General features: G+C 60.9%; 385 protein-coding genes, 3 tRNA genes, 3 rRNA genes and 7 pseudogenes (2 of these 398 running past the window's edge). 163 read left to right on the plus strand and 235 right to left on the minus strand.

Features of this window, described 5'->3' with window-relative positions; translation table 11 throughout:
• Both AB4P94_RS24985 and AB4P94_RS24990 read left to right on the plus strand, forming a co-directional pair.
• Positions 1 to 3,505 carry the 3' portion of an RHS repeat-associated core domain-containing protein gene (locus tag AB4P94_RS24985; protein WP_395607970.1) on the plus strand. The gene continues 1,067 nt to the left of window position 1, outside the view, so the window shows 3,505 of its 4,572 coding nt (coding positions 1,068-4,572); its start codon lies beyond the left edge, outside the window; the stop codon is at positions 3,503 to 3,505.
• Positions 3,502 to 3,930, plus strand: a complete 429-nt coding sequence (locus tag AB4P94_RS24990; protein WP_395607971.1) for a hypothetical protein — start codon at positions 3,502 to 3,504, stop codon at positions 3,928 to 3,930. Before AB4P94_RS24985 ends, AB4P94_RS24990 begins: the two co-directional genes overlap by 4 nt.
• 136 nt (positions 3,931 to 4,066) lie before the next feature.
• Here the strand turns inward: AB4P94_RS24990 and AB4P94_RS24995 are convergent, their stop codons facing one another.
• On the minus strand, positions 4,067 to 4,504 hold the full coding sequence (locus tag AB4P94_RS24995; protein WP_395607972.1) for a DUF3995 domain-containing protein: 438 nt from the start codon (positions 4,502 to 4,504) through the stop codon (positions 4,067 to 4,069).
• Positions 4,505 to 4,596: 92 nt separating this feature from the next.
• Between AB4P94_RS24995 and AB4P94_RS25000 the strand changes: the two genes are divergently transcribed.
• Positions 4,597 to 4,986 (plus strand): DUF2946 domain-containing protein, encoded by a 390-nt coding sequence (locus AB4P94_RS25000; protein WP_395607973.1) that lies wholly within the window; start codon positions 4,597 to 4,599, stop codon positions 4,984 to 4,986.
• A 93-nt stretch (positions 4,987 to 5,079) separates the two neighbouring features.
• Complete coding sequence (locus AB4P94_RS25005) at positions 5,080 to 7,206, plus strand: TonB-dependent receptor (RefSeq protein ID WP_395607974.1); 2,127 nt, start codon at positions 5,080 to 5,082, stop codon at positions 7,204 to 7,206.
• 157 nt (positions 7,207 to 7,363) lie between these two features.
• On the opposite strand, the gene AB4P94_RS25010 is transcribed toward AB4P94_RS25005, so the two are convergent.
• Both AB4P94_RS25010 and AB4P94_RS25015 read right to left on the minus strand, forming a co-directional pair.
• On the minus strand, positions 7,364 to 8,380 hold the full coding sequence (locus AB4P94_RS25010; RefSeq protein WP_395607975.1) for an ABC transporter substrate-binding protein: 1,017 nt from the start codon (positions 8,378 to 8,380) through the stop codon (positions 7,364 to 7,366).
• 131 nt (positions 8,381 to 8,511) lie between these two features.
• Positions 8,512 to 8,961, minus strand: coding sequence for a hypothetical protein (locus AB4P94_RS25015; RefSeq protein ID WP_178112738.1), 450 nt, complete (start codon positions 8,959 to 8,961; stop codon positions 8,512 to 8,514).
• A gap of 410 nt (positions 8,962 to 9,371) precedes the next feature.
• Between AB4P94_RS25015 and AB4P94_RS25020 the strand changes: the two genes are divergently transcribed.
• The 3 genes from AB4P94_RS25020 to AB4P94_RS25030 all read left to right on the plus strand — a co-directional run bounded on the left by AB4P94_RS25020 (position 9,372) and on the right by AB4P94_RS25030 (position 10,311).
• Positions 9,372 to 9,647 carry a hypothetical protein gene (locus AB4P94_RS25020; RefSeq protein WP_395607976.1) on the plus strand — a complete coding sequence of 92 codons (276 nt, stop codon included), beginning with the start codon at positions 9,372 to 9,374 and terminating at the stop codon, positions 9,645 to 9,647.
• A 124-nt stretch (positions 9,648 to 9,771) separates the two neighbouring features.
• Complete coding sequence (locus AB4P94_RS25025; protein WP_395607977.1) at positions 9,772 to 10,002, plus strand: hypothetical protein; 231 nt, start codon at positions 9,772 to 9,774, stop codon at positions 10,000 to 10,002.
• Positions 10,003 to 10,074: 72 nt separating this feature from the next.
• The gene (locus tag AB4P94_RS25030; RefSeq protein WP_395607978.1) at positions 10,075 to 10,311 is read left to right on the plus strand and encodes a DUF2789 domain-containing protein; all 237 of its coding nucleotides are present in this window, start codon (positions 10,075 to 10,077) and stop codon (positions 10,309 to 10,311) included.
• Positions 10,312 to 10,317: 6 nt separating this feature from the next.
• Here the strand turns inward: AB4P94_RS25030 and AB4P94_RS25035 are convergent, their stop codons facing one another.
• From AB4P94_RS25035 to AB4P94_RS25045, 3 genes are all read right to left on the minus strand, one after another.
• Positions 10,318 to 10,521, minus strand: coding sequence for a hypothetical protein (locus AB4P94_RS25035; protein WP_016972836.1), 204 nt, complete (start codon positions 10,519 to 10,521; stop codon positions 10,318 to 10,320).
• 115 nt (positions 10,522 to 10,636) lie between these two features.
• Positions 10,637 to 12,319: a methyl-accepting chemotaxis protein gene (locus AB4P94_RS25040; RefSeq protein ID WP_395607979.1), complete on the minus strand. Its 1,683-nt coding sequence runs from the start codon at positions 12,317 to 12,319 to the stop codon at positions 10,637 to 10,639.
• Positions 12,320 to 12,412: 93 nt separating this feature from the next.
• Positions 12,413 to 12,817, minus strand: a complete 405-nt coding sequence (locus AB4P94_RS25045) for a TraR/DksA C4-type zinc finger protein (RefSeq protein WP_010564800.1) — start codon at positions 12,815 to 12,817, stop codon at positions 12,413 to 12,415.
• A gap of 373 nt (positions 12,818 to 13,190) precedes the next feature.
• On the opposite strand from AB4P94_RS25045, the gene AB4P94_RS25050 reads away from it, so the two are divergent.
• Positions 13,191 to 17,897 carry a hypothetical protein gene (locus AB4P94_RS25050; protein ID WP_395607980.1) on the plus strand — a complete coding sequence of 1,569 codons (4,707 nt, stop codon included), beginning with the start codon at positions 13,191 to 13,193 and terminating at the stop codon, positions 17,895 to 17,897.
• Between the two features lie 35 nt (positions 17,898 to 17,932).
• On the opposite strand, the gene AB4P94_RS25055 is transcribed toward AB4P94_RS25050, so the two are convergent.
• The 11 genes from AB4P94_RS25055 to iolC all read right to left on the minus strand — a co-directional run bounded on the left by AB4P94_RS25055 (position 17,933) and on the right by iolC (position 30,830).
• Positions 17,933 to 18,955, minus strand: a complete 1,023-nt coding sequence (locus AB4P94_RS25055; protein ID WP_026013640.1) for an ABC transporter permease — start codon at positions 18,953 to 18,955, stop codon at positions 17,933 to 17,935.
• A 25-nt stretch (positions 18,956 to 18,980) separates the two neighbouring features.
• On the minus strand, positions 18,981 to 20,534 hold the full coding sequence (locus tag AB4P94_RS25060) for a sugar ABC transporter ATP-binding protein (RefSeq protein WP_395607981.1): 1,554 nt from the start codon (positions 20,532 to 20,534) through the stop codon (positions 18,981 to 18,983).
• Positions 20,535 to 20,598: 64 nt separating this feature from the next.
• Positions 20,599 to 21,528, minus strand: coding sequence for a sugar ABC transporter substrate-binding protein (locus tag AB4P94_RS25065; RefSeq protein WP_395607982.1), 930 nt, complete (start codon positions 21,526 to 21,528; stop codon positions 20,599 to 20,601).
• Positions 21,529 to 21,577: 49 nt separating this feature from the next.
• On the minus strand, positions 21,578 to 21,763 hold the full coding sequence (locus tag AB4P94_RS25070; protein WP_395607983.1) for a hypothetical protein: 186 nt from the start codon (positions 21,761 to 21,763) through the stop codon (positions 21,578 to 21,580).
• Positions 21,764 to 21,914: 151 nt separating this feature from the next.
• Complete coding sequence (locus AB4P94_RS25075; RefSeq protein ID WP_395607984.1) at positions 21,915 to 22,943, minus strand: Gfo/Idh/MocA family oxidoreductase; 1,029 nt, start codon at positions 22,941 to 22,943, stop codon at positions 21,915 to 21,917.
• A gap of 157 nt (positions 22,944 to 23,100) precedes the next feature.
• Positions 23,101 to 24,111, minus strand: a complete 1,011-nt coding sequence (locus tag AB4P94_RS25080) for a Gfo/Idh/MocA family protein (protein ID WP_395607985.1) — start codon at positions 24,109 to 24,111, stop codon at positions 23,101 to 23,103.
• Positions 24,112 to 24,129: 18 nt separating this feature from the next.
• The gene (iolD, locus tag AB4P94_RS25085) at positions 24,130 to 26,061 is read right to left on the minus strand and encodes a 3D-(3,5/4)-trihydroxycyclohexane-1,2-dione acylhydrolase (decyclizing) (protein ID WP_395607986.1); all 1,932 of its coding nucleotides are present in this window, start codon (positions 26,059 to 26,061) and stop codon (positions 24,130 to 24,132) included.
• 150 nt (positions 26,062 to 26,211) lie between these two features.
• Complete coding sequence (locus tag AB4P94_RS25090) at positions 26,212 to 27,033, minus strand: TIM barrel protein (protein ID WP_395607987.1); 822 nt, start codon at positions 27,031 to 27,033, stop codon at positions 26,212 to 26,214.
• A gap of 26 nt (positions 27,034 to 27,059) precedes the next feature.
• The gene (iolB, locus tag AB4P94_RS25095) at positions 27,060 to 27,848 is read right to left on the minus strand and encodes a 5-deoxy-glucuronate isomerase (RefSeq protein ID WP_395607988.1); all 789 of its coding nucleotides are present in this window, start codon (positions 27,846 to 27,848) and stop codon (positions 27,060 to 27,062) included.
• Positions 27,848 to 28,738 (minus strand): myo-inosose-2 dehydratase, encoded by an 891-nt coding sequence (iolE, locus tag AB4P94_RS25100; protein WP_395607989.1) that lies wholly within the window; start codon positions 28,736 to 28,738, stop codon positions 27,848 to 27,850. The genes iolB and iolE overlap by 1 nt, the downstream gene beginning before the upstream one ends.
• Before the next feature lie 154 nt (positions 28,739 to 28,892).
• On the minus strand, positions 28,893 to 30,830 hold the full coding sequence (gene iolC / locus AB4P94_RS25105; protein WP_395607990.1) for a 5-dehydro-2-deoxygluconokinase: 1,938 nt from the start codon (positions 30,828 to 30,830) through the stop codon (positions 28,893 to 28,895).
• A 284-nt stretch (positions 30,831 to 31,114) separates the two neighbouring features.
• Between iolC and AB4P94_RS25110 the strand changes: the two genes are divergently transcribed.
• Positions 31,115 to 32,011: a MurR/RpiR family transcriptional regulator gene (locus AB4P94_RS25110; RefSeq protein ID WP_078742042.1), complete on the plus strand. Its 897-nt coding sequence runs from the start codon at positions 31,115 to 31,117 to the stop codon at positions 32,009 to 32,011.
• A gap of 150 nt (positions 32,012 to 32,161) precedes the next feature.
• Here AB4P94_RS25110 and AB4P94_RS25115 read toward each other — a convergent pair whose 3' ends face one another.
• The 5 genes from AB4P94_RS25115 to AB4P94_RS25135 all read right to left on the minus strand — a co-directional run bounded on the left by AB4P94_RS25115 (position 32,162) and on the right by AB4P94_RS25135 (position 39,597).
• Positions 32,162 to 35,272, minus strand: a complete 3,111-nt coding sequence (locus AB4P94_RS25115) for an efflux RND transporter permease subunit (protein WP_395607991.1) — start codon at positions 35,270 to 35,272, stop codon at positions 32,162 to 32,164.
• On the minus strand, positions 35,269 to 36,483 hold the full coding sequence (locus AB4P94_RS25120) for an efflux RND transporter periplasmic adaptor subunit (protein WP_395607992.1): 1,215 nt from the start codon (positions 36,481 to 36,483) through the stop codon (positions 35,269 to 35,271). The genes AB4P94_RS25115 and AB4P94_RS25120 overlap by 4 nt, the downstream gene beginning before the upstream one ends.
• Positions 36,476 to 37,714: a TolC family protein gene (locus AB4P94_RS25125; protein WP_395607993.1), complete on the minus strand. Its 1,239-nt coding sequence runs from the start codon at positions 37,712 to 37,714 to the stop codon at positions 36,476 to 36,478. Before AB4P94_RS25125 ends, AB4P94_RS25120 begins: the two co-directional genes overlap by 8 nt.
• Before the next feature lie 96 nt (positions 37,715 to 37,810).
• Positions 37,811 to 38,149 (minus strand): hypothetical protein, encoded by a 339-nt coding sequence (locus AB4P94_RS25130; protein ID WP_395607994.1) that lies wholly within the window; start codon positions 38,147 to 38,149, stop codon positions 37,811 to 37,813.
• Positions 38,150 to 38,175: 26 nt separating this feature from the next.
• Positions 38,176 to 39,597: a PLP-dependent aminotransferase family protein gene (locus tag AB4P94_RS25135; RefSeq protein ID WP_395607995.1), complete on the minus strand. Its 1,422-nt coding sequence runs from the start codon at positions 39,595 to 39,597 to the stop codon at positions 38,176 to 38,178.
• A 91-nt stretch (positions 39,598 to 39,688) separates the two neighbouring features.
• On the opposite strand from AB4P94_RS25135, the gene AB4P94_RS25140 reads away from it, so the two are divergent.
• Positions 39,689 to 40,930, plus strand: coding sequence for a multidrug effflux MFS transporter (locus tag AB4P94_RS25140; RefSeq protein WP_395607996.1), 1,242 nt, complete (start codon positions 39,689 to 39,691; stop codon positions 40,928 to 40,930).
• Positions 40,931 to 41,086: 156 nt separating this feature from the next.
• Here AB4P94_RS25140 and AB4P94_RS25145 read toward each other — a convergent pair whose 3' ends face one another.
• The gene (locus AB4P94_RS25145) at positions 41,087 to 41,992 is read right to left on the minus strand and encodes a hypothetical protein (protein ID WP_395607997.1); all 906 of its coding nucleotides are present in this window, start codon (positions 41,990 to 41,992) and stop codon (positions 41,087 to 41,089) included.
• A gap of 399 nt (positions 41,993 to 42,391) precedes the next feature.
• Here AB4P94_RS25145 and AB4P94_RS25150 point away from each other — a divergent pair, with 399 nt between their 5' ends.
• Both AB4P94_RS25150 and AB4P94_RS25155 read left to right on the plus strand, forming a co-directional pair.
• Positions 42,392 to 43,075 carry a response regulator transcription factor gene (locus AB4P94_RS25150; RefSeq protein ID WP_003219726.1) on the plus strand — a complete coding sequence of 228 codons (684 nt, stop codon included), beginning with the start codon at positions 42,392 to 42,394 and terminating at the stop codon, positions 43,073 to 43,075.
• Complete coding sequence (locus AB4P94_RS25155; RefSeq protein ID WP_395607998.1) at positions 43,053 to 44,444, plus strand: sensor histidine kinase; 1,392 nt, start codon at positions 43,053 to 43,055, stop codon at positions 44,442 to 44,444. The genes AB4P94_RS25150 and AB4P94_RS25155 overlap by 23 nt, the downstream gene beginning before the upstream one ends.
• Positions 44,445 to 44,571: 127 nt before the next feature.
• Here the strand turns inward: AB4P94_RS25155 and AB4P94_RS25160 are convergent, their stop codons facing one another.
• The 3 genes from AB4P94_RS25160 to AB4P94_RS25170 are packed head-to-tail and all read right to left on the minus strand — an operon-like array spanning position 44,572 to position 46,831.
• The gene (locus AB4P94_RS25160) at positions 44,572 to 44,982 is read right to left on the minus strand and encodes an SRPBCC family protein (RefSeq protein ID WP_395607999.1); all 411 of its coding nucleotides are present in this window, start codon (positions 44,980 to 44,982) and stop codon (positions 44,572 to 44,574) included.
• A gap of 29 nt (positions 44,983 to 45,011) precedes the next feature.
• The gene (locus AB4P94_RS25165; protein ID WP_395608000.1) at positions 45,012 to 45,809 is read right to left on the minus strand and encodes an SDR family NAD(P)-dependent oxidoreductase; all 798 of its coding nucleotides are present in this window, start codon (positions 45,807 to 45,809) and stop codon (positions 45,012 to 45,014) included.
• A gap of 17 nt (positions 45,810 to 45,826) precedes the next feature.
• Positions 45,827 to 46,831, minus strand: coding sequence for an aldo/keto reductase (locus AB4P94_RS25170; protein ID WP_395608001.1), 1,005 nt, complete (start codon positions 46,829 to 46,831; stop codon positions 45,827 to 45,829).
• Positions 46,832 to 46,959: 128 nt separating this feature from the next.
• Here AB4P94_RS25170 and AB4P94_RS25175 point away from each other — a divergent pair, with 128 nt between their 5' ends.
• On the plus strand, positions 46,960 to 47,865 hold the full coding sequence (locus tag AB4P94_RS25175; RefSeq protein WP_395608002.1) for a LysR substrate-binding domain-containing protein: 906 nt from the start codon (positions 46,960 to 46,962) through the stop codon (positions 47,863 to 47,865).
• Here the strand turns inward: AB4P94_RS25175 and AB4P94_RS25180 are convergent.
• From AB4P94_RS25180 to AB4P94_RS25200, 5 genes are all read right to left on the minus strand, one after another.
• On the minus strand, positions 47,834 to 48,727 hold the full coding sequence (locus AB4P94_RS25180; RefSeq protein WP_395608003.1) for an EamA family transporter: 894 nt from the start codon (positions 48,725 to 48,727) through the stop codon (positions 47,834 to 47,836). The genes AB4P94_RS25175 and AB4P94_RS25180 overlap by 32 nt on opposite strands.
• A 9-nt stretch (positions 48,728 to 48,736) precedes the next feature.
• Positions 48,737 to 49,417 (minus strand): hypothetical protein, encoded by a 681-nt coding sequence (locus tag AB4P94_RS25185; RefSeq protein WP_395608004.1) that lies wholly within the window; start codon positions 49,415 to 49,417, stop codon positions 48,737 to 48,739.
• Between the two features lie 150 nt (positions 49,418 to 49,567).
• The gene (locus AB4P94_RS25190) at positions 49,568 to 50,866 is read right to left on the minus strand and encodes an NAD(P)/FAD-dependent oxidoreductase (RefSeq protein ID WP_395608005.1); all 1,299 of its coding nucleotides are present in this window, start codon (positions 50,864 to 50,866) and stop codon (positions 49,568 to 49,570) included.
• Complete coding sequence (locus AB4P94_RS25195) at positions 50,863 to 51,951, minus strand: polyamine ABC transporter substrate-binding protein (protein ID WP_395608006.1); 1,089 nt, start codon at positions 51,949 to 51,951, stop codon at positions 50,863 to 50,865. The genes AB4P94_RS25190 and AB4P94_RS25195 overlap by 4 nt, the downstream gene beginning before the upstream one ends.
• Positions 51,952 to 51,974: 23 nt before the next feature.
• Entirely contained in the window at positions 51,975 to 53,333 is a 1,359-nt protein-coding gene (locus AB4P94_RS25200; RefSeq protein ID WP_395608007.1) for a glutamine synthetase family protein, read from the minus strand.
• A gap of 139 nt (positions 53,334 to 53,472) precedes the next feature.
• Between AB4P94_RS25200 and AB4P94_RS25205 the strand changes: the two genes are divergently transcribed.
• Together AB4P94_RS25205 and AB4P94_RS25210 are read left to right on the plus strand one after the other, a co-directional pair.
• The gene (locus AB4P94_RS25205; protein ID WP_395608008.1) at positions 53,473 to 54,360 is read left to right on the plus strand and encodes a helix-turn-helix domain-containing protein; all 888 of its coding nucleotides are present in this window, start codon (positions 53,473 to 53,475) and stop codon (positions 54,358 to 54,360) included.
• Positions 54,361 to 54,504: 144 nt separating this feature from the next.
• Complete coding sequence (locus AB4P94_RS25210; RefSeq protein ID WP_395608009.1) at positions 54,505 to 56,658, plus strand: TonB-dependent siderophore receptor; 2,154 nt, start codon at positions 54,505 to 54,507, stop codon at positions 56,656 to 56,658.
• A gap of 3 nt (positions 56,659 to 56,661) precedes the next feature.
• Here AB4P94_RS25210 and AB4P94_RS25215 read toward each other — a convergent pair whose 3' ends face one another.
• The 4 genes from AB4P94_RS25215 to AB4P94_RS25230 all read right to left on the minus strand — a co-directional run bounded on the left by AB4P94_RS25215 (position 56,662) and on the right by AB4P94_RS25230 (position 60,958).
• Positions 56,662 to 57,099: a carboxymuconolactone decarboxylase family protein gene (locus AB4P94_RS25215; RefSeq protein WP_395608010.1), complete on the minus strand. Its 438-nt coding sequence runs from the start codon at positions 57,097 to 57,099 to the stop codon at positions 56,662 to 56,664.
• 98 nt (positions 57,100 to 57,197) lie between these two features.
• On the minus strand, positions 57,198 to 58,643 hold the full coding sequence (locus tag AB4P94_RS25220; RefSeq protein ID WP_395608011.1) for a mechanosensitive ion channel domain-containing protein: 1,446 nt from the start codon (positions 58,641 to 58,643) through the stop codon (positions 57,198 to 57,200).
• Positions 58,644 to 58,809: 166 nt separating this feature from the next.
• Complete coding sequence (locus AB4P94_RS25225) at positions 58,810 to 59,676, minus strand: pirin family protein (protein ID WP_395608012.1); 867 nt, start codon at positions 59,674 to 59,676, stop codon at positions 58,810 to 58,812.
• Positions 59,677 to 59,752: 76 nt separating this feature from the next.
• Positions 59,753 to 60,958, minus strand: a complete 1,206-nt coding sequence (locus AB4P94_RS25230; RefSeq protein WP_395608013.1) for a multidrug effflux MFS transporter — start codon at positions 60,956 to 60,958, stop codon at positions 59,753 to 59,755.
• A 248-nt stretch (positions 60,959 to 61,206) separates the two neighbouring features.
• Between AB4P94_RS25230 and AB4P94_RS25235 the strand changes: the two are divergent.
• The 3 genes and pseudogenes from AB4P94_RS25235 to AB4P94_RS25245 form a co-directional block, all read left to right on the plus strand.
• Positions 61,207 to 61,452: pseudogene (locus AB4P94_RS25235) on the plus strand (hypothetical protein); the annotation flags it as partial.
• Between the two features lie 215 nt (positions 61,453 to 61,667).
• Positions 61,668 to 66,464, plus strand: a complete 4,797-nt coding sequence (locus AB4P94_RS25240; protein ID WP_395611387.1) for an RHS repeat-associated core domain-containing protein — start codon at positions 61,668 to 61,670, stop codon at positions 66,462 to 66,464.
• A gap of 8 nt (positions 66,465 to 66,472) precedes the next feature.
• Positions 66,473 to 66,832 (plus strand): hypothetical protein, encoded by a 360-nt coding sequence (locus AB4P94_RS25245; protein ID WP_395608014.1) that lies wholly within the window; start codon positions 66,473 to 66,475, stop codon positions 66,830 to 66,832.
• Positions 66,833 to 67,029: 197 nt separating this feature from the next.
• Here the strand turns inward: AB4P94_RS25245 and AB4P94_RS25250 are convergent, their stop codons facing one another.
• From AB4P94_RS25250 to AB4P94_RS25270, 5 genes are all read right to left on the minus strand, one after another.
• Positions 67,030 to 68,259, minus strand: a complete 1,230-nt coding sequence (locus AB4P94_RS25250) for a M20/M25/M40 family metallo-hydrolase (RefSeq protein ID WP_395608015.1) — start codon at positions 68,257 to 68,259, stop codon at positions 67,030 to 67,032.
• A 46-nt stretch (positions 68,260 to 68,305) separates the two neighbouring features.
• On the minus strand, positions 68,306 to 69,364 hold the full coding sequence (locus tag AB4P94_RS25255; RefSeq protein WP_395608016.1) for a diguanylate cyclase: 1,059 nt from the start codon (positions 69,362 to 69,364) through the stop codon (positions 68,306 to 68,308).
• Between the two features lie 77 nt (positions 69,365 to 69,441).
• Positions 69,442 to 70,074, minus strand: coding sequence for a LysE family translocator (locus AB4P94_RS25260; protein ID WP_395608017.1), 633 nt, complete (start codon positions 70,072 to 70,074; stop codon positions 69,442 to 69,444).
• Positions 70,075 to 70,145: 71 nt separating this feature from the next.
• On the minus strand, positions 70,146 to 71,015 hold the full coding sequence (locus AB4P94_RS25265; RefSeq protein WP_395608018.1) for a sugar phosphate isomerase/epimerase family protein: 870 nt from the start codon (positions 71,013 to 71,015) through the stop codon (positions 70,146 to 70,148).
• A 26-nt stretch (positions 71,016 to 71,041) separates the two neighbouring features.
• Entirely contained in the window at positions 71,042 to 71,206 is a 165-nt protein-coding gene (locus AB4P94_RS25270) for a rubredoxin (protein WP_016968943.1), read from the minus strand.
• Positions 71,207 to 71,364: 158 nt separating this feature from the next.
• Between AB4P94_RS25270 and AB4P94_RS25275 the strand changes: the two genes are divergently transcribed.
• Positions 71,365 to 72,777 (plus strand): PLP-dependent aminotransferase family protein, encoded by a 1,413-nt coding sequence (locus AB4P94_RS25275; RefSeq protein WP_395608019.1) that lies wholly within the window; start codon positions 71,365 to 71,367, stop codon positions 72,775 to 72,777.
• On the opposite strand, the gene AB4P94_RS25280 is transcribed toward AB4P94_RS25275, so the two are convergent.
• A complete protein-coding gene (locus AB4P94_RS25280; RefSeq protein ID WP_395608020.1) occupies positions 72,755 to 73,834 on the minus strand; it encodes a sigma-54 interaction domain-containing protein in 1,080 nt (359 codons plus the stop codon). The genes AB4P94_RS25275 and AB4P94_RS25280 overlap by 23 nt on opposite strands.
• Before the next feature lie 254 nt (positions 73,835 to 74,088).
• On the opposite strand from AB4P94_RS25280, the gene AB4P94_RS25285 reads away from it, so the two are divergent.
• Together AB4P94_RS25285 and AB4P94_RS25290 are read left to right on the plus strand one after the other, a co-directional pair.
• Positions 74,089 to 74,829, plus strand: coding sequence for a response regulator (locus tag AB4P94_RS25285; RefSeq protein ID WP_395608021.1), 741 nt, complete (start codon positions 74,089 to 74,091; stop codon positions 74,827 to 74,829).
• On the plus strand, positions 74,826 to 76,130 hold the full coding sequence (locus tag AB4P94_RS25290; protein WP_395608022.1) for an ATP-binding protein: 1,305 nt from the start codon (positions 74,826 to 74,828) through the stop codon (positions 76,128 to 76,130). The genes AB4P94_RS25285 and AB4P94_RS25290 overlap by 4 nt, the downstream gene beginning before the upstream one ends.
• A 39-nt stretch (positions 76,131 to 76,169) precedes the next feature.
• On the opposite strand, the gene AB4P94_RS25295 is transcribed toward AB4P94_RS25290, so the two are convergent.
• The gene (locus AB4P94_RS25295; protein WP_395608023.1) at positions 76,170 to 77,117 is read right to left on the minus strand and encodes an IS110 family transposase; all 948 of its coding nucleotides are present in this window, start codon (positions 77,115 to 77,117) and stop codon (positions 76,170 to 76,172) included.
• A gap of 309 nt (positions 77,118 to 77,426) precedes the next feature.
• On the minus strand, positions 77,427 to 77,897 hold the full coding sequence (locus AB4P94_RS25300) for an Lrp/AsnC family transcriptional regulator (protein ID WP_016974052.1): 471 nt from the start codon (positions 77,895 to 77,897) through the stop codon (positions 77,427 to 77,429).
• A 123-nt stretch (positions 77,898 to 78,020) separates the two neighbouring features.
• On the opposite strand from AB4P94_RS25300, the gene AB4P94_RS25305 reads away from it, so the two are divergent.
• Both AB4P94_RS25305 and AB4P94_RS25310 read left to right on the plus strand, forming a co-directional pair.
• Positions 78,021 to 79,265, plus strand: coding sequence for a methionine gamma-lyase (locus AB4P94_RS25305; protein WP_395608024.1), 1,245 nt, complete (start codon positions 78,021 to 78,023; stop codon positions 79,263 to 79,265).
• 231 nt (positions 79,266 to 79,496) lie between these two features.
• Complete coding sequence (locus tag AB4P94_RS25310; protein WP_395608025.1) at positions 79,497 to 80,168, plus strand: response regulator transcription factor; 672 nt, start codon at positions 79,497 to 79,499, stop codon at positions 80,166 to 80,168.
• A 156-nt stretch (positions 80,169 to 80,324) separates the two neighbouring features.
• On the opposite strand, the gene AB4P94_RS25315 is transcribed toward AB4P94_RS25310, so the two are convergent.
• The 5 genes from AB4P94_RS25315 to AB4P94_RS25335 form a co-directional block, all read right to left on the minus strand.
• Positions 80,325 to 82,283 (minus strand): MacB family efflux pump subunit, encoded by a 1,959-nt coding sequence (locus AB4P94_RS25315; protein WP_395608026.1) that lies wholly within the window; start codon positions 82,281 to 82,283, stop codon positions 80,325 to 80,327.
• Positions 82,284 to 82,286: 3 nt separating this feature from the next.
• The gene (gene macA / locus AB4P94_RS25320; protein ID WP_395608027.1) at positions 82,287 to 83,438 is read right to left on the minus strand and encodes a macrolide transporter subunit MacA; all 1,152 of its coding nucleotides are present in this window, start codon (positions 83,436 to 83,438) and stop codon (positions 82,287 to 82,289) included.
• 784 nt (positions 83,439 to 84,222) lie between these two features.
• Positions 84,223 to 95,553, minus strand: coding sequence for an amino acid adenylation domain-containing protein (locus AB4P94_RS25325; RefSeq protein ID WP_395608028.1), 11,331 nt, complete (start codon positions 95,551 to 95,553; stop codon positions 84,223 to 84,225).
• Entirely contained in the window at positions 95,550 to 108,461 is a 12,912-nt protein-coding gene (locus AB4P94_RS25330) for an amino acid adenylation domain-containing protein (RefSeq protein ID WP_395608029.1), read from the minus strand. The genes AB4P94_RS25325 and AB4P94_RS25330 overlap by 4 nt, the downstream gene beginning before the upstream one ends.
• A gap of 1,060 nt (positions 108,462 to 109,521) precedes the next feature.
• Positions 109,522 to 110,847 (minus strand): LLM class flavin-dependent oxidoreductase, encoded by a 1,326-nt coding sequence (locus tag AB4P94_RS25335; protein ID WP_395608030.1) that lies wholly within the window; start codon positions 110,845 to 110,847, stop codon positions 109,522 to 109,524.
• Between the two features lie 205 nt (positions 110,848 to 111,052).
• Here AB4P94_RS25335 and AB4P94_RS25340 point away from each other — a divergent pair, with 205 nt between their 5' ends.
• Both AB4P94_RS25340 and AB4P94_RS25345 read left to right on the plus strand, forming a co-directional pair.
• On the plus strand, positions 111,053 to 111,997 hold the full coding sequence (locus AB4P94_RS25340; RefSeq protein ID WP_395608031.1) for an aliphatic sulfonate ABC transporter substrate-binding protein: 945 nt from the start codon (positions 111,053 to 111,055) through the stop codon (positions 111,995 to 111,997).
• 74 nt (positions 111,998 to 112,071) lie between these two features.
• A complete protein-coding gene (locus tag AB4P94_RS25345; protein ID WP_395608032.1) occupies positions 112,072 to 112,371 on the plus strand; it encodes a YciI family protein in 300 nt (99 codons plus the stop codon).
• Positions 112,372 to 112,445: 74 nt separating this feature from the next.
• On the opposite strand, the gene AB4P94_RS25350 is transcribed toward AB4P94_RS25345, so the two are convergent.
• The 4 genes from AB4P94_RS25350 to AB4P94_RS25365 all read right to left on the minus strand — a co-directional run bounded on the left by AB4P94_RS25350 (position 112,446) and on the right by AB4P94_RS25365 (position 115,558).
• A complete protein-coding gene (locus AB4P94_RS25350; protein WP_395608033.1) occupies positions 112,446 to 112,802 on the minus strand; it encodes a lysozyme inhibitor LprI family protein in 357 nt (118 codons plus the stop codon).
• Between the two features lie 13 nt (positions 112,803 to 112,815).
• Positions 112,816 to 114,000 carry a sugar transporter gene (locus tag AB4P94_RS25355; RefSeq protein ID WP_395608034.1) on the minus strand — a complete coding sequence of 395 codons (1,185 nt, stop codon included), beginning with the start codon at positions 113,998 to 114,000 and terminating at the stop codon, positions 112,816 to 112,818.
• A 110-nt stretch (positions 114,001 to 114,110) separates the two neighbouring features.
• On the minus strand, positions 114,111 to 114,473 hold the full coding sequence (locus tag AB4P94_RS25360) for a type 1 fimbrial protein (RefSeq protein ID WP_395608035.1): 363 nt from the start codon (positions 114,471 to 114,473) through the stop codon (positions 114,111 to 114,113).
• 86 nt (positions 114,474 to 114,559) lie between these two features.
• Positions 114,560 to 115,558, minus strand: a complete 999-nt coding sequence (locus AB4P94_RS25365; RefSeq protein ID WP_395608036.1) for a bile acid:sodium symporter family protein — start codon at positions 115,556 to 115,558, stop codon at positions 114,560 to 114,562.
• 85 nt (positions 115,559 to 115,643) lie between these two features.
• On the opposite strand from AB4P94_RS25365, the gene AB4P94_RS25370 reads away from it, so the two are divergent.
• Positions 115,644 to 116,432, plus strand: coding sequence for an AraC family transcriptional regulator (locus tag AB4P94_RS25370; RefSeq protein WP_395608037.1), 789 nt, complete (start codon positions 115,644 to 115,646; stop codon positions 116,430 to 116,432).
• Positions 116,433 to 116,576: 144 nt separating this feature from the next.
• Here AB4P94_RS25370 and AB4P94_RS25375 read toward each other — a convergent pair whose 3' ends face one another.
• Positions 116,577 to 117,590, minus strand: coding sequence for an ABC transporter substrate-binding protein (locus tag AB4P94_RS25375; protein WP_395608038.1), 1,014 nt, complete (start codon positions 117,588 to 117,590; stop codon positions 116,577 to 116,579).
• Between the two features lie 164 nt (positions 117,591 to 117,754).
• Between AB4P94_RS25375 and AB4P94_RS25380 the strand changes: the two genes are divergently transcribed.
• Positions 117,755 to 118,183: a hypothetical protein gene (locus AB4P94_RS25380; protein WP_395608039.1), complete on the plus strand. Its 429-nt coding sequence runs from the start codon at positions 117,755 to 117,757 to the stop codon at positions 118,181 to 118,183.
• A 477-nt stretch (positions 118,184 to 118,660) separates the two neighbouring features.
• Here AB4P94_RS25380 and AB4P94_RS25385 read toward each other — a convergent pair whose 3' ends face one another.
• The 4 genes from AB4P94_RS25385 to AB4P94_RS25400 are packed head-to-tail and all read right to left on the minus strand — an operon-like array spanning position 118,661 to position 121,260.
• Entirely contained in the window at positions 118,661 to 119,125 is a 465-nt protein-coding gene (locus AB4P94_RS25385) for a nuclear transport factor 2 family protein (RefSeq protein WP_395608040.1), read from the minus strand.
• 17 nt (positions 119,126 to 119,142) lie between these two features.
• On the minus strand, positions 119,143 to 120,102 hold the full coding sequence (locus AB4P94_RS25390) for a saccharopine dehydrogenase family protein (protein ID WP_395608041.1): 960 nt from the start codon (positions 120,100 to 120,102) through the stop codon (positions 119,143 to 119,145).
• The gene (locus AB4P94_RS25395; protein WP_395608042.1) at positions 120,099 to 120,500 is read right to left on the minus strand and encodes a VOC family protein; all 402 of its coding nucleotides are present in this window, start codon (positions 120,498 to 120,500) and stop codon (positions 120,099 to 120,101) included. The genes AB4P94_RS25390 and AB4P94_RS25395 overlap by 4 nt, the downstream gene beginning before the upstream one ends.
• Before the next feature lie 16 nt (positions 120,501 to 120,516).
• The gene (locus tag AB4P94_RS25400) at positions 120,517 to 121,260 is read right to left on the minus strand and encodes an SDR family NAD(P)-dependent oxidoreductase (protein WP_395608043.1); all 744 of its coding nucleotides are present in this window, start codon (positions 121,258 to 121,260) and stop codon (positions 120,517 to 120,519) included.
• A 138-nt stretch (positions 121,261 to 121,398) separates the two neighbouring features.
• Between AB4P94_RS25400 and AB4P94_RS25405 the strand changes: the two genes are divergently transcribed.
• Positions 121,399 to 122,289, plus strand: a complete 891-nt coding sequence (locus AB4P94_RS25405; protein ID WP_395611388.1) for an AraC family transcriptional regulator N-terminal domain-containing protein — start codon at positions 121,399 to 121,401, stop codon at positions 122,287 to 122,289.
• 243 nt (positions 122,290 to 122,532) lie between these two features.
• Here the strand turns inward: AB4P94_RS25405 and AB4P94_RS25410 are convergent, their stop codons facing one another.
• From AB4P94_RS25410 to AB4P94_RS25435, 6 genes are read right to left on the minus strand one after another with little or no spacing between them, the layout of a single operon-like run.
• Entirely contained in the window at positions 122,533 to 124,275 is a 1,743-nt protein-coding gene (locus AB4P94_RS25410) for an ABC transporter substrate-binding protein (RefSeq protein WP_395608044.1), read from the minus strand.
• Positions 124,276 to 124,308: 33 nt separating this feature from the next.
• Positions 124,309 to 124,581, minus strand: a complete 273-nt coding sequence (locus AB4P94_RS25415; protein ID WP_395608045.1) for a DUF2160 domain-containing protein — start codon at positions 124,579 to 124,581, stop codon at positions 124,309 to 124,311.
• An 11-nt stretch (positions 124,582 to 124,592) separates the two neighbouring features.
• Entirely contained in the window at positions 124,593 to 125,393 is an 801-nt protein-coding gene (locus AB4P94_RS25420) for a carbohydrate ABC transporter permease (RefSeq protein ID WP_003232361.1), read from the minus strand.
• Between the two features lie 10 nt (positions 125,394 to 125,403).
• Complete coding sequence (locus AB4P94_RS25425; RefSeq protein ID WP_017735078.1) at positions 125,404 to 126,270, minus strand: carbohydrate ABC transporter permease; 867 nt, start codon at positions 126,268 to 126,270, stop codon at positions 125,404 to 125,406.
• A complete protein-coding gene (locus AB4P94_RS25430) occupies positions 126,267 to 127,364 on the minus strand; it encodes an ABC transporter ATP-binding protein (RefSeq protein ID WP_395608046.1) in 1,098 nt (365 codons plus the stop codon). The genes AB4P94_RS25425 and AB4P94_RS25430 overlap by 4 nt, the downstream gene beginning before the upstream one ends.
• Entirely contained in the window at positions 127,364 to 128,458 is a 1,095-nt protein-coding gene (locus tag AB4P94_RS25435) for an ABC transporter ATP-binding protein (RefSeq protein ID WP_395608047.1), read from the minus strand. The genes AB4P94_RS25430 and AB4P94_RS25435 overlap by 1 nt, the downstream gene beginning before the upstream one ends.
• Positions 128,459 to 128,809: 351 nt before the next feature.
• Here AB4P94_RS25435 and AB4P94_RS25440 point away from each other — a divergent pair, with 351 nt between their 5' ends.
• A complete protein-coding gene (locus AB4P94_RS25440) occupies positions 128,810 to 130,639 on the plus strand; it encodes a sigma-54-dependent Fis family transcriptional regulator (RefSeq protein WP_395608048.1) in 1,830 nt (609 codons plus the stop codon).
• Position 130,640: 1 nt separating this feature from the next.
• On the opposite strand, the gene AB4P94_RS25445 is transcribed toward AB4P94_RS25440, so the two are convergent.
• The 3 genes from AB4P94_RS25445 to AB4P94_RS25455 form a co-directional block, all read right to left on the minus strand.
• The gene (locus AB4P94_RS25445) at positions 130,641 to 131,573 is read right to left on the minus strand and encodes a FecR family protein (RefSeq protein WP_395608049.1); all 933 of its coding nucleotides are present in this window, start codon (positions 131,571 to 131,573) and stop codon (positions 130,641 to 130,643) included.
• A complete protein-coding gene (locus AB4P94_RS25450; RefSeq protein WP_395608050.1) occupies positions 131,570 to 132,112 on the minus strand; it encodes a sigma-70 family RNA polymerase sigma factor in 543 nt (180 codons plus the stop codon). The genes AB4P94_RS25445 and AB4P94_RS25450 overlap by 4 nt, the downstream gene beginning before the upstream one ends.
• Positions 132,113 to 132,358: 246 nt before the next feature.
• Positions 132,359 to 134,470, minus strand: coding sequence for a TonB-dependent receptor family protein (locus tag AB4P94_RS25455; protein WP_395608051.1), 2,112 nt, complete (start codon positions 134,468 to 134,470; stop codon positions 132,359 to 132,361).
• Positions 134,471 to 134,720: 250 nt separating this feature from the next.
• Here AB4P94_RS25455 and AB4P94_RS25460 point away from each other — a divergent pair, with 250 nt between their 5' ends.
• Both AB4P94_RS25460 and AB4P94_RS25465 read left to right on the plus strand, forming a co-directional pair.
• Positions 134,721 to 134,879, plus strand: a complete 159-nt coding sequence (locus AB4P94_RS25460) for a hypothetical protein (protein WP_395608052.1) — start codon at positions 134,721 to 134,723, stop codon at positions 134,877 to 134,879.
• Positions 134,880 to 134,884: 5 nt separating this feature from the next.
• Entirely contained in the window at positions 134,885 to 135,511 is a 627-nt protein-coding gene (locus AB4P94_RS25465; protein ID WP_395608053.1) for a helix-turn-helix domain-containing protein, read from the plus strand.
• A gap of 50 nt (positions 135,512 to 135,561) precedes the next feature.
• Here AB4P94_RS25465 and AB4P94_RS25470 read toward each other — a convergent pair whose 3' ends face one another.
• From AB4P94_RS25470 to AB4P94_RS25485, 4 genes are all read right to left on the minus strand, one after another.
• On the minus strand, positions 135,562 to 136,071 hold the full coding sequence (locus AB4P94_RS25470; RefSeq protein ID WP_395608054.1) for a hypothetical protein: 510 nt from the start codon (positions 136,069 to 136,071) through the stop codon (positions 135,562 to 135,564).
• 256 nt (positions 136,072 to 136,327) lie between these two features.
• Positions 136,328 to 136,606, minus strand: coding sequence for a hypothetical protein (locus tag AB4P94_RS25475; RefSeq protein WP_395608055.1), 279 nt, complete (start codon positions 136,604 to 136,606; stop codon positions 136,328 to 136,330).
• Positions 136,607 to 136,718: 112 nt separating this feature from the next.
• Positions 136,719 to 137,927 (minus strand): serine hydrolase, encoded by a 1,209-nt coding sequence (locus AB4P94_RS25480; RefSeq protein ID WP_395608056.1) that lies wholly within the window; start codon positions 137,925 to 137,927, stop codon positions 136,719 to 136,721.
• A 58-nt stretch (positions 137,928 to 137,985) separates the two neighbouring features.
• Positions 137,986 to 138,399, minus strand: a complete 414-nt coding sequence (locus AB4P94_RS25485) for an OmpA family protein (RefSeq protein ID WP_395608057.1) — start codon at positions 138,397 to 138,399, stop codon at positions 137,986 to 137,988.
• Between the two features lie 185 nt (positions 138,400 to 138,584).
• Between AB4P94_RS25485 and AB4P94_RS25490 the strand changes: the two genes are divergently transcribed.
• A complete protein-coding gene (locus AB4P94_RS25490; RefSeq protein WP_395608058.1) occupies positions 138,585 to 139,499 on the plus strand; it encodes a LysR substrate-binding domain-containing protein in 915 nt (304 codons plus the stop codon).
• Positions 139,500 to 139,501: 2 nt separating this feature from the next.
• Here AB4P94_RS25490 and AB4P94_RS25495 read toward each other — a convergent pair whose 3' ends face one another.
• Both AB4P94_RS25495 and AB4P94_RS25500 read right to left on the minus strand, forming a co-directional pair.
• Complete coding sequence (locus tag AB4P94_RS25495; protein WP_395608059.1) at positions 139,502 to 140,242, minus strand: hypothetical protein; 741 nt, start codon at positions 140,240 to 140,242, stop codon at positions 139,502 to 139,504.
• 158 nt (positions 140,243 to 140,400) lie between these two features.
• Complete coding sequence (locus AB4P94_RS25500) at positions 140,401 to 141,102, minus strand: alpha/beta hydrolase (RefSeq protein ID WP_395608060.1); 702 nt, start codon at positions 141,100 to 141,102, stop codon at positions 140,401 to 140,403.
• A gap of 316 nt (positions 141,103 to 141,418) precedes the next feature.
• On the opposite strand from AB4P94_RS25500, the gene AB4P94_RS25505 reads away from it, so the two are divergent.
• From AB4P94_RS25505 to AB4P94_RS25535, 7 genes are all read left to right on the plus strand, one after another.
• Positions 141,419 to 141,871: a (2Fe-2S)-binding protein gene (locus AB4P94_RS25505; RefSeq protein WP_395608061.1), complete on the plus strand. Its 453-nt coding sequence runs from the start codon at positions 141,419 to 141,421 to the stop codon at positions 141,869 to 141,871.
• Positions 141,871 to 144,105, plus strand: coding sequence for a molybdopterin cofactor-binding domain-containing protein (locus tag AB4P94_RS25510; RefSeq protein ID WP_395608062.1), 2,235 nt, complete (start codon positions 141,871 to 141,873; stop codon positions 144,103 to 144,105). The genes AB4P94_RS25505 and AB4P94_RS25510 overlap by 1 nt, the downstream gene beginning before the upstream one ends.
• 16 nt (positions 144,106 to 144,121) lie before the next feature.
• On the plus strand, positions 144,122 to 145,462 hold the full coding sequence (locus AB4P94_RS25515; RefSeq protein ID WP_395608063.1) for a c-type cytochrome: 1,341 nt from the start codon (positions 144,122 to 144,124) through the stop codon (positions 145,460 to 145,462).
• Positions 145,463 to 145,575: 113 nt separating this feature from the next.
• Positions 145,576 to 146,523, plus strand: a complete 948-nt coding sequence (locus AB4P94_RS25520) for an ornithine cyclodeaminase family protein (protein WP_395608064.1) — start codon at positions 145,576 to 145,578, stop codon at positions 146,521 to 146,523.
• A 20-nt stretch (positions 146,524 to 146,543) separates the two neighbouring features.
• Positions 146,544 to 147,677: an NAD(P)/FAD-dependent oxidoreductase gene (locus AB4P94_RS25525; protein WP_395608065.1), complete on the plus strand. Its 1,134-nt coding sequence runs from the start codon at positions 146,544 to 146,546 to the stop codon at positions 147,675 to 147,677.
• On the plus strand, positions 147,677 to 148,303 hold the full coding sequence (locus AB4P94_RS25530) for a transcriptional regulator (RefSeq protein ID WP_395608066.1): 627 nt from the start codon (positions 147,677 to 147,679) through the stop codon (positions 148,301 to 148,303). The genes AB4P94_RS25525 and AB4P94_RS25530 overlap by 1 nt, the downstream gene beginning before the upstream one ends.
• Before the next feature lie 214 nt (positions 148,304 to 148,517).
• Positions 148,518 to 149,465, plus strand: coding sequence for an IS110 family transposase (locus AB4P94_RS25535; RefSeq protein ID WP_395607597.1), 948 nt, complete (start codon positions 148,518 to 148,520; stop codon positions 149,463 to 149,465).
• 64 nt (positions 149,466 to 149,529) lie between these two features.
• Here the strand turns inward: AB4P94_RS25535 and AB4P94_RS25540 are convergent, their stop codons facing one another.
• Positions 149,530 to 150,306, minus strand: a complete 777-nt coding sequence (locus AB4P94_RS25540; RefSeq protein WP_395608067.1) for an ABC transporter substrate-binding protein — start codon at positions 150,304 to 150,306, stop codon at positions 149,530 to 149,532.
• A gap of 251 nt (positions 150,307 to 150,557) precedes the next feature.
• Here AB4P94_RS25540 and AB4P94_RS25545 point away from each other — a divergent pair, with 251 nt between their 5' ends.
• The 3 genes from AB4P94_RS25545 to AB4P94_RS25555 all read left to right on the plus strand — a co-directional run bounded on the left by AB4P94_RS25545 (position 150,558) and on the right by AB4P94_RS25555 (position 152,907).
• Entirely contained in the window at positions 150,558 to 151,307 is a 750-nt protein-coding gene (locus AB4P94_RS25545) for a response regulator (RefSeq protein ID WP_395608068.1), read from the plus strand.
• Complete coding sequence (locus AB4P94_RS25550; protein ID WP_395608069.1) at positions 151,304 to 152,365, plus strand: ATP-binding protein; 1,062 nt, start codon at positions 151,304 to 151,306, stop codon at positions 152,363 to 152,365. Before AB4P94_RS25545 ends, AB4P94_RS25550 begins: the two co-directional genes overlap by 4 nt.
• Before the next feature lie 212 nt (positions 152,366 to 152,577).
• Entirely contained in the window at positions 152,578 to 152,907 is a 330-nt protein-coding gene (locus AB4P94_RS25555; RefSeq protein ID WP_395611389.1) for a hypothetical protein, read from the plus strand.
• Positions 152,908 to 152,928: 21 nt separating this feature from the next.
• On the opposite strand, the gene AB4P94_RS25560 is transcribed toward AB4P94_RS25555, so the two are convergent.
• From AB4P94_RS25560 to AB4P94_RS25570, 3 genes are read right to left on the minus strand one after another with little or no spacing between them, the layout of a single operon-like run.
• The gene (locus AB4P94_RS25560) at positions 152,929 to 153,246 is read right to left on the minus strand and encodes a hypothetical protein (RefSeq protein WP_395611390.1); all 318 of its coding nucleotides are present in this window, start codon (positions 153,244 to 153,246) and stop codon (positions 152,929 to 152,931) included.
• A gap of 5 nt (positions 153,247 to 153,251) precedes the next feature.
• On the minus strand, positions 153,252 to 153,503 hold the full coding sequence (locus AB4P94_RS25565) for a hypothetical protein (RefSeq protein ID WP_395611417.1): 252 nt from the start codon (positions 153,501 to 153,503) through the stop codon (positions 153,252 to 153,254).
• 9 nt (positions 153,504 to 153,512) lie between these two features.
• Positions 153,513 to 156,512, minus strand: coding sequence for a type III effector HrpK domain-containing protein (locus tag AB4P94_RS25570; RefSeq protein ID WP_395608070.1), 3,000 nt, complete (start codon positions 156,510 to 156,512; stop codon positions 153,513 to 153,515).
• Positions 156,513 to 156,946: 434 nt separating this feature from the next.
• Here AB4P94_RS25570 and AB4P94_RS25575 point away from each other — a divergent pair, with 434 nt between their 5' ends.
• From AB4P94_RS25575 to AB4P94_RS25590, 4 genes are all read left to right on the plus strand, one after another.
• Entirely contained in the window at positions 156,947 to 157,636 is a 690-nt protein-coding gene (locus AB4P94_RS25575) for a GntR family transcriptional regulator (protein ID WP_395608071.1), read from the plus strand.
• A gap of 22 nt (positions 157,637 to 157,658) precedes the next feature.
• On the plus strand, positions 157,659 to 158,336 hold the full coding sequence (locus AB4P94_RS25580; protein WP_395608072.1) for a DUF2848 domain-containing protein: 678 nt from the start codon (positions 157,659 to 157,661) through the stop codon (positions 158,334 to 158,336).
• 5 nt (positions 158,337 to 158,341) lie between these two features.
• Positions 158,342 to 159,682: an amidase gene (locus tag AB4P94_RS25585; RefSeq protein WP_395608073.1), complete on the plus strand. Its 1,341-nt coding sequence runs from the start codon at positions 158,342 to 158,344 to the stop codon at positions 159,680 to 159,682.
• Positions 159,683 to 159,831: 149 nt separating this feature from the next.
• Positions 159,832 to 161,172, plus strand: coding sequence for an MFS transporter (locus AB4P94_RS25590; protein WP_395608074.1), 1,341 nt, complete (start codon positions 159,832 to 159,834; stop codon positions 161,170 to 161,172).
• On the opposite strand, the gene AB4P94_RS25595 is transcribed toward AB4P94_RS25590, so the two are convergent.
• Positions 161,132 to 161,917 carry an AraC family transcriptional regulator gene (locus AB4P94_RS25595; RefSeq protein ID WP_395608075.1) on the minus strand — a complete coding sequence of 262 codons (786 nt, stop codon included), beginning with the start codon at positions 161,915 to 161,917 and terminating at the stop codon, positions 161,132 to 161,134. The genes AB4P94_RS25590 and AB4P94_RS25595 overlap by 41 nt on opposite strands.
• A gap of 99 nt (positions 161,918 to 162,016) precedes the next feature.
• Between AB4P94_RS25595 and AB4P94_RS25600 the strand changes: the two genes are divergently transcribed.
• Positions 162,017 to 162,268, plus strand: a complete 252-nt coding sequence (locus tag AB4P94_RS25600) for a hypothetical protein (protein ID WP_395608076.1) — start codon at positions 162,017 to 162,019, stop codon at positions 162,266 to 162,268.
• A 19-nt stretch (positions 162,269 to 162,287) separates the two neighbouring features.
• Here the strand turns inward: AB4P94_RS25600 and AB4P94_RS25605 are convergent, their stop codons facing one another.
• Positions 162,288 to 162,851, minus strand: a complete 564-nt coding sequence (locus tag AB4P94_RS25605; RefSeq protein ID WP_395608077.1) for an RrF2 family transcriptional regulator — start codon at positions 162,849 to 162,851, stop codon at positions 162,288 to 162,290.
• Between the two features lie 249 nt (positions 162,852 to 163,100).
• On the opposite strand from AB4P94_RS25605, the gene AB4P94_RS25610 reads away from it, so the two are divergent.
• Positions 163,101 to 164,303: an NAD(P)/FAD-dependent oxidoreductase gene (locus AB4P94_RS25610; protein ID WP_395608078.1), complete on the plus strand. Its 1,203-nt coding sequence runs from the start codon at positions 163,101 to 163,103 to the stop codon at positions 164,301 to 164,303.
• A 37-nt stretch (positions 164,304 to 164,340) separates the two neighbouring features.
• Here the strand turns inward: AB4P94_RS25610 and AB4P94_RS25615 are convergent, their stop codons facing one another.
• Entirely contained in the window at positions 164,341 to 165,246 is a 906-nt protein-coding gene (locus AB4P94_RS25615; RefSeq protein WP_395608079.1) for a LysR family transcriptional regulator, read from the minus strand.
• Positions 165,247 to 165,351: 105 nt separating this feature from the next.
• Here AB4P94_RS25615 and AB4P94_RS25620 point away from each other — a divergent pair, with 105 nt between their 5' ends.
• Genes AB4P94_RS25620 through AB4P94_RS25630 form a run of 3 tightly spaced genes read left to right on the plus strand, consistent with a single transcriptional unit; the run spans position 165,352 to position 167,286 of the window.
• Complete coding sequence (locus AB4P94_RS25620) at positions 165,352 to 165,747, plus strand: DoxX family protein (protein ID WP_395608080.1); 396 nt, start codon at positions 165,352 to 165,354, stop codon at positions 165,745 to 165,747.
• 40 nt (positions 165,748 to 165,787) lie between these two features.
• The gene (locus AB4P94_RS25625; RefSeq protein ID WP_395608081.1) at positions 165,788 to 166,603 is read left to right on the plus strand and encodes a DODA-type extradiol aromatic ring-opening family dioxygenase; all 816 of its coding nucleotides are present in this window, start codon (positions 165,788 to 165,790) and stop codon (positions 166,601 to 166,603) included.
• Entirely contained in the window at positions 166,600 to 167,286 is a 687-nt protein-coding gene (locus AB4P94_RS25630; protein ID WP_395608082.1) for an alpha/beta hydrolase, read from the plus strand. Before AB4P94_RS25625 ends, AB4P94_RS25630 begins: the two co-directional genes overlap by 4 nt.
• A 22-nt stretch (positions 167,287 to 167,308) precedes the next feature.
• Here the strand turns inward: AB4P94_RS25630 and AB4P94_RS25635 are convergent, their stop codons facing one another.
• Positions 167,309 to 168,271 (minus strand): alpha/beta hydrolase, encoded by a 963-nt coding sequence (locus AB4P94_RS25635; protein WP_395608083.1) that lies wholly within the window; start codon positions 168,269 to 168,271, stop codon positions 167,309 to 167,311.
• An 82-nt stretch (positions 168,272 to 168,353) separates the two neighbouring features.
• On the opposite strand from AB4P94_RS25635, the gene AB4P94_RS25640 reads away from it, so the two are divergent.
• Positions 168,354 to 169,265, plus strand: a complete 912-nt coding sequence (locus tag AB4P94_RS25640) for a LysR family transcriptional regulator (protein WP_395608084.1) — start codon at positions 168,354 to 168,356, stop codon at positions 169,263 to 169,265.
• Here AB4P94_RS25640 and gabP read toward each other — a convergent pair.
• Positions 169,208 to 170,632: a GABA permease gene (gene gabP, locus AB4P94_RS25645; protein WP_395608085.1), complete on the minus strand. Its 1,425-nt coding sequence runs from the start codon at positions 170,630 to 170,632 to the stop codon at positions 169,208 to 169,210. The two genes, AB4P94_RS25640 and gabP, sit on opposite strands and share 58 nt — an antisense overlap.
• A 210-nt stretch (positions 170,633 to 170,842) precedes the next feature.
• Positions 170,843 to 172,297: an efflux transporter outer membrane subunit gene (locus AB4P94_RS25650; RefSeq protein WP_395608086.1), complete on the minus strand. Its 1,455-nt coding sequence runs from the start codon at positions 172,295 to 172,297 to the stop codon at positions 170,843 to 170,845.
• Between the two features lie 89 nt (positions 172,298 to 172,386).
• Here AB4P94_RS25650 and AB4P94_RS25655 point away from each other — a divergent pair, with 89 nt between their 5' ends.
• The 6 genes from AB4P94_RS25655 to AB4P94_RS25680 all read left to right on the plus strand — a co-directional run bounded on the left by AB4P94_RS25655 (position 172,387) and on the right by AB4P94_RS25680 (position 180,626).
• Positions 172,387 to 173,007: a TetR/AcrR family transcriptional regulator gene (locus AB4P94_RS25655; RefSeq protein ID WP_395608087.1), complete on the plus strand. Its 621-nt coding sequence runs from the start codon at positions 172,387 to 172,389 to the stop codon at positions 173,005 to 173,007.
• 76 nt (positions 173,008 to 173,083) lie between these two features.
• Positions 173,084 to 174,187, plus strand: coding sequence for an efflux RND transporter periplasmic adaptor subunit (locus AB4P94_RS25660; RefSeq protein WP_395608088.1), 1,104 nt, complete (start codon positions 173,084 to 173,086; stop codon positions 174,185 to 174,187).
• Complete coding sequence (locus tag AB4P94_RS25665) at positions 174,184 to 177,294, plus strand: efflux RND transporter permease subunit (protein ID WP_395608089.1); 3,111 nt, start codon at positions 174,184 to 174,186, stop codon at positions 177,292 to 177,294. Before AB4P94_RS25660 ends, AB4P94_RS25665 begins: the two co-directional genes overlap by 4 nt.
• 13 nt (positions 177,295 to 177,307) lie before the next feature.
• Positions 177,308 to 178,015 (plus strand): SDR family oxidoreductase, encoded by a 708-nt coding sequence (locus AB4P94_RS25670; protein ID WP_395608090.1) that lies wholly within the window; start codon positions 177,308 to 177,310, stop codon positions 178,013 to 178,015.
• 156 nt (positions 178,016 to 178,171) lie between these two features.
• On the plus strand, positions 178,172 to 179,590 hold the full coding sequence (locus tag AB4P94_RS25675) for an MATE family efflux transporter (RefSeq protein WP_395608091.1): 1,419 nt from the start codon (positions 178,172 to 178,174) through the stop codon (positions 179,588 to 179,590).
• Between the two features lie 259 nt (positions 179,591 to 179,849).
• A complete protein-coding gene (locus AB4P94_RS25680; protein WP_395608092.1) occupies positions 179,850 to 180,626 on the plus strand; it encodes a hypothetical protein in 777 nt (258 codons plus the stop codon).
• 54 nt (positions 180,627 to 180,680) lie between these two features.
• Here AB4P94_RS25680 and AB4P94_RS25685 read toward each other — a convergent pair whose 3' ends face one another.
• The 28 genes from AB4P94_RS25685 to AB4P94_RS25820 all read right to left on the minus strand — a co-directional run bounded on the left by AB4P94_RS25685 (position 180,681) and on the right by AB4P94_RS25820 (position 212,698).
• Entirely contained in the window at positions 180,681 to 181,385 is a 705-nt protein-coding gene (locus tag AB4P94_RS25685; protein WP_395608093.1) for a sigma-70 family RNA polymerase sigma factor, read from the minus strand.
• An 18-nt stretch (positions 181,386 to 181,403) separates the two neighbouring features.
• Positions 181,404 to 182,126: a flagellar type III secretion system pore protein FliP gene (gene fliP / locus AB4P94_RS25690; RefSeq protein WP_395608094.1), complete on the minus strand. Its 723-nt coding sequence runs from the start codon at positions 182,124 to 182,126 to the stop codon at positions 181,404 to 181,406.
• The gene (locus AB4P94_RS25695) at positions 182,126 to 182,455 is read right to left on the minus strand and encodes a hypothetical protein (protein WP_395608095.1); all 330 of its coding nucleotides are present in this window, start codon (positions 182,453 to 182,455) and stop codon (positions 182,126 to 182,128) included. The genes fliP and AB4P94_RS25695 overlap by 1 nt, the downstream gene beginning before the upstream one ends.
• An 8-nt stretch (positions 182,456 to 182,463) precedes the next feature.
• On the minus strand, positions 182,464 to 182,769 hold the full coding sequence (locus AB4P94_RS25700; protein ID WP_395608096.1) for a FliM/FliN family flagellar motor switch protein: 306 nt from the start codon (positions 182,767 to 182,769) through the stop codon (positions 182,464 to 182,466).
• Between the two features lies 1 nt (position 182,770).
• On the minus strand, positions 182,771 to 183,526 hold the full coding sequence (locus AB4P94_RS25705; protein WP_395608097.1) for a FliM/FliN family flagellar motor C-terminal domain-containing protein: 756 nt from the start codon (positions 183,524 to 183,526) through the stop codon (positions 182,771 to 182,773).
• Between the two features lie 3 nt (positions 183,527 to 183,529).
• The gene (gene flgF / locus AB4P94_RS25710) at positions 183,530 to 184,708 is read right to left on the minus strand and encodes a flagellar basal-body rod protein FlgF (RefSeq protein WP_395608098.1); all 1,179 of its coding nucleotides are present in this window, start codon (positions 184,706 to 184,708) and stop codon (positions 183,530 to 183,532) included.
• Positions 184,708 to 185,130, minus strand: a complete 423-nt coding sequence (locus tag AB4P94_RS25715; protein ID WP_395608099.1) for a flagellar hook capping FlgD N-terminal domain-containing protein — start codon at positions 185,128 to 185,130, stop codon at positions 184,708 to 184,710. Before AB4P94_RS25715 ends, flgF begins: the two co-directional genes overlap by 1 nt.
• On the minus strand, positions 185,120 to 185,674 hold the full coding sequence (locus AB4P94_RS25720; protein ID WP_395608100.1) for a hypothetical protein: 555 nt from the start codon (positions 185,672 to 185,674) through the stop codon (positions 185,120 to 185,122). The genes AB4P94_RS25715 and AB4P94_RS25720 overlap by 11 nt, the downstream gene beginning before the upstream one ends.
• A 169-nt stretch (positions 185,675 to 185,843) precedes the next feature.
• On the minus strand, positions 185,844 to 186,305 hold the full coding sequence (locus AB4P94_RS25725) for a hypothetical protein (RefSeq protein ID WP_395608101.1): 462 nt from the start codon (positions 186,303 to 186,305) through the stop codon (positions 185,844 to 185,846).
• Entirely contained in the window at positions 186,295 to 187,641 is a 1,347-nt protein-coding gene (locus AB4P94_RS25730; protein WP_395608102.1) for a FliI/YscN family ATPase, read from the minus strand. Before AB4P94_RS25730 ends, AB4P94_RS25725 begins: the two co-directional genes overlap by 11 nt.
• A complete protein-coding gene (locus AB4P94_RS25735; protein WP_395608103.1) occupies positions 187,625 to 188,347 on the minus strand; it encodes a hypothetical protein in 723 nt (240 codons plus the stop codon). The genes AB4P94_RS25730 and AB4P94_RS25735 overlap by 17 nt, the downstream gene beginning before the upstream one ends.
• Positions 188,337 to 188,783, minus strand: a complete 447-nt coding sequence (locus tag AB4P94_RS25740) for a hypothetical protein (RefSeq protein ID WP_395608104.1) — start codon at positions 188,781 to 188,783, stop codon at positions 188,337 to 188,339. Before AB4P94_RS25740 ends, AB4P94_RS25735 begins: the two co-directional genes overlap by 11 nt.
• A gap of 3 nt (positions 188,784 to 188,786) precedes the next feature.
• Positions 188,787 to 190,151 carry a flagellar basal-body MS-ring/collar protein FliF gene (fliF, locus tag AB4P94_RS25745; protein WP_395608105.1) on the minus strand — a complete coding sequence of 455 codons (1,365 nt, stop codon included), beginning with the start codon at positions 190,149 to 190,151 and terminating at the stop codon, positions 188,787 to 188,789.
• An 18-nt stretch (positions 190,152 to 190,169) separates the two neighbouring features.
• Complete coding sequence (gene fliE / locus AB4P94_RS25750; protein WP_395608106.1) at positions 190,170 to 190,475, minus strand: flagellar hook-basal body complex protein FliE; 306 nt, start codon at positions 190,473 to 190,475, stop codon at positions 190,170 to 190,172.
• Between the two features lies 1 nt (position 190,476).
• Positions 190,477 to 190,872: a flagellar basal body rod protein FlgC gene (locus AB4P94_RS25755; RefSeq protein ID WP_395608107.1), complete on the minus strand. Its 396-nt coding sequence runs from the start codon at positions 190,870 to 190,872 to the stop codon at positions 190,477 to 190,479.
• A gap of 2 nt (positions 190,873 to 190,874) precedes the next feature.
• Entirely contained in the window at positions 190,875 to 191,252 is a 378-nt protein-coding gene (locus tag AB4P94_RS25760; RefSeq protein WP_395608108.1) for a hypothetical protein, read from the minus strand.
• A gap of 9 nt (positions 191,253 to 191,261) precedes the next feature.
• Complete coding sequence (locus tag AB4P94_RS25765; protein WP_395608109.1) at positions 191,262 to 192,371, minus strand: flagellar basal body P-ring protein FlgI; 1,110 nt, start codon at positions 192,369 to 192,371, stop codon at positions 191,262 to 191,264.
• Entirely contained in the window at positions 192,368 to 192,937 is a 570-nt protein-coding gene (locus tag AB4P94_RS25770) for a flagellar basal body L-ring protein FlgH (protein WP_395608110.1), read from the minus strand. The genes AB4P94_RS25765 and AB4P94_RS25770 overlap by 4 nt, the downstream gene beginning before the upstream one ends.
• Positions 192,924 to 193,523, minus strand: a complete 600-nt coding sequence (gene flgA, locus AB4P94_RS25775) for a flagellar basal body P-ring formation chaperone FlgA (protein ID WP_395608111.1) — start codon at positions 193,521 to 193,523, stop codon at positions 192,924 to 192,926. The genes AB4P94_RS25770 and flgA overlap by 14 nt, the downstream gene beginning before the upstream one ends.
• 98 nt (positions 193,524 to 193,621) lie before the next feature.
• Complete coding sequence (locus AB4P94_RS25780) at positions 193,622 to 194,395, minus strand: flagellar hook-basal body protein (RefSeq protein ID WP_395608112.1); 774 nt, start codon at positions 194,393 to 194,395, stop codon at positions 193,622 to 193,624.
• Positions 194,396 to 194,410: 15 nt separating this feature from the next.
• Entirely contained in the window at positions 194,411 to 195,121 is a 711-nt protein-coding gene (locus AB4P94_RS25785) for a flagellar hook-basal body protein (RefSeq protein WP_395608113.1), read from the minus strand.
• Positions 195,118 to 197,199: an FHIPEP family type III secretion protein gene (locus tag AB4P94_RS25790; RefSeq protein WP_395608114.1), complete on the minus strand. Its 2,082-nt coding sequence runs from the start codon at positions 197,197 to 197,199 to the stop codon at positions 195,118 to 195,120. The genes AB4P94_RS25785 and AB4P94_RS25790 overlap by 4 nt, the downstream gene beginning before the upstream one ends.
• Positions 197,196 to 198,269 (minus strand): flagellar biosynthesis protein FlhB, encoded by a 1,074-nt coding sequence (locus tag AB4P94_RS25795; RefSeq protein ID WP_395608115.1) that lies wholly within the window; start codon positions 198,267 to 198,269, stop codon positions 197,196 to 197,198. Before AB4P94_RS25795 ends, AB4P94_RS25790 begins: the two co-directional genes overlap by 4 nt.
• Entirely contained in the window at positions 198,266 to 199,009 is a 744-nt protein-coding gene (locus AB4P94_RS25800; RefSeq protein WP_395608116.1) for a flagellar biosynthetic protein FliR, read from the minus strand. The genes AB4P94_RS25795 and AB4P94_RS25800 overlap by 4 nt, the downstream gene beginning before the upstream one ends.
• A 2-nt stretch (positions 199,010 to 199,011) precedes the next feature.
• Entirely contained in the window at positions 199,012 to 199,275 is a 264-nt protein-coding gene (locus tag AB4P94_RS25805; protein WP_395608117.1) for a flagellar biosynthetic protein FliQ, read from the minus strand.
• A gap of 244 nt (positions 199,276 to 199,519) precedes the next feature.
• Positions 199,520 to 200,182 carry an ankyrin repeat domain-containing protein gene (locus AB4P94_RS25810; protein WP_395608118.1) on the minus strand — a complete coding sequence of 221 codons (663 nt, stop codon included), beginning with the start codon at positions 200,180 to 200,182 and terminating at the stop codon, positions 199,520 to 199,522.
• A gap of 595 nt (positions 200,183 to 200,777) precedes the next feature.
• Complete coding sequence (locus AB4P94_RS25815; protein ID WP_395608119.1) at positions 200,778 to 201,521, minus strand: hypothetical protein; 744 nt, start codon at positions 201,519 to 201,521, stop codon at positions 200,778 to 200,780.
• Entirely contained in the window at positions 201,521 to 212,698 is an 11,178-nt protein-coding gene (locus AB4P94_RS25820; RefSeq protein WP_395608120.1) for a LysM peptidoglycan-binding domain-containing protein, read from the minus strand. Before AB4P94_RS25820 ends, AB4P94_RS25815 begins: the two co-directional genes overlap by 1 nt.
• A 238-nt stretch (positions 212,699 to 212,936) precedes the next feature.
• Between AB4P94_RS25820 and AB4P94_RS25825 the strand changes: the two genes are divergently transcribed.
• From AB4P94_RS25825 to AB4P94_RS25840, 4 genes are all read left to right on the plus strand, one after another.
• On the plus strand, positions 212,937 to 214,121 hold the full coding sequence (locus AB4P94_RS25825) for a tetratricopeptide repeat protein (RefSeq protein WP_395608121.1): 1,185 nt from the start codon (positions 212,937 to 212,939) through the stop codon (positions 214,119 to 214,121).
• Between the two features lie 25 nt (positions 214,122 to 214,146).
• Positions 214,147 to 214,692 (plus strand): hypothetical protein, encoded by a 546-nt coding sequence (locus AB4P94_RS25830; RefSeq protein ID WP_395608122.1) that lies wholly within the window; start codon positions 214,147 to 214,149, stop codon positions 214,690 to 214,692.
• Positions 214,693 to 214,694: 2 nt separating this feature from the next.
• Entirely contained in the window at positions 214,695 to 215,066 is a 372-nt protein-coding gene (locus AB4P94_RS25835) for a hypothetical protein (RefSeq protein ID WP_395608123.1), read from the plus strand.
• Between the two features lie 420 nt (positions 215,067 to 215,486).
• Complete coding sequence (locus tag AB4P94_RS25840) at positions 215,487 to 216,506, plus strand: alpha/beta hydrolase (RefSeq protein WP_395608124.1); 1,020 nt, start codon at positions 215,487 to 215,489, stop codon at positions 216,504 to 216,506.
• Positions 216,507 to 216,665: 159 nt separating this feature from the next.
• On the opposite strand, the pseudogene AB4P94_RS25845 reads toward AB4P94_RS25840, so the two are convergent.
• The 6 genes and pseudogenes from AB4P94_RS25845 to AB4P94_RS25870 form a co-directional block, all read right to left on the minus strand.
• A pseudogene (locus AB4P94_RS25845) lies at positions 216,666 to 217,094 on the minus strand (integrase arm-type DNA-binding domain-containing protein); the annotation flags it as partial.
• 218 nt (positions 217,095 to 217,312) lie between these two features.
• Positions 217,313 to 217,388: transfer RNA gene (locus AB4P94_RS25850), tRNA-Gly, on the minus strand.
• A gap of 63 nt (positions 217,389 to 217,451) precedes the next feature.
• On the minus strand, positions 217,452 to 218,012 hold the full coding sequence (gene pgsA / locus AB4P94_RS25855) for a CDP-diacylglycerol--glycerol-3-phosphate 3-phosphatidyltransferase (protein WP_016968866.1): 561 nt from the start codon (positions 218,010 to 218,012) through the stop codon (positions 217,452 to 217,454).
• Between the two features lie 32 nt (positions 218,013 to 218,044).
• Complete coding sequence (gene uvrC, locus AB4P94_RS25860) at positions 218,045 to 219,868, minus strand: excinuclease ABC subunit UvrC (protein ID WP_395608125.1); 1,824 nt, start codon at positions 219,866 to 219,868, stop codon at positions 218,045 to 218,047.
• A gap of 1 nt (position 219,869) precedes the next feature.
• Entirely contained in the window at positions 219,870 to 220,511 is a 642-nt protein-coding gene (gene uvrY, locus AB4P94_RS25865; protein WP_003190387.1) for a UvrY/SirA/GacA family response regulator transcription factor, read from the minus strand.
• Between the two features lie 149 nt (positions 220,512 to 220,660).
• Positions 220,661 to 221,026 carry a helix-turn-helix domain-containing protein gene (locus tag AB4P94_RS25870; RefSeq protein WP_395608126.1) on the minus strand — a complete coding sequence of 122 codons (366 nt, stop codon included), beginning with the start codon at positions 221,024 to 221,026 and terminating at the stop codon, positions 220,661 to 220,663.
• Between the two features lie 81 nt (positions 221,027 to 221,107).
• On the opposite strand from AB4P94_RS25870, the gene AB4P94_RS25875 reads away from it, so the two are divergent.
• Entirely contained in the window at positions 221,108 to 221,347 is a 240-nt protein-coding gene (locus AB4P94_RS25875; RefSeq protein ID WP_395608127.1) for a DNA-binding protein, read from the plus strand.
• 34 nt (positions 221,348 to 221,381) lie between these two features.
• On the opposite strand, the gene AB4P94_RS25880 is transcribed toward AB4P94_RS25875, so the two are convergent.
• Together AB4P94_RS25880 and AB4P94_RS25885 are read right to left on the minus strand one after the other, a co-directional pair.
• Entirely contained in the window at positions 221,382 to 221,822 is a 441-nt protein-coding gene (locus AB4P94_RS25880) for a GNAT family N-acetyltransferase (RefSeq protein WP_395608128.1), read from the minus strand.
• A gap of 1 nt (position 221,823) precedes the next feature.
• Positions 221,824 to 222,573, minus strand: a complete 750-nt coding sequence (locus tag AB4P94_RS25885; protein ID WP_395608129.1) for a carbon-nitrogen hydrolase family protein — start codon at positions 222,571 to 222,573, stop codon at positions 221,824 to 221,826.
• Between the two features lie 603 nt (positions 222,574 to 223,176).
• Between AB4P94_RS25885 and AB4P94_RS25890 the strand changes: the two genes are divergently transcribed.
• The gene (locus tag AB4P94_RS25890; RefSeq protein WP_395608130.1) at positions 223,177 to 224,262 is read left to right on the plus strand and encodes a 3-deoxy-7-phosphoheptulonate synthase; all 1,086 of its coding nucleotides are present in this window, start codon (positions 223,177 to 223,179) and stop codon (positions 224,260 to 224,262) included.
• A 115-nt stretch (positions 224,263 to 224,377) separates the two neighbouring features.
• On the opposite strand, the gene AB4P94_RS25895 is transcribed toward AB4P94_RS25890, so the two are convergent.
• The 11 genes from AB4P94_RS25895 to AB4P94_RS25945 form a co-directional block, all read right to left on the minus strand.
• The gene (locus AB4P94_RS25895; protein ID WP_395608131.1) at positions 224,378 to 225,079 is read right to left on the minus strand and encodes an NAD(P)H-dependent oxidoreductase; all 702 of its coding nucleotides are present in this window, start codon (positions 225,077 to 225,079) and stop codon (positions 224,378 to 224,380) included.
• A 9-nt stretch (positions 225,080 to 225,088) separates the two neighbouring features.
• Positions 225,089 to 226,708 (minus strand): ABC transporter ATP-binding protein, encoded by a 1,620-nt coding sequence (locus AB4P94_RS25900; protein ID WP_395608132.1) that lies wholly within the window; start codon positions 226,706 to 226,708, stop codon positions 225,089 to 225,091.
• A gap of 2 nt (positions 226,709 to 226,710) precedes the next feature.
• A complete protein-coding gene (locus AB4P94_RS25905) occupies positions 226,711 to 227,538 on the minus strand; it encodes an ABC transporter permease (protein ID WP_395608133.1) in 828 nt (275 codons plus the stop codon).
• Between the two features lie 3 nt (positions 227,539 to 227,541).
• Complete coding sequence (locus tag AB4P94_RS25910; RefSeq protein WP_395608134.1) at positions 227,542 to 228,501, minus strand: ABC transporter permease; 960 nt, start codon at positions 228,499 to 228,501, stop codon at positions 227,542 to 227,544.
• Between the two features lie 151 nt (positions 228,502 to 228,652).
• Positions 228,653 to 230,239: an ABC transporter substrate-binding protein gene (locus AB4P94_RS25915; RefSeq protein WP_395608135.1), complete on the minus strand. Its 1,587-nt coding sequence runs from the start codon at positions 230,237 to 230,239 to the stop codon at positions 228,653 to 228,655.
• 19 nt (positions 230,240 to 230,258) lie between these two features.
• Positions 230,259 to 231,866, minus strand: a complete 1,608-nt coding sequence (locus AB4P94_RS25920) for a 5-guanidino-2-oxopentanoate decarboxylase (RefSeq protein WP_395608136.1) — start codon at positions 231,864 to 231,866, stop codon at positions 230,259 to 230,261.
• Positions 231,856 to 233,964 carry an acetate--CoA ligase family protein gene (locus tag AB4P94_RS25925; RefSeq protein WP_395608137.1) on the minus strand — a complete coding sequence of 703 codons (2,109 nt, stop codon included), beginning with the start codon at positions 233,962 to 233,964 and terminating at the stop codon, positions 231,856 to 231,858. The genes AB4P94_RS25920 and AB4P94_RS25925 overlap by 11 nt, the downstream gene beginning before the upstream one ends.
• Positions 233,965 to 233,981: 17 nt before the next feature.
• Positions 233,982 to 235,142 carry an acyl-CoA dehydrogenase family protein gene (locus AB4P94_RS25930; protein WP_395608138.1) on the minus strand — a complete coding sequence of 387 codons (1,161 nt, stop codon included), beginning with the start codon at positions 235,140 to 235,142 and terminating at the stop codon, positions 233,982 to 233,984.
• A 37-nt stretch (positions 235,143 to 235,179) separates the two neighbouring features.
• Entirely contained in the window at positions 235,180 to 235,971 is a 792-nt protein-coding gene (locus AB4P94_RS25935; protein WP_395608139.1) for an enoyl-CoA hydratase/isomerase family protein, read from the minus strand.
• Between the two features lie 441 nt (positions 235,972 to 236,412).
• Complete coding sequence (locus AB4P94_RS25940) at positions 236,413 to 237,051, minus strand: TetR family transcriptional regulator C-terminal domain-containing protein (protein ID WP_395608140.1); 639 nt, start codon at positions 237,049 to 237,051, stop codon at positions 236,413 to 236,415.
• A 40-nt stretch (positions 237,052 to 237,091) separates the two neighbouring features.
• The gene (locus tag AB4P94_RS25945) at positions 237,092 to 237,850 is read right to left on the minus strand and encodes a class II aldolase/adducin family protein (protein WP_395608141.1); all 759 of its coding nucleotides are present in this window, start codon (positions 237,848 to 237,850) and stop codon (positions 237,092 to 237,094) included.
• A gap of 131 nt (positions 237,851 to 237,981) precedes the next feature.
• On the opposite strand from AB4P94_RS25945, the gene AB4P94_RS25950 reads away from it, so the two are divergent.
• From AB4P94_RS25950 to AB4P94_RS25965, 4 genes are all read left to right on the plus strand, one after another.
• Entirely contained in the window at positions 237,982 to 239,937 is a 1,956-nt protein-coding gene (locus AB4P94_RS25950; RefSeq protein WP_395608142.1) for an FAD-dependent oxidoreductase, read from the plus strand.
• Positions 239,925 to 240,503 carry a helix-turn-helix domain-containing protein gene (locus tag AB4P94_RS25955; protein WP_395608143.1) on the plus strand — a complete coding sequence of 193 codons (579 nt, stop codon included), beginning with the start codon at positions 239,925 to 239,927 and terminating at the stop codon, positions 240,501 to 240,503. The genes AB4P94_RS25950 and AB4P94_RS25955 overlap by 13 nt, the downstream gene beginning before the upstream one ends.
• Before the next feature lie 122 nt (positions 240,504 to 240,625).
• Positions 240,626 to 240,826 (plus strand): hypothetical protein, encoded by a 201-nt coding sequence (locus AB4P94_RS25960; protein ID WP_395608144.1) that lies wholly within the window; start codon positions 240,626 to 240,628, stop codon positions 240,824 to 240,826.
• The gene (locus AB4P94_RS25965) at positions 240,814 to 241,641 is read left to right on the plus strand and encodes a hypothetical protein (protein ID WP_395608145.1); all 828 of its coding nucleotides are present in this window, start codon (positions 240,814 to 240,816) and stop codon (positions 241,639 to 241,641) included. Before AB4P94_RS25960 ends, AB4P94_RS25965 begins: the two co-directional genes overlap by 13 nt.
• Positions 241,642 to 241,656: 15 nt before the next feature.
• Here the strand turns inward: AB4P94_RS25965 and AB4P94_RS25970 are convergent, their stop codons facing one another.
• The 3 genes from AB4P94_RS25970 to AB4P94_RS25980 form a co-directional block, all read right to left on the minus strand.
• Entirely contained in the window at positions 241,657 to 242,424 is a 768-nt protein-coding gene (locus tag AB4P94_RS25970) for an outer membrane protein (RefSeq protein ID WP_395608146.1), read from the minus strand.
• Positions 242,425 to 242,549: 125 nt separating this feature from the next.
• Positions 242,550 to 243,143 carry a DUF3455 domain-containing protein gene (locus AB4P94_RS25975; RefSeq protein ID WP_395608147.1) on the minus strand — a complete coding sequence of 198 codons (594 nt, stop codon included), beginning with the start codon at positions 243,141 to 243,143 and terminating at the stop codon, positions 242,550 to 242,552.
• Positions 243,144 to 243,257: 114 nt separating this feature from the next.
• Entirely contained in the window at positions 243,258 to 243,941 is a 684-nt protein-coding gene (locus AB4P94_RS25980; protein WP_395608148.1) for a hypothetical protein, read from the minus strand.
• A gap of 279 nt (positions 243,942 to 244,220) precedes the next feature.
• Between AB4P94_RS25980 and AB4P94_RS25985 the strand changes: the two genes are divergently transcribed.
• From AB4P94_RS25985 to AB4P94_RS26000, 4 genes are read left to right on the plus strand one after another with little or no spacing between them, the layout of a single operon-like run.
• Complete coding sequence (locus AB4P94_RS25985; protein ID WP_395608149.1) at positions 244,221 to 245,069, plus strand: hypothetical protein; 849 nt, start codon at positions 244,221 to 244,223, stop codon at positions 245,067 to 245,069.
• Between the two features lie 30 nt (positions 245,070 to 245,099).
• Positions 245,100 to 245,978, plus strand: coding sequence for a DUF3365 domain-containing protein (locus AB4P94_RS25990; protein WP_395608150.1), 879 nt, complete (start codon positions 245,100 to 245,102; stop codon positions 245,976 to 245,978).
• 10 nt (positions 245,979 to 245,988) lie between these two features.
• Positions 245,989 to 247,437 (plus strand): serine/threonine-protein kinase, encoded by a 1,449-nt coding sequence (locus AB4P94_RS25995; RefSeq protein ID WP_395608151.1) that lies wholly within the window; start codon positions 245,989 to 245,991, stop codon positions 247,435 to 247,437.
• Positions 247,434 to 248,249, plus strand: coding sequence for a PP2C family protein-serine/threonine phosphatase (locus AB4P94_RS26000; RefSeq protein WP_395608152.1), 816 nt, complete (start codon positions 247,434 to 247,436; stop codon positions 248,247 to 248,249). The genes AB4P94_RS25995 and AB4P94_RS26000 overlap by 4 nt, the downstream gene beginning before the upstream one ends.
• 6 nt (positions 248,250 to 248,255) lie before the next feature.
• On the opposite strand, the gene AB4P94_RS26005 is transcribed toward AB4P94_RS26000, so the two are convergent.
• The gene (locus AB4P94_RS26005) at positions 248,256 to 248,651 is read right to left on the minus strand and encodes a carboxymuconolactone decarboxylase family protein (protein ID WP_395608153.1); all 396 of its coding nucleotides are present in this window, start codon (positions 248,649 to 248,651) and stop codon (positions 248,256 to 248,258) included.
• Between the two features lie 196 nt (positions 248,652 to 248,847).
• On the opposite strand from AB4P94_RS26005, the gene dkgB reads away from it, so the two are divergent.
• On the plus strand, positions 248,848 to 249,666 hold the full coding sequence (gene dkgB / locus AB4P94_RS26010; protein ID WP_395608154.1) for a 2,5-didehydrogluconate reductase DkgB: 819 nt from the start codon (positions 248,848 to 248,850) through the stop codon (positions 249,664 to 249,666).
• Here dkgB and AB4P94_RS26015 read toward each other — a convergent pair.
• The 14 genes from AB4P94_RS26015 to AB4P94_RS26080 form a co-directional block, all read right to left on the minus strand.
• Positions 249,663 to 250,085 carry a chemotaxis protein CheY gene (locus AB4P94_RS26015; protein WP_395608155.1) on the minus strand — a complete coding sequence of 141 codons (423 nt, stop codon included), beginning with the start codon at positions 250,083 to 250,085 and terminating at the stop codon, positions 249,663 to 249,665. The two genes, dkgB and AB4P94_RS26015, sit on opposite strands and share 4 nt — an antisense overlap.
• 124 nt (positions 250,086 to 250,209) lie before the next feature.
• Positions 250,210 to 253,833: a transporter substrate-binding domain-containing protein gene (locus AB4P94_RS26020; protein WP_395608156.1), complete on the minus strand. Its 3,624-nt coding sequence runs from the start codon at positions 253,831 to 253,833 to the stop codon at positions 250,210 to 250,212.
• A gap of 6 nt (positions 253,834 to 253,839) precedes the next feature.
• On the minus strand, positions 253,840 to 254,466 hold the full coding sequence (locus AB4P94_RS26025; protein ID WP_395608157.1) for a response regulator: 627 nt from the start codon (positions 254,464 to 254,466) through the stop codon (positions 253,840 to 253,842).
• A 304-nt stretch (positions 254,467 to 254,770) separates the two neighbouring features.
• The gene (locus AB4P94_RS26030; RefSeq protein ID WP_016968793.1) at positions 254,771 to 255,487 is read right to left on the minus strand and encodes an MgtC/SapB family protein; all 717 of its coding nucleotides are present in this window, start codon (positions 255,485 to 255,487) and stop codon (positions 254,771 to 254,773) included.
• 518 nt (positions 255,488 to 256,005) lie between these two features.
• A complete protein-coding gene (locus AB4P94_RS26035) occupies positions 256,006 to 256,602 on the minus strand; it encodes a GNAT family N-acetyltransferase (RefSeq protein WP_395608158.1) in 597 nt (198 codons plus the stop codon).
• Positions 256,603 to 256,614: 12 nt separating this feature from the next.
• The gene (locus AB4P94_RS26040; protein ID WP_395608159.1) at positions 256,615 to 256,959 is read right to left on the minus strand and encodes an FKBP-type peptidyl-prolyl cis-trans isomerase; all 345 of its coding nucleotides are present in this window, start codon (positions 256,957 to 256,959) and stop codon (positions 256,615 to 256,617) included.
• A gap of 108 nt (positions 256,960 to 257,067) precedes the next feature.
• Positions 257,068 to 257,688: a transglycosylase SLT domain-containing protein gene (locus tag AB4P94_RS26045; RefSeq protein WP_395608160.1), complete on the minus strand. Its 621-nt coding sequence runs from the start codon at positions 257,686 to 257,688 to the stop codon at positions 257,068 to 257,070.
• A 69-nt stretch (positions 257,689 to 257,757) separates the two neighbouring features.
• Positions 257,758 to 258,219 carry a RidA family protein gene (locus AB4P94_RS26050; protein ID WP_395608161.1) on the minus strand — a complete coding sequence of 154 codons (462 nt, stop codon included), beginning with the start codon at positions 258,217 to 258,219 and terminating at the stop codon, positions 257,758 to 257,760.
• A complete protein-coding gene (locus AB4P94_RS26055) occupies positions 258,216 to 259,100 on the minus strand; it encodes a PhzF family phenazine biosynthesis protein (RefSeq protein ID WP_395608162.1) in 885 nt (294 codons plus the stop codon). The genes AB4P94_RS26050 and AB4P94_RS26055 overlap by 4 nt, the downstream gene beginning before the upstream one ends.
• Complete coding sequence (locus AB4P94_RS26060) at positions 259,097 to 260,137, minus strand: ABC transporter substrate-binding protein (RefSeq protein ID WP_395608163.1); 1,041 nt, start codon at positions 260,135 to 260,137, stop codon at positions 259,097 to 259,099. The genes AB4P94_RS26055 and AB4P94_RS26060 overlap by 4 nt, the downstream gene beginning before the upstream one ends.
• A gap of 24 nt (positions 260,138 to 260,161) precedes the next feature.
• On the minus strand, positions 260,162 to 260,926 hold the full coding sequence (locus AB4P94_RS26065; protein ID WP_078741821.1) for an ABC transporter permease: 765 nt from the start codon (positions 260,924 to 260,926) through the stop codon (positions 260,162 to 260,164).
• Positions 260,923 to 261,741, minus strand: a complete 819-nt coding sequence (locus AB4P94_RS26070) for an ABC transporter ATP-binding protein (protein WP_395608164.1) — start codon at positions 261,739 to 261,741, stop codon at positions 260,923 to 260,925. Before AB4P94_RS26070 ends, AB4P94_RS26065 begins: the two co-directional genes overlap by 4 nt.
• A 268-nt stretch (positions 261,742 to 262,009) precedes the next feature.
• The gene (locus tag AB4P94_RS26075) at positions 262,010 to 262,813 is read right to left on the minus strand and encodes a helix-turn-helix domain-containing protein (protein ID WP_395611391.1); all 804 of its coding nucleotides are present in this window, start codon (positions 262,811 to 262,813) and stop codon (positions 262,010 to 262,012) included.
• A gap of 84 nt (positions 262,814 to 262,897) precedes the next feature.
• Entirely contained in the window at positions 262,898 to 263,866 is a 969-nt protein-coding gene (locus AB4P94_RS26080; RefSeq protein WP_395608165.1) for a hypothetical protein, read from the minus strand.
• A gap of 175 nt (positions 263,867 to 264,041) precedes the next feature.
• Here AB4P94_RS26080 and AB4P94_RS26085 point away from each other — a divergent pair, with 175 nt between their 5' ends.
• Both AB4P94_RS26085 and AB4P94_RS26090 read left to right on the plus strand, forming a co-directional pair.
• Positions 264,042 to 265,538, plus strand: coding sequence for a PAS domain S-box protein (locus AB4P94_RS26085; RefSeq protein ID WP_395608166.1), 1,497 nt, complete (start codon positions 264,042 to 264,044; stop codon positions 265,536 to 265,538).
• A 101-nt stretch (positions 265,539 to 265,639) separates the two neighbouring features.
• Entirely contained in the window at positions 265,640 to 265,912 is a 273-nt protein-coding gene (locus tag AB4P94_RS26090; protein ID WP_395608167.1) for a DUF1652 domain-containing protein, read from the plus strand.
• Here AB4P94_RS26090 and AB4P94_RS26095 read toward each other — a convergent pair.
• On the minus strand, positions 265,875 to 267,068 hold the full coding sequence (locus AB4P94_RS26095; protein ID WP_395608168.1) for an MFS transporter: 1,194 nt from the start codon (positions 267,066 to 267,068) through the stop codon (positions 265,875 to 265,877). The two genes, AB4P94_RS26090 and AB4P94_RS26095, sit on opposite strands and share 38 nt — an antisense overlap.
• 173 nt (positions 267,069 to 267,241) lie before the next feature.
• Between AB4P94_RS26095 and AB4P94_RS26100 the strand changes: the two genes are divergently transcribed.
• Together AB4P94_RS26100 and AB4P94_RS26105 are read left to right on the plus strand one after the other, a co-directional pair.
• Positions 267,242 to 271,462: a dermonecrotic toxin domain-containing protein gene (locus AB4P94_RS26100; protein WP_395608169.1), complete on the plus strand. Its 4,221-nt coding sequence runs from the start codon at positions 267,242 to 267,244 to the stop codon at positions 271,460 to 271,462.
• Between the two features lie 75 nt (positions 271,463 to 271,537).
• Positions 271,538 to 273,694, plus strand: a complete 2,157-nt coding sequence (locus tag AB4P94_RS26105) for a WG repeat-containing protein (RefSeq protein ID WP_395608170.1) — start codon at positions 271,538 to 271,540, stop codon at positions 273,692 to 273,694.
• 75 nt (positions 273,695 to 273,769) lie between these two features.
• On the opposite strand, the gene AB4P94_RS26110 is transcribed toward AB4P94_RS26105, so the two are convergent.
• A complete protein-coding gene (locus tag AB4P94_RS26110) occupies positions 273,770 to 274,228 on the minus strand; it encodes an REP-associated tyrosine transposase (RefSeq protein ID WP_395608171.1) in 459 nt (152 codons plus the stop codon).
• Positions 274,229 to 274,526: 298 nt separating this feature from the next.
• Between AB4P94_RS26110 and AB4P94_RS26115 the strand changes: the two genes are divergently transcribed.
• From AB4P94_RS26115 to AB4P94_RS26130, 4 genes are all read left to right on the plus strand, one after another.
• Positions 274,527 to 275,084 carry a helix-turn-helix domain-containing protein gene (locus AB4P94_RS26115; protein WP_395608172.1) on the plus strand — a complete coding sequence of 186 codons (558 nt, stop codon included), beginning with the start codon at positions 274,527 to 274,529 and terminating at the stop codon, positions 275,082 to 275,084.
• Positions 275,085 to 275,095: 11 nt separating this feature from the next.
• Positions 275,096 to 276,442: a glutamine synthetase family protein gene (locus AB4P94_RS26120; RefSeq protein ID WP_395608173.1), complete on the plus strand. Its 1,347-nt coding sequence runs from the start codon at positions 275,096 to 275,098 to the stop codon at positions 276,440 to 276,442.
• Positions 276,443 to 276,461: 19 nt separating this feature from the next.
• Positions 276,462 to 277,562 (plus strand): DNA alkylation repair protein, encoded by a 1,101-nt coding sequence (locus tag AB4P94_RS26125; RefSeq protein WP_395608174.1) that lies wholly within the window; start codon positions 276,462 to 276,464, stop codon positions 277,560 to 277,562.
• 147 nt (positions 277,563 to 277,709) lie between these two features.
• Positions 277,710 to 279,569: a DUF3857 domain-containing transglutaminase family protein gene (locus AB4P94_RS26130; RefSeq protein WP_395608175.1), complete on the plus strand. Its 1,860-nt coding sequence runs from the start codon at positions 277,710 to 277,712 to the stop codon at positions 279,567 to 279,569.
• A gap of 123 nt (positions 279,570 to 279,692) precedes the next feature.
• Here the strand turns inward: AB4P94_RS26130 and AB4P94_RS26135 are convergent, their stop codons facing one another.
• On the minus strand, positions 279,693 to 280,586 hold the full coding sequence (locus AB4P94_RS26135) for a LysR family transcriptional regulator (protein WP_395608176.1): 894 nt from the start codon (positions 280,584 to 280,586) through the stop codon (positions 279,693 to 279,695).
• Positions 280,587 to 280,909: 323 nt separating this feature from the next.
• Between AB4P94_RS26135 and AB4P94_RS26140 the strand changes: the two genes are divergently transcribed.
• From AB4P94_RS26140 to AB4P94_RS26165, 6 genes are all read left to right on the plus strand, one after another.
• Positions 280,910 to 282,556 carry a GMC family oxidoreductase gene (locus AB4P94_RS26140; RefSeq protein ID WP_395608177.1) on the plus strand — a complete coding sequence of 549 codons (1,647 nt, stop codon included), beginning with the start codon at positions 280,910 to 280,912 and terminating at the stop codon, positions 282,554 to 282,556.
• 65 nt (positions 282,557 to 282,621) lie between these two features.
• Positions 282,622 to 284,244, plus strand: coding sequence for an MFS transporter (locus AB4P94_RS26145; protein WP_395608178.1), 1,623 nt, complete (start codon positions 282,622 to 282,624; stop codon positions 284,242 to 284,244).
• A gap of 228 nt (positions 284,245 to 284,472) precedes the next feature.
• Complete coding sequence (locus tag AB4P94_RS26150) at positions 284,473 to 286,422, plus strand: DNA topoisomerase III (RefSeq protein ID WP_395611392.1); 1,950 nt, start codon at positions 284,473 to 284,475, stop codon at positions 286,420 to 286,422.
• 129 nt (positions 286,423 to 286,551) lie between these two features.
• Positions 286,552 to 286,992, plus strand: coding sequence for a CBS domain-containing protein (locus AB4P94_RS26155; protein WP_395608179.1), 441 nt, complete (start codon positions 286,552 to 286,554; stop codon positions 286,990 to 286,992).
• Positions 286,993 to 287,000: 8 nt separating this feature from the next.
• Complete coding sequence (locus AB4P94_RS26160; protein ID WP_395608180.1) at positions 287,001 to 287,846, plus strand: NAD-dependent protein deacetylase; 846 nt, start codon at positions 287,001 to 287,003, stop codon at positions 287,844 to 287,846.
• A gap of 605 nt (positions 287,847 to 288,451) precedes the next feature.
• Positions 288,452 to 288,781: a hypothetical protein gene (locus AB4P94_RS26165; RefSeq protein WP_395608181.1), complete on the plus strand. Its 330-nt coding sequence runs from the start codon at positions 288,452 to 288,454 to the stop codon at positions 288,779 to 288,781.
• A 72-nt stretch (positions 288,782 to 288,853) separates the two neighbouring features.
• Here the strand turns inward: AB4P94_RS26165 and AB4P94_RS26170 are convergent, their stop codons facing one another.
• Entirely contained in the window at positions 288,854 to 289,759 is a 906-nt protein-coding gene (locus tag AB4P94_RS26170; RefSeq protein WP_395608182.1) for a LysR substrate-binding domain-containing protein, read from the minus strand.
• 133 nt (positions 289,760 to 289,892) lie between these two features.
• On the opposite strand from AB4P94_RS26170, the gene AB4P94_RS26175 reads away from it, so the two are divergent.
• From AB4P94_RS26175 to AB4P94_RS26185, 3 genes are read left to right on the plus strand one after another with little or no spacing between them, the layout of a single operon-like run.
• Complete coding sequence (locus AB4P94_RS26175) at positions 289,893 to 290,591, plus strand: CoA transferase subunit A (protein WP_395608183.1); 699 nt, start codon at positions 289,893 to 289,895, stop codon at positions 290,589 to 290,591.
• 34 nt (positions 290,592 to 290,625) lie between these two features.
• On the plus strand, positions 290,626 to 291,285 hold the full coding sequence (locus AB4P94_RS26180) for a CoA transferase subunit B (protein WP_395608184.1): 660 nt from the start codon (positions 290,626 to 290,628) through the stop codon (positions 291,283 to 291,285).
• Positions 291,286 to 291,296: 11 nt separating this feature from the next.
• Entirely contained in the window at positions 291,297 to 292,478 is a 1,182-nt protein-coding gene (locus tag AB4P94_RS26185) for an acetyl-CoA C-acetyltransferase (protein WP_395608185.1), read from the plus strand.
• A gap of 105 nt (positions 292,479 to 292,583) precedes the next feature.
• On the opposite strand, the gene AB4P94_RS26190 is transcribed toward AB4P94_RS26185, so the two are convergent.
• The 3 genes from AB4P94_RS26190 to AB4P94_RS26200 all read right to left on the minus strand — a co-directional run bounded on the left by AB4P94_RS26190 (position 292,584) and on the right by AB4P94_RS26200 (position 294,774).
• Positions 292,584 to 293,000 carry a PaaI family thioesterase gene (locus AB4P94_RS26190; RefSeq protein ID WP_395608186.1) on the minus strand — a complete coding sequence of 139 codons (417 nt, stop codon included), beginning with the start codon at positions 292,998 to 293,000 and terminating at the stop codon, positions 292,584 to 292,586.
• 91 nt (positions 293,001 to 293,091) lie between these two features.
• Positions 293,092 to 294,177 carry a DUF1615 domain-containing protein gene (locus tag AB4P94_RS26195; RefSeq protein ID WP_395608187.1) on the minus strand — a complete coding sequence of 362 codons (1,086 nt, stop codon included), beginning with the start codon at positions 294,175 to 294,177 and terminating at the stop codon, positions 293,092 to 293,094.
• Between the two features lie 222 nt (positions 294,178 to 294,399).
• Positions 294,400 to 294,774 (minus strand): hypothetical protein, encoded by a 375-nt coding sequence (locus AB4P94_RS26200; protein ID WP_395608188.1) that lies wholly within the window; start codon positions 294,772 to 294,774, stop codon positions 294,400 to 294,402.
• Between AB4P94_RS26200 and AB4P94_RS26205 the strand changes: the two genes are divergently transcribed.
• Together AB4P94_RS26205 and AB4P94_RS26210 are read left to right on the plus strand one after the other, a co-directional pair.
• Positions 294,766 to 299,241 carry an RHS repeat-associated core domain-containing protein gene (locus AB4P94_RS26205; RefSeq protein WP_395608189.1) on the plus strand — a complete coding sequence of 1,492 codons (4,476 nt, stop codon included), beginning with the start codon at positions 294,766 to 294,768 and terminating at the stop codon, positions 299,239 to 299,241. The genes AB4P94_RS26200 and AB4P94_RS26205 overlap by 9 nt on opposite strands.
• The gene (locus tag AB4P94_RS26210) at positions 299,238 to 299,618 is read left to right on the plus strand and encodes a hypothetical protein (RefSeq protein ID WP_395608190.1); all 381 of its coding nucleotides are present in this window, start codon (positions 299,238 to 299,240) and stop codon (positions 299,616 to 299,618) included. Before AB4P94_RS26205 ends, AB4P94_RS26210 begins: the two co-directional genes overlap by 4 nt.
• A 64-nt stretch (positions 299,619 to 299,682) precedes the next feature.
• On the opposite strand, the gene hemB is transcribed toward AB4P94_RS26210, so the two are convergent.
• From hemB to AB4P94_RS26225, 3 genes are all read right to left on the minus strand, one after another.
• Positions 299,683 to 300,657, minus strand: a complete 975-nt coding sequence (hemB, locus tag AB4P94_RS26215; RefSeq protein ID WP_395608191.1) for a porphobilinogen synthase — start codon at positions 300,655 to 300,657, stop codon at positions 299,683 to 299,685.
• 115 nt (positions 300,658 to 300,772) lie between these two features.
• Positions 300,773 to 301,615, minus strand: coding sequence for a PhzF family phenazine biosynthesis protein (locus AB4P94_RS26220; protein WP_395608192.1), 843 nt, complete (start codon positions 301,613 to 301,615; stop codon positions 300,773 to 300,775).
• 3 nt (positions 301,616 to 301,618) lie between these two features.
• Positions 301,619 to 302,317, minus strand: a complete 699-nt coding sequence (locus tag AB4P94_RS26225; RefSeq protein WP_395608193.1) for a glutathione S-transferase N-terminal domain-containing protein — start codon at positions 302,315 to 302,317, stop codon at positions 301,619 to 301,621.
• Positions 302,318 to 302,589: 272 nt separating this feature from the next.
• On the opposite strand from AB4P94_RS26225, the gene AB4P94_RS26230 reads away from it, so the two are divergent.
• Positions 302,590 to 303,291, plus strand: a complete 702-nt coding sequence (locus tag AB4P94_RS26230; protein ID WP_395608194.1) for a histidine phosphatase family protein — start codon at positions 302,590 to 302,592, stop codon at positions 303,289 to 303,291.
• Positions 303,292 to 303,350: 59 nt separating this feature from the next.
• Here the strand turns inward: AB4P94_RS26230 and AB4P94_RS26235 are convergent, their stop codons facing one another.
• Together AB4P94_RS26235 and AB4P94_RS26240 are read right to left on the minus strand one after the other, a co-directional pair.
• The gene (locus AB4P94_RS26235) at positions 303,351 to 304,100 is read right to left on the minus strand and encodes a TerC family protein (RefSeq protein WP_395608195.1); all 750 of its coding nucleotides are present in this window, start codon (positions 304,098 to 304,100) and stop codon (positions 303,351 to 303,353) included.
• 31 nt (positions 304,101 to 304,131) lie between these two features.
• A complete protein-coding gene (locus AB4P94_RS26240) occupies positions 304,132 to 304,383 on the minus strand; it encodes a hypothetical protein (RefSeq protein WP_395608196.1) in 252 nt (83 codons plus the stop codon).
• Between the two features lie 134 nt (positions 304,384 to 304,517).
• On the opposite strand from AB4P94_RS26240, the gene nhaR reads away from it, so the two are divergent.
• On the plus strand, positions 304,518 to 305,420 hold the full coding sequence (gene nhaR / locus AB4P94_RS26245) for a transcriptional activator NhaR (protein WP_395608197.1): 903 nt from the start codon (positions 304,518 to 304,520) through the stop codon (positions 305,418 to 305,420).
• Positions 305,421 to 305,424: 4 nt separating this feature from the next.
• Here nhaR and AB4P94_RS26250 read toward each other — a convergent pair whose 3' ends face one another.
• On the minus strand, positions 305,425 to 306,582 hold the full coding sequence (locus AB4P94_RS26250; protein ID WP_395608198.1) for an MFS transporter: 1,158 nt from the start codon (positions 306,580 to 306,582) through the stop codon (positions 305,425 to 305,427).
• Between the two features lie 240 nt (positions 306,583 to 306,822).
• Between AB4P94_RS26250 and sstT the strand changes: the two genes are divergently transcribed.
• Positions 306,823 to 308,043: a serine/threonine transporter SstT gene (gene sstT / locus AB4P94_RS26255; RefSeq protein ID WP_395608199.1), complete on the plus strand. Its 1,221-nt coding sequence runs from the start codon at positions 306,823 to 306,825 to the stop codon at positions 308,041 to 308,043.
• Positions 308,044 to 308,100: 57 nt separating this feature from the next.
• On the opposite strand, the gene AB4P94_RS26260 is transcribed toward sstT, so the two are convergent.
• Together AB4P94_RS26260 and AB4P94_RS26265 are read right to left on the minus strand one after the other, a co-directional pair.
• Entirely contained in the window at positions 308,101 to 310,797 is a 2,697-nt protein-coding gene (locus tag AB4P94_RS26260) for a hypothetical protein (protein WP_395608200.1), read from the minus strand.
• A gap of 164 nt (positions 310,798 to 310,961) precedes the next feature.
• Entirely contained in the window at positions 310,962 to 311,471 is a 510-nt protein-coding gene (locus tag AB4P94_RS26265; RefSeq protein ID WP_395608201.1) for a DUF1993 family protein, read from the minus strand.
• Between the two features lie 115 nt (positions 311,472 to 311,586).
• Here AB4P94_RS26265 and AB4P94_RS26270 point away from each other — a divergent pair, with 115 nt between their 5' ends.
• Positions 311,587 to 312,234, plus strand: a complete 648-nt coding sequence (locus AB4P94_RS26270) for a YceH family protein (protein WP_395608202.1) — start codon at positions 311,587 to 311,589, stop codon at positions 312,232 to 312,234.
• 122 nt (positions 312,235 to 312,356) lie between these two features.
• Here AB4P94_RS26270 and AB4P94_RS26275 read toward each other — a convergent pair whose 3' ends face one another.
• Positions 312,357 to 313,175, minus strand: coding sequence for a shikimate 5-dehydrogenase (locus AB4P94_RS26275; protein WP_395608203.1), 819 nt, complete (start codon positions 313,173 to 313,175; stop codon positions 312,357 to 312,359).
• 156 nt (positions 313,176 to 313,331) lie between these two features.
• On the opposite strand from AB4P94_RS26275, the gene AB4P94_RS26280 reads away from it, so the two are divergent.
• The 3 genes from AB4P94_RS26280 (at position 313,332) to AB4P94_RS26290 (ending at position 314,388) form a co-directional block, all read left to right on the plus strand.
• The gene (locus AB4P94_RS26280) at positions 313,332 to 313,685 is read left to right on the plus strand and encodes a hypothetical protein (protein ID WP_078741781.1); all 354 of its coding nucleotides are present in this window, start codon (positions 313,332 to 313,334) and stop codon (positions 313,683 to 313,685) included.
• 234 nt (positions 313,686 to 313,919) lie between these two features.
• Positions 313,920 to 314,114 carry a hypothetical protein gene (locus AB4P94_RS26285; protein ID WP_010211349.1) on the plus strand — a complete coding sequence of 65 codons (195 nt, stop codon included), beginning with the start codon at positions 313,920 to 313,922 and terminating at the stop codon, positions 314,112 to 314,114.
• Between the two features lie 91 nt (positions 314,115 to 314,205).
• Positions 314,206 to 314,388 (plus strand): hypothetical protein, encoded by a 183-nt coding sequence (locus tag AB4P94_RS26290; protein WP_395608204.1) that lies wholly within the window; start codon positions 314,206 to 314,208, stop codon positions 314,386 to 314,388.
• Here AB4P94_RS26290 and AB4P94_RS26295 read toward each other — a convergent pair.
• From AB4P94_RS26295 to AB4P94_RS26365, 15 genes and pseudogenes are all read right to left on the minus strand, one after another.
• Complete coding sequence (locus AB4P94_RS26295) at positions 314,385 to 315,452, minus strand: AI-2E family transporter (protein ID WP_395608205.1); 1,068 nt, start codon at positions 315,450 to 315,452, stop codon at positions 314,385 to 314,387. The two genes, AB4P94_RS26290 and AB4P94_RS26295, sit on opposite strands and share 4 nt — an antisense overlap.
• Before the next feature lie 121 nt (positions 315,453 to 315,573).
• Positions 315,574 to 316,035, minus strand: a pseudogene (locus AB4P94_RS26300) (thioredoxin family protein); the annotation flags it as partial.
• A gap of 361 nt (positions 316,036 to 316,396) precedes the next feature.
• Positions 316,397 to 317,605 carry a pyridoxal phosphate-dependent aminotransferase gene (locus AB4P94_RS26305; RefSeq protein ID WP_395608206.1) on the minus strand — a complete coding sequence of 403 codons (1,209 nt, stop codon included), beginning with the start codon at positions 317,603 to 317,605 and terminating at the stop codon, positions 316,397 to 316,399.
• The gene (locus AB4P94_RS26310; protein ID WP_395608207.1) at positions 317,602 to 318,267 is read right to left on the minus strand and encodes an RraA family protein; all 666 of its coding nucleotides are present in this window, start codon (positions 318,265 to 318,267) and stop codon (positions 317,602 to 317,604) included. Before AB4P94_RS26310 ends, AB4P94_RS26305 begins: the two co-directional genes overlap by 4 nt.
• Positions 318,264 to 318,932, minus strand: a complete 669-nt coding sequence (locus tag AB4P94_RS26315) for an RraA family protein (RefSeq protein WP_395608208.1) — start codon at positions 318,930 to 318,932, stop codon at positions 318,264 to 318,266. The genes AB4P94_RS26310 and AB4P94_RS26315 overlap by 4 nt, the downstream gene beginning before the upstream one ends.
• Positions 318,933 to 319,026: 94 nt before the next feature.
• Complete coding sequence (locus AB4P94_RS26320) at positions 319,027 to 319,779, minus strand: GntR family transcriptional regulator (RefSeq protein ID WP_395608209.1); 753 nt, start codon at positions 319,777 to 319,779, stop codon at positions 319,027 to 319,029.
• A 78-nt stretch (positions 319,780 to 319,857) separates the two neighbouring features.
• Positions 319,858 to 321,366: an aldehyde dehydrogenase gene (locus AB4P94_RS26325; RefSeq protein ID WP_395608210.1), complete on the minus strand. Its 1,509-nt coding sequence runs from the start codon at positions 321,364 to 321,366 to the stop codon at positions 319,858 to 319,860.
• Between the two features lie 24 nt (positions 321,367 to 321,390).
• Positions 321,391 to 322,182, minus strand: coding sequence for an ABC transporter permease (locus AB4P94_RS26330; protein ID WP_395608211.1), 792 nt, complete (start codon positions 322,180 to 322,182; stop codon positions 321,391 to 321,393).
• On the minus strand, positions 322,179 to 323,360 hold the full coding sequence (locus AB4P94_RS26335; RefSeq protein ID WP_395608212.1) for an ABC transporter permease: 1,182 nt from the start codon (positions 323,358 to 323,360) through the stop codon (positions 322,179 to 322,181). The genes AB4P94_RS26330 and AB4P94_RS26335 overlap by 4 nt, the downstream gene beginning before the upstream one ends.
• Complete coding sequence (locus AB4P94_RS26340) at positions 323,357 to 324,421, minus strand: ABC transporter ATP-binding protein (RefSeq protein ID WP_395608213.1); 1,065 nt, start codon at positions 324,419 to 324,421, stop codon at positions 323,357 to 323,359. The genes AB4P94_RS26335 and AB4P94_RS26340 overlap by 4 nt, the downstream gene beginning before the upstream one ends.
• Positions 324,422 to 324,511: 90 nt before the next feature.
• Positions 324,512 to 325,567, minus strand: coding sequence for an ABC transporter substrate-binding protein (locus AB4P94_RS26345; RefSeq protein ID WP_395608214.1), 1,056 nt, complete (start codon positions 325,565 to 325,567; stop codon positions 324,512 to 324,514).
• 50 nt (positions 325,568 to 325,617) lie between these two features.
• Entirely contained in the window at positions 325,618 to 326,910 is a 1,293-nt protein-coding gene (locus AB4P94_RS26350; RefSeq protein ID WP_395608215.1) for an NAD(P)/FAD-dependent oxidoreductase, read from the minus strand.
• 34 nt (positions 326,911 to 326,944) lie between these two features.
• Complete coding sequence (locus AB4P94_RS26355) at positions 326,945 to 327,340, minus strand: RidA family protein (protein ID WP_395608216.1); 396 nt, start codon at positions 327,338 to 327,340, stop codon at positions 326,945 to 326,947.
• 26 nt (positions 327,341 to 327,366) lie between these two features.
• A complete protein-coding gene (locus AB4P94_RS26360) occupies positions 327,367 to 328,065 on the minus strand; it encodes a haloacid dehalogenase type II (protein WP_017256004.1) in 699 nt (232 codons plus the stop codon).
• Between the two features lie 15 nt (positions 328,066 to 328,080).
• Positions 328,081 to 329,454 carry a glycerate kinase gene (locus tag AB4P94_RS26365; protein ID WP_395608217.1) on the minus strand — a complete coding sequence of 458 codons (1,374 nt, stop codon included), beginning with the start codon at positions 329,452 to 329,454 and terminating at the stop codon, positions 328,081 to 328,083.
• A 193-nt stretch (positions 329,455 to 329,647) separates the two neighbouring features.
• On the opposite strand from AB4P94_RS26365, the gene AB4P94_RS26370 reads away from it, so the two are divergent.
• Positions 329,648 to 331,003: an aspartate aminotransferase family protein gene (locus AB4P94_RS26370; protein WP_395608218.1), complete on the plus strand. Its 1,356-nt coding sequence runs from the start codon at positions 329,648 to 329,650 to the stop codon at positions 331,001 to 331,003.
• Between the two features lie 196 nt (positions 331,004 to 331,199).
• Here AB4P94_RS26370 and AB4P94_RS26375 read toward each other — a convergent pair whose 3' ends face one another.
• From AB4P94_RS26375 to AB4P94_RS26385, 3 genes and pseudogenes are all read right to left on the minus strand, one after another.
• Complete coding sequence (locus AB4P94_RS26375; protein ID WP_395611393.1) at positions 331,200 to 332,021, minus strand: methyl-accepting chemotaxis protein; 822 nt, start codon at positions 332,019 to 332,021, stop codon at positions 331,200 to 331,202.
• Positions 332,022 to 332,105: 84 nt separating this feature from the next.
• A pseudogene (locus AB4P94_RS26380) lies at positions 332,106 to 332,879 on the minus strand (cache domain-containing protein); the annotation flags it as partial.
• A 602-nt stretch (positions 332,880 to 333,481) separates the two neighbouring features.
• A complete protein-coding gene (locus tag AB4P94_RS26385) occupies positions 333,482 to 334,801 on the minus strand; it encodes a Na+/H+ antiporter family protein (protein WP_395611394.1) in 1,320 nt (439 codons plus the stop codon).
• A 457-nt stretch (positions 334,802 to 335,258) separates the two neighbouring features.
• On the opposite strand from AB4P94_RS26385, the pseudogene AB4P94_RS26390 reads away from it, so the two are divergent.
• Positions 335,259 to 336,281, plus strand: a pseudogene (locus tag AB4P94_RS26390) (chemotaxis protein); the annotation flags it as partial.
• 393 nt (positions 336,282 to 336,674) lie between these two features.
• A pseudogene (locus tag AB4P94_RS26395) lies at positions 336,675 to 337,187 on the plus strand (methyl-accepting chemotaxis protein); the annotation flags it as partial.
• Positions 337,188 to 337,329: 142 nt separating this feature from the next.
• On the opposite strand, the gene AB4P94_RS26400 reads toward AB4P94_RS26395, so the two are convergent.
• From AB4P94_RS26400 to AB4P94_RS26415, 4 genes are read right to left on the minus strand one after another with little or no spacing between them, the layout of a single operon-like run.
• The gene (locus AB4P94_RS26400) at positions 337,330 to 338,649 is read right to left on the minus strand and encodes a sensor histidine kinase (RefSeq protein WP_395608219.1); all 1,320 of its coding nucleotides are present in this window, start codon (positions 338,647 to 338,649) and stop codon (positions 337,330 to 337,332) included.
• Complete coding sequence (locus tag AB4P94_RS26405) at positions 338,646 to 339,314, minus strand: response regulator transcription factor (protein WP_395608220.1); 669 nt, start codon at positions 339,312 to 339,314, stop codon at positions 338,646 to 338,648. Before AB4P94_RS26405 ends, AB4P94_RS26400 begins: the two co-directional genes overlap by 4 nt.
• Positions 339,314 to 339,628: a PepSY domain-containing protein gene (locus AB4P94_RS26410; RefSeq protein ID WP_395608221.1), complete on the minus strand. Its 315-nt coding sequence runs from the start codon at positions 339,626 to 339,628 to the stop codon at positions 339,314 to 339,316. Before AB4P94_RS26410 ends, AB4P94_RS26405 begins: the two co-directional genes overlap by 1 nt.
• Positions 339,628 to 339,930, minus strand: a complete 303-nt coding sequence (locus AB4P94_RS26415) for a PepSY domain-containing protein (RefSeq protein WP_395608222.1) — start codon at positions 339,928 to 339,930, stop codon at positions 339,628 to 339,630. The genes AB4P94_RS26410 and AB4P94_RS26415 overlap by 1 nt, the downstream gene beginning before the upstream one ends.
• 160 nt (positions 339,931 to 340,090) lie before the next feature.
• Between AB4P94_RS26415 and AB4P94_RS26420 the strand changes: the two genes are divergently transcribed.
• From AB4P94_RS26420 to codA, 5 genes are all read left to right on the plus strand, one after another.
• Positions 340,091 to 341,170 carry a patatin-like phospholipase family protein gene (locus AB4P94_RS26420; protein ID WP_395608223.1) on the plus strand — a complete coding sequence of 360 codons (1,080 nt, stop codon included), beginning with the start codon at positions 340,091 to 340,093 and terminating at the stop codon, positions 341,168 to 341,170.
• Between the two features lie 76 nt (positions 341,171 to 341,246).
• Positions 341,247 to 341,603: a 6-carboxytetrahydropterin synthase QueD gene (gene queD, locus AB4P94_RS26425; RefSeq protein WP_003190259.1), complete on the plus strand. Its 357-nt coding sequence runs from the start codon at positions 341,247 to 341,249 to the stop codon at positions 341,601 to 341,603.
• 90 nt (positions 341,604 to 341,693) lie between these two features.
• The gene (locus tag AB4P94_RS26430; RefSeq protein WP_395608224.1) at positions 341,694 to 342,143 is read left to right on the plus strand and encodes a GNAT family N-acetyltransferase; all 450 of its coding nucleotides are present in this window, start codon (positions 341,694 to 341,696) and stop codon (positions 342,141 to 342,143) included.
• Between the two features lie 8 nt (positions 342,144 to 342,151).
• Positions 342,152 to 342,775 (plus strand): NUDIX hydrolase, encoded by a 624-nt coding sequence (locus AB4P94_RS26435; protein ID WP_395608225.1) that lies wholly within the window; start codon positions 342,152 to 342,154, stop codon positions 342,773 to 342,775.
• Positions 342,776 to 342,820: 45 nt separating this feature from the next.
• Positions 342,821 to 344,056, plus strand: coding sequence for a cytosine deaminase (gene codA, locus AB4P94_RS26440; RefSeq protein ID WP_395608226.1), 1,236 nt, complete (start codon positions 342,821 to 342,823; stop codon positions 344,054 to 344,056).
• 9 nt (positions 344,057 to 344,065) lie between these two features.
• Here codA and AB4P94_RS26445 read toward each other — a convergent pair whose 3' ends face one another.
• The 5 genes from AB4P94_RS26445 to AB4P94_RS26465 form a co-directional block, all read right to left on the minus strand.
• The gene (locus tag AB4P94_RS26445; protein WP_395608227.1) at positions 344,066 to 346,222 is read right to left on the minus strand and encodes a lipase family protein; all 2,157 of its coding nucleotides are present in this window, start codon (positions 346,220 to 346,222) and stop codon (positions 344,066 to 344,068) included.
• Positions 346,223 to 346,236: 14 nt separating this feature from the next.
• The gene (locus AB4P94_RS26450; protein WP_395608228.1) at positions 346,237 to 347,016 is read right to left on the minus strand and encodes a hypothetical protein; all 780 of its coding nucleotides are present in this window, start codon (positions 347,014 to 347,016) and stop codon (positions 346,237 to 346,239) included.
• Entirely contained in the window at positions 347,009 to 347,845 is an 837-nt protein-coding gene (locus tag AB4P94_RS26455) for a DUF4123 domain-containing protein (protein ID WP_395608229.1), read from the minus strand. The genes AB4P94_RS26450 and AB4P94_RS26455 overlap by 8 nt, the downstream gene beginning before the upstream one ends.
• Entirely contained in the window at positions 347,845 to 349,863 is a 2,019-nt protein-coding gene (tssI, locus tag AB4P94_RS26460) for a type VI secretion system tip protein TssI/VgrG (RefSeq protein WP_395608230.1), read from the minus strand. The genes AB4P94_RS26455 and tssI overlap by 1 nt, the downstream gene beginning before the upstream one ends.
• A gap of 306 nt (positions 349,864 to 350,169) precedes the next feature.
• Positions 350,170 to 351,147 carry a diaminopimelate epimerase gene (locus AB4P94_RS26465; RefSeq protein WP_395608231.1) on the minus strand — a complete coding sequence of 326 codons (978 nt, stop codon included), beginning with the start codon at positions 351,145 to 351,147 and terminating at the stop codon, positions 350,170 to 350,172.
• 342 nt (positions 351,148 to 351,489) lie between these two features.
• Between AB4P94_RS26465 and AB4P94_RS26470 the strand changes: the two genes are divergently transcribed.
• Positions 351,490 to 352,641, plus strand: coding sequence for an MFS transporter (locus AB4P94_RS26470; protein ID WP_395608232.1), 1,152 nt, complete (start codon positions 351,490 to 351,492; stop codon positions 352,639 to 352,641).
• A gap of 27 nt (positions 352,642 to 352,668) precedes the next feature.
• On the opposite strand, the gene AB4P94_RS26475 is transcribed toward AB4P94_RS26470, so the two are convergent.
• The 7 genes from AB4P94_RS26475 to AB4P94_RS26505 form a co-directional block, all read right to left on the minus strand.
• Entirely contained in the window at positions 352,669 to 353,217 is a 549-nt protein-coding gene (locus AB4P94_RS26475) for a type III secretion effector protein (RefSeq protein ID WP_395608233.1), read from the minus strand.
• Position 353,218: 1 nt separating this feature from the next.
• Positions 353,219 to 353,581 (minus strand): hypothetical protein, encoded by a 363-nt coding sequence (locus AB4P94_RS26480; protein WP_395608234.1) that lies wholly within the window; start codon positions 353,579 to 353,581, stop codon positions 353,219 to 353,221.
• Between the two features lie 175 nt (positions 353,582 to 353,756).
• Positions 353,757 to 354,095 carry a hypothetical protein gene (locus AB4P94_RS26485; RefSeq protein ID WP_395608235.1) on the minus strand — a complete coding sequence of 113 codons (339 nt, stop codon included), beginning with the start codon at positions 354,093 to 354,095 and terminating at the stop codon, positions 353,757 to 353,759.
• Positions 354,096 to 354,247: 152 nt separating this feature from the next.
• Positions 354,248 to 355,171: a hypothetical protein gene (locus tag AB4P94_RS26490; protein ID WP_395608236.1), complete on the minus strand. Its 924-nt coding sequence runs from the start codon at positions 355,169 to 355,171 to the stop codon at positions 354,248 to 354,250.
• Between the two features lie 199 nt (positions 355,172 to 355,370).
• Positions 355,371 to 357,776, minus strand: a complete 2,406-nt coding sequence (locus tag AB4P94_RS26495) for a TonB-dependent siderophore receptor (RefSeq protein WP_395608237.1) — start codon at positions 357,774 to 357,776, stop codon at positions 355,371 to 355,373.
• A 97-nt stretch (positions 357,777 to 357,873) separates the two neighbouring features.
• Positions 357,874 to 358,827, minus strand: a complete 954-nt coding sequence (locus tag AB4P94_RS26500) for a FecR family protein (protein WP_395608238.1) — start codon at positions 358,825 to 358,827, stop codon at positions 357,874 to 357,876.
• Between the two features lie 23 nt (positions 358,828 to 358,850).
• Positions 358,851 to 359,351, minus strand: a complete 501-nt coding sequence (locus tag AB4P94_RS26505) for a sigma-70 family RNA polymerase sigma factor (protein ID WP_395608239.1) — start codon at positions 359,349 to 359,351, stop codon at positions 358,851 to 358,853.
• Positions 359,352 to 359,496: 145 nt separating this feature from the next.
• Between AB4P94_RS26505 and AB4P94_RS26510 the strand changes: the two genes are divergently transcribed.
• The 4 genes from AB4P94_RS26510 (at position 359,497) to AB4P94_RS26525 (ending at position 363,649) form a co-directional block, all read left to right on the plus strand.
• Positions 359,497 to 360,297, plus strand: coding sequence for a glucose 1-dehydrogenase (locus AB4P94_RS26510; RefSeq protein WP_395608240.1), 801 nt, complete (start codon positions 359,497 to 359,499; stop codon positions 360,295 to 360,297).
• Positions 360,290 to 362,116 (plus strand): glycoside hydrolase family 15 protein, encoded by a 1,827-nt coding sequence (locus AB4P94_RS26515; protein ID WP_395608241.1) that lies wholly within the window; start codon positions 360,290 to 360,292, stop codon positions 362,114 to 362,116. Before AB4P94_RS26510 ends, AB4P94_RS26515 begins: the two co-directional genes overlap by 8 nt.
• Positions 362,117 to 362,164: 48 nt before the next feature.
• Positions 362,165 to 362,638, plus strand: a complete 474-nt coding sequence (locus tag AB4P94_RS26520; protein WP_395608242.1) for an isochorismatase family protein — start codon at positions 362,165 to 362,167, stop codon at positions 362,636 to 362,638.
• 84 nt (positions 362,639 to 362,722) lie between these two features.
• Positions 362,723 to 363,649 carry an alpha/beta fold hydrolase gene (locus AB4P94_RS26525; RefSeq protein ID WP_395608243.1) on the plus strand — a complete coding sequence of 309 codons (927 nt, stop codon included), beginning with the start codon at positions 362,723 to 362,725 and terminating at the stop codon, positions 363,647 to 363,649.
• On the opposite strand, the gene AB4P94_RS26530 is transcribed toward AB4P94_RS26525, so the two are convergent.
• Positions 363,619 to 364,587: a GlxA family transcriptional regulator gene (locus AB4P94_RS26530; protein WP_395608244.1), complete on the minus strand. Its 969-nt coding sequence runs from the start codon at positions 364,585 to 364,587 to the stop codon at positions 363,619 to 363,621. The genes AB4P94_RS26525 and AB4P94_RS26530 overlap by 31 nt on opposite strands.
• Before the next feature lie 90 nt (positions 364,588 to 364,677).
• On the opposite strand from AB4P94_RS26530, the gene inhA reads away from it, so the two are divergent.
• Positions 364,678 to 365,358: an isonitrile hydratase gene (gene inhA, locus AB4P94_RS26535; protein ID WP_395608245.1), complete on the plus strand. Its 681-nt coding sequence runs from the start codon at positions 364,678 to 364,680 to the stop codon at positions 365,356 to 365,358.
• A gap of 47 nt (positions 365,359 to 365,405) precedes the next feature.
• On the opposite strand, the gene AB4P94_RS26540 is transcribed toward inhA, so the two are convergent.
• Positions 365,406 to 366,035 (minus strand): LysE family translocator, encoded by a 630-nt coding sequence (locus tag AB4P94_RS26540; RefSeq protein ID WP_395608246.1) that lies wholly within the window; start codon positions 366,033 to 366,035, stop codon positions 365,406 to 365,408.
• A 516-nt stretch (positions 366,036 to 366,551) separates the two neighbouring features.
• Here AB4P94_RS26540 and AB4P94_RS26545 point away from each other — a divergent pair.
• The 12 genes from AB4P94_RS26545 to AB4P94_RS26600 are packed head-to-tail and all read left to right on the plus strand — an operon-like array spanning position 366,552 to position 381,912.
• Positions 366,552 to 367,991 carry an undecaprenyl-phosphate glucose phosphotransferase gene (locus AB4P94_RS26545; protein ID WP_395608247.1) on the plus strand — a complete coding sequence of 480 codons (1,440 nt, stop codon included), beginning with the start codon at positions 366,552 to 366,554 and terminating at the stop codon, positions 367,989 to 367,991.
• On the plus strand, positions 367,991 to 369,451 hold the full coding sequence (locus AB4P94_RS26550) for a mannose-1-phosphate guanylyltransferase/mannose-6-phosphate isomerase (protein WP_395608248.1): 1,461 nt from the start codon (positions 367,991 to 367,993) through the stop codon (positions 369,449 to 369,451). Before AB4P94_RS26545 ends, AB4P94_RS26550 begins: the two co-directional genes overlap by 1 nt.
• 1 nt (position 369,452) lies before the next feature.
• Entirely contained in the window at positions 369,453 to 370,364 is a 912-nt protein-coding gene (locus AB4P94_RS26555; RefSeq protein ID WP_395608249.1) for a glycosyltransferase family 2 protein, read from the plus strand.
• A gap of 29 nt (positions 370,365 to 370,393) precedes the next feature.
• Positions 370,394 to 371,170 (plus strand): polysaccharide biosynthesis/export family protein, encoded by a 777-nt coding sequence (locus AB4P94_RS26560; protein ID WP_395608250.1) that lies wholly within the window; start codon positions 370,394 to 370,396, stop codon positions 371,168 to 371,170.
• A 14-nt stretch (positions 371,171 to 371,184) separates the two neighbouring features.
• Positions 371,185 to 373,176 carry a GumC family protein gene (locus AB4P94_RS26565; protein ID WP_395608251.1) on the plus strand — a complete coding sequence of 664 codons (1,992 nt, stop codon included), beginning with the start codon at positions 371,185 to 371,187 and terminating at the stop codon, positions 373,174 to 373,176.
• On the plus strand, positions 373,176 to 374,366 hold the full coding sequence (locus AB4P94_RS26570; RefSeq protein ID WP_395608252.1) for a glycosyltransferase: 1,191 nt from the start codon (positions 373,176 to 373,178) through the stop codon (positions 374,364 to 374,366). Before AB4P94_RS26565 ends, AB4P94_RS26570 begins: the two co-directional genes overlap by 1 nt.
• On the plus strand, positions 374,356 to 375,684 hold the full coding sequence (locus AB4P94_RS26575) for a cellulase family glycosylhydrolase (protein WP_395608253.1): 1,329 nt from the start codon (positions 374,356 to 374,358) through the stop codon (positions 375,682 to 375,684). Before AB4P94_RS26570 ends, AB4P94_RS26575 begins: the two co-directional genes overlap by 11 nt.
• Positions 375,685 to 375,692: 8 nt before the next feature.
• The gene (locus tag AB4P94_RS26580) at positions 375,693 to 376,910 is read left to right on the plus strand and encodes a glycosyltransferase family 4 protein (protein WP_395608254.1); all 1,218 of its coding nucleotides are present in this window, start codon (positions 375,693 to 375,695) and stop codon (positions 376,908 to 376,910) included.
• Positions 376,901 to 378,004 (plus strand): glycosyltransferase family 4 protein, encoded by a 1,104-nt coding sequence (locus AB4P94_RS26585; RefSeq protein ID WP_395608255.1) that lies wholly within the window; start codon positions 376,901 to 376,903, stop codon positions 378,002 to 378,004. Before AB4P94_RS26580 ends, AB4P94_RS26585 begins: the two co-directional genes overlap by 10 nt.
• Positions 378,001 to 379,434, plus strand: a complete 1,434-nt coding sequence (locus AB4P94_RS26590; protein WP_395608256.1) for an O-antigen ligase family protein — start codon at positions 378,001 to 378,003, stop codon at positions 379,432 to 379,434. The genes AB4P94_RS26585 and AB4P94_RS26590 overlap by 4 nt, the downstream gene beginning before the upstream one ends.
• Positions 379,435 to 379,436: 2 nt before the next feature.
• Positions 379,437 to 380,846 carry a murein biosynthesis integral membrane protein MurJ gene (gene murJ / locus AB4P94_RS26595; RefSeq protein WP_395608257.1) on the plus strand — a complete coding sequence of 470 codons (1,410 nt, stop codon included), beginning with the start codon at positions 379,437 to 379,439 and terminating at the stop codon, positions 380,844 to 380,846.
• Between the two features lie 43 nt (positions 380,847 to 380,889).
• Positions 380,890 to 381,912, plus strand: coding sequence for an acyltransferase family protein (locus AB4P94_RS26600; RefSeq protein ID WP_395608258.1), 1,023 nt, complete (start codon positions 380,890 to 380,892; stop codon positions 381,910 to 381,912).
• 121 nt (positions 381,913 to 382,033) lie between these two features.
• Here the strand turns inward: AB4P94_RS26600 and AB4P94_RS26605 are convergent, their stop codons facing one another.
• The 4 genes from AB4P94_RS26605 to AB4P94_RS26620 form a co-directional block, all read right to left on the minus strand.
• Complete coding sequence (locus AB4P94_RS26605) at positions 382,034 to 382,618, minus strand: DUF4174 domain-containing protein (RefSeq protein WP_395608259.1); 585 nt, start codon at positions 382,616 to 382,618, stop codon at positions 382,034 to 382,036.
• Between the two features lie 165 nt (positions 382,619 to 382,783).
• Positions 382,784 to 383,416 (minus strand): glutathione S-transferase N-terminal domain-containing protein, encoded by a 633-nt coding sequence (locus tag AB4P94_RS26610; protein ID WP_395608260.1) that lies wholly within the window; start codon positions 383,414 to 383,416, stop codon positions 382,784 to 382,786.
• A 12-nt stretch (positions 383,417 to 383,428) separates the two neighbouring features.
• A complete protein-coding gene (locus tag AB4P94_RS26615; RefSeq protein WP_395608261.1) occupies positions 383,429 to 384,007 on the minus strand; it encodes a GNAT family N-acetyltransferase in 579 nt (192 codons plus the stop codon).
• A gap of 72 nt (positions 384,008 to 384,079) precedes the next feature.
• Complete coding sequence (locus AB4P94_RS26620) at positions 384,080 to 386,437, minus strand: DNA polymerase II (protein WP_395608262.1); 2,358 nt, start codon at positions 386,435 to 386,437, stop codon at positions 384,080 to 384,082.
• A 218-nt stretch (positions 386,438 to 386,655) separates the two neighbouring features.
• Here AB4P94_RS26620 and AB4P94_RS26625 point away from each other — a divergent pair, with 218 nt between their 5' ends.
• On the plus strand, positions 386,656 to 388,884 hold the full coding sequence (locus tag AB4P94_RS26625; RefSeq protein ID WP_395608263.1) for a TonB-dependent receptor: 2,229 nt from the start codon (positions 386,656 to 386,658) through the stop codon (positions 388,882 to 388,884).
• An 87-nt stretch (positions 388,885 to 388,971) separates the two neighbouring features.
• Positions 388,972 to 389,559, plus strand: a complete 588-nt coding sequence (locus AB4P94_RS26630; RefSeq protein WP_395608264.1) for a hypothetical protein — start codon at positions 388,972 to 388,974, stop codon at positions 389,557 to 389,559.
• Positions 389,560 to 389,598: 39 nt separating this feature from the next.
• Here AB4P94_RS26630 and AB4P94_RS26635 read toward each other — a convergent pair whose 3' ends face one another.
• Positions 389,599 to 390,066: an SRPBCC family protein gene (locus AB4P94_RS26635; RefSeq protein ID WP_395608265.1), complete on the minus strand. Its 468-nt coding sequence runs from the start codon at positions 390,064 to 390,066 to the stop codon at positions 389,599 to 389,601.
• 98 nt (positions 390,067 to 390,164) lie between these two features.
• Between AB4P94_RS26635 and AB4P94_RS26640 the strand changes: the two genes are divergently transcribed.
• Positions 390,165 to 390,566 (plus strand): GFA family protein, encoded by a 402-nt coding sequence (locus AB4P94_RS26640; RefSeq protein WP_395608266.1) that lies wholly within the window; start codon positions 390,165 to 390,167, stop codon positions 390,564 to 390,566.
• A gap of 1 nt (position 390,567) precedes the next feature.
• On the opposite strand, the gene mrdA is transcribed toward AB4P94_RS26640, so the two are convergent.
• The 7 genes from mrdA to AB4P94_RS26675 form a co-directional block, all read right to left on the minus strand.
• A complete protein-coding gene (mrdA, locus tag AB4P94_RS26645) occupies positions 390,568 to 392,460 on the minus strand; it encodes a penicillin-binding protein 2 (RefSeq protein WP_395608267.1) in 1,893 nt (630 codons plus the stop codon).
• 322 nt (positions 392,461 to 392,782) lie between these two features.
• Entirely contained in the window at positions 392,783 to 394,270 is a 1,488-nt protein-coding gene (locus AB4P94_RS26650; RefSeq protein WP_395608268.1) for a SulP family inorganic anion transporter, read from the minus strand.
• A gap of 387 nt (positions 394,271 to 394,657) precedes the next feature.
• A 5S ribosomal RNA gene (gene rrf, locus AB4P94_RS26655) occupies positions 394,658 to 394,773 on the minus strand.
• A 155-nt stretch (positions 394,774 to 394,928) separates the two neighbouring features.
• Positions 394,929 to 397,820 (minus strand): 23S ribosomal RNA (locus AB4P94_RS26660).
• 247 nt (positions 397,821 to 398,067) lie between these two features.
• Positions 398,068 to 398,143, minus strand: a tRNA-Ala gene (locus AB4P94_RS26665).
• 30 nt (positions 398,144 to 398,173) lie between these two features.
• Positions 398,174 to 398,250: transfer RNA gene (locus tag AB4P94_RS26670), tRNA-Ile, on the minus strand.
• Positions 398,251 to 398,332: 82 nt separating this feature from the next.
• Positions 398,333 to 399,869 (minus strand): 16S ribosomal RNA (locus AB4P94_RS26675).
• Together the 16S, 23S and 5S rRNA genes with 2 tRNA genes alongside form the textbook arrangement of a ribosomal RNA operon.
• Positions 399,870 to 400,567: 698 nt before the next feature.
• Between AB4P94_RS26675 and rhtA the strand changes: the two genes are divergently transcribed.
• The 4 genes from rhtA (at position 400,568) to AB4P94_RS26695 (ending at position 403,368) form a co-directional block, all read left to right on the plus strand.
• Positions 400,568 to 401,455, plus strand: coding sequence for a threonine/homoserine exporter RhtA (gene rhtA, locus AB4P94_RS26680; protein WP_395608269.1), 888 nt, complete (start codon positions 400,568 to 400,570; stop codon positions 401,453 to 401,455).
• Between the two features lie 164 nt (positions 401,456 to 401,619).
• Positions 401,620 to 401,901: a hypothetical protein gene (locus AB4P94_RS26685; RefSeq protein ID WP_016969010.1), complete on the plus strand. Its 282-nt coding sequence runs from the start codon at positions 401,620 to 401,622 to the stop codon at positions 401,899 to 401,901.
• Between the two features lie 108 nt (positions 401,902 to 402,009).
• Positions 402,010 to 402,741 (plus strand): SDR family oxidoreductase, encoded by a 732-nt coding sequence (locus AB4P94_RS26690; protein ID WP_395608270.1) that lies wholly within the window; start codon positions 402,010 to 402,012, stop codon positions 402,739 to 402,741.
• A 36-nt stretch (positions 402,742 to 402,777) separates the two neighbouring features.
• Positions 402,778 to 403,368 carry a 2-hydroxychromene-2-carboxylate isomerase gene (locus AB4P94_RS26695; protein WP_395608271.1) on the plus strand — a complete coding sequence of 197 codons (591 nt, stop codon included), beginning with the start codon at positions 402,778 to 402,780 and terminating at the stop codon, positions 403,366 to 403,368.
• Here the strand turns inward: AB4P94_RS26695 and AB4P94_RS26700 are convergent.
• Positions 403,365 to 404,342 carry a zinc-dependent alcohol dehydrogenase family protein gene (locus AB4P94_RS26700; protein ID WP_395611395.1) on the minus strand — a complete coding sequence of 326 codons (978 nt, stop codon included), beginning with the start codon at positions 404,340 to 404,342 and terminating at the stop codon, positions 403,365 to 403,367. The genes AB4P94_RS26695 and AB4P94_RS26700 overlap by 4 nt on opposite strands.
• Before the next feature lie 123 nt (positions 404,343 to 404,465).
• On the opposite strand from AB4P94_RS26700, the gene AB4P94_RS26705 reads away from it, so the two are divergent.
• On the plus strand, positions 404,466 to 405,374 hold the full coding sequence (locus tag AB4P94_RS26705; RefSeq protein WP_395608272.1) for a LysR family transcriptional regulator: 909 nt from the start codon (positions 404,466 to 404,468) through the stop codon (positions 405,372 to 405,374).
• Here AB4P94_RS26705 and AB4P94_RS26710 read toward each other — a convergent pair.
• The 3 genes from AB4P94_RS26710 to AB4P94_RS26720 form a co-directional block, all read right to left on the minus strand.
• Positions 405,367 to 407,175, minus strand: a complete 1,809-nt coding sequence (locus AB4P94_RS26710; protein ID WP_395608273.1) for an aminopeptidase P family protein — start codon at positions 407,173 to 407,175, stop codon at positions 405,367 to 405,369. The two genes, AB4P94_RS26705 and AB4P94_RS26710, sit on opposite strands and share 8 nt — an antisense overlap.
• A gap of 47 nt (positions 407,176 to 407,222) precedes the next feature.
• Complete coding sequence (locus AB4P94_RS26715; RefSeq protein ID WP_395608274.1) at positions 407,223 to 408,383, minus strand: cysteine desulfurase family protein; 1,161 nt, start codon at positions 408,381 to 408,383, stop codon at positions 407,223 to 407,225.
• A gap of 232 nt (positions 408,384 to 408,615) precedes the next feature.
• Positions 408,616 to 408,885: a hypothetical protein gene (locus AB4P94_RS26720; RefSeq protein WP_395608275.1), complete on the minus strand. Its 270-nt coding sequence runs from the start codon at positions 408,883 to 408,885 to the stop codon at positions 408,616 to 408,618.
• A gap of 398 nt (positions 408,886 to 409,283) precedes the next feature.
• On the opposite strand from AB4P94_RS26720, the gene msuE reads away from it, so the two are divergent.
• The 4 genes from msuE (at position 409,284) to AB4P94_RS26740 (ending at position 413,477) form a co-directional block, all read left to right on the plus strand.
• Positions 409,284 to 409,847, plus strand: coding sequence for an FMN reductase (gene msuE / locus AB4P94_RS26725; RefSeq protein ID WP_395608276.1), 564 nt, complete (start codon positions 409,284 to 409,286; stop codon positions 409,845 to 409,847).
• A 9-nt stretch (positions 409,848 to 409,856) separates the two neighbouring features.
• Positions 409,857 to 410,999, plus strand: coding sequence for an FMNH2-dependent alkanesulfonate monooxygenase (gene ssuD / locus AB4P94_RS26730; RefSeq protein WP_395608277.1), 1,143 nt, complete (start codon positions 409,857 to 409,859; stop codon positions 410,997 to 410,999).
• Between the two features lie 175 nt (positions 411,000 to 411,174).
• Entirely contained in the window at positions 411,175 to 412,362 is a 1,188-nt protein-coding gene (locus tag AB4P94_RS26735) for an acyl-CoA dehydrogenase family protein (RefSeq protein ID WP_395608278.1), read from the plus strand.
• Between the two features lie 11 nt (positions 412,363 to 412,373).
• Positions 412,374 to 413,477, plus strand: a complete 1,104-nt coding sequence (locus AB4P94_RS26740) for a sigma-54 interaction domain-containing protein (protein WP_395608279.1) — start codon at positions 412,374 to 412,376, stop codon at positions 413,475 to 413,477.
• Here the strand turns inward: AB4P94_RS26740 and AB4P94_RS26745 are convergent.
• Entirely contained in the window at positions 413,466 to 413,831 is a 366-nt protein-coding gene (locus tag AB4P94_RS26745) for an antibiotic biosynthesis monooxygenase (RefSeq protein ID WP_395608280.1), read from the minus strand. The genes AB4P94_RS26740 and AB4P94_RS26745 overlap by 12 nt on opposite strands.
• Positions 413,832 to 413,931: 100 nt before the next feature.
• On the opposite strand from AB4P94_RS26745, the gene soxR reads away from it, so the two are divergent.
• Positions 413,932 to 414,381 (plus strand): redox-sensitive transcriptional activator SoxR, encoded by a 450-nt coding sequence (gene soxR, locus AB4P94_RS26750; RefSeq protein ID WP_395608281.1) that lies wholly within the window; start codon positions 413,932 to 413,934, stop codon positions 414,379 to 414,381.
• A 58-nt stretch (positions 414,382 to 414,439) separates the two neighbouring features.
• Here the strand turns inward: soxR and AB4P94_RS26755 are convergent, their stop codons facing one another.
• Genes AB4P94_RS26755 through AB4P94_RS26765 form a run of 3 tightly spaced genes read right to left on the minus strand, consistent with a single transcriptional unit; the run spans position 414,440 to position 417,131 of the window.
• The gene (locus AB4P94_RS26755; RefSeq protein ID WP_395608282.1) at positions 414,440 to 415,210 is read right to left on the minus strand and encodes a MetQ/NlpA family ABC transporter substrate-binding protein; all 771 of its coding nucleotides are present in this window, start codon (positions 415,208 to 415,210) and stop codon (positions 414,440 to 414,442) included.
• A 28-nt stretch (positions 415,211 to 415,238) separates the two neighbouring features.
• Positions 415,239 to 415,904 carry a methionine ABC transporter permease gene (locus AB4P94_RS26760; protein ID WP_395608283.1) on the minus strand — a complete coding sequence of 222 codons (666 nt, stop codon included), beginning with the start codon at positions 415,902 to 415,904 and terminating at the stop codon, positions 415,239 to 415,241.
• Between the two features lie 3 nt (positions 415,905 to 415,907).
• Positions 415,908 to 417,131 carry an SfnB family sulfur acquisition oxidoreductase gene (locus AB4P94_RS26765; RefSeq protein WP_395608284.1) on the minus strand — a complete coding sequence of 408 codons (1,224 nt, stop codon included), beginning with the start codon at positions 417,129 to 417,131 and terminating at the stop codon, positions 415,908 to 415,910.
• Positions 417,132 to 417,356: 225 nt separating this feature from the next.
• Between AB4P94_RS26765 and AB4P94_RS26770 the strand changes: the two genes are divergently transcribed.
• The 4 genes from AB4P94_RS26770 to AB4P94_RS26785 all read left to right on the plus strand — a co-directional run bounded on the left by AB4P94_RS26770 (position 417,357) and on the right by AB4P94_RS26785 (position 421,314).
• Positions 417,357 to 417,815, plus strand: coding sequence for a VOC family protein (locus tag AB4P94_RS26770; RefSeq protein WP_395608285.1), 459 nt, complete (start codon positions 417,357 to 417,359; stop codon positions 417,813 to 417,815).
• A gap of 228 nt (positions 417,816 to 418,043) precedes the next feature.
• Complete coding sequence (locus AB4P94_RS26775) at positions 418,044 to 418,919, plus strand: alpha/beta fold hydrolase (protein WP_395608286.1); 876 nt, start codon at positions 418,044 to 418,046, stop codon at positions 418,917 to 418,919.
• A 97-nt stretch (positions 418,920 to 419,016) separates the two neighbouring features.
• Positions 419,017 to 420,321, plus strand: coding sequence for a dicarboxylate/amino acid:cation symporter (locus AB4P94_RS26780; RefSeq protein WP_395608287.1), 1,305 nt, complete (start codon positions 419,017 to 419,019; stop codon positions 420,319 to 420,321).
• 78 nt (positions 420,322 to 420,399) lie between these two features.
• A complete protein-coding gene (locus AB4P94_RS26785; RefSeq protein WP_395608288.1) occupies positions 420,400 to 421,314 on the plus strand; it encodes a LysR substrate-binding domain-containing protein in 915 nt (304 codons plus the stop codon).
• A 134-nt stretch (positions 421,315 to 421,448) separates the two neighbouring features.
• Here AB4P94_RS26785 and leuD read toward each other — a convergent pair whose 3' ends face one another.
• On the minus strand, positions 421,449 to 422,063 hold the full coding sequence (gene leuD, locus AB4P94_RS26790; protein ID WP_395608289.1) for a 3-isopropylmalate dehydratase small subunit: 615 nt from the start codon (positions 422,061 to 422,063) through the stop codon (positions 421,449 to 421,451).
• Positions 422,060 to 423,478, minus strand: coding sequence for a 3-isopropylmalate dehydratase large subunit (gene leuC / locus AB4P94_RS26795; RefSeq protein WP_395608290.1), 1,419 nt, complete (start codon positions 423,476 to 423,478; stop codon positions 422,060 to 422,062). The genes leuD and leuC overlap by 4 nt, the downstream gene beginning before the upstream one ends.
• Before the next feature lie 271 nt (positions 423,479 to 423,749).
• On the opposite strand from leuC, the gene AB4P94_RS26800 reads away from it, so the two are divergent.
• The 8 genes from AB4P94_RS26800 to AB4P94_RS26835 are packed head-to-tail and all read left to right on the plus strand — an operon-like array spanning position 423,750 to position 429,900.
• A complete protein-coding gene (locus AB4P94_RS26800; protein WP_395608291.1) occupies positions 423,750 to 424,952 on the plus strand; it encodes a PepSY-associated TM helix domain-containing protein in 1,203 nt (400 codons plus the stop codon).
• The gene (locus AB4P94_RS26805; protein ID WP_395608292.1) at positions 424,949 to 425,485 is read left to right on the plus strand and encodes a thiamine pyrophosphate-binding protein; all 537 of its coding nucleotides are present in this window, start codon (positions 424,949 to 424,951) and stop codon (positions 425,483 to 425,485) included. The genes AB4P94_RS26800 and AB4P94_RS26805 overlap by 4 nt, the downstream gene beginning before the upstream one ends.
• On the plus strand, positions 425,482 to 425,811 hold the full coding sequence (locus AB4P94_RS26810; RefSeq protein WP_395608293.1) for a hypothetical protein: 330 nt from the start codon (positions 425,482 to 425,484) through the stop codon (positions 425,809 to 425,811). Before AB4P94_RS26805 ends, AB4P94_RS26810 begins: the two co-directional genes overlap by 4 nt.
• Positions 425,808 to 426,368, plus strand: coding sequence for a DUF6162 family protein (locus AB4P94_RS26815; RefSeq protein WP_395608294.1), 561 nt, complete (start codon positions 425,808 to 425,810; stop codon positions 426,366 to 426,368). Before AB4P94_RS26810 ends, AB4P94_RS26815 begins: the two co-directional genes overlap by 4 nt.
• A 19-nt stretch (positions 426,369 to 426,387) precedes the next feature.
• Positions 426,388 to 427,308, plus strand: a complete 921-nt coding sequence (locus AB4P94_RS26820) for a metal ABC transporter substrate-binding protein (protein ID WP_395608295.1) — start codon at positions 426,388 to 426,390, stop codon at positions 427,306 to 427,308.
• Positions 427,305 to 428,051, plus strand: coding sequence for a metal ABC transporter ATP-binding protein (locus AB4P94_RS26825; RefSeq protein WP_395608296.1), 747 nt, complete (start codon positions 427,305 to 427,307; stop codon positions 428,049 to 428,051). The genes AB4P94_RS26820 and AB4P94_RS26825 overlap by 4 nt, the downstream gene beginning before the upstream one ends.
• Positions 428,048 to 428,947 (plus strand): metal ABC transporter permease, encoded by a 900-nt coding sequence (locus tag AB4P94_RS26830; protein ID WP_395608297.1) that lies wholly within the window; start codon positions 428,048 to 428,050, stop codon positions 428,945 to 428,947. Before AB4P94_RS26825 ends, AB4P94_RS26830 begins: the two co-directional genes overlap by 4 nt.
• The gene (locus tag AB4P94_RS26835) at positions 428,947 to 429,900 is read left to right on the plus strand and encodes a metal ABC transporter solute-binding protein, Zn/Mn family (protein ID WP_395608298.1); all 954 of its coding nucleotides are present in this window, start codon (positions 428,947 to 428,949) and stop codon (positions 429,898 to 429,900) included. Before AB4P94_RS26830 ends, AB4P94_RS26835 begins: the two co-directional genes overlap by 1 nt.
• 147 nt (positions 429,901 to 430,047) lie before the next feature.
• On the opposite strand, the gene AB4P94_RS26840 is transcribed toward AB4P94_RS26835, so the two are convergent.
• Positions 430,048 to 430,761: a UTRA domain-containing protein gene (locus AB4P94_RS26840; RefSeq protein ID WP_395608299.1), complete on the minus strand. Its 714-nt coding sequence runs from the start codon at positions 430,759 to 430,761 to the stop codon at positions 430,048 to 430,050.
• A gap of 351 nt (positions 430,762 to 431,112) precedes the next feature.
• Here AB4P94_RS26840 and AB4P94_RS26845 point away from each other — a divergent pair, with 351 nt between their 5' ends.
• The 6 genes from AB4P94_RS26845 to AB4P94_RS26870 all read left to right on the plus strand — a co-directional run bounded on the left by AB4P94_RS26845 (position 431,113) and on the right by AB4P94_RS26870 (position 436,479).
• Positions 431,113 to 432,180 carry an ABC transporter substrate-binding protein gene (locus AB4P94_RS26845; protein WP_395608300.1) on the plus strand — a complete coding sequence of 356 codons (1,068 nt, stop codon included), beginning with the start codon at positions 431,113 to 431,115 and terminating at the stop codon, positions 432,178 to 432,180.
• Positions 432,181 to 432,374: 194 nt separating this feature from the next.
• Positions 432,375 to 433,181, plus strand: coding sequence for an alkaline phosphatase family protein (locus AB4P94_RS26850; protein ID WP_395608301.1), 807 nt, complete (start codon positions 432,375 to 432,377; stop codon positions 433,179 to 433,181).
• Positions 433,160 to 434,023: an ABC transporter permease gene (locus tag AB4P94_RS26855; RefSeq protein WP_395608302.1), complete on the plus strand. Its 864-nt coding sequence runs from the start codon at positions 433,160 to 433,162 to the stop codon at positions 434,021 to 434,023. Before AB4P94_RS26850 ends, AB4P94_RS26855 begins: the two co-directional genes overlap by 22 nt.
• Positions 434,010 to 434,810 (plus strand): ABC transporter permease, encoded by an 801-nt coding sequence (locus tag AB4P94_RS26860; protein WP_395608303.1) that lies wholly within the window; start codon positions 434,010 to 434,012, stop codon positions 434,808 to 434,810. The genes AB4P94_RS26855 and AB4P94_RS26860 overlap by 14 nt, the downstream gene beginning before the upstream one ends.
• Complete coding sequence (locus AB4P94_RS26865) at positions 434,807 to 435,796, plus strand: ABC transporter ATP-binding protein (protein WP_395608304.1); 990 nt, start codon at positions 434,807 to 434,809, stop codon at positions 435,794 to 435,796. The genes AB4P94_RS26860 and AB4P94_RS26865 overlap by 4 nt, the downstream gene beginning before the upstream one ends.
• Positions 435,797 to 435,825: 29 nt before the next feature.
• On the plus strand, positions 435,826 to 436,479 hold the full coding sequence (locus AB4P94_RS26870) for an HAD family hydrolase (protein ID WP_395608305.1): 654 nt from the start codon (positions 435,826 to 435,828) through the stop codon (positions 436,477 to 436,479).
• Positions 436,480 to 436,607: 128 nt separating this feature from the next.
• On the opposite strand, the gene AB4P94_RS26875 is transcribed toward AB4P94_RS26870, so the two are convergent.
• A complete protein-coding gene (locus tag AB4P94_RS26875) occupies positions 436,608 to 437,570 on the minus strand; it encodes a zinc-binding dehydrogenase (protein ID WP_395608306.1) in 963 nt (320 codons plus the stop codon).
• A 138-nt stretch (positions 437,571 to 437,708) separates the two neighbouring features.
• On the opposite strand from AB4P94_RS26875, the gene AB4P94_RS26880 reads away from it, so the two are divergent.
• Together AB4P94_RS26880 and AB4P94_RS26885 are read left to right on the plus strand one after the other, a co-directional pair.
• Entirely contained in the window at positions 437,709 to 439,790 is a 2,082-nt protein-coding gene (locus AB4P94_RS26880) for a carboxy terminal-processing peptidase (protein ID WP_395608307.1), read from the plus strand.
• Between the two features lie 118 nt (positions 439,791 to 439,908).
• Positions 439,909 to 441,678, plus strand: coding sequence for a bifunctional diguanylate cyclase/phosphodiesterase (locus AB4P94_RS26885; RefSeq protein ID WP_395608308.1), 1,770 nt, complete (start codon positions 439,909 to 439,911; stop codon positions 441,676 to 441,678).
• Here AB4P94_RS26885 and AB4P94_RS26890 read toward each other — a convergent pair.
• From AB4P94_RS26890 to AB4P94_RS26905, 4 genes are all read right to left on the minus strand, one after another.
• Positions 441,675 to 442,046: a hypothetical protein gene (locus AB4P94_RS26890; protein WP_003190138.1), complete on the minus strand. Its 372-nt coding sequence runs from the start codon at positions 442,044 to 442,046 to the stop codon at positions 441,675 to 441,677. The two genes, AB4P94_RS26885 and AB4P94_RS26890, sit on opposite strands and share 4 nt — an antisense overlap.
• Positions 442,043 to 442,378 carry a multiprotein-bridging factor 1 family protein gene (locus AB4P94_RS26895; RefSeq protein WP_395608309.1) on the minus strand — a complete coding sequence of 112 codons (336 nt, stop codon included), beginning with the start codon at positions 442,376 to 442,378 and terminating at the stop codon, positions 442,043 to 442,045. The genes AB4P94_RS26890 and AB4P94_RS26895 overlap by 4 nt, the downstream gene beginning before the upstream one ends.
• 93 nt (positions 442,379 to 442,471) lie before the next feature.
• The gene (locus AB4P94_RS26900) at positions 442,472 to 442,930 is read right to left on the minus strand and encodes a YkvA family protein (protein ID WP_395608310.1); all 459 of its coding nucleotides are present in this window, start codon (positions 442,928 to 442,930) and stop codon (positions 442,472 to 442,474) included.
• Positions 442,931 to 443,241: 311 nt separating this feature from the next.
• On the minus strand, positions 443,242 to 443,982 hold the full coding sequence (locus tag AB4P94_RS26905) for an FKBP-type peptidyl-prolyl cis-trans isomerase (protein ID WP_017136377.1): 741 nt from the start codon (positions 443,980 to 443,982) through the stop codon (positions 443,242 to 443,244).
• Between the two features lie 247 nt (positions 443,983 to 444,229).
• Here AB4P94_RS26905 and AB4P94_RS26910 point away from each other — a divergent pair, with 247 nt between their 5' ends.
• The 3 genes from AB4P94_RS26910 (at position 444,230) to AB4P94_RS26920 (ending at position 447,487) form a co-directional block, all read left to right on the plus strand.
• Positions 444,230 to 446,041, plus strand: coding sequence for a di-heme-cytochrome C peroxidase (locus AB4P94_RS26910; RefSeq protein WP_395608311.1), 1,812 nt, complete (start codon positions 444,230 to 444,232; stop codon positions 446,039 to 446,041).
• The gene (locus AB4P94_RS26915) at positions 446,038 to 447,201 is read left to right on the plus strand and encodes a catalase family protein (RefSeq protein WP_395608312.1); all 1,164 of its coding nucleotides are present in this window, start codon (positions 446,038 to 446,040) and stop codon (positions 447,199 to 447,201) included. Before AB4P94_RS26910 ends, AB4P94_RS26915 begins: the two co-directional genes overlap by 4 nt.
• A gap of 157 nt (positions 447,202 to 447,358) precedes the next feature.
• A complete protein-coding gene (locus AB4P94_RS26920; protein WP_395608313.1) occupies positions 447,359 to 447,487 on the plus strand; it encodes a hypothetical protein in 129 nt (42 codons plus the stop codon).
• 38 nt (positions 447,488 to 447,525) lie between these two features.
• Here the strand turns inward: AB4P94_RS26920 and AB4P94_RS26925 are convergent, their stop codons facing one another.
• On the minus strand, positions 447,526 to 449,631 hold the full coding sequence (locus tag AB4P94_RS26925) for a TonB-dependent receptor family protein (protein WP_395608314.1): 2,106 nt from the start codon (positions 449,629 to 449,631) through the stop codon (positions 447,526 to 447,528).
• Between the two features lie 435 nt (positions 449,632 to 450,066).
• Here AB4P94_RS26925 and AB4P94_RS26930 point away from each other — a divergent pair, with 435 nt between their 5' ends.
• Both AB4P94_RS26930 and AB4P94_RS26935 read left to right on the plus strand, forming a co-directional pair.
• Positions 450,067 to 451,254, plus strand: coding sequence for an acyl-CoA dehydrogenase family protein (locus tag AB4P94_RS26930; protein WP_395608315.1), 1,188 nt, complete (start codon positions 450,067 to 450,069; stop codon positions 451,252 to 451,254).
• Positions 451,255 to 451,276: 22 nt separating this feature from the next.
• Positions 451,277 to 452,365, plus strand: a complete 1,089-nt coding sequence (locus AB4P94_RS26935) for a sigma-54 interaction domain-containing protein (RefSeq protein ID WP_395608316.1) — start codon at positions 451,277 to 451,279, stop codon at positions 452,363 to 452,365.
• A gap of 21 nt (positions 452,366 to 452,386) precedes the next feature.
• Here the strand turns inward: AB4P94_RS26935 and AB4P94_RS26940 are convergent, their stop codons facing one another.
• From AB4P94_RS26940 to AB4P94_RS26970, 7 genes and pseudogenes are all read right to left on the minus strand, one after another.
• A complete protein-coding gene (locus AB4P94_RS26940) occupies positions 452,387 to 454,192 on the minus strand; it encodes an ABC transporter ATP-binding protein (protein WP_395608317.1) in 1,806 nt (601 codons plus the stop codon).
• Between the two features lie 96 nt (positions 454,193 to 454,288).
• Positions 454,289 to 455,653, minus strand: a pseudogene (locus tag AB4P94_RS26945) (MFS transporter).
• Between the two features lie 71 nt (positions 455,654 to 455,724).
• Complete coding sequence (locus tag AB4P94_RS26950; protein WP_395608318.1) at positions 455,725 to 456,933, minus strand: acyl-CoA dehydrogenase family protein; 1,209 nt, start codon at positions 456,931 to 456,933, stop codon at positions 455,725 to 455,727.
• 20 nt (positions 456,934 to 456,953) lie between these two features.
• On the minus strand, positions 456,954 to 458,669 hold the full coding sequence (locus AB4P94_RS26955; protein WP_395608319.1) for a dipeptide ABC transporter ATP-binding protein: 1,716 nt from the start codon (positions 458,667 to 458,669) through the stop codon (positions 456,954 to 456,956).
• A complete protein-coding gene (locus AB4P94_RS26960; protein WP_395608320.1) occupies positions 458,666 to 459,529 on the minus strand; it encodes an ABC transporter permease in 864 nt (287 codons plus the stop codon). The genes AB4P94_RS26955 and AB4P94_RS26960 overlap by 4 nt, the downstream gene beginning before the upstream one ends.
• A complete protein-coding gene (locus AB4P94_RS26965; protein WP_395608321.1) occupies positions 459,526 to 460,506 on the minus strand; it encodes an ABC transporter permease in 981 nt (326 codons plus the stop codon). Before AB4P94_RS26965 ends, AB4P94_RS26960 begins: the two co-directional genes overlap by 4 nt.
• Positions 460,503 to 461,373 carry the 3' portion of an ABC transporter substrate-binding protein gene (locus tag AB4P94_RS26970; RefSeq protein ID WP_395608322.1) on the minus strand. It continues 788 nt past the right edge of the window, so only the last 871 of its 1,659 coding nucleotides appear in the window; its start codon lies off the right edge, out of view; it ends in the stop codon at positions 460,503 to 460,505. Before AB4P94_RS26970 ends, AB4P94_RS26965 begins: the two co-directional genes overlap by 4 nt.

The following is a 461,373-nucleotide window of genomic DNA, read 5'->3' on the forward strand; positions in this document are numbered from 1 at the left end:
GCAGATGCGCTGGCGGGCGCGGCAGAACGCGGTGTTGAGGCAGAAAGAGCACGTGGATGATGTGCCTGCCTCGGGGAAAAACCCCGCAGGCGACGCAGCGGCTCCGGCTGATAAAACCGTGACTAACGGTTGCCCGGTGTCGATGGTGACGGGCGAGGAATTGCTGACCCTGACCGACGGCACGCTGGACGGGATTTTGCCGTTCGAGTGGACGCGGTTGTATCGCACCAGTGCCGTGGAAGTGGATTGCGGGTTGGGGTTTGGCTGGAGCCATTCGCTGGCGCAGCGGCTGGCGGTGGTCGGTGATTCAGTGGTGTGGACGGATCACGAGAATCGCATTACCGAGTTTCCGTTGCCGACGGCTTCGCGGCCTGCGATTACCAACAGTCTGGCTGAAGCGGCGATCTATCTGGGTTTGTCTCCCGATGAATTGGTGCTGGCACAGGACTCACGGTTCTACCACTTTCGCGACGGTGCCCTGACGGCGATCAGTGATGCGTATGACAACCGCCTGCGGGTTTTTCGGGATCGGTTGGGGCGGGTTGAGCGGCTGGATAACGGGGTGGGTCGCTCGCTGTTTCTGCGCTATGAGCGTGGCCATATTGTCGCCGTGGAGTACCAGGTTGAACGGGCCGAGGGGCCGGGTGAGTTTGTCTGGGTCACTGAGCAGATCGTCGTTTCCTACGCCTATAACGCAGTGGGTCAGTTAGTTTCGGCGACCAATGCGGTAGGCGAAAGCGAGGTTTACCGGTACGACGAACAGCACGTCATTCTTGAACGTCAGTTGGCCGGTGGGGCGAGTTTCTTTTGGACGTGGGAACGGTCGGGCAAGGCGGCGCGGTGTATCCGGCACTGGGCCAGCTTTTCGCAGATGGACACGCGGTATGCGTGGGGCGATGACGGCCAAGTCACGGTTCGCAACGCCGACGGTAGCCAGGAAGTCTACGTGCATGACAAGCGTGCGCGGCTGGTGCAGCGCATTGATCCGGATGGCGCCGAGCACTTCAAGTCCTACGACGAAAAGGGCCGGTTGACGGTTGAGCAGGACCCGCTGGGGGCGGTGACGGCGTATCAGTACGACGAAGCCGGGCGTTTGGTGGCGTTGTTTCCCGGCGAGGACGAGCCGACTTCCTACGAGCATGACAACGGTTTTGTACGGGTTGTGCGGCGTGGTGGGGCCGTCTGGAAGTATGAGCGCAATGATCAGGGCGATGTCACCCGTAAAACTGATCCTGATGGCAGCGTTACCGACTACAGCTACAACAAATACGGGCAACTGGCCGGGGTTTGGTATCCCGACCACAGTTGTCATCGGTTGGTGTGGAATGGGCGTGGGCAGCTGGTTGAGGAACAGCTGCCCAATGGTGGAGTTAAGCGTTATCGCTATGACGAACTGGGGAGGCAGGTTGCGCGTGAGGATGAATATGGCGCGCTGACGCAGTACCAGCTGGACAGTGTCGGTCGGCTGATTCGTGTGGTTCTGCCGGGCGGCACCACGCGGGAATACAGCTACAACCCGTACGGAAAAATCACCGCTGAACGTGATGAGCTGGGGCACGTCACCCGTTACGAATACGGCGACGGGCTGCATCTGATCAGTCGTCGTATTAATTCCGACGGCAGTCAGGTCAAGTATCGCTACGACAACACGCGGTTATTGCTGACCGAGATCGAAAACGAGGTCGGCGAAACCTATCAGCTGGATTACCACCCCAACGGCCTGATCCAGCAGGAAACCGGCTTTGACGGCCAGCGCACCGCCTACGTCTACGACCTCAACGGCAACCTGCAGGAAAAGACCGAACACGGCGACGACGGCAGTCAGCTGCTGATTACCCGCTACACGCGAGACCACGCCGGTCGCCTCATACGAAAAACCCTCCCCGACGGCAAAACCGTCGATTACACCTACGACCGCCAGGGCAACCTCCTCGGCGTCAACGACGGCCACTGGGCGCTGGCCTACGAGTACGACCAGCAAAACCGCCTCACCGCCGAGCACCAGGGCTGGGGCACGCTGCGTTACGGCTACGACGCCTGCGGCCAACTGAAACACCTGCGGCTGCCGGACAACAACCGGCTCACCTTCAACCATGGGAAAGGTGGCGACCTCACCACCGTCGAACTGAATGGTGAAACCCTCACCGCTCACCTGTTCAAGGCAGGCCGCGAGCGGCAGCGCCAGCAAGGCCAGCTCATCAGCCACTACGGGTACGACGAGCAAAACCGCCTGCACGCCCATGCCGTCACCCAGCAAAGGCACGATCTTTATCAGCGCCACTATGACTACGACAAAACCGGCAACCTCAGCCGAGTTTTCGACACCCGTAAAGGCGAACATCACTACCGCTACGACCCCCTCGCCCGCCTGACCCGCGTCGATCACTCACAAGACGAACAGGAGCGCTTCGGCCACGACCCGGCGGGCAACCTGCTGATGCAGGACCGCCCCGGGCCAGACATCGTGGCGGGGAACCGGTTGGCGATACAGGGGGATCATCACTACGACTATGACGCGTTCGGCAATCTGATTCGCGAACGGCGTGGCAAAGACCACAAACTCGTCACCGAATACCGCTACGACTGCCAACACCGGCTGATCGGCATCACCCGACCGGACGGCCAAACCGCCAGCTATCGCTACGACCCGTTCGGCCGACGCATCAGCAAAACCGTCGACGGCAAAACCACCGAGTTTTTCTGGCAAGGCGACAAACTCATCGCCGAACACCACGCCGATCGCCATCGCAGCTATATCTACGAACCCGACAGCTTCCGCCCGCTGGCCCTGCTCGAAGGCTTCGGTCCAAAAGCCACCCAGCCTTTCTATTACCAGCTAGACCACCTCGGCACGCCACAGGAACTCACCGCCCCCGACGGCGAAATCGTCTGGTCCGCGCACTACAAGGCCTACGGCAAAATCAGCCGGCTGGACGTCAGCAAAATCGACAACCCGCTGCGCTTCCAGGGCCAATACTTCGACCCCGAAAGCGACCTGCACTACAACCGCCATCGCTACTACAATCCGGATCTGGGTCGTTACCTGACGCCGGACCCGGTGAAGCTGGCGGGTGGGATCAATGCGTACCAGTATGTGCCTAATCCGACAGGGTGGGTGGATCCAACAGGACTGAGTTGTACAAAAGGGAATTGCCCGGGGCAGAGGAAAAAAGGATCAGCGCAAAATCATGAGGAAAAGTCTCCGGATACAAGCAACCCCATACGCTCCTCTACTTATGAACAAGCTTCAAATAAAGCGTTGAAATGGTTGCTTGAAAATGATTTTCGCGCTGAAAAGCCAACGCCGGGAAGATTCGGACCTCGCAAGGGAGAGCCTGTCGGAATGCAAACAGATGATGGCAAAACTGGCTACCGTGTCGAACATGACAATAGAAGTGGCGCCCACATAAATGTATGGTCAGGAAAGAAAAAAGGGCCGCACTATCTTTTTGATGGTGACCAAGAACTGGTGTTCCAATTGACAAAAAGGTTTGCAAAAAAATGAGCTACCTAGACAAAGAACTGATTAGTGATCTGAAAAAACACAATATCAACTTCGCAGTCCTATCTCAGGCAGAGCATGAATTCATGGTCAGTGAAATCAATGAGCGGCTTCCCTTTAGCGGAAATAAAATTGCTTGGAGCACTTTAGATAACAGTATTAATCTTGGCTTCGAGTCAACTGGCATGGCGATAGAATTACTTGCTGCAGAAATTAAAAAGGTAGCTAACAATAACTTAATTTTTATCGGTGACTCTGCCTGCGACGACGCCTACTCAATAAGCATTGAACATATAAACCAAGCACTCGGGATTTTTTCCGAGCTACCTCAACACACCTATATTGTGTCAAAGCCCATCAGCTGGATTGCCTGTATCTCATTTGAGGGGCATTTGGACTTTGCAAATCTTTACAATGAGTTTAAGTAACCAACCCAGCAGCTTAGCCGTAGGGAGAATAGAGCTACCAAAAGCGAGCAGGCGTAGAGGTGACAGATAAATAAAAGCTAACCGCCCAGAGGGGGTCGAAAACTCAAACAGGGATTTCTTTAGAAAACGCCCAACCTCACCCCCACGCCACCACCAACAACCCCACCCCCAACACCAAACACAACGGCGAATAAAAATACGTATCCAGCCGCGCAAACCTCGACCCGCCCACTTTCTTGAAAAACCCCACCAACTCCGAATCCCCAATCGCCCTGGCAAACATCACCAGTGCAATCGCACTGATACCCCACTGCAGCGCGCCATGGGATACCGGCGAGAAATACAACCCAGCGCGCAGGCACACGAGCAAAGCAATTGCGACCAACCCCAATGCCACCAAAAACGTGCCCAGTGCCGAAGGCTTGAATGCAGGCCTTGGGCCCCTGGCAAATTCGCCTGGCAATTGCGGAATAGCCGCCAGGCTGCCGAGCTTGCCGCCCGCTGCCCAGTACAAATGCACCATGCTGATGCAGGCAAACACCCCGACAATCCATCGCGCGATGACAAAGCTCATGACTGACGCTCCCTGAAATGTGCGAATGAGGATAGTCGCCCTGAGATTTTTTGTAGGCATTTCTTCGGCGGCTGATGGTAAAGTGCCGCCCCATGAAAATCGCCCGTGCCGACCGCTCGCTCATTGCCTGGATGCTCTACTGCTGCGTCCTGTTCAATGTGTTCGCGTGCAGCATTGGTCACGGGCAGATGCTGGGGATGCAACTCAATGGGATCGGCGGGCAGTTCTGTACCGTAGACCCTCGCACCCAGGCGCCCGCGTCAAAAAACACCACCGATGAAAACCTGCCGACACTGGCCAAGGCCTTTGGTTGCCCGCTGTGTTCCACCGGCGGCATGGGCCCGGCGCTCAACTCCAGCCTGAATGTGGCAGTACTGCCGCAACCCCATGCACCGCCCCCTGCGGTGGTGCTTGCCGCTGACATCCCTGCCCGTTTCACCTGGCCCACGGCCAACCCGCGCGCGCCTCCCGCTTTCGCCTGAGCCCTTCGCTTTCTGATCTGCACCCGCCAACGCGCCCAATGGGATGCGTGCGGCTGTGCGTTGTTTTCAAGCCAAGTTTTTCAGGATTCAACCATGAAGCATTTACCCCTGTTGGCGGGCCTGTTCGGCTGCCTGCCCTTCTGCGCCTCGGCAATTGAGCTGGCCCCCACCACCATTGATGGCGAGCAAACTGCCGAGCCCGGCCTGGCCCTGGACCAATCCAGCGGCATGGCATCGCGGCTCGGCTTGAGCGTGCGGGAAACCCCGGCGTCAGTGGCCATTGCCACGCGCAACGACATTGAACGCCATGGCGCCAAGACCTTCCGCGATGCGGCCAACACCCTGCCCGGCGTCAACGCCAGCGCGCCGCCGGGGTTTGGCGGTTTTGTGTCCTACCGCGGCTTTACCAGCAGCCAGATAACCCAGATGTTCAATGGCATCAACGTCGCCACCGGCCTGGCGCGGCCGGTGGATGCGTGGATCTATGACCGGGTCGAACTGGTGGGTGGCCCCTCCTCCCTGATCAATGGCGCAGGCTCCGTCGGTGGCTCGCTGAACTACGTGACCAAACTGGCGACCCGCGAAGAACAGGCTGCCGAAGGCCAACTCACCTATGGCAGCTACGACACGGCCGGCATGGCCTTTGGCCTGAACCATGCGCTGACCGAGCCGGGTGCCGAGGTGCAGCACTATGCGCGCCTGGACGTGAGCCGCAACACCAACCACAGCTACATTGACCGCGACCAGCGCGATGCCTGGAGCGTGGCGTTTTCCCTGCTCAGTGATTTGACGCCAGACCTGTCCCATACCCTCGCACTGGAATATCAGGATGAACACGAGGACAGCCCTTATTGGGGCACGCCGGTGCTCAACCCCAAGGCGGGCGAGTTGAAAATCGACAGGCACAACCGCTTCAACAACTACAACGTCGCCGATGGCCGTTACGAACAGCGCACGCTCTGGGCGCGCTCGATCATCGACTATCGGATCAACGACAGCACCACGCTGAAAAACACGCTGTATCACCTGGACAGCCAGCGCGACTACCGCAACCTGGAGACCTACCAGTACAACGCCGACAACAGCGCCGTGAACCGTTCTACCGCTTACCAGGTGCGCCACCAAGGCGAGCAGAACGGCAACCAGTTTGAGCTGCGTCACGACGACAGCGTCTTCGGCCTCTCGACAACCCTGTCCGGCGGGTTTGAGTACAAGGTCAACAGCACCACCAACAACCCGTTGAATGTGCCGGGCAACAGCACGGTCGATCCGAACAACTACAACCCCGGGCACTTCTACGATATCCCCGGGACCAAGCCGGGCTTCGTCAAGGACAAGACCAACGCGGTCACCACCAAGGCACTGTTTGTGGAAAACCGGCTGGGCCTGACCGACAAACTCTCGCTGCTGACCGGCTTGCGCTACGACGCCATCGACCTGGATGTGACCAACCACCGCGTGATCACGGCCACCAACCCACGGCACTTCAAGCGCAGTTGGGAACCGGTGACGGGACGGGTCGGGCTGACTTACCAGTTCATTCCGTCAGCCAATGTGTACGTGCAATACAGCACCGCCGCCGAACAGCCTTCGACCACCACGCAGGTGTTTGACGTATCGACCGGCAAGCAATGGGAGGTCGGCAGCAAATTCGACTACCTGGGCGGGCGCGGCTCGGCGACCGTCGCCGCCTACCGGATCGAGCGCAAGGACTTTGCCGTCACCGACCCGCTCGACCCGAACAACAGCATTCCGGTTGGGGCTCAAACGTCCAGGGGTATCGAGCTGGCCAGCTCACTGCGCATCACGCCCCGGCTGCTGGCCGAAGGCAACTTCGCCTGGGTGGATGCCGAGTACGACGACTTCAACGAAAAAATCGCCAGCGGCGCCGTGGTCTCCCGCAAGGGCAATACGCCGACCAATGTGCCAAAGCGCGTGGGTAACCTGTGGCTGACGTATGACTTTGCCGAAGACTGGCAAGGCGGTGTAGATGCACGGTATGTGGCCCAAGTGTATGCAGATAACGCCAACACACAGACGGTGCCGGCCTACACGCTGTTCGGGACGTTCCTGCGCTACAAGGTGGACTCGCACACCTCGGTGACCGGGCGGGTGCGCAACCTGACGAATGAGGTGTATGCCGAGTTTGCGCATGTGTCGCCGGCGTATTACCTGGGGGCGCCGAGGACGTTTGAGTTGGCCGTTCAGACTAAATTCTAAGCCTGAAATGCAACCAAAAAATGTGGGAGCGGGCTTGCTCGCGAAAGCGGTGGTTCAGCCAATGATGTATCGACTGACACTCCGCCTTCGCGAGCAAGTCGAATCGTCGCACCGCCGCTCCCACATTTGGATCTCCGTTCAACTGGGAGAGCGACGTTTATTTCAGGCCTGCCTCAACCTTCTGCGCCACGTCCTCCGTCAGCCACGCTTTCCATACTTCAGGATGCTCTTTGAGAAACACCTGCGCGACTTCACGCGGCGCGGTGTGGTTCTCGCTCATCGCCGCCAAGGCCTTGTTCAACGGTTCAATCGGAAACTGCACTTTGGTAAAGAACTCGGCGATCTGCGGATGTTCCTGCTGGAACGGCGTCGACACGCCAATGCTCAACCTGGACGCCAAGGAGCGTGTCGGCCTGGGGTTGGGGTTATCCGCATCGGTCAGGGTCTTCCAGGCATCGGCGTCAAACGGCGGTTCTTCCAGCTGGATCAACTTGTAGCGCCCCATCAGAGGCGTTGGCGACCAGTAGTAGAACAGCACTGGCTTGCCCCGGCGGATCGACGAGGCGATCTCGGCATCCAGCGCCGCACCCGAGCCACTGCGAAAATTCACATAGCTGTCGTTCAGGCCATAGGCCTTGAGCTTCTGCGCGTTGACCACTTCCGAGGTCCAGCCGATCGGGCTGTTGAGAAAACGCCCCTTGCCGGGAGACTCCGGGTCCTTGAACACATCCTTGTAGCGTGCGAGGTCCTGCACGGTCTTAAGGTCCGGCGCCAAGGGTTTGAGACCTTTGGCCGGGTCACCCTTGACCACGTATTCAGGCACCCACCAGCCTTCTGTCGCGCCCTTTACCGTGTCACCCAGGCCCAGCACTTTGCCTTCGGCCTCGGCCTTGATCCAGACCGGGCTGCGGCCCGCCCATTCCTCACCGATCACCTGGATGTCATTTTTCGCCAGGGCGGTTTCCAGGGTGATGGTGGTACCGGGCAAGGTATCGGTCGGCAGGTCGTAGCCCTTCTCGACGATGAAACGCAGCACTTCGGTGATCAGGCTGCCGCTTTCCCAGTTCAGGTCGGCAAAATGCACCGGCGCCGGGGCAGCGGATACAGGTAATGGCGCCACCGACAGACTCAAGGCCGTCAGGGACGCAGCCAGCAGGGTTCTCAAACCTTTCATGCGTTGCACCTCGCGTTTTCGCAGCAAAAGCGGTGGGCTTTGCTGCCTATGCGCGAAGCCTCTGAATAGTTAAGTCAACTCAACTGTAGTAGAGGTTCCGGGAGAGAAGGCAGGTACGCGCAGATTATGAATTACTCGCTGGCCTTGAACGTGACCAGTTCACCCTTGCGCCACTTGGCGGCTTTGCCGGTGACGGCCTTGAGGGTTTTGGTCAAACCTTCCTGCAATTGCTCGTTGGCGGCAAATACCAGCATCACGCTGTGGCCTTCCTTGAAGACGATGCCCTGGCCTTCGGCCGAGGACACAAAGGCGTAATCACCCAGGCCATACACCGTCAACTTGATATCGCGAAACTTCAATTCGAACTTGCCGCCTTCCCGGCTGGGCAACACCGCCGCACGAAAATGGTCGCCGACCTTGAGCTCCAGACGTGGCTTGTCATCCACAACCAATGCCGACTCAGTGTCGATCTCGGCGATATAGATGCCTTCCGGCGTCTGTTCGGTGATGTAAACAAAACGGGATTGAAACTGCTTGACCAACTTTGCGCGCAAATCACCCAGCACGAATAACGCGTGCATATCCAGATTACTGACTGCCAAGGAAACGCCCCCACATCAAAAAGAGCGCTGACCACCGGAGCGGGCAGCACAAAAAACGGCCCGTAGGCACGATCACTCAACACATTCTTTAAAAACTGAAGACGGTCCCACTGCTGCACCGCAAGACTAGTACAGCTGTGCACGATGGACCTTGCGAGAGGTCATCGGGCAACACAGGAAATCACAGGTTCAACGACCCGAGAACACGAGCCGACCTACTTCAGAGAATAACCCAATAAAAAACGCAGTTTCCGACAAACCTTACATTACCAAACATTTGGCATGGAACCAGGCATTGCCTGCCAGCGACAATATTAGAACAGCAGCGCGGGCCAAACCAGCCGAAACGCTGCGGGTGACTCAACACGATCGATCGACAGGAGCTGACCATGCAACCACGCCAATACGCCGCTGCGTCTTCCCACACTCGTTCACTCAACCAAGACGAGCGCCAATACTACTGCCTGAATAACACCAGCGGGTACTCCAATTCCGTTCTTTACCAAGTCGTACCCGCCGGGCGCAATTTCTTTCATATCCGGGAAGTGATCAGCGGCAGGATCAAAGGCTTTCGCAGCGACCATATCAAGGCCTGCACACTGGCCCAAGAACTGGAGGCCAGCCTGCACGCCCTGCACGGTGCAATCGTTTCGTCACCTGGATGACTTTACCGCGCCGCCTTCGCCCAACAACTGCCATACTGCCCCGTCCATTGAAGTTTGCCCCTTGCGGGTCAGGTTTCATCAGTGCAGTGACCTTGATGCAGTTAACTTGAAGGGAAGGCTATACGTGACGGAATTTGATATTGGCGAATTTTTCATCCATGGCGATGCCAGGGAAATAGACGGTGAGTTCCAGGCGGTCATTATCATGCGGGCCAAACCACCGCTGACCACCGTCACAACGCACCAGGTCGAGAAAGATCGCTGGTTCAAAACCGTCGACGCAGCCTCACTCGCAGCGAAAGAGGCGGCCAGGGCCCTGAAAACTGCCGTGGACGCCGGCGCTCTCAATTCCTGAGATCCGATAGAACTCTGCCGCGCCCCTGCCCTCACATGCACAACGACCATCACCTTGCATGGAGAATGATCTATGGACGCGCCAATTCCCACCCTTGAAACCCTGTTCGAACAACTCGGCCTGGACTCCACACCCGGGGCCATCGACGCGTTTATCGTCGCGCACCCGCTGCCTGAAGACGTGAAGTTGATCGACGCGCCCTTCTGGTCGCTGCAACAAGCGCAGTTTCTCAAGGAAGAACTGCGCGAAGACGCCGATTGGGCAATGGCGGTAGACGAATTGAACCAGCGCCTGCACCAACCGCAGTAAAGCGCCTCAATGCAGGCTGTCTGACTGCTCCAGCTGCATCAGCGCTTGCCAGGCAGCCCTGCACTCCTCGGCTTCATCGCGGCTGGCGAACGCCGTGCCGCGCTGCTCACCGTTGAGCAGCACCACCCAGCAGGCTTTCTGGCCCAGCGCACGCAGGGTTTCAGGTACACCACTGCCGATCATCACGGCAACATCGACCTTGTTTTGCATGGAGCTTCTCCGCAGCACTAGTTAGCTTGCTAACAATGTTGACCATGCTACGGTTTTCTTCCAGTTGGAAAAAGCTATCCACGGAATAGCTCCATTGCATAAACAGCAACAATCCCTAGGGTTTGGCCTTTGCGCCTTCGGGTTTGTAGCCCAGGCGCAAGCCGCCCCAGTGCCGGCCCTTGACCATGATCGGCACCGACAAATCATGCATTAACTCACCCGTGTCACGGGTGTAGGTCTGCAACAGCACGGCTTGTTGATGGCTGCCACATCGAATGCCGGTACGGTCTTCGAATTTGCGCTTGGTGCGGTTCTGCACGGCGTCAACCTCGGCGTCCCCCGTCAGGGCGTGGGAAAATGCCTTGTTATGTGTCGGCACATAACCCTGGGGAGTACAGGCAATGGCAAATACCAGGCCTTCATGCCGTGTCAGCAGGGCTTCCTGGATTGCCGGCAGCACTTGGTCGGTATAACCATCGAACCGCGTGTGGTATTTGCTCGGGCGAGTGTTCGGAATGGGCGTGTAGCTGCGATCAAACAAGTCATCCAGGCTGATACGGCTTTGCAGCACGTCGGCCTCGAACTGTTCGGCGATGCGGCCGGCACCTTCGCGGGCCAGGTCGTAGATGCGCTGGTGGTAGTCATCCAGGCCGACTTGCGCCAGGCGCTCACTGATGGTTTCCGCCTGACCTTCCATTTGCACTGCCGCATCCGCCAATTGGCGGGTCTGCTGGTCGCTCACCGACAAATCGCTGCGCATCTGTTCTACGGCGTGGAACAAGCTGTCGAGCTGAGCGCGGTTGGTGTCGGTGCCCTGGGCGATTTCATTCACCTGGCCTTCCACATCGGCGGCCAGGCTGGCGATGTTTTCCAACTGCTCGCCAGCCTGCTCCACTTGCTCGACGCCGATGTGCAGGTCTGCCGACAGTTGGCGAATCTGCTCCACCACCTGGGCGGTGCGTTGCTGGATATCGGCGACCATCACCCCGACCTCATCGGTCGCCGTGGCCGTGCGCCCGGCCAGGCCACGCACCTCGTCAGCGACCACGGCAAAGCCGCGGCCGTGCTCGCCGGCGCGCGCTGCTTCAATGGCCGCGTTCAGTGCCAGCAGGTTGGTCTGGCTGGCGATGGACTGGATCACCAGCGTGACACGCTGGATTTCCTCACTGCGCTGGCTTAACGCCTCGATCAACTCGCGGCTCGCATTCGCACGCTGGCTGAGTTGGTGCATGCGAGTGATCGAGTGGGCGAGCACTTCACGCCCCTCTGTACTGCGCTGGTGGGCTTGGCTGGCCGCGCCCAATGCCTGCCGGCTGAGCTGGGAAGTCAGCTGCTCGGTGCCGATCATCACCTCGGCGCTGCTGACAATCTGCTTTGCCGCACTCAATTGTGACTGCAAACGCGCCGCCAACTGCTTGACCGAAAAAGCCACGCCCGCTGCGGACAGTGCGTTATGGCTGGTGGTATAGGAAAGGTCGCGGGTCAACTCGCCCATGGCATCGACGGCCTGGGAAGGCGTCACACGGGGCGTGCGGTGCTTAAGAGAAGGCAGCCAGGTTACCAGCAAGACCACTGACAGGCCTGCATAAAGAGGCAAGCCGGCAAACGCCATACCCAGCAGTACCAGCATCAGCGCGATGCTCTGCATAAGCGGCGTCAGCCAGCCGGGCAGCACGCGCACCACCGTTTGCGGTGGCACCGCTGTGCCCATCAGAGATCCGTCTCCAGCCATCGTCGTTACCCCACTGCTTGTCGTTATTGTTTGCGCATTAAACGCCACTATCTGGCCATTATCCATGGGCCTTTGGTGGGGTGGCTTGCAGCAGATCAATAGACGTGGGTGTAACCGGTATTTCTGGGCGCCGCCGCTGCGGCGCCCGAGCTCAACGCATCAGGCTTGGCGCTGATGCTTGTCGATCTGCTCGTGGCGCTCTTGCGCTTCGATGCAGTACTTGGTGGTCGGGCTGATCAGCAGGCGCTTGAGGCCGATAGGCTCGCCGCTGTCGTCGCACCAGCCAAAGGAATCTTCCTTGATGCGCTCCAGAGCGCGCTCAAGCTGCGGCAGCATGCGCTGGTCGCGGTCGATGGCGTTTACCAGCCAGGTGCGCTCTTCTTCAACGGAAGCAGCGTCAGCCGGGTCGGCCGGGGTGTCCAGGCTTTCAATGGCGATGCGGTTCTGCTCAATGCGCTCGTGGTGTTCCACTTTCATGTCTTGCAGCAACTGCTCGAAAAAAGCGTGCTGTTCGGCATTCATGTAGTCATCCGCCGGCATGGCCAGCAACTTTTCCTTTGTCATTGATTTCTCTATAAAAAATACGTGCATTAAGGCGAATAAGGGAGCGTTCCGGTCGACCTCTGCAGGTCTCGGAAAGGCGCCATCCATTCCAAGCGCCACCCGGCACTCAATTTACGAGGGGCGGCAGTCTAAGGCCGACTTGAGGGCGCAGCAACTGAAAAGACAGGCAATTTTTCCGAGATAACCTCCAAAAGCACCAGGACGGGCTCGGCGAATGGTCATCGGAGTGCGTTTATAGCAAGAAATTCAGTGTTGTGGAGCTATATGGAAGACGAATGGTTAATTCGTTGCCCAGCAATACATAACGCCAACACGGGCCCCAAAGGGCATTAGCTAAGCCCCTTACGCGTTATCACAACGATAAGGACACGCTATGACCCTTGCCCCCTCACTGGCTGGCGAACCGCTCGCGGGTGCCGTCAACACTCAGTTCGCCTCGCGCCCGACACTCGCCGCAGTGACTCAACGGCTGCTGGCCACCACGCTTGCCCAGGCTTGGCCGACACTGTCCCTCGACCTGACCCGTACCGTGCTGCTCACGCCGACCTCCCGTGGTGGCTGGCGCAGGCAACCGCTCATGGGGCTGGTACTCGACTTGCTGGCCAACGGCACCGCCCTGGATTTCAGTGATCGCCATGGCCGTAGTTGCCGGCTCAGCGACTACCCTCCCACGGCCTTGACACTGGCAGCGCAACAGCCACTGGACATGCAGGCGATCCAGGCCCTGATAGAAACCCTCACCCAGACCCTGCCCACGGCCCTGCAGAACGCACTTGCTGCTTACTGGAATGAGGCCAGTGACAGCGCAGTGACGCGCTGGCAATGGCTCGGCGACGTATTGCGCGACGCCCTGCACCTGATGGTCATCCAGGACAATGACCTCATGCAGCAAGAGCGCGAAATGCTCGACCAACTGATCAATTACCCACTCCTTGACCAGCGTATTGCCCGTTATGGCGACGCGGCCGTCCATGCCTTTCATCCCATGGCGACCTTTTCAGCCGGCAAGCACACACAACAGCGGCTGGACCCGGACTTGATACTGGTGCCCGTCATCAATGGCCAGGCCCACATTCTGTGGTGCACCGTGGCAGGCGGTTATGAACGCTTCAGTTCAATGGATTCGGCCCTGCAGCAGTGGGCCCGCAACCTGGCGCACGAGGCGGTGGTCGAGCGCATCACCACCCAGCGCTATGAAACCGACGGCCACCTGCTTGATGCTCAGTCGGCACTCATCCTCAATCACCAACTGCAGCAGTTGCACAACTTGAAGCTGGGCACCCAGTTCGGGCTCGAGGCCCTGCGATCGGTATACCGGCATATTACCGACCCTCTGCAGAGCTTTGACAAGACCGCGCTGTACACCTCCCAAACGCTGGTATCCCTGCGCCGCAACCTGCCGCCGTGGTTGAGCCAGGCCACGCCGGCCGAGCGCATGCGTTACCGGCATTACAGCCTGCAACTGGCGAGCGCAAAAAAACGCAGTGCAGGGCTGACCTTCCTCAGTGATGTGCCGGATATCCGCACCTTTACCCAAACCACCTTGCTCAACCAACTGCGCCAGGATGAAGCACGTCTGGGCAACACCCACCCGGGGCAGCGCCTGCCGGCACTGTTCGAGCCCGATGATCTGCAACTGACCTTTCATGTCGCTGCCGGGTATCCAGGCGGTGCCGGTTATGTCGAAAACGTGCACATGAGCCTGACGGACCTGGCGATCAACAACCTGCAGGGCCGGCCGCGTGGGCAACTCACGGTTGCCCGTCGAAACGGGCAACCGTTGCCTGCCTGGCTGACAGCCGACTACATCCTCGGCAGCAGCGGGTTGATTCAACAGGTGGACATTGGCAAGACTTACCCCGAGATGCTCAAGGCACACCTGCTGGGTGGCAGTGACGAGACGCGTCAACGAGAACAGCGCTTTGCCGAGCAAGCCGTCGCTCAACTGCCGTTGCTTGCGCTGGAATCCAGTCTCAAGCGCGCCAACGGGTTCACGTCGCGGGGCGCTGCCTGTGTGGCTGCGTTGGTGGGCGGCCATGAAAGCGAGCGCCAGGTAGACGGTCAAACCATTGTCATTCGCCAACTGGCTTTGGTACGCAAGGCCCAGGCAGTGGCCGATATAGTTGCCAACATGTACATCATCGAACCCGAGAACAGCCAGGCCGGCCCGCACATTCTGTACCGGCCGCTCTACGCGGACGCCTTGCTGCAATTTGCCAACCGCGCGCAATTGCTGGAAGCCATCGCCTCGACGGGCGAACTGCAAACCAGTGTCCTCAACTGGCTCAGCGAGAGCGCACGCCCCATCTATGACAACGGCGGGTTCCGGCAACCCCACTACGTCAGGTTCGGCATTGGCGATGAGTTTGAACTGCCTGAAACACCAGCGCCGGCAGCCCTCGCTGAGGATGGCGCCAGCGATGAGCTGCTGCAGTTCTTGAACAACGGTCAGTTGATGCAATACCTCTATGGCGCCAATGCGCGGGCATTGGTCGACCAGGCCGAGCGTGAATCCGTGTCCAATGCCGAAAGTCGCTGGCGGGTGCTCCTCGAAGGTGCGGGGTTGCTGTTCGGCACCCTGTTGCTGCCCTTGGCACGCGGGCCGCTCATGTTGACCGGTTGGTTGTTCAGCCTGCTGGCCAGCGCCAACCGGGATATCCCCGCGCTCAACAGCCAGGATCCGGTCACACGGGAGCTGGCGTGGGTCGACCTGCTGATGAATGTCGGCATGCTGATGTTCGAGTTGGCCCCGACACCGGCGCCCTCCAGACACACCTTGGCGGAAGACCTCAAGTGGCAGGCCTTGCAGTCGCCGCTTCAACGACGCGATACCGAACATTGGCCGCCCTACCCGGCGCCTGCCATCCACCACGGCGCTGTGATGCTCGGCGGTGGCAGCCCGGGGCTGGCCAACTATGTGTTCGACTTCAGCTTTGCCAATGCTCGCCAGCGCCTGACCGATGACCAACGCCAGCGCCTGTTACAGCTCCAGGCGCCCACACCCGAAGTATTGCCTGCGCGTATAACAACCGGTCCGAATCTGGGCCTGTATAACCACCTGGACGATTGGTATGCACTGATTGACACACGCTGGTATCAGGTACACCTGGAGGCCGGCAGCGTGGCGATCATTGACCCATCCAGCCCTCAACGCCACGGCCCTTACCTGCAATCGGACGGCCAGGGCAACTGGTCACTCGACCTGCGTCTGCGCCTGCTTGGCGGCATGCCGCCCAAGCGGATTGCGGCTGCACGCGAACGCAAGGCCTTGCGCAAGCAGCAGTTGGTCGATGAGCAGGCACGCTTTACCGCCAGCCTGCAGAGTACGTTGCAAACCAAGGTCGACACGGCGCAACAGCTGATGAGCCGCGCCGCCGGCGATGCCCGGTACTCTGACGCGGCCCGGGCCAACACACGCAAGAACTTCGACAGCGCGCTGCACGAGCAGATAAATGCCTACCAATCGCTGCTCGACAGCCGCCAGGAGCGCACCGAGCTGGGCATCCCCATGCCTGCAAACGTCGCAGCGGTCTTCCTGGAAAACACAGTGAATAATGCGCGCAAATCGGTGGTGGTAGCCGACATGGACCGCCAGGCGCTGTATGCCGCAAACCCTGACTTCAGCCGAGCCTATGAGCACGCGTTACCCAAGATCACCAGCAATCCGCCGCGCTACGCACAGTTCCTCAAGGACCTGAGCCACATCAACGAACGCCAGATCCAGGCCCTGGAACTCAAGGACCGGCACCTGCTGGAACTGTTCAATCTCGGCCACAGCGGGCTGGAAGCGTTCAACCGCCTGACACTCAATCGCCCGGATGAGCTCAATGCCCTGTCGCTCAAATACCTGCAACTGCAAAACCTGAAGTTCCTGAGCAGAAAGGACTGGCGCGCCGGTTTGTTCACCAACGAACTGGACCTTGCCCTGGACCCGCTGGGCCCGCACTTGCGGACCCACAGCGAACTGAACCAGCTCAATCTCGACCCGGCCGATCGCATGGCCGTACTGGACAGCCTGTTCCTGCAGTACGGCCAGGCCGTGGACGCGCTGCAGGGCGTGGGGCTGGTACATGCCCAAGCACTGGATAACACCTATTTCCAGCCTTTGCAGGCCCTGGTTGCTTCGTTGTACCAGGATGTGTTGCTGCAATTGGCCGCCGAGGTCAAGCCGCCAGTCGAGTCACCCAAACAGCCACCCAAACGGGCAATGAGCGCACCTGGCAAACCGCAGAAAAAAGTGATCAAGACGCGCAGGCAAGGCACCCTGATCGGCGAAGTGAAGCCCGCAGGCAGCGCGTTGCCCATCGAGGTGGTGGAGGTACGTACCGAACAGGCGGACGAACTGCTGGCGACTTACTCACAGCACGAGAGCGGCTGGGATGAAGTACGAGAAGAACGTCGCCCCACCAAGCCAACTCCGGCACCAGACACCCGCGCCTTGAGCGTGGTCAAAGGCGAGGCACGCAAGCGCACCAAAGACCTGCAACCCATCATCCAGCGCCAGGAAAGTTACGCCAGAGTGTCCCGGTTCCCGATTGAAATACAGGAGAGCCTGGAGACCGAGGCGGCAAGGTTCGCCGAACTGGCTGCAGAACTGGAACGGGCCATTGCAGCCCAGGCCCCGGACCTGCAAGCGGCGGCCGACCGTAACCTGGCAACCGAATTGCGCAGTGCAGCTGACACCTTGAACGCCAAAGCCCGTGAGCTGCGCATCCAGCGCACCCTGGAGTTGCCACCCACAGACAGCCATGTGGCGTACCTGCTCGCACAAGACAACATCCAACTCGCCAGGTTAGGCCAGCGGTTGCAGTTGCGTGGAGAGCGCCGCGATTTCATTCAGGAGTACGCCGTCAACAACAAACACGGCTTCCCGTTGTGGTATGCACACTTTCATTACCCCAAGGCGGATACCCCAAAGGGCGAGTACAGCGTGGCGCACCTGAAAACAAGTGCGCAACGCACCGAGAGTTACCACTCACTGCTGGCCAAGGCGCAAAGCCCGCAGAGCGTGGTTGATGTGCATCGAGGGGAAATCAGTCGCGAACTGGCCGAACGGTGGTTCCTGCCACTGGCAACCTGATGCAAGAGCCAGGCGCAGCTCCCACCTATGCTCTCTTAGCGTTTGAGTTTGCGTTTGTTGCGGTATTGGTCGATCACCACCGCGATGACGATGATCAGGCCCTTGATGATGTCCTGGATATACGCGTCTACCCCGACAAAGGTAAACCCGCTGGCCATCACGCCCAGGATCAGCGCGCCGATCACGGTGCCGGTAATGCGCCCTACCCCGCCCGCCAGGCTGGTACCGCCGATCACCGCCGCCGCAATCGCATCCAGTTCATAGGACATGCCCATGCCGGCCTGCCCGGTCGCAGCACGGGCCGAGGCCACCACACCGGCCAGTCCGGCCAAGAGCCCGGCGATGCTGTAGACGATGATCAAGTGGCGCTTGACGTTGATCCCCGAGGTGCGCGCCGCCTGCATGTTGCCGCCGATGGCGTAGGTGTACTTGCCGTACTTGGTGTAACGCAGGGCGATATGGAAGATCACCGCCACCACCAGGAAGATGATCACCGGCATCGCGCCATGGCCGATGGCCGTGTACGAGTCCGACAACATGCTCACCGGCTGGCCTTCGGTGTAGTAACGCGCCAGGCCACGGGCCGAGACCATCATGCCCAGGGTCGCGATAAACGGCGGGATGCCGGTGACCGCGATAATGCTGCCGTTGATCGCCCCCGCCAGCAGCCCCACGCCAAGCCCCATGGCCACCGGGATCCACACCGGCAAGTCGGTCAGGCTGGGAAACACGGCCCGGGAAAAGTCCGAGGTTTGCGCCAGGCTGGCGGCGATCATCGCCGACAGCGCCAGCACCGAGCCGGATGACAGGTCGATCCCCGTGGTGATGATCACCTGGGTCACGCCAATTGCCAGCAAACCGATGATCGACACTTGCAGGATCATCAACACCAGGCGCTGGGAGTTCATCAAAAAGCTCTGGTCACGCACAATCCAGCCGAACAGTTCAAACACCAGACCGATGCCGATCAGCACCAGGAAGATGCTCAGCTCGGTCGGCAAGCGACGCCGGTGCTTGACCGGTGCCGTGGCAGGCTTGTTGTCTGTTATTGCGTTCATAGCCAATCACCTTCTTATTCTGTAGTCAGTGGACTGCGGTCATACCGGAAGCCAGCTGCATGACTTTTTCCTGGGTCGCCTCGCTGCGGTCCAGGGTGCCCATCAGATCGCCTTCGTGCATCACCATCACCCGGTCGCTCATGCCCAGCACTTCGGGCAGCTCGGAAGAAATCATGATCACGGCCATGCCTTCACTGGCGAGGAAGGAGATCAAGCGGTAAATCTCGGCCTTGGCACCGACGTCGATGCCACGCGTGGGCTCATCGAGAATCAGCAGGCGCGGGTTGGTCATCAGCCAGCGCGCCAGCAAGGCTTTTTGCTGGTTGCCGCCGGACAGCGTGTCAATGCATTGCTCAAGGGACGGGGTTTTCACCCGCAGCTTCTTGCACATGTCTTCGCACAGCGCGCGCAGGGCTTTCTGCTGGATAAAACCGTTGCCCGAATAATGCGGCAGCACAGCCATTTCCATGTTTTCCAGCACCGACAGGCACGGGAACAGGCCACTGAGCTTGCGGTCCTCGGTCAGCAGCGCGAAGCCCTTTTCAATCGCCATGTGCGGGTCGGTGATACGCACCGGCTTGCCGTCGAGGGTGATTTGCCCGCCGCTGCTTGGGGTGATGCCGAAAATGGTTTCTGCCACATTGGTGCGCCCCGAGCCCATCAAGCCGGCAATGCCGAGAATTTCACCGGCGTGCAGGTCGAATGACACGTCCTTGAACACACCGTCCAGGCGCAGGTCGCGCACCGTCATCAGCAGTTCACCGATCGGCGTCTCCCGCACCGGGAACAACTGGCTCAGTTCGCGGCCGACCATCATCGAGATCAGGCTGTCGCTGTTCATGCTGTCGGCGCGTTGCAGGCCGATGTAATGGCCGTCACGGAACACCGCCACTTCATCGGCGATGGCAAACACTTCGTTCATTTTATGGGTGATATAGACGATGCCTTTGCCCTGGGATTTCAGGTCGGCAATGATCGAAAACAGGTGGGCCACTTCTTTCTCGGTAATGGCCGACGTCGGCTCATCCATGATCAGGATGTCGGAGTCATAGGACACGGCCTTGGCAATCTCGACCATCTGCCGTTCGGCGATGCTCAGGTTGCCCACGTGTTCCTCGGGGTCCAGGTTAATGCGCAAGCGGGCCAGCAATTCGGCGGTGCAGCGGTGCATTTCGCGGTGGTTGACCATATGCAGGCTGTTGAGCTGCTCGCGGCCGATCCAGATGTTCTCGGCGATGCTCATGTGCGGCATCAGGTTGAGTTCCTGGTGGATCATCGCAATCCCGGCCTTTTGCGCCGCCAGCGGGGTTTCAAACACGATGGGCTTGCCACGCAGGCGGATTTCCCCGGCGTCAGGCTGGTAGATGCCGGCGATGATTTTCATCAAGGTCGACTTGCCCGCACCGTTCTCGCCCATCAGCGCCAGCACGGTGCCGGGGCGCACCCGCAGTTGTACATCGGCCAAGGCTACAACGCCGGGAAAGCCTTTGCTGATATTGACGATTTCCAACAGGTAGGGTTCTTCCAGCACCGGTGGCTGGATACCCGGAGGCTGCGAGACAGTCGCTTGAGCGAGCATAGAAGGTACTCCATCTGCAGGGCGGCCGAGGCCGCCCTGCCGGCTTATTGTTGTTATGTCAGGGCTACTTGAAGTCTTTGACGTTGTCCGGGGTGATCAGCTGGAACGGGATCACCACGTTCTGCTCGATAGGCTCGTTCTTGGCCATCTTGCGCGCCGTCTCCACCGATTTATCGGCCTGGCCCTTGGCATCCTGGAAGGCCGACACGGTCATGTCGCCTTTGGTGATTGCGTTCAGACCGTCTGGCGTACCGTCGACACCGGCGATCAACACGCCCTTCTTGCCCGCCGACTTCAGGGCCATGGAGGCACCGATGGCCATCTCATCATTGTTGGCCAACACCGCCTGGAAGTCGCGGCCCTGGGTCAACCAGTCGTTGACCAGGATCATGCCCTTGTCGCGCAGCCAGATACCGGTCTGTTCCTGCTCGACCTTGATGCCCGGGTATTTAGTCAGAACTTCCTTCACACCCTTGGTACGGTTGGTGGTGGAGTTGTTCGCCAGGTCACCCAGCAGAATCACGATATTGCCCTTGCCGCCGAGCTTTTCGGCGATGTACTGCATTTGCAGTTTGCCGGCCTCGACGTCATCGGAAGTCACGGCCGCGACGCCTGGGGCCAGGGTCGGGCTGTCCGGACGACGGTTGACGAACACCAGCGGGATTTTCGCCGCGGTCGCAGCCTTGATGATATTCGCGGTCGACGCGGTGTCCACGGGGTTGACGATGATCGCGTCGACCTTCTGGCTGATGAAGTTCTCAACCTGGCTCAGTTGTTTGACCACGTCGGCGCGGGCGTCTTCGAACTGCAGCTGCACGCCGTCACCCTTGGGATAGGACTTGGCTTGCTTGTCCATGTCTTCACGCAGGTAGGTCAGGAAGGTGTCATCGAAGGCGGACATGCTCACGCCTATCTTGAGGTCGGCAGCCGAGGCAAAACCACTGGCCAGCATCATGGACAGGGCCAGCGCGGTAAAACGGATCGGGGTCTTCATGAACGGTCTGTCTCCACATTCTTGTTGGTTTTTTTGGACGTTACGTTGATCAGAACGGGCCCGGCGAAGTCGGCAGCCGAACCACCGGTGCGCCTGGAATGCAGCACACCAGGGCGCCTTTGTTTTCGACGCAGAGCACATTAAGGAAGGAGAAGTAAAACGGCCGCGCGCGGGGCAGACCGCGGGGTGTGTGGGAGAGGCGTAAAACTCGCAGTACAGCGTTAAAGATTTTCATCTGACGGTACCTGGTTGTTTTTGATCTTGTTTTTGTTGAGCCGCGCGAATCGGGTTCGAGCGTACTTTCTGCAACCTGGAAAAGACTTTATTGGAAAATTAATTCCATATCAACACAATTTGGAATTTTGTTCTATTTTTCTGGAAAACCCCTACAACTGCTTTGTTTCGACCACCTGTTGGCGCTCGTGACTGAGGCGCGCGGCGTCCAATATACGCGTGGTTTCCAGCGCGTCACAGGCGTCCACCGGCAACGGCCCCTGGCCTTGCACCGCACTGTGAAACTGGCGATAGAACTGCGTCCAGCAGCCTTTTTCCGACGGCACCCGTTCGCGCTCCTCGCCTTGCTCAAACCAGCCCCAGCGCCGGTGTTCTTCGGCGCCCCAGTGTTCGCCTTCGGTTTTTGGCGACTTGCCCGCCAGCAGCAGTTCTTCCTGACCGTCCAAGCCGTCGACGGTGTAGCAACCGAGGGTGCCACTGACCCGAAAACGCGGTGCCTGGCTGTTTTGCAAAGCATTGCCCCACAGGTGGGAAATCACGCCGTTGGCGTGGGTCAGGGAAACGAAGAAGCCGTGGTCGTGGGTCGGGTGCTCCGCACTGAACTGGAGTTGCGCAAACACCCGGTCCACCGGGCCAAACAGTTGCAGCGCCTGATCCACCAGATGGCTGCCCAGGTCGCGCAACCAGCCGCCACCACTGGGGTTGCCCACGGCGTCGGGGCTGTAACGCTCCACGCGGGATTCAAAGCGGGTGATGTCGCCCAGGGCGCCGGCGTCGATGAGCTTGCGCAAGGTCAGGTAATCCGAATCCCAGCGCCGGTTCTGGTAGACACTGAGCAGCACACCTTGGCGCTCGGCGGCGGTAATCAAGGCCTGGGCCTGCTCCGCGTTGCTCGCAAAAGGCTTGTCGCTGACCACCGCCACGCCGTGTTCAATAGCCTCCAGCACCAAGGCCGGGCGGCCTTTGAGGGTGGTGGAGATGACCAGCGCGTCAACGCCGGCCTCGACGATCTGGCCAATGGAGTCAAAGGCCTTGAGGCCGGGGTGGTCCGTTGCCAACTGCTCGCGGCGTTCGGGTGAACGGGTGACCACGCCAACAAACGTGGCGCCTGGCAGCGTGGCAATCAGCGGCGCATGAAAGAAGCGCCCTCCGTGGCCGTAGCCGACTAGTCCGATTCGCATAGTTCACTCCTTAATATGAAGTGCAAACCCAATCAAAAATGTGGGAGCGGGCTTGCTCGCGAATGCGGTATGTCAGACACAAATGCTTTAACTGATGCACCGCATTCGCGAGCAAGCCCGCTCCCACACTGACTGCATTCCACCTGGTAGGTTGTGATTAGCCGTAAAAGTGCGGACGCTCCGGCAAGCTCACCTTCACGATCTGCTCACTGTTCTGCGCCTCGATGCACGCATCCGCCGCCACCGCCGCCGCAAAGCCATCCCACGCCGAAGGCCCGCCGACCTGGCCCGCACGCACGCTGTCGATAAACGCCTGCAATTCCACGTCGTAAGCCCCGATAAAACGGTCCTTCCAGTCCATCAAAATGGCATTCGACAGCTTCGCACCACTGCGCAATTGCACTTGCGACGGCTCCGGCAGCTTGGCGATGCCGGTCTCCCCCACCACTTCGCACTGAATGTCGTAGCCGTACTGGCAGTTCACAAACACTTCCACATCAATACGCGTGCCTTTGGCGGTTTCCAGCAGCACGATCTGCGGGTCGCGCAGGTGGGCCAGGGCTTTGCTCGACTTGCGCGGGAACACCACTTGAACCGACACGTAGTCGTCGTTGAGCAGCCAGCGCAACACGTCCAGTTCGTGGATCAGCGTGTCGGTGATCGCCATATCGGTTTTGTAGTTCTCGCCCACTGTCGGGTTGCGGTGTGCGCAGTGCAGCATCAAGGGTTCGCCGATCTGGCCGCTGTCGATCACCGCCTTGAGGGCGCGATAGCCTTCATCGTACGGGCGCATGAAACCGACTTGCACCAGGCGTTTGCCGTAGGCAATTTCGGCATCGACGATTTTGCGGCAGCCTTCAGCCGTCACGGCCAGGGGCTTTTCGCAGAACACCGGTTTGCCGGCAGCAATGGCGGCGAGCACGAATTCTTCATGGCTCGGGCCCCAGGAGGTCACAAGCACCGCCTCCACCTCGGGAGAGGCGATCAGCGCGCGCCCGTCCGGGTACACCTCGGCGTCCAGCTTCAAATCGGCTACCACCTTGGCAGCTTGCTCAAGGTTGATGTCGGTCACCGCCACCACCTGGCTGTTGAGCAGGGTCTGGCTGCACCGACGAATATGGTCGCGGCCGATAGCGCCCGTACCAATGACACCTAGCTTCAAAGACATACACAACTCCTCTTGTTATTAGTACTGCCGGGCCTTGGCCAGCTGTTCATTGAGTTTTTTCGCGGCGGCATTCGTGCGCTCGCTGGTGGACACCTGCGCCACACCCACACGCCACCACGACAGGTAGCCATGGACCATGGTTTTGGGCAGCACCTTGATGTCGATCAGCGTCGAAACGGTTTGTGTACGCGCATCCGCCAGTGCCGCTTCAAGTTGTTCCACGGTGCTGACCTTATAGGTCTTGCAGCCATAGGCCGCCGCACTCATGGCGAAATCCACCGGCACCAGGCCGCCGTCAAGCTTGCCGCTCTCGGGGTTGCGGTAGCGGAATTCGGTGCCGAAGCTGTCCATGCCGTTGCCGATCTGCAGGTTGTTGATGCAGCCGAAGGCCATGTTGTCGAGCAATACCACATTGATCTTGCGCCGCTCCTGAATCGACGTAGCCAGCTCCGAGTGCAGCATCATGTAGGAGCCATCGCCGACCAACGCATAGACCTCTTTGGTCGGCTCGGCGAGTTTGACGCCGAGGGCGGCGTTGATCTCATAACCCATGCATGAGTAGCCGTATTCGACGTGATAGGTATTCACGCCCTTGCTGCGCCAGGCGCGCTGCAAATCACCGGGCAGGCTGCCGGCGGCGGCGACGATGATTGCGTCGTCGGCCAGGGTTTGGTTGAGCACGCCGAGTACACGGCTTTGGGTCAGGCACGAACCGGTCAACTCGATGAATTCGCGCAGCACCGCGCGGTCGAGAAGGTCATCGACTTCAGGCACAAAGCCGTCGCCTGAATATTCCACCTGACGCACCCGGTCCACTTCGGCATCCAGTTGCGCCTTGGCCTCCACGACCTGGTCACCCCAGCCGGAACGGTAATCCCCCAGCGCGTCGGCCAGCGCCTCAAGGGCCACTTGCGCGTCGGCCAGCACTTGCACGCCGTCGAGCTTCAAGGCATCGCAGGGGCTGATATTCAGGTTGAGAAACTTCACGTCCGGGTGGTTGAACAGCGACTTGGACGAGGTCGTGAAGTCGGTGTAGCGCGTGCCGATGCCAATGATCAGGTCGGCGTGCGGCGCCAGCAGGTTGGCCGCCAGGCAGCCGGTTTCGCCAATGCCGCCAACGTTCAGCGAGTGGCTGGAGACCACCGCACTCTTGCCCGCCTGGGTTTCTGCAAAGGGAATGTCAAAACGCTCGGCAAACGCCTGCAGCGCCGCATTCGCACCGGAGTACTTCACCCCGCCGCCACAGATGATCAGCGGCTTGCGCTTACCCCGGAACGCGGCCAACGCATCGCCGATCATCGCCGCGGTCGCCGGGCGGCGGTCGATGCGGTGCACGCGTTTTTGCAGGAAATAATCCGGGTAGTCCCAGGCCTCGGCCTGTACATCCTGCGGCAAGGCCAAGGTCACCGCGCCGGTCTCGGCGGGGTCGGTCAACACGCGCATGGCGTGGATCGCCGCGGTCATCAACTGCTCGGGGCGGTTGATGCGGTCCCAGTATTTGCTCACGGCGCGGAAGGCGTCGTTGGTACTGATGCTCAAGTCGTGGAATTGCTCGATCTGTTGCAGCACCGGGTCGGGCTGGCGGCTGGCGTAGACATCGCCGGGCAACAGCAGCAGCGGGATACGGTTGGCCGTGGCGGTCGCAGCGGCGGTCAGCATATTCGCCGCGCCCGGGCCTACCGACGCGGTGCACGCGTAGATCTTGCGGCGCAGGTGCTGCTTGGCAAAACCGATGGCCGCGTGGGCCATGCCTTGTTCGTTGCGGCCCTGATGCACCACCAGGTCGCCGCTGTCCTGTTCCAACGCCTGGCCCAGGCCCAACACATTGCCGTGGCCAAAAATAGTGAACACTCCGGCGACAAACTTGCTCTGCACGCCATCGACTTCGATGTATTGGTTATCCAGAAACTTCACCAGGGCCTGGGCCATGGTCAATCGGGTTGTGGTCATGTTCGCACCTTGTATGAATGCAAATCTGTCGATCAACAAAGATTCAATGTGGGAGCGGGCTTGCTCGCGAAGGCGGTGGGTCAGTTGCCTGATCTATTTACTGACCCACCGCCTTCGCGAGCAAGCCCGCTCCCACAGGTTCGATCGTTGTCAGGTTTGAGAACTTCGCAGGTGGATGATGCTGGCCCCCAAAGCCTGCTTGATGTCTGCCAGGCCATGCACGCTCTCGGCAAACGGCTCGAACGACAGATAGCCGCTGTACCCGGTACTGAGCAATGTGTCGATCTGCGCCGCATTGCCAAGAATGTCACCCTCACCCACCAGCACGCGGTGGCCGTCGCGGATCGAGTTGAGCGGCGCCTCGGCATCGTCCACGCCGGAGATATGCACCAGCCCGGTCAACTGCGGGAAGAACGCCTGCTCGCCGGCCAGGTGATGGTGAAAGGTGTCGTGCACCAGGCGGAACACATCGAGGCCGCCGATGGACTGGATCGCATCCACCGCCACGCGTTTGCGGCGCAGAGCACATTCTTCAAAACCCAGGGGTTCGATAAAGCCAAGAATCCCGTATTCACGCAGGATCGGCGCCAGCTCGCTCAACGCGGTGCGCAGGCCGGCTGCGCGCTGGGCTTCATTGCGCGTATCGCCATGCTCGTTGAGCGGGCACATCACCAAGCCCTTGGCGCCGCATTCACGGGCATAAGTGGCGAGTTCAATCGCCTGGGCACGGCGTTCGTCGTTCCACACATCGAACGGGTATAGCGCGTTGATCGACAGCACCGTAATGCCCTGCACCGCGCACAATTCACGTACGCGGCTGGCGGGGGTGCCGAACTCGATTTGTTTGCCCGCAAGGTCATTGCGGATCTCGATGGCATCGCACTTGAGCGCCGCTGCCAACCCAATGAAATCCGGCAGGGACAAGTTCGGTGCAACCATACGGTTAAGGGCAAAACGCAGCGGCGACTTCATTCTTGTTGTTCTCCGTCCAACACCGTTTAGAGGTCCAGCAGCCAGCTGTGCTGCGGGTCGTTATGGAAATGCCAGGCGCGCTTGGGGCCGGCCATCACGTTCAGGTAATAGGATTCGTAACCGTACGGCACGCTGACCGGGTGATACCCCTTGGGCACCACCACCAAATCGCTGTTTTCCACGGCCATGGCCTGGTCGATGCTGCGGTCGTCGGTGTAGACGCGCTGGAACACAAAGCCCTGGGGCGGGTTGATCTGGTGGTAATAGGTTTCTTCGAGAAAGCTCTGGTGCGGAAGATCGTCGGTGTCGTGCTTGTGCGGCGGGTAGCTCGACGAATGCCCGGACGGCGTGCGCACTTCCACCACCAGCAGCGAATGGGCCGGCTCGCTGTCGGGCAGAATGTCGCACACGTAACGGGTGTTGGCCCCTTTGCCGCGCACGCTGCGTTTGCAGTTTTCCGGGCGGATCAAGCGCGGTTCGTAACCTGATGCACCGGGCGCAGCACAGACGGCAATCTGCACGTCGCTCAAGGCGGTGACATGCGCGTCGGTGCCCGGCGGCAGGTAGGCGGCGAAGGGGGATTTTTCTTCAAAAACCGACTGGCGATCCCCCAGGTTTTGCCAGTTGAAGCCCTCGCCTTCAATATTCACCCGGCCACTGAGCAGCACCAGGCACAGCTCTTTATTACCGGCGCTGACCGGCAGGGTTTCGCCGAGGCTCAGGCGATAGGCAGAAAAACCCACGTACTCCAGGCGGCCGTCTTCGAGGGCGACCATGGTCTGCCCGCGTTTGCTGCTTTTGACCAACAGGCTCATCACTTAGTCCTCTCGTTGAGCAGCGCGCGCAGCGTGTCGTAGCCCTTTTTCGCATAGACATAGCTGGGCGCCACTGCCGGGTCCTGCTCGGCCTCGACCACCAGCCAGCCTTCGTATTTCGCGGCCAACAACACATCGAGCAATTCGGCAAAATCGATATCGCCATCGCCGGGCACAGTGAAGGTGCCGTTGACGATGCAATCGGGAAAGCTCCACATCTGGTTGCGCGCCAGTTGCACCACGGGTTTGCGCACGTCCTTGAAGTGCACGTGGCAGATACGGTCGATGTGCTTGCGCAGCACGTCGATGGGTTCGCCGCCGCCCATGTAGCAGTGGCCCGAATCGAACAGCAGGCCGACTTCGGGGCCCGTTCGGCTCATCAACTGGTCGATGTCGTCCGGGGATTCCACGTAGGCGCCCATGTGGTGGTGGTACGCCAGGCGCACGCCCTGGGACAGGGTGAAACGCGCCAGTTCCGTGAGCTTGTAGGCATAGTCCTGCCAGGCCTGCTCGCTGTGAAAACGCGGGCGTTCGATCAGGCGGATGCGCGAGCCCTGGATGGAATCGGCAACTTCGCCGTACACCAGCACATTCGCGCCGTTTTGTTTGAGCAGCTCGACATGGCCGGCGATGGCTTCGATTTCTTCCGCCACCGAGCGGCGCGCCAGCCGGCTGGAGTACCAACCGGAGACCAGCGCCAGGTCATACGGGCGCAGTACATCGCCGACGCCCTTGGCGTCCTTGGGAAATTTGCCGTTGAGTTCAAACCCTTCGTAGCCGATTTCCTTGCCTTCGCTCAAGGCGGTGCTCAGCGGCGTTTCACCGCCCAGGGCCGGCAGGTCGTCGTTGCTCCAGGAGATCGGGTTGATGCCAATTCGGATTGCGGGCATGACTGCACCTATTGTTTTTATCTTGAGATCGCTCGGATCTGCTTTGTGTGGGAGCGGGCTTGCTCGCGAATGCGCTGTGTCAGGCGACACATCTGCAACTGAACCACCGCATTCGCGAGCAAGCCCGCTCCCACATTGGATTGCATTTCAACTTTTAAACCCGGGCACTGCGCCAGGCGTTAATGAGCTGTTCGAAGGTGGCCTGCACCTGCCGGATCAGCGTTTCATCATCAATCTCCCCCGCCATCCACGCGCGGCTTGGCTCCTGGAAGATCGTACGGCCCACGGCAAAGCCTCGGCAGGTGGTGCTTTGGCCGGCTTGACGGAAGCCATCGGCGAGAAACTCGGCCGACGCATTCAAGCCCAGCAGCACCACGCCCCGGCAGTACGGGTCGCGCTCCTGGATCAGTTCGTCGAGCTTTTTCCAGTCCTCGGCCGACTGCGCCTCGATCTTCCACCACGCCGGGTAGATGCCCAGGTTGTACAGGCGCTTGAGGCTGCGGTAGAGCACATCCGGATAAGTGGACGGGTGCTCCTTGGGCGGGATGACTTCCAGCAGCAGTTCATGGCCGCTGACAATCGACGCCTCGTACACCGCCTTCAGTTGCGCTTCCTGCTCCAGGCGCAGCATCGGTTCGTCGTCCGGGTGAAATTGCACCAGGCACTTGATGATTTGCTCCTGTGGCCAGGCGATCAGGTTGCTGCCCACCGAGCGGCCGTGTTCAAACGCCAGGGGCCGCGAGTTCTGCACTTCCACCGGGCGGGCGATCCACCAGCCACGACCGCTGGCGGCGTTGAGCGCGTCCTGGCCGAAACGCTGGTCGGCGAGCAGGCCCACATCGGCTTCGACGCCCTCCTCGGCGAGTTTTTTCTCCACGCGTTCGATGGCTTGGATAAACAACTGCTTGATGTCGCTGATGCGCGCCGGGTCCTGGCCGCCCTTTTGTGCCAGGTCCACCAATTGCCAACGGTGGTCGAAGGCAAATACAAACAGTTGCTTCCAGGTTTTGCGCGGCACGGTCACGCGGTGCAGGCGTTGCAGGGTTACGTCCTGATCCGGACGGGTGATCGGCACGGGGCTGCTGAACAGGTAATCCAGTTCAGCCGGCGTAGGCATGGCCGGGGCGCAGGCGTGGCGCGAAACGACTAAACCGCCGCAGGCATTTGCCAACTGGCTGCAACGTTCGTCGTTGGCATCATTAAGCCAGCCGCTGAGGAAGCCCGACATAAACGCGTCGCCAGCGCCCAATACGTTGAGCACTTCAACCCGCACACCCGGGTAGATCGCGCCGTCTTCCAGGCGCGCCGGGATCGCCCCGTGAATCACTGTGCAGCCCTGCGGGCCAAGCTTGACGACCAAGGTGGCCGGGGTCAGTTCGCGCACTTTTCGCAGCGCGGCAAGCAGGTCTTCACTGCCACCTGCGATCAAAAACTCTTCTTCGGTGCCGACGATCAGGTCAAAACGCGGCAGGATTTTCTGCACATGCCCGCTCACGGTCTGGTCGGCGACAAACCGCGTTTCGCCGTCAGCCTTGCCCGCCAGGCCCCACAGCACGGGGCGGTAATCAATATCCAGCACGCGTTTGACGTTGTGTTTGGCGGCGTAGTCCAGCGCCTGAATGCTCGCCTTGTACACGCCGTCGGTAGAGAAATGCGTGCCGGTGATCAGCAGCGCCTTGCCGGAGGCGATAAAAGCTTCGCTGATGTCTTCGGCGCGCAGGGCCATGTCGGCGCAATTTTCGCGGTAGAACACCAGCGGGAAGGTTTCGCGGTCTTTAAGGCCGAGCAGCACCAGCGCGGTGAGGCGTTCCGGGTCCACCTTGATGCCACTGACATCGCAGCCTTCGCGGGCCAGGGATTCGAGCAGGAAGCGGCCCATATGGTCGTCGCCGACCCGGCTCAACATCGCCGACTTGAGCCCAAGCCGCGCGGTACCGAAAGCGATATTGGCGGAGGACCCGCCGAGGTACTTGGCAAAGCTGGACACGTCCTCAAGCCGCGCACCGACTTGTTGTGCATAGAGGTCGACGCCCAGGCGCCCGAGGCAAATCAGATCCAATTGACGCCCACTGGCAAAACGAGTCTGGCCCATGCTGGCTCCTGTTATTTTTATCAGCCTGCGTTGTGCCGCCGTGGCGACGGCAAACGCTCTTGGTGAGAGCAGACTAGAACGTTCAGCGGCGCCAATCAATATTTATTCCATAATTATTTTTAGTGGAATATTTTTTCCAATAACCCGGTACAAAGGCTCTGCCTCCACCGTGCATCGTTTCAGCAGGCCACGTGCGCCGTGATGCCGGGGTATTTTTTTGCGCCTACCCTGTAGACTTGCGCCACCCACCAGCGCATCAGAAGAACACGCCAGAAGGATTGCCCATGCCCGAGACCCCTTCACAAGACGCTCTCGCCAGCCCCCCGCTCAACGCCGAGCGCCTGTTGCAGCTGATCACCGACGAATACGAAAGCCTGCCGCGCCAGCTCAAACGCATCGCCAGCTACATGAGCCAGCAGAGCGACCGGATCATGGTCGACCGTATCAGCGACATCGCCCGCGAATGCGAAGTGCACCCCTCGGCCATCGTGCGGTTTTCCCAGCGTTTCGGCTTCAGTGGTTTCAGTGAAATGCAGGCGCTGTTTCGCGAGGCCTACACCCACAAGACCACGCCGGTGCAGAACTACCAGCAGCGCATCCGCAGCATGATCGCCAACAAGTCGCAGAAAGCCAGCGGCGGCGACCTGGCGCGCGAGTGCGTGAATGCCACCTTGTCCGGCATCGAGCGGCTGGGCCTGGAACTGGATGACGTGGCGTTTGAAAAGGCCGTGGACCTGGTGGTCAATGCCGACAATATCTACGTGGTCGGCGTGCGCCGCTCCTTCGCCGTGGCCGATTACCTGGTCTACAACCTGCAACACACCAACAAGCGCATCCACCTGATCTCGGGTTTGGGCGGCAGCTACCGCGAGCAGATGCGCAGCGTGCGCGCCAATGACCTGGTGATTGCGATCAGCTTTACGCCCTATGGCAAAGAGACCCAGCACTGCCTGCGCATCGCCCAGCATCATCAGGCCAAGACGCTGATCATCACCGACAGCAACCTGTCGCCCCTGGCCAAGCGGGCGAACGCGGTGTTGTTGGTCAATGAGGGGTCGTCGTTTGCGTTTCGCTCGTTGAGCGCCACGTTGTGCCTGTGCCAGGCGTTGTTTATCGCCGTGGCGTATCGCCTGGAGTTGAAGGTGGATGAGATTCACGAGCAGGTCGGGTTTGATGACTGACCTGCTGGCGCTATAAATCCCTTGTGGGAGTGGGCTTGTGTGGGAGCTGATTTGTGTGGGAGCCGGGCTTGCCCGCGATAGCATCGCCGCAGAGCAACTGATACACCGAGGTGCCTGCATCGCAGGCAAGCCAGCTCCCACCTTTTTTGCTCAGTGTTTGGTCCCTTTGCGGCGCATCAGGTGGTAGGCGGCGGGGATTACGAACAGGGACAATAGCGGCGCGGTGAGCATGCCGCCAATCATCGGCGCGGCGATGCGGCTCATGACTTCACTGCCCGTGCCGCCGCCCAGCAAAATCGGCAACAAGCCGGCAATGATCACCGCCACCGTCATCGCCTTGGGCCGCACCCGCAGCACCGCGCCTTCCGTAATCGCGGCGAGCAAATCACCGTCCCTGCGCTGCGCCCAGGCGTTTTTCAGGTAGAGCAGCATGATCACGCCAAACTCCGCCGACACCCCGGCCAGCGCGATAAACCCGACGCCCGTGGCCACCGACAGGTTAAAACCCAGCCAATAGAGCAACCACACGCCACCGGTCAGCGCGAAGGGCAAGGTCGCCAGGATCAGCAGCGCCTCATCCACCCGGCGAAAGGTCAGGTACAGCAGCACAAAGATGATCAGCAAGGTGGCGGGCACCACCAGTTTCAAGCGCTCATTGGCCCGCTCCAGAAACTCGAACTGCCCCGAATAGCTGAGGCTCATGCCCGGCTGCAACTGCACCTGCTGGTTGATCGCCTCACGCAAGTCCTTCACCACCGACGCCAGGTCACGGTCGCGCACGTCGATATACACCCAGCCCGAAGGCCGCGCATTTTCACTTTTGAGCATCGGCGGGCCTTCACTGACTTTCAGGTTGGCCACCGTGCCGAGGGTGATCTGACTACCCTGGGGCGTGTAGATCGGCAGGTTGCGCAGTGCGTCCACCGAGTCGCGCCACGCCTTGGGGTAACGCAGGCTGATCGGGAAACGCGCCAGCCCTTCCACGGTTTCGCCGATGGTTTCTCCACCAATCGCGCCCGACACGATCGACTGCACATCGGCAATATTCAGCCCATATTGCGCGGCGGCCGCGCGGTTGATGTCCACGTCGATATAGCGCCCGCCGGTCAGGCGCTCGGCCAGCGCCGAACTCACGCCGGGGACCGTCTTGGCGACTTTCTCCACCGCCTGGGTCACGGCATCGATCTGCATCAGGCCGGTGCCGGCGACCTTCACGCCAATCGGGCTTTTGACCCCGGTGGCAAGCATGTCGATGCGGTTGCGGATCGGCGGAATCCAGATATTGGTCAGGCCCGGCACCTGCACCACGCGGTCGAGTTCTTTCACCAGTTTTTCGGGGGTCATGCCGGGGCGCCATTGGTCCCGTGGCTTGAACTCGATAGTGGTTTCGAACATTTCCAGCGGCGCCGGGTCAGTCGCAGTTTCAGCGCGACCGGCCTTGCCGAACACATGGGCGACTTCCGGCACGGTCTTGATCAACCGGTCGGTACGTTGCAACAGCTCGCCTGCGGTTTGCGTCGACAAGCCCGGCAATGCCGACGGCATGTACAACAAATCCCCCTCATCCAGCGGCGGCAGGAATTCCCCGCCCAGCTTCGACACGGGCCACAAGGCGCTGGCGACCATCAGCAGCGCCACCAGCAAGGTCATGCGCGGCCAGCGCAGCACCGCATCCAGCGCCGGTTGGTACACCTTGATCAGGCCGCGATTGAGCGGGTTACGTTGCTCATCGGGAATGCGCCCGCGAATCCAATAGCCCATCAACACCGGAATCAGCGTCACCGACAACCCTGCCGCCGCCGCCATGGCGTAAGTCTTGGTGTAGGCCAACGGGCCGAACAGGCGCCCTTCCTGGGCCTGCAAGGTAAACACCGGGATAAACGACAAGGTGATGATCAGCAGGCAGAAAAACAGCGCGGGCCCGACTTCAACTGCCGCATCGGTCATGACCTTCCAGTGATCATCGCCTTTCAACACCCGGCCAGGATTAGCGTGATGCCAGGCCTCGATTTTCTTGTGGGCGTTCTCAATCATCACCACCGCTGCATCCACCATCGCGCCGATGGCTATCGCAATGCCGCCCAGGGACATGATGTTGGCGTTGATCCCCTGAAAACGCATCACGATAAACGCGATCAACACGCCGACCGGCAACGAGATAATCGCCACCAGCGATGAACGCAAATGCCACAGGAAAATCCCGCACACCAGCGCCACCACCAAAAACTCTTCCAACAGCTTGTGGCTGAGGTTGTCCACGGCGCGGTCGATCAGTTTGCTGCGGTCATAGGTGGTGACGATCTCCACGCCGGGGGGCAGGCTGCTTTTGAGCTGTTCCAGCCGGGCTTTCACGGCGGCAATGGCCTCGCGCGCATTCTTGCCGCTGCGCAGAATCACCACGCCGCCGACCGCTTCGCCTTCGCCGTCCAGCTCGCTGATACCGCGCCGCAGGTCCGGACCCAGCTGAATCTTTGCCACATCGCCCAACACCACCGGCACGTTATTCACGCCAAGGCGCAAGGGAATACCGCGAAAATCATCGAGTGTTTTCAAATAACCCGAGGCGCGCACCATGTACTCGGACTCGCCCATGTTCAACACCGAACCGCCGGTTTCCTGGTTGGCCTTGCCGATGGCCTCGGCCACCTGCGCCTGGGTGATGCCACGGCTGGCCATGGCCAGCGGGTCGAGTTGCACCTGGTATTGCTTGACCTGGCCGCCAATGGTCGCGACTTCCGCCACGTTGGGGATGGTCTTGAGTTCGAACTTGAGGAACCAGTCCTGCAAGGCACGCAGCTGCGCCAGGTCGTGCTTGCCGCTGCGGTCCACCAGCGCGTACTGGTAGATCCAGCCGACACCGGTGGCGTCCGGCCCCAACGCGGGCTTGGCCGACGCCGGCAACCGCGCCTGCAACTGGCTGAGGTATTCCAGCACCCGCGAGCGCGCCCAGTACAGGTCGGTGCCTTCGTCGAACAGCACATACACGTAGCTGTCGCCGAAGAACGAAAAACCCCGCACGGTCTTGGCGCCCGGCACCGAGAGCATGGTGGTGGTCATCGGGTAGGTGACCTGGTTTTCCACGATCTGCGGCGCCTGGCCCGGGTACGGCGTGCGGATGATCACCTGCACATCCGAGAGGTCCGGCAGCGCATCCACCGGCGTATTCTGCACCGCCCACACGCCCCATGCGGTGATGAACAGCGTGGCGAGCAACACTAGAAAACGGTTGGCCACCGACCAGCGAATCAGCAAGGCGATCATGGCTGGGCTCCCGGTTGCAGGCTCATCGGTGCTTCGGCGGTGACGCCCCTGAGGCTGGCTTCGGAATCGAGCAGGAACTGGCCGGACGCGACCACCTGCTGGCCTTCCTGCAAGCCGCTGAGGATCACGGTCTGGTCGCTGTTTTCAGCGCCCGCCTCAACCTCGACCGGCCGGAAGCGCCCGCCCTCCTCGGCCAGCATCACCAACACGCGTTTGCCGGTGCGGATCAACGCTTCGCTGGGTACCTGCAACACCGCTTGCCCGCTGCTTTGCGCCAGGCGCACTTGCGCGGTCATGCCCGGGCGCAAGGCGCCGTCGGGGTTCGGCAGTTCCACGCGAACCTGCACGGTGCGGCTGTCCATGGCCGTGGCCGGCAGGATCGCACTGACGGTGCCTTGAACGGACCGGCCCGGCAAACCGGCAAACTGGCTTTCCACACGTTGCCCCACCTTCAAACTCGCGCCTTGGGCCTCGGGCACGGCGACCTGCAACCACACCTGAGCCAGGCCATTGATACGCGCCAGGGTTTGCCCCGCCGCCACGGTCATGCCTTCGCGCACTTCCAGGGTTTGCAATGCGCCGCCCAACGGCGTGGTGACGGTCAACACCGACTGCACCCGGCCACTGCGCTCCATCTGCGCGATCAACCCGGCGGGCATGCCGCTCAGGCGCAAACGCTGGCGGGCGGCAGCGATCAAGCCGTTGTCAGCACTGCGACGCAACGCGAGGAATTCCTCCTGGGCCGCCGCCCACTCGGGGACGAGGATGTCTGCCAGCGGCGCACCGGCCGCCAGCACATCACCCGGCGCACGGGCATAAACCCGCTCGACAAACCCCGCCGCCCGCGCCTGTACCACCGCCACATCGCGGTCGTTGAAGGCCAGAATGCCCGACAGGTCCAGCGTGGAAGTCAGCACGCCGCGGCTGACCGTCGCCAGGCGCACGCCGATGTTCTGGGTCTGGCGCGGGTCGATCTGCACACTCGGTGTATCGGTCGCAGCACCTTCGGCGTAACGCGGTACAAGTTGCATGTCCATGAAGGGCGATTTTCCCGGCTTGTCGAACTTCTGCTGCGGGTACATCGGGTCGTACCAATACAGCGCGGGTTTTTCCCCTGTGACGGCAACGGGGGGTGCCGGGCGCCACTGCGCCAGCCCATAGCCCGCGCCCAGCCCAAGCAGCAACACGGCGGCGATGATTCGATTATTCATTGGCGGGTTCCCCGTAGGCGAAATACAGCCGGGCGCCAACCAGGGCGCGCTGTTCAATGGCATCCATCTGTTTGAAACGGGCGTCGACCAGCTCGCGGCGGGCACTGACCAAATTCATCAAGTCGCCTTTGCCGGAGCGATAACCGGCCAGGCTCAACGCCACTTTCTCTTCGGCCAGTGGCACCAGGCTGTCCTGGCTGCGTTGCACCGCACGGTCCAGGCGTTGGTAATCCGCGAGGTCGTCGTCAAGCATTTGGGTGTGCTCGCGGGTAGCGGCTTCGCGTTCGGCGTCCAGTTGGTCCAGCTCGGCCTGCTTGGCGGCAATGCCGGGGTTTTGCCGGCGGCCGGGAAAGATCGGCAAGTCGTAGCTCAATTGCAGGGTGACCATGTCGCCGTACTCGCGGCTGCGATGGCCGTAATCGACCTCCCAGCTCCAGTCCGAGGTTTTCTGCGCCTTGGCATCCTGTAAACGCGCCTCGGCCTCGCGGGTGCGTGGCACGAAAGCTTGCAGTTCGGGATGTTGGTGCAGGTTATGGCTCAGGCCATGGCTGTCGAAGGTCCAGTTGGGCAACTGCCCGCTGGGGGCTTCGCTGGCCGCCGCGCCGATCCAGCGCTTGAGGGCGGCGCGCGCCTGGGCGCGTTGCAGGGTCAGTTCGTCCTCGCGCCCGGCCAGTTCGGCAGCTTCCTGTTTGGGGATGACGGCGTCGGAGGCCTGGCCACGCCCGCCGGCCAACTGTGCGCGAACGCTGTCTTGCAGCAAGCGGTTCTGGGTGTAGAAGTCCTTGAACAGGGCCTCCTTGCGCTCGACCACGTAGGCGCGAATCCACGCCTGGGCGGTGGCCTGGCGCACATTGAGACGTTCGATCCGCCCTTCTGCCGCCGTGCGTTCAATGGTTGCGTCGGCCAGTTCGACCCGCGCCTTGCGCTTGTCACGGCTGGGCACTTGTTGCTGGATGCCGATCATTTGCTGCGTCATGTCATCGCCATACAGCGTGCCGCGGTTGGGCCCGCCGATGGGGAAGTTCTGCAGGCCGACCAGCAGTTTCGGGTCGGGCAATTCACCGGCAGGGATCGCCGCCTGTGTCGCGGCTTGCAGCTTCGCCGCCTCGGCCGTCAGGGAAGGCGCGTTGTTTTGCGCCAGGCGCAGGGCGTCATCCAGGGTCAGCGCATTCGCCAACGCCGGCCACGCCAGCACGCCCACCACCAGGGCGCGCAGGTAGAAGGAAGTCATGTTGAAAATTCCTGATCCGTTGCGCTGCACGCCGCATTACGCGGCCCACAGCAAGGCCATCCCGGTTAGGGGATGAAGCTTGGGAGGCAACCGGGTTCAGGAACGGGGTGGGCGCCAGACGCCGGACGGCGTGCGGTCGGGGATGAAGTCAGTGGACACACCCAGCGCGACGGGATGAGCCATGCTCAGCGGGGCCTTGAACAGCGGCATCGACAGTTGCACCACGCCACCGGTCTTGCATTCCTGGCCGGTTTTGCAGGCCTTGCCATGGTCGACGCCGTCCTGGCAGCAGTCAGGGGACATGTCCGTCATCATCTGCATGCCCGACATTTTCATCGGGCAAGGCTCTGTACTTGAGGCCACACCCGCCATCCCGGTGAGGGGAAGCGTGAGGCTCAGCAACATCACCAGGATCAAACGCAGAAGTCGGCTCATGGGGCGCGAGTCTAGCCAAGCCCGAGTTAAGCCGCTATTAACAATTGCGTGAGGATTCGGCCGTGATAACGGATTTGCGCGAGGGTCAGTGCGGTATAACCGATGATCACCGCCGGCGGCAAATGGGCCTCGACACAGAACTTGCCCAGCGGCTGCAATGCCAGCCCGACGGCAGCGGCGCGGCTGCAGAAATCCTGCTCTTGCACGCCCGCTGGCAACCACAGCACACAATGCAGCCCGGCCTGCTGGCCACTGACGCGGCTGCCCTCTGGAAGGCAGGCGAGCAAGGCATCGCGCCGCGCCTGGTAGGCCTGGCGCGAGGCGCGCAGATGGCGCACAAAAGCCCCGCTGCCGAGAAACTCCACCAAGCCCAGTTGATCGGTGGCGCCCACTGAATGCCCGGTGAGCTGCAGGGTGTGCAACAGCGCTTGGCGCAGCGCGCCGGGCACCACCATGAAGCCCACGCGCAAGCCGGGGTAGAGGTTCTTGTTGAAACTGCCGCAGTAGATCACGCGGTCGGCCGAATCCAGGGACTTAAGGGCCGCCAATGGGGCGCTGTTGTAGTTGTACTCGCTGTCGTAGTCATCTTCGATCACCCAGGCATCGGCGCGGGCGGCCCAGTCCAGCAAGGCAAGGCGACGGGACACCGAGAGCGTCATGCCCAGCGGCGCCTGGTGTGCGGGCGTGACGTAGGCCAGGCGCGCACGGTCGGGAAGCTGTGCGGTATCGAGCCCCTCGGCGGTGACTGGAATCGCCTGTACATGGGCACCGGCCAGCGCGAAAAGCCGTCTCGCCGGTTTATAGCCGGGATCTTCAACGCAGGCGGTGTCGCCGGGTTTGAGCAGCGTGCGCGCGATCAAATCCAGGGCGTGGCGAATACCGGTGGTGACGATCACTTCATCCGCTTCGCAGTGCATGCCGCGGTAACTGCGCAGGTACTCGGCGATCTGTTCGCGCAAGGCGGGCAAGCCCGCCGTGTGGGCGGCCTCCAACACGCCCGGGCCGGCAGCGTGCAGGCCACGGGCGATACAGCGCGCCCAGGCTTTCAAGTCCAGCAAGCTCGCATCCGGGCGCCGCGCGACGAAGGGCACGTTGCTTTGCACGCCAGCGTGGGGCTGATCTTCTACCCCTTCACGGCGCAGCGTTTCCCTCGGCGCCGGGGCGGCGATGAACTGCTCGGGGATCACCGCACACACCCGCGTACCGGAACCCGCCACCCGCTGCACATAGCCTTCGCTGTGCAAACGTTCGAACGCGGCCTCCAGCGTGCCGCGGGACACCAGCCAGCGCTCGGCCAGGCCGCGCGTAGACGGCAAGCGACTGCCCGCAGGCAACTGGCGGTTCAAGATCGCGCCGCGCAAGGCTTCGTAGGCGCCCTGCTGCTTGCCGGCGTCCAGCGTATCGGGGCGCGGCAGGTCGAGGGCGGTGGCGGCTTTTCCTCGGCTCATAGTGGTCCAATCATCCTTGGCATAAGTGGCTCACAGGATTAAACCACAACGCCGGTAAAGTGCGGCTCTACTCTTTGCGAAGAAGCTGCTCATGACTCAACGCACCCTCTCCACCGGGTTCTGGCTGGCCCTGCTGGCCGTCTTGATTGCCTTGCCGCGCCTGACGCTGGACCTGCACCTGCCCGCCCTGCCCGCCATGGCCGATGACTTCCACCGCCCTGACAGCCAATTGCAACTGATCCTTACGCTCTACACGCTGGGCTCGGCGATTTCCCTGCTGGTCAGCGGCCCTTTAACCGACCGCTTCGGCCGCCGCCCCGTGCTGCTCGCCGGGTTGTGCCTGTATGTGCTGGCGACCGTCACCTGTGCGGTGGCTGACAGCCTCGACGTGCTGATCGTCGCCCGCCTGTTTCAGGCCCTCGGCGGTTGCTGCACCACGGTGATCGGCCGCGTGATCGTGCGCGACTACTTTGACCGCCATGAACAGGCACGCCTGCTCGGCCTGATCTCCATGGCCATGGCCATCTCGCCCATGGCTGCGCCGGTGCTCGGCAGCCTGATGCTGCCGTTCATCCACTGGCGCGGTTTGTTTGTGTTGCTCGCGGTGATCGGCGCGGTGCTGTACCTGGTGGTCTATCGCCGCCTGCCGGAAACCCGCCCGGCAGAAGTCGCCGCCGCCCCGCCGAGCGGCCTGCTGCGCATCTATAGCCAGTTGCTGCGCGACCGGTATTTCCTGCGCTATTCCCTGGCGATTGGCTGTGTGTACAGCACGTACTTTCCGTTTATCAGCGAATCTTCGGCGCTGTTGCAGCGCGGCTTTCACTTGTCGGCGACCGCCTACGCACTGGTGTTCGCCGCAACCATCAGCGGCTACATGCTCGGCGCCAATCTGTTTCGGCGCCTGGTGCTGCGGTTTGAAGCCGATCGGCTGATCAATGCCGGCATCGCCCTGAACGTGCTGGGCACGCTAACGCTGACCCTTGCGACCCTGGCGTGGCCACAGGACTGGCTGGCGATTGTGCTGCCGATGGTGGTGATCATGGTATCGGTGGGGATGGTGATTCCGGCGTGCCAACTGTCGGTGTTGCAGCCGTACGGGGCGATTGCGGGGACAGCGTCGGGGTTGTTCTTTTTTATTCAGATGTTCCTGACGGCGCTGAGCAGCTGGGCGACGGGGTTGTTGTCGGATGGGACGTCTGAGCCGCTGGTGGTCATGACGGCGGTGGCAAGCGTATTGCTGGTGACAAGCTGGCTGACACTCCACAAAACCAAATGTGGGAGCGGCGGTTCGACGATTCGACTTGCCCGCGATAGCGTCGTGTCAGTCAACTGATCAATAACTGACAGACCGCCATCGCGGGCAAGCCCGCTCCCACAGTGGGCCAAGCGAGCCCTTGGCTTAGTGCATGAAGATCGCAATCAGGATGATGACCGGGATTGGCACACCGAGGAACCACAGAAGTAATGAGCGCATGATGTTCTCCCTTTATTAACGGACGAAGTGTTCGGTTTCGACATACACCACAGCATCCCGACGGCGACCGCCAAAGGTGGCAGCGAAGCTGGCGAAGAATGCACCGATCAACAGTGAAACGAAGGTCCACAGCGACGCATAAGCGGCTACTTTGGCAGCGGTGTCAGCGGCTTGCTTGGCTTTGAGCTTGGCGTCTTCGAGGGCTTTACGGGCATCGCCGTACACTTTGTCGATACGCGCTTCGGCGTCGGCCTGGCTGAGGTTGGTGCGCTGGCTGATCAACTGGGCCAAGTAGGTCCGGTCTTCAGGCGCGAGCTGGCCATCGTTGCTCAGGGTGCGGGTGAGGATGCGGGCGACGACGCCGTGCACTGCGTCATCACTCACGGCAGCCGGGCGGTCATCACGAAACAGGCTGTCGACGTAGTAGTCGAAGTCGCCGCTGTTGGCGCCTTTGGCTGCACTCCCGGCCGCCTGGCTCAGGCCACTGGCGGCGCCCGATGCAACGCTGGCACCGGCTTTTACGCCGCCACTCACCACGCTGCTCACCGAACCGACCACCAATACGGCGGTGATCAACGTAGCCACGGCCCAGGCGAGAAAACCATGGGCGGTGTCGCGAAAGTACACCTCATCGCCATGCATGTTGGCCCATTTCACCCGCAGACGCCCGGCGATGTAACCGCCCAAGCCGGATGCGACGATCTGGGTAAACGCCAGCCAGACAATCGTGGAAATGCCAAGGCCCTTGGCGCTGATACCGCTGTCGGCCCATGGCGATACCGCAGAAAAGCCCAGGCCGAAGCCCAATAACACCAGAATCAGTGACAGTGCAGCCGCCGCAGCGGCCCCGGCAAAAATCGCCCCCCAGGAAACCCCGGAGAGCGTGCTCGACGCTTGCAGTGTGGATGAGGATGTGGTCATTGTTGTTGTGCTCCCGGCAGGAAAGAAAATGTTACAAGTCTCAAAAGGGACAGTGCAGGCAGCATGCCAGTCGCTTGAAAAATAAATTCACAGCAATTTCAGTAACTTAGATAAATTGAACTTACGCGAACCATGCAAGTTGCAAGAAATGACTTCCGGCGGCGGGCGTATTGCACTCTTTCCAGCAAGCTTATTTGTCACAAAAAAATGCATGAACACAGCGTGTGTTCAGGATGTCGGGGGCATGATCAGGTGAAGTCACGGGCAGTCCTATGCTTGAACGGCTCTCCCGTGATTTTGTGTCGGTTTTGCCAACATGAAGTTTAATTTAGGAAGCAATCTGGCATTTCTTGGCAAAATGCCCCCACTTCTAGTGTGAATCGCTCACCAGGTAATCCTATGACCCGTATTTTGACCATCGAGGATGACGCCGTAACGGCCCGCGAGATCGTCGCCGAGCTGAGTAGCCATGGACTGGATGTAGATTGGGTGGACAACGGCCGCGAAGGCCTGGTCCGTGCTGTGAGTGGTGATTACGATCTGATCACCCTCGACCGCATGTTGCCGGAACTGGATGGCCTGGCCATCGTCACGACCCTGCGCACCATCGGGGTGTCGACGCCGATTCTGATGATCAGCGCCCTCTCCGACGTCGACGAACGGGTGCGTGGCCTGCGCGCCGGCGGTGATGATTACCTGACCAAGCCTTTCGCCTCCGACGAAATGGCCGCCCGCGTTGAAGTGCTGCTGCGCCGCAAAAGCACGGTCAAGGAATTCGAAACCGCCCTGCGCGTGGCAGACCTTGAGCTGAACCTGATCAGCCGCGAAGCCAGCCGCGCCGAACAGCCGCTGAGCCTGCTGCCGACCGAATACAAATTGCTCGAGTTCCTGATGCGCAACACCGGGCAGATTCTGTCGCGGATGATGATCTTCGAGGAAGTCTGGGGCTATCACTTCGACCCGGGCACCAACCTGATCGACGTGCACATCGGCCGCCTGCGCAAGAAAATCGACCCACCGGGCCTGACGCCGCTGATTCGCACGGTACGAGGTTCCGGCTATGTCATTGCTGAACCCCTCTAAGGGTTGGCGCTCTTCCAGCAGCCGCTTGCTGGCGCTATACAGTTCGCTGTTCGTGGCCTGGAGTTGCATCCTCATGGGGGTGCTGTATTTCGAGGTTTCAGGGTACCTGGGCGACTTGTCGCGCCATTCCCTGATGCAACGCCAGCATCTGTTCCAACGCTTTGACGGCGAAGAACTGGTGGAAGCCTTGACCACCAGCATGACCTTCGACATGAAGGGCGTGGACGCCTACGGCTTGTTCGACGAGCAATTTCGCCCCTTGAGCGGGCCGATCCGCGCCGTGCCGCCGGACCTGCCGCTGGACGGCAAGATCCACGCGCTGGTCAACTGCGTCGAATCCGACGACCCCAAACTGCCCAAAGACAGCTGCGACGCCGTGGCCACCCACACCGAAGACGGCCGCTGGCTGGTCCTGGTGCGCGCCAACGGTTCGCTGTTCGGCGTGACCCGGATCATCTGGCATGCGCTGTTGTGGGCGCTGTCCCTGACGATCATCCCGGGGGCTGCCGGCTGGCATCTGTTGCGCCGCCGCCCCTTGCGGCGGATCCGCGGCATCCAGGCCAGCGCCGAGGCCATCGTCGCCGGCGACCTGACGCACCGCCTGCCGTTGTCCAACCGGCGTGACGAGCTGGACATGCTGGCGGCCATCGTCAACGCCATGCTCGACCGTATCGAGAAGTTGATGAACGAGGTCAAGGGCGTATGCGACAACATCGCCCACGACCTGCGCACCCCGCTGACGCGTCTGCGCGCGCAGTTGTATCGCATCAAGCAAGAGGCCGAGGCGGAGTCGGGCTACGCGGTGAAACTGGATGACGCGATTGCCGAAACCGACACGCTGATGGCGCGCTTTCGCGGGCTGTTGCGTATCTCCGAGCTGGAAGACCACCAGCGTCGCTCAGGCTTTTTGGTGATGGACCCGCTGCCGCTGTTGCGCGAACTGCACGACTTCTACCTGCCTCTGGCCGAAGAAGGCGAGCTGCAGTTGCGGCTCGAAACCCCGGAATCCCTGCCGTGGATCACCGGCGATCGCGCACTGCTGTTCGAAGCCCTGGCCAACCTGTTGAGCAACTCGATCAAGTTCTCCCCTCCGGGCGGCGAAGTGATTCTGCGCGGGGTCAATGATGCGGGCAGCACGCGCCTTGAAGTGCACGACTCCGGGCCCGGCATACCGGTGGCGGAGCGTGACGCGGTGTTCCAGCGTTTCTATCGCGTGGACGAAAGCGACCAGCAAGGCGGTTTCGGGTTGGGTTTGTCGATTGTGGCAGCGATCATCAACTTGCATGGGTTCAAGCTGGAAGTGGGTTCCAGCCTGTGTGGCGGCGCGTGCCTGGTGCTGGAGTGCCGGCAGCAGTTGATGCCCGAATAACCCAAACACCCCATAACCCTGTGGGAGCTGGCTTGCCTGCGATAGCGGTAGCCCAGGCAATAAACAGTTTGCCTGATACACCGCCATCGCAGGCAAGCCAGCTCCCACATTTGATTTGCAGTGGCTGTTAGAAATTAGCCCGCAGCGCCTCAAGCCCACCGCTGTAAACGCCGCTGAACAACTCTTCCACCGCCGCATCCGTAGTGCCCGCCACCGGCGTAAACACACCGGACCAGGTCACTTTGGCCGACGACTCGCTCAAGGCTTCGACCTGCAACGTCGCCAGGTAAGCACTCACCGGAAACGGCGATTGTTCGATGGTGTAGCTGTAGGTGCGGGCCACGTTGTCGAAGGCCTGCAAACGCTCGACGATCACGCCGCCCTCCGCCGTTTCCAGATGGCGCACACGCCCGCCGTCGCAGGCCGCGCTCTTGACGATAAACGGCAGCCAGTCCGGCAGCGCGTTAAAGCCGCCGATCAATTGCCACACCTGAGCCGCCGGCACCGGAATTTCGATTACTGAAGAGGCTGTTGCCACACTAAATACTCCTGAAGATGAAAAACAATTCAGATTGCCATGCTGTCCACAACACCACCGTCGACCCGCAACGCGGCGCCGGTGGTGGCAGACGACAGCGGTGAAGCAATGTACGCCACCAGGTTGGCGACTTCATCCACATTGGCCGCACGCTGGATGATCGACGTAGGCCGCGCATTGCGCACAAACACATCAGCCTCGTCCCGCGCGCTGCGCCCGGATTTGGCCGTGGCGTCCGCCAGCATTTGCTCCAGGCCGTCGGTAAAGGTTGGCCCCGGCAGCACGGCATTCACCGTCACGCCCGTCCCCGCCAGGCGCTTGGCCAGGCCGTGGGACACCGCCAGGTTGGCACTTTTGGTCACGCCGTAATTGATCATGTCCGCCGGCGTTGCCACTCCGGATTCCGACGACAGGAAAATCACCCGCCCCCAGCCCTGCTCGACCATGCCCGGCACATAGTGCCGCGACAGGCGTACGCCGGAGATCACATTGACCTCGTAGAAGCGCGTCCACTCACTGTCTGGCGCGTCGAAGAAATCCACATCATTAAAGATGCCCAGGTTGTTGACCAGGATGTCGGCACGCGGTTCGGCGGCGAAGAGTTTCTCGGCGCCTTCTGCCGTGCCGAGGTCGGCTACCAGCCCGCGCAGGTCAGCGCCGGGCACTGCCTGGCGAATGCTCGCCAGGGCGTCGTCGACCTTGCCCGCTTCACGCCCGATCACCACCACGGTGGCGCCGGATTGCGCCAGGGCCAGGCTGATGCCCAGGCCGATCCCGGCGGTGCTGCCGCTGACGATGGCTACTTTGCCGCTTACATCGATTTTCATGGGTTGAACTCCTGAAGTTAAAGCGGCAGGGGCGCGCGGTCCGAAATCAATCGGGCGTCGCGCAGGGCCTGCCAGAAGGCTGCCGGAATCTTCTCTGACAACGCCGCGACGTCTTCGGCAATGCGCCCCGGACGACTGGCACCCGGAATCACCGCCGCCACGGCCGGATGGGCCAGGGAGAATTGCAGGGCGGCGGCTTTCACGCTGACGCCAAATGCCTGGGCAATCGCCTTGATCTGCTCGACCTTGGTGATGATCGCCGGGCTGGCTTTCTGGTATTCAAAGTGCGCGCCACCGGCCAGGATGCCCGAGCTGTAAGGGCCGCCGACCACGATTTCAACCTTCTGCGCGGCAGCGGCGTCCATCAAGCGTTGCAGGGCGCGGTCGTGGTCCAGCAGCGTGTAGCGGCCCGCCAGCAGAAAGCCGTCCGGCTGGGCTTCGCTCAGGTCCAGGGTCAGTTCGCACGGCTCAACGCGGTTCACGCCCAGGCCCCAGGCCTTGATCACGCCCTCTTCGCGCAGACGGGTCAGCACTTTGAACGCGCCGGTACGGGCCTGGTTGAAGTAGTCCAGCCACTGGTCGCCGTAGAAGTCCTGGGCGATGTCGTGAATCCACACGATGTCCAGGCGGTCGGTTTGCAGGCGCTCCAGGCTGTCTTCGATGGAGCGCAGGGTGGCGTCGGCGCTGTAGTCGTTAACCATCTTGTTCGGGCGGCCGTTTTCAAACACGCCGCTTTTTTCGCCGAGGTCGCGGGCGCTTTGTTCGACTTCATCGAGGATCACCCGGCCGACTTTGGTGCTGAGCACGAAGTCATCGCGGTTGTACTTCGACAGGGCCTGGCCCAGGCGAATTTCCGACAGACCCGAACCGTAGAACGGCGCGGTGTCGAAGTAGCGCACGCCGGCATTCCAGGCTGCCTCAACGGTGGCCTGGGCTTCTTCTTCAGGAATGGCGCGGAACATGTTGCCCAGTGGTGCGGTGCCGAAGCCGAGCTGGCCCGGGAGTTTGTCTTTCAAGCTCATGGTGGATCCTCAAATGCGTGAAGGGTCGCTGTGACCGTTGAGCAGATCCTAGATTGCATAGATCGGACCGTCCAAGACATAATGCGACAAACTTGAGTCCTAATAGGTCTTATAAAGAGTGTTCTAACATGATCGACCTGCGCCAATTGCGCTACTTCGAAGTCGTCGCCGAAGAAGAACACGTCGGCCGCGCCGCCGAGCGCCTGCACATCTCCCAATCGCCCCTGAGCCGGCAGATCGCCCAGTTGGAAGAACGGCTGGGCCTGACCCTGTTCGAACGCAGCCAGCAACGTATCCGCCTGACGCGTGATGGCCAGACCTTTCTGGCTGAAACAAAGGCGCTGCTGACCCATGCCAACCGGCTGGAATCCTTGGGCAAACGCCTGGGCCGGGGTGAAGAAGGCGGGTTGTGCATCGGCTATATCGAAAACGCCATGCACGCCGGCGTGCTGCCCAATGCCCTGCGCGTGCTGCGCGATGACCGCCCCACCGTGCATATCAAGCTGTACAACCTGCCGTCCCTCGACCAGCTTGAAGGGTTGCGCCAGCGCAGCCTGGACATTGCGCTGGTCGACGAACCGCCTGCCGCTGATGACCCGGACTTGACCGCGTTGCAGGTGCTGGACGACCCGATGCTGCTGGCCCTGCCCGAACATCATTCACTGGCGCGCCTGAGCGAGTTGCTGCCAGAACATCTGGCTGAGCAGGAGTGGATCGGCGTACAGCGCAAAGCCGGCGCCCACCCGGCCGATGACTTTGTCGCCGCCTGCATCCGCGCCGGGTTCACCCCGCAAATCCCCATGGAAGCCAGCGAGCCATTTACCGCGCTGGGGCTGGTAGCCTCCGGCCTGGGGGTGGCGATGGTGCAGAAAGGCCTGAGCCGCAACGCCCCGCCGGGCGTGGTGTTGCGCGAGCTACCGTGGCTGGCCTACACCACACCGCTGTGGGCGGCGTGGCATCGGGTCAATTTGCGGCCCTTGGTGGAGACGTTCAGGAAGGTGCTCACGGAGCCCGACGGCAGAGCCGCTCGTTGATGCGCGCCGAATTGACGAACAGCGCAATGCCGATCAATACCAGGGCAATCGCTATGCCTTGGCCGTTACGCAGCTGTTCGTCAAAAAACAGGTACGAGGTCAGCAACCCGGACACCGGCACCATCAACGACAGGGGCGCGACCACCGCCGCCGGGTATTTCTTCATCAGATTGTTCCAGATCCGGTACCCCACCAGGGTCGTGACATAACACTGGAACACAATCGAGAACCCCGCGCCCCAGGTGAAGTCCGTAATCAGGGTACACAATGGGTCCGGGCCTTCGAACCACAGGGTCAGCAACAACAGCACCGGAATGGAAAACAGGCTGGACCAGACGATAAACGCCACCATGTCCTCCGGCTTGCGTACCTTGACAATCAGGTTGCACAGCGACCACGAAAAGGCGGCCAGCAGCACCAGTACAATGCCCGGTGTGGTCGATACCTCGTCCGCCAATTGCAGGATGACCAATAACCCTAGTGCGCAAAACAGCATGCCGGCGCCCTGTATCCGGTTGATCGGTTCATCAAGAAACCAGCGACTCATCAGGATGGTGAAAAACGCACTGAACTGCAGAAATACCGAGGACATGCCCGCCGACAGGCCGTGGTGCATCGCCACATTCACCACCCCCCACAGGCCGGCACCGAACAGCACGCCGTAGGCGATCAGGGTGCTGCAGGCCACGCCCGGTGGCCGCTTGATAAAGAACACCAGTGGCACCGCGCAGAAGGTAAACCGCAACAGGGTCAGCACAAACGGGTTCAGCGACTGCAAGCCCAGGCCAATCACTGAAAAGTTGGCGCCCCAGATAGCCGTGACCACCAGCCCCGCGACCAGATCTTTTTTGCTCAATTGCATCACGCCCCCTTACGCCAGTGACTTCGGCCGCATGCCGTAATAAACAAAATTGTCGAAGTCTTCGTGACGGTAGGTGTCGTGGCGCTCGTAATAGTTGTACACCACTGACAGTTTCTGCTCGTTCACCGTGGGCTCGCTGTCATGCAGGGTTTTGCGCCCTTGCATGATCAGCAGCGAGCCTTTGGTGGCGAAGATTCGGCGATGTTCGACCCATGGGTTTTTCTGGGCGGGGTGCGAGCGCTCCACCTGCATGCGCAAGGGCGCTTCCCGGTTGGTGGTGAGAAACAACAGCACCGTGATGCCGTTGGTGTCGTAATGCAGCCCCAGCGTTCCGCCGCCGGGCGGGTAAGCCTTGATATTGATATCCGATAACGGATACGGCGATACCACCACGTCGGTGTGCGTCACCAGGCTCACCAGTGGCACCAGGCTGTGGTAGATCGCGGTCAGCTCGGGCAGGTGCCGGCGGATGTCATCGCCTTTGAAGATGTGGTGGTTGTAGGCGCCGCCCAAGTCCGAAACGGCATCGGTGCCCTGGCTCTGGTGCCGGACCCAATCGACGCCCTGCGCCTGGATGATGCTGTTGACCCGTGCCGCCAGGCCGTCGCAGAGGTCATCGGGGATCAGCCCGCCGATGACCGTTGCAAGGTTGTAGAAGTAGTCGTGGCGATGTTGATTGATGTCGAACATGGTCTTCCTCCCTGGACAGGAAATCTGTGCGGGGCGGAATTTACGTAAAGATTTTCACAGAGGTAACTGACCGTACGGCCAGTAGCAAAACAGGTGGAAAAATGCCTCTAGACCGGGCGCTTCATCGTTTCAGCAAATGATGCTCCCGGCTTAAACACGGCAGACTTCGCGCAGCCGGTGCCACAACATGCCCAATGCCAGCAACGGCGAACGCAGCGCCTTGCCGCCGGGAAACGTCATGTGCGGCACCTGGCTGAAAATATCCAGGCCCGGGCTCTGGTTTGCGTGAATACCTTCGGCCAGCAGCTTTGCACACCAGTGCGTCACGTTGAGGCCATGGCCGGAATAACCCTGGGCGTAGAACACATTGGGGTATTGCTTCAACCGGCCGACCTGAGGAAAGCGATTGGCCGTAATGCCGATTTTGCCGCCCCACTGAAACTCAAGGGAGGTGTTGGCCAATTGCGGGAACACTTTGAGCATTTTCGGCCGCATATAGGCGGCGATGTCCGCCGGATCGCGCCCTGAATAATGGCAAGCACCGCCGAACAACAGGCGACGGTCAGCTGAAAGCCGGTAGTAATCCAGGCCGACTTTCTGGTCACACAGCGCCAGGTTTTGCGGGATCAATTCGCTCGCCAGCTGCGCCGATAAAGGCTCGGTGGCGATGATGTAACTGCCGGCCGCAAGCACTTTGCCACTTAAGCGCGGCTCCAACTCTTCAAGGTGCGCATTGCACGCCAGCACCAGGCTCGCGGCGCGCACTGTGCCACCCGCGCAACGTACCTGCACGGTGTCGCCGTGGATCAGCTGCAGCACTTCGGTCTGCTCAAAAATCCGCACCCCCAGGGACTCGGCGAGCTGCGCCTCACCCAACACCAGGTTCAGTGGGTGCAGATGCCCGGAGCCCATGTCGACCAAACCACCGGCATACACCGTGGAACCCACAACCTGCTGCATATCCTTCGCTTCGACGAGGCGGGTTTCATGGGTATACCCCATAGCCGCCAGGCTTTGCTGCTCACCTTTGAACGCCGCAAACTGCGCCGCAGTATTCGCCAGCTCGCAGAAGCCCCAGCGCAAATCACAGTCAATCCCATGCTTGCCAATCCGCTCGCCCACCAGCGCCACCGACTCAATCCCGGCTCGCTCCAGATAACGCACGCCCTCCTCGCCCACGTATTTGGCAAAGCCGGACACGTCATGGCCGATGCCCCGAATCAACTGCCCGCCGTTGCGCCCGCTGGCGCCCCAGCCGACGCACCGGGCCTCCAGCAGGATCACCGAGAGCCCGCGCTGGGCCAGCTCGATGGCGGTATTCACGCCGGTGAACCCGCCGCCAATCACACACACATCGGCAGTCAGGTCAGCGCCCAGTGGCGGGCGCTCCGGCATGGCATTGGCCGAGGCCCGGTAGTAAGAACGGGCATGGTCAGTCGATTGAATCATTTGTTGGTCTTCACTTTGCTCCAGGCGCGGGTCATCAGGCGCATGGTCGCCGGGGTCGGCGTGGTGGAAATATAGAGTTTGTCGAGCACTTCCTGCGGCGGGTACACCTCAGGGTTGTTCACCAGTTCCGGGGCCATGAACGGTTTGGCGGCCGGGTTGGCGTTGGCATACCCCACCGAGGCACTGACCTTGGCGATCACTTCAGGGTCGAGCAGATAGTTGATAAAGGCGTGGGCTTCTTTCGGGTTGCTGGCGTCGGCAGGAATGGCCAGCAGGTCAAACCACAGGTTGGAGCCTTCCTTGGGAATCGAGTAGGCGATATTCACACCGTTCTTGGCTTCCTTGGCACGGTTGGCGGCCTGGAACACGTCGCCGGAATAACCGAACGCCACGCAGATATCGCCGTTGGCCAGGTCCGAAATGTACTTGGAGGAATGGAAATAGGTGATGTACGGGCGCAGCGTCAGCAGCTTGGCTTCGGCCTGTTTGTAGTCCTCGGGGTTCTCGCTGCGCGGGTCCTTGCCCATGTAGTTGAGAATCGCCGGGAACAGCTCATCCGCTGAGTCGAGGAAAGCGACACCGCACTCATGCAGCTTCTTGATGTTCTCGGGCTCGAACAGCACCGCCCACGAGTCGATATGGTCGATGCCCAGCACCTGCTTGACCTTGTCGACGTTGTAGCCGATGCCATTGGTGCCCCACAGGTACGGCACCGAATGCGCGTTGCCCGGGTCGTTTTTCTCCAGCAGCTTGAGCAGCTTGGGGTCGAGGTTCTTGAAGTTGGGCAACTGCGAACGGTCCAGCTTGAGGAAGGCGCCAGCCTTCACCTGGCGCGCCAGAAAGTGGTTGGACGGCACCACCACGTCATAACCGGTGCGCCCCGCGAGCAGCTTGCCCTCCAGGGTTTCGTTGGAGTCGAACACGTCGTAGATCACCTTGATCCCGGTTTTGGCCTGGAAGTCGGCCAGGGTGGTCTCGCCGATGTAGTCGGTCCAGTTGTAGACACTTACCGTTTGTGCCGCTTCGCTGGTGCTGCTGAGTCCGGCGACGAGAGCCAGCGGGAGAAGCTTTTTCACAAGACGCATATCGACACCCCTTTATTGGTTTTTTAGACGCTCAACAGCAGGAACTCACGCTCCCAGGAACTGATCACCCGCTTGAAGTTTTCATGCTCGGCGCGTTTGACCGCAACGTAGCCGCGCACGAACTTGTCGCCCAGGTACTGTTTGACCGTGTCGCAATCCTCCATCCGCGCCAACGCGTCTTCGAGGGTGAACGGCAGGCGCAGGTTGCGGCGCTCGTAAGCGCGGCCTTCCACCGGCGCACTCGGTTCGATCTGCTCGATCATCCCCAGGTAGCCACACAACAGGCTCGCGGCAATCGCCAGGTAGGGATTGGCATCAGCGCCCGGCAGGCGGTTTTCCACGCGCATCGCATCGGGGCTGGAGGTGGGCACGCGCAGGCCGACGGTGCGGTTTTCTTCGCCCCACTCCACGTTGACCGGCGCCGAGGTGTCCGGCAGGAAGCGGCGGAACGAGTTCACGTTGGGCGCGAACATCGGCAGCAGCTTGGGGATGTACTTCTGCAAGCCGCCGATGTGGTGCAAAAACAACTGGCTTTTGTTGCCGTCGGCATCGACGAACACCGGCTTGCCGGTGGCAATGTCCACCACGCTCTGGTGCAGGTGCATGGCGCTGCCCGGCTCGTCGGCCACCGGTTTGGCCATAAAGGTCGCGGCCACGTTGTGCTTGAGCGCGGCCTCACGCAGGGTGCGTTTGAACACGGTGATCTGGTCGGCGAGGTCCAGGGCGTCGCCGTGGCGGAAGTTGATTTCCATCTGCGCCGGGCCGTCTTCGTGGATCAGCGTGTCGAGGTCCAGGCCCTGCAGTTCGCACCAGTCGTAGACGTCTTCAAACAACGGGTCGAATTCGTTGGCGGCATCAATGGAAAACGACTGGCGCCCGGTTTCGGCACGGCCGGAGCGGCCCACCGGGGTTTTCAGCGGCAGGTCCGGGTCTTCGCAGCGCTGGGTCAGGTAGAACTCCATTTCCGGCGCGACAATCGGCTGCCAGCCCTTGTCGGTGTAGAGCTGCAGGACTTTTTTCAGCACATTGCGTGGCGACAGTTCGACAGGGTTGCCCTGCTTGTCGAAGGTGTCGTGGATCACAATCGCGGTAGGCTCGATGGCCCATGGCACCACGTACGTGGCGTTGGACACCGGGCGGCAGATCATGTCGATGTCGGCCGGGTCCAGCAGGTCGTAGTAGATATCGTCGTCGACAAAGTCCCCGGTCACCGTTTGCAGCAGCACACTTTCCGGCAGGCGCATGCCTCGCTCATGCAGGAACTTGTTGGTGGGCGCAATCTTGCCGCGTGCGATGCCAGTCAAATCACTGATCACGCATTCGACTTCGGTAATCTTGTGTTCTTTCAGCCAGGCGGACAGCTGATCGAAGGGGGCGTTCATAAGGACCTCGTCATGGGTTGGGTGCATGCGCCGGCTTGTACTCCCGGTGCATTGAGGTCTATCTTGGGCCAGCCTTCACACGGCATCTATCCACTTTTCACGCTTCACAACGCACCAATAGAGTGCGCACGGATCACCCATGACACAGGCAACGGCTTTGCGCGTACAGGCCTTCACCACCGGTGATGTGGCCGCTCAATGCAGTGCAACACCCGGCTGGGTGCAGCAGTACCAGCAGATGTCTCCCGGGCATTTTGCCGGGCAGATCCGCTACCTCGACCTGCAAGGCGTCGAGGTCTACGAAGAGTGCATGAACACGCGGGTGGAGCAGCATTTCAATGCGCCAACCGGCTCATTGGCGTTCTGCTTTGACGGCAGCGATAACGCGCTCTACATGCTCAACGGCGAAAGCCGCAACACCTGGATCACCCCGGAAAACTACCGCGAAGTGGCGGTGGTATTCGGGCCGCAATTCGTGCAGCGCCATGGCCTGGATGTGGCGAAACTCGAAGGCCTGTTCATGGCGCCGCTGACCTGCCAGCAAAATGCACTGTTCACCCGCTGGCTCAGCAGCACGTTGACGCGATTGCCCACCGTGCCAGACCCCGTCAACCTCACCCGGCAACTGCTCGATGACTGCCTGTTTATCCTCGACAATGCCTGCGTGTGCCTGGACCGCAGCTCCTTGCAGCGTCGCAGCGAAGAACGCCGGCTGATGGCGCGTATCGGCGAATGGGCCGCAGATGCGCCGGATGAAACCGTCAACCTGCTGGAGCTGGCGCAGATTGCCGGTGTGCCATTGCGCCAATTGCAGCAGGGTTTCAAGACCTACACGGGGATGAGCCCCGCGCAGTGGCTGAGGTTGCGCCGGCTAAACGGTGCACGGCGGGAGTTGTTAAGTGGGGCCGGCACCACCGTGGCCGAGGTGGCGATGAACTGGTCGTTCTGGCATCTGGGGCGGTTTTCCAACAGCTACCGGGCGTTGTTTCAGGAGCTACCCAGCGAGACCCTCAAACGTTCCTGCTGAATCGCAATCCCCTGTGGGAGCTGGCAAGCCAGCTCCCACCTTTGTTTTGTAGTGGGGCAGAACCACGCTCGATCGCTTGTAAAATCTGGCCGATATGCCTAGCTTATGCGCCCTCCCCGCCCCGCGCTCTAAGGCCTTGCCCCCATGGTTTTGCGTTTTCGCTCGTTCCCGCCTTCACGTTTCGCCCTCGGCCTGCTGCTCAGCGGCAGCATCGGCACCAGCCTTGCGGCGCAAATAGAGCTGCCGGCGGTGAACGTCCAGGGCCAGGACGAATCCGGCTACCGCGCTGACACCGCCTCGGTTGCAGGTTTCAGCGAGGCGCCTCTGCTCGACACACCCGCCTCGATCACCGTGATCAACACCGCCCTGATCAAAGACCAGCAAGCCCGCCTGCTCAGTGAAGTACTGCGCAACGACGCCTCGGTCGGCGACAGCTACGCGCCCATCGGCTACTACGAAAACTTTGTGGTGCGCGGTTTCTCGCTGAATGCGGCGAGCAGCTACAAGATCAACGGGCGCACCATCACCGGCGAGCAGAACGTGGCGCTGGAAAACAAGCAGCAGGTGGAAGTGCTCAAAGGCCTGGCCGGGTTACAGAGCGGGATTTCCGAACCCAGCGGCGTGATCAACTACGTGACCAAGCGCCCGGAAGACGTGCGCTCGGTGACGGTCTCCACCGATGATCGCGGCAGCGGGTATATCGCCACCGACGTTGGCGGCTGGTTTGGCAGCGAGCAACAGTTTGGCCTGCGCGCCAACGTGGCCCATGAAGACCTCAATTCCTACGTGGAACACGCCAATGGTCAGCGCGACTTTGTGTCCCTGGCGTTCGACTGGAACATCAGCCCGGATGCGCTGTTGCAGCTGGATGCGGAATACCAGAACAAGCAGCAACGCTCGGTGCCGGGCTATCAGCTGTTGGGCGGTACCGAAGTGCCCCATGACGCGTCGCCGAAAAAGCTGCTGGGGCATCAAAGCGGCTCCCATCAAGTGGGCATTGATTCGTTGAACCTGAACGGCAAGTTTGAGTACCGCTTCAGCGATCAGTGGAAAGGCAATGTGAGCGCGGCGCGCAGCAAGGTGGTGATTGATGATTACAGTTCGTTTGCCTACGGCTGTTTCTACGTCACCGGTTGCGGCACCGCTACCTTTGGTTCCAATGGCGACTACGACGTCTACGACTACCGCAGCCCCGACGACACCCGCCGGGACGATGAAGTGCAGGCGGCCATGACCGGCGTGTTCAACACCGCAGGGCTCGGCCATGAACTGAGCTTCGGCACCAGCGCGTTTCGTCGGGTGATCGATAAACGCGATGCCGTTAACGAATACATCGGCAGCAGCAATATCTACGAAGATGCCCCGACGTTCGCGCCCACCGACAGGCCTCTGAACGCCAGCCACCGCAACCTCGACAGCCGTCAGTACGGGGTCTTCGTCACCGACCGCATCAGCTTCAATGAGCAATGGCAGACCATCATTGGCGGCCGTGAAGTGCGCCTGGATGAAAAAGCCTTCGACGCAGAGACCGGCGATGAAACACGCCACACCCAGCAATACGTGTTTCTGCCCCAGGCCGCGTTGATCTACAAGCCGGTCGAAAACCTGTCGCTGTACACCAGCTACAGCAAAGGTTTATCGCTGGGCGGCACCGCGCCGTGGACGACGCTCAACAGCGGTGACACCCTCGCCCCCACCACCTCACGCCAGCTCGAGGCCGGCGTGAAATACGACTGGCGCCGCATCAGCTTCGCCGCCGCCGTGTTCCAGACCCGCCAGGCCTACCAATACGCCCAACCTATTGGCGACGAAAAATTCAACTACGTACAACAAGGCGAGCAGAAAAACACCGGCCTGGAACTGTCCGCCAACGGCTGGGCCACCGACCGTCTGCAAATTGCCACCAGCGTCGCCGCAATCCGCGCGCGGGTGACCGGCAGCGGCACCCCGGAATACGAAGGCCATCAGGCGATCAACGTGCCCAAACTGCGCGCCAGTGTGTACGCCGATTACGCCTTGCCGTGGGTAAACGGGCTGGCCGTGCTGGGTGGCGTGCAATACAGCGCCAAGAAGTACGCCAACCGCACCGGCAACGTGGAAGTCGGGGATTACGCGGTGGTCAATGTCGGCAGCCGCTACACCACCAAAATGGACGGCTATGAGACGGTATTTCGCCTGAGCGTCGACAACCTGTTCGACAAGCGCTACTGGCGCGACGCGGGCGAATACCTGGGGGATGACTATCTGTTCCAGGGCGCGCCATTGACGGCGCGCCTGAGTGCAACGGTGAACTTCTAACGTTTACTTGGGCATCTTGCGAAAGCCGATCGCCAGGCGGTTCCAGCTGTTGATAATCGTAATCGCCAGGCTCAGATCAACCTGTTCCTGGGCGCTGAACTCGGCGGCCAATGCGTTGAAATCTTCGTCCGGGGCGTGGGTCTGGCTGATCAGGGTCAGGCTTTCAGCCCAGGCCAACGCAGCGCGCTCACGCGGGGTGAAAAACGGCGTTTCACGCCAGGCGGACAGGGTGTACAGGCGGCGCTCGGTTTCACCGCCTTTGCGGGCGTCGGCGGTGTGCATGTCCAGGCAAAACGCGCAGCCGTTGATTTGCGAGACGCGCAGGCGGATCAGCTCCAGCAGCGGCAGTTCAATGGACAGCTTGCCGGACGCGGCTTCCAGGGCGAGCATGGCTTTCATGGCATCCGGGGAAGCGGTGTAGAAATCGGTACGGGTTTGCATGGCGGTACTCCGGAACGGTGGGAATTGGTGGCTAGATTAGCCACCGGTGGCGCCCGTAGAAATAGCCAATTGCGGGGAAGAACGGGTGACCAATCGGCTCACAACCCTCTGCTTCTCAACCACTGCATAAAGCCTTTTTTGACCGGCACCACCGGAGCATCCTGAGTCAGCGCCTGCGCGGCGTGCACGCGAAAATCCAGCAGCGCCTTCATCGCCTCGCTGATGTCATGCCGCGCGTCCAGGCATGGCTTCAAATACTCTTTCTCAATCCGATACAACGTGCAAAACGTCTTCGCCGTAAAGTCCGCCAACGTCGCCTGATCGGACAGAATCCCCGCCTCGCCGATCACCTCCCCTGGCCCCATCCGCCCGGCCTCGAACTTGTGGCCGCCCTTGATCAGCATCACCGACACCACGCCGGACTCGACGATAAACAAATGATCACTGACCTCGCCCGCCGGCAAAATCATGTCGCCGGCCCGGTAGGTGTGCAGGGTCATGTTCTGGCTGAAGGTTTCTTTCTCTTCCTGGCGCAGCGTGGAGAAGATCGACGAGCGTTCCAACAGCGCCCGCGCGCCCGACATCGCGGGCGCAGTCGTGTTTTCGGTCGCAGACAAAATGCCCACACCCGCCGCCTGCAAGTGCCGAAAAGCCAGGTCGTAGAGTTGATTGCGCACTTCGCGCTTGAGGCCCATGGCCGGTACAAACCCACTGATCTCATACTCCACGCCACCGCTGGCGGAAGTCTTGAACGCGACACTCGGCGCGGGCTTGGCCAGCAGAGGCCGGCAGCCCTGCATGGCGCGCTCCAGCGCTTCGATCACCACCTGCGGGCGCGCGTGGGGGCTGATCTGCAGGCTCACCGCCAGCCCGAACATGTCGGCCGGGCGAGAGAAGTTGATGATCTTGGCCTTGGCCGCCAGTGAGTTGGGGATGACCGCCATGCTGCCCTGGGAGGTTTGCAGCCGCGTGGCGCGCCAGTCGATATCGGTGACGCGGCCTTCGGTGCCGTCAATCGAGATCCAGTCATCGATCTGGTAAGGCTTGGTGGTGTTGAGCACGATCCCGGAAAACACGTCGCTCAAGGTGCTTTGCAGCGCCAGGCCGACGATGATCGCCACGGCGCCGGAGGTGGCCAATACGCCCTTGACCGGCAGGTCGAGCACGTAGGCCATGGCGGCGATGATTGCGATCAGGAAAATCACCGCGCCCACGATGTCCTGCAACAGCCGCCCGGTGTGGCCGACGCGTTGCATCATGACTGCGCCAATCAACACCGTCAGGGTGCGCGCGGCGAACAGCCACCAGCCGATCTGCAAGGCGGTGGCTGCCAGGTGCAAGGCGGTGTTGTCTGCATAAGGCGCGGCTTGCATCGGGTTCATGCCGTCGTTGAAGAGCACGGCACTGAAGATCGCAAAGATGACCAACCGCGCCGCGAGTTTCCAGTTGGCGAGGTTGGCGGAAATAAGGCGCCACACGGCGATGTCGATAAAAATCAGCGCCAGGGCGCAAAACATCGGGTGATCGGCGATAAATGAGGGCATCCAGGCGGCTCCGTGGCGAATGCGCTGAAGATCGCATGAATTGATAAGGCTGGAAAACAAAATGTGGGAGCTGGCTTGCCTGCGATGCAGACACCTCGGTGCTTCAGTTACATCCAGGTGATGCTATCGCAGGCAAGCCAGCTCCCACAGGGTTACTGGTTCACAGTCAGGCTTGCATCTGACCGAAACGGCCCGACTGGAAATCCGCAAACGCCTGGTGGATTTCCTGCTCGGTGTTCATCACGAACGGACCGTGGCCGACGATGGGCTCATCAATCGGCTCGCCGCTGAGCAACAGCACCTTGGCATCATCGTTGGCTTCCAGGGTGAGCTGGCTGCCATCACGCTCGAACAACGCCAGTTGCCCTTGGCGCGCAACGTGCTCGCCATTGACCAGCACCGTGCCGCGCAGGATCACCAGGGCGGTATTGCGCCCGGCGTGCAGGTCGAGCGTGGCGGCTTTACCGGCATTCAAGCGCAGGTCCCACACGTCGATAGGCGTGAAGGTGCGGGCTGGCCCCGTGCTACCGGCAAACTCACCGGCAATCAGGCGCAGTTGCCCGGCATCGCCCGTCAGCGGCAGCACCGGAATATCGCCGTCGACGAGGGTTTGGTAACCGGCGTCGGCCATTTTATCTTTGGCCGGCAGGTTGACCCACAGCTGCACCATCTCCAGCGCCCCGCCACTGCGGGCAAAGGCTTCGGAATGAAACTCCTCATGGAGGATGCCTTTCGCAGCGGTCATCCATTGCACGTCGCCAGGGCCGATTTTGCCGCCCGCACCGGTGGAATCTCGGTGCTCGACTTCGCCGTCATAAACAATGGTCACGGTTTCAAAGCCGCGATGAGGATGTTGGCCTACGCCACGGCGTTGTTCGGTCGGGGTGAAATCTGCCGGGCCGGCGTGGTCCAGCAACAGAAATGGGCTGATGTGTTTGCCCATGGTGTCGTAGGAAAACAGCGTGCGCACCGGGAAGCCGTCACCCACCCAATGGGCGCGAGGGCTGGTGTAAATACCGATAAGCTTTTTCATGGTGTACCTCCAAAGTGCCTACACCATAAGCCCACTCGCCTTTATGCACTAGCCGGCAAAAGCGGCCCGGATTGTTCTAGGTATAGGACAATCCGTTGACCTTACGCTGGCGCAGCAGGTGGAACGCGACAAAGGCCATCAGCGCAAAACCGGCCTGGATGACGATCATCGGCGTGGCACTGCCATCACGCAGATGGCTCAACAAAAGGCCGCTGCAAGTCGCGCCAAACATCTGCGAAAAACCCATCAGGCCCGCGGCCAAACCGGCACGGTGCGCGTTGGGCATCACGCCACCGGTGACCGAGCCCGGCAACACCAGCCCGCCGCCCAGGGTCACCAGTGCCACCGGAATATCCACGCCCACTACTGACAACCCGAACAGCGCATAAATCAGCAACGCCGAGAGCCCGCCAATGGCCACCATTGTCACGCCCATCGCCACAATTCGCTGGGGGCCCAGGCGCATGATGTTACGTCGTGTGTAGGTGGAACCGATGATCAGCATCGACACGATCAAGCCGAAATTGATGCCGTATTCCAGGCTGCTGAAGCCCAGCAGGTTGATGAACACGGCGGATGAGCCGGCGATCACCGAGAACATCGCGCCATAGGTACAGGCCAGGGCCACGGCGTACGCACGGTACTGGCGGCCTTTGAGCAAATCCAGGTATTGACCGCCGAGGGTGCGCCAGTGGCCGGCTTTTGGGTCGAGGTAGTGGTTGCTTTCACGGAAAAACAGCAGCGCGAGCAGCAACACCACACTGCCAATCACCAGCGCCAGGATGATCGGCGCGTGCCAGCCGAAAAACTTGATCAACACGCCGCCGACCATCGGCGCGACCACGATCGCGTAGAGCATGCCGATCATGGTCAGCGCCAGAGCGGGCCCCGCCTCGGCCTTCCACACATCACGCACCACAGTGCGGGCCAGCACCAAAGCCGCGCAGGCGCCCAGGCCTTGCAGCACGCGGGCGGCGATGAACTGCTGGATATCGCTGACCAGCAGCATCGACAGGGTCGCCACTACGTACAGCGCCAGGCCGCCGATCAGTACCGGGCGCCTGCCGATGCGGTCGGACAGCGGCCCGAAGAACAGCTGCCCCAGGCCAAATGCGGCGACAAACGCCGACAACGCCATCAAGGCCGACCCCGCCGGTGCTGCCAGCGCCTGCTCGATGGCGCCGAGACCGGGAATCATCAATTGGGTCGAGACCTCCCCCAAGGCCGTCAGTGCAACCAGTAGAAACAACAAACTGCGTGAGGGAGCCGGGGCGTTTGCCATGGGGGATATCCGGGGGCTGGATTAATTTATATTTCGACCATAATATGGGTAAAAAATTATGTCCATAATTTTTTACCCGACGGTCACCCCCATGGAGGCCCACCATGAATGCTCTCTTCTTGCGACTGCTCACGTCGCTAACGCTTTTGATTGCCCTCAGTGGCTGCATCGAAGTGCACACGCCCCGCCCTGCGCAGACCGTAAAAGTGGACGCGGCCGGCACCCTGCAAGGCGTTGTGCACCTGACCCGCGAGGGTGCGCGCGAAGTCATCGTCAAGCTGCCGGAAAGCCAGCGCGACCAAGCCTCAGCCAGAGCCTTGGCCTTCCCCTTCGATGCACCCGAACAAGCTGTCACCGCCACCTTGCGCGAACTGCCTGCCAACGTCGACCCGGCCACGCACACTTACCATGCACGTTACGTGCTGCACGGCGCCGTTGGCCGGTTCCCCCCCGGTTCCACTCTCGCGGTACGCCTGCAAAACAACCGCCAGGCCCCGTAACCTCGCAGGCGTACAAAAGCTGCTGAAACCTCCCACATGACAGCGGGATAAGCTCTACAGATATCGCCTGAAAACCTCTGCAAAGTCCTTCGCCTGATCACACAGTGCGAGGGATTGCAGATGGTTTTTTTCGTTAACGCCCTGACCGTTGGGGCTGCTTCTTGATCGCCGCTACAGGCCAAACCATTGGCCTGCTGGTGCTGGCCGCCATGGATTCGAAGACCCGCGACGTCGAATCCGTCCTCAGCGATTTCAAGCGCTGCCTCAACAGCTACGACACTTGGGCGGAAAGCTTTTTCAGCTTTTCGGCGCTGGATATCGAACAGGTGTTCAAGGTCGGCGACGAAGTGGCGCTAGTGGCGCCGATCAACCGTTCGATCCTGCCCAGCAGCACCGTCGCCACCTGCAAGGCCAACGGCACGCTGACCCTGGTGCACATGTTTCAAAGTGCGCGGTTTGTGCCCATCGGCAATACCCCGGTGGTACTGCAACGGGCTGACCCTGAGGGTGGTCCGCTGGGCGAGCCCATCCACAAAACCATTGGCCCGAGCGGCATCCTTGAAGTCACCGAGTGTGATCGCAACCAGCAGTACCGGGTCAATTTCTATCCCAATGTTTCCAAAGCCCATTACAAGGCGCTGTACGCGTCTTATCAGTCAGTCATCACATCGCTGGAAGGCTGGCTGCGCGGTGAATGGACGACCACCTTTGCGCCTCTTTGGAAAGACTATTCCGAGGCGAACTTTCTCAAGCGTTACCTCACGCTGCACGAAGCTTATGCGCGCGGGTTCGGCCAGGCGCTGAACTCGCTGTGGGACGACATCAAGCAGCTGTTTGAATGGATCACTCACCCGCTGGCCTACGCCGAAAAACTGTTGCATTACCTGTCCCAGGCCGAGTTTGAAAAGCTGCTGGCGTTAAGCGCAGACGCTCTTGCAAAAGGTTTGTTGGTGCTCAGTGATGAACCGCTGATGTTTATTCACTTGTCGGCCTTCGTCAGTTGGCTGCGGCTGTTGCCACCACCGTACATGAACGAATTGCTGGGTGAGATCAGCGGTGAGGTGCTGATCAACCTGCTGTTGGTCCGTGTCACCGGCGGGATGGGCCTGGTGGCACGTATGAGCCCGAAGGTGCTGGGCGGCATCAAGTCTCGCCGGGCGCGCGGGTGGTTGGAACGTATTGCCGGGCAGTTCGCAAAGGTTCGCGCGGATGAGCATACCGAGTTGGCGAGGCCGGTTTTGCTGGGTGGGCCGGCGGCTGACATCAAGGTTGTTCCCGCCGCGTCCATGAAGGCAGGGGATCAGGTGGTTTCGAACGCTGTGCCAGCGGTTCGGGACAAAAGGATTCAGCGCACGGCGCTGGTTCGGCAAGAGCCTGTCGATGATGCGCCTGCTTCAGGGAAAAACCCCGCAGGCGATGCAGCGGCTCCGGCTGATAAAACCGTGACCAACGGTTGCCCGGTGTCGATGGTCACCGGCGAGGAATTGCTGACCCTGACCGACGGCACGCTGGACGGGATTTTGCCGTTTGAGTGGACGCGGTTGTATCGCACCAGTGCCGTGGAAGTGGATTGCGGGTTGGGGTTTGGCTGGAGCCATTCGCTGGCGCAGCGGCTGGCGGTGGTCGGTGATTCGGTGGTGTGGACGGATCACGAGAATCGCATTACCGAGTTTCCGTTGCCGACGGCTTCGCGGCCTGCGATCACCAACAGCCTGGCTGAAGCAGCGATCTATCTGGGAACACTCGCCGATGAACTGGTGCTGGCACAGGACTCACGGTTCTACCACTTTCGCGAGGGTGCGCTGACGGCGATCAGCGATGCGTATGACAACCACCTGCGGGTTTTTCGGGATCGATTGGGGCGGGTTGAGCGGCTGGACAATGGCGTGGGGCGCTCGCTGTTTCTGCGCTATGAGCGTGGCCGCATTGTGGCGGTGGAGTACCAGATTGAACGGGCCGAGGGGCCAGGTGAGTTTGTCTGGGTCACCGAGCAGACCATCGTTTCTTACGCCTATGACACCGCCGGACGACTGCTTTCAGCGACCAACGCTGTAGGCGAAAGCGAGGTTTACCGGTACGACGAACAGCACGTCATTCTTGAGCGTCAGTTGGCCGGTGGGGCGAGTTTCTTTTGGGCGTGGGAACGGTCCGGTAAGGCGGCGCGGTGTGTTCGGCACTGGGCCAGCTTTTCGCAGATGGACACGCGCTATGCGTGGGGTGATGACGGCCAGGTCACGGTTCGCAACGCCGACGGTAGCCAGGAAGCCTACGTGCATGACAGCCGGGCGCGGCTGGTGCAGCGCATTGATCCGGATGGCGCCGAGCATTTCAAATCCTACGACGACAAGGGCCGGTTGACGGTCGAGCAGGACCCGCTGGGCGCGGTGACGGCGTATCAGTACGACGACGCCGGGCGTTTGGTGGCGTTGTTTCCCGGGGACGATGAGCCGACTTCCTACGAGCATGACAACGGTTTCGTGCGGGTTGTGCGGCGTGGGGAGGCGGTGTGGAAGTATGAGCGTAATGATCAGGGCGATGTCACCCGTAAAACCGATCCTGATGGCAGCGTTACCGACTACAGCTACAACAAATACGGGCAACTGACGGGGGTTTGGTATCCCGATCACAGCTGTCATCGGCTGGTGTGGAATGAGCGTGGGCAGTTGGTTGAGGAACAGCTGCCCAATGGCGGAGTTAAGCGGTATCGCTATGACGATCTGGGGCGGCAGGTTGCGCGTGAGGATGAATATGGAGCGCTGACGCAGTATCAACTGGACAGTGTTGGCCGGCTGATTCGCATTGTGTTGCCGGACGGCGGCACACGGGAATACAGCTACAACCCGTACGGAAAAATTACCGCTGAACGTGATGAGCTGGGGCACGTCACCCGTTACGAATACGGCGACGGGCTGCACCTGATCAGCCGCCGAATCAATGCCGACGGCACCCAGGTCAAATACCGCTACGACAATGCCCGGTTGTTGCTGACCGAGATCGAGAACGAGGTCGGCGAAGTTTATGGGTTGCATTACCACCCCAACGGCCTGATCCAGCAGGAAACCGGCTTTGACGGCCAGCGCACCGCCTATGTCTACGACCTCAACGGCAACCTGCAGGAAAAGACCGAACACGGCGACGACGGCAGTCAGCTGATTACTCGCTACACGCGAGACCACGCCGGTCGCCTCGTACGAAAAACCCTCCCAGACGGCAAAACCGTCGATTACACCTACGACCGCCAGGGCAACCTCCTCGGCGTCAACGACGGCCACTGGGCGCTGGCTTACGAGTACGACAGCCAAAACCGCCTGACCGCCGAACACCAGGGCTGGGGCACCCTGCGCTACGGCTACGACGCCTGCGGCCAACTGAAAAACCTGCGCCTGCCGGACAACAACCGGCTCACCTTCAACCATGGGAAAGGTGGCGATCTAAGTACCGTCGAACTGAACGGCACCCCGCTCACCTCTCACCTGTTCAAGGCAGGCCGCGAGCGACAGCGCCAGCAAGGCCAGCTCATCAGCCATTACGGGTACGACGAACAAAACCGCCTGCACGCCCACGCCGTCACCCAGCAAAGAGATGATATCTATCAGCGCCACTACGACTACGACAAAACCGGCAACCTCAGCCGAGTTTTCGACACCCGCAAAGGCGAACATCACTACAGATACGACCCCCTCGCCCGCCTGACGCGCGTCGATCACTCACAAGACGAACAGGAACGTTTCGGCCACGACCCGGCGGGCAACCTGCTGATGCAGGACCGCCCCGGGCCGGACATCGTGGCGGGGAACCGGTTGGCGATACAGGGGGATCATCACTACGACTATGACGCGTTCGGCAATCTGATTCGCGAGCGGCGTGGGCGTGAACATCGGTTAATCACCGAGTATCGCTACGACTGCCAACACCAGCTGATCGGCATCACCCAACCGGACGGGCAAACCGCCAGTTATTGCTATGACCCGTTTGGCCGACGCATCAGCAAAACCGTCGACGACATAACGACCGAGTTCTTCTGGCAAGGCGACAAACTGATCGCCGAACACCACGCCGACCGCCATCGCAGCTACATCTACGAACCGGATAGCTTTCGCCCTCTGGTCCTGCTCGAAGGCTTTGGCCCAAAAGAAACCAAGCCCTACCACTACCAACTCGACCACCTCGGCACCCCGCAAGAACTCACCGCCCCCAGCGGCGAAATCGTCTGGTCCGCGCACTACAAGGCCTACGGCAAAATCAGCCGGCTGGACGTAGGCAAAATCGACAACCCGCTGCGTTTTCAGGGTCAATACTCCGACCCGGAAAGCGGCCTGCACTACAACCGCCATCGCTACTACAATCCGGATCTGGGTCGTTACCTGACGCCGGACCCGGTGAAGCTGGCGGGTGGGATCAATGCGTATCGGTACGTGCCTAACCCTACGGGGTGGGTGGATCCATTAGGATTGAGTACCTCCTGTCCCGGAGGGAATGAATGCAAGTCGGGCAGTACCCTCCAAAACCCAACAGCTGGTGTTAATCACGGGGAGCCGGACTTACCACGGCTGTCACGTGAACAGCGACAAGCGAGAATTGATCAGCTTGCAGAGGCTAACGCGTACCGACGATTGGATGAGCTAGAAAAAGCAACACCCGGCGCGCATTTCTTGGAAAAACACGGAGCTCAGACAACGCTGGAATCTCAGTTAGAAAGACTCCAAACTGCAAAAAACCCTACAACAGGAATTGTTGAAGTCTATACATCAGGACCAAATAGAGGTCAGCCTAAATATCCACCCGCTGCTACTCGATACCTTAGCCACAGGGACCAATTGAATTCGATATATAGAGCGCAGCTCATATTCAAAAGCAGCGGCCATGCTGCATCATTAAAACCAATGAACATGGACAAAGTAATCGGCAATGGTTATGTGAGAGAAGGGAATACATATGGAAAAAACCGTAATGCACGAGTGATACTAGACCAACATGGCAGACCTAAAACTGCTTATACAGAATGAGGAAAAATATGAAAAACAAGCCAAGCATGTCAATAATCCGAGGACTACTATTCACATATGACATTGAGAATACTGATGACATAGAAAGAGAAAGGCTTATTTCCTCAAAAAACGTGAACGATGAGAAAGAACTTTCAGAGCTCTTTGACAAGCTGACCAAACCGGAATTTTTGTCATATACAAAAACCGAGCAGGAGTGGTTCATTAATTCAATTGAACACTACCTATCCACAAGCGACAATTTCGACGAAGTGTTCAAAACAATGGCGACATACTTCAGCACACCCATAAATAATCAAAGAGATTTTATGCTAGTCCTCCTGAGCCGCCTAAAAAAATACAGCAAATCAGATGATTCGGAATATTGACAGTCAACTAAAAAGCATCTCCTCACTCTCTCCCCATCTGGGCGAGCGGGCACACTCGTTCGCCACAAATTCAGCCAGAACCATATCGCAAGTTTTAGGGCTGCTACGCAGCCCAGCGCGAGCAAGCTCGCTCACTACAAAAACTTGCCAACCTAAAAGGCACGCTCACCCAAACCGAATGAGCCGCCCCCCTCAAATCACCGCTTACTCAACTCCACAATCATCCGACTCAACAAATAAACCCGCGGCACCACACTCTCCACCTCCGCGTACTCCTCAGGCGTATGAATATTCCCGCCCACAATCCCAAACCCATCCAGCGTCGGCGTGCCAACCCCGGCCGACAAGCTGGCATCCGCCGCGCCGCCACTGCCTTCAATCGTCAATTTGCGTCCAATCTCGCCATAAATCCCTTGGGCAATCGCCACCAACTTGTCCGACTCCGGCGTCTGTGGCATCGGCGGTAACCCACGCAGTAACGTGGTCTTCACCTCGGTTTCCGGGATCAACTTATTGGCCGACACCCGCGCCAAGTCTTTCTCGATGCGGTCAAACTCTTCCGGCAACGCCGCGCGCACGTCGGCTTTGGCGGTGGCCTGGTCGGGGATGACGTTGACGCGGTCGCCGGCCTTGAGCACGGTGAAGTTGATGGTGGTTTTCTTCTCTTCATCGCCCAGCTTGCCCAGTTGCAGGATCTGGTGGGCTGCTTCCATGGCGGCGTTGCGGCCCAGTTCCGGGGCAACGCCGGCGTGGGCGGCCTTGCCTTTGACTTCGACCACGGCGGTGGCGCTGCCTTTGCGCCACACTACCAGGCCGTCGGCTGGGCGGCCGGGTTCGAGGTTGAGGGTCACGTCGTGTTTCTTGGCGGTGGTGCGGATCAGTTCGGAGGCCGCTTCAGAGCCAGTTTCTTCGCTGGCATCGAGCAGGAAGGTGATTTGTGCATAGTCCTTGAAGCCCTGGTTTTTCAGGACTTTGAGCGCGTAGATGCCAGCGACGATGCCGCCCTTGTCATCCATCACACCCGGGCCGTAGGCGCGGCCGTCCTTGATGTGGAACGGGCGTTCGGCGGCCGAGCCTTCCTTGAACACGGTGTCCATGTGGGCCATCAGCAGGATTTTGGCTTTGCCGGTGCCCTTGAGAGTGGCGACCACGTGGCTGTTGTTGGCGGCCTTGTCCGGCACCAGTTCAATGCTGAAACCCAGCTGTTTCAGCTCATCCACGGCGATGTCGCGCACTTGGGTCAGGCCCGGCTCGTAGCCGGAACCGGAGTCGATGTTCACCAGGCGCTCCAGCAATTTCAGGGCCTCGCCCTTGTACTGTTCGGCATCCGCGTGGATTTGTTTGTGGGGTTCGGCGCTGTAGGCCGGTACGGCGAAGGACAAGGCCAGGGTCGCGGCCAGGAGGGTACGTGAGAAGGTGAAGAGCATGAACCGATCCTTGTTTTTGTTGGGAGGGACGCCACACCCTACCCCACTAAACCGACCGTAACCAACTCCCCTGCACTGAACTGACGCGGTTGCGCCCGCTGCTTTTGGCTTCATACAAGGCAAGGTCTGCGTCGTTGAGCCAACTGGTGGAATCGGCGTGCGTCGGTTGATACGGCGCCAGGCCGATGCTCAGGCTCGCGCGCAAGGTGGGGTCCTGGGCGTAGGCCAACGCATTGAAGCGATCGCGCAAGGCATCCATCACTTCAGTGGCGCGGTTGAGCGGCATGTCCGGCAGGATCACGCAAAACTCGTCGCCGCCGTAACGCCCGGCAAGGTCAGTGGCGCGCAAGTTCTGGCGCAGCACCTTGCTCAATTGGCGCAGGACGATATCCCCCGTCACATGACCATAGGTGTCGTTGATGGTCTTGAAGTGGTCGATGTCGATCAGGGCAATGGCCGCGCCAGCCTGGCTTCGCCGGCAGCGTTGGAATTCGATTTCCAGGTGGTCTTTCCAGGCACCGTGGTTCAGCAGGCCGGACAGGCTGTCCGTTCGGCTCAGCGCCAGCAGCTCACGCTTGTGCCGGGCCAGGGTCACAGCCTGGCGGTAGCAGATCCAGCCCAGCGCCAGCGGGTAAAGCATCAGGATCGGCAGGCAAGCATACAGCTGGGCCTGGGTGGTCACGGCGATAAACGCCGGGGCGAACATCAGCCAGGAAACGCCGATACCCAGCGCCTGCGCCACCCAACCGGCAAACATGAACCGCGGCCCGCCGATGGCGACATTGTTCATGGTCATCATCGACAGCGTCGTCACGCTGGGCAGCGGGTTGAAATGCATGGCGCCGACCCAGAAGCCTCCGCAAAAAGAGTCGAACAACAGGTTGCGGCGCTCACTGCGCAAGGCATTGGTGGCGCGCAACGTCGATTGAAAAGCCAAGTGCGGCCAGGCGAAGGCGTTGAACACCATCCAGCCCCATACCCACAATGGCGGGCTGAGCGGGTACATGCCAAACACCACGCACACGAAACCGAGCGTCAGCCCCAGGGAACGGGATTTATACAAGCGGGTAGCGAGCGGAAGTCCATTTCCTCCGACGGCTGACATAGCGTGGTGTGATCCTGGATGAATGCCTGGAGTCTATCAGGGCAACTTCAAATCGCCACTACCGCTCATAAGGCCGCTCAGTGTGAGAAACCACGGGCCAGCATCACGGCCACACCCAGCAACAGCACCGCCGTGATCCGCTGCAACAACACCCGCCGCCTGGGGTTTTCCAGCACGTGTTTGATGCGCTGGCCGAAATAGCAATACAGGCAGCCGCTGGCAAACTGCAGCGTCAGAAAGGTCAGCCCGAGAATGGCGATGTCCGCCGCCGAGCTGTGCTCCCCGGAACCGGCAAACTGCGGGAACACGGCGCTGAACATGATGATGGTCTTGGGGTTGGAAAACCCGGTCAGCAAGCCCTTGCCGAACAGGCTGCGCGAGCCTTCCACGGTACCGGCCTTGCCGATCGACACGCCGCTGCTGGTCCACTGCTTGTAGGCCAGGTAGAGGATGTAGGCCACGCCGACAAACTGGATGGTCTGGGTAATCGCGATATTGCCCTTGATCAGCTCCGAGAAGCCCACGGCAAAAATCAGGATCGAAATCAGGTACGACACACTGGCGCCAATCTGCGCCGGGATCGAACTGCGCAGGCCGTCCTTCAAGCCCAGGCTCAACAGCAGCAGGGTCATGGGGCCGGGACTGAACGTCATGGTGGCGCAAAACAACAGGAAATACAGAAACGAAGACAGCGTTAACGCACTGGTCATGGTCCGGGGCCTTGGATGGATAGAAGCAACAACAACGGGACGCGCACCCTGAGCGCGCGTCCCGGGGCACGTCAGGCGACCGCGATTTCGGTCGTGAGGGATTCGCGGTACATCAGCGCCAGGTCAGCCAGGGCTGCCTGGGCGGTCTGGTTGCGGGTTTCGAAAGCCACCAGGCCTTTCCAGTTGGTTTCGACGATGGCCTGCACCACGTCGGCATAATCGCAGTTGCCGTCGTGGATACCGAAGTGCTGATCTTGCACGCCATTGTTGTTGCTGAAGGAAATGCCTTTGATCAGGTGGTGATACTTGCGCACCACTTCGGCCGGCAAGCCGTTCTCGATGTTGGCGTGGCCGGCGTCGAGGAAGAAGTACACATTGCTGTGCGCCTGCAAACGCTCGAACACAAAAGCGTATTCCGCTTCATGGGTGAAGATGTAGTGGAACGGCCGGTAGTTGACGTAGTTGGACAGGTTTTCCAGGTAGAGATCGGTGCCCTTGGCCTCAGCATAACGCGCCAATTCCTGCACCGATTTGAGGTAATGCTCCAGCGCGACTTTCTTGGCCATCAGCACCATTTTTGGCTCGACGATGCAGCCACCGTGGATGATCAACGGCGCACCCAGACGGCTGGCGATGTCGATTTCCTTCTTCACGTATTCAACCGCCGCCGCACGGAAGGCCTCCACATCACTGCCCAGCGGCGCCTTGAAGTTGCCGTGGAAGACCGGCTTCACACCCGTTGCTTCGATTTGCGCCTGCAAACCGGCAATACGCTCTTCGGTCCAGTCATCGACCATTTCGCCAAACAGGCTGCCGTCGATGTACCAGTGGGTGCAGTTGCCCTCGACGGCCGTTTGCAGGCCCTTTTCGGCGCTCAGGTATTTCTGGTGGGCCACACCGGTACAGAACGGCACGGTAGGGTTGATCAGTTTGCTTTCCATGAAGCGATTCCTTTCGTTATGGAGCGTTAAAGTTCGATGGCCATGAAATCGGCCTTGGTCACGCCGCAATCCGGGCATGTCCAGTCTTCCGGCACCTCTTCCCAAGGGGTGCCTGCCGGGATTCCGTCTTCGGGAATGCCCAATTCTTCTACGTACATAAAACCGCAGGGTGCGCACATATAAGTCTTCATGAGAATGCGAAATCCATTGCTCGCGTGTATGAAAGTCCGCCAATTCCTGGCGAGATGGCGCGCAGTCTAGGGGAGCGGCATTGCACAAGGCAGGTAAAGTGATGCCTAATCCGGCCTAACTTCACCGGTAAAAGCACCGGTAAAGAAGAGGAAAGTTTATGTTTGTATCCGCCATCGCTTTTGTGGACGGCACTCCCAAGGTCCAGCAGATCGTCGAAGCGTTCAGCCAGGCCATCGAAAACGGCGAATGGGCGCCCGGCAGCAAGTTGCCGTCGGTGCGGGAATTGACCCAGACCCTGGGCGTCAGCAAGTTCACCCTCAATGAGGCGCTGGACCGCCTGCGCGGGCGCAACCTGCTGACCTCCAGCCAGGGCCGCGGCTACTTCGTGGCGATGGACACCGCGCGCCCAGCCTCGGTGGCCTGGGTGGACTTGCTGCCGCAGGACTTGCTCAGCGTGCTGCGTCGCCCGCTGGTCACCGCCAGCGGCGAGCTGCGCCCCGGTGGCGGCCACTTGCCGGAAGACTGGCTGAACGGCGAAGCCATCCGCCAAGCCATGCGCAGTGTCGTGCGCGCGCCATCGCTGCGCATCGCGGGGTTAGGCACGCCAGCCGGACTGCTGCCCTTGCGCCAAGCCCTGCAACAGAAGCTGCACAGCGAAGGTTTATCGGTGCCGCTGGAGCAAATCATCACCACGCCCAACACCGTTCAGGGCCTGGACATGCTCATGCGCCTGCTCGCCCGCCCTGGCGACACGGTGCTGCTGGACGCGCCGTGCTACTTCAACTTCCACGCCAACCTGGCCCTGCACGGGGTCAAGGTGGTGACCATCGCGCGCCGCCCCGACGGCTTCGACTTCACCGCTCTGGAACACTTGCTCGCCGAGCACCGCCCCAGCCTGTACCTGACCACCAGCGTGCTGCATAACCCCACCGGCCACTCGTTCAGCCCCAGCCAGGCGTTTCGCCTGCTGCAACTGACCCGGCAATACCACTGCCATATCGTCGAGGACGACCTCTACGGCGACCTTCATCCAAACCCACCACCGCGCCTGGCCGCCCTCGCCGGGCTGGACCAGGTCACCTACTTGTCAGGCTTTTCGAAAATCCTCAGCGCCAACACCCGCGTCAGCTACGTGGTGGCCGCGCCGCAACTGGCGGCCAACCTGACCAATATGAAGTTGATGAGCGGCGGCGTGACTTCGGAGCTGTTCGAGCAGATTGTGTACCGCATGCTCAGCGAAGGCAGTTATGCCAAGCATCGCAAACGCATGGTGCAGCGTCTGATGGAGTCTGGCGGGCGCGTCGAACAATGGCTCAAACGCTGTGGCTGCGAGCTGCCGATGGCCTATGAAGGCGGGATGTTTATCTGGGCGCGCTTGCCACCGGGGGTGAATGGCGAGCTGCTGGCTCAAGAGGCGTTGAAACGCAGCCTGGTGTTGGCGCCGGGAGCGTTGTTCGGCTATGACCCGGCCCACCGTGATTCGATGCGGTTTAACGTGGCCCACACCGATGAGCCACGGGCGCAGCGGGTGTTTGAAGCGTTGTTGCTCAAGGCCGTGCGCGGCCCTTGAGCATGCCGTGGTTGACCAGCAAGGTGCGCATGGCGTTGCGGGTGATGCCCAACAAGTCCGCCGTGCGCAATTGGTTGAAGCCACAAAAGGCAAAGGCTTCGCGCACGATCAAGTCTTCGATGTCGTGCAGCAGCGTATCCCCCGGCACCTCGAACAACCTCAGCAGTTGCTCACGCACGACCTCCTGAGGAATGCGCGGCGCGCCGTTGTTGGCGCTGGCATGCAGTGCACTGAGCCCGGCAGAAAACTTCAGGTGGCTGGGCATGATCGGCTTGTCACCGGCCACCAACAGGGCCAGGTGCACCACGTTTTCCAGCTCGCGGATATTCCCCGGCCAGGGGTAATCCAGCAGCGCCTGAGTGGCGGATTCCGAGAGCATCGGCTCAGCGATTTTCAGCTTGGCGCTGTACAGCCGCCGGAAGTGTTCCACCAGCGGCAGGATATCCAGCGGCCGCTCACGCAGGGGCAGCACCTGCACCTGGGCGACGTTGATCCGGTAGAACAAGTCGAGACGGAAATTGCCCGCCTCCACCGCCTGTTCCAGGTCGATGTTGGTGGCGGTCACCAGGCGAATATTGATCTTGATCGGCTTGCGCGAGCCCACCCGTACCACTTCCTGCTCTTGCAGGACGCGCAGCAACTTCACCTGTAAAGGCAGCGGCAGGTCGCCGATTTCATCCAGGAACAGCGTGCCGCCGTCCGCCTCTTCAAACCAGCCGCCGCGCCGGCCCACTGCACCGGAAAACGCCCCCGCCTCATGCCCGAAAAACTCGCTCTCGGCGAGGGTTTCGCTGATGGCGCCACAGTTCACCGGCACAAAGGCACCGGTGCGTCCGCTGGCGCTGTGAATGTAGCGCGCGACCAGTTCCTTGCCGGTGCCCGTCTCGCCGTTGATCAACACCGGCGCTTCACTGGGGCCCACGCGTTTTAAATAATCGAGCAGTTGCAGCGAGCGCGGGTCGGAAAATACCAAAGCCTTGGCGCGGATCGACAACGGGTCTTTTTCGCCCTGGGGCAAAGTCAGGATCGGCGTGGGCTGCCCGTGGGGACGGTTCATGGACTATTTCCCGGCGGCGAGATAAAGAAGTGAGCGTGACTTTACCCAGCCGCACATATAACCAGAAATATTAAAAATTCATTAGCACATAACCATTTAACAGAACTCAGACCACTCAAAACCCACCGTAACGGCAATTTTGCCTCGTCGTGTATCTGCCTGTCGCCAGATACACTGCAATACAAAGGGCACAAGGCAAGGGGCTCGCCAGTGGCTAGACTGCGCCCCAATAAGCATTTAACGAGGAAGGCAGCATGGATCATGTCGATCACATCCTGATCGTCGATGACGACCGGGAGATCCGCGAACTGGTGGGCAATTACCTGAAGAAAAACGGCATGCGCACCACCGTCGTCGCTGACGGCCGCCAGATGCGCAGCTTCCTCGAGACCACTCCCGTCGACTTGATCGTACTGGACATCATGATGCCCGGCGACGATGGCCTGCAGCTGTGCCGCGAGTTGCGCGTAGGCAAGCACAAAGCCACGCCGGTGCTGATGCTGACCGCCCGCAACGATGAAACCGACCGCATCATCGGCCTGGAAATGGGCGCCGATGACTACCTCGTCAAACCCTTTGCTGCCCGCGAGCTGCTGGCACGGATCAACGCTGTGCTGCGTCGCACACGCATGCTGCCACCGAACCTGGTGGTCAGCGAAACCGGGCGCCTGATCCGTTTTGGCCGCTGGCGCCTGGACACTACCGCCCGCCATTTGCTCGACGAGGACAACACGCTGGTGGCCTTGAGCGGTGCGGAGTATCGCTTGCTGCGAGTGTTTCTCGACCACCCCCAACGCGTACTGAACCGCGACCAATTGCTCAACCTGACCCAAGGCCGCGACGCCGATTTGTTCGATCGCTCCATCGACCTGCTAGTGAGCCGCCTGCGCCAACGCCTGCTGGATGATGCCCGCGAGCCGGCCTACATCAAAACCGTGCGCAGCGAGGGCTACGTGTTTTCCCTCGCCGTGGAAATCCTCGGGGCTGACCAATGAAAGGGCGCTTGGGCTGGCCACGCACCCTGGCGTCGCAACTGTCGCTGATCTTTTTGATCAGCCTGGTGTGCGCCCATGGTTTGTCCTTCAGCGCGCAGTTCTACGAGCGCTACATCAGCGCGCGTACGGCGATGCTCGGTAATCTGGAAAACGATGTGGCCACCTCGGTGGCGATCCTCGACCGCCTGCCAGCCGACGAGCGCGCCAGCTGGCTGCCGCGGCTCGACCGGCAGAATTACCGCTACCTGCTCAACGCGGGCGAGGCCGGGGAACCGATGAACAGCGAAGACGTGCCGATGGCCGCCACTTCCATCTCGGACGCGCTGGGCGAGCACTACGCCCTGACCTTTCGCGATATTCCCGGCATGCAAAAGCACTTCCAGGCCCACCTGACCCTGGCCGATGGTAACCCCATCACCCTCGACGTACGCCCCGCCGCCCTGCCCGTCGCCTACTGGCTGCCGGTGGTGCTGGTGCTGCAATTGGCGCTGCTGCTGGGCTGCACCTGGATCGCCGTGCGCCTGGCCATCCGCCCGTTGACCCGCCTGGCCCGCGCCGTGGAAACCCTGGACCCGAACGCCCACCCGACCCCTCTGGACGAAGGCGGCCCTACTGAAGTCGCCCATGCGGCGGCGGCGTTCAACGAGATGCAAAAGCGCATCGCCGAATACCTCAAGGAACGCATGCAGATCCTCGCGGCGATTTCCCATGACCTGCAAACGCCCATCACCCGCATGAAACTGCGCGCCGAGTTCATGGAAGACTGCGCCGAGCGCGACAAACTCTGGAGCGACTTGAGCGAAATGGAGCACCTGGTGCGTGAGGGCGTGGCCTACGCGCGCAGCGTGCACGGCGCGACCGAGGCCAGCCACCGGATTGATCTGGATGCGTTTCTCGACAGCCTGGTGTTTGACTATCAGGACATGCACAAGCAGGTCAGCCTCAGCGGCAAAAGCGCGGTGGTGTTGGACACCCGGCCGCATGCCTTGCGCCGGGTGCTGGTGAACCTGGTGGACAACGCCTTGAAATTCGCCGGCAGCGCGGAACTGGAGGTGGGTTCGACGGCGGCGGGCGAGCTGTCGATCAAGGTGCTGGATCGCGGGCCCGGGATTGCCGAGGATGAATTGGCGCAGGTCATGCAGCCGTTTTACCGGGTGGAAAGTTCGCGCAATCGCGGGACTGGCGGCACGGGATTGGGGTTGGCGATTGCGCAGCAGCTGGCGGTGGCGGTCGGCGGGTCGTTGCGCTTGAGCAATCGGGCTGGCGGGGGGTTGTGTGCCGAGATCCGGGTGGGGCTTTGAGCAGGCGGTGTGGGAGATTCTATGGTTGAGGGGCAACCCTCAACCAACCTTCGGTTGGTATTCGTTTTGCCCTTTCAGCAAAGCAAATACCACCCGAGCAAGCTTGCGAGCCAACATTACCAGTACCTGAGTGGTGCTATATCCCCGTGCCCGCTGCGCCTGGTAAAACTCCTTCCATGCTGCAGTCCGGCTAGCCGCCATTGCTGCGTTATGCAGAAGGCGCCGCGCTTCTGAGTCGCCGCGCTTGCTTAAACTGCGCCGATTATCTTTCTGCCCGGACTTGGAGACGCGCAAGTCCATACCCAAGAAAGCGATAAATGCGTCCGCGTTTCTAAAGTCCCCTCGCTGGAAGCTGGTAATCAAGCGAGCCCCGGTCAAAAAACCGATACCTTCAACGCTCATGCAACGTTTGAGTTGGCCCAGTAACCCAGCCTCTTTCAGTCGATCGCTGATCATTTTTTCGATCAGTCCTTCAAGTCTTTGCATCGACTTCATTTGCTCGGCAAAAGAGGCCTTCAACAGCGGTTCATTCGCCCAGCTTTGCGTCAGGCTAACGCGAGCTTGAACCAGGGCGGCACGGCGGCGGAAAAGGCTCAACAGTTGGCGATAAAGAGGGGACGGCGGCGTCCAGGGGCGAAGCTCGTCGGCTTCTTTTCGCAAATACCGTACTAGTAATTGGGCATCCAGGGCATCAGTTTTGGCACGAACCTTCACACTTTTACGGTAATGACTGAGTTCATAACCACCGACCATGTAGATAACGCAGCCAGCTTCATAGGCCAGATCAGCAAACTCCAAGTGGTAGGTGTTGGTGGCCTCAATGGCGATAGCAACGCTGCCTGGTAAAGCCCTCAGCCACTTTTTGATAGCGGCTTTGGTATTCGGGATTGCTTCCAAAAGATCGAGATCGGCGTGATAAATCACCAATTCATTTTTTGCGACATCAATACCAACAATCGGCTTGGAGACGGGAACTGGCATTGCCATAGTGACTTCCTCCGGGCTAAGGTTTTGAGCACTTGAAGGGCTCACCCAGAGGCGCAGGCTTGTTCCTATCGTCGGTCATAGCCAGATGCATTCTTTATCGGCGCTTGGGTGAAAGGAGGAGGGGCGAAATCTCCCACGGTCTGTACTGCGCCAACAGTCAGAATCTGGCTTTGTCCCTCCTCCTCCCTTCAAGTCCTAGCATACAAGCTGGCTTGCCTGCGATGACGGCGCATCAGTTGTTGATGCAGTGACTGACAAGCCGCTATCGCAGGCAAGCCAGCTCCCACAGAAAAGCAGAACCGATCCCCATCACCCAGGCAGCGGAATCACCCGCAACCGCCGCACCGACTTATACGAAAAACTTGAATAAATCTCCTTGACGCACGGCAGCGTCTGCAACACCTCCCGGGCAAACTCGCCAAACGACTCCAGATCCTTGGCCACCACTTCAAGCAAAAAATCATAGCGCCCCGACACGTTATGACACGCCACCACTTCAGGAATCTCCAGCAACCGCTGCTCAAACGCCCGGGCGATTTCCTGGGTGTGGCTCTCCATCATGATGCTGACAAACGCCGTCACCCCATACCCCAATGCCTTCGGCGACAGGATGGCCTGATAGCCGCTGATCACGCCGCTCTCCTCGAGGTTGCGCACCCGACGCCAACAGGGCGAAGTGGTCAGGGAAACCCGGTCGGCCAATTCGGCCACGGTCAGACGGGCATTGCCTTGCAACGCGTTTAAAAGGGCTTTGTCGGTGCGGTCCAGACTGACGGGCATGGTTTGCCTCATTTCATTATTTTTATGGGTTTTTCATCCCGTAACACGGGATTTGTCGGCACTTTTTGCAAAGTTCATCTGTGGTTATGAGCATAGCATTGTAGGAAATAAGGAGCGTCCGACATGAACAATAAACACAATGCATTCGGCTTTTCCACCCGCGCCATCCACCACGGCTATGACCCCAAAGACCACCATGGCGCCCTCGTGCCGCCAATCTATTTGTCCGCCACGTTCGCGTTTCCCACTGCCGAATATGGCGCTGCCTGCTTTGCCGGGGAGGCGAACGGGCACTTTTACACACGCATTTCCAACCCGACCCTGGCCCTGCTGGAGTCACGCATGGCGACCCTGGAAAACGGCGAAGCAGCGGTAGCCTTCAGCTCCGGGATGGGCGCGATTGCCGCAACGTTCTGGACCCTGTTGCGCCCCGGCGATGAGGTGATCGTCAGCCAGACCGTGTACGGCTGCACCTTTGCGCTGCTGCACCACGGCATCGGAGAATTCGGCATCAAGGTGCGCCATGTCGACCTCACCGACCTTGACGCTCTAAGCGCCGCGCTTACGCCCGCCACGCGCATGATTTACTGCGAAACCCCGGCCAACCCCAACCTGCGCCTGGTGGACATCGCCGCCGTGGCCACCCTCGCCCATCAACACCCCAATGTCACCATGGTGGTCGACAACACTTATTGCACACCCTACCTGCAACGGCCGCTGGAACTGGGTGCCGACGTGGTGGTGCATTCGGCCACCAAATACCTCAGCGGCCATGGCGATATCACTGCCGGTATCGCCGTGAGCAGCCACGCCCTGGCGCAACGCATCCGCCTGCAAGGGCTCAAGGACCTGACCGGCGCGGTGATGTCGCCCCAGGATGCCTCCTTGCTGATGCGCGGCCTCAAGACCCTGGCCCTGCGCATGGACCGCCATTGCAGCAATGCCCGGGCGGTCGCCGAAGCGTTGCAGGCGCACCCCGCCGTGCAGTGGGTAACCTACCCGGGCCTGCGATCTTTCCCACAATACGAACTGGCGGCGCGTCAGATGAAACAGGCCGGCGGCATGATTGCCTTTGAACTCAAGGGCGGGATCGACACCGGCCGGCGCTTCATGAATGCGCTCAAGCTGTTCACCCGCGCGGTCAGCCTGGGCGATGCGGAATCACTGGCCCAGCACCCGGCCAGCATGACCCACTCCACCTACACCCCCGAAGAGCGCGCGCAACACGGCATCAGCGAAGGTCTGGTGCGGTTGTCGGTCGGGCTGGAGGATGTGGCCGATCTGCTCGCGGACGTCCAGCAGGCGTTGGCCAAATGCGCCCGGGCCGCGCCCCGCCAGGCGATGATGGCGGGGCATGCCGTGAGATAAGCCCCTCGCTTGGCGTTATCCTTTCCCACAAACGGTGGTCGGACAGGTCCGACCATCGTTATGCGTTTTTAATCTGATTTTTTGCAGATTGGATCCCCCTGCTTTTGCCAGGCTGTACTAGGATACGTCTCGGCGGGTGCACTATCACTGTAGGTTATTCAACGCTGTCACCTTCTTAAACCCCGTCGCTATAAGGCTGAATTCCTACACTCGAAACTCATGGATGAACTGATGAACTCACACCTGTTCCCACATATAGGCAAGGTCATCGCCAGCACCGGCAGTCGCCATTTCCCACGCATGCTGCATGACCTGATCCTCACCCAACTGGCAGTGGACGCCACGCATATCACGCAATTACGGGTGAACCCCGAAGGGCACGCCCGCCGCAAGATCAGCCCGGTCTACACCGATTCGGTGGCGGCCCTGGGCGAAGAGCAACCCGCCGCACAACTGCACCTCACGCGCCGCAAGGACGATGTGCGCTATGTGCTGTCGGTGTACCGCTCACACCAGTCCGAAAGCTTCTCGCCACAGGAGCGCAGCATGCTGCAGGACTTCTCCACCTTGCTACTGCCCATGGTGGAAAAGCACATCGCCGCGATTCAACCGTGCCGCCAGGACAGCGAACCGGTCATGCCGAAAAGCCAGGGCATCGAAACCCTGCGCCGGCGCATTGAGGAGCGGCTGGTACAGTCGGGGCTGACCCTCTCCAACCGTGAACTGGAAGTGTGCGTGGGCTTGCTCGCCGGGCGCACCGCGCCGGAGTTGGCGGAGCAACTGGCGCTGAAGGTCAATACCATTGAAAGCTACCTCAAACGGGCGGCGATCAAACTGGGGATCAGCGGGCGGCATTCGTTGTTGCGGTGGATGTATTCGACTGATGACACCACCCATTTTTAAGTCATCACGGATCTAAAATGTGGGAGCGGCGGTGCGACGATTCGACTTGCTCGCGAATGCGGTGTATCAGCCAGAAAATTTGGTGCTGATCCACCGCATTCGCGAGCAAGCCCGCTCCCACATTTGATCTCCATTTGTCGGTGAGACCTGCTCCGCTCAGTCCCGCGCCAACGCCTCAATCGGGTCCAGCCGCGCCGCATTCCTTGCCGGCACAAAGCCAAACACAATCCCGATCAGCGTCGAGCATGCAAACGCAGTAATGATCGAGCCCACTGAAAACACCATCTCCCATTCCTTCACAAACAACGAAAACAGGTAGCCGATGGCATAGGACAGCGAGATCCCGATGATCCCGCCGATCAGGCACACCATCACCGCTTCCACCAGAAACTGCTGGCGAATGTCTGATTGGCGCGCGCCCACCGCCATGCGAATGCCGATCTCGCGTGTGCGTTCGGTGACCGACACCAGCATGATATTCATCACGCCAATGCCGCCCACCAGCAACGAAATCACCGCAATCAGCGACAACAGCAACGCCAGGGAGCGGCTGGTTTTCTGCACGGTCTGCATGATGCTGTCGAGGTTGTTGGTGAAGAAATCCTTGGTCCCGTGGCGTTGCAGCATCAGTTTGTTGACGTTGTCTTCGACCACCTTGCTCGGCTGGCCGTCCTTGATGCGCACCGTGATGCTGTCCAGGTGGCGCTGGCCCAACAAGCGCCCCGCCGCCGTTTCATACGGCACCCACACGTTCAGCGCCTTGCTGGCGGCAAACATGTTTTTGTTGTCGGCCGTCACGCCGATCACCGTGCACGGCAGGTTGCCCACCAGGATCACCTGGCCCAACGGGTCAACATTAGGCCCGAACAAACGGTGACGGGTGTTGTGGTCGATCACCACCACCTGCGCCTGACGCCGCGCATCGCTTTCGCTGAAGGCGATGCCGGCTTCGAGTTTCAGCCCCTTCACTTTGAAGTAGCGATCACTGACGCCATTGACCTGCGCATCCACGTCAATATTGCCAAAACGCAGCAACAGGTTACGCCCCACCACCGGCGTGGCGCTGTCGACGTAATACAGCTGGTTGAGCGCCTCCACATCCGAGGGCATCAAGGTCTCGATGGCCGAGGCGCGGCTGTCGCCAAAACTGGTGCCGGAAAAGATGTCGATGGTGTTGCTGCCGATCGCCTGGATGTCCTTGAGCACATAACGTTTGGCACCCTCGCCAATCGCCGAGATCGACACCACCGAGGTGATGCCGATCACGATGCCGAGCATGGTCAGCAAGGTGCGCATGCGATGGGACACCAGCGCGACCCAGGCCATGTTGAAGGCTTCCTTGAACAACCCCAGGCTCGCCACCAGACGCCGCGCGCCGCTGCGCCGAGGCTCGATCGGGGCCTCACTCGGCTGCTCCAGGCTGACGCTGTCGTTGGTCTTGTCGCTGACAATCTGGCCATCGCTGACTTCGACGATGCGCTGGGCATTCGCCGCCACCTTGGGGTCGTGGGTCACGATGATCACCGTATGCCCCGCCGCGTGCAGCTCGGCGAGGATGCGCATCACCTCCTTGCCGCTGTGGGTATCGAGGGCGCCGGTGGGCTCGTCGGCAAGGATCACTTCGCCGCCGTTCATCAATGCCCGCGCAATGCTCACCCGCTGCTGCTGCCCGCCGGACAGCTGGCTGGGCCGGTGCGTGGTATGCCCCGCCAGCCCCAGCCGCTCAAGCAACTCCCGCGCGCGGCTGTGGCGCTGAGTTTCCGGTGTGCCGGCGTAAATCGCCGGCATTTCCACGTTGTGCAAAGCGCTGAGATGCGCGAGCAAGTGATAACGCTGGAAGATGAAACCGAAGTAGTCGCGACGCAGCTCCGCCAACTGTTCGTCACCCAGCGAGCGGGTCTCGATGCCGTTGATTTTGTAGCTGCCGGCGGTGGCGTAATCCAGGCCGCCGAGGATGTTCATCAGCGTGGACTTCCCCGAGCCCGAGGCACCGATGATCGCCACCATTTCCCCGGCATGGATCGTCAAATCGATGCCCTTGAGCGCAATGAATTCGCGCTCGCCGGCCATGAAGCTACGGGTGATGCCCTTGAGTTCCAACAGTGGCTGGGTCATCCGTCAGCTCCCCGCCACGGCGGGTGTCGGGTCGCCGATCACCACTTTATCGCCCTCGGCCAAGCCTTCGAGGATCTGCACCTTGACGTTGTTATTGATGCCCGTCTTGACGTCCCGCGACACCGCCCTGCCCTTGGCATCCAGCACTCGCAACGAGTAGCTGCCATCGTTGTTACGCGCACCGAGCGCCGCCACCGGCACCATCAAGGCGGCTTGGGCGGTGTCGAGCACGATACGCACCTGGGCGGTCATGGCAATGCGCAGGCGGTGGTCGGGGTTGGGCACATCGAACAGCGCGTTATAGAACACCGCTGTGTTCTGCTTCGGGGTGCCTGCGGTCTGGGTTTCAAGGAAGTTCTGCGGCGCCGGTTCCGTGCCGCGCAGCTTGGCGTAGTAGCGCTTGTCGGCCTCGCCAAGGATGGTGAAATACACTTGCTGGCCGGGGCTGATATGGATCACATCGGCTTCCGAGACCTGGGCCTTGACGGTCATAGTGTCCAGGTCGGCAAGTTTGAGCAGCACAGGCGCCAGTTGGCTGGCGATCACGGTCTGGCCTTCCTGGGTGACGATGCCGACGACGTCGCCCTCGATAGGCGCGTTGATACGGGTGTAGTCCAGGTTGACCTTGGCGGTGTCGATCTGGATGTGCGCGCTCTTGATCTGCGCATCCAGCGACAACAGGTTGGCTTGCTGCACCTGATAGGTGGATTCGGCGTCTTCGAAGTCCTGGCGCGAGACGGACTCGTCGATCTGCAGGCCTTTGTAGCGCTCGTACACCGACTTGGCTTGCTTGAGCTGGGCCGCCGTGGCGCGGCGCTGGGCCTGCAGGTTTTCTTCATCGACCTGGGCTTTGCGCAGGGTGTTCTGCAGGATCAGCGGGTCGATTTCAGCGAGCCACTGGCCTTTCTTGACCTTGTCGCCAACCTTGACCTTCAGGGACTTGAGCTGGCCGGAGACCTGGGCGCCGACGTCGACCTGTTTGATGCCTTCGAGCAGGCCGGTGGCCAACACGGCGTTTTCAATGTCACCGCGTTCGGCGGTGGCCGTGAGGTATTGGGGGGCGTCGGCAGGGGCCTGGACGGCGTAGACCACCAGGCCGATGGCGACTGCCAATACGGTGAGCATTCCGAGTTTGCGTAACTTTGACTTTTCCATAAATGACCGTGAAGTGGTGATTTGGGTTTGGTGCCTGTTGACTGTGTACATATCCGTTTTTTTGGTAACGGCCGCCTACGGTTCCGCTCTTACAGCGGCTCACTTTTGAAAAGCGCAAAAGTAAGCAAAACGCTCTTGCCCCACCACTCGGCACCTCGCTCAGGCTCGGTGTGCCCGCACTCCGGCTTGAATCCGTGGGCCGCCGCCATGGGCCATCCCTGGCGCATCGCGGCTAACCCGGCGTCCTGCCGGGTTACCCACGGCTTCAAGCCTGCGTTCGGCCAGCGTGGTTTAACGGGGCGCGCAAGATCAAGATCAAAAACAAAGCCGAGGCGGCCTGAAAGCCGACCTGTTTTTTGAATCCACTCTCGGTCAACTGTGGGAGCTGGCTTGCCTGCGATGGCATCAACTGGGTGTAACTGTAAGACCGAGATGGCTGCATCGCAGGCAAGCCAGCTCCCACAGAAAAGCGGATCAGAGCCACAGTCTGCTTTTGATCTGGCTTTTGATCTCAATCGCCCCGTAAAACCACGCTGGCCGAACGCAGGCTTTGGAGCGTGGGCAACCCGGCAGGACGCCGGGTTAGCCGCGATGGGCCAAGGATGGCCCATGGCGGCGGCCCACGGTCCAAAGCCGGAGTGAGGGCACACCGAGCCACAGCGAGGTGCCGAGTGGTGGGGCGAGAGCCTTTTGGTTACTTTTGGGCTCTTCCAAAAGTGACCCGCTGTAAGAGCGGAACCATAGGCGGCCTTTACCGAAGAAACGGATATGTACGCCGAGACAATCACGAAACCACCTCCCCAACCCCAACCCCAACCCGCTCCAACCACCACCCCGCCAACCCCACCACATTCGGCGCCTTGAGCAACGTAAAGTGATTCCCGGCGCCATACCAAACCTGCAAACCACTCCCCTGCTTGCCCCACCCTTCAACCATCAACCCCTGCTCCCGCTGATTCCCCGCTGCATCCAGCGCAGGGTCCTGTGCCAACACCAACCGCACCACCCCGTCAAACCGCCGCGCCGGCCGGTAAACCGTGCGCAACGCAGCCGCATACGTGCGCGCCGGCCCGTCCATCGCGTCCACCGCAGCCCGCCCCGGCAACAACCCCACGCCGACCATGCCGGCATGCAAAGCCTGGCGCTGCGACGCCTCATCCCAACCGGCAAACGCCGCTAGATCAATCCCCAGCGATTTACCGGCCGACAACTGCATCGCCTCAACCAACCGCACCAACGCCGCTGTGGTTGTATAAGGCTTTGCAACACCGCCCGGCGACTCACTGTCGATCACTGTGAGCGAGGCCACCTCGCGCCCGGCCGCCTGCAACCGCAATGCCATTTCCAGTGCAACCCAGCCGCCAAACGAATGCCCCACCAGATGCACCGGCCCCTGCGGGCACTCCTGCGCCAGCGCCGCCAGATAACACGCGGCGGCCGCTTGCACCTGGCTATGGGGCACCGCCTCGCCATCCAGCCCGCGCGGTTGCAAGCCGAACAGCGGCCAGTCACGCCCAAGTGCTTCGCCCAGGCCCACAAACCCGGTGACGCTGTCTCCCGCTCCCGGCACACAGAACACCGGCGCGTACCCCGCACGGCCGCTCTGGATGCGCAGCAGCGGTTGATGCGCTGCCTCGGCAACCGGCACGCTGGCGGCCAATGCTTCGTTCATTGCCCGGCCCAACGCTTGAATATGCGGCGCCTGCATCATGCTCTGGTGCTCGCCCGGCACCTCGACCTGACGCAATTGCCCCGGGGCCAAAACGTCAGCCCAGCCCAGGCTTTCACTGCGCCGCGACAGTTCGGTCGGGCGCTCCACGGCGCTGAACAACTGCACCGCAATCGGCAGCGGGAACAGGCTGTAATGCGCCAGCGCATGCCCGTGCCCCACTTCGCGCTCGATAAAACTCAAGAGGTCCGCGTCCGTAGCTTCTGCCATTTGCGCGTATAGCAGACCTTGATCGCGAAGGCGTTGCAGCAGGCCCGCAACGTCCAGCTGTCCAATGCCTGCCTCCAGGCCTTCAAGGCTCGCCAGTTCATTCACACCTCCCTGTGATTTCCAATACGCCGTGCACTGCAACAGCAAGTGCCGCTTGAGCGCGTCCGGCCCGCTCCAGCGCGCTTTGCCCTGATCGGTCAGGCGCGGCACGTAGCTGTCGATCAAGCCGAGGAACGCGACCGGCTCATCCAGCCCCAGCAGTTGCAGGGCGACTTCATAGGCCAGCACACCGCCAAACGACCACCCTGCAACGCGGTAAGGGCCATGGGGCTGAATCTCGCGAATCAGCCCGACCAGGCGCGCCGCCAGGCCTTCCATGGTGTTCAGGTGCGCCTCGCCGAGCGTGGTGCCCGGCAGGCCATAGATCGGGTAGTCGCCCGGCAAATGCTGGCCGAGCGCCGGGAAGTACACGTCCATGCCGCTGAATTCGTGAACCAGGAACAACGGCGGCTGCGAGCCGCTGCTGCGTACGGTAATCACTGCGCTGTCACGCAGCGGTTCATCCGTGCGCTGGTGCACCATCGCCGCCACCGAGGCCACGCTGGCGTACTGGAACAGCTCGGCCAGGGACACCTGCAATCCCGCCTCCTCCATCAGGTTGACCAGCCGGATCGCCAGCAACGAGTGCCCGCCCAGCTCAAAGAAACTGTCATGACGCCCCACCTGTTCCAGCTTCAACACGCCCGCCCACAACTGCGCCAGGGTCTGCTCCAGCGCGCCCACCGGCGCTTCGAAATCGCGACTGTGCAAGGCTTCCAGCGCGGGCACTGGCAAGGCTTTGCGGTCGACCTTGCCGTTGGCCGTCAACGGCAACTGCACCAGCGGCACATAAGCCGACGGCAGCATGTAGTCCGGCAGTTGGCCTTGCAGATGGGCCCTGACGCTGTCGAGGCCAACCGGCTCACCCGCCCAGGTGAAATACGCCACCAGACGCTTGTCGCCCGGCACGTCTTCACGGGCCAGCACCACCACGTCCTGGATACCGGCAAAAGCCCCAAGCCGCGCTTCGATTTCACCCAATTCAATACGGAAACCGCGAACCTTCACCTGATCGTCGTTGCGCCCGATGCACTCCAGCAAGCCCTCTGCGTTCCAACGCCCGAGGTCGCCGGTGCGGTACATCCAGTGGCCCTCGTTGAACGGGTCCGCCACAAACTTTTCGGCGGTCAGTTCAGGCCGGTTCAGATACCCCTTGGCCACGCCATCGCCGCCAATGCAGATTTCACCGGTCACGCCCAAGGGCACCGGCTGCAACTGCGCGTCCAGCACATGGATTTGCGTGTTGGAAATTGCCCGCCCGATAGGCACGCTGTCGGCGTTTTCGGCAATCGCGTGCACTTCATGGGTGGTGGCGTAGGTGGTGGTTTCCGTCGGCCCGTAACAATGCACCAGGCGCAAGGCCTTGGCACGCGCCAACAGGCTGCGGAAGGCCGCCGGGTCGGCGCGTTCACCGCCGCACAGCAAAATGCGCAAACCGGCCAGCGCCTCAGGAATCATCTGCACGTACTGGTTGAACAGCGCAGTGGTCACGAACAGTACCGTGGCGCCGTTCAAGGCGGCGCCGAACGCTACCGGGTCGAGCAAAGTGGCGTGGTCGATCACCTGCACCTGGCCGCCATTGAGCAGCGCACCCCACACGTCCATGGTGCTGGCGTCGAACGCCGGGTTGGAGGCAAAGGCCACGCGGTCGCTGGCGTTGAAATCGGCGTAACCGTTATTCAGCACCAGCCGCGTGATGCCGCGATGGGGCACCAATACGCCTTTCGGCGTGCCGGTGGAGCCGGAGGTGTACATGATGTACGCCACGCTGTCCGACGATTGCGACAGGCCCGGGTTGTGATTCGGGTGCGGGTCTAGGGCCAGGGTGTCCAGGTCCAGGCGCTGCGCCGGGTAATCGACGGTCGCGCCGCTGTGGGTCAACAGCCATGTCGCGCCACTGTCCTGCACCATAAAGCCCTGGCGCTCGGCCGGCGCGTTGATGTCCAGCGGCACATAGGCTGCGGCGCATTTGAGCACAGCCAGTTGGCTGACCAGCAGGTCGAGGGAACGCGGCAACAGGATCGCCACGTTGTCGCCGGGCCTTACGCCCAGGCCCAGCAGGTGGTGGGCCAGCCGGTTGGCGCGTGTGTTCAGTTCGCCATAACTCAGAACCTGTTCGCCGTGCAGCGCGGCCGCCGCATCGGGGCGCGCCTGCGCCTGGGCTTCAAACAGACGCTGCACCGTGTGCTCGCGAGGAAACACGCGGGCGGTGGCATTGAAGCCCGCCAGTTGTTGAAGCTCGGCGGGCGGCAGAATCGGCAAGTGGCTGATGGCGATATCACGGTTGTGTTCCAGCGCGGCCACCACCTGCTCCAGCGCGATACTCAGGTAATCACACACACGCCGGGCGCCCTGCCCCATGGCCTTTAGGCTGAACCCGTGACCCAGGTCATCCACACTCATCGACAGCCCGTAGTTGGTGTGCTCCTCGGCCTTGAGCAACTGAATGCCGTGCCACGCCTCAGCCACTCCACCGGCCTGCGGCGCGCTGTGGCGGTAGTTGAACAGCACGTTGAACAGCGGCGTATTCAGCGCCACCGCGCTGCAACGCTGGGCCAGCGCCAAGGGCGCATGTTCATGGCTGAGCAGTTGGGTCAGGCGCGCGTGGGTGGCACGCAGTGCATCACGCACCGGGTTTTCACCGAGATCGACCCGCAACGGCAAGGTGTTGATGAACACCCCCATCGCCCGTTCGGCGCCCTCGCCCCCTTGCAGGCGGCCAAGCATCACGGTGCCGAACACCACGTGCTCGCGGCCGCTGACCTTGCCCAGCACCTGCGCCCAGGCCAAATGCATCAGGCTGGCGGCACTCACTCCCGACTGGCGCGCCTGGGTCCGCAGGCGCTGGCTCAGGTGCGGATCCAGCGCCAATCGCGCCGTTTCATCCGCGCCCAACGCAGCTACCTCAGTGGGTTCATCGATGTCACCGAGCATCTCGCGGAAGAAGGTTTCATGGTCCTCAAGACCCAACCGGGTCTGGGCCACATAGTTGCGATATGGCACAGCCGCGCCCAGCGTGGCTTCGGTGCCCGACAGGTGAGCCTGCAACTCATGCTGCAGGATTTCCAGGGCGATGTGGTCCATCACCAGATGGTGGAACAGCAACGTGGCGACCACTCGGTGTGGTTCCCGGGTGTACACCAGGCGAATCAGCGGCGCCAGGCCCAGGTCCAGGCGCTGCGGCACCGGGCAGGTTTCCACACTTAAGGCTGCCGCACGCCACACCACTTGCACCGGCTCTTCCAGGCCGTCCCAATGGAACGAGGAACGCAGGATGTCGTGGCGCTGAATCACCGCCTGCAGCGCGTGGGCAAAGGCGTCCAGACGCTGCTGGCTGTCGAAGGCAAACTGCGCCTGCAGCAGGTACTCATCCGGCCCTTGCACAGCACGGTGCTGATAGAGCATGCCCGCCTGCAACGGCGCCAGCGGGTAGATGTCCTGCACGTTCGCTGCACCGCCGGGGATACACGCGACAACACGGTCGATGGCCAGTTGGTCCAGCTGAATCAACGGCAACATGCCCGGCGTGATATGCGTGCAATCCGCTGCAATGCCATTGTCCGGCACCGCCACTTCACGTCCCCCACCCAGCGCCGCGGCCAGGCCGGCCAGGGTCGGCTGGCCGAACAGCACTTTCACGTCTGCCGACAAGCCCAGGCGGCGCATGCGCCCCATCAGGCTGACCGCCAGCAACGAGTGGCCGCCCAGCTCGAAAAAGTTGTCGTGCCGGCCCACGCGCTCCACGCCCAGCAGCTCGGCCCACAGGCTTGCCAGGGCGATTTCGGTATCGCCCTCGGGCGCTTCATACTCACGCACCACCACCGAATCCAGGCCCGGCACGGGCAGCGCCTTGCGGTCGAGCTTGCCGTTGGGGCTCAGGGGGAATGCCTCGAGGTGGACGAACACGGCGGGAACCATGAACTCCGGCAGGTGTTGCAACAGATGGCTGCGCAACGTCTCGATGCCGGTCAAAGCGCCGGTGTAATACGCGAGCAGCCGGTTGTCACGGGCAACCACCGCCGCCTCGTTGATCAGCGGGTATTCGGTCAGCCGCGCCTGGATCTCACCCAGTTCGATACGCAAACCACGGAGCTTCACCTGATCGTCATTGCGCCCCAAGTACTCGATATTGCCATCCGGCAAATACCGCCCGACGTCACCGGTGCGGTACATGCGGCCGTGGGTGAACGGGTCGTCGATGAAGCGTTCGGCGGTCAGTTCGGGCTTGTTCAGGTAACCCCGCGCCACTTGCACACCCGCAATAAACAGTTCACCCACCACCCCCAGCGGCACGGGTTGCAGCTGCGCATCCAGCAGGTACATGCGCGTGTTCGCGATGGGCTTGCCGATAGGCGTGTTGTCTGGCGTTACCGGGCCTGCGCAGTTCCATGCGGTGACGTCCACGGCGGCTTCGGTCGGGCCGTAGAGGTTATGCAATTCGCTGCCCGGCAATTGCCGCTTGAAGCGCCGCACCACCGCGCCCGGCAAGGCTTCGCCGCTGCACATCACACGCACCAGGCCAGCCGCCTGGCTCACATCGCCATGGGCCAGGAATACATCGAGCATCGACGGCACAAAGTGCAGCGTGGTGATCTGTTCGGCTTCGATGATGTCGCACAGATAGGCCGGGTCTTTGTGGCCGCCCGGGCGCGCCATCACCAAACGTGCACCCGTCAACAATGGCCAGAAGAACTCCCATACCGACACGTCAAAGCTGAACGGGGTTTTCTGCAACACGCTGTCGTGGGCTGTGAGCGCGTATTCGTCCTGCATCCACAGCAGGCGGTTGACCACCCCGGCATGCTCGTTGATCACGCCTTTGGGCTGGCCGGTGGAGCCGGAGGTGTAGATCACATAAGCGCTGACGCCCCGTACCCCAGGGTTATCGACGGGCTGGTGTTGCCACGTTGGAAGGTCCAGATCGATCAGCGGCACCTCGCCGAGCAAACCACGGGTTTCGCCTTGCGCCAGCACTACGCGCGGCGCGCTGTCTTCGAGCATGTAGGCGATGCGCTCCGGCGGGTACGCCGGGTCCAGCGGCACGTAGGCGGCGCCGGCCTTGAGGATCGCGTACAGGCCGATGACCATTTCCAGGCCGCGTTCCACGCAGATCGCCACGCGGTCATCGGCCTGCACCCCCAGTTCCAGCAAGTGGTGGGCGAGCTGATTGGCCCGCGCATTCAGCTCGGCGTAAGTCAGTTGCGCCTCGCCCGCTTTCACCGCCATCGCGTGCGGTGTGCGCACTACCTGATCTTCGAACAGCCCATGCAAGGTCTGTTCGAGGTTGTAACCCACCTGCGTGGCGTTGAAGTTGAACAGCAGGTGCTGACGTTCGCGCTCGTCCATCAGCGGCGCATGCTCCAGCACCGCCTGGTCGTTATCGACCATGGCCTGCAACACGCGGGTGAAGTAACCGGCGTAACGCCGCACCGTCGCCTCGTCAAACAGCGCCACCGCGTACTCCAGCGCGCCGAGAATGCTGCCCTGCACTTCGCCCAGGTCCAGGGACAGGTCGAATTTGGCAAAGTGGCTGTTCTCCACAATGCCTTCCAGCGCCAGGTCGCCCAACGCCAGGGTCGGCGCGCTGCTGTCCTGCCAGGTCAGCAGGGTCTGGAATATCGGGCTGTGGGCCAGGCTGCGCACGGGCCGGGTGATTTCCACCACTTGCTCGAACGGCAGGTCCTGATGGCTCTGGGCGGCCAGCGTCTGGGCCTTGACCCGCGCCAGCAAGGCTTCGGTGCTCAGCTCGCCGGAGGTGTCGATCCGCACTGCCAGCGTGTTGACGAACAGGCCGATCAGTTCCTCCACTTCACTGCGGGTTCGGTTGGCCACCGGCGAGCCAATCACCAGCTCCTGCTGCCCGGAAAGCCGCGCCAGCAAGGAAGCCCAGGCGCTCATCAAGGTCACGTACAACGTGGTGCCGTGGCGTTGGCTCAAGGCCTTGAGCCCGGCAGTAAGGCGTTCATCCAGGCGCACGTCGACGCTACTGCCGGCGTAGTCTTGCTGCGCCGGGCGCGGGCGGTCCGTGGGCAAAGTCAACAGCGCTGGCGCGCCGGCCAGGGCCTGCTGCCAGAAGTTGCTCTGGCGTTGCAGCACCTCACCGCTCAGCCACAGGCGTTGCCACACGGCAAAGTCACCGTACTGGATCGGCAACGGCGGCAGCGGATCCGGCAGGCCGTGGCTGAAGGCTTGGTACAGCGCCATCAGCTCACGGGTGAGCACGCCCATGGACCAACCGTCGGAAACGATATGGTGCAAGGTCAGCAGCAGCACATGATGATCGTCGGCCATCACCACCAGACGCCCGCGCAGCAGCGGGCCGCGCTCCAGGTCGAAAGGCGCCGAGCCCTCGCCATGGATCAACGCGTCCAGCGCCTGTTGGGGTTGCGGGTGGCGGCGCAGGTCCTGCACTTGCAAAGGCAACACCTCTTCGGCCGGCACGATCAGCACCTGGGCTTCGTCGCCCCTCTGGGCAAACCGGCTACGCAGGGTTTCATGCCGCGCCACAATCCGCGCCAGCGCCCGTTGCAAGGCCTCGACATGCAACTGCCCACGCAAGCGCAAGCCAATCGGAATGTTGTAGGCGGTGTTGGCGCCCTCCATCAACGCCAGAAACCACAGGCGCTGCTGGGCGAAGGACAACGGCACGTCTTCATCACGGTTGGCCGGCAGAATGTCCGGCACCGTGCTGCGCCCGGCCTGGGCCAGCACCTGGGCCACCTCTGCCAGCACCGGGTTGGCAAACAAGTCGCCAAGAGACAGCTCCACGCCCAGGCGCTGGCGCACCTGCGACACCATGCGCATCGCCAGCAGCGAATGCCCGCCCAGTTCGAAGAAGTGGTCCTGACGGCCTATGCGCTCGACCTGCAGCACATCGGCCCAGATCTGCGCCAACAGGCTTTCGATCTCGCCTTGGGGTGTTTCGTACTCGCGCGTAAACAGGGCGGCCATGTCCGGCGCCGGCAAGGCCTTGCGGTCGAGTTTACCGTTGGCCGTCAACGGCAACGTGTCGAGTTTTACGTAGGCCACCGGCACCATGTAGTCCGGCAGGTGCGCCACCAGATGGGCGCGGATGTCGCCGACGGTCAGCGCATCCAGCTGCGGGTGCTCGGTGAAATACGCCACCAGCCGCTCTTCGCGCACCAGCACCACCGTTTCTTGAATGCCCGGCAACCCGTTGAGCCGGGTCTCGATTTCACCCAGCTCGATGCGCATGCCACGGATTTTCACCTGGTCATCGTTACGGCCCAGGTATTCGAGAGTGCCGTCCGGCAGCCAGCGCGCCAGGTCGCCGGTGCGGTACATGCGCCCGCCGTTGAACGGGTCGTGCAGGAAACGTTCGGCGGTCAGTTCCGGGCGGTTCAGGTAACCACGCGCCACGCCCTTGCCGCCCACGTACAACTCACCCGCCACCCCCAGCGGCACCGGCCGCTGTGTTTCATCCAGCAGGTACACCGTGGCGTTGGCCACGGGTTTGCCGATGTGCAGCAACCCGCCGGCCTCGACCTTGCCGGACGTGGCGACCACCGTGGCTTCGGTGGGCCCGTAGTTGTTGATCAGTTCAAAACGCTGGGCCCGCGCAAAATGGCGCAAGCGATCGCCGCCGATCAGCAGGGTGCGCAGCGTCGGGTGTTCGATCTGCTGGCTGAAGGCGTACTCGGCCACTGGCGTCGGCAGGAAGCACACGTCCAACGGCTGCGCGCACCACCAGGCGAGCAGCGCATCCACGTCTTCGGCGCCCTCGGCCGCGGGCGGCAGGTGCAAGGTCGCGCCGACGCACAGCGCCGGCCACACTTCCCAGGCCATCGCATCAAAGCCGAACCCGGCCACGCTGGCCGTGTGGCGCCCGGCACGCAGGTCAAAGGCGTCGCAGTGCCAGTCCACCAGGTTGGCCACGGTGTGGTGCTCCACCATCACGCCTTTGGGCAGGCCGGTGGAGCCCGAGGTGTAAATCACGTAGGCCAGGTTGGACGGCGTGACCGCCACCGTGGGGTTGCTTGCCGAGTGGTGCTGCCAGGTGAAGCGGTCGAGGTCGATCACCGGCACATCAAGGGCCGGCAGGCGTTCGCGCAACGCCTGCTGGGTCAGCACCGCCACGGGGGCACTGTCGGTCAGCAGGTAATTCAAGCGCTCGGCCGGGTGCGAGGGGTCCACCGGCACGTAGCAGGCACCCGCCTTGAGGATCGCCAGCAACCCGGCCAGGGTGTCCAGGCCACGGCGCGCGACGATGGCCACGCGGTCGTCGGGTTTGACCCCCAGCGCCAACAGGTGATGGGCCACCAGGTTGGCTTGCGCGTTCAGCTCGGCGTAGGTCAGCTGGCGCTCCTGGAAAACCGCAGCGATAGCGCTCGGCGTGAGCGCGGCCTGGGCTTCGATGCGGCCGTGCAGCGTGGTGCCCTGGGGGAAATCCGCCTGGGTTGCGTTGAACTGGTCCAGCAGCAATTGCTGCTCGGCCACCGGCACCACCGACACTTGGTCCAGCGCCGTCAGCGGGGCTTGTTCCAGCGCGCTCACCAGGTTTTCCAGGGCGGTTTGCAGGTAGGCGCAGACGCGGTGCGGGTCCACCTGGGTGCTGGCCAGTAAACTCAGGCCAAAGCCTTCACCCAAGTCGTCGACACTCAAGGTCAGCGGGTAGTTGGTACGTTCCTCGGCACGCAGCGCCGTGATTCCGTCCCAGGCCGACACGGCTTCAGCACTCGCCGCCGGGGCACTGTGGCGGTAATTGAGCAAGGCGCTGAACAGCGGCGTCGGCGCCACCACCCCGCTGCAACGCTGGGCCAACGCCAGCGCTGCATGCTCGTGGCGCAGCAAGGTGGTCAGCCGCGCATGGGTGGCCTTGACCCCGGCACGCACGTCCTGGCCGTCCACATCCACGCGAAACGGCAAGGTGTTGATGAAGATGCCCAGCGCCCGGTCCGTGTCATGGCTGCCTTGCAGGCGGCCCATCAACACCGTGCCGAACACCACCTGCCGCTTGCCCGCCAGAGCTCCCAACACCTGCGCCCAGCCCATGTGGAACAGGCTGGCGACGCTCACGCCCAGTTGCCGCGCCTGGGTGCGCAAGCGCTGGCCCAACTGCGCGGCGAGCGGCAGGCTGACTTCGGCAATGCCACGCGCATCGCCCTGCACATCCTGCAGACCGAACGGCAGGGTCGGCTCGCTGATATCGCCGAGCATCTGGCGGAAGAAGCTTTCATGTTCCGCCTCGCTGATGCCCAGCCGTGCGTGCGCCACGTAGTTGCGAAACGGTACCGCCTGGCCCAGCGCCGCGCCCTGCCCCAGCAGGCACGCCTGCATCTCGTGGCACACCACTTCCAGGGCGCTGTGGTCGAGGGCCATGTGGTGGAACAGCAGGGTCGCAACGATGCGTTGGTGGCTCGGGTCTGCGGCATGCACCAGGCGCAGCAACGGCGCCTGGGTCACATCCAGCCGATAGTGGCGCGCGTCGAACAGCGCGTGCAGCTGGGCGGCGATATCACCGTCGGCCGGGTCCAATGGCAGCGCTTGCACGGGCAAACGTGCCGTGCGCCACACCACTTGCGAGGGCTCCTGCAAACCGTCCCAGACCACGCCGGTACGCAGGATATCGTGACGGTCCATCACGGTTTGCAGGGCCTGGGCAAACGCCTCGAAACGCTCCAGGCTGTCGAAGGCGAACTGCGACTGCATCACGTACGGGTCGCCCTGCCCGGCGCTGACGTGGTGGAACAAGATGCCTTCCTGCAAGGGCGCCAGCGGGTAGATGTCCTGAATGTTGGCCACACCGCCCTCGACAGTGGCGACGATGCGGTCGATCTCGTCCTCGCTCAGGTTCGACAGGGTCAACATCGCCGGGGTGATGCGTTCGGCGCCCGCCGGGATGCCATTGGCCGGCACTTCGACTTCACCGGCCTTGGTCGCCGAGTACTCGCCGGCTTTGATCAGCTCGATCAACGCCGGTTTGTGCTCGCGCAATGCCGCGAGAATCGCAGGGTCGCTCAAGGCGTGTTTGTTGCCTTGCACCGACAGCTGATCACCCTTGAGTGCGAGCTGCACGTCCTTGGTTTTCAGCGTCGCCAGCAGTTCGAGGATGCTCACAGGACGATCTCCATTCGTTCGGTCATTGCGGCGTAGCCGGCCAGGGTCGGCTGTTCGAACAGCGCCCGTACATCGGCCTCCATGCCTTCCTGGCGCAAGCGCCCGATCAAGCTCACGGCGAGCAACGAATGCCCGCCCAGTTCAAAGAAGTTGTCATGGCGCCCTACCCGCTCCACCTTGAGCAACTCGGCCCAGAGTTGGGCGAGGAGAATTTCGGTGTCGCCTTCAGGTGCCACGTACTCACGCACGTTCAGCGCTTCGGCGCCCGGTGCCGGCAAGGCTTTGCGGTCGAGCTTGCCGTTGGGGCTCAGGGGCAGCGCGTCGAGGTGTACGAACAGCGCGGGCACCATAAAGTCCGGCAAGTGCTGCAACAGCTGGGCGCGCAGGCTTTCGATCCCGGTGTGCACGCCGGTGTAGTAGGCGATCAGCCGCTCTTCGCGGGCGATCACCGCCGCTTCGTTGACGTGCGGATGCTCCAGCAACCGCGCCTGGATCTCGCCCAGTTCGATGCGCAGGCCGCGGATCTTCACCTGGTCATCGTTGCGGCCCAGGTATTCGATATTGCCGTCGGGCAAGTAACGGCCCACGTCACCGGTGCGGTACATCCGGCCTCGGGTGAACGGGTCCTGGAGGAAGCGCTCGGCGGTCAGTTCAGGCCGGTTCAGGTAGCCGCGCGCCACTTGCACGCCGCCGATAAACAACTCGCCGACCACCCCCAGCGGGACCGGCTGCAACTGGGCGTCGAGCAGGTACATGCGCGTGTTGGCGATAGGTTTGCCGATCGGCGTGTTGTCCGGCACGTCGGGGCGCGCGCAGTTCCACGCGGTCACGTCCACCGCCGCTTCGGTCGGGCCGTACAGGTTGTACAGGCCAATGCCCGGCAGTTGCGTTTTGAAGCGCCGCACCAGGCTTCCCGGCAGCGCTTCACCGCTGCACATCACCCGCACCAGCCCGGCCGCCTGGCTGACATCGCCGTGGGCGAGGAACACATCGAGCATCGACGGCACAAAGTGCAGCGTGGTGATCTGTTCGGTTTGGATAATGTCGCACAGGTACGCCGGGTCTTTGTGGCCGCCCGGGCGCGCCATCACCAAACGTGCGCCGGTGAACAGCGGCCAGAAGAACTCCCACACCGACACGTCGAAGCTGAACGGGGTTTTCTGCAGCACGCTGTCATGGGCCTTGAGGCCGTAGGCGTCCTGCATCCACAGCAGGCGGTTGACCACACCGGCATGTTCGTTGATCACGCCCTTGGGCTGGCCGGTGGAACCGGAGGTGTAGATCACGTAGGCCTGATGCTGCGCGCTAAGGCCCGCGACCTGCGGGTTGCTCGCAGGCTGCTGGTGCCAGATGCTGTGGTCGAGGTCGACCACCGGCACATCGCCCAGCAACGCGCGGGTGGCGCCTTGGGCCAGCACCACCACCGGCGCACTGTCTTGCAGCATATAGGCGATACGGTCCTGCGGATAAGCCGGGTCCAGCGGCACGTAACCGCCACCGGCCTTGAGGATGGCGAACAGGCCGACCACCATCTCCAGGCCCCGTTCGACACAAATCCCCACCCGTGCATCCGGTGCTACGCCAAGCTCGCGCAAGTGGTGGGCCAGGCGGTTGGCGCGCGCGTTGAGTTCGCTGTAGGTCAGTTGCTGATCACCGGCTTTGACGGCCACCGCCTGCGGCGTGCGTTCAACCTGGGCTTCGAACATCCCGTGCAGGGTCTGGTCGAGGTTGTAATTCACGTCGGTGGCGTTGAATTCGACCAGCAGTTTTTGCCGCTCCTCGGCGCCGAGGATCGCCAGGCGATTGAGTGCCTGGTCGGGCGCCTGTTCCAGTGCGTCGACCAAACCGGCCAACGCCGTTTGCAGGTAGCCACACACCCGTTGTGCATCGACTTGCGCCAGCGCGGTCACGTCATAACCGTCACCCAAATCATCCACGTTCAAGGTCAGCGGGTAGTTGGTGCGCCCGTCATTGACCAGCGTCTGCATGCCTTCCCACGCCTGCTCTGCGTCGGCGGAACGGGTGGCGGCGCCGCGATGGCGATAGTTGAGCATCGAACTGAACAGCGGCGCCGGTGCCGCTACGCCGCTGCAGCGCTGGGCCAGGGCCAGGGACGCGTGTTCATGCCCCAGCAACGCGGTGAGCCGAGCGTGGGTGGCCCGCACGGCCGCACGCACCCCTTGTGCGTCGATATCCAGGCGCAGCGGCAAGGTGTTGATAAACACCCCGAGCGCGCGGTCAGCGCCCTCGCCGCCTTGCAAGCGACCGACCAGTACCGTGCCGAACACCACACTGTGCCGCCCGGCCGTTGCCGCCAGCACCTGGCCCCAGGCCAGGTGGAACAGGCTGGCCGTGCTCACGCCCAACAGCCGGGCCTGGGCCCGCAGGCGGCGGTTCAGGTCAGCGTCCAGGTGCACGGTATGTTCGCCGATGGCACTGCCGTCGCCGCGCACATCCTGCAGGCCGAATGGCAAGGTCGGCTCGTCGACATCGCCGAGCATGTCGCGGAAGAACGCTTCATGCTCTTCCTCGCTGACGCCCAAACGGGCCTGGGCCACATAGTTGCGGTACGGCATCGGCGCGGCAGTCGGTGCCGCGTGGCCGAGTAAATGGCCCTGCATTTCACGCAGCACCACGTCGAAAGCGGTGTGGTCGAGCACGATGTGGTGATAGAGCAACACCACCACGACGCGCGCGTTGGCCGGGTCTTTCGCGTACATCAAGCGGATCAGCGGGGCCTGGCTAATGTCCAGGCGATAGCGCCGCGCATCAAAACGCTCATGCAGCGCCGCGAGTACATCGCCGTCCAGCTGCAGTTCCTGCACGCTCAACTCGGCCTTGCGCCGCACCACTTGCAACGGTTGCGCGAGGCCTTCCCAGACCACACCGGTGCGCAGGATGTCGTGGCGGTTGATCACCTGTTGCAGCGCCTGGGCGAACGCGTTCAAACGCTCGAGGCTGTCAAACGCCAGGTGTGATTGCAGCAGGTACGGGTCGCCCTGCTCGGCGGTGATGTAGTGGTAAAGAATGCCTTCCTGCAACGGCGCCAGCGGGTAGATGTCCTGCACGTTGGCCGCGCCGCCGGGCACACCGGCGACCACTTGGTCGAGGGTGGACTGATCGAGGTTGACCAGGGGCAACAGGTCCGGGGTGATGCGCTGGCAGTCGGCACCGATGCGGTTGGCCGGCACCTGCACTTCACGGCCACTGCCCACGGCGGCCGCCAGCGCGGCCAGGGTCGGCTGGCTGAACAGCACGCGCACATCGGCGCTGAGGCCGACCTGGCGCATGCGTTCGATCAGGCTGACGGCGAGCAACGAATGGCCGCCGAGTTCGAAGAAGTGGTCATGACGGCCGACGTGCTGCACCTGCAACACCTCGGCCCAGATGCCCGCCAGCGTGGTTTCGACGTCACCCTGCGGCGCCTCGTAGTCGCGGCTGAGCAGCGCGCTTTGGTCCGGTTCAGGCAGGGCCTTGCGGTCCAGCTTGCCGTTGGCCGTCAGCGGCAGTACGTCGAGCCGCACGTAGGCGGCCGGTACCAGCGCGGCGGGCAATTGCGCCTGCAATTGGGCACGCAGGGTTTCAATGGCCAGCGGGTAGTGTTCAGTGAACCAGGCGACCAGACGGCCATCGCGCACCAACACCACCGCTTCGGCAACACCGTCGAGCACCGCCAGGCGGCTTTCAATCTCGCCCAGCTCGACACGTACGCCACGCACCTTGACCTGGTCATCATTACGCCCCAGGTACTCGATATTGCCGTCAGGCAACCAGCGCGCCAGGTCGCCGGTGCGGTACATGCGCCCCGGGTTGAACGGGTCTTGCAGGAAGCGTTCGGCGGTCATCTCGGGGCGGTTCAAATACCCCCGCGCCACACCGCTGCCAGCCACGTACAACTCGCCCGCGACGCCCACCGGCACTGGGCGCAGCTGTTCATCCAGCACGTAGACGCTGGCATTTGCCACAGGCCGGCCGATATGCAGCGCTTGCCCGGCCCGCACGCGGCCGGAGGTGGCGACCACCGTGGCTTCGGTGGGGCCGTAGTTGTTGATGACGGCGAAGCGCCGTTCCTGAGTGAACTGACGCAGGCGATCGCCGCCGATCAGCAGGATGCGCAAGCTTGGGTGCGCCAGGTGCTGGCTGAACGCGTACTCGGCCACCGGCGTGGGCAGGAAGCTCACGTCCAGCGGCTGTGCCAGCCACCAAGCGAGCAGTTCGTCGATGTTTTCATTGCCCACTGTGGCAGGCGGCAAGTGCAGGGTGGCGCCCACACACAGGGCCGGCCAGACCTCCCAGGCCATGGCGTCAAAACCGAAACCGGCGACGCTGCTGGTGTGGCTGCGCGCATCCAGGCCGAAGGCTTCGCAATGCCAGTGCACCAGGTTTTCCACGGTACGGTGTTCCACCATCACGCCCTTGGGCTGGCCGGTGGAGCCGGAGGTGTAGATCACGTAGGCCAGGTGCGCCGGGGTCAAGTGAGCGAGATGCGGATTGCTGACGGGCTGGTGCTGCAAGCCCGGTTCAAACAGGTCGATGCTGGCGACACCGCCCAACAGGTCGCGGGTCCCCGCTTCGGCCAATACCGCCACCGGTGCGCTGTCCTGCAACAGATAGGCAATCCGTTCGGCGGGGTACGCCGGGTCGACGGGCACATAACCGGCACCGGCTTTGAGAATACCCAGCAACCCCACCAACATCTGCGGGCCGCGACGGCAGCACAGGGCGACGCGGTCGTCCGGTTGCACGCCGAGTGCCAGCAGATGATGGGCGAGCTGATTGGCGCGTTGGTTGAGTTGCTGATAGGTCAGCGACGCGTCGCCTTGCGTCACGGCTATGGCGTGGGGCTGGCGTTCGGCCTGGACTTCAAACGCGCCGTGCAGGGTCTGGCCGACCGGGAAATCCGCCGCCGTCGCGTTGAAGTCGCGCAGCAGGATGTCGCGCTCTGCGGTCGGCACAATAGGCAGGGTGTTCAGTGCGGTTTTCGCCGCGCTTTCAAGCGCGCCGACAAGCTGCTCCACCGCGCTGCTCATGTACCCGCACAGGCGCTGCGCACCGATCTGCGGCAACGCCAGCACGGTCAGGCCAAAATCCGTGCCCAGGTCATCGACGCTGAGGGTCAGCGGGTAGTTGCTGCGCTCTTCGCCACCCAGCAGTTGCACACCCTCCCAGATGCCATGGCCCTCGCGGGCCATTTCGCCGGGTGTGGTGTGACGGTAGTTGAGCAAGGCACTGAACAGCGGCACCGAGGTCGCGACACCGCTGCAACGTTGGGCCAGGGCCAAAGAAGCGTGTTCATGCCCGAGCAAGGCGCTCAAGCGCGCATGGGTCGCCTTGACCGCCACCGCAGCGCTCGCTGCCACGTTCACGCGCAGCGGCAAGGTGTTGATGAACATGCCCAACGCGCGGTCGGCGCCATCGCCGGCCTGCATACGGCCCATCAACACAGTGCCAAATACCACGTCATCGCGCCCGGCCACCAGCCCCAGCACCTGCGCCCACGCCAGGTGCATCAGGCTTGCCGCGCTGACGCCCAGCACACGCGCCTGTTCACGCACGCGTAGCGCCAAAGCGGCGTCCAATGGCAGTTCGGCTTCTTCAATATCGCGGCCATCGCCCTGCACATCCTGAAGGCCAAACGGCAAGGTGGGCTCATCCACTTGCGCCAGCATCTCGCGGAAGAACTGTTCATGCTCCGCCACGCTGACACCCAGGCGCGCCTGGGCCACGTAATTGCGAAACGGTGCCGCTTCGGGCAGCGCATCCGCCTGATTGAACAGGAAGGCGCGCATTTCCTGGCCGACCACTTCCATGGCGGTATGGTCCAGCGCCAGGTGGTGGAACAACAGGATGGCTGCGACGCGGTGATTGACCGGGTCTTGCGCGTAAACCAGGCGCAGCAGCGGCGCCCGAGTGATGTCCAGGCGGTAATGACGGGCGTCGAAACGCGCGTGCAATTGTTCGAGGATCCCGCCGTCAGCCGGGTCCAGCGCGACTTCCTGCACCACCAGCTGCGCATCGCGCCAGACCACTTGCACCGGGCTGTCCAGGCCTTCCCAGACCACGCCCGTGCGCAGGATGTCGTGGCGCGCGACCACCTGTTGCAACGCGCCCATGAACGCGTGCAAGCGTTCAAGGCTGTCGAACGCCATGCGCGATTGCAGCAAATACGGGTCGCCCTGCTCGGCACTGATGTGGTGATACAGAATGCCTTCCTGCAACGGCGCCAGCGGGTAAATATCCTGCACATTCGCCGCGCCGCCCGGCACCGTGGCGACGATGCGCTCGATGGCCGTTTGGTCGAGTTGCACCAGGGTCAGCATCGACGGCGTGATCCGTGTGCAGCCGGCGGGAATGCCATTGGCCGGCACCACGATTTCGCGGCCACTGCCCACGGCCGCTGCCAATGCCGCCAGGCTTGGCTGGCTGAACAGCACGCGCACGTCGGCGCTGAGGCCGACCTGGCGCATGCGTTCGATCAGGCTGACGGCCAACAATGAATGCCCGCCCAACTCAAAAAAATGATCGTGGCGGCCCACGCGTTCAAGCTTGAGCACGTCCTGCCAGATCTGCGCCAGCAGGGTTTCCACCTCGCCTTCGGGCGCCTCGTAGCCACGGCTGAGCAGCGCACTCTGGTCCGGCACCGGCAGGCCCTTGCGGTCAAGCTTACCGTTGGCGGTGAGCGGCATCAGTTCCAGCCACACATAGGCCGACGGCACCATGTAGTCCGGCAACCGGCCTTGCAGATGGGCGCGCAGGGCTTCGATGTCCAGCGGCGCATCCGCGGTGTAATAGGCGACCAGGCGTTTGTCGCCGGGCTCGTCTTCGCGGACCAGCACCACCGCGTCTTTCACGCCCGCGAAGGCCGCCAGGCAGCTTTCGATTTCGCCGGGTTCGATACGGAAACCGCGAATCTTCACCTGCAAGTCATTGCGCCCCTGGTACAGCAATGTGCCGTCGGTTTGCCAGCTGGCCAGGTCGCCGCTGCGGTAGAGCACGCCGTCGCCGAAGGGGTTGGGGATGAATTTTTCAGCGGTCAGTTGCGGCTGGTTCAAATAGCCTTTGGCGACGCCTGCGCCGCCGATGTACAGCTCGCCGATGATGCCCAGCGGCACCGGTTGCTGGCGGGCATCCAGCACATAGACCTGGCCATTGCCGATGGGGCGGCCAATCGGGATAGCGCCCCCGTCTGCCGTGGTGATTTCAAAGGTGGTCGAGAACGTCGTAGCTTCGGTCGGGCCGTAGCCGTTCAACAGGTGCAAAGGTTTGCCCTGCTTGAGCACGCGGCCGATCACCAGTGGGTCAAGCACATCGCCGCCGACGATCAGGTAGCGCAACTGGCGGAACACCGGCAGCAACGCATCGGCGTATTGATGGAACAGCCCGGCGGTCATCCACAACACACTGACGGCCTGCTCCTGCAACAACGAGGCAAACGCAGCCTGGGACAGCAGCACCGCATGCTCGACCACCACCACGCAACCGCCATTGAGCAACGGTGCCCACACGTCGAGGGTGCTGGCGTCAAAGGCCGGGTTGGAGGCGAACGCCACACGGTCGCGCTCATTGAAATCGGCATAACCGTTGTTCAGCACCAGCCGCGAGATCGCGCGGTGCGGCACTTGCACGCCTTTGGGGGCGCCGGTGGAGCCGGAGGTGTACATGATGTACGCCACGTCGTCCGAGGCGTGCACCAGGTCCGGGTTGCGCGGTGACAGTGCGTCCAGGTTGAGGTCGGCCAAGGTGCTGAGCACGCGATGGGCGCCGCTGTCCTGCACCATGAAGGCCTGGCGTTCCACCGGGGCATTGATGTCCAGCGGTACATAGACGGCGGCGCACTTGAGGATCGCCAGCTGGCACACCAGTAAATCCAGGGAGCGTGGCAGCGCAATGGCCACGCTTTCGCCCGGCTGCACGCCTTGGTTGATCAGGTGATGGGCCAGGCGGTTGGCGCGGCGGTTGAGGTCGCGGTAACTCAGCGACAGTTGGCCATGCACCGCGGCCACCGCCTCGGGACGCGCCAGCGCCTGGGCTTCGAACACCTGATGCACGCAGAGGTGTGAAGGGTACTCACGGGCCGTGTCGTTGAACGCCACCAGCACTTGGTTGCGCTCGGCGGGCGGCAGGATCGACACGGCGTGCAACGGCGTGGTGGGCGCTTGTTGCAGCGCGGTCACCAGATGCCGCAACGCCGTGAGCAGGTAGTCGCCCACACGCTGCACGTTCAATTCGGCCACGCCCTGCACGGTGAGGGCAAAGCCTGTGCCCAGGTCATCGACGTTGAGCACCAGCGGGTAGTTGCTGCGTTCTTCGGAGCTGAGAATCTCGATGCCCGATGCCGCGAACGGGCTGTCGCCCGGTGCTTCGCCCGGCGCGCTGTGGCGGTAATTGAGCAGCGTGCTGAACAGCGGCAGCGAACCCGGCACGCCGCTGCAACGTTGGGCCAGCGACAGCGAAGCGTGCTCATGCCCAAGCAATTGCGCAAGGCGCGCATGGGTAGCGCGCACACCCGCTTGAACGCCCGTGGCACCGAGGCTGACCCGCAGCGGCAAGGTGTTGATGAACATCCCCAGCGCACGGTCGGCACCCTCGCCACCCTGCATACGGCCGAGCAGTACGGTGCCGAACACCACGTCTTGCTGGCCGGACACCTGGCCCAACACCTGCGCCCAGGCCAGGTGCACCAGGCTGGCGGTGCTCACGCCCAGTTGCCGCGCCTGTTCGCGCAGGCCCTGGCTGAGTGCCGGCTCCAGCGGCAGGTGGGCTTCGACGATGCCGCTGCCGTCGCCATTCACGTCCTGCAAACCGAAGGCCAGGGTCGGCTCGTCGATATCGCCGAGCATCTCGCTGAAAAACGCTTCGTGCTGTGCCTGGCTCACCCCGAGGCGCGCCTGGGCCACGTAGTTGCGGTACTGCACCGCCTCAGGCAATTGCGCGCTGTTGCCGGACAGGCTGGCGCCCATTTCTTCCACCAGCACTTGCAGCGCGGTGTGGTCGAGCAAGATGTGGTGCAACAGCAGAATGCCGACATAGCGGCCCTGCTCCTCGGCGTACGCCAAACGCATCAGCGAGGCACGGGACAGATCGAGGCGATAGTGACGTGGGTCGAAGCGCTGCTGCAGTTGCGCCAGGGCACCAGCGCCCGTGGCGTCGATACGTTCCACCGCCAGCGGCGCCTGGCGCAGGACCACTTGCACCGGCTCATCCAGGCCTTCCCAGAGGATGGCGGTGCGCAGGATGTCGTTGCGCTCGATCACGCTGTGCAGCGCGTGGACAAAAGCGTCCACCGCCGTTTGGTCGGCGAAGCTGAACTGCACCTGCAACACGTAGGGGTCGCCTTCGGTCGTTGCCAAGTGGTGATAAAGAATGCCCGCCTGTAACGGCGCCAGGCCGTAGATGTCCTGCACGTTGGCAATGCCGCCGGGTACGGTTTGCAGGATGTGGTCGATGGCCGCCTGGTCCAGGTCGACCAGCGGCAACATGTCTGGGGTGAGGGTCTGGCTGGTGGGCTGGATGAGATTTTGCGGAACCTGCACCTCCTGCTGCCCACCCACCGCAGCCGCCAGCGCGGCGAGCGTGGGTTGGCCGAACAGCACGCGCACGTCGGCACTGAGGTCCACTTGGCGCATGCGTTCGATCAGCTTGACCGCCAGCAGCGAGTGGCCACCCAGTTCGAAGAAATTGTCGTCACGCCCCACCCGGTCGAGCTTGAGCAGGTCTTGCCAGATCTGGGCAATGGCGGTTTCCACCGCACCTTGCGGGGCTGCGTAGCCGCGCCGCACCAGGGCATCGGCGTCCGGCGCCGGCAAGGCCTTGCGGTCGAGCTTGCCGTTGGTGGTCAGCGGGAATGACGCCAGCATGACAAAGGTGCTCGGCACCATGTAGTCGGCCAGGCTCAGCAGCAGGTGATCGCGCAGTTCGGCAGCGTTGAGTTCACGCCCGGCAATCACATAGGCCACCAGACGCTTGTCGCCCGGTTGATCTTCACGGGCGATAACCACGGCGTCACGCACGCCGTCGGCGCCGGCCAGGCGCGCTTCGATTTCGCCCAGTTCGATACGGAAACCACGAATCTTGACCTGGTCGTCATTGCGCCCCAGGTACTCGACGCTGCCGTCGGCCAGCAGGCGGCCGAGGTCGCCGGTCTTGTACATGCGCAGACCCGTGGCCGGGTCGGCCAGGAAGCGTTCGGCGTTCAATTCGTCGCGGTTCAGGTAACCGCGCGCCACACCGGCGCCGCCCACGTACAGCTCGCCGACCACGCCAAACGGCAGGGGCTCGCGGCGCTCGTCCAGCACGTAGAGTTGCAGGTCGGGAATGCGCACGCCAATGGGGCTTACGCCCACCAACTGCGCATCGGCCGCTTCCAGCGCGCGATAGGTTACGTGCACGGTGGTTTCGGTGATGCCGTACATGTTCACCAGTTGCGTACCGGCGTTGATCGCGCGGGCGTACCACGGTTTGAGCATGCCCGGTTCCAGGGCCTCGCCACCGAAAATCACCTGGCGCAAGGAATGCGCTTGCGCGCTCTGGGCCTGGGCGGCGATCAGTTGGCGGAAGGCGCTGGGCGTCTGGTTGAGAATGCTCACCCCGGCCTCGCAGAGCAGCGTATAGCACGCCTCGGGCGAGCGGCTGACCAGTTGCGGCACGATCAGCAACTGGCCGCCGTGCATCAGCGCGCCCCAGATTTCCCAGACCGAGAAGTCGAAGGCAAACGAGTGAAACAGCGCCCACACGTCGTTGCTGTTGAAGCCAAACCAATGCTCGGTGGCCGTGAACAGGCGCGCGACCTGGCGGTGCTCGATCATCACGCCTTTGGGCAAGCCGGTGGAGCCGGAGGTGTAGATCACATAGGCCAGGTTCGCCGGGCTCAGGTGCAGCCTTGGGTTGACGATGGATTCATCACGCAGGCTGTTGAGGTCGATCTGCGGCAAGTCACCGACCAAGTGGCGAGTGTTGGCTTGCACCAGTACCGCCAACGGTGCGCTGTCCGTCAGGGTGTAGGCGATGCGTTCCAGCGGGTACGCCGGGTCAATCGGCACGTAGCCGGCGCCGGCTTTCAGAATGCCCAGCAGGCCAATGATCATCTCTGGGCCACGCTCGACGCAGATGGCCACACGGTCATCGGGGCGCACGCCCTGGGCGAGCAAGCGGTGGGCAACCTGGTTGGCGCGTTCGTTGAGTTGGCGGTAGGTCACGCGCTTGTTATCGAAGCGCAGGGCGATGGCATCGGGGTGGGCGGCGGCGCGGGTTTCGACTTGCTGGTGGATCAGCGCGGTGTCGTCGTAATGCGTGGGGCTTTGGTTGAGGCGGTGCAGCAGGTGATGGCGTTCGTCTTCGGGCAGGATGTTCAGGCCGCTGAGCGGCGTATCCGGTCGCTGCTCCAGCGCCTCGGCCAGGCTGTCCAGCGCCGTGTGCAGGTAGCCGGCGACCCGTTGCGCGCCGATGGCGGCATCGACCATCACGGTCAGGACGAAATCTTCGCCGAGGTCATCGACGTTGACCGTCAGCGGGTAGTTGGTGCGCTCCTCGGCGCCCAGCACCTGGATGCCTTCGGCCACCTCGATCACGGCGCTCATGTCGGCTGCGGCGCTGTGGCGATAGTTGAGCATCGCACTGAACAACGGCGTCGGCGCGGCCACGCCACTGCAACGCTGGGCCAGCGCCAGGGACGCGTGTTCGTGGTTGAGCAACGTCGTCAGGCGTTCGTGGGTGGCCTTGACCCCGGCGCGCACGCCCTGCTCGCCCACATCCACCCGCAGTGGCAAGGTGTTGATGAACATGCCCAGGGCCCGCTCACCGCCCTCGCCCGCACTCATGCGGCCGAGCATCACGGTGCCGAACACCACGGCCTCGCGGCCGGACACCACCCCCAACACACGGGCCAGGCCCAGGTGCATCATGCTCGCCACGCTCACACCCAGTGGCCGCGCCAGGTTGCGCAGGCGACGGCTCAGTGTGCTGTCGACGGGCATGCGTACTTCATCAATGCCCTGGCCATCGCCCTGCACGTCCTGCAGGCCAAACGGCAAGGTCGGCTCGTCGATATCCGCGAGCATGCCGCGAAAGAAGGTTTCATGGGCCTGCTCGCTGACACCGTGGCGCACCTGGGCGATGTAGCTGCGAAACGCGACCGGCTCACCCGCCTCGGCTTGCCGCCCGGCGAGGTACAGCTGGATTTCATGGCGCACCACGTCAAGGGCGGTGTGGTCGAGGATGGTGTGGTGGAACAGCAGCATCGCCACCACGCGACCGTGGGCCGGGTCATCTGCAAACACCAGGCGCAACAGCGGCGCCTGGCCCAGGTCCATGCGGTAGCTGCGTGCGTCGTAGCGGGCGAGCAGTTGAGCGAGCACGTCGCCGCCGTTCAAATGCGCCTCTTCGCAGGCCAGCGTTGCCTTGCGCCACACCACTTGCAGCGGCTCGTCGAGGCGCTCCCAGGCCATGGACGTGCGCAGGATGTCGTGGCGGTCGATCACCCATTGCAGCGCCTCGGCAAATGCATCAAGGCGTGCGCGGCTGTCGAACACGAACTGCGCGTGCAACACGTAGGGGTCGCCCTGCTCGGCTGACAGGTGATGGTAGAGCATGCCCTCCTGGAGCGGTGCCAGGGGGTAGATGTCTTGCACATTCGCCGCGCCGCCGGGGATGGCGGCGACAATGCGATCAATGGCGGGCTGGTCGAGGTCTACCAGCGGCAGCATTTGCGGGGTGATGCGGTAGGCCGGGCTCAGCCAGTCACCCCCGTGTTCGGCGACGAGCTCCAGCAGCCGGGGTTTGTGGGCGATCAGTTGATCCCACAGCGCGTCGTCCAGCGCTTCGTCATCGCCGAGGATGATCAGGTCGCCTTCTTCCCGTTGCAGACGGATCGCGTGGGTGGAAATCGCTGCCAATAATTCGCTGAACTGCATGGGGGTAACCTGCCTGGTAAGTCACGGTTGAGGAGAAAATCCGTTTTCAGCTGCCGCTTGGATCGGGGTTTGCTGGGCGCCCTGTGAAAAATGCGGACGCAGCCGGGGGCCTGGAGGGGCTTCCGGCAGGAGTGGGAAATTAAGGGATTTTTTGCGGTGGGGGTGACATGGGAAGCGGGGACAGGCTGGGGCTTTGGATGGTTCAGTTTTTTTGGGTGTATATCCGTTATTTGGGTGATGGCTTGGATTGGTTCCGCCCTTACGGCGGGTCACTTTTGAAAAGAGCCCCAAAAGTAACCAAAAGGGCTCTTGCCCCAACACTCGGCACCTCGCTCACGCTCGGTGTGCCCAAGATCAAAAGCAAAAGCACGGCGGCCTGACAGCCGGCCTGAGTGGTGTGAAGCAAAAGCACGGTCCAGTGTGGGAGCTGGCTTGTCGGATCGCCGCACCGCTGCGATTGCATCACCTCGGTGTGTCTGATGTACGGAGGTGTCTGCATCGCAGGCAAGCCAGCTCCCACAGAGAAGCAGATCTGTGCAGATGTTGAAGTCTGACTCGGTCAGAAATGTGGGAGCGGGCTTGCTCGCGAAAGCGGTGTGTCAGTCAATTAATCTATCAACTGACACACCGCTTTCGCGAGCAAGCCCGCTCCCACATTTGGATCTCCATACATTTTGGATCTCCATTTTGTCTGGGGGAGCGCGGTCTGCTCTAGCAAAAACAGCGCTTTTGATTCAACCACTCAGGCCGGCTGTCAGGCCGCCGTGCTCTTGCTTTTGATCTTGATCTCAGGCGCCCCGTTAAACCACGCTGGCCGCACGCAGGCTTGAAGCCGTGGGTAACCCGGCAGGACGCCGGGTTAGCCGCGGTGGGCCAGGGATGGCCCATCGCGGCGGCCCACGGACTCGAGCCGGAGTGCGGGCACACCGAGCCTAGGCGAGGTGCCGAGTGGTGGGGCAAGAGCGCTTTGGTTACTTTGCCGCTTTTGCAAAGTGACCCGCTGTAAGAGCGGAACCAATAGCCGCCGTGACCTCAATAACGGATATGTACCCCGACCAGCCTACAACCCAACCAACCCCAAATGCTCCCGCAAAGTCCCTCCCTCATAAGCCGTACGAAACAACCCTTTACGCTGCAAATGCGGAATCACACTCTCCACAAACTCCGTAAACGACCCCGGCAAATACCCCGGCGAAATCACAAACCCATCACACCCGCCTTTCTCGAACAATTCAGCCAACTGATCCGCCACCTGCGCGCCGGTCCCGACCAATTGCGGCACCCGCACACTGCTGGAAAAAATCCGCCCCAATTGTTCCAGGGTAAGGTCCGCCCCCTGCATCAGGAGTTTTTCTGCAGCCGCCCCATGCACCAGCGGCGACCGTGCCACCTCGGCCAACGTCGCCGATAACGCAAACGACGACAAATCCACATTCAACTGCGACGCCAACGTCACCAGCCCCAACTCAGGCCGCGCCAACGCGTTGTGCTTGTCACGCTTGGCTCGCGCCTCGGCCTCGCTGCCACCAATAAACGGCATCACCGCCGTCAGCACCTTGCAACTGTCCGCCTCGCGGCCTTGCTGCACCACCTGCGCGCGCACGTCATCACGAAACGCGCGCATTGCCGCCAAATGCGGGTGAATGGTAAAAATCGCCTCTGCCCAACGCGCACCAAAACGCCGCCCACGCCCGGAAGAGCCGGCCTGAATCAACACCGGCCGCCCCTGAGGCGTGCGCGGAATATTCAGCGGGCCTTCCACCTTGAACCAGTCGCCCTGATGCTGCACCGACTGAATCAACGCCGGGTCCGCCAGCACGCCGCTTTCGCGATCCAGTTTGAGCGCATCCTTGCCCCAGCTGTTCCAGAGTTTCAGCGCGACCTCGACAAACTCATCGGCGCGGTCATAACGCAGGTCGTGCTCCAGGTGTTTGTCCTTGCCGAACAGGCGCCCTTCGCTGTCGTTCATCGAGGTCACGATGTTCCACGCCGCACGGCCCTTTGAGAGGTGATCAAGGGTGGCAAATTCACGGGCAATATGCGCCGGTTCGTAATAGGTGGTGGAACGCGTCGCGCCAAGCCCCAGTTTGCTGGTCTGGCCGATCAGATAAGACAGAATCGGCAGCGGATCCAGGCGCGTCGCATCCTGCGCGCCGTAACGCAGCGCGAACTCGCGGGAACCGCCCATTTGGTCGCCCACCGCGAGGCGGTCAGCAAAAAACAGGAAGTCGAACAGCCCCTCCTCAACCACCTTGGCGATGCGTGCGTAGTACTGCGGGTCAAGGTAATTGCCGACGGTTTCCGGGTGGCGCCATACCGCATGGCTGTGGACCACGGGGCCGCTCAGCAGAAACGCGGATAAGTGGATTTGGCGGCTTGTCGTCATGGAAGGCCTTATCGAAGAATAAAGAGACTTAGCCGCAAAAGTTATAGTAGGAAGCAACTACTATGAAAGAAACCTATGATTCTATGGTTATGCCCGATTGCTCGAAAGACTGAAAAACGGCCTTAAGCTCAGATCAAAAGAGTATTTATCGAATGCTTTTTAGAACTTTATGCTCGGTCTTATTTCGCTGAAAATCGAGCTCACCATGCCTATTCGCCGCCCCCTCGTTGTTGTACTGGGTTTGCTGGCCTTGTCTGTCGCCGCCAGCGCAGAAGCCCAGGAAACCGTGCGCATTGGTTACCAGAAATCCTCGACGCTGATCACGTTGCTGAAAACTCAGGGCACCCTGGAAAAAGCCCTGAAGGCGGACAATATCGACGTGTCTTGGCACGAATTCCCCAGCGGCCTGCCGCTGCTGGAAGCGCTGAACATCGGCAACGTCGACATCAGCGCCGACGTGGCCGACACCGTGCCGATCTTCGCCCAGGCTGCCCAAGCCAAACTCACCTATTTCGCCCAGGAAGCGCCCTCGCCTTCGGCCCAGGCCATCGTGGTACGCAAGGACTCGCCGATCCAGCAACTGGCGGATTTGAAGGGTAAAAAAGTTGCAGTCACGAAAGCCGCCGGCACCCACTATTTATTGATCGCCGCACTGGCCAAGGCGGGCCTGGCGTTTTCGGATATCGAGCCGGCTTACCTGTCGCCGGCTGACGGTCGCGCGGCGTTCGAGAACAACAAGGTGGATGCCTGGGTCACCTGGGAACCCTTCCTCACCAGCGTGCAGCGTCAACTGCCAACCCGCACGTTGGCCGACGGCGCCGGGCTGGCCAGCTACAAGCGCTACTATTTGACGGGTACGCCTTACGCCAAAGCCCACCCCGAGGTCTTGAAGCTTGTGTACGCGCAGTTGGAACAGGCTGGCACATGGGTGAAAACCCACCCACAGGACGCCGCCAAAGTGCTCGGCCCGTTGTGGGGCAACCTGGATGCCGCCACCGTCGAAGCGGCCAACGCGCACCGCAGCTATCGGGTGCAGCCAGTGACGATCGATCAGTTGGGGGAACAGCAAAAGATCGCTGATGCGTTCTTCAAGGCCGGGCTGTTGCCCAAGGCTGTGGACGCCAAGGATGTGCAGACCTGGGCACCGTGAGAAGTTTCATTTGGCAACCCAAGCGGGTTGCCGCATAAAGGGCATTCCCCTCGTCTCTTAAAAGGCCTTCGTCCATGATTTTCGCCATCCATGCCCTGTATAAATCCGGCATCACCGAGCAGCGCGCGGCACTGCTGTCCAGCCACCGTGAATACCTCGGCACCGTGGCCGAGCGCATCGCGTTTGCGGGGCCGTTGTTGGGGGCGGCCGGTGAACCGGTAGGGTCATTGATGGTGGTGGACTTTGATGACGAGGCCCATGTGCAGGCGTGGCTGGCGCAAGAGCCGTTTACCCAGGCTGGGCTGTTTGCGCAGTTGGACGTGCAACTGTTTCAGAACCGCTGGGTGCAGAAGACCGGGTTTCCAGCGGTGTAATTGAGAGGCCGGCGCGAGGGATCAGGAGCAGCTGGAGGGTTGGCATCTGCAAACGTAATCAGCCCAAAAATGGCTCAAAACGGCCCTTTCGTTATCACCCGCTCATCAATAAACCTGCGCAACAGACTGATCCGCTGCGTATAGGCATCGCTCAAACAGCTCAGGTTCGAACCGCAGGCATGGCGCTTTTTGAGCCATTCGGCCTGCCCGTCCATCAATGAACCCCGCCCGCCCATGGCCATGAAATGCTTGTTCAGGTCGTAGAGCAGCGCCATGGTCACGTCCTGGTCATTGAGGCTGACGTTCTGGCAGATGGCAATTTCATCAGACGCTTTGGCCTTGGCACAGTCAAAGCTGGCCGCCGAACTTGAAGGACTGAGCAACAGTGCAGAAACACTGACAAGCACTGCGAAAACAGACGATTTGATCATCACGCTTTTCTCCTCAGGTACGCACCACACCCGTACCGAACTTGCGAATCGCCAGGCAATACCCAATCAACGCCACCGCCGCCAACAACCCGCCCGCCGCGCCAATCCACGCAAAACCGAAGTGGCTGCCGACCCAGCTGCCCATCAGTGCGCCGCCGCCGATGCCGATGTTGTAGATGCCGGAGAACATCGCCATGGCCACGTCGGTGGCATCCGGCGCGAGTACCAGCACCTTGGACTGCATGGCCAGGCCGAAGCCCATGATTGCCATGCCCCAGAAAATGCTGAGGACCACCAGATAAGTTTCAGCCCCGCTCAAGGGCAACAACAGCGTCAGGCATGTGGCCAGCAGGAACACCGCGCCCACCACGAACAGGTGGGGGTTGAAACGGTGCACCAGGCTGAACAGCAGCGAGCCGATGATGCCCGCGCCGCCGAACACCAGCAGGATCAGGGTCACGGCGCCACCGCCCATACCGGCGACGCCTTCGACGAAGGGTTCGATGTAGCTGTAGGCGGTAAATTGCGCGGTGATGGTCAAGGCGGTCAGCACATACAGCGCCACCAGCGCCGGGCGCTTGAACAGCAGCGGCAGGCTGCGCAGGGAGCCGGAGTTCTGGCTCGGCAGCAACGGCAGTGTGCGCGCCAGCCAGAACACCAGCCCGGCGGCAAACGCGCCGATCACCAGGAAGGTGGTGCGCCAGCCCATGGCTTCGCCGAGCAGGCGGCCCAGCGGAATGCCCAGGACCATCGCCAGCGAAGTGCCGGTGGCGAGCAGGCCGAGGGCTTGCACCTGTTTGCCTTCCGGGGCCAGGCGCACCGCCAGCGAGGCCGTGATCGACCAGAACAGCGCATGGGACAAGGCGATGCCCATGCGGCTGAGCATCAGGATGCCAAAGCTGGTGGCGACGCTGGAGAGGATATGGCTGGCGATAAACATGCCGAACAGCACGATCAGCAGCTTGCGCCGTTCGACGTTGCGGGTCAGCAGCATCACCGGCAACGAGGTCAGCGACACTATCCAGGCATAGATGGTGAGCATCAGCCCGACGCTGGCGATGGGCATGTCGAAGCTGGCGCCGATGGCGCTGAGCAGCCCGACCGGCACAAATTCGGTGGTATTGAACACGAAGGCGGCCAGCGCCAGGGCGATGACCGGTTGCCAATTGGCTTGAGGCGTTGCGGCTGAAATGCTCATTGGCGGGCGAGGTACTCTGGCGATGGTCAACGGCCACGCAGAACAGCGCAGCCGCCGAGCATTCTATAGGTTTCTCGGCCCGTTGTTGACGCGGATCGTCGCCGCGGGGCTCAGGGCGAGGTCAGGGTAATCACGTAATTGCCCGACTGAATCGGCTTGCCGGCGTTGTCCACCAGCAGATAACGCTGGTCGTAATAACGCCCGCTGCCGCTGTCTGCCACCAGCCGCACGTGGGCCGCGTTGACACTGGCCACCGGCGCCACGTTGCTCACCTCCAGGCGGCTGCCGCGACTGGCGCTGGCACAGCCGGTCAGCTCCATCACCGCACCACTGCGCGCATTTGTCGCACAGCCGGGCTCGACGATGGCCCCCCGGAACTCAATGGTGCCCCCGCCCAGTGTCTGCGCGGCACTGCCGCTACCCGCCCATAGGCACAACAGGCCTGCAATAATCGCAACACGTTTAACGTTCATGCCGACACTCCTTATTGGGCTCTCACTCAGGAAGTCGTCTGGCCGGGCGTTAACTTGAGCGGTTTCGCCTCAAAGTGTGCGCTGGATCAAGGATCCACCTGCCCCATCAACTCGGGAATGCTTTCCGGCCGCTTGGCATAACGCTGAGCCAGGGCCGCGCACACCATCAACTGGATCTGGTGAAACAGCATCAGCGGTAGAATCAGCACGCCCATGCTCGCCCCGGCGAACAGCACCTGGGCCATGGGAACCCCCGTCGCCAGGCTTTTCTTGGAGCCGCAGAACAAGATGGTGATGCGGTCTTCCTGGCTGAAGCCAAAGGCTTTGCCCAGCACAGTAGACGCCACCAGCACTAGGGCCAGCAATACGCAGCAGGCCACGACCAGGCCACCGAGCTCCCACAGCGGGATCTGGTGCCAGATGCCTTCGTTGACCGCTTCACTGAACGCGCCGTAGACCACCAGCAGGATCGAGCCTTGGTCGACAAACTTCAGCCAGGATTTATTGCGACCGACCCACTCGCCGATCCAGCGCCGGGCAATTTGCCCCGCCACAAACGGCAGCAGCAGTTGCACACTGATTTTCAGGATCGCATCGACGGTAGAGCCGCCATCACCGTGCACGTTGAGCAACAGGGTCACCAGCAACGGCGTCAGGAAGATGCCGAACAGGCTGGAGGCCGCTGCGCTGCAAATCGCCGCCGGAATGTTGCCGCGCGCCAGCGAAGTAAAGGCAATCGCCGATTGCACAGTGGCCGGCAATGCGCAGAGGTAAAGCATGCCCATGTACAGGTCTTTGCCGATCAGCGGCGACAGCACCGGCTTGAGCGCCAGGCCCAGCAGCGGGAACAGCACGAAGGTCAGGCTGAACACCAGTAAATGCAGGCGCCAGTGGCCGGCACCGGCGACGATGGCCTGGCGTGACAGCTTGGCACCGTGCAGGAAAAACAGCAGGGCGATGGCCAGGTTGGTCACCCAGCCGAAGGCCACGGCGGTCTGGCCGCTGGCGGGCAGCAGGGAGGCGAGGATCACCGTGGCCACAAGCGTGAGGGTGAAGTTGTCGGGCAGGAAACGCGGGCGGGTCATAAGCAAATCTTCCAGGGGTTGCCAAGAGCATCGTCGCGACTCTAACGTAACGGCCTGTTACCGACTAACGCCAATGAGCCAGTAAATGCCGCCTAAAGGACATGAAAAAACCGTGCGCCGCAGTGTGCCCGGGCTTTCCAGCCTGCCACGGCCGGTGTATGGGCGCACTGAGTCACTGCCCAATCGTGCGCTGACCCGACGGCACAGCCACCCGTGGGTGCAGTTGTCTTACGCGATTTCCGGGGTGCTGGAGATCCAGACAGGCGCCGGCCGCTTTGTCGCTCCGCCCCAACGCGCCGTGTGGATACCGGCGGGCGTGCCGCATCGGGTGTTCAGCTCGCCGCACACCGAAATGCGTAGCCTCTACCTGGATTGCAGCGTCACCACGTGGGCTGCCGGGCATTGCCATGTCCTCGAGGTGAGCAGTTTGTTACGCGAATTGATCCGCAGCTTCAGCGAACTGCCGGTGGAATATGCCGAGGACGGGCCAGATGGGCGCTTGGCGCAAGTGGTGCTGGACCAGCTTGCCGCAGCGCCGCAGGTGGATTTGATGCTGCCGTTGCCACTGGACCCGCGCTTGCGGCAGATCTACCGCAGCCTGAACCTGCATCCGGAACAGCAGACGACGTTGGGTGATTGGAGCCAGAAGTTGGGCGTGAGTGAGAAAACCCTCAGCCGGTTGTTTCTGAGCGATACCGGCCTGACGTTCAGGGCATGGCGCCAGCGGCTGAGGCTGTTGACCGCCCTGCCCGCCCTGGAACAAGGCGAGCGGGTGACGGATGTGGCGCTGGCGTGTGGTTATGAGTCCACTTCGGCGTTTATCAATGCGTTTCGCCAGCAGTTCGATGCCACACCGGGTGAGTTTTTCCGCTGATTTTCAGGCGAAAAATATCAAATGTGGGAGCTGGCTTGCCTGCGATGGCAGTCCGTCAGCCAATACATTTTCTGGCTGATGCACCGCTATCGCAGGCAAGCCAGCTCCCACATTGCTGACTGCATTCCAAATGCCTGCAAAGGCTCAGCTGCCATTCCCGCCATGGGCCTCTTCAAAGAAGTAGTCCTTCCAGCTCGCCGCCTTGTTTTTCAACACACCCAGTTCCTGCAGTTTCTCGGCATAGATAAAGGTGCGCTGCGGCACGATGGTGAAGTCGATTTCCGGGTCCTGGACGATTTTCTCCACTAGGTCCAGCGGCAGTTTGGATGCTTCGACGCGAATATAGGTTTTGGCGGCAGCGGGCTTGTCGGCCTTGATGATCTGCTCGGCTTCAGCCAACGCGTCATAGAACGCCTTGTAGGTCTTGGGGTTCTCGTCGTGGAATTTCTCGGTGGTATAGAGCACGTTGAACGACGCCTGCCCGCCCAGAATGTCGTAGGAACTGAGCACCTTGTGCACGTTGGGGTTCAACAGTTCCTGGTACTGGAACGGCGGGCTGGAAAAGTGCGAGTTGATCTCCGAGCCGCCGGCAATCAGCGCCGCCGTGGCGTCGGGGTGGGCGAGGCTGATGGAGATGTCGTCGAATTTCTTGTAGTTGGCATCGCCAAACTGCTTGGCGGTTTCAATCTGCAAGGTGCGCGACTGGAAGCCCACGCCGGCGGCCGGCACGGCAATGCGGTCCTTCTCAGTGAAGTCCTTGAGCGTCTTCACATTGGGGTTGTTGGTCAGCAGGTAATTGGGCATCGAACCCAGCGAGGCAATGGCCTTGACGTTCTGCTTGCCCTTGGTGCGGTCCCACAGGGTGAGCATCGGCGGTACGCCAGCCGACACCACATCCAGCGCGCCGGCCAGCAGCGACTCGTTCATCGCAGTGGCGCCGGAAATGCTGTTCCACTCCACCTTGATATCCAGGCCCTGTTCCTTGCCGTGTTTTTCGATCAGGTGCTGGTCGCGCACCACATCGAGAATCAGGTAGCCGATACCGAATTGCTGGGCAATGCTGATCTTGCCTTCGGCCTGGGCGCCGGTGCTGAGCAATGCGGTCGCAGCGGCCAGGGACGCGGCCAACAGGGTCAGGGAGGAGCGTTTCAAGGTCATGGAGGGTCTGCCGCACGTTTGAGAAGGTGAACGAGGGTAGCCAGCATTTTTAAGACTGGAAAAGAATATCGAGATCTATTGTTATGCAAATAGTCCCCAAAAACGCCAGCGGCTGGTATCGTGCCGCGCTTTGAAATACAGCCGAACCTGCGAGGAAATGGACGTTGAACACTGACGAAAAAATGACCGGAGACCTGTTCGAGGTCGATAAGCGCCTGTCACTCAAACCCGTGGTGGACTTCAGCGCCTACCTGCGCAGCGCGTTCGGCGACGGCCCGTGCACCTGCGTACGCTGCACCGCCGCCGGTGGTGATGAAAGCGGCTACGCGTTTCAGCACACCTTCACCTTCGACGCCAAACCCACCCACCGCCGCTTCGCCTCCACGGCGAGCAGCGATGTGTTGATGGCATTGAAGAAAGCGTGGCTGTCGTACACCAAGGCCGAGTTACCACTCAGTGGTGTGCTCGACCTGGACACGGTGAAGGCGTTCGTCGACCCGCCCCTGCATCGGCGTTTGGCGCCGTTGTTCCTGGCCAGTGAGTTGGTCAAGGAGGTTGAAGGCCAACTGCAGATTCAGCCGCAAGCGGCCTGATCCCAGCCCTCCACAGAACAACATGTGGAAGCTGGGGTACATCAGGCTAGAATGTGTTAGCTGGCAGACCGCTATCGCAGGCAAGCCAGCTCCCACAGGGGATCTGTGTTGCCGGGTAGATCGGCGCTCCCCGCTGAATCCACAAAGCCCCATCAAACACACCCCCCAATCAAAATGTGGGAGCTGGCTTGCCTGCGAAGGCGGCGGCATTGCCAAGGGAGATGTCGCCTGCCCCACCGCTTTCGCAGCCTCGCTAAAGCTCGACAGCTCCCACAGGGGATCTGTGTTGCCGGGTAGATCGGCGCTCCCCGCTGAATCCGCAAAGCCCCATCAGACACACCCCCAATCAAAATGTGGGAGCTGGCTTGCCTGCGAAGGCGGCGGTACTGCCAACAGAGACACCGCCTGACCCACCGCTTTCGTAGCCTCGCCAAAGCTCGACAACTCCCACACGGGATCTGCGCCAGCCCTGAAGAGTCAGATGCCTGCGAGCACCGCGGGATCGCCAGTGCGCCAAACGTTATCCACTGTCACCCGCTGGATCAGCCACCGGTTTTCCTGTCGAACCAATTCAACGTCGTAGCGGTTCTTCATCAAATAGTGTCGCGACGGGTCGCTCTTGGGCACGTGCTGCGCTTCCACCAAAGCATCAAGTCGTGCACGGTCGCCGTCCAGCGTCACACGCGGGTTGTTCACCGAGTGCGTGGTGTCGAGCTGGCTGAGCGCGCCGGATAACGCAGCGACAATGGTTTCGCGCCCTTCCAGCACCGGGTATTCAAAACCGGCTTTGGCGGCGGCAGGCCGAAAATCGGAGACGGCCTCGACGGTGAACGCCGAAGCAAGCAGCACGGGGTCATGCAGGTCGATACCGGCGGCGAAGCGATAAAGGGTGTCGACAACCGCAAGCTTGTCGGCGGCTGTTTGAAGGTCGAAAGCGGTCATGGGGTTTTCCTGTGGGTTCAGTAATCGATGATCCGCGTGCCTGCAATCGTCTGGGCAAAGCCCACGCCGAACAGTTTCGCGGGCGTTTCAAAGCCAGGCCGGCGTTCACCGCCCAGCACTCGGCGCGCCGCTTCCACGGCGGCCAGCGGGGTGTAGCTGTAGCCGTTGACAGTTTCAATCACCGAGCGCGCAACGCTGCCGTCGGCGCCGGTGACTTCGGCCACGGCGCGGGCGCGATGGGCGTCGCGCTGGGTTTGTGTGGGGCCGTCGGGCAGCAGTGACAAGTCGCCTTCGGGGAAAGCCTCGCCAGTGACGTGCACGAACATCGCGATATTCGGGATGGAACTGGAATGCCAGGCGCTGACCAAATCACCGAAGGACAACGGCGCACACAGCACCGGGCCGTCGCCGAAATCCAAGTGTTGCAGTGGCGCGTCCGGGGTGGCGACCAGTGCGCCGTCGATGCGCACCATGACGCCTGCGCCGAGGATCTCGCCCACACTCATCGCCGAACCGCGTGACATCGTGCCGGGCACCTGCAAGGCAATGTTCAGTGCGCGCGGCTGCCGTACGCGGCTGGCAACGTGCATCGCCAGGCAGTCGGTGGGTACCACGTCCCAGCCGACGCCGGGCAGCAGCATCACATCCGCCCCGCTGCCGAGTTGTTCGGCGAGGCGGTACACGTTGATTTCAGCAGTGATGTCCAGATAGTCGGTGCCGCTGGCGATGCAGGCGCGCATCAACGGTTCGGCAGTGTGAGCAAAAGGACCGGCGAAGTTGAGCAACACGTCGATACCTTCCAACCGGCTTTCTTGCGCAACAAATACCCGGTAAGGCACGCCCAGCGCAGCAGCCAAGGAAGCCAGGCGGGCTTCGTCGCGTCCGGCAATCACCAGGTTCAGGCCCAGTTCTTTCGCCTGTTCAGCCGCCATGCGCCCGGTGTAACCGGTGGCGCCGTAGATCATCAAAGTTTTCATGCCGTGTGCTGCCAGTTTTTGTAGACGAATTCGAGACTGTAGCCATCCGGGTCGAGGACGTTGGCCGCGTAGTAGTTGGGGTCGTAATGCAAACGGGCACCTGGCGTGCCGTTGTCAGTGGCGCCATTTGCCAGCGCGGCGGCGTAGGCCTGCTCAACCACCGCGCGGTTATTGGCGACAAATCCTACATGCACCGCTCGCCCCTCCACCACGCCTTCGCGCAGCCAGAAAAACATCCGGCCGTTGGCGCCAAAACCTTTCAAGTCGGGATGCCCGGGCGGGCCATCCTTGCCGTCGTAGTCGAGGCGCGCAGTGATGCCGAGTGGCGCAAGCGTTGCTTCGTAGAAGCGGATCGAACGCGCGATGTCGCTGACTGAAATAAACAGATGATCCAGCATGGTGTGGCCTCGCAACTCAGATGATATAGCCGCCTGCGACTTCGATAGTCTGGGCGTTGATCCAACGGCCTTCGTCTGACAGCAACAGGGCAATTACCCGCGCCACGTCTTCTGGTTCGCCTACGCGGCCCAAGGCAGTTTGCCCGGCCAGCAGAGCTTCGAATTCGTCATTCAAGCCGCCGCCCAGTTCAGTACGAATGGCACCCGGCGACACGGCGTTGGCACGAATACGGCGCTCGCCGAATTCCTTGGCCATGTAACGGGTGAGCACGTCCAGCCCGCCTTTGAACGCGGCGTAAGGCGCAACGCCAGCGGTGGCAACGCGCGTCGTGGCACTGGTCAGGTTGACGATACTGGCGTGTTGTTCCAGCAGCGGCAGCAGGGTCTGGGTGAGAAAAAACGGGCCTTTGAGGTGCACGTTGAACAGGCCGTCGAATTGCGCTTCGGTCACGCTTTCAAGGGGGTTGAACAGCCCGTAACCGGCGTTGTTCACCAGCCCGCTCAACGTCCCTACGCCCCAGGTAGCCTGAAGGGACTGCACAACAGCATCACGGAACGCCGCAAAGGTGCTGACATCAGCTACCTCCAGTTTCAGCGCCACGGCTTTACCGCCCGCCGCTTCAATACGCTGAACCACCGCCCGCGCCGCGTCCGGGTTGCGGTTGTAAGTCAGGATCACGCCCTGCCCCTGGCGGGCGCACAGCTCGGCGGTACTGGCACCGATGCCACGGCTGCCTCCGGTTATCACGATGACGCTCATGGCTTGCTCCACTGTCGAAACGTTGAGTGACCACAGTAGCGATCACCCTGCCCCCCGACGCAGCCGTTCCTGCCTCAATCCTGCCTGTTTCTGCTTTTCGCTTGCGCGCTGCCTTAAGAGAGGAACAGCATGGCCACCATGAATACACAATTGATCGAATTGCGTGCCCTGGCCGCAAGTGCCGAAAACCGCCGCACCGAGACCGGCATCCCGCGTGTGGCGATGGTTCAGGGTGCGATTCCCGAGCACATGCTCGCAGCGGTGTATGACCCGATGATCAACCTGATCCTGCAAGGCACCAAGTGCATGACCGTGGGCGACCGCACCCTGCACTACGACCCCGCGACCTATTTTGTGATGTCTATCGAGCTGCCCGCCGTCGGCGTGGTGAACCCGGCGGCGACGGGTGAGCCGTACCTGGCAGTGAGCCTGACCCTGGACCCGACGGTGCTGACCACCTTGCTCAACGACTTGCCGATGCCCAGCGGGCGTTGCGAGCAGGAGGCCGGGTTTTCAGTGGCGGCCGTCACACCGGCGCTGATGGACGCGTGGGTCCGCATGCTGCGCCTGATGGGCGACCCGGTGGCGATTGCCGCACTGGCGCCGGCCTATGAGCGGGAAATTCTCTACCACGTGCTGCAAGGCCCGCACGGCTGGATGCTGCGCGAGATTGCCGCGCCGGACACCGCCATGGCGCGCGTCAGCCGGGCGATTCAGTGGATTCGCCGGGACTTTGCCGAGTCGATCCGGGTGGAGGCGCTGGCGCAGGAAGCGGCGATGAGTGTGTCGGCGTTTCACCGGCACTTCAAGGCAGTGACCAACCTGAGCCCGCTGCAATATCAGAAGCGTGTGCGCCTGTTGCAGGCGCGCACCTTGATGGTGGCCAGCGCCAGCAGTGTGACCAGCGCTGCGTTTGAGGTGGGGTATGAAAGCGCGACCCAGTTCAGCCGGGATTATGCGCGGGTGTTCGGGTTGCCGCCGGCCAGGGATACGGCGCGGATTCTGGCTGATAACAGAGGTCGGGCCTGAACTCATTATGGCCTGCGGGCTTGTTGTGGCGAGCGGGCTTGCCCCGCGTTGGGGCGCGCAGCGGCCCCATTACAGGCGACCGAGTTCCTTCATATAGGCCTCAGTCGCCTGTTTTTGGGGCTGCTTCGCAGCCCAACGCGGGGCAAGCCCGCTCGCCACAACCACCCGCTCGACACCACAAGCTCATTTGCGACAACAAGCCCGCTCGCCACAGGAAGCCAACTCTCTACTGAGAGCCTGTGCTTACTTACGCGCCGCCTCCCACGACTTGAGCAAGTCACCGTAAGCCACCGTCTCGCCTTTCGGCTTCTCGTTCGCCAGTTTCGGCTTCGGCGCACCCGGCTGGTCGAACCAGTATTGCGCGTCACGCTCGGGGTTCATTTTCGGGCCGCACACCGGTTGCACCTTGGAGCGCTCCAGGCGCGTCATGATCGCGTCCTGCTCCTTGGCCAGGTTGTCCAGCGCCTGCTGTGGAGTTTTCTCGCCGCTGGCGGCGGCGGCGATGTTGCTCCACCACAATTGCGCCAAACGAGGGTAGTCCGGCACGTTGGTGCCGGTCGGGGTCCACTCGACACGGGCCGGGCTGCGGTAGAACTCCACCAGGCCACCGAGCTTCGGCGCCAGGTCGGTCATGGCCTGGGAGTTGATGTCGGACTCACGAATCGGCGTCAGGCCGACGATGGTTTTTTTCAGCGAGACGGTTTTCGAGGTCACGAACTGCGCGTAGAGCCATGCCGCGAGTTTCTGCTTCTCGGGTGTGGACTTGAGGAAGGTCCAGGAACCCACGTCCTGATAGCCCTTTTTCATGCCTTTTTCCCAATACGGCCCGACCGGCGACGGCGCCATGCGCCACTTCGGCGTGCCGTCGGCGTTCACCACCGGCAGGCCCGGCTTGGTCATGTCGGCGGTAAACGCGGTGTACCAGAAGATCTGCTGGGCAATGTTGCCCTGGGACGGCACCGGGCCGGACTCGGAGAAGGTCATGCCCGCCGCTTCCGGTGGCGCGTAGGCTTTCATCCAGTCCACGTATTTCTGCGTGGCAAACACGGCGGCCGGGCCGTTGGTGTCACCGCCACGGGTCACGCTGGAGCCCACCGGGTGGCAGTCCTCCACGCGAATGCCCCACTCGTCCACCGGCAAGCCGTTGGGCAAACCTTTGTCGCCGCCACCGGCCATGGAGAACCAGGCATCGGTGAAGCGCCAGCCCAGGGACGGGTCTTTTTTGCCGTAGTCCATGTGCCCATAAATGCGCTTGCCGTCGATTTCCTTGACGTCTTCGCTGAAGAATTTGGCGATGTCTTCATAGGCCGACCAGTTCACCGGTACGCCGAGTTCGTAACCGTATTTTTCCTTGAACTTGGCTTTCAGATCGGCGCGTTCGAACCAGTCGGCGCGGAACCAGTACAGGTTGGCAAACTGTTGATCCGGCAGTTGATAGACCTTGCCGTCCGGCGCGGTGGTGAAAGAGATGCCGATAAAATCCTTGATGTCCAGGGTCGGCGAGGTGAAGTCCTTGCCTTCGTTGGCCATCAGATCGGTGATGGATTCGGTTTTGCCGTAGCGGAAGTGCGTACCGATCAAGTCGGAATCGTTGACCCAGCCGTCATAGATGTTTTTGTCGGACTGCATCTGGGTTTGCAGCTTCTCCACCACGTCGCCTTCCTGCAGCAGGTCGTGGGTCAGCTTGATGCCGGTGATTTCGGTGAAGGCCTTGGCCAGCACCTTGGACTCGTACTCGTGGGTGGTGAGGGTTTCCGACACCACGTTGATCTTCATCCCACGGAACGGTTCGGCAGCCTTGATAAACCATTTCAACTCTTCGAGCTGTTGGGCGTCGGTGAGCGTGGACGGTTTGAACTCACTGCCGATCCATTTTTTCGCGGCATCTTCATACGCATCGGCCCAGGCCGTGGCGCTCAAACCGCTGAGGGCCAGTACGGCGGCCAATGAAATGCTATGTCGCAGCTTATTGTTTTTATCGAACATAGAGACCTCCTGGTTGTTTATTCAAGCGGAGCACTAGCCCCAACGCATCACACACAACAGCCACACCAGGGACAGCGCAGTCGCCACCCAGATGCTCCAGCCGGTTGCGCCGATTACCAGCAAATGCAGGTAGGCGCTGCCGAGAAGACCAATAAACAGGCGATCACCACGGGTGGTGCTGATCGGTAAAAAGCCGCGCCGGGGGATGCTCGGCGAGCGCAGCTCCCAGGTGGTCATGCCCACCAGGATCAAGGCGATGCCAGCAAAAAACAGCGCGGTGGGGGTGGTCCAGGCCATCCATTCCATCATCGACTCCTCTAGACCCGGCCCAGGGCAAAGCCCTTGGCCACGTGGTTGCGAACAAACCAGATCACCAGCATGCCCGGCAGGATGGTCAACACCCCCGCCGCCGCCAGCACGCCCCAATCGATACCGGACGCCGAGACCGTACGCGTCATCACCGCCGCGATCGGCTTGGCGTTGACCGACGTCAGCGTGCGCGCCAGCAGCAGCTCGACCCAGGAAAACATGAAGCAGAAGAACGCCGTCACACCGATGCCGGAGCCGATCAGCGGGATAAAAATCTTCACGAAAAATTTGGGAAAGCTGTAGCCGTCGATGTAGGCCGTTTCATCGATTTCCTTGGGCACACCGGACATGAAGCCCTCCAGAATCCACACCGCCAGCGGCACGTTGAACAGGCAATGGGCCAGCGCCACGGCAATGTGGGTATCGAACAGGCCAATCGACGAATACAGCTGGAAGAACGGCAGCAGAAAGACCGCCGGCGGCGCCATGCGGTTGGTCAGCAGCCAGAAGAACAGGTGCTTGTCGCCCAGAAAGCGGTAGCGCGAAAAGGCATAGGCTGCCGGCAGCGCCACGCTCAGGGAGATCACCGTGTTCAGGCTCACGTAGTACAGCGAGTTGAGGTAACCGGTGTACCAGCTCGGGTCGGTGAAGATCACCTTGTAGTTGGCCAGGGTGAAATCCTGCGGAAACAGCGTCAGCCCGCCGAGGATTTCAGTGTTGCTCTTGAAGGACATGTTCAGCAGCCAGTAGATCGGCACCAGCAGGAACAGGATGTAGATCAGCAGCGGAATAAGCTTGCGTTTGCTCATGTCGGCGGCCTCAGCGGTTGGCGTCGGAGTGGGTCATGGCGGTGTAGAACAGCCAGGACACCAACAGGATGATCAGGAAATACACCAGCGAGAATGCGGCCGCCGGGCCCAGGTCGAATTGGCCTACGGCCATCTGGGTCAGCGTCTGACTCAGGAACGTGGTGGCGTTCCCCGGCCCGCCGCCGGTCAGTACGAACGGCTCGGTGTAGATCATGAAGCTGTCCATGAAGCGCAGCATCACCGCGATCAACAGCACGCTTTTCATCTTCGGCAACTGGATATGTCGGAAAACCGCCCAGGCGGACGCACGATCAATCCGCGCGGCCTGGTAGTACACATCCGGAATCGCCCGCAGCCCCGAATAACACAGCAGCGCCACCAGCGAGGTCCAGTGCCACACATCCATCACCAGCACGGTCACCCAGGCGTCCGCCGTGTTCGCCGCGTAGTTGTAGCTGATGCCCAACGCGTTGAGGCTGTAACCGAGCAAACCGATGTCGGCGCGGCCGAAAATCTGCCAGATCGTGCCGACCACGTTCCACGGAATCAGCAGCGGAATGGCGAGGATGATCAACACCAGCGACGACCAGCGGCCCTTGGTCGGCATGGTCAGGGCGATGGCGATGCCCAGGGGGATTTCGATCAGCAGTACACACGCCGAATAGATGAACTGGCGCAGCAATGAGTCATGCAGGCGCGGGTCGAGCAGCACTTGCTTGTACCAGTCGGCGCCGACGAAGTAGCGGCTGGATTGGTCAAAGATGTCCTGCACCGAGTAGTTGACCACGGTCATCATCGGGATCACCGCACTGAATGCCACCAGCAGGAACACCGGCAATACCAGCCACCAGGCCTTGTTGTTCTGCACCTTGTTCATGGCTGCACCTCCAGCAGGTAGTCGTCGGCGTAGACCATCAGCCATTGCGCGGGGAAGCTGATGGAGGCCTTGCCTTCGGGCACCGGTTTGTCTTCGGCCAGGCGCACTTTCAACGGCGCACCGTCGAGGTTGAGGGTCATGATCTTGTAGGTGCCAAGGTCTTCAACGTGCACGACATCGGCCTGCATCGCGTCAGGGTTGTACTCATCCCACACGTGGATAAATTCCGGGCGGATGCCGACCTGCAGCTTTTTGTAGTCCGTGTCGCGCAGGCGTTGCTGCAACGACTCGGGCAACGGCAACAGCGTGCCGGCAAAACGCACTCCGCCCGCCTCGGCCTGCACCTCAATCAGATTCATCCCCGGGCTGCCGATGAAATAGCCGACAAACGTGTGGCTGGGCCGCTCGAACAGTTCGCGCGGCGTACCGAACTGCACGATCTGCCCGCCGTACATCACCGCGATCTTGTCGGCGAAGGTCGAAGCTTCAAGCTGGTCGTGGGTCACGTAGACCATGGTGATGTTGAACTGCTCGTGGATCTGCTTGAGCTTGCGCCGCAGTTTCCACTTCAGGTGCGGGTCGATCACCGTCAGCGGTTCATCGAACAGGATCGCCGACACGTCGTCGCGCACCAGGCCACGGCCCATGGAGACTTTCTGTTTTTCGTCGGCGGTGAGGTTGCGGGCTTTCTTGGTCAGCAGGTTTTGCAGGTCAAGAACCTCGGCAATTTCCTGCACCTTGCTGTGCACTTTCGCCTCGGCCATGCCCTGGTTTCGCAGGGGGAAGGCCAGGTTGTCGAACACGGTCATGGTGTCGTACACCACCGGAAACTGAAACACCTGGGCGATGTTGCGTTTTTCCGGGGTCAGCTCGTTGACCACCTTGTGGTCAAACAGCACCTGGCCTTCGGACGGGCTGAGCAGGCCGGAGATGATATTGAGCAAGGTCGACTTGCCGCAGCCCGACGGCCCGAGCAAGGCATAGGCCCCGCCCTGCTCCCACACATGGTTCATTTCCCGAATCGCGTAGTCCTCAGGGCCGTTCGGCGCAGGGCTGTAGCTGTGGGCCAGGTTCTGCAAATGGATCTCGGCCATCAGGCAACCCTCGCGACACGGCGCCCGGGGGCCTGGACCAAGCGGCCCTGACCATCGAACACAAACAGTTTATGGGTGGGGATATACACGCGGATCGGCGCGTCGACGTCGTACTCGTGTACCCCCGGCAAGTGCAGCACCAGCAGGAAGTGCTCGCTGCGCACATGCAGAAAGGTTTCCGAGCCGCTGATTTCGGCGACTTCCACGGTCACCGCCAGCTCCAGGTCATCGTCGTTGCTTGGCACCAGGCTGATATGGCTGGGGCGTACGCCGAAGCGGAACTCGCCCTCGCCGATGGGGCGCAGGTCGACGTTCAACGGAAAGTGCACGAAATTGGCGAAGCTCACTTCATTGCCGCTGATCCGCCCCGGCATCAGGTTGATCGGCGGCTCGGAAAACAGCTCGGCCGCCAACACGGTTTGCGGCTGGTGGTAGACCTCGGCAGCCTTGCCGCTCTGGATCACCCGGCCTTCGTGAAGAATGGTAGTGGTACCGCCCAGGGCCAGTGCTTCGTTGGGTTCGGTGGTGGCGTAGATGGCGATGGTGTGGCGCGCCTTGAACAGCTCGCGCATTTCCTGGCGCAGTTCTTCGCGCAGTTTGTAGTCCAGGTTCACCAGTGGCTCATCAAACAGGATCAGCTCGGCATCCTTGACCAGCGCGCGGGCCATGGCCGTGCGTTGCTGCTGGCCGCCAGACAACTCCAGCGGGTGGCGCTTGAGGAATTTTTCGATGCGCAGCATCTTCGCGGTTTCCAGCACTTTGCTCTGGATCACTTCGTCAGACACACCAGCCTGGCGCAACGGAGAGGCGATGTTTTCGAACACGGTCATGGTCGGGTAGTTGATGAACTGCTGGTAGACCATCGAGACGTTGCGCAGGCGCACCGGCTTTTGCGTGACGTCCACGCCGTTCATCAGGATGCGGCCGCTGTCGGGTTTGTCCAGGCCGGCCATCAGGCGCATCAGGCTGGTTTTGCCGGACAGGGTACGGCCGAGCAGGACGTTGAAGGAACCGGCTTCGAAACGCAGGTTGGCATCGTCGATCCAGGTTTGGCCTTCAACGACGCGGGTGACGTGCTCCAGGGTCAATGACATGACACGACCTTTTTATTATTGGAATGAATCTGGCCATTCGTCAGAGCGAGTTTCGTGCCAAAACGGCAAGTGGTTGATGTGTAAAGAAATGGGGTCATTGCGATGTTCAGGAGTGAACACTGCTGCTGAACAATTGAACACCTACAGGCTTGACAATGAACAGTTCTGAACAACACTCTCATGCCCAACACAGAACAAATGTGGGAGCGGGCTTGCTCGCGAAAGCGGTGAACCAGTCGACTTATCTATTGGCTGACCTGCCGCATTCGCGAGCAAGCCCGCTCCCACATTTTGATCCAGTTCAAACCGTTAGATTGTGCAAGACCCCATAACAATAAAAAGAAGGTCACCATGGCCGAACCCTTGGCTCACGACACCCTTATCCAGGAATCCTGGCGCCGTTGCCGCGCCTTTGGCCTGGACCACCAAAGCCCTCCCAGCTTCGACCAACTGCCCGCCGAGGGCATCAGCCAGTTACTGGAAAGCCAGCACTCTTTGGTGCAGACCACCCACCAGGAAGTCCTGCCCTATTACGAAAACATCCTGAGCAACTCCAACTGCCTGATCATGCTGGCCGACAACCAGGGGCAGGTGCTGACCTCATGGGGCACCCAGCGGTTTATCGAGCCGAAACTGGCGCGCGGCTTCAACCCCGGCGCCAGCTGGAGGGAACGCTCCAGCGGCACCAATGCCATCGGTACCGCGCTGGCCTGTGCCCAGGCGGTGCACATTGAGCACGACGAACACTTCCTCAAGGCCAACCGCTTCATGACCGGCTCGGCGGCGCCGATCTTCGATGTGCAGCGCGAAATCATCGCCGTGCTGGATGTGTCCAGCGACAGTTACCTGCCGCCCTCCCACACCCTGGGCATGGTCAAGATGATGAGCCAGACCGTGGAAAACCGGCTGATCCTCAACCTGTTTCGCGGTGAGCATTTCCAACTGACCTTCAACACCGGCCTGAACAACCTCGACAGCCAATGGGCGGGCCTGCTGATTTTCGATGACAGCGGCCAGGTGCTGTCGGCCAACCGTCGCGCCGATAATTTGCTCGGCATCAGCCTGTCTCGGGTGCTGATCGACAGTTTGTTCAAGGTCTCGCTGCTGGAACTGTTGAACCAGCCCGAAGGTTTGCCGTTTTCCTTGCAGGCGGCGGGACGCAACCGGTTTCAATGTTTGTTGAAGCGCCCGAAGAAAATGCCGGTACAGGCGCGGGTGTTCAGCGAACTAAAACCCAGCGAACCTTTACCGCAAAAGCCGAGCACCATTGGCCTCAAGACCCTGCATTTTGGCGACGCCCGTGTCGAAAAGGCCGTGCGCCAGGCAGAACGCCTGCTGGAAAAAGACATTCCGCTGCTGATCCACGGCGAGACCGGCGTGGGCAAAGAGGTGTTCGTCAAAGCCCTGCACCAGGCCAGCTCGCGCAGCCGTCAGGCATTTATCGCGGTGAACTGTGCGGCGATTCCTGCTGAGCTGGTGGAATCGGAGTTGTTCGGCTACGAAAAAGGCGCGTTCACCGGTGCGAACCAGAAAGGCAGCATCGGCCTGATCCGCAAGGCGGACAAGGGCACGCTGTTTCTCGATGAAATTGGCGATATGCCGTTGCCGACCCAGGCCCGCCTGCTACGCGTGTTGCAGGAGCGTTGCGTGCAGCCGGTGGGCAGCAGCGAGTTATTCCCGGTGGACTTGCGGATCATCTCTGCCACCAACCGCACGCTGCGCGAATGGGTGCAGGCGGGGCGCTTTCGTGAGGATTTGTACTACCGCATCGGCGGCCTGACCCTGGAACTGCCGCCATTGCGTGAGCGAACGGACAAGCGCGCGCTGTTCCAGCAACTGTGGCAGCAACATCGTGAGCCGACCCAATGGGCCGGGCTGAGCAACGAAGTGCTGGCGCTGTTTGAACAACACCCGTGGCCGGGCAATTTGCGTCAAGTCAGCAGCGTATTGCAGGTGGCGCTGGCGATGGCCGAAGAACAGCCGATCCGCCCGGAGCATTTGCCGGATGACTTTTTTGTGGATCTGAAAGAAACGCCCCCACCCGCACACGAGTTCGTGGACGACAGCATTGATCTGACCCAACGTCTGAAGGCAGCAGGCGGGAACATTTCCCACCTCGCGCGGGAATTGGGCGTCAGCCGCAATACCTTGTACAAACGCCTGCGCCAGAACGAAGGCTGACCTAGCGCGGCTTGACCACCACCAGCAGGTCGGTGAAGTACTCGACCCGGATCGGCAGGTTGTCGGCGAGGGCTGATAAGGCCGCTGTCGTGTCGTCCAGCTTGAACACACCGGAAACTCGCAGGTTGTGCAGGGCCTGGGGATCGAAGCGCACCAGGCCGTGGCGGTAGCTGGCCAGGGTTTGCAGCACCTCGCTCAAGGGCTGGTCGTTGACCTTGAGCAGGCCACGGGTCCAGGCGGCCGGGTCTGCATTGCCAATGGGCTGTGGCGGTTCGGCGCGGCCGTGATCGAGCACCGACCGCTGGCCTGCCGCCACCTTGACCCCTTCGTCGGCGTCACCTTTGACCGCCACCGTGGATTCGATCACGGTGACCACTGTGGTGCCATCCTCCGCGCGCTTGACCAGATAACGGGTGCCCAGCGCGGTGGCCGTGCCTTGATCGGTGCGCACCACGAAAGGCCGCTGCGCATCCTTGGCCACTTCCACCCAGAGTTCGCCTTGCAGCAATTCGATCACGCGTTGGCGGCCGTCGAACTTCACGTCCACCGCCGAATTGCTGTTGAGCTGCAACTGGCTGCCGTCTTCCAGCGCAATCTGTCGGCGCTCACCGACCCCGGTACGCTGGTCAGCCATCCACACGGGCAGGTGCTGCACGCCAAACCAGCCGCACAACACCACACCGAGCACACCCAGCACTTGGGCGCCGCGCGAGCGTGGGGGGGCAAAGGCCCGATTCAGGGCCATGCGCGCCGGCCGCGCGGGCAAGGTGTCGAAGTTGCCCCACAGGGTGCGCATGCGCTGGATGGCCACGGCGTGACGAGGGTCGGCCTGGCACCAGCTATTGAAGGCTTGGCGGTCGGCGTCGCTGAAGTCTTCGTCGTGCAGGCGTGTCAGCCAATTCGCCGCTTGCTGGATGATCTGTTCGGAACTCATGCCAACGGGTCCGCGCCATGCAGGCTGTGGTAGCAGTGCACCAGCGCGGTGGAAATGTAGTTTTTGACCGTGCTGGAAGACACGTCCAGGCGGGTGGCGATTTCGCTGTAGGTCAGCCCGTCGAGACGGCTCAACAGGAAAGCTTCACGGGTTTTCGCGGGCAGGCCGGCGAGCATTTCGGTGATGCGTTCCAGGGCTTGCAGGGCTACGTGGATCGCGGCGGGGTCCGGCATGCCGGCGTCTTCGCACTGAATGGCCAGGGCTTCCATGTAGGCTTTTTCAATGCGCCGACGCCGGGCGCCATCGATCAGCAGCCTTCCTGCCGTGGTGGCCAGGAACGCGCGGGGTTCCTTGATAGTGTGCGGCTCGGCCAGCATCAGCACGCGGATAAAGGCGTCATGGGCCAGGTCGGCGGCATGCTGGGAACAACCGAGTTTTTTGCGCAGCCAGCCGTGCAACCAGCCGTGGTGCTCGCTGTACATTGCCGTAAGGGTCTGCTGACGGGCGCAATCGCCCGGCGCGGCCGGAATGTCATGCATGCGCAAAAACTTCTCAAATGGGAAATGTTACCAATTGCGCGAACAATGCCAGTAAAACGCAGTGGGAGCAAGGGGCCTGCGGGCCGCCTTAATGCCCCTTCCCTGGTTTAAAGCCGAACCCGGTCAACAATGTGGGAGCTGGCTTGCCTGCGATCGCGGTGGGTCAGGCGAATCCAATTTGGCTGATAAACCGCTATCGCAGGCAAGCCAGCTCCCACATTGGATAGCGGTGTTTGCCAAGCCGGTTTAACGCCAGCTCCACGACACCCCGGTGTAGATGCCGCGCCCGTCTGCCGGGGTTGAGCGGGCAACGTCCAGACCTTTGTCGTCATAACCGGGAGTGACGGTGTTGGCATAGCGCCGATTGGTGAGGTTGCGCAGGTCGACCCAGGCTTGCCAGTCCTGCTTTGGCGCGTCGTAACCGAACGTGGCACCCAGGGTGGTGTAGGACGCGGCGTAGTAGGAATTGGCGTAATCCACCGCCACTTTTGAGGAATGCTCGGTGTTGAAACTGGTGTACAAGCCCGTCGGATGGCTATAGCGCAACTGCGCCTGGTAGTAATGTTTGGGGATGCCCGGCAGGGCGTTGTCACCGAAGCGGTCGTCGTCGCGGTAGTGGAAGTCGCTGTAGGTATAGGCTTGGCGCAGGGCGAGCCGGCCATTGCGGCCGCCGTCCCACAACGGGCTGAGCAGGCTCAGCTCCACACCCTGGTGCACCGTGGGGCTGGCGTTGGCTTCAGCGACCACGGCATCGCTGGTGGAGGTTTGCGCCTGGGTTTCGACGGTGAGCAATTCGTGGCGCACTTCGGAACGGTACAGCGCCAGGTCCCATTCGCCGAACGCGGATTCGCCACGGCCACCGACTTCCAGGGTCGTCGCGCTCTGATTACGCAGGTTGACGCCTTCGCGGGCCAGGCCCTTGGCCGGGCCACTGGCGAAATACCGGTTGGAACCCCAGATCATCGACCACGCGTGCGGCGGCTCCACCGAACGGCTGAGGTTACCGTACACCTGCAACTGCGGGGAAAAGTCGTAGCGTAGGCCGACGCGTGGCGCGTAATCCCAATCGTGCTGGCTTGTAGGCGAGTGGGTTTGCGGGTAAGTCACTTCGGTTTCACGGCGCGTGTAGATCGCGGCCAGGCCGGTGGTCAGCCACAGGTCCGGGACCAGTTCCAGCTCATTGCCGACGTGCAGCACGGTGTCGGAACCCAAATAGCTGTAATCCCGGGTTTTGGTGCCGGGGGCGTAGGTGGCAGTATTCCCGGCAGGCGTGCGGACGTATTCCGACGCGCCGTTGTTCGGCATCGCCTGGGTGGTGCGCAGTCCCACCGTGGTTCTGCTGGCGTGGCCGAACACGGTGTCCTGGCGAATGTAATTCAGGGTGCTGCTGATGTCGGTGTAGGCGACCTTCAGGCGGTTGGTACCTTCGCGCAGGTCCATCGGATAGTCGTGATAGGCCAACCCGGCCTCGATGCGGGCATTGTCGTCCAACTGCAAGGTGGTTTTGTTGGCGATCCAGGTAGACCCCGGTTGCAGGCGCTTGGAATCGCGGGCGACGTTCAGGCTGGCGGCGGCGCGTGGGTCGTGGCTGATTTGGTAGCGGGTCAGCTTGCCGGGCGTGTCGTTGGTGGTTTCGCGGTATCGGAAATAGAAGCGCGTTTCCAGGTCCGGGTTGAACCGGTAGCCAAAATTGGCCGCTACGCCCTTTCCGGTGCCGGCGCTCTGGTGCTGATAGCCGTCGGATTGCAAGTCAGTGAGGCTGACGTAGTAGTCGGCATCGCCCAGCACCTGGCCGGAGCTGATCTCGCGCTGGGCGTACCCGCGGCTGCCGGCTTCATAACGCACCTGCAACCTGGGCGCGTCATAGCCGGTGCGGGTCACGTAGTTGACCGAGCCCCCCAACGCCAGCGCGCCCTGATCAAAACCATTGGCGCCGCGCAGCACCTCAACCCGGCTTTGCCACAGCGGGTCTTTGAGCTCGTAAGGCGTACCGCCCGGGCCGGTCAAGGGCAGGCCGTCGAACATCTCATAAAGCCCGGAGGCATGGGAACCCGGGCTGCGGTTCAAGCCCGAACCGCGAATCGACAGCTTCACCCCCTCATTATTTGCCGCCTTGGCGTACACCCCGGCCTGGTACTTGAACACCTCTTCGTTGGTGCTCACCCGCCCCTGCTGCACGCTGTTCATGTCGATGTAATTGGTGCCGCCGGGCACGCTCTTGAGTTGCGCCTGGGCGACTTCCCCGGTACTGGCTTCGCTGCTGGTGACTTCGACCGGGGCCAGTTGCAGTGCTTCGGCGTGCAACGGGGACGCCAGGGTCAGGGCGGTGAAAAGGAGCGGGGTTTGGCGCAACAGCATCGGGGGCAAATCCTTGGAATTCGGGGGCGTGACAAGCCGTAGCCATCACGCGAACGGTGATGGGAAGCCAAGGGGCCCCATCAAGTCACTCTTGATTAACGGATCGGCGCCTTCCTACAACAGCCTCGGACGCATTTTGTTTTTTAAGTCCGAAATCGAATTAACACATGCAAACTCAGTATTTAAGGAAATAACCGCCACGCATTACTGTGGAGCCACTGAGTCACCCAAGCCCCACGAGATCGCCACCATGCAGACATCCGCCACCCTCATCGACTTCTCCCTTCACCGCAAACGCCGCCAGGCGCGGGCTGCAGGCGAGTTGATGTGGGCGATGTACGCCGCACGCGCCGGCTTGGCAGTGTTCGCCGCGCAGACGGCACAGCCCAGCGATACTCGCCGGGCGTAAGGCCGATGAATTTCCTGCACGTGTTGCCCGAACCGCCTGCTCCCCTGCCCAAACCCGGCACCGATGACGACGACACCAGCCTCTGTGTTGCGCAGAACCTGCAGCGCCTGCGCAGCAAACGCCATTTGTCGCTGGATGGTTTGGCGCGCGCCTGCGGTGTGAGCCGGGCGATGCTGGCGCAGATCGAATCCGGGCGCAGCGTGCCGTCGATCAAGGTGCTGTGCAAAATCGCCAAGGGTTTGAAGGTGTCGGTGGCAGCGTTTCTGGAAGATCGAGCCTTCGAAGGCGTCGAGGTGTTGCCCGCACAGCAGAGCAAACGCCTGGTGAGTGCCGACGGCGCCTTCGTCAGCCGTGCGCTGTTTCCCTACGATACGGCGCGCCAATCGGAGTTCTACGAGATCCGTTTACGCGCACTCGGCGAAGAAATTTCCGAGGGCCACGGCCCCGGCATCCAGGAGAACCTGGTGGTCGCCCAAGGCGTGCTGGAAGTCAGCGTCAATGACGAACGCTACCTGCTCTCCACCGGTGATTCGATTCTGTTCTACGCCGACCAACCCCATCGCTACCGCAACCCGGCAGACAGTGAAGCAGTGGCCTTCCTGGTGATCACCTACCCGGAACGCCTGGACTGAAATGCAAAACGCCCCGATAAGTCGGGGCGTTTTTTATGGCGCAGGACCTGTCAGCAGGTGCAGCACATCATCGGCATGCCGTTGCAGCTCATCATCATCGGCATGGCGCAGTCGTTCATCATTTTGTTCATCAGCATGCAGCAGTTGTTCATCATCTCCATGCTCATGCCTGGCATCGGCATCATTTTGCACATCATGCTGTCGCCCATCAGGGTGCATTCCATCATGCACTTCATCATTGGCATCGACATGCCCATGGCCATCATCGGCATCATCGGCATGTTCATGTCAGTCATCATTTTCATGGCGTCGGCCGACAGGCACATCATCGACAGGTTGGCGCACTGCATCATCATCGGCATGCCGCAGTTCATCATCATCGCCATCATTTCGGCGTTGGTCTTGAACTGAGCCATGTCCATGCCGGCGGCCGGCTTCATGGTGCACATCATGGCGTCAGCGGCCATTTCGCATTTCAGGGTGGCCATCATCATCGGCATGCCCATCATCGGCATCATTGGCATGGAAGCGTTCATCGGCATCTGCATTGCATTCATCATGTTCGAAACTCCGTAATCGACAGGAAATGGCTAAGTTCTGGCGCCGATTCTAGAGACGCCAGAGGGCGGCGCAAGACGGCGGCAGAGCAGCAGAAATGGATGTTCAAGGACCCGATTGGTTGAACAACACAGCATCAAACGGCGCAATAGCCATCAATTCGATGTGATAACGCCGCAATCTTCCACCAAGCCTGCTTAACCGGCGTTATGGATATTCGTTTCAGTCATTGAGACCAACCGGAAGGAAATAAACGATCTAACCCGCCTGAAAAAGCCCGGGTTCAAGCGCCTGCATAAACTCTTGCGCCTCAGAACCCGGTGTAAACCGGAAGCCAGCCATCTCGTTGCAGGCCAGAATCCCGGCGAGTGTTTCGCGCAGCTGAACTTCTGTCGGTGAGGTGCGTAGCAGTTTGTGCGCCGGCAATAACAGTTCAGCGGGAGCGCCCTGGGCGCTCGCCACATCGATCACGGCAAACAGGATAAATCGCAGGCGAACTTCACGTTCAGTGGGCCAAACCGTTTTTCGCTTACCCAAGGCAGGCACTCATCATTAGGAAAAGTCCGAGGCTATTGCCGACGAGGAGGTGTTTCAACAGATGGGCCGCAAGATAGGCCGTTTCCTACACGCAAACAGGAATTACCGCACCTCAGGTGCAGGACACACAAAGGCCCAACCCTTGCAGTACCTTCAACAGCAAGTAATCCCAGGCCCGGCTCAAGAAACCGCCCTCTTCTACCCTGTCCATCACCACCAAAGGTGTTTGAGCAACCGACTTGCCAGCTATTTGAAAATCAATGACGCCGACCACCTGACCTTTCTCCAGCGGCGCTGTCAGCACGGGTTGGCTCAGCACAGCCGTGGCGTGCAGATCGTCAGCCAGCCCATAAGGCACGACGATCGCGCCCTGATCTGCGGCATTGAGTCTCACCGTAGACGTATCACCAAACCAGATGCGCCTGCTTGCGTATACCTCATCAGGGCCGATGGCCACGCGCCGTTCAAAAGAGCGGGCGCCCCACTTCAGCAGCTTTTGCGACTCCTGAAACCGGGCCCGGTCATTTGCAGCCCCCAGCACGACAACAATCAACCGCATATCACCCACCACGGCGGAAGAAACCAGACTGAAACCCGACGCTTTTGAATAGCCTGTCTTTAGTCCATCCACCGTGAGCCCTGTGCTCCATAACAACCGGTTGCGGTTGATTTGGCGAATGCCCTTGTAGGCAAATTCGCGCTGCTTGTAGAGCGCGTATTCTTCCGGCAGGTCCTGAATCAGCGCCCGGCTCAAAATGGCCAAGTCCCGCGCAGTGGTGAATTGCCCTGCTGCCTCCAGGCCATGGACGGTCTTGAACCGGGTGTTGGAGAGCCCGAGTTTATTCGCGTAGTCATTCATCACCGCCACGAACGCTGCCTGCCCACCGGCGATGTAGTCCGCCAGCGCGATACAGGCATCATTCCCCGACTGCACCACCATGCCCTTGTTGAGATCACCGACCGTTACCCGGCTGTCGGGCTCAAGAAACATCAGGGAGGAACCCCGAAGCTGCGGATTGGCCGCCGCCCAGGCATCCCGATTCACCGTGACCTCGTCGAGCACGCTGAGCGACTCGGATTTGATCGCCTGGCCCACCACATAGCTGGTCATGATCTTCGCCAGGCTGGCGGGGTCGGTCTTTTCGTCGGCATTGGAGTGCGCGAGCACTTGGCCACTTTCGTACTCCATCACCAGCCAGGAAGAAGCCGCCACTCGCGGTGGAACAACAAGCGCTTGAGCACCTACGCCAACCGTATAAAACACCATCCAACACGCGACCACGCCGCACACAAACTTTCGAGCCCATTCACTGTTATTCATAAACCCTGACAATCACTTTCAACCCATCATTTAGCTCAAACCCAACGGTTTGAGTACATCAGCCGCGCAGCCCTTCAAACTCCAGCACGGCGCGCCGGTTCAACTGATAGGCCGCCTCGTCATCACCCAATTGCGCCGGGTAAAGGTCCGCATAAGAGACCACCTGAACCTGCCCGCCCAACACGCCCAGCTCGACAAGGCGCGCGCGAATGGCTCTGGCCCGAGCCTCACCCAACACAATGTTGTCTTGAAACCCGCCCGCGTTATCCGTGTGACCTTCCACCGTCAATTGCACCGACGGGTTATCAATCAACAGTTGAGCCACAAACTTCAGGCCCGCCTCACTCTCTTCACTCAGCGCACTACTGCCGGACGCGAAGTAAATGACGTAAACATTCGCTGCCGCCTGTTCATCCGATAACAGCTGCAACCTGTTTTGCGCCGCAACGTTGAACTCGCTGATCGACAGCAAATGCGCGCGCTCAGCCTCCTGTGTTGAACTGGAACAACTTTGCAACAGCAAACACAGCGCAAGCGCGGCTCCCCCATGAGTCACCCTGAACACACCCACCTCTCAACAGTGCCAAACCCTTGAATTGAGCTGAAATACTGAAGACCTGTAAGATATAGATCAACGCGCACAATGGACTATCTGATATGAATTTCATTGATATTGATGAAATCGACCTGAACTTGTTAAAAGTCTTCGAAGCGCTGATAGAAGAAGGCGGTGCGAGCCGGGCTGCCATTCGGCTGGGGGTGACGCAGCCGGCGGTCAGTGCTGCGCTGGCGCGTTTGCGGCTGATTTACGCCGATGCGCTGTTTGAGCGGACCGGGCGTGGTTTGCGCCCGACGGTGAAAGCCAGCGAACTGGCGCCGCTGGTCAGCGAAGCCCTGAGCCGGTGCCGCCAGGCCCTGTCGCTGTCCATCGAAAGCAACAACATCGAAGGACGAACCCTCACCATCGGTTTGTCGGATGACAGCGAAATAGCCTTGGGGCATACCTTGTTGTCCCTGATCAACGAGCGCCTGCCCGGCCTGCGCATCGTTTTTCGGCAAACCCACAGCGGGGTGGTCGAGGATATGTTGATGCGCCAGCAGATAGACATCGCCATTACCGCCGGCGGCTTGTCGTCGCCGCTGATCACCAGACAACGCCTGGGCGAAGGCAATTACCTGTGCATCACGGCGAACGAAAACACACTGCCGGCAACCGCCGAAGAGTACGCACAAAGGCCGCATTTGCTGGTGTCGTCCGGTGGTTTTGTCGGCATCGTCGACGAGGGCTTGGCGGCGGTAGGCCTCAGTCGGACGTTCAAGGTGTCCACTTCACACTTTGCGGCGGTGCCGTTTTTGTTGGCCGGTTCTGACTTGCTGACCACCGTGCCCGCTCACGCGGCGAAAGCGATGGAGAAAATCACCACACTGAAGACTTTTCCTTGCCCTGTACCGTTGCCGTCCTACGAGCTGGGGATGGGTACGCGGGTGGGCAGCAAGCATGATCAGGCGCTTAAAGTGGTCAAGGCGCTCATCGTGGAGGCCAGCGAGCGCTGTTTCTTCCTCAAGCAATAACCTCACTGCACCGGCAGGAAGTTCATCAACAACAAGCTCTGCGCGTAGTTGAGGCCGATGCGCCGGTAGCGCTCATCGAGCATCTGGGTCAACAAGTCGAGGCGCGCGACGATCTTGCCGAACTCCACCGCAAAGCTGAGGTTGCTGCCCTCCTCCGAAATTTCATTGGAAAACAGCAGCAACACGCCATTGGCGTCCTGGCGCTGGCCCAGCAGCCAGGTGGCTTTCTCGATGTTGCGCGCCGCGTTGCTGACAAACCGCGGGTTGATCGAGTCAGTCACATAAAACTGCGTGCGCCCGCCGTGGGCAGTGACGATCATGCTGCCGATCGCATAGATAAAAGCGCCTACCCGGTCGCCACGAAAGTCCGGGCTCAAGGAATAGCTCAGTGCCGCCAGGTCACGCCGCTCACCCAATGCCGGCAATGGCTGGCGGTTTTCGATGGCCTTGCGGATTTCCCGCGCAGCTGTCACCGCGTCCGGATAACCCGACTGACGCCACTGGTTGGGGTTGCGCAGGTACAGTTTGTTCATCAACAGGTAGAGGCTTTGCAGGTTGTCGCGCATGCCCAGGGTGGCCATGCGGTCAACGCTGGTCTGGAAGAACTCGTCAGGCTTGCCATTACTGAATTGCCGGGCGATATCGCGCCCCTGTTGCCCGCTGCAACCGCTTGCGCAGAACAGGAGCACAGTTGTCAGCACCAACGGCCATCGGCTGAGAAAAGCAGTTAACGTTCGATCCATCGGCACCCAGTCAGGTTCTGTGGGCCACGCACTCAATGCGCATGGTCGTGACAGGGATAGATCAAGAGATTCCCAAAAAGTGCGGCAAGGGCAGCTTGATCAGCAAAGGACTACAAGCCACCGCCCTCGCGGCTGACACGAGGGCGGTGGCCTGGACCCTACCGGGAAGTCAGCGCCTCGGTCGCGGCCTCATCGATGAATGCGGCCACTTCGACCGGTTGGGACGCCAACGAAGCATGGCTCGCAGCCAGGGTGATGACCTTGCGGGCGTTGAGGCGAGCCGACATGCGTTGCTGGTTTTGCGGATTGATCATCCGGTCTTCGCTGGAAATCTGATACCAGGAGGGTTTCTTCTTCCAGGCAGGCGCGCCAAGGGTATCGCCAAACGTGCTGGCCAGAGGCGCCTTCTGGGTGACGGCCATCACCAGAGCTTCGTCGGCGCTCAGGTCCTGGCAGAAGCTTTCATGGAATTTTTCCGGCTTGAGCCACAGGTAGCCGTCGCTGTCCGGCTCAAGATTGGGCGCTGCGGCGGGCAGGTGCTGTTGCGTGATGCCGCCGGGGCTTTCCCCTGCGTCCGGCGCGAACGCGGCGATGTACACCAGCCCCACCACATTGGGCTGATCGCCGGCTTCGGTAATCACTGCGCCGCCGTAGGAATGCCCCACCAACAGCACCGGGCCCTTTTGCTGCGCAATCATCTTGCGCGTGCGCTCGGCGTCGTCGGCCAGCGAGGTCAGCGGCATTTCAACCGCCTGAATGGAGGTGTAGCCCTTGCGCGTCAATTCGAGGATGACCTTGCTCCAGTGCGCCGCGCCGCCCCAAAAGCCGTGAACCAGTAAAACCGCAGGTTTGTTGCTCATCGCCAGACTCCTGTTGGATGAATAAACACGGATTGCCAATGACGTTGAAACCGGGTGCTTTTTGGGCACATCGCAGTATGGTTCAGAGCGTGCGAGCTGTCGTCGGCGCGATCCTGTCGAATACTTGCCTGATCCTCCGGTTTTTCGCTCACGGGATCGAAAGCCACCGCCGGGTGGTCTAGAGTTTGACGATGTGTGCCCGTTGCAATGACGGGGCCCAGCTTTGGCTTTAAATGCATGGCTTTGAATGCCGGGTTTGACGCCCACCCTAAAAAATAAAATAGCCGCACCCACCGATGATTAGCAGGTGAAAGCAATGGAATTACGTATTAACCAAAAGTCCTATCAGGTCGATGCTGACGCGGACACCCCGTTGCTCTGGGTGATTCGCGATGACCTGGGCATGACCGGCACCAAATACGGCTGCGGCCTGGCCCAGTGCGGCGCCTGTTCGGTACTGGTCGACGGTAACGTGGTGCGTTCCTGCGTCACGCCGGTGGCGGGCGTGGTCGGACGTGAAATCACCACCATCGAGGCTGTCGAAAACGATGACGTGGGCAAGCGTGTGGTCGCGGCCTGGGTTGAACATCAAGTGGCGCAATGCGGTTATTGCCAGTCTGGCCAGGTGATGGCGGCCACCGCGCTGCTCAAGCACACCCCCGCCCCCACGGATGCGCAGATCGAAGCGGCGATGGTCAACCTGTGCCGTTGCGGCACTTACAACGCAATCAAAACCGCCGTGCATGACTTGGCGAAGGGGATTGCGTGATGAACATGCCCAACGAAATGCTCGAGGTGGCCGCCGGTGACCCGGTGAACCTGTCCCGTCGGCGCTTTCTGGCCAGCACCGCCGTCGGCGCGCTGGTCATCGGTTTCGGCCTGCCGCTGGGCGCGCCGAGGGTGTATGCCGCCGCTACTGCCGCTGAGCGCGGCACCCAGGTGCCGGCGTTCCTGGAGATTCGCCCGGACGGCACCATTCGCCTGCTCAGCCCCTTCATGGAAGGCGGCCAGGGCACCCACACCGCCATGGCGCAGATTGTCGGTGAAGAACTGGACGCCGACCCCGCCACCTTCGTGGTCGAAAGCGCACCGCCCGGCGAAGCCTATGTGGTGATGGAAAACGGCTTGCGCATCACCGGCGGCAGCATGTCGATCCGCATGAGCTACCCGACCATGCGCCGCCTCGGCGCCCTGGCGCGGGCCATGCTGCTGCAGGCCGGTGCCGTGCAATTGGGTGTGGCAGTAGCCGAACTGACCACGCAGCCTGGCCGCGTGGTCCATGCCGCTTCCGGTCGCTCGCTGGGTTACGGCGAGCTGGCCGGTCGCGCGTTGGATATGCCGGTGCCCGATCCGGCCACCATCACCCTGCGCGACCCGAGCCAGTTCCGCTGGATCGGCAAGCCGGTCAAACGCCTGGACGCCTACGACAAATCCACCGGCAAGGCCCAATACAGCATCGACCTGAAAGTCGACGGCATGCTCCACGCCGCCGTGCAACACGCGCCGCGCCTGGGCATGACCGTAGGCAGCTTGCGCAACCAAGCGCAAGTGGAAGCCATGAAAGGCGTGCACTCGGTGCACACCCTGCCCGGCGCTGTGGCCGTGGTTGCCGAACGCTGGTGGCACGCCAAGCGGGCGGTGGAAGCCATCCAGGTGGATTGGCAGGAAGCCGGCCCCGACTCGAAGGTGCGGGCCATGCCGGCGGATTTTTCCACCGACAAGTACCGCGACTTTCTCGCCGCCCAACAAGGCCCGGCGCGTGACGATGAAAACGAGGGCGATGTCGCCGGTACACTGGCAAACGCCAAGACCAAAGTCGAAGCCACCTATCACAACCAATACCTGAACCATGCCCAACTGGAGCCGCCGTCAGCTTTGGCGCGCTTCAACCCTGACGGCTCGCTGGACGTGTGGCTGCCGAACCAGGCGCCGGACATGTTCCGCGCTGACATCGCCAAGCGCACCGGGCTGTCGATTGAGCAAGTCAACCTGCACTCGCCGTTGCTGGGCGGCTTTTTCGGCCGGCATTTCCTGTACGACTCGGCCAACCCCTACCCGCAGGCCATTGCACTGGCCAAGGCCGTCGGTCGCCCGGTCAAGCTGATCTGGAGCCGCGAGGAAGAGTTTCTGCGTGACGTGTTGCGCCCATTCGCCGTGGTCAAATTCCGCGCGGCGCTGGACGACAAGGGCCTGCCGATTGCCATTGAAGCGGTGAGCGCCACTGAAGGCCCTACCGAAGCGCTTTCCGGCAAACAGGGTGACAAAGTCGACCCGACGGCCGTTGAAGGTTTGTCGGGCAAGGCCTACGCCATCGCCAACAAACGCATCGCGCAGATCTACGTCAAAGGCCCGCCAATGCTCGGTTACTGGCGTTCGGTGGGTAATTCCCTGAATGACTTCTTCTATGAAGCGTTCCTTGACGAACTGGCCGACAAAGGCGGCCATGACCCGTATGAACTGCGCCTGCATTTGTTGCGCGACAACAAGCGGCTGACCACTTTGCTGCAGGCGGTAGCGGATTTGTCCGGCGGCTGGAAGCGCGGCCCCTACACCGCCGAAGACGGCACCAAGCGCGCACGCGGCGTAGCCATGGCGTCGCCCTTTGGCTCGCAGGCGGCGGTGATCGCAGAAGTGTCGATCGAACACGGCCAGGTGAAGGTGCACCACATCTGGGAGGCCATCGACCCGGGCAGCGTCGTCAACCCGGCGATTGTCGAGGCGCAGGTCCACGGCGCCGTGGCGCTGGGCCTGTCGCAAACCCTGGTGGAGGAAGCGGTTTACGTGGACGGCAAGCCCCGGGCGCGCAACTACGATCTGTACCCGATCCTGCCGCCCTCGCGCATGGCGCAAGTGCACGTAAGGATTGTCGAGAGTGGTGAAAAAATGGGCGGTATCGGTGAGCCACCGCTCCCCGCAGTGGCGCCGGCCGTGGCCAATGCGGTGGCGCAACTGACCGGGCAGCGCATCCGCAGCCTGCCATTGAGCCGGTACACCTTCACCTGACCGACAAGGAACGCCCATGAACAACCCACGATTCGCAAGAACCGCAGGCTGGCTGGTGCTGGCCGGTGCGGTCGCAGCCGGTGTGCTGGCCTGGTATGCCACCCGCGAGCCCGCCTCGCCTTTTGAGAAACAACCCGCCGCCAGCGCCGATCCGGCACTGGTCAGCCGTGGCGAGTACGTCGCCCGCGTGAGTGATTGTGTGGCCTGCCACAGCTTGCCGGGCAAGGCGCCGTTCGCGGGGGGCCTGGAAATGGCCACGCCGCTGGGGGCGATCCATGCCACCAACATCACGCCGGATAAAAACAGCGGCATCGGCAACTATTCGCTGGCTGATTTTGACCGCGCAGTGCGCCACGGCGTGGCACCGGGTGGGCGACGGCTCTACCCGGCCATGCCCTACCCGTCCTACGTGAAGCTCAGTGACGATGACGTGCGCGCGATGTATGCGTTCTTCATGCAAGGCGTGCAACCGGCCGACCAGCCGAATATCCCCAGCAGCATTCCGTGGCCGCTCAATATGCGTTGGCCGATTGCGCTGTGGAACGGGGTGTTTGCGCCGAGTGAAACCTACGCGGCAAAAACCGGGCAGGACGCCCTGTGGAACCGTGGCGCCTACATCGTGCAGGGGCCGGGCCACTGCGGCAGCTGCCACACGCCGCGCGGGCTGGCATTCAACGAGAAGGCGCTGGACGAGTCCGGCAAACCCTTCCTCTCGGGTGCCTTGCTCGACGGCTGGTATGCGCCGAGTTTGCGCCAGGACCCCAACACCGGTCTGGGCCGCTGGAGCGAGCCTGAGATCGTGCAGTTCCTCAAGGTTGGGCGCAACAAACATGCGGTGGTCTACGGTTCGATGACCGAAGCGTTCAACAACTCCACGCAGTTCATGGCCGATGACGACTTGGCGGCCATCGCCCGTTACCTGAAGTCGCTGCCCGGCGACCCGCAGCGTGACGGCACTCCTTGGCAATATCAGACGGTGTCCACCGATTCGAGCGCTCCAGGTGCCCACACCTATGCCACCCGCTGCGCCTCCTGCCATGGCCTGGACGGCAAGGGCCAGCCCGAGTCGATGCCACCGCTGGCCGGTGCCACTTCGGCGCTGGCCAAGGAAAACGCGTCGGCGATCAACATCACCCTCAACGGCTCGCAACGGGTCGTGGCAGCGGGCGTGCCGGACGCCTACCGCATGCCGGCGTTCCGCGAGCAACTGTCTGATCAGGAAATCGCGCAGGTATTGAGTTATGTGCGCGGTACCTGGGGCAATAACGGCGGGGCGGTGGATGCCGCGGCAGTGAACAAGCTGCGTGGGCACACGGATCCAGCGAGCAGCAGCCCGATTATCTTGCACATGCGCTGAATCGTTTACCTGCTCGAAAGGCTGCCCCTCCGGCAGCCTTTTTTTTGTCTGAAGGTTGCCGGAAAGAACTAAAAGTCCATAATGGACAAATTAGTTTATATGCGGAGATTTCCATGTCCAGTGCACCTCTCGTGATCAACCGGGTACAGGCCCGGGAACTGCTGGCCCAAGTCGATGTACCCCACATCCTGCACAAGCTGTTTCGCGACATGGCTGCCGGGCAAGCGGTGCAGCCGGCGCAACAACTGGTGGAGTTCCCGAATGGCGCCGGCGATTTCATCAATTACCTGGGTGTACTGGCCGAAGATGAGGTGTACGGGGTCAAGACCTCACCGTATATCGTGCGCGAGCAAGGGCCGCTGGTGACCGCCTGGACACTGTTGATGTCCATGCACACCGGCCAACCGCTGTTGCTGTGCGATGCCGCCGAGTTGACCACCGAACGCACCGCCGCGACCACGGCGTTGGCGGTGGACGCGCTGGCGCCGGCAACTGCGCGGCGCCTGGCGATCATCGGCAGCGGCAAGGTGGCCCAGGCGCATGTGCGTTATGTGCAGAACCTGCGGGACTGGCAGAGCATTCGTCTGCACTCGCCCAGCCTTGGCAGCGCCAGCGCTGAAACCCTCGCCCACCTCACAGCCCTGGACCCACGCCTGAGCATCGCCCACTCGCTCGATGCCGCCCTGGAAGATGCTGATGTGATTTTGCTGTGCACCTCGTCTGCCGGCCCGGTGATCGACCCGGCGCGCCTCGGCAAACCGGCGCTGATCACCTCGATCAGCACCAACGCGCCGCGCGCCCATGAAGTGCCGCCCCACAGCCTCAACGACATGCAGGTGTTCTGCGACTACCGCCAGACCACCCCGGGCGCGGCCGGCGAGATGCTGATCGCCAGTGAACAGCACGGCTGGGACAAACGCGCGGTCATCGGCGACTTACCCGAATTGCTCAGCGATATCGTCCAGCGCCCGGGGTATGACCGTCACGTGTTTTTCCGCTCGATCGGCTTGGGCCTGGAAGACGTGGCCCTGGCCAACGCCCTTTACCAGATCCAGCGCTAACTGCTGTTAAGGAGACGTTTATGAGCCATGCAGATTTCATCATCATCGGCGGCGGCATCGCGGGCGCGTCCACCGGGTTCTGGCTGTCGCAACACGCCAGGGTGCTGGTGCTGGAGCGCGAAAATCACCCGGCCTACCACTCCACCGGGCGCTCGGCGGCACTCTACACCGCCGCCTACGGCACGCCGCAGGTGCGCGCACTGACCCTGGCCAGCCGTGAGTTTTTCGATCACCCGCCGACAGGCTTCTGCGAGCACCCGTTGTTGACCCCCCGTGGCGAGATGACCGTGGATTTCAATGGCGACCCGGCAGAACTGGAAAGCCAATACCAGAGCGCCAGAGCCACGGTGACGCACGTGCAGCGGCTGAGTGCCGACGAGGCCTGTGCACGGTTGCCGATCCTGCGCCGGGAAAAAGTCCACGGTGCGATCTTCGACCCCACCGCCAGCGACATCGACACCGACGCCCTGCACCAGGGCTACTTGCGCGGTATCCGCCGCAACAGCAGCGAAGTGCGCACCGACAGCCACGTGCTGGGCCTGAGCCGCGACGCCGACGGCCTGTGGCACGTGCGCACGCAGGACGCGACCCACACCGCACCGGTCATCATCAACGCCGCCGGCGCCTGGGCCGATCACATCGGCGGGCTGGCCGGTGCGGCGTCCATCGGTTTGCAACCCAAGCGCCGCTCGGCGTTCATCTTCGCCGGGCCTGAAGGCCAGGACACACACCATTGGCCGATGCTGGTAGCCCTCGACGAGTCGTTCTACATGAAGCCCGACGCGGGCATGTTCCTCGGCTCGCCAGCCAATGCCGACCCGGTCGAACCTCAGGACGTGCAGCCCGAAGAATTGGACATCGCCCTGGGCATCTACCAGATCGAAGAAGCCACCACCCTGACCATCCGTCGCCCGACCCGCACCTGGGCGGGGCTGCGCAGTTTCGTGCACGACGGTGATTTACTCTCGGGCTTCGACCCCAAGGTACCGGGGCTGTTCTGGGTCGCGGCGCAAGGCGGCTACGGCATCCAGACCTCGCCGGCCATGGGCCAGGCGAGCGCCGCCCTGGTGCGCGGCGCGCCGTTGCCTGCGGCACTCACGCGGTTCGGGCTGGACGCTGGTATGCTCTCCCCCGTCCGCCTGGAGCCGCATTGATGAACACCGCCGAACCCGAAAAAGTCATGCAGAACTTCCGCGCGATCGCCGATGCGATCGCCACGCTGTTCTTCCCCCATGCCGAAGTGGTGCTGCATGACCTGCGCACACAAACCGTTGATTACATCGCCAACAACCTGTCGAAACGGGCCATCGGTGACGACTCGGCACTGGAAGACATGCTCAGCGATGATGCCAGCGAAGTGAATATCGGCCCGTACGAAAAGCTCAACTGGGACGGCCAGAAAATTCGCAGCCTGAGCACCGTATTGCATGACCATACGGGGCAGCGGCTCGCCGTGCTGTGCATCAACCTGAATATCTCGCTGTTCGAAAACGCCAAGGCGGCGCTGGACCTGTTCCTGTCGCCGAGCAAGCTCATCCCGCAGCCGGACTCACTGTTTCGCGATGACTGGCAGGAACGCATCAACACCTTTCTGCATGCCTGGATGCGCGAGCGCCAGCTGAGCCTGAACCTGCTGACCCGCGACCATAAGCGTGAGCTGGTGCTGGCACTGCATGCCGAAGGTGCGTTCAAGGGCAAGAGCGCCTCGAACTACGTGGCCAATGTGCTGGGCATGGGGCGGGCGACGGTCTACAAGCACCTCAAGGAACTCAAAAGCTGAATGCCAGCTTGTATGCTAGGACTTGAAGGGAGGAGGAGGGACAAAGCCAGATTCTGACTGTTGGCGCAGTACAGACCGTGGGAGATTTCGCCCCTCCTCCTTTCACCCAAGCGCCGATAAAGAATGCATCTGGCTATGACCGACGATAGGAACAAGCCTGCGCCTCTGGGTGAGCCCTTCAAGTGCTCAAAACCTTAGCCCGGAGGAAGTCACTATGGCAATGCCAGTTCCCGTCTCCAAGCCGATTGTTGGTATTGATGTCGCAAAAAATGAATTGGTGATTTATCACGCCGATCTCGATCTTTTGGAAGCAATCCCGAATACCAAAGCCGCTATCAAAAAGTGGCTGAGGGCTTTACCAGGCAGCGTTGCTATCGCCATTGAGGCCACCAACACCTACCACTTGGAGTTTGCTGATCTGGCCTATGAAGCTGGCTGCGTTATCTACATGGTCGGTGGTTATGAACTCAGTCATTACCGCAAAAGTGTGAAGGTTCGTGCCAAAACTGATGCCCTGGATGCCCAATTACTAGCACGGTATTTGCGAAAAGAAGCCGACGAGCTTCACCCCTGGACACCGCCGTCCCCTCTTTATCGCCAACTGTTAAGCCTTTTCCGCCGCCGTGCCGCCCTGGTTCAAGCTCGCGTTAGCCTGACGCAAAGCTGGGCGAATGAACCGCTGTTGAAGGCCTCTTTTGCCGAGCAAATGAAGTCGATGCAAAGACTTGAAGGATTGATCGAAAAAATGATCAGCGATCGACTGAAAGAGGCTGGGTTACTGGGCCAACTCAAACGTTGCATGAGCGTTGAAGGTATCGGTTTTTTGACCGGGGCTCGCTTGATTACCAGCTTCCAGCGAGGGGACTTTAGAAACGCGGACGCATTTATCGCTTTCTTGGGTATGGACTTGCGCGTCTCCAAGTCCGGGCAGAAAGATAATCGGCGCAGTTTAAGCAAGCGCGGCGACTCAGAAGCGCGGCGCCTTCTGCATAACGCAGCAATGGCGGCTAGCCGGACTGCAGCATGGAAGGAGTTTTACCAGGCGCAGCGGGCACGGGGATATAGCACCACTCAGGTACTGGTAATGTTGGCTCGCAAGCTTGCTCGGGTGGTATTTGCCTTGCTGAAAGGGCAAAACGAATACCAACCGAAGGTTGGTTGAGGGTTGCCCCCAACCATAGAATCTCCCACACCGACCTCGGCTGGCTTCAGGTGCGTACAGCCACTCAGTCGCCGTAGATGTCGGACTTGAAGTACTGCTGCGAAATCTTCTGGTACTCACCACTGGCGCGGATGCCGTCGATCGCCGCATTCAACTCGCCGACCAGCTCGGTATTGCCCTTGCGCACCGCAATCCCGGCGCCCTCGCCCACGTATTTCGGGTCTTTGAGCTCCGGGCCGACAAACGCGTAACCCTGGCCACGTGGCATCGACAGGAAATCACTTAACGGAATGGTGTCGGCAAAAATCGCATCCAGGCGCCCTGCCGCCAAGTCCATGTAGATTTCTTCGTTGTTGCTGTAGCGCTTGACGTTGATGCCCTTGGGTTCGAACACTTCGGTGGCATAGCGATCAGTGGTGGTGGCGCGCTGCACGCCGATGGTCTTGCCTTTGAGGCTGGCGTACTGGTCGTCCACCACGGCGCCGTCTTTCATCACCAGGCGCGACGAGGTGAAGTAATACTTGTGGGTGAAGTCCACTGACTTCTTGCGGTCTTCGTTAATGGTCATGGACGACAACGCCATGTCGATTTTCTTTACCTTCAGAGAAGGAATCAGGCCGTCGAATTCACCTTCCACCCACACACATTTGACCTTCATCTGCGCACAGAGCGCGTTGCCGATGTCGTAGTCGAACCCGACGATCTTGCCGTCTTGCGTCTTCGAGGCGAACGGCGGATACGCCGCCTCGATGCCGATACGCAGGGTTTTCTCGGCGGCCAGCACAGGGCTGGAGGCGAGCAGGCTCAAGGCCAGGCCGGTGATGAGGGCGCGTGTCTTCATGGTCAGGATCTCGCAAGTTATTGTCGGTTTGGCAAGAGTGGGAAAGCGTGAAGCGTCATATTTTATACTTATAATTCCATATTGGACTTTTGTGTATTGATCGTCAATCAACCCGGAACCGACACGGCTGCGTGCAATTAATCAGCGGCCTCCATCGTTTCTCCACAAAACCTCCCATGAAAGCGCATGGTGATTTCGCACAATCACCACCGCACAATCACTCAACCCCAGGCACCTGGACCGAGCCCACCATGAACGACTTTCCCGTTGCATCCACGCCCCGCCCCGACAACACCCGAGAAACCCCGGCGCTGGTGTTGATTGCGGAAGACGAGCCTGAGATCGCGGATATTCTGATCGCCTACCTCAAGCGCAGCGGCTTTCGCACCGCCCACGCGCCCGACGGCCGGCGGGCGCTGGACATGCACTTGGCGCTCAAGCCGGACTTGTTGCTGCTGGATGTGTTGATGCCCCACGTGGACGGCTGGCAGGTGCTGGCCGAAGTGCGCCACCGCGGCACCACGCCGGTGATCATGCTCACTGCGCAGGATCAGGACCTCGACAAGCTGATGGGCCTGCGTATCGGCGCCGACGACTACATCGTCAAACCCTTCAACCCGGCCGAGGTGGTGGCACGCACCCAGGCGGTGCTGCGGCGCTCGCTCGCCCACAACGACCGCGCCAGCCCCACGGTGCTGCGGGTGGATGCCTTTGAAATTGACCTGGAAAGCTATGAAGTCACGGTGCATATCGCCGGTAAACGCGTGCCGTTGGCGCTGACCGTCACCGAATTCAGGTTGCTCGCCCAACTGGCCAAGGCGCCGAAACGCGTGCTGACCCGTGCCGAGTTGCTGGCCCAGTGCTCACCGGAAAGTGACAGCCTGGAGCGTACGGTCGACAGCCATATCAGCAAGCTGCGCCGCAAGATTGAAGAAGCCGGGTTGCAAGGCGTGCCCACCAGCATCCGTGGCGTGGGCTACCGCTTCGGGAGCGCCTCGTGAGAAAGCTCAATGGCTTGAGCCGCCAGATCATCCTGTCGATGTCGGCCGTGGTGTTGTGCGTGATCGCCCTGGCGGTGATCGGCTCGTACATTTTCTACGCGCTGCTGTGGACCTACTGGCCGCTGACCAACGAAGAAGTGGATGAATGGTTGCCGGCAAACATCGAGTGGGCGTGGATGGGCCTGACCACCTGCGTCAGCCTGGCGGTGGGCTCGATTGTGGCGTTGAAGCTGTCGCGCCGTATTTTGATGCCGCTCAATTCGGTGGCCGAGAACCTGCGCAAACTGGCGGATGGCGACCTGGATGTACAGGCTGTGGCCGGTGACCAGTCCATCGGTGAAGCGGCGGTGCTGGTGGATGACTTCAACAGCATGGCCCAGCGCTTGAAACGCATGGCCCAGGAGCAGGCGTTTTGGAACGCGGCGATTGCCCACGAATTACGCACGCCGCTGACCATTTTGCGCGGGCGCCTGCAAGGCTTGGCCGAAGGGGTGTTCGAGCCGGACACCGCGCAGTTCTACAGCCTGCTCGGTCAGGTGGAAGGCTTGACCCGCCTGATCGAGGATTTGCGCGTCGTCGGCTTGGCCGACAGCGGCTACCTGGAACTCAACTTGCACGAAGCCGACTTGGCCACAGGCATTGAAGACGACGTGAGGCTGTTCGAACCGAGCCTGGTGGCCGCAGGTTTCACCTTGCAACTGGACCTGCAGCGCCGCACGCTGCGTTGCGACCCGGCCAGGATCCGCCAGGCCTTGCTGGCGCTGCTGGACAATATCCGCCGACACGCGACACCGGGAAACGTCAACGTGCACCTGAGCACCCGCGACGGCGTCAACTACCTGCGTGTACGCGATGACGGCCCCGGTATCGACGAGGGCTTCGCCACACACATGTTCGACGCCTTCCAGCGCGGTGAAAACTCGCGCTCACGTGCCCAGGGCGGCAGCGGCCTGGGCCTGGCCGTGGTACGCGCCATCGCCCTCGCCCACGGCGGCGCCGTGACGTGCCGAAACATGGAAAACGGGGGGACGCTGCTCGAACTCAGTTGGCCGGTTTGATGCGAGCGGGGATTTCAATGCGCCTCTTTTCATGGATATTCCACACACCCGCCCCTTATCGGCACTTCGCTTTAGTGGACGCCCAAGGCACCTGCCTCGCGTTCAAAAGCTGCCGCACCCTGCCGGCCAACGGGCATTGGGTGGAAGTTGAAGGGGTGGCGCTGAGCTGGCTGGGCAAACCCCTCCCGCCAGTGCCCGGCCGCTCGACGAGCATGACCCTGCACGATGACCTGCCGCGCCTTGAAGCGTCGTTGAAGCTGCACCGGGCACGCCTGAAAAAGCTGCAGCAATATTGGGTGCCACTGCAGCAGCGGGCGCCCAAATGGGTCTTGGCGTTGTGGATTGTCGGTGTATTCGTGTCGCTGGCGGCCCAGTGCTACGCCCACTGGCTGGTGATCGCCCCGCTGATTGGCGGGTTGATCCTGGCCGAGATCATCATCGATGAGCGACAAATGACCTTGTCACTGCGCGCAGACCGCGCGCGTGATGCGCTGAGGGACGCCCGCGCCGGCGACTGCCCGCGCGGTCAGCCCGGCGATTGATCACCGGGCCGGCCACTGCAACTACAGCAATACGGTCGCCAGCATGCCCAGCGCGCCGAGGAAAAACCCGATCAACGCGCCTCGCCCCGGCACCTGTTGAAACAGGCCCCACACCACCAGCGGCTCCAGCAGCAGCAAAGAGGTGACGGACACCACCGTCACAATCCAGATATCGCCTACCGCCACATAGCCGAGCCAATAAGCGCCAAGAAGGCACAACCCGGCAAAACACATCAGCAGCACCGGCATGACAAACGACGCCCATGGCGCGCCGTCCACCTGTGCCAGCCGTGCGGTGGCTACCTCACTGTAAATCGCACAAAACTCACCGAGCACCATCAGGCCTAGAGCAGAAACTCCGAGTAATTCTTTGGACATATCAAAAATTCCTTCGTATTCAGGGACAGGTTTTTCAACTCCCAGCCCGTGATGGCACGGCTGCCGGAGTTGAGGCTGCGATACGAAGTGATCTTGAAGAGCCCTGAATTATCGAAGTACTTTCCCATGCCAATGTCCTCTGTGGGGGTCGGCGGCTCCTGGCCGCCGAGAGCGAGAGATTCGCATGAACCGTTCAGCAACGTAAACAGCAGGTTCATTGCGCGGCCTCAGGAGGTCCATTGCTCCCCGCCCGGCCAGTCCTTGGTGGGGATATCCGCGAGGGTGCCATCCTTGACCCCGTCGATCCCGTAGCGCTCGATCGAATCGCCCAGTACCTCACCGAACTTGTCCGACTTGGCCTGCGCCTGGCCTTCCTTGACCAGCCCCGGGATGAGCGTGGCCAAAATCGCCACACCGGCGCCCAAAAAGCCCAGCACCCCCGCCGTGGCCGCCAGGCCCGGGAGGAAGCGTGGCAGGTTGGCGCCAAGCAGGCCGAGCCCGCCTTCCACCGCCGAGGCACTGCCCGCCAGCACGCCCAGCGAGCCTGCGGTGATGCCGAAGCCGCCAGTGAGCTTGTCGCCGCGCCGCAGCGCGTTGACCCCGTCAAAAATGCCATAGGCCCCGGAGACGATACCGGCCAGGCCGCCGATACCTTTGGCGGCTTCCTCAAAGTTCTTCGCCACGACTTGGGCGTGCTTGCCGTCCTTGACGTTGGCCTTGACCTCATCGAGCAGGTCGAGCATGGCCTTGCCGTCCTTCATGTCTTTCAGGGTTTGCTCGCCATTCTTGATCGACTTGGCGAGGTGCTCCTGATACCCCTTCGAACCGCCCTCGGTCAGCACCGTGGCGGTCTGCACGGAGCCGGTGGTGATGTCGACAATGTTGCGATCGGTCAACTTGCCGCCGCTCTGCGCCCCGCGCGCAATGGTGACACCGGCCAGGAACAGCCCGCTCACCCCGTGCAGCACACCGCTGCTGTAGGCGCCCTTGGCACCGCCATTGGGGTCGAAGTCAGAGAGCTTGCCCATTTTGTCCAACGCCTTGGTGCCCTGGCGGAACAAGTCCCAATTGCCACGAAAGCCCGCCAGCACCTGATCGGTGGTGGCCACAGTGCCGTCCTGGTTCAACAGCAACTCGGGGGTTTCCTGGCGCATCTGGTCGATCAGCTTGCGGACCTTATCTTCGTCAAGTTCCTGCCCACCGTCCTTGCCGAACGCGGTTTTGAGGTTGTCGAAACTGGCGTCCTTGAACAGGTTCTCCTGGGCGATGCTGGAGAAATTGTCATTGAGCTGTTTGTCGTATTGGGCGGTGAATTCGGGGTCGAGTGCAGCGTTGTAGAGCGCCACTTCCAGGCTGAACTCGGAAGCCGCGTTCTGCGGCGTATTGTTCTTGAGCAGCTCGCGCATACGCTCGCCGCTGGCCAGCTGGTCCTTGTAGAAAGTCTTGAAATCTTCAGCGTGCGATGACTGGGCGACCGCGCCCTGGATCGCCTTCGCATCCTCGATACCGAGGATGGATTGCAGGCTGGTGGCGGTGGCGTAGAACGTGGCCAACGCGGTGTGCTGGTCGGTCTTGCCATCCTTGGTGTTGGCGTCCCAGGCCGCGTCGAGTGCCTTGCCGGACTTGACCTGGCCTTCGTAGGTCTTGGTGGCGGCATCCTTCAGGCCCGGGTTTTCCTCAAACAGCGTCTTCACTGCCTTGTCGCCCGCGTCCTTGATGTAGTCGGCGGTTGGCTTGTCGCCCTGCAGGATGGCCATGTGATCGGTGATGTCCTCCAGCAGCTTTTGCGGCTCCCAGATCGCGCCTGAACGGTTGGCGATGGAGACCTTGCCATAGTCGCTGTTCCACACCCCGGCGTTGGCCCCGTCGACCACCAGTTTCTGCGCCTCCTGCAGTTCGAGCAGCACGGCGGCTTTTTGCTCGGCCGTGTAGTTGTCCGGGTGTTCGAAAATGTCCTTGTCCAGTTTGCTGGTGTCGACCTTGCCGGTGACGTTGCCGGCGGCCACGTCGGTGATCAGGCTGGTCAGGGTCTGGGCGTCTTTGGGCGCGGAGTTTTTCAGCCAGTTCTGCACGTCGTCGCGGCTGATCTTGCCGTCGGGCTTGTCACCGATGCTGTTGCTGGCAGTGTCGAGTTTGCGGAAGGCGCCTGGCTGGGCGAAGAAGTTCAGCGCTTCCTTTTCCTCTTTGCTCAACTGCGGATTCTGCTTGAGGTAATCCTTGATGTTCTGTTCGGTGACAGCCCCGTCGGCGCCAGTCTTGCCACGGATTGAATCGTACTTGGCATCGAGAATCGCGCCGTACTGGGCCACCTGTTTGGAACCCGCGTCAGCCTCCGGGTTGGCCTTGAGGTAATCCTTGTAGCTGCCGATCTCGCTGTTGGCCGGCGGCTTGGCCAGCGCCTCGAAACCGTACTTGCCAAAATCCTGCAAGCGCCCGGCCTCAGTGCCATGGCGCGCTTCACCGCTCTTGGTAAAGCCGTCGACGCTGCTGTTGGCCACGTCCTTGCCGGTCAGCGCCTTGCCCTGGTCGTCGTAGCCGACCACGCGGTCGAGCACCTGGCTGGCACGGAAGGCCGCGTTCGGGTCTTTGTCGAAGTCGCCGACCTGTTCCTTCAGCGCATCTTTCACACCGCTCTGGTTGCCGAGGTTTTTCAGCAAGGGGTTGGCATCAATAATGTCCTGGGCCGAGCGCTTGTCGTCCTGTGGCAGTTCCCAGACGATGCCCGCCTTGTCTGCCGCTTCGCGGCGATTGTCGTCCTGGCCCACTTGGTCGGCATGCTGCAACTCGCCCTTGAGATTGTCCCAGCCATATTTGCCGAAATCCTGCAGGCGCCCGGCCTCGGTGCCGTGCTTGGCGTCGCCGCCCTTGGTGAAACCGTCGACGCGGCCGTTGTCGATGTCGTTGCCGGCCAGGCGCGAGCCGTTTTCGTCGAAGCGCTCCACATGCTCCAGCACCTGCTTGGCGCGGTAGGCAGCGTCTGCGTCGTGCTCGAAATCGCCCACACGTTCGCGCAACTTGTCTTTGACCCCGCTCTGATTGCCGAGGTTTTTCAGCAAGGGGCTGTCGTCAATGATGTCCCCGGCCGAGCGATGGTCATCTTTGGGGCGCTGCCATTCAATGCCGGCGCCCTTGGCCTTGGCCCGGTCGACCGCGCTCCCCCACTCGACGCTGGAATCGCTTTTAGTGACTGCCTTGATTTCGGGGGTGTTGCTGACCGGTGATGACATGGTTTTGCTCCTTGAGTGCGAGGCCGCAGCGATGACCGTACGGGACGGTAATGCCGGGTGGACACCTGAGAGCAAAGGCCATGTCTGTTACTGAAAAATGACAGCCTTCCTGGCGCCACCTGATCAAACCTGCCTCTAAAGCCAGGAATGCGCAACGGTGCAACGGGGCAGATGGCGCTTGTGAAATGTTGTGAAAACGGGCCTTCAGTGCCCGCATCCACCCCGAACCTTGTGCGCACAAACAGCGAGCACTCGGGTACCAAAGCCGGGCACAAAAGTAACAAGTAACACGCCCACCGCTGTTGCACGCCCATCGTCAAAAGTCCTGAACGCCTCGTAAACCGTGGCCTGCATCCGTATTCCGAAGGACATGGCATACGCCTTGCTTCACTCTGAAAATCGTCTGATATATCAGACGATTTTCAGGAGCAGACATGTCCCGATCGACCGATTTTTCCAGCCCCCTCCCCCCGTTGGCGGCCCCGACAAAAAGCGCAGCGCAGTTGCGTGAACTGGCCTATGCGCAAATCAAGCAGCGCATCATCAGTTGTGAGTTTCGCCCGGGCGACGCCATCAATGAAGCGCAACTGACCGCCGCACTGGGTATTGGCCGCACCCCTATCCATCAGGCACTGCACCGCCTGGAAGTGGAAGGCATGGTCACGATCATGCCGCGCAAGGGCGTGATGGTGACCGCCCTGTCACTCAACGATGTACTCGACATGATCGAAGTGCGCGTCAGCAACGAACAGTTGTGCGTCAAGCTCGCGGTTGAGCGTGCCAAAGACGCCGACATCCAGGCCATGCGCGACATCCTCGACCAAACCCCGGCCCTGCTGGCCAGGCACGACGTGGCCGGGCTGATGGCGCTGGACCTGCAGTTTCACATGTCGATTTCGGCCGCCGCCCACAACCGGGTCCTGGCCGAACTGCTGCGCAACCTGCACGAAAAACAGGCGAGGTTCTGGTACCTGACCCTGTCGGAAAACCACCACAGCGAACGCATTTACGACGAACACCTGCAAATCCTGCAAGCGGTGGAACAGCGCGACGGCAGCGCCGCCATCGCCGCGATCCACCACCACATCGACGATTTCCGCCGCGCCATCATGCGCACGCTTTAATCACTGACTGCGAGAGCACTTCATGACTCAAATGACCTTCCACGTCGTCGGCCAAGGCGACCATCAAGCCAGCATCAAGCACCTGATCATCGCGGGCTGGGCCGGGCGCAACACCGAAGCGGTGGAACACCATATTGCCGAACTGGAAGCCTTGGGCGTACGCCGCCCGACCCAGGTGCCGTGCTTCTATCGGGTGTCTGCCAGCCTGTTGAACAACGCCGCCAGCATTCAGGTGCCGGGCAAGGACTCCTCCGGCGAGACCGAATTCGTGCTGATCCCCAGCGAACAAGGCCTGCTGATAGGCCTGGGCTCGGACCACACCGACCGCAAGGTCGAAAGCTATGACGTCACGGTTTCCAAGCAAATGTGCGACAAGCCCATCGCCCAACAGGTGTGGCGTTATGCCGAAGTCCAGGAACATTGGGACCACCTGGTCATGCGCACCTGGCGCGTGCGCGACGGCGTGCGTGCGCTGTATCAGCAAGGGCCGGTGACCAACCTGCTGGCGCCGGAAACCCTGCTGGGTAAACTCAACAGCGATGCCGCCTTGCCTGCCGACACCGCGATGTTCTGCGGCACCCAGTCGGTAATCGGCGAGCTGGGTTACGGCGAAGCCTTTGAAATGGAATTGTTCGACCCCGTCCTCAACCGCAGCCTGCGCCACCACTACGGTGTCGAACCGCTGCCCGTCGCCGAGTGAAGCCGATGACCACAATTGCAGCGTTTGCCCAGGCACTTGCCGAGGGCCGCACCACCAGTGAAACCTTGGTCAACGACGCGTTGAAACGGATTGAAGCGCATCGCGCGGCAGGCGGCGCGGCCTATATCAGCGTCGACGCCGACAGCGCCTTGCAGGCGGCACGGGCCAGTGACTTGGCGCGCGCATCCGGCTATGTGCCGTCGGCACTGGCCGGCTTGCCTGTGTCTATCAAGGACCTGTTCGACGTGACCGGGCAAGTCACCGCAGCCGGTTCGCGCCTGCTTGCCGATGCCCCGCCAGCCACACAGGATGCGGTAGTGGTCGAGCGTCTGCGGGCCGCCGGCGCGATCCTGCTCGGGCGCACCAACATGAGCGAGTTTGCCTTTTCCGGGCTGGGCTTTAACCCGCATTACGGCACGCCGCTCACCCCTCTGGCAGACGGGCGCGTGGCGGGCGGCTCCAGCTCCGGCGCGGCGGTGAGCGTGGCATTGGGCATGGCGGTCGCCGGCCTGGGCACCGACACGGGTGGCTCGATCCGCATCCCCGCCGCGTTCTGCAATCTCACCGGGTTCAAACCCAGCGCCAGCCGTGTGCCGATGGCGGGCACCTTCCCGCTCGCCGAAAGCCTGGATTCGGTGTGCGCCCTGACCCACAGCGTCGCCGACTGCATCCTGCTGGACCAGATACTCAGCGGCGAATCGTTGGAAACCCGCGCCGCACCACTGGCCGGGCTGCGCCTGGCGGTCACCCGCGACCTGGTGCTGGACCAACTGGACGCCACTGTGGCGGCCGCTTTCGAGCGCAGCCTGGACCTGCTTGCCAAAGCCGGTGCGACCGTTCGCTGGTTCGACTTCCCCGAGCTGCACGAACTGCCGCGCATCAACGCCACAGGCGGGCTGACGTCCGCCGAAGCCTGGCACGGCCATCGCCGCTGGCTGGAAACCGACAGCAGCGAAGCCTATGACCCGCGCGTTGCCCAGCGCATACGCCGGGGCGCCGCCATCAGCGCCGCCGACTACCTGGACATCCGCAACGAACGCCAACGCTTGATCAAGGTAGCCCACGAACGCCTGGGCGATGCCGATGCCTGGTTGCTGCCGAGTGTCGCGCTAGTGCCTCCCCGGCTTGCCGACCTCGCCGACGACGCGGCGTTCTTCGCCATCAACGCCCTGGTGCTGCGCAATACCAGCGTGCTCAATTTCCTCGACGGCTGCGCCCTGAGCCTGCCGTGCCAGCGGGGCGACGAGTTGCCGGTCGGCCTGTCGATCGCCGGCTTGCACGGCCAGGACGCCCGCGTGCTGCAAGTGTCGCGCTCGATTGAGGCGCTGTTGCGAGAGAGCAGCTGACGCACGGCAGTTGAATCCGGGGCAGGTCCACCCTGCCCCGGGCTCGACACTTTTCCCGGTAAAAAAATTCCACGGCGGCCGCCCGTGCGCCCGCACTCGCCTGCCAATCGACTTGCGCAGCCTTGCGCAATGAATTGACGAGACCCCTTATGAACCCGAGCAACGCAACTTCACCGACAGAACTGGACCACGCGCCGATGACCGACGAAGTGGCACTGGTGTATCGCAAGATCGCCTGGCGCCTGCTGCCGTTCCTGGTGTTTCTGTTTGTATTGGCCTGGATCGACCGGGTCAACGTCGGTTTCGCCAAACTGGCGATGCTGCAGGACCTGGGTTTCAGCGAGGCCGTGTATGGCCTGGGCGCAGGAATTTTCTTCATTGGTTACTTCTTTTTTGAAGTGCCCAGCAATCTGCTCCTGGAGAAAATCGGCGCGCGGCGCACACTGGCGCGCATCACGATCATGTGGGGCCTGACGTCCATTGCCATGGCGTATGTCGAGAGTGCCTGGTCGTTCTACGTGTTGCGCTTTTTGCTCGGTGCCTTTGAAGCGGGCTTCTTCCCGGGCGTGGTGCTGTACCTGACCTACTGGTTTCCCGCCGCGCAACGGGCCAGGATCAACGGCATGTTCATGACCTCCTTCGCGATTGCCGGCGTGGTGGGTGGGCCGCTGGCCGGGTTTATCATGAGCCACATGGTCGGCGTCGGCAGCCTGGCCAACTGGCAATGGCTGTTCATCCTCGAAGGCATTCCCTCGGTGGTCGCAGGCTTTCTGGTGCTTCGCTACCTGCCGGAAAAACCGGCCAATGCCAACTGGCTGAGCCCGGCACAACGCAAGATGGTCAGCGACACCATCGCCCGCGAAGACCAGGCCCCCGGCAAACACAGCGACCTGCGCGCGCTGATCCGTTTTCCCAAACTGTGGCTGTGTGCACTGGTGTACTTCTGCCTGGTCAGCGGCAACGCCACCATTGCATTCTGGACCCCGTCGGTGATCAAGGCGCTGGGCGTGGACGACACCATGCGCATCGGCCTGCTCTCGTCGATCCCGTTCATATTGGGCACCGCAGCGATGCTGTGGAACGGCTTTCACTCCGACAAAACCGGCGAACGCCGCGTGCATTGCGCCATGGCCGCGCTGCTCGCCGGGCTGGGGCTGATTGGCACAGGCTTGTTCATCGGCAACGCGGTGCTGGCCTTGATCGCCCTGACCATCGCCGCCATGGGCATCCTCGCCGCGTTCCCGGTGTTCTGGTCGATTCCCGGCGCCTTCCTCGCCGGTACCGCCGCTGCCGGAGGCATCGCCTTGATCAACTGCATCGGCAACCTGGCCGGGTTTGTGGCGCCGTACATGATCGGCTGGCTCAAGACCCTGACCGGCAGCCTGGCAGCCGGGCTTTATCTGGTCGCCGCCTTTGAAATACTCGCGGGCGTGTTGCTGCTGGTGGTGTTCAAAGGGATTCGTGTGGAGCGAAATAACGGCCGGGCGTGACACCAAAGGTGCGGCGAAACAGCGCGATGAATGCACTGACGTTGTCATAACCCAACTCCAGGGCGACACGGGTGACCGGCATGCCAGCGGCCAACCGCTCCAGCGCGCGCAGCAGCCGTACGCGCTGGCGCCATTCGGTGAAACTGAAGCCGGTCTCCTGCACAAAACGGCGTGTCAGCGTGCGCGGGGCAATGCCGGCCCAGGCGGCCCATTCCTCCAGGCGGCGTTCATCGTCCGGGCGGTCCGACAAGGCCTGGGCGATTCTGCGCAACCGCGCATCCCGGGGCATCGGCAAGCCCAGGGTGGCGCGGGGCAACGTGCGAATCTCATCGAGCAACACACCGGCCAATCGCGTCTGCGCGGGCGCCCAGTCGCCCTCCCCCCAACCCGCCGTACGCAGCACGACTTCGCGCAAAAGCCCGGAGACCGTCAGGATGCACGGCGCCTCGGGCAAGCCGACACATTCCGATGCCAGAACATAAACACTCCAGCCGCAAAACGGCCCGTGGGAACGCACGCCGTGCGCAGTCCCCGGCGGGATCCACACCGCATGCGTGGCCGGCACAACCCACTGGCTGTCACCGGCGTCGACTGAAAGCAACCCTTGGGTCGCGCCCAGCAGTTGCCCGCGCCCATGGCAGTGGCGTTCGGTGATACGTGGTTCAGCGCCCTCCCGGACCACGGCAACAATCAACGGGCCATCGGCCGAAGCGGCGGTGGAAGGTGAAATCAGTGTCGAGGGCATAAATGGCTTTATCAGACTATCGAATGTCTTCAATAGCGTACCAAGGCCAAACTTGCACGCCTATAGTGGGTGCCTCCTAACCCTCTGGAGTCAAAAACCATGCGCCCCGAAGATGTGTTACCCGATGATCAGAACCAGACCACCCGCGATGGCGTGGTGATTCGCAAAGGCAGCGTGGGCGCCTTTCTGGTCAATGCCAGGGCCTGGTGCGACCCACAGACAGAGGCGGCGCAACACCAGATTGCCGAGAAAGACCTGCTCGAACTACTGCCGGCCTTGCGGGCATTGGGGTTGTTCGAGGTGTTTTCAATTCGGGATGTGGCGCTGCAGCGGCTGGTAGAGGCGCACTGAAAGCCAGGTTAGCCGCCCATCAATCCGAAATATCAGTCACCGCAATGCTCTGGTCGTCCGGTGTGTGCACACAGCCTTTTTTGTCGCGCCGGTCATTGATCCAGCCGCCGACCTGCGCGGCAAAATCGGCCGGTGATTTGCGCCCGACCTTGCGGGCCAAATCAAGAATGGTCTGTTGGGCGAGCGCGTCTTCCATGCGTTTCTGGGCGGTCATCATCGCGGCGTGGACCGAGCAATGGCCGTCCAGCGCCCAAGCGGGTGGAGCGCCGTCAAACAATGCGCAACGCCCGCGAATCTCACGGCAATTGAAGATGAGCTTGTGGCCATCAATGGCGTTGACGATATCGAGCAGGCTGATTTCGTCAGACGGCCTCGCCAGCTTGAACCCGCCGCGTACGCCTTCGGTGGCCACCACCAATTTGGCCTTGGCCAGCTTGGTGAAAATCTTCCCGAGGTAATCCAGGGGCACCCCTTGCAATTCTGCAAGGTCACGCACGCTCGCCTCTCGGCTTTCGCCGCCATCCCCCACCAGAAAAATCAGGCAATGAATGCCGTATTCAACGCCTGCGCTGTAAAGAGACATGCCAATCTCCGACTTAATTAGTCGCACAAACTAACAGGAAAGGGTGAGTCAAGCCAGTTTCTCCCACGCAGATCCGCCATCACCCAGTACTGAATCTCAGTGAGTTTCGAGCCTGAATAGCAGGACTTAACCGCTGATTCTCGAGCGTTCATCCCGTGGTGTCACAAAAAATCACCTTGCATCCACTAACTACGACAAATATAGTCGCCGTTATCAAATTACCCATCACCTCACCCCAAGGTAAAAAAAATGAAACAGCACATTCTGGTTATCGGCGCGGGTTTCGGCGGCCTGTGGACGGCGTTGAGCGCAACGCGCCTGTTCAACATTCATGACCGCAACGATGTTGACGTAACCGTTCTCGCCCCGCAGGCCGAGCTGCGCATCCGCCCGCGCTTTTACGAGCCTGACGCCCATCAGCTGTTCGCACCGCTTGGCGAGCTGTTCGACGCGGTAGGCGTGAATTTCATCAAGGGGGCGGCAGAAGCGATTAACGTCGAACAAAAAACCGTCGCCTACCTCGACGCCTCCGGCAACCGTCAGGAACTCAACTACGACAAGCTCGTCTTGGCCACCGGTAGCCGACTCGCAGTGCCCGGCACACAAGGCGTGGCACAACACGCGTTCGATGTGGACCAGATCGAGCAAGCCGTTCGCCTGGAGAACCACCTCAAATCCCTGGCAGACCGCCCCCACAGCAAAGGCCGCAATACCGTGGTGGTCGCCGGCGGCGGCTTCACCGGCATTGAAACGGCAACTGAAATGCCGGCCCGCCTGCGCGCCATCCTGGGTGAAAACGCAGACATCGAAGTGATCATCGTGGACCGCAGCGCAACCATCGGCGCGTCGATGGGCGCCGAAATCGGTCGGTCGATCGCCGAGGCCAGCGAAGAACTGGGCGTGAAATGGCAGCTGAAATCATCGGTGGTCGCCGTCGATGAAAACGGCGTCACCCTGGATAATGGTCGGCATATCGAAGCCAGCACCGTGATCTGGACCACCGGCGTGCGCGCCAGCTCGCTGACCGAACAGATCCCCGGTGAGCGTGATGCCCTCGGCCGCCTGCACGTGGATGCAAACCTGAACGTCATCGGCCAGCCCGACATTTTCGCCACCGGTGACGTGGCGTACGCCGCCACCGACGCGCTGGGTAACCACGCCCTGATGACCTGCCAGCACGCCATCATGCTGGGCCGTTACGCCGGCAACAATGTTGCCGCGCACGTTCTGGGCGTCGAGCCGACGCCCTACAGCCAGCCCAAGTACGTGACCTGCCTGGACCTCGGCGGCTGGGGCGCGGTGTACACTGAAGGGTGGGATCGCCAGGTAAAATTGACCCGCCAGGAAGGCAAGTCGCTCAAAACCCAAATCAACACGGTGTGGATCTACCCGCCGGCGGCCAACCGTGAGGCGGCGTGGGCGGCAGCGGATCCACTGATCCCGATTGCCTGACAGGCGGCTAACGAGAGTGGCCGGTCCCCCTCCCGGCTCACTCCACAGCCTCCCAATCGACCTCGGCAAATTGCTCAACCAGAAAGTTGATAAACGCCCGCACCTTGGGCGCCAGATGCTTGCGCGTCGGATACACCCCATAAATACCGAGTTCGACGGACTGATAGCCGGGGAGCAACTCCACCAGATCACCGCGTCGAATGTCCTCGCCCACCATGAAGCTGGGCTGCAGCAGGATTCCGCCTCCGGCAAGGGCAACCGAACGGCAGGTATCGCCATTGTTGCAGCGCAGGCTGGCGCGCGTGGTCACCACGTGTTCCCGGCCGTGGCCTGTGAAGTGCCATTCGTTGCCGCTGGAAAAATTGCTGTATGCCACGACCCGGTGGTCCGTCAGGTCCTTGGGTTCGTTCAATGGCGGGTGTTGTGCGAGGTAAGCCGGTGACGCACACAAGCGCATGCGGGTACTCGCGATGCGCCTGCCGACCAGTGACGAGCTTTCCAGCCGGGCAATCCGCACCGCGACGTCATACCCCTCCTCCACCAGGTCCACCAGGCGGTCATTCAAGCTGATGTCCAGTTCGATTTTCGGGTGCCTGGCGAGAAATTCAGACCAGAGCGGCGCCAGGTGCAGCACGCCAAAACTGACCGGCGCATTGACCCGCAACAGCCCCACCGGCTCACTCGCGCCCGACGACACCGCCAACTCCGCCTGCGCCATCAAGCCAAGCACCTCACGGGCTTGTTGATGAAACAGACGCCCTTCTTCCGTCAAGGAAAGCCGCCGGGTCGTGCGTTGCAACAAGCGCACGCCAAGACGCTCTTCCAACGCGTTGACGTGCCTTGAAACGGCCGCCTTGGACATTTCCAGAAACTCGACCGCGCCAATAAAGCTGCCCTTTTCCACCACGGCGCAGAACACCTGCATTTCCAGGGCTCGGTCCATAACCATCTCACTAAACGGAACAATTAGTCTGATTACAGCATATTTATCCCTTTCACCGAATCATTAAACTTTGGCGTTCACCCTCACCCATTACGGATCGTCAGCATGACAACCCCTCAAACCCAGCCTTACGCCGCCCTCGTGCTTCGCCTGATTTTGGGCGCCATGTTCCTCGCCCACGGTTTGACCAAACTGCTGGTGTTTACGCCCGCCGGTACCGCCGGCTTTTTTCAATCGGTAGGGTTTCCGGGGTTCTTGGCGTACCCGGTCATCGCTTTCGAAATCGCTGCCGGGGTTCTCCTGGTGTTGGGTGTCTACGCGCGCTGGGTCGCAGCCCTGGCAGCAGTGCAATTGCTGGTCGCGTCCACCGTGCATTTTGCCAATGGCTGGAGCTTCACCAACGCCAATGGCGGTTGGGAATACCCGGTGTTTCTGGCGTTCACCGCACTCGCGCTGGCCTTGCTCGGCGATGGCGCATGGGCACTCAAGCGCTCGGCTTGAGCTTGAATTGCACAGCTGAAATTACCTGACGAGGCCATGTATGCACGCCCCCCTTCCCGCCCTTTTCGTTTCCCACGGGGCGCCGACGTTTGCCCTCGACCCTGGGTTGGCAGGCGCACGCCTGAGTCAACTGGGCAGGCAACTGCCCAAGCCTCAGGCCATCGTGGTGGTCTCGGCACACTGGATGACGAACCGTGCAGTCAGCATCACGGCTGGCAGCGCACCGCAAACCGTGCACGACTTCGGTGGTTTTCCTCCAGAACTGTATGAGCTCACCTACCCGGCGCCCGGGCTGCCAGCGTTGGCCAACCGAATCGCGGCACTGCTGGAAAACAGCAACTGGCCCGCCAGCCTGGATACGGATCGCGGCCTGGATCACGGTGCCTGGGTACCGTTACGGCACCTCTACCCTCAAGCCGACATTCCGGTGATCCAGGTGTCGATGCCGATCTGGATGACCCCGCAGGATGCCTTGCGCCTGGGTCAGGCGTTGGCGCCCTTGAGGCATGAAGGCGTGCTGATCATGGGTTCCGGCAGCCTGACTCACAACCTGTATGAGTTTCGCTCCGCGAGCGTCAACACTGACTATGTGCAGCCGTTTTGCGACTGGGCCACCCGCCAGCTGAAGGCGCGCGATACTGCGATGCTCCTGGCCTACAGGACGCAGGCGCCCGAGGCGGTGCGGGCTCATCCGAGCGAAGAACATTTTTTCCCGCTGTTTGTCGCCTTGGGCGCTGCCGGCCCTGACTACGAAGTGAATCTGATCGAGGGCGGTGTGACCTACGGCGTGTTGTCGATGGACAGCTACCTCTTCAACGCCAGCGCGCCTGATACCGCACCGAGGAAAACACCATGACTTCAAGCAGCCCACTGCCGCAATTGCACACAGACCACGGCACAGGCCTGCACTATCGGCGGCGCCCGGCCCACGCCACACCTCGCGCCCGGCTTGTGCTGCTGCACGGCGTGGGAGGCAACGAAACCAACCTGGCGGGGCTGATCAACGACCTGCCCGCTGATATCGAGCTGCTATTCGTGCGAGGCCCTTTGCCGATGGGGCCCCAGCGCTACGCCTGGTTTCAGGTCAGCTTTATAGGCGAAGGCCCGCGCATCAACGAACCTCAGGCCGAGGCCAGCCGGCAATCGCTCATACAGTTCGTGCAAAACCAGGCGCCTCTGCCGACCCTCATCGCAGGCTTCAGCCAGGGCGGCATCATGAGTGCGAGCGTGGCGCTGAGCGCGCCGCAAGCAGTAGCCGGATTCGGCCTGCTCAGCGGGCGAATCCTGCCTGAATTGAAGCCCGCCATTGCGGCCCGGGATGAGCTTGAGCACCTGTGCGCGTTTGTCGCCCACGGCCGAAATGACGAAAAGCTTCCCGTGTTTTGGGCCGAACGTTCCAGGGAAATGCTCAACGCCTTGGGTGTGCCCTGTCGGTATCAGGTGTATGACATGGCCCACGAAATGGCCGAAGAGGAAATCGCCGACTTTGTCGGCTGGGTAGAGAACACCCTTTCGGCTTCATCGCGAGCCTCATCCTGACGCCACACTCCTGCTGCCGGGACTACCGCGAATGCTCCTGGAACCAGCTGGCAACGTGGCCGACCGTACGGTCAACCACATCCGGCTGTTCGTAATACTGGAAATGATTCGTGCCGTTTTCCCAGATCAGCTTTTTATCGGCAGTTGGAATCGAATCGAAATGCCGCCGCGCCGCTGCCGGGTTCATGCAGGTATCGGAGTGCACCACCAGCGCCGGCTTTTCCAGCTTGGCCACGCCAGGCACGGTGGTGTAGTCGAAGTGGTCCAAGTCACTCATGATGGCGTAGCGGTTTTCCCAGCCTTTCAGCGTCCAGGGGCCGTACCAGCTCCAGATCAAGGGCCCTGGCAACCCCGCAAGCGACCCCAACTCCGCGCTGACCAGCGGCTGGTACACAACCTCGCCGGTAGCCTCGTAGCGGGCCTTGGCCTCTTTCGCACGCTCGAGGCGGGCTGCGAGCAACGCCTCCAGTTGCTCGGTGGTGGGAGCGGTCGCGGCATCGAACGGGTTTTCACTGACGCCCGCGGCGAGCATGAACAGATCCGTTTCGCGGTCGCGGTAATACCCGGTCACCGCCGCAACGGCGCTCACTCGAGCATCATAGGAAGCGATGTCCAGCATCTCGGGGCCGCCCTGGCAAATGCCCAGCAGGAACACCCGCGAGCGGTCGATATCCTGGCGCGTCAGCAGGTGGTCGAGTGCCGAGACAACATCCTCGTTTTTCATTTTCGGGTTTTCCAGGCGCCGTGGCATGCCACCACTTTCGCCAACGGTGCGCGGGTCGAATGCCAGCGCGGCGAACCCTTCGTCTGCCAGCCGAGTCGCGTACTGGGTGGGTGCCTGCTCCTTGGAAAATGAATAAGGCCCCAGGACTACCACCACGGGGAAAGGCCCCTGCCCCTTGGGCCGGTAGAGCACGCCGACCACGTCGTCGCCGTGGGAGTCGAATGCGATCTTTTCAGCCGTGTAATTACCGTGAGTGGACATATTTACGCCTCCAGCGTCGTGAGTTTTCCGAGCTTATGGGATACTCGTTGACGCGAATATGGCCACAATACTTGATAAATACATGAGCAACTCTCACCAGTTAAAAGGCGTGGATTTCTTCACACTGGCCGTGTTTCTTGCGGCGGCCAGGCACCTTAATTTCCGCGCAGCGGCCGTCGACCTGGATGTCACGCCTTCGGCTGTCAGCCATTCGGTGAAGGCGCTGGAGCAGAAACTGGGGGTGCGCCTGTTCAACCGAACCACGCGCAGTGTGTCGTTGACCGATGCGGGTGAACGGCTGGCCAAGAAGCTGAACCCGGCGATGTCTTCAATTGCCGATGCGATGCAAGAGGCGGATGACAACCGCGCGGTGCCCAGCGGCACCATCAGGATCAATGCCAGTGAGGGTGCCGTACGCATGATTTTTCGCCCCGTGCTCGCCCGTTTCCTGCGCGAGCACCCCTCGATTCATCTGGACGTAGTGACCGACGGCAAACTCAGCGACATCACCGCTGACGGGTTCGACGCCGGCATCCGGCTGGCTGACGCCGTGCCCCAGGACATGATCGCCATCCGCCTGACGGACGACATCCGCTTCGCTGCCGTAGGATCACCCGCCTACTTCTCGGCACGCGGGCGCCCCCATACACCTCAGGATCTTGACCAGCACGACTGCATCCGCTTCCGTTTTGACAGCGGCGCTATTTATCGGTGGGAGTTTGAACGCCAGGGCCGCAAGGCCGTGATCAACGTCAACGGCCCTTTGACGCTGACGGATCAGCCGTTCATGGTCGAGGCCGCAATGGATGGCATCGGCATCGCCTTCGTGCCCGAGCACCTGGCCCTTGAGGCACTCGCGCACGGCAGGCTTGAACGTGTACTGGAGGACTGGTGCCCAAGCATGCCCGGGCTATGCCTGTATTACTCTGGGCACCGTCATGTATCGGTGGCGCTTCGCGCACTGATCACGGCTGTGCGCCGCGCCGAGCCCTGAGGTTGCCGCGCGGTGATCAACCCGACAAATGAAATCACCAGCGCCAACCCAATCGTCGAAGACACCTCAAAGCGATGCTCGGGCGTCACCAGCATCACTGTCAATGCGGCGCAAATGAAGGCGATCACCAACCAGGTCAGCCAGGGAAACAGCCACATCTGAAAGGTCAGCGTGACGTTGCGACGCTTTAGAACCTTGCGCATGCGCAGTTGCGAAATCGCGATCACCAAGTACACCAGCAAGGCAATCGCACCTGAGCTGGCCAGCAGAAACTGGAACAGCCCGGCCGGCATGAAGTAACTCAGCAGCGTCACCCCCGCCCCCAGAATGGTGCTGGCGATCACCGCCGCCCGGGGCACGCTGGCCGCCGAGGTTTTCTTCATCAGCGCAGGGGCGTCTCCGCGCTTGCCCAGGGAAAACAGCATGCGTGAAGCAATATAGATGGAGGAGTTCATGCAACTGGCCACGGCGATCAACACCACCCCGTCAACCAGCAGCTTGGCGTGGGGAATGTTCATCAGTTCCAAGGCGCGCTGATAAGACCCGACCGAGGCCAGCAACGGGTCGTCCCAAGGCACCACGGAAATCACCACGAAGATCGACAACAGGTAAAACACGCCGATACGCCACATCACCGAACGCGTGGCCCGGGCGATGTTCTGCGCCGGGTTGCTCGACTCGGCCGCCGCGATGGTGACCGCCTCGGTGCCGATAAAACTGAACATGATGGTGATGAAAGCACCCACCACTGCCGACAGCCCGTTGGGTGCGAAACCGCCGTGCTGCTCCATCAAACGGCTTAAACCGCCCGCCTCTCGCTCGGGAATCCAGCCCATCAACACGGCAAAGCCCAGGCCGATAAAACCGATGATCGCGATGACCTTGGCCATGGCAAACCAGAACTCGAACTCACCGTACTTGGAGACGCTGAACAGATTGGTGACCACCAGCAAAAAGATCGACAACAAGGCAAACAGCCAGGCGTCGATCTGCGGGAACCACTGGTTGAGGATATGCCCTGCGGCCAGGGCTTCGATGGGAATCACCAACACCCAGAACCACCAGTACAGCCAGCCAATGGTGAACCCGGCCCAACGGCCTATGGCCTGGTCGGCGTAGGTTGAAAATGAGCCGGTGTCGGGGTTGGCCACGGCCATCTCGCCGAGCATGCGCATGACCAACACCACCAGCAGGCCCGAGAACAGATAGGCCAGCAGCACCGCCGGCCCTGCCGCCGCAATCGCGTGCCCGGAACCGACAAACAACCCCGCCCCGATAATCCCCGCGATAGACAGCATGGTCACATGGCGCGGTTTGAAACCTTGCGCCAACTGGGCGTTTGAATCATTGGAGTTCAGGCTATCCATTGTTTTCTTATTCTCGGTGATCGACGTCAGGGCGTACTGACTAAGGCGTCAGGCGATCATCATTTCCTAATGATGGGTCACCTTACGCGGCATGACTTCACGGAAAACAGCCTGAAAACGGCAGGCATTGGCCTGATATCGACATAGCTTGCTGCACGGGCGCCAGCGGTTGGATGTGAACCGGCACCTATTTGTGGTGCGGTGTGCGGCTCAGCGGGTCGCCACAGACGCCGGTGCCACAGGGTTCCAGCCACCGCCGAGCGCCTTGAACGCAGCGACTGCGGCCCGTGCCGCTTCGGTTTGTGCCTGGGCCCGGGCATCGGCGGTTTGCAGCAGGCTGGCCTCGGCATACAACACCTCGATCTGGCTCGCTGCGCCGTGCCGGTAAGCAGCGGACGAGGACTCCACCGCCCGCGAAAGCGATGCTTCGCCCTGCACCAGTGTGCCGGCCTGCTCCTGGTGCCGGGCCAGGGATGAAAATGCGTTCTCAACATCCTCAGTGGCACGTAGTGCGGCGAGGCGGTAGGCGGCCAAGGCTTCGGCGTCCCGGCCTTTGGCGAGATTGATCTGCGCATCGATGCGGCCGAAATCAAACAGCCGCCAGCGCAGCCCCAGCACACCGGCCGACTGGCTTGCTCCACCGGTAAACAGGTTGCCACTGGAAATCGCCGTGGCGCTGCCCAGCAAACCGTCGAGGGAGAATTTTGGGTAGTACTCGGCAATCGCTGCGCCGATTCTGGCGTTGGCGGCTATCAGCCGGCGCTCGGCCACGATGAGGTCCGGGCGACGCTGAAGCAGGTCGGCAGGCGAGCCGGTTTTAGTGATGGGTGCCGCAATCGGAATCGAACTTACCGCTTCAAACTCTGCACGATGGGTTCCGGGGGGAGCCCCCACCATCACATCCAGCGCGTTCATGGCCGTCTCAACGCCGTTTTGCAGAACGGGCACCGTCGCCTTGACCTGCAACAGCGCGCCCTCGGCTTGGCGCACCTCATACTCGGCGGCCAGCCCTTTTGCATATAACAGTCCGGTTTTCGCCAAGAGCCCCTGCTGGGCCTCGACCTGCTGCCGGGCGATCTCCAGCCGCGCCTGCAAGCCACGAATGGCGATATAGGTGTCCGCCGTCTGCGCTGCCACCGCCAGCCTGACCGCCGCCAAACCGGCTTGCGAGCCCTGGTAATCAGCCAGCGCCGCTTCGCGGTCACGCCGCAGGCCGCCGAACACATCCACTTCCCAACTCGCCGTCAGGTCAGCTTCATAGGCACTGCCCGAGCGGTTATACCCGGGGCTGGCATCCAGCACTTGCCCCAGTGGCGTTTCTACCGACTGATGGGCGCGCGCGGCGGAACCGCTGACCGCGCCCGAGGGCAGCAAGGCAGCGTTCGCCGCCCCAAGCCCGGCCCTGGCTTGCAACACCCGCGCCGAGGCTTGTGCCAAATCGAGGTTCTGCGCCAGCGCCGTTTGCACGAACTGCGTCAACAGCGGGTCGCTGAAGGTCTGCCACCAGGTCGCAAGCGCTGCAGCGCTTTGGGCGTCATATCCTGCCGACTGCTCCAGGTAGTGGTTCGAGAGCGGCAGGTCGGGGCGCCGATAGTCCGGGCCAACCGCGCAACCGGCAAGAAGACTGGCACCCAACACGAGTGCGAAAGAATGACGGGGAGACATGGCTATCCTGCACAGTGGGCAAACGAGTGACCATATTACGACATGGTCACTCGTTGTCAACACGGTTCAATGGCGGTAGCCTAACCGGCATGACCAAGACATCTCTTCCCGCCCCAACACCGCTTCGCGGCCCCTCGGATCACGACGTCAGCGTCCAGATCGTCGAGGCGGCCAGCCAGCATTTCGGCCTCTATGGCTACGAAAAAACCACCGTATCCGAGCTGGCCAAGGCCATCGGTTTCTCCAAGGCCTACATCTACAAGTTCTTTGATTCCAAACAAGCCATTGGCGAAGTGATCTGTTCAAACCGCCTGAACATGATCAAACAGATTGTCGACGAGGCCATCGCCGATGCGCCCTCAGCTTCGCAAAGGCTGCGCCGCATGTTCAAGGCGCTGGTGGACGCCAGCCGCGACCTGTTCTTTCATGACCGCAAGCTCTACGACATCGCGGCCACGTCCGCCGGGGAAGCCTGGCCTTCCTCGGTCGCTTATGAGGCGCATATCCGCAGCCTGATCGCCCAAACCATCCGTGAAGGGCGTGAAGCCGGCGAGTTTGAGCGCAAGACCCCGCTGGACGAGGTCAGCAATGTGATTTACCTGACCATGCGCCCCTACGTCACGCCCCTGTTGCTGCAATACAACCTCGACAATGCCGAGGAAGCCACCCTTCAACTTTCCAGTTTGATATTGCGAAGCCTTGCCCCCTGATTTTCATTTTTGTGACCATTGACTAAATTGGTCACAAGTATAAGCTGTGGATCCTGCTCCCTAGGAAAGCGATCCCATGCTTGCGCGAAAATTACCCTCGTTGGCCCTCTGCGTACTGCCGCTTGCGCTGGCAGCCTGCAGCGACGAACCCCCCCCTGCTGACCCGCGAATCGACCCGCCGCTGGTCAGGGTCAGCGCTGTTCAACCCGCCTCGGTCGCCTCGCGTTCATTCACCGGCACGGTTGCCGCCCGCGTCCAGAGCGACCTGGGTTTCCGTGTATCAGGCAAGGTGCTGGAACGGCTGGTCGACACCGGGCAAGCGGTCAAGCGCGGGCAACCCCTCATGCGCCTGGACCCCATCGACCTGCAACTGCAGGCGCGCGCCCAGCAGGAGGCGGTCAGCGCCGCTCGCTCGAGTGCCCGGCAAACCGCCGATGATGAAGCGCGTTACCGGGACCTGGTCGCTGCGGGCGCTGTGTCCGCCTCGGCTTATGATCGGATAAAGGCGTCGGCCGACTCGGCCAGGGCTCAACTCAGCGCGGCAGAAGCCCAGGCCAACGTCGCGAAAAACGCATCGGGTTACGCTGTTCTGCTGGCGGATGCCGACGGTGTGGTGGTGGACACGCTCGCCGAGCCAGGGCAAGTGGTCAGCGCCGGGCAGCCAGTGGTGTTGCTGGCACGGGCCGGGCAACGCGAAGTCATCGTGAACCTGCCGGAAACCCTGCGCCCGGCCATCGGGTCGGTGGCGCAAGCCCGGTTGTACGGCAGCGAACAAACCTCCGTGCCGGCAAAGCTGCGCCAGCTGTCCGATGCGGCTGACCGTGCCACACGCACCTTTGAGGCCAGGTACATACTCGAAGGTGCGCTCGCCAGCGCCCCGCTGGGCGCCACCGTGGCGGTCGACATTCAGGGCGATGCCACCCCCGCGCAAACCTTGCAAGTGCCCCTCGGTGCGCTGTTCGATCCGGGCAACGGCGCAGGGGTCTGGGTGGTCGATGGCAATGCTGCGAAGGTGACGTGGCGGCCCGTGCAGGTAGTGGGGCTGGGTGACGACAGCGCACAGGTGAAAGGCGACCTCAAGCCCGACGAACACGTGGTCTCCCTCGGCGCCCACCTGCTGCATGAAGGCGAGGCGGTCAGGCTGCCGGATCAAGGCGGCATCGCTGAAGTTCAGCCATGAAGCAGAGTCGCTTCAACCTCTCTGCGCTGGCGGTCCGCGAACGTTCCATCACGCTGTTTCTGATCGTGTTGATTTCCATCGCCGGCGTGCTTGCCTTCCTCAAGCTTGGGCGAGCCGAAGACCCGCCCTTCACCGTCAAACAGATGACCGTGGTCACCGCCTGGCCTGGTGCGACCGCCCAGGAAATGCAGGATCAAGTCGCCGAGCCCCTGGAGAAACGCCTGCAGGAACTGCGCTGGTACGACCGCGCCGAAACCTACACGCGCCCGGGCCTGGCCTTTACCGTGATTTACCTGCTCGACAGCACGCCGCCTTCCGAAGTCGAGGGAGAGTTCTATCAGGCGCGCAAGAAACTGGGCGACGAAACCAAAAACCTGCCACCCGGCGTCATGGCCCCCATTCTCAATGACGAATATTCGGACGTCACCTTTGCGTTGTTTGCCCTGAAGGCCAAAGGCGAACCGCAGCGCCTGCTGGTGCGCGACGCTGAAGCCTTGCGCCAGCAACTGCTGCATGTGCCAGGCGTAAAGAAGATCAACATCATTGGCGAGCAGGCCGAACGCATTTTCGTGTCGTTCTCCCATGACCGCCTTGCGACCTTGGGCATCGCGCCCCAGGACATCTTTACCGCGCTCAACAGCCAGAACGTGCTGACACCGGCCGGGTCCATCGAAACCTGGGGGCCGCAAGTGTTCCTGCGCCTGGACGGTGCGCTCGACAAGCTGGAGAAAATCCGTGAGACCCCCGTCACCGTAAAAGGCCGGACGCTGAAGCTTTCAGACCTGGCGACGGTTGAGCGTGGCTACGAAGACCCGGCCACCTTTCAAGTGCGCAACAACGGTGAGCCCGCGTTGCTGCTGGGGGTGGTGATGCGTGAGGGCTGGAACGGGCTGGACCTGGGCAAGGCGCTCGACGCCGAGACCGCGAAAATCGGCGCCACCCTGCCCCTGGGCATGACGCTGAGCAAAGTGACGGACCAATCCGCCAACATCCATTCGGCGGTCGATGAATTCATGGTCAAGTTCTTCGTCGCGCTGTTTGTGGTGATGGTGGTGTGTTTCATCAGCATGGGCTGGCGTGTCGGCATCGTCGTGGCGGCGGCCGTTCCACTGACCCTGGCAGCGGTGTTCGTGGTGATGGCCGCCACCGGTAAAAGCTTTGACCGTATCACCCTGGGCTCGCTGATTCTGGCGTTGGGCCTGTTGGTGGACGACGCCATCATCGCCATTGAAATGATGGTGGTGAAGATGGAAGAAGGCCATAGCCGCCTCAAGGCCTCGGCCTACGCCTGGAGCCACACCGCCGCCCCCATGTTGGCCGGCACGCTGGTCACCGCCATCGGGTTCATGCCCAACGGGTTTGCCCACTCAACGGCGGGCGAGTACACCAGCAACATGTTCTGGATCGTCGGCATTGCGCTGGTCACTTCCTGGGTGGTGGCGGTGGTGTTCACACCCTACCTCGGGGTGAAGATGCTGCCGGACATCAAGCAGGTGGAAGGTGGCCATACGGCCCTTTACAACACCCGCCACTACAACCGGTTTCGCCGGGTGCTGGCGCGCATCATCGCCAGAAAATGGTGGGTGGCCGGTGGCGTAGTGGGGTTATTCGCCCTGGCGATTGTGGGCATGGGGCACGTCAAACAGCAGTTCTTCCCCACCTCCGACCGCCCCGAAGTGCTGGTGGAAGTGCAGATGCCGTATGGAACGTCGATTGCGCAGACCGCTGCCGCCACCGTGAAAATCGAAGACTGGTTGAAGAAACAACCCGAGGCAAAAATCGTCACGTCCTACATCGGCCAGGGCGCTCCGCGTTTTTATCTGGCGATGGCGCCGGAACTGCCTGACCCCTCGTTCGCCAAGGTCGTGGTGCTGACGGGCAGTGAGGAAGAGCGCGACACACTCAAGCTCAAACTGCGCCAGGCTGCCGCTGACGGCTTGGCGTCCGAAGCGCGTGTGCGCGTGACCCAGCTCGTGTTCGGCCCGTATTCGCCCTTTCCCGTGGCCTACCGCGTCATGGGGCCAGACCCGCAGAAACTGCGCGCCATTGCGGCTCAAGCCGAGGCGATCCTGCGCGCCAGCCCGATGATGCGAACCGTCAATACGGATGGAGGGCCCAGCGTACCGGCCCTGCACTTCACCCTCGACCAGGACCGGCTCCAGGCCGTGGGCCTGACCTCCAGCTCGGTCGCATTGCAGCTGCAATTCCTGTTGACGGGCGTACCGCTGACCGCAGTTCGCGAAGACATCCGCTCGGTACAAATCATGGCGCGTTCGGCAGGCGACACGCGGCTTGACCCCGCCAGAATTGCCGGCTTTACCCTGACAGGTGCGGCCGGGCAGCGCGTGCCGCTGCCCCAGGTGGGCACGGTCGATGTGCGCATGGAAGCGCCCGTGCTGCGGCGCCGCGACCGCACGCCCACCCTCACGGTACGCGGGGACATTGCCGAGGGCTTGCAGCCGCCTGAGGTCTCGGTCGCCATTTTGAAACAGCTGCAACCGCTCATCGACCAGTTGCCGGCCGGTTACCGGATCGAGCAAGCCGGCGCCATCGAAGAGTCCGGCAAGGCCACCCGGGCCATGGCGCCGCTGTTCCCGATCATGATTGCGCTCACCCTGCTGATCATTATTGTGCAGGTGCGTTCCATTGCCGCCATGGTGATGGTCTTCGCCACCAGCCCGCTCGGCCTGATTGGCGTGGTACCGACCCTGCTCCTGTTCCAGCAGCCTTTCGGCATTAACGCGCTGGTAGGCCTGGTCGCGCTGTCCGGCATCCTGATGCGTAACACGCTGATCCTCATCGGGCAGATTCACAACAATCAACAGGAGGGGCTGGCGCCGTTTGATGCGGTGGTGGAAGCCACCGTGCAACGTGCCCGGCCCGTCTTGCTGACCGCCGTGGCAGCCATTCTGGCGTTCATTCCGCTGACCCACTCGGTGTTCTGGGGAACCCTGGCGTACACCCTGATCGGCGGCACGTTCGGCGGCACGCTGATGACTCTGGTCTTTCTCCCGGCCATGTATTCGATCTGGTTCAAGATCAAGCCGGCCACTCCCCCATCAACTTCTGCACCTGAAAACACCCAACCGCTAACCGTCACCCCCTAGCAGGAGAATCACCATGCACATCAAAGATTCCATTGCGCTCGTTACCGGAGCAAACCGTGGTTTGGGCAAGGCTTACGTCAAGGCACTGCTGCATGCCGGGGCAAAAAAAGTGTATGCCGCCGCCCGCGACATTGGCAGCATCGAGGCGGCCCCCGGGGTTGTGCCGCTGAAGCTGGATGTCACCAAGACGGAAGATATCGAGGCGGCAATCGCCCTGGCCAAAGACGTCACCCTGCTGATCAACAATGCCGGCATCAACGGGCGCAATGGCCCATCCGCCGGCAACATTGATATCGACACGCTGCGCCTGGAACTCGAGACCAACGCCATCGGCCCGCTGGCGACCAGCCTCGCCTTCGCACCGATCCTGGCCGCCAACGGCGGCGGCGCGATCGTCAACATGCATTCGGCCCTCAGCTGGATCAACCTGCCCAACACCATTACGTATTCCGCCAGTAAAGCGGCGGTCTGGTCGCTGACCAACGGCCTGCGCCTGCAACTTGCCAGCCAGGGAACCTTGGTGGTCGGTGTTCATGTGGCCTTCGTTGATACCGACATGACACGTGGGCTGGAAGGTGTTCCGAAGGCGGATGCCGATGAGGTTGTGTCACGCGTCTTGAGTGGCATCGAGAAAGACGAAACAGAAGTGCTGGCCGATGGAACCGCCCAGGCCATCAAGCAAAACCTGAGCAACGGGATTTACCTGCGGCCTGTCGCCTGATACGCCCCCTTGTGGTGAGCGGGCAAGCCCTGATGGGCATTAGGACCTGCCCGCTCACCACAAAAGCGCGCTCACCGTTCAAAAGCTGAATAGGGTCCCCAGCGGATTGAAAGCATTCTGCCGATCCAATAACGTCACGTTTTAAAGGCGACCACCATGACCACGCTCCAGGATTCCGCCCCCCTTCCCGCGCCTTCGCACGCACAGTCTGCCGCCAAGCTTCGAGCCCGCGAAGCGATGCTGCATGGCCCCCTTTTTGCCACGATGATGGCCTTGGCACTGCCCACCATCGGTGTACTCGTCGCCCAGACACTGGTGAACGTGGCCGAGACCTTTTACGTGTCGCGCCTGGGCGCCGACGCACTGATCGGTGTCGCCCTGGTCTTTCCCGTGTGGATGCTCATGACCATGATGTCTGCCGGTGGTATTGGCGGCGGCGTCGCTTCAGCCGTCGCGCGGGCAACCGGCGCCGGGCGCCATGAAGACGCAAACGCGCTTGTGCTGCACACGCTGGTGACCGCCGTAGCCTTCGGCCTGCTGTTCTCGGTGCTGGTGATTGGCCTGGGCGGCCCGCTGTATCGGGCGCTGGGGGGAACGGGCGAAGCCCTGCATTCAGCCCTCGTCTATTCCGCTTTTATCTTCCTGGCCGCCGTACCGATCTGGGTGGTCAACCTGCTATCGGCCGTCCTTCGCGCCATTGGCAACGTGCGGGTTCCGGCACGGATCACCTTTGCCGGCGTGGCCGTGCTGATCCCGCTTTCGCCCTTGCTGATCTTTGGCCTCGGGCCATTCCAGGGCTTCGGCGTGGCCGGCGCCGGCATCGCCGTCACGCTTTACTACTGCGGCGCCGCCATCGTGATGTTGCGCTACATGGCCAGTGGGCAATCCGGGCTGCGCCTGTCTCGCGGTCGCCTGCGCTGGTCATTGTTCCGCGACATTCTGACGGTCGGCCTGCCCGCCGCGCTCAATACCCTCCAGTTAAACCTGATGGTCCTGCTGGTGACCGCCGCCGTCGGCCGCTTCGGTGTGGATGCGATTGGCGGCTACGGCACCGCCTCGCGGCTCGACTATGTGCTGGTGCCGATTCTGTTCGGGCTCGGAACGGCCGTGCTGACCATGGTCGGCACCAACGTCGGCGCCGGCCAGCTCGAGCGTGCGAAAAAAATCGCCTGGCTCGGCACCCTTGTCAGCGTGGGTTTCACCGAGACCGTCGGCCTGCTCGTCGCGCTGCTGCCCTGGCTGTGGATCGGGCTGTTTTCTCATGACAGCGCTGTGGTGGAGACCGGCTCGCAGTATTTCCATATTGTTGCGCCCTTCTACGCCGCCAACGGCGTGATCTTCGCACTCAGCTTCGCGGCCCAGGGCACCGGCCGAATGGGCTGGATTTTCTTTGCCGGCGCCGTCCGGCTGGTCATCGCCGCAGGTGGCGGATGGCTGGCGGTGACGGTGTTCGGCGTGACCACGGCCGGGCTGTTTGCCATCGTTGCGCTGGCTTTGGTTGTTGCCGCTGGCATGTGTGGCGCGGCGATGTATTTCGGCGGCATGTGGCCGTCTACCGGCAGACGCAGCGCTTGAGCACCAGGGAGCGTGGGTGCTCTGTCGACCGACCGTCAAACTTGAATCTCCAGAAGCCCGTCAAAAAATGAGTGACGACAAATCAAAATAACTGTATATACATACAGTACCTGCTCGTAATGACCGCTGAAGTTGCATTCGATCCGGATCAAATGACGCGGCGTTACGCTGCAGGGCAAATGGCTGTATGACGGCAGTCATAGGCCTTGGGTTGTTTCGACCCGCACTCAAGCACGAACTTTACTTAAGGATGAGTAATATGAACGATGATTTGAAGCAATCAGGCTCTACCACCACCTCGCAACCCACCACCTCACTGGAGCAGGTCAAAACCGGGCGGGTCCTGGATTTCTCCTGGTTACCCAACCTCAACACCACGAGCACCGTCGTCTCGGCGGATTTTGTCGATTACAAGGTCGATACGTCGCTGGCCAACCCGACAGGTGACAGCCACTCAATTGCACGGTTTACCTATGCACAGGGCAAAGGTGGCGGTCAGATCAGTTCGCTGTTTCTGGAAGAGCTGCGTGCAGGTGTACGCGACAACACCCAGGTCGGGCTGATGATCGGACGCAAATGGGTAATGGATCCCGGCTCCCAAGCCTCCGGTAGCGTCGGTACCTTCGTGGTGGAGCAATTCGATGACATGCGCGCCAGTGTCAATTATGTCGGCGCTTTCGCCCGTGTCTTCGCCGACCCCAGGATGGTCACCTACCACGCCGGCGGCCACGTGCACACCAATGTGTCGATCACGGCCAGCAGGCCCTTGACCATGGCGGATTCAGGCAAGTCGATTCTGGTGATCAGCAACACCGACGTCACACTGACGCTGGGTGACGATGTGGTTGAAGGTTTCAAGGTCACTCTGATCCAGGCAGCCGCCGGCAGGATCAACATCGCAACCTCGAGCAGCCATACGATCTACAGCAACGCCGGGGGCCGTACGCGCACGCTCAACCCGCTGGATGAGCTGGAAGTCAGCACCTTCCCGGCCGGTCCGGTGTTCCTGGCCTTCCGGGTCAGACCTACCGCCTGACGTTGTACCGCGCGCTGGCCTGGGAGGTTCTCAAGGCCAGCGCCACAGGTATGCCTACCACCGGGCACCGCTCATGAAATGCTCATGATTTTGCCGCACACGTTTCAGCGCTTGCGCATGCAACTGTGAAATCCTTCCTTTGGAAAGACCCATCAACTCACTGATCTGCGTGAAGCTTAAGTGTTGATAGTAGTGAGCAACGATCACCTGCTGTTCGTTGGGCGGCAGCTGCCTCACGCATTCATTCAGGTGGTCATGGTTTTGCTCCACCTCGTACACATTCAAAGGGTTACTGGCCTCAGGCTCATGATCAATGATGCCTGACTCCAGGAACAGGCCAAACGCCAACCCTATCGCTACGTTAGCAACGTGCTCCAGATCGCTCGCGCCTTCGTCCTCACTGCCAGACAGGCTCACAAGACGGTCCTGGTGGATTTTCCGGCTATCGCGTACGTAACACGCCAGGCCTTTGAGTACATTGCCTTTCACATAGGGTTCGGCATAGGCCTGAAAGCGGGTCTTCAATAACGGATTAAATCGGTCGATGGCTTGCAGCAAGCCGATAGACGCCAGATTCACGTAGTCGTGCCACTCGGCGAGTGGGTGGGGATATCGCACGTACAGCAAGCGCGTAATCATGCGCAACCACTGCCCGTAAAAGAAAAACAGATGGCTGCGGGCATCGCTGGATTTTTCGCTCAGCCAAGCCTGCCAAAGCGAAAGCTCATCGGTTTTGTCAGACTCTTTTTCCGGTTCCATGGAGTGGGTCGACTCTGGCTAACCCAAACCACGCATCAATGTCTGGGCGATCAACCCCCAACCATCGATGAGCAGGAACAGCATGATTTTCAATGGCAGTGAAATAGTGATGGGCGGCACCATGATCATGCCCAGGGACATCAAGATAGAGGCCACGACCAGATCAATGATCAAAAACGGAAGGAAAATCATGAAGCCAATCTGGAAGGCGACCTTCAACTCGCTCAGCATGAAGGCAGGCACCAATTTGACGGGGAAGAGGCCGTCCGGGCTTGAGGGCAGTGGCGCCTTGGCCAACTCGTAGATCAGCCGCAGATCAGACTCATGGGTTTGACGGACCATAAAGTCACGGATTGGCACCCAGCCTTGCCGGGTGGCCTCCTCCAAACCGACCTTGCTGGCCAGAAACGGGCGAACACCCGCGTCATAGGTTTTTTCCAGGGTAGGCGCCATGGCAAACAAGGTCAGAAACATCGACAGCACGATCAACACGATATTCGGTGGCGTTTGCTGCAGGCCAAGCGCCTGGCGCGTCAGTGACAGCACCACAATATTTCGGGTGAAGGTGGTGAGGGCGATCACCATGAACGGCACAAACGACAGGGCTGTCAGCAGCACCACGATGCTGACGGGCGACTGGATCTGATTGATGTGCAGGCTGCCCCACTCGGAGAAGTCGTCGGCGGCCAATGCCGTCAGCGGCAGTAACCCCAGGAGCAAAAGCGCAAGGCCTCGGATCATCACGATTGAGCATCCAGAACAGGCGCAGAGGCAGGTTGGCTGAGTACCGTCACCGTCGCCCCGTTGGATGATTCCGTGACCAATACCTGTGCCCCCTCCGCGCGCACCAGGTAGACCTTGGTTTTGGTCGATAGCCTAAGCGCTCGGGTACAGTTCAATTCTGCAGTCGGCGCACTTGCACTGCCCGTGGCCTGACGCTTGGCGTACCAACGCATGACCAGGTACACAATGGCCAGCAATAAAGCCGTCACCAACAGCACCTTGATCATGAGTACAAACGACACCGGGTCGCTCTGGCGAAGCGGCAAGCCCAAGGGCTGGGAAGTCATGTCTGGGGTCACAGTATTTCCGTCAACTGAATGCCAAAATTGTCGTCGACAGCTACCAGGTTGCCACGCGCCACGGCCTTGCCATCCAGGCACAGCGACGCGGGTTCGTGGACTTGCTGCAAAAGCTTGACGATGTCCCCGCTCTTGAGCGCAAACAGTTCGTCGACACTCATCGACGCGTTGCCCAGCTCAACCACCAATTCCACGACCACATGTTTGATCAGGTTCATGTCCCGCTTGATAAGCGCCGGCATGTTTTCATTTGCGACGTTTTTTGCCTCTTCCAACTCGATTGAATCGACGGTAGCTGTCACGCTAAAACTCCTTTGGCGATGGACCGGAAATCAGTTGTACCGCGAGATAATCCTGCTGCCGGGCGAGGTATCCCGACGCCACGGCCCTTGTGCCGACCCGCAGTTGCAGGGTTTGGGAAAGCAGCGCCTGAGCGCGCAAGGTGTCCCCCGGGTGCAGGTCGTTCATCTCGCCAATGGACAGGCTGGCAAGTGGCAATTGCAGCGACAGCTTGACGCTAGCCTTGCCCAGGGCATTTTCACGCGGGAACAGCGGCGGCTTCACCTCGTGGGGCCCCAGCGCGTTGTTTAACAAGGCCGCGTCCAGCACGACATAGACTCGAAAAGACTCAACGCTGACACGCAGCAGAATGTCAGTACTCATCGGTTTGCCGATTGCTCTGGGCGGTGCCGCCTGCAATTGTGCGGCCGGCGCCTGGCCGATTGACGCCAGGACACCATTGACCAGCGCTCGCTGGGCGCCCTGAAGCAAATAGTCTGCGGTTTCGCCTGCAGGCAACTCCTGGGCGAATGCGCCAAACACCAGTGACGTCCAGTCGCCCGCCACATACACCGCAGCACCTGCACCACCGGCCTTGAGCCACGTCAACGTGTACGCGTGCGCCTGGTCGGCGGTATCAACACGCTCCAGGCACTCAATCTGCCAAGGTTTTCCCTCCTGGCTGAAGCACCATTGCTCACGCCAGGCTTGCACCGCCGGTGGCAGTTTTTCTGTGGCGGTGTTCCAGCGGCTTTTGCCAATAAACCCCAACGCTCTCATCGATTACCCACCCCGAGTGCCGTTGTAGAGTTGTTCCAGCATTTCGTTGGAGACCGTCATGACCCGGGAGCTGGCCTGATAACCGCGCTGGATGATGAGGATGTCACCGAACTCCTGCGCCAGGTCGACATTGGACAACTCAAGGTACCCCCCCTGGATACGGCCGAACTGAGCCTCACCTGCCCTGCCAAATTCGGCACGCAGGGTGGAGGGCGTCTTGTACTGCGAATTCGCGCCAGCAATCAGCGCTGTCTCGTCAGCAAAGTCGGCCAGGGCCAGTTGGCTCCCGGTGCGTTTTTCGCCGTTGGCATAGGTAAATTGCAGAACGCCTTTCTCATCGAAGGCGTAACTGCTCAGCCCCGCAATCGCACTGCCGTCGACCACGCGAGCGCCCAGGGTGTGGCTCGGCCCACTGGCCACCTGTGAGGCCAGGTTGAAACTGCCTGGCGTACCGAAATCCAGCTGAATGCTCTGGGCGGCGCCGTTGGCGGTCAGGGTGAAGTTCAGCGTATTGGAGCCTGCCACGGGACTGCCGTCAGGACCAAAGGCAATGGTGCCGCTTTGCAGCAACGCGCCGCTGGCCTCTGAAACACTGACTTTCCAGCTGTTGGGCGGTGTGGTTTGCGGCTCAAATTTGACACTCAACGTGTGGCTGGCGCCCGTTGCGTCAAACACCTGGATTGAGTTGATCTGATGGGTGGAATCCGTTGGGCCGCTGCGCGCCAAGGCACCTATCATCTCGATGCGGGTGGTGGCCTTGGGTGGCAACGTCCGCTGGCCCTTGATATTGATGTCGCGCAAGTTGCCCGCAGAATCGAGGCCTGCCACTTTCAATTGGGTCACGGTGTCCACCAGGTACCCGTCCTGGTCCACCTGGAACTGCCCGGCCCGCGTATAAGAAAGTTCACCGTGCGCATCGCGCAACACGAAATAACCTGAACCGTTGACGGCAACGTTGGTGTTGTTGCCCGTCTGACGATTTTCTCCGGGCTTGATCCGCACCTCGGTACCGGCGATACCCGCGCCAAAGCTTTGCCCGTTCTGGCCGTTGACGCTGCGGTAGAACGTGTCGCTACCGCGGTACCCAGGGGTGTTCATGTTGGAAACGTTATTGGAGACGTTGTCCAAGCCCTTGGAAAAGGAAAACAGGCCACTCATTCCGTTATAGAAAGCTTGCAGCATCACGCCCCCTGCCTGACCAGTTTGATTTGCGATAGACGCACGTCCGTCAGCACGGAGCCATCCGTTTTTTTGATTGAAAGCACAGGCCCGGTCGAGGAAAACGCAATGGCTGATACCGAACCGATCACGCTGCCTCCCGTGGTCATAGTGATCTCCACCTGACGCCCCAGCAGCCCGAGAGACTGCGACGTGGCGCTCATCGACACCAGGTTATTGGTGTTTTCATTGGTGACACGGGTCTGCTCAAGGTTGGCGAACTGCGCCATCTGGGCCAGAAACTCACGGTTATTGATGGGTTCCAGAGGGTCCTGGAACGTCAACTCGGTGAGGAACAACTTGATAAAGTCCTCCTGCCCCAAGCGGCTTTGCGCCAGCTCCGAGGTGGTGGTACTCAGTTCGTTGCCGATCGCTTCAATGGCCATGGGAGTCGCCTGTTGAATGACGTGAGAGAGACGGGGCCTGCCACGCGGGCTGGCCATTGATCCAGATGCTTTCAGGGCGTACAGCCTGACGTGTCAGGTCGTGCACCAGGGCCTGCTGTTCTTCCGGGGCCAGGTGGTAGTCGCGAATGATCACTTCGATGCCTTTACCCCGTGGCAAAACCTGTACATGACGTTCCGGCCACTTTCTTATCAAGTAGGCCAGGGCCGGACTCGCGCCGGGCAAATCATGGCTGGCATCCGCCCAGTCATCGCCGGCAAAATGCACGGCTTTCTGTTCAGGGGTGCTGCCATGGCTTTGAACTGAGGGTGAGGGTCTTTGAAGCGGGAGGCCGCCTGCGGCTTGATTGGACACAGGTGCGTGATCAGCCGCAGCAACCCCGCCTTCAACGGGGGGCGTCTGCTCAAATAACTGCGGCACATACGAAAGGTGTTTTCCGGCGCGAAGCCCGAGGCCATAGAGCTCCAGCATGCCCCTGTCGGGTGTTTTCAAATTCGACTGAAGCAGGCGCTGAACAGTGAACAAATCAGCCTCCCGGGCCAGCTGTTCATCGGTTGGCGGCGACCATTGATCCGCCTTTGCCAACAACGGCTCAACCCCCGCTCTCTGTGCGAATGTTTGCCCTTGGGGCTTACTGTCACGCGGCACTGGCGCTTGCGCGTCCGGCGGCGCAACCCATAGCGACACCCCAACGTTAAGCCCCATGACTCACCCCTCGCGCCTGCTGCGCGTCAAAGATATCGATGGATTCCTGATCCCTCAGGTAGCCCTGCAGGCCCTGCAGTACCGTGTTGAACGCCTTTTCCGTCACCTGCACTTCGAGCGTGCGGCGCCCCAACAGCGCCCTGCAGGCACGTTCCTCCTCCTGTACCTCGCCCAAGGCCTGGACGTGAGCCTTCAACGCCGTAAAACCCTGCGATTGGGCCAGTAGACGCTGCTCGTATTGCGCAGGGTCCAACGCCACGCCTGCGCGACCTTGCTGCTCAAACGAGGATTGGAGTTGCGCATACCGCTGGTGCTCTTGCTCAAGCAGGCGTTCGACGGTGCGTACACGGCGTAAACAGGCCGCGTGACTCAATGCCGCTTTTTCCCGTTGCAATGTTCGCAAACGGGTCGCGGCCGCCAGTTGCCGAAGCTTGCGCTGTTCATCCTGCATGGGCGGCTCCTGCAGTCAGTTGTTGCGACAAGCGCCGCACGGTCTTCCAGGCGTCAGCCGTCAGCACATGTTGGTTCGAGCGCTGTTTGAGCAGTTCATCGAACTGGGGCTTGAGCGCGATCATGCTATCGAGCAATGGGCTGGTGCCCTTCTCATAGGCTCCCAGCTCAATCAGGTCCGCACTGCTCTGGTAAGCCCCCATTCCCGCACGTAGATGATCGACCTGGGCTTTTTGCTCATCGCTGCGCAGCGCATTGGCGAGGCGGCTGACACTGTGCAACACATCAATCGCAGGCCAATGCCCCCGCGCGGCGATGGCCCGGCTCAGGACGATATGCCCGTCCAGAATGGCGCGCATATGATCCGCCACCGGCTCATTCATATCGTCACCTTCCACCAGGACGGTATAAACGCCGGTGATCGAGCCTTGACCATTGAGGCCGCCGGCACGCTCCATCAACGGCGGCAGAAGCGCAAACACCGAGGGGGTGTAGCCCCGACTGCCCATGGGTTCCCCGGTGGACAAACCAATTTCACGCTGAGCCAGGGCAAAACGGGTGATGGAGTCCATGATCAACAGCACATGCTGACCCTGGGCACGAAACCACTCAGCGATGGTGGTTGCCGTATAGGCCGCCTGACGCCGTAACACCGCCGGTTGCTCGGCTGCAGCGGCGATGACTACGGCCCTTTTCAAGCCTTCGGGGCCCAGGCTTTCACGAATGAAATCGCCGACTTCCCGGCCGCGCTCACCGATCAGGGCGATGACAATCACATCAGCGTCCGCGTACTGACTCATCATCCCCAGCAGTGTGCTTTTGCCCACGCCGCTACCGGCAAAAATCCCCACGCGCTGCCCACGCCCCAATGGCATAAACACGTCGACGGCCTTCACCCCAGTGACCAGCACCTGGTTGATCGGTGAGCGATGCAACGGATTAATAGGGGCAACAAACCGCGGCATGAGCACCAGGCCTGATGGCACAGGTTTATCGTCCAAAGGCTGGCAAGTGGCGTCCAGAACACGGCCCAACAGCCCCTGCCCCACTGGCACCCGATACGCCTCGCCACGGGCAACCACCTCACTGCCCAGGCACAGCCCGTCTACCGGACCATAAGGCATGAGCAATACGCACTCACGGCGTAAACCGACCACCTCGGCGACGAGCGCGTCGCCCCCGGCCGCCGGAACAATGTCCACCAATTCGCCCAACTTCACATCCAGCCCGGTCGCCTGCAGTATCAGGCCCTGGATTGAAATCAAACGCCCCAGGCGCCGACACAGCTTCGCCCGTGCCAGCTCTGCTATCCGCTGATCTTCATACACCTGCCACATTGGCATCCCCCCTTTTATCGGGAGCCAATAGCGCTTTAAGCGCCGCAAGTTGTGTGTCCAAACCAGCGTCCAGTTGGCCAATGCCGTGGTCGATCAGGCAACTGCCCGGTATCGCTGCCGCGTCCGGCTGAAACAGCGCCAATGCCGGATCATCCTGCAGACGGGCGTGTAGCGCGGCGTAATCCACAGCGGCGATGCGGATGCGCAGCGGCGCCTGCAACTGGTACTCCTCAATGGCCTGCCCGGCCATATCCGCCACCAACGAGCGGCCAGGCGCATGCTGCCCCAACAGCCGCACAACCACTGCCAACGCCAACCGGCCAACCGCCGGTGTCATCGAGGCAATCATCTGCGAGCCTTGTTGCTCCAGCTGGCTGGCCAGCTCGACCAGTTGCAATCGCTGCGACTCCAACGCCTTGCGCAATGCCGCTTCTTCCTTCTGCCAGGCCTGCTGCTGTTGAGCCAACTCCGTGGCGGCCTGTTTGGCAAATTCATTACGCGCCTGAGCCAGGCCAGCGGCATGGGATTGCTCGTGCAATTCGGCCAGTTCCTGCGCAAACGTCGCGCGCAGCACCTCCAGGGCGGGGGACGGCGTGACAACAGGATCGGCGCTACCCGGCGGGCCCATCACCGGCAGGCGCCGCCCACCGGCCCCCTGCCCTGGCTGACGCAGCACGGTGTGGTGGCCCGGCACCTTAGCGCTCATCCTGGCCTCCTGAACGCGCCAGATACGCTTGCAGGCTGTTGACCAGCGCGGGCGGCATTGTGTGCTTTGCGAACGCCGTGTCCCAACGTCGTATCGACGCACTGTTGGCCAATGTGCTCAACGCTTCACGCCGTTGCACGGGCGTTTCCAACTGCAAGACCAAACCGGCCCAGAAGGGGTGGCCGGCCTTGAGCAAGCGTTCGTGGAGATCATGGCTATGAGCGCTGGCCTGGACCTGAGGCTGTGCCGCCAGTTCATTGATCAGCCCAGCCATCACCGTGGGTTCGCTGGCCAACCCCAATTCGCTGATTTCGCCCAACAGCGCATCGATTTTTTGACGTTCATCAGCGGCTAAATTGGCCAGGATCCATTGGCGATCATCAGCGTGTAAGCAGGCCAGGCGGATCGCGGCCTTGCGCAGTGGCGAAAATTCCATGGTTCAGCGGCCCTCCACCAGCCAGCGACGCAAGTCACCCAGCAATTGTTCACGTTCCATGGAAGACAGGCGGGGCAAGCTATTGGCGGTGCGGGGCTCACGCTTGCGGGTTACCATCCATAGCATCAACAGAATGACCGACAGCGCAGCAGCCAGTGCGGCAACCCCCCAGCGCATCCATGGCACCGCAACGCCCGGTGAGGCTTGCGGATCGCCAGAGGCCACCATCGGTGAGGCGGCGATAGGGAGGTCGGCGGGCTTCACGCCAGCCGCGGCGGGCTTGGGCGGGATATACGCGATCACCAGACGGTCGCCCCGCGCGGGGTCAAGGCCCAAGGCTGCTTCCAGCAAGTCCTGGATTTCCTTGAGTTGCGCATTCGCTGACGGTGTGCTGAGTACGATGCCCACTGTAATCCGCTCGATTTTCCCCGTGGCATGCTCAGTTTCGGCGCGCTCTTTACCCACCTCGTAGTCCACCTCACGGTTGTTCTGCGAGCGTTTGGAATTGCTCTCGCCCGTCGAGTTGTCGGTGGACGCCGTGGTCTTTTCGCGGCGGATGGAACGCTTGTCGGCCAGCGGCTGTTCGCTGATAGACTTGACCCGGTCAAAATTCATCTGCACCCGCACCGACACATCCGCGCCATTGCTGCCCAATGGGCGCAACAGCAGTTGCTCGGCTTTTTGCTTGAGCGCCTGCTCGACCTGCGCCGTCAGTTGCTGATGCTCGGGCGCCGCCGCTGCGCCGTCTGAGCTGCTCAACACCAGGCCGTCTTCATTGAGCACGGCCACGCGCTCCACGGCCATGCCCTCCACTGCCGAGGCCACCACTTGCTGAATGCCGCGCACGCGTTGCGGGTTCAAGGCGCCTTGCGCCCGTGGGCGCACAATCACCGAGGCCTTGGGCGGCTCTTCGGCGGGCTGGTAAAGGCTGGTTTTCTTGAAGGTCAGATGCACTCGGGCGTATTCGACCTCCGACATGCTCATGATCGAGCGTGCCAGCTCACCTTCCATCGCCCGTTGGTAGTTGATCTTCTGGCTGAACTCCGACATGCCGTAGTCGGCCTTGTCGAACAGCTCGAATCCGCTGCTGCTGCGGCTCGGTATGCCCGCCTGCGCAAGGTACATGCGCGCGGTAGCGGCTTCTTCGGCGGCCACCTCGATCACGCCGGCCTTGGCGTTGATGCGATACGGCACCTGGCGCTGGCTCAGAATCGCCAGGATCTCGGCTTGGGAAGCTTCGCTGGCGTCCTTGTAGAGCGCCACATAGCTGGGCCGCAACACCCACCAGACAGACACGGCCAACAGCGCGATGATCACCACCACGCCAGCGAGAAATACACTGGAACGACCACTGAAAAGCTTCGACACGGGTTTGTCTTCCATGGGTTAAATCTGCAACCGCGCCAATTCCTGGTAGGCATCCACCAGACGATTACGCACCTCCACCGCCAATTGCAGCGACAGCTTTGCCTGCTCCATGGCCATCACCAAATCATGGGGCGCCACGTTTTCACCCACAGCATAGGAGGACAGCAAGGCGGTGGCCTGGTCGGTCTGCTCGTTGAGTTGCACGGCGCCGGATTTCAATTGGCCAAGAAAGTCCGTGCCCGTCACGTTGTTCGGCTCGAAGGCCATCGCGTTCGCCGACGACAGCGGTGAGGTGAGCCCGATGGGGGTAATCGCTGGGGTCATGTCACTTCCCGATTTCGAAGGCTTTGAGCGTCATTGCGCGCAAGCTGTTGTAGGAACGGATGTTCGCCTCGTAGGCGCGGGTTGCCGAAACCAGGGTGGCCATCTCTCGGGCGGCTTCGATATTGGGGTAATGGACCATGCCGTCCGGGTCGGCCATGGGGTGCCCGGGGTCATGGACCACGCGGGTTTCATTGCCCTGATAAGCCTGCACCCGCGGCGCATGCAAACCCACCTGGCTGGCAAAACTGCCGGGCGGCGCGACGCGCAGCAGCGGTGAGTCCTGACCTGGGCTGAGCGCCACATTGGCAATCGCCAGGTTGTAGCTGGCGACCTCAACCCGTGTGCGCTCGTAGGCCATGCTGCCGCGAATCACTTCACTGATATTGTCCAACGGCATGTTCAGCGGCCTCCCTTGATCGCCAATTGCATCAAGCCGAACTGGCGCGACACGCCGTCGGCCAGCGCCTGGTAGCGACCGCTGGCAGCGGACAACTCGGCGACCCCGGCGTCAGGTGACAGCGGCGTAATCGGCGTGTAGTGCTGCAGATAAGGCGCCAGCTCACTGTTCTGCATGGCGCGCAGCGACTGCGCGAACAGTTGCGCGTCACCCTGGGCACCACGCAACGCTGCCAGCGGCTCATGGCTGTTGACGCGCATGGCCTGGCCGCCGGGTACGCTGGCCATGGCAATGTTGTGCGCCGCAACCCTGGCCCGCAGATGCTCCAGGCTCATGGCAAAGCGTACGGTCTCAACCGCCAGACTCATATCTGCAGACATCAACGCTCCTTATTGAACAATCAGCTCGGCGTGCAAGGCGCCGGCTTGTTTGATGGCTTGCAACACCGTGATCACTTCACGGGTGCTCAGGCGCACCTGATTGAGTGCCTGCACCAGGTCGCCAACCGTCGCGCCCTCCGCCAGCTTGACCGGGCCATGTTGTTCCTCGGTCACATTCAGCTCGGTATCCGGCACCACGACCGTGCCCACACTCGGCCCGGTACGACCAATCCAGGACGGCTGGGACACCTGGTACTTGGTGCTGATCACCACACTGAGTGAGCCCTGGGAAATGCTCACCTCACCCAAGCGCACATGCGCGCCCGCCACCACCGTTCCCGTGCGCTCGTTGACCACCACGCGGGCGGCATAGTCAGGCGCCACAGATACGTTCTCGATGCGCGAAATCAATCGGGGCAAACCCGCCGCACTGCTCAGCGGCACTTCAACCTTTGCCGCATGCACGACGCGCACGCCGGACAAGCCCAGCTCACGTGTCAACGCGTCGGCAATACGCTGCGCCGTGGTGTAGTCAGGCTCGTTGAGTACCAACACCAGATTGCGCGCGGAGGCGTCGTTTTCGGTAAAGGCCGAACGCTCGACGCTGGCGCCACGTGGAATGCGGCCGACCGTAGGATGGTTTTTCTGCACCGAGTTCTGGTTGGCTTCGAACACATACCCACCCACCGACATCGGGCCTTGGGCCAGGGCGTAGAGTTTTTCATCGGGGCCATACAACGGCGTCATCAGCAAGGTGCCGCCCAACAGGCTGCGCGCATCCCCCAGTGATGAAACTTCGACGTCCACCTTGTCACCCGTCTCACTGAACGAGCGCAAGTTGCCGGTGACCATCACCGCCGCCGTGTTGCGGGCATTGAGGTCCGAGTCCGCCACGTTCACATTGAAGTTTTTCAGGGTATTGACCAGCGACTGGCGCGTGGCGCGGTTGCGGTCGGTGTCCCCGGTACCGGCCAGGCCCACCACCAGGCCGTAGCCGATAATGGCGTAATCACGCACGCCCTGGATGCGGGTCAGTTCCTTGATGCGTACATCGGCCCACCCCGCCGGCAGCCAAAGGCCGAGCAACAGGCCCAGTAACCCCATCGTCAGCTGTTTCATAGGATGCGCAGCCACTTGAGGGTTCGGAAAACGATGCTTTGCTTCTGCGCATCGGTGATCACCCCATCGCCGACAATGTCGATTTGTGCATCGGCCAGGCGGTAGGACAATACGGTGTTGTTGTAGGCAATATCATCGGGGCGCACCAAACCACTGATACGTACCTGCTGCTTCTCATCATTGACGGTCACCAATTGCTCGCCGCTGACCCGCAGCAAGCCTTCGGGCAGTTGGTCAATGATTCGCACCGACACATTGGTGCGGATCTGCCCGCTGCGATTGGTCTGGCCTTTGCCGCTGGAGTCGCCTTGCAGGCCGAGGCGGCCTTGATGGTTGGTGTTGTCCCATCCCAGACGCGCAGCAATATCGGTACTGCTATCGGCCCCGGTCCCGGCGGCGCTTTGCGCCGAGGTCGATTCCACCACCAGAATCGTCAGGGTGTCACCCACGTGGTAGCCACGACGGTCGCCAGTGAGAGAGCGATAGCCATCGGGGTTGATCAGGCTTTGCGCGCTGGAGCAAATCGGCAGCAGCACAACCAGCCACAGCACCTTAGCGTTGAACATGGACTTCCCCTTTGCCGGCCACCACTGCCAACAGGCTCGCCTGCGCACCATTGACCAAGACGGGGATAGGCTCGCCCAGTACACCGGGGCGCATCGCCTTGCCTTCGGTGCGCAACATAAGGCCTGGGCCATAGACCACAACGGTGACGGTGGCATCCCGCAGCACCAGCGGCTCGGCTTTCAAGTGCCGATTGAGAATCGGCATGCCAGCATTGACCATTTGCCCCAACCACGCCCCCTCCAGGTTGCTGGCCAAATCGTCGGGGGATACTTGCGCGGCAACCACGTCCAGCCGCTCACGGCGCGGCTGGGTATCGCTCAGCGCCTGATCCGTGCGCCCATTGCGGCCATAAACCCATGCCTGGCCCCACGCCTGGACCTTGAACCAAACCGTCACTTGGCTGGCCTGCGTCTGCCCGCATACCGTGCCTTTAAGTTCAACCGCCACGCGGCTGCGCAGGTGCGTCGACAACAACCGCACCCGGGGCGATGCCATCACCGGCAAGTCACCGATGGGCGTCAGCTGGATATCCAGTTGCTCGTTGGCGAACGCCGGGCGCACCTGCTCCGTGATGTACTGTGCCATCTGGCTGGGCGTTTGCGCTGTTGCACACTCGAGCGCGCTTGCCTGGCCCCCCCAAAGGCAACCGGCTGCGACCGCGACGCACGTCATCTTCATACCCATCAACGGCGCAGGTTATTGATGGTTTCAAGAATCTGATCGCCGGCTTGAAGCAGGCGCGCGTTCATTTGGTAGGCACGTTGCGCCAGTACCAGGCTGCTCATCTCATCAATCAGGTTGACGTTGGACATCTCGACGTACCCCTGCAACAGCACTCCCTGGCCATCCCGGCCGGGTTCGGCGTAAATCGCTTCACCGCTGGCTTGAGAGGGTCGGTACAGGCCATCGCTGAGCTTTTTCAGGCCATCGGCACTGGCAAACTTCGCCAGCTGTACTTGGCCGACGGTAATCACCTCACCCGTCTCGACAACGGTCGCTTGCACCGAACCGTCCTGTTTGATCACCAGGTTGCGCGCATCAGGCGGCACGCGAAGGTCCGCTGTCAGGATTTGGCCGGTGCTCATCGCCAACTGCCCGTCGGTGTTCAAATGAAAGCGCCCGGCACGGCTATAAGCCAATTCACCCGTTGGCAATTCGACTTCAAAAAAACCATCCCCCTGGATGGCCAGGTCCAACTCGTTACCGGTCTGGCGCACGGCGCCCGGGCTGAACACTTGAGTAGGCTCCGATGCCTGGATGCCTGCACCGGACAGCAGGTGTTCGGCCATGCCGCCGCCGTCATCCCGCGTGCCGACGTCGCGCACCCGGTCCTGGAAATTGACCTGGCTACGCTTGTAGCCAATCGTCTGCATATTGGCCACGTTATTGGAAATGCTGTCGATCCAGGCCTGGTTCGCGGATAAGCCGGAACTGGCAATACTCAATGCATCAATCACACCCGCACTCCCTGGTCAGTCCTTGCCCAATTGATTGATCCCGCTGTTCAGCAAACCGTCGTAGGCCGACAAGGCGCGCTGCAGGGTTTCGACGTGTCTCGATACTTCCATCATCTTCACCATGTCGTTGCCCATGGCGGCGTTGGAGCGCTCTAAAAGGCCCTGGTGCACCGCGTATTGCGTGGCAGGTTGCCAGGCGCCGTCCGCCGAATAGAGCCCGGCCCCACGGGAAACCAGCGCGTTGGCGCGTTCGATATGTACCAGGCTGAGCTGCCCTACCGGCGTGTCGTCCACGCTTACTTCACCCTGGCTGTTCACCTTCAGCACACCGCCGGCCACCTGAATCGGGCCGCCCTGGCCGAGCACCGGATGGCCGGCATGGCTCACCAGAAACCCCTGGTTGTCGACCTTGAAACGTCCATCTCGGGTCAGTGCCGCGCCTTGTGGGGTGTTCACGGCAAACCAGGCATCGCCGGACAGCGCGAAATCTGTCACGCGCCCGGTGTACTGCAGCGCACCGCCATCGGTATTGATCGAGGTCTGGGTTTGCAGGCCATCAAGCCCAACGGCGACGCCAGAGGCGGGTTGCGCCAATGCCTGGACGCTGAACGCACGCCCGGCCTTGTAGCCCGTGGTGTTGGCATTGGCGACGTTCTGCGATACCTCTTTCAAGGTATCGATATCCCGCTGGATCACCCCGGCCAGTTGCATGATCATGTCGCTCATGCCGACTCCAGGCTGGGAAACCCAGGCAAATCAATCATGCCGGCCGAGGTCACGCGCGCATGCTGGCCGACTTCATTCACCGACAGCACCGCCATGTGCGGCACCGCCCGCGACATGAAGGCGCGCAATACACGCCGTAAAGGCGCGGCACACAGCAACACCGGCTGCTGGTTATCACCCAGTTGGCGCTCGGCTTCGCGGGCGACCGTGGTCACAAAGCGCTCCAGTTCCTGGGCCGGCAGCAATGCGCTCTGCTGGCCCTCACGCGGGCGGGAGGCGGCGAGCATGTAGCCTTCCAGTTGCGGGGCGATGGTGAGCACATTGAGCTCGCCATTCTTATCCACCAACCGCTCGTACAGCGCGGCGCCCAGCCGCTCACGCACCCGCTCGGCCAAGTCTTCGGCGTTTTTATGCGTGCGCCCGGCGTCCACCAGTACCTCAAGGATGGTTTCCAGGTTGCGCACCGGGACTTGCTCGCGCAGGAGCAACTGCAGCACGCGCTGGATATCGGAGTAACTGAGCACCTGGGGAATCAACTCATCCACCAGGCTGCCCAGCCCGGCACGCTTGCTCTCGACCAGCCGCTCGGTCTCGGCGCGGGTGAGAAAGTCCGGCGCGTAGCGACGGGCCAGTTCGGAGAGGTGAGTGAGCAACACAGTGTCTGGCTCAACCAGCGTGTAGCCGCCCATGCGCGCCGGGGTGCGCAAGGCTTGATCAATCCAGAGCGCCTTGAGGCCATAGGTCGGTTCTTTGGTTTCACGCCCTTCCAGCGTCACCGTCCCACCGCCGGGGTTGATGGCCAGCAACTTGTCGAACTCCAACTCGCCATTGGCCACCACCGCGCCCTGGACGCACACCTGATAAGTGCCGGCTGAGAGCTTTTTGTCGGCGTGCACACTGAGTTGCGGCAAGGCAAAACCGTAATCGCGGGCGAACTGTTTGCGCAGGTTGTCGATCCGCAGGCTCAAGGTACTGGTCGCGGCCAACACCTGCGCGGCCAAGTCATTGCTCAGGCGCAGCTCAAAGGCCTCATTGTTCATCAATGCGTAGATATCATCCGAAGCCGTCTCGGCCTTGGCCGGCGTGTCGCCAGGCGCCGATTCACCCTTGGCTTTGCGCTGCAACTGGCGAAACGAATAGGTGGCCGCGGCGGCAAAGGCCAGAAACAGCATCAACAACGGCACCAGCGGCAAGCCCGGCAGCATGGCCAGCAGCAACGTGACGAGCGCCACCACCACCAGCGTCTTGGGGTAGGCCGAGACTTGCCGGCCCAGCTCCGGCCCCAGGCGTGCGTCGGTGGCGGCGCGGGTAATGATGATGCCGGCGGCCACGGCAATGATCAGCGACGGGATCTGCGTGACGATACCGTCGCCCACGGTCAGCAAGGTGTAGTGATGCAGCGCATCGCCCCAGCTCTGGCCCTTTTGCAAAATACCCACCGACAGGCCGCCGATGATGTTGATGGCGATGATCACAATCCCGGCAATCGCATCGCCTTTAACGAACTTGGAAGCGCCGTCCATGGCGCCGTAAAAATTTGATTCGCGCTCCAACTGGCTGCGCCGGCGCTTGGCCTCGTCCTGATCGATGATGCCCATGTTCAGGTCGGCATCGATGCTCATCTGCTTGCCCGGCAGCGAGTCCAGGGTAAAGCGCGCGGCCACCTCCGCGACCCGTTGCGCACCGCTGGTGACCACCACATATTGCACCACCACCAGGATCAGGAACACCACAAAACCAATCACATAATTGCCGCCCACCACGTGGGTGCCGATGGCGGCGATCACCTGGCCGGCATCGCCGTCCGCCAGAATCAGGCGCGTCGCGGAGATGTTCAGCGCCAGGCGAAACAGAGTGGTCATCAGCAGCAACGAAGGGAACGTCGAGAAGCTTAAGGGCTTGTCGATATCAAAGGTCACCAGCAGCACCAACAATGCAATGGCAAAGTTGGTCAGCAGCAACAGGTCGAGCAACCAGGTTGGAATCGGCGTGAACAGCACCAGCAAAACGCCGATGACGGCGACGGCCAGCAGCAGGTCGCTGCTTTCCGACAAGGCGCGCGTGAAGAACGGCTTCATGGGCTCAGCACCTTGTTGCCGGGCAGCGCAATCACCCAACGATAAACCCGCGCCACATCGGTTTGCGTGCTGTCCGGAATCGCCGAGTCAACCCGCGCCAGTGCGTGCAGGGTGCGCGCCAACGGCGGGCGGCGCAGGATCGGCACCCGGTGCTTGCGCGCCATCTGGCAGATACGCCAGGCATGCACACCGCGCCCGATGGCCAACACCTTGGGCGCCAGCATGCTTGCCGGGCGGTATTGCAGCGCCACGGCGTAGTGCGTCGGGTTGGTAATGATCACATCGGCGTCCTGGACCTGCCCCAGGGCAGAGGCCTTTTTCAGCAGCGCCTGCTGGATGCCTTTGCGCTTGGCGCGCACCTCGGGGTCGCCTTCACGGCGCTTGTGCTCATCCTTGGTTTCGCGCTTGCTCATGCGCATTTGCCGGCCGAATTCGCGCCGCGAATACCACACCTCAAACAGCGCGGCGGCGGCCATGATCGACAGCACGGTAAAGCCCAACTGCATCAGCAATTGCTTGCCGGCCAGGGGCAGCTCCATCGGTGACACCGTGGCCATGCCCAACAGGCGCGGCAGCAGGCTCTGGAACAGGTAATACAGCACCAGCGCAAACAGCCCGCCCTTGACCAGCACCTTGAGCAGCTCGACAAACATACGCCGCGAGAAAATGCGCTTGAGCCCCTGGATCGGGTTAAGCCGCTTGAAGTCGGGCTTGATCGCAAAGGCAGAAAACACCGGCCCGCTGAACAACAGGTTGGTCAGCACCGCCACCAGCAACAGCGCGCCGATCAACGGCAAAAAGGCGTACAGCACTTGCCGCACGCTGTAGCCGCCCTGCTCGCCCAGGTAACCAAAGCTGGTCCCCATCTGGCCGGCGTTGCCCAACCACCAATGAGTGTGGGCCGCAATCACGCCGGCAAGCGGTGCGGCGATGGCTGAGAACACCATCAGGAAGGTAATGATCATGGCAAACGACAACAGGTCAGGGCTGCGCGGCACCTGACCTTTCTTGCGCGCCTCTTCGAGTTTGTAGGGCGTGGCCTCTTCACTCTTGTCCTGTTGATCGCTCATGGCGCACCCGCGGGTGACAGCGCAAAACGCAAGGCGTTTTCGATCAACAGCGGCACGCGCAGAACAATGATCGGCAAGGTGAGGATCAGGATAAAAATGCCGACGCCAAGCTTGATCGGCAGCGACAGGAAATACACATTCGCCTGCGGCATCGAGCGTGAGAGCAGCGCAAACGCCATGTCGATCAACCACAAACCGAGGATGACGGGCACCACGGTCATGAACGCCAGTAGAAACTGCTGGGTGAGCACACCCATCACCGGGCCGGAAAAATTCAACAGCGAGACACTGCCCGGCGGCACCGCGACCAGCATCAGGCTGAACACCCGCAGCAAGTCGTGATGCAGGTTCAAGGTCACGAACAGAATGCCCAGGGTCCACACCAACACTTCGGCGACCAGGCCGGTCATGTTCGAAGTACCCGGGTCGAAGACGCCGGCGGCGTTCAAGCCGATCTGCGTGTCGATAAGCTTGCCGGCCATGTCCAGCCCGGCATGGGCCGCGTGAAAAGCAAAGGCCATCAACACGCCAAGCATCAACTCACCCAGCACTGACGACAGGCTCAGGATCGGCATGCCGACCCCATTCAAGGAACTCGCCAGTACGGCTGACAACACCAATGCCAGCAACACCCGAACCGTCATGGGCAAGCGTGAGAAAAAGATAATCGGGGCGACGACCATCAGCGGCGCCAGCCTCATGGAGATGAGGAACAGGCTGGCCAGGTACGGCGTCAGCACGGCTAGAAACCAGCGGCTTGAGTAAGGGCACTGAGCGCGAACTGCTTGAGCAGCGTCAGCATCCAACTGCCCAGCACCAACAGCATCACCACGGTGATGATCAGTTTAGGAATGAAGGTGAGGGTCATTTCCTGGATCTGCGTGGCCACCTGAAGAATGCTGACCAACAGGCCAACGATCAGGATCGCCAACAGCAAAGGCGCAGCAACCATGGCCGCAGTGAGCAGCGCTTCCTTGAGCGCGTACAGCATGAAGTCCTGTGTCATCCATGTCCCCAGGCAATGCATATGGATCTGCCGGAGTGAGTGTGCCACTCGGCGTCCGTGGCTAGTTGCCACTATTGTTTTGTGGGCGGATCATAGCCAGATCGGAAATGGGGCGGCAAGGGGTGAACAGGAAAATAAAAAATATTTTTGAAAACACAGAATTGAACGAGGCTTTGGGGGGAGATTTAGATGAAAGTCCTTGCGCGCCTTGTTTTGGCGGCCAATGGCGCGCTTGACAGCAGGGTTAATTCACACCTTTGGCCTTCAATTTATCGATGACTTTAGCCTTCCATTGCGCTCCATCCGGATTAGGATATGCATTAACTAAATTTACGATTCTTTCGAGCTTTGGAAGGTCATAGTTATAACCCTGTTCCAACAGCCAAAACACCACTTCGAGATTCCCTGTGGTGGCTGCGCCCCTTGCTGCCGATAGACCGTTAGCGTCGTGAAAATTTACATCTGCGCCTGCTTCAACCAATAATTTTACGTTCTCTAATCGTCCCTGAGTGGCAGCCAGATATAAAGGTTTTCCTTTTATGCCAGTGGCTCGAGCACCATTAGCGTCCCCTCCATAACGCAATAGTAGCTTTAACAACCCAACGTCATCTCCTCCAGAAACGAGCGCCATGGGTGAGAAGGGTTTAAATTGCGGCGTTACCTTTTCAGTGTCAGCCCCGGATATTAACAATGACTCAACGCCTACAACATTCCGTGATTTGAGGGCCCAAAATAACGGTAAACTGCCGTCTTGCCCTACTGCATTCACATCAACACCGCTTGCGGCTATTCTCTTTACTTCGTCTGCTCTCCCATCCATAGCGGCGCTTATTAAACCAACCACCTTGGAGTCCTCATACACCTGCTCGACAGTCTTTCCTGCCATCGTTACTGCTGCTTGAGCCATGGGAACTCCCATTACCAGAGTCAAAAGGAAAACTTTTATCTGTCTGTATATTTTCAATTATCGTCTCCATTCGCCACCGCCAATCACATACTCAAGGGAGCGCAATACAGCTCCATTTTTATGCTGTTCCAGCTGATTCAATGGGTTAAGCAACGCCATTCGTGACATTGGCATCCCGTAACTCACGGAGGGTAGCTCAATACGCTGACCTGCAGCCTGCGGAGCATAGCTGAAGCCAAAATTGGAGGATGACTGATTGCCAGTAACCGCCTGGATGGTTTTTAAAAAACTCACTACCCAGCACTCACAACTTAGCCCGTGTTTTTAGAAAGCTCAGGTAATGCGCGCTTTCATTCGCGAAAATCTCTGGCCCCGCCCCCATATAAGCCCGCATCAGCTCGTCTGCCGCACTGTCCGCTTGTCCCTCATCGAAATAAACCTGCCCAATCCGAAAGCTTTAAGCTGACTCAAAGAAACTTGGCGACTGCTAAGCGAAAGCAAATTATAATTCTTATGTTCTTTTCGTATAAAAGCCCCCCCTAAAAGGAAGTGGCTTGCTTTACGTAAAATCAAATGTTTTCTATAGCCGACACGTTCAACCCCCACCAACACTTACAACCTCTCCAGATCTAAAATTGAAGCCCCCTCCCCCATCTTTAGATACGTAACCAGCCAAATATTTGTCTAGCACTTCGTCAGCCTGCTTTAACAAACGGCAATCATCAAACTCACCATTCTTGATGTGGTACACCTTATGATCACAGCGTGCCTCATCGAGAAACAAGGCATCTCCACTCTCAGTTAGCAACCAGCACCTTAACTGTTTTGACCCTACTTTTTCTTCCAGTGCTCTCATGCCCGCCTTCTTGCCTCCTACAAGAATTCTATACCGCTCAAGCGTCAAGCGTGATGCGTAATCAAAGGGTGTATTTAACCAATCAGTAGGTTGTACCGAAGAATCAGTTACAACAAACGAGTTAAACAGTCGATAGAGTTCACGCCATTTCAGTGGAAGCATGGCATGCTCGGCATCATACTGCTGCCCTGACGTCGCTTCACTTACAAATGTCAACTTAAAAAAAAGGTTTTTCTCAAGTCCTTGACATACCAAAGAAGGCAACCAAAAACGAATTCCTTTTTTGAAAGCTACCACGGGAGGCGGCCATTGTTCATCAATGACACGAACAGTTAAAGGAAAGGCCACTGCAAAATCTTTGAACATGACGCTGACAGGAGTTCCGAGCGTGGCTTTAATCTCTGGCTTTAGTTCATCCACAACCGAAGGATCTAAGTGATCAGCTGTCGAATAAATAAAATTATACTTGTTTACATCCAGCATTATTTTCCACCTAATCTATTGGATGACTGATAGGCTCGAATTTGATTCTGAATTAGCCGTTCCATGTCCTGCTGGGTATTTATAAGACCTTCGATATACTTATCATCCAGTTTATCCTTTCCGTAAGTACCCCAATCAACCTTAGCCCCTTTCGACGCATTGAGTCCTTTGGGCAACGGTTGCAAATTACCTAATCCCATTGTGTCCTGAATAATAGCAGTCATTTGTGATTTGTTAAGAGTGTTAAAACCCGGCATATCAACAATTTTACTCACCGGAAAGATATGATCTACCTCCATCGCAGCCCCCAAAGGCGCGTGGGTTATACGGTTGGTGAAGGGATCCAGATACCCCATGCCCTGGAAACGCTCACTCATCGCCCGACTTACAGTGGTGATCCGTATGAAATTAGTACCGGGAACGACTATCCCGCCATAGAGTGTGCCACTACGCGGGCTGAAAACGATCTGAGAGTTTTTAACAAAATTGAGCCCCGATTTTCCAGCCATCGCAGCAGCTTTCCCGGCCCCGGCAGTGGCAATAAATCCGGCGGCGAATGTCAGCGTATCCTCAGCCATTTGCTGCGCACTGTGGCTTGAGTAATAACCACTGACGGCGTCAGAAACACCCTCAACAGCATCACCAGGGTTATTCCATACATAGCTGGCGCCACTTTCAAGCGCGGCATACGTCTGAGACCGTACGTTACTGTCTGTGGCCAGTCCCACCAACCCTGTAACGCCTTCCGCAATGTCCCAACCTGCTGCATTGAGTGCCCTGCCCACAGAGCCAAGAACCGCTCCAGATCGACCCTCGGCTGTATTCACAATGTCTGAATAATAAGCACGATCATATTGGCGCCCGTCGCTTGCCCAACTGCGCATCCGCTCGTAAAGCGAGAGTTCAGAACTAACACTTGCTGGCGAGCTTTCGATGGGTACACCAACCAAGAAACCTTGTTCAGCGGGAGCACTGATTGATATCGCACCGCTATCGTAAAAATAACCAGTTCGTCCATCATCAGTTGAGCCGATTGCTTCGACTTCTACTGGGGGTAGGTATCCCGACTGCAGCAAATCGCGGATCTGCGCGGGGGTATAACCTTGAGCCGTCATGCGCCGTGCAGCATCGGCTTTCACATCTTCAGTCGGGGAATTCCCGCTCTGAGTGGCATCAGAGCCCTTGATACTGCGGACGGTATAGTCGGCCAACGTATTCCCGAACGCATCAGCAGCCACCTGCCCGAAATCAGGTCGAGCACCTCCAAACCACTTGTCTTTCAACACCGCAGAAGCATATGCACTGATCTGCCCACGCAGTGCAGAGCTCACTAAAGTGGTGCTATTCCCACCAACGTACCCGGCAACGGTCGCCCCGACCGCAGATGCCGCCACATTGCGCCAACTGAACGAGTTATCCAGCCCCACCACTCGGCTGGCGAGCTGGCTGTTGGCATAGTTGAAGGTTCCCAGTGCCGCGTAGCCGGTGCCGTAGGAACCTCCTGACGTCATCGCTTCTGCCGCAGTGCTAGCCCATGAGCCTAGCGTGCCTACCCGTGCCAAGGTGCCAAACCCTGCAGTTATCCCTGAGGTCAGCCCACCCACAGCGACTTGCTTCCAGGAAAAATCATCAACCACCCCTAAAGCTTTGCCAGCCAATTGCGACGCGGCGCTTCCGACAACGCCACCCAGCACTGCAGCGCCCAAACCCGCCCATCCAGCTGCGCCCGAAAGTACTGCCGCACCGGTCAACGCAAGGCTGCCGGCAGCTGTTGAGCTTGCAACAGCTGCGGCGGCAGGGGCAGCTGCACCAGCGGTAAGGACAGTGGCGACTACTGCCACCACAACCATGACAACACTCGCTAGGCCGCTACTTTTCTTTTTCTTGGGCTTCGGCGGCGGCGGCAGTGTTGGACTTGGCGTAGTATTGCCAATAATGTCGTCAACACTATAGGGCTTAAACGTTTGCGAATTATTATGCGTACTGCCGACGACGTTGGGTATTCTAAGAGTGTCTCCTGTCAGCAAAGACTTACTTGAATCTAACCCGTTGGCATCTGCGATGAGATACCACATCCCTGGATCACCCCATACCGTTTGGGCGATTCGCTCAAGGGTATCCCCCTGATTGACGATATAAACGGTGGGGTTCAATCCTGGGTAGTCGGTAGATATTGGCGTAAACGTATCACTGACTTCTGCAACGCTTGCCGTACCTACGTTAGCAAGTGCCTTTCCGTCATAATAATAGTAATTCTGGCTAATCTTATTGCTCTCATAGCCAGGCTCATACCGCGCTATGATTTGACCATCACGATTTGACGCAAATGTACGATACCCTACACCGTTAAATATGCTGTCCAGCGTACCTCTTGGGGTGTAAAAGAACGACGTAGTTCCCGGTTGACCGCCCAAGCTCCATGTCGCGACTGTTTCACGTTCTTTATATGTGTCAGTCAGGTAATACGACTTGGTATAAGCCCCCGTGTAACTCACACTTGCACCGTCACTATTATAAACAACGTAACGATATGACTTTTGATTACCCACAGCATCCATCATGGCTGCTTCACCATAATAGGTCACCTGGGATAGCCTTTGCACGCCCCCTGAGACCTTATAATTGGTCTGCGCTAAAATCTTTCCATCACCACGATAGGTGTAAGAGATCACACTTGAAATCGCGCCGCCCGCAAAAGCAATTTGGTTGGTGCGATTTTGTTGCAGATCATAAAGATTTGAAAAATCAAGCGTAGCATTCCCTTGGGAAATAACAGCCTTGGACGTGTCCGCTGCCGCTGCGCGATAGAGGCTTCTACTACTCGAACTATTGACCTGACCTACATCATTGTAGGCATATTCATCACGACGAAAGACCTCATTGGCACCACTGGTACTGCTCCACTGCTCGGAGGCAATCCGACGCCCGCCACCGTCATATATATTGGCGTATCCCTTGGCTTTTACACCTTGCTTACCCGCTACTATTTGCCCGCCTGAGAAGAAACCGTCGCCTACCAAGACCCGATCCTCGAGGTCGAATCTATTCCAATTATCAATGACTGTCCGCCCCCCGGCATGGTTGGTTGCATCCATGTACGTGCGACGACGATTGCCGTACTCATCAAACTCGTAGCGCAGAGAATCAATACGGGAGGTGTAGGCCGGGAACGGCATCACACCATACAAAGTCGTACCGGCTGGCGACCTTGTTTCTTTCAGCCGGGATCGCTCATCGATAAAGTAGCGTGTTTCTGTGCTTGCACTGTAATCCCAAACAAACACCATTGCACTTTTCGACCTGCGAGTTTCTACAGAGCGAACTTTCTCTCCCGTCAAATTATATTCACTGGTTGATACTGAAGAGTCAATTTCGTTTGGCCCCCACCCCTCGGATGTATCCTCCACCGATTTCGACAGGCCGTTAGCGTAATATTTATAATTGACAATCTGCACAACCCCCGAATCTTGATAAACGCCTGGCGTTATCTCAATCAGCCACGGGGTGGCCTCCCTGACAACTTGACCGAATGAATTGTAAGCGTAGTTATAATTAGCCCCCGCCAAATTTTTCCGACTGACAAGGCGACCATAAGTACCTTCATCAAACACCCAGGACAGAGCGTTACCCAGCCCATCTACCTCCTTGGTTTTACGATTGCTTTCACTGTACTCATATACTTTTTCGACTTTTGACTCGTTGCGAGTTCTGACCGCATTCCCCCGCTCATCAAACAGCGTATACCGCACATTCCCCGCCACGCCCGTTGTAACCCCGGACCCACTGGCACTCGCCAACGTCTCCTCAACCGCACTGCTCCCGCTGATCTCCCCGACCAACCGTCCCGCCTGGTCATACTGGTTAGTCAACAACGTCACAGCGGCGCCATTGCGCACAATCCCATGGCTGACCTGACGATTCATCGCGTCATAACCGTCTAACAGCACCACGCCCAGTGCATCCCGGGTCGCCACACGGTTGCCGTGAACATCCATCAAATAGGTGCGCGCGTAGCCCAGCGCATCGATATCGCGCAGCAACTCGCCCACTTGGTTGTACTGATGCTGGCGCGTACGCAAAACCGTGCTGGCAGGCACACCGGCATACGGCCCCACCAGGTCGACTTCCTGGATCAGTAGCCCATTCAGGTCATAACGCTTTTCATGGATCAGGCTGGCACGGTAGCTGGTGCCGTTCTCACGCAGGATGTCGGTGACCGGCAAGGTTTCCGTCAGTTGCTTGTTGTTGTGGTCGTAGGTGTAAGTGGTGACGTAGCCACGCGCATCGGTACGGGTCAGCAGGTTGCCCCAGCGGTCGTAGCTCTGGCGGATGATCGGCGTGGCCAGCGTCAGGTTGATGTTGTTCAACGTATCCGCATTGATGTTGGCTTCGAAGGCCGGCAGATGCTGCTCCAGCGCACGCCCGAGCACGTCGTAGCGGGTGTAGGTGATGCGATCATCGGCGGCGGTATTGACGTCGCCCAGCTGGTTGCTGCGGCTGGCCTTGGCATTGAGGTCGTAATCAACCTGGGTGATGCCCTGGGCATTTTGTTGCTGGGTCACGCGCCCGGCCTGGTCGTAGTAATAGGCCGCTTGCAGGTTGCCATTCAACAACTGGCTGGTCACTTCGCCGAAGCGGTTGTATACCGCCGAGTTAGTGGTGGTTTTTTGCGAGCTGTCGGCGGCGGTGTACCAGTCGGTGGTGGACAGTTGTTGGCCCAGCGCATCGTAGGTGTAGCCACGGCGAATGGTCTGGATGCGCGTGAGCGCCGCGCCGCCCACCGTCCAGCCACTGAGTGTGATGTTGATCTGGCGGCTTTCTTCCACGCGCCGGCCGGCCGCGTCAACCTTGTAGGACTGCGCCGAGCCGCTGGCATCGATGTTTTGCACCTCGTAACCCGCCGCGTCAAAGCGTGTGCGTGTGACACGGGTGGCACCGGCTTGCTGGTTGCCCGTCGAATCCACACCGGCACTTTCGGTTTCGCTCACGACTTGGCCGAACGCATTGAGGGCGTAGGTGGTGGTGGGTGACGCATAGACGATCCCGGCGGCAAAGGGGTCCACTGCGCCGTTTTTCGCCGTGGCGCGGGCGGGTTCGACCAGCCGCACGGTTTGCCCCAGGGCGTTGTATTCCGTGGCGGTGACGTTGCCGGCCGCGTCCACCACGGCGCGTACGTTGCCCACGCCGTCGTAGTGCATTTGGCTGACCATCAGGTTGCCTACCACCGCCACGGCCGACGCCGCGCCGGACTGGCCATCAATGATCTGCTGCCAGTAACGTACGCCCTCCTGGGTCACCTGGTACAAGCGGCCCATGGCGTCGTATTCAAAACGCGTGCTGCGGTCGTTGGCGCTGGCCAGCGGAGGGCTTGGCGGGTTGCTGTCGTCCCAGCCGCTCAGGCCGTTGGCGTACTCAACCTGGCGGCTGACCTTGCCCAGGATGTTGTATTCCAGGCGGGTGTAGTTGCCTTGGCCATCGACGGTGCCGATGCGTTGGCCGGCCTGATCGTAGTAGTAAACGTTGCTGGCGCCGCTTTGTACCGTCACACCGTTGGCATTGCGTGCAATCAGGGTTTCACGCACCAGTTGGCCCAAGGCGTTGTAGCTGTACACCGTTGTGGGCGACGCGGTGATCAGGCTCGACGTGGCGATGTTGCCGGTGAAGGTATAAACGCTGACGGCATCCTGCTGCACCGAAGTCTTGCGTCCCAGGGCATCGTAGGTGGTGGTCAGTGTGCGGTCGAGTGAAGGGCTGGCCACCAACGTTGCGCTGTTGATGTCACTTGCCGTGTAGAACCCGGTTGCCGGCACAGTGGCCGCCAGGGCATTGGCATAGCGTTTGGTGATCAGGCGGTTGCCTTGGGCATCATAGGTGTAGGCGGTCACGCCCTTGAGCGGATCCACGTCATGGGTCAGCCGCCCGAGGCTGTCGTAAACCTTGTAGCTGTCCACAAAGTCAGTGCCCGGCACGCCGGTGTTGTTGACCCGCACGCGGTTACGCACGGCATTGCCCAGCGCATCGTAGGTCACGTCCGTGGTGACCTGCAGCGTATTGCCGGTGCCATCCCAGGTTTGCTGATAGGCCCCGGTGACTTTGTTGTACCAGCCCGGCGCGATGATCTGCACCTGGTGGCCGACCGCGTCGTAGGCATACCCGGTGGTCCTGGCCTGGCTCAGGTCATCCGCCGCCGGGTCAGCCGCCAATGCACCGCGCAAGCGCCCCACCGTGCGGCTGGTGACGTTACTCAGCGCGTCATAGGTGATACGCGTGACTTGCAGTACCGAGCGGGTGCTGACCACCCCGTTGATATCGATGCTCGACACCGCAACGGCCGGGGTTATTTCCTCGACCAGACGGTTCACGCTGTCGTAGCGATAGTTCCATACCGCGCCGTTCTTGTTGGTCAAGGTGGCGCGATTGCCCACCGCATCGTAGGTGTAGGATTCGGTCTTGCCGGCCACATCGGTGACGCTGCTCAGTTGCCCGGCAGCGTCGTACACCGAGCGTGTCGCATAGGCCAGCGCCCCCAGGTTGGTCAGCGCCGTCGTCACGCCGTCGAAGGTGCGTGGCGTGCCAGCGGGCATGGCCTTGTCGTAGAGGCGGCTTTCGATGATACGCCCCTGTTGGTCATACAGGGTTTCGGTGACCTGGTTGAGTGCGTCGATGGTTGCCCGCACGCGCCCCATCTGGTCATAAAGATAGCTGGTGACCTGATCCCTGGCGCTGGCGCCTGCCGGGATGCTGGCCGGCGCGTTGCCCAGGGCAGCCAAGGTGGCAGGGCTCAGCGCGGTGGCGAAGCGGGTGGTGCTCGCCAGGCGGCCATCCGGGTCATAGGTGTTGCGGGTGACGCCGCCGAGGGCATCCACCGTGTCAGTCAAATGCCCGGCGCTGTCATACACATACCAGGTGCTGTTGCCACCGGCGTCCAGCTTGCGCGTGACCTGATCGTTGGCGTTGTAGAGGTATTGCGTGGTGAGGTTGTAGCCGTTGGGGTCGATGCGCTCGGCCGTGCGGCGGCCGAGGTTATCGAACACATACAGGATGACTTGCTGGTACGGATTGGCGGTGGTGCCGCGTGCCACCTGCACCTGCCGGCCAAAACCGTCGTAGCTGTAGGTCGTGGTCAGCTTGAGGCCGTTGGGGTCTTGGACCACCGTCAGCAACTGCCCTTTGCGGTCGTAGGCATAGTCGGTGATACGTTGACCGGCCTCGGTCATGCGCACTTTGCGCCCCTGCCCGTCAAACACATACTGCGTCGCCACCCCAGCGGCATCGGTGCGGCTGATCATGCGGTTCGCCGCGTCGTAGGCGTAGGACGTCACCCGGCCCGCCGCATCCGTGACGTTCAACAGATGCCCGACAACATCGTAAGCACTGCTGGTGGTACGGCCCAGGCCGTCGGTGCTGGTGAGCTGTTGCCCGTTTTTGTCGTAGCTGAAGGCCTGGGTGACACCCTTGCTGTCGGTGACGGTCAGCGTCTGGCCGTGGCGATTACGCACGGTGGTCATGGCCAGGCCATCCGGCGTGGTCACCACCAGGGTGCGGGTGCTGTCGTTGTAGCTGTAAGTGGTGATCAGTCCGCGCGCGTCCTGCTCGCGCAGCACTCGCCCAAAGGCGTCATATTCACGGCCCTGGGTCTGGCCGAGAGGGTCGCGCTCAACAATCACGCGGCCATTGTCGAGGTAGTCGGTGCTGCTGATCTGCCCTCGCGCATCCATGCGGTGGATGACGTGGCCGAAGGCATCGTAGACACTGCCGGTGCCGCGCGATAAGCCGTCCACATCTTCTGCGCGCCAGATCAGTTCGCCGCGCTTGTTGTAGGAGCGGTTTTCAACGATGGTCGCGCCGCTGGCGCTGATGCGCAGGCTGCCGGTCTGTTCGCCAAACAAGTTGTAGCCATAGCCCACCGCGTTGCCCAGTGCATCGGTACTGCCCGCCAGCAAACCGGAGGTGGTGTAGGCGTAGAAACTGCTGTTATCGGTGTTGGCATCGCGAATGGCTTGCACCAGTGCATTCACTTGCAGCGTCAACAAGCCACCCGACAGCGAGGCGGTGGTGGCCGCGCTGAGCCGGTTGGTCAGGGTCGAGCGCTCGCGGGCATCGCCGAAAGCGGTATAACGGGTTTCACTGACTTCGCCCAGGGCGTTGATCACGTGGGTCAGGCGCCCGGCGGCGTCGTAGTATGAGAGCGTGCGGTTGCCCAGTGCATCACTGGCGCTGGCCACCCGGCCTGCCGCGTCGTAACGATAGGTCAGGCCGTATTGCGCATAGACAGCGGCCACCTGTGCGTCAGTCATGCCGACTGCAATGCGGGCAGAAGCCTCGCCCAGCAGTTTGCCGATGGTTTGCCCGAAGGCGTCATAGCGCGTGAGCGTGCTGCGCGCTTCGGGAGTGCCGTGCGCCTGGGTTTCGCGCACCAGGCGCCCGGCGGCGTCATACTCGTAGGCCGTCACCGTGCCGTCGGTGGCCGTGCGCTGGGCCACGCGCCCCTGGCCGTCAAACGCAGTGGTCGTGGTTTGCCGCGCACTGCCGGCCACGGCGGCCTTGAGAGTAGAGAACGCAGTACTGGCGGTTATTGCAGCGGTATAGGCGGCGCTGTAACGGATGGTTTGCTGGGTGTTGGCGGCCTCGTCGAACACGGTTTCGGTGACGAACTGCTGTTCATCCAGGCTGCCTGTTTGGCGCCCCGCCGCATCGTAGTAATACCAAGTGGAAAGGCTGCCGCCCTCAGCCGGCCTCAGTTGATCAAAGGTGCCTGATTCGCGGTTGGCGGCCGCGGTCGCTGCGGCATAACGAAGGGTCTGGGTCAGCCTGCCACTCGCGTCGTAGCGGTTCTCCCGCAAGTAGCCTTCAGCGTCCAGCTGCCCCGTCTGATGCCCGCTGGCGTCGTAGAAAAACCGTGTGGTGCGGTCTGCGCTTTGCTGCTTCACCAACTGCCCAAGACCGTCGTAGCTGAAGGTTGTCACCAACCCCGAGGGTATCGTGGTGGTACTCAGGCGCCCTGCGGAGTCGTAGGTGAAAGAGCTGACCCGATCATCAGCGTTGGCCGGGGGCCGCACCTGAGCCACTAGGGTGACATACACGTAGGTGCCGTCGTACCCGCCGGTGGTGTCGATCAACGTAGCGTAGCGTTTTTCCTGGATCCGCTGCCCGGCAGCGTTGTAGACAAACTCTGTGACGGCGCCCTGGCCGTCAATCTGCGCACTTACCCTCCCCGCCTCGTCATACAGCACATAAGAGCGCACGCCCGTGGCGTCCTGGACCATGGTTTGCCGGCCAGCCACGTCGTATACATAGAGGGTCGAGCGCGGTGTGGCACCGGCGGCGGTTTCGCTTTGGGTGATCAACCGGCCCAGGGTGTCGTAGGACTGGCTGATCGTCAGCCCTGCGCTATTGGTGGTTGTTACCGTGCGGTTAAGTCCGTTGTAGAGCGTGGTTCGGGTACCTGAGGCATCTGTCTGGCTGAGTACTCGCCCCATGCCGTCATACACCACAGAGGTGAGTACCGCTTTAGTGTTGCGATCGGCACCTCTGACCGCCAGCGTCTGGAGCAACTGACCATGTTCGCTGTAGATGAACTCGACGACATTGGCGGCACTGTCCAACAGGCCTGTGCCATTGGCGTCGACGGCGCCATAGACCACACGACGGCTGATATTTCCACGGTAGTCATAACTCAACTCGGTCAATGTCGAGCGCGTCTTGTCACGTGCGCCGGCCCATGCAATCAAAGACGATTCGGATAACATATCGGCCGGTGCAAGCCCAGACACCGCAAACGGCGCATCACCGTAACTGACCTCCTGCGTACGCAGGCCGTTGGCGTCATAGCGGTACTCCACCACCTGGCCTGCGCCGTCCACGGTAAATCGCAGGCGGTTGTGACTGTCATAGGCGTACCGCGTGACCTGCGCGCTGCTCGCGGGCGGTTCGGTCCAGCCGGTGCCGTTGGGTGTCGCCGGCACGCGATAGCGAACCTCGTTGAGCAATTGATTATCGGCGTTGTAGCTGCGTGTGATCGTGTTACCTGCGCTGTCCCGCTCCAGCACCCGGTTACCATTGGCATCGTAGCCATAACTCACGGAGTTACCGCGGCCGTCGACGACCTGGAGGACATTTCCGTCGGCGTCGTAGCTGTAGCGCGTGGACAGGCGTTGACCGTTGACCGCCGGCGTGCGTACCTCGATCAGTTGATCCTCAGCGTCGTAGTAATAGCTCCACTGCTGCCCCAGCTCGTTGAGCACATCAGTGCGACGGTTGGCCGTGTCATAGCTCAAACGTGTAATGCCGGAAGCATCACTGACGATGCTGACACGGAAATCAGTACCCACTTGTTCATAGCCAAAGTTAACAGTCGTTCCATCGCTCTGCGTGACACTGGCAATGTAGAAACTCGACTCGAAGTACGTATACGACGTGGTGTAGACATTGCCATCGGCGATGCTGTTGTCTTGCGGGCTCAGGTCGGTGCTGACGCTGGTCAGGCGGCCCAGGCCGTCATAGGTGTAATACACCTGGCGCGTCAATGCCTCACCGGCCGAACGCCGCGTGTCCAGGCGCTCCAGTTTGCCGGCGGCGTTATAGTTGAGCACCAGCTCCTGACCGGAGCTGTCCTTGACGCTGTTCAAACGTCCCTGAGGGTCATAGCTGTAACTGATCCGGGTGCCATTGGCATCGGTGGTGGATACCAGTTGGCCGTTCCAGTTGTAACGTTCAGTAGTGCGCCGTGAACCATCGGTCCATACCACTTGCCCCGCCGGGTCGTCCCACGTGAGGGTGTCATGGGCACCGTCGCCCTCGGTCGACTGATAGCGCGCGCCGTCCCAGCGATAGAGCGTTTTGTGGCCATCGCCGGTGACGCGGACCATTTGGCTGCCAGCCGTGTTCAACGCGCCCACCAACGTTACGCTGCGCTCGGCATCCCACCGCCAGCCATCGCCATCTGCGTCGCTGAAATCGCCTCGAGTGTTGTAGGTCCGGGTATGCAGCAGGTCCTGGCCAAGGCCGGATAATTGCTCATCGGTAAATCGCAGGATCAGGTTGCCGTTGCTGATATTGACCAGCGCCCGCCCGCCCGCCTGGCCGAGGTTGCCCTGGCCGGTTGAACCGCTACCACCCAATAAGTTGAGCGAGGTGTTGAACAGCCCCAATCCATTGCCAGCAACGATCGCTACCATATCCCTGACTCCCCCGACCCCACTGAACCGGCCTTTCGGTTCAAGACAATTGGGCTGTCCGCGAGCGCGGTAAATCAGCCCCTCTGTCAGTGCTTATGCGTCGATTTCGAGGATTGTTTAGGGTCGTTGGAAATATTTTTATTTCGTCAGGAATTTACGCGGTGCCCCATGACAGCACGCCAATGCTGAGGCAATAATCCAGCACATTGTCACTCATGCCCCAGGGAAGAACGGATTGATGAGCACCGATGACATCCTCGCTGAACAGCAGCACCTGGCAAGGCTAATGGCATTTCTGGGGCACGACCCCGGCAACCCGACGCTACTGTGCGACGCCATGAGCCTGGCGATCGCGCTGGGCGACCAGGCCATCGGACAACGTCTGATTGAGCATGTAAAAATCCATGGCATCGAAGACCCCAGGGTGTTCGCCCATGGCGCCCACTTGTTACTCCAGGCTGGCGATTATCTGGCTGCCGCCGCCTTGGGTGACCAGGCGATTACAGCAGGCCTGAGTGATCCCGCCGTCGTATTCAACACCGCACTGGGGCATTTTTACAGCGCCGACTTCAGTGCCGCCGATACCCTGCTTTCCCATCTGACCCGACACGCCGATTGCCCCGCTGGCACCCTGCTGATGCATGCCCGCGCCCTTCATCAACTGGAAGAAACCGAACCCGCCGAAGCGCTGGCACTTCGAGCACAACAACGTGAGCCGGGCAACCAGGACATTCGCGGCTTATTGGCACTCTTGCTGTATGAAAACGACAAGCTTGCCCAGGCGCTGAACACCGCTCATGAAACCCTGGCCGCGGACCCCGACCAACGCGATGCCTTGATCGCATGCGCCACGGTACAATTTGAACAATACAATGTGGCAGCCTCTCGCAAGGCATGGCTGCATACCCTCAAGGCCTACCCGGACTGCGGCCGCGCCTGGTCCGGGCTGGGCTTGCTGGAATTCAGCGAACTTGATTTCGACCTGGCTGAAACTCACCTGAAGACTGCCGTGCAGTTCATGCCCCACCATATCGGCACCTGGCACTTGCTGGCCTGGATTTACATCCTGCGCAAAGACAATGTTCAAGCACGTGCGGCACTGGAGAAGTCCTACGCCCTGGACCGCAGTTTTGGTGATACCCATGGCGGGCTGGCAGTCGTTGACATCATGGAGGGTCACTCTGAGAACGCGCGCAAAGGCATCCGTCGAGCGTTGCGCCTCAAGCCGGACAGCCTGTCGGCGCACTATGCACAGGCACTCCTTCTACAACAGGCCGGCCAAATGGAAGAAGCCCGGCAACTCATCAGCGGGCTTCTGGAAAAAAACCGCCCCGGCGGAGAAGTGACTGGCCGTACGCTGGTCAACCAATGGCTGCAGCGTCACCAGCAAGGCACAACGCCGCCCAATCCCGGCCAACACTGAAGTCTTCCCTTATGGAGCCCCAACCATGCTGGACGCGACCGAATACCTGCACCTGGCCATTCACGCCAGCAAGGACGGCAATCACCACGCCGCCTTGAACTACCTCAACACCGCACTCGAACATCAGCCAGATAATGCCGCCGTACGCTATTTCCTCGCCGCCGAACATGCGGAGCTGGGGCTGATGGATCGTGCCCATGCCGGCATGACCCTGGCCCTGACGCTGGATCCGCAGCTTGATATCGCGCGCTTCCAACTGGGCCTGCTGAACCTGCAACAGCAACACGCCGAAGAGGCCCGTACGGCCTTTGACTACCTGCACCGCCATGCACAAGACAACAGCCTGAAATGGTTCGCCAGCGCTTATCTGGATGTGCTCAATGAGCAGCCTGAGAACGCCGTCGAGAAGCTGAAAAACGGCCTTGCCGACTGTACCAATCCCGCCTTGAAGGCAGACATGACTCGCGTGCTTGCAAGCCTGACAGATACCGCCATTGCCCCCCAAAGCGATACCATCGCCGCTCCCAGCGTGTTTCTTGGCGCTTACCGTGACAATCTGGAGACCCCGTAATAATGAGCAAGATCGACCCTGCTCGCCTTTCCCGTGTCTTGGCCGCCCTGGCCAAACCCAACGAGCGAGTGACGTCGAGCACAAACAGCCAGCCTTCGCCCGGCAAAAGCCAAAATACAGGCAAGAGCCTGGAGGTTCTGAGGACACGGTTACAGGGCCGCCTCAAAGCTTTAAACCCAGATAGGGAAGGTTTTCGTGATGCCGCGCCGGTTGTCACGATTCAGGAGATTTTATGTTGGGAGTTTGGTGACGGGATTCTTGAACACCGAGAGTTCAAGCAGATCGCACAACAGGTAGTGGAAGCAATGATGAGCGACCCAACATTGGAAAAAGCGATTCACGGGATTGTTAATCAGATCGTATTAGAACAATAAGGCGTGCGGTGTGAAGTGACCGACTCTTTGAAAGAGACTGCCCAGCGTTCACTTAGCCTGATCGTATGACCTTCCCCGGACGGGGGCCAACTTTAAATGTACGGGTTCATCCGGGATTCCCCTCGGTCTTGCGTAGTTTTATGTAGACACGCAAAAAGATGCCGAAGCGTCTATTCCCTGAGTCGCAGGCAAAAAAAAGCCACTCGTCAGAGTGGCTTCTTCTTTGTGTGTAGCGCGGAAAACGGGACGTGCAATCCATAAATCCGTGGACTGCCCATGCCAAATTACCTGTGGTGACCCACCGTTTAACCTCACGCCTGCATGACATGAACGTCTGATTATTTTGAACAAACGACGAAACGTACCGCTCGATATATTGGCGACTTCGCACCTATCAGCTGACGTGCACGAGGAGAACCTTTGTCTACATTCAAACTGGCTTCGCGTGTCTTCAACACGCCACGTCATACGACGCACTACCTGGAATCAGGGCCTGCCGATGGGCCATTGATAATGTTCCTGCACGGTTGGCCCGAAATCAGTCTGATCTGGCGCGCACAAATGGAGGCATTCGCTGCCGATGGCTGGCACTGCGTTGCACCCGATATGCGTGGTTATGGTGGTTCTTCTGCCCCAACCGCCACCGATGCGTACGCCCTTGAAAACATCGTGGCGGACATGGCTGAACTTCATGACCATCTCGCAGCAATGCCCGCCATCTGGGTGGGCCACGATTGGGGCAGTGTTGTCGCGGGTGAATTGGTCGCTCATGAACCTCAACGCAGCCGCGGCGTTGTGCTTGTTTCGGTTCCGTACTTTCCCACCACCAACGCGTTACCGACCCTTGTCCCGCTGGTTAACCGAACCCTCTATCCGGCGGATCTGTATCCAGACGGTCAATGGGATTACTACCGCTACTACAATACCCATTTTGCCAGCGCCGTCGCTGACCTGGATGCAGACAAAGCCGCTTCGCTGGCGTCGATCTACCGACGAGGCGATCCAGCGAGCATCACCCAGGTTGCACCCAATGCCAAAGTGACCAGAAAAGGCGGACGGTTTGGTCAGGCGCACCGGGCGCCACCCACCCCACCAGACCTCGCCCTTTGGCCCGAGGCGGACTTCGCTGCACTGGTGCGGGCTTTCGAACAGCATGGCTTCCGCGCGCCGTGCGCGTGGTATTTAAACGACACTGCCAACATCGACTACGCCAAACGTGCGTCCAATGGCGGCCGCCTGTCATTGCCCGTACTGTTTGTGAACGGTGATTACGACGTGATGAACACCATTCATGGCAACCAACTGGGCGACCCAATGCGCGCAACGTGCACGGACCTCACTGTCACGAGCCTGCCCGGCGGGCATTGGCTGCCGGTGGAATGCAAGACAGAACTCGTGGCGGCCATAAGCAACTGGCTGCACAGTAGAAAGCTTAGATGAGGGGCGGCAAAGCCCAAGTCGAAGAATTAGAGAATACTTTAATATTTGTTCAATAGCCGCATCGTACCTATCACAAAATCTATCTCGTATATCGTCGACATCCATTTTTATAGCTTCATCAAGCTTCCCTTGTTTTAGCAATTCCTCTTGCCGCGCTCTCTGCGCCCACAGGTCCAAGCGATTGGCCCAGTCTTGCATCATGGTCCGACGTTGCTCGACATAACGCGCGTGGTTATAGGTGGCATTGATTTGATCAGGATCCGTATGGGAGAGCTGCGCATCGATCCAGTTTTTGGGATAGCCGATCTCGTTCAACGCCGTCGAAATTGTCGCGCGCAACAACCGTCGTGCTTCATCACGACGTTCACGTGCTTGCTCGAGGCTGACTTCAGGGTAGATGCCGAAGGAGATGCGCTTCTGCATCCCATCCCAGTAGTAACGGAAAAACCAAAGCTTTCCGCCGCTTTTGGTGACGCAGAGTGATAACCCGTCAAAGTCGCCGAGGGTATAGGCTTTACCGGTGGTTCGGGCGTGCCGAATGGTGAATTCCGAGAGAGGGATGGTGAACTCCTGTAAGAGAGTCAGCACCTGATACTCGTCTGAAGGTTTGAGAAGACCCGGCAACAATACGAATTCGAGTCTGTCCAGACCGTTGGACTTAATCTTGGACTTGTTCGTACTGGATTACCCTGGATTTCCCCGACCTTCAGTAGTTTGTGCATAAACGCAAAAAGACGCCGAAGCGTCTATTCCCTAAATTACAGGCAAAAAAAAGCCACTCGTTAGAGTGGCTTTTTCTTTGTGTTTGGAGCGGGAAACGAGACTCGAACTCGCGACCCCGACCTTGGCAAGGTCGTGCTCTACCAACTGAGCTATTCCCGCGTCTTGGTGATGCGCATTCTATAGAATTATCAGAACCCGTCAACCCCTTGATTCAAAAAACTTTTATTTCTTTTCAACGGTAGTGCGCAGGTGTGGCCAGGCGGCGCGCAAATACTGGAGCATGGACCACAGGGTCAGGCCGGCGGCGATGAGCAGCAAGGCGTAGCCCAGCAATACCCAGAAGGAGAAGTCCGACGGGTTGGCCAGCAGGATCACCAGCGCAAGCATTTGCGCAGCGGTTTTCCATTTACCCATATTGGAAACTGCAACGTGGGCTCGGGCGCCGATTTCAGCCATCCATTCGCGCAGGGCCGAGACGACGATCTCACGACCGATGATCACCGCAGCCGGCAAGGTCAGCCACAGGTTACCGTGTTCCTGCACCAGCAGGACCAGGGCCACGGCCACCATGAGTTTGTCGGCTACCGGGTCAAGGAATGCGCCAAACGGCGTGCTTTGCTCCAGACGGCGCGCCAGGTAGCCATCAAGCCAGTCGGTTGCAGCCGCAAAAGCGAATACTGAACTGGAGGCCGCGTAGCTCCATTCGTAGGGCAAATAGAACAACAAGATGAAAATAGGGATGAGCAGGACGCGTAGTACGGTGATCAGATTAGGGATATTCATCGGCACAACTGGCTACGAGGTGGAAAGGCATTCTATTCGCTGTGCAGGTTTGCATAAATCAGCTCAGCGAGCTTTTTACTGATACCGGGTGCTTTGGCTATTTCGTCAATGCTGGCACGGGATAGCTCTTGCAAGCCACCAAAATGTTTAAGCAAATCGCGACGCCGCGTCGGGCCAACACCTGCCACCCCTTCCAGGGTTGAGGTTCGCCGGGTTTTGCCACGGCGGGCGCGGTGACCAGTAATGGCGAAACGGTGGGCTTCGTCGCGGATCTGCTGGATCAAATGCAACGCAGGTGAGTCGCCTTTCAAGGTGAACTCATGGGCGGCATCATTCAAGTACAACGTCTCGAAACCGGCTTTACGCGTGGCACCCTTGGCCACGCCGAGCAGGATCAGGTCGGGCACGGCCAGTTCGTTGAGTACGTCACGGGCCATGGACAGCTGGCCCTTGCCGCCGTCCACCAGCAGGATATCGGGCAGCTTGCCCTCCCCGTCTTTCAACTTGCTGAAACGCCGCGTCAACGCCTGGTGCATGGCGGCGTAGTCGTCGCCCGCGGTGACGCCTTCGATGTTATAGCGCCGATAATCCGACTTGATCGGCCCTTCCGGCCCGAACACCACGCAGGACGCCACCGTGGCCTCGCCGCTGGAATGGCTGATGTCATAGCACTCCAGGCGCTGCGGCGGCTCGTCGAGGTTGAGGACTTCGGCCAAAGCGTCGAAACGCGCGGCAACATGTTGCCGATTCGCCAGGCGCGCACCGAGAGCCTGTTCCGCGTTGGTCACCGCCAGTTGCTGCCAGCGCGCACGGGTGCCGCGCACGCGGTGGCTGATGCCCAACTCGCGGCCGCGAAGCTCATGAATCGCCTCGATCAGCGTGGGAAAGTCTTCATGCACCACATTGACGATCAACTCCGACGGCAAGTCGCGCTCGGGGCTGCTGACGTAGTACTGACCAAGGAACGCGGCCATGACTTCGGCCACTTCTTCGTCGATACCGGTCTGCGGGAAGAAGTTCTTGCTGCCCAGCACGCGCCCGCCACGCACGCTGATCAAGTGCACGCAGGCGCCGCCCGGGTTGACGAAGGCAGCAATCACATCGACATCGCCGGTACCGCCTTCCATGCTCTGCTGGTCCTGAACGCGGCGCAGCAGCGAAATCTGGTCGCGCAGTTCGGCAGCACGCTCAAAATCCAGAGTGCCCGCCGCTTGCTCCATGGCGCCGGAGAGTTCATCAGTGAGCGCATTGCTGCGTCCTTCAAGGAACATCACCGAATGGCGCACATCTTCGGCGTACTCCGCCGGCTCAACCAACCCCACGCAAGGCGCCTTGCAGCGCTTGATCTGGTACTGCAGGCAGGGCCGCGTGCGGTTTTTGTAGAAGCTGTCTTCGCACTGGCGCACAAAAAAGGTTTTTTGCAGCAGGCTGAGGCTTTCGCGAATCGCGCCAGCGCTGGGGTACGGTCCGAAATACTTGCCCTTGGCCTTCTTCGCCCCCCGGTGAATGCTCAGGCGCGGGAAACTGCCGTCAGATAAAAACACGTAGGGGTAGGATTTATCGTCACGCAGCAGGATGTTGTAGGGCGGCCGCCATTCCTTGATCAGCGTCTGCTCAAGCAGCAGCGCCTCGGTCTCGTTGGCGGTGATGGTGGTCTCGACCTGCGCGATACGCGCGACCAGGGCCGCGGTTTTCGGCGCCAGGCCGGTCTTGCGAAAGTAGCTCGCCAGGCGGCTTTTCAGGTTTTTGGCTTTGCCGACATAAAGCAGGCGTGCCTCGCTGTCGAACATGCGGTACACGCCGGGGCGGCCACTGCAGGTTGAGAGGAAGGCACTTGGATCAAACGGTGTGGTCATGTCAGGCGCTGGCGTCCACCATGCCGTGGCGCACCGCGAGCAGGGTCAATTCAACATCACTGCTGATGGCAAGCTTCTCGAAAATGCGATAGCGGTAGGTGTTGACGGTCTTGGGTGACAGGCACAGCTTGTCGGAAATCGTCTGGACTTTCTGGCAGCCAACGATCATCAGGGCGATCTGGATTTCCCGCTCCGACAGCGCATCGAATGGCGAATCGCTGGTGGGCTGAAAGGATTTGATGGCCAACTGCTGGGCAATTTGCGGGCTGATGTAACGCTGGCCGGCAAACACCAGGCGAATGGCTTGCACCATTTCAGCCAGGCCTGCGCCCTTGGTCAGGTAACCCGCGGCGCCGGCCTGCAGCAAGCGCGTGGGAAACGGGTCTTCCTCGCACACGGTCACCACCACGACTTTGATGTCCGGGTGGCTGCGCAGCAATTTGGTGGTGGCACCAAGGCCGCCGATCCCGGGCATCTTGACGTCCATCAACACCACATCGGGCTTGAGTTCCCGAGCCTTGATCAGGGATTCCTCCCCCGATTCGGCCTGGCCGACTACTTGCAGGCCATCGATGTCAGCCAGCATTCGTGTAATGCCTGTACGAACGAGATCGTGATCATCGACTACTAGCACCCTAATCAAGCAGACACCTCGCGATATGGTCTTATAGGTTGCTGAACACCTTAGCAAAAAACCAAGGCGCAGACCTAGCTGCAAGCGTCATATATGTAGAGTTTGCGCTCACACGAGCATCCGTCACTCGCCAGAACGCGATTTTGCTGAGCAGACACTCAGCTTTTTGGGAGCGCTAGTTTGGGTTTTACGCTCAGCGCCACCGAGTGCTCTGCCAGGGTAGAGGTCAACCGCCGAATGGCGTCCTGATCCTCCTTGAGCATGGCACGGTAGTTTTCCAGAATCTTTTCTTCGAGGAAGCTCAGGCTTTCCAGCTGGATGGGCGTCGGGGTGCCCGTGAGCACAAACAATATGTCCACACCGCGCTCGGCCACACGTGACAGATAGTCAGCCTTGGGCGCGCGGCCACCACTCTCGTACTTGCCTTGGGCGTTCGCTTCAACGCCACCGATTTCACCAAAATTTTTCTGCGACAGGCCGAGTCGTTCTCTTTCCTGCCGCAAGCGCAAACCAATTCCACTCATTTGGATGTATTATCCTATCTGGCACACCTCAAGAGGTGACACACTCATCTCATTTTGCACAAACTTGAACGGTTTTGAACTATGCCCGGAATCCGTACAGCCGCACAAGCCAAAGCCTGGCTGGAACATCAAGGAAAGTCAGTTCAAGCGTTCGCCCGCGAGCATGGCGTTGATCCCGCGACAACCTATCAAGTGCTCGCTGGGCGTAAAAAGGGACGGCGTGGGGAAGCCCATAAGGTGGCGGTCCTGCTGGGCATGAAAGAAGGGGTGATCCTCGACGAGCCCGAGGCTCGCAACAGCGATTCACACATCGACTCTTGAAGCAGTATGCGCTTATTCATGAGCCGCGCCTGACTCACTCTATCGGCGCGATCCCACACACACGCTCCATGCGCCAGAAGCAATCCTCCTCCCCCACAATACTCAAGCCCTGGCGCTGATACAGCCTTCTCGCGGGATTGGTCTTGAACACGGTCAGCCTTAAAAGGCCCTGCGCTTGCGCCTTCAGCGCCATTTGCTGCAACACCCAACTGCCGGCGCCCTGCCGCCGACAGGTTTCAATCATGTGCAATTCGCGGATGTAGAGCGCCCGGCTGTCGAAGCTCAGGCTGATAAAGCCCATCACGATGGCGTCATTGCAGATCAACCAGTTCTCGCGGCCCCCCCAGCCGACATCAAAGCCATTGTCGGACCACAACAAACCGTACTGCAGGTAGTAGCCGCTCATGGCTTGATAGGTCAGTTCCCGGGCGAACAGACGGTCGTTGTCAGTCGCCGCGCGCAGGTGAAAAGCCATCTCAGAGGGCTACCACATGACCAGCCCAGTGCCCGCCCTCACGATGAGCGATGACCAGCGCATCGCCAACGCCGGGCACGGCAGCAAGCAAACTGCCATCGTTTGCCCAGATTGCACTGCGGCCTGCGCAGTTCCAGCCGCCGGAGGCGCCACCGTGGTTGGCCATCAACACCAGCAAACCATGCTCGGCGGCGTACCCCTGGAGCAACGCACTGTCTGGCGCATAACCGGCTTCGCTGATCAACACGCCTGCGGCGTAGACAGTTGCCCCCGCCTCAGCGGCCTGACGCGGATGACTGGCGTGGGAAAAGTCTGCACACACCGCCAGGGCAATCCGGTCATCCGCCCAGTCGAGTGCCACACCGCCCTGCCCCGCGACAAACGCCACCTCTTCGCCCGGATGAAGGTGTTTCTTGGTGTAAACACCCAATGAGCCGTCTGCCCCCAACACCAATGCGCCGATCAACACACCCGACTCGGGCGCCAGCCGGATCGGCATCCCAACCACCGCCGTCAATCGCAGTTCCCGAGCCATTTCACGAAGCGGTGCCAGCAGCGCATCGTCCGGCGCAATGGCCAGCTCGGCCGCCAACGAAGGCTCATACCCGGTCAACGACAACTCAGGAAATACCAGCAATTGCACACTCTGCTCAGCCGCCGCCTGCATGAACGCCAGGTGCCGCTGGATATTGGCCTGTACGTCGCCAGCGATGGAAATGGTTTGAGCGGCAGCAAGGGTCAAGGCAGTCATGGTCGCGTCCAGGCAATCATTATCAGTGTCCTCTCAGCATATCTCGGCCGATAGACATGGCTAGCCCCCGGCAATAGAAATTACTGATTGAATCCTCCCATGCGCCTCTAGTAAGCTCCCCCCATCATTTGGAGACACACCATGTTGCCACTCACCCACACTCAGGTTTGCCCCGCTGCCAGCGCCCCGCGCTCGGTGTCGGCTGCCCGTGTGAGCGGTTTGAGCGCACTGGTAAGCTTTTATTTTGGGTATTGGTTTAGCCACTGGCGCGCCTGATACCTGAAATCGGCGCCCACTACTCAAGGGGTCGCCTGCCAGAGAAATCTAACCCCCGGTCGGCTCCCCGACCGGGGGTTTTGCTTTTCAGGCCCCACCACTTTTCGAAACACTTAAGGAATCACGACATGAACTACGCCACCTATTACCGCTACGACACTTGCACTGCCTGGCGATTTAGCAAGCTCCGTTCGGGACAGCCTGCCGCCTCCGATCGGTCACCTATTGGTGGCAAGCCAACACACGCAGCCAATACGGCCAATTGTCGAACACCCCAGTAGGGCCGAGCGCGGGAATCGCCCGCCGCTCGCCCAGGAAGCCTTGAATATGAACTCTGCCACCGCCGCTCTGCCTGTTTCGAACCTCAACAGCGCCAATGAAGCCCTGACCCAGCGCCTGCCCAGCTCTCTTGAGCTCAAGCACCAACTGCCTCTGAGCCCGTTCCTCAACGAACAGATCCACGCCCACCGCCAAGCCGTACGCGCCATCCTCAACGGTGAAGACTCCCGTTTACTGGTGATTGTCGGCCCGTGCTCGATCCACGACCCCGAATCGGCTATGGAATACGCGCGCAACCTGAAGAAGCTGGCCCTGGAAGTCAGCGACCAGATGCTGCTGGTGATCCGCGCCTACGTCGAAAAACCGCGCACCACCATCGGCTGGAAAGGCCTGGCCTACGACCCGCACCTGGACGGCAGCGATGACATGGCCGCCGGCCTCACGCTGTCGCGCCAGCTGATGCGTGAAATGCTGCGCCTGGGCCTGCCGGTCGCCACCGAGCTGCTGCAACCCATGGCCGCCGGCTACTTCGACGACCTGCTCAGTTGGGTCGCGATTGGCGCACGCACCACCGAATCGCAGATCCACCGCGAAATGGCCAGCGGCCTGGGCATGCCCGTCGGTTTCAAGAACGGCACCGACGGCGGCGTGGCAATTGCCTGTGACGCGATGCGCTCGGCGTCACACCCACACCGCCACTTCGGTGTCGACAGCCAGGGCCACCCGGCGATCATCCAGACTTCGGGCAACCCCGACACTCACCTGGTACTGCGCGGCGGCCACCGTGGGCCGAACTACGATGCGCATAGCGTTGCGCAGGTGAAGCACGACCTGGCCAAGTCCAAAGTGGCGGCGCGGATTATGGTCGATTGCAGCCACGCCAACAGCGGCAAAGACCCGCTGCGTCAGCCGGCAGTGTTCAACGAGGTGCTGGACCAACGCCTGCAGGGTGATACATCGCTGATCGGCATGATGATTGAAAGCCACCTGTTCGAAGGCTGCCAGCCGCTGAGCCCGTCGATGAAATACGGCGTATCGGTGACCGATGGTTGCCTGGGCTGGGACAGCACCGAGCAGTTGCTGCGCAGAGCGGCCGAGCGGTTGCGCGAGCAACACACCCTCACCGACAGATGAAGATCCAAATGTGGGAGCGGGCTTGCTCGCGAAAGCGGTGGATCAGTCAGAGCATCCGGCACTGAAAGACCGCATTCGCGAGCAAGCCCGCTCCCACATTTGATCAGTGTTCAACTCAGGATAGGGGGTACAGGGCCTCATCGAATTGAGCCAGTTTCGGAAACACCAAAGGCTGCTCATCCGCCAGCCCTTGCAGCCGCTGTTCATACTCCACCAGAAAGCCCTGCCGCGCCTCGGCACTGATATACGGCACATGCCACGCCACAAACGGCGCCAGCACTTCATACCCCACATACGCCAGCGTGCCGCGCAGAATCGGCCGCAACATATCTTCCAGCGGCCCGTGAATCGCGCCCTCACCAAACATATGCTCGCGCCCGCCGAGGGTCACGGTGACCAGCGCCCGTTTGCCGGCCAGGCCGCCCTGATCGTAGAACCGCTTGCCGCCGTAACACACGCCTGAAACCAGCACCCGGTCGATCCAGCCCTTGAGTATCGCCGGTGCCGAAAACCAGAAGATCGGAAAGTTGAGAATCAGCAGGTCGGCCCACAGCACCTTGTCCAACTCAGCCTGGATATCCGCCGCAATCGACTGCTTCTTCACCCCCAGCCGTTGCTCCAGGGCATACACCAGATAATCGGGGTTTTCCCGTACTGAAAAATCCGCCGCCGACGCCACCGGGTTCCACTGCATGGCGTACAGATCACTCACCTGCACTTCATGCCCCTGGGCCTGCAGCGTGGCAACCGCCTTGTCACGCAACGCGGCGGTAAACGACTGCGGCTCAGGATGGGCGTGAACAATCAAAACCTTCATATGAAATCCTCAAACGGTGTGCGCCGCCCGTTGGGCCAGCAAATGGTCGAGCCAGTCCGGGTCCATTTCCGGTTCCGATGAAAACAGCAGGCCGGTGTAGTCCCGATACGGCGGGGTGAAAATCGCACTGCGGCTGCCCTGGTCCACCACCCGCCCGCGCTGCATCACCACCACTTCATCGGCGATGGCGCGCACGGTGGCGACGTCGTGGGTAATAAACAGGTAGGCCACACCCAATTGCTGCTGGATACGGTTAAGCAGTTTCAGCACACCTTCGGCCACCAACTGGTCAAGGGCCGAGGTGACTTCGTCGCAGATGATCAACTGCGGGTCGGCTGCCAAGGCGCGGGCGATGCAGATACGCTGCTTCTGCCCGCCGGACAGTTCGCGCGGCTGGCGCTCCATGAACACTGCCGGGTCCAACTCGATCATCTCCAGCAACTCGGCCACCCGCGCACGCATGGCCTTACCCTTGAGGCCCAGGTAAAACGTCAGCGGCCGGCCGATGATGTCGACGATGCGCTGACGCGGGTTCAGTGCCGTATCGGGAACCTGGTAGATCATCTGGATGCGCCGTAATTGCTCCTTGCTGCGCCGCCGAAAATCCACCGGCAGCGCCTCGCCGTCATACAACACCTGCCCCGCCGTGGCCGGCAGCAGCCCGGTGATCAGGCGCGCGGTCGAGCTTTTGCCGCTGCCGGATTCGCCGATCACCGCCAGGGTCTGGCCGCGATACAGCTTCATCGACACGTCATGCAATACCGGCTGGTGCCCATAGCTGGCACTCACCTGGCGTACCTCCAGCAACGGCACTTCCTGCACCGGGCACGCCTTGGGCTCGGTGCGAAAACTGCGCACTGCCCAGAGGGATTTGGTGTAGTCCTGCTGCGGCTGGCTGAGCATGCTGCGGGTGTCGGCCTCCTCTACCAGCTTGCCGTGGCGCAGCACCATGATGCGGTCGGCCATCTGCGCGACCACCGCCAGGTCGTGGCTGATATATAGCGCGGCACTGCCGAAGGTTTTTACTGCATCACGAATCGCCGCCAGCACTTCGATCTGGGTCGTCACATCGAGCGCCGTGGTGGGCTCATCGAAAATGATCAGGTCCGGATGACAGGCCATCGCCATCGCCGTCATCACCCGCTGCAATTGCCCGCCGGAGACTTGATGGGGATAGCGCTGGCCGATGGTTTCCGGGTTCGGCAAACGCAACACGCGGTACAACTCCACCGCCTCGCGCTCGGCCTCGGCGCGGCTGATGCCGCCGTTGATCACCGCGGTTTCCACATGCTGGTCGATCAGACGATGCGCCGGGTTGAAGGAGGCCGCCGCGCTTTGCGCCACATAGGCGATGCGCAGGCCGCGTAATTTGCGCAGCGTCTCGGGCTTGGCTTGCAGCAACTGGATGCCGTCAAAACACACCGCCCCCCCGGTGATGCGGCAACCGTCCCGCGCGTAGCCCATGGCCGCCAGCCCAAGGGTGGATTTGCCCGCGCCGGACTCGCCGATCAACCCCAGCACTTCGCCACGCTGCAAGGTCAGGTCGATGCCCTTGATCAGCGGATGCCAGGCCTCTTCGTAATGCCCTTCGATCTGCAGGTTGCGGATTTCCAGCAATGGCGTGCCCATCCTCAACACTCCTTCAGGCCGCTGGATGTATGCAGCATCCAGTCGACGACAAAATTCACGCTGACGGTGATCAGCGCCACCGCCAATGCCGGCAGCAACGGGCTGATATCGCCGAAGGTGATCAACACCGCGTTATCGCGCACCATGCTGCCCCAGTCGGCAGTGGGTGGTTGAATGCCCAGGCCGAGGAACGACAGCGCGCTGATAAACAGAAACACGAAACAAAACCGCAGGCCGAATTCGGCAATCAACGGCGCGGCGGCATTGGGCACCACTTCGCGGGTGACCAGCCACCACAGGCCTTCACCGCGCAGGCGTGCGACCTCGACGAAATCCTGCACCACCACGGTCATCGCCACGGCGCGGGCCAGGCGGAACACCCGGGTCGAATCCAGCAGGGCAATCACCAGCACCAGCGACGTCGCGTTGGTGCCCACCACGCTGAGGATCAGCAGGGCAAAAATCAGCTGCGGAATTGCCATCAACACATCCACTACCCGCGACAGGCCCTGATCGATCCAGCCGCCCTTGATCGCCGCCACCAGACCACTCAAACCGCCCAGCACAAACGCCAGGGTGGTGGTCAAAAAGGCAATGCCCAACGTGTTGCGCGCGCCGTAGACCAAACGGCTGAACATATCGCGGCCCAGGTTATCGGTGCCCAGCAGGAACTGCCCGCTCCACGGCGCGAAGCCCTCGCCCACCACTTGGGTTTCGCCATAGGGCGCCAGCAACGGCGCAAACAGTGCCACGGCGATGTACAACAGAATAATCAGCAGGCCGAACCTGGCGCTCAACGGCGCCTTGGCCAAGTGGGTCAACAGGCTCATGGGCTACCCCTTCGGATGCATCAGGCGTGGGTTGCTGGCGATGGACAGCACGTCCGCGCCGGTGTTGAGCAGGATGTAGGTGGCGGCAAACACCAGGCTGCACGCCTGTACCACCGGGATGTCACGTTTGGACACCGAGTCCACCAGCAGTTGGCCGAGGCCCGGGTAGACGAACACCACCTCGACCACCACCACGCCGACCACCAGGTACGCCAGGTTCAGCGCGACCACATTGACGATCGGCGCCAAGGCATTGGGCAGCGCGTGGCGCCAGATAATCCGCGACTGGCTGATGCCCTTGAGCCGCGCCATTTCGATATACGGGCTAGCCAGCAGGTTGATCAGGGACGCGCGGGTCATGCGCATCATCTGCGCGATCACCACCAGGCTCAGGGTCGCCACCGGTAATACCGAACGCTCCAGGATCGTGCCGAATGACGCATCCGGCGCCAGGTTGGACAAACTGGGAAACCACGCGAGCTTCACCGAGAACAGCAAAATCAGCAGGTAAGCGACAAAGAACTCCGGGAACGACACCGCGCTCAGTGCCGAAGTATTAAGCAGGCGGTCGAACCCGCTATTGCGGTATAGCGCCGCCAGCATGCCCAACACCAAAGCGGTCGGCACCGACACCAGCGCGGCCAATGCCGCCAGGCGCAGCGTGTTGCCCAAACGCGCGCCGATCAGGTCGGCGATAGGCCGCTGGTTGGCCAGCGACACGCCCAAGTCACCGTGCAACAGGCGCAGCAGCCATTGTGCAAAGCGCGTGAACGGCGGCAAATCCAGCCCCAACTGCGTGCGAAACGCCGCCACGGTTTGCGGCGTGGCGGACTGGCCGAGCATGGCCTGGGCGATATCGCCGGGCAGCATGCCCACCGCGAGGAAGATGATCACCGAGACGGCGAACAGTGAGAGCAGGCCGAGGGCGAGGCGTTGCAGGACCAGTTTGAGTAAGCCATTCATAGAGACACCTTCGAGAAGCCATCACAGATTACCTGTGGGAGCGGGCTTGCTCGCGAATGCGGAGGGTCAGCTACACATGTGCCGACTGACATTTCGCATTCGCGAGCAAGCCCGCTCCCACATTTTTTGATCTTCATCGCCAGGGAGGCCTCTATGCCTGCCACCACCGCTCAATCAATCTCAACCCATCAAGCTCGCCATAGGGCGCGGTCAGAGGCCCATGGGCCACGCGGTTCGAGCGCGCTGCCACCGAGCTGGCAAACAGCGGCACAATCGCGCCGCCGTCATCGCGGCACAGCGCCTGCATTTCGTTGTACATCTCCTGGCGCAAGGGTGCATTCATCTCGCCACGGGCAGCGGTCAGCAGTTGATTGAAACGCGCATTGTCCCAATGGGTTTCGTTCCAGGCCGCGCCTTTGGCGTAGCCGATGCTGAACATGCGGTCGGCGGTCAGGCTGCTGTACCAGAATGAGGTGGTGAACGGCTGCTTCATCCACACATTGGAGAAGAAACCGTCGGCGGGCTCGCGCACCACGTCGATGTCGATACCGGCCTGGCGCGCCTGTTCCTTGAACAACACCGACGCATCCACCGCACCGGTGTAGGCGGCATCGGACGCTTGCAAGCGCACCTTAAGCGTCTCCACGCCGGCCTTGCGCAGGTAGAAGCGCGACTTGTCCGGGTCGTAAGCGCGTTGCTCCAGGGCCGCGTTGATAAAACGGCTGCCGGGCTGGATCGGGTGGTCATTGCCCACCAGGCCATAGCCGTACAGCACCGACGCCAGCAGGGTTTCGCGGTTGATCGCGTGTTTCATCGCCATGCGAATGTCGTTGTTCTTGAATTCGTTGCTGTCGCACAGCATCGGGAAGGTGTAGTGCTGGGCGCCTTTGGTCTCCTCAATCACAAGGCCCGGGTTGCGTTTGAGCAGGGCCACGGTTTTCAGGTCGACCTTGTTGATCACGTCCACTTGCCCGGTCACCAGCGCGTTGACCCGTGCGGCGCCGTCGGCAATCGCGAGTAACTCCGCGCTGGCGAAATGCGCCCTGCCCGGCTTCCAGTAATCGGGGTTGCGCTCCAGGTCCATGCGCACGCCAGGCTCGAAGCCTTTCAGGCGATAGCCGCTGGTGCCCACGCCGGCCTGCCAATCGGCGGCGCCGTCCTTGGCGGGCATGATGACCAAGTGGTAGTCGGCGACCACGTAAGCGAAGTCGGCATTGCCCGAATGCAGTTCAAACACCACCGCATCGTTGCCCTTGGCGCTGACGCTGGCGACATCCCCCAGGACGGTCTTGGCCGCCGAAGTGGAGTCTTTGCTCAGGTGATGGTTGATCGACACCACCACATCTTCAGCGCTGAGGCTTTTGCCGTTATGAAAGGTCACCCCCGGGCGCAAGTAGAAGGTCCACACACGTGCATCCGGGGTGGACTCAAAGCGTTCAGCCAGTTCGGGAATCGCGCTGCCATCAACCGCAATTTCCGTCAGCGTGTTGTACACCGCCGAAAAGCCGACAAAGGTGAAGGTGTCGACCCAGGAACCGGGGTCACGCGAATCGGTGGTGCTGCCCCCGGCCAGGCCCAGGCGCAGCACGCCGCCGGCTTTGGGTGTGGCGTCTTCGGCGAAGGCGTGCAACGGCAAGCCCATGGAAAACGCGGCCGCCACCGCAGCGGCCACGGTGCTGTGTTTGAGGAAGTCCCGTCGGTGCATCGCTTGAGTCATTTTGTTGTTGTTTTCGCTCATGGTCTTGCTCCTCTAAAGGTCAACAGGCACAGGCATGTTTCAACTCGATCAAGGTCACGCCATTGCGTTTGAAACCGTTGCGCAAGTCCATCTGCAATTCGTCCAGGTTCCTCGGCTGGTTCACCGTGCAGCCGAATGCTTGGGCGAACAGCGCGAAATCCGGGTTGCGCGGCAGCACGCCGATGGGCTCGATATCCTGGTTGAGCATGTCGTCGCGGATCTGCCCGAGGGCGTCGTTGTTCCACAGCAGCACCACCAATGGGCTGTGCAGTTCTTCCACGGCGGTCGCCAGTTCCTGGGCGGTGTAAAGAAAACCGCCATCGCCCACCAGCACCAACCCCGGCCGCTGCGGTGCGCCGAACTTGGCGCCGATGCCGGCTGGCAAGCCATAGCCCAACGTGCCGTAACCGGTAGGGTGTAACCAGCTGCGCGGCGCGCGGCTCTGGTAGGCGTAGTTGCCGGTGTAGGCGAGTTGGGTCATGTCGCTGCTGATGAAGGCGTCGCTGGGCAGCTCGGCTTCGATGCGGTCGAAAATGGCCTGGTGGATGGCCTGCAACGGGCCGTGGCCCAGCTCAACAGCCTGCAGCAATGCCGCGACTTTTTCACGGGCTGCCTGCGGGTTGCGCGGCGTAGTCGGCAAGTGCTCGAGCAAAGCCAACAGCGTCTGGTTGGCATCGCCGCGCAGCGCCACGGCGCAGGGGTAGAAATCATTGAATTTGCGCGGGTCGATATCCACCCGCAACAGCTCGCCGGTGATGGGCAAACGCTCGCGCCAATAATCGGTGTCGGCCATTTCGGTGCCGACGGCCAGCACCACATCCGCCTCGCTGATCAGTTGCCAACCGGGTTCCACGCACAGGGTGGAGCCGGCGTTCAGCGGGTCGTTGATCGGCAGCAAGCCCTTGCCCGCCACGCTGGTGAAAAACGGCGCGGCCAACAACGTGCTCAAACGCTGCAATGCCTCGCCGGCGTCAAGCGCGCCACCGCCGGCGATGATCATCGGGCGCTTGGCAGCCGCAAGCCTGGCAACGGCCTGTTCCAGCGCCTCGGCCGACGGCAGGCCACGCCCCGGACGGCGCACCACCTCGCGGCTCCAGTCTCTTTTGACCGGCGCGGCCAGCACATCCAGCGGCACTGAGATGTGCACGGGGCGTGGCCGCTCGCTGTCGAACACCGCATAGGCGCGTGCGACCAACTCAGGCAAATCCTCGGCGCTGGAAGCCACCGCTGAAAACGCGGTGATCGGCGCCGTGATCGCGCGCTGGTCCTGGGTCTCATGCAGAATGCCCCAGCCCTTGCCGAGGCTGGCGGTGCTGTTGACACTGGAGATCACCAGCATCGCAATGGAGTCGGCATACGCCTGGCCGATAGCCGTGGCGGCATTGGTCACGCCGGGACCGGTGATCACAAAACACACACCCGGTTTGCCGCTGACCCGCGCGTAACCGTCGGCCATGAAGCCTGCGCCCTGTTCGTGGCGCGTGAGCACATGGCGAATGCCGCTGCCGGGCAGGCCGCGATACAGCTCCAGGGTATGCACACCGGGAATACCAAAGACCGTGTCGACGCCATAGTTGGCGAGCAAACGCACCAGGGCCTGGCCGCCGGTCAAGGTTTTATCGTGCATGGTTTTCTCCTAGACGAATCAATGCATCCACCGCCGTGGCCCCCTGGGCATTGACCAACAACGGGTTCACATCCAGCTCCAGCAACTGCCCGGCGTTGGCGCAGGCGTAGTCGGCCACTGCGCGGATCGCCGCGACCAGCGCGTCCATGTCCGCCACCTCACGCCCACGAAACCCTTGCAGCAACGCAGCGCTGCGCAAGCTGAGCAAGGCGTGGCGAATGGCATCGTCGGTGGTCGGCAACAGCAGGCTGCGGCTGTCTTTGAGCAATTCCACCCAGATGCCACCGGCGCCGATGACCAGCGCCAGGCCGAAGTCATTTTCGCGTTTGATGCCGACAATCAGCTCGGCCAGCGGTGGTGTGGCCATGGATTCGAGCAGCAATTGGTCGAAGAGCACGCCCGGCGCATAAGCAGCGATTTGCCCGCGCATCTGCTCAAGGGCAGCGGTCAGCGCGAAACCGTCTTGCAGGTTGAGCGCCACGGCACCGGCTTCGGTTTTGTGCGGCAGGTCAGCGCTGACGGCCTTGAGTACCAAGGGGTAGCCCAACCGCTGCGCATCCGCGATGGCCCGCCCGGGGGTACTGAGCACGGCGGCCGGCGTGTTCAGGCCGAAGGCACGCAGTGCCTGCTTGGACGCCCATTCATCCAGTGCCAGGCCCTGCCCTTCCAGGCTTTTCGGGCACAGCGGTTCGATCCTCGACTCGCCCCGCGCCAGCAGCACGCGCCGGTTGTTTTGATAGTCGGCAATTCGGCCCCAGGCGGTGAGCGCATCTTCCACACCTTGCAGTGCGGCAATGCCTTGACTGTGCAAGCGTTCACGGGCGTGCGGCGGCAGCAACTCAGGGAAAGCCGAGGTGACGAAACCGGTCTTGCCATGGCGGCTGAGCGCCGTGCAAAACAGCTCAAGCAACAGGTCGCACTCCGTGCGCTCGCCAGTAAATGGCGCGGGGTAATCCAGCACCAGCATGGCGGCATCGGCGTCGGTGCGCAGGGCCGTGTCGAGCATGGCATTCAGGGCTTCGCGGTTGCCCCAGATGGCGGTGGTGAAGTCGAGCGGGTTGACCAGGTTGGCATAGCTCGGCAGTACCTGGGCGAGTTCACCACGCTGGTCTTCGTCGAGCTTGGGCAGGGCCAAGTGATTGCGTTCGGCGTAGTCGGCGATCAGCCCGGCATCGCCGCCGGAACAGGCCAGTGCGATCAGGCTGTTGCCTTTGGGCAGGTTGCCGCACGCGGCGGCCTTGAGGGTTTCGACAAAGCTCACCGGCCCGCTGACGCGGATCACCCCCAGCCGCGCAAACAGGCTGTCATACAGCGCATCGGAGCCGGACAGCGAGCTGGTATGGCTCAGCGCAAGCTCGGCGCCAATCTGCGACACCCCGGTTTTCAACGCGATGATCGGGATGCCCTTCTCCAGCGCCTTGTGCGCCGCACGGGCAAACCCCGGCACATTCTTCAAGCCTTCCAGGTGCAGGCCGATGGCGGTGACGCGCGGCTCATCGAGCAACACGTCCATCAACTCGGCCACGCCCAGTTGCGCCTGGTTGCCGACCGAGGCCATATAGGCCACCGGCAACGAGCGGTCGCTCATCGACAGGTTGTAGGCAAAGTTGCCGCTCTGGGTCAGCACGGCGACGCCCTTCTCCACCGCCTTGCCGCCATGGGCCACCGGCCACAGCGCCGCGCTGTGCAGGTAGTCGAGCAGGCCGTAGCAATTGGGGCCGAGCAGCGCCATGTCACCTGCGGCGCTCAACAGTTGCTGTTGCAAGGCGGCGCCGCCGGCACCGGTCTCGGCAAACCCCGAGGCGTAGCAAATGGCGCCACCGGTGCCGATGGCGGCCAATTCGGCCACGCAGGTCAAGGTCAGCTCGCGGTTGGTGGCGATAAACACCGCGTCCGGGCCGCACGGCAGGTCGGCGATGCGGCGCACGCAGGGAATGCCGTCGAGGCTGTCGTGCTGCGGGTTAACCAGCCACATCGGCCCGTCAAAACCGCCGTCGGCACAGCGTTTGAGTGCGCGGGCCATGCTGCGCCCGCCCACGAATGCCAGGTGCCGGGGCGCCAGCAGGCGCTTGAGGTTGTCGCGAGTAGCCTGGGACATAAGCGTTCCTCGCGCGGTCAGCGCAACAGTGGCCGCAACAGTTCACGGGCGATGATATGGCGCTGGATTTCCGAGGTGCCTTCCCAGATCCGCTCGATCCGTGCGTTGCGCCAGATGCGCTCCACCGGCCCTTCATCCATCAGGCCCATGCCGCCGAAAATCTGCACGGCTTCGTCGGCGACCTTGCCCAGGGTTTCGCTGGCGAACAGTTTGGCCATACCGGCCTCACCGTCGGTCATGTTGCCCTGGTCCATTTTCCAGGCGGTGTGCAGGGTCAGCAGTTCGGCGGCGCGAATCTGCGTGGCCATGTCGGCCAGCTTGAAGCTCACCCCTTGATAGGTGCCGATAGGCTGGCCGAACTGCTTGCGGTCCGCCGCCCATTGCAGCGACACATCCAACGCGCGCTGGGCCTGGCCGACACAGTTGGCGGCGACCATCACGCGGCCGGCGGTGAGCCACGCGTTGGCAACCTCCCAGCCCTTGCCGACTTCGCCAAGCACTTTGGATGCGGGCACGCGACAGTCGTCGAAGAACATTTCATAGGTGTGATAGCCGCGGTTGCTCACGCATTTCGGTCCTCGGCGGATGGTCATGCCCGGAGTGCCGCGATCCACCAAAAACGAGGTCACCGCATTGCGTTTGCGGCCGTTGTGTTCGTAGGTGTCAGTGACCGCAAACACGATGGCGAAATCGGCGTGCCCGGCGTGGCTGATAAAGTGCTTGCTGCCATTGATCACGAAGTCATCACCGCTGCGCACAGCGCGGGTCTTGATCGCGTTGGCGTCGGAGCCGGCACCGGGTTCGGTCAGGGCGAAACAGTCAATTTTCCGGCCCTGAATGCAGGGCAACAGGTAGTCCTCAACCTGCGCGCCGGTGCAGGCCATCAGGATCTTTGAGGGCCGCGCGACAAACACGTGCAACGCCCACGAAACCTTCGACAACTCCCGTTCGATCAATGCCTGGGACACATAATCCAGCCCGCCACCGCCCACTTCCTCGGGCATGTTGAACGCGTAGAAACCGGCAGCAATCGCCTTGTCGCGAATCTGCGCAGCCAGCTGCGGCGAGACCTCATCGGCACGGTCCACGGTTTCTTCGTGTGGCAACAATTCCTTGGCAACAAAACTGCGAACCGCGTCCACCAACATGTCTTGTTCTTGGCTGAGCTGGAAGTTCATGGCGTTACCCGTCGTCTGTAAAAGAGGGTGTGGTGGTTTATTGGCCGGAGAAAATCGGCAGGCGTTTTTCCGTGGACGCACGCAAGGCTTCGGCGCCATCCGCGCTGCGGCCGCACAACAGGCCGGCGGCAAGTTCAGCCTGCAGCTGTTCCGGCAGGCTGCGCGCGGCGCCTTCGCGAATCAGGGTTTTGGTCTGAGCGAAGGCGAAGGTCGGGCCTTTGGCCAGGCGGGAGGCCAATTCGGTGGTGTGCGCGTGCAGTTGATCGTCGGCGACCACTTCGCCCACCAGCCCGGCAGCCAGGGCGCGCTCGGCACTCCATAGTTCGTCGAGGAACAACAGGCGCTTTGCTTGCTCGGTGCCGATCAGGCGCGGCAAGTGCCAGCTGGCACCGGCGTCCGGCGAGTAGGCCATGCCGGTGTAACCGGCCTTGAACCGGGCCGATTGCGCGGCGATACGCAGGTCGCAACACAGGGTCAGGTCCATGCCGGCGCCGACGGCGGTACCGTTGATGGCGGCGAGGGTGGGTTTGTCGAGGGTGTGCAGACGGGTCATCAGGGCGTGGGCGGTTTCGGTCCAGCCGTAGGTTTCCAGGGCGCCACGGGCTTCGGCGTCGGCCCATTCGGTGAGGTCGGCACCGGCGCAGAAACTGCGGCCGCTGGCGGTGAGCACCACGGCGCGCACGGCGGGGTCGACGTTGAACGCGTCGAGCAGACTGTGCAGGTGCTTGAGGGTCGGGATATCCAATGCGTTGCGTTGCGGGCCACGGTTGAGGGTGATCCAGGCAACGCCTGCTGACACTTGGGTGAGCACGGGCGAATCGGTGGTCATGGCGTCCTCGAATTATTTTATTTGGCGTGAGGGGTGCGACACGGCGAGATACTAAACGAGTGTTCAGCAAGGTGGCAATCGGCAAACTGCAAATATTTTCAGAGAGGAAATGCCGGCCCGAACACCGAGAAAGGTGCTTGGGCGCAGATCTCCTGTGGGAGCTGTCGAGCTTTGGCGAGGCTGCGAAGGCGATGGGTCAGGCGACATCTCTGTTGGCCGTGCCGCCGCCTTCGCAGGCAATCCAACTCCCACATTGGATCTTTGTTGCTGCCCAGAAAGGTGCCTGGCGCAGATCTCCTGTGGGAGCTGTCGAGCTTTAGCGAGGCTGCGAAGGCGGTGGCTCAGGCGGCATCTGTGTTGGTAGTGCCGCCGCCTTCGCAGGCAAGCCAGCTACCACATTGGAGCTGTGTTGCCGCCGCGTTCGGCGCGATGGGCAAAGGCTCAGGGCTTGAGCTGGTAGCGCTGGCGGCCGCCGCTTTGCAGGCCATCGACCCAGGCCTCGCAGATCTGGATACCCTGCTCCGGCGTGAAGGTGCCGGGGTTGAGTCCGGACTCCAGCCACAAGCCGTCAAGCAAGGCGCTCAGGCCGATGGCGGCGAGGTCTGCATCGAATTGTTCCCACCCATCTTCCTTCGCCATGTCGGTCAGGGCCGAGCGCATGATGGTGCGGTATTCACCGTAGGAGTGTTCGTGGGCCAGGTTGATGGCGGGCGCCGTCTTGACCGCGCCCCAGAACACCAGCCAGGCGTCCAGCAGTTGCGGGTCGAGCAGTTCCGCGGAAAAGGAACCGCGGAACAATGCCGACAACCGTTCGCGCGGATCCGGCGGCGCTTTGGCCATGGTCTCGCGCAGCAGGTTCATGACCTGCCCGGTGATGGATCGGTAGGCTTCGGCCACCAATTCATCCTTGCCCGAATAGTGGTGGCTGATCAGCCCCACCGACACCCCGGCCTCGGCGCTGATTTTGCGGATCGACGCGCCCTGAAAGCCGTCGCGCTTGAGGCACGTCAACGTCGCCTGCACCAGATTGGCCTTGCGCAATTGCGGATCCATCCGGGAAAACCGGGATTCCTGGGTCATGTGGCGTTTTCCTGCAGTGAGTCGGCAGCCCGACTCTACATCAGTCGCGGTAACCCGGCGACACCCGGTCCAACAAGCGCAGCAAGGCGGACCACGCCAGCTGCATCGCATCCAGGTCCACCAGTTGGCCCTCTTCCACCGGCCGCGCAGGGTTGTTGAATTGTTGTTCGGTGTGGGCGCACACCTCGGCGGATGGCAACACCAGCTTGCCGCAGGCCTGGGCAGCGATCTGGATATCGCAGGCTTTTTCCAGGTAATACATGCGCAGGAAGGCTTCGCTGACGCTCGTGCCCACGGTGAGCAAACCGTGGTTGCGCAGCATCAGCACCGGCTTGTCGCCCAGATCGGCCACCAGCCGTTGTTGCTCATCCATGTCCAGCGCCACGCCCTCGTAATCGTGGTAAGCCACCTTGCCGTAGAACTCCATCGAAATCTGATTCACCGGCAACAGCCCGCACTCCAGCGCGGCCACGGCACAGCCTGCGCGGGTGTGGGTATGCAGTACGCACTGGGCATCCGCGCGCGCGCCGTGAATCGCGCTGTGAATGACAAACCCCGCCGGGTTCACCGCATGGGGCGAGGCTTCCACGGCGCGCCCGTCGAGGCCGATCTTGACCAGGCTGGAGGCGGTGATTTCGTCAAACATCAGCCCGTAAGGGTTGATCAGGAAGTGATGCTCGGGCCCGGGAATGCGCACTGAAATGTGCGTGAAAATCAGGTCACTCATGCGGAAATGGGCGACCAGGCGATAGCAGGCCGCGAGTTCTTCGCGCAGTTGCTGCTCGATGGCACAGGGCATTTTTATTCTCCAGGCACGGGGTGGGTGAAGGCGACGCTAATCCAGACGCCAGTAAAAAAACAAGTTGATTTTTTACTGGCGCTCACCTCCTATAGAAAAACAAAAATAACAGCGCCTGGAGTATTTGCACCATGCCGCCCCATGCCTTTCCTCACCTGTTCGAGCCTCTGACGCTGCGTGGCAAACGCCTGAAAAACCGCATCATGTCGAGCGGGCACGACACCTCGATGCCCACCGACAACCGAGTCAACCCGCAGCTGATTGCCTATCACCGTGCGCGGGCCGAAGGCGGCGTGGGCTTGATTGTGCTGCAAGTGGCCGGGGTGCATGACAGCGCGCGTTATACCTCCCATGTGCTGATGGCCACCGATGACGAATGCATCGCGGGCTACCGTGAACTGGCCGAGGTTTGCCATGCCAACGACACCCTGGTGTTGTCGCAGATCTTCCATCCGGGGCGGGAAATCATGGAGTCTGCCGACGGCTTGCTGGCCGTGGCGTACTCGGCATCCGGGGTTCCCAATGAGCGCTTTCGCGTGATGCCCAGAGCCCTGGACCAAGCGATGATTGACGAGATCGTTGCAGGGTATGCGGCGGCGGCCAGGCGCTTGTATCAGGCAGGAATTGATGGCGTGGAAGTGGTCGCCAGCCACGGGTACTTGCCCGCGCAATTTCTCAATCCAAGGGTCAATCGGCGCGAAGATGGCTACAACGGCAGCCTTGAGAACCGGCTGCGTTTTCTGCGGGAAATCATCGCAGCGGTCAGGGCGCAAACTGACGAAGACTTCATCATCGGCTTGCGTATTTCTGCTGACGAACGCGACGCCGAAGGGCTGACTGAAAGCGAATCGCTGGAGGCGGTTCAGCACCTGCAAACGCAACTGGATTACGTGCATATCGTTGCCGGTACCTCAGCGTCCTTGGGCGGCGCAATCCACATCGTGCCACCCATGGCCGTCGCACCGGCTTACCTGGCGGATGAGGCGGCGCGGTTCAAGGCCAGCCTGTCGATTCCACTGTTTGTCACCGGGCGCATCAACCAGCCTCAAGAAGCCGAACTTATCCTGCAAAGAGGCCAGGCCGACGTCTGCGGCATGACCCGCGCGTTGATCTGCGACCCGCTGATGCCCGCCAAAACGCTTGAAGGCCACGCCGAAGACGTGCGCGCCTGCATCGCCTGCAATCAGGCGTGCATCGGTCACTTTCACAAGGGTCTGCCGATTTCCTGTATCCAGCATCCCGAGACCGGTCGCGAACTGATATTCGGCCAGATACAACCGGCGTTGCAGCGCAAAAAAATCATGGTGGTCGGTGGCGGCCCGGCAGGGATGAAGGCCGCCGCTGTCGCCGCCCAACGCGGGCATGACGTGACGCTGTACGAAGCCAGCGGGCAGCTTGGCGGGCAAGTGTTGCTGGCGCAACTGCTGCCACGGCGCAGCGAGTTCGGCGGCGCCAGTACCAACCTGCAACGCGAGATGGAATTGGCTGGGGTACGCGTGAAGCGTAATACCCGAGTCGACCGCGCTTTGGTGGAGCAGGTGCAACCCGATCATGTGCTCATCGCCACCGGCGCAGAGCCGTACTGGCCTGCTTTCGAGCGAGGCGGCGAGCTGCAGGTGGTGGATGCCTGGCAAGTGCTGCGCGACCCAGTGGCGTTGGGCCGTTCGGTGGTGGTGGTTGACTGGCGTTGCGACTGGATCGGCCCCGGCATTGCCGAACGCCTGGTACGCACCGGCCATCAGGTGCAACTGGCGGTCAACGGCACGCACTGCGGCGAAAACCTGCCGCTGTACGTACGCGATCAACTGGTGGGCGAGCTGCACCGGCTGGGCATTGCGATCATCCCCTATGCGCGTCTATACGGCTGCGACGACACCACCGTCTACCTGCAACACACCGCCAGCGGCGAACCGATGTTGCTGGAGAATATCGACACGCTGGTGTTGTGCCAGGGGCACCAGCCAGTGGACGCTCTTGGCGCGCAGCTGCAAGGCCTGGTGCCTTTCGATCGCATCGGCGATTGCCTGGCGCCGCGCACCGCCGAAGAGGCGATTTATGAAGGACTCAAGGTAGCGTGGAACCTGTGAACGACGAACCCCAGCAGCTGTTTCTCGGCACGCGCATTCGCGGCCTGCGCAAGGCGCGCGGCATGACCTTGACTGACCTGGCGCAAATGAGTGAATTGACCGCCGGTTACCTCAGCCAATTGGAACGCAACCTGGCGTACCCATCGATTCCGGCGCTGTTCAATATCGCCCGCAGCCTTGGCGTGACCATCCAGTGGTTCTTCGCCAGCGAGACCGTTCCGGCCCCGGCGGATGAGGGCTACGTGGTCCGCAAGGGCAACCGCCAAAACATTCGTTATGAAGACGGCATTGTCGACCAGTTGCTCACCCCCCTGCCCAACAACCAGCTGGAAATGCTGCACTCATGCTTTCCACCGGGCACCTACAGCCAGCAGAGTTACAGCCATGACGGCGAGGAAGCGGGCTACGTGTTGAGTGGCCGGTTTGAATTGTGGGTCGGGGAGCGATACTTCCTGCTGGATGAGGGCGACAGTTTCAGCTTCGCCAGCAGTGAACCCCATCGCTATGGCAACCCGGGCGAGGTGGATACGGTGGTGATTTGGGTGATTACGCCGCCGACGTTTTGAGCCGATCGGGCAAATGCAGATGTTTCCTACAGGAACTGGCGATAGCGGCGCGACGGCCATCAGTGGTTAGGGGCTGATTCGCTTGCTATAAAAATGGCTACTTCTTTTTCGGGGTTGTTGCCATGTCATTATTGAATTTTCTGTTTGGGAAGCCGACCCAAAAAGAATGGGATCGGGTAAAGGTCGTCAAGTCACGCAAAACCTGGAAAGTGAATCGCGCCAGTATCAGCCTCGACGCTGCTGAGGTTTTGGAGTCTGAGGGCTACAAGAAAGCCATTTGCCAGGTGCGTAAACTGGAGGCCGATAATTCATGGGGCTGCTGATCGTTTTACCGTTACTGGTCAGCGGTTATCTGGTCTGTATCAAGCACCCGTTTTTCTACTTGCGTCTGCACCGTTTCCAGGGCCAGCTTCTCTATCTGCAAGTAGCAAGACTCGGCATGGTTTGTCTGGTCGCCGCTACACTCGTGAGTGCGACCCTGCTGGCGTTGTCAAAGCAGAAGATCTCAATCCTGGGGTATGAGATCGCCACGGACTACAGCAAATACCTGGGTAGCCTCTTGGTGCAGCTGGACATTGCCAATGACAAAAACTGCGTGCTGTGGGTTTTTATGATGCAAGCCGGGCTAACCGCTTTGGCTATTCCGTTCTTCTGGGCAAAGCTCTACACCCACACGAAGAAGAAAATGCTGGCACTGGAGACGGACGCTCAATTTCATGCACAGCTTTCGTTGGGCCTTCTGGAGGGTACGCCGTTTCGAATGCTGCTCGCAGAATCCATCGGACAATGTGCGCCCTATCTGTTCAGCATGAACGACCGAAAGGTTTATGTCGGTATTGTATTGATCGTCGGCACACCAACGGAATCCGAAGGCATCGACCATGCGCTGACGCTGATTCCCTTGCTCAGCGGATACCGGGACAAGGACACGCTGGAAGTCACTTTTAATACTCAATACACGGAAACAAACCTGCCACTGCCCATTTTGCTGATTCAGGGAAATATCATCTCCGCCACCCGCTTCGACTTCGATACCTGGCGTACTTTCCAATCCCGCAAAAACCGCAAGGCGCGACACAGCCATGTTTACCAACATCGCCCCACGCGCCCTGTAAAAGCCCCACGCGCCTGCGCATGAGGCTACGTCACACCGTCAGTCAAACTTCCAGTTCAACCCCACGCGCAGCATCTGCCCGTCGTTCTTGAACTTGGAGTCGTAGCCAGTACCGGCCCCGCCACTGCCCGGGATTACCGCAACGTTCAGCTTGTCCTGGCCCAGGTCGTAGTACAGGTACTCAGTCTTGAACGACAAGTTCTTGGTGATCGACTGCTCGATCCCCGCGCCCACGGTGTAACCCATTTTGAAGTGGCTCTGGTCGCCGCTGAACTGGGTGTTTCCGGTTGGGCCGAACATGTCGACGCTTTGGCTGGTTTCACCGTAGGCCAAACCGGCGGTGCCGTAGATCAACGTGTGGTCGAAGGCATAACCGAAGCGGCCACGCAGGGTGCCGAGGTATTTGATCTTCGATTCGAATTTGTTGTTCAGCGCCAGATGGGTGTTGAGCTGAGCCGTGCCGATATTGCGGCTGTCCTGCAGGTCGGTGTGGGAGATATCCGCCTCGACACCGGCTACCCACTGGCCGAACTGGTAGTTGTAGCCGATTTGCGCGCCACCGAGCAGGCCGTTACGGTCCAGGTTGACCCGGCCCGGGCGGGCGCCGCCGTTGATGTTGGCGATGTTCGGGGCCGCCTGGCCTTTGGTGTTGACGTCGTCATCGCCGCCAAAACCGTAGCCGGCGCTCAAGCCGCCGTAGAAACCGGTCCAGTCGGTCGGGCCCTCGGACGAATAGGCATCTGCCGCCTGAACCGCCGACGAAGCGGCAACAGTGAGTGCGGTAACGGCCAGTAAACGAGTGATCATGTGAAGCTCCTAAGTTTTTTGGGTGTATGACAGGCACAGCGTTGCCGCACGCCGATGGCTACCGGCGCGAAGCAGAAACTCAAATCAGGGGGTGTCGCTACCGGACCGAGCGGCCCGGCGGGGTACTACTGGCCGAGGAAACGGTAGTCAGCGCTGTAAGGCTCGACGTGCAACTGCCCCGCCTGCTCGCAGGTGCCGCTGAACACCCCGCCCAGGGTGTGCAGGCGCTCAACCGCAACCACCTGCGCCAGGCCGCCTGTGCCCTGGTGTGTCACCACATCCAGACGCAGCAGCGGGATATCTTTCGTACTTTGGCCCGGCGCCTGGGCGGTGACTTTGCCGACGACTGCACTGCGGTCATCCAGCTGCCAGGTCGGCCCGGCGAAGTGCCGGCCGACGGTCTTGCCATTGATTGTCAGCGTGGCCAAAGGTTCGCGAAACTGCCAGGTCAGCTGGCCGCTACTGTCCTTGGCACAGGTGTAGATCTGCACGCCCGTGGCCTGCACCGTCATCAGCACCTTTTTCGCGCCACCGTCAGCAGGCTCCGGCAAATCCTGGGCTTGGGCGCGCTGCGCATCAAACGCACAGATCACCAGCACAATCAGGCCGATCACCTGCAAAACCAGAAGCGCGAGGCGATTGCGGCGCGCCACAACATCAGGGTCAGTGCTGCTCATTTTGCGCCTGCCGGGGGAGGAGTCGAGAAGGGTCTGGTTCATCATTGTGGATCCATCAGTAGTCGATAACAGCTGGTTACCAGCGTCTGCAGGATGAACAACCGACCCGGAGTTTTTATTCCCGACTATTTTCCAACCCTGGCAAAAACGCCTGGTCTACCAGACTTCAACCTTCAGCTCCGGGCGTTGGCTGGCCGGCATCGCCAGCGCCTTGCCGCTGTGCACCACACCATGGCGCGGCGACTCGCGCTTGAGGTTGGGCACCGGTATCCGCCCGCCACCGCGCACGGTTTGCGCACCGTTCATTTGGAACTTGCCGTAGGCAAAGTTCAGCCCCACGCCGTTCTGGCGCTGGAAGTAAATCCACCAGCGCCCTTGCTCGAACTTCATGAAGGCAAAACCGCGTGGGTAGGCGTCTTCGCCGTAGTCGTCAAAGGTCATGGCCGTGGCGAAGCCCAGACCATGGCCATCAAACCGGTTGAGGTATTCCTTGTTCAGGTAGTCGCTGCCGCCTTGCACGTGGAACACCCGGTAGGTGGTGTCGTCAATGTGATCGATCAGGATCGAACAGCCGCTGAAGTCCGGCGTAAACACATAACCGGTCGCGCCTGGGTTGGCCGGGATGTCACAAAAACTGCCCTGAGGCACCCAGTGCCCCATCAGCGGCCGCTCGACCTTGCCGTGCTCGCCTGGCTTGTCCAGGGTGGCCAGCCGATAGCCACCCGCCTTGTGATCATTGACGTCGAACACATTGAGACCGGCCAGCACACTGGTGGGAATACGCTTGGCGGTCATGAAGTGCTGTTGCAGGAAGGTCTTGGTGGATGAAAACTTGTTCATGCACTTTGTCGTCATAAGGGGCTCCAGGCAGGGGAAGAGGCGGACGTCTTGCCGATCCCTGAAAACGCCGTTCGAACATCAGAAGAACACCCTCCTGCGCCGCTTTATTCCATGATTTCACTTAATCGAAATCGGCCTTTTCCATGCAGATAATTGTCTTCGCCCTACCCCCTTCCAGCCGGTAGCCTTCGGCCCTGCGATGCCTTGCGCACGCACGAACACCGGCTGCAAACACAGCATCGGTGCCTGACCCCAAAGTGCTCGATAGATGGCGCCCCCGTGAAGAAACGTTCGATAGCCCTACTCCTTGCCGGCCTGTTCCAGTTTGCGCTGGCTCACGCAGCAACCGCCCCGATTGCGGTGATCGCCTACGCGGAAAAACCGCTGAAGCTGATTCGCGCCACCACGCTTTACACGGTAGGGCCGGGGACGCGACTGCAAGGCGGCGATATTCTGCAAACCGGCGCCGCCGGCATCCAGATCGAAGGCCTTGCGGCAGCTAACCTGGCATTGGGGCCGGACACGCGCATCCTGATCGCCACCAACCGCAAGGACGCACAGATCAACCTGCTCAATGGCTGGCTGAAGCTGCAACCGGTCGCCAGCAACAGCCACGCCAACCTCGCCGTCACCACCGGTGGCCTGGCGTTCACCTTGACCAACAGCGCCAGCGTGATCCACGTGGGCAAGCGCCAGACCGAAATATTTGTCGAAGACGGCAGTCAAGTGGTCAGCGAACTGGACGCCCACGGCAAGACCGACCACAGCGTCACCCTCGGCCATGAAGACTTTGCGCAACGGGTCGGCGACGCGCCGCTGAAGATCGTGCCGCGCCCGGAGCAAGCGTTTATCGACGCCCTGCCCCCGCAGTTTCTTGACCCGCTGGTGCCCCTGGGCAAAAAAACGCCCAAGGCGCCGGAGCCCGTCAAAGAACGTGACGTCACCTACGAAGACATCGCGCCCTGGGTGGTCAGCCCTTTGAACCTGAACCAGCAAATGCTCGCCAGCCGTTTTGCGCCGCGCCTTAACGACCCTGCTTTCCTGCAGGCGGTGAAGGCCAACCGGGGCGGCGTGCTGGCGTGGGAACTGGAATTGCTTCGCCTGGAACGCCGCAAAAATGCGCGCTGATCCTCATCACGCTTGCACCCGAAGGTCCTTATGAAATTGTCGCTCGCGGTTAAATTCAACGTGGTGTTCCTGGCGGTCTTCACCGTCGGGTTTATTGCCACCAGCCTTTCCACCAATTACATGCTGCAACAGAGTGCGCGCCGGGAAACCCTGGAAACCGCGCGCATGCTGATGCGCTCGGCCTCCGCCGCCAGCACCTACACCGCCGAACAGATCGTGCCGTTGCTGGAAAACCGCCTGAAATTCCAGTTCCTGCCGCAGTCGGTGCCGGACTTCGCCGCCATTTCGCACCTGCAGGAACTGCTCAAGTCCTACCCGGACTACGCCTACAAAGAAGCCACGCTCAATCCGACGAACCCACGCGACCTGGCCAACGACTGGGAGAAATCCCTGATCAACAACCTGCGCAGCCAGCCGAAAACCGATGAAATGGTCGGTGAGCGCAATGACGACAAAGGTGCAGCGCTGTACATCGCACGCCCCATCCAGATCAAGGACGGCGCCTGCCTGGCCTGCCACAGCACGCCGGACGCGGCGCCGAAAACCATGGTCGACATCTATGGTGCGGTGAACGGTTTCGGCTGGAAGCTCAACGACACCATCGGCGCGCAACTGGTCACCGTGCCACTCGACCTGCCGCTGCAACGCGCCAGGAGCATGCTGCACAGCTACATGCTGTCGATGCTGGGAATATTTGCGGTGCTGTTCGTGGCCTTGAATGTCGCCGTGCACCTGTTCGTCACGCGGCGCCTGCGGCAGATGTCGGCACTGGCTGACCGGGTCAGCCTGGGTGAAACCGACGTGCCCGAAATGGACGTCAGCGGCAAGGATGAATTGGCGCGCCTGGGCCAGTCCTTCGGTCGCATGCGCACCAGCCTGGTCAGCGCCATGAAGATGCTTGAGGAATAGGTCCGCGATCATGCTTGAACAACTGGGCAAATACCGCATCGACAGCGTGCTCGGCAAAGGCGCCATGGGCACGGTGTACAAAGCGTTCGACCCGAACATCGCACGCACCGTGGCCCTCAAGACCATCCGCAAGGAGCTGTTCGGCGACAGCCAGCACGCCGAGCTGGTCAGCCGTTTCAAGAATGAAGCCCAGGCGGCCGGCCGGCTGATGCACCCCAATATTGTCGGTGTGTATGACTATGGCGAGGACGAAGGCTCGGCCTACATCGCCATGGAGTTTGTCGAAGGTACGCCACTCAATACCGTGCTGGCCGCGCAGACGCCGCGTGAGCTGAGCCACAGCCTGGAATGGATGCGCCAACTGCTGTCGGCGCTGGACTATGCGCACTCCAAAGGTGTGGTGCACCGCGATATCAAGCCGGCCAACCTGCTGATCACGGCTGATGGCAAGGTCAAGGTCACCGACTTCGGTGTAGCGCGCCTGGATTCCTCCACCCTCACCCAAACCGGCTCGATGATCGGTACACCCAGCTACATGTCGCCCGAACAGTTCTGCGGCGAACTGATCGACGGCCGCTCCGACGTGTTTTCCGCCGGCATCGTGCTGTACCAATTGCTGACGGGCGAGCGGCCGTTCTCGGGCTCCGCGACCATGGTCATGCAACAGATCCTCAACCAGACACCCGTGGCGCCGTCGAGCCTGAACCTGGCCCTCGACCCGGCACTCGACGCGGTGATCGTGCGCGCCCTGGCCAAACGCCCCGCCGAACGCTACCCATCGGCCCAGGCGTTTCTCGATGACTTGGAAGCCTTGCTCGGCACGACCACGGGTACGTGGATCAACGCCGAGATCGATGACGACCGCACCGTGCTGATGCGCCCCAACCAGCCACTGAGCAGTGGCGTCACGCCGCTGGCCATGCCCACGGTAGCGATGACCGAGGCGGTAGAAACCCTGACGCCATGGAAGCTGGCGGTGATGCCCGAACTGGAATCGCTGCTGTCCCACCAGATCGGCCCGTTGGCGCGTTTTCTGGTGCGCAAGAGCCTCAACGGCGCGGATGATTTCGGTGCGATTTGCGCGGCGCTGCTGCCGCACATTCCCTCCGAACGCGGCCGCGAACAGTTTGCCAGTGCCAGCCAGTCACTGTTCCAGCGGCTCAACCCGCCGACCGCCGTGCCTGAGCCAACGCCCGTCAGAGACGAACCCACGGCCATCGAGGCCCCCGCCGACCCCACTCATGTCACCCAAGCGGCGCCCGCAGAGATCGACCCTGGCTTTGCGCAGATGGCTGAACGCCGCCTTGCCGAACTGATTGGTCCCATCGCACGAATCATTGTCAGCCGCGCCTTGCGCGCCACGTCCCAGCGCCAGCCGTTCCTGCAGCGGCTGGCCGAGTCGATCGACAGCGAGGCCCTGCGCCTGGCATTCCTCAACAGCTTTGAGCCCCTTCCATGACCGATTCCCCACTCAGCGCCTGCGGGCCCCACTCACTGGCCTCTGCGGTTGCCTATGGGGCCAGTGACGTCGGTTCAGTGCGCCAGAGTAATGAAGACAACTTTCTGGTGGAGCCTGCCTTGGGGCTGTTGGCCGTGGCCGATGGCATGGGCGGCCATGAGGCTGGCGCGCTGGCCAGTGCGCAGGCGTTGATGAGTTTGCGCGAGGCGCTCAAGGCCCATGCGGCCAACCCGGTGAACACCGACGCCGACCCCGACGCCACCTGGTCGGACCCGGACATGCAAGCTGCCAGCCGCCTGCACAACGCCATCGACCAGGTGAACCAGTGCGTCTACCAGCAAAACGTGGCACGCCACATGAGCGAAGGCAGTGGTATGGGCACCACCTTGACCGGCGTGTGGCGCCCCCAGCCCGACGGGCCGCTGCTGGTATTTCACGTCGGCGACAGCCGCCTGTACCGCTACCGCGAAGGCGAATTGAGCCTGCTGACCCGCGACCAGACCTGGTACCAACAGGCCCTGGAAGCCGGCAAGGTGGACCGGCTGCCAGCACGCAACCTGTTATTGCAGGCTATCGGGCCGGGGCCACGGGTCGAGCCGCAAGTCCGTGTGCAACCGGTGCAACCCGGCGACCTGCTGATGCTGTGCAGCGACGGCCTGCACGGCTGTGTGCCGCACCTGGAAATGCTCCAGGTACTGGCCATCGCCCGCCGCGACACGCTGGACGTCGCGTGCCAGCGGCTGGTCGACCTCACCCGCGAATATGCCGGGCGCGATAACGTGACGGTGTTGCTCGGCTGGTTCGACCGCTGATTAACCTCACGGCAACTTGAACGCTTCGTCCACCGGCACGCGGTAACCGGTGGCCAGCCGGTTGGTTTCATTGGCCATGCCCACCACCGCCTGCAGCTCGCCAAACATCGCGTCGGTCATGCCGGCCTTGCGCGCTGCCGCCGTGTGGGATGCGATGCAATACGGGCAGTTGTTGGTCACGCTGACAGCCACGTAGAGCAGCTCTTTGGTCAACGGGTCCAGCGCCCCCGGAGCCATGATTTCCTTGAGGCTGGCCCAGGTGCGGCGCAGGGTCGGCGGATGGGCGGCCAGGCATTTCCAGAAGTTATTCACCTGATCGACCTTGCGCGTTTGCATGATGTCGTCATACACGGCGCGCACTTCAGGGCTGGCATCGGCGTATTCGGTGAGGTGTTGGGTCATGGCGGGTTCCAGGCTGATGGCGGGTGTTCTGAAATACCGCGCAACACCTGTTCAAGGCAAGTGAAGCCGTGGTTTTTTTAGCGCGATTCACACTCGTGACTTCAGGTCAAAAGTCCTTTTCGGGTTCGGCGGTTTTTCCGAAGGAACGACGCGCGGATACTCGACTCCATTGTTCACACCCTTTCAGGAGTTACTGATGTCTACCCCAAACCAAAACATCCCCGCCTTTGGCCTCGGCACCTTTCGCCTGCAAGGCCAAGTGGTGATCGACTCCGTGAGCACCGGCCTGGAGCTGGGCTACCGCGTCATCGACACCGCGCAAATTTACGAGAACGAAGCCGACGTCGGCCAAGCCATTGCCGACAGCGGTGTGCCGCGCAGCGAGTTGTTCATCACCAGCAAAATCTGGATCTCCAATTTCGCAGAAGGCCAGCTGATTCCAAGCCTGAAAGAAAGCCTGCGCAAACTGCAGACCGACTACCTCGACCTCACCCTGATCCACTGGCCATCGCCGGAAGACCAGGTACCCGTCGCCGAGTTCATGGGCCAGCTGCTGGAAGCCAAGCGCCTGGGCCTGACGCGTCAGATCGGCATTTCCAACTTCACAGTCGATTTGATGAAACAGGCAATTGCCGCAGTCGGCGCCGAAAACATCGCCACCAACCAGGTCGAGCTGCACCCCTACCTGCAAAACCGCAAAGTCGTGGATTTCGCCACCGCCAACGGCATCCAGATCACCTCCTACATGACCCTGGCCTATGGCGAAGTACTCAAAGACCCGGTGATCCAGCAAATCGCCGAACGCCATCGGGCAACACCAGCGCAAGTCACCCTGGCATGGGCCATGCAACACGGTTATGCGGTGATTCCGTCTTCGACCAAGCGCGCCAACCTGGAAAGCAACCTCAAGGCCCTGCAACTGACCCTGAGCGCCGCCGACATGGCTCAAATCGACGGCCTGGAGCGCGGCCATCGTTTGACCAGCCCCAAGGGTATCGCGCCGAAATGGGACTAGACCCCGGCTAGCGGTGTGCGGGATAACTCCCGCAACCACGGCAACACCCGCAGGCCCTTGCAGTCCTGGGGTGGATCGATGATGTCCATGAAGTGTTCCAGGTTGACGTTGTCCGGTACCCCAGGCAGGCGCACCAGCACCGTCGGCGTTGCGCCGACGAGTGTACCCGGGTCCAGGTGGTCGTAGAGCAGCACGTGCCGGACCTGGGGCTGCGGCCCACATACTTCGCCCGCCAACCCCGCATTAATAATGAGTACATCGAAAGGTTCGGCCGGAATAGCCGTGAGAATCCGCACCTCTTCGAACGTTTGCACCGGGACAATCCGGTGATACCCCAACCGGTTGAGCATTTTCTCGATGTACAGCCGTTGCAGGTGCTGTTCATCGGCAATCAGGATAGTCAGTGCTTTGTTTGGCATGGCAAACCCCTGGGCAGGCTGTGCTCGTCAGTGAGCGTTGCCCATTCTCCAGACATATCCCGAAGACAAAATCAGGCTTGTTCCCCCTTCATGTAGGCGTTTTCCCAAACCACCCGAACGGCGATCAACCTGCGTCATGCAGATCGCAATAAGCGCTCAAACCACGGTGCAATTCGTCAATCGCCTCATCGACCGCGTCAGCCGCCAAGGCCAGCGCGTCGGGCTCCTGACGTTCGCATGCGTTTTCCAGCGCCTCGCAACAGGTGATTAACGTCTGCGCCTTGATCATTCGTGCTCCGCCCTTCACTCGGTGTGCGAGGTCGTGCAACCCATGAAAAGCGTTCTGATGCAGTAACGACGAGAGTAACGCACGGTCTGCTTGCAGACTCTCGAGCAGCGACGTCAACAGTTCTTTTAACGCGGCGTGGTCGTCTGCGGTCAGCTTGATTAGCGTGCTCAAATCAAACCCTGTTTCAGGCTCACACGGGCCAGCGGTGAGCGAGGCCAGGGCCGAGCGCAAATCATCCAGCCCCGCAGGCTTGAACAGGCAGCCATCCATACCCGCTTGGCGGCAACGTTCAGCTTCCTCCGGTTGCGCATTGGCGGTAAAACCCAGCACCAGGCACGGAACCAGACCTTGCGCTCGCTCATTCGCACGAATTTCCCGCGCCAGGGTGTAGCCATCCTTGAGCGGCATGTTGCAGTCGGTGATGACCACATCAGGCGTCTCGGTTTTCCAGAGCTCAAAGCCCTGCACACCGTCTTCAGCTGTTGTAGTGCGATGCCCCAGGACTTTCAATTGCCGAGCCAGCAATAATCGGTTGGCTTTGTAGTCATCCACCACCAGCACGTCCAACATGCTGGCCGGTGGGACACTCGGGGTAAACGACGCGACTTCCGGCAGCGGCGCAGTCGTCCTGGCCAGTGTCAACCTCACGTCCGTCCGGGTACCCTGCCCCAGCACACTGCTCAAATGCAGTGTCCCGCCCATCATTTCGCACAGGTTGCGGCTGATCACCAACCCTAACCCAGACCCGGTACGCGCCGATTTTTCGGTATTGCTGCCCTGAACAAAAAGATTGAACAGGCGCTTCTGATCTTCAGCACTGATGCCCCTGCCGCTGTCTTCTACCGATAGTTCAACGCTCAGATGGTTGGCATCAGACGACGGCAAACTGCGCCCACCCAACCGCACATACCCCTGGGAGGTAAACTTGATAGCGTTACCCAACAAGTTGGACATCACCTGCTTCAATCGCAAGGGGTCGATCAACACTTGGCAATTCAACAGCGGATCGAGTTCGACCTTCAACGCCAGGCCATTCTCCCGCGCCAGCCCCTCGAATACTCGAGCCAGTGACGCCAGCAATTCGTGCAGGTTGGCCGGCACCGGGCTCAACGACAGATGACCGGACTCGATCCCGGCAATATCAAGAATGTCGGCAATCAAATCCAGCAAACCGCGAGAAGCAACCGAAGCAACCTCCAGGGCATCCAGGTCAATATGCCCCTCCTCGGCGCCTCTGCGGGTCAGTTCGATCATGCCAAGCACCGCATTCATGGGCGTGCGGATTTCGTGACTCATGGTCGCCAGAAAGGTGGTCTTGGCGCGGTTGGCGGCGTCGGCTTCATCCTTGGCCTCTTGCAACTGGCGCAACAGTTGTTGGCGTTCACTCACATCCACCCAACCACCGATCATGCCCACGACGTTTTCATCGCCATCACGGTACGGCAGCATCCAGTGGTAGATCGTCAACACCTTGCCACTCGGCACCTTAAGTAACCGGTCATGAATCAGCGGTTCACCGCGCTCCATCAGCCGCAAATAATCTTCGTGAAATGAACGGGCCTGCGGCGTGTTGCCAGTGTCGGTTTCTATCACCGTCTTGCCGATCACCCCTTCGAGCGTGAAGCCGAACACCTCCAGGTACGCGCTGTTGCAGGCCATCAATCGGCCCTGGCGGTCACGCACATAAATCGGATAAGGCGTGTCGTCGATCAGTACACGCATGAACCGCATCTGGTCGCTCAAGGCCCGCTCGGCCTCGGTACGTTTGCGTATCAGCCTGCGCAGGTAAATCGCCCACCCCAGCGTAATCAACAGCAGTATCGCCGCCAGGCCGAACCCTTGAATGATCGCGTTGCGATGGCGCAGCCAATGGTCTTCGATGACCATGTCCGTGCGCCACGGGCTAATCATCTCGTCCAACTCCTGAGGGGGAATACTTTGCAACCCTTTGTCCAATATGGAGTACAGCTCCAATTGGCCACGGTTGACCCCGAACGTCATACGCGCCGGCTCAGACCCCACGGTACTGGTGACATGCAAGCTGTCTCGGTACTGAAGCGCGATAAGGTAGCGCGCATTGAGCAACGCGTTGACCGCCCCCTCCGCACCGCCATTGGCCACCAGCGCCATGGCCTCCACAGGATTGGCGACCTCGACAAAGTGGATGCCCGGGTAATCGCGATTGATGAGCTCACGCACCGCGTTACCGCGGGGGAGCGCGAGACGTTTGCCGACCATGTCCTCCAGGGTCATCGTGGCCGGGTCATTGACGCGGGTAACCAGTACAAGCGGCGTGCTCAGGTAGGGCCTTGAAAAGCGCACTTGATCGGAGCCTTCGATGCTGGGGGTCACCACGGCCATCATGTCGGCCTTGCCTGTGCTGACCGCGTCAATCTGTGCAGGCATCGAGCCGCCCGAAACAACGTCGAACTTCAACCCCGTACGCAAGCTGATCCGGGACAACACGTCGGCACTCAACCCCTCTTGTTGCCCTTGCGCTGTAAAGGACGACAGCGGCAACATCTGATCGGAAGCGACCACCCTCACGCGGGGGTGCCTCTCCAGCCAGCGCTGCTCACCCATGCTCAAGTGCAGCCGCTCGGCACCGAGCAGCCCCAGATTGCCACCGTTCCAGCGGCGCAGTATTTCCATCTGCTCCTCGGCCGGGATCGCCCTCAGTGCCGTATTGATGATGCGCAGCAACCGCGTGTTGTCACGGCGCACGGCAAAAGCAAAAGAGTTGGACTCCAGCTCGGAAAAGTCGGCTATTTGTACATTGTTGAGGTGGTTGCGGCTGATCTGGTAATTGGCCGTGATTGCGTCGCCCAGATACACGTCCGCCCGGCGAAAGGCAACGGCGGCGATCGCTTCGAAAATGGAGGGAAACAGCTCTACCTGAGCATTGGGGTAGAAGGCCTTGACGACCTCTGGCTGCATGTAGTGATAGAGCATCGCCACACGCTTGCCTGCCAAATCGTCAGTCGGGGACTGGCTGTCGCCCGTGCGAGTGACCAGCACCGGTTGATCATTGGCGTAGGAGCGGGACAGTACGAGCTCCGAGTCAGCGGCCTCAAAGCCGTTGGACGACCCGAGGAGGTCGACTTTCCCCGACTTGAGTGCTTCGATCACTTCGTCGCGGGTGTCGTAGCGTCGCACTTCGACAGCAATGTTCAGCGTCTTGGCAATCAACTGCGCATAATCGGCGGTGATGCCTTCAAAGTCGTCGTTGTTATTGGTCCGTTCAAAGGGGTCGTAATCGGGAGCCGACGCGCCCAACAACAAAACCCGCCGCTCGCGTAGCCAGTGCCAATCAGCGTCCCCAAGCTCCGCGGACTGCCCGTTGAAGCTGGAGTGCCCCAGCAAATTCAGAGTGCGAGGTTCATCGAGGGCCATCGCCGCCATCGGCAACAGGCCCATCAGCAGGGTAATCAGGCACTGTCGAAACCGGACAATGACCATGTTGAGTCAGATCAGCCCGTTACGCTTGGCAAACTCCGCCATATGAACCACGGAATCTATATTCAACTTCTCTTTAAGCCGCGTCCTGTAGGTACTGATGGTTTTGTGGCTCAGCAACATGTTCAGGGCAATGGCGTTATTGCCAAACCCCAGCGCAAGCATGATCAACACCGCCAGTTCGCGGTCTGAAAGCGATGCCACCAACTTCCTCTCAGTAGCTTCCAAGTCGTCACGGCGCACGGAACTGGTCGATAAGCTGGGGAAACAACTGTAGTTGGACATCACCGCCTTGATCGCCTTTTGCAGCTCGTCTAACTCACCGGTCTTGGAAACGAACCCCATGGCACCGGCACGCATACAGCGTGTTGAATAAAAATCTGCACGGTACGACGTCAGTACCAGAATTTTGCATGGCAAGCCCAACGCCTTGACACGGCTTATCACCTCCAGCCCATCCAGTTTCGGGATAGCCAAGTCGAGAAGCATCAGGTCCGGGCGCCACTCTCTCGCCTTCTGCACGGCATCCGCACCATTACCCGCCTCTTCAATCTCGGTGAACCCTTCCAACCTCAACAAATGTTTGACGGTGGCGCGCAGAAACGGATGGTCATCGACTACTAACACTTTGCTCATAAAACTTCCCAAAGAGGACAGATACCCTTGCACATCACATGGGACACAGGTACCTGTAAGAAATGACAGTTCCGACCGGCGGCACTGCACCCTCTCAGAACAACAGTCAGGCTGCGCCTGGTCCCTTCGATTGAACATCATGTTGAACGCCTACAGCTAAACGGTTGCCACCGGCTAGCTGGAAGCGCGCAACGTTAACAACGAAATGACGTTCAAGCCGAAGGGAAAGTCCCGACTTGATGTAGGATTTATCCGAGCAAAAAGAGCATTGATCCAGCGTCCGACCACGCTTGGCGCAAGCCGGCTAGTCCGTTGTGCTCGGGCTCCAGAACGCCTGCACCACCAGCGTTGACGTGGAAATACGCGCCACCAGCGCATCCAGTTCATCGCCGTCCACCGACGTGGCAGCCAGGGTGGCCTCGATCTCCACCTCTTCGCTGCCGAACGGCCGTACGTCCACATCGCTGGCCGGGTAGTTGCAGCGCGCCAGCTCGGCTTCCAGCAACACCATGACTGCTTGTTGCTGGGTACGCCGGGCTATCACATAGAGGATGTTGGTCACCTCCGCCGACACCACGTCCAACGGCTGGCGGTTGATGTTATTCACGATCGGCCGCAGCAACGTGTTGGCCGCCAGCACAAACAATGTGCCCAGCAGGGCTTCGAGAATCAGGTCGGCACCGGCGCAGGCCCCCACCGCCGCCGAGGCCCACAAGGTGGCGGCGGTGTTGAGCCCACGCACATTGCCCTCTTCGCGCATGATCACGCCGGCCCCCAGAAAGCCGATGCCGGAGACCACATACGCGACCACCCGCACCGCACCTTCCGCACCGCCAAGGCGGTTGGCCATGTCGACAAAAATCGCCGCACCTACCGCCACCAGCACGTTGGTGCGCAAGCCCGCCGTACGCTGGCGGTATTGACGTTCGAAACCGATCAGGCCACCGAGAATAAACGCGGCGGTGAGGCTGACCACGGTGTCGACCAGGGAATTGAGGTTGATGTTGTTGATGGCTTGCATGGGAAGTCTCCTTGAGTGCAGCAGCAAGCTGATTACACGGAAGAACCATCAGGCAGGCGTGTCCATGGCACCCCGGTGAGATCCGGGTGCCTGTCAGCGTCGATGAGAGGGATTCGGGCAGGTGCCAGGGCTGGCCGCTGCCGGGATGCCGCTTCTCGCTTTGTAAGGCGAGACAACGGCATCGAAAGAATGCGCGTTACCTTGCCAAGTTGGTGCCGGTTACCGAAACCGGCCGACGACTGTCACTCGAACAAGTACCCACTGAGGGACTCCGCTATTAATGAAAACGCGCGAAGCTTACGCTTCGATGACAAGCGAGTAAACCGTAGGAAATTTACTCGCCAGGATTAGGACGATTCTTCAGGGCAGGTTCAGAAACTGATTTATTGAACTCGCTGCTGGCCAAATGTGGGAGCGGGCTTGCTCGCGAAGGCGGTGGGTCAGTTGAAAAATGTGTAACTGACACACCGCCTTCGCGAGCAAGCCCGCTCCCACAAGAGATCGGCGGATATTCACGGCTACAGCGCTAGTCGATCCCGTTCGACCAACGCCAGGTACTCATCAACTTGCCCACCGGCCAGCGCCTTGACCTGAATCGACACCGTATTTACCTGCCGCCCCATGGTGATCCCTTCCCGCGTACGCACTTGCACATACCCAAGCTTGGGCCAAAAGCGCTCGGCTTTGGTGTTGCCAACCACAACCGTCAGCCGCAACCAGCGCGCGCCCTTCTCTGCCGCCCAGACCTCAAGGTCCGCATGCAACCGCCTCGCAAGCCCGGTTCCATGAAGACGCGTGTGCACCAGCAACAACCCGATATGCCAGACCCCGGCTGCCAGCAAGTCAGCCGCGATATTGATCACTGCGGCCAGGCGCCCCTCGACGTCGCGATAACCCAGCCAATACATCCGGCTGCAACGCCAGCCTGCGGGCAGATAGCCCTGCAATTCTGCCTGCGCTTCGGCAGGCCCGGCAGGCTCGCCGTTGACCGCGATGAAATACGCCGGCGCCTGATCAAAAAACTGCTGCAGCTGGGGCGCATCGCCGGCATGCAACTCAACCACCTCAATGCCCTCGACGGAGCAGCCCGGCAACACCTGTGAATCAACGTCCATGTTTGCAAATCCTCAATCGTCGCGCGTGAGTACTTCCAGCAACTCGATTTCAAAGCGCAAATGGCTGTTGGGCGTGATATGCGCGCCCATCGAGCGCTCGCCATACGCCAAATGCGCCGGCACAAACAGTGTGCGCACGCCGCCCACCTGCATGCCCATCAAGCCCTGGTCCCACCCCTTGATCACGCGCCCGGTACCGATCACACACTGGAATGGCTTGCCGCGTTCCCAGGACGAATCGAATACGGTGCCGTCCTCCAGGGTGCCGGTGTATTGGGTGGTAATCAGCGCGCCCTTGACCACGGCTTTGCCGTCGCCTACGCGGATGTCAGTGATCTGGAGTTCGTCGCTGCTCATGGGGTTCTCGTTGAATGCACAAAGGCTGGGGTTTTCCCAGAAACGTGTGGGTTTGGCAAGCACCGGAATCAAGCTCGATCGGTGGGCTCTTGTGGTGAGCGGCAATCTTTAGAGCCAATGCCAGAACCGGCTCCAGAAGCCCCTCCCCAAATCATCCTTGCACCCCGCATATTGCGCCGCATACATCTGCGAACGCGCCTGCACCTTGCTGGCCACCGGCGGCAGCCAGGCTTTGGCGGCATAGGTGCGCTGGCGATAGCCGCCCCAGCCTTCGTGGTAGTTCAGGTATTGGCCGTAGGCGTCGTATTTGTAGACACCGTTGATGGTGTAGGTCTTGTCCATGTACCAGCCGACAAAATCGATGGCGTCGTCGAAGTCTTGGCGGCTGGCGCCGGTGCGGCCGGTGCTTTTCTGGTAGTCCTTCCACACTTCATCCTTGGCCTGGGCGTAGCCGGCGGCCGTCGAGACACGGCCCCAGGGGATGATCCATAGCAGGTATTTGCGCGGGGTCAAGGCGTTCTGACGAAAGCCGGATTCCTGATACATGATGGCGAACGGCACCTGAATCGGCACGCCCCAGCGCTTTTGCGTGACCTTGGCGGCGTCGTACCAGTCGTCCTTTTCACGGAAGATCCCGCAGATGTCGTTTGGCGTGCGTGGTGGCGAGGTGCCGCACGCCGCCAACACAGAGGTGAGTAACAACAAACCGACGGCTTTGCCTGCGCTCAAGGGGCACCTTTGCGTGATACGCGTAAAAAGCCGGCATTTTACGCGTTCACGGGGGCGGATGCCGAATGGTCATCCGTGTTTTTTGATGACGGCCGTGACTTCCAGCTCCAACAGGCCGCCACTGGGCAGCCCCGCCACGCCGACGGCCGAGCGTGCATGGCGGCCCTGCTCGCCAAATACGTCGATGAACACTTGCGATGCACCGTCGACGACGGTGGAAAAGTGCTGAAAGCCCTCCCCGCCGTACACAAACCCGCGCACAAACAAAATGCGCTCGACGTTCTCCAACCCCACCCCATGGTCCAGCACACTCAAGGCCCGCAACGCACAGATCCGACCGGCTTGCACGATCAACTCCGGCGAAGTCTGGTCCGTCACCGGGCCACTGATGACGCCCTCACCCACCCGGCATACCTGGCCGCTCACGTACGCCACACCACCGTGAATCGTCACCGGCACATAGTCGCCCTTGGGCCTCGGGGTCTCAGGCAATGTCAGCCCCAAGGTGCTGATCTTTTCGCGAATGTTCATGCATGCCCCTCGGCAAACTCCACAGGCCCGCCCAGCCAGCAGCCCTGCACCTGCCCAGCTTCATCGTGGCGAAAACGCAGGGAAATCTGCGAAGGCCGGCCCATGGCGCGACCCTGGCGGATGTGCACCGGGCGCTCATCAGCCGTGACCAACTCATTTTCCAACAGGCCAAACGCCAAGGCTGCCGCCGCGATACCCGTGGCGGCGTCTTCGGGGTAGCCCGAAGACTTGGGAAATTGCCGCGCATCGAACTGGCGGCCCTCAAGGTCCGACGGCGCGTAGGGGTACAAACCGGTGGAGCCAATGCGCTCGCACAGTTGCTCCATGCGCCGATAATCCGGTTTGAGGCCGTCGAGCACCGCCACGCTCTTGAGCGCGATCAGGGTTTTGACGCGGCTGGTGCAGGCGTTCTGAATCGGCAGTGGCGCCAGCTCGTTGGAGGTGATGCCCAGCACCGAAAGAATCTCGGCTTCCACTTCAGGATCGCTCAGGGTTTCAACCCGGCCTTTGGGCTGGCTGATCTCCACCTGAATCTGCGGCGTACCCGCGTCAGTCACTCGCGCATCAACGCGCCCGCTTTGGGTCCACAGCGCCAGGCGGTCCTTGTGCAACATGCCCAGTTGGTCGAGCAGCCACACCGCGCCGACCGTGGCGTGGCCGCACATTTCCATCTCATGGTTGGGCACCCAGAAACGCAGGGCAAAATCAAACTCGCTGCCGGCCGGTGCGGCAAAGACAAAGCCGCATTCATGCCCGTAATCCCGGGCGACCTGCTGCATATCCGCGTCGCTCATGCCATCTGCCACGGCCACGGTAGGCGCCGGGTTGCCGCCACGAGACGTGGCGGGAAATACATTGACCAGGTGAACCTCGGGCGTCATTTCGCCTCTCCCTTGAGGGTGGAAACAGTCGGCGCCACGGCGTCGACGATGGCATTGGTGTAGACCTGCTGCGGGTCGAGTGACACAGGGTCATTCTCGACGGCGTTCATGAAGCTGATGTTCTTCTCGATACCGTCCCGTTCCACACGCGGCGTGGCCGGGTAGGACGGCAGCGAAGCGGTCCAGGCCGCATTGAAAATGGCCTCGTCGGTGTGCGCAAAGTACGGGCGCACCGACTCACGGGCCTTCTGCGGGTCAGCGGCGATCAAGTGCTCGGCCTTCCACAAGGCACGCACCAGTTTCTCGGCCGTCGCCTTGTTGCTGCTCAGCCAGTCTTCGCGGGCAATCATCGCCGTGAAAAGGAAACCGTCCAACGGTTTGTACTCGCCTTTGGCCAGGTCCATCAGCACAAAACCGCCTTGTTTCTCAGCCGTCGTGATGGTCGGCGGCGACAGCGAGAAGCCATTGATGCTGCCTTGGGAAAATGCCGCCAACATATTCGGCGCACCGCCGACCGGCATGATGGTGAAATCTTTATCGGGGTTCAAACCGGCGTCCTTGGCCAGGTAACGCACCAGCATATCGGTGGTGCTGCCGGGGCCGGTGACGCCGATTTTCAAGCCTTTGAGGGCCTGGGCACGGGCTGCCAATGGCGAGGTGGCCGTCACACCGGCCTTGCGCGCCGATTCACCGTCAATCACCACGGTGCTGCCGAACTGGGTTTGCACGGCGGCGAAGGCCTGCACGTTCTGGCCTTTAGTGCGCGCACGCACCGCCACGGCAGGCAGCCCGACGTAGGCATCGGCGTCGCGGCCGAGCACCGCCGTCAGCGCCGCCGAGCCACCTTTTTGGAACACGATCACTTCCACATTCAGGCCTTCCTCGGCGAAGTAGCCCTGCTTCTGCGCCACATAAATCGGCACATACAAGAAGCCTTCACTGGGGAATGCGAGGGTCACCTTGGTCAAATCCTGAGCCTGGGCGGCGGGTAAAACGCACGCGCACAACAGGCTGGCAATCACGAGACGCTTAAGCATGATGGAGCTCCACAACAGGTAGGGTTAAACCGCGACTTCACGTTCAGCTTCGTTGGCTTTCCACGGCATTAGCTTGCGCTCGGCCAGCTTGACCGCCGTGTTCAGAATCAGCGCCAGGGCAATGATCCCCACCAGTGCGGCAAACACCCCGGCGGTGTCGAACTGCGAGGCCGCGTCCGACAGCAGGTAACCCAAGCCACGGTTGGCCGCGATGATCTCGCCCACCAGCGCGCCGATCAGCGCATAGGGCACCGACAAACGCAGGCCGGTAAACACCCAGGTAAACGCCGACGGGATCACCACCATGGTCAACAGGTCGCGCTCCTTGGCGCCCATCAGCCGCAGGATGGTCAGTTGCTCGCGGGACACGTTGCGCACGCCGCTGTAGGTGTTGAGGAACACCAGGAAGAACACCACGGCGGCGGTGAGGATGACTTTCATCGGCAAGCCGATGCCAAACCAGAGGATGAACAGCGGCGCCAGCGCCACTTTCGGCAGGCTGTAGAACGCGGTCAAAAACGGGTCGAGAATGTCGGCGAGCAACTTGGCTCGCCCCAGCACCAACCCTGCGATCAAGCCCGCGAGGGAGCCGAAGAAAAAGCCCAGTACCGCTTCGAGCGTGGTAATGCCGGCGTGATAGAAAAACACCCCGTTGAGCAGGATTTTCCACAGGCTCTGGGCCACCGCCGAAGGCCGGCTGATGAAGAACTCCACGCCAAACCAGCGGGAGATGCCTTCCCACAACAGCATCAGGAACACGAGGAACAGCAAGCGATAAACCTGGATCATACGACCTCCAGCGAGTGAGCCAATGAAGCGGGATCGGCCGCGCCTGCCACGTCGGGCGCCAGGCGTTTCCACAGTTCGGCGCAGAGTTCCACGTAGCGTGGGTCAGCGCGCATTTGCACAAGGTTGCGTTCACCGGTCAGCGGGATGTCGATGATGTGGTCGATGGTGCCGGGGCGGCCGGCGAACACCACGCAGCGGTCCGCCAGCGCGATGGCTTCATCGACGTCATGGGTCACGAACAGCACGGTTTTGTTGAGCTTGCGGCACAGGCGCAGCAGTTCGGTCTGCAGGGTCAGACGCATCTGCGCGTCGAGGGCGCCGAAGGGTTCGTCCATCAGCAAGGTTTCCGGGTCGCTGGCCATCAAACGCGCCATGGCTGCGCGTTTGCGCATGCCGCCGGAAAGCTGGTTGGGGTAGCTTTCGCCGAAACCGGTGAGGCCCACCAGCGCCATCAGTTCCTCAACCCGCGCCTCGACTTCGGCCTTGGGCATACGGCGAATCTGCAACGGCACCGCGATATTGCCGGCCACCGTGCGCCACGGCAGCAAGTGGTCGGCCTGGGTCATGTAGCCGACCCGTGTGTTCACGCCTTTGACTTCGGCGCCGTCGTAATGCACCCGGCCTTCGGTGGGGCCGAACAGCCCGGCGGTCATGTTCAGCAAGGTGGACTTGCCGCAGCCCGACGGGCCGACCAGGGTAATGATTTCGCCGCGCTGAACGTCCAGCGACACATCGCGTACGGCCACAAATGGGCGGCCCTCGACTTTGAAGCTTTTTTGCACGCCTGAGAAATGAATAAAGGGTCTTGCGCTCACCGCCCCTCCTCGCCCGGTAGGCCGGACTTGTCTGTTGTGTGTGAGCAGAGGATGAACGCATGACAGATTTGTGGCGCACGGGATCGGGCCGGATCACGCGCGGGATCGGGACATGGATGATTGGCAATCCAACTGAAGAAACCGAATCGATTGTGGGAGCTGGCTTGCCTGCGATGGCGGTGGCGAATGGCACACCGCTATCGCAGCGATGCGGCGCCCCGACAAGCCAGCTCCCACAGGGGCGCGTGTTGTTCAGGGGCTGGTGGTGTCAGGACCGGCGCCATTCATCCGGGGAGAAGCCCAGCACCCGCCGGAACACATGGGCCAAATGCGACGGCGATTCATAGCCGACACTGTTGGCCACTTCCAGCACCGACATGCGCGTATGCCGCAACAGCGTCTGCGCGCGCTCCAGGCGCAAACGCTGCACATACGCCAACACCGTCTCGCCCGTGTGCAGGGCAAACAGACGGGTCAAATGCCGGCGCGACATATGAAACACGCCAGCAATTTCATCCAGCCCCGGCGCATGCTCAAGGTTGCCTTCGACATACGCCTTCACATCGCGCACCAGCATGGCGCCGTGACGCTCGGTCGAGGAGCGTTGCAGGCTCGGCTGGCTGAGGGAAATCGCCAGGCATTCGAGCAACAGCAAATGGTCGGCCTGGGCCAGTTGGCGGCTGCGGTCAACGTAGGGGTCGGGTTGGCTGAAGGCCTTTTTCGCCAGCAGCAAATGGTGCAGCGGCGCGGAGGTTTGCCAGATGCCGAGGGTGGGCACGCGCAGCAGGCGGTTGGCGCCCCCGCAAAGGTCGCGCAAGGCGTAGTGCATGTAGTCGGGATCGACGTAGAACGCCAGGTGGCCCTGGCTGGCGGTGAGTGACGAGGAGGAATGGCTGCACTGCGGTGGCACCAGCACAAATTGGCGATCGACCACCGAGGTGGAGCGCCCGCTGTCTTCATCCTTGAAGCGCAGCAGGCCGTGCTCGGGCACCATCAGCATGAACTCGTCATGGGCGTGAGCCCCGGTTTCATAGGCGCCGTTGGAGTTGAACACGCTGTAGATATCACGCATGGCCAGGCACTGCCGCTGGAGGTTGAAACCTGACACTAGCATGTTTGGTGCCAGTGAAAAGCAGCGTCCTTGCTGCAAACCTTGTTAAGCCAGAGGCACGCGACGGTTCGTCAGTGCAAAGCGGCCGACAAAGAAGCTCAAGGCGGCGCCCAACAGCAACATGGCCAAGGTGCTCCAGGCCGCGCGCGAGAGCTGTTTGGCCGCGACTTCACCGGCTTCACGGGCTTTCTGCTCGGCTTGCTGTTTCAGCTCATCGACCTTTTGCATGGCTTGCTGATACGCCTGTGCGTAGTTGTCGACGATCTGCGTGGCTTCGGCTTTGCTCTTGCCGGTGCGGGCGGCCACGATGTTGACCAGTGCGTCTTTATCGGCTGCGTTCAGCGCAGGCTCGCCGGAGGCTTTGACGCGTTCGAACCATTGCTTCAACTGGTCGGCCGCCTGGGTCGGGTCTGTCGCCGCATCGGTAGCAACCTGCTTGCCGTCGGCGGCAGCCTGGTCGGTTTTATTTTCGACGTTAGCCGGATCCAGCTCAGGCTTGCCGCTTTGCTTGAGCAACGTGTCAAGCTGGCCTTGCAGGCTGTTCCAGTCCAGCTGGATGCCCTGCTCGTTCAGTTGCTGCTTGACGGTGTCGCTGATGCCCGGCGCTGCCGCCGCGATGCCGCTACCGGCCGCCGACAGGCCTTTGCCCACCACATTGCCGGCCGTGCCGACCACACTGGCAGCCAACCCGGCCAGCAACCAGGTGGTGAGCAAGGTGGTCAGGGTCCAGGTCAGCACACCGTGCAGCCCGCCGCGATCCGGCGCGGTGCGCCCGGCCACGAAGGCACCCAGGCCGATCGACACCAGTGTGGACACAAACAGCCAAATCCCGGCGCCTGTGCCAAAACCGCTGAGCGGGTTGCCGGCCTTCATCGGGTCGACGGCGCTGGCACCGATGGCAGTACCCAGCACGCTCAGCACCAGGTAGGTCACCAGGGCAATTGCACTACCCGCGAGCACGGAGCTCCAGGACACGCGAAACAGCGAACGGTTGGTTTCATAGACAGTGGTCATGTTCGATCCTTTGACAGTAATTGACCGTTTCAGTCTGGCGAGACCTTCGCGTGGCGTCCCCGCTCAAATGCACCAGGCCATCTGGTGCATTCGCACCCCGCTTGGGAGAACGTGTCTGCACTATCCTGAAGGCCGGGTGTCGTATTTTTCACGCCCCCCCACCCACGGAGAACCTATGACTCAGGACGTTCTTGCCAAGGAAACCAACCGTCGCCAACTGCAGCAGATCATCTCCGGGCTGTCTGACGGGGTGATCCTGGCCGAAGTCGACCAAACCATTTTGTGGGCCAATGAAGCGGCCTTGACCATGCATGGCGTCGAGGCCGTGATGGCGCTGGGGGCCAACACCCGGGAATACGCCGAACGCTTTGCCCTGCGCTATCGCAATAACCACCCCGTGCTGCTGGATAACTACCCCCTCGCCCGCGCAGCGGCTGGGGAGGAGTTCAGCGATGTGGTGGTGGAAGTCACGCCCTTGGACGACGAAGAGAGAACCTGGGTCCACCGCCTGCGCAGCCTGGTGATTACCGACTCCCATGGCGAGCCGGAATTGCTGGTGCTGATCCTCAGCGACGCCACCGAGTGGGCCAGCGCCGAGCAGCGCTTTGAGAAAACCTTCAACGCCAACCCGGCGCCCGCCGTGATCTGCCGCCTCAGTGACCTGCGCTACATCAAGGTCAACCAGGGCTTTCTGGAGATGACCGGCTACAACCGCGACCAAGTGATTGGTAAGTCCGTCTATGAGCTGGACGTGCTGGAGCAGGCTGAACGCAAGGACCTGGCCATCCAGCGCCTGGGCGAAGGCGCGACCATCCCGCAGATGCAGGCCGAACTGAAACTGCCCGAGGGCGGTAGCAAACTGGTGATCGTCGCCGGCCAGCCGCTGGACATGAACGAGGAAGACTGCATGCTGTTTTCGTTCATGGACCTGGAGCCACGGCGCAAGGCTGAAATCGCTCTGCGCCAGAGCGAGGAGCGTTTCGCCAAATCGTTCCGCCTCACGCCGGTGCCGACCCTGGTGTGCAGCGCGGGCAACCGCCAGGTGGTGGATATCAACGAAGCCTTCATGAGCATCACCGGCTATACCAGCGAAGAGTTGATCGGCAAATCCATCGAAGACATCGACTTTATCGACAACGCCCAGGCACGCGCACAGATGTTCATCAGCCTGGAAAAAGCCGGCAACCTCGACGGCCAGGACCTCAAGGTGCGCAAGAAAGGCAATGAGGTGATCGACTGCGTAGTGTCCGCCGACACCGTGACCATCGAGGGCGTGCCCTGCTACCTGCTGGTGATGATGAACATCACCGAGCGCAAACGCTCGGAGCTGGAGTTGGTGGCGGCCATCGAAGAAGTGATGCAGGACGCCTCATGGTTCAGCCAGACCCTGATCGAAAAACTGGCCAACGCCAAAAGCGTCAACAGCCCCAACCTGCCGAACGTGGCGTTCACCGACCTCACCGCCCGCGAGCGCGATGTGCTGGGCCTGATCTGCGAAGGCCTGGCGGATAAAGAGATCGCTTCGCGGCTGAAACTGGCGCCCAACACCGTGCGTAACCACGTGGCCACGGTCTACTCCAAACTGAACGTGCACAGCCGCAGCGCGGCCATCGTCTGGGCCCGTGAGCGCGGGCTGTTCGCCGGTGAATTGCGCCTGAAAAACAAGCCGTAAAGTGCAAATGCACTAGTGCGGCTAGTGCGAATTCGCCTTATTGCAAACGGGGGCAAGCCATACCCTTCAAGGCATCACATTGATGCCCTGAAGGAACCTGGATGTTTACCGTGTCCCAACTGAGAAACTGCATCGAAGAAGGCTTGTCGCCCCTGACCTGCGAATTCACCCTGTGCCGGGATGCGTCCCTGACCCTCAAAGTATTCGACGCCGAAACCGGCCGGGTGGATTTGGTGGTCACCGGGATCAGCACCAACCGCTTGCAAACCCCGCAAGACGTGGAAAAGATGGTCGAAGAGCTGCGCTACGAGCTGCACAGCAACACGGTGGGCAAGCTCACCCTGGATGATTTGCCTTCAACGACGCCCCAATGAAATAGAACACCCCGCCCACCGCGATAAACGCCCCCAGCATGTAGAACATGCTGTAGGCCGGCAGGCTGGCCAGCACCAGCCCGCACAGCACCGGCCCCAGCGCCGCGCCCAGGTTGGACAGGTTTTGCGCGCCGTAATACATGCCCCGCAGGTGGTCCGGGGCAATCCGGTCGATGAACATGTATTCAGCCGGGAACACGATAATCTCCCCCACGGTAAACACCGCCATCGCCAGCACCCACCACAGCACGCTGGTGGACAGTGCAAAACCCACCAACCCCAGCATGAACATGCCCAGGCCCGCGATCAGCCACTGGCTCAGGTGACGGTGTGAAATGCGTCGGCCAATCACGTACTGCAAGGCAATCACCAGCACGGCGTTGGTGGTCAGCACAGCGCTGACCACTGTGTAGGTGTAATCCGCCGTGGTGGTGGTCACCAGGTATTGCGACAGCCACGCGGTGAACTGCCCATACACCACAGCACTGAGCAAACCGCCAATCGTGAAGCACACCAGCCGGTGATCGCGCAGCAGCACGCGGCCGACGGCAAAGAACGACACTGGCTTTTGCGTGGCCTCGACCGGGGCCAGGGTACGATCTCCCCAACGCCAATAAAGCAGGAAAAATCCCACCCCCAGCAACGCCGACAAGATAAACGGCAGGCTGATATCCAGCTTGGCCACCAAGGCCCCAAAGGCTGGCCCAACGGCATAGCCAATATTGGTGAGGGTGTACTTGATGGAGAACACTTCGCTGCGCGCATCAAAGGGCAGCAGGCTGGCAAAACCGGCTTTGACCGCAATATCGATGACCGCATAAGCCAGGTTGATCAGGATCAGGCAGCCATAGAACAGCCAGATGCCATCGGCCAGCACCGTGCCGATAAACCCCAGGACGAACAACCCGCTCAAGGCCAGCAGCAGCCGATAGTTATTGATGCGATCGACCAGAAAACCGCCATACACGCTGAGCAGGGAACCGACGACCAATGAACTGCCGATCACCAGGCCGACCTGCGTGATGTCGAGGGCAAAGTGACGGGAGAGGTAAATGACCAGGTAGGGGAACGTCATCGCCTTGGCCAACGTCAGCAACAACGTGGCGGCCAGCAACAGGTTCACGGTGCGGGGGTAGTTTCTTATGGTGGCAAGCATCCTGCTCTCATTGTTTGACGGAAAACACGGGGGTCGCGACGAGCCACCTTAACGTAAGCCTGCGCAAAAAGCAGGCGTACCTGAGCAGTGTTCCCGCGAGATATTTGTGTAGCCCACATAAGGTCCAGGCATGCGACAACATCGCTGCTGACTTCCTTTATCAGGCACTGCACATGCACTACGAATCAGCAGCATCAACCCCCTTGCTGGACACTCTGAACACCCGGGACTCCCTGTTGAAATCCCGGCTGACCAGCCAAATCTCGACATTGAATGACGAGGTACTCGACAAACTTAAACAGCAACCCACGTTCTCCCGGTTCGTGCAGCAGGCATTCGACCAGGCGTTTACCGCGTTACCCGCCCCCCTCGACTTGAACGCCATTTTCATCAACGCCCACACCCTCGCGCAACAGCCTGATGCGCACGCGCCTAAGCCCTTGCTGCCAACGCTGATGGACGCGGTCGCGGCAAGGATCGTGAGAGGCAAGCTCATCACCTATGCCACTGGAGCGGTGAGTTTTCATCGCACCCTTGGCGCAGAGAGCAGCATTGAAGCTGTCACCGGTATCACCGGCGTCGCCTTCGAAGCCTTCCTCGATACCCTGGCCAATAACCTGGAAGCCAGGTTCAAGGCGTATCTGGACGACTACTGGAACGGCCCCATCGGCCCGACCGATGTTCGCTCGCACAAGGATTGGGTTGCGGAAAAACACCTTGAAATAATGAAAACCGAAGTCGCGCTGCTCAAAGCTGACGGCGTACTTGAAACCAGCGATGAACTGTTACTTATGCAGGTCGCCCGACGCCCGGATGCGCTATCACGTGCAACCCTGGCAGGCTATCGGCCCTGCGCGTACGGGTTGGCCGTCAAAGACCCATTGTCCACCGACATTCCCCTCTATGGCGCATTCCTCATCACCTCTCGAGACCAGGACGATGCCCAGGTCCGGCAGGAAGGCGAACGCCCTGCACTTCAAGTGCGCGCCATCACACCCGGGGCCAACGTCGGCAAGGTGCTGTTGTTCTTGCCGGGTAGCGGTTTTGAGGCGTTTGACTCGCTCGCAAGCCTTGACCGTGAACTGCATCGACGGTTGAACAGCCCGGGCGAATTCCCCGGCATTGTGCGGCTGATGGAGGAAAAAGATCGCGCAAGCGGCCTCGCCTTTCATCAACAGCAGATAGAGAGCGACCAATTCCGATACATCGAACGGCTAGAGTCGATTTTCAGCGACTGTATTGACTCGATTTACAGGCAAGTACACGCACAATTCACTTGGATGGTGGGGCATTACCAAAGGCAAAACGAGGACGTGGACAGCACCCAATTGCCCGCCAGCCTTGACCGCGTGACTGACCTTGCCCGGGCATTCGACGCCAGCGGCGTGTTGGCGGCCAGGCACCACAAACAGATTCAGCTGCAGCTCAAACAGTTCCTGAAAGAGGCGTCCTCCACCGACAAGCTGGCGTGGGAGGCTGCTGTGCGTGAGTACAGCAATCAGTTGATTGAACTCAACGCTCCGAGCGGGTTGCCATCGCTGTCGCAGTACAGCGACCCGGGGACATTACTGGCCTACAGCAATGAGCAGTTGGCGAATGCACTGGAGGCAGAGTACGCCCTGACCGTCAACCCGGATGACATTATTGTCCACACCAAAAGCTATGTGGTGCGGCAGGCTGGGGCCTATGTAGTGGGTGGAAAACCTCATCCTTCAGAGCCGGGCGCCAGACTATTTGATGCGCGCAAGCGGACGCTGACCGAACTGGCCCTGGAAAATGTGGAATGGCTGGACCTCAATTTCATCAATTTCTCCAGGCTGACCGATACCGAGCAAGCGCCCTTTACTGCACTGTCCACCGCCCAGGTCAAAGACCTGGTGCGCAAGGTCAACATCGGCGATAGCTACGAACGGTTCCTGAAGGCACGCCTGGTGACGTCCGATGCGGCAAAAAGCGAGCAGCAACGCTACACACAGGTAATGGCCCTGCAGCTGCGCGTCGATGCACTGGAGGCAAAAATAGCAGGCGACTTCCTGCCAGACAGGCTGAACCGGGGTTTCAACTGGGTGATGACCGTGCTCGCCGGCCCCACCGATGACGACAAGCGAGGCAAGGTCGAAGAACACCGAATTATTGTCAGCTGCTTGAAATTGAGAGGCGAGCGAGTCCGTGGCGTCCTGGTATTTACCACGGCCGCACACAGCGTTGCCTCGATGGTGGTGTATACGCCGCAAGCAAGCGGTGGCCGCGTGTTTCACGAATACGCCGACGCCTCCGCCATGCGCCGTGACTTCATCAACCACAGCGCCTGGCGAGAGTACCTGATCGAACGCACAGCGTTGAGCGCCCGAGCGAGAATCCGCAGCGTCCTGAGCGGTGGGGCGCAGGAGCTGGTCATAGCGTTGACCCGTATTGCCGACAACTTCCTTGAAGAGGCCTATCGAGTCGAAGCCTCAACCGTCATCAATGATGCCAATGCTCAATCCACCAGTACCCAGGAAGCCAACTTCGAATCCTCCACAACACTCCTCACGGCGGCACTGGACCTGGCGACGATGTTTCTGCCGGTCAAAATCATGCTGCCGATCGGCCTGGCCAGAAGCATCCTGTCAGTGATTAATGCCGTAGAGGCCGCGCAGGTGGGCGACCGGGCGACAGCCGCTCAGTCTATCGTGCGCGCGTTCGGCGAACTGGTGGGCGCGGTAATCGACGGTGCTGTGGGCGTGGGCAGCGCACGTGCGGCCGCAACGTTACGCCCGACGAGCCAGGGGCTTGATCCAAAGCTTTCGTTGGCAACCAAACCCGATGGAATAACATCCCTCGCAGGGTGGGAAGCCCATCACATCTACGTGCGCGATGTCGTGGAGCCAAACACCTTTCAGGCGCCCCTGCATTTCCTGCTGGACAAGGGCCGCTGGTATTCGATACGCCGTGACAGCGATACCCAGGTGTGGCGGCTCAAGGACCCACGACGAGCACCCAGCGCCTACAAAGGCGACCCTCTCTTTCGTGACAGTCAGGGCCTATGGGGAATTCGCTCGCCGGGCTTAAGCGGTGAAGGCCTGGGCCTGTTGGGGGGCGCTCCCACGCCGACGGCAGCCGAAAGAGCATTGATGGACCTGTTCCCCTATCTGGATACGCAGCAGGTTCGGCAGGTGTTTTCCTTGTTCGTGTTCCCTTACGGGCGGGTGCATGAACTCGAAATGTCATTGGTCCATCGACTAAGGACCTCGCTGAGGCTGCCGGATGAATATCATCAGTACTTGATGGCAACACCCGGGCAGTTCGACACGCTGATCAGAGGGCGGCGCCTGTCGAGCACACTGACGCCAAGCCCCGTGGAGCCATCCGCCGGGCCAAGCCGCCAGATACAGGGCCCCGCCCCGAGCCCCAGTGCTGCGCCAACCGAGCAACGCTTTCTGGATTGGGGACAAACCCTGGATCTCAGCACCCACAGGACGGTCCAGGAGCGCCCGCAGTTCTGGCACCGCTCCACCCCACAGTCAGGCCCGAACGCGCCGGAATATATTCAGATAGGTGAGCAGCATTACGCGACATTACCCGGCGGCAGTGCAGAAACCGGCGCAGTGATCGTGCCGAATAACCGTCGATACTCCACGTTCAGGGAGTTTGAAGACCTGCTTCACTACAACCTGTACGACCAACCCCGCCTCGGGGTCTACAGCCCTTCACTCAACAGATGGTTGATCAGCCTGGTGACCTATCAGCGCCCTCTGATCCGGTACATTGAAGCGGCGTTCCCTTTCTTTGCCTCTCGAAGCACCCGGCAAATAGCCGAGGCGCTATTCGCCAACACCAATCCGGCAGGGCTGACCACCGACGGCTATTTGCGTTTGTTGAACACGATTAGTGACTGGCGAAGCTGGTTGAGCATGCCCTCCTTCACCGCAAGCGACCCGCTCATGTTGCTCTCCAGACATCCAGTAACACCCCGCTATAATTTTTGGACGTTAAACCACGGTCACACCGAGTTCTCCCTTCTGGAGTTGAGCACTTCTCGAGTAGCTGGGAACCTTGCAGCACAAGCCTTCCAACAACAAAACGATGTGACAACCCGCGCCCTGATGAGCAATTTATTAAGAGGCAGCGGGTATGAGGTGTTTGAACTCGCGGCCCAGGATCATTTTCTCTTCAGGCGCAGAGGCCACTCCATTGTTTACTGGCTGTCGCTGCGCAGAACCCCGTCAAATACGCTCGCTTACCGAAACTACATCGAACCCGGCCCTCAGCGAAACAGCTTTCAAAACCTGCCGCCAACGATCCGCGCAATGGCGTCCCAGGCACATGCCAATGGCGACTTTGTGCCCTTGATCGGGGTTCTACGGATAAATCGAAGAGCCGGCGTTGTGACGCCGTTTATATTCAGGCCCTGAGGCCGTCCGGACGCAGGCGCATAGAATCATCGCGCCTGCTAACCTTGCGCCAGCCCTTTCGCGAGCCTGACAACAATGAAAACAGCCCTGTCCCGAACCAAGCTCCTCGCCAGCACGCTGGTGGTCGCTGCCGCGATCGGCGGCGCGGCGTATTACCTGATCGACCGGCAGGCGGTCACAGGCCTGGTGGGCGGTACCGGGTACAACGAAGACCAACTGAATGAAGGCGATGTGGCAGACCTCCACACACTGACGCTGCCGGAAGCGAAAAAACGCCTGAATTACCTGGTGCTCGATGCGCGCGACAGCATCAACCAGATCGCAATGATGGAAAGCCTGCGCCTGGAAATCGCCCCGGCGTCGAACGCAGACAAAGCACCCACCGAGAAGAAAGAGCTGCGTTATGACGAGCCTTTCGTGCCTTTTCCGGCGGCTCAGCTCAAAGCCGCACTGGAAGCCCTCCGGCAGCAAACGCCCACATTTGATCAGGTGTTCTTCGACAACCAGTCGGGGCTGAAGCTGGACGTGGAACCCATCCGCGAGGTACTCAAGCGCGGCGCCCTGCCGGATCAGCGCCATGAGGAACGTTATGCGGTGCAGACCGTATATTGGCGCGACGGCACGCAACAACCCTTTGCCACGGCAGGGGTTGAAGATGCCGACGCGCAGGACGCCGCCAAGGCCGAACTCAACACCAACAAACCGGCTGAACGCCTCAACGTCGCCCTCACGTATCAAACCTACCCGTCCTTCAGGAAGATCGTGCTGGACGCGGCCCATCCGAAAGCTTCGGGAGAAGAAGGCGACACCTACAAATTGACGGCTCTGGCGGACGACCGCGCCTCCCTGCTGCTGGCCACACCCAAGGGCAAAACCGTCGTCATCCAGGGCCTGACGGCCGAGGGCAGAACCCTCTACAGTGGCGGCAGCAGTTCCAACTCCTCACCCACCGCCGAGCAAAAGGCCAACCTGCGCACCTACTACGACGAACTGCTGCGGGTGCAGGCCAATATCTCCCGCTACGCCACCAGTGCCGCATTGCAGGAGCACCTTGAGCAATTCGTCAAAGGCTTGCCGGACACCGCCAGCCCCCTGACCAATGTGCACGCCACCTACCACTTCGAAGACACCCCGGCGAGCATCGTCATCTACCTGCTCGACCCGGCCCAGCCACAAACCCAGACGTTTGAGATGCACAACAGCGTGCCGGCCCAAGCGCGCTACATCGCCTACGACAACGCCACCGACAAAAACGGTTTTATCGATAACAAGGGCCAGTGGGTGGTCAAGCCACGCTTCGAGCGCATCGAATACACCCAGATGCCGAACGTGTACCACATGCAGGTCGGCAGCACGGCGCAGAAAGACGGCTGGAGCGAACTGCACTTCAAGTACTTTGCGTTTGCGCCCGGTACGAATGTGCTCAAGGAGCTGCCGTTCGACATTATCGAAAAACCGATCAACGACAACCTGATGATCGTCGAGCGCGACACCAACGGCCCCTACGGCGTGTACGACGTGAAGAAACAACAGGTCGTGGTGCCAATGAAATACGTCAACGTGCAGGTGGTGGGCGACCTGTTTATTGGCCGCCCGGGCCTGAAAACCTACGAGCGTGAAGCGGATTACGGCGTGTGGAACCTGGCAGGCAAGGAACTGCTGGCACCGCGTTTTTCCAGCATTGAAGTGATCGGCGATTACCTCTACACCACCACGGGCGAAGGTCAGCAAAAAGACGTCTACACCCTGAAACTGCAAAAGCTCAACCCGCCGGGCACCACCACCGTCGGCGCGTTTATCGGGGGCCAGCCGCAACTGGTGCAAGACCGCAAAACCCGCAAATTCAGCCTGATCAACCCTCAAGGTAAAACCCTGTCCATCAACCTGCCGTACGATGAAGTCGAGCCCTTCTCCAACGGCATGGCCGTGGTGAAAAAGGCCAACCGCTACGGCGCCGTCGACACCGAAGGCAAGCTGCGCGTACCGCTCAAATACACCACCCTCAACGCCTTCCAGAAAAACCTCGCCTCAGCGGAAATGGAAGGCTTCAAGGGTTTGGTGCTGATTGACAGGAACAACGCCGTGGTGAAAAAACTCGGCGCGTACACCACCTATAACACGCCGACCAACAGCAATGACGCCACGTACAGCATCTGGGATGAAACCGAGGAAAACCGCGTAAATGTGTTTGATGCCGATGGGGTACAGGTCGATAGCTACGAGCGCGAATAACCGCCTTAATCAAGATTGGGGCCGCTTCGCAGCCCAGCGGGAGCAAGCTCCCTCGCCACAAAAGGCGGGCCAGGGTTATAGCCATGCTGCGTCCCACAGTGGGTAATCGCCGATATGTTCGACCAGGCCGGCTCGCAAAGGATTGGCGATGATGTAACGGGCGATCCGGATCAAGTCGTCTTCAGCCCGCGTTGCTTGGTCGTGATAACCACTTTGCCAAAAAGCCCCATGGGCTGCGCAGGCTCGATTGATCGTCAACGTACTGCGCGACTTCACACGTTTCATCACCTGCGGCAACGTTGCGCTTCGCAACTCAAACAGCCAGTGGAAGTGGTCCGGCATGATCACCCAAGCCAGAGAGCTGATCAGCCCGAGATCATGGGCCTGCTTAAGCTCCGCAACCAGTAACCTTCCCAAACGGAAGTCAGTAAACAGGGGACGCCGCTGATAAACCACGGCCGTCACCAAATAGGCACGACCTGACTCTGAAAAACGCCCACGTCGTAACAAATGAGAATTGAGCGGTTGTGGCAATCCTTTGCTCGCTTAAATTGATGAGTGCCCATTCAACCTAGCAGTCAGCACCCACAACCCTGCGCAATACAGTTTCCCTATGTGTCCACGCCCCCTGTGGCGAGGGAGCTTGCTCCCGCTGGGCTGCGCAGCAGCCCCAAAAGCCCCGACCGATGACTACCTGGATGCACGCGGTGAAGCGGTTGGGGCCGCTTCGCAGCCCAGCGGGAGCAAGCTCCCTCGCCACAAAAAGCTGATCGCGATTGCCGACATGAAATAAATCCTGTAATTTTTCATGAAATTATTCGACATGAATTTCATGAACAAACAAGAAGAACTCGACGCGCTCGCCGTGCTGATCCACGACCTGCGCAAACACAAGAAGCTCACCCTCGCCCAGCTCGCGCAGAAGATCGAGCGCTCGGTGGGCTTTCTGTCCCAGGTCGAGCGCGGTCTGTCACGCCCCACCGTGGCTGACCTCACCGCCATCAGCCACGCCCTCGACGTGCCCACCACCTACTTCTACAGCCTGCCCAAGCCCAAGTTGGTGGAATGGGTCACGCGCCCCAACGAGCGGCGCACGGTGTATTACGCCAATGGCATCACCGACATCCTCGTCTCGCCCAGCATGAACGGCGCTTTCTCGATGCTCGACAGCCTGTTGGCACCCGGTGCCAACAGCGGCGAACAGACCATGAGCGACCGCGCCGAACAGGCCGGTTTTGTGCTCGAAGGTGAACTGACGCTGTGGGTCGAAGGCGAAGCCGATTCGGTAACGCTCGGCGCCGGCGACAGCTTCCACCTCGCCAGTTTCGCCCACTGCCGCTATGCCAACCTGACCGAACTGCCCGCCCGCGTGCTGTGGGTTTACAACTAGGAGCAACACCCGTGAAAAGCCATTCCTCCACGTTGCTGGCCGAAGTACGGACCTTCCGCCAGAACCACCCCGACGTGCGTTACGTTGACCTGATCGCCCTGGACATTCCCGGGCATTTCTACGGCAAGCGCTACCCGGTGGAGATGCTGGAAAAGGTCGCCGCCGGCAGCCCCTTGAAGCTGCCGCAAAACGCCGTGCTGCTGGGGGTTCAGGGCGGGCTGTTCAAGATTGGCGACTATTGCTTCAACGATGGCGATCCGGATGCCAACCGCCGCTTGGTACCCGGCACGCTGAAGCCGGTGAACTGGGAATCGCAGCCTTTGGGGCAAATGTTGATCACCTCCGACGGCACCGAAGCGCCGATCGAATTCGAACCCCGCGAAGTGCTCGCCAAGGTGCTGGAGCGCCTGCAACACAAAGGCATTCACCCGGTGGTGGCGTTCGAGCTGGAGTTCTACCTGTTCGACAAAAAACTCGACAACGGCCTGCCGCAGTTTGCCCGCGACCCATTGAGCGAGGATGCCGACGACCAGCCCAACCTGCACATCGAGCGTCTGTCGCGCTTCAGTGACGTGCTCGACGACATGGCCCAAACTGCCAAGGACCAGGGCATCGACATCACGGTGATCACCGCCGAAATCGGCCCCGGCCAGTTCGAGATCAATTTCGGCCACCTCGATGACGGCCTGCGCGCCGCCGACTGGGCCGCCCTGTTCTGCCGCAGCACCCGTGGCGTGGCACTCAAACACGGCTACCGCGCCAGTTTCATGGCCAAACCCTACCTGCAATACCCCGGCAGCGGCATGCATGTGCATGTCAGCCTGTATGACGGTGCGGGCAACAACCTGCTCGCCGCGCACCAGCAGCAACCGCTGCGTCACGCCGTGGCCGGTTGCCTGGAATTGCTGCCCCACTGCATGCCGATTTTCGCGCCGAACCACAACGCCTTCCGCCGCCTGGGCGGCACCGTCAACGCGGCGACCCGCGCTAGCTGGGGCTTTGAAGACCGTGACGCCTGCGTGCGTATTCCCGAGTCCGACCCGCGCAACCTGCGCATCGAGCACCGCCTGGCCAGTGCCGACGCCAACCCCTACCTGGTGCTGGCAGCAATTCTCGTTGGCCTGGAGCACGGTCTTGAGGCCAAGCGCGAGCCCATCACGCCCTTGAACGAGGACCGCACCAGCGGCACCGACTTCCCCCTGGAAATGCTCGACGCTGTACGCGCGATGAGGCACCAACCGGTATTGCGCGATAAGCTGGGCGGCGAATTTGTCGACGTGTACTGCGAGAACAAACGCCAGGATCACTTGGCCTTCCAGCAAGAGATTAACGCGCGGGAATATCGCTGGTTTCTCTAACCCTCAACCGGACTCACCGATGACCGACCAAAGCGCCCCGGCCCTCAAGGAAATCTTCAACGTTGAACGCCTGCGGCACATCGCCACCGAGATGACGGCGGTGTACCCCGCCTTCGACGCCATGGGTTTCCTCAAACACGCCACCGCCGGGCTGGCCGAGCTGTCGGTGATGCAGCGCATGGCGCGGGTCAGCGAAAGCCTGCACGCGGTGATCCCGCTGGATTATCCGCAGACCCTCAAGTTGCTTCACGCCCTCGCGCCGCGCCTGAACAGCGGTTTTGTCAGCCTGTTCCTGCCGCACTATGTGGCGAGTTACGGGCGCGAAGACTTCAAGCGCTCCATGGCGGCGCTCAAGTTTTTCACCCGCTTTGGCTCGTCCGAATTCGCCATCCGCCACTTCCTGCTGCATGACTTCAAGCGCACTCTGGCGGTGATGCAGGATTGGTCGCGGGATGACAACGAGCATGTGCGTCGTCTCGCCAGTGAGGGGTCGCGCCCTCGCCTGCCGTGGTCTTTTCGCCTCGCCGAGGTGCAGGCCAACCCCGAACTGTGTACGTCGATCCTCGACAACCTCAAGGCCGACAGCAGCCTGTACGTGCGTAAATCGGTGGCCAACCACCTTAACGACATCACCAAGGACCACCCGGATTGGGTGCTGAGCCTGATCGAAGGCTGGTCCCTGGACAACCCGCACACCGCCTGGATTGCCCGTCACGCCTTGCGCAGCCTGATCAAGCAAGGCAATACCCGCGCGCTGACGATCATGGGGGCCGGGGCCAGGGCGCAGGTAAAGATTCACAACCTTGAGGTCACACCGCCAGTGATCAAGCTGGGCGAGCGCATCAACCTGTCCTTTACCCTTGAATCCACCGCCGCCACCGCGCAAAAATTGGTGGTGGACTATGCCATCGACTACGTAAAAAGTACCGGTCACAGCGCCGCCAAAGTGTTCAAGCTCAAGGCATTCAGCCTCGGCGCGGGCGAGCATCAGCACATTCGGCGCGAGCAACATATCCGTGAGTTGACCACTCGCAAGCACTATCCCGGCAAACACGCGGTGCATGTTTTGATCAACGGCGAAAAGCTCGCCAGCGCCGAGTTCGAACTGCTGAAACCCTGACCTGAATCAAAGAAAAGGCTCTAGAACGGGCCTTTCAGCTATCAGGATTGTCGAACAATCCTGGATTTTTCAGTTGCGATCCATTATCATCCGCCGCCTTCTCGCTACCCGACGGGTAGTTGTTTCAATGTGTCACCCGAGGCGCCCATGTACCGTTTTTCGTTTCACCGCCCTTTGCTTGCCATCAGCCTGGGGCTCGTCTCCCATTGCGTTTGCGCAGCGTTGCAACCCCTGGCCGAAGCCCCGCTGGCCAGCGACACCGAGCTGCATTGCCACTTCAACCGCGACGCCAGCACCGACTGCACCACCACCTACCGCTACACAATCCTCAAGCCCAATGGCCGCGAAATGCTCTCGCGCATCGACTTCGACTACTCCGAAGGCGACGCCTTTGAAGTGATCAGCGCCGAGTCCACCCAACCCGGCGCCAAGCCGGTCAAGCTGGGCGCCGCGCAAATCGACACACGCACCGCGCCCAACCCCGACCAGGGTTTCAGCCGCGACAAGCAGACGTCGCTGGCCTTTCCCAACCTGCGTGTCGGCACCCAAATTCACTACACCGTGCGCGAACACCGTGCCGCCAAACCGCTGATGACCCAATTCCACTACGCCCTCAAGTTCGGCCCCAGCGCCGCCCGCCGCGACCGCTTCAAGGCGCGTTTTACCGCCGAGCGGCCGATCCAGTGGCGCAGCGAGCTGTTCGACGGTTTCAACGTGACGCCATCCGCTGACGGCAAAACGTTGGACGTGGTGCAAAAAACCCCGACCTACTTCAACTACATCAACGAATCTTCCATTGCCGCCCTGCTGGTTATTCCGCGCCTGGAAGTAGGCAGCGCTCTGGATCGCCAAGCGTATTTCGGTGACTTCGCCCAGCGCTACAACCAGATCCTCGGCGCCGGCCTGCCGCCGCAAAGTGCCGCTGCGGTGGCTGCCACGCGAGGCTTGCCACCCGCCGAGCAGGTCGCCGCGCTGATGCAGCACATCAACGATCACTACCGCTACCTGGGCGACTGGCGCGCTTCGGACCGCGGCTATGTACCCTTCAACCTGGCAGAGATCGAACAGCACGGTTACGGCGACTGCAAGGACTTGGCGACCCTGCTGACCGCCATGCTCAAGGCCAGCGGTATCCACGCCGAAACCGCGTGGGTCAGCCGTGGTGATGTGGTCGAATCCCTGCTGATCCCCGGCACCAACGCGCCGAACCACGCCATCGTGCGTGCCGAGGTGGACGGCCAGGTCTGGTGGCTCGATCCGACCAACCCGGTGTTCGCCCCGGGCCAGGTGATGCCCGACATCCAGGACCGCTGGGTACTGGTCAACAATGCCAAGGGTGAAGTGCGCGAAGAACACATCCCGCTGGAACGCCCCGAAACCACCCTGCGCCTGGACAAAACAGTGCACCTGGATAAACAGGGCAATGGCGCAATCGAGGCCACCATCACCTTCAGCCGCCTGCCGCTGATGCACCTGAGCGTCGCCGACCGCCAGCAAGGCAGCACCGCTACCGACCAAAACATCTGCGCCAACTTCGGCAACGACATCAGCGACTGCCACATCACCCGCCCACCCACCGCGTTTGTGGTGCACGACGGCTACACCGTCAACGCCCGACTGAACGACCAGCGCGCCCTTGAAAAACTGGCCAACGACTACGTCTACACCGACCCGTTGCTGAAGGCGCAGTGGGAAGGTTTCATCAACTACCGCCGCCACGGGCAACAGGCCGATTTGTATTTGGGCAACCCTGAAATCACCGACTACACCATCACCCTCACCGGCGGGCAGATGGAAAAAGCCATCCCCGGCTGCCAGGTCCGCTCGCCGTGGTACGACTTGGTGCTGGAAGGGCAACGCAAGGACGGTGAATTGCGTTACCACTACCTGCTGACTCAGAAAAAACGCTGGCTGACCCATGCTGAAATTGCCAGCGAAGCGTTTGGCAAGATGATTGACGACGCACGAGCATGCGCGGAACAGGTGCATCAGGTGGTGAAACTCTAACCCCCGACGCGGTTTATAGGTGGGAGCTGGCTTGCCTGCGATAGCGGTGGGTCAGCTTGCACATTTATCGCTGAGATACCGCTATCGCAGGCAAGCCAGCTCCCACATTTTCAATCCATCGTGTCAGTTGGACTCGCCCAGCAACAACCCTTGCTCCCGCACGCACAATTCCACCACGTAATCCCACAACACCCGCAGCCGCACCGATTTATGCAATTCCCGCCGCGAGCTGATCCAGTAACTGCGCGATATCCCCTCCCCCGGCAGCAACGGCACCAGGTCCGGGTCGCCCGCCGCCATAAAGCACGGCAACACGGCGATGCCCAAGCCTGAGCGCGCCGCCTGGTGCTGGGCAATTACGCTGGTGCTGTGAAACACCACCCGTGGGTTGCGGCAAAAACTGCTGAGAAACTTCAGCTCCTGGCTGAACAACAAATCATCCACGTAATCGATCCACGCATGGGCCGCGAGGTCTTCGCGTTTTTCGATGGGTGGGTGGCGGTCCAGGTAAGTGCGGCTGGCGTAGAGCGCGAGGCGGTAGTCGGTGAGTTTGCGTGTGACGAGCTGGTCGACACTGGGGCGTTCGAGGTGGATGCTGATTTCCGCTTCGCGGTTGAGGATGCTGACAAAGCGCGGCACGGCCACCAGCTCCACTTCCAACCCGGGATAGCGCTCAAACAACCCGCACATGCGGCTGGCAAGGAACATCACGCCCAACCCTTCGGCCACACCGAGGCGGATCTTGCCCAAGGGCGCGGCCGAATGGGTGAGTTCGTCTTCGGCCAGGAGTGCGACGTTTTCCATGGCTTCGGCATGTTTGAGCAGGGCCTCGCCGGCGGGGGTCAGCTCGTAGCCCTGGGCGTGCTGCACAAACAGCGCGGTGCCGAGGCTTTTTTCTATAGCCTCAATGTGCCGGGCCACGGTGGCGTGTGTGGTTTTCAGGCGCTGCGCGGCGGTGAGCAAGCGCCCGCTGCGCTGCAGTTCCAGAAAATACCGCAGATCATTCCAGTCGAACATGTCGCCTCACTCCCTTGGACATACGTATTTCCCGAGCCCTGCCCCGCACCTTGTGGTGAGCGAGTTTGTTGTGGCGAGCGAGCTTGCTCGCGCTGGGCTGCGTAGCGGCCCTAAAACCTGAGCCCCCGATACTTCAGAAAGACAACGGCGACCCTTCAAGGGGCCGCTACGCGCCCCAGCGCGAGCAAGCTCGCTCACCACAAGAGGCCGCGCAACCGATGCTGCTGTTTAAAAACGCACAGCAGCTGGGTAAAAACTAACATTTTTAAGACGAAAACTAACAACTAGGATGGGGCCAATAAGAAAAACAAGCGAGACCTCAGATGCCCATTGCAGCTGCTGATTACGATTACGTGGTAGTAGGCGCCGGCCCCGCAGGCTGCCTGCTGGCCAATCGACTGTCCGCCAACCCCGCCCACCGCGTGTTGCTGCTCGAAGCCGGTGGCCGCGACAACTACCCCTGGATCCACATCCCCGTCGGCTACCTGTTCTGCATCGGTAACCCGCGCACCGACTGGTGCTTCAAGACTGAAGCCCAGGAAGGCCTGCAAGGCCGTGCGTTGAGTTATCCGCGCGGCAAGGTACTGGGCGGCTGCTCGTCGATCAACGGCATGATCTATATGCGCGGCCAGGCCCGTGACTACGACGGCTGGGCCGCAGAAGGCAATGCAGGCTGGGCCTGGAAGGATGTGCTGCCGCTGTTCAGACTAAGCGAAAACCATTTTGCCGGTGACTCCGAGTTTCACAGCGACGGTGGTGAATGGCGTGTCGAGCAACAGCGCTTGCACTGGCCGATTCTGGACGCTTTTCGTGACGCGGCGGCGCAAAGTGGCATCGCATCGGTCAGCGATTTCAATGAGGGCGACAACGAAGGTAGCGGTTACTTTCAGGTCAACCAGAAGGCCGGGGTGCGCTGGAATGCGGCCAAGGCGTTTCTCAAACCGGTCCGTCATCGCCTGAATCTTACGGTGCTGACTGAAGTGGAAGTCGACCGCGTAGTGCTGGAAAACGGCCGGGCGTCTGCAGTGGTCGGGCGTCAGCACGGGCAGCAGGTGAGCTGGAAGGCGCGCAAGGAAATCGTGCTGTGCGCAGGCTCCGTGGGCTCGCCGGGCATTCTGCAACGCTCGGGGATCGGCCCCTCGAACATACTCAAACCCTTGGGCATCAATGTGCTGCATGAACTGCCCGGCGTGGGCGGCAACCTGCAGGATCACCTGCAACTGCGGCTGATCTACAAACTGGAAAACGCCCGCACCCTGAACCAGATCGCCGGCACCGTTTGGGGCAAGATGGGCATGGGCCTGCGCTACCTGTATGACCGCAGCGGTCCCTTGTCGATGGCGCCCAGCCAGCTCGGCGCGTTTGCCCGTTCCGGCCCGGAGCAAACCTCGGCCAACCTTGAGTACCATGTGCAGCCGCTGTCCCTGGAGCGCTTCGGCGAACCGTTGCACGCCTTCCCGGCATTTACCGCATCGGTCTGCGACCTGCGCCCGCAAAGCCGTGGCCGTATCGATATCCGCTCGGCGAACCCGGGGGATGCGCCACTGATCCGGCCTAACTACCTCAGCCACCCGGAAGACTTGAGGGTGGCCGCCGATGCCATCCGCCTGACTCGCCGCATTGTCGGCGCGCCAGCCCTACGCCCGTTCAAACCGGTGGAATACCTGCCCGGCGACTCACTGCAAACCGAAGAGCAACTGCACGAAGCCGCTGCGCGCATTGGCACCACGATCTTCCATCCGGTGGGCACCTGCCGCATGGGTGATGACAAGGGCGCTGTCGTCGATGCACAACTGCGCGTCCATGGCGTGCCCGGCCTGCGTATCGCCGATGCCTCGGTGATGCCACGGATCACGTCCGGCAACACCTGCTCACCTACACTGATGATCGCGGAGAAAGCCGCGCACATGATCCTTTCGCCGAACACAAGGAACCTTGCCCCCGAGAAAGAACCGGCTCATGCAATCTGAATAGCGGCGCCCCACCGGGCGCCGACAGTGGAACAACAATAAATAATCACTGTGAGGGATACCCGATGTCAGAACATGCTCAACCCCTGGGCTCGGCGATGGACGCGAGCACCCGTAACGACTCAAAGAAGGTCATCTTCGCCTCCTCTCTCGGGACGGTGTTCGAGTGGTATGACTTTTTCCTCTATGGCGCCCTGGCGGCGGTGATCAGCAAGCAGTTCTTTGCCGGGGTCAACGACACCACGGCGTTTATCTTTGCCTTGATGGCCTTTGCCGCAGGCTTCGTGGTGCGGCCGTTCGGCGCGCTGGTGTTTGGCCGGCTGGGCGACATGATCGGGCGCAAATACACCTTCCTCGTCACCATTATTCTGATGGGTGTGGCGACCTTCTGCGTCGGGCTGTTGCCGACCTACGCAAGCATCGGCATTGCCGCGCCGATCATCCTGATCGTGTTGCGCATGCTGCAAGGCTTGGCGCTGGGCGGCGAATACGGCGGGGCTGCCACCTATGTGGCCGAGCATGCACCGGCGGGCAAACGCGGCTTTCACACCAGCTGGATTCAATCCACGGCGACCCTCGGCCTGCTGCTGTCATTGCTGGTGGTGTTGGCCTGCCGCTACTTCACCGGCGACCAGTTCGAAGTGTGGGGCTGGCGTATTCCGTTCCTGTTTTCGATTGTGCTGCTGGGTATTTCCACCTGGATCCGCATGAGCCTGCATGAGTCGCCTGCGTTCCTGAAAATGAAAGAGGAAGGCAAGGCCAGCAAGTCGCCGATCCGCGATTCGTTCGGCAAATGGGAAAACCTCAAGATCGTGCTGATCGCACTGTTCAGCATCAACGGCGGGCAAGCGGTGACCTTTTATGCGGCGCAGTTCTATGTGCTGTTCTTCCTCACCCAGTTCCTGAAAATGGACCCGGCCCTGGCCAACATGCTGCTGATCATCAGCGTGGTGATCGGCGCACCGTTCTTCATTCTGTTTGGCTGGCTATCGGACAAGGTCGGGCGTAAACCGGTGTTGATGCTCGGCCTGCTGCTGGCCACCGCGCTGTACTTCCCGATCTTCAAAAGCCTGGCGCACTACACCAACCCGGCGATGGACCAGGCCAGCCACCAGGCGCCGATCACCGTACTGGCCGACCCAGCCACGTGCACCTTCCAGTTCGACCCGGTGGGCAAGGCTAAATTTGACAGCCCGTGCGACAAGGTCAAAACCTTCCTGGTCAAGCAGGGCCTGCCCTACAGCAGCAGCGCTGCCCCGGCAGGCAGCCCGGTGCAGGTGAGCGTGGGTGACGTGCGCATTGATGGCTTCGACGAAGCGGCCCTGCGCGGTGCCGTGACCCTGGCCGGCTACCCCAGTTCGGCGGATGTGGCGCAGGTCAACAAAACCATGGTGGTGGTGCTGATCGTGGCACTGATCCTGATCGCAGCCATGTGCTACGGCCCCTTGGCGGCCTTGATGGTGGAGTTGTTCCCGACGCGTATCCGCTACACCTCGATGTCGCTGCCCTACCACATCGGTAACGGCTGGTTTGGCGGGTTCCTGCCAACCGTGTCGTTTGCCCTGGTGGTCTACACCGGCGATATCTTCTACGGCCTGTGGTACCCGGTGGCGGTGACCGGGGTGAGCCTCATCGTGGGGTTGTTCTGCCTCAAAGAAACCCGGCATGTGGATATTGATAAGAACTGACCCGATCTCCTGAACACTGGAGATCCCCTGTGGGAGCGGGCTTGCTCGCGAAGGCGGTGGATCAGTCACAGATGAGTTGACTGATACTCCGTATTCGCGAGCAAGCCCGCTCCCACATTTGTTTTGCGGTGATCACACAAATTGCTGTACATCCATACAGATAATGGTTGATCTAAGCTCTTCGACTGAGCATCCTGCAAGGCATCAACCCGATCTGATGTGATGAGCATGCAGCTGTACCTCTGTGAAAAACCTTCCCAGGCCAAGGATATCGCGGCCGTTCTTGGCGCCAGCCGCCGCGGCGACGGCTGCTGGGTGGGGAATGGGGTCACGGTCACCTGGTGCATCGGCCATTTGCTGGAAACCGCCCCGCCCGACGCCTACGACGCCAAATACAAACGCTGGGTACTGGCTGACCTGCCGATTGTCCCGGAAAAATGGAAGATGCAGGTCAAGCCAAAGACGGCCAGCCAGTACAAGGCCGTCAAACGGCTGCTGGGGGAAGCCCAGGCGTTGGTAATCGCCACAGACGCCGACCGTGAAGGCGAAATGATCGCCCGCGAGCTGGTGGAGCATTGCCGTTATCGCGGGCCGATCCAGCGGTTGTGGTTGTCGGCGCTGGACGATGCCTCCATTCGCAAGGCGCTCGCGGCGCTCAAGCCCGGCGTCGAGACGTTCAGCCTGTATCACTCGGCGTTGGGTCGCTCGCGCGCCGACTGGCTGATCGGCATGAACATGAGCCGTTTGTTTACCTTGCTCGGGCGCCAATCCGGGTATCAAGGCGTGTTGCCGGTGGGCCGTGTGCAAACACCCACCTTGCGGCTGGTGGTGGACCGCGACCGCAGCATTGCCGATTTCATACCGGTGGCTTACTGGGCCATCGATGTCGACCTTCGCCACGAACGCATGACCTTCACCGCCCAATGGCGCGCCGCCGAGGATGCCTGTGACGATCAGGGCCGCTGCCTCAACCCGCAATTGGCCCGGGACGCTGCCGATGCGATGCGAGACGCCGCCACAGCGCGGCTGGTCAAGCTGCGAACCGAGCGTATGCGCGAGGTCGCCCCCCTGCCCTTCGACCTGGGTACCTTGCAGGAAATCTGCTCCAAAAAGCTCGGCCTCGGCGCACAGGAAACCCTGGACATCGCCCAATCACTGTACGAAACCCACAAGGCCATCACCTACCCGCGTAGCGATTGCGGTTATCTGCCACTGAGCCAGCACAGCGAGGCGCCAAAAATCCTCTCAGCGCTGGCTCGCGCGGATGCGACGGTGAATGAGCTGATGCCGCATATCGACGCTCAACGGCGCTCACGGGCATGGAATGACGCCAAAGTCAGCGCTCACCACGGCATCATTCCTACCGGCGCAGGCAAGGATGTCAGCCAGCTCGCCGGTAAACATCGCGCGGTCTACACCTTGATTCGCGCGCGCTATCTGGCGCAGTTCCTGCCAAACCATGAATACGACCGCACCCAAGCGGATTTCGACTGCGCGGGTTTTGCGCTGCGCGCGGTGGGCAAAGTCGTGATCGAACCGGGCTGGAAACGCGCCTTGCCCGAAGCGCTGGCACCGGCGAAAGGGCGGGAAGCGCCAGCACCGCAAGCCTTGCCGATGCTGGTACAGGGCCAGGATTACGCGGTCGCCAAGGTCAACCTCAAAGACCTCTGGACCCAGCCACCCAAGCCGTTCACCGAAGGTGACCTGATCAAGGCGATGAAAAACGTCGCCAAACTGGTGGAGGACCCGCTGCTCAAGCAAAAACTCAAGGACACCACCGGCATCGGCACCGAAGCGACTCGCGCCGGGATCATCCAGGGGCTGCTGGACCGTGGTTATCTGATGAAAAACGGCAAGGCACTGTCAGCCACGCCAGCGGCGTTCAGCCTGATCGATGCGGTGCCCCGCGCCATTGCCGACCCGGGCACCACGGCTATTTGGGAGCAAGCGCTGGACATGGTGCAAAGCGGTGAAATGAGCCTGGAGGAATTCGTGGCCAAACAGGCGGCCTGGATGAGTAAGCAGGTGGCGCGCTGCAACGGCATGCGCATGACCATTACCGGCCCGGCAAGCCCGGCCGGTCGAGGCGCAGTCCCCTGGAAAAAGAAACGCAAGGCGGCACCGCGCAAGACGGCAGCCAGCCCCAAGCGCGCGAAAAAGCCCTCAACCGCCGGGTAAACATCGAAAAAATCCGGTGAATGACGTTTTTCGACGGGTTTGATGCCGCTTTGGACCTTGCTCCGCCACAGGCCGTCTAGGATTCTGTAGGGGACCGTGTCTACTAACAACAACACCGGAGTGGCCGCCATGAAAACCGTCGCAGAAGTGCTCAAAGCCAAGGACCAGAAGAATCAGGAAGTCCATGTCATCAAACACGACCACACCGTGTTTGAAGCACTGGTCCGGATGTCGGAAAAAAACGTCGGCGCCTTGCCGGTCGTACAGGATGGCGTGGTGGTAGGCATCATCAGTGAACGTGATTACGCACGTAAAATCATGCTCAAGGGGCTGTCGTCGGTCACCACCAAGGTCCATGAAGTGATGAGTTCTCCGGTGATCACCGTCGACACCCATAAAAAGGTCGATGAATGCATGAACATCATGACCGACAGTCACCTGCGCCACCTGCCCGTGGTCGAAGACGGCAAACTGCTGGGCCTGCTGTCCATCGGCGACCTTGTGAAGGAAGCCATTGCCGAGCAGGCAGAGCTGATCAAACAGCTGGAGCAGTACATCCGCGGCGAATAGGGGAACCCATGCTCGACACCCTGGAACATCAAGAGGACCACCTCGATACCCTGCACCGGGCCATGGCCGAACGGCGCTTTCTGGTGCTGACCGGTGCAGGGATCAGCACGTCGTCGGGTATTCCGGACTACCGCGACAGTGAGGGCGTGCGTCGGGGCAAGGCCCCCATGATGTACCAGGAATTCCTGGCCACCCCGCAAGCGCGCCGCCGCTACTGGGCCCGGGCAATGCTGGGGTGGCCTCGGGTGCGCATTGCGCAGCCGAACAAGGCCCACCTGGCACTGGCGACACTTCAGGAACGCAAGCGCATCAGTGGGCTCATCACGCAAAACGTCGACACCTTGCACGACCAGGCAGGCAGCCAGGGTGTGATAGAGCTGCATGGCAGCCTGCACCGGGTACTGTGCCTGGACTGCCAACTGCGCAGTGCCCGGGACATGATTCAGCGCCAGATGGAAATCGATAACCCGTACCTCGCGCAGGTTCATGCCGTTCAGGCCCCCGACGGTGACACCCTGCTCGACCCGACGTTTGAAGAACACTTCCAGGTCCCTCACTGCCCCCATTGCAACGGCGAGCGGCTGAAACCGGATGTCGTGTTTTTTGGCGAGAATGTCGCCCCGCCAACAGCAGCAAGGGCCATGGCCGCAGTGGAGCACGCTGACGGCTTGCTGGTGGTGGGCTCGTCGCTGATGGCCTATTCGGCATTTCGCCTGTGCAAAGCGATGGTCGAGCAAGGCAAACCAGTCATCGCCATCAACCTGGGCAAGACCCGCGGGGATGAGTTGTTGCAGGTCAAGATCGAGGCGTCTTGCGAGCGGTTGTTACCGTTGTTAGTCGAGCGAATGCAGTAACGAGAACACACCCCATCCAAATGTGGGAGCTGGCTTGCCTGCGATAGCGGTGGGCCAGCCAGGTATTTGTTTACTGACACTCCGCTATCGCAGGCAAGCCAGCTCCCACAGGTTTTCTGTGCTGAATCATCCATCGATATCCTTCGACCCAGCGCACAGAAAATGACGCACAAGTCACGTTTTCCGGCATTCTCCCGCCCCCACAGCGATTTATGTAGTGATCAAAAATAATCACTACATAATCGTTGACGTAACCTTTTTGTCCTTGCATTATCGAGACGTCTCCCGGATCGGGAGCGTTGGTAACAAGCGTTTTGAAAGAGCTCGTCTGACCGCCGAGCTGTTTTTTCCGGATGTGCACTGCCCACAAGGCAGATTGATGAAGCTGACCGGCCTGAAAGGTTCGGTACAAGGAGCTCAAACGCCTCTTGTCTTCGTTATGAAACCATTGCGTAGCAGTTCATCAGCAAGACTACATGCATCAGGTTCAAGACCCTGCCCGTATTCGGCAGACCGTCACTGACGCCCGGTTTTCGGAACCGGAGACAACTAAGCAGTTTTAACGAACCAACTGATAGATCGCCAACTGGTCAAGGGGCTTACACATGAATCTGAACAACCAACCAACTATCGATGAATTGGCTGAGATGTTCGCAGCGCAGAAAGACACACTCGACGACCATATCCTGTGGATTGGCAAATCGGGCGAAGTCCAAATTGACTGCCTGGCGCCCCACGCCGAAGAAGCCGAGTTCGACCGTAACCACCGTGAACTGGCGGCACGCCTGAAGATGTACCGCCGTGGCCAGGGCTATGTGGGCAAAAAGGCGGCTGCCGATCGCAACTTTATCGAACAGGTCTTTCATACACTTAATACCGAATGGCAGCACCTCAAAGGCCAGTCGAACGTTAAAGTCATTGATAGATACTGCTGATAACACAGCCTTAAACATTTAAGCCCGCTCGTTTATTCGAGCGGGCTTTTTAATATCCAATCCTGATTAACTTTATAACAAAGCGGGAAACCGCCCCTTACTGGCTTCATCGCAAAAAATATCAAACAACACCTGCGCCGCCGCAGACAGTTCATGCCCGGGCTTGGTCAGTACGCCAATCGGCCGCTCAATGACCGGGTCACTCAGGGTGATGCAATGGGCGCCCGCCTCCTCCATCTGTCTCGCGCACAACGCGGGAACGGCGCTGACGCCCAAACCACTGGCAACCATCTTCCCCACCGTCGCCAATTGATGGCTTTCCAGCGCCACCGGTAACTTCATCTGCAAGGCGCCCAGGTGCTCCTCCAGCATCACCCGTACCGTGGACGGCCGTTGCAGGGTAATGAAGGGCTGCTCCAGCAGGGTCTTCCAGTCGATTTCCTCGCACTGTGCCAGCACCGAATCCCCCGGCACCACAGCAATAAACCGGTCCAGATACAGCGGCGTGAACGCCAGGGACGAACCTTCGGACGGTTCGAACGCCACGCCCAGCTCGACCTGACGGTCGCGGACCATTTCCAGCACCTGCTCGTTGATCAAGTCGTGCACCGTTACATTCACCTGAGGGTAACGTGCGCGGAATATCTTCAGGATTGGCGGCAGCAGGTTCCCCGCAAAAGACGGCATCGCCGCCACCGTCACACGCCCGCGTTGCAGGGTAAAACGCTGACGCAGTTCATCTTCGGCATTGTCCCAATCGGCAATCAACCGCCTTGCCAGAGGCAACAGGGATTCACCTTCAGGGGTGAGCGCCACGTTGCGCGTGTTGCGGCTGAACAGGCGCCCGCCCAGCCCTTCCTCCAGCCCCTTGATGGTCAGGCTCAACGCCGATTGGGAAAGGTGCAGCCGCTCGCAGGCAGCGGCGAAACTCAGGCTCTGGGCCACGGCCAGGAAAGCCCGCATCTGTTTGACGGTCATGGCGCTACTCCGGAGGGTGAATCGACTATGCTGTTTTTTAAATCAATCAACCTTAAAAAACAACTTAACAAATCAATCCGTCAGCGCAACACTCAGGTCACTGGCTGGACCACAAACAATAAAAGAGGTGCATATGGCAGGTTTCGATAAACGCGTGGCGTCCTATGAAGAAGCGCTGGCAGGCTTGGAGGACGGCATGACCGTACTCTCCGGCGGTTTTGGCCTGTGCGGTATTCCGGAAAACCTCATCGCCGAGATCAAGCGCAAAGGCACCCGCGACCTGACCGTGGTTTCCAACAACTGCGGCGTCGATGGTTTTGGCCTGGGCGTATTGCTGGAGGAAAAGCAGATCAGCAAAGTGATCGCCTCCTACGTCGGTGAAAACGCCCTGTTCGAGAAGCAACTGCTCAGCGGCGAGATCGAAGTGGTGCTGACCCCTCAAGGCACTCTCGCAGAGAAAATGCGTGCAGGCGGCGCCGGCATCCCGGCCTTCTTCACCGCCACCGGCGTCGGCACCCCGGTTGCCGAGGGCAAGGAAACCCGCGAGTTCAACGGCCGCCCGTACCTGATGGAAGAATCCATCACCGGCGACTTTGCCATCGTCAAAGGCTGGAAAGCCGATCACTTCGGCAACGTCATCTATCGCCACACCGCCCAGAACTTCAACCCGCTGGCCGCTACCGCCGGCAAGATCACCGTGGTCGAAGTCGAAGAGATCGTTGAACCGGGCGAGCTGGATCCGGCGCATATCCATACCCCTGGCATTTACGTCGACCGGATTATTTGCGGCACCTTCGAGAAGCGCATCGAACAGCGCACTGTCCGCAAATAACCCGCCTCCAGCCCGAACAATAAGGACACACAAAATGGCTCTTACCCGCGAACAAATGGCTCAACGTGTCGCCCGCGAAATGCAGGACGGTTTCTACGTCAACCTCGGCATCGGCATCCCGACACTAGTGGCCAACTACATTCCCGAAGGCATGGAAGTCATGCTGCAATCAGAAAACGGCCTGCTTGGCATGGGCGCGTTTCCTACCGAAGAAACCATTGATGCCGACATGATCAACGCCGGTAAGCAAACCGTGACTGCGCGCATCGGGGCTTCGATTTTTTCTTCGGCAGAATCCTTCGCGATGATTCGCGGCGGCCACGTTGACCTGACGGTACTCGGTGCCTTTGAAGTGGACGTGCAAGGCAACATCGCCTCATGGATGATCCCCGGCAAGCTGGTCAAAGGCATGGGCGGCGCGATGGACCTGGTGGCCGGCGCGGAAAATATCATCGTGATCATGACCCACGCATCGAAGGACGGTGAGTCCAAGCTGCTCAGCCAATGCAGCCTGCCCCTGACCGGTGCGAACTGCATCAAGCGTGTATTGACCGACCTTGCCTACCTTGAAATTGAAAATGGCGCTTTTGTCCTCAAGGAACGCGCACCTGGCGTCAGTGTTGAAGAGATTGTGAGCAAGACCGCCGGTAAACTGATCGTCCCGGACCACGTTCCAGAAATGCACTTCCAGTGAGGACAGATTCCATGCAAGACGTCGTGATTGTTGCTGCCACCCGTACCGCCGTGGGCAGCTTCCAGGGTTCGCTGGCGAATATCCCGGCACCGGAACTGGGTGCCGCTGTCATCCGTCGTCTGCTGGAGCAGACCGGTCTGGACCCGGCACAGGTCGATGAAGTGATCCTCGGCCAGGTGCTCACCGCAGGCAGCGGCCAGAACCCTGCGCGCCAGGCATCGATCCTTGCCGGCCTGCCCCACGCGGTGCCGGCGCTGACGTTGAACAAAGTCTGCGGCTCGGGCCTCAAGGCGCTGCACCTGGGCGCCCAGGCTATCCGTTGCGGTGACGCAGAAGTGATTATCGCCGGCGGCATGGAAAACATGAGCCTGGCCCCGTACGTATTGCCCGCAGCGCGCACCGGTTTGCGCATGGGCCACGCCAAGATGATCGACAGCATGATCACCGATGGCCTGTGGGATGCGTTCAACGACTATCACATGGGCATCACCGCCGAGAACCTGGTGGACAAGTACAGCATCAGCCGGGAAGCCCAGGATGCGTTCGCGGCAGCCTCTCAACAGAAAGCTGCCGCCGCCATTGAAGCGGGCCGCTTCGCCGATGAGATCACACCGATCCTGATTCCCCAGCGTAAAGGCGACCCGGTAGCTTTCGCCGTGGATGAGCAACCACGCGCCGGCACCACCGCCGAATCCCTGGCCAAGCTCAAACCCGCGTTCAAGAAAGACGGCAGCGTCACCGCCGGCAACGCCTCCAGCCTCAATGACGGCGCTGCTGCGGTGCTGCTGATGAGCGCTGACAAGGCCAAGGCCCTTGGCCTGCCAGTGCTGGCACGCATCGCCAGCTACGCCAACGCAGGTGTGGACCCGGCGATCATGGGCATCGGCCCGGTCTCGGCCACCCGCCGCTGCCTGGACAAAGCCGGTTGGAACCTGGGCGACCTGGACCTGATCGAAGCCAACGAAGCCTTTGCCGCGCAATCCCTGGCAGTGGGCAAAGAGCTGGAGTGGGACGCCGACAAGGTCAACGTCAACGGTGGCGCCATCGCCATCGGCCACCCGATCGGCGCCTCAGGCTGCCGTGTGCTGGTGACCCTGCTGCATGAAATGATCAAGCGCGATGCCAAGAAAGGTCTGGCAACGCTGTGCATCGGTGGCGGCCAGGGTGTAGCCCTGGCGCTTGAACGCCACTGAGCTTAAAGAGCAACACGAGAAAAGGCCCGGTTCCACGAAAACCGGGCCTTTTCTTTGCCTTGCAGTATTCCTGAATAAACACGAATCCACTGTGGGCCAGTGTTGTCAGTCGTTCCGGGGCACCGCAAACACCGCATTCGCTCGCGCCACTACCTTCTCTCCCACCTGCAAGCTGACCGTGGCAAACGCCATCTGCCGGCCGCGCTTGTGATGTTCCAAACGCACCACGATCCACTCTCCCACCTGCACGGCTCCCAAGTAATCCAGCGTCATGCTTGCCGTAATCAGCGGCAACGGCGGATCACTGGAAAACGCCATCGCGTAACCCATGCCCACATCCGCCAGAGTCGCCAACACCCCGCCATGGACGGTACCGCGCCCATTGGCATGGCGATTATCGGCGCGCAGGCCGATTTCCAGTTGCAGGCCTTCGCCCCGGCAATAGGCCGGGCCGAGCAAGTCCAGCAACGGGCTGCTGCGAGGCAGCGAGATAAAACCTTCAGGCACGGCATGAGCAATCATGGTGAGTTCCTCCTTGGAGACAGAACCGAGATTTAACCCACCCCATCGCTCACCGCCACCACCATCACCCCCACCAATCATGGGTGATCAGCTAACGCTTCATACAGCGCTGATACCGCTCATCTACCCGCTTCGCAAACCACGCCGTGGTGAGATTGCGGGTGATCTTCGGACTCTTGAGCACAATGCCCGGCAAGATCGCTCGTGGCATGGGCTTGCCTGCTGCCTTGTCAGCCAAGGCAAACACCCGCCTGTAGAGCGTCGTCTCCTCAAAGTCCAGCTGCTCGCCCTGCTCCAGCTGGCTGCGGATGCTCGGGTTGCGCATATCCAGTTTCGCGCCCAGGGAACGCACCGCCAACTCAGTGGTGCCTGGCAACAATGAACCGTAGCGAATCAAATCCCCATCCAACGCCAGATCGGTGCCTGTGACGCGGCTGACGGCGGCCTGGAACGCGGCGTTACGGCTGGCGTACCAACCGGCATTGAAGTCGGCGAAGCGGTACAGCGGCTGGTCATAATTCACCGGGTAACCGAGCAAGTGGGCAATACCGAAATACATCCCGCCACGGCGGGTGAAGACTTCGCGGCGAATCGAGCCATCAACCGTGTAGGGATAATCCCGTGCCTGTTTTTGCGCAAACTCGATGCTGACCTGCATGGGGCCGGCGGTATGCACCGGGTTGAAGCCGCCGAACAGCGTGTTGCCCAACGGCACCATGCTGATGAAATCGTCAAAAATACCGCTCAGGTCTTTCTCCGTTCGTGCGGCGTTCAAACGGTCGGCGTAGGACTTTCCAGTCGGCGAACGCAATTGCAGTGTGGTGCGCACAACGAAAGCCGGCACATGGACTTTTCCAGCCCGTCGCAGGATCTCGTCCTGAGCGATCTTGCCCATGTTCGGCACTGCCGGATCGACCTGATACGTGGACTCTTGCTCGGTTACCGCCAGCACGGCGCAAATGTTCTCGGTGCCCGGAGAGATTTTTTGTGCATCGAAGGCTGTGTAGATGTCCTGCGCCCACCCGTTGCGATCTGCCACCGTGGTTGGCAGCAGGCGCACGATCTGCGCCTTAACCTCAGCTTCGCTGCGCTCAGGCTGCTGTGGGCCGCGTGGCGTAGAGCAACCGGCAAGCACCAGCAAAGCAGTGAGGCAGACAATCAGTCGGCTTGAAGACATGGGGCTTCCTTGGGTAACAACGGGCCGGGTATCGCGGATATCGACAGGTAAGTCTAACCGGGGTTCGCCACCCTGCTGCAATCGCGACTTACTACCGAACGTAACTGACTCTGCTACCGATTGACTGAGCGGACAAGGATTGCTGAAGCGTCCCACATTCTCCAGCGTATTACACCGACTTCTTTTCCCTACCAACCTCGCCAAAGTCTCTCGCCAGATCCATCAGTGCGAGGGAACGCCAATGTACTTCTCCGTTAATGCCCTGCCCATAGGGGCTGTCTTTTGACTCCGGTCATTGCCAGGTTTGTGCTGGCGCCCATGGATGCCAAGGCGCCCGACGCTGAAAGCGTCTTTCGTGATTTCAGGGGTTGCCTGAACACCTTTGATGAATGGGCCGAAAGCTTCTGGAGCAGCTCGACACTGGATGTCGAACAGGTGTTCAAAGTCGGGGAAGAGGTCGCACTTGTGGCGCCGGTTTCCTCCAGGAAACCAAGCCGCACCGTTGCCATCTGCAAAGCCCAGGGTTCGCTGACCCTGATGCACATGTTCGAAAGCACGCAGTTCGTGCCCATCGGCAATACGCCAGTGATGCTGCAAGCCATCGCCATGGATGGCACCCCAACAGGCGCGCCGATCCATCAAACCATCGGTCCCGGCGGCATTCTTGAAATAAAGGGCTGCACTCGCGACCAACGCTACCAAATCACCTTCTATCCCAACGTCTCCAAGGAACACGTCAAGGCGCTGTATGCGTCTTATCAGTCGGTGATCGCCGGGCTGGAAGTTCACCTGCGTGATCAGTGGGAAAAGACCTTCAAGGCCCAATGGAGTGACTTTTCAAAGGCTAAACCTCTCGAGCGCAGCTTCATGCAGGGTGTTGCGTTTTCAACCGGGATTTTTCAGGCGTTTTACAACCTTTGGGACAACGTTACGCAACTGTTTGACCTGCTGAAAAACATCAAGCCCAACAGCGAGAAGTGGCTGCAATACATCTCCCAAAGTGAACTCGATGAACTGCTGAAACTGGGACGTGACGCCCTTGCGCAAGGCCTGCTTGTCCTCAGCGATGAACCGCTGCTGTTTATTTATCTGTCCGCAATGGTCAGTTGGATACGAATGCTGCCGCCGCCAGAGATGTATGAATTGCTGGGGGAAATCACCGGCGAGGTCCTGATCAATCTGTTTTTGATCTGGGCGACGCGAGGTATGGGCGTTCGGATTCGCCTGGGCGTACAGGTGGTGGGGCATATCAAGTCCGGGCGAGCACGCAAGTGGCTGGAGATGCTGGCCGAACATCTTGTGGGGCCCAAGCTGGAGGCGCATGCCGAGGCGGCAAAGCCTTTGCTGCTCGGCAGTACAGCGATACCAATCAAGGTGACCCCCGCTGCGCCTTTGAAGGCTGGGGATCAGATGGTTTCGAACGCTGTGCCAGCGGTTCGGGACAAAAGGATTCAGCGCACGGCGCTGGCTCGGCAAGAGCCTGTCGATGATGCGCCTGCTTCCGGCAAAAACCCTGCAGGCGACGCAGCGGCTCCGGCTGATAAAACCGTGACTAACGGTTGCCCGGTGTCGATGGTCACCGGGGAGGAACTGCTGACCCTGACCGACGGCACGCTCGACGGGATTTTGCCGTTCGAATGGACGCGGTTGTATCGCACCAGTGCCGTGGAAGTGGATTGCGGGTTGGGGTTTGGCTGGAGTCATTCGCTGGCGCAGCGGCTGGCGGTGACCGGTGATTCGGTGGTGTGGACGGATCACGAGAATCGCATTACCGAGTTTCCGTTGCCGACTGCTTCGCGGCCTGCGATTACCAACAGTCTGGCTGAAGCGGCGATCTATCTGGGAACACTCCCCGATGAACTGGTGCTGGCACAGGACTCACGGTTCTACCACTTTCGCGACGGTGCGCTGACGGCGATCAGTGATGCGTATGACAACCGCCTGCGGGTTTTTCGGGATCGGTTGGGGCGGGTTGAGCGGCTGGATAATGGCGTGGGGCGCTCCCTGTTTCTGCGCTATGAGCGTGGCCGCATTGTGGCGGTGGAGTACCAGATTGAGCGGGCCGAGGGGCCGGGCGAGTTTGTTTGGGTCACTGAGCAAACCGTCGTTTCCTACGCCTATGACGCAGTGGGTCAGTTAGTTTCGGCGACCAATGCGGTAGGCGAAAGCGAGGTTTATCGGTACGACGATCAGCACGTCATTCTTGAACGCCAACTGGCCGGTGGGGCGAGTTTCTTCTGGGCCTGGGAACGGTCCGGCAAGGCGGCGCGGTGTGTTCGGCACTGGGCCAGCTTTTCGCAGATGGACACGCGGTATGCCTGGGGTGATGACGGCCAGGTCACGGTTCACAACGCCGATGGCAGCACGGAAGTCTACGTGCATGACAGCCGGGCGCGGCTGGTGCAGCGCATTGATCCGGATGGCGCCGAGCATTTCAAATCCTACGACGACAAGGGCCGGTTGACGGTTGAGCAGGACCCGCTGGGCGCGGTGACGGCGTATCAGTACGACGACGCCGGGCGTTTGGTGGCGTTGTTTCCTGGGGACGATGAGCCGACTTCCTACGAGCATGACAACGGTTTCGTGCGGGTTGTGCGGCGTGGGGAGGCGGTATGGAAGTATGAGCGCAATGATCAGGGCGATGTCACGCGCAGGATCGATCCTGATGGCAGCGTTACCGACTACAGCTACAACAAATACGGGCAACTGACGGGGGTTTGGCATCCCGATCACAGTTGTCATCGGCTGGTGTGGAATGAGCGTGGGCAGTTGGTTGAGGAGCAACTGCCGAATGGCGGGGTTAGGCGATATCGCTATGACGATCTGGGGCGGCAGGTTGCGCGTGAGGATGAATATGGAGCGCTGACGCAGTATCAACTGGACAGTGTTGGCCGGCTGATTCGCATTGTGTTGCCGGACGGCGGCACACGGGAATACAGCTACAACCCGTACGGAAAAATTACCGCTGAACGTGATGAGCTGGGGCACGTCACCCGTTACGAATACGGCGACGGGCTGCACCTGATCAGCCGCCGAATCAATGCCGACGGCACCCAGGTCAAATACCGCTACGACAATGCCCGGTTGTTGCTGACCGAGATCGAGAACGAGGTCGGCGAAGTTTATGGGTTGCATTACCACCCCAACGGCCTGATCCAGCAGGAAACCGGCTTTGACGGCCAGCGCACCGCCTATGTCTACGACCTCAACGGCAACCTGCAGGAAAAGACCGAACACGGCGACGACGGCAGTCAGCTGATTACCCGCTACACGCGAGACCACGCCGGTCGCCTCGTACGAAAAACCCTCCCCGACGGCAAAACCGTCGACTACACCTACGACCGCCAGGGCAACCTCCTCGCCGTCAACGACGGCCACTGGGCGCTGGCCTACGAGTACGACAGCCAAAACCGCCTCACCGCCGAACACCAGGGCTGGGGCACCCTGCGTTATGGCTACGACGCCTGCGGCCAACTGAAACACCTGCGCCTACCGGACAGCAACCGGCTCACCTTCAACCATGGAAAAGGCGGCGACCTAAGTACCGTCGAACTGAATGGTGAAACCCTCACCTCCCATCTGTTCAAGGCAGGCCGCGAGCGACAGCGCCAGCAAGGCCAGCTCATCAGCCACTACGGCTACGACGAACAAAACCGTCTGCACGCCCATGCGGTGACCCAGCAAAGGCAGGATCTTTATCAGCGCCACTATGACTACGACAAAACCGGCAACCTGAGCCGAATTTTCGACACCCGCAAGGGCGAGCACCACTACCGCTACGACCCCCTCGCCCGCCTGACCCGCGTCGATCACTCACAAGACGAACAGGAACGCTTCGGCCACGACCCGGCGGGCAACCTGCTGATGCAGGACCGTCCCGGGCCGGACATCGTGGCGGGGAACCGGTTGGCGATACAGGGGGATCATCATTATGACTATGACGCGTTCGGTAATCTGATTCGCGAACGGCGTGGCAAAGACCACAAACTCGTCACCGAATACCGCTACGACTGCCAACACCGGCTGATCGGCATCACCCGACCTAATGGTCAAACCGCCAGCTATTGCTACGACCCGTTTGGCCGCCGCATCAGCAAAACCATCAACGACATAACGACCGAGTTCTTCTGGCAAGGCGACAAACTGATCGCCGAACACCATGCCGATCGCCATCGCAGCTACATCTACGAACCGGACAGCTTTCGCCCTCTGGCCCTGCTCGAAGGCTCCGGCCCAAAAGCCACCAAGCCCTTCTATTACCAACTCGACCACCTCGGCACCCCACAGGAACTCACCGCCCCCAGCGGCGAGATCGTGTGGTCGGCGCACTACAAGGCCTACGGCAAAATCAGTCGGCTGGACGCAAGCAAAATCGACAACCCGCTGCGCTTCCAGGGCCAATACTTCGACCCCGAAAGCGGCCTGCACTACAACCGCCATCGCTACTACAATCCGGATCTGGGTCGTTACCTGACACCGGACCCGGTGAAGCTGGCGGGTGGGATTAACGCCTACCAATATGTGCCCAATCCTACGGGGTGGGTGGATCCGCTGGGTCTAAGCACCTGCCCAGGTGATGATGGCTGCAAGCCGCAGTCAAAAGTCATAAGCCCTGCCGATCAGGTAAGGGTTAATGAACGTTCACCGTCAGCTCCGACGGCTCAGAAAAAGCGAAGCTATCTATACCGCGGGGACTCAAGAGAGCCAGATGAAATATTCAAAACCGGATTTGAAAGTAGAGGCACAAGCACGGATCTTTTACTGCACTCTCTAAACAACGCTAGCCCTCCCAGTCACTTTGTCCCTACGTCGTCTTCAAGTAGACAGGCGTTGGTATTCGCTTCAAGCTTTGGGTTCGAAGAAGGCTTTCTTTACACGCTCAAAAAAATTCCAGGGCGGGACGTGAATGCTGAACTGGGAGCGCGCTCTAAACACAAAAACGAAGCAGAGATAGCCATTCCCGGACGTATAGACACGAAAGACATTTTAGGCGCCTCCCCGGTAAATGAAGACGGCACCTACAAGGGATACACAATCTTGAACCCGAATAGGGAGTACCCATGAAATCTCGTGAAATCACCATTATCAAAAACGGTATACGTGAGAACGCATTGATCGAGTACGAAGGGGGTAAGCCCACCCTTAATCTGGTATTGCGTGATGGCGTCCGAAAAACCTACACCGCAATGGATCTTTACGAAAGTTTCGGCTTATTAAGGTCCGATTTGAAAGACATAAAATTTTTATGCAAAGGCGCCAGGATCAATGTTCACACCTCAGGAATGTCTTCGCACATGTCTAACGGTCTCGTTGCTTACGAGATGACTATGGGTATTCCGGAGGGTGAGCTTGTGCATATTTTCTCTTACGACGAAAGCAATCTCACCAACGACATTCAGGAGCAACACGACTTCTGCCAACGCTGGGCCGAATCGGTGTAGATGGGGTGCGAAGCTCCCGCGACGAGACGAGCTAGCTCACTCGCCACAGGATTAATAGGCGGAATCAAATCCCCGCCACCGCCAAATCCATCGCAAAATACGTAAAAATCAAATCCGCCCCAGCCCGCTTGATCGACCCCAACGTCTCACGCACCACCCGTGCTTCATCAATCGCGCCCGCCTGGGCGCCAAACTTGATCATCGCGTATTCACCACTGACCTGATACGCCGCCACCGGCAAGCGCGAAGCCTCACGGATGTCGCGGATGATGTCGAGGTAAGCCCCGGCAGGCTTGACCATCAGAGCATCGGCGCCTTCCTGCTCATCGAGCAGAGATTCGCGCACGGCTTCACGGCGATTCATCGGGTTCATCTGGTAGCTTTTTCGGTCGCCCTTGAGGGCGCTGCCACCGGCCTCTCGGAACGGACCGTAGAGGGCCGAAGCGAATTTGGTGGAGTAGGCCATGATCGGGATGTGGGTGAAACCAGCATCATCCAGGGCGCGGCGGATGGCCTGGACCTGGCCATCCATGGCGGCGGACGGTGCAATGACGTCGGCACCGGCGCGGGCGGCGGCCACGGCTTGTTTGCCGAGGTTGACCAGCGTGGCGTCGTTGTCGACGTGGGCACCGTGCATCACGCCGCAATGCCCGTGGTCGGTGTATTCGCAGAAGCAGGTGTCGGACATCACGATCATTTCCGGCACGGCGTCTTTAATGATCGAGGACATGCGCGAGACCAGGCCGCGTTCTTTCCAGGTGTCGCTGCCGCTGGCGTCCAGGTGATGGGAGACGCCAAAGGTCATTACCGATTTAATGCCGGCACGGGCATAACGCTCAATCTCGGCAGCCAGTTTCTTCTCAGGAATACGCTGCACACCTGGCATGCTGGTGATCGGCACGAAGTCGTCAATTTCTTCTTCGACAAAAATCGGCAGTACCAGGTCGTTGAGGGTGAATTCGGTTTCCTGGAAAAGGCCCCGCAGCTCCGGGGAACGGCGCAGGCGGCGTGGACGGGCTTGGGGGAACTGGCTGGTCATGGCGGTCCTGAAAAGTGGAAAAAATAATGGGGCGAAAGCTTATGCCCACCGGCACAGGCAGCACAAATGCCAAGGGACCAACAGTGTATTGCGCGACTCGCAACAATTCATTGATCTAGAGCCGCACTTGCCCTTCGATGCAGACGGCTACCGCACCGCCGATCCAGATTTCATCGCCTTCGCGATCGACGTGAATGCGCCCCGCCCGCCCGATGGCTGTGCCCTGGCTGACCCGGTAATGCTCAGGCGCCAAACCCTCGGCCAATAACCATTGGGCGACACCGGCATTCAAGCTGCCGGTGGCCGGGTCTTCCTGGGCGCCATCACCGGCGATAAAAGCACGGACCTCAAAGTGCGCGTCCACATCATCACGCGCAGGGTCACAGGGCGCGATCACCCCCAGGGCCAAACCGTGCAGTTGCGAATAGTCGGGCCGCAGGCCGAGTACCGATTCGCGATCAGCGAGCATCAGCGCCAGCCACCCCGCACCGTTATCGACCCATTGGCTCCGCACAATGGCTTGCGGTGCCAGGCCCAACGCCAAGCGCACACGTTGCAGCACAGGCTCCTCTACCGGGCCGGAGCGCAGTAAAGGTGGTGCAATAAACGCCAGTTGCTCGCCTTGATGACGAATGCGCACCAAGCCGATTTCGCACTCCTGAATGATCTCCTCGCCTTTGGGCACACCCCCCGCTTGCAACCAGGCCTGGCAACTGCCCAATGTCGGATGCCCGGCAAACGGCAGCTCTTTGAGCGTGGTGAAAATTCGTACGCGGTAGTCGGCTCGTGGATCGCGTGGTGTCAGCAAAAACGTGGTTTCACTGAGGTTGGTCCAATTGGCGAAGTCGGCCATTTGCTGGTCGCTCAGGCTGTCTGCACCCAGCACGACCGCCAGCGGGTTGCCCTTGAGCGCGACGCTGCTGAAAACATCCAGTTGCTTGAAGTCGAAAGTCGGCATGCGTTAACCCGGAATGCTCAAGCCACGGATCACGGCCGGGCGTGCGACAAAGCTGTCCAGCACGCGCAGCACGTTGGGGAAATCGGCAATGCCCACCAGGTCGCCGGACTCATAAAAGCCGATCAGGTTGCGAATCCACGGGAAGGTGGCAATGTCGGCGATGCTGTAATCGTCGCCCATGATCCAGGTGCGGCCCAACAGGCGTTTTTCCAACACTTCCAATAACCGCCGGGATTCGGCCACGTAGCGGTCACGCGGACGTTTATCTTCATAGGCCTTGCCGGCGAATTTGTTGAAGAATCCCACTTGGCCGAACATCGGGCCAATACCGGCCATTTGAAACATCAGCCATTGAATGGTTTCGTAGCGGGTGGCCGGGTCTTCCGGCAACAACTGGCTGGTTTTTTCCGCGAGGTAAATCAGGATCGCCCCGGACTCGAACAATGCCAACGGCTGCCCACTCGGGCCATTCGGGTCGATGATCGCGGGGATCTTGTTGTTGGGGTTCAGCGACATGAACTCCGGAGATAACTGGTCCTGAGTCTCGAAGCTGACCTTGTGCGCCTCATAGGGCAGGCCTAACTCCTCAAGCATGATCGACACTTTGACGCCGTTCGGCGTAGGCAACGAATACAGCTGCAAACGCTCCGGATGCTGGGCGGGCCATTTGCTGTTGATCGGGAATGCGGCGAGTGCGTTCATCGAAAAGTCCCTTGGGCGCAAAGCCCCATGTGAGTCAGGAAGCCCCCATCATAGCCACCTGCCCGGCGTCCTGCATGGGTCATCAATACGCAACATGGCCACGCTAATCTGCCGCGCAGGCGAACCAAAGTATCGATGTGGACTCTTAAGTGCGCCATTACGGTGAAAGGAGACACCTCGTTACAACGACATGGAAAACCGCAGGGCGCCGCAAGCGCCACTGGGGCCGGGCCTGTCCGCCCTCATTCGAAGCACGAAGACTCGAACCTACAATGACGATCAAGCCTCTGTGCCTTGCGCAACGACTCAAACGCTATTCATACATCATGTTGCCAGTGCTACTGGCCGGCGGCGCAATTGGCCTGACCCTGGAAGCGCGTATCAGCAGCGCCGGCCCGGTGGACGGCGTGCAAACCCTGGTATTCCTGCGCCACGGTGAAAAACCCGCCGGCGGCCTCGGCCAGCTCAACTGCCAGGGCCTGAACCGTGCGATGAACCTGGCCACCGTGTTGCCGGAAAAGTTCGGCAAGGCCGATTACGTGTTTGCCGCGAACCCGACACGCAACGTCGAGGAAGGCGAGCACGACAATTCCTACAGCTACATTCGCCCACTGATGACCATCAGCCCCAGCGCGATCAAGCTTGGCCTGCCGGTGAATATCAAGTTCTCCGCCAACGATACCAGCGCACTCGCCGACGAACTGGTCGAAGACAAGTATCACAACGCGACCATTTACACCGCGTGGTCCCATGGTTACCTGCCGGAACTGATCAACAAGGTGGCCAGTGAGGCATCAGGCGAGAAGCACACCATCACCGACGATTGGTCCGGCAGCGACTATGACACGCTGTATGTGCTGACGCTGACTTGGCACAACGGCAAAGCGTCGCTGCTGAGCCGCAACTATAAACAGGGCCTGAATAACGGCCAGCAGACCTGCCCCGACGCGACCCAAGTCAGTTCAGATATCTAAACAAAAAAGGCCAGCTGTGCTCCAGAGAGCGCAGCCGGCCTTTTGCTGTTCGCCGTTCGTTACTGCCTTGCAGCCAGCAAACGCTGGTGGCGATTGCGTCGTGCGATGTTCAGGCACTCAATCGCTGCCGAGAACGCCATCGCCGCATACACATAGCCTTTTGGCACATGGGCGCCGAAGCCTTCGGCGATCAACGTCATGCCGATCATGATCAGGAAGCCCAGGGCCAGCATCACTACTGTCGGGTTGTCGTTGATGAACTTGGCCAACGGTTCAGCCGCAACCAGCATTACGATCACCGAGACCACTACGGCAATGATCATGATCGGCAAGTGCTCGGTCATGCCTACCGCGGTAATGATGCTGTCGATGGAAAACACCAGGTCGAGCAACAGAATCTGACCAATCGCCGCAGCAAAACCGATGGTGACGGTATTGCTGACACTCGCCTTCTCTTCCGGCTCCGGGTCCATGCTGTGATGGATTTCAGTGGTCGCTTTCCACACCAGGAACAGGCCACCGGCGATCAGGATCATGTCTTTCCACGAAAACGCCTGGCCGAAGATTTCGAATACCGGCGCGGTCAATTGCACGATAAACGCGATGGTGCTCAACAGACCCAGGCGCAGGACCAACGCCATGCTGATACCGATTCGCCGCGCCTTGGCCCGATGCTTTTCAGGCAACTTGTTGGTGAGGATCGAAATAAAGATCAGGTTATCGATACCCAGCACGATTTCCATGACGATCAAGGTGGCCAGGGCAATCCACGCGGTGGGGCTGGCGGCCAGTTGTAAAAGGTAGTCCATAGGTCAGTCCTGACGTGGTGATGCTTGGGAATTAAGTTTCTTTGGTGTCGGTTTCAGAGGCGTTTTCTGCCTCTTCTTGCTGCTTCTCAGGGCTTATCAAGCCCTGGGTCGCCTCACTCAATGCCTGTTCGGCGGCCTTGTGGGTTTCATCGATGGCCTGTTTGGCTGACTCGGTGGCCTTGCCCAACACCTGCTGCGCGCTTTTCTCGACCTGATCGCAACCGCTGATCATCAGCAATGAAAGCGCAAGAAACGACGCAGCGCCCAGGGAATTGAGTTTCATGATGTATTCCTCGTTAGAACCATTGGGTCCAAGTAGTGGCCCCTCGATAGCGAGGCATTCTATGCAGGCGAACAGTTCAGTAAAATTCGTATTTTTCTCGCGTATACTTCGATTTTTACGAAGTGTAAGCACCCATGCTCAATTATCGTCAACTGCATTACTTCTGGGTGGTAGCCAGAACCGGCAGCATCGTGCGCGCCTGTGAGCAACTGAACCTCACCCCCCAGACCATCAGCGGGCAGATCAGCTTGCTCGAGCAAACCTTTGGTGTGGCTCTGTTTCAGCGTGTTGGGCGGCAGTTAGAGTTGACCGAGGCCGGGCGCCAGGCGCTGCCCTACGCCGAGCAGATGTTCCAGACCGGCAATGAACTGGAGGCAATGCTGCGGGCCCAGCCCAACGAGCAACAGATTCTTTTCCGGGTCGGGGTGGCCGATGTGGTCCCCAAATCCATCGTCTACCGGTTGATTGCGCCAACCATGGAGTTGAGCGAACCGATCCGCATCACCTGCCGCGAAGACAAGCTCGAGCGGTTACTGGCGGATCTGGCGATCCAGCGTCTGGACCTGGTGATTTCCGACAGCCCGATGCCTACGCACCTGGACATCAAGGGCTACAGCCAGAAGCTGGGTGAATGCGGCATCAGTTTCTTCGCCACCCAGGCATTGGCTGACCGGTACAGTGGCGCTTTCCCACACTGTTTGCAGGGCGCCCCCTTGTTGATTCCGGGCGCGGAGACTGTAGTGCGCAGTCGCTTGCAGCGCTGGTTCGCCGAACAGCAGATCCAGCCAAAGATCATTGGTGAGTTCGACGACAGCGCCTTGATGCAGGCATTTGGCCAATCAGGCAGCGGAATTTTCATCGCCCCCAGCGTGATCGCCGATGAGGTGGTGCGCCAGTACGGTGTGGCGCTGATCGGCCAGACCGATGCGGTCACCGAGTCGTTCTACGCGATCTCGGTTGAACGCAAGGTCAAGCACCCGGGCATCGTGGCGATTACTGAAGGCGCCCGACGGGAGCTGTTTACCGCCCTGCCTTGACAGCTCAGGCGCTGGGTGCGACCGGCTGCTTGGCGGTCATCAGCCACAGCGCCAGCAGGATCGACACGAGGATGAAGCCGGACGCCGCAAACCCCAGGCTACCCAGACCGAGCGTGTCGATCACATGCCCGCCGACCATCGCCCCCAGGCCAATCCCCAGGTTGCCCCCGGCAATGTTCAGTGACGCGGCAAACGCCGGCGCGTGAGGTGCCGCCTTCATCAGCCGCACATGGCTGACCAGGAACATCGCCGCCTGGGTCACACCCCACACCGCCATCGCCGCCGCGAGGCCGAGGGTAGAGTGAATCGCCGGCACCAGTGCCACCATGCCCGCGATCATGAAACCGCAAAACACCATGGACGCAATCAAGGGGTGGCGATCCACCGCTCGCCCGCCCAGGGCGTTGCCGATCAGGCCGACCGCGCCAAAGCCCATCAGGCACCAGCCCACCAGCGTGCCGTCGAAACCGGCGAGGCGTTCAAGGATGTCCGCCAGGTAGGTGTAGGCGGTGAACATGCCGCTGAACACCAGAATCGACAGCAAGATATGGCCCTGCATCAGCGGGCTGCGCAAAATCTTGAACTGGGAACGTAGCGTCACTTCATCGTTTTTCGGTTTCGTCACCGGCAAGTAGATAAACAGCAGCAAGGCCTTGGCCAACGCAACCACAGCAAGGAGGGCGAACGCGATGCGCCAGCCGAACATATCGGAAATCAACGTGCCCACCGGAATACCGAATACCGTGGCGCAGACGATGCCAAACCCGATCTTCTCAATGGCCCGCCCGGCGTATTCCGGGCCGACGATATCCACCGCCGTTTCACTCGCCAGGGCCCAAAACACTGGCAAGCCCAGCGCGGGAATCAGGCGCGCCACGGCCATCACCCAGATGTTCGGCGCCAGCGCCGCGAGCGTATTGGCGGCCGCAAACATCAGCAGGATCGTAATAAACAGACGCTTGCGCTGAAAGCGCGCGAAATAAGCCGTCAAAAAAGGGCCGAAGGCCGCCACGGTAAAGGCGAACAAGGTCACCAGCAACCCGGCCTGGGAAACGCTGACATTCAGGTCCCGGGCAATCGACGGCAGCAGGCCGACAATGATGAATTCGGTGGTCAGCACGGTAAAGCCGGCGGCCGACAGCAGCAGGATGGGAAACAGCACGAAAACTCCGAAAACGACGACATCAACGATTGCCCGAAGGGCCCGCTGACGAATAGATAAGATGAGAGGCGAGAATCTTAACAGAGTATGTCTGGCTTTGGCCAAAGCCAGCGGGCGCGGGCGACGCAATGCCGCACTGAACGGGACACTTCCCACAGCATGCTAGACTTTGCGCCTGCTTCCTACAGCGCTTTCTGCCCGCAATGTTGCGCTTCACTATAAAACCAGAGACACCTGTTTATGACCCCTGCCCCCTCCCTCCTTCAGCGCCTGACACGCGTCAGCCTGGTCACGCAAATTGTCGTCGGCCTGATCGCTGGTATTCTGCTGGCCTTGCTGCTGCCCGACGCGGCCAGAGCCACCGGGTTTATCGGCAAAGTATTTGTCGCCGCACTCAAAGGCGTGGCGCCGATCCTGGTGTTCGTGCTGGTCATGGCGTCGATCGCCAACCACAAAACCGGCCAGCAAACCCATATCAAACCAATCCTGTTTCTCTACCTGCTGGGTACGTTCGCGGCCGCGGTGGTCGCGGTGATCGCCAGCACATTGTTTCCCTCGACGCTGGTGCTCGCCACCCATGATGCGACCATCAGCGCTCCTGGCGGAATTGGCGAAGTCCTGCAAAGCCTGCTGCTCAGCGTGGTCGACAACCCCGTCAACGCATTGGTGAATGCCAACTTTATCGGCATCCTGGCCTGGGCCATCGGTATGGGTGTTGCCATTCGGCACGCCGGCGAAACCACGCGCACGGTACTGGACGACCTGTCCAATGGCGTGACGCTGATCGTGCGCGTGGTCATCCGCTTTGCGCCCCTGGGCATCTTCGGCCTGGTGGCTTCGACCCTCGCCACCTCCGGCTTCGGCGCCTTGCTCGGCTACGCCCACCTGCTGCTGGTGCTGCTCGGTTCCATGCTGTTTGTGGCGCTGGTGATGAACCCGGCCATCGTGTTCTGGAAGCTGCGCCGCAACCCCTACCCGCTGGTATTGATGTGCCTGCGAGAAAGCGGCATCACGGCGTTTTTCACCCGAAGTTCGGCAGCGAATATCCCGGTGAACCTGGCGTTGAGCAAACGTCTTGGGCTGCATGAAGACACCTATTCGGTGTCGATCCCACTGGGTGCCACCATCAACATGGCCGGCGCCGCCATCACCATCACCGTGTTGACCCTGGCAGCCGTGCATACGCTGGGCATCGCCGTGGACCTGCCAACTGCCGTGCTGCTCAGCGTGGTCGCGGCCATCTGTGCCTGTGGTGCATCGGGAGTGGCGGGTGGTTCGCTGCTGCTGATTCCGCTGGCGTGCAGCCTGTTCGGCATTCCCAGTGAAATCGCCATGCAGGTGGTTGCCGTTGGCTTCATCATCGGTGTGTTGCAAGACTCGGCGGAAACGGCGCTGAATTCGTCGACCGATGTGCTGTTTACTGCGGCAGCTTGCCTGGGCAAAGACGCGCAGACTGCGTGAACAGTAAAAAGCCCGACGCTGAGGCGTCGGGCTTTTCAGGCATGAGCGTGTATCGCCTCAAGCCGCGTTGCTGTTGACCTCAAACGCCTCAAGCGGTGTGCCATAGCGCTTATGGGTCTTCAGGTCATACCGGTACCAGTTTTCGGTAAGCGGATCTCGTTGAGCCAGGACTTGCGCCCCGCCGGTACCACCGTCGGTGCCAATTACAACGTCTTTCGGCTTGCTCTGATAAACCCGATCAACACTGCGGTTGGTCGAGATAACCTTCCAGGAAAACGTCCCCTTGCCCAGTGCTGACCAGTGCAGTGGCAACTCTCGGGTCACGATGGCCTTGCCACCCGCAAACGGGTTGGCGGCACTGAGCAAACCTCGCGCCAGCCGGCCCGCCTTGCCTCCAACCGAACCGCCGACTTTCACCGCTTTGGAGATTCTACTGACGGCTCCCGCACCGCCCACCACAAACCCGAAGATGTCGAACGCCAAGAAAGTAAGCCCTTCCCCCACCTTGCCTTGCTGAAAACTGTTGATCGCGGACGCAAAAGGGATCAACGCACGGGTCACCGCCTGAATCTGCTCGAACACCGTTACTTCGGTATCGAAGGTGGTGACGCCTCTGGCGTTCTGGATCATTGCCTGGCGCTCCTCGCGCGTAAACATTTGATTGGCGACGGTATCGGCAATGAAGTGGGTTCTTGGGGAATTGAACGTTTGAACGGTAGAGGACGTATCAGGCCTCGGGGCGCGCTGGGCCGCCTCGGCCTTGACTTCAGAGATCCTGACGCTGGAACGGACACTGACCTTCGGATTCTTCGACCCTGAAGATTGCCATTTGCCTTGACCCTCTTTCACCCCTTCAGTCAAATCTGCTCGTTCATGAAGGGTGCCACGCTGAGTGTTGACTTCGTAAATTCTTCTCTTGCCCTGGTACATCGATTCAACCAAAACCGCCTTGCTGTCAACGGTATCGCTGTGCGAGGCGCTCGATATTTTTGAAGAGCCCGAGTATTGGGTTGTACGTGTGAAATGTTCCTGTGTATAGAACTTCAACTCACCCTTTTCCAGCGCTTCCTTATCGCCTACAGGCAACGTCGACATCATGTGTTTGACGGAAACCTCCAGCGCGCCTTTGTACCCGTCCGCAAACTCAGTGACATTTTTTTCAAACACCTCGTTAACCGTTGGCAATGAACGAAGTGCATGAGATATCGAGCCAACGTCAATGGAGGGGTCATTGGACTCCCATACCGTATGCAGCTGCGGGTTCAGATAGATATCGAGTAGCGAGTACGGGCCTTTCAAGTCATTGTGCGGCACAGAAGGCTCGAGAAATTTTCTCTCAAAGTCGATGTTGCCAAACGTCTTGGTCAAATGCTCTTTCAATAGGTTGAGCGCCAACGCCTTACGGCTGGGAACCGTTGCACGCTGCGCTCGCGATGCAGTCTCCAAGGTATCGAAACGCTCACTGGCGAGCACTCCGGCACGCTCAATTTCTTCTGCGGTGTAGTTGTTATCAGCTCGCTTTGCAATGGCACCATCCGCCACCGCCCAATGAATCAAACCCTCCCGCCCGGCCAGGGCTTCAACTTCCTTTTCTGCGGTGGTAATGGGTTTTAGGTCCTCGTTCAACAGTTGCTCATAGGTCTTGGTCACGGCCAGCCCAGGAGTGCGCATCTCGGCTTTGGCGACGATGGATTTCAGGCTGACCCAAGCGGGTGAGCCATAGGTCACATGCTCCGGCAAGTCTTTGACCAACAGCTCCGGTGCGTGATGCGACAGCAACAGGTAGGCGGCAACTGCTGCGTTGTGGCCATAGGATCTGCTCAGGTGCCGGGTCAAGCCTTCAACAACACCGGACAGTGGCTTGCCCCAGTGCTCCCGCGCCGACAAATCAAACCCGGCCACCTTGTTCTTTTCGCCGGGTTTTAACCATGCGTCACGGTTAAGACCTACCTGCAGCGCCGTCAGCACCCAATCTTCAACACTTCCCTCCCCTTCAAACTCGTTGCGCAGGGCTTCACCCAAGGCCTTTGCGGCAGGGCTGCCCAGCAGGCTCATGACGGCCTGCCGTGGATTTTTCAGCTCCTCGCCAGTCCATTTCATGGTTTGAGCCAGGTAACCAAAGGCATTCTGGCTCAACTTGAGCGTGTCGAGCTCGGGCACTTGCAAGGCGTTATAAGAGACGGCGTCGTAGATATCCTGTTGTATTTGCGCATCCAGAGGCACAGGCCACGACAACCCGCCACCGAGATCCCCCTGTGGTTGCCGGGGTTCCACAGCACGGAACAATTCCTTGCCCATGTTATCGAGTTCATCTTCGTTGGCCGGGTGCTCCCAACCGTTGCCGGTCATGAACTGCAACAAGTTAATCGACTTACCGGCCATCGGCTGGTTATCCAGATGAAAGCTGGAGTCCGGATCCAGCCTGATCTGTTGCGATCGCAGATAGGCCTGAAAACCAGCCTGTGCATCGTATGCCGGGGGGCTGGGTACATTTCGGTAGTGGTAGTCGTGCAGCGTCGACTGTTGCTGCAGATAATCGCCAACCTTCACCAAGGCACTGGTCAATGCATCCCTGAACGTCAGCAAGTCGCGTTGATTGCCCAGCCGGTTTTTTCGAGCCGGGATAACCGCCGCGTCGGGCTCCTCGCTCGGCACTTCGCGTCGGGGCCGAGCCAGCTTTGCCGCATTGGGTATATCGAGCAGCGAGCCGGAATAAGGGTTTGCATTGATCACGGGAAGGGAAGAGATACTCAAACAGTTAGCCTCCAGGGCTCTGACAACAGGACTGATCTGATCCTCTTATTGAGTTATCTACCGCACTTGGTTGCATCGGTTCGTGTTACAGAATGAGAAAGCAGGCACAAAAAAGCCCGGGGGTTCATTCAAGAACCGCCCCGGGCTGGCAGAGCAGACGTGAGTTAGAACGCGCCCATGTAATCACGCTTGCCCACTTCCACACCGTTGTGACGCAGCAGCGCGTAAGCGGTGGTGACGTGGAAGAAGAACTGCGGCAGGCCGTAGGTCAGCAGGTAGGACTGGCCGCTGAAGCGCTTCTCTTTCGGGGTGCCTGGGCGGGTGATAATTTCGATGCCTTCTTTGCCGTCAACCTGCTCAGGCTTGATGGTATCGACGAAAGCCAGCACCTTGGCGATCAGCGCTTGCAGGTCGGCGAAGGTGACTTCTTTATCTTCATATTTCGGCACTTCGATCTCCGCCAGGCGCGCGGACACGCCTTTGGCGAAGTCGACCGCGATCTGTACCTGGCGCACCAGCTGGAACATGTCCGGAAACAGGCGCGCTTGCAGCAAGGCGTTTGGTTCAATGTTCTTGGCGGTGGCGTGGGCTTCGGCTTTGTTCAGCACATCGCTCAGGGCAGTGAGCATTTGCTTGAAGACCGGGATGGAAGCGGCGTACAGGGAAATAGTCATGACAGTCTCACGGTAATGGCAGGGTTGGAACGAGCGGCGATTATAGACCCGCCAGTCGCTTGTCTTTTATTTTTTCAGGATTAGGCTAGGCACTTCACTGCATAGGGAAAGCGCGATGACCGCCGAGCACGACACCGACACCCCTGAGCCGCGCCTGAACAGCACGGAAATCCGCATTCTGGGCTGCCTGATCGAAAAACAGGCAACCAACCCGGAAACCTACCCCCTGACCCTCAACGCGCTGGTGCTGGCGTGTAACCAGAAAACCAGCCGCGAACCGGTGACCAACCTCAGCCAGGGCCAGGTTGGCCAAAGCCTGCGCGCGCTGGAAGGCCAAGGCTTTACCCGGTTGGTGATGGGCAGCCGGGCCGACCGTTGGGAACATCGTGTTGAAAAGGCGCTTGAGCTGGTGCCGGCGCAGGTAATCCTGATTGGGCTGCTGTTTCTGCGCGGGCCGCAAACCGTCAATGAATTGCTGACCCGCAGCGGGCGCATGCATGACTTTGAGGATGCCGAGCAGGTGGTGCACCAGCTGGAGCGTTTGATTGCACGGGGGCTGGCGCTGTTGGTGCCGCGTCAGGCCGGGCAGCGGGAAGATCGGTATACCCATGCGCTGGGTGATCCGGCGGATATCGAGGCGATACTGTCGGCGCGGGGCAGTCCGGTGGAGCGTGGGGCCGGGGTTTCCGTGGACCGCATTGAAGAACTGGAAGCACGGATTGCTGCGCTGGAAGAGCGATTGGCGCAGCTGGAACAGGCGTAGCGCAGTAAAAAATGTGGGAGCGGGCTTGCTCGCGAAAGCGGAGTGTCAGTCACTTAATGTATCGCCTGTTCCACCGCTTTCGCGAGCAAGCCCGCTCCCACATTTGAATCTGCACTACGCCGTTAATTTCGGGCGAAGGCCACCGCCGCCTCAAACTGTTCCTGCGTCGGCCTTACGCCGGTGTACAGCACAAACTGCTCCAACGCCTGAATCGCGATCACCTCAAGCCCGGTAATCACCCGCTTGCCCTTGGCCCGCCCCCGCACGATCAACGGGGTTTCGGCGGGAATCGCCACCACATCGAAGACAGTATCCGCCGCATCGATAGCCGCAGCCTCGAAGGCCAAGTGATCCGCCTCAGGCCCGCCGGTCATGCCGATCGGCGTCACGTTGACCAGCATCTGCGGGCGTAGATCACCCAGTTCCGCCTGCCATTCATAGCCCAGGCTCTGCGCCAGCGCGCGCCCCGCCGCTTCATTGCGGGCCACGATCACACCGTTGGCATAACCGCCGTCCCGCAAGGCGCTGGCCACGGCCTTGCCCATGCCGCCGCTACCGCGCAGGGCGAAGGTTGAGTCCTTGGGTACTGCGTGCTTTTTCAGCAGTTGTTCGACGGCGATATAGTCCGTGTTGTAGGCCTTGAGATGGCCGCCGGTATTGACGATGGTGTTCAGCGAAGCGATGGCCTTGACCGAGCTGTCCAGCTCGTCCACCAACGCCAGGCTGGCTTCCTTGAACGGCATGGAAACCCCGCAGCCGCGAATACCCAACGCCCGGATACCGCCGATCGCACCGGGCAAATCCTGGCTGCTGAACGCCTTATAGTAGAAGTTCAGACCCAACTGTTCGTACAGGTGGTTATGAAACCGCAAGCCAAAATTACCGGGGCGCGCCGACAATGACATGCACAGTTGAGTGTCCTTGTTGGGGTGCATCTGCATGGAAAACTCCTTTGAGTAAGCAATTCGGTACAGACCTTACACAACCTTTACCTATCGGCTGTGCTGTTTTTCAGAAATACGTTGTCTTAAAAGTATCCCCGCGACAATCCTTGAGTCTATTGATTGCAGACCACAAGCGCAGGGGCTAACCGAGGAATGACCATGATTCGTAAAATCCCCAAAATCGCCTTGCTTATCGGCGCACTCGCTATGGCAGGCCAAGCCTCCGCCCACGGTGGTGGTTGGGGTGGCCCGGCCATATTGGGTGGTTTGATCGGCGCAGCCGTTGTCGGCTCCGTAGTCGCCAGCCAGTCCCAGCCGGTCTACGTGCAGCAACCGGTGTATGTCCAGCCGCAACCGGTCTATGCCGCGCCTCCGCCGGTTTACTACGCGCCGCCACCGCCGGTGTATGTGCAGCAACAGGTTTATTACCGTCCGGCGCCGGTCTATTACGGCCCACCGCGCGGTTACTACGGCCCTCCCCACGGCTACTACGGCCGCGGCTGGTAACACGCAGTGGGTATGACAGAACAGGCCTCGCCCACACGCGGGGCTTTTTTTTGTCCGCAAAGTCCGGATTCAAGCAGCCGAGGTCGTTATGAGGACAATGTGTGGGCGTTAATCCCACATCATGACAGTGCAATGTCTACTTGCCCGGCAGAGGCTCACGCTGTCATGTTTACGTCACGAAACAGACTCACTATTGACCCTTGTCCACCCAAAAACAATTAAGGACGACTGACCATGCCCACACAAAACCCGCACCGCACCGCCGGCTTGTGCACGTCCAGCAAGGTCTACAGCGCCCTGACCGAACTCAAGCACCTGGAGGGCCACCGCAGCGCGAAATTTTTGGCGTTGCTGGCCGAGAACCTGGTGCGCAAGGGGCTGCTCAGTGAACAGGAAGTGGTGAACATGCTCGACCAAGTCGTGGATTGACGCGTGGCGTTGATGTCGACTATCGAGACAGGTGATTTTTCCTGAGGGGCGCCCGCCCGTAGAGTGACCTCCATAGCGATTGGAGGTACTTATGCCCACTGTTCAGATCATGTCCGTCATCGGCAGCGCCGTCCCCGCCCCTCTTCGGGAGCTTGGGCTGTTGGCCTGCTGGTATCTGGTGCGCGACGGCGAGCCCGTCAGCGGCCCGCTCACTTCATTGTCCGCTGCCGAAAAACAACTGCAATGCGTGTCGACCTTCAGGCTTCACGCCTAGGGTAATGGCAGTTTGGTCCGCGGCTTGCTTTCGACAAACAACGCCCAGCTCGACATGAACAACGCCGCCACCAGCGGCCCGATGACAAACCCGTTCAAGCCAAACACCGACAGGCCGCCCAGCGTCGAGATGAGGATCAGGTAGTCCGGCATCTTGGTGTCCTTGCCCACCAGTATCGGGCGCAGCACGTTATCCACCAGGCCAATCACAAATACGCCAAACAAGCCCAGCACCACACCTTGCCAGATCGAACCGCTTAACAGGAAGTAAGCGGCCACCGGCCCCCACACAATACCCGCCCCCACCGCCGGCAGCAGCGACAGAAACGCCATCAACACCGCCCAGAGCAACGCGCTGGGAATGTCCAGAAACCAGAAAATCAGCCCGCCCAATGCGCCCTGGGTCACGGCCACCAGCACGTTGCCCTTGACCGTGGCACGCACCACGCGGTTGAACTTGAGCTGCAAACGGCGCTTTTGCGGCTCGGCCAACGGCACCGCCGTGCGCACCTTGCGAACCAGCTCGGGGCCGTCGCGCAGCAGGAAAAACAGCAGATACAGCATGATGAAAAAACTCACCAGAAAATCAAAGGTGCCCTGGCCGAAGCTGAACGCCTGAGTGGCGAAGAACTGGCTGCCCTGCATCGCGCTTTTGACGATCTTCTCGCGCAGACCCTCAAGGTTGCCCATGCCAAAACGGTCGAGCAGGTGTTGGAAATACGGCGGCAAGAAGTTCTTGAACTGCTCTATATACCCCGCCACGTCCAATTTGCCGCTTTCGACGTTTTTGTACAGCGTGGCGCCCTCTTGCACCAGCAACACGCTGGTGATGATCACCGGCAAAATCGCGATGACCAGGCACACGGTGAGGGTCGCCAGAGACGTGAAGTTACGGTTCCAGGCGAACCGCTGCTGCAGGCGCCTTTGCATCGGGGCAAAGATAATACCGAGGATGACCGCCCAGAACACCGCACCGTAAAACGGCAGCAATATCCAGATAAAAGCGATGGTCACCAGGGCGAGCAGCAACAGCAGGGTTTTGAATTGCAGGTTGGTTTGGTTCATGTCCGGTCCATGTCAGAAAAGCAGGGGCCTTCGTAGGCCCTGTTGCTTAGTCCGCTGCGAAACCTGGGAGTGCCCTGGGTTATCGAACAAGGGGCTATCGAACAAGCATAGACCGCCTCAATCAAAGGCCCGCGGCCTGTACCTTGGCTTCGCCCAGCAGTGTTTGAATAACCTGCTCCTGCACGTCATAACGGCCTTCGCCAAAATGGGTGTAACGCACCTGGCCTTTCGCATCGATCAGGTAATGGGCGGGCCAGAACTGGTTATCGAAACTGCGCCAGATCGCATAGTTGCTGTCGATCGCCACCGGGTAGGTGATGCCCAGCTTGCGCACCTGGTCCTGCACATTGCGGGTGATGTGCTCATAAGCGAATTCCGGGGTATGCACGCCGATGACCACGAGCCCCTCCTTTTCGTAGCGTTTCGCCCAGCCTTTGACAAAAGGCAGCGCGCGCTGGCAGTTCACGCAGTCATAGGTCCAGAAATCCACCAGCACCACCTTGCCTTTGAGGTCCTGCACACGCAGGGGTGGTGAATTGAGCCACTCTGTTGCGCCCGCCAGCGACGGCATGGCGCCCCGGCTATCAAGTGCCGCATTGGCAGCTGTTTCACGGCTAAACGCCTGGCTGCAGATCAGCGCGAACGTCAGGAGCAGGCCGGCGAACAGAATCGGGAGAGGTCGCATGTCGATTACCTTGTGGGTTACACAGAGCCACTATTGAACCCCCTTGAGGTATCGCGCCTGTGTCGAACGCCCGCTGGCGATACACAGCGATACAAAATCGGCAAAAGGCGATCTGGATCAATAAAACCCACCACACACCCCGCTACCCTCGCGACCTTTTGCGACCTGAGCCCATGCCCTCCTCCCTCCTCGCCCCCGAATTGCTTGCCCCCGCCGGCACCCTGAAAAACATGCGCTTCGGCTTGCTGATGCGCGACCTCTAACGCGTCGCCGCGCAGAACTGCCGAATCGCTTCGCACGCCTGCAACAACGAATCGTCATCCAGGGCGTAGGCAATGCGCAGGTAGGGCGCCAACCCGAACGCGCTGCCATGCACCACGGCCACGTTGGCTTCATCAAGCAAGGCGAGTGCCACGTCTTCGTCGGTTTGCAGCAGCTTGCCCGCCGGCGTGGTACGCCCCAGCAAACCGGCGCAGGAAGCGAAGGCGTAGAACGCGCCGGACGGGTTCATGCATTCCAGCCCCGGCGTGGCGTTGAGGAACGACACCACCAGGTTGCGGCGCTTTTCAAACACCGCCCGCGACGCGCGCACAAAATCCTGCGGCCCGCTCAGCGCGGCCATGGCCGCTTGCTGGGAAATCGCGCTGGCCCCCGAGGTCTGTTGGCCCTGGAGTTTTTCCATGGCCTCCAGCAACCAGCGTGGCCCGGTGGCGAAACCGATGCGCCAGCCGGTCATGGCGTAGGCCTTGGACACGCCGTTCATGGTCAACACGCGAGGCGCCAAGCGCGGTTCAACTTGCGCCAGCGTGTGAAAGGTTTGGCCATCGAACAGCAGGTGTTCGTAAATATCGTCGGCCAGCACCAGCACGTGGGGATGGTCGAGCAGTACTGCGGCCAACGCGCGCAGTTCTTGCTCGCTGTACACCGCGCCGGTTGGGTTGGACGGTGAATTCAGGATCAGCCAGCGAGTGTTGGGGTTGATTGCCTTGGCGAGCGCGCCGGGCGTCAGCTTGAAACCGTCCTCGGCGCTGCAGGCCACGATGTTCGAGGTGCCGCCGCACAGCTCGACCATTTCCGGGTAGCTGACCCAGTACGGCGCGGGCACGATGACTTCATCGCCTTCGTTCAAGGTGGCGGCCAGCGCGTTGTAGATCACATGCTTGCCGCCGTTGCTGACGATAGTGTCCTGCCAGGTCACGTCGAGGCCGTTCTCCCGGCGGAACTTCTCGGCCACCGCTTCGCGCAAGGCCCGCACGCCGGCCACCTGGGTATACCGCGTGTGGCCGTTGCGGATCGCATCGATACCGGCCTGGCGGATGTGCTCCGGGGTGTCGAAATCCGGCTCGCCGGCACACAGCGAGATGATTTTTGCACCTTGGGCACGGCGTTCGGCCACGCGGTCGATGATGCGGTAGGTGGCCGAAGGCTGGGCCTGGGCCAGGCGTTTATTGAGGCGTTGAAGGTTCACGAGCCTTTCCTTTGCAGCGTGTGGTAACCCAGGGATTCGCGAGCCTGCTTCAAGGTCTTGCCCGCCTCGAGCTGGGCGCGGATCTGCGATTCCACGTCTTCGATCTGCCGCGCGACCCGCGCCACTTCCACAGCACGGGCGCGGGGCACCACCAGTACGCCGTTGGCGTCGGCCACCACGATGTCCCGCGAACACACGCGAACCTCGCTTATCGCCACCGGCTGGTTCACCGCCAGCACTTCCACACGATCCTTGCCGGTGCGCATGTAACGGCCACGGGTGAACATCGGGTAGCCATCGCCCAGGGCCTTGCTGACGTCGCGGCACACACCATCGATCACGGTGGCGGCGATGCCACGCGCGCCGGCGTACTGGGTCATGATGTCGCCCCACACGGTGCAGTCGGTACGACCGGCATTGGCGATCACCACCACGTCACCCGGCAGCACGTCTTCGATAAAATCGCCTACCGAGCCCGGCGGCGTGTTCGCGGGTACGTATTGCACGGTAAAGGCCGGGCCGACCACGGTGCCGCGGTAGTTATCCAGCGGCGCGATGCCCAGGCACTGGCCGGGAATGCCCAGCTTGTCCATGGCGTCGGAAACGCCGGGGGTGTCCAGGCCTTCAAACAGGGCGACGATTTGCTGATCTTCAGGGTTCATCGGGCAGGCTCCACGCGGATGGCTTCAAATTGGCTGTCATGCATCACATCGGCGACCGAGCGGCCGCTGCGCACGGCGTCGACCATGCCGGCTTCACGGGCGGCGATGCGCTCGCTGAGGTCAAGTACCTGTTCAATCACGGCGGCGGGAATGAACACGCTGCCGCAACGGTCGGCAATCACGTAGTCGTCTTCGGACACGTCAACGCCGCCGACCTTGATGGTCACGCCGGAGTCCACCTGCACCACGCGGTTGCGCGCGCTGATCATGGTCACGCCACGCCCGTAAACCGGGTAACCGATGGAGGCGCTGCCGTCGATGTCGCGGCTGAAGCCATCGATCACCGAACCACGGATCCTCTTGGCTACGGCGGCATTGGCGATGATGTCGCCCCAGCACGAAATGCCTTCGATACCGCCGGCGATCACCAGCACGCGGTCGTCGGTGGTGATGGCGTCGATCACCGGGGAAATCAGGTGCACGCCGGGGGCGGCGTCGGTCTTGGGTGCCAGCTTGACCGTGCTCGCGCGGCCCACCACTTTCGGGCAGTCCCACAACGGGCGAATACCCACGACGGCGCCCGGCAGTTGCAGGAAATCCAGTGCGTCGGAAACGGTGTTCGTGTCGAGTTCAGCCAGGCGCTGAAGCGGGTCGGCAAGTGACATTGGAGGTGAGCCCCTGTTGTGGTTGGGGCTCAAGTCTTACCGACGAGGTGTGATAGGTATATTCGTATTAACGTAAGGCCAACATACGCTGAACCTATGGTTTGGCGGCTGCTTTTGCACGGCGCGGCTTGAGGTGTTTCAGGCGCCCGTCAGCCGCCAATGGCGAGGCGTCTTCGGTCATCAGGCCTTGCAGGTGGTCATTGAGTTTGGCGCCTTCGCTGAGGTTATGCGCCTCGGACAAAGCCCCCGCTGTCTCGGCATCACCGGCCAGAATCGCGTCCACAAACGGCCGGTGCTGCTCGATGATGGCCTCGGCGTCGTGAATCAATGAGTCACTGGAACGGATATACAGGCGAATCTGGCGCTCGATGAACTCGTACTGGGACAACAGGCGGCTATGGTCCGCCAAGGTGATGATCGCCTTGTGCAGCGCGAAGTCGGCCTCGGCGATGGCCTCGGCCTTGCCTGCGTGGCACGCCTCGACCAGCGCCTGGTAATGCTGGCTGAGCAAGGCACGCTTGGTGTCGTCCATGCCCGCCGCCACCAGCTGCGCGGCCAAGCGCTCCACACTGGAGCGCAGGGTGTAGAGCTCCCACACATCCTTGGGCGTGAGGGAGATCACGGTCCAGCCGGTATAGGGGATCAGCGTGGTCAGGCCTTCCTTTTCCAGCTGGTGCAGGGCCGAGCGCACGGTGGCGCGTGACAGGCCCATCTCCTGGGCCAACTGCACCTCCGTGACCCGCGCCCCCGGCAGAATCGTGCCCGACATGATGGATTCGCGCAGCACTTCGGCCGCTTGCACTTCCGCAGACAGTTTCACGACCTTGGGGACTTTTAATAGGCTCACGGCGATGCTCGACTCATTTTCGTGCAGGCACTCTAGCAAACGCACAAGATTGTCGCCAATTATTAAAAGTCCCGCCCGTCAGTTCACCCCACGCAACGAGCGCACCCACACGGTTTTGGTCTGCACGTATTGCTGCAACGCTTCAACGCCCTTGTCCCGCGACAGCGAACCCGAGCGTTTATAACCGCCAAACGGGGTTTTCACGTCGCCTTCGGTGAAGCCGTTGATGCCCACCACGCCGCACGGCAACTGCCGTGCAAAGTGCAGCGCCCGGTCGATATCACGGGTGAACACCGTGGCATGCAGGCCGAACTCGGTGTCCCGTGCCACCTGCAACGCTTGCTCATCGTTCTGCACGGTGATCACGCCCAGCACCGGCCCGAAGATTTCCTCGGTGGCGATGACCATGCCCGGCTTGACGTCATCGAACACTACCGGGTCGACATAGAACCCCGGCAAATCCAGGGCGCGGTTGCCCGCCACCAAGCGTGCGCCCTCCTCCACGCCCCGGTTGATATAGCCCTGCACACGCTCGCGTTGTTTGGCCGACACCAGCGGGCCAATCTCGGTGTCGGGGTCCAGCGGGTCGCCGACTTTCAAAGCCGCCACATTGACCAGCACCTTTTCCAGGTACTCGTCCTTGCGGCTGGCGTGGACGATCTGGCGCATGTTCGCCGTGCAGTTTTGCCCGCCGTTCCAGAACGCCGCGTTGACCGCGTTGGCGATCAGGTCTTCGGTCAGCGGCGCGTCGTCGAGGATGATGAACGGGCTCTTGCCGCCCAGCTCCAGGCCGACCGGCTTGAGGTTGCTGTGGGCTGCGTATTCCAGCAGCAGCGCGCCGACCGGGCCGGAACCGGTGAAGGTGATCGCGTCGATGCCCGGGTGCAGGCCCATGGCTTTGCCGACTTCATGGCCGTCGCCGGGCACCACGTTGAGCACACCGTCGGGCAGGCCGGCGATGGACGCCAGTTCCGCCAGGCGCAGCGCGGTCAACGAGGTCAGCTCGGCGGGTTTGAGCACCACGCTGCAGCCGGCGGCCAGGGCCGGGGCAAGTTTCCAGGCAGTCATCAATAGCGGGAAGTTCCACGGCACAATCGCACCGACTACACCGATAGGTTCCTGCAACACAAACGCGGTGACGTCTTCGCCGGTGGGCGCGACCTTGCCAAAGGTCTTGTCGATCAATTCGGCATACCACTGAAAGAAATTCGGCACTTCGGTGCCGATTTCATGCAGGCAATCCTTGATCGGCTTACCGCTGTCCAGGGACTCCATCACCGCCAGTTCCGTCGCGTTCACGCGGATCAGTTGCGCCAGCGCCAACAGCACGTCCTTGCGGTATTCCGGCTTGGAGCGCGACCAGACGCCAGAATCAAACACCGCCCGCGCCGCCGCTACAGCCTGATCTACATGCCCTGCCCCGCCGAACGCCACGGTGCCGAACACCTGGGCCGTGGCCGGGTTGATGTTCTGGTAAGTGCCCTCAGGCTTGCCGTCGACAAAACGCCCGTTGATATACGGCCGGTCAGGCAGCACCAGGGCTTCGGCGACACGGTGGTAATAGGAAGCGCCCACGTAGTTTTTCATTGCGAACATCCTGTGAAGTTGAGGTTAAACGCTGAGCAAACGGCGCTGACGACGGCGACGCAGCAGCACCACGCTCAAGCCGATCAGCAACGTGCCGACGATGAACAGAAACGCAGCCGCTGCAATTTCCGGGCTGATGTTTTCGCGAATGCTGGAAAACATCTGCAACGCCAACGTGCGCTGGCCGGGGCCGGCGACGAAGAGCGTCAGCACCACTTCATCCAGCGACGTGGCGAAGGCCAATACCGCACCTGAAAGAATCCCCGGCAGCGCCAGCGGCAAGGTGGTGGTGCGCAACACCGTCAACGGGCTCGCGCCCAGGCTGGCGGCGGCGAGTTCCAGCTTGGGATTGATTCCGGCCAGCGCGCCGGACACGCTGATCACCACAAACGGCACCGCCAGCACCGTGTGGGCGACGATCACGCCGCTGTAACTGTTGGTCAGCCCGAGGGTTTGCAGGAACATCTGCATGCCCACGCCCAGCACTACGGCGGGCACCACCATCGGTAACAGGAACAGCGAGTTGACCACGCCGCGAAACGGCACGCCCTTGCGCCGCAACCCCAAGGCCGCCAGCGTGCCCAGGCAGGTAGCCAAGGTGGTCGCGCCCACGGCCATGATCAGGCTGTTGATGATCGACAACTGCCAGGCCTGCGCCGTGAACAGCCGCTCGAACCAGCGCAGCGAGAACGAGGGAATCGGGTACACCAGAAACGAGCTGGAGGTGAACGCCAGCGGCAATACGGCCAGCAGCGGTGCCAGCAGGAACACCACCATGCAGGCGCCGAAAATGGCCAGCAACGGGTTGGTTTTCATTCGTCCGCTTCCTGTTCACGGGTGGAAAGACGTCTGTACACGGTGTACAGCACCAGGGTAATCACCAGCAGCACCAGGCCCAACGCGCTGGCCATGCCCCAGTTGGCGGCACCGGTGGCGTAGAAGGCGATCACCGAGCTGATCATCTGGTCTTTCGGCCCACCGATCAGCGCCGGGGTGATGTAGTAGCCCACGGCCGACATGAACACCAGCAACACGCCCGAGGTAATCCCCCGCGTGCTCAACGGCAGCGTCACTTCAATAAACGCGCGCCATGGCTTGGCACCCAGCGACCCGGCTGCCGGTACAAGGTTGCGCGGAATACCCAGCAGCACGCTGTAGATCGGCAGCACCATCAGCGGCAGCAGCACGTGGGTCATGGCGATGATCACGCCGGTGCGGTTGAACACCAGCGCCAGCGGGTGATCGGTGATGTGCAACAGCATCAGCACGCGGTTCACGATGCCGTTGTCTTGCAGCACGATAAACCAGGCGGTGGTGCGCACCAGCAGCGAGGTCCACAGCGGCAGCAGCACGGCGCCGAGCAACACATTGCGGCGCCAGCCGCTGACGCTCGCCAGCAATACCGCGTAGGGGTAACCGAGCAACAGGCACAACACGGTAATGGTCGCAGTCATGCCAAAGGTACGCAGCATGATGGTGCGGTTGGCCGAGGCATCGCCTGGCATATCGACGATGGCACCGAGGCTGTCGCGTTGCAGGTCTACCGAGGCCAGCAGGAAGCGGTCGGTCACCGGCGCCAGCGCATCGCGGATGGTCTGCCAGTAGCGCAACTCGGCCCAGCGCTTGTCGACACTGACCAGGTCCACCGGGCCGTCGGTGGCCTGGATCGCGGTTTGGGTCTTGCTGATCAGGGTGCGAAAACCCGGCGACGCACTGTTGAGGCGGCGCACCATTTCGCCGATGTGCTGCTGGTCGTCGACGTTGCGGATATCGCTGACAAACGCCTGCTCGATGGCCGGGCCCGGCAATGATTGCCCGTCCCAATGTGCCGCAGCGGCCTGGGTCAGCGGCAATACATTGAGCACGGACTTGTCCGAGACCGCCTGTTGCATCACGGTGCCCAGCGGCCACAGGAAAAACGCCAGCATAAATAGAAACAGCGGCAGCACCAGCAGGATCGCCGAGCGCCGTTTAGCCACGGTCAGCGTGCTCATGAGGCAATCATCCAGCAGTCCCGTGGGTCGAAGTGCGCCTGCATCTGCGTGCCGTTGGAATGTTCAGGCTGCGAGCGGCACAGGCGTGCGGTGAGGGTCAGGTTGTCGCCGGCCAATTGGGCGCGCAGGTGGTCGCCCTGGTACACGGCGTCGACCATCCGCACCGGCAGCGAGTTGACCGGGCGCGGCGTGTCCGACAGCGTCAGCCGTTCCGGGCGTACCGAGACCATCACGTTCTGGCCCACGTTCAAGCCCGACGCCGGCACGCGGATGGTCACGCCACTGCCGAGCAGCACCTCGGCGCGCTCGCCGTCGATGCTCACCAGGCGGCCTTCGAGCAGGTTGGTCTCACCGATAAATTGCGCGACAAAGCGCGTTTGCGGGCGGTCGTAGATGTCGCGGGGCGAGCCGATCTGTTCGATCTTGCCCTTGTTGAACACGGCAATGCGGTCGGACATGGTCAGCGCTTCAGACTGGTCGTGGGTCACAAACACGATGGTCAGGCCGAGGCGGTTGTGCAGCTCGCGGATGTCCAATTGCATCTGTTCGCGCAGCTGTTTGTCCAGCGCACCGAGGGGTTCGTCCATCAGCACCACGCGCGGCTCGAACACCAGCGCGCGAGCCAGGGCGACCCGTTGCTGCTGGCCGCCGGACAATTGGGTGGGGTGGCGGTCACTCAAGGCGCTCAGTTGCACCATGTCCAAGGCACGGGCCACGCGCTGCTGGGTTTCACTGCGGCTGACCCCGCGCATACGCAGGGGGAAGGCGACGTTTTCACCGACGGTTTTGTGCGGGAACAGCGCGTAATTCTGAAACACCACGCCCATGTCGCGCTTGTGCGGCGGCAGGTCGTTGACGGTAACCCCGTTGACGATGATGTCGCCGTGGCTGGCGGTTTCGAAACCGGCCAGCATCATCAGCAAGGTGGTTTTGCCGGAGCCCGACGGTCCCAACAGGCTGACGAACTCGCCGGCCTGAATGTCCAGGGACAGGTTGTCGATCACGTTGATGGCACCATAATTCTTGGTGACGCCCGCAAAACGTATTCTGAAATCAGTCACAACGGCATCCTCTGAGCGTATTTTTGTCGTGCGCCCGCAACGCGGGGCGCACTCTTCACCGTGGCAGGACGTGCAAAAGCCAGGCGCGCCCTACTTGGCGAGCCAGGCGTTGTAGCGGGCGGTCAGGTCTTCCAGATGGTCGTTCCAGAACGTGGTGTTCAGTGGAATCGCCTCTTTCATGTTCTCGGGGTTGCTCGGCAGGTCGACGTAATCGGCCGGCGGAATCAACGCCGCCGCGTCACGGTTGGGCACGCCGTAGGAGACCAGGCTCGGGAACTTCGCCTGGTTTTCGGAGCGGCTGGCGAACGCGAGGAATGGGGTGGCAAGGTCTTTGTGCTCGGCGCCCTTGAGAATCACCCAGCTGTCCATCGCGTAGATGCTGCCCGGCCACACCAGTTTGTAGTGCTTGTGTTCGGTCTTGCTGATGTTGGTCAGCCGGCCGTTGTACACCGCCGCCAGCGCCACTTCACCCGAGGCCAGGTATTGCAGCGGTTGGCCGCCGGCATCCCACCAAAGGATGTTGGGGCGCAGTTCGTCGAGCTTGCGGAACGCGCGATCCACGCCTTCCGGGGTCTCCAGTACGCTGTACAAATCCTTCGGCGCTACGCCGTCGGCGAGCAGCGCGAATTCCAGGTTGTACTTGGCGCCCTTGCGCAGCGAACGCTTGCCGGGGAATTTCTTCAGGTCCCAGAAATCTGCCCAGTTGGCCGGGCCGACCTGGAACTTGTCGGCGTCGTAACCCATGGCCACCGACCAGTAGTAAACGCCGGCGCCGCAAGTGCTGATGGCATCGGGCAGAAACTTGTCCTTCGCGATGATCTTGCTCCAGTCGAGCTTCTCGAACAGCCCGTCGGCGCAGCCAAGCTCAAGCACATCGGACTCCACCTGCACCACGTCCCAGTTAGGGTTGCCGGCCTTGACCTTGGCTTGCAACACGCCGTAACCGCCGTCCCAGGAATCTTCCAGCACCGGCTTGCCGATGGCCTTGGAGAACGGGGCAAAGTAGATTGCCCTTTGCGCATCCTGGGTCACGCCGCCCCACCCGACCACGGTAAAGTCGCGGGCCGAGGCCTGGCCTGCGGCAACCGCCGAGGCCAGTACTGCAAGGGTGCCGATACAACGCGCCAATCTGAAGTGCTTCAACATGGTATTCCCCTGATCGTTAAGTCACGCGTGGCCCTGTCGTGCGCAGGGTTTCAGTTCACATCCATCATGCGGAACCAGCTCGAGGCCACAGCGGCGTAGAGCTGGTTCAGTCCGTGAAACGGGATGCGCTTGAGGCGGGTAACGGGCAGGCCCAGCGCTGAAGAACGGTCGAGCAAATGCGCGGCCAGTGATTGGCCCATCGCGGTCATCATGGCAATGCCCCGGCCCTGGCAGCCGAGCACCGCGCTGATGCCTGGCGCTGGCTCGTGCACGTGCGGCAAGTAATCCGGGGTGACGGCCAACTGACCAGACCAGGCGTATTCAATGGCTACGCCTTCAAGTTGTGGGTAGGCCTGGACCATCAGGCGGTACAGGTGCGAGAAGTCCGACGGCGTCTTGGCACCACCTGCCTTGCCTTCGCCACCGAGGAAAAACCGCCCGGCGCTGTCACGGCGAAAGTACTGGATCAGGCGACGGGTGTCGGCGGCGTGGTGGCCTTCGGGCAAAATCGTCGCGCCCAGGGCCGGTGACAAGGGAACCGTGGCGATCTGGAACGAGTGAATCGGGATGATAGTTTGCTTGAGCCCCGGCCACAGCCCGTCGGTGTAGCCGTTGGTGGCAAGGATGACCTGCGCTGCGCGCACGTTGCCCTTGGGCGTCGTCACCAGCCATTGATCAGCGGCTTGCTCCAGCGCGGTCACCGGGGTCTTTTCAAACACGCGCGCCCCTTCGCTGACCGCCGCACGGGCCAGGCCGCGCACGTAACTCAACGGCTGCAGATTGCCGCCGCGCGGGTCGATGATCGCCCCGGTGTAGGCCGGGCTGCCGGTGATGCGTCGGGTTTCTTCGCGGCCCAGCGTGCGCACCGGCACGCCGCGACTGATCCAGCCCTTGGCGCGCCGCTCAAGGTCAGCCTCGGCGCTTTCGCGGTGCGCGGGCATCAACCAGCCGGTGCGTTTGATATGGCATTGAATGTTGTAGCGTGCGACCAGGTCGAACACCACGTCCGGCGCACGGCCGGAAAAATCCAGGGCGTGGTCGGCGATCTCCGCGTGCTTGGCCAGCACATCATGGGGGTCGAGCTTGAGGCCGGGGTTGATCTGCCCGCCGTTGCGCCCGGAGGCACCACCGCCGACCAGTCCGGCGTCCAGCACCGCCACCGATACACCGCGCGAGGCCAGCTCGATGGCCGCCGACAACCCGGTAAACCCCGCGCCGACAATCGCCACATCCACCACCAAATCTTCCTGCAACGCCTGCAATACCGGCGCGCTTTCGGCCGTGGCCGTCCAGGCGGCGCGGTCCAGTGGTTGAAGAATCGAGTTCAGCTTTGTCTTGCTCATGTGCGCACCCTGTCTGCGGGGGAATTGGCGGGGGTCAGGCAGCGTCGGGGACGGCCACGATCAGTTCGACTTCGACTTTGTAGCCCGGGTCGGCCAGCGCCGGCACGATCACCAGCGTGGAACACGCGCGCACGGTCGGGATGTAGCGGTTGCGGATAGTGCGATAGATCGCAATGTCCTCGGCACTGGTCAGGTAAGTCGTGGCCTTGACGATGTGCTCGGGCGAAGTGCCGGCTTCCTTGAGCAATTGCAGGATGTTCTTCCAGGTGATGTCGATCTGCTCTTCAGCGGTCTCGCCCAAGCGGCCATCGGGGCCGACGCCGATCTGCCCGGAGGTGATCAGCAGGCGCGTGGAACGGTCTACCAGCGCGGCTTCGGAAAACTGCGTGGTGGGTGCCGGACGATCCGAGTAATTCAAACGCGTAAACATGGTGCCTCCAGTGGTTTTGTGAGGGTTTACCAACCCAGGGATTTGAACAGCGCAGGGACGTGGGACAGGTTTGGAAAAATTTCATCGGGGGTGTAATCGGCGGGCGCCTTGCGGCCCGTGCCCCGGTCGATCCACACGCAGCGAAAGCCGATGTCCCGCGCGGCGGTAAGGTCGAGCAGGGGCGAGGCGCAGATGTGCACCACCTCGGCCTTGTCCACGCCCAGCTCGCGGTGAGCGTGGTTGAACAATTGCGGCGAAGGCTTGTAGGCGCGCGCCTGTTCGGCGGTGATCACACGGTCGATGGTGCCGCCCAGTTGCGCGACGTTGCCGGCGATCACCGAGTCTTCGGTGTTGGACACGATGCACAGCTTGAAGCCCATGCGCTTGAGCTCGGTGAGCGCGGCGACCACTTCGGGGAACGGCGGCATGGCCGAGATGCGTTGCAGCAGCAAGTCGAAATCGGCGAGGTCGGTGGGCACGCCGAAGTGGGTCATGGCCTCGACAAAACTCTGGGCGACGATGGCGCGAAACTTCATGAACGGCACCGATTGCTCCAGCACGTGTTCACGCTCGTCGTGCCAGGCGATGACCTGCTTGAGGTCGATGTCGGTGCGCCCACGGCGTTCGAGGATTTCGGTCAACGCGGCGCGTACACCTTCATCCCACTGGATCAGGGTGCCGTAGCAATCGAACGTCAGCCAGGTCGGTTTTTGGCCCGTCAGCATGGGGTTCTCCTTTGTTTACGGTTTGGCGATCAGGACGAGTTTCAGGTCGTTGACGTTGGTGCCCGTCGCGCCTGTCTCGATGGCATGGAAAATCTGCTCCAGCGCCGGCGTCACGTTGTGCCGGGCCAGGGCCTGGTGCAGGTCGACACCCAGCTCCAGCGCGCGTTGCGCGGTGCTGCCATCGGCGATGCCGCCGGCGTAACGGGTCGGCCCGTCGGTGCCGTCGGTGTCCAGGCCGAGCACCACGATGCCGCGCGTGCCCTGCAATTCCAGGGCGGCGCTCACCGCGAATTCCTGGTTGGGGCCGCCAGTGCCGCGTTGGCCGCCGGTGGTGACGGTGGTTTCACCGCCGCCGATCAGCACGCACGGCGGGAACAACGGGCGGCCGTCGAGGGCAATTTGTTTGGCGATGGCCACCAGGTTGCGGCCCAGCGCGCTGCTTTCGCCTTCAAAAAAGGTCGACAGCAGCAGCGGGTTGTAGCCGTTACGCCGCGCTTCGTTGGAGGCGCCGATGCAGGCGGCGTCGGCGGCGACGAGGATCACGTCCTGGCAGGTCAGGTGCGCCAGCTCTTCAGCGCGTACGGTTTCATCCTCCGGCGGCGCCAGGCGCAAGTAAGCGGCGATAGCCACCGGCATGCGGTCCCACAGGTGGTATTTGTCGAGCACGGCCTGGGCGTCGGCGAAGGTGGAGCGGTCGGGCACGCTGGGGTCGGTGATGTAGTCCAGCGCGTCGCCGATCACGTCCGACACGGTGAGGTTGATCAGCACGGCGCCGGGGGCGAGGTGGCGAATCAGGCGGCCGCCTTTGACGGTGGATAGGTGTTTGCGCACGTCGTTGATTTCGACGATGTTCGCGCCGCAGGTCAGCAGCAGGTCGTTGGCCAGGGCCTTTTCGGCCAATGAGATGCCGGGCACCGGGGCGACGAACAAGGATGACGAACCGCCGGTGAAGCAGCCGAGCACGATGTCGCCGGCACGCACGTCTTTCAGCAGTTCGACGGTATCTGTCGCCGACTTCAACGAGGCTTCGTCCGGAATCGGGTGGCTGGCCAGGCGCAGTTCGATATGGTCGAGGCTGCCCTCCTGCCCGTATTTGCAGGTCACCAAGCCTTTATGGATGCGTGCGCCGAGCAGCGCGTCAAGTGCCTTGGCGATGGGAAAACTCGCCTTGCCGGCGCCCACCACAAACACCCGCACGCCGTCGGCCAATGAGTAACGTTGACCCTCGACCACCAGGGTGTCGCCTTCCAAAGTCACGAAACGCTGCACTGCATTGCCGGGGTCGGCGTAGGCAATGCCCGCCTCTGCAATGCTCAGGGCCAGGCGGCGCAACGCCGTGTCGCCGCTGCCCTGCAATACCGCTCGATTCTTGATGGTGGTGCCGGACATCGGGTTTCTCCTGGCGGTGGATAAGGTGGCGAAATCGATTATTGAAGAATGTCGACAATATTACAATACGTCAGAAATAATAAATTGATTATTGTCGACAATAACGATGATGAGTATGCTGGCGCCTGTCTTCACTGCTGTCTGAACCACCCTAACCCCGCAGGCCAACCGCCCTGCCCGCCCGGAGTGCACCATGACTGACACGCCCAAGCGTCACGCCACGATGGTCAACGCTTTCAACCCCGAAAGCCTGAAGAACCTCGACGCTGACACCCGCCACCAGATCGAAAGGCGCATCCGCCTGCTGGGCCCGGCCTATCGCCTGTTCTATCAAAACCCGGTGCAAGTCAGCCGTGGCCAGGGCGTGTTGCTCTACGACAAGCACGGCAATGAATACCTGGATGCCTATAACAACGTGGTGTCGGTGGGCCATGCGCACCCCAAGGTGGCGGACGCGATCAGCCGCCAGGCGCACACGCTATGCACCCACACGCGCTATATCCAGGACGGCATCCTCGACTACGCCGAGCAATTGCTCGGTACCTTTGGCGGGCGCGTGGGTGAGTCGGGGCACATGATGTTTACCTGCACCGGCTCCGAGGCCAACGACCTGGCGATGCGCATTGCCCAGCACCACACCGGCAAGAAAGGCATCATCATTACCTCCGAGGCGTACCACGGAAATTCGCACCTCACCGCCGGTTTCTCGCCGTCGCTGGGTGCCAGTTCGCCGCTGGGCACCTGGGTGCGCCGCGTGCCGACGCCGGACTCATACCGCATCCCGAAAGAAACCATGGGCCAGTGGTTCGCTGACCAGGTGAGCCTGCAGATCCAGGACCTGGAGCGCCGTGGCGAAGGCCTGGCGGCGTTTATCGTCGATTCGATTTTCTCCTCCGACGGCGTGTTCTCCGACCCCACCGACTTGCTCGGGCCGGTGGCGGAAGTGGTGCGTAAGGCGGGCGGGCTGTTTGTTGCCGATGAAGTGCAGTCAGGTTTTGCACGTACCGGCGACGCGCTGTGGGGTTACCAGCGCCACGGCATCGACCCGGACATCATCACCCTGGGCAAACCGATGGGTAACGGCTTCCCGGTCGCCGCCATCGCCATCGCGCCGGAAATCGTCGCGCGCTTCGGCCAGGACATGCGTTATTTCAATACGTTTGGCGGAAATACCGTGGCCATCGCAGCGGCGCAGGCGACCCTTGATGTGATCAATGAAGAGAAACTGCTGGAGAATTCGGAGCGCGTGGGCCGCTTTATCCGCGCCGGTTTCGAGGATATCGCCAGCCGCTATGAACAGATTGGCGACGTGCGCGGCGCCGGCTTGTATATCGGCGTGGAGATGGTCAGCGACCGCGAGGCCAAGACCCCGGACGCGGCGCTCACCAGTGCCATCGTCAATGGTTTGCGCGAGCGGCGAGTGTTGATTTCGGCCACCGGGTTTGCCGCCAACACGTTGAAGATACGGCCGCCGCTGGTGTTTTCCGAGAAAGACGCCACGCGGCTGTTGACGGAAACCGAGGCGGTGCTGGCGACGTTATTGAAGTAAACCCAAAGCCCGTAGCAAGCGGGCCTGTTGTGGCAAGCAGGCTTCTTGTGGCGAGCGGGCTTGCCCCGCGTTGGGCTGCGAAGCGGCCCCAGAAAGCAGAATGCGGTGTATCAGATACTCCTCGTCGTCTGGTTTTGGGGCTGCTACGCAGCCCAACGCGGGGCAAGCCCGCTCGCCACAGCTGCTCCGTTGTTTATCAGATTCTGAACTGCCCCACCAATTGCCCCAAACGCTGGCCCAAGTCGGCAAGGCTACGCGAGGTCTGCGCCCCCAGCTGGGTCTCATCCGCCACACTGTCCACCGCCACGGCAATCTGATGCACGCTACGGTTGATCTCTTCGGCCACGGCGGTTTGCTCTTCGGCGGCGCTGGCAATCTGTGCGTTCATCGAATTGATGGTGCCGATCAACTGGGCCATGGTGTCCAACGACGCCCCGGCTTCGTTGGCTTTGGCCGAGGTACCGTCGCCCGCATCACTGGAGCGGCGCATGGCATCGACGGCGGCGACCGTGCCTTTTTGCAGACGGTCGATCATGCCCTGGATTTCCTGGGTGCTGGTCTGGGTGCGGCTGGCCAGGGCGCGAACTTCGTCGGCGACCACGGCAAAACCACGCCCGGCCTCGCCGGCCCGCGCGGCTTCGATGGCGGCGTTGAGCGCCAGCAAGTTGGTCTGCTCGGCGATGGAACGGATCACGCCGAGCACGCTGACAATCGACGACACGTCCTGCTGCAGGCTGTCGAGGGACACGCCGCTGCTGCGGATGTCGTTCACCAGCGCATGGATTTGCGCAATGCTGCCATCCACCACGCGCTTGGCGGCCTGGCCTTCAGCGTCGGTTTGCTGCGCGGCCACGGCGGCGCCCTGAGCACTGCGCGCCACTTCGTGGGCGGCAGACGACATCTGGTTGATCGCGGTGGCGACCTGATCAGTTTCGTGACGTTGGCGTTCCATGGCCTGCTCGGAGCGTTGGGCCTGATCCGACACCTGGCTGACCAGGCCGGTGAGTTGGCTTGTCATTTCAGTGATCTGGCGCACCAGGCCGTGGATCTTGTCGACAAAACGGTTGAACGCGCCGGCCAGATCGCCCAGTTCATCCTTGCTGGTGATGGCCAGGCGGCGGGTCAAATCGCCCTCGCCTGCCGCAATATCGTCGAGGTTGGCTTTCATCAAATGCAAAGGCCGCAGGATGGTATTCGCCAGTACCATGCCCACCGCTGCAATGACCAACAGCACCACCACGGCCACGCCGAGGATGCTCAGCAGCACGCCTTCCATGCGTTTTTCGACCTTGGCTTCAACCACTGCCACTTGGGCTTCGATGCCATCGAGGTTCACCGAGGTGCCGATGACCATGTCCCATTTGGGCAGGTATTCGGTGTAGCCGAGTTTGGGCACCAGTTCGGTCTGGCCGGGCTGGGTCGAGCTGTATTGCAGGTAGTGGGTGCCGTCCTTGCCGACCTTGACCAGGTCGCGGTTGACGTAGACGCCATTGGGGTCGCGGTTGTCCTTGAAGCTCTTGCCCACGCCGTCGGGGCTGTTGCCCTTGAACAGGCGGATGGTTTCGGAGTCGTAGCCGAAGAAGTAGCCGTCCTTGCCGTAGCTTGTATTCGACAGGAGCTTGACCACTTGGGCGCGCGTGGCGGTGTCGCCTGGGGCGGCGGCGTCGTAGAGGGGTTTGATGGTGGTCATGGCCACCTCGACGTAACTTTGCAGGGTGGCCTTGGCGTCGTTGAGCAGGCGCTGGCGGGTTTCGTCGACCTCATTGTGGGCCTGGGTCTGGAGGATCCACACGGTGGTCAGGCTGATGACAGCGGCGAACAGCAATACCGGCACTATGGCGAGGGACAGGACTTTGGCCTTCAGGCTCAGACGCATGGGATTTTCTCTCTTGTTCGTGGCGACTTGAGAGGTTAACGGCTGGTTGGGGGATATCTGTAGCTGGGGGTGGGTTGGCGGGGGGCATATCCGTTATTTGGGTGATGGCCACTATTGGTTCCGCCCTTACGGCGGCTCACTTTTGAAAAGCGCAAAAGTAAGCAAAACGCTCTTGCCCCAACACTCGGCACCTCGCTGTGGCTCGGTGTGCCCGTAATCCGGCCAGCGTGTTTTAACGGGGCGCCCAGGATCAAAGTCAAAAGCAGATCACAAGCACGGCGGCCTGAGTGGTGTGGAGCAAAAGCAGTCAAGTGTGGGAGCTGGCTTGCCTGCGATGCAGGCAACTCGGTACGTCAAGCACACCCAGTTGATGCCATCGCAGGCAAGCCAGCTCCCACGGAAAAGTAGATCTATGCAGATCTTGAAGTATTACTCGGTTAGAAATGTGGGAGCGGGCTTGCTCGCGAATGCAGAGTGTCAATCAATGAATCAATTGGCTGACCCACCATGTGTCCGGTCCATACAGCTTCAAAGTAACCCGCCGTAAGGGCGGAACCCATATCAGCCGTTACCCACACAATGGATATGTACTCAGCAAACCATCAAAGCGTCATCGCAGCCAACCACCCAAACGCCAACAACGGAAGGTTGTAATGCAAAAAGGTCGGCACCACCGTGTCCCAGATATGGTGATGCTGCCCGTCAATATTCAACCCGGAAGTCGGCCCAAGCGTCGAGTCAGAAGCCGGCGACCCCGCATCACCCAGCGCCCCCGCCGTACCCACGATGCACACAATGGCCAACGGACTGAACCCCAGTTGCACGCATAACGGCACAAAAATCGCCGCCAAAATCGGCACTGTCGAAAACGACGACCCAATCCCCATGGTCACCAACAGCCCCACCAGCAACATCAACAACGCGCCCACGCCGCGGCTATGCCCGATAAACGCTGCCGAAGTTTCCACCAGCGAGCGTACGTCACCGGTGGCCTTGAGTACCTCGGCAAACCCCGACGAGGCAATCATGATGAAGCCGATCATCGCCATCATCTTCATGCCTTCGGTGAACAGGTCATCCGTCTCACGCCAGCGCACGATGCCCGAGACCGAAAAGATCAGGAACCCGGCCAGGGCGCCGATGATCATCGAGTCCAGCCACAGCTGGATGATGAACGCCGAGGCAATCGCCAGCCCCGCCACCAACAGGGTCAGCGGGTTGTATTGCACCGCCACCTGTTCGACTCGCTCGATTTTCTCCAGGTCATACACGCGTTTTTTACGGTAGCTGATAAACACCGCCACCAGCAGGCCAACCACCATGCCCAGCGCCGGCAAACCCATGGCGTGGGTGACGTTGACCTGGCTGATGTCCACCCCACTCTTGGCCACGTTGGCCAGCAGGATCTGGTTGAGAAAAATATTGCCGAAGCCCACCGGCAGGAACATGTAGGGCGTGATCAGGCCGAAGGTCATCACGCAAGCAATCAAGCGGCGGTCCAGTTGCAGCTTGGTCAGCACGTAAAGCAGTGGCGGCACCAGCAACGGGATAAACGCGATGTGGATCGGCAGAATGTTCTGCGAAGCAATCGCCACCACCCACAGCAAGCCGATCAACAGCCATTTGACGTGGCTACCGCCGGTGGCTTCCTGGCGATCTACCAGCATCAGCGCCTTGTCGGCCAACGCGTGGGCCAGGCCGGACTTGGCGATCGCCACCGCGAAAGCACCGAGCAAGGCGTAGGACAGCGCCACCGTCGCGCCACCGCCCAAGCCACCGTTGAAGGCTTTGAGCGTAGCCTCGATGCCAAGGCCACCGGTCAACCCGCCAACCAGGGCGCCGACAATGATGGCGATGACCACATGCACGCGGGACAGGCTGAGCACCAGCATGGTGCCGACCGCGGCGATGACTGCGTTAATCATGGTTACCTCAAGCAAAAACAAAAAAACAGGCATGCCCGCGCCCGGGCGGCCAGTGTGGCTGCCAGCGTGCAGGCTTGAAGGAGGTCTTATTAGAGGGCGCGCACTGTGCCGCAGGCGGGGCAGCATGTCAAAAAACGGCGCCGCTTTCAGGTTTAAATTGATCGTTTGAATAAAGAAAATTCAAAAGAAGCCGATAACCTGATTCTCTGTGTTTTCAGGTTAAGGATGCACCTCGATGTCCGTCAGACAGCTCTCCATTCAATGGAAAATCACCCTGCTCGCCGGCCTTTGCCTGCTGGGGATCGTGACCCTGCTGGTGGGTCTGTCGTTGTATCGCATGGAGCAGAGTTCGCAGCAGGTCAAGGCGGCCAGCATGCAGATGCTCGACGAAGCCGCCCAGGCGCGTATCGAGGCCCAGGGTGAAGTGCAGGCGCTGGGCATCCGCCAGCAATTCATGGACGCCTACCAGTACGGCCACGGTTTTTCCCGCCAAGTGCTGTTTTTGCGCGAGCAGGCGGAAAAACGCTTTCTCGACGCCTTCGACACCCGTGAGGACCTGACCCGCCAGGTTAAAGCCGCCCTGCAAGCCAACCCTGACCTGCTGGGTTTGTCGCTGGTGTTCGAAGCCAACGCGCTGGATGGCAAGGATGAGCTGTTCGCCAACCAGGCCGAGTTGGGCAGCAACGACAAGGGCCGCTTCGCCCTGTACTGGTCGCAACCCACCCCAGGCAAACTGGAGTCGATGGCGCTGCCGGAAAGCGACATGGCCGACACCCGCGTCGGCCCCAGCGGTGAAAAGGCCAACGCCTGGTTCACCTGCCCGCGCACCACGCTCAAGCCGTGTGTGATCGAGCCTTACTTCTATGTCATCAACGGGCAAAACGTGCTGATGACCAGCATCGTGTTCCCGTTGATGGTGAATGGCAAAGTCATCGCCTCGCTGTCGGTGGACATCAACCTCAACAGCCTGCAGGCCGTGAGCCAACAGGCCAGCCAAAAGCTGTATGACGGCCAGACCCAGGTCAGCATCCTCAGCCCCACCGGCGTGCTCGCCGGCTACAGCCCGGACGCCAGCAAGCTCAGCCAGCGCCTGGATCAGGTCGATACCGCCAGCGGCGCGCAACTGATCAGCGCCCTGGCCAGCGGCAGCCAGACCCGCAGCCTGCGCACCGATCACCAACTCAAGGTGCTCGCGCCCTTCACACCGATTCCGAACGGCAAGCCATGGGGGGTGTTGCTGGATGTGCCGGAGAAAGTCCTGGTCGCCCCGGCCGAAGCGCTGAAAGCCAAACTGGATACCGACAATGCCAAGGGCACCCTGCTGGAGTTGAGCCTGGGCCTGCTCGCGGCGGTGGTCGGTTTGATGCTGGTGTGGCTGATGGCGCGCAGCGTGACCCGGCCGATCCTCGGTGTGGCGCGCATGCTCGAAGACATTGCCAGCGGCGAAGGCGACCTGACCCGTCGCCTGGCCTACGACAAAAAGGATGAGCTGGGCCAACTGGCCGGCTGGTTCAACCGCTTTCTCGACAAGCTGCAACCGATTATTGCCGAGGTCAAACGCTCGGTGCAGGACGCCCGTGGCACCGCCGACCAATCCGCTGCAATTGCGACTGAAACCAGCGCGGGCATGGAGCAGCAATACCGCCAGGTCGATCAGGTGGCCACCGCCTCCCACGAAATGAGTGCCACCGCCCAGGACGTCGCCCGCAGCGCCGCCCAGGCCGCGCAAGCAGCCCGCGATGCTGACCAGGCCACCCGTGAAGGCTTGACCGTGATCGACCACACCACCACCAATATCGGGCACCTGGCGGCAGACATGAGCACCGCCATGGCCCAGGTCGAAGGCCTTGCGGCCAACAGCGAGAAGATCGGTTCGGTACTGGAAGTGATTCGCGGCATTGCCGAGCAGACCAATCTGCTGGCACTCAACGCCGCCATCGAAGCCGCCCGCGCCGGTGAGGCCGGGCGCGGGTTTGCAGTGGTCGCTGACGAAGTGCGCAACCTGGCGCGGCGTACCCAGGAGTCGGTGGAGGAAACCCGCCTGGTGATCGAGCAGTTGCAGAGCGGCACCGAGGAAGTGGTGGGTTCCATGGGTAACAGCTATCGCCAGGCCCAGGGCAGTGTCGAGCAGGTTGGCCAGGCGGTGACCGCCCTGCGCCAGATCGGCGATGCGGTGACAGTGATCAGTGACATGAACCTGCAAATCGCCAGTGCCGCCGAAGAGCAAAGCGCGGTGGCCGAGGAGATCAACAGCAACGTGGCAACGATTCGGGATGTGACCGAGTCACTGTCTGAACAGGCCAATGAGTCGGCGCGGGTCAGCCAGGCGTTGAACAGCCTGGCGAATCAGCAGCAGGGGTTGATGGATCAGTTCAGGGTTTGATGCGACCTGCATGGGTTCCGAACGCTGTAAAGATCACAATGTGGGAGCGGGCTTGCTCGCGAATGCGGTGCAACAGTCAACATATCCAGTGACTGATACCCTGCATTCGCGAGCAAGCCCGCACATTTTAAGCCGTTGTGTGTCAGATCTGGCGTCGCGGCAACTCGATCAACACTTTCAACCCACCCAGTTCACTCTCCTGCAACTGCAACACCCCGCCCCACACCTCGACAATATCGCGCACGATCCCCAGCCCCAAACCATGGCCGTCAATCTGCTCATCCAAGCGCGTGCCGCGGCTGAACACTTGGGCACGCTGGGTTTCAGGAATGCCGGGGCCGTCGTCTTCAACCTCAATCAGATAGCTGTGCGCTGTTTCGCCGATAGTCACGCGTATTTCGGCGTCGGCCCATTTGCAGGCGTTGTCCAGCAGGTTGCCCAGCAGTTCCAGCAGGTCCTCACGGTCCCAGGGCAGTTGCAGGCCAGGGGTAACGTGGTGGCTCAAGTCCAAGTGTTGACCGTGGATCATGTTCAACGTGGCGAGCAGGCCCGGCAGTTCTTTTTCACAGTCAAACAAGGCGCCTGGCAGCGTTTCACCCGCCAGGCGGGCACGATTGAGCTCACGGTTCAGACGCTGTTGCACCTGCTCCAGATGATCGCGCAGCAATTTAGCCAGCTCGGGGTGCTCTTTGAGCTGTTCGCTGGACGCCACGCTCAGCAGCACTGCCAACGGTGTTTTCAGCGCATGCCCCAGGTTGCCCAGTGCATTGCGCGAACGCTTGAGACTGTCTTCGGTGTGCGCCAGCAAGTGGTTGATCTGCGCCACCAGCGGTTCCAGTTCCTGTGGCACTTGAGTGTCGAGTTGCGAGCGCTGGCCTTGTTGCAACTGGGCAATCTGGTTGCGCGCGGTTTCCAGTGGGCGCAAGGCGCGGCGCACGGTGACCCTTTGCAGGATCAGCACCAGCAGCAGCGCCGCCAACCCCAGCACCAGACCAATCTGACGCATCAGGCGAAAGCTTTCCCGCACCGGCGTGTAGTCCTGCGCCACGCTGATGGAAATCGACTGGCCGAAGCGTTTGTAGTCCTCACGCAATACCAGAAGCTGCTGCCCTTCCGGCCCCAACTGCAAGTTGCCCTTGATTCCGGCCTCGGGCAGACGCGGCAGGTCCTGGTCCCACAATGAGCGGGAACGCCAATGTTTGTCGGCAAAATCAATCCGGAAATAGTGCCCGGAAAACGGCCGTTGATAGGCCGGTGACAGGCGTTTCTCATGCAGTTGCAAACCATCGGCGCCACGCACCAACGCCACCAGCAAGTTCTCGCTGTCGTTGCGCAGGCCGGCTTCCAGGTAGCGCTGCAAGCCGGCTTCGAACAACCACAGGCTGGTTTGCGCCAGCACCACGCCGACCACCACCATCACGCTGATCAGCCCCAGGCTCAGGCGCCGCTGGATCGACCTCATGCAGAGCCCGCGCCAAACCGGTAACCCTGCCCGCGCCGGGTCTCGATCACATTGCGGCCCAGCTTGCGGCGCAGGTGGTTGACGTGGACTTCCAGCACATTGGAGTCGCGCTCCGTCTCGCCGTCATACAGATGCTCGGCGAGGTGGCCTTTCGACAGGATCTGTCCCGGATGCAACATGAAGTAACGCAGCAGACGGAATTCGGCAGCGGTCAATTGAATCTCCGCACCGTCACGCAGCACGCACTGGCGGCCTTCATCCAGATGCAGCCCAGCGGCTTGCAACGTCGGCTGGTTGGCGTGGCCATGGGAGCGACGCAGCAGCGCCTGAATACGCAGGTGCAGTTCTTCAGGATGAAAGGGTTTACTCAGGTAATCATCGGCACCGGCCTTGAGCCCTTCGATACGCTCAGCCCAGGAATCACGGGCGGTGAGCACAAGAACCGGAGTCACCAGCGCGGCTGCACGCCATTGCGCCAGCACCTCCAACCCCGGCAAACCGGGCAGGCCGAGGTCGAGGATGATCAGATCATAAGGTTCGCTGCGCCCCTGATACACAGCGTCGCGCCCATCGGCCAGCCAGTCGACGGCGTAACCCTGGCGCTGCAGGCCGGCCAGCAGTTCATCGGCCAGTGGTACGTTGTCTTCCACCAGAAGCAGGCGCATCAGTCGTCTTCCTTATCTTTGAGCAATACACCGGTTGTAGCATCCAGTCTGATTTCGCGCACCACGCCCTCAAGGGTCACCAGCTCGACTTCATAAGCATATTTACCGTGCTTCTTTTCAAGCTCGGCTTCCAACAGGCGCGAGCCCGGGTAGCGTGCCATGGCTTGCTGCAACAGTTGCTCCAACGGCAGGATCACCCCCTGCTCGCGCAAGGCCAAGGCTTCATCCTGGTTGAGGTCGCGGGCGTTGATGCTTGAACAAAAGGCCAGGAGCACCAGCACCATCACACCACTGGCGCGTCGATATACCGTCATTACGTATCCTGATGATTCTTGAGAACGTGCCCGGTGAGCGCGTCCAATTCGACTTCCCACTCGACCCCGTCGGCATCTTCCAGTTCGACTTGATACAGGTAAGTGCCGTAGGCCTCATCCAGGTCGGTGTCCAGCAAGGTCGAACCGGGATGCAATGCCAGGGCGGTGGCCTCCAATTGATCGAACGCAACAATTGTAACAGTGCCAGGCAATTTCAGCGGTTTGTCGGGGTCCACTGCTCGGGCCTGTGCCGCCGTAGAGGCGATGATACCGGCGGCGACCAGCGCTGTGAGGCGCTTCATGGTGAGTCTCCGTTTCAGGATGTTTTTCCTACGCCGCACACGGTATCCGTCGCAACTTAACTGAAACTGAATTGCCACCATGGCAATTTCCTATAGGTATATCCCCCTATCAACGTACGAGTTTTCCTATACTGCCCCGCTCGTTGCAAAAGAGACCGGTATGACAGCCATCCACATCAAATTTCCAGCCCTGACGCTCAAAGCCGGTAAACGCGCCTTCGCACGCATTCGTGAGAGCGGCTTGAAACCTGCCGACGTGGGCATTCTCCCCGGCGCTGCCGGCGGCCCCAAAGCGTTGGGCATCCAGGGCCTGGACCTGGCGCTGTTCGGCGACTGGCTGCCCCGCGCGCCACGCGAACGCGCGCTGATCGGCGCGTCTATCGGCTCCTGGCGGTTTGCCAGTGCCTGCTTGCCCGATCCGGTGCAAGGCCTGCTCGACCTCGGCCGCCTATACAACGAACAGCGCTTTGCCAAAGGCGTGACCATGGCCGAAGTCAGCCAGAGCTGCCAGCGCATGCTCGACGACCTGCTGGCCGGCCGCGACGCGCGGGTGCTGGACAACCCCGACTATCGCCTGAACATCATGGTCGTCAAAAGTCATGGCCTGCTTGCCGATGACCACCGGGGGCGCCTGGGCCTGGGCTTGTCGTCGGTGATTGCCGATAATCTGCGGGGGCGTGCACGGCTGTCGCGGCATTTCGAACGGCTGATCATCCACGACCCGCGCCAGGCGCCGCCGGTGCATCCGCTGAAGGATTTTCCGTCACGCTTCCTGAACCTGGAACTGGGTAACCTGCGTCAGGCGCTGCTGGCCTCGGGCTCGATTCCGATGGTGATGCAAGGCGTGCGCGACCTGCCCGGGGCTGGCGCGGGCACCTACCGCGACGGCGGCTTGCTGGACTACCACCTCGACCTGCCCTACCACGGCGACGATATCGTGCTGTACCCGCATTTCACCGACCGGGTCATCCCCGGCTGGTTCGACAAGGGCCTGCCGTGGCGGCGCAGCAATCAACAGGGTTTGCAGGATGTGTTGCTGCTCGCGCCGTCGAAGGACTATCTGGCACGCCTGCCCCACGGCAAATTGCCCGACCGCAGCGATTTCAAGCGTTTCATGGGGGATGACCCGAGCCGCAACAAGTACTGGCAAACCGCTATGAGCGAGAGCCAGCGAATGGGGGACGAGTTCCTGCGGCTGGCGGATAACGGTCAATTGGGCGAGCGCTTGCAAGCGCTTTGACTCAGCGGTATGCGCGGCGAGGGATCAAGCTGTTAAACTCGCCGCCTGCCAGACACCTGACCGAGCCGAAAATACCGTGGAAATCTTCAAAGAGTTTACGTTCGAATCCGCCCACCGCCTGCCCCACGTACCGGAAGGCCATAAATGCGGGCGCCTGCATGGGCATTCGTTCAAAGTGGCGATCCACCTGAGCGGCGACCTCGACCCCCATACCGGCTGGATTCGCGACTTCTCGGAGATCAAGGCGATTTTCAAGCCGCTGTATGAGCGCCTCGACCACAACTACCTCAACGACATCCCAGGCCTGGAAAACCCGACCAGCGAAGTGCTGGCCAAATGGATCTGGAATGAGCTCAAGCCGTTGCTGCCGGAGCTCAGCGCGATTCGCATCCACGAGACCTGCACCAGCGGCTGTATCTATCGCGGCGAGTAAACCGGCGCGCTGAAAAAACCACCCTGGCGGTGGTTTTTTTATGCCCGGCTAACTTACAGTCTTGACTCCCTGCCCAAAGAGCGCGCTGCCATGTCCACCTCGATACGCTTCGCGACTGCCAGCGATGTTCCCTCGATCGAAGCCATCGTCGAGGCAGCTTACTCGCCTTACATCGAACGGATCGGCCGCCAGCCCGGGCCAATGCTGGAGGATTATCGCCAGCTCGTCGAAACCGGTGATGTGCAGGTGCTCGATAAAGCCGGCCAGGTTCAAGGTTTTATTGTTCTGTTGAATGAAAACGGCGCGTTGGTGCTGGATAACCTGGCGGTTGCTCCGGCAGCTCAAGGCCTGGGGTTCGGGCGGCTATTGATGGACTTTGCAGAACAGCAGGCGCGCGACGCGGGCTACCCTGCCATCCATCTGTATACCAACGAAACCATGACCGAGAACATCGCGCTGTACGCCCGGCGCGGCTACACGGAAACCCATCGCGCCGTAGAGTGCGGCCTGCATCGTGTGTATATGAGCAAGCGCTTTTAGGAGCAACCATGGAAACTATCTGGCTGGCCCAGGCCAAGCGCTTGCAAGCGTTGGCCTCCACCGGGCTGCACTTTTGCACTGATGATTTCGAGCGCGAGCGCCTTGAGGAAATCGCCGAGATTGCCCACAGCATGCTCGCGCAATTGGCGGATGTACCGCTGGAGCGCATCAGCGGGCTGGTGACTGACTTTGCCAAACGCTATTCGACACCGATGATCGACGTGCGCGGTGCGGTGATCGAGGGTGATCGCATTCTGCTGGTGCGCGAATTGACCGACGGCTGCTGGGCCCTGCCGGGCGGTTATGCCGATATCGGTTTGTCGGCGGCGGAAAACATCATCAAGGAGATCCGCGAAGAGGCCGGGCTGGCCGTGACGGCGCGGGCGCTGTATAGCGTTACCCATAAAGCCAAGGGGTTGTATCGCCCGGACGTGCGGGACTTCTACAAGCTGTACTTCCTGTGTGAACGCGTGGATCACGCTGCGCCGGCGGCCGGTTTTGAAACCACCGAGGTGGGTTTTTTCAGCCTGGATAACCTCCCGCCGCTCTCCCGGGGCCGCACCATCGAAAGCGACCTGGAAGCCGCGTTTGCCTTCCATCGCGGCGAAACCACCCACACACTGTTCGACTGACAAGCATTTAATGCCTGATTGCTTCAGCCCAAGAGGAACTTGCCCATGCATATCATCAACGCCCGCCTGCGCAACCGTGAAGGCCTGCATGATCTGCACCTGGAACATGGCCGGATCGCCAGTATCACCGCACAAACAACAGCACCCGTGCTGGCACCCGATGACCTGGATGCCGCCGGTAACCTGGTAACCCCGCCGTTCGTCGAGCCGCATATTCACCTGGACGCCACCCTCACCGCCGGCGAACCGCGCTGGAACATGAGCGGCACGCTGTTCGAAGGCATTGAATGCTGGGGCGAGCGCAAAGCCACCATTACCCAGGAAGATACAAAGACCCGGGCTAAAAAAACCATCCAGGCCCTGGCCGCCCATGGCATCCAGCACGTGCGCACCCACGTCGACGTCACTGACCCGGACCTCACCGCGCTCAAGGCCATGCTTGAAGTACGCGAAGAAACCACGCACCTGATCGACCTGCAAATCGTCGCCTTCCCCCAGGAGGGTATCGAGTCTTACCGTAATGGCCGCCAATTGATGGAAGAAGCCATACGCCTGGGCGCCGATGTAATCGGCGGTATCCCCCACTTCGAATACACCCGCGACCAGGGCGTGAGCTCGGTAAAATTCCTCATGGACCTGGCCGAGCGTACGGGTTGCCTGGTGGACGTGCACTGCGACGAAACCGACGACCCCCACTCACGCTTTCTCGAAGTGCTCGCCGAAGAAGCGCGTAGCCGTGACATGGGCGCACGCGTCACCGCCAGCCACACCACCGCCATGGGTTCTTACGACAACGCGTATTGCGCCAAACTTTTCCGCCTGCTTGGGCACTCGGGCATCAGCTTTGTCTCCTGCCCCACCGAAAGCATCCACCTGCAAGGCCGCTTCGATAACTTCCCGAAACGCCGGGGCGTGACCCGCGTCAACGAACTGCTCGAAGCGGGCATGAACGTCTGTTTCGGCCAGGATTCCATCGTCGATCCCTGGTACCCGCTGGGTAATGGCAACATTCTGCGTGTGCTCGAAGCCGGCTTGCATATCTGCCACATGCTGGGCTACGGCAACCTGCAAAGCGCCCTGGACCTGGTCACCGATAACAGCGCCAAAGCCATGGCCCTGGGTGACCGATACGGCCTGGAGCCCGGCCGCCCGGCGAACCTGTTAATCCTTTCGGCAGACAGCGACTACGAGGTGATCCGCAGCCAAGGCTTGCCGCTGTATTCGATCCGCAACGGCAAGGTGCTGATGAAACGGCAACCCGCTCAGGTGGAGTTCGTGTAAGCCGCCAGGTCAGACAATCGAATCGATATCCAGCGCTTGCACCCTTCCCCGATCATTGTGGGAGGGCGGCGGAACACTGGCGATTTGGGACGGCTCGCGGTTTTCACGATGGCGGAACCAGCGATTGAGGCTGGGTTGCAGTTGCGTGGAGTGGGCGTGACTGCCATACACGTCGCGGGCCTCAAGGCGCCGCCAGCGCAGGGTTTCCAGGCGCTGGCGGCTGCTGCGCAATCGATCGATTTCGGCGTTCAATGCCGGGTTATAGTCGTGTTCATTGCTTCGCTGATTGGGTGGGCGGCGACGGTCAAGCTCACGCCTTTTGTCGCGAAGTTGCTGAGTCATCGTTTCAAGCGCACGGTCGATCAACTCAAACTCCCTCGGCGTGACCAAAGCCCCCTGGCTTTCCACAGTTTGCTGCCAGCGCCGCAGTGTGGCCCACGCTGCCGGGATATAGCTGGCGGTCATGAAGTGCTCGTTCGCCTGAAACAGTTGTTTAAGCAGGAGGTCGCGGTTGGGCATATCACCGTGCAGTTGCACCGCGCGATTGCAGCCCGCCTCCTGAATTGACTCACAGCCGGGCTTCCACAATATCGAGGAGCGGGTACCGTCCGGGAGCGCGATCGGCATGAAGTGTTGTTGCTCGCCGTGATGCCGGTAGGGGCTGCCGTCGATGCGCACCAGCCCCGCAGCAAATAGAAGACCGCCTGGAGCAGGCGTGCTGAACAACATCACAGCTCCCGGGATCCATAATTTGGCGGTGGTGTTCATCCAGGGTGCGGGAACGCTGGGGACGGGGTCGTTGTGGTTGACGATGCGGTGGTGGACCAGGGAAGAGGCGCCGTCGGTGAATTCGGCGTCGGCCGCGCGGGGGGCGCCGTAGGTGTAGAGGAGGATGTTGTAGTCACGATCAGGCGTGCGCCGTAACCCTTCAGCCAAGAGCAAAGCGATTGCACCGCCCAGGCTGTGACCGCAGATGATTATCCGTTGCCGAACATGAAACTTTTCGAGGTAGCGCAGCACAAAATCGCGCATGGCCTGACAGGCTTGATAAAACCCTTCGTGTACCCGGCCGACTCCCTCCGCGAAATTCACCTGATGGGCGTTTGCATCCCGCAAAATATCGGCGCCACTGACCGTACCCCGTACTGAAATCAGAATGACTTCATCGTGGTGGGTGATGAACGCCTGGGTATCCGTTCCGAACTTCTCATCATCGAAGAAATGCAGACTTGCAGGGTGTTCCTGCTGTTCCTCCAACTGCGGACGGTTTGGCGGATACAGTTCGGGATCAAAAGGCAGGATTTCAAACCTGCGGGAGTAAGGAACGTCTTCATAAAGCGGGTAGTAGCGATGAGTTTGTTCCGGATCGATTCGCCAGGCCTCCTCAAACCCTGAAAGCTTATCGGCAAACAGATTTCCAACCGTCGGGTCCAGAGGAAACGACACTTGATCCTCAGGCTTTTTGGAGGGTTGCTGGCCAAAACCGCAGTAACTCAGGCCTGCCATCAGGGCCAACTGGTACAGGTTCAAGGCACAGAACTTATCCTCGATGGACAGTATCGGACGCAGGGCGCGTAAAGGGCGTACCTCCAGCACGCTATGTTGATTGGGGAACAGTACAACGCCAGTAAGGCTGGGCTGTGGAGGGCCAAACCCCAGATCGGCCATCATTTTCAGTGCATGCCGTTGAGGCCTATGACGTCCTGGAATTGGCGCCGGCAGGTGAGCCACATGGCGAACCAGATCCCTCACTTCAACTTGATAAAACCGGTCTGCTTGCGATTGTGCGGGGTTGCCCTCAATGCGCTGGCCATCCTCGGCAGAAAACCGGGTTTGTTCGGCCCGAACTTGAAGCTCGGTGATGGGAAGTTGATAGGCTTGGCGAATTCGTAATCGGTTATAGGGCTCTTGCGCTCCGGAATACAAACTGTCCAGTTTCAGGACCACCGGGCCGCAGTAAAAGCCCTGCAACCTGGCGAATCCGTCCCCGTCCAATCGTCCGTCGTACTGACGCCCTGTACTGTCGTAAAGAGTGTACGGGAGGCCACCGTAGGCCTTTCCACTGCCGGTTTCATCCACAAGGCAAAAGCTCGCCCAATGCCCTTTCAATGCGCAAGCAGGCATCTTGTCACTGAAAAAAGGTTGCTTCCAAGCGTCCTGCTTCATGATTTAACTCCTTGTTATTGACACGATGGGTAAACATCGCAAATGCGCCCATCGGGCATTTTTACAGGTTTGAAATCTGTGGTATTGCCCCTGCAGTACGCGGACAAATCTTCGAGACTCTCCCCCCTGCAACGCCTCCATCCGCCCGAAACTGCCACCCAGTTGTCGTCAAACGCAGGCAGCTCTTCCTTGTTGACGCTCATTACCAACCTGAGCGTTTTCCCCCTTAACTGATCACGTTGAGCACCTCCACCCGCTTTGTATTTTTCTGGCTGCCCCTGATCATCCAGAGCGTTGCATCCCAGGATTTTGCTGATCGCATGCTTACGGCCAACCGTGCGGAAATACCATCGACATTGCCCTCGCAGCTCCTGAACTCCCGAATCAGGCATTTGCGCAAAACCCTCCGGCAAGCGATCAGGGATACCAATGCTCCCGCTATCCCCCCCAGCCTCCCAGTAACCCTTCCCCCACTTCGCATAAAACTCAAACTGCACACTGCTCAACACCGAAGGGCATCCCTCAATGGTTTCACTCAGAGGCAATTGGTAACTCACCCGGTTGGCCACGGGGTTGAGCTCGGTAAAAAACAACTTGCGCTCCGGTCTCTTGCCTCGACGTACCGGCAAGGTGCAGGTCTCACCTGTCGCGGGGCGGTAATTGGCAGCCGTTTTAAGCTCAAAATCCGCCGGCAAATCCACCTCCAGCGTAAAGCGATCAGCCGGTTTGATTGAACACCCCGAAAGCCATCCCGTACCCAGCACCATCAACACCCCGAGTACCCGCTTATTCATGCGCCCCCCCTACCCTGCACCACTGCTCCAGCACCCTTGCAAAATGTTCCATCGGCGCCTCTGCCTGCATCGGCTGCCACTGAATCACACTGTTTCCCGTCGCCTCCTCCAACCGGCGTACCACCAGAAACTCAAGCTGCTTTGGCCCACACCATTGCCAGACACGCGCCTGCTCCAACACGTGCGCCAGCCAGATCCGTGGGTCTTGAAACTCGACCAATGCGGCAAGGCTTTCGCTGTGTTCGGTCAAGAGAAACCGCAAGATGTTGGCGTGCAGAATGGCCCCGGCCCTGGGGTTGGGTGTGGTCAGCCAGGGTGCCGGATCGGGTACCGGGTACTCGCCTGGAGCAGGGTTTTGAGCCTGGCACCAACGGTCTTCTTTCCAGTAACAAACGCTGATCAGAGGGCCGAGAAAAGTCGGTCGGTGCTCGCTTGGCAAATGAGCCAAAGCCCGCGCCAGAGTGCGGTTATCGTGAAAACGGTAGATCGTCTGGCTACTCTGCGGGCCTACCAGCATGCGCTCGCGCCAGTGACGGACGACGCAAGCCAAGTCATCGGCAGGCAGGCTACCCAGCCACCCCCAGTTTGCGTGAGGCTGTCGCAGCAGATCGACCAGCGCAGGTTCGCCCACCTGCTCCAGCAACACGATCATCGGGCCGACAGCCGAAAGCTCGGCTAACGCGGTCTCACTGTAAAACCTGCAATGTTGTGACAATGAACGGGCGGCCAGCAGCGCGCTGCATGCTTCGTGCGCGCCTTCAAGTATCAAGCACAGGCGGCGCCCCGCCTGTTGCTGTTGGGCCATCCAGTGGTTGGGCATCCCCTCCATCAGGCTGCCCTCCCGTTGATATCGCACAGGCCTTCACGGCATTGCTCACACACTGGGCAAAAGTCGGCGTCCATCTGCCGGGCTGACGCCATGAGAGCGCCCTGCGCGGCAGATAGTTTCGGGGGCTGCGCCACAAACGACGGGCTGGCCGAACCGGTAGCCGGCGGCGTGCCTGCGACCGTAATGGGCCTGCTGCTGAAAATGGCACCCGCCTGGATCATCAAGTGTTCTCCGCCGGCCTTGAGGCTCAGTTGCGCGCCACCATCGATCACCAGGCTGGCACCCGCCTTGAGCACGATCTGCTGCCCGGCTTCGATAATCAGGGACTGACCGGCATAAGTCTGGCTGCCGCCCTGCACATTCAGATGGTCATCAGCACCGAGTACCACCTTGCGATCACCGGTTACCTGATACTGCTCCTGCCCCGCCACATGGACCGTGTTTGAACCATGAATGGTCTCACTGCGATCACCGGCCACCTCCAGGCGGCTGTTGTGGCCCACTTGCTGCTCCAGGTCACGCTGGGCACGCAGGTAAATAAGCTCCTCGCCACGACGGTCCTCAAGATGCAACTCATTGGCACCGACACCTCCCGGCGAGCTGCAAGTGCGCAAAACACTGCGCGTCTTGTGTTGTGGCAAGGGATAAACCGGCATGTGCAACGCATTGGGCAGGCAGCCCGTGATCAATGGCTGGTCGGGGTCCCCCTCAAGAAAAGTCACCAGCACTTCCATGCCCACCCGCGGAATCAGCGTTGCGCCAAAACCGTCGCCGGCCCAGCCGGATGCCACCCGCACCCAACAACTGCTTTTATCATCGGAGTTGCCGAGGCGGTCCCAATGAAAACGGACCTTCACCCGGCCGTAGGCATCGCAATGTACGTCCTCACCGGGTGGCCCCGTCACCGTAGCAGTCTGGGCCCCCTTGATGGTTGGCGCGGGGTGTTTGAGAGGCGGCCGATGCACAGCGTTCCAAGGTGTTGCGCTGAACCGGTTGCGATACCCCTGAAATACATCGGCGTCGACCACGGCTTCCTCCAGTACCTGGGGTTGATACCCCTCATGTCGCACCGACGTGATCAACCACAAGCCATTGCAGGAGGGATCAGGGTGATTCTGCAGCTCAAGGAAGTGCCCGCAACTCAGCGCCGGCTGGTCGCTCCTGCCCAAGGCCCGATAACGGTCGCTTTGATGGCGCTCATGACCTCGACCCGCCAATTGACGCCCCCGTGCACGGTGGGTGAACGCTCCCGGGTAGCGGTAGTCTTCGAGTGTGTGTGCGGGTGTGGAGCCGGCTTGTTCGTGCAGGCGCAACGAGGGGTGCTCAAAGTCATGATCACGGCATACCGTTTGCTGGCTGCGGGTTTCCAGGCGCACGTCGAAGCGCCGTATTGCTCGTGTGCCGGCCACCAGGCTCCCCACTGAGCAATACTGTTGCACGGGCAAGCGCCGAAACACCGTCTGGTCATCTCCGAACACCAACACGTGGTTATCGGGGCTGTGGCGAAAGTGGTAATGAATACCCTCTGCTTCACACAAGCGCTGGATGAAGTGCAAGTCAGATTCGGCGTACTGCACGCAAAACGGGCGCGTCGGGTAAACCACCGGGCCGAGCTCGAAGGTATAGGCATCGGCCAGGATGCCGTGGCGTTCAAGGACTGCCGCTATAATCTGCGGCACATTGCATTGCTGGAAAATTCGCTGGTCCCGACAGTGAGCAAGGCTCGCCAGCCGGGGCGCCAGCGTCAGGTGATAGCGCGTGAACCTGGCCTGCGGTTCATCCCGGCCGATGGCGTAGATTTGCCCATGCAGCCCTGTTTCCACGCCGCCGAAGTCAAGATAGGCCGGCTGGTGGAGCAGTGCCTCCAAGTCCAGGGAAGGGTTTTCGCTGACCAACTGCAGTTGAATGAAATAAGGCTGATCAAGCACTTCGCTGCCCTTGAAAGCCAGCACCTGAAAGTCGTCTGTTACTGCTTGAAGATTTAATTTGAAACGCGACGAAACAAACCCGTCAACCATCCGTAGTTACCTGTCATCAAGTCATTAACCGAAAGGCCTCCCCCCAATTTTTAAATGCCGTTTGAAGTGTTGGGAAAAAGCGCCTGAACACGGTAAAGCTTAGCGATTCAAGGTGGGATTCGGCCCATCGAATGACAAAAAGGACGTTTCGTACGGTGTGATCAGAAGGGACTTTTACAGAATAAGACGGAGCATCAACCCAGTAACTTTAACCAACAAGAAAGTTCCCACACTCAAAGTGCAAACTTAATGACTCGATAAAGAAACAGCTGACACTTATTCACACTATCTGCCGTTCCTCAGTTTTCAAGTTTGTGCTCGTGCAACCCCGAACAGGCTCACGCTCAGCAGTGTTTCACCCTGGCTGTGTAAACGCACTGGCGCGGTGCCACCTGGCATCACCACGGCCACGTCCCCGCTCTCGACCCACCCCGCCCGCCAGGCCGCACACGCCACAGCACTGGCGCTGGTCCCCGAGGACGCAGTGGGCCCTTCCCCTCGCTCAAACACCCGTGCGATGACTTGGTTACCCACAGAACGGGCGGCCCATTGCAAATTGACACCTGCTGCACAGGGTTGCCCGAGCCCGGCCGGTGGCGCGAAGGCAATCGCCTGCAACGGCTCGAACAGCCAAGCCTGGTGCATCGAAGGGTTGTCAGGCAGCGCGTCAGCGTGCTCGACGAGTGTCACGCAATGCGGGTTGCCCACACGAACAAACTGGCTACGTACCCAATCCGGATTGATCGCTGCCAGTGCGGGGACATGGCTGAACCCATGATGAACCATGCCCACCCCTTCAGCGCCTACCGCGGATGGCCCGAATGCAGGGCAGCCCAGCGCCAGCCAGAAACCCGCCGCGTGATCAATGATCGCCGGTTCAACCGGCGTTGCGACCGGTGATACCGCATCCGGCTTGTCATGGTGCACCCGCAATTCGCAGCCCTGAGTCATCAAGCCCTGGTCCGTCAGCGCCTGAGCAAAAATCGTCAAGCCATTGCCGCTGCGCTCGGCAAGTGTGCCATCCGTATTAACGATCAGCAGGTCAAACGGTGGCGCTGACTGAAACGGCCCCACCAACAAGCCATCGCAGCGATAGGCCTTGGCATCGGCCGCACGCGGCAGCCCGCCCCAGCCGCATTCGGCCTCAATTGCTGACGCCGCCCAAGCCACGCGTTCGATCGCAGCGCGGTCCGCACGCTCGGGAACGTCGACCCCTTGGCTTCTTAAGCGGGCTGGGCTGACCACCCCGTAGATATTGCCCCGCGCGTCGTAGAACCGGGTCATTTCGTCACCCACTTGGAAATTTTCATCGGCTCGTCCGTTCAGTTACCTGCACACTGAACAGCAGCGTATTACAGAACCGTTGGCCCGTGGGAGGTGAGCTGGGCGGTGGTCATCGACGCAGGCCCTGGGGTTCATCCGTTCATGCGAGGATCACGCGGCTTCAGCCCAACGCCCGCAGGGCTTACCGTTTCCATGTGGCCTGTTATCTGCAGTCCGTTGCGGGTTGATAAAAATAAACGCCCAGGCCGGCACCCACAGGGAACCCGGCTCGCGCCACATGGCCTGATGTGCAAGGATGTCGCGCCGGACATCGTTCATTGAACGCAAAACCAAGGATTTTTCATGACTGCCATCCCCACTCCAGCGCCCGTGGTTCCCGGGCGGCTAGAGCAAATGTCGACCCGAATTGCTTTTTTCATCGCAGGCTTTGGCATTGCAGCCTGGGCCCCCTTGGTGCCGTACGCCAAGACGCGTGCGCAACTCAATGAAGGCACGCTGGGCCTGCTGCTGTTGTGCCTGGGGGTGGGGTCGATCATCGCCATGCCGGTGGCGGGTGCGCTGGCCTCGCGTTATGGCTGCCGACGCGTGCTGACGGCTGGCACGATCATGATCTGCCTGGCTCTGCCGCTGCTCGCCACGGTCAGCTCGATACCGTTGTTGATAGTGGCCTTGTTCCTGTTTGGTGGGGGTTTGGGCACGGTGGACTCAACGGTCAACCTGCAAGCGGTCATCGTCGAGCGCGCCAGCGGCAAAACCATGATGTCGGGTTTCCATGGCCTGTTCAGCCTGGGCGGCATCGTCGGGGCGGCAGGGGTTGCCGGGTTGCTCGGGCTGGGCTTTTCGCCGCTGCAGGCGACGCTGGTGGTGATCGTCATCATGGCGCTGGCGTTGCTCAAGGCCGGGCCGCACCTGTTGCCCTATGGCAGTGAGAGCTCAGGCCCGGCGTTTGCCATCCCCCACGGCGTTGTGCTGTTTATCGGCTGCCTGTGCTTCATCGTGTTTCTTGCGGAAGGGGCCGTGCTGGATTGGAGCGCGGTGTTCCTCAGTGCCGAACGTGGCCTTGATGAGGCCTACGCCGGCCTTGGCTACGCAGCTTTCGCCTTGACGATGACTGCCGGGCGCCTGACCGGTGATGCCATCGTCCGGCGCCTCGGCGCAACCCGGGTCATTGTGATCGGCGGAGCGCTCGCAACGGCCGGCATGTTGCTTGCCACGCTGCTGCCTGCCTGGGAAACAGCGTTGTTGGGGTATGCCCTGGTGGGTGCCGGTTGTTCGAATATCGTGCCGGTGCTTTACACAGCGGTCGGCAAACAGACAATCATGCCGGAACATATTGCGGTACCTGCCATCACCACCTTGGGTTACGCCGGTATTCTCGCGGGGCCTGCGGTGATCGGCTTTATCGCGCACGGCAGCAGCCTGAGCACAGCCTTTGTGCTGATCGCCGTGCTGCTGGCCGGTGTTTCCATCAGTGGCAAAATCCTCAAGGTGTAAACCACTCACCTTATCAAGGCCAGGGCACTACCTGGCCTTGTATATTTCATGCTGCTCCAGCCAGCGCTCGATACTTTTGTTGCACAGCCACCCGTCATATTTGGGGCGCCCAAAAAAGCGCGCCTGATTAGCCCGCTCCAATGAGCGTAACAAGCCCGGGCGCTCCATGATGTTTTTGGCCGTGTATACACAGTGCTCGGGGTACTTCTTGCGAGGTAGCCCAGTGGTGGGTTCCAGAATCGGAGCGCCCCTCGAATCGGTGTCATCCGGGTCATCCATCACCGTCTGCAGCAGTGCTATTTCCAGGTATTCGAGGGTTTCAAAAAAACCCGGGCGGTCTTTGGGCTGATCCCTCAGTTGCTTGAAATAACCCCGCAGCGCCTGAACAACCTCGGCATTGCCCTGACCATGAAAAGGATCCTGGCTGAATGCCTGGGGGGAGCTGTTACGCCCCAGCGTTGCCGCCGCCGCGCTCAAGCTGTCGCGGGTGATATAGCCCTCGTGATCAATGATCGTGTCATTCAACAGTGGGCGCTTGAGAATTTCGCGAGCCACCTGGATCACACGGTCCCGCACGTTATTCTCCCGCCACGGGTTGAGCTGCAATTTGTTGCAGGGACGATTGCGTCAAGCGCCCGCCCTTTAGAAAGGTGTACAGCTCACCAAAGCTCTTTTCCAACTCACTTGCCAATTGGCTGTCGCTGGAATTCGGCCCCGGAGGCGCAGTGTCTGCCCGCACGATCGGCGCGTTCTGCAATGCCTGGTAGCGCAGCGAGGACAAGGCCCCCCGCAACAGGGCAGGCCGTCGCGCTGGCACCTCCTGGCAAGCATGATGAGCGTCATTATCCGAATGAACATTTGGCGGCGGCGAAGCCCAACCGACCTCCGATGCATGTGTGGCCGCCAGTTGCCCACGCGGTATTGCACCCTCAATTTTCATGCGATATCTCCCACCTTTTCCCAAATCTGCGCAAGCCTGAAGGCCATCACCGAAGCGCCCTGAATCATCGAATGGATCAAGAGGCGGCCAGCAACCCATGTGTGGCTGGCGCAACGTGATAGTTCCGAACAACGGGGGAATACCAATAACAACATGTAAAAACGCAAATGCGGGTTCAATCCGGCTTTTGACCGCGCCACCACGTCATGAAGCCTTTGGCCAAGGCCGCCCACGCGCTCCCGGGTTGCGTCGGCTTGGCATCCGTGTGGTTGGGTTGGCTGACTTCAAGCATGCCACGGACGAAATCCTCAGAGACGGGTGCCTGAAACTGGCGCTGGCTCGCGAAGGTTTTCATCGGTCGTGTTTCTGTGGCGTACCCACTCGCCAGGGCCGTATCGTGGGCGAGCGGTGAGGTTTCCTCAGCCTTTATCGCAACTGATTGATCAGCATTGTCGCCGCTATGAACGGTTTCACAGCTGCGGGTTTGGCAGGATTTAAATGAAGTCGAGTTCATGCTGGGCTCTGACTCAAAATCTGGAAAGCGACCGGTACCACCAGAGCCGCCGGGGTTCTCGACCTAAGTGGCGAATGTGTGCAAATGGTTCCTGAGACACCGCAAAAAATACCAGGCGCTGCGATTCTCATGCGGCGCCTGGACGCGCACCACTACCCCAGCAGGCGGGGCAATGCATCGAGGGCCTCTTTGCTGATGCCTCCATCTGCATAGGTGCTAAACAGGTTGTCCATTGTCATCAGGAGGTTGTTTCGGTCGACCACCGTGCGAGACAACTGGATAAGGTGGTCCCTTTGAGGGTTGCCTGTCAGATTTTCGGTGGCCAGCGCTCTCAGGTCGCTGATCGTGATTTCGTTGTCAAAGAACGACTCCAGTTGATCGTAATGGCTGCGCATCTCCTGAACGATTTGCTTGTCAGTCTTGTACTTGAAGACATTACTGTCGAGAAGAAGACGGGTCAGTTGCTGCTTGTCGATCCGACCGTCCGTCGTACCTGTTCCCGGGGTTCGATCAAAGGCTGCCAGCAGATCCGGCCGCCGCATAAGCTGCTTGGCCAGTTGTATGTTTTGATTCATCACGGGGTCACTGCCCGGCTCTCGCATTGCCATTTGCGCGATGGCTCCCGTGTTCATCGTTTTCGAATAACGCGAACCGGTAAACGCACTGAAATTGTCGAGCAGCGCCTTCCCGATCTGGTCGTTCGTCCAGGTCGCATAATCAGGGTTCGGCCGCCCGGCTCCCGGTGACTGCGGACGACCGAACCATTGGCTCATCAACTGCTGCAACTGTTGCATGAACCCCTGCTGCAGGGCCGGCTTCGTCATGGCAAGCGGGATGTTGTGATGGGCAGAGTGAGGGTGCTGCCCCTGGAGGTCGGCCGGGCGCTGATGATCGCCGAACACCGGGCCGGCATGGTCGCACCCTGCATTAAAGTTGATGTTCGCAGTACCCTGGCCATTGAACGAGAGTGCCGCAGACGTATGCCGGCTCGCCTTGGCTTCGGGCATGGGCATTAATGGCGACTGATCCGTGATTGATGAGTGAGATACAGATGTTTCCAGAGCCGGTACCGACATAGATGTCTCCATTACAATGAGGGTTGATCTTCAACCTGTTGCTGCGCGTCACACTTAATGGCAAGCAAGCATTCCCCCTTGTGTGGCATATCCACCGGAATAGGTTCCTGGCTACGTAGTAAAAGGTTTGGGTGGGTGCAGGAACCAGGCAAAAAAAATCGCAGCTCTCGGGCTGCGATTTTTTCGTATCGAGGTCAGGTCAGAAGCCGACACTCGCCTGCACGAAGAACGTACGTGGCTCGCCGAGGTACAAGCCGGCGTTGTTGTCGCTGGAGCGGGTGTAGTGCTGCTGGTCGAAGACGTTTTTCACGCCAACGCCCAGCTTCAGGTTCGACAACTGCGCACCGAAGTCATAACCGCTGCGCACGTTGACCGAGACATAGCCTGGAATATCACCGTACTGGCCGTCGGCAGTGCCTTGGGTGATGTAGGTGGTGCCAGTGCCTGGGGCCCGTTGGCCTGACTGCGCGTAAACGTCCAGGTTATGGGTCCAGTGGTTGATGTCATAGCGCAAGCCCGCCGTCGCCACTTCACGGGAGTACAGCGGCAGATCGCGGCCCTTGAACGGCACATCGCCCTCAGCGGTAGCCTTGGTGTAGGTAAAACCGGCGCTGGCGGTCAGGCCGTCCAGACGCGGGTCCAGGTTCGACAGGTCGTAGTGCGCCGACGTCTCGATGCCCTGGTGTTTGGTCGCGCCGAGGTTGGTCCAGCCCACATCGTTGCTGACGTATTGCAGCTCATCCGAGAAGTCGATGTAGAACAGCGTCACTTCGCCGCCCCACACGCTGTCGTTGTAGCGCGTGCCTATTTCGTAGGTCTTGGCTTTTTCCGGGTTCAGGCCATCGGCGGTCTGGTTGACCCGGCCGCCCTGCCCGATCTGCGCATACTGCAGGCTGCCGAACGAGTTTTCATAGTTGGCGAACACTTTCCAGGCGTCGGAAATGTGGTACATCACACTCAACGCCGGCAACGGCTCGTTGCTTTCGATTTTGCGGTTCTTCTCCACGGTACGCACACCGTTCAGCGCAACCACCGGGCGATCATGCCAAGTGGTTTCGATGTTTTCGAAGCGAATACCCGGGGTGATGGTCCATTTGCCGATATCGACTTTGTTATCGATATAGAACGCATTGGCTACGGTGCCACCGGTGCGGTCCTGATACACGTGGCCATCGTTTTGGCCGCCTGGGGTCGGCACGTTGTTGACCAGGTTCAGGCTGCTGGCTTGCTCGTGCATGCCTTCTTTGAGGTAGCGATAGCCAACGCTGACTTCCTGGGTACTCGGGCCAAGGTCGAACACATGGGACACCCGCGGCTCGATCCCGAAGGTGTAGTAGGTGCGCGGGTACGAGCCGATCGTTTTCAAATCGCGGTTGGCGATGTTGCTGCCACGGAAGCTGTCGGTGTAATAGGTCAGCACTTCGGCCTGGGTGCGGTCGTCGATCTGGCGGATGTACTTGAAGGACACGTCCTTGCGACGGCCGCTGAAGTTGTCCCAGTCACGCACAGACTGATACGGGTTGGCGTCGAATTGCTTCTGCGTCAGGCCACCCGGCATGTCGGCGGTGGCGTCGTAGTAGTGAAAATTGAGGCTGAAGTCGTCTTGATCGGTCGGTGCCCAGTGGGTCTTGAGGATCACATCGTCGATGTCGTTGGAGTTGTTGCTTTCGCGGTAACCGTTGCCGTTCACACCGGTGTAAAGCAGCGCGACGCCGATGCCGTTGTCGGCAGTGCCGCCCACAAACGCATTGTCGACGTGTTTCCAGCCACCGTGTTCAGCCGTTTGCAGGGTGGTGCCGACTTCACCTGAGAATTTCTCGGGGATGGCGCGGGTCACGAAGTTGATCACGCCACCCACGTTCTGTGGCCCATAACGCACGGAACCGGCGCCGCGTACCACGTCGATACTGTCCAGGTTGCCGGCGGAAATCGGCGCCATCGACAGTTGTGGCTGACCATACGGAGCGAACGCCGCCGGTACGCCGTCGATCAGCACGGTGGAGCGCGGCGACAGGCGCGAGGTCAGGCCACGCACGCCGACGTTCAGGGAAATATCACTGCCGCCGGTGCCGTTGGATTCCTGCACCTGCACGCCAGGCACACGGCGCAACACGTCGCCGACGTTCATTGCGCCCTGCTCCACCATCGCTTCGCGGCGTACCACCGTGCGCGCACCGGGGTGGTTCTGCACCACGGCGGCGTTGGCGTCACCCAGCCAGTCGCCAACGACCTTGACGTCGGTAACGCCCAGCTCCAGCGGAGAGCCGGCTTCACCGGTGCCGCTGCTCAGTGGGCGCAAGGTCACAGAACCCGCATCGATTTGATAATCCAGGCCACTGCCTTGCAACAGTTGGCGCAGGGCTTGTTCGGGCGAAAGGTTGCCGTCCACTGCAGGTGCTTGTTTGCCTGCGACCATATCCGGGCTGAAGAACACTTGCAGCGACGTTTGCTGGCCCAACTGGCTCAACGCGGCCCCCAACGGCTGGGCGCGGATGTGGATGCCTTCGTCAGCATAAGCGGCAGGCAGCGCGGCACTGACAGCCAGTGCCAGCGCGAGAGGCGCCCAGCGGGAGATGTTCTTGTTGTAGACGGCAAGTTTTTTCACGTCGAACCCAGTCCTGTGATCGCAAGAGTGTGCGGCTGTTAATGCAAACCAGTTGCAGTTGCAGGAGAAGACGAAGAACTCGAAAAAAACCTGAACGTCAGCGTGAAATAATTTCCTGGCTGCCATCCGGCAAGGTTCTCAGGGCCACCGGCAGGATGTGCGGCAACGCCTTGAGCAAGGCGTCGGTGTCATTGGCCTTGAACACGCTGGTCAAGCGCAGGTCTCGCACTGCAGCCGTACTGACACGCAATGGCTGCTCACGATAGCGCGACACCTCCCGCGCCACTTCACCCAGGCTGGCGTTGTTGAACACCAGTTTGCCCGTGCGCCAGGCGGTCAGCTCTTCGGTGTTCACGGCATAAGCCGCCATCACCTTGCCCAGGCTGTCAATATGCGTGCCCCGGCCTGCCATGAGCCTGACGATTTCATCCGCCGCGCGCCCTTGCACCTTGACAGTTCCCGCCTCGACCACCACGCGGGTCTGGTCGTCATCACGGCGCACGTCGAAACGCGTGCCCGTCACCGTCACCTGCCCCGCTCCCGCCGCCACCACAAACGGGCGGCTGGTGTCGTGCTCGACGCTGAACATCGCCTCACCGCTTTTGAGCTCTACGCCGCGTCGGCCTTTTTCAAAATGCACGGCGACCACGCTGCGGCTGTTCAGATCCATCACCGAGCCGTCAGGCAACGCCACCTGGCGATGCTCGCCCACGCGGGTACTGAACTCGGCGCTGTAGGGTTTGGGGTGATCAAGCCCGCTGAACAGCCCCAACCCCAACGCCACGGCCAGTACACTGGCGGCGACGGCATAACGCACGATTGCACGCCGTTTCGAGCGCTCGAGGGGCGCCTCACACAACGCCTGCAAACGCGCCTTTGGCAACAAGTCAGTGGCGCTCCACAGCCCTTGCAACACATCGAACTCATATTGATGTTCGGGCTTCTCTGCACGCCAGGCGTCGAAGCGCTGGCGCTCTTCAGCGCTCAACCCGGCATCTTGCAGGCGTACAAACCATTGCGCGGCTTCATCGCGGGCATGGCGATCGATCATGGAAGATCCTGTTTCAAAGCGGGTCATGGGGCCATCGCATCCAGGCGGTCGCGCAGATGCCGCAGGGTGCGGATCATATACTTTTCCACCATGTTTTTTGACAACCCCAGGCGTACGGCGATTTCCTGCTGGGTGAGCCCCTCGATTTTCTGCCAGATGAATATCTTGCGGCAGTTGAGCGGCAGCTCGGCCAGGGCCTGCTCGATGGAGTCCGCCAACTGGATCGCGTGCATGTACTGCTCCGGGTCGCCGCTGTGGGGCGAGCTCTGATCGAAGGTTTCCAGCGCCAGCGCCTCGCGACGGTCTTCGCGGCGGTAGGCGTCTACCGCAATGTTACGCGCCGTCTGATGCAGATAAGCGCGCGGTTGCTCCACCTCGCCCGAGCGGGATTCAAGCACGCGCACGAAGGTGTCGTGGGCCAGGTCCTCGGCCTGCTGACGGTTTCTCAGGCGGCGTGTCCAGGTTCCGATCAACTCTTCGTAATGCTCGAAAAAGCCTGTTCTGCGGGGCGGCTGAGGAATCATCGCGTGGGCACTGGGGAGGCGGGGCGTGAATAGTAATGCTTCCTATTAAGCGGAGCAATTGCTAACGGTCGCCTGCATAAACGGTGAACTTGTGCGCCGCCGCGCCAGTCAGCACAAAGGACTCTCATAAAACGGTGGGTGGGCGATGCAGATTTCGTTGCAGCAACAAGTGGCCCTGGTCACCGGCGCCAGTTCCGGCATCGGCGCGGGTGCGGCCAAGGCGTTGGCCGAAGCCGGCGCGGCCGTGGTACTCAACTACAACTCCCAGGCCGCGCCGGCCGAGGCACTGGCGGCGCAAATCAATGCCAACGGCGGCCGGGCGATTGCCATCGGTGGCGACGTGTCCAAAGAGGCCGACGTGGAGCGGCTGTTCGCCCAGACCCTCGACGCCTTCGGCCACCTGGACATCCTTGTCGCCAACTCCGGCCTGCAAAAAGACGCCAATCTGGTCGACATGACGCTGGACGACTGGAACACCGTGATCGGCGTCAACCTCACCGGCCAGTTCCTCTGTGCCCGCGCCGCCGTGCGTATCTTCAATCGCCAGGGCGTACGCGACGGCGTCTCGCGGGCTGCCGGCAAGATTATCCACATGAGCTCGGTGCACCAGATCATTCCATGGGCCGGGCACGTGAACTACGCCGCGTCCAAAGGTGGCGTCGAGATGCTGATGCGTACCCTGGCCCAGGAAGTCAGCGAACAACGCATCCGCATCAATGGCATTGCGCCGGGGGCGATTCGCACGGCGATCAACCGCGCGGCCACCGAAGGCGCGGCGGAAAAAGAACTGCTCAAATTGATTCCCTATGGCCGCGTGGGCGATGTGGAAGATGTGGCCAACGCCGTGGTCTGGCTGGCCAGCGACGCCTCCGACTATGTGGTGGGCAGCACCCTGTTCATTGACGGCGGCATGAGCCTTTATCCGGAGTTTCGTGGCAATGGTTGATTTCAAGAACGAGCCCCAAAGCGCCATCGATGCCCACGGCATCATCGGCGACATGCGCAGCGCAGCACTGATCAACGACAAGGGCAGCATCGACTTTTTCTGCTGGCCGGAATTCGACAGCCCGTCGATCTTCTGCTCGCTGCTGGACACCCCCGACGCCGGTGTTTTTCAGCTCACCCCCGACCTGCCAAACGCCCGCCGCGAGCAGATTTACCTGCCCGACACCAACGTGCTGCAAACCCGCTGGCTCAGTGATGAGGCCGTGGTGGAAATCACTGACCTGTTGGTGATCAGCGAAGAAATCGATGACCTGCCGCTGCTGATCCGCCGGGTCCGGGTCGTGAGCGGCAAGGCGACGATTCACCTGCGCTGCGCCGTACGCTATGACTATGCACGCGCGCCAACCCGCGCCAGCGTTGTTGACGGCAAGGTGCATTTCAGCGCTGATGGCCAACCCGGCCTGCGCCTGGCGAGCAGCCACCCGCTGCAGATTGAAGACGGTGCCGCCATCGCCACGTTCACGCTGAATCAGGAAGAAGGCGCCGAATTTGTCCTGGGCGGCGCCGAGGACGAACGCGTCGACAGCGGCTGCACGGACCTCGCCCTGGCACACACCCTGAAGTTCTGGCGCGGCTGGATCGCCCAATCCAACTACCGTGGGCGCTGGCGCGAAATGGTCAACCGCTCGGCCCTGGCCTTGAAGCTTTTGACCTCGCGCAAACACGGCGCAATTATCGCCGCCGCCACCTTCGGCCTGCCGGAAACCCCCGGCGGCGAGCGCAACTGGGACTACCGCTACACCTGGATCCGCGACGCCTCGTTCACCGTCTACGCCTTCATGCGCTTGGGTTTTGTCGAAGAAGCCAACGCCTACATGCGCTGGCTCAAGGGCCGGGTCAGTGATTGCTGCGGCCAGCCGACCAAAATCAATATCCTCTACGGCATCGATGGTCGTCAGGAGTTGCCGGAAACCGAACTCGACCACTTCAGCGGCCACGGCGGCGCCAAGCCGGTGCGCATCGGCAATGAAGCATTCGACCAGATCCAGCTGGATATCTACGGCGAACTGATGGACGCGGTGTACCTGGTCAATAAGTACGGCGAGGCCATCTCCCACGAAGGTTGGAAACACACCGTGGAAGTCGCCGACCAAGTCTGCGAAATCTGGAACACTCAGGACGTGGGCATCTGGGAAATGCGCGGCGAAGAGCATCACTTCCTGCACTCGCGGCTGATGTGCTGGGTGGCGCTGGACCGCGCGATCCGCCTGGCCTCCAAGCGCTCGCTGCCCGCGCCGTTTGCGCGCTGGGACCAGACGCGCCAGGCGATCTACGCCGACATCTGGAGCAACTTCTGGAGCGAAGAGCGTGGGCATTTTGTGCAGCACATCGGCAGCACCGCGCTGGACGGTTCGATGTTGCTGATGCCACTGGTGCGCTTTGTGGCCGCCACCGACCCGCGCTGGTTGTCGACACTCGAAGCCATCCAGAAAAGCCTGGTGCGCGACGGCATGGTCTACCGCTACCGTAACGACGACAGCCAGATCGACGGTCTGCAAGGCACCGAAGGCGCGTTCGCCGCGTGCTCGTTCTGGTACGTCGAATGCCTGGCTCGCGCCGGTCAAGTGGAGAAAGCCCATCTGGAATTCGAACAACTGCTGCGCTACGCCAACCCACTCGGCCTGTACGCCGAGGAGTTCGACAGCCAGGCCCGTCATTTGGGCAATACGCCCCAGGCCTTGAGCCATTTGGCGTTGATCAGCGCAGCGACCTTTCTGGACCGCAAGCTCAGTGGCGAGAAGACCACCTGGCAACCCTGAGGTGGCCTGTGCACAATGGGCAGCCCCTCGACGAGTAACAGGAAGCCCATGCGCCAGGTACTGCTGATCATCGACGTGCAACCCAGCTTCAACCCGCCCGCGTGGCTGGTCGACGGCATCAGCGCCCTCCTCGGGCGCCTGCCGTCGGTGGCCACCGTGGAGCGTCACGACGAAAGCATCACGCCCTTCGCCCGCCAACTCGGCTGGCAACCCGCACCGGATGACCACAGCCTGATCGCGGCGGATCGAATTTTCATCAAGCACGGCTACGCGCCGACACCCGCAACCATTGAGTACCTCAAAAGCCTGACGCCGGAGCGCGTGCTGGTGTGTGGCATTCAGACGGACACCTGCGTGCTGGCCGCGGGCTTTGCGCTGTTTGATGCGGGGTTGCAGCCCACGTTGATCAGCGATCTGACGGTAGGGTCGTCGCTGGATCGGAGCGGGAAACTTGGCGTGGACTTGTGGCGGCATCATTTCAAGCACGTGCTGAGCAACGCCGAGCTCTTTCTAGACAAGTAAGCCTATTGCCTTGAACCGCCCCCCTCCCCGTCATCGGTTTGGGCTAGAGTTCCAGCTCCATCGGTGACCCCCTCAGAGCCCGCCATGACAACAACTGTCCCGCTGTTGTATGTCCAAACGCCCATGCTCAATGTGGCGTATGAAACCCACGGCCCCGACGACGGTGAGCCGGTGATTCTGCTGCATGGCTTCCCGTATGACCCGCGCGGTTATGACGAGATCGCCCCGGTGCTGGCCGAGCGTGGCTACCGGGTGTTGGTGCCGTACCTGCGCGGTTATGGCCCGACGCGGTTTATCAATGAACAGGTGATGCGCTCCGGCCAACAGGCGGCGCTGGCCAAGGATTTGCTGGACTTCATGGATGCCTTGTCTATCCCAACCGCCACGCTGGCGGGCTTTGACTGGGGTGGCCGGGCTGCGTGCATTGTCGCGGCGCTGTGGCCGGAGCGCGTGCGCGGGCTGGTGACCGGCGATGGCTATAACATTCAGAACATTGCCAAGTCGCTGAAACCGCGGGCACCAGAGACAGAGCATCGGTTGTGGTACCAGTACTACTTCCATACCCAGCGTGGCGTGGACGGTCTGACTGCCAACCGCCGCGAGTTCTGCGAACTGTTATGGCGCCTGTGGTCGCCCACCTGGGCCGAGGGGCCAAGCCTGTATGGCAAGACCGCGCCGTCATTTGATAACCCGGACTTTGTCGAGGTGGTGATCCACTCGTATCGCCATCGTTTCATGTACTCCCCCGGCGACCCGGCGCTGGAGTCCATCGAACAGGCCCTGGCGCTGCAACCGCCGATTTCGGTGCCGAGCATTTCGTTGTGCGGCGCCGATGACGGCGTCGGCCCTGCACCGGTCGAGGATGACGACGTGGATTGCTTCAGCGGTGTGTACCGACGCCAAGTGTTGCCCGGCGTTGGCCACAATGTTTTCCAGGAGGCGCCGCACGTGACCCTTGAAGCGCTGTTTGAACTGCTCGCCTATGCCACCGGTGAAAAACGCTCACGGTAGGCCTGGGGCGTCACCGACAGGGCGCGCAAAAAACTGCGGCGCAGGGTTTCTTCGCAGCCGAAACCGCACTGCACGGCAACGCGCTTGATCGACGCCGAGCTCTCCGCCAGTTGCCGGCGCGCCGCTTCAACACGGATAAGCTCCACAGCGCGCGCCGGGGTCTGGCCGGTTTCGGCGCGGTAGTGGCGTACAAAGCTGCGCTCGCTCATGCAGGCCTGCGCGGCAAGGGTCGGTATGTTGAGGTCCAGCGTCAGGTTTTCCGCCATCCAGCTGTGCAAGTCGGCGAAGCGGCTGTCGCCTTTTTGCAGGGACAACGCCACGCTGAATTGCGACTGCCCGCCCGGGCGTTTGAGAAACACCACCAGATGCCGCGCGACTTCCAGGGCGACCGCGCGGCCCAGGTCGTCCTCCACCAGCGCCAGGCACAGGTCGATGCCGGCCGTGACCCCGGCGGAGGTCCATACCGCACCTTGCCTGATGAAGATCGGGTTGGCCTCCACCGTCAGCGCAGGAAACCTGCGCGCCAGTTCTTCGCAGCGTGTCCAGTGGGTGGCCACGCGGCAGCCGTCAAGCAAGCCGCTGGCCGCCAACAGGAAAGCGCCGGTGCAGACCGAGGCCATGCGCCGGGTGTGTTTGGCTTTGTCGCGCACCCACTCCACCAGCGCCGGGTCTTCGGCGGCGCCATACACGCCCCAGCCTCCGGCGATCACCAGGGTGTCGCAAGGCTTGTCGACAGTGGGCAGCGGCTCGGCCACCAACGCCAGCCCGGCGGACGTCGTCACCGGCGCTGACTGGGCAGCAATCACCGAAACGGCATAAGGCAGCGGCAGGCCACGCTGGCGGAACAGGTCATTGGTGGATGCAAAAACCTGCAACGGCCCGGTCACGTCGAGCACCTGGGCCTGTTCAAAAGCGAGTACGTGAATGAGTCGAGGCATGATTGGCGTGATTTGTGGGTTCAATGGCGTATTCGCCAAAGCCTAGGCCTCTAGAGTGAAGCCGTCCACCCCTTTATCGGAGCTTGATTCATGACCTTGCAGATCGGCTTTCTGTTGTTCCCCGGCATCCAGCAACTGGACCTCACCGGCCCCTATGACGTGCTCGGTTCGCTGCCCGACGTGAAACTGCACCTGGTGTGGAAGGACCTGGCGCCGGTCACATCCAGTACCGGTCTCACCTTCAACCCCACAACCACCTACGCCGACTGCCCGACCCTGGATGTGATCTGCGTACCCGGCGGTGCAGGTGTCGGTGCGCTGATGGAAGACCCACCCACCCTCGAGTTCCTCAAGTCCCAGGCCAACACCGCACGTTACGTCACGTCGGTATGCACCGGCTCGCTAGTGCTCGGCGCGGCGGGTTTGTTGCGCGGGCGCAAAGCCACCACTCACTGGGCCTACCACGACCTGCTCGCCCCCCTCGGTGCGATCCCGGTGCAGGCGCGGGTGGTGCGCGACGGCAACTTGCTGACCGGTGGCGGCATCACTGCCGGGATCGATTTCGCCCTGACCCTGGCCGCCGAGTTGTACAGCGAGGCGGCGGCGCAACTGGTGCAGTTGCAGATTGAATACGCGCCGGCGCCGCCGTTCGACTCGGGCAGCCCGGACACTGCGCCCAAGCACGTACTGGAAGAAGCGCAAAAACGCACGGCGGAGTCGCGCCGGGTGCGCGGTGAAATCGTGGCGCGGGCGGCTGCGCGGCTGGGTTAACCCGGGTTGCTTGTGGCGAGCGAGCTTGCTCGCCACACAGAACGCTTTCAGGCAGGCCTGGACATCAGGGCCAAACGCGCCGCCAACACCATCAACACCGTCGCCAGGCCCCATTGCTGGAGCCTGGCGCTTTGAGCGTGCGCGGCAAAAAAACGGCTGAGCGCACCGCCAAATAGCCCTAGTACTGCGTGAAACACTCCGGCAATCAGCGTCAGCACGCCGCCCAACACCAGCAGTTGCACAGTGATGGACCCGGCTTGCGGCCTGACAAACTGCGGCAGGAACACCATGAAGAACAACAGCGCTTTGGGGTTGAGCACGCTGTTGAACAGGGCGTGGGCAAACACCTGGCTCAGGCTTACCCGCGGGGCTTTCGCCACCTCCAGGCCGGGGCTCTTTTGCAGGGTTTTGTACACCAGCCACAGCAGATAGAAGATGCCCGCATAGCGAATGACATCAAAGGATGGCGGCCAACCGGCAACCAATGCGGTGACCCCGGAGGCCGTCAACACGGTCAGCAGTACATCCGCCACGCAGATTCCCAAGCTGGACGCCACACCACCGCGCCACCCATAACGGATGCCATGGCTGATCACGAAGGCCATGTTCGGCCCCGGCGATAACAGCAACAACAACACGGCACCGGAAAAAACCGCCAAGGTCGAAAAGTCGATCATGTTCACGCCATCCACCGGAAAACCTGAAGGTTAATCGGCATGCCCCGGGCGAACAAAAAATAGTGCTGGATACATTTTCATGTTCCGTTTCACAGCAACTTCTCTCTCACTCAACGCTATATATAACGTGTACTTAGCCACGCTAGTTATTGCTTTTGTGTCCCCCTTTTCGACCTCTCGCCGAAAAAGGTTTTTCATTCAAACAGGAAAATTCTCACATTTGTTCCTACACTCAAAATCAGACCCATTCACCGAGTGCCTGAACAAGGAAAGTCAATAAAATGTCGAAAAAAAGACTAATCAACCTGTCTAGCATGCCACCTCCGCACCACTGTCAATTCATTGACTAAGCAATACCAAGGAACACTCCTTAAGTCACGACCCCCGCACATTTCCTTCATTTGGACAGTTTCATCTGGAAGAAAAAAGTTGCGTATTACCCAGCGTAGCCAGTGTTCGACATGCTTCGGATTTTGAGTCGAACAAAAAGCCTGGAGTGCAATGAGGGATGTTTTTATGCGAGAGAAGTCGTCAGTCGACAGCCTGTTTCTGACCCGTGCCGGTTTTGTTGAGTTCTTTGTTGTTTTCGTCAAGTTGGTCCATGGCCTGACTGCGATTTTGCCGCCATTGGTTTTGGTGCTTTTCATCGATCCCTTGGCCCCTGAGCTGCGCACCCACTTTCTCGGCCTGCTGCTGTTTTTTGCGATTCTGACCATCATTCTGTTTCATGCCATGGGCATCTACTCTGAAGAACTGTTCAGCAACCGCTTGCGCCTGCGCTCGAAAACCGTGGCCTGGTCCGCCGCCTTCTGCATCCTGCTGTTCATGTACCAGATTCTGCAGTTCTTCCCGCAATTGACCCCCCGCAACCTGGTGATGTGGTACGTCGCCACCCTGGGGTTGCTGTGCGTCGAACGCCTGGTGATGCTGCGCCTTTACCGCAACCTGATGCGCAAGGGCAAATACCTGCAACGCACGGTGATCCTGGGCTTCACCGACACCGCCGTGCACGTCGCCGACCACCTGCAACGCAATGGCGATATCCGCTCCGGCCTGATCGGTTTTATCGACGACCGCACCGAGCGCATCCCCAAGGAATTGAGCAACCTGCCCCTGCTGGGCAACACCCGTGACCTGGAAAAACTGATCCGCGCCGAGCAGGTCAACCAGGTGATGATCTGCCTGCCCTGGGCTGCCGAGCAGCGCATTCATGGGCTGGTCAACCGCCTGCGGCAGATGTCGGTGAACGTGATGCTGGTGCCCGACATGGCCGCCCTGCGCTACGGCCACAGCAAGATTACCGATGTGGGCGGCATCCTGATGTTCAACACCTCGCAGTTGCCATTGCGCGGCTGGTCGCCGGTGATCAAGCGCTTTGAGGATTTGCTGCTCGCAAGCTTCGCCCTCGTGGCGCTGTCACCGGTGATGCTGGCGACGGCGATTGCGATCAAGCTCGACTCCAAGGGCCCGGTGCTGTTTCGCCAGAACCGCTATGGCTACAACGATAACGAGATTCGCGTGTTCAAGTTCCGCTCGATGTTCACCGAACAGAGCGACTTTACCGCCGAACAGCAAACCACCCGCAAAGACCCGCGCATCACCCGTGTGGGCCGCATCATCCGCAAAACCAGCATCGACGAGTTGCCGCAGCTGTTCAACGTGCTGCTGGGCAACATGTCCATGGTCGGCCCGCGCCCCCACGCCACGGCCACCAAAGCGGCGGGTATTCCGTTTGAAGTGGCGGTGAGCGAGTACAGCTCGCGGCACCGGGTCAAGCCAGGCATCACCGGCTGGGCGCAAATCAATGGTTACCGGGGCGAAACCGACACCCTGTTCAAGATCCAGAAACGTGTCGAGTACGACCTGGAGTACATCTCCAAATGGTCGGTGTGGTTTGACTTGTACATCGTCTTCATGACGGTCCCGGCCGTCCTTTCCACCAAGGAAGTCTATTGATGAATACCCTCAACGGATTAATTCCCTGCATCATTTCCGGTGGTTCGGGCACACGGCTGTGGCCAGTGTCCCGCCAGAACATGCCCAAACCCTTCATGCGCATGCGTGACGGCCAGAGCCTGCTGCAGAAAACTTTCCAGCGCGCCGCCAAATTACCGGGCGTGGAAAGCGTGCTCACGGTGACCAACCGCGACCTGCTGTTTCGCACCCTTGACGACTACCGTGGCGTCAACAAGGCCCACCTGCCCCTGGACCTGTTGCTCGAACCCTTCGGCCGCAACACGGCGGCGGCCATCGCCGTGGCGGCGTTGCACGTGCAGGAGCATTTCGGCGACGCCGCCCAGTTACTGGTGATGCCGGCCGACCATTTGATTCTCAATGAAGTGGCGTTCGCCCAAGCCGTCAATGAAGCCCGTGACCTCGCCGAAGCGGGTTACCTGGTGACCTTCGGCATCCAGCCCGATCACCCGGAAACCGGCTTCGGCTACATCGAAAAAGGCGAAGCGCTGGGCACCGGCAACCGGGTCAAACGCTTTGTCGAGAAGCCCGACCTGGCCACCGCCCAGGCCTACCTCGATGGCGGCAAACACCTGTGGAACGCCGGCATGTTCTGCTTCAAGGCCAGCACCCTGATCGAAGAACTCGCCACCCACGCGCCCGACGTGCTGACCGCCGCCACAGCTGCGCTGGAACACAGCCAGAGCCTGCAAAACAAAACTTCGCGCCAGCGTGAACTGGACGCGGAGGCCTTCGGCAGCGCGCCAGATATCTCCATCGATGTGGCATTGATGGAAAAATCCAAACAAGTCGCCGTAGTGCCCTGCGACATCGGCTGGAGCGACATCGGTTCCTGGGAAGCCCTGCGCCAGCTCACCCCGAGCGATGCCCATGGCAACCAAGTGAACGGCGAAGCGATCTTGCATGACGTGCACAACTGCTACATCGACTCGCCCAAACGCGTGCTCGGCGCCGTCGGCGTGCGCGACCTGATCATCGTCGACACCCCCGACGCACTGCTCATCGCCGACGCTCATCGCAGCCAGGATGTGCGCTACATCGTTGCCGAACTCAAGCGCCAGAATCACCCGGCCTTCAGCCTGCACCGCACCGTCACGCGGCCGTGGGGCACCTACACGGTGCTGGAGGAAAGCAGCCGGTTCAAGATCAAGCGCATCGTGGTCAAGCCGCAAGCGTCGTTGTCGCTGCAGATGCATCACCACCGCAGCGAGCACTGGGTGGTGGTCAGCGGTGCCGCGCAAATCACCAATGGCGATCGCGAATTCCTGATCAACGCCAACGAGTCCACCTATATTCCCGCCGGGCACAAACACCGCCTGACCAACCCCGGCATCATCGACCTGGTCATGATCGAGGTGCAGAGCGGCGAGTACCTGGGTGAAGACGACATCGTACGCTTTGACGACATCTACGGGCGTGCGCCTGCCGAAGTGAAGAAATGACATGCGCACTTCGTTGATCATCCCGACCCGCAACGCGTCCAGCCACCTGGCACGGCTGCTGCCTGCGCTGAAGATGCAGACGTTGCAACCGGACGAGATGCTGGTGGTCGACAGCGCCTCCAGCGATGACACCGTGGCGCGCTTTCGCGAGTTCGGCGCCCGGGTCGAGGTGATCGATGCACAGGACTTCAACCACGGCGGCACGCGGCGCTGGGCCAGCGAGCAGGTGAGCGGCGACGCCCTGATCGTGATGACCCAGGACGCGATCCCGGCAGGTCCCGAAACCTTCGCCAACCTGCTCGCCGAGTTGCAGCAAGACCCGCTCAACGGCGTCGCCTATGGCCGCCAACTGCCGCACCCCGGCGCCGGAGTGCTGGGCGCGCAGTCGCGGCACTTCAATTACCCGGACCAGAGCCGCAGCAAACGCCTGGCCGATGCGCCGGCGTTGGGGATCAAGACCTGCTTCAGCTCCGACTCGTTTTCCGTGTACCGACGCAGTGCCTTGCAGGCCGTGGGTGGCTTTCCCGCCGACGTGATCGGCAGCGAAGACGCCTACGTGGCCGCACGCATGCTGCTTGCGGGCTACACCGTACGCTACGCCGCCTCGGCGCGGGTGTACCACTCCCACGATTACCGACTCATGGATGAGTTCCACCGCTACTTCGACATTGGCGTGTTCTACGGTCGCGAGCCGTGGATTCGCCAAGCCTTTGGCGATGCCGGCGGTGAAGGTAAACGCTATGTACTGGCTGAGCTCGCGGCATTGCGCGCAGCCGGTGCATTGCACCGCGTACCCGAAGTCCTGGTGCGCAGCGCGTTCAAGTTGCTCGGCTACCGCCTGGGCCATCTGGAACGCCGCCTCCCCGTCGCCCTCAAGCGGCGCATCAGCATGTTCCCCGGTTATTGGAGGTGAGCATCATGACCTACAGGAAGTCCCCCCTGATGAAACGAACCTTGCTCGTTGTGGCCATGCTGGCCCTGGCCGCCTGCAATACCCCCGCCCGCATCGTCCGTCCGGACAGCCAGTCTGTCGAGGATGGCAAGCGCGCCCTCGAACAGTTGGCGCAATTGCCGCAGGCCGTGGAACGCATTCGCGTCGGCGACCAGCTGCGCATCGTACGCGACGCAGGGGAGATGCCGACGCTGTCGGCGTTCAACGTCAGCACCATCTACGAGCTGACGCTGTACACGGTGCAAACCGACGGCAAGATCAACTATCCGTTTCTGGGGCCGATCCAGGTCGCCGGTCGCCAGCCTTCGGAGCTGGCCACCGAGCTGAGCAACAAGCTCGCACCGGTCTACCGCGAGCCGCGCGTGACGGTGAACATCAACCAGGCACCGGGCAACTCGGTGATCGTCGGCGGCGCGGTGAACAACCCGACGGCGGTGCAGATCGGCACGGCCAACACCCTGGAACAAGCGATTGTCGGCGCCGGCGGGGTCAACCCTTCGGGTGATGCCAGCATGGTTGCGCTGCTGCGTGAAGACACCCAAGGCGTGTATCGCGCTTACTTCCTGGACTTCAGCCAATACCTCAAACCCGGCCCCAACGGGCGCAAATCGGTGCGCCTGCAGCGCGGAGACGTGGTGTTCGTACCCAAGTCCAACGTCGGCGAGCGCATCCAGGGGGTGGATACCTACTTGAACCAATTGATCCCGTTCACCAAATCCATTGGGGTTGGCTACAACTACACCAAAACCAGCGGCGGCAATAACTAAAGGAGCGACATCCCATGATCGAGATCCGTTCTTTTCGTGATCTTCTGCGCCTGTTCTTCATCTTCCGGCACGAGTTCAAGCTGGCGGCCATCGCGGCGCTGGTGATCATCCTGCTGGGGGCCTTCTTGCTGCCGGCCAAGTACGAATCCACCGCGCGCCTGCTGGTCAAACCGGGGCGTGATTCGACGCTGCCCATCGAAATCAGCAACCGCCAGGCGCTGGTCATGCCCAGTACCCAGCGCGACCCGATTGTCGACGAGGAGCGCCTGCTGACCGGTCGCCCCATCGTGCGCACGGTGGCTGAGCATTACCTGGAAGCCATCGAAAACGCGCCGCCACCCGAAGGCTTCTGGAAACGTACCAAGTACTACATCAAGGCCGGCGTCGGCGGGGTTTTCGACGGCATCCGCGTGGTGCTGGAAACCGTCGGCATCGTCGAAAAAACCACGCCGGTGGAACGCCTGGCGGCAAGCCTTGAGAAGAACTTCGAGGTCAGCCACGCCGTGGGCTCCACGGTGATGGACATCAGCTTCAAGTGGGGCGATCCGGAAATTGCCCAGTCCGTGGTCAAGGATTGGATCGAAACCTACATTACCGATCGCACCCAGGCCCTGGGTCGCAAGAGCCTGTATGCGTTCTATGAGGGCCAGGTGAACACCAGCGCCAACGAAATCAAGAGCTACAAGGAACAGATCCTCACGCACTTGAACGAGATCGGCGCGGCGAGCATTACCGATCGCCTGGAAGACTTGTCCGAGCGCATCAACGTGCTGCGCGGCGAGACCTTCAATACCACCCGCCTGATCGCTTCTTCCGACAGCGCCATCGAGAGCACCCGTACGCAGCTCAAGACCCAGCCCAAGGAAGTGACGACCGTTCGCCAGATCGCCTTGAACCCGCAGCAGCAGGACTTGCGTCGCCTGCTCAACCAGAAGCTGCTGGAAAAGGCCGATATGATGCGCACCTACACCGACAACGCGCCGCCGGTCAAAGCGCTGGACGCCTCGATCCGCGCAATGGAGGCGCAGGTCGCCAGCGAAAGCAACACCGTGCAAAGCTCGGAAAACCGCGCGCCAAACACCCTGGAGATCCACTTGCAGCGGGTGTTGCTGGATGAGTCGAGCAACAACCTGGCCCTGCGTACCCAACTGGTTCAGCAACAGAAACAGCTGGCCAACCTGGAAGCGCAGCGCAAGCAGGCGCTGGAGATCGAGCCGGAACTGGCCCGCCTTTCCCGCGAGCTGAGCGCCACCGAGCGCAACTACGCGCTGTACGTGGACAACCTGGAAAAATCACGCATCGACCGCGAGCTGGACAACAGCCAGATCAGCAACATCGCCGTGATCGAAGAAGCCACCCTGAACCCGGGCCGCATCTTCCCCAAAACCCTGTTGATGCTGGTGCTGGCGGTGCCGTTTGCCATCGTCGTCGGCTTGCTGGTGATCTACCTGTGCTACCTGCTCGACCAGCGCATTCACGATGGCGGCCTGGTGGAACGCAAGTTCGGCCTGCCGCTGTGGACTACGTTGCCGGAGCTGGACACCACCACCGCGCAAAGCACCAACGCGTTCAATGCGAGCATCTACCGGCTATACAGCTTGCTGCAGCCGGACCGCATCGCCGAGCAAGGCCTGACCCTCGGGCTGACCTCGGCGCGCCACGGCGAAGGGGTGACCTTTGTGGTGGAACAACTGCGCCAGTTGCTGCAAGAGAACGGCATCAACGTGCGCGTCGGTGGCCTCGCCAGCGCAGAGCCTGGCGAAGTGGTCCTGCTGGACGCTTCGGCATTGCTGGACAACCGTGATGCGTTCATCACCCTGCGCCGTGCCGACCTGATTGCGCTGGTGGTGGAAGCGCAGCACAGCACGGTGCCGGTGGTGGAACATGCGCTGTCGATCCTCAACACCGCGTTTGGCAAAGTGGACGGCATCATCATCAACCGGCGCAAATTCGAAGTGCCGGCCAAGGTGCTCCAAACCATCGCCAAGTACCGGGGGGCGTTCTGATGCGCATCGCCCTGCTCGCGCCTTTGCCGCCGGAGAAAAACGGGATCGCCGACTACGCGAACCATTTCAAGGCGGCTCTGGAGCAAGTGGGCGTGACGGTGGCGACACCGTTGAGCGGCGTGGACGGCAACCGCGTGGCGATCAAACACGCCATCAGCCGCTTCGACTGGCAGAGCGTGGACCTGGTCCACGCCGAGCTGGGCGGCGGGCGGTTGGGGGAGTTCCTGGCGTTGCGCGAGCTGCGCAAGGCGTATCCCAGCCTGCCGTTGACCGCCACCGTGCATGACCCGGAGCGCATCGTGTGGCGGCGCGAACAACTGCCGTTTCCGTTGAACCTGCTGGAGCGCTTGCCGAGCCCGCTGCCCCAGGCGGCGGTGGTGCTGGCCGACCCACTGACCCTGCGCGAAGAGCGCCAGGTCGCCACAGGCCTGACGCGCTTGATCACCCTCACCCGCCTCGGCGCTGACTGCCTGACGCAGCGCATGCACCTGCCGGCGGGCAAAGTGGCGGTGATCAACCACGCCAACCTGGCCATTGCGCCAGCCCCGTTGCCGCCGCTGGACACCCTGCACCTGCTGTATTTCGGCTTTATCTACCGTGGCAAAGGCATTGAAGACCTGTTGCAGGCCCTGGCCGCCGTCTTCAAGCAAGCCCCTGAATTGCGTGACCGTGTGCGCCTGACCCTGGCCGGTGGCACTGCCGCCGAAATGGCGTTTGGCGCAGGCGGCAATTACCTGGAACACCTCAACCGCCAGATCGCCGACCTCGGCCTGGAAGGCGTCATCGACTGGCGGCTGAACCTGCCGGCGGGCGAGATTGCGCAGACGATCCAGGCGCACCATGTGATGGTGTTGCCCTATCGCGAATCAAAAAAGCTCGGCCTGCTGGGGCGCCAGCGCGGCACCAGTGGCGCGCTGTCCTGGGCCGCCGCGTGTGGGCGCGGGGCGATTACGTCGAACGCCCGGGCTTTTGCCGAAGAGGTCGCCAGCGGTAACGGGGCGATCTACCCGGAAGGCGATGTGCAAGCATTGAGCGAACAACTGCTGCGCCTGGCACGCACGCCGTTGCTGGCGCGGGACTGGGCCGAGCGCGCCGGGGAAATTGGCCGTGAACGCCTGTGGCCGCTGACCGCGCAGAAGTTCAAGCAGCTCTTTGAGCAGGCGATTGCGGGAGCTTCTTATGGCGCGTAAACGTACCTATTTCGCCACCCTCGCGGTGGTCGCCGCGCTGGGCCTGACCGCCTTTATGTGGGGCCGCCAAGCCGATGCCGAAAACCACGTGCTCAAGGGCAACAAGGTGGTGGTGTGGAAGGATTTTCTGGGGGTGAACGCGCAGTTTTTGTGGTTCAGCCCCACGCTGTATCAACAGCAGATCGACAAACTCAAAGCGTTGGGCCTGGAGTGGGTGCGCCTGGATTTGCACTGGGACCAACTGGAGCCGGTGCAGGGCCAATACCAGATCGCGACCCTGGATCAGTTGGTCGGCAACCTGCAAACCAACCAGCTCAAATCCGTGTTCTACCTGGTGGGTTCGGCGCCCTTCGCCACCACTGCACCGGCGGGCGCGCCCTATCAGGACCAGTACCCGCCGCAAGACCCGAACCTGTTCGCCAACCGCATGGCGTTGCTGGCCCAGCGTTATCCCAGCGTGGACGCCTGGCAGGTGTGGAACGAGCCCAACCTGCTCGGCTTCTGGCGCCCGGTGGCCGACCCAGCCGGCTACGCGACCCTGTTGACCGCCACCGCCAATGCCCTGCGCGCGGTGAACCCGAGCAAGCCGGTGGTCGCGGCGGGCATGGCGTTTTTCAGTGAAATGCCCAACGGCCAAACCATGTTCGATGCGCTGGGGGCCCTCGGCGTGGCCAGCCTGAACACCACGATTTCCTATCACCCCTACACCCAGTTGCCCGAAGGCAACGACCCGGCCAACCTCGACTTTATCGCCAAGACCACCGCGCTCAACCAGGCACTGCGCGGCGGCGGTGTGCAAACCCTGTGGAGCACCGAGTGGGGCTGGTCAACCTACACCGGGCCCAAAGACGCCCAGGACATCATCACCCAGCAAGGCCAGGCTGATTACATCGTGCGCCGCGTCGCGCTGATGAGTGCGATGGATTACGACAAGATTTTCCTGTTCACCTTGAGCGACCTCGACCAGCGCGCCAGCGTGCGTGACCAGTCCTATGGCTTGCTCGATATCGACGCCAACCCCAAGCCGTCCTACACCGCGCTGAAGAACTTCCTCGACACCACCGGGCCACAGCTCACACCGGGCGACCCGCCGACGGCCGACCAACTGCCCGACGGCCTGTTCAGCATCGGCTGGACCCGCGCCGACGGCCACAAGCTGTGGTTCTTCTGGTCGGCGCAAGGCGGTAATGCGCATTTGCCGAATCTGAGCAGCGCCACCCTGTACGACCCGTTGCGCGGCACGCAAACCCCGGTGAGCGGCACCAACGGTTTGACCGTACCGGTCAAGTCGAACCTGCAAATTCTGCTATGGGATTAGAGCCCGCCATGCGCATTTTATGGATCCTGCCCTACTCACCCTGGCCCGCCACCAGCGGCGGCAAGACGCGCCAGTTCCATTTGCTGCGCAGCCTGGCCGCGCGCGGGCACCGGATCACCTTGCTGCTGCATGACAAACACCCGGTGTCACTGACCGACCGCCAGGTGCTGGAAAGCTTCGTCGAACAATTGATCATCCTGCCGCGCCGCCCGTTGCGCAGCCTGAAAACCCTGGTAGCCGGGTTGTTTGCGCCCTACCCGCTGCTGGCCAGCGTGAATGGCCTGTCGGGCGGGTTGCAGGACACCTTCAACCAATTGCTCAACGAGCATTGGGACGTGGTGCAGATCGAACACACCTACACCTTCCAGCCGTATGAAGATGCCCTCGCGCGCAAATCCCAGCCGTTTGTGCTGACCGAACACAATGTTGAGTCGGCCCTAGGCGCGGCCACTTACGACCGCCTGCCACGCTGGGCATTGCCGTTCATTCGCTACGATCAATGGCGCTACAGCCGCTGGGAACACCGCGTGATGCGCCAGGCCACCCAAGTGGTGGCGGTCACCGACAGCGACGCCCAAGTGCTGGAAAAAATTGCCGGCAAACCGGTGCCGGTGGTGGTCAATGGCGTGGACTGCGATCACTTCGCCGGCGCCCACCCTGACCCTTCGACCCGCCGCATTCTGTTTCTGGGCAACTACGAATACGCCCCCAACGTGGACGCTATCGAATGGGCGCTGGATGAAATCCTGCCCAAGGTCTGGGAACGCTGCCCGGATGCGCGCATGAGTGTGTGCGGGTTCGGCATGCCCGGCAGTTGGCGCGAGCGCTGGAAAGACCCACGCATCGAATGGCAAGGCTTTGTGCCGAACCTGTTGAACCTGCAATCGAGCTGTTCGGTGTTCCTGGCACCACTGCGCCATGGCGGCGGCTCCAAGCTCAAAGTGCTGGAGGCCCTGGCCGCCGGGCTGCCGTTGGCCAGCACCGAGCAAGGCGTGTCGGGCCTGGACCTGATCGAAGGCCTGGACTACCTCGGCGGCCAAACCGCCACCGGGCTGGCCGACGCCGTCGTGCGCCTGCTGCAGTTTCCCGAGGCTGCCGCGCCCATGGGCGAAGCCGGCCGCGCCTATGTACGCCGCGCCCATGACTGGAGCGTGGCCGCCAGCCAGCTGGAGCAGGTGTACGCGACGCTGGCGCCGCTCAATCAAAAGGAGCCCGCATGCGTATAGGCCTGGATTACCGCACCGTCGGCACCTCGCCGCAATCTGGGATCAGCCGCCAGGTCTACGCACTGGAAGATGCCCTGCGCAGCCTGCCGGGCATCGAGCTTGAGCGCTTTACCGTCGCACCGCTGGGCGATGAAACCCGGCTGCAGGCCCACTGCCCGGCCTGGGGCTGCGCGAAAACCGCCATGCACCAGCCGCACAACCGTTTGCGCTTCGAGGCCGGCTTTCTGCCGCGTGCATTGCGCGAGCAGCACATTGATGTGTACATCAGCACCTTCAATATGGGCCTGCCGCTGCCGCCCAAACCCAAGGGGTTGCGCACCGTGGTGCTGCTGCATGACCTGTTTCAGATCACCTTGAACAACTACCACGCCAACCGCCTCAAAGCGCTGATCTACAAGACCAGCGATCGCCTGTCGATTGCTTACGCGGTGCACAGCGCCGACCGCGTGTGGACGCCCTCGCAGTACAGCGCCGATGAGACTGGGCGGCTGTTCCCCAAAGCGGCGGGCAAGGTGCGCGTGCTGCCCAATCAGGTCGAAGGTTTTGTCGGGCTGGCGGCAGACCTCTCGGCGCGCCAATTGCCGGAGCGTTACTGGCTGCTGGTGGGCACCCGCGAACTGCGCAAGAACGTGCCGTTTCTGGTGGATGCCTGGCAGCAGGCGCGGCGGCTATCACCCAAGGTCCCGGAGTTGGTGCTGGTCGGCAGCCTTGAGCACTTGCCCGAAGCCCAGCGCAGCCTGCCGGGAATTCGCGCGTTGAGCGGTGTGTCGGACGCTGAATTGCAGGCGCTGTACCGCCAGGCTTTGCGCTTGTGGCAACCGTCGTACGCTGAAGGCTTTGGCTTGCCGGTGATCGAAGCCCTCAGCGTCGGCACGCCGGTCGCGGTCGCCAGCGGCACCTCGCTGGATGAAATCACCCCGCCGTCGGCACCGCGTTTTTCGCCCACCGATGGCCCGGCGCTGGTGCAGTTGATGACGCGCCTGGCCGAGCGCTCCGTAGAAGAATCCGCCGAGCACTGCCGGCAATGGGCGGAACGTTTCAATCAACACGCCTATCGCCAGCGCCTGGCTGAACTGATCGAGGAATTGCAATGAGAGTTTCCCTGGCCAGCCTGGTTGCCGTCCTCTTCGGCCTGTTGTTCGGTGCCCTGGCCTTGCTGCTGTCACCGGCCAAGGCCTTTCTGGCCGTGATCGGCCTTGCGGCGGCGGTGACCATCCTGCGCTTTCCACTGTGGGGTTTGCTGCTGTTCGCGCTGGTTGCGACCTTCATGCCCTACTCGACCGTCAACCTGGGCATCCGCAGTACCGTGAGCGAAGCCATACTGGCGCTGACCTGGGGCGCGGTGCTGTGGCACAACTTCCTCGCACGCCTGCCGGATACGCCACGCCTGGCGCGCCGCCCCACCGACCAGATGCTGCTGTGGCTGATGCTGTTCAGCGTGTTCCCGTTTATCGTCGGCCAGGTGACTATCCACGCCGACACCAGTGGCGTGGCCAACTGGCTACGCTGGTTGCTGAGCCTGTCGGCGGTGTTCCTCAGCGCCAAGTTGCTGGCTGATTACAAGCACCGTGAATCCCTGGTGATCGCCCTGTTGCTGGGCACCCTGGCGATGCTGCTGCTGTCGATCGCCGTGTTTATCCGCACACGCTCGGGCGCGGGCATTGCACCGATTCTGGCGGTGTTCAACTACGGCAACTTCGACATGCTCAAGTTCGGTCTTGAAGCCATGGCTTCACGCATGGGCTCGCCGTGGATGCACCCGAATGCCATCGGCGGGATCATGGCGTTGCTGCTGCCCTTGGCGTTCTGCTTCGGCGTGACCGAACAGGGTTGGAAGCGCGCGCTGGGTCTGGGCGTGGCGTGCCTTGGCGCAGCCGCATTACTGCTGGCCAGTAGCCGTGGCGCGATGGTCAGCCTGGCGTTGGTGCTGATGTGGATGGCCACGCGGCGCGTGCCGTACACCGGGCGCTTGTTGATGATCGGCGCGGCACTGACCGTGGCGCTGGTGATGGCTTACCCGCCGCTGCAGGACCGGCTGGCGACGATTTTCTCCTCGGACAACGCCAGTACCGAAGTGCGTTTTGACGAATACCGCATGTTCCCGCAGGCGGTGGCGGCCTACCCGTTCGGCATTGGTTTCAAGGTCGATCCGCCGGTGCCCGGCACGCATTTGCTGGGCATTTCCAACCTGTGGCTGAACTTCATCTACAAGACCGGCATCGTCGGCATGCTCTTGTTTGTGGCCGTGACGGTGCGTTGGTGGCGCGAAGCCCGCCCGGAAAAAGGCCCGATCCGCCTGACCAAGGACAACGCCCTGTGGCTGGGCAGCACCGCCGGGATTCTCGCGGCGCTGGTGAGCGGTTTGTTTGACCACTATTTCAGTTTTGCGGTGGTGATGGTTGCGCTGTTCTGGCTGATGGTGGGCCTCAATGTGCTGGAGGCGCGGCGCCTGTTTCCGGCACGCCTGCCGCAGGTCAGGGCGGTGGTGTTTCGCAAGCCCCTCCTTGACGGCGCGCGGCCTTAGCCATGCTGGGTTCCGCCGTCTGGCTGACCCTGGCGACCCTGCTCGGCCTGTGCCTGGGGTTCGCCCGCGAGTGGTTGCTGGTGGCGGCGTGGGGCGCGGGAGAGCGCAGTGACGCCTTCCTGATCGCGTTGTTTTTGCCCGAGGCGTTGCGCATGTCATTGGCCGGCGGCGTGCTGAGCGCTGCCGCACTGCCGCTGTACCTGCAACGCAAGGAGGGCGAGCGGCTGGACTGGCTGGCGGTGCTGTTCCCGGCCTTGATGCTGATCGCCCTGGCCACCAGCCTGTTGTTGACGTTGCTGGCGCCGTGGCTGGTGCAACTGCTCGGCCCGGGCTTGGCCGCCAGCGCCACAACGTTGGCGGCGAGCAATTTGCAGATCGTGGCGTGGTGCGTGCCGGGCTTGATGCTGCATGCGCTGTTCAGTATTCCGCTGCAGGCCAGCGAACGGTTTGTGCTGGCGGGCTTGGGCTCGCTGTTGTTCAACCTGCCGCCGGTGACTTACCTCGCACTCGCTGGCACTGCCACTCAACCGCACTCCCTGGCGTTGGCGTGCCTGGCCGGCAGCCTGTTGATGCCGTTGGCGCTGCTGCCGTCGATCTGGCGTCAAGGCTGGCGGCCATGGCGCTGGCAGTTGAGCGTTGCGCCGTTGCGCGAGCTGGGCCAACGCATCGGCCCGCTGTTGCTGAGCAATGGCGCCAGCCAAGGGTTGGCCTTGATCGAACGGCTGGTGGCATCGCTGCTGGGTGAAGGCGCGGTGACTTGGGTCAACCTTGCCCGCAAGCTGATGAACCTGCCACTGATTGCACTGATGAGCCTCAACCAGGTGCTGCTGGGCATGATGAGCCGCCGCCAGGGCGATGAGCGCCTGGCCCTGCTCAAGCGTGGCCTGGAAACGGCCAGCGTGCTGACGTTGCCGGCCGGTGTCGGCCTGGTGGCGGCTGCACCGAGCCTGGTGGCGTTGTTGCTGCCCAAGCAGTCGGCCGATTCGCCATTGCCGCTGCTGTTGGCGTGGTTCGCCGTGCCCTTGGTATTCGGCGCGTGGAACGCCTTGCTCGCGCGTTACGCCTACGCCGCCGGCGATACGCGCCAGCCGATGCGCTGCGAGCTGTTGGGCAGTCTGGTCAACGTGTTGTTGCTGGGCGCCCTGCCCTTCGTGTTCGGCCTGGCGGGCATCCCGCTGGCGGCCTTGGCAGGTGTGATCTGCACCGCGCTGTTGCTGATGCAGCGTCAATCGCTGCTGGGCGCTCTGCCTTGGGCACAGCATTGGGCGCTCAGCGCACTGGTGATGGGGCTGGCGGCGTTGGGGCTGTTCCGGATCGAAGGTGTGTGGCTGCAATTGGGGCTGAGTACCCTGGCAGGCGCTGTGGTGTTGCTGGGCATGGGGCTGTGGCTGAAGCCGTGGCGCAAGGCATGAATGGGCAAGCGAGGGTGATCAGGTGAAACATCGTTGGATTCAAATGGACATCGCCAGGGGCATCGGCATCCTGGTGATCGTGTATGCCCACAGCTGGTTCGTCGCCACGTCCCCGGACTTGATGTACCCGATTCTGGCGTCGTTCATCTTGCCGCTGTTCTTCTTTCTGTCCGGGGTGCTGTTCAAGCCCGAGCAGCCGTTTGTGGAGATGGCGATACGCAAGGCGGATGGCCTGCTCAAACCGTTTTTCTTCACCATGCTGCTCTACGTGATCGTGCGCGCCCTGCTGCGCGGGCAACCGTTGTTGCCGGATATCGGCGGCGTGCTGTATGCCTCGGTGGACACTATTCCCTGGCAGGCCATGTGGTTCTTGCCGCACTTCTGGGTGGCGATTCTGTTCAGTTGGATAATGCTGCGCTTGATCCAGCGCCTGAAGCTGGCGCTGTGGGCGAGCGGGCTTCTGATGGTCGTGCAGTTGCTGATCGGCATCTGGATACTGCCGCTGTTCTGGCAACTGCCGGTGACCATTGCCGGACAAAACCGGGTGTTGCCGGGGTTGCCGTTCAGCCTGGATATCACGTTGATCAGCAGCATGTATTTCATTGTCGGCTACCTGCTGCGCGACTGGCTGCGCACTCACGCGGGTTCGTGGCTGACGTTGCTGATCTCGGTGCTGTTATTTGCCGCTGTATTCATACCGACCTGGGCCACCATGGACCTGGCGCAACGGCGCTACGATCATTGGTTGTGGACCAGCCTGTTGGCGGTGATTGGCGTGTACGCCTGCTGGGCGCTGGCGAAGGTGCTGATGGTCTCGGCCCTTGTGACGCGGGCGATGACCTACATTGGCCAGTCCACGCTGATCCTGTTGATCTTCCATGGGGAGATTCAGCACAAGACCTTCGACCTGATGGAGCGTCTGGGCCTGCCCCCGTTCCTGGCGGCCTGTGTGGGCCTGGTGGTGGCGGTGGTGGTGCCGTTGTTGATCGGGGAAGTGATCAAGCGGGTGGCGTTTTTGCGGTTTTTCTACTTTCCGTTTCCGGTGCGTAAAGCGCCTAAAACTTGAACACACTGCGGCCCCTCTGTGGGAGCCGGGCTTGCCCGCGATGGCGGCGTATCAGCGACAGAATATTTGGCTGATACACCGTCATCGCGGGCAAGCCCGCTCCCACAGGGGTTATGTATTTTTAATCATCGAGTTGCGCAGGCGCTGGTTTGCTGCCGGGTTTGGCTGGCTTTGCAACTTTTGCGCCCTTGGCTGGCGCCGCCGCAGCGGGCTCTGGCTCGGCCGGGGCCGCGAGGTCTTTCTCAGCCTGCGGCATCTGGTCGATGGCGCTGAAAAAGTCTTTCAGGTCGAGGCTATCCGGTGGCACGGTCTTCTCGAGTTTCTTCTCGCCATCCTTGCCCACCAGGATCACTTTGGTGCCGCTACCGGCGCCGAGTTTCAGGGCGCGAATCAGCGCATTGGTTTCAGGTGGCGTGAGCTTCTTGTTGTCCTTCGCCTCTTTGGCGAACTTCTCCCCTTCCGCGCCGATACTGCCGAATTTCACGGTGTAGAACACCATGCTGCGTTCTTCAAAGGCCTGCTTGTTGGCAGGCTCGTCCAATTGCTTCTTGAGGGTCGCCAAGGCTTCGTTGCCGGAATCGAGTTCCACCACCACCAACGGGCGGGCCTTGCCCAAATCTTGCTTGAGCGGGTTGATATCATCAGCGGCCAACAGCGGCCCCGTAAAAGCCATCAAGGTAGCCAGGGTCAGCGACCGGATGAGCATGCGCACCTCCTTTGAATTCCATGCAGGGTTCTTGAGTTTCATGTGTGCGACAGTCAAATTCAAGGATGATTCCTACACGACTTTAAGAAAGCGTAGGTCAGGACGCCCGCTACGCAAGGGTTTGGTCAGGTTCAATCGTGATTGTTTCCGCTGATTGCGGAAACATCATGAGACGTTCCAATCCGGCCAATGCCGTGCAAACACGGGGGCCACCACAGGGTCCGCGTCCACCTGCGCCAGTGTCTGGGCAAAGCTCGGCGCCAGCGCGCTTAACACCTCGCGCGCCTCATCCCAACGCGACACGGCCGCCGCCATGATACCCAGCGCATTCGGCACAGCGTCGGGCGCGAACAACTGGTCAGCAAATTGATCGGCAAACACCACCCAGGCCTGATGCAGATACCGGCGCGTACCGGTGGTCAATTGCGCCTGCACCGTTTGGTCAGCCTCGCCCAGCCAGCGTTGCGGGTAGTCGATGATGCCGATGGCCGAGTAGCAATTGGCGGCGATGTACACCAGGCCTCTGATGATCTGCCCACGGTTGCCGGCCAATAACGCGGACGCGGGAAACGCCAGGCCAAGGTGGATCAGGATCGCCGCGCTTTCGGTCAGCACCTGGCCGTCGGGGGTCACCAGCGTGGGAATCTGTTTGAGCGGGTTGATCTGCGCCAGGGCTTCACTGCCCGCAGTGTCTTCCCAGGAACTGGCGTCGATTCGCTGCCACTGCACGCCACAACGCTGCAGGGCGATTTCGATCATGCAGGAGCCGGACTCGTCGGTGCCATAAAGCGTGTACATGGGGCGTTCCTCCTAGCGCTGCAGTTTGGCCTGCAAGCTGGCCTTCACCTGCGGCCATTCCGAATCGATGATGCTGAAGCGCACCGAGTTGCGCTTGCGCCCGTCGGGCATGATGCGCTCGTGGCGCACGATGCCTTCCTGCACGGCGCCAAGGCGCAGGATCGCCGCGCGGGATTTTTCGTTGAGTTCGTCAGTGGTGAATTGCACGCGCACGCAGCCGAGCACTTCGAAGGCGTACGTCAGCAACAACAACTTGGCCTCGGTGTTGATCCCGCTTTTCTGGGTGGATTGCGCCAGCCAGGTGTGGCCGATTTCCAGCTTGCGGTTGACCCGGTCGACTTTCCAGAAACGCGTGCTGCCCACCACCTGGCCGGTATCCCGGCGCACGAGGGTGAACGGGATGACAGTACCGGCCTCGCGCCCTGCCAAGGCAGTGTCGATGTATTGATCAACGGTGGCCGGGCCGGGCACGTTGGTGACTTTCAGGTTCCACAGCTCGCCGTCGGCGGCAGCTTCGAGCAAGGCGGCCGCGTGTTCGCGTTGCAGGGGAAGGAGTTCGACTTGAGTGCCGGTCAGGGTGATCTGGGTCATGGAGCGCTGCGCCGTCTGGGGTGGTCGTCAGTGGCCTAGAGTGCAGGCTCCCACCGTGCCTGGGCAAGCGTTTTAGAACAGACCCATTTGCCCGCCGACCAGGGTGGAGAAATCATCATTCACAAACGGCAGAATCGCGTCGGCCACCGGCTGCAATTGCTTGGTCACGTAGTGGTCGTAGTCGATCGGTGCCTGACGCACTTCCAGCGGCTCGGGGCCGTTGACGCTGATCACGTAGCTGATCCAGCCGCCACGCTGGTACTGGCGCGGGCGCCCCAGACGGTCGTTGTAGTCGTCGGCCAGGCGCGCGGCGCGCACGTGGGGCGGGACATTGCGTTCGTAGTCGTCGAGCCGGCGGCGCAGGCGCTTGCGGTAGATCAGCAGGTCGTCGAGCTCGCCGCTCAGGGTGCGGCGCACGTAGTCGCGGATGTAATCCTGATGGGGCTGGCGGTGGAAGATGCGCCGGTAAAGCTCCTGCTGGAATTGCCGGGCCAGGGGCGACCAGTCGCTGCGCACGGTTTCCAGGCCCTTGTAGACCATTTCCTCGCTGCCATCGCCGCGCACCACCAGGCCTGCATAGCGTTTCTTGCTGCCCTCCTCCGCGCCGCGAATGGTCGGCATCAGGAAGCGGCTGAAGTGGGTTTCGTATTGCAATTCAAGGGCGCTTTGCAGGCCAAACGCGTCCTGCAAATGCGTGCGCCACCAATCGTTGACATGCTGCACCAGTGCGCGGCCGATACGGCTGGCGTCTTCCCCGGAATGGGCGCTGCCGAGCCAGACGAAGGTGGAGTCGGTGTCGCCGTAAATCACCTCATAACCCTGGGCTTCAACCAGCTCGCGGGTCTGGCGCATGATCTGATGGCCGCGCATCGTGATCGAGGACGCCAGGCGTGTATCGAAGAACCGGCAACCGCTGGAGCCGAGCACGCCGTAGAAGGCGTTCATGATGATTTTCAGGGCTTGGGACAGCGGCGCATTGTGCTCGCGCTTGGCGGCTTCGCGGCCTTCGGACACGCGGGTGACGATGGACGGCAGGCAGTGGCGGGTGCGCGAGAAACGTGCGCCGCGAAAGCCTTCCACGGACGCGCTGTCGTCGGGATGTTTGAGGCCTTCGATCAGGCCCACCGGGTCGATCAGGAAGCTGCGGATGATCGACGGATAAAGGCTTTTGTAGTCCAGCACCAGCACCGATTCATAGAGGCCGGGGCGCGAGTCCATCACGAACCCTCCGGGGCTGGCCTGGGGCGGTTTGTCGCCCAGGTTCGGCGCGACGAAACCCTGGCGGTGCATCAACGGCATGTACAAATGGGTGAACGCTGCGACAGAACCCCCGCTGCGGTCAGCCGGCAGCCCGGTGACGCTGGCGCGTTCCAGCAAGAACTTGAGCAGTTCGGTCTTCTCGAAAATCCGCGTGACCAGCTCGCAGTCCTTGAGGTTGTAGCGTGCCAGGGCGGGTTTGTCCTCGGCGAACATGCGGTTGATTTCGTCCATGCGCTGATACGGCGTGGAAATGTCCTTGCCTTCGCCGAGCAAGGTTTGCGCGACGTTTTCCAGGCTGAAGGATTCGAAACTCCAGGTGGCCGAACGCAGGGCTTCGATGCCGTCGATGATCAACCGCCCCGCCGCTGCCGCGAAATAGTGATTGCGACTGCCGTGTTCGCGCCAGGCCATGGGTTCGTCACCACGCCCGAGCATCAGCGGCACGTTGAGGCGCTGGGCGTGTTCGTGGAGCACACGCAGGTCGAACTGCACCACATTCCAGCCGATGATCGCGTCAGGGTCGTGGGTGGCGAGCCATTCATTCAGGCGTTCGAGCAATTGCGCGCGGGTGTCGCAGTAGTCGAGTTTGAAGTCCACCGCGTCGGTTTTGTTCGGCGGGCCGAGCATGTACACCTGGCGTTCGCCGCAGCCTTCGAGGGCGATGGAGTAGAGATCGCCCTGGGCGGTGGTCTCGATATCCAGCGACACCAGTTTCAGCGGCGGGCGGTAGTCGGGGTCGGGTTTCATCTGCGCGTCGCACAGCACACCGCTGGCGTCCGGCGTGCCGCCGAACCACACCGGCGCGGTGATGAAACGCTCCATCATGTAGCGCTCGGGCGGGCGTACATCGCCTTCGTAGACGTCCACCCCGGCCGCGCGCAGGCGTTTTTCCACGTCCATCGCCTGGCGATGCTGGCGGGTGTACAGGCCCAGGACGGGCCGGTGATGGAAGTCGCACAGCTGCAACGGGCGCAGTTCGACATCACGCTCGCCCTTGAGCAGCCAGTCGAGCGGCTTGCGATGGGCCTCGGGAATGAACATCACCGAGGTCTGCACAGGTAGGCGAATAAACCTCGGGCCCTTGTCGGTGGCCAGCCAGAAACTGACCTCCGTGCCCGCTGGCGTGTCACGCCAATGCCGGGTCAGGACAAAACCCTGCTGTAAATCCACCGTACCGCACCTCAGGAATCGCTTTCAGGGCGTGATTCTACTCGGCATCCGCGCAAACGCGGCAGGTTAACGCGCACACAGACCTCAATCCGATAATTTTATTGCAAAACATTAATAACAATCACTATCATTTGCACCGGAGTCGTATCCGCGCAGTGAGGACGCGCAACCGCCGTTGCCCTTTTCCTCATATTGACGGTTCACCGTCAGGATCGACCATGCCCACCCGACTTTCCGTGCCGTTTCGCCCTACCCTGCTCGCCCTTTGCTGCTCCCTGGGCCTCAGCGCTCACGCCGCCACCCCAGCCACCCCGCAGGATGCGAACACCCGTCAGGACGGCAACACACTGGAATTGGGCGCCACCAACATCAACGCCGACGCCCCCGCGCCAAATGCCTTGCCCCCGGTATACGCCGGCGGCCAGGTGGCGCGCGGTGGGCAACTGGGTGTGCTGGGCAACCAGGACATCATGGACGTGCCGTTCAGCATGACGGCTTACACCGAAAAATTGATTCGTGACCAGCAGGCCGAGAACATCGGCGATGTGCTGCTTAATGATTCATCCGTGCGCCAGGCGTCGGGGTTTTCCAACCAGGCCCAGGCGTTCGTGATCCGTGGCCTGCCGCTCAACGGTGATGACATTTCCCTCAACGGTTTGTACGGCATCCTGCCACGCCAGATCATGTCCACCGACGCACTGGAGCGCGTGGAAGTGTTCAAGGGCCCCAACGCATTTATCAACGGCGTCACGCCGGGTGGTTCCGGCATCGGCGGCGGTGTGAACCTGCAACTCAAGCGCGCCGATGATGTGCCACTGCGGCGCTTGAGCACCGACATCAGCAATGATGGCAGGGTCGGCGAACACCTGGACGTCGGCCAGCGTTTTGGCGAAGACAACCGTTTTGGTGCGCGGGTGAACATTTCCCAACGCGAAGGCGACACCGGCGTGGACGATGAAAGCCAGCGTTCGAAGCTGTTTTCCATCGGCCTGGATTATCGCGGCGATGCACTGCGGATATCCGGCGACTTTGTGTATCAGAAGCAGCAGGTCAACGGTGGGCGTAACACGGTGCTACTCGGCAGCGGCCTGACACATATTCCCAATGCGCCGTCGGCCGATACCAATTATGCGCCGAACTGGGGTACCACCAGCCTCGAAGACACCTTCGGCATGCTGCGTGGCGAGTACGACCTCAACGATAACTGGACCGCCTACGTCGCCGGCGGCGCCAAGCACACCAATGAAATCGGGCGTTATTCCTCCGTCACCCTGAACGATGCGTTGGGCAATGCCACCGTCAGCGGCTCGCATATCGCTCACCAGGAAGACAACACCAGCCTGATGGCTGGCCTGAACGGCAAGTTCCAGACCGGTGCGGTCAGCCATAAACTGAACCTGGGCCTGACCGGCATCTGGACCCAGACCCGCAATGCCTTTGATTTTGCCTCGGGCAGCCAGCCCACCAATATTTATAACCCCGCCGACGTGAGCGCCCCGGCCAAAGGTGGCTTTACCTCCGGCAGCGACCTGAACGACCCCGGCATCACCGCCAAAACTTTCGCCCGCAGTGCAGCGGTCTCGGACACCCTGGGTTTCATGGATGACCGCTTGCTGTTCACTGCCGGCCTGCGCCGTCAGGAGCTGGTCGTGCAGGGCTACGCCTATGGGACCGGCATACGCAATGCCAACTACGACAAGGGCATTACCACGCCGGTGTATGGCCTGGTGTTCAAGCCGTGGGACCATGTGTCGTTCTACGCCAACCATATCGAGGGCCTGGCTTCAGGGCCGACTGCACCGACAACCTTCGGCGGCGCAGTCGTGAGCAACGCCAACCAGACCTTCGCCCCTGCCCGCTCGAAACAGACCGAGGCCAGTGTGAAAGTCGACATGGGCACTTATGGGGCAACACTGGGTGTGTACCGGATCGAGCAACCGACCCAGGGTTATTCCCAGCTGAATGCCGGAGGTGGCGCGACCTTTGTGTTCCAGGGTGAGCAAGTCAACAAAGGCGTAGAACTGAACGTCTTCGGTGAACCAGTCAGCGGCCTGCGCCTGTTGGGCGGCGCGACAATCATTCATACCGAAGTCAATGGCACCCAAAACGGCGCGAACGACGGTAACCGCGCAATCGGCGTGCCATCATTCCAGCTTAACGCCGGGGTGGATTGGGACGTGCCCGGCCTGCAAGGCGTGAGCGTCAACGGGCGGATGCTGCGCACCGGCGGCCAGTACGCCGACGCGGCAAACAACCTGAGCCTGCCGACCTGGAACCGTTTCGATGTGGGCGCACGCTACAACTTCAAGGTTGATCAGCGTGATGTAACGCTGGGCGCAACCGTGGAGAACGTGGGGAACACCAAATATTGGGAATCGGCGCTGGGGGGCTATCTGACCCAGGGCGATCCACGTGTGGCCAAGTTGTCGGCAACAATAGATTTCTAACCGCGTCATCTGCTGGCGGGTCAGCGCATTTGCGCATCGCTGACTCGCCACTAGACTCATGGTTTCTCTCACATGGAAGTCAACTCAATGAAGCTCACCCGCACCCTGCGCCAGGCCATCGCCTTGGCCACCCTGCTGTCCGTCGGCAACCTCACCGCTTACGCTGCCGATATCCCGTTGTCCAAATCCCTGGAAGCCGATGAAGTGACCACCAAGGTGTTGTCGGTCGATGCCGCCAACCACCAGGTGGTGCTGGCAGGCGCCCAGGGCAACCCGGTGCATGTACAACTGAGCGATGACGCCAAGGACCTGGGCAACCTCAAGGTGGGCGATCAAGTGAAGGTGCTGACCACCCACTCGGTAGCCGCCGTACTCGACACCGATGTGGACAAGAGCGCCCCGGACTCCAGCGAAAAAACCGGCGTGCTGCGTGCCACCGCCGACAACCCGAACCCCGGCGGTGCAGCATTTCGCCAGGTGCAGGTGCAACTGAAGATCACCCATATCGACCTGAAGAAAAACCAGGTCACCCTGGAAAATCCGACCGGTGCGACCAAGGTGCTGAACGTTGAAAAACTGGAGATCCGTGCCGGGCTTAAAGACCTGAAGGTCGGGCAGAGTGTGCTGGTGACCTTCACCGACACCCTGGAAATCACCACGGCCCACGAAGGCTGACGGTAAGGAAGACGGGCATCGGCAAGATGCCCGTTCGGTTCAGGCGCGACGAGCCTGGTTGAGATAGGTTTCAATGTTGCCCATTTGCTCATCCCAGCCGCGGGAATTCATCTTGAAGGCTTTCTGCCGGCGAGCCTCGGGGACGGCATCAAAGCCGGATTCAACCACCCGCAGCAAAATACCCGGCGCGCGATCCTCAAGGGTGAACTCCACCAGCGTGGGTGTTTCGTTGTCGTAGTCGACCCCCGCCTCAACCGCATACGGGTGCCACTGAAATGAAAACAGGGTTTGCGGCAGGATGCGCACGATTTTGGCTTTCCAGACCACATGCTCGTAGCCGGGGTAGGTTATCGGTGCCTCGAGGGTTTCCCCTGCCGTGAAGGTTTTGCCCTTGAGGGCGATACCGAACCAACTGCCGAATTGCTCGGCGTCGGTCAGCGCTTCCCAGACGTGTTTACGTGATGCGTTGAGCAGGACTTTTCGTTCGATGCGATCTAGTACGTGCATAAGTCACCTCCTCCATTGACAGTAGGCGACATCGACCAATGCGCAACTCTGGTGTCTGCGCGATGATGATGACCCCATCCTTGAACTGGCAATACGTTATGACTGACCCGTTGAATGGAAGTTGCTTCTGCCGCGCCGTACGTTATCAGGTGGACAGCCTGGACATGCCCATCAGCCATTGTCACTGCAACAGCTGCCGCAAGGTGCATGCAGCCGCGTTCGTGGCCACGGCCGGCGTGATGCGCGAGCACTTTCACTGGATTGAAGGTGAGGCGCTGCTGTCATCCTTTGAATCGTCACCGGGCAAACACCGGCATTTCTGCTCGCGTTGCGGCTCACAGCTGATGGCGGAGCGCGAGCATCAGCCCCACGTGATTGTGCGGGTGGCGACGCTGGATGATGATCCGGGCATCAGGCCCACCTCGCACATCTGGACCGCCCATGATGTGCCATGGCTGGCACATGATGGCGTTGAACAATGGGACGAGTGGAAGGCCTGAGTCAAACGTGCGGGTCACCGGGCGCTTTGGCTGGCGTCGCATATTGCGGCTTCAAATGGCCGTCCTGGTCGAGCAACCAGGCGTCCATGATCTGCCGCACCACAGGGCCCGCGACCCGACCACCCGCCTCACCGTTTTCGATCATCACCGAGATCACGATTTTGGGGTGCTCGGCCGGCGCGAAGCCGACGAACAAGGCGTTGTCGCGATGGCGCTCCAGGGTTTTGTTACGGTTGTAACGCTCACCCTGCTTGATGGCGACCACCTGCGCCGTACCGCTCTTGCCGGCAATCCGATATTGCGCGCCTTGCGCTGCCGCCCGAGCAATACCGCGCGGGTCGTGCATCACCAGCTGCATGCCGTGGTTGACCTGTTCCCAATCTCGCGGGTCTTTGAGGACGACGTTGGGCATCGGGTTTTCGTCCACCGGCGGCACACCGTTGATGGTCTTGGCCAGGTGCGGCCGGTTCCACACGCCTTTATTGGCGATCAAGGCCGTTGCCTGGGCCAATTGCAGCGGCGTGACCTGCATATAACCCTGGCCAATGCCGAGGATCACGGTTTCACCCGGGAACCAGGGTTGGCGGCGTGTCGCGCGCTTCCAGGCTTGGGACGGCATCAGGCCGGCTGACTCTTCGAACATGTCGAGGGAGACTTTCTGGCCGAGGCCGAATTCGGCCAGATAGTCATGCAGACGGTCAATGCCGAGCTTGTGGGCTAGGTCGTAAAAATAGGTGTCGTTGGAACGCATGATGGCAGCGTCCATGTCCACCCAGCCATCGCCACTGTGGTTCCAGTTGCGATACTTGTGGTCGAAATCAGGCAACTGGTAGTAACCGGGGTCGAACACCCGGCTTTGGGCGGTCACGACGCCACTGTCGAGGCCAGCAATGGCGACTTCAGGCTTGATGGTCGAACCGGGCGCGTAGAGCCCGCGCAGGACGCGGTTGAACAGCGGCCGGTCGATGGAGTCGTGCAGCGCGGCGTATTCCTTGAAGCTGATGCCGGTGACAAACATGTTCGGATCAAAACTCGGCTTGCTGACCATAGCCAGTACTTCGCCAGTCTGCGGGTCGAGGGCGACCACCGAGCCACGACGGTCGCCCAAGGCCTCTTCAGCAGCTTCCTGGAGATGGACGTCGAGGCTCAATACAATATTTTTACCCGGAACCGGGTCAGTGTGCTTGAGCACGCGCAATACACGGCCCTGGGCATTCGTCTCGACCTCTTCATAACCCACGTGGCCATGCAATTCGGACTCATAGAACCGCTCGATACCGGTCTTGCCGATCGACTGGGTACCGCGATACTCCACGGAATCGAGGGCCTTGGACTCTTTTTCATTGATACGGCCAACGTAGCCGATCGAATGGGCGAAATGCGCGCCCAGTGGATAATGACGAACGAATTGCGGTTCGACGTCGACGCCTGGCAGGCGGAACTCGTTGACGGCCAGAACGGCGATCTGCTCCTCGGTCAACTCATAAAACAGCGTGACGGGAACGAATGGGTGGCGTGCCTGCTTTAGCGCCTTGTCGAACACCGCACGGTCTTCGGCAGGCAGGTGCAGCAGGTTGACGATAGCGTCCAGCTCGCCTTTGAGGTCGGTCGTGCGTTCGCGGGTGATCGTCAGGTTGTAACTGGGGCGGTTGTCAGCCAGCACCACGCCATTGCGGTCGTAGATCAACCCGCGGGTCGGCGTGATCGGTAAGACGTGGACACGGTTATTCTCGGAAATCGTCGAGTGATAGTCGTACTGCACCACTTGCAGGAAATACATGCGGCCCACCAGCGCGCAGGTGATGCCGATCACCAACAGTGCGCACGCGAGCAGGCGCTTGTTGACCAGGCGGTTTTCTTTTTCGTGATCCTTGATCGGTATCGGTTCAGGCATTTCTACAGCATCTCGTTGAAGAAGGTCGACGCCGCGTCCTGCGGATGAAAGATCAATCCTTGTGAAAATGTGCTGCACCATACCAAAAATGCAGAAACACTTTGCATCGATTTCCCCAACGGCATGCTGTTTTGTCAGGAGAGAACGGATTTCGGTTCCAGAAAGGCTTCCAAACCGAAGGTGCCGTACTCTCGGCCGATGCCTATCTAAAAGACATACTCACTCGCCTGCAGACGAAACAGGCGAGTGAAACCGGGGCGTCGTTGCCGCATCGTTGGCAACCGGCTTAACGGCGCAAGACGGGATACCCAGACGTTTACGATTAGTGGCTGATCAGCATATCGATGCCATCCGGTTTGTCGTGAACACCGAATCGATCCACAAGTGTAGAGGTTGCCCGGTTCATACCGATAACATCGACCTGAACGCCCTCACGACGAAGCTTGAGCACGACCTTATCCAGCGCTGCGACTGCAGTAATGTCCCAGAAGTGGGCGTCGCAAAGATCAATCGTGAGAGTCTCAAGTTTTTCATTAAAGTCGAAGGCATTTGTGAACCGATCCGCTGAACCGAAGAACACCTGCCCGGCCACGTAGTACGTGCGGTGGCTATGTTCAGGATCATGTTTCGAGGCGATGTCCAGGTAATGCGCAATTTTGTTAGCGAAGAACATGGCAGCTAGCAAGGTACCCGCTACTACGCCATACGCAAGGTTGTGCGTAGCGACAACCACAATCACCGTCACGACCATCACAATGTTCGTGGAGAGCGGGTACTCTTTGAGGTTGCGGATGGAACCCCAGCTGAAGGTACTGATCGACACCATGATCATCACCGCGACCAAGGCAGCCATCGGTATCCGGGCCAGCCAATCACCCAGGTAAATCATCATGATAAGTAGCAGTACACCTGCGCTTAGCGTCGACAGGCGAGTTCGGCCGCCAGACTTCACGTTGATCATCGACTGACCGATCATTGCACAGCCAGCCATACCGCCGATGAGACCGCTCGCAATGTTAGCGATACCCTGACCTTTGCACTCCCGACTCTTATCGCTGGGCGTATCGGTCAAGTCATCGACAATAGTCGCAGTCATCATCGACTCCAGCAAACCCACTACCGCCAACGCAGCGGAGTACGGGAGCACGATAAGTAGAGTATTCAGGTTTAGCGGTACGTCAGGCCACATGAAGATCGGCAAGCTATCAGGCAGTGAACCCATATCCCCGACGGTACGTATATGAAGCCCCATACAAGCCGAAATCGCGGTGAGTACCAGGATGCAAACCAGTGGCGAGGGGAGCAGCTTGCCCACCATCGGTAAGCGTGGAAACAGATAGATGATTGCCAACCCCCCGGCTGTCATCGCATAGACGGGCCAGGTGACGTCAGTGAGCTCTGGCAGCTGTGCCATGAAAATGAGGATCGCAAGCGCGTTGACGAACCCGGTCACCACCGAGCGTGAAACGAAACGCATCAATTCTCCTAAGCGTAGATAACCGGCGATGATCTGCAATACACCGCAAAGAAGCGTGGCGACCAACAGATATTGAAGACCGTGATCCTTGACCAGATTTACCATCAACAACGCCATGGCACCGGTGGCCGCCGAAATCATGGCGGGGCGACCGCCTACGAAGGCAATAACGGTACAGATACAGAAAGAGGCATAGAGTCCAACCTTGGGGTCGATTCCGGCGATGATGGAGAACGCGATGGCCTCGGGAATGAGGGCCAGTGCAACGACGCAACCAGCGAGTACATCCGCCCGGACATTTGATAGCCAAGCAGCTTTGATCTTTTCAAACATTGATTTACCCATAGCAGGAACGGCATGACGCGCAGCGTCGAGCGCTGAGCCATGCAGGTGCGTCTGTATTCAGTTGAATTGTGGGTTCGCTACGGTCAAAAATTGAGGGCAGCAAGGTACGACCGCAGCCAGGAGGCGGTCAGGGTGTCGCGAGGGGGGCGTTGCGCTATGGCGGCGTAGGCAGCCAGTTGGAACGGGGCAAGGTATTTCCTTTGAGATGTCGTAAATAGACCACTGGATAATAAACGGCTGCGGCGTGCTCGTACAACCGCTGGCAACAGGGTTCAGAGATAACTGTGCAAATTTGTCGGTAGACGTGGGCGATATTTCCGACCGCCCAAAACAAAACCCCTGTTTGCGTTAGCAAACAGGGGTTCTGGGATTTAATCTTGACGATGACCTACTCTCACATGGGGAAACCCCACACTACCATCGGCGATGCATCGTTTCACTACTGAGTTCGGGATGGGATCAGGTGGTTCCAATGCTCTATGGTCGTCAAGAAATTCGGGTACTGACTCGTGGCTTATGCCTCGCTTCAGCAAATTGGGTATGTGACAGCTTTCGGTGTTTTGTGAACGTCGAACTTTCGGTTCATCTCGTCTTCACACACCGCAATCTGATGCTCTTTCGAGTAGTCAAATTGCTTGGGTGTTATATGGTCAAGCCTCACGGGCAATTAGTATTGGTTAGCTCAACGCCTCACAGCGCTTACACACCCAACCTATCAACGTCGTAGTCTTCGACGGCCCTTCAGGGAACTCAAGGTTCCAGTGAGATCTCATCTTGAGGCTAGTTTCCCGCTTAGATGCTTTCAGCGGTTATCTATTCCGAACATAGCTACCCGGCAATGCCACTGGCGTGACAACCGGAACACCAGAGGTTCGTCCACTCCGGTCCTCTCGTACTAGGAGCAGCCCCTCTCAAATCTCAAACGTCCACGGCAGATAGGGACCGAACTGTCTCACGACGTTCTAAACCCAGCTCGCGTACCACTTTAAATGGCGAACAGCCATACCCTTGGGACCGGCTTCAGCCCCAGGATGTGATGAGCCGACATCGAGGTGCCAAACACCGCCGTCGATATGAACTCTTGGGCGGTATCAGCCTGTTATCCCCGGAGTACCTTTTATCCGTTGAGCGATGGCCCTTCCATACAGAACCACCGGATCACTAAGACCTACTTTCGTACCTGCTCGACGTGTCTGTCTCGCAGTCAAGCGCGCTTTTGCCTTTATACTCTACGACCGATTTCCGACCGGTCTGAGCGCACCTTCGTACTCCTCCGTTACTCTTTAGGAGGAGACCGCCCCAGTCAAACTACCCACCATACACTGTCCTCGATCCGGATAACGGACCTGAGTTAGAACCTCAAAGTTGCCAGGGTGGTATTTCAAGGATGGCTCCACGCAGACTGGCGTCCACGCTTCAAAGCCTCCCACCTATCCTACACAAGCAAATTCAAAGTCCAGTGCAAAGCTATAGTAAAGGTTCACGGGGTCTTTCCGTCTAGCCGCGGATACACTGCATCTTCACAGCGATTTCAATTTCACTGAGTCTCGGGTGGAGACAGCGCCGCCATCGTTACGCCATTCGTGCAGGTCGGAACTTACCCGACAAGGAATTTCGCTACCTTAGGACCGTTATAGTTACGGCCGCCGTTTACCGGGGCTTCGATCAAGAGCTTCGCGTTAGCTAACCCCATCAATTAACCTTCCGGCACCGGGCAGGCGTCACACCCTATACGTCCACTTTCGTGTTTGCAGAGTGCTGTGTTTTTAATAAACAGTCGCAGCGGCCTGGTATCTTCGACCGGCATGAGCTTACGGAGCAAGTCCTTCACCCTCACCGGCGCACCTTCTCCCGAAGTTACGGTGCCATTTTGCCTAGTTCCTTCACCCGAGTTCTCTCAAGCGCCTTGGTATTCTCTACCCAACCACCTGTGTCGGTTTGGGGTACGGTTCCTGGTTACCTGAAGCTTAGAAGCTTTTCTTGGAAGCATGGCATCAACCACTTCGTTAACTAAAAGTTAACTCGTCATCAGCTCTCGGCCTTAAGATCCCGGATTTACCTAAGATCTCAGCCTACCACCTTAAACTTGGACAACCAACGCCAAGCTGGCCTAGCCTTCTCCGTCCCTCCATCGCAATAACCAGAAGTACAGGAATATTAACCTGTTTTCCATCGACTACGCTTTTCAGCCTCGCCTTAGGGACCGACTAACCCTGCGTCGATTAACGTTGCGCAGGAAACCTTGGTCTTTCGGCGTGGGTGTTTTTCACACCCATTGTCGTTACTCATGTCAGCATTCGCACTTCTGATACCTCCAGCAAGCTTCTCAACTCACCTTCACAGGCTTACAGAACGCTCCTCTACCGCATCACTTACGTGATACCCGTAGCTTCGGTGTATGGTTTGAGCCCCGTTACATCTTCCGCGCAGGCCGACTCGACTAGTGAGCTATTACGCTTTCTTTAAAGGGTGGCTGCTTCTAAGCCAACCTCCTAGCTGTCTAAGCCTTCCCACATCGTTTCCCACTTAACCATAACTTTGGGACCTTAGCTGACGGTCTGGGTTGTTTCCCTTTTCACGACGGACGTTAGCACCCGCCGTGTGTCTCCCATGCTCGGCACTTGTAGGTATTCGGAGTTTGCATCGGTTTGGTAAGTCGGGATGACCCCCTAGCCGAAACAGTGCTCTACCCCCTACAGTGATACATGAGGCGCTACCTAAATAGCTTTCGAGGAGAACCAGCTATCTCCGAGCTTGATTAGCCTTTCACTCCGATCCACAGGTCATCCGCTAACTTTTCAACGGTAGTCGGTTCGGTCCTCCAGTTAGTGTTACCCAACCTTCAACCTGCCCATGGATAGATCGCCCGGTTTCGGGTCTATTCCCAGCGACTAGACGCCCTATTAAGACTCGCTTTCGCTACGCCTCCCCTATTCGGTTAAGCTCGCCACTGAAAATAAGTCGCTGACCCATTATACAAAAGGTACGCAGTCACAGAACAAAGTCTGCTCCCACTGCTTGTACGCATACGGTTTCAGGATCTATTTCACTCCCCTCTCCGGGGTTCTTTTCGCCTTTCCCTCACGGTACTAGTTCACTATCGGTCAGTCAGTAGTATTTAGCCTTGGAGGATGGTCCCCCCATATTCAGACAAAGTTTCTCGTGCTCCGTCCTACTCGATTTCATGACTAAGAGATTTTCGCGTACAGGGCTATCACCCACTATGGCCGCACTTTCCAGAGCGTTCCGCTAATCTCAAAGCCACTTAAGGGCTAGTCCCCGTTCGCTCGCCACTACTAAGGGAATCTCGGTTGATTTCTTTTCCTCAGGGTACTTAGATGTTTCAGTTCCCCTGGTTCGCCTCTTACGCCTATGTATTCAGCGTAAGATAACCATCTTATGATGGCTGGGTTCCCCCATTCAGACATCTCCGGATCAAAGTCTGTTTGCCGACTCCCCGAAGCTTTTCGCAGGCTACCACGTCTTTCATCGCCTCTGACTGCCAAGGCATCCACCGTATGCGCTTCTTCACTTGACCATATAACCCCAAGCAATCTGGTTATACTGTGAAGACAACATTCGCCGAAAATTCGAATTTCTCAACTAAGAGAACTCACAAATTTTACCTTAGCCTGATCCGTTACCAGTGAAAGTAACGTTCAGTCTATCTTTCTATCACATACCCAAATTTTTAAAGAACGATCTAATCAAAGACTAGAAATCAACATTCACCATCAACCTGATGGAATGCTCATTTCTAAGCTTTCATAACGTAGAAGCAGTAGTGGTGGAGCCAAACGGGATCGAACCGTTGACCTCCTGCGTGCAAGGCAGGCGCTCTCCCAGCTGAGCTATGGCCCCGTATTTCTACAGGCGTTTCCCACACAAAATTGGTGGGTCTGGGCAGATTCGAACTGCCGACCTCACCCTTATCAGGGGTGCGCTCTAACCAACTGAGCTACAGACCCAATTTCGGGCTGCTTCTTATCGTCTTCTTCAATGAATCAAGCAATTCGTGTGGGAACTTATGGAGCAGCTGATGTCGTCGATTAAGGAGGTGATCCAGCCGCAGGTTCCCCTACGGCTACCTTGTTACGACTTCACCCCAGTCATGAATCACACCGTGGTAACCGTCCTCCCGAAGGTTAGACTAGCTACTTCTGGTGCAACCCACTCCCATGGTGTGACGGGCGGTGTGTACAAGGCCCGGGAACGTATTCACCGCGACATTCTGATTCGCGATTACTAGCGATTCCGACTTCACGCAGTCGAGTTGCAGACTGCGATCCGGACTACGATCGGTTTTATGGGATTAGCTCCACCTCGCGGCTTGGCAACCCTCTGTACCGACCATTGTAGCACGTGTGTAGCCCAGGCCGTAAGGGCCATGATGACTTGACGTCATCCCCACCTTCCTCCGGTTTGTCACCGGCAGTCTCCTTAGAGTGCCCACCATTATGTGCTGGTAACTAAGGACAAGGGTTGCGCTCGTTACGGGACTTAACCCAACATCTCACGACACGAGCTGACGACAGCCATGCAGCACCTGTCTCAATGTTCCCGAAGGCACCAATCTATCTCTAGAAAGTTCATTGGATGTCAAGGCCTGGTAAGGTTCTTCGCGTTGCTTCGAATTAAACCACATGCTCCACCGCTTGTGCGGGCCCCCGTCAATTCATTTGAGTTTTAACCTTGCGGCCGTACTCCCCAGGCGGTCAACTTAATGCGTTAGCTGCGCCACTAAAAGCTCAAGGCTTCCAACGGCTAGTTGACATCGTTTACGGCGTGGACTACCAGGGTATCTAATCCTGTTTGCTCCCCACGCTTTCGCACCTCAGTGTCAGTATTAGTCCAGGTGGTCGCCTTCGCCACTGGTGTTCCTTCCTATATCTACGCATTTCACCGCTACACAGGAAATTCCACCACCCTCTACCATACTCTAGTCAGTCAGTTTTGAATGCAGTTCCCAGGTTGAGCCCGGGGATTTCACATCCAACTTAACAAACCACCTACGCGCGCTTTACGCCCAGTAATTCCGATTAACGCTTGCACCCTCTGTATTACCGCGGCTGCTGGCACAGAGTTAGCCGGTGCTTATTCTGTCGGTAACGTCAAAGCAGCAAAGTATTAATTTACTGCCCTTCCTCCCAACTTAAAGTGCTTTACAATCCGAAGACCTTCTTCACACACGCGGCATGGCTGGATCAGGCTTTCGCCCATTGTCCAATATTCCCCACTGCTGCCTCCCGTAGGAGTCTGGACCGTGTCTCAGTTCCAGTGTGACTGATCATCCTCTCAGACCAGTTACGGATCGTCGCCTTGGTGAGCCATTACCTCACCAACTAGCTAATCCGACCTAGGCTCATCTGATAGCGCAAGGCCCGAAGGTCCCCTGCTTTCTCCCGTAGGACGTATGCGGTATTAGCGTCCGTTTCCGAACGTTATCCCCCACTACCAGGCAGATTCCTAGGCATTACTCACCCGTCCGCCGCTCTCAAGAGAAGCAAGCTTCTCTCTACCGCTCGACTTGCATGTGTTAGGCCTGCCGCCAGCGTTCAATCTGAGCCATGATCAAACTCTTCAGTTCAAACATCTTTGGGTTTTTAAGAAACCCTAAACTTGGCTCAGCAATCGTTGGTTACATCTTTGATTTCTCGCGGAGTAACTTGTGATGCTGATAATCTTGTTGACTATCAGTCTGACTCCACAAGCACCCACACGAATTGCTTGATTCAGTTGTTAAAGAGCGGTTGGTTAAGATCTTTCGTCTCAACCGAGGCGCGCATTCTACAGCAGCCTCATTTGCTGTCAAGTGATTATTTTCAGAAGTTTTCGAAGATTTCTTCAACAACTTCAACCACTTGCGCTTCCGATCTCTCGTTAGCGGGAGGCGAATTCTACAGCGTTACACGCTGCTGTCAACACCTCTTTTTCTCCGCTTTCGACCGAGAAGATCGAAACGTTAATAGAGCCAAACAACACCGCTCTATCAACTCCTTCTGGGCTTCGATGAACTGAAGCAACTCGCTGTCGAATCTCGCATAACTCTTTGTTTACCAAGGAGTTTTCCGTTTCGACTGCGCCGGAAGTGGGGCGAATTATAGACTTCCAGAATCTGCCGTCAACCCCTAATTACGCTTTTCTATCAAACAGCCTCAAATCCACCAATCCCTCTCTATATAGAGAGCGGCGGCCAAACAAATGAGCAATATATTGCTCAAAGCAAAACAGTTAAGCATCATAGCGCTTTCTGACTCTCTACCTTGAATCTGGACGCCCCACCCAATGACCACCCCACAACGCAGCCTGGCTTCGGCATTGTTCCCTGTCGGCCTGCTGCTGATCGCCATGGCTTCCATCCAGTCAGGCGCGTCGCTGGCCAAGAGCATGTTTCCCATCGTCGGCGCCCAAGGGACTACAACCCTGCGCCTGATATTTGCCAGTGTCATCATGCTGCTTCTATTACGCCCGTGGCGTGCCAAGCTGACAGCCAAGTCCCTGCGCACGGTGGTTATCTATGGAATGGCACTGGGCGGCATGAACTTTCTCTTTTATATGTCCTTGCGCACGGTCCCCCTTGGCATTGCGGTCGCTCTCGAATTCACAGGCCCGCTCGCGGTCGCCCTCTACGCCTCGCGGCGGGCGGTGGATTTCTTGTGGATTGCGCTCGCCATTGCCGGCCTTCTCTTGTTGATACCAATGGGCGAAGCGAGCAGCGGTATCGACTTGACCGGTGCCGCCTACGCGTTAGGCGCAGGTGTCTGCTGGGCGCTCTATATCCTGTTCGGGCAAAAGGCGGGCAACGACAATGGTGTGCAAACTGCAGCCCTTGGCGTAATGATCGCCGCCTTGTTTGTGGCCCCTATCGGTATCGTCCACGCTGGGGCTGCCTTGCTGACTCCCGCCCTTATCCCTATCGCCATTGGCGTCGCCGTTTTATCCACCGCCTTGCCCTATACCCTGGAGATGGTCGCGCTGACTCGCCTGCCTGCACGCACCTTCGGTACCTTGATGAGTATCGAACCGGCATTCGGCGCTCTCTCCGGCCTATTCTTCCTGCAAGAGCACTTGTCCCTCGCACAATGGCTGGCCATAACTTGCATCATTCTGGCCTCCGTGGGTGCCACGCTGACAATGCGCAATGAATCCAAACCGCTGGTGCCAGCCGATTGATCATCTTTAAAGGTTGCTCTGGTATTTACCGTTCATTTAGGCCATGTTTAAGCCGCAAACGAATGTCATTCATGGAGAATTTCGACAAGGACAGCTGAACGCTACAATCGAGAGCGAGTGAAGCCTGCTTTGGGACTTTTGGCGAAGCGGCTATAAGGATAGGAATGAAGCGAATTTTGATACTGTTAATGGTCGTGGCCATTGCTGGCTGTGCTGCGACCACCAAGACAGAAGTGAAACGGGGCAAAAAAGGGCTGCATATCAACTGTTCCGGCCTGTCCTCCTCCTGGGACCAGTGCTACACCAGCGCAGCCAATTCATGCGGCGCCAAGGGCTACCGGGTCATCGCCAAATCCGGTGACAATTCCGAGGAGCCTGGTGATTACCCCTTTGGCCTCAACCCCGCCGGCTATACCAGCCGCAGCATGATCGTCATTTGCAAATGAAAGCCCGAGCAGTCACTCACGACTGCTCATCAAATTCCTGCCGTCCCCCCTCCCCTTCGTGGCGCTGCGTCTAGACTCCTGCTCGATAATCGAGCCAACGGAGTTCCCATGACACTGAACAAGAAAATCGTATTGGTAGTCGGTGCCGGTGATGCAACCGGCGGCGCCATTGCCAAGCGCTTTGCCCGCGAAGGCTACGTCGCTTGCGTGACCCGTCGCAGCGCCGACAAATTGCAGCCTCTGGTACACAGCATCCAGTCGGCAGGTGGCGAAGCCCACGGCTTTGCCTGCGATGCACGCAAAGAAGAGGACGTGGTCGCCCTGATCGAGAAGATTGAAACCGAACTGGGCCCTATCGAAGCATTCGTCTTCAATATCGGCGCGAATGTGCCCTGCAGCATTCTCGAAGAAACCGCGCGCAAATACTTCAAGATCTGGGAAATGGCCTGTTTCTCGGGCTTCTTGAATGCTCGTGAGGTGGCCAAGCGCATGGTCACTCGCAGCCGCGGCACCATCCTGTTCACCGGCGCCACCGCAGGCCTGCGCGGAGCTGCCGGTTTCGCTGCGTTCGCCGGCGCCAAGCACGGCATTCGGGCGCTTGCGCAAAGCATGGCGCGGGAGCTGGGCCCCAGGAATATCCATGTTGCCCATATCGTGGTCGACGGCGCCATCGACACAGACTTCATTCGCGACAATTTTCCGCAAAAGTACGCCCAGAAAGATCAGGACGGCATACTCAACCCCGACCACATTGCCGACAACTATTGGTACCTGCACAACCAGCCACGAGACGCGTGGACCTTCGAGCTGGACCTGCGCCCATGGAATGAACCCTGGTAAACCCGCCCTCAATAACAAAAGCCGCGAGTACCGACCATGAATAAAACCCTGGAATTCTTCTTTGACCTTGGCAGCCCCGCCACCTACCTGGCTTATACCCAGCTGCCAGCCCTGTGCGCAGAAACCGGCACACAGCTTGTCTATCAACCCATGCTGCTGGGTGGTGTGTTCAAAGCCACCGGCAATGCTTCGCCAATCACCGTCCCGGCCAAGGGGCGCTATATGTTTGATGACTTGGCACGCTATGCCAAACGCTACAACGTCGTGCTCAAATTCAACCCGCACTTCCCTATCAACACCCTGGTACTGATGCGCGCCATCACTGGTATCCAGATGCATCAGCCCGAACGCTTCCTGGACTTTACTGACTGTCTGTTTCAGGCCCTATGGGTAGAAGGACGCCACCTGGGTGACCCCGCCGTCGTGGCCGCCGTGCTCACCGAGCACGGTTTCGACCCGGAAGAGGTTCTGGCCCTGGCCAACGATGACGGCGTAAAAACCAGCCTCAAGGACAAAACCGAAGAAGCGATCCAGCGCGGCGTGTTTGGCGCCCCCAGTATGTTTGTAGGAGACCGGCTCTTCTTCGGTCAGGACCGTCTGGAGTTTGTGCGCGAAGCCCTTGGCTAGATTTCAATCGCCAACCGCCCTTGAGCGCCGCTTGCGAGCAAATCGTAGGCGGCATTTGCTGTTCGCAAATCAAATTGACGCGGATCCATGATCGGCTTGAGCTTGCCGGCGTCGATCAACAAGGTCGCTTCGGCAAGAATATGCCCGTGGTGCTCACGTCCTTTGCCCGTCAACAACGGTAACAAGGTAAACACACCGGAATAGGTTGCCCCGCGAAACGACAGTGGCGCCAGGCTGTGTTGCCCCCAGCCCAAGCAGCTCACCACGTGGCCACTGTACGTCTTGGCTGCGCGAAAGGACGCATCCAGCGTCGCACCGCCGACCGTGTCGTACACAATGTCGAAGCCTTCACCTTCCGTGTGCAACGCCACATATTCTTCAATCGTTTGTTGCTGATAGTCGATAAAGGTCGCCCCCAGGCCTTCAATGGTCGCCCGATGCCTCGCCGAACCCGTCGCATAGACCTCAGCTCCGAACGCAACCGCCAACTGCACCGCAACATGGCCGACACCCCCTGCACCGCCCTGAATCAAAACCCTGTGCCCAGCCCCCACACGGGCACGATCCACCAACCCTTCCCACGCAGTAATCAGCACCAGCGGCAGCACAGCGGCTTCACGCATGCTCAAGGTCACAGGCTTTTTCGCCAGCAAGCGTGCGTCGACTACCGCGAATTCGGCCAACGAGCCCTGCACGCCGCCGATACCGGTGCCGAGGGCGTAAACCTCATCGCCGGGTTGCCACTCGCCTGCTGAAGCGCCAACCGCTTCGACGGTTCCCGCCAGGTCCATGCCAAGAATTGCCGGCAAAGGTTGCCCGGCATGCGCGGCCTGGCCTGCACGAATCTTTCCATCCAGTGGGTTAAGACCGCTGGCACGGATTCTGACCAGCACCTCACCAGGGCCCGCAACCGGTTTTGGCAGAGTCGCCAGACGAAATGGCGCATCCACTGTGTCGACCATCAAAACATTCATAGAAGTCATCTCAGCAATCCCGGTTCATTGAAGGTGAAGCCTATGATCGGCTCACACACTCATTCCGATAAGACGCTAAAAAGCTATAGTACCTATGCACACACAGCATGAATGGGACGGCCCGTGGACAAACTCAACGCAATGGCGATTTTCGTTCGAGTGATCGAGCGCGGCAGCTTTTCCGCCGTCGCCCGGGAAATGCAGACCACCCAGCCCACCATCAGCAAAGTGCTGCGAAATCTGGAAACCGAGCTGGGTGGCAAGCTGATTGCCCGCAGTACACGCCACCTTTCCCTGACGGACGAGGGTCAGCGTTACTACACCCATTGCAGGGAAATCCTTGCCGCGGTGGACGCAGCGGAACACAGCTTCCAAACCGGCAAGGAGGCAATCGCCGGCCCGCTGCGCATTGGTTCGTCGGTGAGCTTTGGGCGCCTGCATATCGCCCCACGCCTGGGTGACTTTCTGCAGCAATTTCCCGGAGTCCAAGTAGACCTGCAACTCAATGATCAACTACAGGACCTGGTCAGCGAAGGCCTGGACGTGACCCTGCGAATTGGCGAGCTGCGCGACAGCGGCCTGGTCGCACGGCAAATCGGCACCACTTACCGCGTCACGCTGGCCAGCCCGGCTTACCTCGCCAGGCACGCGGCGCCGCAAACCCCACAAGATCTCGCGCAGCACAACTGCCTGCTCTTCAACCTGCTGAGCAGCCAGAACCAATGGATTTACGACAAGGACGGAAAGCGCCATACGGTGCGCATCAGCGGCAACGCCCAGAGTAATAACTCCGAGGCGGTGCGCGAGATGGTGTTGACGGGGCTCGGCATTGCGCTGTCGCCCCTGTGGTTGTTCGCCGCTGACTTGAAAGCCGGCCGCGTGGTCGCGTTACTGCAGGACTACACCCCGCTGTCGCTGCCGATCCACGCGGTGTCGGCGCCCAATCGTCGTCAGTCGGCCCGGGTCAGGGCATTTGTCGACTACCTGGCCGACGCCCTGACCCGAGCCCCTGAGTTGCAACCGATCAGATAGCCGCCGTACGAACCTGCAGCCATTCCAGCGCGGCGCCACCGAGCAACGGGCTCAAGCGCTCTCGCACCTCGGCGTGATAGCCGTTGAACCACTCGCGCTCGTCCGCCGTCAGCAGCGACGGCTCCAGGCAACGGGTGTCAATCGGGCACAGCGTCAGGGTTTCGAACTTAAGGAACTCACCGAACTCGGTTTTGCCGGCTTCACGGTTCAGCACCAGGTTCTCGATGCGCACACCCCAACGCCCCGGGCGATAGGTGCCCGGTTCAATCGAGGTAATCATCCCCGGTTGCATCGCGGTTTGTGGTGCAGTGGCGGCCTGATAGGCGATCACTTGCGGGCCTTCATGCACATTCAGGAAATAACCTACGCCATGGCCGGTACCGTGGCCGTAGTCCACACCCTCGGCCCAGATCGGCGCGCGGGCAATGGAATCGAGCAGCGGCGACAGAATGCCCTTGGGGAAGTGCGCACGGGAGAGCGCAATCACACCTTTAAGCACGCGCGTGCAGTCGCGCTTCTGCTCATCGCTCGGCGTACCGATAGGCACCATCCGCGTGATGTCGGTGGTGCCACCCAGGTACTGGCCGCCCGAGTCGATCAGCAACAAGCCATCGCCTTCGATCAACGCATGCTCTTCTTCAGTGGCGTGGTAATGCGGCATCGCTCCGTTGGCGTTGAACGCCGCAATGGTATTGAAGCTCAGCGACACATAATCCGGCCGACGGGTACGCGCCGCGGTCAGGTGTTCGTCGATGGTCAGCTCGGTAATGCGCTCCCGGCCCAGCGCGCTTTCCAGCCAGGCGAAAAATTCGCACAGGGCCGCACCGTCCTGTTCCATGGCCTGGCGAATGTGCTCGGCGTCCGCCAGGCTTTTGCGCGACTTGGCCAATGTGGTCGGGTTCAGCCCTTCGACCAACTGTACGCCGGCATCCAGATTCTCCAGCAGGCCCGCCGTGACGCGAGCCGGGTCTACCTGCAGGCTCGCGCCAGCCGGTACGGCACGCAGCGCATCCGCCACTTCGCGGTAGTCGCGCAAGGTCACGCCGTCCTGTTCCAGCACAGCGCGCAATTCGTCATCGACTTTGCTCAATGCCACAAACAAGGTGGCTTGCTGCTGATTGATCAGGGCAAAGGATACAAACACCGGGTTGAACGACACATCACCGCCGCGCAGGTTGAACAGCCAGGCGATGTCATCCAGGGTGGCGATGAAATGCCAGTCGGCGCCCTTCTCTTTCAGGCTTGCACGCAGCGCAACCAGTTTTTCACCACGGCTGACGGTGGCCTGTGGCGGCAGGTGTTGGTAAATCGGCTGGTTTGGCAGCGCCGGGCGGTCTTGCCAGACCTCGGCCAGCAAGTCGATGTCGGTGCGCAGACGCGCACCGCGTTCTTCCAGCTTGCCGCCCAACGTACGTGCCGAGGCCACGGCCATCACCGCGCCATCCACCGCCACCACACCGCCCTCAGGCGTTTGCTCGGCCAGCCACTCCAGCGGGCCGGGTTGGCCGGGCTGCAACTTCACAAGCTCGATGCCGCTGCCCTTGAGTTCCTTGGTGGCCTGCTCCCAGTAGCGGCTGTCGGCCCAAACCCCGGCGAAATCGGCGGTAACAATCAGCGTGCCCACCGACCCATGAAACCCCGACAACCATTGCCGCCCTTGCCAGTACCCCGGCAGGTATTCGGACAAATGCGGGTCGGCCGACGGCACCAGCAGGGCATGGATGCCCTCGCGGCTCATCAGTTCACGGGTATGCGCCAGGCGCTGGGGAACCGTTCCATGGATCAAAGGCTGCGTACTCATTGTGTCTCCTGCTAACCACTCATCATTATTATGTGTTGCGAATGAAATCAGACCGCCCAAAACGCGGGTGCGCTGGCCAATGCGGCCTTGATCAACTTCACAGCCTCGTCGATATCCTGTTCGGTGGTAAACCGGCCCAGGCTCAGGCGAATAGTGCGGCCGGCGCTGCGGGCGTCATGGCCCAAAGCCAACAGCACGTGGGACGGCGCATTGCTGGCCGAGTTGCAGGCCGATGTGGCCGAAAACGCGATACCTGCGCTCAACGCGGCGGAATTGAATTCACCTTCGCCAAACGTGAGGCTCAGGGTGTGAGGGATACGCTGGGTCAGGCTGCCATTCACACGCAGGCCCGCCACCGATTCCAATTGTTCCAACAGGCGTTGGCGCAAGGCCACAACCTTCGCTTTCTCTTCAACGAAAGACGCTGCCGCCAAGGCAAATGCTGTGCCCATGCCCGCAATCTGATGCGTCGCCAGGGTGCCGGAGCGCAAACCGCCCTCATGGCCTCCCCCGTGAATCTGCGCCAACACCTTCTGTTGCGCGCGCGGGCCGACGTAGAGCGCGCCGATACCTTTGGGCCCGTACAGCTTGTGCGCAGAAAACGACATCAAGTCCACCGGCCACTCGGCCAGGTCAATGGCAACCTTGCCTGCGCCCTGTGCAGCATCCACATGCAGCAAGGCGCCATGCTCACGCACGCGGGCGCCGATGGCGGGGATGTCGTTCAAGGTGCCCAGTTCGTTATTGACCAGCATCAGCGACACCAGAAAGGTGTCTTCGCGCAAGGCTTCACTGACCGCTTGCGCGCTGATCAAACCCTCGGCATCCGGCACCAGGTAGGTCACGGCCACGCCGGCTTCCTGCAATTGCCGCGCGGTATCGAGCGTGGCCTTGTGTTCGATCTGGCTGGTGATGATGTGCCCACCCGCCACGCCGCGCGCCTGGGCGACGCCCTTGATCGCGAGGTTATTGGATTCGGTGGCGCCGGAAGTCCAGACAATCTGCTCAGGGCTCGCGCCGACCAGTTCGGCCACTTGAGCGCGCGCCTGTTCAACCGTCTGCCGGGCCGCCTGGCCGAACGCATGGGAACTGGACGCGGGGTTACCGAAATTGGCGTTGAAGCCCAGACACTCGACCATCACCTGGATGACCCGCTCATCCACCGGCGTGGTGGCGGCGTAGTCGAAATACAACGGACGTTTATTCATGACGTTAAAGACTCGCAGAGCGTGTTCCCGAGAGCAACGTCTCAGGGGCATTGACTGGAACAGAGGTCGTCAGGTTTAACCAATCGAACGCCATTAAAGAAGGACCACTTTATGTAAATGTGCGTAGGAACGCTCCTGAAATTCAGCTTAACAGGCTGAAGTCGACCCATGGCAAACAAAAAGCCCGAGATTCCTTGTGGAAATCTCGGGCTTTTTGCTGCCGGGTACGGGCTCAACTGGGGCGACCATGAAGCGTAACGCTGCGCTCGGCGTTCATTTCACCCTGGTGATCAAAACCGAAAGGCTTTTGTGGCTGCCCGGTCAATGCAGCACGTTGCTGTTGATATTCATCGAACGACAACCCGCGACGACTCAGCGCTTCCAACGCCAGCTGTTTGGTTTCTTCTGCCGCATACGGACGCGACTCTGGAGACGGATGAGTCGCACATCCAGCGAGGACGGAGCTGACAACTAACAGCGAAACAGCGAGAAAACGGTTCATGGCGGCGGCCCTGCAAAGGAGGTTCTGAGTCAATGAACACAGGCTACTCCCGCCCTTACACAACGAAAAATCATCGTCCGTGATAGTCGCTATCAACCGTTCAGACACTCTCGATAGCGTGTTTTCATATTCTTTTCAGAACTATAAATATGGAAATACGTTCATTTACGGAATAAACGTAACCTTCTATAAATGACCAGCACCGAAACAATACTGTTCGCCACGCAACTGTTGCCAGGGCAACACCGCTTCAACAAAACACCAGTCACACAACAGCTCCATTGTTCAGCAGTGAGCCCGCAGCCCTTGCCAATCAAGGCTTTAAGCCGTTGGTACAGCTCTTGCTCAAGCCGTATGACTTCACTTGCTATGAACCACTGTTGATAAAGGAACTGTTCATGACCCGTCCCCTGAATGTCGTTGCCCTCTCCGGCGGTACCTGGCGCCCGTCCCGCACCCTGGTGCTGACTCAAGCCGTGCTGGCCGAGCTCGCTACCCTTCTGCCGATCCAGACCACCCTCATCGAGTTGGGCGACATTGCCCGGCCACTGGGCGGCGCGCTGTCGCGCGATGAACTGCCGGCCGAAGTCGAATCCCAATTGTTGGCCATCGAACAGGCCGACCTGTTGATCGTTGCCGCCCCGGTGTATCGCGGCTCCTACCCAGGCCTGCTCAAGCACCTGTTCGATCTGATCGGTCTCAACGCGTTGATCAACACGCCGGTATTACTCGCTGCCACAGGCGGCAGCGAACGCCATGCGCTGGTCCTCGATCATCAGTTGCGCCCGTTGTTCAGCTTCTTCCAGGCCCTGACGTTGCCGATCGGCGTGTATGCCACCGAGGCCGATTTCACCGATTACCAAATCACCAGTGACTTGTTAAAAGCCCGTATCCAACTAGCGGCAGAACGCGCTGCGCCCTTGTTTAGCGCCCACGCCCCTTCGCTGCTGAAAATCGCATAAGGATTTGTCATGGATGTTTTCTGGTTTCTACCCACCCACGGCGACGGTCATTACCTGGGCACCACTCAGGGTGCACGCCCGGTCACCCTCAATTACCTGAAGCAAGTCGCCCAGGCGGCTGACAGCCTCGGCTACCACGGCGTGTTGATTCCTACCGGGCGCTCGTGCGAAGACTCCTGGGTCATCGCTTCAGCGTTGGTGCCGCTGACTGAGCGCCTGCGTTATCTGGTAGCGATTCGCCCCGGCATCATCTCGCCGACGGTGTCCGCACGCATGGCGGCCACGCTGGATCGCCTGTCCAACGGGCGCTTGCTGATCAACGTGGTCACCGGCGGCGACCCGGACGAAAACCGTGGCGACGGCAGCTTCCTCGACCACAGCGAACGCTACGAAGTCTCCGACGAATTCCTCAAGATCTGGCGCCGCGTGTTGCAGGGCGAATCCGTGGACTTCGAAGGCAAACACCTGCGCGTACAGAACGCCAAGGCGCTTTACCCTCCTGTGCAAAAACCTTACCCGCCGCTCTACTTCGGTGGCTCATCCGACGCGGCCCACGACCTCGCCGCTGAACAAGTGGACGTGTACCTGACTTGGGGCGAACCACCCGCCGCCGTCGCAGAAAAACTCGCGGATGTACGTGAGCGCGCCGCGCGCCACGGCCGTACCGTGAAGTTCGGCATTCGCCTGCATGTGATCGTGCGCGAAACCGAAGAAGAGGCCTGGAAAGCCGCCGACAAACTGATCGAGCACATCAGCGACGAAACCATCGCCGCCGCGCAAAAATCCTTCTCGCGCTTTGACTCCGAAGGCCAGCGCCGCATGGCCGCACTGCACGACGGGCGCCGTGACAACCTGGAAATCGCCCCCAACCTCTGGGCCGGCGTCGGCCTGGTACGCGGCGGTGCCGGCACCGCGCTGGTAGGCAACCCGCAGCAAGTGGCCGAACGCATCAAGGAATACGCGGACCTGGGCATTGAGAGCTTTATTTTCTCCGGCTACCCGCACCTGGAAGAGGCCTATCGCTTTGCCGAACTGGTGTTCCCGTTGCTGCCGGAACCCTACGCGAGCCTCGCCGGGCGCGGTGTCACCAACCTCACGGGCCCGTTTGGCGAAATGATTGCCAACGATGTGCTGCCGAACACCAAGGCCTGAGATCTGTTTTGTGCGGTCATTGCTCTTCTGTGGGAGCCGGGCTTGCCCGCGATGCAGGCGGCTCGGTGTGTCAGGGGTTGCCAGGTGATGCAATCGCAGGCAAGCCAGCTCCCACAGTTGATCTTTATCGCCTGGCAGATAGCGCTCGGCTTTTGACCTAATTGAGGAACACCGCGTGACAGCCAACCCCCACAGCGTCCTGCCCTCCCCCTTGCAGACCGCCAAACTGCTGGCCGCCGAATTCGCCCTTACCGCCGTTGAGCGCGATGAGCGCGGCGGCACGCCCAAAACCGAACGCGATGCCCTGCGCCACAGCGGCCTGCTGGCCCTGAGCATCCCCACCCAATACGGCGGCCTCGGCGCACGCTGGAGTGAAACCCTGGGCATCGTGCGTGAGTTCGCCAAGGTCGACAGCTCCATCGCCCACGTCTTCGGTTTCCACCACCTGATGCTCGCCACCGTGCGCCTTTTCTCGCGCCCGGAACAATGGCAGCCCTGGTTTGAACAAACTGCACGCAAGCACTGGTTCTGGGGCAACGCCCTCAACCCGCTGGACACCCGCACCGTGGTCAAGGATTTCGGCGGCTGGCGGGAATTCTCCGGCAAGAAAAGCTTCTGCTCCGGGGCCAGCGATTCGCAAATGCTGATCGCCTCGGCGGTGGACGAAAGCGCCGGCGGCAAGCTGCTGATCGCTGCCATCCCCAGCGGGCGCAGCGGCATTACCTTACACAACGACTGGAACAATATCGGCCAGCGCCAGACCGACAGCGGTAGCGCCAGCTTCGAGCGGGTGCGTGTCGAAGAATCCGAGCTGCTGCTCGATCCAGGCCCGCTGAGCACACCGTTTGCCTGCCTGCGGCCACTGATCGCGCAACTGACCTTTACGCATATGTTTCTCGGGATTGCTGAAGGCGCCTTTGAAGAAGCACGCAATTACACGACCACCGAAACCCGCGCATGGCACAAATCCTCGGCCGAAGACGTACGCCAGGACCCTTACGTGCTGCATCACTACGGCGAGTTCTGGGTGGCCCTCGAGGGCGTGCGTCTGTTGGTGGAGCGTGCCGCAGACCTGCTCGACCAGGCGTGGGCCAAAGGCCCCAACCTCAGCGAACACGAACGCGGCCAACTGGCCATCGCCATCGCGACCGCCAAGGTGGCGGCCACCCGCCAGGGCCTGGACCTGTGCAGCCGCCTGTTTGAAGTCACCGGCGCACGTTCCACCCACGCCTCGCTGCGCCTGGACCGCCACTGGCGCAACCTGCGCACACAAACCTTGCACGACCCGGTGGACTACAAACTCCACGAACTGGGGGACTGGGCCTTGAACCAATCCCTGCCCATTCCTACGTTCTACTCCTGAGAGAGGTGCCCATGCAGCTTTTGACCCTACCGCCCTCGCCCGCGCTGGCCACGTCGATCCGCGCCACGGCCCAGGTCTTCGAAGACCCGAAATCCCAGGCGCTGCTCGCCCACATCCAGCAAGTGGCACCCAGTGAGGCCAGCGTGCTGATCATCGGTGAAACCGGTACCGGTAAAGAGCTGGTGGCACGGCATATCCACAACCTCAGCGCACGGCGCAACCGGCCGTTCGTGGCGGTGAACTGCGGCGCGTTCTCTGAGTCGCTGGTGGAAGCCGAGTTGTTCGGGCATGAAAAAGGCGCCTTCACCGGCGCCCTCAGTGCCAAGGCCGGCTGGTTCGAAGAGGCCGACGGCGGCACTTTGTTTCTGGATGAGATCGGTGATTTGCCGATGGCGATCCAGGTCAAGCTGTTGCGCGTTTTGCAGGAGCGCGAAGTGGTGCGCCTGGGCTCGCGCAAAAGCATTGCGATTGATGTGCGGGTGCTGGCGGCCACCAACGTGCAGCTGGAAAAAGCCATCAACGCCGGGCATTTTCGTGAAGACCTGTATTACCGCCTCGACGTGGTCAGCCTGGAACTCAGCCCGCTGCGCGACCGCCCGGGCGATATCCTGCCGCTGACCCGGCACTTTGTCGAAGCCTACAGCCAACGCTTGGGCTACGGCCCGATCACCATCAGCCGCGAGGCCGAGCACAAGCTCAAGAGCTACAGCTGGCCGGGCAATATCCGCGAGCTGGAAAACGTGATTCATCACACCCTGTTGATCTGCCGCAACGGCGTGATCGAACGGGATGACTTGCGCCTGTCAAACATGCGCATCGAGCGCCAGGACGACAGCCAGCACGCCGCCGACAATAGCGCCGAAGCCCTGCTCGCCCGCGCGTTTCAAAAGCTGTTCGAAGAACAGGCCGGCGCGCTGCATGAAAAGGTCGAGGACGCGTTGTTGCGTGCCGCTTACCGCTTCAGCCATTACAACCAGGTGCACACCGCCAACCTGCTGGGCCTGAGCCGCAACGTGACACGCACCCGCCTGATCAAGATCGGCGAACTGGCAGTGAACAAACGCCGCCCCGGGGAAAACCTGCAGGGCGAGCGCATGCTGCATCTATCCATTTAGGCGGCAGTGCAACGCGTTGTCCTGGCTGCGCTCGAAACTGCGCAGCACCTGAAACGAACCAAAGGTCACCGCCGTGGCCTGATGGGCGCGGATCAGCGTCCAGAAATCCTCCTCGCCCCGCTCAAAGCGCTGGAACGCCGCCTCGCCCGCCTCGCGGGTTTGCCATTGCAGGTAATTGAGCACACGCCGCCCATCATCGCTGACCTGCACGCTCGCACTCAGAAAGCCACCATGGCCTTGGGCCAGGCGCTCGCTTTGAGTGCTCAGGGCCGCCACCAGGGCGACTTGCTGTTGGGGCTCGATCTGGAATTCGATCAATTGAGTGAAACTGCGATTCTTCTCTGATACCTGCATGAACACTCCCCTCTCTTTGTAGGCAGAATCTTGCGATTCGATGCCACGCAGGGTAAAACCTCTAGTTAAGTCAAGGTCAAGCGTTGTTTCGGAGTTTTTCATGCTCACTAAAGCACTCACGGTCGGCCAATTGGCCGCGCGCAGTGGCGTCGCGGTTACGGCGCTGCACTTTTACGAATCCAAGGGGTTGATCAAGAGCAACCGCAATGCCGGCAACCAGCGCCGCTATCCACGGGACGTGTTGCGGCGTGTGGTGGTGATCAAGATCGCCCAGCGCCTGGGGATTCCGCTGGCGACCATTGGCCAGGCGTTGCAGACGTTGCCGGATGGCCGCACACCGACGGCTGAAGATTGGGAACGCTTGTCGGCGCTGTGGCGCGAGGACCTGGATGAGCGCATCAACAAGCTGATGCTGCTGCGCGACAAGCTCAGTGGCTGTATTGGCTGCGGGTGTTTGTCGCTGGAGGCGTGCCCGTTGAGGAATCAGGATGATCAATTGGGTGAGCGCGGGCCCGGGGCTCAGTTGCTGGAGCCAACCACTTCATCCTGATCTGGCAATGCAATCAATGTGGGAGCAAGCCCGCTCCCACATTTGAAATTCGTTGAACTTAGAATCCCGGGGCAATCTGGCCCTTGTAGCGCGTCAAAATGAACTGGCGCACTTCATCGGAATTCAGCGCCTTGGCCAGTTTCTGAATGCGCGGGTCATTAATGTTGTCCGGCCGCGCCACCAGGTACTCGACGTACAGCGACTTGCCCTTCTCCACAATCAACGCACTGTTGGTATCGATCCCCGCTTCCAGCGCGTAGTTGGCAAACACAAACGCCAAATCCACCTGGCTCACCGAGCGGGCCAGCAAGGCGCCTTCCAGTTCACGGATCTTCAGGTGCTTGGGGTTCTCCACGATTTCCCGCGGGGTGCTGAGGGTGTTGCTTGGGTCCTTGAGTTTGATCAACCCGGCCTCATCCAGCAGCACCAGCGCGCGGCCGGTGTTGACCGGGTCGTTGGGAATCGAAACGGTGGCGCCGTCCTTCAACTCAGAAATGTTCTTGATGCGCGTCGAATACGCCCCGAATGGCTCGATATGCACGCCCACCACCGGCACCAGGTCGGTGTGGCGGGTTTTGTTGTAGTCATCGAGGAACGGGCGGTACTGATAGTAGTTGGCATCGATGTTTTTCAGCGCCAACTGCTGGTTGGGTTGGATGAAGTCAGTGAAGACTTTGATCTGTAGATCGACGCCTTCCTTGGCCAATACCGGCTTCACGAACTCAAGGATTTCCGCATGGGGCACGGGGGTGGCGCCGACCACCAACGTTTCGTTGGCGAAGGCATTGAACGACAGGACAGCAGCCAAAATGGCCAGGGACTTTTTCATGAATGCTCCGAAGGCAGCTTTATAGGAATTAACGGCGGCTGTAACGCGCCACCAAACGGTCACCGGTCATTTGCAGGGCCTGTACCAGCACCAGCAAAAGCAGCACGGTGACCACCATCACGTCGGTCTGGAACCGCTGGTAGCCATAACGAATCGCCAGGTCGCCCAGGCCACCGCCGCCGATCACCCCGGCCATCGCGGTGTAGTCCACCAGCACAATGGCGGTGACGGTCACCGCCGCCAACAATCCACCTCTGGCTTCGGGCAACAGCGTGTGGCGGATCACCTGCCAGGTGCTGGCGCCCATGGCCTGGGTCGCCTCCACCACGCCACGGTCGACTTCGCGCAGCGCGGTTTCCACCAGCCGTGCAAAGAACGGCGTACACCCCACCACCAGCGGCGGGATGGTGCCCGGCACGCCAAGCGACGTGCCCACCAGCAAGGTGGTCAACGGGATCAGCACAATCAGCAGAATGATGAACGGCAGCGAGCGCAGCACGTTGACCACCACCGACAGCAGCCGGTACACCACCAGCGCCTCATGCAACTGGCGCTTGCCGGTGAGAAACAACAGCACCCCCAGCGGCAGCCCCAGCAGCACGGTAAAACCCAGGGCAGCGGCGAGCATGCTCAGGGTTTCCACGCACGCTTGGCCGATGTCGGCCCAGTAGATGTTCTTGAACAATTCGGCCATGAATCACGACCAGTCGTGACGGGGTGGCTGGATGCCATTGAGCAACCAGTTGCCCACCACGTGGTATTTCCAGCGCACCGGGTCGTGCAAGGTATGCACCCGGGCGTTGCGCCAATGGCGGTCGAAGTTGTGCTTCTTCAAGGTTGAGCGAGTCCCGCCAAGTTCGAAGAGTTTGTTGCTGGCTTCGATGGCGATTTCGGTGGTCAGCACCTTTGCCCGGGCCACAGCCAGGGACGCGTGGGCGACGTTGTCTGCATTCGGCGCCGGGCGCGCGGCATCCAGGGCAAAACCTGCGCGCTCCAACAAGGCTTCAGCAGCCTCCAACCGAATATCCAGGGCTCCGACCTGAATGATGGTCAGCGGGTCTTCGCTGGCTTTTTCAACCCCGGCGTCGATCCAGGGCCGCGCAAATTGCTGCACGAACTGCACCGTGTCACGCAGCGCGGCGCGGGCGATACCGGCGTCGATGGCGGCGGTAGTCAGTTGTGCGAAAGGCCCGGCCAGGGTCGGCGAATCGTAGGATTTATGCGTAGGAAACAGATTGAACGCCGGCACCCGGAGGCTCTCTGCCAGCACCGTGCCGCTCGACGTGGTGCGCTGGCCCATGCTGTCCCAGTCATCCACCACCACCAGCCCTTCGGTGCCACGCTTCACGAAGGCCAATTGCGCATTTTGCTGCTCGTCCAGCGCCAGCACGGCCAGCCAGTGGGCGTACAGCGAGCCGGTGCAATAACCCTTGCGGCCATTGATCACATAGCCGTCGCCTTCGCGGCGGATCGTCGCCTGAATGTCCTGCACATGCTTGCCGCCGGTTTCCGACAGCGCATTGGCAAACCGATGGCCCTGCAACGCCAGCGCGAAGAAATGCGCCTGCTGCTCAGGCGTGCCTTGTAGGCGGATGTCTTCCAGGAGGCAGTAATGGTTCTGCGGGATTTGCCCGAGGGACGGATCGGCTGCTGAAATGATCGCAATCACCTGCGCCAGCACCGCGTAGGACACCTGCGCCCCACCAAACTCGCGCGGCACGCTGATGCCCCACAGGCCACTGTTGGAATACAGGTCCACCACGTCGGCGGGTACCTGGCGGGTGCGGTCACGCTCGGCGTCCTGCTCCAGCAAAACCGCGGCGACGCGATGGGCTACGGCAATCGCCTCGGCTTCATCGCGGATCACAACGGCATGGGGCGTGTGGATGGGGTAATCGGCAGATACAAAAGGCACAGACATACAACGCTCTCGGGCGAATGGTTTGCCTGGGGTATTGCAGCTTCTGTGCCGGGGCCTGAAACCGGCGGTTTGGTGCTGTAAAACGGATCCAAACCCGCTTATAGCGCAGCAATCTGCCCGTTCACTGTTGCCTGGCCAACACCTCGTCGGCTGGCCGCAGCCCGCGCGCACCGTGGCCTATAGTGAAAAGGCCGTGCCTCCACACCACCACCCAAGGAGAACGAAATGAGCGTTAAACCTGTTCCAGAGGGCTATCACAGCGTCACGCCTTACATGGGCATCAACAACGCCGCCGAAGCCATCGAGTTCTACAAGAAAGCCTTCGGCGCCACCCAAGTCATGCGCCTGGACATGCCCGACGGCAAGGTCGGCCACGCCGAACTGCGCATTGGCGACTCGGCGATCATGCTGGGCACACCGTGCGATGAAATGGCCCTGCGCAACCCGACCGAACACACCAGCGTCGGCTTGCACCTGTACGTGAACGATGTGGATGAGCAGTTCAAACAAGCCGTTGCAGCGGGCGCCAGCGTGGTGTCCGAGCCGAAAGACCAGTTTTATGGCGACCGCTCGGCGAGCGTGAAGGACCCGTTCGGGCATCTGTGGTTCCTGGCCACGCGCAAGGAGGATTTGACCGAAGAACAGATCCGCCAGCGTGCCATGGAGATGTTCAAGCAAGGCTGAGATCCCGACGGCTCCTGTGGGAGCTGGCTTGCCTGCGATGGCATCGACTCAAAATGCCTGATGCACCGCAGTGGCTGCATCGCAGGCAAGCCAGCTCCCACAGGAGTGTTCATTGTTTGCCGAGACCGTGCTCCTACACACTTCATGAACAACCCCTCCACGCTTTCCCCCTTGCCCCGAACGCCGCGTGATTCCAGGATGCAAGCACTAATAAAGAGGAGTCATCCCATGTTCGCCGGTTTCCAAAAAGACAGGTGCCACGTCAACGGCGTGGACATCAGCTACCGCAAAGGCGGTACAGGTCCCGGTCTGCTCCTGTTGCACGGGCACCCGCAAACCCACGTGATCTGGCACAAAGTCGCCGAGCAGCTGGCCGAGCATTTCACCGTGGTTGCCGCCGACCTGCGCGGTTATGGCGACAGCAGCAAACCGCCGGCCAATGACAATCACGCCAGCTATTCAAAACGCGAAATGGCCCGCGACGGCGTCGAGCTGATGCAAGCCCTGGGCTTCGACACGTTCTCGGTGCTGGCCCACGATCGAGGCGCCCGCGTCGCCCATCGCCTGGCGCTGGACCATGCGCACGCCGTGCAACGCATGGTGCTGCTGGACATCGCGCCGACGCTGGCGATGTACGCCCAGACCGACGAAGCCTTCGCCCGCGCCTACTGGCACTGGTTTTTCCTGATCCGCCCGGCGCCATTGCCCGAAGCCCTGATCGAAAGCAACCCCGAGCTGTACCTGCGCAGCGTGATGGGCAGCCGCAGTGCCGGGCTCAAGCCGTTCACCGACGAAGCCTTCGCCGAATATCTGCGCTGCCTGAGCCTGCCCGGCACTGCCACCGGCATCTGCGAGGATTACCGTGCCGCCGCCGGTATCGACCTTGAACATGACAAGGCGGACATCGACGCCGGCCACCACCTCAACCTGCCGTTGCTGGTGATGTGGGGCGCCGAAGGCACTGTCGGCCGCTGTTTCGAACCGCTCAAGGAATGGCAGAAAGTCGCCACTGACGTACGTGGCAAGGCCCTGCCGGCCGGCCATTACATCGCGGAAGAAATCCCCGAGTTGTTGCTCGGCGAAGTCCTGACCTTCCTTCGCTGAATGCTGTAACCCCGTGACCTGATGGACCCGCCTCGCAGGCTGCCAATCGCCTGCGACGGGTTCGCTTTGCCCCAAAAAAACGATTGAGACAATAACAATGACAATCAGAAAACTGCTGGGAACCCTGTACGTGCAGGTGCTCATCGCTATCGCGCTGGGTGTGTTGATCGGCCATGAATGGCCGCAAATCGGCATCGACCTCAAGCCCTTGGGCGACGGGTTCATCAAACTGATCAAGATGATCATCGGCCCGATCATCTTCTGCACGGTGGTGTCCGGCATCACCAGCATGCACGACGTGAAACAGGTAGGCCGGGTCGGCGGCAAAGCCCTGCTGTATTTCGAAATCGTCTCCACCATCGCCCTGCTGATCGGCATTCTTTCGGCGCACCTGTTGCACCCCGGCGTGGGCTTCAATATCGATGTGAAAACCCTCGACGGCTCGGCCATCGCCGGTTTTGTCGGCCAGGCGCAACACAGTGAGGGCGTGACCGGTTTCCTGCTGAATATCATCCCGGGCACCTTTTTCGACGCCTTCGCAAAAGCTGAAATCCTGCCGGTGCTGTTTATTTCCGTGCTGTTCGGCCTCGGCCTGGTGATGGTCGGCGAAAAGGCGCGGCCACTGGTCGGCGTGATCAACCAAGCGAGTGAAGTGTTCTTCCGTATTGTCGGCATGATCAGCCGGGTGGCGCCGATTGGGGCGTTTGGTGCGATTGCCTTCACCATCGGCAAGTACGGCGTGGGTTCGTTGCTGCCGCTGCTGAAGTTGGTGGGCACGTTCTATATCACTGCATTTTTCTTTGTCGCCGTGGTGCTGGGCAGCATCGCGCGTTACGCAGGGTTCAGCATTTTCAAATTGATGGGCTATATCAAGTCCGAACTGCTGATCGTGCTGGGCACCAGTTCCTCAGAGTCGGCACTGCCGCAATTGATCCAGAAGCTGGAAAGCCTTGGCGCCTCCAAGGGCGTGGTGGGCATCGTGGTGCCGACCGGCTACACCTTCAACCTCGACGGTACCAACATCTATATGACCCTGGCGGTGCTGTTCCTGGCCCAGGCGACCAATACCCACCTGCCGCTGGAGCAACAACTGACCCTGCTGGCGGTGGCCATGCTCACCTCCAAGGGCGCCGGTGCGGTGGTCGGTGCGGGTTTTGTGGCGCTGGCCGCAAGCCTCGCCGTGGTGCCGACCGTGCCGGTGGCGGCGATGGTGCTGATCCTGGGCGTGGACCGCTTCATGGCCGAATGCCGCTCGCTGACCAATATCATCGGCAACGCCGTGGCCGCATTGGTGGTGGCGGCCTGGGAAGGCGAACTGGACCGCGAAAAAATGGCCCCGATTGCCCTCAAGCATGGCCGCCATGCGCGGGCTGCCGCCAAGGCGAAGATCGCCGCCGAATAAGCGAATAGCCCTGGGTGTGCCGGAAGGCACACCCAACCGGTGCTATTCTGGCGGCTCATGCCGCCACGTCTGTTTCTGATGACCCATAAGAAAGATACCGTGCCCCTACCCGAAGACCTGCGGGTGTTCCTGACCGTGATCCGCAAGGCCGGCTTTGCTGCCGCCGCCGATGAGCTGGGGTTGTCGCCGGCGTATGTCAGCAAGCGTATCCAGATCCTCGAAACCACCCTGGCCACCCGCCTGCTGCACCGAACCAGCCGCCGCATCGCCCTGACCGAAGACGGCGAGCGCGTGCAACGCTGGGCCGTGCGCATCTTGGAAGACTTCCAGCAACTCTCCGACGAACTCTCCGACGCCCATGACAGCCCCCGTGGCCACCTGCATTTGTGCAGCAGTTTCGGTTTTGGCCGCAACCATGTGGCGCCGGCCCTGTCATTGTTGGCGGAGCAATACCCGGACCTGGAAATCCGCCTGGACCTGTTCGACCGCGTGGTGGACATCGTCAGCGAAGGCTTCGACCTGGAAATTCGCGTGGGTGACGACATCCCCGGCCAGCACATCGGCCGCCGGCTGGTGAGCAACCGCCGCGTGCTGTGCGCCGCACCGGCTTACCTCAAGCGCCGTGGCACACCGCAACACCTGAGCGACCTGGAGCAACATGATTGCCTGGTACTCAAAGAGCGCGACAACGCGTTCGGCATCTGGAACCTGGAGCGCGACGGCACGCCCGAGAGTGTGCGCGTGCGCGGGCCGTTGTCGTCGAACAATGGCGAGATAGTGTTGCAGTGGGCACTGGATGGGCGCGGCGTGTTACTGCGCTCGATGTGGGATGTGAAACCGCTGCTGGAGCAAGGCAAGCTGGTGCAGGTGCTGCACGACTACACCCAGAGCGCGAATGTGTGGGCGGTGTACCCGACGCGGCTGGCGTACTCCGGAAAACTGCGCGCCTGCGTCGAGTTCCTGCAAGAGCACTTCAAAGGACTGTCTATCTAGCCCGATTCCGAATTGGAATGGATTCCAATGTGGGAGCGGGCTTGCTCGCGAATGCGGTGGATCAGTCAATGTATCTAGTGACTGACACTCCGCATTCGCGAGCAAGCCCGCTCCCACATTTGGATTGAGGTGTGTCAGTTGAGCCAGGGGTTGGCTTGCAGGTGACGTTGCTCAAACGCCTTGATCTCATCGCTACGCTGCAACGTGCTGCCAATCGCATCCAGCCCCAGCAACAGCGCAGTCTTGCGCAAGGTATCAATCTGGAACGGGATAACCTGCCCATCTGCCAAATGAATATCCTGCGCCTCCAGATCCACACTGATCTGCGCCTGCGCAGGCTGACTCACGGTCTGCCCGAGTTTTTGCAGCACCGCCTCATCCAGCGTGATCAACAACACGCCGTTACGTTGGCAGTTGTCATAGAAAATCCCGGCAAAGCTGCTGCCGATCAGCGCGCGAATGCCGGTTTGCTTCAAGCCCCACACCGCGTGTTCGCGGCTGGAACCACAGCCGAAGTTCGGCCCGACCACCATGAAACTCGCGCCCTGCCAGGCCGGCTGGTTCAGCACGAACTCAGGGTTGAGCTCGCCGGACGGCAAAAAGCGCAAATCGAAGAACAGCCCGCGGTCCAGGCCGCTGCGGTCGATGCCTTTGAGAAACTGCTTGGGCATGATCACGTCGGTGTCGATATTTGCCGCCAGCATCGGAGCCGCCTTGCCGGTGACCAGGGTGAAAGGTTGCAGGCTCATGCGCGGTCTCCAAAATGGCGGATATCAGTGAGGCGGCCGGTGATGGCGGCAGCGGCGACCATCGCCGGGCTCATCAGGTGGGTGCGTGCGCCCGCGCCCTGGCGGCCTTCGAAATTGCGGTTGGTGCTGGAGGCGCAGCGGTCGCCGGGGGCCAGCACGTCGTCGTTCATCGCCAGGCACATCGAGCAGCCTGACTGGCGCCATTCAAACCCGGCGTCGATAAAGATCGCCGCCAGCCCTTCGGCCTCAGCCTGGTCGCGCACTTCGGTGGAGCCCGGCACGATCATCGCCCGCACGTGCTCGGCCACGTGTTTGCCACGTACCACACTGGCAGCGTCGCGCAGGTCTTCGATGCGCGCGTTGGTGCAGGAGCCGATAAACGCGTGGCTGATGACGATTTCACTCAGCGGCATGCCGGCTTCCAGGCCCATGTAGTTGAGGGCGCGGCGCATGTCCTGGCGCAGAATCAGGTCGCTGACGGCCTGCGGGTCGGGCACGCGGGCGCCGATGGGCGCGGCCTGGTCAGGGCTGGTGCCCCAGGTGACCATGGGTTCAAGGGTACTGGCGTCGAGGTGTACTTCCTGGTCGAACACGGCGTCGGCGTCCGAATGCAACTGGCGCCAGCCCACCAGGGCCTGCTCCCACAATTCGCCCTGCGGTGCGCGGGGTTTGCCCTTGAGGTAAGCAAAGACTTTTTCGTCCGGCGCCATAAAGGCACCGCGTGCACCGGCTTCCACCGCCATGTTGCAGATGGTCATGCGTGCCTCGACGCTCAGCGCGTCGATGGTCGAGCCACGGAATTCAATGGCATAACCGGTTGCGCCGGACGCACCGATCTTGCCGATCAGCGCCATGATCACATCTTTGGAGGTCAGGCCCGGCGCCAGCGCGCCATCGACCGTCACGCGCAGGCTTTTCAGGCGTTTGTAGACCAGAGTTTGCGAGGCCAGCAAATGCTCGATTTCCGAGGTGCCGATGCCGAACCCAAACGCGCCCAACGCACCGTAAGTGGTGGTGTGGCTGTCACCGGCGGCAATCACCATGCCCGGCAGGATAAAGCCCTGCTCGGGGGCGATCACGTGTTCGATGCCTTGGCGCTTGTCGAGGATATCCAGCAGTTCAATGCCGAAGTCCTCGCAGTTTTCCGCCAGGTAGGACACCTGCCGCGCGCCGCCCGCATCGGGCATGATCGCGATGCGCTTGGGCGTGGTGGGGTTGACGTGGTCGACCACCGCCAATGCCGTACCCGGGCGCCATACGCTGCGCCCCGCCTCACGCAGGCCGCTGAAGGCCTGGGGGCTGGTGTATTCGTTGATCACCTGGCGGTCTATATAAAGCAGGACATGGCCCTGGTCATCCAGGGCGCACACCGTGTGGGAATCGATGTGTTTGTCGTAGAGGGTTCTGGCAGTCATTTTGTTGGGCTCACTTCACGGTATGCCTCCATCCTACGCAGCCCCCCGCCCCCATCAATGGCACCCAGGTGATGGCTTGGAACATGTTTCGTGTTCGATCCAGGCTTTGAAACGCCGTGAATGTGAACCTGAAACATTTTCTTTCATATCCGGCTTAGGGTTTTGTGAGTCTCATCCGTCTTAACTTAGATACAGCCCGTCGCGTCAGCAAAAGCTACGACCGGCCTTTTCCGGGCCCCCATCGCCCCCTCCGATCAAGACCCGCATTCACATGTCGAAGAAGTCTCGCTCAAAACTCTGGTTTCTCGTACACAGCTGGCTGGCATTGCCCATCTGGTTTTTTGTGCTGATTGTCTGCGTCACCGGCACGCTGGCGGTGGTCAGCCAGGAAATCGTCTGGCTGGCCAACCCGGACATCCGTGCCAGCAAACCCTCGGATGACGCCGAACCCCTGAGCTACGACCAGGTCATCAGCGCGATCAAACAGGCCGAGCCCCAGGTGATCGTGCAATCGCTCAGCCGCCCGGACGAATCGCATTTCGCCCTGAGCGTCGACCTCAGCTACCCCGACGGGCGTTCGCTGGAGGTCTACGTCAACCCCTACACCGGCGTTATCCAGGGCATCAGCCCCTCGTTCAACTTCAAGCAATTTACCCGCGCGCTGCACGGCTGGTGGCTGGTGCCGTTTACCAATGGCTACAGCTGGGGTTGGTACCTGGTGTCGCTGCTCGGCTTGCCATTGCTGGCATCACTGGTCACCGGGCTGGTGGTGTACAAGCGGTTCTGGAAGGGCTTTTTCAAACCGACCCTGCGCATCCGCCACGGCGCGCGGATCTTCTGGGGGGACTTCCACCGCCTGAGCGGTATCTGGTCGATCTGGTTTATCGCCGTGATTTCCATCACCGGCACCTGGTTTTTGATCCAGGCGATTCTGGGGGATAACCAGATTTCCATCTCCAGCCAACCTGTGGTGCCGGTGATTGCCCGCGAAAAAGTCCCGACTTCGGCCTCGGGTGTACCGGCGCCGACCATTGCACTGGATGAAGCCATCAAGATTGCCACCCAGCGCATCCCGGGCCTTGAACCCAGCTTCATCAACCTGCCGTTCAACGCCTACAGCCACCTGCAGATTGGCGGCCGGGGCTGGTACCCGCTGATGTACCAGACCGCGCAAATCAACCCGTATGACGGTGAAATCGCCTCGTCGCACCTGCTGTCAGACCGCAGCAAACTGGAGTTTGTTACCGAATCCATGCGCCCGCTGCACACCGGCGACTTCGGCGGGCTGTGGATCAAGCTGATCTGGGCCTTCTTCGGCCTGGTGCTGAGCATGATGGTATTGAGCGGCCTGCTGATCTGGACCAAACGCACCGCCCTGGCCACCCTCAACGCGCTCAAGCGTGAAGCCAAGTCACAGCGCCAGCCCGTTTCCATCCAGGCCATGCAGGCTGAAACCTCGGAGGCCAATCGATGAGCAAAGTTGCCGCTGCCCCCCCTTCGCCGCTGCGGGCCTTTTGGCTGAAATGGCGCTTCCACATCAATGTGTTGCTGTTGCTGGTGCCGCTGGGTTTCATGCCCAGGTACTTTGCCGATGCCGCACTGTTTCGCGGGGACACCGGGATCGGCGAGCGTGTTGTGGGCGACGTACAGGTCGGGCCCTGGAGCCTGAAACTCGCCGAGTTCCGCAACGAGGGCCCACAGCCCGACCCGGCCGGCCCGATCAAGTTCTTCAACGCCGCCTTGTGCGACACCTGCGCCGACCAGGTCAAGGCCACTTACCTGCGCATCGGCAAGCCGCGCAGCCTGCGGGCTGCCGGGGTGATTTTCTTTGGCACGCCGTACCGCATGGGCGCCGCGTTGCCCATTCCTGAACGCACACCGGCCGACGCTGAACTGTGGATCACCATGGAAGGTTGGGACGGCAGCCTGCATCAGGGTTCCATCCCGCTGAGCCAGGCCTCGCCTGCCACCGTTGCCTGGCTGAACAAGAAAGGAGTCAAACCATGACGTTGACACACCTGACCCGCGCCGGTGTGGCGCTTTTGCTCTGTGCCGGTTTCAGTTCTGTGGCCCTGGCCCACAACCCGATGTGCGAATGCAAGGAGATCGCCGGCGAACAGATCCAGTGCACCGGCGGTTTCTCCGACGGCAGCGGTGCCCCCGGCGTAACCCTGGACGTGATCGGCTACGACGAAACCATCCTGCTGCCTGGCAAGCTTGGCCAGGACTCCACACTGACCTTCAAGAAACCCTCCGCCGAATTCTATGTGCTGTTTGATGCAGGCCCGGGTCACGTGGTGGAAATCGACCAAGCGGATATCCAGCCGCAATGACGACCACACAGGTTGTACGCCCCGCCGGTGCCGGCCATGAAACCCTCTACGTCCTGCTGCTGTGCCTTATCATCCTCGCGGTGGCTGGCACGGTGGTGGCCTTGCACGGTGAAACCCAAGAGGTTGCCGCCGTGCCCAGCCATCAACTCGATGCGCGCCGCGACCTGAGCGCCGCCGAGCAAGGCATCTACGCCGATTTGCGCGTAACCCTGGATGAAATCCAGCTGTTGCAGCAGGAGCAAAGCACCCTGCCAACGCCTGAGCAACTGGCTGAAGAAGGCTTCGCGCCGTTCGCGCAGGACGCGAGCTCAGTCAGCCGCGGCGACCACCGCTGGTTGGTGCTCGAGCCTTCGGCCTATCTGGGCTTGAGCCAAACGCCGGCGACGAGCGGCTCGTTGCTGATGCGCGTGCACGGCGCCGAGCCGGATATCTGGCTTAACCGGCAGGCCAACCTCGCCGCACCGTCCGACCTGACTGACCCGGCGCTGATTGCCGCCGGCTGGCAGCAAGTGGTCACGCAATTCGATGCCGGCGTGACCCGCCAGCACCGCCACTGAACGAGAAGACCGATCCCCCATGTCTATTTCATCTCCCCTGTTGCGCCTGTTGCTGGTCAGCCTGTTCAGCCTGTTGCTCGCTCCGTTGGCGAACGCCGAGGCGGCCAAACGCCTGCGCATCGGTATCACCCTGCACCCTTATTACAGCTACGTCGCCAATATCGTCGGCGACAAGGCCGATGTGGTGCCGCTGATCCCGGCCGGCTTCAACCCCCATGCCTACGAACCCCGCGCCGAAGACATCAAGCGCATCGGCACCCTCGATGTGATCGTGCTCAATGGCGTCGGCCATGATGACTTCGCCGACCGCATGATCGCCACCAGCGAGCGCCCGGACATCCCGGTCATCGAAGCCAACGCCAACGTGCCGTTGCTGGCGGCCACCGGCAACGCCGCACGCGGTGCGGGCAAGGTGGTCAACCCGCACACGTTCCTGTCGATCAGCGCCTCGATTGCCCAGGTCAACAACATCGCCCGCGAACTGGGCAAGCTCGACCCGGACAACGCCAAGGCCTACACCCAGAACGCCCGCGCCTACGGCAAGCGCCTGCGCCAGATGCGCGCCGACGCCCTGGCCAAGCTGACCAGTGCCCCCAACCCGGACCTGCGCGTGGCCACCGTGCACGCGGCCTACGATTACCTGCTGCGCGAATTTGGCCTGGAAGTGACCGCCGTGGTCGAACCCGCCCACGGTATCGAGCCCAGCCCGAGCCAGTTGAAAAAGACCATTGATGAATTGCGCGCGCTGGATGTGAAGGTGATTTTTTCGGAAATGGATTTCCCTTCCACCTACGTCGAGACCATTCAGCGTGAGTCCGGGGTGAAGCTGTACCCGCTGTCGCATATTTCCTACGGTGAATACACCCCTGAAAAATACGAAGTGGAAATGACCGGCAACCTCAATACCGTGGTCCGTGCGATTCAGGAGTCGGGCGCATGACGGCAGCCGAACACTTGAAGGTCGCCAGCGTTGGCCCGACCCTCGACTTCGACAAGGTCTCGCTGACCTTGGGCCGCACAGTGATTCTGGACAGCGTGAGTTTCCAGGTGCAGCCAGGCAGCATCCATGCATTGGTCGGCCCGAACGGCGGCGGCAAAAGCTCGCTGATCAAGACGTTGCTGGGGCAAACGCCGCATCAGGGGCAATTGCGCCTGCACTGGCCAGGCTCGGTGGGCACCGTCGGTTACGTGCCGCAGGCCCTGGAATTCGACCGGGGTTTGCCGATGACCGTCGACGATTTCATGGCGGCCATGTGTCAGCGGCGCCCGGCGTTTCTCGGCCTGTCCAGGCACTACGCCGCTGCGATGGGTGAAGCCCTTGAGCGGGTCGGCATGCAGGACAAACGCAAGCGGCGCATGGGCGCACTGTCCGGCGGCGAGCGCCAGCGTGTGCTGCTCGCTCAAGGCCTGATTCCGGCGCCACACCTGCTGGTGCTGGATGAACCGATGTCAGCCCTCGACGAAGCCGGTATCCAGGTATTCGAACGGTTGCTGAATGACTGGCGCCTGGCCGGGATCACTGTGCTGTGGATCGAACATGATCTGGACGCGGTAGGCCGCCTGGCCGATCGCGTCACCGGCCTGAACCGTCGCGTGCTGTTCGACGCCACCCCCCAAGAAGCGCTGACCCCGGAGCGCCTGCTGACCCTGTTCTCCACCCACCCCCGGAGCCCGGCGCCATGAGTTATGAAGCGTTTCGTCTGATGGTCCAGGGCTGGGCCTCTTCCGGGTACCTGCCGGAAGCGCTGGCCTATGGTTTTGTAGTCAACGCCCTGCTCGCCGGGCTGCTGATCGGCCCGGTACTGGGCGGCCTGGGCACGCTGGTGGTGGTCAAACGCTTTGCGTTTTTCTCGGAGGCCGTGGGGCATGCTGCGCTGACCGGCGTGGCCGTGGGCATTTTGCTTGGCGAACCCTACACCGGGCCGTACGGCGCATTGTTCGGCTACTGCCTGCTGTTCGGCATCCTGCTCAACTACTTGCGCAACCGCACCGGGCTGGCGCCGGACACCCTGATCGGCGTGTTCCTCTCGGTGTCCCTGGCCTTGGGCGCAAGTTTGCTGCTGATTCTCGCCGGCAAGATCAACGTGCACATTCTGGAAAACGTGCTGTTCGGCTCGGTGCTGACGGTGAACGGCAATGACCTGCTGGTGCTGGCGATTGTCGGCTCACTGGTGATGGCCCTCGCGCTGCCGCTGTACAACCGCATCATGCTCGCCAGCTTCAACCCGCAACTCGCGGCGGTACGAGGTGTGGCCGTGAAGACCCTGGATTACCTGTTCGTGATTCTGGTGACACTGATCACCGTGGCGGCAGTCAAGGTGATCGGCGCGATTCTGGTGGGTGCGTTGCTGGTGATTCCAGCCGCTGCGGCGCGCCTGCTGAGCCAGTCACTCAAGGGCTTCTTCTGGGTTTCGGTGGTGATCGCCACCGTCAGCACCCTGTGCGGCATTCTGCTGCCGATCATGTTCGACCTGCCCATTCCATCCGGCGCCGCGATCATTCTGGTGGCCGGTATCGCCTTCGCCCTCGCCGCCATCGCGCGCGGCACGGTGCCCAGCCTCAAAGGGAATTTTGGATAATGCGTTCTGTCTTTCGCCCATTGGCCGTCATCATTGCGTGTTTGATCAGCAACTCAGCACTGGCCATCGACGGCTTCGACCCCAAAGACTTCAAAGTCAACCAAGGCCTCGGCCACGCGGCCCTGACCAAGGCGAAAAAGCCGGTCACGGTGCTGGCCTCGCTGCCCATCACTTACGGCTTGGCCGACGTGCTGCTCAAAGGCACCAACGTGCACCTTGAGCGCGCCGCGCCGGCCAACCTGCCCGGCTCGCGGCAGGTGGCCTACTTCACCGGCCGGGGTGCTCCGGCGCTGAATGCGCTTGCCCGGGACGCCGACGCAGCCATTGGCCTGCGCTCACTATGGGCGGATGACCCGCTCTATCCGGTGGCGCGGCGCAGCAACATCCGCATCGTCGAAGTCGACGCCGCACGCCCCGTGGACGGCGGCCTGCCGGGAATTGCCATACAACCCGGCACGGCCGATGGCCTGAACAGCCAGCCCTGGCAATCCAGCAACAACCTGGGGCGCATGGCCGATGTGATGGCCGCCGACCTGAGCCGTTTGGCGCCAGAGGCCAAACCGAAGATCGACGCCAACCTCGCCGCCCTCAAGCAGCGCCTGCTCAAGCTAACCGCTGACAGCGAAGGGCGGCTGGCCAAAGCGGACAACCTGAGCGTGGTCAGCCTGAGCGACCATTTCGCGTATCTGGTCAGCAGTTTGAACCTGGAAGTGGTCAGCACTGATGCACGGCCAGACGCCGACTGGTCGCCGGACGCCTTGCAGAAACTCAGTGCCGAATTGAAGGACAGCGACGTGGCTGTGGTGCTGCATCATCGCCAGCCGAGTGAGGCGGTGAAAGCCGCGGTGACGGCAGGTGGTGCGCAGTTGCTGGTATTGAATGTCGACAGCGCCGACCCGGTGACGGAGCTGGAATCCAATGTGGATCAGCTGATCAAGGCACTCGCCCTGTAGGCGTTACGCTGTGCAAATGTGGGAGCTGGCTTGCCTGCGATAGCATCACCTCGGTTCGCCAGATGTACCGAGGCGCCCAAATCGCAGGCAAGCCAGCTCCCACATTTGGCTTGAGTGGCATCCGTTCAACCAGCCCAGACCCACCTGTCAAACCACATCCACCCCGACATGAATCGCATCATGCCGCCAGAATTCCAGGTCGCAGTCGATCAACCGCTGGTGCTGGTCGTAATTGACCCGGGCGATGCGCAGGCCCGGGCTGCCCACCGACACACGCAATGCGGCGGCCGCTTCCACCGGCAAGGAAGTCGGCACAATCTCGAAACGCACCCTCCCGTAGTGCAGGTCGTACTTGCGGGCATACAACTCGGTCATCGACTTATTCAGGTCACACTCCAGAATCCCCGGAAAATACTGCGGGTTCAGGTAGTGCTCTACATACAGCACCAAACGCCCATCAATGCGCCGGCCCCGGCAAATCTGGATCACGCTCGACAGCGCCGGCAACTGCAGCCACGCACACACCGCCGCCGACGCCGGTTGCAACCGCGCAGAAATCACCTCGGTCACCGCCACCCGCCCCTGCTCACTGACCATCGCGTGAAAGTGGCTGCGCTGCATCAGGTTGTAGGCCAGCCGTGGCGGCGAGACAAACCAGCCGCGACGCTCCTCGCGATAAATCTGGCCCTGTGCCTCCAGCTGTAACAAGGCTTCCCGCACAGTAATGCGAGTGGTACCAAACAACTCGCTGAGCTTGCGCTCGGCGGGCAATTTACTCGCAGGCGGCAACAGGCCGTGGTCGATCTGCTCTTGCAGCGCCAGGCCGATGGATGTCACCGCCTTGATTGCCTCATCACGCATCAACGTTACCTATCTGGACTAGACCAGCACCGCCTCGGTGCACAAACCGCGCGCTATTCGGGCGTCTGCTACTGCGTGCCAGCCTAGGCATTACAGATGACCGACAGATGACAGTCCGTGTGCACCCCGCTCACCACACCCTGCAATACATCGGCCAAGTCCAGGGCCTGCGGGCACTTGGGCATGGTCTACGCTGAGTCTGAACCAAGCGACAAAAGCGATTTAAAAACGACATCGACATGAAACTGTCATCCAGTACGCCTAGATTGGCTCAGGTATTGCTGACCTAGACCAACACCACCGCAATCGTTCATAAAAACGCAGCGTTGAACACGCCCAAAGGAGCTTCGGATGAAACAGCTTTTCCTGGCATCACTGTTAGGCTCGACCATTGCCATGTGCACCGCCGCCATGGCTGCTGATACCGATTTGAAAACCTTGGAAGCCGCCGCGAAAGCGGAAGGCGCCGTCAACAGCGTCGGCATGCCCGATGACTGGGCCAACTGGAAAGGCACCTGGGATGACCTGGCCAAGACCTACGGCCTCAAGCACATCGATACCGACATGAGCTCGGCCCAGGAAATCGCCAAGTTCGCCGCTGAAAAAGACAACGCCAGCGCCGACATCGGTGACGTGGGCGCGGCCTTCGGCCCGATTGCGGTGAAACAGGGCGTGGCCCAACCCTACAAACCGACCACTTGGGCACAAGTGCCGGATTGGGCAAAAGACAAAGACGGCAACTGGGCCCTGGCTTATACCGGCACCATCGCCTTTATCGTCAACAAAAAACTGCTGCACGGCTCCGAAGCCCCAAAAAGCTGGGCTGACCTGAAAACCGGCAAATACAAAGTCTCCATCGGTGACGTGAGCACCGCCGCCCAAGCCGCCAACGGCGTACTGGCTGCCGCACTGGCCAACGGTGGCGACGAGAAGAACATCCAGCCTGCGCTGCTGATGTTTGCCGACATTGCCAAGCAGGGTCGCCTGTCGCTGGCCAACCCGACCATCGCCACCATGGAAAAAGGCGAAGTGGAAGTGGGCGTGGTCTGGGACTTCAACGGCCTGAGCTACAAAGCCAAGATGGCCAACCCGGATGACTACGTGGTGCTGATCCCGTCAGACGGCTCGGTGATTTCCGGCTACACCACCATCATCAACAAATACGCCAAGCACCCGAACGCCGCCAAGCTGACTCGCGAATACATATTCAGCGACGCCGGCCAGACCAACCTGGCGCGCGGCAACGCCCGTCCGATTCGTGCCGAGCACCTGACCCTGCCGGCTGACGTACAGGCCAAGCTGCTGCCGAACGAGCAGTACAAGAAGGTCACCCCGATCAAGGATGCCGACGCTTGGGAGAAAACCTCCAAGGCGCTGCCGCAGAAGTGGCAGGAAGAAGTCATCATCAATATGCAGTAAGGCTTCACGCGCCTGGTTAAGTGGAACGCGGTCAGTGTGGGAGCTGGCTTGCCTGCGATAGCGGTTTGACATTCAACATATATGTCGCCTGATGCACCGCTATCGCAGGCAAGCCAGCTCCCACATTTGATCCGAGCCCTACCGAAAAACCGAATCAAGCCTACAAGCCTATTAGTTGCGGAGCCCCAGCCCCTATGAAGCACAACGTCATCCTTGTGGTGCTCGACGGCCTGAACTACGAGGTTGCCCGACATGCCATGGGCCATCTCCAGGCCTACATCGGCGCAGGACGCGCAGCGCTTTACAAACTGGACTGTGAACTGCCCGCCCTCTCGCGGCCACTGTATGAGTGCATCCTCACCGGCGTGCCACCGATCGACAGCGGCATCGTCCACAACCATGTCTCGCGCCTGTCGAACCAGCGCAGCATTTTCCATTACGCCACCGACGCTGGCCTCAGCACAGCGGCGGCGGCTTACCACTGGGTCAGCGAGTTGTATAACCGCACCCCCTTTATTGCCGCGCGGGATCGTCATACCGACGACAAAGCGCTGCCGATCCAGCACGGGCATTTCTACTGGAATGACCACTACCCGGATTCCCACCTGTTTGCCGACGCTGAAAGCCTGCGCCGCAAACACGCGCCAAATTTTCTCGTGGTGCACCCGATGAACATTGATGATGCGGGCCACAAGCATGGCCTCGATACGCCGCAATACCGCAACAGCGCGCGTTCGGCCGACATCATCCTCGCCGACTACCTGCAAGGCTGGCTCGACGCCGGTTACCAGGTGCTGGTGACCGCCGACCACGGCATGAACAACGATCGCTCCCACAACGGCCTGCTGCCGGAAGAGCGTGAAGTGCCGTTGTTTGTGCTGGGCTCGGCCTTCAGCTTCGATCCGTCTGCCAGACCTGAGCAAACCGAGCTGTGCGGCACCGTCTGCGAACTGCTCGGTGTGCCCCACGACAAACCTGTATGCCGGGAGCTGTTGAAGTGAATTCCTTAACCCGTGGCAAATGGCTGGCGATTTTGTGCCTGGTGCCCTTTGCGCTGTTCTTTATCGTGTTCGAAATTGCCCCGCTGGTGTGGGTGTTGATCAACAGCCTGCAATCAGAAGAGTCCGGCTGGGGCGTGGCCAACTTCACCAAGATCTTCAGCTCGAAGTTCTACCTGCAGGCCATCCAGTACAGCCTGGAGATCAGCTTCTATTCCAGCGTGTTCGGCATCATCATCTCGGTGCTCGGCAGTTACTCGCTGCGCCGTGTGGATGGGCCGTTGCGCAACTTCGTGACGGCATTTGCCAACATGACCAGCAACTTTGCCGGTGTGCCTTTGGCCTTCGCCTTCATCATCCTGCTGGGCTTCAACGGCAGCATCACGATCATGCTCAAGCAGGCCGGGATCATTCAGGACTTCAACCTGTACTCCAAGACCGGCCTGATCATCCTCTACACCTACTTCCAGATCCCGTTGGGCGTATTGCTGCTTTACCCGGCCTTTGACGCACTGCGCGAAGACTGGCGTGAATCGGCTTCGCTGCTCGGCGCCAACGGCTGGCAGTTCTGGCGGCACATCGGCCTGCCGGTACTCACCCCTGCCCTGCTCGGCACCTTCGTCATCCTGCTGGCCAACGCCCTCGGCGCCTACGCCACGGTATACGCGCTGACCACCGGCAACTTCAACGTGCTGCCGATCCGTATCGCGGCGATGGTCTCCGGCGACATCTCCCTGGACCCGAACATGGCCAGCGCCCTGGCCGTAGTGCTGGTGGCGCTGATGACCGTGGTCACCGTGGTCCATCAACTGCTGCTCAAGAGGAGCTACCATGTCTCGCGCTGAAGCCGGCCCGGCCTCCCTCTACCATCGGGTAGTGGTGTATCTGTTATTCGCGATTTTGGTGTTGCCACTGGTGGGCACCTTTGTCTACTCCATTGCCAGCAGTTGGTCGGCCACTGTGCTGCCAGCCGGGTTTACCGTGAAGTGGTATGTGCAGCTGTGGAGCGACCCGCGTTTTCTCGCGGCGTTTGGCCAGTCGCTGCTGGTGTGCGTGGGCGCGCTGATCCTGTCGGTGGTGCTGATTCTGCCGTTGCTGTTCGTGGTGCATTACCACTTCCCCCGGCTCGATGCGCTGATGAACATCCTGATCCTGCTGCCCTTCGCGGTACCGCCGGTGGTTTCTTCGGTGGGGTTGCTGCAGCTTTACGGCTCCGGGCCGCTGGCGATGGTGGGCACGCCGTGGATCCTGATCGGCTGCTACTTCACTGTGGCGTTGCCGTTCATGTACCGCGCGATCACCAACAACCTGCAAGCGATCAACCTGCGTGACCTGATGGACGCCTCACAACTGCTCGGCGCCAGCACCTGGCAGGCGGCGATCCTGGTGGTGCTGCCCAACCTGCGCAAAGGCCTGATGGTCGCACTGCTGCTGTCGTTCTCGTTCCTGTTCGGCGAGTTCGTGTTCGCCAACATCCTGGTGGGCACCCGCTACGAGACCCTGCAGGTGTACCTCAACAATATGCGCAACACGAGTGGCCACTTCACCAGTGCCATCGTGATCTCCTATTTCTTCTTTGTGCTGGTGCTGACCTGGGCCGCCAATATCTTGAACAAGGACAAAAGCCAATGAGCTTCGTCAGCGTCCAACACCTGCAAAAAGGCTACGCCGGCACCCCGGTGTTCAGTGACATCAATTGCGAAATCGCCAAGGGCGAGTTCGTCACCCTGCTCGGGCCTTCGGGGTGTGGCAAGTCCACCCTGCTGCGCTGCATTGCCGGCCTGACGCCGGTGGACAGTGGGAAAATCCTGCTGGACGGGCAGGACATCGTCCCGCTCAGCCCGCAAAAGCGCCACATCGGCATGGTGTTCCAGAGCTACGCGCTGTTCCCCAACATGACCGTGGAACAGAACGTCGCCTTCGGTTTGCGCATGCAAAAGGTCAACGCCGACGACAGCCACAAGCGCGTGCAGGAAGTGCTGCAACTGGTGGAACTCAAAGACCTGGCCGGGCGCTACCCGCACCAGATGTCTGGCGGCCAGTGCCAGCGCGTGGCCCTTGCCCGCTCACTGGTGACCCGTCCGCGCCTGTTGTTGCTCGATGAGCCGCTGTCGGCGCTGGATGCACGGATTCGCAAACACCTGCGCGAACAGATCCGCCAGATCCAGCGCGAGCTGGGGCTGACCACGATTTTCGTAACCCATGACCAGGAAGAAGCCCTGACCATGTCGGACCGTATCTTCCTGATGAACCAGGGCAAGATCGTGCAGAGCGGCGACGCAGAAACCCTTTACACCGCGCCGGTAGACGTATTCGCCGCAGGCTTTATCGGCAACTACAACCTGCTCGACGCCGACAAGGCCACTCAACTGCTGCAACGGCCCATCAGCGGGCGCATCGCGATTCGCCCGGAAGCCATCGAGCTGAGCCGTAGCGGCGAACTCGACGCACTGGTGCGCAGCCACAGCCTGCTGGGCAACGTGATTCGCTATCGTATAGAAGCCCGCGGCGTGGAACTGGTGGTGGATGTGCTCAACCGCTCGGCCGACGATTTGCACGCGGACGGTCAACGCCTGGCACTGTCCATCGACCCAAGTGCCCTGTGTGAAGTAGCCTGATGCAACGATTGATTGAGAGAGCGTGACCGATGGCATTGGTAATTTTTGATCTGGACGACACCCTCATCCACGGCGACTGCGCCACCCTGTGGAGCGAGCAGATGGGCCGCCTGGGCTGGGTCGACCCTGAGTCGTTCATGCGCAAGAACAACGAACTGATGGACGCCTACAGCCAGGGCAAGCTGCTGATGGAAGACTTCATGACCTTCAGCCTTGAGCCGATGATCGGCCGCACACCGGAGGAAATCGAACACCTGGTGGAGCCGTGGGTTGAGGATGTGATCGAGCCGCTGATCTACAGCGACGCCACCAAAACCATCGCACGGCACCGTGCGAAGGGTGACCGGATTCTGGTGATTTCGGCGTCGGGAACGCACCTGGTCACACCGATTGCTGCGCGTATTGGTATTGATGAGGTACTGGGGATTGATCTGGACGTCAGCCATGGTGTGTACAGCGGACATACGGTGGGCGTGCTGACGTATCGCGAGGGCAAGATCACGCGCTTGCTGGAATGGCTGGAACAGGAAGGTGAGACGTTGGACGGCGCGTATTTCTATTCGGATTCGCGCAATGACCTGCCGTTGCTGAGCAAGGTGGAATACCCACAGGTGGTGAACCCGGATCCGGTGTTGCGCGAACACGCGGAAAAGGCCAGCTGGCCGATCCACCACTGGGCCTGATTCAACAGAGATCAAAATGTGGGAGCTGGCTTGCCTGCGATAGCGGTACATCAGATGAAATATTCTTCACTGACACACCGCCATCGCGGGCAAGCCCGCTCCCACACTGACTGCATTTCAACTTGAGATCAGGCCAGGCTTTCGTCGATGACTAACACCAACTTCCCGGCAATCTGATTGCCCGCCAGTTCGGCAAACGCCGCCTCGGCGTCCTTGATCGGGTAGGTTTTAGCCAATTGCGGGCTCAAGCGCCCTTCCACAAACAGCGGCCACACGTGCTGGCTCAAGTCACTAAACAAGTCCGCCTTGAACTGATCGCTACGGCTGCGCAAGGTCGAGCCGAGCAGTTGAATCCGCTTGCCGAGCACCTGCGCCAGGTCCAGTTGTGCGTCGCGCCCGCCCATCAAACCGATCAGCACCCAGCGCCCGTCCAGAGCCAATAACTTGAGATCCAGCGCGGCGTAGTTGCCGCCCACCGGGTCGAGAATTACATCAAACGGGCCGAAATCCCGCAGCCCTTCGATACCATCGGTGCGTACCACGCCGCCTTGCGCCCCAAGCGCTTCGCAGTACGCCAGGCGTTCCGTCGAGCCGACACTGACCCAGCACGGGCTGCCAAACGCCTTGCATAACTGGATTGCCGCCGAGCCGACGCCACTGGCGCCGGCATGCAGCAAAACCTTCTCACCCGGCTTGAGGCCGGCCAGCTGGAACAGGTTGAGCCACGCGGTGCTGTACACCTCCGGCAGCGCCGCCGCTTCGATCAGCGACAAACCCTCGGGCACCGGCAGCACGTGACGAGCGTCCACCACCACTTCTTCGGCCATGCCGCCACCGGCCAGCAGCGCGCAGACCCGATCACCCACTTGCCACGAAGACCCCGCCCCCACTTCGCTGATCACCCCGGCGCACTCAAGCCCCAGCACCTGGCTGGCACCCGGCGGTGGTGGATAGAGCCCCGAACGCTGTAATAAATCGGCGCGATTGAGGCCCGCAGCCGCCACGCGAATGCGAACTTGGCCTACATCGCAGGCAGGACGGGTTTCATCCAACCACTCCACGTGACCGTCAACGCCTTGCAATGCTTTCACAGTGCCTCCATAGTGAGTCTGGACTGAGCCCGTAGCTGTAGCGCCGGGCTTTTTGCATTATGCGACCGGACCATATGGAACCGGCTCCCTCAAAGACGGCCTAATATGCGTTATCAATTGCCCCCGCGTCGAATCAGCATGAAGCATTTGTTCCCAAGCACCGCACTCGCTTTTTTCATTGGTCTCGGCTTCGCGTCGATGTCGACCAATACGTTCGCAGCCAACAGCTGGGACAACCTTCAGCCGGATCGCGATGAGGTGATTGCCAGCCTTAACGTCGTCGAGCTGCTCAAGCGCCATCACTACAGCAAGCCGCCTCTGGACGACGCTCGCTCGGTGATCATCTACGACAGCTACCTCAAGCTGCTGGACCCGTCGCGCAGCTACTTTCTGGCCAGCGATATCGCTGAGTTCGACAAGTGGAAGACGCAGTTCGATGACTTCCTCAAGAGCGGCGACCTGCAGCCCGGTTTCACCATCTACAAGCGTTACCTGGACCGCGTCAAAGCGCGTCTGGACTTCGCCTTGGGTGAGCTGGACAAAGGCGTCGACAAGCTCGACTTCACCCAGAAGGAAACCCTTCTGGTGGACCGCAAGGACGCCCCTTGGCTGACCAGCACCGCCGCCCTCGACGACCTGTGGCGCAAACGCGTCAAGGACGAAGTGCTGCGCCTGAAGATCGCCGGCAAAGAGCCCAAGGCCATTCAGGAACTGCTGACCAAGCGCTACAAAAATCAGCTGGCACGTCTGGACCAGACCCGTGCCGAAGATATCTTCCAGGCGTACATCAACACCTTCGCGATGTCCTACGATCCGCACACGAACTATCTGTCGCCGGATAACGCGGAAAACTTCGATATCAATATGAGTCTGTCGCTGGAAGGCATCGGTGCCGTCCTGCAAAGCGACAACGACCAGGTGAAGATTGTGCGCCTGGTGCCGGCAGGTCCGGCAGACAAGACCAAGCAAGTCGCCCCGGCGGACAAGATCATCGGCGTGGCCCAGGCCGACAAAGAGATGGTCGATGTGGTCGGCTGGCGCCTGGACGAAGTGGTCAAACTGATTCGCGGGCCGAAAGGCAGCGTGGTGCGCCTGGAAGTGATTCCGCACACCAATGCACCGAACGACCAGACCAGCAAAATCGTTTCGATTACACGTGAAGCGGTGAAGCTTGAAGACCAAGCCGTACAGAAGCAGATCCTCAACCTCAAGCAGGATGGCAAGGACTACAAGCTGGGCGTGATCGTGATCCCGGCCTTCTACCTCGACTTCAAGGCGTTCCGTGCCGGTGACCCGGACTACAAGTCCACCACTCGCGACGTGAAGAAAATCCTGACAGAACTGCAGAAAGACAAAGTCGACGGCGTGGTCATCGACCTGCGCAACAACGGCGGCGGTTCGCTGCAGGAAGCCACCGAGCTGACCAGCCTGTTTATCGACAAAGGCCCGACCGTGTTGGTACGCAACGCTGACGGCCGTGTCGACGTGCTGGAAGACGAAAACCCGGGCGCCTTCTACAAAGGGCCGATGGCGTTGCTGGTCAACCGCCTCTCGGCATCGGCTTCGGAGATTTTCGCCGGCGCCATGCAGGACTATCACCGTGCGTTGATCATCGGTGGCCAGACCTTCGGCAAAGGCACCGTGCAGACCATCCAGCCGCTGAACCATGGCGAACTTAAGCTGACACTGGCCAAGTTCTACCGCGTTTCCGGGCAGAGCACCCAGCATCAGGGCGTGCTGCCGGATATCGATTTCCCGTCGATCATCGATACCAAGGAAATCGGCGAAAGCGCCCTGCCCGAGGCCATGCCGTGGGACACCATCCGCCCTGCGATCAAGCCGGCATCGGATCCGTTCAAACCCTTCATTGCGCAGTTGAAAGCTGACCACGATACCCGCTCCGCCAAGGATGCCGAGTTCGTGTTTATCCGCGACAAACTGGCCCTGGCCAAGAAACTGATGGAAGAGAAAACCGTCAGCCTCAACGAAGCGGACCGTCGTGCACAGCACACCAGCATCGAGAATCAACAGCTTGTTCTGGAAAACACCCGCCGTAAGGCAAAAGGTGAAGACCCGCTCAAGGAACTGAAGAAAGAAGATGAAGATGCGCTGCCGGCCGAAGCAGAAAAAACCAAGCCGGAAGACGACGCTTACCTGGCCGAGACGGGCCGGATCCTGCTGGACTACCTGAAAATCAGCAAGCAGGTGGCCAAGCAGTAAGTGATGGCAATTTAATGTGAGCGCTCCCCGGAGTGTCATCATATAGACATCATTCTGTCGTGAAATGAAGGACCGCAGGCTCATCGCCTGCGGTCCTTTTTTTTCGATCGAGATCGCCATGACCATGACCGAACAGCTGAATGCATTGGGCTCAATCCTGGCTCAAGGCAGTTTGCACAGCCTGTTCCAACCGATCATCTGCTTGTCCGAACGACGCATTCTCGGCTACGAAGCCCTCAGCCGGGGCCCCTCGAACAGCCCCCTGCACTCCCCCGTCGCCCTGTTCTCCGTGGCAAGCCATGCGGGGCGCCTCAGCGAACTGGAAATGGCCTGCCGCGAAAGCGCCTGCCGACGCTTCAGCGAACAGAAGCTGCCGGGCAAGCTCTTTCTGAACATCTCGCCGGAATCCCTGATGGAAACCGCACACCAGCCGGGGCGCACGCTGCAACTGTTGCGCGACTTCGGCATTCCACCCAGCCAGGTGGTGATCGAACTCACAGAACAAACCCCCACCGACGATTTCGACCTGCTGCAAACCGCGCTGCACCATTACCGCGACATGGGCTTTGCCATCGCGCTGGATGACTTGGGGGCCGGCTATTCCAGCCTGCGCTTATGGTCGGAGCTACGCCCGGATTACGTGAAGATCGACCGACATTTCATCGACGGTATCCACCAGGATGCACTCAAGCGCGAATTCGTCGGCTCGATCCTGCAAATCGCCAAGGCCTCCCGGGCCCAGGTGATTGCAGAGGGCATCGAGCTGCCGGAAGAACTCGCGGTGCTGACCGAGATGGGCGTCGACCTGGTTCAGGGCTACTTGCTGTGCCGCCCCCAGGAACAGCCGCCGCAGGAAGCGCGCCTGATGCTGCCCAAGCAGGACAATGCCAACGTCGCCCTCAATGAAGAAGCCAGCGACCTCAGCGCCCTGCTCAACGAGCAACCCGCGGTGGGCCAAGACACTGCCACCGCCCAGGTGCTGGAGTCCTTTCGCCGCCAGGCCAACCTCAATTCGCTGGCGGTACTGGATGAGCGTGGCCACCCCGTGGGCATCGTGCATCGGCATTCGCTGTCCGATGCGTTGCTCAAGCCATTTGCCACAGACTTGTTCGCACGCAAACCCATCAGCCGCTTGATGAGTGATGATTTTCTCGCCGTGGAGTTGAGCCAGTCCCTGCAGCAAGTCAGCCGCCTGCTGACCAGCCGCGCACGCCAACGCATTGAAGAAGACTTCATCATCACCTTGAACGGCGATTATCTGGGCCTGGGCCGGGTGATCGACGTGCTCAAGCTGATCACCGAGCTGAAAATCCAGCAGGCGCGATACGCCAACCCGCTGACCCTGCTACCGGGCAACGTACCGATCCAGCAGTGCCTGACGCGGTTGTTGCAGCAACAGCGCGAGTCGGTGATCTGTTACGTGGATATCGACAGCTTCAAGCCGTTCAACGATATCTACGGCTACGGGCGCGGGGATGAGGTGTTGCTGTGCCTGGCGCAGTGCCTGAACGACCGGGTCGACCCCAGCCGCGATTTTGTCGGGCATATCGGCGGCGATGATTTTTTGCTGGTGCTAGGCCCACAGGATTGGCGCAAGCGGCTCAACCAGTTGCTGGATGATTTTCACACCCAGTGCCGGCGCTTCTACCGTGCCGAGCACCTCGACGCCGGTTGTTTCGTGGCCTTGAACCGCCAGGGCGTGCGTCAGGAGTTCGCGTTGCTGTCACTGTCGATTGGCGTGGTGCATTTGTATCCACAGGCCTGTGGACAACTGGATGCCAGCCAGTTGGCTGAACTGGCGTCTCAGGCCAAGCACCATGCCAAAGACGTGGCCGGCTACAGCATCCACGTGATCGACAGTATGGACATGCTGCCCCAGGCACTCTAAGCCTCAGCAGACTCCGGGTACTCGTATTCGAACACCCGCACCACTTCCGAAGCGTGCCAAGACGCGGCGGCAACGCCATCGGAAGGCCCGCTGAACCGCCCCAGGCGCTCCACGCATTCAAAGAAACCGGTACGCGGCAGGCGGCTTGCGCCCTGGCTGATCACCAGCGAACTGCGCAATGGCTGCTCGGCCTTGGCGTCGAGTGCAGCCAGGTGCTCAAGCGCAGCGGCCAGGGTCTGCATCGCCGGCGTGGGAAATTGCAGGCGCTCCAGCAGCGCGCGATAGGTCAACAAATGGCGCTGGCGACGCGCCTGGTCCAGTTCGTTGATTAGCCCATCCCAATGTTGACGGCTGATACGTAGGCTCAAGATTCATCCCTCCAACCTGCAACGCCCAATTCCCAGGCCAGGCTGCGGCGTATCGCGGCATCTGGCTGGCGCTCACCACTTTCAATCAATCCGAGATACGAGGGGCTGATGCCCACAGTGCGGGCCAGGGCTTCGATAGCCAGGCCCTTGCCCTCACGCAGGCCGCGCAGGTCTGCGAGCGGGCGCAAGTCCGGCTCGGCAGCGGTGACAGCGGGAGAAGGAGCAAGAGTGGGCGGCTGCTGACCGGCGGCTTTTAGTAGCGCCTGGTACTGGTCCCATGGCAACACCGCGTACTCGGGTGCGCCATCGCGTGAAATGATCTGAATATCCATGACTGCCCCGTAGGATAACAACACTTACTAAGTAAGTTCTTTCCTTAGAAGTGTAATCCTAACAGCCACAAAGGTCGCAGGGGGATATACGTGTCATCCGTTTTTTTGCGGGTTTTCCCGGGCCAACAGTTCAGGCGTCGCAGGCAGGCGCTCAACCACCGCCAGTTTTTCCGGGCGCTGGGCGTCGCGCCAGGCGCGAAAGGCGCTCAGCTCGCCGTCCAGGGTCTTCATGACCCATGCCAGCACGGCAATGTCATCGAGCATGCCGAACACGGGGATAAAGTCCGGGATCGCATCGATCGGGCTGAGAAAGTACATAAGCCCCGCCACCACCGAGATCAGGGCCTTTGGGCTGATCGCGCGATACTCGCCCCGCCAGTAGGCCAGGCACAGGGCCTGGAGCAACTTGAGATCATCTTTGAGCTTGCCCAGGCGGTTGCCCTGGCTTGAGCCTTTGGCGGCCACGGCAAACAGCAGGGTTGGCAGGCGGCCACGCCCCAGCAAGCGCGCGGCCATGGGCAGGAAGCGGGTGAAATTGAAGGGTGGTTTCATTCGTCACTCCAGTTCCATACGACAGAAAGGTTATCCACACAAATTGTGGATAACCTTGTGAACAGAGCCTGTTTTCATGGCTGAAAGCCACGGACTACAAGGCTTGCAGTCAGATCGGGCATTTTTTGCGCACATAAAAAAAACCCAAGATTTCATTGACTTGGCGCGGATGTGCGACTACCCGTGCTCGAGTCTTATATCAGACTGTTTCAGGTTGGCGATGTTCGATCGGATTTGCAAAGGCTGCAATTTGAAAGCTCCAGAAACAACAACGCCCCGTCGAGACGGGGCGTTGTGTGTTCAACCGCTGATTACTTCTTGGCAGCCGGTGCAGCCGGTGCGTCAGGGGCTTCAGCCTTGGCTGGGTCCTTGATGGCCAGCAGTTCCAGGTCGAATACCAGCACGGAGTTGGCTGGAATCGCCGGGCTCGGGCTCTGCGCGCCGTAAGCCAGGTCGGACGGGATGTAGAGTTCGACCTTCTCGCCCACGTGCATCAATTGCAGGCCTTCAACCCAACCCGGAATCACGCCGCTGACCGGCAGGTCAATCGGGCTGCCGCGATCCACGGAGCTGTCAAAGGTAGTACCGTTGGTGAGCTTGCCGGTGTAGTGAACAGTCACTACGTCGGTAGGCTTGGGCTGGGCGCCGTCGGCCTTCTTCACGATCTTGTACTGCAGACCGGAAGCGGTGGTCACTACGCCGTCTTTCTTGGCGTTGTCTTCGAGGAATTTCTTGCCGGCGGCTGCCGACTCTTCACTCATCTTGGTCATGCGTTCTTCAGCACGCTTTTGCAGTGCGGCAAACGCTTCAACCAGCTCGTCGTCTTTCAGCTTCTGTTCTTTCTTGCCGACGGCATCTTCGATGCCTTGGGCTACCGCTTTGGAGTCCAGGTCATCCATGCCTTCTTGGGCAAGGCTTTTGCCCATGTTCAGGCCGATGCCGTAGGAAGCTTTCTGCGCCGGGGTTTTCAGCTCTACGCTGGTCTGCGAATCACAACCCGCAAGTACCAGGCTAACCAGGGCCACCGCCGCCGCCAACCGATGCTGTTTCATGCTATTTCCTTGTTCGTGCGCCAAAAGGGCATTCGAGTAAAGTCGCGAGCTTATCAGGCGGCCACGACCAATGGCTACCGGCATCTGAGGCGGAAACTTCTGATAAGTTCACGTGTTTAAAAGCAATTTCATTCATTATGGTCATCCGCGACGGATCGCGGGACCACCTGAGCCCAGGCTAATGGCCACTTGCCGCACCTGTGGCTCAATGGCATAAGAACGCAACAACTCGACAAGGATAGTTATCTTGCGCATTTTTTCCCGTGTATTGCTTCTGATACTCATAGCCCTCGGCCTGCTTCTGGCTGTGGTGCTCTACTACACCCTCAACCCCAAGCTGCCGGACTACGTGCCCGTGGAGCAGGTGCACTACCAGGATCAATGGAGTGCCGCCGACCGCCAGACCTACTACTTCACACCCCAGGGCACCCAAGTTAAAGGCCTGCATTACGACTGGTTTACCGCCCTGGAGTTGCCATTTTCCGAGCAACGCTTCGCCACGCCTGAGTACCTGGCGCGCTTCGGCTTTCTGGTCGATCCCAAGCAAGTGCCAACCCAACAAAATCCCGGCAACCTGCCCGTGGGTTTCGCCCGCCATCAGAACGCCGGCAGCCAAGTCGAATACCTGGACATCACCTGCGCCGCTTGCCACACCGGCGAGCTGCACTTCAAAGGCCAGGCCCTGCGCATCGACGGCGGTTCAGCCCAGCACGTACTGCCCTCCAGCGTGCCCACCCTGCGCGGCGGCAGCTTCGGTCAGGCGTTGGTGGCCAGCCTGGCCGCCACCTATTACATGCCCTGGAAATTTGACCGCTTCGCCCGCGCAGTGCTCGGTCATGACTACGACGAGCACAACAAAAACCTGCTGCGCCAGGCCTTCAAACAGTCGCTGAACCAGTTCCTCAAAGTTGCCTGGAACGACACCCACCGCGGCCTCTATCCCACCGAAGAAGGCCCGGGCCGCACCGACGCGTTCGGCCGCATCGCCAACGCCAGCTTCGGCGATGCCATCTCGCCAGAGAATTATCGTGTCGCCAATGCGCCAGTGGACTATCCCCACCTGTGGGATATCTGGACCTTCGACTGGGTGCAATGGAACGGCTCGGCCCAGCAACCCATGGCACGCAATATCGGCGAAGCCCTTGGCGTTGGCGCTACGCTGACCTTCTTCGACAGCGCCGGCCAGCCCTTGCAAGGCGACGCCCGTTACCCCTCCAGCGTGCGCGTGCGCGACCTGAACCTGATCGAAGAAACCCTGCAACGCCTCAAACCGCCGACCTGGCCCGAAGACTTGTTCGGCGCCGTCGATAAACCCCTTGCCGCCCAGGGGCGCGCACTGTTCGCCGAAAACTGTGCAGGTTGCCACGTGCCAACCGTCACCCAGGAAAATGGCCGCCCGGTGCAACAACTGAAAATGCTCCCCGTGGACTACATCGGCACCGACCCGGGCGCCGCCAGCAACATCGCCGACCAGCGCTATGACCTGAGCGCCCTGCAATGGGACCCTGCGGAACTGGCCAAACTCAACGTCGAACTGCACCCGACGCCCACCGAACCCCTGGACCTGACAAAAATGTCGGTGGCCAAAGGCCTGGCCTACGTCACCGCGTTCGTGGAAGAGCACGCCTACCGCGCCGCCGGTGTCACCCCGGCCGAACGCCCGCGCCTGGACGGCTATGGCTTGCCCATCGGCGTACGCGAACTGCGCGCCTACAAGGCGCGGCCACTGGCTGGCATCTGGGCCACTCCACCGTTTTTGCACAACGGCTCGGTGCCCACGATCTACCAACTGCTCTCGCCCCAGGACGAGCGCAGCACCACCTTCTATAAAGGCACTTTTGACTACGACCCACGCCACCTGGGCTTCCAGACCGGCGCGTTCAAGAATGCCTTTTTGTTCGATACCCAAATCACCGGCAACCACAACAGCGGCCACGAATTCCGTGCCGGCCAGCGTGGCAATGGCGTAATCGGCCGCAGCCTGCTGCCGCAGGAACGCTGGGCGCTGCTGGAATACCTCAAAGTGCTGGGCGGCCCGCTGGAGCAACAACTGCCATGATGATTCGATCGCCATACAAAGAACGCTCCCTCCTCGCTCGCCTCTGGCTGGGCCTGGGCAAGTTTCTCGGCAAGACGCTGCTGTGGTTGGCAGGCCTGGGCTTGCTCGGCTGGCTGGCGGCCACCGCCTGGTTCGCCTGGCAGCACAGCGGCCCGGTGTCGCCGAACGAGCAGATCCCGCCCGATGAAGCGGCGATGACCCAAGGCATCATCCAGACGGCGGTGCGCATCGTCGATCAACACCGCGAAGGCACACGCTCCCTGCGCGATGCCCATGCCAAGGCCCACGGCTGCGTGAAGGCCGAAGTCAGCGTGCTGGCTGACCTCGACCCGGCTCTGCGCCAGGGCGTGTTCGCCGAGCCGGGCAAGACCTGGCAGGCAATGATGCGGCTGTCCAACGGCAACGCCTACCCGCAGTTCGACAGCATCCGCGATGCACGCGGCATGGCGATCAAGCTGTTGGACGTGCCGGGCAAACAGCTGATGGCCGACCAGCAGGCGCGAACGGAGCAGGACTTCGTGATGTTCAGCCACCCGAACTTCTTTGTCAGCGATGTGGCGGAATACGCGCAGAACATCGGCGCCCAGGCGGATGGCAAAAAAGTGCTGGCGTTTTTCCCCAAGGCTGACCCGCGCAGTTGGCAGGTGCGCCACCTGTTTATCGCCCTGGCGACCCTGGCCCCGGCGCCCGCCAGCCCGGCACAGACGACGTACTTTTCAGTCTCGCCCTACAAGTTCGGCACGGCCAACGCCAAGTTCCGCGTCGCCCCGGACCCGCAAAGCTGCCCGCAATACGTACTGCCCAAACAGAACGAAGACCTGCCGAACTTCCTGCGCAGTGCCTTGAACCAGCAGCTGTCCACCGACCGTGTACCGGCGTGTTTCGTGTTGCAGATCCAGCGCCAGAATCCGCAAAAGTTCATGCCGATCGAAGACACCAGCATTGAATGGAAGGAAAGCGATGCGCCGTATGAGACGGTGGCCAAGGTGAAGATTCCTGCCCAGGATTTCGACACACAGGCCTTGAACCTGGCGTGCGACAACCAGTCGTTCAACCCTTGGTTTGGCGTGGAAGAACACCGCCCCATCGGCGGCATCAACCGGTTGCGCAAGGCGGTGTATGAAGCCGTCAGCGATTACCGGCACAGCCGCAACCAGTGACACCCGCGCGGCCTTCACAGGGCCGCCACACCGGGCCAACCGTAAAGTCTGCGTATGATTGTGCGGTTCGCCATAACGATTACGTCGTGCCTATTGAGTGACAAAGCCCACGGGATTTATCGTCGTTTCCTACCCCAAAACCCGTAGGAAATTCATCGTGGAAAGTTCAACTTTAGGCATGGTCGTCCTGTCAATGATTGCGCTCTTCGGCACCGCCGCGTTTTGTTTCGAGCACCTCGCCACCCGCGATGAAAAGAAAAAGAAACCCGAACAAACCGACCGTTGAGCCCAAGCCTGCCGCTGCGGCAGGCTCATCGCGCCGGGTCAGAAATGGAACGCCACGCCCGTGGTCACGTTAAACGCATCCCCCACGTAGAAGTTGGCCGAGTCCTGGCCCTTGGCGTCATACGCCGTGTTGGTGGCGGTCGCGTAGCGTTTGTTGGTCAGGTTGCGGGCGTCGACAAACACCTCCCATTTTTTACTCGGCGCCTCGTAGCCGACCTTGGCGCCCAATAGCGTGTAGGACGGCGCGCTCAGGGAGTTGGCAAAGTCGACGTAATAGCTCGACGCCGCCCGGGCATTGAGCTGCGCATAGAAGCCGCTGCCCTGACGATATTCCAGCTCGGCCTGGTAGACCTGACGCGGCAGGCCCGGCAGTTGGTTGTCACCGAATACCGAGTCATTGCGGTAGTGGAAGTCATTGAAGGTATAGGCCTGGCGCAGTGTCACCGTGTCGCCATTGCCGCCGTCCCACAACTGCGCGTTCAACCCGGCTTCGACGCCCTGGTGAATCGTGGCGCTGCCATTGGACGTAGCCACCAACTGGTCCTGAGTCGCCGTCGCCTGGCGTACCACCACCGACAGCAGTTCTTTCTGAACCCACGAGCGGTAAACCGTCAGGCTGCCATCGAAAATGCCGTGGCCGCCGCGAATGCCAAACTCCACGGTATTCGCCTTTTGCGGCCGCACGTCTCGAATGTAAGGCGTACCGGTACTGCCCAACTGCCAGGTGACCGGCGGATCAACAGAGCGGCTGACGTTGCCGAACACTTCGAATTCCGGGGTCAGCTGGTAGCGCAGCCCAATGCGCGGGGCGACGTCGGTCTCGTCATATTCGACACCACTGGGGAACGCGCTGGTGTTGGTGCCGGTGCTGTATTCGATCTGCGCCTTGCGCTTGATATCAATCAGCGACAGCCCGGTGGACAACCACGTACGGTCATTCAACTGCAGTTCGTTGCCGAGGGAAAATACGGTGTCGCGCGAGCCCGTATAGTTAGTTTTCTGTTGCGTGATGTCGGTGGCCCGGCTGTGGGATTTCACGTCAGCCAGGTAAGACAACGTGTTGCTGAAGGTCACGCTGCTGTCACTGCGCAGGCCGAAAACTGTGTCGGCGGTGCGCAGGTAGCGCAGGGTCAGGTTGACGTCCTGGGAACGCCATTCCTGAGGGGTGGGCGAATAGCGCCAGCCGTTGTCCAGCGGATAGTCGTTGTAACCCAGGCCCACTTCCAGCTTGGCGTTGTCGTCGAACGTGTAGGTGGTCGTGCTGCCCAGCAGTGTCGAGCCGTCCTTCTTGCGCCCGATAGGGACAAGGTTGCTGGTGGGGTCGTGCTTGAGTTGGTACTTGGTCAGGGTGTTGCCCTGGCTGAGGGTTTCCTCTTTGTAGCGCAGATAGAAACGCGTCTCCAGTTGCGGGCTGAACACGTGCCCGAAGTTGGCGACAATCCCCTGCCCTTTGTTTGGCGTGTTGTCTTGATAGCCCTCGCGCTCGTTGTGCTGCAGGCTGATGTAGTAGTCGTTGTCGCCGTCCACGCCGCCGGTACTCAGTTGCTGCTTGCGATAGCCAAAGCTGCCGGCCTCAAAGCGTGCGTAATTGCCCGGGTCGGTGCGGCCGGTCTTGCTCACGAAGTTGATGGCGCCACCCAGTGACAACGCGCTATAGCGAAACGCGTTGGCGCCGTAGAGCACTTCGGTGTGGTCCACCGAGGCCATGTCGAGCATGTCTTCCTGGGTACCACCGGGGCCGGTCAACGGCAGGCCGTCGTAGAGAAATTTGATCCCCAACACATAGCCTTGATAGAAGGTGTTGAGGCCCGAACCCCGGATCGAAATCTTGTTGGCACCCGAGCCGCTGGTGGCCTGGGCGAATACGCCCGGCTGCAACGCCAACACATCCTCGGCATTTGCGGCGCGGCCCTGCTCGATTTTACGGTTATCGATCACCGCGGTTTTACCGGGCACTTTGCTCAGTTGCTGCTCGGCCTTTTGCGCTTCGGTCGCTTGCGCGCCGGTGACCACCACCGTGGCCAGGGTCGGGTCAGCCTGCGCAGCGAAGGCCGCACCTTGTACCAGCAGCAACAGCACGCCAAGGCTGGAAGCCGTGGCCAGTGACTCAAAACGACGAGCGCGTGGTTCAAACAGTTGCCGCATGAATTAAATACTCCGGGGGTTTGCGATTAGTTGGAGCATCTATTCGTATAGTCGCGCTCTGATTTGAACTTAGCAGGGTTTGTGCCACCTCAAAACATTCAATAAACACAGGCCTGCGCGAAAAAAACCACGCAACAAGACCAACACTTTGCTGGTGAAATGTTCGTTTCCAAACACTAATAAAGACATACTATTGATTCTATGTTTAATCGATAAAAGCATAACGAACACCCCGCCGCACGGCGCTTCCAACTGTGCAAAAGCCAACAGCCCGCCAACAAAAGTTGCTTATCGGACAATCAGGATGGCTGCAAAAACCGCAAAAGCCACACGTCATCCAACCGTTGTTACTTGGTATGGGTTTTGCTCTACCTCTGCACAACTTAAATGAATCCATTCACGCAGTGACGATTATCAAACAACGAGGTATGACGCGTGACGGTGAACTTACTCCACACCCGCAGGACGCCACTGGAGATTGCCCGTGGGCTGGCGACCGAGTTCGCCCGCACCGCCGTCGACCGTGATGCCATCGGCGGCACGCCCAAAGCCGAACGCGACAAGCTGCGCGCCAGTGGCCTGCTGTCCCTGAGCATTCCCGGGCAATTTGGCGGGCTGGGCGCCAACTGGTCGGAAACCTTCGCAGTGGTACGCGAGTTTGCCCGGGTCGACAGTTCCATCGCCCACGTCTTCGGCTTTCATCACTTGATGCTCGCCACCGTCCGCTTGTTTGCGACCCCCGCACAATGGCAAACCTGGTTCAGCCTGACCGCCAGCAACAACTGGTTCTGGGGCAATACCCTGAACCCGCTGGATACGCGCACGGTGGTCAAGCGCCACAGTGGCTGGCGCGAATTTTCCGGGCAGAAAAACTTCTGCTCGGGGGCCAACGACTCCGAGATGCTGATCGCCTCGGCCATCGATGAAAGCGCGGGCGGCACGTTGCTGATCGCAGCCATTCCCAGCGGGCGCAGCGGCATCATCCTGCACAACGACTGGCACAACATGGGCCAGCGCCAGACCGACAGCGGCAGCGTGACCTTCAAGCGTGTACGGGTGGAAGAATCCGACCTGCTGCTCGACCCCGGCCCGCTGAGCACGCCCTTCGCCTGCCTGCGCCCGCTGATCGCACAGCTGCACTTCGCCAATATCTTCCTGGGCATCGCCGAGGGCGCGTTCGAGGAGGCGCGCCACTACACCCTCGAAGAAGCGCGGCCATGGTTTCGCTCGACCGCCACCCGCAGCCATCAAGACCCGTATGTGCTCAGTCACTACGGCGAGTTCTGGATTGCCCTGCAAAGCGCCCGGCTGCTGGTGGACCGCGCCGGTGTGCTGCTGGATGCGGCTTGGGCCAAGGGCGCGGCGCTGACCGCCGAAGAGCGCAGCGAGGTCGCGATTGCGATTGCCACCGCCAAAGTCGTCGCCAACCGCAACGGCCTGGAGTTGTGTAGCAAGGTCTTCGAGGTCACCGGGGCGCGTGCCACTAACGCCTCGGTGGCGCTCGACAGGCACTGGCGCAACCTGCGCACCCAGAGCCTGCATGACCCGCTGGACTACAAGCTTCATGAACTGGGCGAATGGGCACTGAACGGTACCCCGCCCGTCCCGACTTTTTATTCATGATCTTTTATTCAAAGGCCCCTCCATGCAACTGCTGACGTTACCGCCCTCGCCCGCCCTCGCCACCTCGATCCGCGCCACCGCGCAGGTGTTTGAAGACCCCAGGTCCAAGGCGCTGCTGCAACATGTGCAACAAGTCGCGCCCAGCGAAGCCAGCGTGCTGATCATTGGTGAAACCGGCACCGGCAAGGAGCTGGTGGCGCGCCATATCCATAACCTCAGCAGCCGCAAGGCGCAGCCTTTCGTGGCAGTCAATTGCGGCGCGTTTTCCGAATCATTGGTGGAAGCTGAACTGTTCGGCCACGAAAAAGGTGCGTTCACCGGGGCCTTGAGCGCCAAGGCCGGCTGGTTTGAAGAGGCCAACGGCGGCACGCTGTTCCTGGATGAAATCGGCGACTTGCCGATGTCGATCCAGGTCAAGCTGCTGCGGGTGTTGCAAGAGCGCGAGGTGGTACGCCTGGGCTCGCGCAAAAGCATTGCGATCAATGTGCGGGTGCTGGCGGCGACCAATGTGCAGCTGGAAAAAGCCATCAACGCCGGGCATTTTCGCGAGGACCTGTTCTACCGCCTGAACGTGGTGAACCTGGTGCTCAGCCCGCTCCGGGACCGCCCCGGTGACATCCTGCCGCTGGTGCACTATTTCATCGGCACCTACAGCCGCCGCCTCGGTTACGGCGAGATTGTTCTTGGCAATGAGGCCGAGCAACGGCTTGCCACTTACAGCTGGCCCGGGAACATTCGCGAACTGGAAAACGTCATCCACCACACCTTGCTGATCTGCCGTGACGGCGTGATCCAGGCCGATGACCTGCGCATGTCCAACCTGCGTATCGAGCGCCAGGAAGACAGCCACACGGCGCACGATTTGCTCGAGCAAGCCTTCCAGCGGCTGTTCGAAGAGCAGGTCGATAACCTCCACGAACAGGTCGAACGCAGCCTGCTGAGCGCCGCTTACCGGCTCTGCCAGCACAACCAGGTGCACACCGCCGAGTTGCTGGGGCTGAGCCGCAACGTGACGCGCACCTTGCTGATCAACCTGGGCGAGCTGAAGGTCAACAAGCGCCGCTCGCCGGCCACCGCCAAGGATGACCGGGTGCTGCACCTGTCGATCTGACTGCTGCCTGACGCCGCTGGATCACAGCGCCACTTCGTCCAGCGCGTCGCTGAACTGGCGGCTCCACAGCCGCGCGTATTGGCCGCCCTGGCGCAGTAACTGCTCGTGGCTGCCATCCTCGACCACCCGCCCGTTGTCGAACACCAGAATCCGGTCCAGATGGGCCACGGTAGACAGCCGATGCGCGACCACCAGCACAGTCTTGTCTTCCATGATTTCGTCGAGTTTGTCCTGGATAAACCGCTCGGTGATCGAGTCCAGGCTGGAGGTGGCTTCGTCCATCACTAGGATCGGCGCGTTCTTGAGCAACACCCGCGCAATCGCAATGCGCTGGCGTTGGCCACCGGACAGCTTGACCCCACGCTCGCCGACCAGCGACTCGTAGCCCTGCTCCATGCTGTCGATAAACTCACTGGCGCCGGCGCGATGAATGGCCTCGGCCACCTCCTCCATCGACGCGTCCAGCCGCCCGTAATGAATGTTCTCGCGGATGCTGCGGTGAAACAGCCCGGGCTCCTGGGGAATCAGGCCGATCTGCTGGTGCAGCGAGTGCTGGGTGACCTCGCGCACGTCCTTGCCATCCACCAGCACCTGGCCGTTCTGCACGTCGTAGAGGCGCAGCAGCACGCTCAACAATGTCGACTTGCCGGAACCCGAAGCGCCCACCAACCCGACTTTCTGGCCGGCAGGAATCACGATATTCAGGTGCTCGAAAACCGGCCGGCCACTGCCGTAGCTGAAGCCCACATCGCGAAACTCGATATCGCCGCGCTCGACCTGCAGCGCCTTGGCACCCGGTGCGTCAATGACCTCATGGGGGCGAATCAGGGTGCGTACGCCGTTGGCGATATTGCCGGTGGCTTCGAAGAACTCCAGAAAGCGCCGGGACAAGTTGCCCACATCACTGATGATCAGCAGCGACAGGCTGGTAGCCATCACAAACGCCGCGATGTCGATGCGCTGGGTGCGCCACAGGTACAGCGCCAGCAGCAACAGACCCAGTTTGAGCACCACGCCGCAGCTGGTCTGGAACCAGCGGATGCGCTCCATGTAACCCAGGGAACGGTAAGCGGCGGTCACCTCCTTGTCGAGGAAGGTCCCCAGGTAACTGTGCTCGAACGCATGCCGGGCAAACAGGCGGATATTGGCCAGGTTGGACACCGCATCCACCACCTTGCCGGTACTGGTGCTGCGCGCCGCCGAATACTGCTGGGCCAGAGGATGGCTGCGGCGCGCGAGCAGGTAGCAGATGGCGATGAACACCACCGACCAGCCGGCCATGAACAGCGCCAGCAACGGTGACGCGGTCCACAGCAATGCCGTGGCCAGGCTCAGCGTCACCAGCAACGGGATCAGGTCGAACAGCACAATGCTCAGCGTCTGGTTGACCCCCAGCGTCACCTCAGACACCCGGTGCGCCAGGGCACCGGCAAACTCGTTACTGATAAACCGGTGAGAGTGCTGTTGCAGGTAGGCAAATACCGTGTGGGTCACCGTATGCCGCTGCAAGGGCAACACGTGGATATGGCAGCCTGCCGCCGCGCGGGTGAACAACACTTCGCACACCAGCAGCCCGGCGAACAGGGTCAACGGCCATTGCAGCACCTCGAACGCGCGCTGCGCCTCCAGCCCGTTGCTGACGGTGCGCGTGATTTGCCCCAGCCCCCACGGGATCAGAATCGAACATACCACCGCCGCAATCTGCAGCAGCAAAATGGCCAGGTACCAGGCTTTGAAATGACCGATAAAATGCCGCACAAACGCCGCCGGTGTTGCCGGCAAGTGCTGGACATTCCAGGTACGAAACGATGAAAAAGACGCGCTCATGGCCGATTGAATTCCTGAATGACGCCTGTGGCCGCGCAGCTTTCAGGCAAAAAATGGGGGGTTTGAACGTTCCCGCGCAAGGCCCGGGAACGATCATCACCCTGCTCGTTTCACATACACCGCCGAGCCCGCCTGCGGCGACAGCCTGCGATAGACCAGCCCCGACAATGCGCATAACAACCCGGCGCCCGCCATGATCCAGGCGATATCACTTTGCTGAACGCTGGCATGCCCGCGTACCGCCATGATCAAACCCAACAGCGCCGCCGCAATTCCCACCGACAGGCTCAGCGTCAGCTGAATGGTCATCGCCGACAGGCTGCTGGCGCGGCTGGATTGCTCCGGCGGCACGTCGGCGTAGGTCAAGGCGCCCAGGGTGCTGAATTGCAGCGAGCGAATGATGCCGCTGGCAAACAGCACAAGCACCACGATCCAGTACGGCGTGGAAACGTCGAACAGCCCGCAGGCGACGATGGTCATGCCGGTGAGCACGGCGTTGCCGATCAGCGTGCGCCTGAAACCGAAGCGGCTGACGATTCGCGTCGCCAGCATCTTCATCAGGAACGCCCCGGCGCCACCGGCAAAACTCAGCAAGCCCGCCTGCAGCGGGTTAAGCCCGAAACACAGCTGGAACAGCAGCACCAGCAAGAAGGGTTGTGAGGCGCTGCCGATGCGCATCAGGTTGCCGCCCCAGAACGTCACCGCAAACGTCGGTATCTTCAGCAGTGACAGGTCGATCAACGGGTGCGCCGTGCGCCGTGCGTGCCGCGCATACAGCCACGCACTCAACAGCCCCACGCCAATCATCAGCAACGCCCACTGCCGCGCCAACAGGCCATGGCCCAACACTTCAAAACCAAACACCAGCCCGCCCAGCGCCACACTGCTCAGACATAACCCGACAATATCCAATGGCTGACGCGGCGCTCCCGGGTAATCGGGGATATAGCGCAGCACCAGCCACACGCCGAACACCCCGATGGGCAGGTTGATCAGGAAGATCCAGTGCCAGGACAGCAGCGTCACCAACAGCCCGCCCAAGGGCGGCCCGAGCAGCGGCCCCACCAGTGCCGCCACCGTCAGGTAGGACATGGCACGCAGCAGGTTTTCCCGCGCCGATCAGCGCAGCAGGATCACCTGCCCTACCGGCACCATCATCGCCCCCGCCGCACCCTGGACCATACGCGCCAGGGACAATTGCAGCAGCGAAGCCGAACCGGCGCAGGCCACCGACGCCAGGATAAACAGCACAATGGCGCTGATAAAAACCCGGCGCGGCCCGAACCGGTCGGCCGCCCAACCGCTGACCGGTACAAACAAGGCCACCGCCAGCAGGTACAACGACACCACCAGGTTCATGCGCACACTGGGCTCGCCGAAATCCCGCGCCATCTGCGGCAAGGCCGTGAGCACGGCAGTGGCGTCGATCAGCTCCATGAACAACGCACAGCCGATGATCATCGGCACCCGCCACGAATGGCCTGTGCCCGTCTCGCTCAAGGCGCGTGAAACTTCAGATTGGAGGGCGTTATTCAAAACAGCCCCGAGGTCGGTGGCGGCGTGCCTTTGAGTTGCCAGGCGCCCACTGCGGCGGCTTTCCAGTGCCGCGGGTTGTGGTTGGCGACGGTGCGTGCGTTGCGCCAGTGACGGTCCAGGTTGTGCGCGCGGCCGGTGGTGGACGCGCCGCCCACATCGAACACCAGCTCTGCGGCCTTGAGTGCCGCCTGCGCCGCGATGTATTGCGCCTGGGCGACATCCACCGCCGCCTGATCCACCGCCACCGCGTCCAGCTCAGCCGCCCAGGCGCGATCAATCGCCTGCGCCGCGTGCAGCACCACGGCTTCGGCGGTAAAGGCGCGGGCCGAAACGTCACCCACGGTCAATTCCACATAGGGATCATCCACCGAGCGCTGGGCGCTGCTGTGTTTGATCGGGCGCGCGTGGTCACGGGCAAAGGCCACTGCATCATTGAGCGCATTACGCGCGATACCGGCCTGCACCGCCGCGAGGAACACTTGCAGGAACGGCGTGACAATCGTGCGTTTGCCCTCCTCGACCGTGCGGGTGCGGATCTCGCTGGCCAACACCTGCACATCGTGCAAATGCGTGGTGCCGCTGGCGGTCAGGCGCTGGCCCATGGCGTCGAAATCATCCAGCAGTTCGAGGCCCTGGCGGTCACGCGGCAGGATGAACGACACCGGTTGATCGTTCTCGTCCAGCGCCACCGCGCTGACCCAGTCGGCATACAACGAACCGGTGCTGTAATACTTGCTGCCCGAGGCGCGGTAATGCTCACCGTCACGCACGATGCGCGCACTGATCGAGCCATTGGCGCCGCCCACTTCCCAGCCGGCATTGCCGATCACCGCACCTTGCAGGTAACGCGCAAACCAACGCTCGCGTTCGTCTTCGGCGCCCTCGGCCCGGGAGGCCAGCAACCCTTCGATAAAACCAAAGCCTGGGCGCAATGCCTGGGCCACATTGGAATCAGCCGAGGCGATACGGATCAGCAAGGCAATCGCGTCGCTGACCGAACCACCCGCGCCGCCGAAGCGCTTGGGAATGCGCACGGTAAACAGCCCGGCCTTGGCGATCTGCGCCACGGCCTCGTAAGGCAGTTGGCGTTCGCGCTCGCGTTGCGCCGCGCCTGCCGCGATCTGCGGCAGAATCCGGTCGGCGCGGGCGTTCAATTCAGCCACCGTCACACTCGGCGGCGTGGGTACAGCAGACAACTTGCTCATGGCACTTCCTTGATTCAGGTCTAGATGGCGATTTTCCACAGGCGCGATTCGTCAAACAGCCAGCCGGGGTGTTCCGGCTCCAGGGCCGGCACCACCAGCTGCGCACCACTGCCGGGCAGGCGCGGCACCGCGCCCAGCAGGCGCCGGGTGTAGTCGTGTTGGGGTGACTCGAACAGCGCCTCGACACTGGCGCTTTCCACCACCTGGCCGTGGCGCATCACCAGCACCTCGTCACTGACATGGCGAATCACGCCCAGGTCGTGAGAAATAAACAGGTAGGCCAGCCCGAGCGACGCTTGCAGGTCGGCGAGCAAATCGAGGACCTGGGCCTGCACCGACACATCCAGCGCCGACACCGGCTCGTCACAGATAATCACTTTGGGGTTGCTCGCAATCGCCCGGGCAATCGCCACGCGCTGGCGTTGCCCGCCGGACAATTGCAACGGGCGGCGTGCGGCCAGGTGCGGCGCGAGGCGAACCTGGTCGAGCAACTGCGCCACCCGGGCGGCCTGTTGTTCGGCGTCGATCCCGGCCACGTCCAGTGCGTCACTGAGGATTTGCCCGACGGTCCAGCGCGGGTCGAAGGAGCTGAGCGGGTCCTGGTAGATCACGCTGATGTCGCGGCGATGCAAACGTCGCGTGTTCTCCTCGACGCGCTCCGGCCCTGCCGCCGCCCACGGCTGGTCGAGAAAACGCACCTCACCGGCATCCGGTTGCAACAGCCCGAGGGCAATGCGCGCCACCGTGGTTTTGCCGGAGCCAGATTCCCCGACAATGCCCAGGGTGCGCCCGGCGCGCAGCTCGAAGCTGACACCGTCCACCACCTGGCGCGCCTGTTGATCGGGGCCGACATAACGCTTGCCCAGGCCGCTGGCCTTGAGCACTACCGGCGAATCCACGCCCGGCCGTGGCTGCGTCACCGCAGTGCTGCGCTCCGGTGACAGGCGCGTGCCTCGCGCGTGTTCGGCGGGTACCGCGTCCAGCAACGAACGGGTGTACGCATGGCGTGGGTTGAGCAGCACTTGATCCATCGGCCCTTGCTCGACCACCTCACCGTGGCGCAACACCAGTACCTCGTCGGCCAGTTGCGCGACCACCGCCAGGTCATGGCTGATGATCAGCAGCGAGTCACCCCGCGCCTTGATCTGCTGCAGCACCTCGAGGATCTGCGCCTGCACCGTGGCATCCAGCGCGGTGGTCGGTTCATCGGCGATGACCAGGCCCGGGTTCAGCGCCAAGGCACTGGCGATCAGCGCACGCTGGCGCAGGCCTCCGGAGAGTTGGTCCGGGCGCTGGCGGGCTCGCAGCCGGGGCTCGGGGACGCCCACCAGGTCGAGCAGTTCGATAACCCGTTCACCCCGGCTGCGCCGGTCGCCCCAGCGATGGGTTTCCAGCACTTCGAGAATTTCCTTGCCCACCGGGCGCAGCGGGTCGAGCGACACCAGGGCGTCCTGCAACACAAAGCCGATGTCGCTGCCCCGCAATTGGCGCCAGCCACGCTCCGACAGGCTGAGCAAATCCACGCCACCGTAACTCAAGGCCCGCGCAGACACCCTGGCGCCCGCCCCCGCCAGCCCGATCAGGCTGCGCGCGGTGACGCTTTTGCCCGAGCCGGACTCGCCCACCAGCGCCAGGGTCTTGCCCGGCTCCAGGGTGAACGACACATTGTGAACGACAGGCTGCCCGGCAAATTCGATGGACAGCCCTTCGACGATCAAGCGTTTGTGGTCGCTCATGACAGACGGCCCTCCAGGCGTTGCTGCAAGTAGCGGCCAGTGACCGTGGTCGACAATGTCGTCAGCACGATAAACAGGCCAGGGAAAAACGTCAGCCACCAGGCGTTGGCAATAAAGTCACGGCCCATCGACAACATGGTCCCCCACTCCGGCGCCGGCGGGCGGGCGCCCAGGCCGAGAAAACTCAAGGCCGAGGCCCAGACGATCGCCTGCCCCACGCCCATCGTCAGCGTCACAATCAACGGGCGCATCGCGTTGGGCAGCAACTGGCGCAAGATGATGCGCAGCGGTGGGTGCCCGAGGGCGCGGGCCGCCTCGATATAACCCGCGTTGCGCACTGCCAGCACCTGGCCGCGCACCATCCGTGCGTAACCCGGGGCGCTGCCCAAACCGGTGGCGACGATCAACGGGCCGATACCGCTGCCGAAGATCGCCACGAACAGCAGCGCCAGAATCAGGCTCGGAAAGGCAAACAGCACCTCCAGCAGCCAACCCACGCCACGGTCCGCACGCGCGCCGCCGAGGCCGCCGAGCAAGCCAAGAACGATGGCGATACTCATCGCAATCGCCGTGGCGGCCAGGCCGATAAACAACGACTGGCGAGTGCCGTAGATCACCCGTGAAAAGATGTCCCGGCCCGACTGGTCAGTGCCGAACCAGTGGGCCCAGCTCGGCGGGTGAAAGGCATCGCGCGGCACGATGGCCAGCGGGTCGCTGTAGGCAAATACCTGGGGCACCAGTGCGGCGGCAATCACCAGCAGCAGAAAGGTCACCGCCAACAGCGGGCCAAGCCGCCAGGTGCGAGGGGTACGCTGCAGACGCAGGGCGGGCAGCGGTGTTTCCAGGGTCAGGCCACTCATGCCGTCACCTCCTGTTGGCGAGGGTCGACCCACAGGTACAGCAGGTCGACCAGAATATTGGCCAGTACATAGCCGGCGGCGACCACCAGGCTGATACCGATAGTCAACGGCAGGTCCTGGGCCTGCACCGCCTGATACAACTGGCGGCCGAGCCCCTTGCGGGAAAAAATCACCTCGATCACCACCGCACCACTGATCAGCGCGCCGATGGCCCAGCCCGACAATGAAATGCCGGGCAATACCGCGTGACGCAAGGCGTGTTTGAAGCGCACGTTGAAGTCACTCAAGCCACGGGTTCGGGCAGTCAGGATGAAGGGTTGGTCGAGGGTCAGATCCAGGGATTCGCGGGTGACCTGGGCAATAAACCCGGCCAGCGGAATGGCCAGGGCAAACGACGGCAACACGAGGGTGCGCCAACCGTCGCTGCCGGCGGGCGGGAACAGGCGCAGGCCGAACGCAAACACCGCCAGCAGCAAAATCCCCAGCCAGAAATGCGGCAGCGCGGCGGCCAGGGTTTCCGCCAGTGAAGCCAGGCTCGACACCCAGCGCCGGCGCCCGGCGGTGAGTACCGTCAAGGCCAGCACCAGCACCCAGGCCAGCACCAGCGACGTCAGGGTCAGTTCCAGGGTCGGCCAGGCTTGCTCCGCCAGCACCCGTGTGACCGACAAGTGTTGGGAGTAGGACACCCCCAGGTCACCCTGCACCAGCCGCCCGAGGTACACCGCGTATTGCACCGCCAGCGGCTTGTCCAGCCCGTATTCACGGGTGGCTTCGGCGATGGTCTCGGCGGTGGGGTTGCCGCTCGGGCCGCCGAGGATCGCCAGCACCGGGTCGCCGGGCATCAGGCGCAAGGCAAAAAAGGTCAGCGTGGCCACGGCCCACAGCACCAGCACGCCGCCGGCCAGGCGCCACACGGCGCGTTTGCCCAGGCGCGTCAGGCGCTCGCGCCGTGGGTTGGCAAGTGATGTGCGGCTCATTTGTTCACCCATGCGTCATAGAGGTAAGTCACCGCCAGCGACGGCTCCAGCCGCACGCCCTGGGTGGTCTTGTAGATACCCAGCCGCGTGCTTTGCGGGTAGGTGGTCAATTGCAGGTATTGGCTGGAGGCGATTTTTTGCGCCTGGTAATACAAGGCCCGGCGCTGTTCGCTGTCCTGGGTGGCGAGGGCCTGTTGGGTCAGCGTGTCGAACGCCGGATCACTGAAACCTGCGGTGTTCTGGTGGTAACCGCCGACGCCGGCCGGGCGGATGAACTCGCTGCCGAAGATGATCCGCAACACGTCGGCGGTGTTGGTGTTCCAGTAGCCCAGGCGGATGTCGTAATCCCAGTCGGCCTGGCGCTTGGTGGCCTGCACGTCACTCATCTGGTCGACGATCAGCTCGAAACCGGCTTGCCGGGTGGTGGCCTGGACCTGCTCCCACAAGGTGAACTCCGAAGGCGGCGTGCGGTTGCCCATCACCACATGCACCTGCAGGCGCTTGCCGTCCTTGGTGCGGTAGCCGTCGCCGTCACGTTGGGTCCAGCCGGCCTGGTCCAGCAACTGCGCGGCCCGGGCCGGGTCGTAATCCTGAGCGTGCTGGAACTCCGGGTTGTAGAAACGCGTGGCCGGGCTCAACGGGCCGCCGGCACGGGGGAATTCGTTGAAGTACACGCTTTTCAGCGCGCCCTCGATGTCGGAGCTGCGCACAAAGGCTTCACGCACGCGCAGGTCATCGAATGGCGCCCGGGTGATGTTCAGCGTGCCATTGGTGGGGTTGCCCGGGCGCTGGGCGATCAACAGCGTGAGGTCCGGGTTGCGCCGGGCGGCCTCGTGGGATTCGGGTGGCAAGGCTTCGATCACATCG

This window comes from Pseudomonas sp. B22129, assembly GCF_044218875.1.
GTDB lineage: Bacteria > Pseudomonadota > Gammaproteobacteria > Pseudomonadales > Pseudomonadaceae > Aquipseudomonas.

Coding starts and splice junctions, on each gene's coding strand:
- AB4P94_RS24990 (WP_395607971.1), top strand. CDS start 3,502: ATGAGCTACCTAGACAAAGAACTGATTAGTGATCTGAAAAAACACAAT.
- AB4P94_RS24995 (WP_395607972.1), bottom strand. CDS start 4,504: ATGAGCTTTGTCATCGCGCGATGGATTGTCGGGGTGTTTGCCTGCATC.
- AB4P94_RS25000 (WP_395607973.1), top strand. CDS start 4,597: ATGAAAATCGCCCGTGCCGACCGCTCGCTCATTGCCTGGATGCTCTAC.
- AB4P94_RS25005 (WP_395607974.1), top strand. CDS start 5,080: ATGAAGCATTTACCCCTGTTGGCGGGCCTGTTCGGCTGCCTGCCCTTC.
- AB4P94_RS25010 (WP_395607975.1), bottom strand. CDS start 8,380: ATGAAAGGTTTGAGAACCCTGCTGGCTGCGTCCCTGACGGCCTTGAGT.
- AB4P94_RS25015 (WP_178112738.1), bottom strand. CDS start 8,961: ATGCACGCGTTATTCGTGCTGGGTGATTTGCGCGCAAAGTTGGTCAAG.
- AB4P94_RS25020 (WP_395607976.1), top strand. CDS start 9,372: ATGCAACCACGCCAATACGCCGCTGCGTCTTCCCACACTCGTTCACTC.
- AB4P94_RS25030 (WP_395607978.1), top strand. CDS start 10,075: ATGGACGCGCCAATTCCCACCCTTGAAACCCTGTTCGAACAACTCGGC.
- AB4P94_RS25035 (WP_016972836.1), bottom strand. CDS start 10,521: ATGCAAAACAAGGTCGATGTTGCCGTGATGATCGGCAGTGGTGTACCT.
- AB4P94_RS25040 (WP_395607979.1), bottom strand. CDS start 12,319: ATGGATAATGGCCAGATAGTGGCGTTTAATGCGCAAACAATAACGACA.
- AB4P94_RS25045 (WP_010564800.1), bottom strand. CDS start 12,817: ATGACAAAGGAAAAGTTGCTGGCCATGCCGGCGGATGACTACATGAAT.
- AB4P94_RS25050 (WP_395607980.1), top strand. CDS start 13,191: ATGACCCTTGCCCCCTCACTGGCTGGCGAACCGCTCGCGGGTGCCGTC.
- AB4P94_RS25055 (WP_026013640.1), bottom strand. CDS start 18,955: ATGAACGCAATAACAGACAACAAGCCTGCCACGGCACCGGTCAAGCAC.
- AB4P94_RS25060 (WP_395607981.1), bottom strand. CDS start 20,534: ATGCTCGCTCAAGCGACTGTCTCGCAGCCTCCGGGTATCCAGCCACCG.
- AB4P94_RS25065 (WP_395607982.1), bottom strand. CDS start 21,528: ATGAAGACCCCGATCCGTTTTACCGCGCTGGCCCTGTCCATGATGCTG.
- AB4P94_RS25070 (WP_395607983.1), bottom strand. CDS start 21,763: ATGAAAATCTTTAACGCTGTACTGCGAGTTTTACGCCTCTCCCACACA.
- AB4P94_RS25075 (WP_395607984.1), bottom strand. CDS start 22,943: ATGCGAATCGGACTAGTCGGCTACGGCCACGGAGGGCGCTTCTTTCAT.
- AB4P94_RS25080 (WP_395607985.1), bottom strand. CDS start 24,111: ATGTCTTTGAAGCTAGGTGTCATTGGTACGGGCGCTATCGGCCGCGAC.
- iolD (WP_395607986.1), bottom strand. CDS start 26,061: ATGACCACAACCCGATTGACCATGGCCCAGGCCCTGGTGAAGTTTCTG.
- AB4P94_RS25090 (WP_395607987.1), bottom strand. CDS start 27,033: ATGAAGTCGCCGCTGCGTTTTGCCCTTAACCGTATGGTTGCACCGAAC.
- iolB (WP_395607988.1), bottom strand. CDS start 27,848: ATGAGCCTGTTGGTCAAAAGCAGCAAACGCGGGCAGACCATGGTCGCC.
- iolE (WP_395607989.1), bottom strand. CDS start 28,738: ATGCCCGCAATCCGAATTGGCATCAACCCGATCTCCTGGAGCAACGAC.
- iolC (WP_395607990.1), bottom strand. CDS start 30,830: ATGGGCCAGACTCGTTTTGCCAGTGGGCGTCAATTGGATCTGATTTGC.
- AB4P94_RS25110 (WP_078742042.1), top strand. CDS start 31,115: ATGCCCGAGACCCCTTCACAAGACGCTCTCGCCAGCCCCCCGCTCAAC.
- AB4P94_RS25115 (WP_395607991.1), bottom strand. CDS start 35,272: ATGATCGCCTTGCTGATTCGCTGGTCGGTGGCCAACCGTTTTCTAGTG.
- AB4P94_RS25120 (WP_395607992.1), bottom strand. CDS start 36,483: ATGAATAATCGAATCATCGCCGCCGTGTTGCTGCTTGGGCTGGGCGCG.
- AB4P94_RS25125 (WP_395607993.1), bottom strand. CDS start 37,714: ATGACTTCCTTCTACCTGCGCGCCCTGGTGGTGGGCGTGCTGGCGTGG.
- AB4P94_RS25130 (WP_395607994.1), bottom strand. CDS start 38,149: ATGAGCCGACTTCTGCGTTTGATCCTGGTGATGTTGCTGAGCCTCACG.
- AB4P94_RS25135 (WP_395607995.1), bottom strand. CDS start 39,597: ATGAGCCGAGGAAAAGCCGCCACCGCCCTCGACCTGCCGCGCCCCGAT.
- AB4P94_RS25140 (WP_395607996.1), top strand. CDS start 39,689: ATGACTCAACGCACCCTCTCCACCGGGTTCTGGCTGGCCCTGCTGGCC.
- AB4P94_RS25145 (WP_395607997.1), bottom strand. CDS start 41,992: ATGACCACATCCTCATCCACACTGCAAGCGTCGAGCACGCTCTCCGGG.
- AB4P94_RS25150 (WP_003219726.1), top strand. CDS start 42,392: ATGACCCGTATTTTGACCATCGAGGATGACGCCGTAACGGCCCGCGAG.
- AB4P94_RS25155 (WP_395607998.1), top strand. CDS start 43,053: ATGTCATTGCTGAACCCCTCTAAGGGTTGGCGCTCTTCCAGCAGCCGC.
- AB4P94_RS25165 (WP_395608000.1), bottom strand. CDS start 45,809: ATGAAAATCGATGTAAGCGGCAAAGTAGCCATCGTCAGCGGCAGCACC.
- AB4P94_RS25170 (WP_395608001.1), bottom strand. CDS start 46,831: ATGAGCTTGAAAGACAAACTCCCGGGCCAGCTCGGCTTCGGCACCGCA.
- AB4P94_RS25175 (WP_395608002.1), top strand. CDS start 46,960: ATGATCGACCTGCGCCAATTGCGCTACTTCGAAGTCGTCGCCGAAGAA.
- AB4P94_RS25180 (WP_395608003.1), bottom strand. CDS start 48,727: ATGCAATTGAGCAAAAAAGATCTGGTCGCGGGGCTGGTGGTCACGGCT.
- AB4P94_RS25185 (WP_395608004.1), bottom strand. CDS start 49,417: ATGTTCGACATCAATCAACATCGCCACGACTACTTCTACAACCTTGCA.
- AB4P94_RS25190 (WP_395608005.1), bottom strand. CDS start 50,866: ATGATTCAATCGACTGACCATGCCCGTTCTTACTACCGGGCCTCGGCC.
- AB4P94_RS25195 (WP_395608006.1), bottom strand. CDS start 51,951: ATGCGTCTTGTGAAAAAGCTTCTCCCGCTGGCTCTCGTCGCCGGACTC.
- AB4P94_RS25200 (WP_395608007.1), bottom strand. CDS start 53,333: ATGAACGCCCCCTTCGATCAGCTGTCCGCCTGGCTGAAAGAACACAAG.
- AB4P94_RS25205 (WP_395608008.1), top strand. CDS start 53,473: ATGACACAGGCAACGGCTTTGCGCGTACAGGCCTTCACCACCGGTGAT.
- AB4P94_RS25210 (WP_395608009.1), top strand. CDS start 54,505: ATGGTTTTGCGTTTTCGCTCGTTCCCGCCTTCACGTTTCGCCCTCGGC.
- AB4P94_RS25215 (WP_395608010.1), bottom strand. CDS start 57,099: ATGCAAACCCGTACCGATTTCTACACCGCTTCCCCGGATGCCATGAAA.
- AB4P94_RS25220 (WP_395608011.1), bottom strand. CDS start 58,643: ATGCCCTCATTTATCGCCGATCACCCGATGTTTTGCGCCCTGGCGCTG.
- AB4P94_RS25225 (WP_395608012.1), bottom strand. CDS start 59,676: ATGAAAAAGCTTATCGGTATTTACACCAGCCCTCGCGCCCATTGGGTG.
- AB4P94_RS25230 (WP_395608013.1), bottom strand. CDS start 60,958: ATGGCAAACGCCCCGGCTCCCTCACGCAGTTTGTTGTTTCTACTGGTT.
- AB4P94_RS25240 (WP_395611387.1), top strand. CDS start 61,668: ATGGATTCGAAGACCCGCGACGTCGAATCCGTCCTCAGCGATTTCAAG.
- AB4P94_RS25245 (WP_395608014.1), top strand. CDS start 66,473: ATGAAAAACAAGCCAAGCATGTCAATAATCCGAGGACTACTATTCACA.
- AB4P94_RS25250 (WP_395608015.1), bottom strand. CDS start 68,259: ATGCTCTTCACCTTCTCACGTACCCTCCTGGCCGCGACCCTGGCCTTG.
- AB4P94_RS25255 (WP_395608016.1), bottom strand. CDS start 69,364: ATGTCAGCCGTCGGAGGAAATGGACTTCCGCTCGCTACCCGCTTGTAT.
- AB4P94_RS25260 (WP_395608017.1), bottom strand. CDS start 70,074: ATGACCAGTGCGTTAACGCTGTCTTCGTTTCTGTATTTCCTGTTGTTT.
- AB4P94_RS25265 (WP_395608018.1), bottom strand. CDS start 71,015: ATGGAAAGCAAACTGATCAACCCTACCGTGCCGTTCTGTACCGGTGTG.
- AB4P94_RS25270 (WP_016968943.1), bottom strand. CDS start 71,206: ATGAAGACTTATATGTGCGCACCCTGCGGTTTTATGTACGTAGAAGAA.
- AB4P94_RS25275 (WP_395608019.1), top strand. CDS start 71,365: ATGTTTGTATCCGCCATCGCTTTTGTGGACGGCACTCCCAAGGTCCAG.
- AB4P94_RS25280 (WP_395608020.1), bottom strand. CDS start 73,834: ATGAACCGTCCCCACGGGCAGCCCACGCCGATCCTGACTTTGCCCCAG.
- AB4P94_RS25285 (WP_395608021.1), top strand. CDS start 74,089: ATGGATCATGTCGATCACATCCTGATCGTCGATGACGACCGGGAGATC.
- AB4P94_RS25290 (WP_395608022.1), top strand. CDS start 74,826: ATGAAAGGGCGCTTGGGCTGGCCACGCACCCTGGCGTCGCAACTGTCG.
- AB4P94_RS25295 (WP_395608023.1), bottom strand. CDS start 77,117: ATGGCAATGCCAGTTCCCGTCTCCAAGCCGATTGTTGGTATTGATGTC.
- AB4P94_RS25300 (WP_016974052.1), bottom strand. CDS start 77,897: ATGCCCGTCAGTCTGGACCGCACCGACAAAGCCCTTTTAAACGCGTTG.
- AB4P94_RS25305 (WP_395608024.1), top strand. CDS start 78,021: ATGAACAATAAACACAATGCATTCGGCTTTTCCACCCGCGCCATCCAC.
- AB4P94_RS25310 (WP_395608025.1), top strand. CDS start 79,497: ATGAACTCACACCTGTTCCCACATATAGGCAAGGTCATCGCCAGCACC.
- AB4P94_RS25315 (WP_395608026.1), bottom strand. CDS start 82,283: ATGACCCAGCCACTGTTGGAACTCAAGGGCATCACCCGTAGCTTCATG.
- macA (WP_395608027.1), bottom strand. CDS start 83,438: ATGGAAAAGTCAAAGTTACGCAAACTCGGAATGCTCACCGTATTGGCA.
- AB4P94_RS25330 (WP_395608029.1), bottom strand. CDS start 108,461: ATGCAGTTCAGCGAATTATTGGCAGCGATTTCCACCCACGCGATCCGT.
- AB4P94_RS25335 (WP_395608030.1), bottom strand. CDS start 110,847: ATGACGACAAGCCGCCAAATCCACTTATCCGCGTTTCTGCTGAGCGGC.
- AB4P94_RS25340 (WP_395608031.1), top strand. CDS start 111,053: ATGCCTATTCGCCGCCCCCTCGTTGTTGTACTGGGTTTGCTGGCCTTG.
- AB4P94_RS25345 (WP_395608032.1), top strand. CDS start 112,072: ATGATTTTCGCCATCCATGCCCTGTATAAATCCGGCATCACCGAGCAG.
- AB4P94_RS25350 (WP_395608033.1), bottom strand. CDS start 112,802: ATGATCAAATCGTCTGTTTTCGCAGTGCTTGTCAGTGTTTCTGCACTG.
- AB4P94_RS25355 (WP_395608034.1), bottom strand. CDS start 114,000: ATGAGCATTTCAGCCGCAACGCCTCAAGCCAATTGGCAACCGGTCATC.
- AB4P94_RS25360 (WP_395608035.1), bottom strand. CDS start 114,473: ATGAACGTTAAACGTGTTGCGATTATTGCAGGCCTGTTGTGCCTATGG.
- AB4P94_RS25365 (WP_395608036.1), bottom strand. CDS start 115,558: ATGACCCGCCCGCGTTTCCTGCCCGACAACTTCACCCTCACGCTTGTG.
- AB4P94_RS25370 (WP_395608037.1), top strand. CDS start 115,644: ATGCCGCCTAAAGGACATGAAAAAACCGTGCGCCGCAGTGTGCCCGGG.
- AB4P94_RS25375 (WP_395608038.1), bottom strand. CDS start 117,590: ATGACCTTGAAACGCTCCTCCCTGACCCTGTTGGCCGCGTCCCTGGCC.
- AB4P94_RS25385 (WP_395608040.1), bottom strand. CDS start 119,125: ATGACCGCTTTCGACCTTCAAACAGCCGCCGACAAGCTTGCGGTTGTC.
- AB4P94_RS25390 (WP_395608041.1), bottom strand. CDS start 120,102: ATGAAAACTTTGATGATCTACGGCGCCACCGGTTACACCGGGCGCATG.
- AB4P94_RS25395 (WP_395608042.1), bottom strand. CDS start 120,500: ATGCTGGATCATCTGTTTATTTCAGTCAGCGACATCGCGCGTTCGATC.
- AB4P94_RS25400 (WP_395608043.1), bottom strand. CDS start 121,260: ATGAGCGTCATCGTGATAACCGGAGGCAGCCGTGGCATCGGTGCCAGT.
- AB4P94_RS25405 (WP_395611388.1), top strand. CDS start 121,399: ATGAATACACAATTGATCGAATTGCGTGCCCTGGCCGCAAGTGCCGAA.
- AB4P94_RS25410 (WP_395608044.1), bottom strand. CDS start 124,275: ATGTTCGATAAAAACAATAAGCTGCGACATAGCATTTCATTGGCCGCC.
- AB4P94_RS25415 (WP_395608045.1), bottom strand. CDS start 124,581: ATGGAATGGATGGCCTGGACCACCCCCACCGCGCTGTTTTTTGCTGGC.
- AB4P94_RS25420 (WP_003232361.1), bottom strand. CDS start 125,393: ATGAGCAAACGCAAGCTTATTCCGCTGCTGATCTACATCCTGTTCCTG.
- AB4P94_RS25425 (WP_017735078.1), bottom strand. CDS start 126,270: ATGAACAAGGTGCAGAACAACAAGGCCTGGTGGCTGGTATTGCCGGTG.
- AB4P94_RS25430 (WP_395608046.1), bottom strand. CDS start 127,364: ATGGCCGAGATCCATTTGCAGAACCTGGCCCACAGCTACAGCCCTGCG.
- AB4P94_RS25435 (WP_395608047.1), bottom strand. CDS start 128,458: ATGTCATTGACCCTGGAGCACGTCACCCGCGTCGTTGAAGGCCAAACC.
- AB4P94_RS25440 (WP_395608048.1), top strand. CDS start 128,810: ATGGCCGAACCCTTGGCTCACGACACCCTTATCCAGGAATCCTGGCGC.
- AB4P94_RS25445 (WP_395608049.1), bottom strand. CDS start 131,573: ATGAGTTCCGAACAGATCATCCAGCAAGCGGCGAATTGGCTGACACGC.
- AB4P94_RS25450 (WP_395608050.1), bottom strand. CDS start 132,112: ATGCATGACATTCCGGCCGCGCCGGGCGATTGCGCCCGTCAGCAGACC.
- AB4P94_RS25455 (WP_395608051.1), bottom strand. CDS start 134,470: ATGCTGTTGCGCCAAACCCCGCTCCTTTTCACCGCCCTGACCCTGGCG.
- AB4P94_RS25460 (WP_395608052.1), top strand. CDS start 134,721: ATGCAGACATCCGCCACCCTCATCGACTTCTCCCTTCACCGCAAACGC.
- AB4P94_RS25465 (WP_395608053.1), top strand. CDS start 134,885: ATGAATTTCCTGCACGTGTTGCCCGAACCGCCTGCTCCCCTGCCCAAA.
- AB4P94_RS25470 (WP_395608054.1), bottom strand. CDS start 136,071: ATGATGAATGCAATGCAGATGCCGATGAACGCTTCCATGCCAATGATG.
- AB4P94_RS25480 (WP_395608056.1), bottom strand. CDS start 137,927: ATGAATAACAGTGAATGGGCTCGAAAGTTTGTGTGCGGCGTGGTCGCG.
- AB4P94_RS25490 (WP_395608058.1), top strand. CDS start 138,585: ATGAATTTCATTGATATTGATGAAATCGACCTGAACTTGTTAAAAGTC.
- AB4P94_RS25495 (WP_395608059.1), bottom strand. CDS start 140,242: ATGGATCGAACGTTAACTGCTTTTCTCAGCCGATGGCCGTTGGTGCTG.
- AB4P94_RS25500 (WP_395608060.1), bottom strand. CDS start 141,102: ATGAGCAACAAACCTGCGGTTTTACTGGTTCACGGCTTTTGGGGCGGC.
- AB4P94_RS25505 (WP_395608061.1), top strand. CDS start 141,419: ATGGAATTACGTATTAACCAAAAGTCCTATCAGGTCGATGCTGACGCG.
- AB4P94_RS25510 (WP_395608062.1), top strand. CDS start 141,871: ATGAACATGCCCAACGAAATGCTCGAGGTGGCCGCCGGTGACCCGGTG.
- AB4P94_RS25515 (WP_395608063.1), top strand. CDS start 144,122: ATGAACAACCCACGATTCGCAAGAACCGCAGGCTGGCTGGTGCTGGCC.
- AB4P94_RS25520 (WP_395608064.1), top strand. CDS start 145,576: ATGTCCAGTGCACCTCTCGTGATCAACCGGGTACAGGCCCGGGAACTG.
- AB4P94_RS25525 (WP_395608065.1), top strand. CDS start 146,544: ATGAGCCATGCAGATTTCATCATCATCGGCGGCGGCATCGCGGGCGCG.
- AB4P94_RS25530 (WP_395608066.1), top strand. CDS start 147,677: ATGAACACCGCCGAACCCGAAAAAGTCATGCAGAACTTCCGCGCGATC.
- AB4P94_RS25535 (WP_395607597.1), top strand. CDS start 148,518: ATGGCAATGCCAGTTCCCGTCTCCAAGCCGATTGTTGGTATTGATGTC.
- AB4P94_RS25540 (WP_395608067.1), bottom strand. CDS start 150,306: ATGAAGACACGCGCCCTCATCACCGGCCTGGCCTTGAGCCTGCTCGCC.
- AB4P94_RS25545 (WP_395608068.1), top strand. CDS start 150,558: ATGAACGACTTTCCCGTTGCATCCACGCCCCGCCCCGACAACACCCGA.
- AB4P94_RS25555 (WP_395611389.1), top strand. CDS start 152,578: ATGACCCTGCACGATGACCTGCCGCGCCTTGAAGCGTCGTTGAAGCTG.
- AB4P94_RS25560 (WP_395611390.1), bottom strand. CDS start 153,246: ATGGTGCTCGGTGAGTTTTGTGCGATTTACAGTGAGGTAGCCACCGCA.
- AB4P94_RS25565 (WP_395611417.1), bottom strand. CDS start 153,503: ATGAACCTGCTGTTTACGTTGCTGAACGGTTCATGCGAATCTCTCGCT.
- AB4P94_RS25570 (WP_395608070.1), bottom strand. CDS start 156,512: ATGTCATCACCGGTCAGCAACACCCCCGAAATCAAGGCAGTCACTAAA.
- AB4P94_RS25575 (WP_395608071.1), top strand. CDS start 156,947: ATGTCCCGATCGACCGATTTTTCCAGCCCCCTCCCCCCGTTGGCGGCC.
- AB4P94_RS25580 (WP_395608072.1), top strand. CDS start 157,659: ATGACTCAAATGACCTTCCACGTCGTCGGCCAAGGCGACCATCAAGCC.
- AB4P94_RS25585 (WP_395608073.1), top strand. CDS start 158,342: ATGACCACAATTGCAGCGTTTGCCCAGGCACTTGCCGAGGGCCGCACC.
- AB4P94_RS25590 (WP_395608074.1), top strand. CDS start 159,832: ATGAACCCGAGCAACGCAACTTCACCGACAGAACTGGACCACGCGCCG.
- AB4P94_RS25595 (WP_395608075.1), bottom strand. CDS start 161,917: ATGCCCTCGACACTGATTTCACCTTCCACCGCCGCTTCGGCCGATGGC.
- AB4P94_RS25600 (WP_395608076.1), top strand. CDS start 162,017: ATGCGCCCCGAAGATGTGTTACCCGATGATCAGAACCAGACCACCCGC.
- AB4P94_RS25605 (WP_395608077.1), bottom strand. CDS start 162,851: ATGTCTCTTTACAGCGCAGGCGTTGAATACGGCATTCATTGCCTGATT.
- AB4P94_RS25610 (WP_395608078.1), top strand. CDS start 163,101: ATGAAACAGCACATTCTGGTTATCGGCGCGGGTTTCGGCGGCCTGTGG.
- AB4P94_RS25615 (WP_395608079.1), bottom strand. CDS start 165,246: ATGGACCGAGCCCTGGAAATGCAGGTGTTCTGCGCCGTGGTGGAAAAG.
- AB4P94_RS25620 (WP_395608080.1), top strand. CDS start 165,352: ATGACAACCCCTCAAACCCAGCCTTACGCCGCCCTCGTGCTTCGCCTG.
- AB4P94_RS25625 (WP_395608081.1), top strand. CDS start 165,788: ATGCACGCCCCCCTTCCCGCCCTTTTCGTTTCCCACGGGGCGCCGACG.
- AB4P94_RS25630 (WP_395608082.1), top strand. CDS start 166,600: ATGACTTCAAGCAGCCCACTGCCGCAATTGCACACAGACCACGGCACA.
- AB4P94_RS25635 (WP_395608083.1), bottom strand. CDS start 168,271: ATGTCCACTCACGGTAATTACACGGCTGAAAAGATCGCATTCGACTCC.
- AB4P94_RS25640 (WP_395608084.1), top strand. CDS start 168,354: ATGAGCAACTCTCACCAGTTAAAAGGCGTGGATTTCTTCACACTGGCC.
- gabP (WP_395608085.1), bottom strand. CDS start 170,632: ATGGATAGCCTGAACTCCAATGATTCAAACGCCCAGTTGGCGCAAGGT.
- AB4P94_RS25650 (WP_395608086.1), bottom strand. CDS start 172,297: ATGTCTCCCCGTCATTCTTTCGCACTCGTGTTGGGTGCCAGTCTTCTT.
- AB4P94_RS25655 (WP_395608087.1), top strand. CDS start 172,387: ATGACCAAGACATCTCTTCCCGCCCCAACACCGCTTCGCGGCCCCTCG.
- AB4P94_RS25660 (WP_395608088.1), top strand. CDS start 173,084: ATGCTTGCGCGAAAATTACCCTCGTTGGCCCTCTGCGTACTGCCGCTT.
- AB4P94_RS25665 (WP_395608089.1), top strand. CDS start 174,184: ATGAAGCAGAGTCGCTTCAACCTCTCTGCGCTGGCGGTCCGCGAACGT.
- AB4P94_RS25670 (WP_395608090.1), top strand. CDS start 177,308: ATGCACATCAAAGATTCCATTGCGCTCGTTACCGGAGCAAACCGTGGT.
- AB4P94_RS25675 (WP_395608091.1), top strand. CDS start 178,172: ATGACCACGCTCCAGGATTCCGCCCCCCTTCCCGCGCCTTCGCACGCA.
- AB4P94_RS25680 (WP_395608092.1), top strand. CDS start 179,850: ATGAACGATGATTTGAAGCAATCAGGCTCTACCACCACCTCGCAACCC.
- AB4P94_RS25685 (WP_395608093.1), bottom strand. CDS start 181,385: ATGGAACCGGAAAAAGAGTCTGACAAAACCGATGAGCTTTCGCTTTGG.
- fliP (WP_395608094.1), bottom strand. CDS start 182,126: ATGATCCGAGGCCTTGCGCTTTTGCTCCTGGGGTTACTGCCGCTGACG.
- AB4P94_RS25695 (WP_395608095.1), bottom strand. CDS start 182,455: ATGACTTCCCAGCCCTTGGGCTTGCCGCTTCGCCAGAGCGACCCGGTG.
- AB4P94_RS25705 (WP_395608097.1), bottom strand. CDS start 183,526: ATGAGAGCGTTGGGGTTTATTGGCAAAAGCCGCTGGAACACCGCCACA.
- flgF (WP_395608098.1), bottom strand. CDS start 184,708: ATGCTGCAAGCTTTCTATAACGGAATGAGTGGCCTGTTTTCCTTTTCC.
- AB4P94_RS25715 (WP_395608099.1), bottom strand. CDS start 185,130: ATGGCCATTGAAGCGATCGGCAACGAACTGAGTACCACCACCTCGGAG.
- AB4P94_RS25725 (WP_395608101.1), bottom strand. CDS start 186,305: ATGCAGGATGAACAGCGCAAGCTTCGGCAACTGGCGGCCGCGACCCGT.
- AB4P94_RS25730 (WP_395608102.1), bottom strand. CDS start 187,641: ATGTGGCAGGTGTATGAAGATCAGCGGATAGCAGAGCTGGCACGGGCG.
- AB4P94_RS25735 (WP_395608103.1), bottom strand. CDS start 188,347: ATGAGCGCTAAGGTGCCGGGCCACCACACCGTGCTGCGTCAGCCAGGG.
- AB4P94_RS25740 (WP_395608104.1), bottom strand. CDS start 188,783: ATGGAATTTTCGCCACTGCGCAAGGCCGCGATCCGCCTGGCCTGCTTA.
- fliE (WP_395608106.1), bottom strand. CDS start 190,475: ATGACCCCAGCGATTACCCCCATCGGGCTCACCTCACCGCTGTCGTCG.
- AB4P94_RS25755 (WP_395608107.1), bottom strand. CDS start 190,872: ATGCCGTTGGACAATATCAGTGAAGTGATTCGCGGCAGCATGGCCTAC.
- AB4P94_RS25760 (WP_395608108.1), bottom strand. CDS start 191,252: ATGTCTGCAGATATGAGTCTGGCGGTTGAGACCGTACGCTTTGCCATG.
- AB4P94_RS25765 (WP_395608109.1), bottom strand. CDS start 192,371: ATGAAACAGCTGACGATGGGGTTACTGGGCCTGTTGCTCGGCCTTTGG.
- AB4P94_RS25770 (WP_395608110.1), bottom strand. CDS start 192,937: ATGTTCAACGCTAAGGTGCTGTGGCTGGTTGTGCTGCTGCCGATTTGC.
- flgA (WP_395608111.1), bottom strand. CDS start 193,523: ATGGCACAGTACATCACGGAGCAGGTGCGCCCGGCGTTCGCCAACGAG.
- AB4P94_RS25785 (WP_395608113.1), bottom strand. CDS start 195,121: ATGAGCGACATGATCATGCAACTGGCCGGGGTGATCCAGCGGGATATC.
- AB4P94_RS25790 (WP_395608114.1), bottom strand. CDS start 197,199: ATGAAGCCGTTCTTCACGCGCGCCTTGTCGGAAAGCAGCGACCTGCTG.
- AB4P94_RS25795 (WP_395608115.1), bottom strand. CDS start 198,269: ATGAGCGATCAACAGGACAAGAGTGAAGAGGCCACGCCCTACAAACTC.
- AB4P94_RS25805 (WP_395608117.1), bottom strand. CDS start 199,275: ATGACACAGGACTTCATGCTGTACGCGCTCAAGGAAGCGCTGCTCACT.
- AB4P94_RS25810 (WP_395608118.1), bottom strand. CDS start 200,182: ATGGCTCAAGCAGCAGTAACGATGGCAGGAAAGACTGTCGAGCAGGTG.
- AB4P94_RS25815 (WP_395608119.1), bottom strand. CDS start 201,521: ATGCTGGATGTAAACAAGTATAATTTTATTTATTCGACAGCTGATCAC.
- AB4P94_RS25820 (WP_395608120.1), bottom strand. CDS start 212,698: ATGGTAGCGATCGTTGCTGGCAATGGATTGGGGCTGTTCAACACCTCG.
- AB4P94_RS25825 (WP_395608121.1), top strand. CDS start 212,937: ATGAGCACCGATGACATCCTCGCTGAACAGCAGCACCTGGCAAGGCTA.
- AB4P94_RS25830 (WP_395608122.1), top strand. CDS start 214,147: ATGCTGGACGCGACCGAATACCTGCACCTGGCCATTCACGCCAGCAAG.
- AB4P94_RS25835 (WP_395608123.1), top strand. CDS start 214,695: ATGAGCAAGATCGACCCTGCTCGCCTTTCCCGTGTCTTGGCCGCCCTG.
- pgsA (WP_016968866.1), bottom strand. CDS start 218,012: ATGAATATCCCTAATCTGATCACCGTACTACGCGTCCTGCTCATCCCT.
- uvrC (WP_395608125.1), bottom strand. CDS start 219,868: ATGACCACACCGTTTGATCCAAGTGCCTTCCTCTCAACCTGCAGTGGC.
- AB4P94_RS25870 (WP_395608126.1), bottom strand. CDS start 221,026: ATGAGTGGAATTGGTTTGCGCTTGCGGCAGGAAAGAGAACGACTCGGC.
- AB4P94_RS25875 (WP_395608127.1), top strand. CDS start 221,108: ATGCCCGGAATCCGTACAGCCGCACAAGCCAAAGCCTGGCTGGAACAT.
- AB4P94_RS25880 (WP_395608128.1), bottom strand. CDS start 221,822: ATGGCTTTTCACCTGCGCGCGGCGACTGACAACGACCGTCTGTTCGCC.
- AB4P94_RS25885 (WP_395608129.1), bottom strand. CDS start 222,573: ATGACTGCCTTGACCCTTGCTGCCGCTCAAACCATTTCCATCGCTGGC.
- AB4P94_RS25890 (WP_395608130.1), top strand. CDS start 223,177: ATGAACTCTGCCACCGCCGCTCTGCCTGTTTCGAACCTCAACAGCGCC.
- AB4P94_RS25895 (WP_395608131.1), bottom strand. CDS start 225,079: ATGAAGGTTTTGATTGTTCACGCCCATCCTGAGCCGCAGTCGTTTACC.
- AB4P94_RS25900 (WP_395608132.1), bottom strand. CDS start 226,708: ATGGGCACGCCATTGCTGGAAATCCGCAACCTGCAGATCGAAGGGCAT.
- AB4P94_RS25905 (WP_395608133.1), bottom strand. CDS start 227,538: ATGAGCCTGTTGACCCACTTGGCCAAGGCGCCGTTGAGCGCCAGGTTC.
- AB4P94_RS25910 (WP_395608134.1), bottom strand. CDS start 228,501: ATGAATGGCTTACTCAAACTGGTCCTGCAACGCCTCGCCCTCGGCCTG.
- AB4P94_RS25915 (WP_395608135.1), bottom strand. CDS start 230,239: ATGAGCGAAAACAACAACAAAATGACTCAAGCGATGCACCGACGGGAC.
- AB4P94_RS25920 (WP_395608136.1), bottom strand. CDS start 231,866: ATGCACGATAAAACCTTGACCGGCGGCCAGGCCCTGGTGCGTTTGCTC.
- AB4P94_RS25925 (WP_395608137.1), bottom strand. CDS start 233,964: ATGTCCCAGGCTACTCGCGACAACCTCAAGCGCCTGCTGGCGCCCCGG.
- AB4P94_RS25930 (WP_395608138.1), bottom strand. CDS start 235,142: ATGAACTTCCAGCTCAGCCAAGAACAAGACATGTTGGTGGACGCGGTT.
- AB4P94_RS25935 (WP_395608139.1), bottom strand. CDS start 235,971: ATGACCACCGATTCGCCCGTGCTCACCCAAGTGTCAGCAGGCGTTGCC.
- AB4P94_RS25940 (WP_395608140.1), bottom strand. CDS start 237,051: ATGACCCAGGAATCCCGGTTTTCCCGGATGGATCCGCAATTGCGCAAG.
- AB4P94_RS25945 (WP_395608141.1), bottom strand. CDS start 237,850: ATGCCCTGTGCCATCGAGCAGCAACTGCGCGAAGAACTCGCGGCCTGC.
- AB4P94_RS25950 (WP_395608142.1), top strand. CDS start 237,982: ATGCCGCCCCATGCCTTTCCTCACCTGTTCGAGCCTCTGACGCTGCGT.
- AB4P94_RS25960 (WP_395608144.1), top strand. CDS start 240,626: ATGTCATTATTGAATTTTCTGTTTGGGAAGCCGACCCAAAAAGAATGG.
- AB4P94_RS25965 (WP_395608145.1), top strand. CDS start 240,814: ATGGGGCTGCTGATCGTTTTACCGTTACTGGTCAGCGGTTATCTGGTC.
- AB4P94_RS25970 (WP_395608146.1), bottom strand. CDS start 242,424: ATGATCACTCGTTTACTGGCCGTTACCGCACTCACTGTTGCCGCTTCG.
- AB4P94_RS25975 (WP_395608147.1), bottom strand. CDS start 243,143: ATGAACCAGACCCTTCTCGACTCCTCCCCCGGCAGGCGCAAAATGAGC.
- AB4P94_RS25980 (WP_395608148.1), bottom strand. CDS start 243,941: ATGAACAAGTTTTCATCCACCAAGACCTTCCTGCAACAGCACTTCATG.
- AB4P94_RS25990 (WP_395608150.1), top strand. CDS start 245,100: ATGAAATTGTCGCTCGCGGTTAAATTCAACGTGGTGTTCCTGGCGGTC.
- AB4P94_RS25995 (WP_395608151.1), top strand. CDS start 245,989: ATGCTTGAACAACTGGGCAAATACCGCATCGACAGCGTGCTCGGCAAA.
- AB4P94_RS26000 (WP_395608152.1), top strand. CDS start 247,434: ATGACCGATTCCCCACTCAGCGCCTGCGGGCCCCACTCACTGGCCTCT.
- AB4P94_RS26005 (WP_395608153.1), bottom strand. CDS start 248,651: ATGACCCAACACCTCACCGAATACGCCGATGCCAGCCCTGAAGTGCGC.
- dkgB (WP_395608154.1), top strand. CDS start 248,848: ATGTCTACCCCAAACCAAAACATCCCCGCCTTTGGCCTCGGCACCTTT.
- AB4P94_RS26015 (WP_395608155.1), bottom strand. CDS start 250,085: ATGCCAAACAAAGCACTGACTATCCTGATTGCCGATGAACAGCACCTG.
- AB4P94_RS26020 (WP_395608156.1), bottom strand. CDS start 253,833: ATGGTCATTGTCCGGTTTCGACAGTGCCTGATTACCCTGCTGATGGGC.
- AB4P94_RS26025 (WP_395608157.1), bottom strand. CDS start 254,466: ATGAGCAAAGTGTTAGTAGTCGATGACCATCCGTTTCTGCGCGCCACC.
- AB4P94_RS26030 (WP_016968793.1), bottom strand. CDS start 255,487: ATGCAAGCCATCAACAACATCAACCTCAATTCCCTGGTCGACACCGTG.
- AB4P94_RS26035 (WP_395608158.1), bottom strand. CDS start 256,602: ATGGACGTTGATTCACAGGTGTTGCCGGGCTGCTCCGTCGAGGGCATT.
- AB4P94_RS26040 (WP_395608159.1), bottom strand. CDS start 256,959: ATGAGCAGCGACGAACTCCAGATCACTGACATCCGCGTAGGCGACGGC.
- AB4P94_RS26050 (WP_395608161.1), bottom strand. CDS start 258,219: ATGAACATTCGCGAAAAGATCAGCACCTTGGGGCTGACATTGCCTGAG.
- AB4P94_RS26055 (WP_395608162.1), bottom strand. CDS start 259,100: ATGACGCCCGAGGTTCACCTGGTCAATGTATTTCCCGCCACGTCTCGT.
- AB4P94_RS26060 (WP_395608163.1), bottom strand. CDS start 260,137: ATGCTTAAGCGTCTCGTGATTGCCAGCCTGTTGTGCGCGTGCGTTTTA.
- AB4P94_RS26065 (WP_078741821.1), bottom strand. CDS start 260,926: ATGATCCAGGTTTATCGCTTGCTGTTCCTCGTGTTCCTGATGCTGTTG.
- AB4P94_RS26075 (WP_395611391.1), bottom strand. CDS start 262,813: ATGCGTGATATCTACAGCGTGTTCAACTCCAACGGCGCCTATGAAACC.
- AB4P94_RS26080 (WP_395608165.1), bottom strand. CDS start 263,866: ATGACCACTGTCTATGAAACCAACCGTTCGCTGTTTCGCGTGTCCTGG.
- AB4P94_RS26085 (WP_395608166.1), top strand. CDS start 264,042: ATGACTCAGGACGTTCTTGCCAAGGAAACCAACCGTCGCCAACTGCAG.
- AB4P94_RS26090 (WP_395608167.1), top strand. CDS start 265,640: ATGTTTACCGTGTCCCAACTGAGAAACTGCATCGAAGAAGGCTTGTCG.
- AB4P94_RS26095 (WP_395608168.1), bottom strand. CDS start 267,068: ATGCTTGCCACCATAAGAAACTACCCCCGCACCGTGAACCTGTTGCTG.
- AB4P94_RS26100 (WP_395608169.1), top strand. CDS start 267,242: ATGCACTACGAATCAGCAGCATCAACCCCCTTGCTGGACACTCTGAAC.
- AB4P94_RS26105 (WP_395608170.1), top strand. CDS start 271,538: ATGAAAACAGCCCTGTCCCGAACCAAGCTCCTCGCCAGCACGCTGGTG.
- AB4P94_RS26115 (WP_395608172.1), top strand. CDS start 274,527: ATGAACAAACAAGAAGAACTCGACGCGCTCGCCGTGCTGATCCACGAC.
- AB4P94_RS26125 (WP_395608174.1), top strand. CDS start 276,462: ATGACCGACCAAAGCGCCCCGGCCCTCAAGGAAATCTTCAACGTTGAA.
- AB4P94_RS26130 (WP_395608175.1), top strand. CDS start 277,710: ATGTACCGTTTTTCGTTTCACCGCCCTTTGCTTGCCATCAGCCTGGGG.
- AB4P94_RS26135 (WP_395608176.1), bottom strand. CDS start 280,586: ATGTTCGACTGGAATGATCTGCGGTATTTTCTGGAACTGCAGCGCAGC.
- AB4P94_RS26140 (WP_395608177.1), top strand. CDS start 280,910: ATGCCCATTGCAGCTGCTGATTACGATTACGTGGTAGTAGGCGCCGGC.
- AB4P94_RS26145 (WP_395608178.1), top strand. CDS start 282,622: ATGTCAGAACATGCTCAACCCCTGGGCTCGGCGATGGACGCGAGCACC.
- AB4P94_RS26150 (WP_395611392.1), top strand. CDS start 284,473: ATGCAGCTGTACCTCTGTGAAAAACCTTCCCAGGCCAAGGATATCGCG.
- AB4P94_RS26155 (WP_395608179.1), top strand. CDS start 286,552: ATGAAAACCGTCGCAGAAGTGCTCAAAGCCAAGGACCAGAAGAATCAG.
- AB4P94_RS26160 (WP_395608180.1), top strand. CDS start 287,001: ATGCTCGACACCCTGGAACATCAAGAGGACCACCTCGATACCCTGCAC.
- AB4P94_RS26165 (WP_395608181.1), top strand. CDS start 288,452: ATGAATCTGAACAACCAACCAACTATCGATGAATTGGCTGAGATGTTC.
- AB4P94_RS26170 (WP_395608182.1), bottom strand. CDS start 289,759: ATGACCGTCAAACAGATGCGGGCTTTCCTGGCCGTGGCCCAGAGCCTG.
- AB4P94_RS26175 (WP_395608183.1), top strand. CDS start 289,893: ATGGCAGGTTTCGATAAACGCGTGGCGTCCTATGAAGAAGCGCTGGCA.
- AB4P94_RS26180 (WP_395608184.1), top strand. CDS start 290,626: ATGGCTCTTACCCGCGAACAAATGGCTCAACGTGTCGCCCGCGAAATG.
- AB4P94_RS26185 (WP_395608185.1), top strand. CDS start 291,297: ATGCAAGACGTCGTGATTGTTGCTGCCACCCGTACCGCCGTGGGCAGC.
- AB4P94_RS26190 (WP_395608186.1), bottom strand. CDS start 293,000: ATGATTGCTCATGCCGTGCCTGAAGGTTTTATCTCGCTGCCTCGCAGC.
- AB4P94_RS26195 (WP_395608187.1), bottom strand. CDS start 294,177: ATGTCTTCAAGCCGACTGATTGTCTGCCTCACTGCTTTGCTGGTGCTT.
- AB4P94_RS26205 (WP_395608189.1), top strand. CDS start 294,766: ATGCTGCAAGCCATCGCCATGGATGGCACCCCAACAGGCGCGCCGATC.
- AB4P94_RS26210 (WP_395608190.1), top strand. CDS start 299,238: ATGAAATCTCGTGAAATCACCATTATCAAAAACGGTATACGTGAGAAC.
- hemB (WP_395608191.1), bottom strand. CDS start 300,657: ATGACCAGCCAGTTCCCCCAAGCCCGTCCACGCCGCCTGCGCCGTTCC.
- AB4P94_RS26220 (WP_395608192.1), bottom strand. CDS start 301,615: ATGCCGACTTTCGACTTCAAGCAACTGGATGTTTTCAGCAGCGTCGCG.
- AB4P94_RS26225 (WP_395608193.1), bottom strand. CDS start 302,317: ATGAACGCACTCGCCGCATTCCCGATCAACAGCAAATGGCCCGCCCAG.
- AB4P94_RS26230 (WP_395608194.1), top strand. CDS start 302,590: ATGACGATCAAGCCTCTGTGCCTTGCGCAACGACTCAAACGCTATTCA.
- AB4P94_RS26235 (WP_395608195.1), bottom strand. CDS start 304,100: ATGGACTACCTTTTACAACTGGCCGCCAGCCCCACCGCGTGGATTGCC.
- AB4P94_RS26240 (WP_395608196.1), bottom strand. CDS start 304,383: ATGAAACTCAATTCCCTGGGCGCTGCGTCGTTTCTTGCGCTTTCATTG.
- nhaR (WP_395608197.1), top strand. CDS start 304,518: ATGCTCAATTATCGTCAACTGCATTACTTCTGGGTGGTAGCCAGAACC.
- sstT (WP_395608199.1), top strand. CDS start 306,823: ATGACCCCTGCCCCCTCCCTCCTTCAGCGCCTGACACGCGTCAGCCTG.
- AB4P94_RS26265 (WP_395608201.1), bottom strand. CDS start 311,471: ATGACTATTTCCCTGTACGCCGCTTCCATCCCGGTCTTCAAGCAAATG.
- AB4P94_RS26270 (WP_395608202.1), top strand. CDS start 311,587: ATGACCGCCGAGCACGACACCGACACCCCTGAGCCGCGCCTGAACAGC.
- AB4P94_RS26275 (WP_395608203.1), bottom strand. CDS start 313,175: ATGCAGATGCACCCCAACAAGGACACTCAACTGTGCATGTCATTGTCG.
- AB4P94_RS26280 (WP_078741781.1), top strand. CDS start 313,332: ATGACCATGATTCGTAAAATCCCCAAAATCGCCTTGCTTATCGGCGCA.
- AB4P94_RS26285 (WP_010211349.1), top strand. CDS start 313,920: ATGCCCACACAAAACCCGCACCGCACCGCCGGCTTGTGCACGTCCAGC.
- AB4P94_RS26290 (WP_395608204.1), top strand. CDS start 314,206: ATGCCCACTGTTCAGATCATGTCCGTCATCGGCAGCGCCGTCCCCGCC.
- AB4P94_RS26295 (WP_395608205.1), bottom strand. CDS start 315,452: ATGAACCAAACCAACCTGCAATTCAAAACCCTGCTGTTGCTGCTCGCC.
- AB4P94_RS26310 (WP_395608207.1), bottom strand. CDS start 318,267: ATGAACCCTGAAGATCAGCAAATCGTCGCCCTGTTTGAAGGCCTGGAC.
- AB4P94_RS26315 (WP_395608208.1), bottom strand. CDS start 318,932: ATGTCACTTGCCGACCCGCTTCAGCGCCTGGCTGAACTCGACACGAAC.
- AB4P94_RS26325 (WP_395608210.1), bottom strand. CDS start 321,366: ATGAAAAACTACGTGGGCGCTTCCTATTACCACCGTGTCGCCGAAGCC.
- AB4P94_RS26330 (WP_395608211.1), bottom strand. CDS start 322,182: ATGAAAACCAACCCGTTGCTGGCCATTTTCGGCGCCTGCATGGTGGTG.
- AB4P94_RS26335 (WP_395608212.1), bottom strand. CDS start 323,360: ATGAGCACGCTGACCGTGGCTAAACGGCGCTCGGCGATCCTGCTGGTG.
- AB4P94_RS26345 (WP_395608214.1), bottom strand. CDS start 325,567: ATGTTGAAGCACTTCAGATTGGCGCGTTGTATCGGCACCCTTGCAGTA.
- AB4P94_RS26350 (WP_395608215.1), bottom strand. CDS start 326,910: ATGAGCAAGACAAAGCTGAACTCGATTCTTCAACCACTGGACCGCGCC.
- AB4P94_RS26355 (WP_395608216.1), bottom strand. CDS start 327,340: ATGTTTACGCGTTTGAATTACTCGGATCGTCCGGCACCCACCACGCAG.
- AB4P94_RS26360 (WP_017256004.1), bottom strand. CDS start 328,065: ATGCTGACGGGCCAAAAACCGACCTGGCTGACGTTCGATTGCTACGGC.
- AB4P94_RS26365 (WP_395608217.1), bottom strand. CDS start 329,454: ATGTCCGGCACCACCATCAAGAATCGAGCGGTATTGCAGGGCAGCGGC.
- AB4P94_RS26370 (WP_395608218.1), top strand. CDS start 329,648: ATGACTGACACGCCCAAGCGTCACGCCACGATGGTCAACGCTTTCAAC.
- AB4P94_RS26375 (WP_395611393.1), bottom strand. CDS start 332,021: ATGACAAGCCAACTCACCGGCCTGGTCAGCCAGGTGTCGGATCAGGCC.
- AB4P94_RS26400 (WP_395608219.1), bottom strand. CDS start 338,649: ATGAGGTCGATCCAGCGGCGCCTGAGCCTGGGGCTGATCAGCGTGATG.
- AB4P94_RS26405 (WP_395608220.1), bottom strand. CDS start 339,314: ATGCGCCTGCTTCTGGTGGAAGACAACGTACCACTGGCCGATGAACTG.
- AB4P94_RS26410 (WP_395608221.1), bottom strand. CDS start 339,628: ATGACGGTATATCGACGCGCCAGTGGTGTGATGGTGCTGGTGCTCCTG.
- AB4P94_RS26415 (WP_395608222.1), bottom strand. CDS start 339,930: ATGAAGCGCCTCACAGCGCTGGTCGCCGCCGGTATCATCGCCTCTACG.
- AB4P94_RS26420 (WP_395608223.1), top strand. CDS start 340,091: ATGACAGCCATCCACATCAAATTTCCAGCCCTGACGCTCAAAGCCGGT.
- AB4P94_RS26430 (WP_395608224.1), top strand. CDS start 341,694: ATGTCCACCTCGATACGCTTCGCGACTGCCAGCGATGTTCCCTCGATC.
- AB4P94_RS26435 (WP_395608225.1), top strand. CDS start 342,152: ATGGAAACTATCTGGCTGGCCCAGGCCAAGCGCTTGCAAGCGTTGGCC.
- codA (WP_395608226.1), top strand. CDS start 342,821: ATGCATATCATCAACGCCCGCCTGCGCAACCGTGAAGGCCTGCATGAT.
- AB4P94_RS26445 (WP_395608227.1), bottom strand. CDS start 346,222: ATGAAGCAGGACGCTTGGAAGCAACCTTTTTTCAGTGACAAGATGCCT.
- AB4P94_RS26450 (WP_395608228.1), bottom strand. CDS start 347,016: ATGAATAAGCGGGTACTCGGGGTGTTGATGGTGCTGGGTACGGGATGG.
- AB4P94_RS26455 (WP_395608229.1), bottom strand. CDS start 347,845: ATGGAGGGGATGCCCAACCACTGGATGGCCCAACAGCAACAGGCGGGG.
- tssI (WP_395608230.1), bottom strand. CDS start 349,863: ATGGTTGACGGGTTTGTTTCGTCGCGTTTCAAATTAAATCTTCAAGCA.
- AB4P94_RS26465 (WP_395608231.1), bottom strand. CDS start 351,147: ATGACCCGGTTCTACGACGCGCGGGGCAATATCTACGGGGTGGTCAGC.
- AB4P94_RS26470 (WP_395608232.1), top strand. CDS start 351,490: ATGACTGCCATCCCCACTCCAGCGCCCGTGGTTCCCGGGCGGCTAGAG.
- AB4P94_RS26480 (WP_395608234.1), bottom strand. CDS start 353,581: ATGAAAATTGAGGGTGCAATACCGCGTGGGCAACTGGCGGCCACACAT.
- AB4P94_RS26485 (WP_395608235.1), bottom strand. CDS start 354,095: ATGAACTCGACTTCATTTAAATCCTGCCAAACCCGCAGCTGTGAAACC.
- AB4P94_RS26490 (WP_395608236.1), bottom strand. CDS start 355,171: ATGTCGGTACCGGCTCTGGAAACATCTGTATCTCACTCATCAATCACG.
- AB4P94_RS26500 (WP_395608238.1), bottom strand. CDS start 358,827: ATGATCGATCGCCATGCCCGCGATGAAGCCGCGCAATGGTTTGTACGC.
- AB4P94_RS26505 (WP_395608239.1), bottom strand. CDS start 359,351: ATGATTCCTCAGCCGCCCCGCAGAACAGGCTTTTTCGAGCATTACGAA.
- AB4P94_RS26510 (WP_395608240.1), top strand. CDS start 359,497: ATGCAGATTTCGTTGCAGCAACAAGTGGCCCTGGTCACCGGCGCCAGT.
- AB4P94_RS26515 (WP_395608241.1), top strand. CDS start 360,290: ATGGTTGATTTCAAGAACGAGCCCCAAAGCGCCATCGATGCCCACGGC.
- AB4P94_RS26520 (WP_395608242.1), top strand. CDS start 362,165: ATGCGCCAGGTACTGCTGATCATCGACGTGCAACCCAGCTTCAACCCG.
- AB4P94_RS26525 (WP_395608243.1), top strand. CDS start 362,723: ATGACAACAACTGTCCCGCTGTTGTATGTCCAAACGCCCATGCTCAAT.
- AB4P94_RS26530 (WP_395608244.1), bottom strand. CDS start 364,587: ATGCCTCGACTCATTCACGTACTCGCTTTTGAACAGGCCCAGGTGCTC.
- inhA (WP_395608245.1), top strand. CDS start 364,678: ATGACCTTGCAGATCGGCTTTCTGTTGTTCCCCGGCATCCAGCAACTG.
- AB4P94_RS26540 (WP_395608246.1), bottom strand. CDS start 366,035: ATGATCGACTTTTCGACCTTGGCGGTTTTTTCCGGTGCCGTGTTGTTG.
- AB4P94_RS26545 (WP_395608247.1), top strand. CDS start 366,552: ATGCGAGAGAAGTCGTCAGTCGACAGCCTGTTTCTGACCCGTGCCGGT.
- AB4P94_RS26550 (WP_395608248.1), top strand. CDS start 367,991: ATGAATACCCTCAACGGATTAATTCCCTGCATCATTTCCGGTGGTTCG.
- AB4P94_RS26555 (WP_395608249.1), top strand. CDS start 369,453: ATGCGCACTTCGTTGATCATCCCGACCCGCAACGCGTCCAGCCACCTG.
- AB4P94_RS26560 (WP_395608250.1), top strand. CDS start 370,394: ATGAAACGAACCTTGCTCGTTGTGGCCATGCTGGCCCTGGCCGCCTGC.
- AB4P94_RS26565 (WP_395608251.1), top strand. CDS start 371,185: ATGATCGAGATCCGTTCTTTTCGTGATCTTCTGCGCCTGTTCTTCATC.
- AB4P94_RS26570 (WP_395608252.1), top strand. CDS start 373,176: ATGCGCATCGCCCTGCTCGCGCCTTTGCCGCCGGAGAAAAACGGGATC.
- AB4P94_RS26575 (WP_395608253.1), top strand. CDS start 374,356: ATGGCGCGTAAACGTACCTATTTCGCCACCCTCGCGGTGGTCGCCGCG.
- AB4P94_RS26580 (WP_395608254.1), top strand. CDS start 375,693: ATGCGCATTTTATGGATCCTGCCCTACTCACCCTGGCCCGCCACCAGC.
- AB4P94_RS26585 (WP_395608255.1), top strand. CDS start 376,901: ATGCGTATAGGCCTGGATTACCGCACCGTCGGCACCTCGCCGCAATCT.
- AB4P94_RS26590 (WP_395608256.1), top strand. CDS start 378,001: ATGAGAGTTTCCCTGGCCAGCCTGGTTGCCGTCCTCTTCGGCCTGTTG.
- murJ (WP_395608257.1), top strand. CDS start 379,437: ATGCTGGGTTCCGCCGTCTGGCTGACCCTGGCGACCCTGCTCGGCCTG.
- AB4P94_RS26600 (WP_395608258.1), top strand. CDS start 380,890: ATGGACATCGCCAGGGGCATCGGCATCCTGGTGATCGTGTATGCCCAC.
- AB4P94_RS26605 (WP_395608259.1), bottom strand. CDS start 382,618: ATGCTCATCCGGTCGCTGACCCTGGCTACCTTGATGGCTTTTACGGGG.
- AB4P94_RS26610 (WP_395608260.1), bottom strand. CDS start 383,416: ATGTACACGCTTTATGGCACCGACGAGTCCGGCTCCTGCATGATCGAA.
- AB4P94_RS26615 (WP_395608261.1), bottom strand. CDS start 384,007: ATGACCCAGATCACCCTGACCGGCACTCAAGTCGAACTCCTTCCCCTG.
- AB4P94_RS26625 (WP_395608263.1), top strand. CDS start 386,656: ATGCCCACCCGACTTTCCGTGCCGTTTCGCCCTACCCTGCTCGCCCTT.
- AB4P94_RS26630 (WP_395608264.1), top strand. CDS start 388,972: ATGAAGCTCACCCGCACCCTGCGCCAGGCCATCGCCTTGGCCACCCTG.
- AB4P94_RS26635 (WP_395608265.1), bottom strand. CDS start 390,066: ATGCACGTACTAGATCGCATCGAACGAAAAGTCCTGCTCAACGCATCA.
- AB4P94_RS26640 (WP_395608266.1), top strand. CDS start 390,165: ATGACTGACCCGTTGAATGGAAGTTGCTTCTGCCGCGCCGTACGTTAT.
- mrdA (WP_395608267.1), bottom strand. CDS start 392,460: ATGCCTGAACCGATACCGATCAAGGATCACGAAAAAGAAAACCGCCTG.
- AB4P94_RS26650 (WP_395608268.1), bottom strand. CDS start 394,270: ATGTTTGAAAAGATCAAAGCTGCTTGGCTATCAAATGTCCGGGCGGAT.
- rhtA (WP_395608269.1), top strand. CDS start 400,568: ATGACCACCCCACAACGCAGCCTGGCTTCGGCATTGTTCCCTGTCGGC.
- AB4P94_RS26685 (WP_016969010.1), top strand. CDS start 401,620: ATGAAGCGAATTTTGATACTGTTAATGGTCGTGGCCATTGCTGGCTGT.
- AB4P94_RS26690 (WP_395608270.1), top strand. CDS start 402,010: ATGACACTGAACAAGAAAATCGTATTGGTAGTCGGTGCCGGTGATGCA.
- AB4P94_RS26695 (WP_395608271.1), top strand. CDS start 402,778: ATGAATAAAACCCTGGAATTCTTCTTTGACCTTGGCAGCCCCGCCACC.
- AB4P94_RS26700 (WP_395611395.1), bottom strand. CDS start 404,342: ATGAATGTTTTGATGGTCGACACAGTGGATGCGCCATTTCGTCTGGCG.
- AB4P94_RS26710 (WP_395608273.1), bottom strand. CDS start 407,175: ATGAGTACGCAGCCTTTGATCCATGGAACGGTTCCCCAGCGCCTGGCG.
- AB4P94_RS26715 (WP_395608274.1), bottom strand. CDS start 408,383: ATGAATAAACGTCCGTTGTATTTCGACTACGCCGCCACCACGCCGGTG.
- AB4P94_RS26720 (WP_395608275.1), bottom strand. CDS start 408,885: ATGAACCGTTTTCTCGCTGTTTCGCTGTTAGTTGTCAGCTCCGTCCTC.
- msuE (WP_395608276.1), top strand. CDS start 409,284: ATGACCCGTCCCCTGAATGTCGTTGCCCTCTCCGGCGGTACCTGGCGC.
- ssuD (WP_395608277.1), top strand. CDS start 409,857: ATGGATGTTTTCTGGTTTCTACCCACCCACGGCGACGGTCATTACCTG.
- AB4P94_RS26740 (WP_395608279.1), top strand. CDS start 412,374: ATGCAGCTTTTGACCCTACCGCCCTCGCCCGCGCTGGCCACGTCGATC.
- AB4P94_RS26745 (WP_395608280.1), bottom strand. CDS start 413,831: ATGCAGGTATCAGAGAAGAATCGCAGTTTCACTCAATTGATCGAATTC.
- soxR (WP_395608281.1), top strand. CDS start 413,932: ATGCTCACTAAAGCACTCACGGTCGGCCAATTGGCCGCGCGCAGTGGC.
- AB4P94_RS26755 (WP_395608282.1), bottom strand. CDS start 415,210: ATGAAAAAGTCCCTGGCCATTTTGGCTGCTGTCCTGTCGTTCAATGCC.
- AB4P94_RS26760 (WP_395608283.1), bottom strand. CDS start 415,904: ATGGCCGAATTGTTCAAGAACATCTACTGGGCCGACATCGGCCAAGCG.
- AB4P94_RS26765 (WP_395608284.1), bottom strand. CDS start 417,131: ATGTCTGTGCCTTTTGTATCTGCCGATTACCCCATCCACACGCCCCAT.
- AB4P94_RS26770 (WP_395608285.1), top strand. CDS start 417,357: ATGAGCGTTAAACCTGTTCCAGAGGGCTATCACAGCGTCACGCCTTAC.
- AB4P94_RS26775 (WP_395608286.1), top strand. CDS start 418,044: ATGTTCGCCGGTTTCCAAAAAGACAGGTGCCACGTCAACGGCGTGGAC.
- AB4P94_RS26780 (WP_395608287.1), top strand. CDS start 419,017: ATGACAATCAGAAAACTGCTGGGAACCCTGTACGTGCAGGTGCTCATC.
- AB4P94_RS26785 (WP_395608288.1), top strand. CDS start 420,400: ATGACCCATAAGAAAGATACCGTGCCCCTACCCGAAGACCTGCGGGTG.
- leuD (WP_395608289.1), bottom strand. CDS start 422,063: ATGAGCCTGCAACCTTTCACCCTGGTCACCGGCAAGGCGGCTCCGATG.
- leuC (WP_395608290.1), bottom strand. CDS start 423,478: ATGACTGCCAGAACCCTCTACGACAAACACATCGATTCCCACACGGTG.
- AB4P94_RS26800 (WP_395608291.1), top strand. CDS start 423,750: ATGTCGAAGAAGTCTCGCTCAAAACTCTGGTTTCTCGTACACAGCTGG.
- AB4P94_RS26805 (WP_395608292.1), top strand. CDS start 424,949: ATGAGCAAAGTTGCCGCTGCCCCCCCTTCGCCGCTGCGGGCCTTTTGG.
- AB4P94_RS26810 (WP_395608293.1), top strand. CDS start 425,482: ATGACGTTGACACACCTGACCCGCGCCGGTGTGGCGCTTTTGCTCTGT.
- AB4P94_RS26815 (WP_395608294.1), top strand. CDS start 425,808: ATGACGACCACACAGGTTGTACGCCCCGCCGGTGCCGGCCATGAAACC.
- AB4P94_RS26820 (WP_395608295.1), top strand. CDS start 426,388: ATGTCTATTTCATCTCCCCTGTTGCGCCTGTTGCTGGTCAGCCTGTTC.
- AB4P94_RS26825 (WP_395608296.1), top strand. CDS start 427,305: ATGACGGCAGCCGAACACTTGAAGGTCGCCAGCGTTGGCCCGACCCTC.
- AB4P94_RS26830 (WP_395608297.1), top strand. CDS start 428,048: ATGAGTTATGAAGCGTTTCGTCTGATGGTCCAGGGCTGGGCCTCTTCC.
- AB4P94_RS26835 (WP_395608298.1), top strand. CDS start 428,947: ATGCGTTCTGTCTTTCGCCCATTGGCCGTCATCATTGCGTGTTTGATC.
- AB4P94_RS26840 (WP_395608299.1), bottom strand. CDS start 430,761: ATGCGTGATGAGGCAATCAAGGCGGTGACATCCATCGGCCTGGCGCTG.
- AB4P94_RS26845 (WP_395608300.1), top strand. CDS start 431,113: ATGAAACAGCTTTTCCTGGCATCACTGTTAGGCTCGACCATTGCCATG.
- AB4P94_RS26850 (WP_395608301.1), top strand. CDS start 432,375: ATGAAGCACAACGTCATCCTTGTGGTGCTCGACGGCCTGAACTACGAG.
- AB4P94_RS26855 (WP_395608302.1), top strand. CDS start 433,160: ATGCCGGGAGCTGTTGAAGTGAATTCCTTAACCCGTGGCAAATGGCTG.
- AB4P94_RS26860 (WP_395608303.1), top strand. CDS start 434,010: ATGTCTCGCGCTGAAGCCGGCCCGGCCTCCCTCTACCATCGGGTAGTG.
- AB4P94_RS26865 (WP_395608304.1), top strand. CDS start 434,807: ATGAGCTTCGTCAGCGTCCAACACCTGCAAAAAGGCTACGCCGGCACC.
- AB4P94_RS26870 (WP_395608305.1), top strand. CDS start 435,826: ATGGCATTGGTAATTTTTGATCTGGACGACACCCTCATCCACGGCGAC.
- AB4P94_RS26880 (WP_395608307.1), top strand. CDS start 437,709: ATGAAGCATTTGTTCCCAAGCACCGCACTCGCTTTTTTCATTGGTCTC.
- AB4P94_RS26885 (WP_395608308.1), top strand. CDS start 439,909: ATGACCATGACCGAACAGCTGAATGCATTGGGCTCAATCCTGGCTCAA.
- AB4P94_RS26895 (WP_395608309.1), bottom strand. CDS start 442,378: ATGGATATTCAGATCATTTCACGCGATGGCGCACCCGAGTACGCGGTG.
- AB4P94_RS26900 (WP_395608310.1), bottom strand. CDS start 442,930: ATGAAACCACCCTTCAATTTCACCCGCTTCCTGCCCATGGCCGCGCGC.
- AB4P94_RS26905 (WP_017136377.1), bottom strand. CDS start 443,982: ATGAAACAGCATCGGTTGGCGGCGGCGGTGGCCCTGGTTAGCCTGGTA.
- AB4P94_RS26915 (WP_395608312.1), top strand. CDS start 446,038: ATGATGATTCGATCGCCATACAAAGAACGCTCCCTCCTCGCTCGCCTC.
- AB4P94_RS26925 (WP_395608314.1), bottom strand. CDS start 449,631: ATGCGGCAACTGTTTGAACCACGCGCTCGTCGTTTTGAGTCACTGGCC.
- AB4P94_RS26935 (WP_395608316.1), top strand. CDS start 451,277: ATGCAACTGCTGACGTTACCGCCCTCGCCCGCCCTCGCCACCTCGATC.
- AB4P94_RS26940 (WP_395608317.1), bottom strand. CDS start 454,192: ATGAGCGCGTCTTTTTCATCGTTTCGTACCTGGAATGTCCAGCACTTG.
- AB4P94_RS26950 (WP_395608318.1), bottom strand. CDS start 456,933: ATGAGCAAGTTGTCTGCTGTACCCACGCCGCCGAGTGTGACGGTGGCT.
- AB4P94_RS26955 (WP_395608319.1), bottom strand. CDS start 458,669: ATGAGCGACCACAAACGCTTGATCGTCGAAGGGCTGTCCATCGAATTT.
- AB4P94_RS26960 (WP_395608320.1), bottom strand. CDS start 459,529: ATGAGTGGCCTGACCCTGGAAACACCGCTGCCCGCCCTGCGTCTGCAG.
- AB4P94_RS26965 (WP_395608321.1), bottom strand. CDS start 460,506: ATGAGCCGCACATCACTTGCCAACCCACGGCGCGAGCGCCTGACGCGC.